General features: G+C 71.3%; 414 protein-coding genes, 1 tRNA gene, 1 other RNA gene, 9 pseudogenes and 2 riboswitches (2 of these 427 running past the window's edge). Of the genes and pseudogenes, 219 read left to right on the forward strand and 206 right to left on the reverse strand.

The genetic code is table 11. The annotated features are described in order from the left end of the window. The 7 genes from murD to rsmH form a co-directional block, all read right to left on the reverse strand. Positions 1–425, reverse strand: partial view of a UDP-N-acetylmuramoyl-L-alanine--D-glutamate ligase gene (murD, locus tag OIB37_RS10370; protein WP_330457261.1) — the start only. The gene continues 1,018 nt to the left of window position 1, outside the view; only the first 425 of its 1,443 coding nucleotides appear in the window; it begins with the start codon at positions 423–425; the stop codon falls past the left edge of the window. Then, complete coding sequence (gene mraY / locus OIB37_RS10375; protein ID WP_330461813.1) at positions 407–1,477, reverse strand: phospho-N-acetylmuramoyl-pentapeptide-transferase; 1,071 nt, start codon at positions 1,475–1,477, stop codon at positions 407–409. The genes murD and mraY overlap by 19 nt, the downstream gene beginning before the upstream one ends. After that, entirely contained in the window at positions 1,477–2,883 is a 1,407-nt protein-coding gene (locus tag OIB37_RS10380; protein ID WP_330457262.1) for a UDP-N-acetylmuramoyl-tripeptide--D-alanyl-D-alanine ligase, read from the reverse strand. The genes mraY and OIB37_RS10380 overlap by 1 nt, the downstream gene beginning before the upstream one ends. 4 nt (positions 2,884–2,887) lie before the next feature. Further along, a complete protein-coding gene (locus OIB37_RS10385; protein WP_330457263.1) occupies positions 2,888–4,543 on the reverse strand; it encodes a UDP-N-acetylmuramoyl-L-alanyl-D-glutamate--2,6-diaminopimelate ligase in 1,656 nt (551 codons plus the stop codon). A gap of 34 nt (positions 4,544–4,577) precedes the next feature. After that, on the reverse strand, positions 4,578–6,542 hold the full coding sequence (locus tag OIB37_RS10390; RefSeq protein ID WP_330457264.1) for a penicillin-binding transpeptidase domain-containing protein: 1,965 nt from the start codon (positions 6,540–6,542) through the stop codon (positions 4,578–4,580). Positions 6,543–6,547: 5 nt separating this feature from the next. Beyond that, the gene (locus OIB37_RS10395; RefSeq protein WP_330457265.1) at positions 6,548–7,189 is read right to left on the reverse strand and encodes a septum formation initiator family protein; all 642 of its coding nucleotides are present in this window, start codon (positions 7,187–7,189) and stop codon (positions 6,548–6,550) included. A gap of 63 nt (positions 7,190–7,252) precedes the next feature. Continuing rightward, positions 7,253–8,209, reverse strand: a complete 957-nt coding sequence (rsmH, locus tag OIB37_RS10400; protein WP_330457266.1) for a 16S rRNA (cytosine(1402)-N(4))-methyltransferase RsmH — start codon at positions 8,207–8,209, stop codon at positions 7,253–7,255. A gap of 438 nt (positions 8,210–8,647) precedes the next feature. On the opposite strand from rsmH, the gene OIB37_RS10405 reads away from it, so the two are divergent. From OIB37_RS10405 to OIB37_RS10420, 4 genes are all read left to right on the forward strand, one after another. Continuing rightward, positions 8,648–9,196, forward strand: coding sequence for a beta-class carbonic anhydrase (locus OIB37_RS10405; RefSeq protein WP_330457267.1), 549 nt, complete (start codon positions 8,648–8,650; stop codon positions 9,194–9,196). A 280-nt stretch (positions 9,197–9,476) separates the two neighbouring features. Beyond that, entirely contained in the window at positions 9,477–10,556 is a 1,080-nt protein-coding gene (locus OIB37_RS10410) for an AAA family ATPase (protein WP_330457268.1), read from the forward strand. Beyond that, positions 10,556–11,920: a DUF58 domain-containing protein gene (locus tag OIB37_RS10415; protein ID WP_330457269.1), complete on the forward strand. Its 1,365-nt coding sequence runs from the start codon at positions 10,556–10,558 to the stop codon at positions 11,918–11,920. Before OIB37_RS10410 ends, OIB37_RS10415 begins: the two co-directional genes overlap by 1 nt. Further along, complete coding sequence (locus OIB37_RS10420; RefSeq protein WP_330457270.1) at positions 11,917–14,310, forward strand: transglutaminase TgpA family protein; 2,394 nt, start codon at positions 11,917–11,919, stop codon at positions 14,308–14,310. The genes OIB37_RS10415 and OIB37_RS10420 overlap by 4 nt, the downstream gene beginning before the upstream one ends. Before the next feature lie 345 nt (positions 14,311–14,655). Here the strand turns inward: OIB37_RS10420 and OIB37_RS10425 are convergent, their stop codons facing one another. The 3 genes from OIB37_RS10425 to OIB37_RS10435 form a co-directional block, all read right to left on the reverse strand. Next, a complete protein-coding gene (locus OIB37_RS10425; protein WP_330457271.1) occupies positions 14,656–15,102 on the reverse strand; it encodes a DUF3040 domain-containing protein in 447 nt (148 codons plus the stop codon). A gap of 278 nt (positions 15,103–15,380) precedes the next feature. Continuing rightward, positions 15,381–16,151, reverse strand: coding sequence for a methyltransferase (locus tag OIB37_RS10430; protein WP_330457272.1), 771 nt, complete (start codon positions 16,149–16,151; stop codon positions 15,381–15,383). A gap of 527 nt (positions 16,152–16,678) precedes the next feature. Further along, positions 16,679–17,341, reverse strand: a complete 663-nt coding sequence (locus OIB37_RS10435; protein ID WP_330457273.1) for an SAV_6107 family HEPN domain-containing protein — start codon at positions 17,339–17,341, stop codon at positions 16,679–16,681. Between the two features lie 263 nt (positions 17,342–17,604). On the opposite strand from OIB37_RS10435, the gene OIB37_RS10440 reads away from it, so the two are divergent. From OIB37_RS10440 to OIB37_RS10475, 8 genes are all read left to right on the forward strand, one after another. After that, positions 17,605–18,048 (forward strand): helix-turn-helix transcriptional regulator, encoded by a 444-nt coding sequence (locus OIB37_RS10440; RefSeq protein ID WP_330457274.1) that lies wholly within the window; start codon positions 17,605–17,607, stop codon positions 18,046–18,048. 10 nt (positions 18,049–18,058) lie between these two features. Continuing rightward, positions 18,059–18,472 (forward strand): VOC family protein, encoded by a 414-nt coding sequence (locus OIB37_RS10445; protein WP_330457275.1) that lies wholly within the window; start codon positions 18,059–18,061, stop codon positions 18,470–18,472. Positions 18,473–18,513: 41 nt separating this feature from the next. Continuing rightward, a complete protein-coding gene (locus OIB37_RS10450) occupies positions 18,514–20,910 on the forward strand; it encodes an excinuclease ABC subunit UvrA (protein WP_330457276.1) in 2,397 nt (798 codons plus the stop codon). A gap of 181 nt (positions 20,911–21,091) precedes the next feature. Further along, entirely contained in the window at positions 21,092–21,826 is a 735-nt protein-coding gene (locus tag OIB37_RS10455; RefSeq protein WP_330457277.1) for an ATP-binding cassette domain-containing protein, read from the forward strand. Then, the gene (locus OIB37_RS10460; RefSeq protein WP_330457278.1) at positions 21,798–23,882 is read left to right on the forward strand and encodes a YhgE/Pip domain-containing protein; all 2,085 of its coding nucleotides are present in this window, start codon (positions 21,798–21,800) and stop codon (positions 23,880–23,882) included. The genes OIB37_RS10455 and OIB37_RS10460 overlap by 29 nt, the downstream gene beginning before the upstream one ends. A gap of 47 nt (positions 23,883–23,929) precedes the next feature. Further along, positions 23,930–24,559 carry a TetR/AcrR family transcriptional regulator gene (locus OIB37_RS10465; RefSeq protein WP_330457279.1) on the forward strand — a complete coding sequence of 210 codons (630 nt, stop codon included), beginning with the start codon at positions 23,930–23,932 and terminating at the stop codon, positions 24,557–24,559. A 431-nt stretch (positions 24,560–24,990) separates the two neighbouring features. Then, positions 24,991–25,659, forward strand: coding sequence for a DUF4126 domain-containing protein (locus OIB37_RS10470; RefSeq protein ID WP_330457280.1), 669 nt, complete (start codon positions 24,991–24,993; stop codon positions 25,657–25,659). A gap of 61 nt (positions 25,660–25,720) precedes the next feature. Beyond that, a complete protein-coding gene (locus OIB37_RS10475) occupies positions 25,721–27,232 on the forward strand; it encodes a phytoene desaturase family protein (RefSeq protein ID WP_443058136.1) in 1,512 nt (503 codons plus the stop codon). An 80-nt stretch (positions 27,233–27,312) separates the two neighbouring features. Here the strand turns inward: OIB37_RS10475 and OIB37_RS10480 are convergent, their stop codons facing one another. The 5 genes from OIB37_RS10480 to OIB37_RS10500 all read right to left on the reverse strand — a co-directional run bounded on the left by OIB37_RS10480 (position 27,313) and on the right by OIB37_RS10500 (position 31,854). Continuing rightward, positions 27,313–28,290 (reverse strand): SCO2102 family sporulation regulator, encoded by a 978-nt coding sequence (locus tag OIB37_RS10480; RefSeq protein ID WP_330457281.1) that lies wholly within the window; start codon positions 28,288–28,290, stop codon positions 27,313–27,315. 56 nt (positions 28,291–28,346) lie between these two features. Beyond that, a complete protein-coding gene (gene metF / locus OIB37_RS10485; RefSeq protein WP_330457282.1) occupies positions 28,347–29,270 on the reverse strand; it encodes a methylenetetrahydrofolate reductase [NAD(P)H] in 924 nt (307 codons plus the stop codon). 112 nt (positions 29,271–29,382) lie between these two features. After that, entirely contained in the window at positions 29,383–30,030 is a 648-nt protein-coding gene (gene thiE, locus OIB37_RS10490; protein ID WP_330457283.1) for a thiamine phosphate synthase, read from the reverse strand. Between the two features lie 103 nt (positions 30,031–30,133). Next, positions 30,134–30,499 carry an Rv2175c family DNA-binding protein gene (locus tag OIB37_RS10495; protein WP_330457284.1) on the reverse strand — a complete coding sequence of 122 codons (366 nt, stop codon included), beginning with the start codon at positions 30,497–30,499 and terminating at the stop codon, positions 30,134–30,136. A gap of 122 nt (positions 30,500–30,621) precedes the next feature. Continuing rightward, on the reverse strand, positions 30,622–31,854 hold the full coding sequence (locus OIB37_RS10500; RefSeq protein WP_330457285.1) for an NAD(P)/FAD-dependent oxidoreductase: 1,233 nt from the start codon (positions 31,852–31,854) through the stop codon (positions 30,622–30,624). Between the two features lie 320 nt (positions 31,855–32,174). Then, a riboswitch (TPP riboswitch) is annotated at positions 32,175–32,287 on the forward strand. On the opposite strand from OIB37_RS10500, the gene thiO reads away from it, so the two are divergent. The 5 genes from thiO (at position 32,285) to OIB37_RS10525 (ending at position 37,578) form a co-directional block, all read left to right on the forward strand. Next, positions 32,285–33,517: a glycine oxidase ThiO gene (thiO, locus tag OIB37_RS10505; protein ID WP_330457286.1), complete on the forward strand. Its 1,233-nt coding sequence runs from the start codon at positions 32,285–32,287 to the stop codon at positions 33,515–33,517. It overlaps the preceding riboswitch by 3 nt. After that, a complete protein-coding gene (gene thiS, locus OIB37_RS10510; protein ID WP_330457287.1) occupies positions 33,514–33,714 on the forward strand; it encodes a sulfur carrier protein ThiS in 201 nt (66 codons plus the stop codon). The genes thiO and thiS overlap by 4 nt, the downstream gene beginning before the upstream one ends. 3 nt (positions 33,715–33,717) lie before the next feature. Continuing rightward, positions 33,718–34,527 (forward strand): thiazole synthase, encoded by an 810-nt coding sequence (locus tag OIB37_RS10515; protein ID WP_330457288.1) that lies wholly within the window; start codon positions 33,718–33,720, stop codon positions 34,525–34,527. A gap of 123 nt (positions 34,528–34,650) precedes the next feature. Further along, positions 34,651–36,585 carry a Stk1 family PASTA domain-containing Ser/Thr kinase gene (gene pknB, locus OIB37_RS10520; protein ID WP_330457289.1) on the forward strand — a complete coding sequence of 645 codons (1,935 nt, stop codon included), beginning with the start codon at positions 34,651–34,653 and terminating at the stop codon, positions 36,583–36,585. Positions 36,586–36,642: 57 nt separating this feature from the next. Further along, on the forward strand, positions 36,643–37,578 hold the full coding sequence (locus OIB37_RS10525; RefSeq protein WP_443058137.1) for a deoxyribonuclease IV: 936 nt from the start codon (positions 36,643–36,645) through the stop codon (positions 37,576–37,578). 27 nt (positions 37,579–37,605) lie between these two features. Here the strand turns inward: OIB37_RS10525 and OIB37_RS10530 are convergent, their stop codons facing one another. Continuing rightward, positions 37,606–38,238 (reverse strand): sulfite oxidase-like oxidoreductase, encoded by a 633-nt coding sequence (locus tag OIB37_RS10530; RefSeq protein ID WP_330457290.1) that lies wholly within the window; start codon positions 38,236–38,238, stop codon positions 37,606–37,608. A 176-nt stretch (positions 38,239–38,414) separates the two neighbouring features. On the opposite strand from OIB37_RS10530, the gene bfr reads away from it, so the two are divergent. Then, complete coding sequence (bfr, locus tag OIB37_RS10535) at positions 38,415–38,894, forward strand: bacterioferritin (protein ID WP_330457291.1); 480 nt, start codon at positions 38,415–38,417, stop codon at positions 38,892–38,894. Here the strand turns inward: bfr and OIB37_RS10540 are convergent. Both OIB37_RS10540 and OIB37_RS10545 read right to left on the reverse strand, forming a co-directional pair. Continuing rightward, the gene (locus OIB37_RS10540) at positions 38,891–39,160 is read right to left on the reverse strand and encodes a (2Fe-2S)-binding protein (RefSeq protein WP_330457292.1); all 270 of its coding nucleotides are present in this window, start codon (positions 39,158–39,160) and stop codon (positions 38,891–38,893) included. The two genes, bfr and OIB37_RS10540, sit on opposite strands and share 4 nt — an antisense overlap. Before the next feature lie 156 nt (positions 39,161–39,316). After that, positions 39,317–40,672 (reverse strand): class II 3-deoxy-7-phosphoheptulonate synthase, encoded by a 1,356-nt coding sequence (locus tag OIB37_RS10545; protein ID WP_330457293.1) that lies wholly within the window; start codon positions 40,670–40,672, stop codon positions 39,317–39,319. A 105-nt stretch (positions 40,673–40,777) separates the two neighbouring features. Between OIB37_RS10545 and OIB37_RS36285 the strand changes: the two genes are divergently transcribed. Together OIB37_RS36285 and OIB37_RS10550 are read left to right on the forward strand one after the other, a co-directional pair. Further along, the gene (locus tag OIB37_RS36285) at positions 40,778–40,834 is read left to right on the forward strand and encodes a trp operon leader peptide (protein ID WP_107440922.1); all 57 of its coding nucleotides are present in this window, start codon (positions 40,778–40,780) and stop codon (positions 40,832–40,834) included. A 96-nt stretch (positions 40,835–40,930) separates the two neighbouring features. Further along, positions 40,931–42,874, forward strand: a complete 1,944-nt coding sequence (locus tag OIB37_RS10550; protein WP_330457294.1) for an anthranilate synthase family protein — start codon at positions 40,931–40,933, stop codon at positions 42,872–42,874. A 28-nt stretch (positions 42,875–42,902) separates the two neighbouring features. Here OIB37_RS10550 and OIB37_RS10555 read toward each other — a convergent pair whose 3' ends face one another. The 4 genes from OIB37_RS10555 to OIB37_RS10570 all read right to left on the reverse strand — a co-directional run bounded on the left by OIB37_RS10555 (position 42,903) and on the right by OIB37_RS10570 (position 46,771). Then, a complete protein-coding gene (locus OIB37_RS10555; RefSeq protein WP_330457295.1) occupies positions 42,903–43,931 on the reverse strand; it encodes a 6-phosphofructokinase in 1,029 nt (342 codons plus the stop codon). A gap of 122 nt (positions 43,932–44,053) precedes the next feature. Beyond that, positions 44,054–44,731 (reverse strand): response regulator transcription factor, encoded by a 678-nt coding sequence (locus OIB37_RS10560; RefSeq protein WP_330457296.1) that lies wholly within the window; start codon positions 44,729–44,731, stop codon positions 44,054–44,056. After that, the gene (gene macS / locus OIB37_RS10565) at positions 44,728–45,951 is read right to left on the reverse strand and encodes a MacS family sensor histidine kinase (RefSeq protein ID WP_330457297.1); all 1,224 of its coding nucleotides are present in this window, start codon (positions 45,949–45,951) and stop codon (positions 44,728–44,730) included. Before macS ends, OIB37_RS10560 begins: the two co-directional genes overlap by 4 nt. A 43-nt stretch (positions 45,952–45,994) precedes the next feature. After that, the gene (locus tag OIB37_RS10570) at positions 45,995–46,771 is read right to left on the reverse strand and encodes a lysophospholipid acyltransferase family protein (protein WP_330457298.1); all 777 of its coding nucleotides are present in this window, start codon (positions 46,769–46,771) and stop codon (positions 45,995–45,997) included. Positions 46,772–46,917: 146 nt separating this feature from the next. Between OIB37_RS10570 and OIB37_RS10575 the strand changes: the two genes are divergently transcribed. Both OIB37_RS10575 and OIB37_RS10580 read left to right on the forward strand, forming a co-directional pair. After that, on the forward strand, positions 46,918–47,703 hold the full coding sequence (locus OIB37_RS10575) for an alpha/beta hydrolase (RefSeq protein WP_330457299.1): 786 nt from the start codon (positions 46,918–46,920) through the stop codon (positions 47,701–47,703). Further along, the gene (locus OIB37_RS10580; RefSeq protein ID WP_330457300.1) at positions 47,696–48,400 is read left to right on the forward strand and encodes a hypothetical protein; all 705 of its coding nucleotides are present in this window, start codon (positions 47,696–47,698) and stop codon (positions 48,398–48,400) included. Before OIB37_RS10575 ends, OIB37_RS10580 begins: the two co-directional genes overlap by 8 nt. A 143-nt stretch (positions 48,401–48,543) precedes the next feature. Here OIB37_RS10580 and OIB37_RS10585 read toward each other — a convergent pair whose 3' ends face one another. The 6 genes from OIB37_RS10585 to OIB37_RS10610 all read right to left on the reverse strand — a co-directional run bounded on the left by OIB37_RS10585 (position 48,544) and on the right by OIB37_RS10610 (position 53,949). Next, positions 48,544–49,293, reverse strand: coding sequence for an endonuclease/exonuclease/phosphatase family protein (locus OIB37_RS10585; protein ID WP_330457301.1), 750 nt, complete (start codon positions 49,291–49,293; stop codon positions 48,544–48,546). 257 nt (positions 49,294–49,550) lie between these two features. Then, positions 49,551–50,504: an ROK family glucokinase gene (locus tag OIB37_RS10590; protein ID WP_330457302.1), complete on the reverse strand. Its 954-nt coding sequence runs from the start codon at positions 50,502–50,504 to the stop codon at positions 49,551–49,553. 67 nt (positions 50,505–50,571) lie between these two features. Then, positions 50,572–51,078 (reverse strand): DUF5304 domain-containing protein, encoded by a 507-nt coding sequence (locus OIB37_RS10595; RefSeq protein WP_330457303.1) that lies wholly within the window; start codon positions 51,076–51,078, stop codon positions 50,572–50,574. A 57-nt stretch (positions 51,079–51,135) separates the two neighbouring features. Next, positions 51,136–52,317 (reverse strand): ArsA family ATPase, encoded by a 1,182-nt coding sequence (locus OIB37_RS10600; protein WP_330457304.1) that lies wholly within the window; start codon positions 52,315–52,317, stop codon positions 51,136–51,138. Positions 52,318–52,564: 247 nt separating this feature from the next. Beyond that, on the reverse strand, positions 52,565–53,005 hold the full coding sequence (locus tag OIB37_RS10605) for an SRPBCC family protein (RefSeq protein ID WP_330457305.1): 441 nt from the start codon (positions 53,003–53,005) through the stop codon (positions 52,565–52,567). A gap of 146 nt (positions 53,006–53,151) precedes the next feature. Next, entirely contained in the window at positions 53,152–53,949 is a 798-nt protein-coding gene (locus tag OIB37_RS10610; protein WP_330457306.1) for a metallophosphoesterase family protein, read from the reverse strand. Positions 53,950–54,245: 296 nt separating this feature from the next. Between OIB37_RS10610 and OIB37_RS10615 the strand changes: the two genes are divergently transcribed. Beyond that, positions 54,246–56,042: an AMP-dependent synthetase/ligase gene (locus OIB37_RS10615; protein ID WP_330457307.1), complete on the forward strand. Its 1,797-nt coding sequence runs from the start codon at positions 54,246–54,248 to the stop codon at positions 56,040–56,042. Positions 56,043–56,180: 138 nt separating this feature from the next. On the opposite strand, the gene OIB37_RS10620 is transcribed toward OIB37_RS10615, so the two are convergent. Then, positions 56,181–57,323 carry a glycosyltransferase family 4 protein gene (locus OIB37_RS10620; protein WP_330457308.1) on the reverse strand — a complete coding sequence of 381 codons (1,143 nt, stop codon included), beginning with the start codon at positions 57,321–57,323 and terminating at the stop codon, positions 56,181–56,183. A 120-nt stretch (positions 57,324–57,443) separates the two neighbouring features. Between OIB37_RS10620 and OIB37_RS10625 the strand changes: the two genes are divergently transcribed. Beyond that, on the forward strand, positions 57,444–58,679 hold the full coding sequence (locus OIB37_RS10625) for a glycosyltransferase 87 family protein (RefSeq protein WP_330457309.1): 1,236 nt from the start codon (positions 57,444–57,446) through the stop codon (positions 58,677–58,679). A 294-nt stretch (positions 58,680–58,973) separates the two neighbouring features. Here the strand turns inward: OIB37_RS10625 and OIB37_RS10630 are convergent, their stop codons facing one another. The 5 genes from OIB37_RS10630 to OIB37_RS10650 all read right to left on the reverse strand — a co-directional run bounded on the left by OIB37_RS10630 (position 58,974) and on the right by OIB37_RS10650 (position 64,339). Next, complete coding sequence (locus OIB37_RS10630; protein WP_443058138.1) at positions 58,974–60,176, reverse strand: hypothetical protein; 1,203 nt, start codon at positions 60,174–60,176, stop codon at positions 58,974–58,976. 29 nt (positions 60,177–60,205) lie between these two features. After that, entirely contained in the window at positions 60,206–61,225 is a 1,020-nt protein-coding gene (locus OIB37_RS10635) for a C40 family peptidase (RefSeq protein WP_330457310.1), read from the reverse strand. A gap of 249 nt (positions 61,226–61,474) precedes the next feature. Continuing rightward, on the reverse strand, positions 61,475–62,506 hold the full coding sequence (locus OIB37_RS10640) for a C40 family peptidase (protein ID WP_330457311.1): 1,032 nt from the start codon (positions 62,504–62,506) through the stop codon (positions 61,475–61,477). Between the two features lie 212 nt (positions 62,507–62,718). Next, positions 62,719–64,062, reverse strand: coding sequence for an NYN domain-containing protein (locus tag OIB37_RS10645; RefSeq protein WP_330457312.1), 1,344 nt, complete (start codon positions 64,060–64,062; stop codon positions 62,719–62,721). A 37-nt stretch (positions 64,063–64,099) separates the two neighbouring features. Beyond that, positions 64,100–64,339, reverse strand: a complete 240-nt coding sequence (locus tag OIB37_RS10650; RefSeq protein ID WP_330457313.1) for a hypothetical protein — start codon at positions 64,337–64,339, stop codon at positions 64,100–64,102. Between the two features lie 211 nt (positions 64,340–64,550). Between OIB37_RS10650 and OIB37_RS10655 the strand changes: the two genes are divergently transcribed. Both OIB37_RS10655 and OIB37_RS10660 read left to right on the forward strand, forming a co-directional pair. After that, on the forward strand, positions 64,551–65,342 hold the full coding sequence (locus OIB37_RS10655; protein WP_330457314.1) for a rhomboid family intramembrane serine protease: 792 nt from the start codon (positions 64,551–64,553) through the stop codon (positions 65,340–65,342). Then, positions 65,339–65,620 carry an Lrp/AsnC family transcriptional regulator gene (locus OIB37_RS10660; protein WP_330457315.1) on the forward strand — a complete coding sequence of 94 codons (282 nt, stop codon included), beginning with the start codon at positions 65,339–65,341 and terminating at the stop codon, positions 65,618–65,620. Before OIB37_RS10655 ends, OIB37_RS10660 begins: the two co-directional genes overlap by 4 nt. Positions 65,621–65,662: 42 nt before the next feature. Here the strand turns inward: OIB37_RS10660 and OIB37_RS10665 are convergent, their stop codons facing one another. The 6 genes from OIB37_RS10665 to ctaE all read right to left on the reverse strand — a co-directional run bounded on the left by OIB37_RS10665 (position 65,663) and on the right by ctaE (position 72,942). Beyond that, entirely contained in the window at positions 65,663–67,024 is a 1,362-nt protein-coding gene (locus OIB37_RS10665) for an aminotransferase class V-fold PLP-dependent enzyme (RefSeq protein WP_330457316.1), read from the reverse strand. 149 nt (positions 67,025–67,173) lie between these two features. Beyond that, positions 67,174–67,290, reverse strand: a riboswitch (SAM riboswitch). 196 nt (positions 67,291–67,486) lie between these two features. Continuing rightward, positions 67,487–68,551: an anthranilate phosphoribosyltransferase gene (trpD, locus tag OIB37_RS10670; RefSeq protein ID WP_330457317.1), complete on the reverse strand. Its 1,065-nt coding sequence runs from the start codon at positions 68,549–68,551 to the stop codon at positions 67,487–67,489. A 167-nt stretch (positions 68,552–68,718) separates the two neighbouring features. Continuing rightward, positions 68,719–70,380 (reverse strand): cytochrome bc1 complex cytochrome b subunit, encoded by a 1,662-nt coding sequence (gene qcrB / locus OIB37_RS10675; protein ID WP_330457318.1) that lies wholly within the window; start codon positions 70,378–70,380, stop codon positions 68,719–68,721. Further along, positions 70,377–71,450: a cytochrome bc1 complex Rieske iron-sulfur subunit gene (gene qcrA, locus OIB37_RS10680; protein WP_330457319.1), complete on the reverse strand. Its 1,074-nt coding sequence runs from the start codon at positions 71,448–71,450 to the stop codon at positions 70,377–70,379. The genes qcrB and qcrA overlap by 4 nt, the downstream gene beginning before the upstream one ends. Then, a complete protein-coding gene (qcrC, locus tag OIB37_RS10685; protein ID WP_330457320.1) occupies positions 71,447–72,259 on the reverse strand; it encodes a cytochrome bc1 complex diheme cytochrome c subunit in 813 nt (270 codons plus the stop codon). Before qcrC ends, qcrA begins: the two co-directional genes overlap by 4 nt. Positions 72,260–72,321: 62 nt before the next feature. Beyond that, positions 72,322–72,942, reverse strand: a complete 621-nt coding sequence (gene ctaE, locus OIB37_RS10690) for an aa3-type cytochrome oxidase subunit III (RefSeq protein WP_330457321.1) — start codon at positions 72,940–72,942, stop codon at positions 72,322–72,324. A 156-nt stretch (positions 72,943–73,098) separates the two neighbouring features. On the opposite strand from ctaE, the gene OIB37_RS10695 reads away from it, so the two are divergent. Beyond that, positions 73,099–73,500: a hypothetical protein gene (locus tag OIB37_RS10695; protein ID WP_330457322.1), complete on the forward strand. Its 402-nt coding sequence runs from the start codon at positions 73,099–73,101 to the stop codon at positions 73,498–73,500. 95 nt (positions 73,501–73,595) lie between these two features. Here OIB37_RS10695 and OIB37_RS10700 read toward each other — a convergent pair whose 3' ends face one another. From OIB37_RS10700 to ctaC, 4 genes are all read right to left on the reverse strand, one after another. Continuing rightward, a complete protein-coding gene (locus tag OIB37_RS10700; RefSeq protein ID WP_330457323.1) occupies positions 73,596–74,858 on the reverse strand; it encodes a L,D-transpeptidase in 1,263 nt (420 codons plus the stop codon). Between the two features lie 140 nt (positions 74,859–74,998). Beyond that, a complete protein-coding gene (locus OIB37_RS10705) occupies positions 74,999–75,397 on the reverse strand; it encodes a cytochrome c oxidase subunit 4 (RefSeq protein ID WP_330457324.1) in 399 nt (132 codons plus the stop codon). After that, on the reverse strand, positions 75,394–77,127 hold the full coding sequence (ctaD, locus tag OIB37_RS10710) for an aa3-type cytochrome oxidase subunit I (RefSeq protein ID WP_330457325.1): 1,734 nt from the start codon (positions 77,125–77,127) through the stop codon (positions 75,394–75,396). The genes OIB37_RS10705 and ctaD overlap by 4 nt, the downstream gene beginning before the upstream one ends. Then, positions 77,124–78,083, reverse strand: coding sequence for an aa3-type cytochrome oxidase subunit II (ctaC, locus tag OIB37_RS10715; protein ID WP_330457326.1), 960 nt, complete (start codon positions 78,081–78,083; stop codon positions 77,124–77,126). Before ctaC ends, ctaD begins: the two co-directional genes overlap by 4 nt. A 441-nt stretch (positions 78,084–78,524) precedes the next feature. Between ctaC and OIB37_RS10720 the strand changes: the two genes are divergently transcribed. Beyond that, positions 78,525–79,904: a cysteine desulfurase/sulfurtransferase TusA family protein gene (locus OIB37_RS10720; RefSeq protein ID WP_330457327.1), complete on the forward strand. Its 1,380-nt coding sequence runs from the start codon at positions 78,525–78,527 to the stop codon at positions 79,902–79,904. A 137-nt stretch (positions 79,905–80,041) separates the two neighbouring features. Here OIB37_RS10720 and OIB37_RS10725 read toward each other — a convergent pair whose 3' ends face one another. After that, the gene (locus tag OIB37_RS10725; RefSeq protein ID WP_330457328.1) at positions 80,042–81,016 is read right to left on the reverse strand and encodes a carbohydrate kinase family protein; all 975 of its coding nucleotides are present in this window, start codon (positions 81,014–81,016) and stop codon (positions 80,042–80,044) included. Positions 81,017–81,146: 130 nt separating this feature from the next. Between OIB37_RS10725 and OIB37_RS10730 the strand changes: the two genes are divergently transcribed. Both OIB37_RS10730 and OIB37_RS10735 read left to right on the forward strand, forming a co-directional pair. Continuing rightward, positions 81,147–81,356, forward strand: a complete 210-nt coding sequence (locus tag OIB37_RS10730; RefSeq protein WP_330457329.1) for a hypothetical protein — start codon at positions 81,147–81,149, stop codon at positions 81,354–81,356. Positions 81,357–81,629: 273 nt separating this feature from the next. After that, positions 81,630–83,312, forward strand: a complete 1,683-nt coding sequence (locus OIB37_RS10735; protein ID WP_330457330.1) for a hypothetical protein — start codon at positions 81,630–81,632, stop codon at positions 83,310–83,312. Positions 83,313–83,385: 73 nt separating this feature from the next. Here OIB37_RS10735 and erpA read toward each other — a convergent pair whose 3' ends face one another. Further along, positions 83,386–83,742, reverse strand: a complete 357-nt coding sequence (gene erpA, locus OIB37_RS10740; RefSeq protein WP_330457331.1) for an iron-sulfur cluster insertion protein ErpA — start codon at positions 83,740–83,742, stop codon at positions 83,386–83,388. 325 nt (positions 83,743–84,067) lie between these two features. Between erpA and nadA the strand changes: the two genes are divergently transcribed. Then, positions 84,068–85,252, forward strand: coding sequence for a quinolinate synthase NadA (gene nadA / locus OIB37_RS10745; RefSeq protein WP_330457332.1), 1,185 nt, complete (start codon positions 84,068–84,070; stop codon positions 85,250–85,252). A 71-nt stretch (positions 85,253–85,323) separates the two neighbouring features. On the opposite strand, the gene OIB37_RS10750 is transcribed toward nadA, so the two are convergent. The 5 genes from OIB37_RS10750 to OIB37_RS10770 form a co-directional block, all read right to left on the reverse strand. Beyond that, positions 85,324–88,425, reverse strand: coding sequence for an efflux RND transporter permease subunit (locus tag OIB37_RS10750; protein WP_330457333.1), 3,102 nt, complete (start codon positions 88,423–88,425; stop codon positions 85,324–85,326). A 163-nt stretch (positions 88,426–88,588) separates the two neighbouring features. Beyond that, complete coding sequence (locus tag OIB37_RS10755; protein ID WP_330457334.1) at positions 88,589–89,272, reverse strand: response regulator transcription factor; 684 nt, start codon at positions 89,270–89,272, stop codon at positions 88,589–88,591. Next, entirely contained in the window at positions 89,269–90,507 is a 1,239-nt protein-coding gene (locus tag OIB37_RS10760; protein WP_330457335.1) for a sensor histidine kinase, read from the reverse strand. Before OIB37_RS10760 ends, OIB37_RS10755 begins: the two co-directional genes overlap by 4 nt. A 93-nt stretch (positions 90,508–90,600) precedes the next feature. After that, complete coding sequence (gene pspAA, locus OIB37_RS10765) at positions 90,601–90,879, reverse strand: PspA-associated protein PspAA (protein ID WP_330457336.1); 279 nt, start codon at positions 90,877–90,879, stop codon at positions 90,601–90,603. Positions 90,880–90,911: 32 nt separating this feature from the next. Beyond that, positions 90,912–91,691, reverse strand: a complete 780-nt coding sequence (locus OIB37_RS10770) for a PspA/IM30 family protein (protein ID WP_330457337.1) — start codon at positions 91,689–91,691, stop codon at positions 90,912–90,914. 326 nt (positions 91,692–92,017) lie between these two features. Here OIB37_RS10770 and OIB37_RS10775 point away from each other — a divergent pair, with 326 nt between their 5' ends. From OIB37_RS10775 to OIB37_RS10785, 3 genes are all read left to right on the forward strand, one after another. Then, positions 92,018–92,650: a DUF3043 domain-containing protein gene (locus OIB37_RS10775; protein ID WP_330457338.1), complete on the forward strand. Its 633-nt coding sequence runs from the start codon at positions 92,018–92,020 to the stop codon at positions 92,648–92,650. Positions 92,651–92,733: 83 nt separating this feature from the next. Beyond that, positions 92,734–93,516, forward strand: a complete 783-nt coding sequence (locus OIB37_RS10780) for a class I SAM-dependent methyltransferase (RefSeq protein WP_330457339.1) — start codon at positions 92,734–92,736, stop codon at positions 93,514–93,516. Positions 93,517–93,766: 250 nt separating this feature from the next. Then, positions 93,767–94,837, forward strand: coding sequence for a S1C family serine protease (locus tag OIB37_RS10785; RefSeq protein ID WP_330457340.1), 1,071 nt, complete (start codon positions 93,767–93,769; stop codon positions 94,835–94,837). A 101-nt stretch (positions 94,838–94,938) separates the two neighbouring features. Here the strand turns inward: OIB37_RS10785 and OIB37_RS10790 are convergent, their stop codons facing one another. Continuing rightward, entirely contained in the window at positions 94,939–95,151 is a 213-nt protein-coding gene (locus OIB37_RS10790; protein ID WP_330457341.1) for a hypothetical protein, read from the reverse strand. A 174-nt stretch (positions 95,152–95,325) separates the two neighbouring features. Here OIB37_RS10790 and OIB37_RS10795 point away from each other — a divergent pair, with 174 nt between their 5' ends. Beyond that, on the forward strand, positions 95,326–96,528 hold the full coding sequence (locus tag OIB37_RS10795; RefSeq protein WP_330457342.1) for a bifunctional adenosylcobinamide kinase/adenosylcobinamide-phosphate guanylyltransferase: 1,203 nt from the start codon (positions 95,326–95,328) through the stop codon (positions 96,526–96,528). Between the two features lie 439 nt (positions 96,529–96,967). Here the strand turns inward: OIB37_RS10795 and OIB37_RS10800 are convergent, their stop codons facing one another. Next, positions 96,968–97,936 carry a class I SAM-dependent methyltransferase gene (locus tag OIB37_RS10800; RefSeq protein WP_330457343.1) on the reverse strand — a complete coding sequence of 323 codons (969 nt, stop codon included), beginning with the start codon at positions 97,934–97,936 and terminating at the stop codon, positions 96,968–96,970. A 133-nt stretch (positions 97,937–98,069) separates the two neighbouring features. On the opposite strand from OIB37_RS10800, the gene cobT reads away from it, so the two are divergent. The 3 genes from cobT to OIB37_RS10815 all read left to right on the forward strand — a co-directional run bounded on the left by cobT (position 98,070) and on the right by OIB37_RS10815 (position 102,069). Then, positions 98,070–99,224 carry a nicotinate-nucleotide--dimethylbenzimidazole phosphoribosyltransferase gene (gene cobT, locus OIB37_RS10805; protein WP_330457344.1) on the forward strand — a complete coding sequence of 385 codons (1,155 nt, stop codon included), beginning with the start codon at positions 98,070–98,072 and terminating at the stop codon, positions 99,222–99,224. 258 nt (positions 99,225–99,482) lie between these two features. After that, the gene (locus OIB37_RS10810) at positions 99,483–101,273 is read left to right on the forward strand and encodes a phosphatidylglycerol lysyltransferase domain-containing protein (RefSeq protein WP_330457345.1); all 1,791 of its coding nucleotides are present in this window, start codon (positions 99,483–99,485) and stop codon (positions 101,271–101,273) included. A 10-nt stretch (positions 101,274–101,283) separates the two neighbouring features. After that, complete coding sequence (locus tag OIB37_RS10815; RefSeq protein ID WP_330457346.1) at positions 101,284–102,069, forward strand: hypothetical protein; 786 nt, start codon at positions 101,284–101,286, stop codon at positions 102,067–102,069. Here OIB37_RS10815 and OIB37_RS10820 read toward each other — a convergent pair. Then, positions 102,009–102,773, reverse strand: a complete 765-nt coding sequence (locus OIB37_RS10820; protein ID WP_330457347.1) for a hypothetical protein — start codon at positions 102,771–102,773, stop codon at positions 102,009–102,011. The genes OIB37_RS10815 and OIB37_RS10820 overlap by 61 nt on opposite strands. Before the next feature lie 60 nt (positions 102,774–102,833). Here OIB37_RS10820 and OIB37_RS10825 point away from each other — a divergent pair, with 60 nt between their 5' ends. Further along, positions 102,834–103,619, forward strand: a complete 786-nt coding sequence (locus OIB37_RS10825) for an adenosylcobinamide-GDP ribazoletransferase (protein ID WP_330457348.1) — start codon at positions 102,834–102,836, stop codon at positions 103,617–103,619. 125 nt (positions 103,620–103,744) lie between these two features. Here OIB37_RS10825 and OIB37_RS10830 read toward each other — a convergent pair whose 3' ends face one another. From OIB37_RS10830 to OIB37_RS10845, 4 genes are all read right to left on the reverse strand, one after another. Further along, positions 103,745–104,398, reverse strand: a complete 654-nt coding sequence (locus OIB37_RS10830) for a spherulation-specific family 4 protein (RefSeq protein WP_330457349.1) — start codon at positions 104,396–104,398, stop codon at positions 103,745–103,747. After that, on the reverse strand, positions 104,395–106,053 hold the full coding sequence (locus OIB37_RS10835; protein WP_330457350.1) for a hypothetical protein: 1,659 nt from the start codon (positions 106,051–106,053) through the stop codon (positions 104,395–104,397). Before OIB37_RS10835 ends, OIB37_RS10830 begins: the two co-directional genes overlap by 4 nt. Then, the gene (pelF, locus tag OIB37_RS10840) at positions 106,050–107,570 is read right to left on the reverse strand and encodes a GT4 family glycosyltransferase PelF (protein WP_330457351.1); all 1,521 of its coding nucleotides are present in this window, start codon (positions 107,568–107,570) and stop codon (positions 106,050–106,052) included. Before pelF ends, OIB37_RS10835 begins: the two co-directional genes overlap by 4 nt. Positions 107,571–107,867: 297 nt before the next feature. Beyond that, positions 107,868–109,904, reverse strand: coding sequence for a hypothetical protein (locus OIB37_RS10845; RefSeq protein ID WP_330457352.1), 2,037 nt, complete (start codon positions 109,902–109,904; stop codon positions 107,868–107,870). Positions 109,905–110,285: 381 nt separating this feature from the next. On the opposite strand from OIB37_RS10845, the gene OIB37_RS10850 reads away from it, so the two are divergent. The 7 genes from OIB37_RS10850 (at position 110,286) to OIB37_RS10880 (ending at position 121,056) form a co-directional block, all read left to right on the forward strand. After that, positions 110,286–111,818: a leucyl aminopeptidase gene (locus tag OIB37_RS10850; RefSeq protein WP_330457353.1), complete on the forward strand. Its 1,533-nt coding sequence runs from the start codon at positions 110,286–110,288 to the stop codon at positions 111,816–111,818. Positions 111,819–112,140: 322 nt separating this feature from the next. Continuing rightward, positions 112,141–113,529 (forward strand): dihydrolipoyl dehydrogenase, encoded by a 1,389-nt coding sequence (gene lpdA, locus OIB37_RS10855; RefSeq protein WP_330457354.1) that lies wholly within the window; start codon positions 112,141–112,143, stop codon positions 113,527–113,529. A 60-nt stretch (positions 113,530–113,589) separates the two neighbouring features. Further along, on the forward strand, positions 113,590–115,404 hold the full coding sequence (gene sucB / locus OIB37_RS10860) for a 2-oxoglutarate dehydrogenase, E2 component, dihydrolipoamide succinyltransferase (RefSeq protein ID WP_330457355.1): 1,815 nt from the start codon (positions 113,590–113,592) through the stop codon (positions 115,402–115,404). A gap of 233 nt (positions 115,405–115,637) precedes the next feature. Next, positions 115,638–116,261, forward strand: a complete 624-nt coding sequence (locus OIB37_RS10865) for a GntR family transcriptional regulator (protein ID WP_330457356.1) — start codon at positions 115,638–115,640, stop codon at positions 116,259–116,261. A gap of 389 nt (positions 116,262–116,650) precedes the next feature. After that, positions 116,651–119,362: a pyruvate dehydrogenase (acetyl-transferring), homodimeric type gene (gene aceE, locus OIB37_RS10870; RefSeq protein ID WP_330457357.1), complete on the forward strand. Its 2,712-nt coding sequence runs from the start codon at positions 116,651–116,653 to the stop codon at positions 119,360–119,362. Between the two features lie 89 nt (positions 119,363–119,451). Further along, complete coding sequence (locus tag OIB37_RS10875; protein WP_330457358.1) at positions 119,452–120,435, forward strand: helix-turn-helix transcriptional regulator; 984 nt, start codon at positions 119,452–119,454, stop codon at positions 120,433–120,435. Positions 120,436–120,537: 102 nt separating this feature from the next. Beyond that, on the forward strand, positions 120,538–121,056 hold the full coding sequence (locus tag OIB37_RS10880) for a DUF4240 domain-containing protein (protein WP_330461817.1): 519 nt from the start codon (positions 120,538–120,540) through the stop codon (positions 121,054–121,056). A 257-nt stretch (positions 121,057–121,313) separates the two neighbouring features. Here OIB37_RS10880 and OIB37_RS10885 read toward each other — a convergent pair whose 3' ends face one another. After that, complete coding sequence (locus OIB37_RS10885) at positions 121,314–122,204, reverse strand: peptidoglycan recognition protein family protein (RefSeq protein ID WP_330457359.1); 891 nt, start codon at positions 122,202–122,204, stop codon at positions 121,314–121,316. Between the two features lie 146 nt (positions 122,205–122,350). Between OIB37_RS10885 and OIB37_RS10890 the strand changes: the two genes are divergently transcribed. Beyond that, entirely contained in the window at positions 122,351–123,544 is a 1,194-nt protein-coding gene (locus OIB37_RS10890; protein WP_330457360.1) for a MarP family serine protease, read from the forward strand. A gap of 12 nt (positions 123,545–123,556) precedes the next feature. Here the strand turns inward: OIB37_RS10890 and OIB37_RS10895 are convergent, their stop codons facing one another. Next, a complete protein-coding gene (locus OIB37_RS10895) occupies positions 123,557–124,045 on the reverse strand; it encodes a GNAT family N-acetyltransferase (protein WP_330457361.1) in 489 nt (162 codons plus the stop codon). A gap of 81 nt (positions 124,046–124,126) precedes the next feature. On the opposite strand from OIB37_RS10895, the gene OIB37_RS10900 reads away from it, so the two are divergent. Further along, positions 124,127–125,023 carry a TIGR01777 family oxidoreductase gene (locus OIB37_RS10900; RefSeq protein WP_330457362.1) on the forward strand — a complete coding sequence of 299 codons (897 nt, stop codon included), beginning with the start codon at positions 124,127–124,129 and terminating at the stop codon, positions 125,021–125,023. A 212-nt stretch (positions 125,024–125,235) separates the two neighbouring features. Then, on the forward strand, positions 125,236–126,600 hold the full coding sequence (locus OIB37_RS10905) for an NAD(P)/FAD-dependent oxidoreductase (protein ID WP_330457363.1): 1,365 nt from the start codon (positions 125,236–125,238) through the stop codon (positions 126,598–126,600). A 628-nt stretch (positions 126,601–127,228) separates the two neighbouring features. Here OIB37_RS10905 and OIB37_RS10910 read toward each other — a convergent pair. Next, a complete protein-coding gene (locus tag OIB37_RS10910; protein WP_330457364.1) occupies positions 127,229–128,740 on the reverse strand; it encodes a regulator in 1,512 nt (503 codons plus the stop codon). A 266-nt stretch (positions 128,741–129,006) separates the two neighbouring features. Between OIB37_RS10910 and lipB the strand changes: the two genes are divergently transcribed. The 4 genes from lipB (at position 129,007) to OIB37_RS10930 (ending at position 132,151) form a co-directional block, all read left to right on the forward strand. Next, positions 129,007–129,804, forward strand: coding sequence for a lipoyl(octanoyl) transferase LipB (gene lipB / locus OIB37_RS10915; protein ID WP_330457365.1), 798 nt, complete (start codon positions 129,007–129,009; stop codon positions 129,802–129,804). A 136-nt stretch (positions 129,805–129,940) separates the two neighbouring features. Continuing rightward, on the forward strand, positions 129,941–130,906 hold the full coding sequence (gene lipA, locus OIB37_RS10920; RefSeq protein WP_330457366.1) for a lipoyl synthase: 966 nt from the start codon (positions 129,941–129,943) through the stop codon (positions 130,904–130,906). Between the two features lie 248 nt (positions 130,907–131,154). Beyond that, on the forward strand, positions 131,155–131,352 hold the full coding sequence (locus OIB37_RS10925) for an SCO2195 family GlnR-regulated protein (RefSeq protein WP_330457367.1): 198 nt from the start codon (positions 131,155–131,157) through the stop codon (positions 131,350–131,352). 97 nt (positions 131,353–131,449) lie between these two features. After that, positions 131,450–132,151 (forward strand): DUF4191 domain-containing protein, encoded by a 702-nt coding sequence (locus tag OIB37_RS10930; RefSeq protein ID WP_330457368.1) that lies wholly within the window; start codon positions 131,450–131,452, stop codon positions 132,149–132,151. 181 nt (positions 132,152–132,332) lie between these two features. Here the strand turns inward: OIB37_RS10930 and OIB37_RS10935 are convergent, their stop codons facing one another. Then, entirely contained in the window at positions 132,333–132,800 is a 468-nt protein-coding gene (locus tag OIB37_RS10935) for an RDD family protein (RefSeq protein ID WP_330457369.1), read from the reverse strand. 210 nt (positions 132,801–133,010) lie between these two features. On the opposite strand from OIB37_RS10935, the gene glnA reads away from it, so the two are divergent. Continuing rightward, the gene (glnA, locus tag OIB37_RS10940) at positions 133,011–134,420 is read left to right on the forward strand and encodes a type I glutamate--ammonia ligase (RefSeq protein WP_330457370.1); all 1,410 of its coding nucleotides are present in this window, start codon (positions 133,011–133,013) and stop codon (positions 134,418–134,420) included. Positions 134,421–134,764: 344 nt separating this feature from the next. Further along, positions 134,765–135,292, forward strand: coding sequence for a hypothetical protein (locus tag OIB37_RS10945; RefSeq protein WP_330457371.1), 528 nt, complete (start codon positions 134,765–134,767; stop codon positions 135,290–135,292). 306 nt (positions 135,293–135,598) lie between these two features. Here OIB37_RS10945 and OIB37_RS10950 read toward each other — a convergent pair whose 3' ends face one another. Both OIB37_RS10950 and OIB37_RS10955 read right to left on the reverse strand, forming a co-directional pair. Then, a complete protein-coding gene (locus OIB37_RS10950) occupies positions 135,599–136,279 on the reverse strand; it encodes a hypothetical protein (RefSeq protein ID WP_330457372.1) in 681 nt (226 codons plus the stop codon). A gap of 283 nt (positions 136,280–136,562) precedes the next feature. Beyond that, positions 136,563–136,736 (reverse strand): hypothetical protein, encoded by a 174-nt coding sequence (locus tag OIB37_RS10955; protein ID WP_330457373.1) that lies wholly within the window; start codon positions 136,734–136,736, stop codon positions 136,563–136,565. A gap of 143 nt (positions 136,737–136,879) precedes the next feature. Here OIB37_RS10955 and OIB37_RS10960 point away from each other — a divergent pair. Beyond that, positions 136,880–137,557 (forward strand): annotated as a pseudogene (locus OIB37_RS10960) (IS5 family transposase); the annotation flags it as partial. Positions 137,558–137,570: 13 nt separating this feature from the next. On the opposite strand, the gene OIB37_RS10965 reads toward OIB37_RS10960, so the two are convergent. Beyond that, a complete protein-coding gene (locus OIB37_RS10965) occupies positions 137,571–137,990 on the reverse strand; it encodes a hypothetical protein (RefSeq protein WP_330457374.1) in 420 nt (139 codons plus the stop codon). A gap of 101 nt (positions 137,991–138,091) precedes the next feature. Further along, positions 138,092–139,123 carry a LysR family transcriptional regulator gene (locus OIB37_RS10970; protein WP_330457375.1) on the reverse strand — a complete coding sequence of 344 codons (1,032 nt, stop codon included), beginning with the start codon at positions 139,121–139,123 and terminating at the stop codon, positions 138,092–138,094. A 95-nt stretch (positions 139,124–139,218) separates the two neighbouring features. Here OIB37_RS10970 and OIB37_RS10975 point away from each other — a divergent pair, with 95 nt between their 5' ends. Continuing rightward, the gene (locus OIB37_RS10975; protein WP_330457376.1) at positions 139,219–140,376 is read left to right on the forward strand and encodes a nuclear transport factor 2 family protein; all 1,158 of its coding nucleotides are present in this window, start codon (positions 139,219–139,221) and stop codon (positions 140,374–140,376) included. A 441-nt stretch (positions 140,377–140,817) separates the two neighbouring features. Here OIB37_RS10975 and OIB37_RS10985 read toward each other — a convergent pair whose 3' ends face one another. The 3 genes from OIB37_RS10985 to OIB37_RS10995 form a co-directional block, all read right to left on the reverse strand. After that, on the reverse strand, positions 140,818–141,636 hold the full coding sequence (locus tag OIB37_RS10985) for a hypothetical protein (protein ID WP_330457377.1): 819 nt from the start codon (positions 141,634–141,636) through the stop codon (positions 140,818–140,820). A 90-nt stretch (positions 141,637–141,726) separates the two neighbouring features. Further along, a complete protein-coding gene (locus OIB37_RS10990; protein WP_330457378.1) occupies positions 141,727–142,635 on the reverse strand; it encodes a hypothetical protein in 909 nt (302 codons plus the stop codon). A 35-nt stretch (positions 142,636–142,670) separates the two neighbouring features. Then, entirely contained in the window at positions 142,671–143,333 is a 663-nt protein-coding gene (locus tag OIB37_RS10995; RefSeq protein ID WP_330457379.1) for a DUF6082 family protein, read from the reverse strand. 738 nt (positions 143,334–144,071) lie between these two features. Here OIB37_RS10995 and OIB37_RS11000 point away from each other — a divergent pair. Next, on the forward strand, positions 144,072–145,010 hold the full coding sequence (locus OIB37_RS11000) for a DUF5655 domain-containing protein (RefSeq protein ID WP_330457380.1): 939 nt from the start codon (positions 144,072–144,074) through the stop codon (positions 145,008–145,010). 89 nt (positions 145,011–145,099) lie between these two features. Here OIB37_RS11000 and OIB37_RS11005 read toward each other — a convergent pair whose 3' ends face one another. Further along, positions 145,100–145,846 (reverse strand): DNA-methyltransferase, encoded by a 747-nt coding sequence (locus tag OIB37_RS11005; RefSeq protein ID WP_330457381.1) that lies wholly within the window; start codon positions 145,844–145,846, stop codon positions 145,100–145,102. 582 nt (positions 145,847–146,428) lie between these two features. On the opposite strand from OIB37_RS11005, the gene OIB37_RS11010 reads away from it, so the two are divergent. The 24 genes and pseudogenes from OIB37_RS11010 (at position 146,429) to OIB37_RS11125 (ending at position 169,189) form a co-directional block, all read left to right on the forward strand. Further along, positions 146,429–147,556, forward strand: coding sequence for a C40 family peptidase (locus OIB37_RS11010; protein WP_330457382.1), 1,128 nt, complete (start codon positions 146,429–146,431; stop codon positions 147,554–147,556). A gap of 85 nt (positions 147,557–147,641) precedes the next feature. Then, positions 147,642–147,950 carry a DUF6112 family protein gene (locus OIB37_RS11015; protein ID WP_330457383.1) on the forward strand — a complete coding sequence of 103 codons (309 nt, stop codon included), beginning with the start codon at positions 147,642–147,644 and terminating at the stop codon, positions 147,948–147,950. Continuing rightward, positions 147,950–148,639: a hypothetical protein gene (locus OIB37_RS11020; RefSeq protein WP_330457384.1), complete on the forward strand. Its 690-nt coding sequence runs from the start codon at positions 147,950–147,952 to the stop codon at positions 148,637–148,639. The genes OIB37_RS11015 and OIB37_RS11020 overlap by 1 nt, the downstream gene beginning before the upstream one ends. 27 nt (positions 148,640–148,666) lie before the next feature. Continuing rightward, the gene (locus OIB37_RS11025; protein WP_330457385.1) at positions 148,667–150,052 is read left to right on the forward strand and encodes an SCO6881 family protein; all 1,386 of its coding nucleotides are present in this window, start codon (positions 148,667–148,669) and stop codon (positions 150,050–150,052) included. A 145-nt stretch (positions 150,053–150,197) separates the two neighbouring features. Beyond that, positions 150,198–151,664, forward strand: coding sequence for an SCO6880 family protein (locus tag OIB37_RS11030; RefSeq protein ID WP_330457386.1), 1,467 nt, complete (start codon positions 150,198–150,200; stop codon positions 151,662–151,664). A 37-nt stretch (positions 151,665–151,701) separates the two neighbouring features. After that, positions 151,702–152,157, forward strand: a complete 456-nt coding sequence (locus OIB37_RS11035; RefSeq protein ID WP_330457387.1) for a DUF6238 family protein — start codon at positions 151,702–151,704, stop codon at positions 152,155–152,157. A gap of 26 nt (positions 152,158–152,183) precedes the next feature. Then, a complete protein-coding gene (locus OIB37_RS11040) occupies positions 152,184–153,755 on the forward strand; it encodes an ATP-binding protein (RefSeq protein WP_330457388.1) in 1,572 nt (523 codons plus the stop codon). Positions 153,756–153,969: 214 nt separating this feature from the next. After that, positions 153,970–154,668 (forward strand): hypothetical protein, encoded by a 699-nt coding sequence (locus OIB37_RS11045; RefSeq protein WP_443058139.1) that lies wholly within the window; start codon positions 153,970–153,972, stop codon positions 154,666–154,668. Positions 154,669–155,521: 853 nt separating this feature from the next. Beyond that, positions 155,522–156,274 (forward strand): hypothetical protein, encoded by a 753-nt coding sequence (locus OIB37_RS11050; protein WP_330457389.1) that lies wholly within the window; start codon positions 155,522–155,524, stop codon positions 156,272–156,274. 26 nt (positions 156,275–156,300) lie between these two features. Next, on the forward strand, positions 156,301–156,798 hold the full coding sequence (locus OIB37_RS11055; RefSeq protein WP_330457390.1) for a hypothetical protein: 498 nt from the start codon (positions 156,301–156,303) through the stop codon (positions 156,796–156,798). 169 nt (positions 156,799–156,967) lie between these two features. Further along, positions 156,968–158,239 carry a hypothetical protein gene (locus OIB37_RS11060; RefSeq protein ID WP_330457391.1) on the forward strand — a complete coding sequence of 424 codons (1,272 nt, stop codon included), beginning with the start codon at positions 156,968–156,970 and terminating at the stop codon, positions 158,237–158,239. 57 nt (positions 158,240–158,296) lie between these two features. Continuing rightward, a complete protein-coding gene (locus OIB37_RS11065) occupies positions 158,297–158,965 on the forward strand; it encodes a hypothetical protein (protein ID WP_330457392.1) in 669 nt (222 codons plus the stop codon). 106 nt (positions 158,966–159,071) lie between these two features. Further along, a complete protein-coding gene (locus OIB37_RS11070) occupies positions 159,072–160,859 on the forward strand; it encodes a type IV secretory system conjugative DNA transfer family protein (RefSeq protein WP_330457393.1) in 1,788 nt (595 codons plus the stop codon). Between the two features lie 208 nt (positions 160,860–161,067). After that, on the forward strand, positions 161,068–162,231 hold the full coding sequence (locus OIB37_RS11075) for a DnaB-like helicase N-terminal domain-containing protein (protein ID WP_330457394.1): 1,164 nt from the start codon (positions 161,068–161,070) through the stop codon (positions 162,229–162,231). A 40-nt stretch (positions 162,232–162,271) separates the two neighbouring features. Then, positions 162,272–162,856 (forward strand): hypothetical protein, encoded by a 585-nt coding sequence (locus tag OIB37_RS11080; RefSeq protein WP_330457395.1) that lies wholly within the window; start codon positions 162,272–162,274, stop codon positions 162,854–162,856. A gap of 1 nt (position 162,857) precedes the next feature. Further along, positions 162,858–163,031 (forward strand): annotated as a pseudogene (locus OIB37_RS11085) (hypothetical protein); the annotation flags it as partial. Between the two features lie 100 nt (positions 163,032–163,131). Further along, entirely contained in the window at positions 163,132–164,055 is a 924-nt protein-coding gene (locus OIB37_RS11090; protein ID WP_330461819.1) for a DNA cytosine methyltransferase, read from the forward strand. Between the two features lie 93 nt (positions 164,056–164,148). After that, a complete protein-coding gene (locus tag OIB37_RS11095) occupies positions 164,149–164,754 on the forward strand; it encodes a DUF4913 domain-containing protein (protein ID WP_330457396.1) in 606 nt (201 codons plus the stop codon). Beyond that, positions 164,751–165,530 carry a glycosyl hydrolase gene (locus OIB37_RS11100; protein ID WP_330457397.1) on the forward strand — a complete coding sequence of 260 codons (780 nt, stop codon included), beginning with the start codon at positions 164,751–164,753 and terminating at the stop codon, positions 165,528–165,530. Before OIB37_RS11095 ends, OIB37_RS11100 begins: the two co-directional genes overlap by 4 nt. Then, a complete protein-coding gene (locus OIB37_RS11105; protein ID WP_330457398.1) occupies positions 165,527–166,000 on the forward strand; it encodes a hypothetical protein in 474 nt (157 codons plus the stop codon). Before OIB37_RS11100 ends, OIB37_RS11105 begins: the two co-directional genes overlap by 4 nt. Further along, positions 165,997–166,632, forward strand: a complete 636-nt coding sequence (locus OIB37_RS11110) for a hypothetical protein (protein ID WP_330457399.1) — start codon at positions 165,997–165,999, stop codon at positions 166,630–166,632. Before OIB37_RS11105 ends, OIB37_RS11110 begins: the two co-directional genes overlap by 4 nt. A 102-nt stretch (positions 166,633–166,734) precedes the next feature. Continuing rightward, positions 166,735–167,577: a winged helix-turn-helix transcriptional regulator gene (locus tag OIB37_RS11115; RefSeq protein WP_330457400.1), complete on the forward strand. Its 843-nt coding sequence runs from the start codon at positions 166,735–166,737 to the stop codon at positions 167,575–167,577. A 123-nt stretch (positions 167,578–167,700) separates the two neighbouring features. Beyond that, a complete protein-coding gene (locus OIB37_RS11120; protein ID WP_330457401.1) occupies positions 167,701–168,630 on the forward strand; it encodes a DUF317 domain-containing protein in 930 nt (309 codons plus the stop codon). Between the two features lie 70 nt (positions 168,631–168,700). Further along, on the forward strand, positions 168,701–169,189 hold the full coding sequence (locus tag OIB37_RS11125) for a hypothetical protein (protein ID WP_330457402.1): 489 nt from the start codon (positions 168,701–168,703) through the stop codon (positions 169,187–169,189). Positions 169,190–169,193: 4 nt separating this feature from the next. Here OIB37_RS11125 and OIB37_RS11130 read toward each other — a convergent pair whose 3' ends face one another. Then, positions 169,194–169,385 carry a hypothetical protein gene (locus OIB37_RS11130; protein ID WP_330457403.1) on the reverse strand — a complete coding sequence of 64 codons (192 nt, stop codon included), beginning with the start codon at positions 169,383–169,385 and terminating at the stop codon, positions 169,194–169,196. A 296-nt stretch (positions 169,386–169,681) separates the two neighbouring features. On the opposite strand from OIB37_RS11130, the gene OIB37_RS11135 reads away from it, so the two are divergent. The 4 genes from OIB37_RS11135 to OIB37_RS11150 all read left to right on the forward strand — a co-directional run bounded on the left by OIB37_RS11135 (position 169,682) and on the right by OIB37_RS11150 (position 172,410). Further along, positions 169,682–170,029 carry a DUF317 domain-containing protein gene (locus tag OIB37_RS11135; RefSeq protein ID WP_330457404.1) on the forward strand — a complete coding sequence of 116 codons (348 nt, stop codon included), beginning with the start codon at positions 169,682–169,684 and terminating at the stop codon, positions 170,027–170,029. A 330-nt stretch (positions 170,030–170,359) separates the two neighbouring features. After that, the gene (locus tag OIB37_RS11140; protein ID WP_330457405.1) at positions 170,360–170,572 is read left to right on the forward strand and encodes a hypothetical protein; all 213 of its coding nucleotides are present in this window, start codon (positions 170,360–170,362) and stop codon (positions 170,570–170,572) included. Between the two features lie 91 nt (positions 170,573–170,663). Next, positions 170,664–170,993, forward strand: coding sequence for an esterase (locus OIB37_RS11145; protein ID WP_330457406.1), 330 nt, complete (start codon positions 170,664–170,666; stop codon positions 170,991–170,993). Positions 170,994–171,225: 232 nt separating this feature from the next. Beyond that, a complete protein-coding gene (locus tag OIB37_RS11150; RefSeq protein WP_330457407.1) occupies positions 171,226–172,410 on the forward strand; it encodes a PIN domain-containing protein in 1,185 nt (394 codons plus the stop codon). A 281-nt stretch (positions 172,411–172,691) separates the two neighbouring features. Here OIB37_RS11150 and OIB37_RS11155 read toward each other — a convergent pair whose 3' ends face one another. Then, positions 172,692–173,252, reverse strand: coding sequence for a peptide deformylase (locus OIB37_RS11155; RefSeq protein ID WP_330457408.1), 561 nt, complete (start codon positions 173,250–173,252; stop codon positions 172,692–172,694). Positions 173,253–173,571: 319 nt separating this feature from the next. Beyond that, positions 173,572–174,909 carry a hypothetical protein gene (locus tag OIB37_RS11160; RefSeq protein ID WP_330457409.1) on the reverse strand — a complete coding sequence of 446 codons (1,338 nt, stop codon included), beginning with the start codon at positions 174,907–174,909 and terminating at the stop codon, positions 173,572–173,574. Positions 174,910–175,099: 190 nt separating this feature from the next. On the opposite strand from OIB37_RS11160, the gene OIB37_RS11165 reads away from it, so the two are divergent. Together OIB37_RS11165 and OIB37_RS11170 are read left to right on the forward strand one after the other, a co-directional pair. Then, a complete protein-coding gene (locus OIB37_RS11165) occupies positions 175,100–175,513 on the forward strand; it encodes a hypothetical protein (protein WP_330457410.1) in 414 nt (137 codons plus the stop codon). A 472-nt stretch (positions 175,514–175,985) separates the two neighbouring features. Further along, positions 175,986–177,635, forward strand: coding sequence for a hypothetical protein (locus OIB37_RS11170; RefSeq protein ID WP_330457411.1), 1,650 nt, complete (start codon positions 175,986–175,988; stop codon positions 177,633–177,635). On the opposite strand, the gene OIB37_RS11175 is transcribed toward OIB37_RS11170, so the two are convergent. Beyond that, the gene (locus tag OIB37_RS11175; RefSeq protein WP_330457412.1) at positions 177,630–178,058 is read right to left on the reverse strand and encodes an NUDIX hydrolase; all 429 of its coding nucleotides are present in this window, start codon (positions 178,056–178,058) and stop codon (positions 177,630–177,632) included. The two genes, OIB37_RS11170 and OIB37_RS11175, sit on opposite strands and share 6 nt — an antisense overlap. Positions 178,059–178,102: 44 nt before the next feature. Between OIB37_RS11175 and OIB37_RS11180 the strand changes: the two genes are divergently transcribed. From OIB37_RS11180 to OIB37_RS11195, 4 genes are all read left to right on the forward strand, one after another. Further along, positions 178,103–178,951, forward strand: coding sequence for a hypothetical protein (locus OIB37_RS11180; RefSeq protein WP_330457413.1), 849 nt, complete (start codon positions 178,103–178,105; stop codon positions 178,949–178,951). A gap of 291 nt (positions 178,952–179,242) precedes the next feature. Continuing rightward, the gene (locus OIB37_RS11185) at positions 179,243–179,647 is read left to right on the forward strand and encodes a hypothetical protein (protein WP_330457414.1); all 405 of its coding nucleotides are present in this window, start codon (positions 179,243–179,245) and stop codon (positions 179,645–179,647) included. Further along, positions 179,644–180,390 carry a hypothetical protein gene (locus OIB37_RS11190; protein ID WP_330457415.1) on the forward strand — a complete coding sequence of 249 codons (747 nt, stop codon included), beginning with the start codon at positions 179,644–179,646 and terminating at the stop codon, positions 180,388–180,390. Before OIB37_RS11185 ends, OIB37_RS11190 begins: the two co-directional genes overlap by 4 nt. A gap of 138 nt (positions 180,391–180,528) precedes the next feature. Then, a complete protein-coding gene (locus tag OIB37_RS11195; RefSeq protein WP_330457416.1) occupies positions 180,529–181,842 on the forward strand; it encodes a hypothetical protein in 1,314 nt (437 codons plus the stop codon). 33 nt (positions 181,843–181,875) lie between these two features. On the opposite strand, the gene OIB37_RS11200 is transcribed toward OIB37_RS11195, so the two are convergent. From OIB37_RS11200 to OIB37_RS11240, 9 genes are all read right to left on the reverse strand, one after another. Further along, positions 181,876–182,280, reverse strand: a complete 405-nt coding sequence (locus OIB37_RS11200; protein ID WP_330457417.1) for a hypothetical protein — start codon at positions 182,278–182,280, stop codon at positions 181,876–181,878. Positions 182,281–182,388: 108 nt separating this feature from the next. Next, a complete protein-coding gene (locus OIB37_RS11205; protein ID WP_330457418.1) occupies positions 182,389–184,143 on the reverse strand; it encodes a relaxase/mobilization nuclease domain-containing protein in 1,755 nt (584 codons plus the stop codon). After that, positions 184,143–184,808: a plasmid mobilization protein gene (locus tag OIB37_RS11210; protein WP_330457419.1), complete on the reverse strand. Its 666-nt coding sequence runs from the start codon at positions 184,806–184,808 to the stop codon at positions 184,143–184,145. The genes OIB37_RS11205 and OIB37_RS11210 overlap by 1 nt, the downstream gene beginning before the upstream one ends. Next, entirely contained in the window at positions 184,805–185,029 is a 225-nt protein-coding gene (locus OIB37_RS11215) for a hypothetical protein (RefSeq protein WP_330457420.1), read from the reverse strand. The genes OIB37_RS11210 and OIB37_RS11215 overlap by 4 nt, the downstream gene beginning before the upstream one ends. Before the next feature lie 101 nt (positions 185,030–185,130). Continuing rightward, entirely contained in the window at positions 185,131–186,198 is a 1,068-nt protein-coding gene (locus OIB37_RS11220) for a DUF2637 domain-containing protein (RefSeq protein WP_330457421.1), read from the reverse strand. Further along, positions 186,195–186,761 carry a WhiB family transcriptional regulator gene (locus OIB37_RS11225; RefSeq protein WP_330457422.1) on the reverse strand — a complete coding sequence of 189 codons (567 nt, stop codon included), beginning with the start codon at positions 186,759–186,761 and terminating at the stop codon, positions 186,195–186,197. Before OIB37_RS11225 ends, OIB37_RS11220 begins: the two co-directional genes overlap by 4 nt. A 117-nt stretch (positions 186,762–186,878) precedes the next feature. Continuing rightward, positions 186,879–187,583, reverse strand: coding sequence for an ATP-binding protein (locus tag OIB37_RS11230; RefSeq protein ID WP_330457423.1), 705 nt, complete (start codon positions 187,581–187,583; stop codon positions 186,879–186,881). Further along, entirely contained in the window at positions 187,583–188,602 is a 1,020-nt protein-coding gene (locus OIB37_RS11235) for a hypothetical protein (protein ID WP_330457424.1), read from the reverse strand. Before OIB37_RS11235 ends, OIB37_RS11230 begins: the two co-directional genes overlap by 1 nt. Before the next feature lies 1 nt (position 188,603). Next, the gene (locus OIB37_RS11240; protein WP_330457425.1) at positions 188,604–188,930 is read right to left on the reverse strand and encodes a transcriptional regulator; all 327 of its coding nucleotides are present in this window, start codon (positions 188,928–188,930) and stop codon (positions 188,604–188,606) included. Between the two features lie 409 nt (positions 188,931–189,339). Between OIB37_RS11240 and OIB37_RS11245 the strand changes: the two genes are divergently transcribed. Beyond that, positions 189,340–189,786: a helix-turn-helix domain-containing protein gene (locus OIB37_RS11245; protein ID WP_330457426.1), complete on the forward strand. Its 447-nt coding sequence runs from the start codon at positions 189,340–189,342 to the stop codon at positions 189,784–189,786. Between the two features lie 17 nt (positions 189,787–189,803). Here the strand turns inward: OIB37_RS11245 and OIB37_RS11250 are convergent, their stop codons facing one another. Next, positions 189,804–190,646 carry a helix-turn-helix domain-containing protein gene (locus OIB37_RS11250; RefSeq protein WP_330457427.1) on the reverse strand — a complete coding sequence of 281 codons (843 nt, stop codon included), beginning with the start codon at positions 190,644–190,646 and terminating at the stop codon, positions 189,804–189,806. Between the two features lie 343 nt (positions 190,647–190,989). Between OIB37_RS11250 and OIB37_RS11255 the strand changes: the two genes are divergently transcribed. The 4 genes and pseudogenes from OIB37_RS11255 to OIB37_RS11270 form a co-directional block, all read left to right on the forward strand. Beyond that, on the forward strand, positions 190,990–191,535 hold the full coding sequence (locus OIB37_RS11255) for a regulator component (RefSeq protein WP_330457428.1): 546 nt from the start codon (positions 190,990–190,992) through the stop codon (positions 191,533–191,535). A gap of 17 nt (positions 191,536–191,552) precedes the next feature. Then, positions 191,553–192,704 (forward strand): MAB_1171c family putative transporter, encoded by a 1,152-nt coding sequence (locus OIB37_RS11260; RefSeq protein WP_330461820.1) that lies wholly within the window; start codon positions 191,553–191,555, stop codon positions 192,702–192,704. Between the two features lie 4 nt (positions 192,705–192,708). Further along, positions 192,709–193,887, forward strand: a complete 1,179-nt coding sequence (locus tag OIB37_RS11265; protein WP_330457429.1) for a cytochrome P450 family protein — start codon at positions 192,709–192,711, stop codon at positions 193,885–193,887. A gap of 137 nt (positions 193,888–194,024) precedes the next feature. Then, positions 194,025–194,354 (forward strand): annotated as a pseudogene (locus OIB37_RS11270) (transposase); the annotation flags it as partial. Between the two features lie 212 nt (positions 194,355–194,566). On the opposite strand, the gene OIB37_RS11275 reads toward OIB37_RS11270, so the two are convergent. After that, positions 194,567–194,971: a hypothetical protein gene (locus tag OIB37_RS11275; protein ID WP_330457430.1), complete on the reverse strand. Its 405-nt coding sequence runs from the start codon at positions 194,969–194,971 to the stop codon at positions 194,567–194,569. 264 nt (positions 194,972–195,235) lie between these two features. Then, the gene (locus OIB37_RS11280; RefSeq protein ID WP_330457431.1) at positions 195,236–196,105 is read right to left on the reverse strand and encodes a hypothetical protein; all 870 of its coding nucleotides are present in this window, start codon (positions 196,103–196,105) and stop codon (positions 195,236–195,238) included. A 233-nt stretch (positions 196,106–196,338) separates the two neighbouring features. Between OIB37_RS11280 and OIB37_RS11285 the strand changes: the two genes are divergently transcribed. The 4 genes from OIB37_RS11285 (at position 196,339) to OIB37_RS11300 (ending at position 201,562) form a co-directional block, all read left to right on the forward strand. Beyond that, the gene (locus tag OIB37_RS11285; RefSeq protein ID WP_330457432.1) at positions 196,339–197,007 is read left to right on the forward strand and encodes a hypothetical protein; all 669 of its coding nucleotides are present in this window, start codon (positions 196,339–196,341) and stop codon (positions 197,005–197,007) included. After that, on the forward strand, positions 197,004–199,016 hold the full coding sequence (locus OIB37_RS11290; protein ID WP_330457433.1) for a hypothetical protein: 2,013 nt from the start codon (positions 197,004–197,006) through the stop codon (positions 199,014–199,016). Before OIB37_RS11285 ends, OIB37_RS11290 begins: the two co-directional genes overlap by 4 nt. A gap of 83 nt (positions 199,017–199,099) precedes the next feature. Continuing rightward, positions 199,100–201,079 carry a hypothetical protein gene (locus OIB37_RS11295; protein ID WP_330457434.1) on the forward strand — a complete coding sequence of 660 codons (1,980 nt, stop codon included), beginning with the start codon at positions 199,100–199,102 and terminating at the stop codon, positions 201,077–201,079. A gap of 333 nt (positions 201,080–201,412) precedes the next feature. Further along, entirely contained in the window at positions 201,413–201,562 is a 150-nt protein-coding gene (locus OIB37_RS11300) for a hypothetical protein (RefSeq protein ID WP_330457435.1), read from the forward strand. 227 nt (positions 201,563–201,789) lie between these two features. Here the strand turns inward: OIB37_RS11300 and OIB37_RS11305 are convergent, their stop codons facing one another. The 17 genes from OIB37_RS11305 to OIB37_RS11385 form a co-directional block, all read right to left on the reverse strand. Beyond that, positions 201,790–202,326, reverse strand: coding sequence for a hypothetical protein (locus tag OIB37_RS11305; protein ID WP_330457436.1), 537 nt, complete (start codon positions 202,324–202,326; stop codon positions 201,790–201,792). 31 nt (positions 202,327–202,357) lie between these two features. Then, positions 202,358–203,245: a PIN domain-containing protein gene (locus OIB37_RS11310; RefSeq protein WP_330457437.1), complete on the reverse strand. Its 888-nt coding sequence runs from the start codon at positions 203,243–203,245 to the stop codon at positions 202,358–202,360. Positions 203,246–203,348: 103 nt separating this feature from the next. Continuing rightward, positions 203,349–204,122, reverse strand: a complete 774-nt coding sequence (locus OIB37_RS11315; RefSeq protein WP_330457438.1) for a 3-deoxy-manno-octulosonate cytidylyltransferase — start codon at positions 204,120–204,122, stop codon at positions 203,349–203,351. 33 nt (positions 204,123–204,155) lie between these two features. Continuing rightward, positions 204,156–204,710 (reverse strand): NUDIX hydrolase, encoded by a 555-nt coding sequence (locus OIB37_RS11320; protein ID WP_330457439.1) that lies wholly within the window; start codon positions 204,708–204,710, stop codon positions 204,156–204,158. Positions 204,711–204,715: 5 nt separating this feature from the next. Next, positions 204,716–205,837 carry an adenosylhomocysteinase gene (locus OIB37_RS11325; RefSeq protein ID WP_330457440.1) on the reverse strand — a complete coding sequence of 374 codons (1,122 nt, stop codon included), beginning with the start codon at positions 205,835–205,837 and terminating at the stop codon, positions 204,716–204,718. Positions 205,838–205,868: 31 nt separating this feature from the next. After that, on the reverse strand, positions 205,869–206,867 hold the full coding sequence (locus OIB37_RS11330; protein ID WP_330457441.1) for an NAD-dependent epimerase/dehydratase family protein: 999 nt from the start codon (positions 206,865–206,867) through the stop codon (positions 205,869–205,871). A 36-nt stretch (positions 206,868–206,903) separates the two neighbouring features. After that, the gene (locus tag OIB37_RS11335; RefSeq protein WP_330457442.1) at positions 206,904–207,740 is read right to left on the reverse strand and encodes an aminoglycoside phosphotransferase; all 837 of its coding nucleotides are present in this window, start codon (positions 207,738–207,740) and stop codon (positions 206,904–206,906) included. Then, positions 207,737–208,393: a histidine phosphatase family protein gene (locus tag OIB37_RS11340; RefSeq protein ID WP_330457443.1), complete on the reverse strand. Its 657-nt coding sequence runs from the start codon at positions 208,391–208,393 to the stop codon at positions 207,737–207,739. The genes OIB37_RS11335 and OIB37_RS11340 overlap by 4 nt, the downstream gene beginning before the upstream one ends. A gap of 8 nt (positions 208,394–208,401) precedes the next feature. Next, a complete protein-coding gene (locus OIB37_RS11345) occupies positions 208,402–209,151 on the reverse strand; it encodes a phosphotransferase (RefSeq protein WP_330457444.1) in 750 nt (249 codons plus the stop codon). Then, entirely contained in the window at positions 209,148–209,996 is an 849-nt protein-coding gene (locus tag OIB37_RS11350) for a class I SAM-dependent methyltransferase (RefSeq protein WP_330457445.1), read from the reverse strand. Before OIB37_RS11350 ends, OIB37_RS11345 begins: the two co-directional genes overlap by 4 nt. A gap of 31 nt (positions 209,997–210,027) precedes the next feature. Continuing rightward, positions 210,028–210,537, reverse strand: coding sequence for a topology modulation protein (locus OIB37_RS11355; protein ID WP_330457446.1), 510 nt, complete (start codon positions 210,535–210,537; stop codon positions 210,028–210,030). A gap of 96 nt (positions 210,538–210,633) precedes the next feature. Then, positions 210,634–211,686: a glycosyltransferase family protein gene (locus OIB37_RS11360; RefSeq protein WP_330457447.1), complete on the reverse strand. Its 1,053-nt coding sequence runs from the start codon at positions 211,684–211,686 to the stop codon at positions 210,634–210,636. Beyond that, positions 211,683–213,401 carry a carbamoyltransferase family protein gene (locus OIB37_RS11365; protein ID WP_330457448.1) on the reverse strand — a complete coding sequence of 573 codons (1,719 nt, stop codon included), beginning with the start codon at positions 213,399–213,401 and terminating at the stop codon, positions 211,683–211,685. Before OIB37_RS11365 ends, OIB37_RS11360 begins: the two co-directional genes overlap by 4 nt. A gap of 8 nt (positions 213,402–213,409) precedes the next feature. Beyond that, a complete protein-coding gene (locus tag OIB37_RS11370) occupies positions 213,410–214,360 on the reverse strand; it encodes a thymidylate synthase (protein WP_330457449.1) in 951 nt (316 codons plus the stop codon). Continuing rightward, positions 214,357–216,024: a hypothetical protein gene (locus OIB37_RS11375; protein WP_330457450.1), complete on the reverse strand. Its 1,668-nt coding sequence runs from the start codon at positions 216,022–216,024 to the stop codon at positions 214,357–214,359. The genes OIB37_RS11370 and OIB37_RS11375 overlap by 4 nt, the downstream gene beginning before the upstream one ends. Positions 216,025–216,200: 176 nt before the next feature. Beyond that, positions 216,201–216,860 (reverse strand): HAD family hydrolase, encoded by a 660-nt coding sequence (locus OIB37_RS11380; RefSeq protein ID WP_330457451.1) that lies wholly within the window; start codon positions 216,858–216,860, stop codon positions 216,201–216,203. 333 nt (positions 216,861–217,193) lie between these two features. Next, complete coding sequence (locus OIB37_RS11385; RefSeq protein ID WP_330457452.1) at positions 217,194–217,679, reverse strand: response regulator transcription factor; 486 nt, start codon at positions 217,677–217,679, stop codon at positions 217,194–217,196. 625 nt (positions 217,680–218,304) lie between these two features. On the opposite strand from OIB37_RS11385, the gene OIB37_RS11390 reads away from it, so the two are divergent. Next, positions 218,305–219,504 carry an acyl-CoA dehydrogenase family protein gene (locus OIB37_RS11390; protein ID WP_330457453.1) on the forward strand — a complete coding sequence of 400 codons (1,200 nt, stop codon included), beginning with the start codon at positions 218,305–218,307 and terminating at the stop codon, positions 219,502–219,504. A gap of 1 nt (position 219,505) precedes the next feature. Here the strand turns inward: OIB37_RS11390 and OIB37_RS11395 are convergent, their stop codons facing one another. The 11 genes from OIB37_RS11395 to OIB37_RS11445 form a co-directional block, all read right to left on the reverse strand. After that, positions 219,506–220,072: a GAF domain-containing protein gene (locus OIB37_RS11395; RefSeq protein ID WP_330457454.1), complete on the reverse strand. Its 567-nt coding sequence runs from the start codon at positions 220,070–220,072 to the stop codon at positions 219,506–219,508. Beyond that, complete coding sequence (locus OIB37_RS11400) at positions 220,065–220,646, reverse strand: GTP-binding protein (protein ID WP_330457455.1); 582 nt, start codon at positions 220,644–220,646, stop codon at positions 220,065–220,067. Before OIB37_RS11400 ends, OIB37_RS11395 begins: the two co-directional genes overlap by 8 nt. A gap of 16 nt (positions 220,647–220,662) precedes the next feature. Continuing rightward, complete coding sequence (locus tag OIB37_RS11405) at positions 220,663–221,034, reverse strand: DUF742 domain-containing protein (protein WP_330457456.1); 372 nt, start codon at positions 221,032–221,034, stop codon at positions 220,663–220,665. 1 nt (position 221,035) lies between these two features. Next, positions 221,036–221,440 (reverse strand): roadblock/LC7 domain-containing protein, encoded by a 405-nt coding sequence (locus OIB37_RS11410; RefSeq protein WP_330457457.1) that lies wholly within the window; start codon positions 221,438–221,440, stop codon positions 221,036–221,038. A gap of 51 nt (positions 221,441–221,491) precedes the next feature. Beyond that, positions 221,492–223,081, reverse strand: coding sequence for an ATP-binding protein (locus OIB37_RS11415; protein WP_330457458.1), 1,590 nt, complete (start codon positions 223,079–223,081; stop codon positions 221,492–221,494). 429 nt (positions 223,082–223,510) lie between these two features. After that, entirely contained in the window at positions 223,511–225,010 is a 1,500-nt protein-coding gene (locus tag OIB37_RS11420) for a hypothetical protein (RefSeq protein WP_330457459.1), read from the reverse strand. A gap of 62 nt (positions 225,011–225,072) precedes the next feature. Further along, positions 225,073–226,212, reverse strand: coding sequence for a lanthionine synthetase C family protein (locus tag OIB37_RS11425; RefSeq protein WP_330457460.1), 1,140 nt, complete (start codon positions 226,210–226,212; stop codon positions 225,073–225,075). Positions 226,213–226,307: 95 nt separating this feature from the next. Continuing rightward, positions 226,308–226,745 (reverse strand): DUF6082 family protein, encoded by a 438-nt coding sequence (locus tag OIB37_RS11430; protein ID WP_330457461.1) that lies wholly within the window; start codon positions 226,743–226,745, stop codon positions 226,308–226,310. An 11-nt stretch (positions 226,746–226,756) separates the two neighbouring features. After that, positions 226,757–227,440, reverse strand: coding sequence for a class I SAM-dependent methyltransferase (locus OIB37_RS11435; RefSeq protein WP_330457462.1), 684 nt, complete (start codon positions 227,438–227,440; stop codon positions 226,757–226,759). A gap of 366 nt (positions 227,441–227,806) precedes the next feature. Beyond that, entirely contained in the window at positions 227,807–228,442 is a 636-nt protein-coding gene (locus OIB37_RS11440) for a hypothetical protein (RefSeq protein WP_330457463.1), read from the reverse strand. Positions 228,443–228,555: 113 nt separating this feature from the next. After that, positions 228,556–228,969 (reverse strand): ATP-binding protein, encoded by a 414-nt coding sequence (locus tag OIB37_RS11445; RefSeq protein ID WP_330457464.1) that lies wholly within the window; start codon positions 228,967–228,969, stop codon positions 228,556–228,558. A gap of 391 nt (positions 228,970–229,360) precedes the next feature. Between OIB37_RS11445 and OIB37_RS11450 the strand changes: the two genes are divergently transcribed. From OIB37_RS11450 to OIB37_RS11465, 4 genes are all read left to right on the forward strand, one after another. Next, positions 229,361–230,269, forward strand: a complete 909-nt coding sequence (locus OIB37_RS11450; RefSeq protein WP_330457465.1) for a helix-turn-helix domain-containing protein — start codon at positions 229,361–229,363, stop codon at positions 230,267–230,269. 12 nt (positions 230,270–230,281) lie between these two features. Next, on the forward strand, positions 230,282–230,485 hold the full coding sequence (locus OIB37_RS11455; RefSeq protein ID WP_330457466.1) for a DUF397 domain-containing protein: 204 nt from the start codon (positions 230,282–230,284) through the stop codon (positions 230,483–230,485). 268 nt (positions 230,486–230,753) lie between these two features. Next, positions 230,754–232,130, forward strand: a complete 1,377-nt coding sequence (locus tag OIB37_RS11460) for a helix-turn-helix domain-containing protein (protein WP_330457467.1) — start codon at positions 230,754–230,756, stop codon at positions 232,128–232,130. Further along, positions 232,127–233,011 (forward strand): phosphotransferase, encoded by an 885-nt coding sequence (locus OIB37_RS11465; RefSeq protein WP_330457468.1) that lies wholly within the window; start codon positions 232,127–232,129, stop codon positions 233,009–233,011. Before OIB37_RS11460 ends, OIB37_RS11465 begins: the two co-directional genes overlap by 4 nt. A 346-nt stretch (positions 233,012–233,357) precedes the next feature. Here OIB37_RS11465 and OIB37_RS11470 read toward each other — a convergent pair whose 3' ends face one another. Then, on the reverse strand, positions 233,358–233,879 hold the full coding sequence (locus OIB37_RS11470; protein ID WP_330457469.1) for a helix-turn-helix domain-containing protein: 522 nt from the start codon (positions 233,877–233,879) through the stop codon (positions 233,358–233,360). Between the two features lie 144 nt (positions 233,880–234,023). Between OIB37_RS11470 and OIB37_RS11475 the strand changes: the two genes are divergently transcribed. Beyond that, positions 234,024–235,289: a tyrosine-type recombinase/integrase gene (locus tag OIB37_RS11475; RefSeq protein WP_330457470.1), complete on the forward strand. Its 1,266-nt coding sequence runs from the start codon at positions 234,024–234,026 to the stop codon at positions 235,287–235,289. Between the two features lie 216 nt (positions 235,290–235,505). Here the strand turns inward: OIB37_RS11475 and OIB37_RS11480 are convergent, their stop codons facing one another. After that, the gene (locus OIB37_RS11480; protein ID WP_330457471.1) at positions 235,506–235,763 is read right to left on the reverse strand and encodes a hypothetical protein; all 258 of its coding nucleotides are present in this window, start codon (positions 235,761–235,763) and stop codon (positions 235,506–235,508) included. Positions 235,764–236,123: 360 nt separating this feature from the next. Between OIB37_RS11480 and OIB37_RS11485 the strand changes: the two genes are divergently transcribed. The 5 genes from OIB37_RS11485 (at position 236,124) to pspAB (ending at position 239,642) form a co-directional block, all read left to right on the forward strand. Continuing rightward, positions 236,124–236,381, forward strand: coding sequence for an SCO2583/SCO2584 N-terminal domain-containing protein (locus tag OIB37_RS11485; protein ID WP_330457472.1), 258 nt, complete (start codon positions 236,124–236,126; stop codon positions 236,379–236,381). A gap of 85 nt (positions 236,382–236,466) precedes the next feature. After that, a complete protein-coding gene (locus tag OIB37_RS11490; protein WP_330457473.1) occupies positions 236,467–237,606 on the forward strand; it encodes a hypothetical protein in 1,140 nt (379 codons plus the stop codon). Continuing rightward, the gene (locus OIB37_RS11495) at positions 237,536–238,009 is read left to right on the forward strand and encodes a hypothetical protein (RefSeq protein ID WP_330457474.1); all 474 of its coding nucleotides are present in this window, start codon (positions 237,536–237,538) and stop codon (positions 238,007–238,009) included. Before OIB37_RS11490 ends, OIB37_RS11495 begins: the two co-directional genes overlap by 71 nt. Positions 238,010–238,134: 125 nt before the next feature. Then, positions 238,135–239,055 carry a zinc metalloprotease HtpX gene (gene htpX / locus OIB37_RS11500; RefSeq protein ID WP_330457475.1) on the forward strand — a complete coding sequence of 307 codons (921 nt, stop codon included), beginning with the start codon at positions 238,135–238,137 and terminating at the stop codon, positions 239,053–239,055. 2 nt (positions 239,056–239,057) lie between these two features. Beyond that, a complete protein-coding gene (pspAB, locus tag OIB37_RS11505) occupies positions 239,058–239,642 on the forward strand; it encodes a PspA-associated protein PspAB (RefSeq protein ID WP_330457476.1) in 585 nt (194 codons plus the stop codon). 102 nt (positions 239,643–239,744) lie between these two features. Here pspAB and OIB37_RS11510 read toward each other — a convergent pair whose 3' ends face one another. Continuing rightward, the gene (locus tag OIB37_RS11510) at positions 239,745–240,026 is read right to left on the reverse strand and encodes a hypothetical protein (protein WP_330457477.1); all 282 of its coding nucleotides are present in this window, start codon (positions 240,024–240,026) and stop codon (positions 239,745–239,747) included. A 128-nt stretch (positions 240,027–240,154) separates the two neighbouring features. Here OIB37_RS11510 and OIB37_RS11515 point away from each other — a divergent pair, with 128 nt between their 5' ends. Continuing rightward, the gene (locus OIB37_RS11515; RefSeq protein WP_330457478.1) at positions 240,155–241,813 is read left to right on the forward strand and encodes an alpha/beta fold hydrolase; all 1,659 of its coding nucleotides are present in this window, start codon (positions 240,155–240,157) and stop codon (positions 241,811–241,813) included. Positions 241,814–241,981: 168 nt separating this feature from the next. On the opposite strand, the gene OIB37_RS11520 is transcribed toward OIB37_RS11515, so the two are convergent. Continuing rightward, the gene (locus OIB37_RS11520; protein WP_330457479.1) at positions 241,982–242,296 is read right to left on the reverse strand and encodes a hypothetical protein; all 315 of its coding nucleotides are present in this window, start codon (positions 242,294–242,296) and stop codon (positions 241,982–241,984) included. A gap of 331 nt (positions 242,297–242,627) precedes the next feature. Between OIB37_RS11520 and OIB37_RS11525 the strand changes: the two genes are divergently transcribed. The 9 genes from OIB37_RS11525 (at position 242,628) to OIB37_RS11565 (ending at position 252,098) form a co-directional block, all read left to right on the forward strand. After that, entirely contained in the window at positions 242,628–242,996 is a 369-nt protein-coding gene (locus OIB37_RS11525; protein WP_330457480.1) for an ArsC/Spx/MgsR family protein, read from the forward strand. Positions 242,997–243,125: 129 nt separating this feature from the next. Beyond that, a complete protein-coding gene (locus tag OIB37_RS11530) occupies positions 243,126–243,857 on the forward strand; it encodes a hypothetical protein (RefSeq protein WP_330457481.1) in 732 nt (243 codons plus the stop codon). A gap of 438 nt (positions 243,858–244,295) precedes the next feature. Further along, positions 244,296–245,327 (forward strand): glutamine synthetase, encoded by a 1,032-nt coding sequence (glnII, locus tag OIB37_RS11535; RefSeq protein ID WP_330457482.1) that lies wholly within the window; start codon positions 244,296–244,298, stop codon positions 245,325–245,327. Positions 245,328–245,434: 107 nt separating this feature from the next. Then, entirely contained in the window at positions 245,435–246,355 is a 921-nt protein-coding gene (locus tag OIB37_RS11540) for a DUF6891 domain-containing protein (protein WP_330457483.1), read from the forward strand. 328 nt (positions 246,356–246,683) lie between these two features. Further along, on the forward strand, positions 246,684–247,301 hold the full coding sequence (locus OIB37_RS11545; RefSeq protein ID WP_330457484.1) for a winged helix-turn-helix domain-containing protein: 618 nt from the start codon (positions 246,684–246,686) through the stop codon (positions 247,299–247,301). A 61-nt stretch (positions 247,302–247,362) separates the two neighbouring features. Further along, positions 247,363–248,400, forward strand: a complete 1,038-nt coding sequence (locus OIB37_RS11550) for an NAD-dependent epimerase/dehydratase family protein (protein ID WP_330457485.1) — start codon at positions 247,363–247,365, stop codon at positions 248,398–248,400. Positions 248,401–248,452: 52 nt separating this feature from the next. Then, on the forward strand, positions 248,453–249,724 hold the full coding sequence (locus tag OIB37_RS11555) for a sensor histidine kinase (protein ID WP_330457486.1): 1,272 nt from the start codon (positions 248,453–248,455) through the stop codon (positions 249,722–249,724). Beyond that, positions 249,709–250,362: a response regulator transcription factor gene (locus OIB37_RS11560; protein WP_330457487.1), complete on the forward strand. Its 654-nt coding sequence runs from the start codon at positions 249,709–249,711 to the stop codon at positions 250,360–250,362. The genes OIB37_RS11555 and OIB37_RS11560 overlap by 16 nt, the downstream gene beginning before the upstream one ends. Positions 250,363–250,544: 182 nt before the next feature. Then, positions 250,545–252,098 carry a DUF1996 domain-containing protein gene (locus OIB37_RS11565; RefSeq protein ID WP_330457488.1) on the forward strand — a complete coding sequence of 518 codons (1,554 nt, stop codon included), beginning with the start codon at positions 250,545–250,547 and terminating at the stop codon, positions 252,096–252,098. A 96-nt stretch (positions 252,099–252,194) separates the two neighbouring features. Here the strand turns inward: OIB37_RS11565 and OIB37_RS11570 are convergent, their stop codons facing one another. Then, entirely contained in the window at positions 252,195–252,623 is a 429-nt protein-coding gene (locus OIB37_RS11570) for a hypothetical protein (RefSeq protein ID WP_330457489.1), read from the reverse strand. A gap of 118 nt (positions 252,624–252,741) precedes the next feature. Between OIB37_RS11570 and OIB37_RS11575 the strand changes: the two genes are divergently transcribed. The 5 genes from OIB37_RS11575 (at position 252,742) to OIB37_RS11595 (ending at position 258,161) form a co-directional block, all read left to right on the forward strand. Beyond that, positions 252,742–253,269, forward strand: coding sequence for a tetratricopeptide repeat protein (locus OIB37_RS11575; protein WP_330461821.1), 528 nt, complete (start codon positions 252,742–252,744; stop codon positions 253,267–253,269). Between the two features lie 49 nt (positions 253,270–253,318). Beyond that, positions 253,319–255,289: a hypothetical protein gene (locus tag OIB37_RS11580; RefSeq protein ID WP_330457490.1), complete on the forward strand. Its 1,971-nt coding sequence runs from the start codon at positions 253,319–253,321 to the stop codon at positions 255,287–255,289. A gap of 167 nt (positions 255,290–255,456) precedes the next feature. After that, positions 255,457–256,353 carry a metal-dependent hydrolase gene (locus OIB37_RS11585; protein WP_330457491.1) on the forward strand — a complete coding sequence of 299 codons (897 nt, stop codon included), beginning with the start codon at positions 255,457–255,459 and terminating at the stop codon, positions 256,351–256,353. Continuing rightward, positions 256,353–257,402, forward strand: a complete 1,050-nt coding sequence (locus tag OIB37_RS11590; protein ID WP_330457492.1) for a PDR/VanB family oxidoreductase — start codon at positions 256,353–256,355, stop codon at positions 257,400–257,402. The genes OIB37_RS11585 and OIB37_RS11590 overlap by 1 nt, the downstream gene beginning before the upstream one ends. A 69-nt stretch (positions 257,403–257,471) precedes the next feature. Next, positions 257,472–258,161 (forward strand): TetR/AcrR family transcriptional regulator, encoded by a 690-nt coding sequence (locus OIB37_RS11595; protein ID WP_330457493.1) that lies wholly within the window; start codon positions 257,472–257,474, stop codon positions 258,159–258,161. Between the two features lie 22 nt (positions 258,162–258,183). On the opposite strand, the gene pulA is transcribed toward OIB37_RS11595, so the two are convergent. From pulA to OIB37_RS11650, 11 genes are all read right to left on the reverse strand, one after another. After that, on the reverse strand, positions 258,184–263,622 hold the full coding sequence (gene pulA, locus OIB37_RS11600) for a pullulanase-type alpha-1,6-glucosidase (RefSeq protein WP_330457494.1): 5,439 nt from the start codon (positions 263,620–263,622) through the stop codon (positions 258,184–258,186). Between the two features lie 191 nt (positions 263,623–263,813). Next, on the reverse strand, positions 263,814–264,506 hold the full coding sequence (locus tag OIB37_RS11605) for a TetR/AcrR family transcriptional regulator (protein ID WP_330457495.1): 693 nt from the start codon (positions 264,504–264,506) through the stop codon (positions 263,814–263,816). A 137-nt stretch (positions 264,507–264,643) separates the two neighbouring features. Continuing rightward, on the reverse strand, positions 264,644–265,786 hold the full coding sequence (locus tag OIB37_RS11610) for an acyl-CoA dehydrogenase family protein (protein WP_330457496.1): 1,143 nt from the start codon (positions 265,784–265,786) through the stop codon (positions 264,644–264,646). Positions 265,787–265,883: 97 nt separating this feature from the next. Continuing rightward, on the reverse strand, positions 265,884–267,593 hold the full coding sequence (locus OIB37_RS11615) for an FAD-dependent oxidoreductase (protein WP_330457497.1): 1,710 nt from the start codon (positions 267,591–267,593) through the stop codon (positions 265,884–265,886). 67 nt (positions 267,594–267,660) lie between these two features. Next, entirely contained in the window at positions 267,661–268,620 is a 960-nt protein-coding gene (locus tag OIB37_RS11620; RefSeq protein WP_330457498.1) for an AurF N-oxygenase family protein, read from the reverse strand. A gap of 32 nt (positions 268,621–268,652) precedes the next feature. Continuing rightward, positions 268,653–270,161 carry a flavin-containing monooxygenase gene (locus OIB37_RS11625; RefSeq protein ID WP_330457499.1) on the reverse strand — a complete coding sequence of 503 codons (1,509 nt, stop codon included), beginning with the start codon at positions 270,159–270,161 and terminating at the stop codon, positions 268,653–268,655. 133 nt (positions 270,162–270,294) lie between these two features. Beyond that, positions 270,295–271,674 (reverse strand): alpha-amylase, encoded by a 1,380-nt coding sequence (locus tag OIB37_RS11630; protein WP_330457500.1) that lies wholly within the window; start codon positions 271,672–271,674, stop codon positions 270,295–270,297. A 135-nt stretch (positions 271,675–271,809) separates the two neighbouring features. Continuing rightward, entirely contained in the window at positions 271,810–273,492 is a 1,683-nt protein-coding gene (locus OIB37_RS11635) for a glycoside hydrolase family 13 protein (protein WP_330457501.1), read from the reverse strand. Between the two features lie 165 nt (positions 273,493–273,657). Continuing rightward, entirely contained in the window at positions 273,658–274,557 is a 900-nt protein-coding gene (locus OIB37_RS11640; RefSeq protein WP_330457502.1) for a sugar ABC transporter permease, read from the reverse strand. A gap of 19 nt (positions 274,558–274,576) precedes the next feature. Then, positions 274,577–275,581, reverse strand: a complete 1,005-nt coding sequence (locus OIB37_RS11645; RefSeq protein ID WP_330457503.1) for a carbohydrate ABC transporter permease — start codon at positions 275,579–275,581, stop codon at positions 274,577–274,579. Positions 275,582–275,690: 109 nt separating this feature from the next. Then, positions 275,691–276,962 carry an extracellular solute-binding protein gene (locus OIB37_RS11650; protein WP_330457504.1) on the reverse strand — a complete coding sequence of 424 codons (1,272 nt, stop codon included), beginning with the start codon at positions 276,960–276,962 and terminating at the stop codon, positions 275,691–275,693. Between the two features lie 518 nt (positions 276,963–277,480). Here OIB37_RS11650 and OIB37_RS11655 point away from each other — a divergent pair. Together OIB37_RS11655 and OIB37_RS11660 are read left to right on the forward strand one after the other, a co-directional pair. Continuing rightward, entirely contained in the window at positions 277,481–278,524 is a 1,044-nt protein-coding gene (locus tag OIB37_RS11655; protein WP_330457505.1) for a LacI family DNA-binding transcriptional regulator, read from the forward strand. Positions 278,525–278,612: 88 nt separating this feature from the next. Further along, the gene (locus OIB37_RS11660) at positions 278,613–279,473 is read left to right on the forward strand and encodes a phosphatase PAP2 family protein (protein WP_330457506.1); all 861 of its coding nucleotides are present in this window, start codon (positions 278,613–278,615) and stop codon (positions 279,471–279,473) included. A 229-nt stretch (positions 279,474–279,702) separates the two neighbouring features. Here the strand turns inward: OIB37_RS11660 and OIB37_RS11665 are convergent, their stop codons facing one another. Further along, positions 279,703–282,696: a bifunctional [glutamine synthetase] adenylyltransferase/[glutamine synthetase]-adenylyl-L-tyrosine phosphorylase gene (locus OIB37_RS11665; protein WP_330457507.1), complete on the reverse strand. Its 2,994-nt coding sequence runs from the start codon at positions 282,694–282,696 to the stop codon at positions 279,703–279,705. A 531-nt stretch (positions 282,697–283,227) separates the two neighbouring features. Here OIB37_RS11665 and OIB37_RS11670 point away from each other — a divergent pair. From OIB37_RS11670 to OIB37_RS11685, 4 genes and pseudogenes are all read left to right on the forward strand, one after another. Further along, positions 283,228–283,689 carry a nuclear transport factor 2 family protein gene (locus tag OIB37_RS11670; RefSeq protein ID WP_330457508.1) on the forward strand — a complete coding sequence of 154 codons (462 nt, stop codon included), beginning with the start codon at positions 283,228–283,230 and terminating at the stop codon, positions 283,687–283,689. Between the two features lie 102 nt (positions 283,690–283,791). Further along, positions 283,792–284,292, forward strand: a pseudogene (locus OIB37_RS11675) (pyridoxamine 5'-phosphate oxidase family protein); the annotation flags it as partial. A 35-nt stretch (positions 284,293–284,327) separates the two neighbouring features. Then, positions 284,328–284,831 (forward strand): annotated as a pseudogene (locus tag OIB37_RS11680) (DUF5753 domain-containing protein); the annotation flags it as partial. After that, positions 284,828–285,034, forward strand: a complete 207-nt coding sequence (locus OIB37_RS11685) for a DUF397 domain-containing protein (RefSeq protein ID WP_330457509.1) — start codon at positions 284,828–284,830, stop codon at positions 285,032–285,034. The pseudogene OIB37_RS11680 and the gene OIB37_RS11685, both read left to right, overlap by 4 nt. 21 nt (positions 285,035–285,055) lie before the next feature. Here the strand turns inward: OIB37_RS11685 and OIB37_RS11690 are convergent. Then, positions 285,056–285,264 (reverse strand): annotated as a pseudogene (locus OIB37_RS11690) (GNAT family N-acetyltransferase); the annotation flags it as partial. A gap of 40 nt (positions 285,265–285,304) precedes the next feature. Here OIB37_RS11690 and OIB37_RS11695 point away from each other — a divergent pair. The 3 genes and pseudogenes from OIB37_RS11695 to OIB37_RS11705 all read left to right on the forward strand — a co-directional run bounded on the left by OIB37_RS11695 (position 285,305) and on the right by OIB37_RS11705 (position 286,297). After that, positions 285,305–285,736, forward strand: a complete 432-nt coding sequence (locus tag OIB37_RS11695; RefSeq protein ID WP_330457510.1) for a VOC family protein — start codon at positions 285,305–285,307, stop codon at positions 285,734–285,736. A gap of 141 nt (positions 285,737–285,877) precedes the next feature. Continuing rightward, a pseudogene (locus OIB37_RS11700) lies at positions 285,878–286,091 on the forward strand (Scr1 family TA system antitoxin-like transcriptional regulator); the annotation flags it as partial. Next, complete coding sequence (locus tag OIB37_RS11705; protein WP_330457511.1) at positions 286,088–286,297, forward strand: DUF397 domain-containing protein; 210 nt, start codon at positions 286,088–286,090, stop codon at positions 286,295–286,297. The pseudogene OIB37_RS11700 and the gene OIB37_RS11705, both read left to right, overlap by 4 nt. Here the strand turns inward: OIB37_RS11705 and OIB37_RS11710 are convergent, their stop codons facing one another. Beyond that, positions 286,298–286,543: a hypothetical protein gene (locus OIB37_RS11710; RefSeq protein ID WP_330457512.1), complete on the reverse strand. Its 246-nt coding sequence runs from the start codon at positions 286,541–286,543 to the stop codon at positions 286,298–286,300. 116 nt (positions 286,544–286,659) lie between these two features. After that, positions 286,660–288,021: a glutamine synthetase family protein gene (locus OIB37_RS11715; protein WP_330457513.1), complete on the reverse strand. Its 1,362-nt coding sequence runs from the start codon at positions 288,019–288,021 to the stop codon at positions 286,660–286,662. A gap of 389 nt (positions 288,022–288,410) precedes the next feature. On the opposite strand from OIB37_RS11715, the gene OIB37_RS11720 reads away from it, so the two are divergent. Continuing rightward, entirely contained in the window at positions 288,411–289,595 is a 1,185-nt protein-coding gene (locus tag OIB37_RS11720; RefSeq protein ID WP_330457514.1) for a globin domain-containing protein, read from the forward strand. Between the two features lie 43 nt (positions 289,596–289,638). On the opposite strand, the gene OIB37_RS11725 is transcribed toward OIB37_RS11720, so the two are convergent. Further along, complete coding sequence (locus OIB37_RS11725; protein ID WP_330457515.1) at positions 289,639–290,085, reverse strand: RrF2 family transcriptional regulator; 447 nt, start codon at positions 290,083–290,085, stop codon at positions 289,639–289,641. Positions 290,086–290,234: 149 nt separating this feature from the next. Between OIB37_RS11725 and OIB37_RS11730 the strand changes: the two genes are divergently transcribed. The 3 genes from OIB37_RS11730 (at position 290,235) to OIB37_RS11740 (ending at position 293,766) form a co-directional block, all read left to right on the forward strand. Then, the gene (locus tag OIB37_RS11730) at positions 290,235–290,945 is read left to right on the forward strand and encodes a DUF3105 domain-containing protein (RefSeq protein ID WP_330457516.1); all 711 of its coding nucleotides are present in this window, start codon (positions 290,235–290,237) and stop codon (positions 290,943–290,945) included. Then, positions 290,942–291,589 (forward strand): DUF305 domain-containing protein, encoded by a 648-nt coding sequence (locus OIB37_RS11735; protein WP_330457517.1) that lies wholly within the window; start codon positions 290,942–290,944, stop codon positions 291,587–291,589. Before OIB37_RS11730 ends, OIB37_RS11735 begins: the two co-directional genes overlap by 4 nt. A 209-nt stretch (positions 291,590–291,798) precedes the next feature. Next, on the forward strand, positions 291,799–293,766 hold the full coding sequence (locus OIB37_RS11740; RefSeq protein WP_330457518.1) for a S53 family peptidase: 1,968 nt from the start codon (positions 291,799–291,801) through the stop codon (positions 293,764–293,766). A gap of 257 nt (positions 293,767–294,023) precedes the next feature. On the opposite strand, the gene tnpA is transcribed toward OIB37_RS11740, so the two are convergent. Continuing rightward, positions 294,024–294,452, reverse strand: coding sequence for an IS200/IS605 family transposase (gene tnpA, locus OIB37_RS11745; protein WP_168488313.1), 429 nt, complete (start codon positions 294,450–294,452; stop codon positions 294,024–294,026). A 51-nt stretch (positions 294,453–294,503) separates the two neighbouring features. Between tnpA and OIB37_RS11750 the strand changes: the two genes are divergently transcribed. The 4 genes from OIB37_RS11750 to OIB37_RS11765 all read left to right on the forward strand — a co-directional run bounded on the left by OIB37_RS11750 (position 294,504) and on the right by OIB37_RS11765 (position 298,617). Next, on the forward strand, positions 294,504–295,703 hold the full coding sequence (locus OIB37_RS11750; protein ID WP_330457519.1) for an RNA-guided endonuclease InsQ/TnpB family protein: 1,200 nt from the start codon (positions 294,504–294,506) through the stop codon (positions 295,701–295,703). Positions 295,704–295,812: 109 nt separating this feature from the next. Next, on the forward strand, positions 295,813–296,148 hold the full coding sequence (locus OIB37_RS11755; protein ID WP_330457520.1) for a hypothetical protein: 336 nt from the start codon (positions 295,813–295,815) through the stop codon (positions 296,146–296,148). Between the two features lie 87 nt (positions 296,149–296,235). Continuing rightward, a complete protein-coding gene (locus OIB37_RS11760) occupies positions 296,236–296,649 on the forward strand; it encodes a DUF6281 family protein (protein ID WP_330457521.1) in 414 nt (137 codons plus the stop codon). Between the two features lie 213 nt (positions 296,650–296,862). Beyond that, on the forward strand, positions 296,863–298,617 hold the full coding sequence (locus tag OIB37_RS11765; protein WP_330457522.1) for an NAD+ synthase: 1,755 nt from the start codon (positions 296,863–296,865) through the stop codon (positions 298,615–298,617). Between the two features lie 3 nt (positions 298,618–298,620). Here OIB37_RS11765 and OIB37_RS11770 read toward each other — a convergent pair whose 3' ends face one another. Then, the gene (locus OIB37_RS11770) at positions 298,621–298,833 is read right to left on the reverse strand and encodes a GNAT family N-acetyltransferase (RefSeq protein WP_330457523.1); all 213 of its coding nucleotides are present in this window, start codon (positions 298,831–298,833) and stop codon (positions 298,621–298,623) included. A 113-nt stretch (positions 298,834–298,946) separates the two neighbouring features. Here OIB37_RS11770 and OIB37_RS11775 point away from each other — a divergent pair, with 113 nt between their 5' ends. Further along, positions 298,947–300,593, forward strand: a complete 1,647-nt coding sequence (locus tag OIB37_RS11775; RefSeq protein WP_330457524.1) for an FAD-binding oxidoreductase — start codon at positions 298,947–298,949, stop codon at positions 300,591–300,593. 156 nt (positions 300,594–300,749) lie between these two features. Here OIB37_RS11775 and OIB37_RS11780 read toward each other — a convergent pair whose 3' ends face one another. The 4 genes from OIB37_RS11780 to OIB37_RS11795 form a co-directional block, all read right to left on the reverse strand. After that, a complete protein-coding gene (locus OIB37_RS11780) occupies positions 300,750–301,964 on the reverse strand; it encodes an MFS transporter (protein WP_330457525.1) in 1,215 nt (404 codons plus the stop codon). Positions 301,965–302,056: 92 nt separating this feature from the next. Continuing rightward, entirely contained in the window at positions 302,057–303,106 is a 1,050-nt protein-coding gene (locus OIB37_RS11785; protein ID WP_330457526.1) for an endonuclease/exonuclease/phosphatase family protein, read from the reverse strand. A 188-nt stretch (positions 303,107–303,294) separates the two neighbouring features. After that, on the reverse strand, positions 303,295–303,924 hold the full coding sequence (locus tag OIB37_RS11790) for a TetR/AcrR family transcriptional regulator (protein WP_330457527.1): 630 nt from the start codon (positions 303,922–303,924) through the stop codon (positions 303,295–303,297). Positions 303,925–304,084: 160 nt separating this feature from the next. Next, positions 304,085–305,680 carry an MFS transporter gene (locus OIB37_RS11795; RefSeq protein ID WP_330457528.1) on the reverse strand — a complete coding sequence of 532 codons (1,596 nt, stop codon included), beginning with the start codon at positions 305,678–305,680 and terminating at the stop codon, positions 304,085–304,087. Positions 305,681–305,950: 270 nt separating this feature from the next. Between OIB37_RS11795 and panB the strand changes: the two genes are divergently transcribed. The 3 genes from panB to OIB37_RS11810 all read left to right on the forward strand — a co-directional run bounded on the left by panB (position 305,951) and on the right by OIB37_RS11810 (position 308,842). Further along, positions 305,951–306,817, forward strand: a complete 867-nt coding sequence (gene panB, locus OIB37_RS11800; RefSeq protein ID WP_330457529.1) for a 3-methyl-2-oxobutanoate hydroxymethyltransferase — start codon at positions 305,951–305,953, stop codon at positions 306,815–306,817. 178 nt (positions 306,818–306,995) lie between these two features. Beyond that, positions 306,996–308,021 carry an ATP-binding cassette domain-containing protein gene (locus OIB37_RS11805; RefSeq protein ID WP_330457530.1) on the forward strand — a complete coding sequence of 342 codons (1,026 nt, stop codon included), beginning with the start codon at positions 306,996–306,998 and terminating at the stop codon, positions 308,019–308,021. Further along, positions 308,018–308,842: an ABC transporter permease gene (locus OIB37_RS11810; RefSeq protein WP_330457531.1), complete on the forward strand. Its 825-nt coding sequence runs from the start codon at positions 308,018–308,020 to the stop codon at positions 308,840–308,842. The genes OIB37_RS11805 and OIB37_RS11810 overlap by 4 nt, the downstream gene beginning before the upstream one ends. 11 nt (positions 308,843–308,853) lie before the next feature. Here the strand turns inward: OIB37_RS11810 and OIB37_RS11815 are convergent, their stop codons facing one another. Then, positions 308,854–312,126: a BTAD domain-containing putative transcriptional regulator gene (locus OIB37_RS11815; RefSeq protein WP_330457532.1), complete on the reverse strand. Its 3,273-nt coding sequence runs from the start codon at positions 312,124–312,126 to the stop codon at positions 308,854–308,856. A 220-nt stretch (positions 312,127–312,346) separates the two neighbouring features. Here OIB37_RS11815 and OIB37_RS11820 point away from each other — a divergent pair, with 220 nt between their 5' ends. Continuing rightward, complete coding sequence (locus tag OIB37_RS11820; RefSeq protein ID WP_330457533.1) at positions 312,347–313,144, forward strand: site-2 protease family protein; 798 nt, start codon at positions 312,347–312,349, stop codon at positions 313,142–313,144. Here OIB37_RS11820 and OIB37_RS11825 read toward each other — a convergent pair. Further along, on the reverse strand, positions 313,134–313,376 hold the full coding sequence (locus OIB37_RS11825) for a hypothetical protein (RefSeq protein WP_443058140.1): 243 nt from the start codon (positions 313,374–313,376) through the stop codon (positions 313,134–313,136). The genes OIB37_RS11820 and OIB37_RS11825 overlap by 11 nt on opposite strands. A 40-nt stretch (positions 313,377–313,416) precedes the next feature. Beyond that, a complete protein-coding gene (gene npdG / locus OIB37_RS11830; RefSeq protein ID WP_330457535.1) occupies positions 313,417–314,130 on the reverse strand; it encodes an NADPH-dependent F420 reductase in 714 nt (237 codons plus the stop codon). Positions 314,131–314,283: 153 nt separating this feature from the next. Between npdG and OIB37_RS11835 the strand changes: the two genes are divergently transcribed. Next, positions 314,284–314,880 (forward strand): hypothetical protein, encoded by a 597-nt coding sequence (locus tag OIB37_RS11835; RefSeq protein ID WP_330457536.1) that lies wholly within the window; start codon positions 314,284–314,286, stop codon positions 314,878–314,880. Between the two features lie 23 nt (positions 314,881–314,903). On the opposite strand, the gene OIB37_RS11840 is transcribed toward OIB37_RS11835, so the two are convergent. After that, positions 314,904–315,188, reverse strand: coding sequence for a hypothetical protein (locus OIB37_RS11840; protein ID WP_330457537.1), 285 nt, complete (start codon positions 315,186–315,188; stop codon positions 314,904–314,906). Positions 315,189–315,246: 58 nt separating this feature from the next. Here OIB37_RS11840 and map point away from each other — a divergent pair, with 58 nt between their 5' ends. Further along, positions 315,247–316,104, forward strand: a complete 858-nt coding sequence (gene map / locus OIB37_RS11845) for a type I methionyl aminopeptidase (RefSeq protein ID WP_330457538.1) — start codon at positions 315,247–315,249, stop codon at positions 316,102–316,104. Positions 316,105–316,266: 162 nt separating this feature from the next. Next, complete coding sequence (locus tag OIB37_RS11850; protein WP_330457539.1) at positions 316,267–316,914, forward strand: biliverdin-producing heme oxygenase; 648 nt, start codon at positions 316,267–316,269, stop codon at positions 316,912–316,914. 324 nt (positions 316,915–317,238) lie between these two features. Here the strand turns inward: OIB37_RS11850 and OIB37_RS11855 are convergent, their stop codons facing one another. The 3 genes from OIB37_RS11855 to OIB37_RS11865 form a co-directional block, all read right to left on the reverse strand. Then, positions 317,239–318,192 carry an IS481 family transposase gene (locus OIB37_RS11855; RefSeq protein ID WP_330457540.1) on the reverse strand — a complete coding sequence of 318 codons (954 nt, stop codon included), beginning with the start codon at positions 318,190–318,192 and terminating at the stop codon, positions 317,239–317,241. A gap of 120 nt (positions 318,193–318,312) precedes the next feature. Then, the gene (locus OIB37_RS11860; protein ID WP_330457541.1) at positions 318,313–318,957 is read right to left on the reverse strand and encodes a PhzF family phenazine biosynthesis protein; all 645 of its coding nucleotides are present in this window, start codon (positions 318,955–318,957) and stop codon (positions 318,313–318,315) included. After that, entirely contained in the window at positions 318,950–319,831 is an 882-nt protein-coding gene (locus OIB37_RS11865) for a hypothetical protein (protein WP_330457542.1), read from the reverse strand. Before OIB37_RS11865 ends, OIB37_RS11860 begins: the two co-directional genes overlap by 8 nt. A gap of 196 nt (positions 319,832–320,027) precedes the next feature. Here OIB37_RS11865 and efeO point away from each other — a divergent pair, with 196 nt between their 5' ends. From efeO to OIB37_RS11885, 4 genes are all read left to right on the forward strand, one after another. Beyond that, entirely contained in the window at positions 320,028–321,164 is a 1,137-nt protein-coding gene (gene efeO / locus OIB37_RS11870; RefSeq protein WP_330457543.1) for an iron uptake system protein EfeO, read from the forward strand. Between the two features lie 13 nt (positions 321,165–321,177). Continuing rightward, positions 321,178–322,440, forward strand: coding sequence for an iron uptake transporter deferrochelatase/peroxidase subunit (efeB, locus tag OIB37_RS11875; RefSeq protein ID WP_330457544.1), 1,263 nt, complete (start codon positions 321,178–321,180; stop codon positions 322,438–322,440). A 3-nt stretch (positions 322,441–322,443) separates the two neighbouring features. Beyond that, a complete protein-coding gene (gene efeU, locus OIB37_RS11880; RefSeq protein ID WP_330457545.1) occupies positions 322,444–323,319 on the forward strand; it encodes an iron uptake transporter permease EfeU in 876 nt (291 codons plus the stop codon). Positions 323,320–323,431: 112 nt separating this feature from the next. Further along, complete coding sequence (locus tag OIB37_RS11885; protein ID WP_330457546.1) at positions 323,432–324,424, forward strand: hypothetical protein; 993 nt, start codon at positions 323,432–323,434, stop codon at positions 324,422–324,424. A 219-nt stretch (positions 324,425–324,643) separates the two neighbouring features. Here the strand turns inward: OIB37_RS11885 and OIB37_RS11890 are convergent, their stop codons facing one another. The 6 genes from OIB37_RS11890 to OIB37_RS11915 form a co-directional block, all read right to left on the reverse strand. Beyond that, positions 324,644–325,384: a bifunctional DNA primase/polymerase gene (locus OIB37_RS11890; RefSeq protein ID WP_330457547.1), complete on the reverse strand. Its 741-nt coding sequence runs from the start codon at positions 325,382–325,384 to the stop codon at positions 324,644–324,646. Between the two features lie 264 nt (positions 325,385–325,648). Further along, positions 325,649–326,659, reverse strand: a complete 1,011-nt coding sequence (locus OIB37_RS11895) for a small ribosomal subunit Rsm22 family protein (protein ID WP_330457548.1) — start codon at positions 326,657–326,659, stop codon at positions 325,649–325,651. A gap of 227 nt (positions 326,660–326,886) precedes the next feature. Beyond that, positions 326,887–328,062: a serine hydrolase domain-containing protein gene (locus OIB37_RS11900; RefSeq protein ID WP_330457549.1), complete on the reverse strand. Its 1,176-nt coding sequence runs from the start codon at positions 328,060–328,062 to the stop codon at positions 326,887–326,889. Beyond that, on the reverse strand, positions 328,014–329,309 hold the full coding sequence (locus OIB37_RS11905) for a multidrug effflux MFS transporter (RefSeq protein ID WP_330457550.1): 1,296 nt from the start codon (positions 329,307–329,309) through the stop codon (positions 328,014–328,016). Before OIB37_RS11905 ends, OIB37_RS11900 begins: the two co-directional genes overlap by 49 nt. 492 nt (positions 329,310–329,801) lie before the next feature. Further along, a complete protein-coding gene (locus OIB37_RS11910; RefSeq protein WP_330457551.1) occupies positions 329,802–331,124 on the reverse strand; it encodes a D-alanyl-D-alanine carboxypeptidase family protein in 1,323 nt (440 codons plus the stop codon). A 201-nt stretch (positions 331,125–331,325) separates the two neighbouring features. Further along, entirely contained in the window at positions 331,326–331,652 is a 327-nt protein-coding gene (locus OIB37_RS11915) for a nuclear transport factor 2 family protein (protein ID WP_330457552.1), read from the reverse strand. 142 nt (positions 331,653–331,794) lie between these two features. On the opposite strand from OIB37_RS11915, the gene OIB37_RS11920 reads away from it, so the two are divergent. Next, positions 331,795–332,352 (forward strand): DoxX family protein, encoded by a 558-nt coding sequence (locus tag OIB37_RS11920; RefSeq protein ID WP_330457553.1) that lies wholly within the window; start codon positions 331,795–331,797, stop codon positions 332,350–332,352. A 103-nt stretch (positions 332,353–332,455) separates the two neighbouring features. Here OIB37_RS11920 and OIB37_RS11925 read toward each other — a convergent pair whose 3' ends face one another. The 6 genes and pseudogenes from OIB37_RS11925 to OIB37_RS11950 form a co-directional block, all read right to left on the reverse strand. Further along, complete coding sequence (locus OIB37_RS11925; protein ID WP_330457554.1) at positions 332,456–333,244, reverse strand: SDR family NAD(P)-dependent oxidoreductase; 789 nt, start codon at positions 333,242–333,244, stop codon at positions 332,456–332,458. A gap of 102 nt (positions 333,245–333,346) precedes the next feature. Further along, entirely contained in the window at positions 333,347–334,873 is a 1,527-nt protein-coding gene (locus tag OIB37_RS11930; RefSeq protein WP_330457555.1) for an MFS transporter, read from the reverse strand. A 242-nt stretch (positions 334,874–335,115) separates the two neighbouring features. Further along, positions 335,116–335,700: pseudogene (locus OIB37_RS11935) on the reverse strand (transposase); the annotation flags it as partial. Between the two features lie 84 nt (positions 335,701–335,784). After that, on the reverse strand, positions 335,785–336,462 hold the full coding sequence (locus OIB37_RS11940; RefSeq protein ID WP_330457556.1) for a hypothetical protein: 678 nt from the start codon (positions 336,460–336,462) through the stop codon (positions 335,785–335,787). A 1-nt stretch (position 336,463) separates the two neighbouring features. Further along, positions 336,464–338,731, reverse strand: coding sequence for a hypothetical protein (locus OIB37_RS11945; protein WP_330457557.1), 2,268 nt, complete (start codon positions 338,729–338,731; stop codon positions 336,464–336,466). 57 nt (positions 338,732–338,788) lie between these two features. Beyond that, on the reverse strand, positions 338,789–339,121 hold the full coding sequence (locus OIB37_RS11950) for a hypothetical protein (protein WP_330457558.1): 333 nt from the start codon (positions 339,119–339,121) through the stop codon (positions 338,789–338,791). Between the two features lie 208 nt (positions 339,122–339,329). Between OIB37_RS11950 and OIB37_RS11955 the strand changes: the two genes are divergently transcribed. The 3 genes from OIB37_RS11955 to OIB37_RS11965 all read left to right on the forward strand — a co-directional run bounded on the left by OIB37_RS11955 (position 339,330) and on the right by OIB37_RS11965 (position 344,155). Continuing rightward, positions 339,330–340,307: a transposase family protein gene (locus OIB37_RS11955; RefSeq protein ID WP_330457559.1), complete on the forward strand. Its 978-nt coding sequence runs from the start codon at positions 339,330–339,332 to the stop codon at positions 340,305–340,307. A gap of 113 nt (positions 340,308–340,420) precedes the next feature. Beyond that, positions 340,421–342,124, forward strand: a complete 1,704-nt coding sequence (locus OIB37_RS11960) for an ISAzo13 family transposase (protein ID WP_330457560.1) — start codon at positions 340,421–340,423, stop codon at positions 342,122–342,124. Between the two features lie 39 nt (positions 342,125–342,163). Further along, the gene (locus OIB37_RS11965) at positions 342,164–344,155 is read left to right on the forward strand and encodes a helix-turn-helix domain-containing protein (RefSeq protein WP_330457561.1); all 1,992 of its coding nucleotides are present in this window, start codon (positions 342,164–342,166) and stop codon (positions 344,153–344,155) included. A gap of 19 nt (positions 344,156–344,174) precedes the next feature. Here OIB37_RS11965 and rnpB read toward each other — a convergent pair. The 4 genes and pseudogenes from rnpB to OIB37_RS11980 all read right to left on the reverse strand — a co-directional run bounded on the left by rnpB (position 344,175) and on the right by OIB37_RS11980 (position 347,994). Further along, positions 344,175–344,576: RNase P RNA component class A (gene rnpB, locus OIB37_RS11970), an RNA gene on the reverse strand. A 115-nt stretch (positions 344,577–344,691) separates the two neighbouring features. Continuing rightward, a pseudogene (locus OIB37_RS36290) lies at positions 344,692–345,513 on the reverse strand (DMT family transporter); the annotation flags it as partial. A 19-nt stretch (positions 345,514–345,532) separates the two neighbouring features. Beyond that, positions 345,533–346,375 carry an AraC family transcriptional regulator gene (locus OIB37_RS11975; RefSeq protein WP_330457562.1) on the reverse strand — a complete coding sequence of 281 codons (843 nt, stop codon included), beginning with the start codon at positions 346,373–346,375 and terminating at the stop codon, positions 345,533–345,535. 185 nt (positions 346,376–346,560) lie between these two features. Then, positions 346,561–347,994: an RNB domain-containing ribonuclease gene (locus OIB37_RS11980; protein ID WP_330457563.1), complete on the reverse strand. Its 1,434-nt coding sequence runs from the start codon at positions 347,992–347,994 to the stop codon at positions 346,561–346,563. A 241-nt stretch (positions 347,995–348,235) separates the two neighbouring features. Here OIB37_RS11980 and yaaA point away from each other — a divergent pair, with 241 nt between their 5' ends. After that, positions 348,236–349,027 (forward strand): peroxide stress protein YaaA, encoded by a 792-nt coding sequence (yaaA, locus tag OIB37_RS11985; protein WP_330457564.1) that lies wholly within the window; start codon positions 348,236–348,238, stop codon positions 349,025–349,027. A gap of 82 nt (positions 349,028–349,109) precedes the next feature. Continuing rightward, a complete protein-coding gene (eda, locus tag OIB37_RS11990; protein WP_330457565.1) occupies positions 349,110–349,772 on the forward strand; it encodes a bifunctional 4-hydroxy-2-oxoglutarate aldolase/2-dehydro-3-deoxy-phosphogluconate aldolase in 663 nt (220 codons plus the stop codon). Here eda and OIB37_RS11995 read toward each other — a convergent pair. The 3 genes from OIB37_RS11995 to OIB37_RS12005 are packed head-to-tail and all read right to left on the reverse strand — an operon-like array spanning position 349,744 to position 352,860. Further along, positions 349,744–351,228, reverse strand: coding sequence for a bifunctional RNase H/acid phosphatase (locus tag OIB37_RS11995; RefSeq protein ID WP_330457566.1), 1,485 nt, complete (start codon positions 351,226–351,228; stop codon positions 349,744–349,746). The genes eda and OIB37_RS11995 overlap by 29 nt on opposite strands. Positions 351,229–351,259: 31 nt before the next feature. Beyond that, the gene (locus OIB37_RS12000) at positions 351,260–352,003 is read right to left on the reverse strand and encodes a zinc ribbon domain-containing protein (protein ID WP_330461822.1); all 744 of its coding nucleotides are present in this window, start codon (positions 352,001–352,003) and stop codon (positions 351,260–351,262) included. 17 nt (positions 352,004–352,020) lie between these two features. Then, complete coding sequence (locus OIB37_RS12005) at positions 352,021–352,860, reverse strand: Nif3-like dinuclear metal center hexameric protein (RefSeq protein ID WP_330457567.1); 840 nt, start codon at positions 352,858–352,860, stop codon at positions 352,021–352,023. Positions 352,861–353,047: 187 nt separating this feature from the next. On the opposite strand from OIB37_RS12005, the gene OIB37_RS12010 reads away from it, so the two are divergent. Beyond that, a complete protein-coding gene (locus tag OIB37_RS12010; RefSeq protein ID WP_330457568.1) occupies positions 353,048–354,529 on the forward strand; it encodes a hypothetical protein in 1,482 nt (493 codons plus the stop codon). 313 nt (positions 354,530–354,842) lie between these two features. Here OIB37_RS12010 and OIB37_RS12015 read toward each other — a convergent pair whose 3' ends face one another. Continuing rightward, positions 354,843–355,754, reverse strand: coding sequence for a MaoC/PaaZ C-terminal domain-containing protein (locus OIB37_RS12015; protein WP_330457569.1), 912 nt, complete (start codon positions 355,752–355,754; stop codon positions 354,843–354,845). 249 nt (positions 355,755–356,003) lie between these two features. Here OIB37_RS12015 and OIB37_RS12020 point away from each other — a divergent pair, with 249 nt between their 5' ends. The 4 genes from OIB37_RS12020 to OIB37_RS12035 all read left to right on the forward strand — a co-directional run bounded on the left by OIB37_RS12020 (position 356,004) and on the right by OIB37_RS12035 (position 359,722). Beyond that, complete coding sequence (locus OIB37_RS12020; RefSeq protein ID WP_330457570.1) at positions 356,004–356,912, forward strand: ABC transporter ATP-binding protein; 909 nt, start codon at positions 356,004–356,006, stop codon at positions 356,910–356,912. Continuing rightward, positions 356,912–357,628 carry an ABC transporter permease gene (locus OIB37_RS12025; protein ID WP_330457571.1) on the forward strand — a complete coding sequence of 239 codons (717 nt, stop codon included), beginning with the start codon at positions 356,912–356,914 and terminating at the stop codon, positions 357,626–357,628. The genes OIB37_RS12020 and OIB37_RS12025 overlap by 1 nt, the downstream gene beginning before the upstream one ends. 16 nt (positions 357,629–357,644) lie before the next feature. Then, on the forward strand, positions 357,645–359,003 hold the full coding sequence (locus OIB37_RS12030) for a sensor histidine kinase (protein ID WP_330457572.1): 1,359 nt from the start codon (positions 357,645–357,647) through the stop codon (positions 359,001–359,003). 107 nt (positions 359,004–359,110) lie between these two features. After that, a complete protein-coding gene (locus OIB37_RS12035) occupies positions 359,111–359,722 on the forward strand; it encodes a response regulator transcription factor (protein ID WP_330457573.1) in 612 nt (203 codons plus the stop codon). Between the two features lie 13 nt (positions 359,723–359,735). On the opposite strand, the gene OIB37_RS12040 is transcribed toward OIB37_RS12035, so the two are convergent. The 3 genes from OIB37_RS12040 to OIB37_RS12050 form a co-directional block, all read right to left on the reverse strand. Then, complete coding sequence (locus tag OIB37_RS12040) at positions 359,736–360,527, reverse strand: hypothetical protein (protein ID WP_330457574.1); 792 nt, start codon at positions 360,525–360,527, stop codon at positions 359,736–359,738. Positions 360,528–360,553: 26 nt separating this feature from the next. Beyond that, positions 360,554–361,093 (reverse strand): SigE family RNA polymerase sigma factor, encoded by a 540-nt coding sequence (locus OIB37_RS12045; RefSeq protein WP_330457575.1) that lies wholly within the window; start codon positions 361,091–361,093, stop codon positions 360,554–360,556. Positions 361,094–361,312: 219 nt separating this feature from the next. Next, complete coding sequence (locus OIB37_RS12050) at positions 361,313–362,719, reverse strand: MFS transporter (RefSeq protein ID WP_330457576.1); 1,407 nt, start codon at positions 362,717–362,719, stop codon at positions 361,313–361,315. A 388-nt stretch (positions 362,720–363,107) separates the two neighbouring features. Between OIB37_RS12050 and OIB37_RS12055 the strand changes: the two genes are divergently transcribed. The 5 genes from OIB37_RS12055 (at position 363,108) to OIB37_RS12075 (ending at position 367,846) form a co-directional block, all read left to right on the forward strand. Further along, entirely contained in the window at positions 363,108–364,850 is a 1,743-nt protein-coding gene (locus OIB37_RS12055; protein WP_330457577.1) for an MFS transporter, read from the forward strand. A gap of 144 nt (positions 364,851–364,994) precedes the next feature. Next, positions 364,995–365,645, forward strand: coding sequence for a class I SAM-dependent methyltransferase (locus tag OIB37_RS12060; RefSeq protein WP_330457578.1), 651 nt, complete (start codon positions 364,995–364,997; stop codon positions 365,643–365,645). Between the two features lie 65 nt (positions 365,646–365,710). Beyond that, positions 365,711–365,881, forward strand: a complete 171-nt coding sequence (locus OIB37_RS12065) for a hypothetical protein (RefSeq protein WP_330457579.1) — start codon at positions 365,711–365,713, stop codon at positions 365,879–365,881. Between the two features lie 67 nt (positions 365,882–365,948). Next, on the forward strand, positions 365,949–366,938 hold the full coding sequence (locus OIB37_RS12070) for an N-acetylmuramoyl-L-alanine amidase (protein WP_330457580.1): 990 nt from the start codon (positions 365,949–365,951) through the stop codon (positions 366,936–366,938). Positions 366,939–367,021: 83 nt separating this feature from the next. After that, positions 367,022–367,846 (forward strand): DUF5336 domain-containing protein, encoded by an 825-nt coding sequence (locus tag OIB37_RS12075; protein WP_330457581.1) that lies wholly within the window; start codon positions 367,022–367,024, stop codon positions 367,844–367,846. A gap of 115 nt (positions 367,847–367,961) precedes the next feature. On the opposite strand, the gene OIB37_RS12080 is transcribed toward OIB37_RS12075, so the two are convergent. From OIB37_RS12080 to OIB37_RS12095, 4 genes are all read right to left on the reverse strand, one after another. Then, positions 367,962–368,525: a hypothetical protein gene (locus OIB37_RS12080; protein ID WP_330457582.1), complete on the reverse strand. Its 564-nt coding sequence runs from the start codon at positions 368,523–368,525 to the stop codon at positions 367,962–367,964. Between the two features lie 583 nt (positions 368,526–369,108). After that, positions 369,109–370,179, reverse strand: a complete 1,071-nt coding sequence (locus OIB37_RS12085) for a prenyltransferase/squalene oxidase repeat-containing protein (RefSeq protein ID WP_330457583.1) — start codon at positions 370,177–370,179, stop codon at positions 369,109–369,111. Next, positions 370,176–370,970 (reverse strand): class I SAM-dependent methyltransferase, encoded by a 795-nt coding sequence (locus tag OIB37_RS12090; protein ID WP_330457584.1) that lies wholly within the window; start codon positions 370,968–370,970, stop codon positions 370,176–370,178. The genes OIB37_RS12085 and OIB37_RS12090 overlap by 4 nt, the downstream gene beginning before the upstream one ends. Further along, positions 370,964–372,394: a glycosyltransferase family 4 protein gene (locus OIB37_RS12095; RefSeq protein ID WP_330457585.1), complete on the reverse strand. Its 1,431-nt coding sequence runs from the start codon at positions 372,392–372,394 to the stop codon at positions 370,964–370,966. The genes OIB37_RS12090 and OIB37_RS12095 overlap by 7 nt, the downstream gene beginning before the upstream one ends. Before the next feature lie 220 nt (positions 372,395–372,614). Between OIB37_RS12095 and OIB37_RS12100 the strand changes: the two genes are divergently transcribed. The 9 genes from OIB37_RS12100 to OIB37_RS12140 all read left to right on the forward strand — a co-directional run bounded on the left by OIB37_RS12100 (position 372,615) and on the right by OIB37_RS12140 (position 382,094). Then, entirely contained in the window at positions 372,615–373,268 is a 654-nt protein-coding gene (locus OIB37_RS12100; RefSeq protein ID WP_330457586.1) for a TetR family transcriptional regulator, read from the forward strand. A gap of 222 nt (positions 373,269–373,490) precedes the next feature. Beyond that, on the forward strand, positions 373,491–373,931 hold the full coding sequence (locus tag OIB37_RS12105; RefSeq protein WP_330461823.1) for a nuclear transport factor 2 family protein: 441 nt from the start codon (positions 373,491–373,493) through the stop codon (positions 373,929–373,931). Between the two features lie 331 nt (positions 373,932–374,262). Further along, entirely contained in the window at positions 374,263–375,480 is a 1,218-nt protein-coding gene (locus OIB37_RS12110; RefSeq protein ID WP_330457587.1) for a prenyltransferase/squalene oxidase repeat-containing protein, read from the forward strand. Continuing rightward, on the forward strand, positions 375,477–376,157 hold the full coding sequence (locus tag OIB37_RS12115; RefSeq protein WP_330457588.1) for an SCO2322 family protein: 681 nt from the start codon (positions 375,477–375,479) through the stop codon (positions 376,155–376,157). Before OIB37_RS12110 ends, OIB37_RS12115 begins: the two co-directional genes overlap by 4 nt. 310 nt (positions 376,158–376,467) lie before the next feature. Continuing rightward, the gene (locus OIB37_RS12120; protein WP_330461824.1) at positions 376,468–377,559 is read left to right on the forward strand and encodes a CbiQ family ECF transporter T component; all 1,092 of its coding nucleotides are present in this window, start codon (positions 376,468–376,470) and stop codon (positions 377,557–377,559) included. Beyond that, positions 377,556–379,364: an ABC transporter ATP-binding protein gene (locus OIB37_RS12125; protein WP_330457589.1), complete on the forward strand. Its 1,809-nt coding sequence runs from the start codon at positions 377,556–377,558 to the stop codon at positions 379,362–379,364. The genes OIB37_RS12120 and OIB37_RS12125 overlap by 4 nt, the downstream gene beginning before the upstream one ends. After that, positions 379,361–380,287, forward strand: a complete 927-nt coding sequence (locus tag OIB37_RS12130; RefSeq protein ID WP_330457590.1) for an ECF transporter S component — start codon at positions 379,361–379,363, stop codon at positions 380,285–380,287. Before OIB37_RS12125 ends, OIB37_RS12130 begins: the two co-directional genes overlap by 4 nt. Before the next feature lie 334 nt (positions 380,288–380,621). Next, the gene (locus OIB37_RS12135; protein WP_330457591.1) at positions 380,622–381,035 is read left to right on the forward strand and encodes a transglycosylase SLT domain-containing protein; all 414 of its coding nucleotides are present in this window, start codon (positions 380,622–380,624) and stop codon (positions 381,033–381,035) included. A gap of 366 nt (positions 381,036–381,401) precedes the next feature. Continuing rightward, positions 381,402–382,094 carry a YoaK family protein gene (locus OIB37_RS12140; RefSeq protein WP_330457592.1) on the forward strand — a complete coding sequence of 231 codons (693 nt, stop codon included), beginning with the start codon at positions 381,402–381,404 and terminating at the stop codon, positions 382,092–382,094. Positions 382,095–382,149: 55 nt separating this feature from the next. Here the strand turns inward: OIB37_RS12140 and OIB37_RS12145 are convergent, their stop codons facing one another. Beyond that, positions 382,150–384,234, reverse strand: coding sequence for a bifunctional glycosyltransferase 87/phosphatase PAP2 family protein (locus tag OIB37_RS12145; protein ID WP_330457593.1), 2,085 nt, complete (start codon positions 384,232–384,234; stop codon positions 382,150–382,152). Between the two features lie 461 nt (positions 384,235–384,695). Here OIB37_RS12145 and proP point away from each other — a divergent pair, with 461 nt between their 5' ends. Together proP and OIB37_RS12155 are read left to right on the forward strand one after the other, a co-directional pair. Beyond that, entirely contained in the window at positions 384,696–386,072 is a 1,377-nt protein-coding gene (gene proP / locus OIB37_RS12150) for a glycine betaine/L-proline transporter ProP (RefSeq protein WP_330457594.1), read from the forward strand. 242 nt (positions 386,073–386,314) lie between these two features. After that, positions 386,315–386,986: an O-methyltransferase gene (locus tag OIB37_RS12155; protein WP_330457595.1), complete on the forward strand. Its 672-nt coding sequence runs from the start codon at positions 386,315–386,317 to the stop codon at positions 386,984–386,986. 62 nt (positions 386,987–387,048) lie between these two features. Here the strand turns inward: OIB37_RS12155 and OIB37_RS12160 are convergent, their stop codons facing one another. Next, positions 387,049–387,441, reverse strand: a complete 393-nt coding sequence (locus OIB37_RS12160; protein ID WP_330457596.1) for a hypothetical protein — start codon at positions 387,439–387,441, stop codon at positions 387,049–387,051. A gap of 99 nt (positions 387,442–387,540) precedes the next feature. On the opposite strand from OIB37_RS12160, the gene OIB37_RS12165 reads away from it, so the two are divergent. Both OIB37_RS12165 and OIB37_RS12170 read left to right on the forward strand, forming a co-directional pair. After that, positions 387,541–387,963 (forward strand): J-domain-containing protein, encoded by a 423-nt coding sequence (locus OIB37_RS12165; RefSeq protein WP_330457597.1) that lies wholly within the window; start codon positions 387,541–387,543, stop codon positions 387,961–387,963. 66 nt (positions 387,964–388,029) lie between these two features. Next, positions 388,030–388,563: a GNAT family N-acetyltransferase gene (locus tag OIB37_RS12170; RefSeq protein WP_330457598.1), complete on the forward strand. Its 534-nt coding sequence runs from the start codon at positions 388,030–388,032 to the stop codon at positions 388,561–388,563. Here the strand turns inward: OIB37_RS12170 and OIB37_RS12175 are convergent. Next, positions 388,547–390,610, reverse strand: coding sequence for an MDR family MFS transporter (locus OIB37_RS12175; protein ID WP_330457599.1), 2,064 nt, complete (start codon positions 390,608–390,610; stop codon positions 388,547–388,549). The genes OIB37_RS12170 and OIB37_RS12175 overlap by 17 nt on opposite strands. Before the next feature lie 182 nt (positions 390,611–390,792). Here OIB37_RS12175 and OIB37_RS12180 point away from each other — a divergent pair, with 182 nt between their 5' ends. Then, a complete protein-coding gene (locus OIB37_RS12180) occupies positions 390,793–391,755 on the forward strand; it encodes a peptidoglycan-binding domain-containing protein (protein WP_330457600.1) in 963 nt (320 codons plus the stop codon). Positions 391,756–391,948: 193 nt separating this feature from the next. Here the strand turns inward: OIB37_RS12180 and OIB37_RS12185 are convergent, their stop codons facing one another. Further along, entirely contained in the window at positions 391,949–392,635 is a 687-nt protein-coding gene (locus OIB37_RS12185) for an HAD-IA family hydrolase (RefSeq protein ID WP_330457601.1), read from the reverse strand. Positions 392,636–392,799: 164 nt separating this feature from the next. Further along, positions 392,800–393,381: a TMEM165/GDT1 family protein gene (locus OIB37_RS12190; RefSeq protein WP_330457602.1), complete on the reverse strand. Its 582-nt coding sequence runs from the start codon at positions 393,379–393,381 to the stop codon at positions 392,800–392,802. 374 nt (positions 393,382–393,755) lie between these two features. On the opposite strand from OIB37_RS12190, the gene OIB37_RS12195 reads away from it, so the two are divergent. Together OIB37_RS12195 and OIB37_RS12200 are read left to right on the forward strand one after the other, a co-directional pair. Then, positions 393,756–394,400 carry an HNH endonuclease family protein gene (locus OIB37_RS12195; RefSeq protein WP_330457603.1) on the forward strand — a complete coding sequence of 215 codons (645 nt, stop codon included), beginning with the start codon at positions 393,756–393,758 and terminating at the stop codon, positions 394,398–394,400. A gap of 363 nt (positions 394,401–394,763) precedes the next feature. Then, complete coding sequence (locus tag OIB37_RS12200; protein WP_330461825.1) at positions 394,764–395,234, forward strand: DoxX family protein; 471 nt, start codon at positions 394,764–394,766, stop codon at positions 395,232–395,234. Positions 395,235–395,393: 159 nt separating this feature from the next. On the opposite strand, the gene OIB37_RS12205 is transcribed toward OIB37_RS12200, so the two are convergent. Then, entirely contained in the window at positions 395,394–395,963 is a 570-nt protein-coding gene (locus OIB37_RS12205; RefSeq protein ID WP_330457604.1) for a superoxide dismutase family protein, read from the reverse strand. A 293-nt stretch (positions 395,964–396,256) separates the two neighbouring features. Here OIB37_RS12205 and OIB37_RS12210 point away from each other — a divergent pair, with 293 nt between their 5' ends. Then, positions 396,257–396,874: a DedA family protein gene (locus OIB37_RS12210; RefSeq protein ID WP_330457605.1), complete on the forward strand. Its 618-nt coding sequence runs from the start codon at positions 396,257–396,259 to the stop codon at positions 396,872–396,874. Positions 396,875–396,999: 125 nt separating this feature from the next. On the opposite strand, the gene OIB37_RS12215 is transcribed toward OIB37_RS12210, so the two are convergent. After that, positions 397,000–397,236 (reverse strand): DUF2277 domain-containing protein, encoded by a 237-nt coding sequence (locus tag OIB37_RS12215; protein ID WP_330457606.1) that lies wholly within the window; start codon positions 397,234–397,236, stop codon positions 397,000–397,002. A gap of 105 nt (positions 397,237–397,341) precedes the next feature. Here OIB37_RS12215 and OIB37_RS12220 point away from each other — a divergent pair, with 105 nt between their 5' ends. Beyond that, positions 397,342–398,331 carry a ketopantoate reductase family protein gene (locus OIB37_RS12220; RefSeq protein ID WP_330457607.1) on the forward strand — a complete coding sequence of 330 codons (990 nt, stop codon included), beginning with the start codon at positions 397,342–397,344 and terminating at the stop codon, positions 398,329–398,331. 140 nt (positions 398,332–398,471) lie between these two features. Next, a complete protein-coding gene (locus OIB37_RS12225) occupies positions 398,472–398,816 on the forward strand; it encodes a hypothetical protein (protein WP_330457608.1) in 345 nt (114 codons plus the stop codon). A 45-nt stretch (positions 398,817–398,861) separates the two neighbouring features. On the opposite strand, the gene OIB37_RS12230 is transcribed toward OIB37_RS12225, so the two are convergent. Next, positions 398,862–398,933: transfer RNA gene (locus tag OIB37_RS12230), tRNA-Val, on the reverse strand. A gap of 180 nt (positions 398,934–399,113) precedes the next feature. Further along, positions 399,114–399,449 (reverse strand): hypothetical protein, encoded by a 336-nt coding sequence (locus OIB37_RS12235; RefSeq protein WP_330457609.1) that lies wholly within the window; start codon positions 399,447–399,449, stop codon positions 399,114–399,116. A 199-nt stretch (positions 399,450–399,648) separates the two neighbouring features. Between OIB37_RS12235 and OIB37_RS12240 the strand changes: the two genes are divergently transcribed. The 3 genes from OIB37_RS12240 (at position 399,649) to OIB37_RS12250 (ending at position 402,175) form a co-directional block, all read left to right on the forward strand. Beyond that, the gene (locus OIB37_RS12240) at positions 399,649–401,055 is read left to right on the forward strand and encodes a hypothetical protein (protein WP_330457610.1); all 1,407 of its coding nucleotides are present in this window, start codon (positions 399,649–399,651) and stop codon (positions 401,053–401,055) included. Positions 401,056–401,323: 268 nt separating this feature from the next. Next, positions 401,324–401,887: a DUF4383 domain-containing protein gene (locus tag OIB37_RS12245; RefSeq protein WP_330457611.1), complete on the forward strand. Its 564-nt coding sequence runs from the start codon at positions 401,324–401,326 to the stop codon at positions 401,885–401,887. Positions 401,888–401,956: 69 nt separating this feature from the next. Continuing rightward, positions 401,957–402,175 (forward strand): FmdB family zinc ribbon protein, encoded by a 219-nt coding sequence (locus OIB37_RS12250; RefSeq protein ID WP_330457612.1) that lies wholly within the window; start codon positions 401,957–401,959, stop codon positions 402,173–402,175. Positions 402,176–402,286: 111 nt separating this feature from the next. Here the strand turns inward: OIB37_RS12250 and OIB37_RS12255 are convergent, their stop codons facing one another. The 3 genes from OIB37_RS12255 to OIB37_RS12265 are packed head-to-tail and all read right to left on the reverse strand — an operon-like array spanning position 402,287 to position 406,828. Then, positions 402,287–403,120 (reverse strand): HAD family hydrolase, encoded by an 834-nt coding sequence (locus OIB37_RS12255; RefSeq protein WP_330457613.1) that lies wholly within the window; start codon positions 403,118–403,120, stop codon positions 402,287–402,289. Further along, entirely contained in the window at positions 403,120–405,639 is a 2,520-nt protein-coding gene (locus OIB37_RS12260) for a phosphoribosyltransferase (protein WP_330457614.1), read from the reverse strand. Before OIB37_RS12260 ends, OIB37_RS12255 begins: the two co-directional genes overlap by 1 nt. A 22-nt stretch (positions 405,640–405,661) precedes the next feature. After that, positions 405,662–406,828: an HpcH/HpaI aldolase/citrate lyase family protein gene (locus OIB37_RS12265; RefSeq protein ID WP_330457615.1), complete on the reverse strand. Its 1,167-nt coding sequence runs from the start codon at positions 406,826–406,828 to the stop codon at positions 405,662–405,664. A 176-nt stretch (positions 406,829–407,004) separates the two neighbouring features. On the opposite strand from OIB37_RS12265, the gene OIB37_RS12270 reads away from it, so the two are divergent. Continuing rightward, positions 407,005–407,850, forward strand: coding sequence for a TerD family protein (locus OIB37_RS12270; RefSeq protein ID WP_330457616.1), 846 nt, complete (start codon positions 407,005–407,007; stop codon positions 407,848–407,850). Between the two features lie 45 nt (positions 407,851–407,895). Here OIB37_RS12270 and OIB37_RS12275 read toward each other — a convergent pair whose 3' ends face one another. From OIB37_RS12275 to OIB37_RS12300, 6 genes are all read right to left on the reverse strand, one after another. Continuing rightward, on the reverse strand, positions 407,896–408,633 hold the full coding sequence (locus OIB37_RS12275; protein ID WP_330457617.1) for a TerD family protein: 738 nt from the start codon (positions 408,631–408,633) through the stop codon (positions 407,896–407,898). 235 nt (positions 408,634–408,868) lie between these two features. After that, positions 408,869–410,014: a DUF475 domain-containing protein gene (locus tag OIB37_RS12280; protein ID WP_330457618.1), complete on the reverse strand. Its 1,146-nt coding sequence runs from the start codon at positions 410,012–410,014 to the stop codon at positions 408,869–408,871. A 78-nt stretch (positions 410,015–410,092) separates the two neighbouring features. Beyond that, positions 410,093–410,671, reverse strand: coding sequence for a TerD family protein (locus tag OIB37_RS12285; protein WP_330457619.1), 579 nt, complete (start codon positions 410,669–410,671; stop codon positions 410,093–410,095). 108 nt (positions 410,672–410,779) lie between these two features. Next, positions 410,780–411,355, reverse strand: a complete 576-nt coding sequence (locus OIB37_RS12290) for a TerD family protein (protein WP_330457620.1) — start codon at positions 411,353–411,355, stop codon at positions 410,780–410,782. A 139-nt stretch (positions 411,356–411,494) separates the two neighbouring features. After that, positions 411,495–411,953 (reverse strand): peroxiredoxin, encoded by a 459-nt coding sequence (locus OIB37_RS12295; protein ID WP_330457621.1) that lies wholly within the window; start codon positions 411,951–411,953, stop codon positions 411,495–411,497. Positions 411,954–412,140: 187 nt separating this feature from the next. Next, a complete protein-coding gene (locus OIB37_RS12300; protein WP_330457622.1) occupies positions 412,141–412,578 on the reverse strand; it encodes a DUF3052 domain-containing protein in 438 nt (145 codons plus the stop codon). A 513-nt stretch (positions 412,579–413,091) separates the two neighbouring features. Between OIB37_RS12300 and aceE (OIB37_RS12305) the strand changes: the two genes are divergently transcribed. Beyond that, positions 413,092–415,848 (forward strand): pyruvate dehydrogenase (acetyl-transferring), homodimeric type, encoded by a 2,757-nt coding sequence (gene aceE / locus OIB37_RS12305; RefSeq protein ID WP_330457623.1) that lies wholly within the window; start codon positions 413,092–413,094, stop codon positions 415,846–415,848. A gap of 72 nt (positions 415,849–415,920) precedes the next feature. Next, entirely contained in the window at positions 415,921–416,661 is a 741-nt protein-coding gene (locus OIB37_RS12310; RefSeq protein WP_330457624.1) for a potassium channel family protein, read from the forward strand. A 132-nt stretch (positions 416,662–416,793) separates the two neighbouring features. Here OIB37_RS12310 and OIB37_RS12315 read toward each other — a convergent pair whose 3' ends face one another. Further along, entirely contained in the window at positions 416,794–417,099 is a 306-nt protein-coding gene (locus OIB37_RS12315; RefSeq protein ID WP_330457625.1) for a small hydrophobic protein, read from the reverse strand. 238 nt (positions 417,100–417,337) lie between these two features. Further along, positions 417,338–418,984: an MFS transporter gene (locus OIB37_RS12320; protein WP_330457626.1), complete on the reverse strand. Its 1,647-nt coding sequence runs from the start codon at positions 418,982–418,984 to the stop codon at positions 417,338–417,340. Positions 418,985–419,097: 113 nt separating this feature from the next. Here OIB37_RS12320 and OIB37_RS12325 point away from each other — a divergent pair, with 113 nt between their 5' ends. The 3 genes from OIB37_RS12325 (at position 419,098) to OIB37_RS12335 (ending at position 422,116) form a co-directional block, all read left to right on the forward strand. After that, positions 419,098–419,724 carry a TetR family transcriptional regulator gene (locus OIB37_RS12325; RefSeq protein WP_330457627.1) on the forward strand — a complete coding sequence of 209 codons (627 nt, stop codon included), beginning with the start codon at positions 419,098–419,100 and terminating at the stop codon, positions 419,722–419,724. 250 nt (positions 419,725–419,974) lie between these two features. Continuing rightward, positions 419,975–421,195 (forward strand): alpha/beta hydrolase, encoded by a 1,221-nt coding sequence (locus OIB37_RS12330; protein ID WP_330457628.1) that lies wholly within the window; start codon positions 419,975–419,977, stop codon positions 421,193–421,195. 66 nt (positions 421,196–421,261) lie between these two features. Next, positions 421,262–422,116, forward strand: a complete 855-nt coding sequence (locus tag OIB37_RS12335; protein WP_330457629.1) for a DUF4429 domain-containing protein — start codon at positions 421,262–421,264, stop codon at positions 422,114–422,116. A 91-nt stretch (positions 422,117–422,207) separates the two neighbouring features. Here OIB37_RS12335 and OIB37_RS12340 read toward each other — a convergent pair whose 3' ends face one another. Next, positions 422,208–423,224: an aldo/keto reductase gene (locus OIB37_RS12340; protein WP_330457630.1), complete on the reverse strand. Its 1,017-nt coding sequence runs from the start codon at positions 423,222–423,224 to the stop codon at positions 422,208–422,210. Continuing rightward, positions 423,221–423,685: a MerR family transcriptional regulator gene (locus OIB37_RS12345; RefSeq protein WP_330457631.1), complete on the reverse strand. Its 465-nt coding sequence runs from the start codon at positions 423,683–423,685 to the stop codon at positions 423,221–423,223. The genes OIB37_RS12340 and OIB37_RS12345 overlap by 4 nt, the downstream gene beginning before the upstream one ends. 101 nt (positions 423,686–423,786) lie before the next feature. On the opposite strand from OIB37_RS12345, the gene OIB37_RS12350 reads away from it, so the two are divergent. Continuing rightward, positions 423,787–424,608 carry a serine hydrolase domain-containing protein gene (locus tag OIB37_RS12350; RefSeq protein ID WP_330457632.1) on the forward strand — a complete coding sequence of 274 codons (822 nt, stop codon included), beginning with the start codon at positions 423,787–423,789 and terminating at the stop codon, positions 424,606–424,608. A gap of 23 nt (positions 424,609–424,631) precedes the next feature. On the opposite strand, the gene OIB37_RS12355 is transcribed toward OIB37_RS12350, so the two are convergent. Next, on the reverse strand, positions 424,632–425,285 hold the full coding sequence (locus tag OIB37_RS12355) for a pirin family protein (RefSeq protein WP_330461826.1): 654 nt from the start codon (positions 425,283–425,285) through the stop codon (positions 424,632–424,634). A 129-nt stretch (positions 425,286–425,414) separates the two neighbouring features. Between OIB37_RS12355 and OIB37_RS12360 the strand changes: the two genes are divergently transcribed. From OIB37_RS12360 to fabF, 5 genes are all read left to right on the forward strand, one after another. Next, positions 425,415–426,623: a PucR family transcriptional regulator gene (locus OIB37_RS12360; protein ID WP_330457633.1), complete on the forward strand. Its 1,209-nt coding sequence runs from the start codon at positions 425,415–425,417 to the stop codon at positions 426,621–426,623. Between the two features lie 89 nt (positions 426,624–426,712). Beyond that, a complete protein-coding gene (locus tag OIB37_RS12365; protein ID WP_330457634.1) occupies positions 426,713–427,639 on the forward strand; it encodes an ACP S-malonyltransferase in 927 nt (308 codons plus the stop codon). A 22-nt stretch (positions 427,640–427,661) separates the two neighbouring features. Beyond that, a complete protein-coding gene (locus OIB37_RS12370; protein ID WP_330457635.1) occupies positions 427,662–428,693 on the forward strand; it encodes a ketoacyl-ACP synthase III in 1,032 nt (343 codons plus the stop codon). Between the two features lie 106 nt (positions 428,694–428,799). Next, positions 428,800–429,048, forward strand: coding sequence for an acyl carrier protein (locus OIB37_RS12375; RefSeq protein WP_015660680.1), 249 nt, complete (start codon positions 428,800–428,802; stop codon positions 429,046–429,048). An 86-nt stretch (positions 429,049–429,134) separates the two neighbouring features. Next, entirely contained in the window at positions 429,135–430,406 is a 1,272-nt protein-coding gene (gene fabF, locus OIB37_RS12380) for a beta-ketoacyl-ACP synthase II (protein ID WP_330457636.1), read from the forward strand. Between the two features lie 121 nt (positions 430,407–430,527). Here fabF and OIB37_RS12385 read toward each other — a convergent pair whose 3' ends face one another. After that, entirely contained in the window at positions 430,528–431,022 is a 495-nt protein-coding gene (locus tag OIB37_RS12385) for a DUF3145 domain-containing protein (protein ID WP_330457637.1), read from the reverse strand. 254 nt (positions 431,023–431,276) lie between these two features. On the opposite strand from OIB37_RS12385, the gene OIB37_RS12390 reads away from it, so the two are divergent. Together OIB37_RS12390 and OIB37_RS12395 are read left to right on the forward strand one after the other, a co-directional pair. Then, positions 431,277–432,164, forward strand: coding sequence for an SGNH/GDSL hydrolase family protein (locus OIB37_RS12390; protein WP_330457638.1), 888 nt, complete (start codon positions 431,277–431,279; stop codon positions 432,162–432,164). 15 nt (positions 432,165–432,179) lie between these two features. Continuing rightward, positions 432,180–433,151 (forward strand): aldose epimerase family protein, encoded by a 972-nt coding sequence (locus OIB37_RS12395; protein ID WP_330457639.1) that lies wholly within the window; start codon positions 432,180–432,182, stop codon positions 433,149–433,151. 190 nt (positions 433,152–433,341) lie between these two features. Here the strand turns inward: OIB37_RS12395 and OIB37_RS12400 are convergent, their stop codons facing one another. Genes OIB37_RS12400 through OIB37_RS12415 form a run of 4 tightly spaced genes read right to left on the reverse strand, consistent with a single transcriptional unit; the run spans position 433,342 to position 437,614 of the window. After that, positions 433,342–435,822 carry a beta-glucosidase family protein gene (locus OIB37_RS12400; RefSeq protein ID WP_443058141.1) on the reverse strand — a complete coding sequence of 827 codons (2,481 nt, stop codon included), beginning with the start codon at positions 435,820–435,822 and terminating at the stop codon, positions 433,342–433,344. Positions 435,823–435,862: 40 nt separating this feature from the next. Continuing rightward, entirely contained in the window at positions 435,863–436,219 is a 357-nt protein-coding gene (locus OIB37_RS12405; protein ID WP_330457641.1) for a YrdB family protein, read from the reverse strand. A gap of 43 nt (positions 436,220–436,262) precedes the next feature. Beyond that, the gene (locus tag OIB37_RS12410) at positions 436,263–437,102 is read right to left on the reverse strand and encodes an EI24 domain-containing protein (RefSeq protein WP_330457642.1); all 840 of its coding nucleotides are present in this window, start codon (positions 437,100–437,102) and stop codon (positions 436,263–436,265) included. 50 nt (positions 437,103–437,152) lie between these two features. Further along, on the reverse strand, positions 437,153–437,614 hold the full coding sequence (locus tag OIB37_RS12415) for a MarR family winged helix-turn-helix transcriptional regulator (protein ID WP_330457643.1): 462 nt from the start codon (positions 437,612–437,614) through the stop codon (positions 437,153–437,155). Positions 437,615–437,705: 91 nt separating this feature from the next. Here OIB37_RS12415 and OIB37_RS12420 point away from each other — a divergent pair, with 91 nt between their 5' ends. Continuing rightward, positions 437,706–438,728: an NADP-dependent oxidoreductase gene (locus OIB37_RS12420; RefSeq protein ID WP_330457644.1), complete on the forward strand. Its 1,023-nt coding sequence runs from the start codon at positions 437,706–437,708 to the stop codon at positions 438,726–438,728. A gap of 142 nt (positions 438,729–438,870) precedes the next feature. Here OIB37_RS12420 and OIB37_RS12425 read toward each other — a convergent pair whose 3' ends face one another. Together OIB37_RS12425 and OIB37_RS12430 are read right to left on the reverse strand one after the other, a co-directional pair. Further along, positions 438,871–440,028, reverse strand: coding sequence for a serine hydrolase domain-containing protein (locus OIB37_RS12425; RefSeq protein ID WP_330457645.1), 1,158 nt, complete (start codon positions 440,026–440,028; stop codon positions 438,871–438,873). 195 nt (positions 440,029–440,223) lie between these two features. Further along, positions 440,224–441,270 (reverse strand): SCO2400 family protein, encoded by a 1,047-nt coding sequence (locus OIB37_RS12430; protein WP_330457646.1) that lies wholly within the window; start codon positions 441,268–441,270, stop codon positions 440,224–440,226. Positions 441,271–441,471: 201 nt separating this feature from the next. On the opposite strand from OIB37_RS12430, the gene OIB37_RS12435 reads away from it, so the two are divergent. The 7 genes from OIB37_RS12435 (at position 441,472) to OIB37_RS12465 (ending at position 450,848) form a co-directional block, all read left to right on the forward strand. Then, complete coding sequence (locus OIB37_RS12435) at positions 441,472–442,629, forward strand: mandelate racemase/muconate lactonizing enzyme family protein (RefSeq protein ID WP_330457647.1); 1,158 nt, start codon at positions 441,472–441,474, stop codon at positions 442,627–442,629. Continuing rightward, a complete protein-coding gene (locus OIB37_RS12440; RefSeq protein ID WP_330457648.1) occupies positions 442,626–443,660 on the forward strand; it encodes a zinc-dependent alcohol dehydrogenase in 1,035 nt (344 codons plus the stop codon). The genes OIB37_RS12435 and OIB37_RS12440 overlap by 4 nt, the downstream gene beginning before the upstream one ends. A gap of 131 nt (positions 443,661–443,791) precedes the next feature. Then, entirely contained in the window at positions 443,792–444,760 is a 969-nt protein-coding gene (locus OIB37_RS12445) for a hypothetical protein (protein ID WP_330457649.1), read from the forward strand. 128 nt (positions 444,761–444,888) lie between these two features. Next, positions 444,889–445,998, forward strand: coding sequence for a multiple monosaccharide ABC transporter substrate-binding protein (chvE, locus tag OIB37_RS12450; protein WP_330457650.1), 1,110 nt, complete (start codon positions 444,889–444,891; stop codon positions 445,996–445,998). A 32-nt stretch (positions 445,999–446,030) separates the two neighbouring features. Continuing rightward, positions 446,031–447,614, forward strand: coding sequence for a multiple monosaccharide ABC transporter ATP-binding protein (gene mmsA / locus OIB37_RS12455; protein WP_330457651.1), 1,584 nt, complete (start codon positions 446,031–446,033; stop codon positions 447,612–447,614). Continuing rightward, positions 447,611–448,855 (forward strand): multiple monosaccharide ABC transporter permease, encoded by a 1,245-nt coding sequence (mmsB, locus tag OIB37_RS12460; RefSeq protein ID WP_330457652.1) that lies wholly within the window; start codon positions 447,611–447,613, stop codon positions 448,853–448,855. Before mmsA ends, mmsB begins: the two co-directional genes overlap by 4 nt. A 121-nt stretch (positions 448,856–448,976) precedes the next feature. Continuing rightward, positions 448,977–450,848 (forward strand): pyridoxal phosphate-dependent aminotransferase, encoded by a 1,872-nt coding sequence (locus OIB37_RS12465; protein WP_330457653.1) that lies wholly within the window; start codon positions 448,977–448,979, stop codon positions 450,846–450,848. Between the two features lie 7 nt (positions 450,849–450,855). Here the strand turns inward: OIB37_RS12465 and OIB37_RS12470 are convergent, their stop codons facing one another. Further along, positions 450,856–451,512, reverse strand: a complete 657-nt coding sequence (locus OIB37_RS12470; protein WP_330457654.1) for a DUF4360 domain-containing protein — start codon at positions 451,510–451,512, stop codon at positions 450,856–450,858. Between the two features lie 350 nt (positions 451,513–451,862). Between OIB37_RS12470 and OIB37_RS12475 the strand changes: the two genes are divergently transcribed. The 3 genes from OIB37_RS12475 to OIB37_RS12485 form a co-directional block, all read left to right on the forward strand. Continuing rightward, positions 451,863–454,832 (forward strand): glycoside hydrolase family 35 protein, encoded by a 2,970-nt coding sequence (locus OIB37_RS12475; RefSeq protein WP_330457655.1) that lies wholly within the window; start codon positions 451,863–451,865, stop codon positions 454,830–454,832. Positions 454,833–455,078: 246 nt separating this feature from the next. Next, the gene (locus OIB37_RS12480) at positions 455,079–455,702 is read left to right on the forward strand and encodes a toxin-antitoxin system, toxin component family protein (protein WP_330457656.1); all 624 of its coding nucleotides are present in this window, start codon (positions 455,079–455,081) and stop codon (positions 455,700–455,702) included. Continuing rightward, positions 455,699–456,220, forward strand: the 5' end (the start) of a protein-coding gene (locus OIB37_RS12485) for an MAB_1171c family putative transporter (protein WP_330457657.1). The gene runs 708 nt beyond the window's last position; only the first 522 of its 1,230 coding nucleotides appear in the window; it begins with the start codon at positions 455,699–455,701; its stop codon lies off the right edge, out of view. The genes OIB37_RS12480 and OIB37_RS12485 overlap by 4 nt, the downstream gene beginning before the upstream one ends.

Below are 456,220 nucleotides of genomic sequence, written 5' to 3' on the forward strand. Positions count from 1 at the left end.
AGCATCCGCACGGTCGTGGTCTTGCCGTTGGTGCCCGTGACGGCCAGCCAGGGGGCCGCGTCGGGCCCCCTGAGGCGCCAGGCCAGCTCGACGTCGCCCCAGATGGGCACGCCCGCCTTCCCGGCCGCCAGGAACAGCGGCTTGTCGGGCTTCCAGCCGGGCGCGGTGACGATCAGCTCGGTGCCCTCGGGCAGGGTGTCGCCGTCGCCGAGGCGCACGGTGACACCGAGCGCCTGAAGCTCCGCGGCCTGCTCCCGCGCACGGGCGTCGTCGCCGTCGTTGACGACCGTGACGACCGCCCCGCGCTCGTGCAGCGCTCTCGCCGCCGGGACGCCGGAGACGCCGAGCCCGGCGACGGTGACGTGCTTGCCGTGGAACTCCGAAGACCCTGAAGGCACCGAGGAGGTCACTTGTCCGCTGCCCATCCCGCGTAGAAGAGGCCCAGTCCGACGATCACGCAGATGCCCTGGATGATCCAGAAACGGACCACCACGAGAACCTCGGACCAGCCCTTGAGTTCGAAGTGATGCTGGAGTGGTGCCATCCGGAAGACGCGCTTGCCGGTGAGCCGGAAGGAGCCGACCTGGATGACGACCGACATGGTGATGAGGACGAACAGACCGCCCATGATGGCCACCAGCAGCTCCGTGCGGGAGAGGATGGCCAGGCCGGTGAGGACACCGCCGAGGGCGAGCGAACCGGTGTCTCCCATGAAGATCTTCGCCGGCGAGGTGTTCCACCACAGGAAGCCCAGGCAGGAGCCCATCAGGGCGGAGGCGATCACGGCGAGGTCGAGCGGGTCGCGCACCTCGTAACAGGCGGCCGGGTTGGTCAGCGTCATCGCGTTGGCGCAGGACTCCTGGAACTGCCAGACGCCGATGAACGTGTAGGCGCCGAAGACGAGGACGGAGGCGCCGGTGGCGAGGCCGTCCAGACCGTCGGTCAGGTTCACGCCGTTCGACATCGCCAGGATCATGAAGAGCGCCCAGACGACGAAGAGCACCGGGCCGATCGACCAGCCGAAGTCCGTGATGAACGACAGCTTGGTGGAGGCCGGGGTGTTGCCCCGGTTGTCGGCGAACATCAGCGACAGCACCGCGAAGGCGATGCCGACGGTGAGCTGGCCGGCCATCTTCGCCTTGGCCCGCAGACCCAGCGAACGCCGCTTGACGATCTTGATGTAGTCGTCCAGGAAGCCGACCAGGCCCATGCCGAACATCAGCCCCAGGACCAGCAGTCCGGAGTAGGTGGGCGGGTAGCCGGTGATGAGCTTGCTCAGGAAGTACGCGGCGATCGTCGCCAGGATGAAGGCGATACCGCCCATCGTGGGCGTACCGCGCTTGCTGGCGTGCTCGCGCGGGCCGTCGTCACGGATGTACTGGCCGTAGCCCTTGCGGGCCAGGAGCTTGATCAGCAGCGGAGTGCCGACCAGGGTCAGGAAGAGGCCAATGACTCCTGAGAACAGGATCTGCTTCATCATCGGGCTGCGACCTCACCCTCGGTGCCGTTCTCGATCAGCGCCTGAGCCACGCTTTCGAGCCCGATCGACCGGGACGCCTTCACGAGTACGACGTCTCCCGGGCGCAACTCGCTGCGCAACAGGTCGACCGCCGCCTGTGCGTCGGACACGTGCACCGACTCCTCACCCCACGAACCCTCGTTATATGCGCCCAGTTGCAGCCAGGAGGCCTCAATCCCCCCGACCGCGACGAGCTTGCTGACGTTGAGCCGGACGGCGAGCCGTCCGACGGCGTCGTGCTCGGCGAGCGCCTCGTCCCCCAGCTCGGCCATCTTGCCGAGCACGGCCCACGTACGCCGCCCGTTGCCCATGGCCGCGAGTGCCCTGAGGGCGGCCCGCATGGACTCGGGGTTGGCGTTGTAGGCGTCGTTGACGATGGTCACGCCGTCCGGGCGCTCGGTGACCTCCATGCGCCAGCGGGAGAGGGAGCCCGCCTCGGAGAGCGCGGTGGCGATCTCGTCCACGGGCATGCCCAGCTCATGGGCGACGGCGGCCGCGGCGAGCGCGTTCGACACGTGGTGCTCACCGTACAGGCGCATGGTCACATCGCTTGCACCGGAGGGTGTGTGAAGCCTGAAGGAAGGCTGTCCGCTGTCCGTGAGTCGCACGTTCTCGGCACGTACGTCCGCTTCGGCCGACTCTCCGAAAAGGACCACCTTCGCCTTGGTACGGGTGGCCATGGCGCGGACCAGCGGGTCGTCGGCGTTGAGGATCGCGGCACCGTCCTCGGGCAGGGACTCGACGAGCTCACCCTTGGCCTGGGCGATCTGCTCGCGGCCGCCGAACTCGCCGATGTGGGCGCTGCCGACGTTGAGGACCAGGCCGACCTTCGGCGGGGTGAGGCCGGTGAGGTAGCGGATGTGCCCGATGCCGCGGGCGCCCATCTCCAGCACGAGGAACTTCGTCTCCTCGGTGGCGGACAGGGCGGTCAGCGGCAGCCCGATCTCGTTGTTGAGCGAGCCGGGCGTGAACACGGTCGGCGCGTGCCGCTGGAGCACCTGGGCGATGAGGTCCTTGGTGCTGGTCTTGCCGGCCGAGCCGGTCAGCGCGACGAGGGTCGCGCCGAGCCGCTGGACGACATGGCGGGCGAGGGCGCCGAGCGCGGTCTGCACGTCGTCGACGACGATCGCGGGCACGCCGACGGGGCGCGACGCCAGTACGGCGACCGCGCCCGCGTCCGTGACGGCCCGCGCGAAGTCGTGGCCGTCCACGCGCTCACCGGTGAACGCGGCGAATAGGCTGCCGGGCACCACCTCACGTGAGTCCCGGACGACGGGTCCCGTGACCTGCGCGGACGGATCCGGTATGTCGTGTGTCTGCCCGCCGACGACTGCTGCGATCTCGGCGAGGGAGAGGGCGATCACAAGTTCATCCCTGGGTCTTCTGGATAGCTTCGCAAAGCACCTGGCGGTCGTCGAAGGGACGGACCACGCCGGCGATGTCCTGGCCCTGCTCGTGGCCCTTGCCCGCGACCAGCACGGTGTCGCCGGGAGCGGCCCGGCCCACGACGGCGGCGATGGCGGCGGCCCGGTCCTCGAAGAGGAGCACCTCGCCACGCTCGTGCGCGGGCACGGAGGCCGCGCCCTGGAGCATGGTCGCGAGGATCGCGAGGGGGTCCTCGGAGCGGGGGTTGTCGGAGGTGAGTACGGCCGTGTCGGCGAGCCGGGCTGCGGCGGCGCCCATCGGGGCGCGCTTGGTCTGGTCGCGGTCGCCGCCGCAGCCCAGGACGATGTGCAGGCGCCCCTTGGTCACCTTGCGCAGCGCCTTGAGCACCGACTCGACCGCGTCGGTCTTGTGGGCGTAGTCGACGACCGCGAGGTAGGGCTGCCCGGCGTCCACGCGCTCCAGGCGGCCGGGGACGCCCGGGACGGCGGCGATGCCGTCGGCGGCGGTCTGCGGGTCGAGGCCGGCCGCGGCGAGGGCGACCAGGGCGGCGAGGGTGTTCGCCACGTTGAAGGGGCCCGCCAGCGGCGACCTGGCGTGCACGCGCTCGCCGCTCGGGCCGACGGCGGTGAACGTCGAGTCCATGGGCCCGATCTGGACGTCCTCGGCGCGCCAGTCGGCGTCGGGGTGGCCCTCGGCGGAGAAGGTGACGACGGGTACGGTCGCCTCCTTCGCGAGCCGGCGGCCGTACTCGTCGTCGACGTTGACGACGCCGAGCCTGCTGCGCCGCGGGGTGAACAGCTGCGCCTTGGCCCGGAAGTAGTCCTCCATGTCGGAGTGAAACTCCATGTGTTCCGGGCTGAGGTTGTTGAACACGGCGATGTCGAAGACGCAGCCGTCGACCCGGCCGAGGACCAGCGCGTGGCTGGAGACCTCCATGGCGACCGCCTCGACTCCGCGCTCGCGCATGACGGCGAACAGGGCCTGCAGGTCGGTGGCTTCGGGGGTGGTGCGCTCGGACTTGATGCGCTCCTCGCCGACGCGCATCTCGACGGTGCCGATGAGGCCGGTCTCGCGGGTGGTCCGCAGTCCGCCCTCGACCAGGTACGCGGTGGTGGTCTTGCCGGAGGTGCCGGTGATGCCGATCTGGAGCAGGTCCCTGCCGGGACGGCCGTAGATCGTGGCCGCCAGTTCGCCCATCAGCGCGCGCGGGTCGCCGACGACGAGGACCGGCAGTCCGGTCGCGGCGGCGCGTTCGGCGCCCGTCGGGTCGGTGAGCACGGCGACCGCGCCGAGGCCGGCGGCCTGGGTGACGAAGTCGGCGCCGTGCATGCGGGCGCCCGGGAGGGCGGCGTACAGGTCGCCGGGGCGGACGGCGCGCGAGTCGTGGGTGATCCCCGTGACCTCGGCGGAGCCGGCCGGAGCGGTGGCACCCAGCTGATCGGCCAGCTCCGCGAGGGGTGTGGCGGAGACCTGAACCGGTCGCGGCGGTCCCGGATATGTCACGGAAGCGCCCTTCTGGGTGGTTTGGGACTGATCAGCGTGTGGCACGGCCGTGAGCGTACCGGGCGTACCCGCTCCGGGGCGAAGCGAGGGGCTCGGGGTGCCCTGATTCCCGGGGTCCGGGGTGATCGTTGTCACGAGTTCGTTCCTGGGTCTCTCAGGGGGGCGCTGATCAGGGCTTGTAGGCGACGGGGAGGTTCGCGGCCTTCGCCCCGGTCGGCGGGATCTGGAGGGTCTTGAGCGCGAACTCCATCACCTGCTTGTAGATCGGGCCGCAGATCTGGCCGCCGTAGTAGCTGCCGCTGGTGGCGTTCTGGATGGCGCAGTAGACGGTGACGCGGGGCTTGTCCGCGGGCGCGAATCCGGCGAACGAGGAGGTGTAGCCGTGGTAGCGGCCGGTGGCCGGATCCACTCGGTTGGCGGTGCCGGTCTTGCCCGCGACCCGGTAACCGGGGATGCGGGCCTTGATGCCGGTGCCCTGTTCGTCGTCCACGACGGACTCCAGCATCTGGGCCAGGGTCCTGGCGGTCTTCTCGCTGACCACGCGGGTGGCCCCGGGCCGCGGCGCGGGGGTGAAGCGGCCGTCGGCGCCCTTGGTGCCACGCACCAGGGACGGTGCGACGCGGACGCCGCCGTTGGCGATCGTCGAGTAGACGGACGCGGCCTGCATGGCGTTGATGGAGAAGCCCTGGCCGAAAGGGATCGTGTACTGCTGCGAGGTGGACCACTTTCCCGGAGCGGCGAGGATGCCCGGCGTCTCCCCGGGGAAGCGGAGCCCGGTGTAGCCGCCGATGCCGAACTTGCGCAGGTACGAGTGGAGGACCTTGTTGGCTTCGGGCTGGCTCTTGCCGAGCTGGCCGGTGGCGAGGATGGTGCCGATGTTGCTGGACTTGGCGAGCACCCCGTTGAGGGTGAGGTGCCAGGTGCCGTGGTCGACGTCGTCCTGGAAGAGCCGGTCGCCGCGGTGCAGCCGGTTGGGTACGACGACGTGGGTGAGCGGGGTGGCCGCGTTCTCCTCCAGCACGGCCGCCATCGACATCACCTTGGCGGTGGAGCCGGGCTCGTAGGCGTCCTGCAGGGCCGCGTTGCCCATGGCGTCGGCACGGGCCTTGGTCAGGTCGTTGGGGTCGAAGCCGGGCGAGTTGGCCATGGCCAGGATCTGGCCGGTGCGGGTGTCCTGGACGACGACGTAGCCGCGGTCCGCCTTGGACTTCTTCACCTGCTCGGAGATGGCGCTCTGGGCGGCCCACTGGATGTCGCGGTCGATGGTCAGTTCGACGTCCGAACCGGGCACGGCGGGCGTCTCGGTGGAGCCCACGGTGGGCACCTCGCGGCCGCCGGACTGGGCGTAGCGGATCTTGCCGTCCTTGCCGGACAGCTGCTTGTCCAGCTCCTGCTCGATGCCGCCGCCGCCCTGGCCCTCGGCGTTGACCCAGCCCAGCAGTCCGGCGGCCAGGTCGCCGCCGGGGTAGACGCGCTGGCTGCTGGGGTCGGCGAAGACCCCGGCGAGCACGTTGGCCGATCCGGGGTCGGTGTCGGCCTTCTTGGCGAGCGCGGCCTTGAGGTCCTTGATCTGCTTCCAGACCTGGGGGGTCTGCCGGGAGGCGAGCTTGGCGTAGCGCGAGGCCTTGTTCGCCGGCCTGAGCTTGGCGACGAGCTCGGCCTGGTCCTGGCCCAGGATCGGCGCGAGCAGCGCGGCGGCCTGCTCCGGCCCGTCGCCGATCTTCAGCTGCCCGGGGGCGAACATCATGGGGTCGGCCGTGATGTCGTACGCGTCCTCGCTGACGGCGAGGGCGACGCCGGCGCGGTCGGTGATCCCGCCGCGCTCGGCGGTCAGGGTGTGGACGACGTAGCGGTTCTGCTCGGCCTTCGCCGCGTAGGTGCTCGCGTCGACGGCCTGGACCTGGAGCAGTCGTACGACGAAGGCGAGCATGACGAGGGTGAGTGCGAGGCCGACCAGGCGCAGCCGGGGCCGGGGGCTGCCCAGCCGGAGGGCGCCCTGGGCCGGAGGCCGGGGCCCGGCCGGGCGGCGGGCGGGGCGGGCGCCCGGCCCGGGCTGCCGGCGCACGGCACCCCGCGGCCGGGGGGGCTGGGCGGGCCCGGGCACGCGGCGGCGCGGCGCTTGCCTGTCGGACACTTCCGTCACCTGCCGGGGATCGTCGGGGTGGAGGCGGGCTGGGGGGTGGCGCGCGGCGCCGCCGGGGCCAGGGCCGGGGCGGTGCGCGGCGCGAACGGCGTCGAGGGGGCGGCGGACCGCTGGGCCCGCGGGACGCCCGAAGCCGGGACGGCGGGCCTGGCGGGGGCGGTCGTGGGAGCGGCCACGGGAGCCGTGGCCGGGATCCTGGTGGAGGCCGCGGAGGCCGTGGCGGGGCCGGGGGTCAGCGCCTCGGGGGCGACGGGGCCGGTGAGGGCGGCGGTCTCGGGGGCGGCGCTGGGGACGCCCTTGACGGTGCCGCCGGGGCCGAGGAAGGCGGGGTCGCCGCCGGGGACCATGCCGAGTTCGCGGGCCCGGCGCTGGAGGGCGTCGGGGGACGAGTAGGCGTCGATGTCCCGCTGGAGGGCCTGTTCCTCGTCGGTGAGGCTCTTCGTCCGCTTCTGCAGGTCGTCCAGCCTGAACGAGCCTTCGCTGAGCGCGGAGTTGAGCACCAGCAGGCCGATGAGGCCGCCGCCGAGGAGCAGGACGACGAGCAGCACGAACGGGGTGCGGGCCGCCCGGGCGCGGCCGGCCGGCAGGAGCCGGGCGAGCCGGGCCGCCCTCCCCTTCGGTCCGGGTTTACTGCTCACTGGCCCTCCGGCGGGTCTCACGGGCCCCGCGGAGGGTGGGCGTGCCCAGCCGGCCCCAGTCGCTCACTCGGCGTCCTCCCTGATCCGCTCGGCACCGCGCAGCCTGGCGGGGGCGGCCCGGCGGTTCTCGGCGATCTCCTCCTCGGTGGGAAGTTCGGCACCGCGCGTGAGCAGCTTGAGCCGGGGCTGGTACCGCTCGGGCACGACGGGCAGTCCGGGCGGCGCGGTGTTGGCGGCGCCGGCCGCGAACACCTGCTTCACCAGCCGGTCCTCCAGCGAGTGGTACGACAGCACGGCGACGCGGCCGCCGACGGAGACGGCCTTCACCGCCGCCGGGATGGCCCGCTCCAGGACGGACAGCTCGCCGTTGACCTCGATGCGCAGCGCCTGGAAGGTGCGCTTGGCCGGGTTGCCGCCGGTGCGCTTGGCGGCCTGCGGCAGGGAGTCCCGGATCAGCTCGACGAGGCGGGCGCTGTTGCTGAACGGCTCCTTCTCGCGCTCGCGGACGATGGCGGAGACGATCCGCTTGGCCTGCTTCTCCTCGCCGTACGCGCGCAGGATCCGCACCAGTTCGCCGGCCGGGTAGGTGTTGAGGACCTCCGCGGCGCTGACGCCGGTCGTCTGGTCCATGCGCATGTCCAGCGGGGCGTCCTGGGCGTAGGCGAAGCCGCGGTCGGCCTCGTCCAGCTGCATGGAGGACACGCCGAGGTCGAACAGGACGCCCTGCACGCGCGGGATGCCGAGCCGGTCCAGTACGTCGGGCAGCTCGTCGTAGACGGCGTGCACGAGGGTGGCGCGCTCGCCGAAGGGGGCGAGCCGCTCGCCGGAGAGCCGCAGGGCCTCCTTGTCCCGGTCGAGGCCGATCAGCCGGGCCTCGGGGAAGCGGGTCAGCAGGGCCTCGCTGTGACCGCCGAGGCCGAGGGTGCAGTCGACGACCACGGCTCCCGGCTCGGCGAGGGCAGGGGCCAACATGTCCAGGCACCGCTGGAGCATCACCGGGACGTGTCGACTCTGGCTCAAGGGGGCCTCTCAGTTCCGGCGGGCCGTACGTACCGCCGGGTCCCCGCCCTCCCCGGCTGACGCCGGGGGTGCCCCCGGTGAAGGGGAGGCCTGCCGGCGCCGGAAGCGTCAGCCGACCGGGAGCGGGAGGAGGCCGAGCCGTACGTACGCGCCGCGCACGCGGGGAGACACGGGGCGGGTGCCCGGATCTCCATGGGTTTCACCAGCAGGGAAGCCGGGCCTCCCGCTTCGCGTCACTTTAGTCCACCCTGTCTCGCGGTCAATCAACCGGCCTGCGCGTCGCGTACCGCATCCCGACGGGAGCCGCAATTCGACGCGGTTCACCCGTCCGGCTCAGGTTTGCCCTCCGTATGGGTTAGCTCACAACAAGCCACAATGACGTTCTTTGTCCCCTCTCACAGCGGGCCCGGACCGGAGGTGACCAGTAACGTCATGAGTATGTCGACTTCCGCAGCAGTTCCCACTGGGTCCGAAGGCGCCATAACGGGCAGCCACAGCGTGACGAACCGCCTTGTCGAGGCCAACGAGCAGTACGCCGCCGCGTTCTCCGACCCCGGCATGGACGCCCGCCCCGTTCTGCGGGTGGCCGTCGTGGCCTGTATGGACGCCCGGCTGGACCTGCACGCCGCGCTCGGTCTCGAGCTCGGCGACTGCCACACCATCCGCAACGCGGGCGGCGTCGTCACCGACGACGTGATCCGCTCCCTGACCATCAGCCAGCGGGCGCTCGGCACCCGCTGCGTGGTGCTGATCCACCACACCGGGTGCGGCATGGAGTCCATCACCGAGGACTTCCGGCACGACCTGGAGATGGAGGTCGGCCAGCGCCCGTCGTGGGCGGTGGAGTCCTTCCGCGACGTGGACCAGGACGTGCGGCAGTCCATGCAGCGCGTGCGCACCTCGCCGTTCCTGCTGCACACCGACGACGTGCGCGGTTTCGTCTTCGACGTGCGCACCGGCCTGCTGCGCGAGGTCGACCCGGCCTGAGCGCGGAGCCGGCGAACCCCGGCCCCGGCCGGCACGCCCCCGAGGGGAACTCCGCTCCCCGGCCTCCGACACGGCGCCGAAAAGGCCGCAAGACCGACATCGCGCGGGCAGTTGTCCACAGGCGAGTGACACGAATCGGTAACGGCGGCAAGAATGCGGGGTGTGGCGTCGCGCGGGAACCTTCCGGTCCCGCGCGATGTCCGTGCTTTTGGTTTTCGGGGTGGGCCGGTTTCGCATCGCAGAGCGTCGGCCCGAGCGACAGCGGGCCGAGGAGTGCCGGGTGACGATCTACGACGATCAGGCGAGCCATGGGGGTCCCCCCACCCGGGCGGAACCGGGGGCGGCGGGGGCGGACCTGACCGCCACGGTGGAGCGTGTCCGCGGCTCGGTGGAGAGCGTGATCGAGGGCAAGCCCGAGGTCGTACGGCTGGCGCTGACCGTGCTGCTCGCCGAGGGGCACCTGCTGATCGAGGACGTCCCCGGCGTGGGCAAGACGATGCTCGCCAAGGCGCTGGCCCGGTCGATCGACTGCTCGGTGCGGCGCATCCAGTTCACGCCCGACCTGCTGCCCTCGGACATCACCGGGGTGTCCATCTGGGACCAGCAGCGGCGGGACTTCGAGTTCAAGCCGGGCGCGGTCTTCGCGCAGATCGTGATCGGCGACGAGATCAACCGCGCCTCGCCCAAGACCCAGTCGGCGCTGCTGGAGTCCATGGAGGAGCGGCAGGTCACCATCGACGGGCAGACCTACGAACTGCCCAGCCCGTTCATGGTGGTGGCCACGCAGAACCCGGTCGAGATGGAGGGCACCTACCCGCTGCCCGAGGCCCAGCGCGACCGCTTCATGGCCCGCGTCTCCGTCGGCTATCCGAGCGTCGAGGCCGAGCTGCAGATGCTGGACATCCACGGCGGGGCCTCCCCGCTGGACGACCTCCAGCCGGTGGCGCACGCGCACGAGATCGTGAAGCTGGTCGAGGCGGTGCGCGCGGTGCACGTCTCCGAGGCGGTCCGCCGGTACGCGGTGGAGCTGGTCGCGGCCACCCGCAACCACCCCGACCTGAGACTGGGCGCCTCGCCGCGCGCGACGCTGCACCTGCTGCGCGCGTCGAAGGCGTCCGCCGCCCTGAGCGGCCGGGACTACGCGCTGCCCGACGACGTCCAGGCGCTCGCCGTCGCCGTCCTCGCCCACCGGCTGCTGCCCACCGCCCAGGCCCAGCTGAACCGCCGTACGGCCGAACAGGTCGTGCTGGAGATCCTCCAGCGCACTCCGGTGCCCGCGGCCCCGCAGCCGCGCGGCGGCTTCGGCGGCACCGTCCGGGGTGTCCCGGCGTATCCGCAGCAGCCCCCGCGGAGCCTTTGATGACCGCCGGGGGGACGGGCGGGCCGGACGCCGACCGGGGGGAGGCGGGCGGCGTCCGTACCGCCCTGGCGGGGCTCACCACCCGCGGACGCTCCTTCCTCGCCGCCGGGGTCGCCGCCGCGGTCTGCGCCTACGTGCTGGGCCAGAGCGACCTGCTGCGGGTCGGCCTGCTGCTCGCCGTGCTGCCCCTGATCTGCGCGGCCGTGCTCTACCGCACCCGCTACCGGGTGGCCGCGCACCGCCGGCTCTCCCCCGCGCGCGTGCCCGCCGCCACCGAGGCCCGGGTGCAACTGCGGATGGAGAACGTCTCCCGGATGCCCACGGGCCTGCTGATGCTCCAGGACCGGGTGCCCTACGTCCTCGGGCCCCGGCCCCGTTTCGTACTGGACCGGGTCGAGCCGGGCGGCCGCCGCGAGGTGTCCTACCGGGTCCGCTCCGACCTGCGCGGCCGCTATCCGCTCGGCCCCCTCCAGCTGCGGCTGAGCGACCCGTTCGGGATGTGCGAGCTGACCCGGTCCTTCGCCGCGTACGACACCCTGACGGTCGTCCCGCGCGTGGAGCCGCTGGCACCGGTCCGCTTCGGCGGCGAGGCCACGGGGTACGGCGACGGACGGCAGCGCGCGCTCGCCCTGTCCGGCGAGGACGACGTGATCCCGCGCGGGTACCGCTACGGCGACGACCTGCGCCGGGTCCACTGGCGGTCCACTGCGCGCTACGGCGAGCTGATGGTGCGCCGCGAGGAGCAGCCGCGCCGCTCCCGCTGCACGGTCCTGCTGGACACCCGGGGCATCGCCTACCGGGGCGCGGGCCCCGACTCGGCCTTCGAGTGGGCCGTCTCGGGCACCGCCTCGGTCCTGGTGCACATGCTCGAACGCGGCTTCTCGGTACGCCTGCTGACGGACAGTGGCAGCGCGGTGCCCGGCGAGGGCTCCGACGGCTACGCGGGCGCCGGCCAGGACACGGCGGACGCGGCCGGGCTGATGATGGACACCCTCGCGGTGATCGACCACTCGGACGGTGCGGGTCTGTCCCGCGCGTACGACGTGCTGCGCGGCGGGAACGAGGGGCTGCTGGTCGCCTTCCTGGGCGATCTCGACGAGGAACAGGCGGCGCTGGCGGCCAGGATGTGCCGGCGCGGCGGCGCCGCGGTCGCCTTCGTGCTGGACCCGGACACCTGGGTGCGGCAGGCGGCCGACGTGCCGGGCCCGGAGGGCGACCGGCACGCCGAGCGGCTGCGCATGCTGCGTGAGGCCGGCTGGACGGCGCTGAGTGTGCCGCCCGGGGTCTCGCTGGAGGAACTGTGGCGGCGGGCGGACCGTGAGCGTCCGGACCTGGCCACGACGAACGGGGAGGCACGGAGATGAGCGGGCGGGCACGACTGGCGCTGTGCGCCGCCGCGGCCACGCTGATGGCCTCCTGCGCCCTGCTGCCCCTGGTCGTCCAGCCCATGTGGCTGATCGAGGCGGCCCTGCTGGTGGCCGTCCAGACCGGTGTGGGCGCTGCGGCCCGGCGGGTGCCGCTGGCGCGGCCGCTGACCGTGGCCGCCCAGGTCCTGGTCACGCTGACGCTGCTGACCCTGGTCTTCGTCCGGGAGCACGCGCTCGTCGGGCTGATCCCGGGCCCGGACGCCGTGGAGCACTTCGCCGCCCTGCTCCGGCAGGGCTCGCAGGACGTCAGCCGGTACGCGACACCGGCGCCGGTCACCGACGGCATCAAGCTGATGCTGATCGGCGGTGTCCTGGTCATCCACCTGCTGGTGGACACCCTCGCGGTGACCTTCCGCGCCGCTGCCCCGGCCGGGCTGCCGCTGCTGGCGCTGTACTCGGTGGCCGCCGGACTGTCCGCAGGCTCGGCCGACTGGCTGTGGTTCCTGGTGGCGGCGGCCGGCTATCTGATGCTGCTGCTCGCGGAAGGCCGGGACCGGCTGGCGCAGTGGGGCCGGGTCTTCGGGGGCGCGCCCCGCACCCCGGGCGCCCCGGAGGGCGGCGCCCTCGCCCCGGTGCGCACCGGGCGCCGGATCGGCGCGGTGGCCCTCGGGGTCGCCCTGGTGGTGCCGCTGGCCCTGCCCGCGATGCAGGGGGGACTGCTGGGGGCCGCGGGGACGGGCGTCGGCGCGGGCGACGGCACGGGCGGCACGATCTCCGCGGTCAACCCGCTGGTCTCCCTGCGCGACAACCTGAACGTGAACAGCGACCGGCAGGTGCTGTCCCTGAAGACCAGCGCGAACGACCTGTCGGACATGTACGTGCGGATCGTCTCCCTGGACGACTTCGACGGCACCACCTGGAAGCCGTCCCAGCGGCACATCGTGAACGTGCCGGAGGTCTTCCCGACACCGGCCGGCCTGAGCGCGGACGTCAAGCGCACCACGATCACGACCACCATCACCGCCGCCGACTGGTACGCGCAGGACTGGCTGCCGATGCCGTACCCGCCGAGCGGTGTGCGGATCGGCGGGCGCTGGCGGTACGAGCCCGTCGGCATGACGCTGGTGGGCGACCACGGCCAGAACACACGCGGTGCGGCCTACCTGGTGACCAGCCTGGACGTGCGGCCGACCGCGAAGCAGCTGGCAGCGGCACCCGCGCCGCCGGCCACCCTGGAGCGCGACTACACCAAGGTGCCGGGCGGGCTGCCGAAGGTGGTGTCCCGGACCGCCAGGGAGGTCACCTCCGGTGCGGCGAACCACTACGAGGAGGCGGTGCGGCTCCAGGACTGGTTCGCGGTGAACGGCGGTTTCCAGTACGACACGCGGGTCCAGATCGGCCACGGCCCGAACGCCATCGCCAACTTCCTGCGCGACAGGCAGGGCTTCTGCGTCCACTTCTCCTTCGCGATGGCCGTGATGGCCCGCACGCTGGGCATCCCGGCCCGGGTGGCGGTGGGCTTCGCGCCCGGCACCCCGCAGGCGGACGGCTCGGTCTCGGTGAGCCTGCGGGACGCGCACGCCTGGCCCGAGCTGTACTTCCAGGGCGTGGGCTGGACCCGCTTCGAACCGACCCCGACCCGGGGCAGCGTGCCGTCGTACACCCAGTCCGAGAAGCCGGGCAGCGCCCAGCCGGACCCGGCGCTGCCGTCCCACGGTTCGACAGCGGCGCCCTCCGCCTCGGCCTCGGCCAGCGCCGGCTGCACGGATCGCACGCACCGGCCCGACGAGTGCGCCGGCCCGTCCGCCGCGGTCGTGGCGCCGAGCGGTGGCGGCGGTCCGGACGGCGGGCTGTGGGCCGCGCTGATCGCGCTGGGCGCGCTGGCCGTCCTCGTGGTGCCGCTGTCGCCGATGCTGTGGCGGGCCAGGGCACGTTCCCGGCGGCTGGGCGGACACGCCCGGACCGGGGAGGGCGCGGCGGCCCACACGCTGGCGGCCTGGCAGGAGCTGACCGACAGCGCCTGGGACATCGGGATCGTGCCGGACGAGTCGCGGACCCCGCGCGGGGCGGCGGACCGGATCGTGCGGCTCGGGCGGCTCGGCCCGGAGGCCGGGGCGGCGGTGCACCGGGTGGCGGACGCGCTGGAACAGGTGCTGTACGCGCCCCGGCCGCGTCCGGCGGCGGGGCTGGCCGAGGACGTGCGCCGGGCGATCGCCGGTCTGCACGGCGAGGTGAACCGGCGGACCCGCCTGCGGGCGCTGTTCGCGCCGCGCTCGGCGGTACGCGCGCTGTGGGCCGTCTCGGCCCGCTGGGCAGCACTCAGAGCCCGAGCCGCGGCGGCACTACCGACACCGCGCCGCCCCGGACCGTCGCAACAGCGGGGCTGAGCGGTCCCGGCAGGGCGCGTCTGCCCTGCCGGGACCCCGTCGGCCTCACCGGGGCTCGTCCGCCCCAGGAGGAATCCTTGCGTCCCGCCGGGGCTCCGCCCGCTGCGGCTCCGGCCGACCCGCCGGGGCACGTCCGACCCGGCAGGGCACGTCCGTACCAGCGGGACTTCTGCGTCCCGGGGGGGACTCCCCGCGTCCCGCCGGGGCTCCGCCCACCGCGGCTCCGGCCGGCCCGGCGGGGCACGTCCGGGCCGGGAGGCCGGACACGCGTGAGGGGTGACCACCGGCCGGTGGTCACCCCTCACGGATGTATGTCTGCTGTCGTCCGCGCCCGGCGCGGACGGGTCAGTGGCCCTGTTCGTCGCGGCGGCGCTGCCAGCGCTGCTCGATCCGGTCCATCATGGAGCGCTTCTGCCGCGGGTGGCGGACCTGGCGGCGCGCGGAGCCGGTGTTACCGGTGTGGCCCACGCGGCCTCCTCGCCCCCCGCGGCCCGCGGGGCCCGCGGGGTGTTCACCGGGCTTGGGCGTCTTGCGCCAGCCGGTTACGGCGAGAACGGCACAGCCGAGCATGACGAGGAAGCCGACCACGCTGACCCAGATCTGCTGCGCGACCATCCCGGCCATGAGGAGCGCGATACCCACGAGGAAGCCCGCGAGCGCCTGGTAGACCCGCCGCCGGGTGTACGTCCGCAGCCCGTTTCCCTCAAGCGCTGACGCGAACTTGGGATCTTCGGCGTACAGCGCTCGCTCCATCTGCTCGAGCATGCGCTGCTCGTGCTCCGAGAGCGGCACGGAGTCCTCCTCATCGTGCGGTCGCCGGGGCGACCCGGGGGGTCCCTTCAGGATAGGCAGGGAATCGCCCCCGTGAAACCCGCCCCTCTACGCCAATTGGCCAACCGGAGCCCGCCATGCGCGGGCTCGGCTCGCTGAGGCTTCCATTCCCCGACGGCCGACCCGTCATGCCGGACGGTGTACCTCGATCATACGGCGCAAACCCCTCGATCGGGGGGCTTGTGGCGTACTCCATCTGCCGTCGAGCCCCTGATCAGCGGCTCGTCGCGGGGAGACGCTCAGGCTTCCGCGGCCCCTCGTGTCACGCCGAGCACGTGGATCTGGGTGGCGACGGAGTGGAACGCGGGCAGTTCGGCCGCGGCGGCCTCCAGCCTGAGCAGGGCGTCGAGGGCACCGGGCTCGGTGTCGACCAGGACGCCGGGCACGAGGTCGGCGAAGACCCGCACGCCGTGCACGGCGCCGGCCGTCAGGCCCGCGCCCTCGACCAGCGCGGTGAGCTGCTCGGCGGTGAAGCGGTGCGGGACCGGGTCACCGGCGCCCCAACGGCCGTCGGGGTCGCCGAGGGCCTGCCTGGCCTCCGTGAAGTGACCCGCGAGGGCCCGGGCGAACACGGCACCGCCGAGTCCGGCGGCGAGCAGGCTGAGCACGCCGTCGGGGCGCAGCGCGGCGACCACGTTGCGGACGCCCTCGGCGGGGTCGTCGACGTACTCCAGGACCCCGTGGCACAGCACGGCGTCGTAGCCGCCGCGCTCGACCACGTCGAACAGGCCGTGGGCGTCGCCCTGGACGCCCGTGACCCGGTCGGCGACGCCGGCCTCGGCGGCGCGGCGCTCCAGGGCGAACAGGGCGTTGGGGCTGGGGTCGACGACGGTGACGTTGTGGCCCAGGCGGGCGACGGGGACGGCGAAGTTGCCGCTGCCGCCCCCGGTGTCGAGCACGTCCAGCGCGTCCCGTCCCGTGGCCTTGACCCGGCGGTCGAGGGCGTCCTGAAGGACCTCCCAGACCACGGCGGTACGGAGAGAGGCGCGGGGGCGCATCGGGTCCGGCACGGCAGTTGACTCCTCGGCGCGGCACCGCCTGTTGCCCGGCGGCGCGATCGGGATGCCTCCCCGGTCCCCTCGCACGAGGCCGGGAGGTCTCAGGCGCCTCCACCCTATTGCCTGCACCACCGCCCCCGGCCACCGAGGCGGGGCGCGTCTCGCAGGTCGGACGGGTCGCCGGGGGGCCGGGAGGGCGAGGTCGCACCGCGCCGGGCGGGGTCACACGGCACCGGTCCGCCCACCCGGCGCGGGAGGTCCGCGGGACGCCCGCGCGGCATCGCACAGCGCCGGGCAACGCCCGGGAGCCACCGGACGGAATCGCGTGGCACCGGGCAAGGCCGCACCGCATCGGATGGTTCCGCGCCGCGCCAGGCGAAGTCGCCCCACGCCAGGCGAAGTCTGCGGGACGCCACGCGGAATCGCACAGCGCCGGACAGGGCACCCCACGCCGGACAGAGCCGCTCCGCACCGGACGGGATCGCGCCACGCTGGGCCGAGCCGCTCCCCGCCGGGCCGGGTCACATGGTGCCGGGCGCTCAGCCGACATCCGGCAGAGTGCGGCGGGATCCGGGGGCGCCCCGCTCCCCCGTGTCGCCCGCACCACCCACACCGTCGGCGCCACCCGCACCACCCCCGCCACCGCTCACGTCATCGCCGCCGGCTTCAGCACCGGCACCGGCACCGGCGGTGTTCCGGCGGGGTTGGGGCAGGGCGGGACGGCGGACCAGCAGGCGTTCGACGAGGTGGAGGAACATCGCCACGTCACGTATCAGGTCGTCGGCGTCGCGTCGGCCGGCCGCGCCCTGTATGCCCGCCTCGGCGCGGGCCCGGCGGGCGGCGCCGGAGGCGAACAGGGCGCTCCACTCGGTCAGTTCGGGGGCGATCTCGGGAAGCACCTCCCAGGCGCTGCGGATGCGGGCCCGGCGGCGCGGGGAGGTCTCGGGCCGGCCGCGTGCGGCGAGCACGGCGGCGGCGGTGCGCAGGGCGGCGAGGTGGGCCGTGGCGTAGCGCTCGTTGGGGGTTTCCAGGACGGCGGCCTCGTCGAGTCCGGCGCGGGCCTGGGCGAGCAGGTCGAGGACGGCGGGCGAGGCCGTGGCCCGGCGGAGCACGGGGTGCACGTCGCCCGCCGGGCCGGTCGGTGAGGGGGCAGGGCCGGTGGCGCGGCGCCGCTGGGAGGCGGCTGCGGACGGGTTGGCCATGACGAACCTCCTGTCGTCTGGGTCACGGCAGGCCCCGACACGGGGTGCCGTATGCGCCCATCGTGGGGTATGGCACTGACAATCCGTTCTGACCTGCTGTTTCCGTGCCCGCACCCCCTCCCCGGGATCCAGTCGCCCGGCGGCCACCGGCAGCCACCCCGGCCGTCAGCCGTCCACCGCCCGTCCCCGCGGGCTCCCACGGGCTCCCACGGGAGCCCGCGATGCCCGGCCGCTTGTCAGTGCGGTGTGGCAGGCTCTTCCGGGTGACCAGCCAACCCGTCGAAGCACAGCGGCTGCGCGACCTCGCGCGGCTGCGCCGCGTCCGCGACCGGATCGACCGGGAGTACGCGCGGCCACTGGACGTCGAGGCGCTCGCCCGTGGTGTGCACATGTCGGCCGGGCACCTCAGCCGCGAGTTCCGGCGCGCCTACGGCGAATCGCCCTACGGCTACCTGATGACGCGGCGGATCGAGCGCGCGATGGCGCTGCTGCGCCGGGGCGACCTCAGCGTCACCGAGGTCTGTTTCGCGGTCGGCTGCCAGTCGCTGGGCACGTTCAGCACGCGCTTCACCGAGCTGGTCGGCATCCCGCCCAGCGCCTACCGGCGGGAGGCGGCGAGGGCCACGGCGGGGATGCCGTCGTGCGTGGCGAAGCAGGTCACGAGACCGGTCAGGAATCGAGAAGCGCGGCCGTCGGGCCGCCGTTAGCGTGGCCGCCATGAACCTCGAGATTCACGGAACCTTCCTGCCGCACGACGACCCGGAGGCCTCCCTGGCCTTCTACCGCGACCTCCTCGGTTTCGAGGTCCGCAACGACGTGGGGTACGGCGGCATGCGCTGGATCACGGTCGGCCCGGCCGGCCGGGCGGGGACGTCCATCGTGCTGCACCCCCCGGCCGCGGACCCCGGTGTCACCGAGGAGGAGCGCCGCACGATCACCGAGATGATGGCCAAGGGGACGTACGCCATCATCACGCTGGCCACCGACGACCTCGACGGCACCTTCGACCGGCTCCAGGCCGGCGGCGCCGAGGTCGTCCAGGAACCGACCGAGCAGCCGTACGGAATCCGCGACTGCGCCTTCCGCGACCCCGCGGGCAACCTGATCCGCATCAACGAGACGCGCCACTGAGCACAAGCAGCTCCGCAGAGACCCGGACAGATGGAGAGACGATGACCACGGCCACGGGGCCGGACCCGCAGTCGCCCGCGTCGCACGCCGCCGACAGCCACGATCTGATCCGCGTGCACGGCGCGCGCGTGAACAACCTCAAGGACGTCAGCGTCGAGATCCCGAAGCGTCGCCTGACGGTGTTCACCGGCATCTCCGGCTCGGGCAAGAGCTCGCTGGTGTTCGGCACGATCGCGGCGGAGTCGCAGCGGCTGATCAACGAGACGTACAGCGCGTTCGTGCAGGGCTTCATGCCCTCGCTCACCCGGCCCGAGGTCGACGTGCTCGACGGGCTGACGACCGCGATCATCGTCGACCAGCAGCGGATGGGCGCCGACCCCCGCTCCACGGTGGGCACCGCCACCGACGCCAACGCGATGCTGCGCATCCTCTTCAGCCGCCTGGCGACGCCGCACATCGGTCCGCCCGGCGCGTACGCCTTCAACGTCCCCTCGGTCACGGCGAGCGGCGCGATCACCGTGGAGCGCGGCGCCAAGAAGGCGGTCAAGGCGACCTACACGCGCACCGGCGGCATGTGCACGCGCTGCGAGGGCCGGGGCTCGGTCACCGACATCGACCTGTCCCAGCTGTACGACGACAGCAAGTCGCTCAACGAGGGCGCGCTGACGATCCCCGGTTACAGCGTGGACGGCTGGTACGGCCGTATCTTCTCCGGCTGCGGCTTCTTCGACCCGGACAAGCCGGTCAGCGAGTTCACCGAGCGGGAGCTGGCCGATCTCCTGCACAAGGAACCGACCAAGATCAAGGTCGAGGGCATCAACCTGACGTACGAGGGTCTGATCCCGAAGATCCAGAAGTCGATGCTGTCGAAGGACGTCGACGCGCTGCAGCCGCACGTGCGCGCCTTCGTGGAGCGGGCGGTCACCTTCACCACCTGCCCGGAGTGCGAGGGAACGCGGCTGAGCGAGGCGGCCCGGACCTCACGGATCGACGGGATCAGCATCGCCGACGCGTGCGCGATGCAGATCAGCGACCTGGCCGACTGGGTCCGCGGCCTGGACGAGCCCTCAGTGGCCCCGCTGCTGACGGCGCTTCGGGAGACGCTCGACTCGTTCTCGGAGATCGGCCTGGGCTATCTCTCGCTGGACCGGCCGGCGGGCACGCTCTCGGGCGGCGAGGCGCAGCGCGTGAAGATGATCCGCCACCTCGGCTCCTCGCTCACGGACGTCACGTACGTCTTCGACGAGCCCACGACCGGCCTGCACCCGCATGACATCCAGCGGATGAACGGCCTGCTGCTGCGGCTGCGGGACAAGGGCAACACGGTGCTCGTCGTGGAGCACAAGCCGGAGGTCATCGCGATCGCCGACCATGTCGTCGACCTCGGCCCCGGCGCCGGCACGGCGGGCGGCACCGTCTGCTTCGAGGGCACCGTCGAGGGGCTGCGGGCCGGCGACACGGTCACCGGGCGCCATCTCGACGACCGGGCCAAGGTCAAGGAGGCGGTGCGCGAGCCCACCGGCGCGCTGGAGATCCGGGGCGCCACGACGCACAACCTGCGCGGCGTCGACGTCGACGTCCCGCTCGGGGTGCTGACCGTCGTCACCGGTGTCGCGGGTTCCGGGAAGAGTTCGCTGGTGCACGGGTCGATCCCGGCCGGCGCGGGCGTGGTGTCCGTGGACCAGGGCGCGATCCGCGGCTCGCGGCGGAGCAACCCGGCGACGTACACGGGCCTGCTGGAACCGATCCGCAAGGCCTTCGCGAAGGCCAACGGCGTCAAGCCCGCGCTGTTCAGCGCCAACTCCGAGGGCGCCTGCCCGACCTGCAACGGTGCCGGGGTCGTCTTCACCGACCTGGCGATGATGGCGGGTGTCGCCTCCACCTGCGAGGAGTGCGAGGGGAAGCGGTTCCAGGCCTCGGTGCTGGAGTACCGCCTCGGGGGCCGGGACATCAGCGAGGTGCTGGCGATGCCGGTGTCCGAGGCCGAGGAGTTCTTCGGCAGCGGCGAGGCGCGCATCCCGGCCGCTCACCGGATCCTGCGGCGGCTCGCCGACGTCGGGCTCGGCTACCTCGGCCTCGGCCAGCCGCTCACCACGCTGTCCGGCGGTGAGCGGCAGCGCCTGAAGCTGGCCACGCACATGGACGACAAGGGCGGGAGCCCGGCCGTCCTCGTACTCGACGAGCCGACCGCCGGCCTCCACCTCGCCGACGTCGAGCAGTTGCTCGGTCTGCTCGACCGGCTCGTGGACTCGGGCAAGTCGGTCGTCGTCGTGGAGCACCACCAGGCGGTCATGGCCCACGCCGACTGGATCATCGACCTCGGCCCGGGCGCCGGCCACGACGGCGGCCGCGTCGTCTTCGAGGGCACCCCCGCCGAGCTGGTCGCCGACCGTTCCACCCGCACGGGCGAGCATCTGGCGGAGTACGTGGGCGGCTGAGCGTTCTCCGGAGGCCGGCCGGCCTCTCATGGGCTCCACCAGGCGTGGGTCCCGCGTCACGCGTGCGTCGTGTGACACGGGACCCACGCCTGCTTCTTTTTCCCCGATCTCCTTTTCCCCGATCATCGCTTCGGGCATACTTTTGTACTGACCAGTCAGTTCAAAAGGTGGGGGAAAGCCTGTGCACGGCGTGGACGTCGTGGCCGAGGGGCTTGGGCTCAAGGGGCCACAGGGGTGGGCGTTTCGAGGGGTGACGGTCCGGGCGGAGCCCGGCTCGCTGATCGCGGTGGAGGGGGCGTCCGGCGAGGGGCGTACGTGCCTGCTGCTCGCGCTCACGGGGCGGATGAAGCCCACCGCGGGGACGGCCGCCGTCGGCGGGCTCGCGCTGCCGCGCCGGATGGCGGCCGTGCGCCGGATCAGCGCGGTGGCCAACGTGGCCGGTGTCACCGATCTGGAGCCGGCCCTGACGGTCGGGGAGCATCTGCGCGAACGGGCCCTGCTGCAACGCCGGTTCGGCGACTCGCTGCGCGAGGCGCTGCAGCCCCGCCCGGACCGTACGCACGAGGCGCGGCTGCGCGCGGACGCGGCCCTGGCCGCCGCCGGGCTGGACCCGGAGTCGCTGCCCAAGGGCTCCCGTACGGCCGTCCGTGACCTGGAACGGCTGGAGGCGCTGCGGCTGTCCGTGGCTCTGGCCCTGGTCGCCCGGCCCCGGCTGCTCGCGGTGGACGACGTCGAACTGAAGCTCTCGGAGGCCGAGCGCGCCGAGGTGTGGAAGCTCCTGCGGTCGCTCACGCGCGTGGGGACGACGGTCGTGGCCGTGTGCCGTACCGCCCCCGCGGACTGTGTCGCCGTACCCACTCGCCCCGACGACCGGAAGGAGCAGGCCGATGCGCTCGCCCCGGCTGGCCGCGCTTGAGCTGAGGCGGTTCACGCGGGGCAGGCTGCCGCGCGCCGCCCTGGTCGCGCTGCTCCTGCTGCCCCTGCTCTACGGCGCCCTGTACCTGTGGTCCTTCTGGGACCCCTACGGCCGGCTGGACCGCATCCCGGTCGCCCTGGTGAACGACGACAAGGGGGCCACCGTCGACGGCAGGAGGATCGAGGCGGGCGACGGCATCACGGCCGGGCTGCGCGCGAGCCGCACCTTCGCGTGGCACGAGGTGAGCGACGCCGAGGCCCGCCGTGGCGTCGAGGACGGCACCTACTACCTGTCCCTGACGATGCCGGCCGACCTCAGCGAGCGCATCGCCTCCGGTGCGGGCGGCTCGCCGGAGACGGGCGCGCTCCAGGTGCGCACGAACGACGCGAACAACTACATCGTCGGCCAGATCTCCCGGACGGTCTTCGCCGAGGTCCGCTCGGCCGCGTCCACCAAGGCCTCGCGGGCCTTCCTGGACCGGATCTTCGTCTCCTTCTCCACCCTCCACGACCGGACGCTGACGGCCGCCGGGGGCGCCGACCGGCTGCGAAAGGGCATCGGGAAGGCGGAGAAGGGCTCCAAGGACCTCGCCGACGGCCTGAAGGACGCCAAGAGCGGCAGCGGGAAGCTCTCCACGGGGCTGAAGAGGCTCACCAAGGGCGCCGACGGTCTGGAGGACGGCTCCCGGCAGGTCGCGGCGGGCACGCAGACCCTCGCGGACAAGGTCAACGGCGTCTACGGCAAGGCCGGACCCTTCCTGAAGGAGCATCAGAAGACCATCGGGGACACGGCCCGTCTGGTCGCCGACTCGGCCGGGACGGTCCAGGACAACCTCGACGTCCTGGTGAAGCTCGCACCGGGCGCCGCCGAAGCGGCCCACACCTCCTCCGCCGTCCTGACCGAGGCCTACCAGGCACGCTGCGCGGCCCCACCGGTCCCCGACCCGGCCTGCCCGGACCTGAAGAGGGCCACGCGGGCGGCCGCCGACGTGGCCGGCGTCGGCGACGACCTGAACGCTCTGATCGCCGACCAGGGCGGCGATCTGACGACCATGCGGAACAACCTCGGCACGCTCCGGAAGCAGGCCCGCGCCCTCGCCGAGCGCGCACCGCACCTCTCCTCGGACGCCGCCGACGCCGTCAGGCGGATCAACGCACTCAACGACGGCGCGGCCCGGGTCGCGGCCGGCGCGAAGCGGCTGCACACCGGACTCGGCACCGCACGCACCGGCGCGGCCACGCTGCACAAGGGCATCGGCACCGCCGAGTCCGGCGCCAGGACGCTCAGCGGCGGCCTGTACAAGCTGGCCGACGGCTCCGAGAAGCTCGCCGGCGGCCTGCACGCCGGCGCACGGCGCATCCCCGACTACGACGAGCGGGACCGCGACCGCCACACCGGCGTGATGGCCGACCCGGTCCGGCTGTCCGCCCAGGACCTGCACAAGGCGCCGAACTACGGCACAGGGTTCGCCCCCTACTTCATCCCGCTGTCCCTGTGGGTGGGCGCGATGGTCGCCTACATGCTGATCCCGCCGCTCAACCGGCGGGCCCTGGCGGCCGGTGCGTCCGCCTGGCGGATCGCGCTCGCCGGCTGGCTTCCGGTGGCCGCGCTGGGCGTGCTGCAGACCGCCGCCCTGATGTCGGTCCTGCACTGGGGCCTCGGCCTGCGAACGGCCCGGGCGGCGGGCACGGTCGGCTTCCTGTTCCTGGTCACGGCGTGCTTCGCGGCGCTCGTGCAGTGGCTGAACGCCCGCTTCGGCGCGGCGGGCCGCATCCTCGTGCTGGCGCTGCTGATGCTCCAGCTGACCTCGGCGGGCGGCACGTACCCGGTACAGACCAGCCCGCGCTTCTTCAACGTGCTCCACCCGCTGCTGCCGATGAGCTACGTCGTGGCGGCCCTGCGCCGGCTGATCACCGGCGGCGGACTCGGACCGGTGTGGCAGGCCTGCGCGGTGCTCGCCGCGTTCACCGCGGGCGCCCTCGCGCTGACCGCGCTGGCCGCCCGGCGCCGCCAGGTGTGGACGCTCTCCCGGCTGCACCCCGAGCTGAGCCTGTGATCCCCAAGCAGACCCCGCACGCGCGCGTACCTGTGAGAATCGGGTCCATGGAAAGCAGCAGCGCCACGTCCGGTGCCAGCACGCGCCGCGAGGCCACCCGGCAGAGGCTGTACGAGGCAGCCGTCACACTCATCGCCGAACAGGGCTTCTCCGCCACCACGGTGGACGAGATCGCCGAACGGGCCGGCGTCGCGAAGGGCACGGTCTACTACAACTTCGCGAGCAAGTCGGTCCTCTTCGAGGAGCTGCTGCGGCACGGCGTGGGCCTGCTCACCGCCTCCCTGCGCGAGGCGGCCGAGCGGACGGCGGCCGACGGCGGGAGCAGGGTGGACGCCCTGGACGCGATGGTCCGCGCGGGCCTGGTCTTCATCGACCGCTACCCGGCCTTCACCCAGCTGTACGTCGCGGAGCTGTGGCGCACCAACCGCGCCTGGCAGTCCACCTTGATGGTGGTCCGCCAGGAGGCCGTCGCCGTCGTCGAGGGCGTGCTGCGCGAAGGAGTGGCGGCCGGCGAGTTCAGCGCGGAGATCGACATCCAGCTGACGGCGGCGGCTCTGGTCGGCATGGTCCTGGTGGCCGCGCTGGACTGGAAGGCGTTCCAGCCGGAGCGCTCCCTGGACGACGTGCACGCGGCGCTGTCCCGGCTGCTCCAGGGCCGCGTGAGCGGCAACGGCTGAGCCGTACGGCCGCCGCCGGGCACCGCGTCCGGCAGGCGGCCCGCCCGCCCACCGGACAGCACATAGGAGGCGCCGGTCCGCTCACGGACCGGCGCCTCCCCTGTTTCCCCGTACTCCCCCGTGTTCCCCCGTGTTCCCCCGTGTTCCCCCGTACGGTTCCCTCTCGTGGTCCCCCGTGGTGGTCTGCCCCGGGTCCCCCTGCCTCGCTTCCGCCGACGGATCGGCGGAAGGAGCGGCCGGCGGGTGCGCACCGTTCCGCCGCCCCGTGTCGGCGGTGCCGGGGCGCGCCCCCTTGCCGTGCCTCCACTCTGCCGTTTCCGCAGGCCGCGGCCCATCCGCGCGGATACTCATCTTGTCGGGTAGGTACGGATACTCAGTTCTCCGCGCGCGTGCCCACCCCAACGCACCGCTGCCTGGTTACGATCGCGTCCGTGGATGTACTCCCCCTGGTCTTCACGAGCGGCTGGGCCAGCGGCGTCAACGCCTACGTGGTGGTGCTGCTGCTCGGCCTGTTCGGCATGACGGGGGTGAGCGACGACATCCCGCAGACACTGCAACGCCCCGAGGTGCTGATCACGGCCGGCGTGCTCTTCCTGTGCGAGGCGGTCGCCGACAAGATCCCGTACGTCGACTCGGTCTGGGACTCCGTGCACACCGTGGTCAGGCCGCTCGCCGGCGCCTGGATCGGGGCGCTGCTCGCCGGGCAGAGCGGCTCGGTCTCGGACGTGGCCGCCGGTCTGCTCGGCGGTTCGACGGCGCTGGCCAGCCACACCGTGAAGGCCGGCACGCGCATGGCGGTCAACACCTCGCCGGAGCCGTTCAGCAACTTCGTGCTGAGTTTCGCCGAGGATCTCGGGGTGGGAGGCGTCGTCTCGCTGGCGATGTTCCATCCGGAGGCGGCGGCGATCATCGCGGGTGTCCTGCTCGTCTCCGGGCTGGCGGTGCTGTGGTTCCTCGCCTCCCGCGTACGGCGCTTCCTGCGGCGCCGGGCGCAGCGGCGGGAGGAGCGCCGGCTGGCCTCGCGCCGGTCCGGACAGCACGATCCGCACCCACAACCCCGCCAACACGAGCCGCCGGGGCCGCCCGGACCACCCGCCTGACCCCCTCCGGCCGGCCCGCCCGCGCGCCGCGTTGTCGGTGCCGGTCGATAAAGTCACCCGCATGGCACGGATTGCGATGATCGGCGCCGGGATGGGCGCGATGGCGGCCGCTGCCCGGCTGGCCGTCGCGGGCCACCGGGTGGTGGTGTACGAGCGTACGGAGACGTACGGCGGCGCGGTGCGCCGTTTCGAGCGGGACGGGTTCGCCTTCGACACGGGCCCGGGGCTGCTGACGCTGCCCGCCGTCTACCGCGACCTGTTCGTCAAGACGGGCAAGGAGCCGCTGGAGGACGTGGTCGAGCTGGTCCAGGTCGACCCCTCGTCGCGGCACGTCTTCGCGGACGGCAGCGAGGTGTCCCTGCCGAACGCCTCGCGCGCGGGTGTCGTGGCGGCCCTGGACGAGGCGCTGGGCGCGGGGGCCGGGCAGCGCTGGGGCGACTTCCTGGTGCGGGCCCGCGAGGCCTGGGACCGCACCCGCCGGCCGCTGCTGGAGGAGCCCCTGTGGCCGAACTGGCGGGTGCTGGCGGAGCAGGAGCCGTATCCGGCCGTCCCGCACAAGCGGCTGCTGCGCACGCGCCGGGCGCGCACGCTCGCCGAGATCGGTGCCTGGGAGCTGCGCGACGAGCGCCTGGAGGACCTGCTGGGCAGCCACGCGCTCGCGTACGGCCTCGATCCCCGCAGCACCCCGGCGAGCGCGGCCGTGCTGCCGTACATGGAGCACGCGTTCGGCATCTGGTACGTGCGCGGCGGCCTGCGGGAGCTGGCGCGCGCGGTGTACGAGCGGTGTGTGCGGCGCCGGGTCGAGTTCGTCTTCGGCACCGAGGTCACCGGGATCGTGGAGAAGGACGGCCGGGCCGCCGGTGTGGAGCTGGCCGACGGCACGGTGACGGAGGCGGACCATGTCGTCGCGGACCTGGATCCGGCGCGGCTGCGGGCGCTGACGGATCGTCCGCTGGACGCGGAGGGTGACGTACGGCCCGATCCGGTCGCACCGCCGGCCGGCCGGTTCAGCGTGCTCATGGCCCTGCGCGGCGGGCGCGAGGCGGGAGCCGCGCACCGCACGGTCGTCCACGCGCCGGACACCCAGACCGAGCTGGACCTGCTGGTCTGCCCGGGCGGCGACCTGCCCGTGTGTCCGACGGTGACCGTGCTGCGCCCCGACGACCCCGCGCTCCGGCCGGACGGCGCACACGAGTCGGTGGTGGTGTCCGCCGTGCTGTCGACGGATTCCGGCTGGGATCAGCAGGACACGGTCCGGAGCTACACGGACTTCCTGCTCAAGGCCGCCGGGTCGGCGATACCCCGGCTGGCCGAGCGTCTGCTGTGGCACGAGGTGCGCACTCCCGCGCACACCGAGGACGAGACGGGTGCCTGCCACGGGTCCGTGCCCGCTCCCGCGCTCGCCGCCGGCCGGGGCCGCTTCCTGCACCCGGCGAACACCACGCGGCTGCCCGGTCTGTACCGGGTGGGCGGCTGGTCCCACCCCGGCGGCGGGCTGGCGCACGCGGGCATGTCGGGTGCGCTGGTGGCCGGACTGATCGTGGAGGGCCCGGACTTCCGCGGCTCCCAGTGACGGATCCCGCTGTCGGGACCGGTCCCGACACGGGCTCCGGTCCCGGTAGCGGGATCCGGTCTCAGTAGCGGGATCCGGTCTCAGTAGCGGTACTGCTCGTCGTACCCGTTGCCCGGCTGCTGCTGCGCCTGGCCCTGGTACGGGTACTGCTGCTCCTGCGGGAGTTCGCCGCCGTAGGTCTCGTCGGTGCGCTGCTGCGGTACCCAGACGCCGCCGGCCGGTGTCTCTCCGTAGCCGCCGGTGCCGTACGCCTCCTGGCCGTAGCCCTGCTGGGCGTACTGCTGCTGGGCGTAGGCGGGGTCGTAGGAGCCGTCGCCGTTGTAGGACTGGGCGCCGACGTAGGGGTCGGAGTAGTTGGCGTAGCCCTGCTGCCCTGCGGCGTCGTAGCCGTAACCCTGCTGGCCGTAGCCGGAGTAGTCGTAGGCGTAGGCCTGGTCGGCGCCCTGGGGCTGGGTGGCGGCCGCGTGGGCCGGGCCGCCGTAGATGCCGTAGGAGCCGGTGTCCTCGGGCATGGGCTGCGGCTCGTAGACGGTGGTGGTCTCGGCGGCCACCGGCTCGGGGCCGCGCACCGGGGTGAACACGTCGTCGTGGTCGTACTCGTCGCGCTCGTAGGCCTCTTGGCCCTGGCCGTAGCCGCCGTCGGTCTCGCCGTGGGCGTGGTCGTCGCGGCCGCGGGGGTCTGCGTCGGCGGCGTCCCCCGCGTACTCGGAGTACTCCGGGTCGACGTCGTCGTCCAGGCCGGGATCCTGGCGGCCCGCCTTGCCGCGGCGGCGCTTGCTGACGGCGCCGTCCTCGCCCTCGTCGGGCCGCTTGACCGCCCAGCCGGACGCGAAGCCGCGCCGGAAGGACAGCGTGACGTAGGTCTGGCCGATCGCGAAGGCGATCGCTCCGAGACCGATGACGACGACGGACGGGATCAGCACACCGAGCACGACGCCCAGGAAGCCGCCGAACGCCAACAGCCGCCAGCGCAGCCGTGCCTTGTACTGAAGCAGCACCTCGCCGAGCAACCACAGCGCGACGATGCCGAACGCGATGTAGAGGACCGTCCAGCCCATGTACGCCCCTCTCCCAGTGACCGCTACGCAGTGTGTCGTATGACCGTGCGGCCGGTCTAGGCCTGCGGGGGGTGGTGCAGGCCCAGGTTCTCGTAGATTTCCAGGGTCGCCGTGGAGTTGTTGAGCGTGATGAAGTGCAGTCCGGGCACCCCCTCGGACAGCAGACGTGCGCAGAACTCCGTGGCGAAGTCGATGCCAATGGAGCGTACAGCCGCCGGATCGTCCTTCGCTGCGAGGATCCGCTCTTTCAGGGCCTGCGGGAACATCGCGTTACTGAGTTGGGGCAACCTTTCCAGCATCTTCACACTGGTGACAGGCAGGACCTCGGGGATGACCGGGGTCTCGCAGCCCGCGGCAGCCACCCGGTCACGCAGCCGCAGGTACGACTCCGGCTGGAAGAACATCTGCGTGATGGCGTAGTCGGCGCCCGCGCGGCACTTGTCGACGAAGTGCGCGACGTCGGTGTCCCGGTCGGTGGAGCGCGGGTGCATCTCCGGGAAGGCGGCGACACCGACGCAGAAGTCGCCCGACTCCTTGATGAGTCGAACGAGTTCGGCCGCGTAGGTCAGACCCCGGGGGTGCGCCACCCACTCGCCCATCGGATCGCCGGGCGGGTCGCCGCGCACGGCGAGCATGTTGCGGATGCCGGCGTCCGCGTACTGGCCGATGATGTTGCGCAGTTCGGCGACGGAGTGGTCGACGGCGGTCAGATGGGCGACCGGGGTGAGCGTCGTGTCGACGACGATCTGCTGGGTCTCCTTGACCGTGGTCGCACGCGTGGAACCGCCGGCGCCGTAGGTGACGGACACGAAGTCCGGGGCCACGGCCTCCACCCGGCGGAGCGCGTTCCAGAGGCTGCGCTCGCCCTTGGGGGTCTTCGGCGCGTAGAACTCGAACGAGTACGCCGTCTTGCCGGTCGCCAGGATCTCCCGCACGGTGCGCGCGCGATCGGTCCTGGTGGATGCGGTTCCAAGAGCCATACCCGCAGGTTAGCCACGGGCGGGCGGTCTCCCAACCGGGCATCGGTGAATTGACCGAATTACCGGCTTCCTGTCCACCCCTTGGACAGACGGCCCCTCGGTGTGGCGCAGCTCAGGCCTGCCGCAGCCGCTTCGCGAACCGGGCCGCCTCGGCTCCCGGGTCGTCGGCCTCGGTGAGTGCGCGGACCACGACCACCCGGCGGGCGCCCGCGTCGAGCACCTCGTCGAGGTTGTGCGGGCCGATGCCGCCGATGGCGAACCAGGGGCGGTCGGTGCCCAGTGCCGCGGTGGCGCGGACCAGGTCGAGGCCGGGGGCGTGCCGGCCCGGCTTGGTCGGGGTGGGCCAGCACGGGCCGGTGCAGAAGTAGTCCACGCCCTCCTGGACGGCGGCGGCCGCCGCCTCGGACGCGGTGTGCGTGGAGCGGCCGATCAGGACGTCGTCGCCGAGGATCGCGCGGGCCGCGGGCACCGGGAGGTCGCCCTGCCCGAGGTGCAGCACGGCGGAGCCGGCCGCGTGGGCGACGTCCGCCCGGTCGTTGACCGCGAGCAGCTTGCCGTGCCGGGCGCAGGCGTCGGCGAGGACCTGGAGGTACTCGAGTTCCTCGGCGGCCTCGATGCCCTTGTCGCGCAGCTGCACGATGTCGACACCCCCGGCGAGGACCGCGTCCAGGAACTCGGCGAGGTCGCCCTGCCGCCTGCGGGCGTCCGTGCAGAGGTACAGCCGGGCGTCGGCGAGCGCGGTGCGGGCGGTGTCGGACATGCGCGGGTCCCCCGTGGTCGGCGCCCGGGGCCGGCGGCCCCGGGCGTGCGAGCGGGTGGCGTACGGGCCGGGCCCGGTACGCCACCCGTGGTGCGGATCAGGTTCAGACGGCGAGCGCCTGGGCGCGGCGCTTCACCTCCGTACCGCGATTCTCGGTCAGGGCCTGCGCGGGCGTGCCGGGCAGGGTCGGGTCGGGGGTGAAGAGCCATTCGATCATCTCTTCTACCGTGAAGCCGTCGTCCCGCAGGAGCGTCAGGGTGCCTACCAGGCCCTTGACGACCTTGTCCCCGTCGATGAAGGCGGCGGGGACGTACAGCGCCCGGTTCTCACCTCGGCGTACGGCGATGAGCTGGCCCTCCTTGACCAGCTGCCGCACGCGCGTCACCTCGACACCGAGCTGTTCGGCGATGTCGGGGAGGGCGAGCCAGGCGGGGACGAGAGTTTCGAGTTTTGCGTCAATCTCGGTCACGGAACCAAGCGTAGGCGCTCCGCCGGTCCGGCCGCGATGTGTCGCGTTTCGTCCGTGGCTGCGTCGTGGCCGCTCGCCCGGTTCCCCGCGCCCCTCGGGTGCGCCGCCGGCGAGGGCGCCGATCAGGTGGCCGTGGCTTCCTTGAGGGGGCGGGAGGGGTCGGCGAGGGCCTCCGGGTCCATCCGGCGGGCCGCCTCGATCAGCCGCCGTCCCTGGGCCAGATCACGCGGGCGGCCCACGGCCAGGAGGGCGACCAGGTGGTCCTCGCGCAGCCAGCACACCGACCAGGCCGGGCTCGCCGGATCGCCGCGCCACACCATCCGGTCGGCCGTGGCGTGGTGGCCCACGTACTGCACGAACCGGCCGAACTGCTCGGACCAGAAGTACGGCACCGGGTCGTAGACCGGCGTCTCGTCGCCCACGATGTGCGCGGCGACCGTGCGCGGGCCCTGCAGGGCGTTGTCCCAGTGGTGGATCAGCAGCCGGGCGCCGTAGCGGGCCGAGGGGAACGAGGCGCAGTCGCCGACCGCGTACACGTCCTCGGCGCTGGTGCGCAGGTGCGCGTCGGCCACGATCGCGCCGTCCGGGCCCAGCTCGATCCCGGAGCCGGCCAGCCAGCCGGTGGCGGGGCGCGCGCCGATGCCGACCACGACGGCGTCCGCGGGCAGCCGTGAGCCGTCGGTGAGCACCACCGCGCCGGGTTCGACGCGCTCCACGCGCGCGGCGGTGCGCAGCTCGGCTCCGCTGTCGGCGTACCAGGTGGCCATCGGGGCGGCGACCTCGGCGGGCAGCGCGCCCGGCAGCGGCCGGTCGGCGGCCTCGACGACCGTCACCGCGCAGCCCGCCTCGCGGGCCGCCGTGGCGAACTCGGCGCCGATCCAGCCGGCGCCGACGACCACGATGTCGTGCTGCCGGGCGAGCACGGGCCGCAGCCGCTCGGCGTCGTCCAGGGTGCGCAGCAGGTGCACGCCGGGGACGCCCTCGGCGCCGGGGAGCATGAGCGGTTCGGCGCCGGTGGCGAGGACCAGGACGTCGTACGGGACGGGTCCGGCCTCGGTGTCCAGCTCGTGCTCGGCGGGGCGCACGCCCAGCGCCTCGCAGCCCAGCCGCAGGTCGATGCCGAGGGACTCGAAGTCGACCTCGAAGGCGGAACCCTCGGACCTGCCGAGCAGCACCGCCTTGGACAGCGGCGGCCGGTCGTACGGCTGGTGGGGTTCGGCGCCGACGACGGTCACCGTGCCCTTGAAGCCCTGTTCCCGCAGGGCGACCGCGGTCTGCACCCCGGCCATGCCCGCGCCGACGACGACCACGCGCCGCTCCTGGGACGTTCCCTCTTGCGCTGTCTGCTCGCTCACCCGATCACCATAGCCACCCGATCGACATAGTCACCTGACGCGCCGCCAGTCTCCGGGCGTGGCCCGCGGGCGGAAAGGTCCTGGTCAGGGTTTCCCTTACGGGTGCCGGACGGCGCGGGCTAGGGTCTTTCTTCCGGATCAGGCCGGCTCCGGTCTGCGGTGCCTTCTGGCCTACCCGAGCGGGGTCTGGTGCGTGCAGCTGCAAGGCGGAGGAGGGAGCCGACGCGGCGCGTCGGCGACCGACGACAACGCCGCAGATGGGCGTGCCAGACCCCGCGACCCCGGCAAGATCCGGAAGAGAGGCCCTAAGCTGCGGCCGTACACGCACTCGCGGGAGCCCGGACGCACCGGGCTGAGAGGGAGGCTGGACGGCCTCCGACCGTACGAACCTGATCCGGGTCATGCCGGCGAAGGGAGGGGCTGGACGCCCATGCAGTCACGTACGTGCGACGTCCTCGTCATCGGGGGCGGGATCATCGGCCTGGTCACGGCCTGGCGTGCCGCGCAGCGCGGGCTCGCCACCGCCGTGGTGGACCCGGAGCCCGGCGGCGGGGCCGCGCGGGTCGCGGCGGGGATGCTGGCCGCGGTCACCGAACTGCACTACGGCGAGGAGACGCTGCTCGCCCTCGGCCTGGCCTCGGCCCGCCGTTACCCGGACTTCGCGGCGGAACTGACCGAGCTGACGGGCCAGGACCTCGGCTACCGCCGCTGCGGCACCCTCGCGGTCGCGCTGGACGCCGACGACCGTGCCCACCTGCGCGAACTGCACGCGCTCCAGCGCCGCTGCGGCCTGGAGTCGGAGTGGCTGTCCGGGCGGGAGTGCCGGCGCCTGGAGCCGATGCTGGCGCCCGGGGTGCGCGGCGGGGTACGGGCCGACGGCGACCACCAGATCGACCCGAGGCGGCTGGCGTCGGCCCTGGTGACGGCGTGCGAGCGGGCCGGGGTGGTGTTCCACCGGTCGTGGGCCGGGCGCCTCGACGTCGTGGGGGACCGGGCGACCGGCGTCACCACGGCGGACGGCATCACGCTGGGCGCGGACCGGGTGGTCCTCGCGGGCGGAAGCCTCAGCGGGCGCCTGGCGGGCGTTCCGGAGGCGGTACGGCCTCCCGTGCGGCCGGTGAAGGGGCAGGTGCTGCGGCTGTCCGTGCCGCCCCGGTACGCCCCCTTCCTGAGCCGTACCGTGCGGGCCGTGGTGCGCGGTGGTCACGTCTACCTGGTGCCCCGGGAGAACGGCGAGCTGGTCGTCGGGGCGACCAGCGAGGAGCTGGGCTGGGACACGACGGTGACCGCGGGCGGGGTGTACGAGCTGCTGCGCGACGCCCACGAGCTGGTCCCGGGCATCACCGAGCTGCCGCTGACCGAGACCCGGGCCGGGCTGCGCCCCGGCTCCCCCGACAACGCTCCGCTGCTCGGCCCGTCCGGTCTGGACGGACTGCTGACGGCGACCGGGCACCACCGCAACGGCGTGCTGCTCGCACCGGTCACCGGGGACGTCATGGCGCATGTGCTGGTCCACGGCGAGCTGCCGGAGGAAGGCCGCCCCTTCACCCCCGGCCGCTTCGGCGCGGTGAGCGCCGTGGACGCCGTGAGCGCCGTGGACACAGCGGACGCAGTGGACGCAGTGGACGCAGTGGACGCCGTACGGACGGAGCAGCGCGCGTGAACATCTCTGTCAACGGGGAGCGCCGGGAGATCGTCCCGGGCACCGCTCTGGACGTCCTCGTGCGGTCGCTCACCGCGGCGCCCTCCGGAGTGGCCGCGGCCGTCAACGAGACCGTCGTCCCGCGCGCGCGGTGGGCGATCACGGCCCTCGCCGAGGGCGACCGGGTCGAGATCCTCACCGCCGTCCAGGGAGGCTGACTCATGACCGACGTCCCCTCGACCGGTGATCCCCTCGTCCTCGGCGGTGTGTCCCTCGGCTCCCGGCTGATCATGGGCACGGGCGGCGCACCGAGCCTGGACGTGCTGGAGCGGGCGCTGGTCGCCTCCGGCACCACGCTGACCACCGTGGCGATGCGGCGGGTGAACCCGTCCGCGCACGGCTCGGTGCTGTCGGTGCTGGAGAGGCTGGGCATCCGCGTGCTGCCGAACACGGCCGGCTGTTTCACCGCCGGAGAGGCCGTGCTGACCGCCCGGCTGGCCCGGGAGGCGCTCGGCACCGACCTGGTCAAGCTGGAGGTCGTCGCCGACGAGCGGACGCTGCTGCCGGACCCGGTGGAGCTGCTGGAGGCGGCGGAGACGCTGGTCGACGACGGGTTCACGGTGCTGCCGTACACCAACGACGACCCGGTGCTCGCGCGGAAGCTGGAGGACGTGGGCTGCACGGCGGTGATGCCGCTGGGCTCGCCGATCGGCTCCGGGCTCGGCATCCGCAACCCGCACAACTTCCAGCTGATCGTGGAGCACGCGCGCGTGCCGGTGATCCTGGACGCGGGGGCGGGGACGGCGTCGGACGTGGCACTGGCGATGGAGCTGGGGTGCGCGGGTGTGATGCTCGCCTCGGCGGTGACGCGGGCGCAGCGGCCGGAGCTCATGGCCGCGGCGATGCGGCACGCGGTGGCGGCGGGCCGCCTGGCCGGGCTGGCGGGGCGCATCCCGCGCCGGTACTTCGCCGAGGCCTCCTCCCCCACCGAGGGACTCGCCCGCCTGGACCCCGAGCGGCCCGCGTTCTAGGCCGGACACGCTGGGAATTCCGGCTGCCGGACCGGTGCCGGCACGGTCACAGGTCTGCTGCATTACGTCCCGGGGGCCCGCAGGGGGGCGGGGCTGTCTGCGGCCCCTCGTAGACTCGCCTGCGTGGATACGACCCTTCAGGACCCCCTCGTCGGGCAAGTGCTCGACGGCCGCTATCGCGTCGAGGCGCGGATCGCCGTCGGCGGGATGGCCACGGTCTACCGGGCCCTGGACACCCGCCTGGACCGCGTCCTCGCGCTCAAGGTGATGCACCCGGCGCTGGCCGCCGACGGGTCGTTCGTGGAGCGGTTCATCCGGGAGGCCAAGTCGGTCGCCCGGCTCGCCCACCCCAACGTGGTGCAGGTCTTCGACCAGGGCACCGACCGGTCGTACGTGTACCTGGCGATGGAGTACGTAGCCGGATGCACCCTGCGGGACGTGCTGCGCGAGCGCGGCGCGCTGCGGCCGCGGGCCGCGCTGGACATCCTCGAGCCCGTGCTGGCCGCGCTCGGCGCCGCGCACCGGGCCGGGTTCGTGCACCGGGACATGAAGCCCGAGAACGTGCTGATAGGGGACGACGGCCGGGTCAAGGTCGCCGACTTCGGGCTGGTGCGGTCCGTGGACACCGTGACCAGCACCACGGGAGCCGTCCTCGGGACGGTGTCGTACCTCGCGCCCGAGCAGATCGAGCAGGGCACCGCCGACCCGCGCGTCGACGTGTACGCCTGCGGTGTCGTCCTGTACGAGATGCTGACCGGCGCCAGGCCGCACACCGGGGACTCTCCCGCCCAGGTGCTCTACAAGCACCTCCACGAGGACGTGCCGCCGCCCTCGGCGCTGGTGCCGGGGCTGGCGTACGAGCTGGACGAGCTGGTCGCCTCCGCCACCGCGCGCACGCCGGACGTCCGGCCGCAGGACGCGGCGGCGCTTCTCGGCGGCGTGCTGGAGACCCGTGCGGCGCTGAGCGACGGGCAGCTGGACGCGCTGCCGCCGCGGGCGCTGTCCGCCGGGCACGACAACGCCGAGGACCGTACGAGCGTGATCCCGCGCTCGCTGACGGTGCCCCGGCCGCTGCCGGTCGACGGGGACGGGCCGGACGGCCGGGGCGTGCAGCGCACCAGCCGGTTCCGGACTCCCCCGCTGGAGCCCCTGGAGCCCCGGCGGTCCTCCAGGGGCCGGCGGCTGGTGCTGACGGCCGTGGCCGCCGTGCTGGCGGTGCTCGGCGTGGGCGCCGGGGTCTGGTACATCAACGCCGGCCAGTTCACCAAGGTGCCGCCGCTGCTGTCGCGCACCGAGGCGCAGGCCGAGCAGCGGCTCAAGACGGCCGGTCTCGACGTCCGGCAGGTCAAGCGCGCCTACAGCGACACCGCCGAGCGCGGCACGGTCATCGGCTCCGAGCCCGCGTCCGGCGCCCGGATCCGGGACCACGCCTCCGTGACACTGACCGTGTCGCTCGGGCCGGAGACGGTGCGCGTGCCGGCGCTGCGGGACCTGCCGCTGGACAAGGCGCGCGCCCATCTGAAGGCGGACGGGCTGGAGCCCGGCATGGTCACCCGCGCGTTCAGCGACGACGTCGCCCGGGGCGCGGTGATCGGTACGGATCCCGGGGCGGGCACCGAGCGGCACGCGGGCTCGGCGATCGCGCTCGTCGTCAGCAAGGGCAGCCCGGTCGACGTCCCGGACGTCACCGACGAGGACCTGGACACGGCCCGGCAGGACCTGGTGGACGCCGGGCTGAAGGTGAAGGTCGCCCCCGAGCGGGTCAACTCCGACTACGACAGGGGCCAGGTCGCCCTGCAGACCCCGGACGAGGGCAGCCGGGCCGCCGAGGGCGACACCGTGACGCTGACGCTGTCCAAGGGCCCGGAGATGGTCAAGGTGCCCGACGTGACCGGATCGCACGTGGACGACGCGAAGAGGCGGCTGGAGCGCGCCGGCTTCGAGGTCGAGGAGGACCGCGGGCTGCTCGGCCTGTTCGGTGACACCGTGAAGAGTCAGTCGGTGACGGGCGGGGACCGGGCGCCCAAGGGGTCGGTCATCAAGCTCACCATCCGGTGACAGGGGTCACCGGGGAGCGCGGCCTGGCGGACGGAGCGGGCGTGACACCCTGAACGGGTGACAAGCCAGCAGTCCCCCTCCCCCACTCCTCCCGCCACCACCACCGCCGCCGTCTCCGGCGCCCCGGCGGCCGGACGCGCCCGCAACCCCGTCGGCGGCCACGTGCCCGTGGCGGGCGGGCTGCACGCGGTGGGGCTGTCGTACGCCCGTGAGCTGAAGGCGGAGACCGTACAGGTCTTCGTCGCCAACCCGCGCGGGTGGGCCACCCCGGCCGGTAACCCGAAGCAGGACGAGGCGTTCCGCCAGGCGTGCGCCGAGGAGTCGGTCCCGGCGTACGTGCACGCCCCCTATCTGATCAACTTCGGCTCGCACACCGAGGCGACCGTGGAGAAGTCGGTGGAGTCGCTGCGGCACTCGCTGCGGCGCGCGCGGGAGATCGGCGCGCTCGGTGTGGTCGTGCACACCGGCAGCGCGACCGGCGGCCGGGAGCGGGAGGTGGCGCTGCGGCAGGTGCGCACGCACATGCTGCCGCTGCTGGACGAGCTGACCCATGACGACGACCCGTTCCTGCTGCTGGAGTCGACCGCCGGGCAGGGCGCCTCGCTGTGTTCGCGCACCTGGGACTTCGGGCCGTACTTCGAGGCGCTGGACGCCCACCCGAAGCTGGGCGTCTGCCTGGACACCTGCCACATCTTCGCCGCCGGGCACGATCTGACCGGCCCCGACGGCATGCACCGGACCCTGGACCTGCTGGTGGACACGGTCGGCGAGGGCCGGCTGAAGCTGATCCACGCCAACGACTCCAAGGACGTGGCGGGCGCGCACAAGGACCGGCACGAGAACATCGGCGCCGGGCACATCGGCGAGGACCCCTTCCGCGCGCTGATGACCCATCCGGCGACGGCGGGCGTCCCGCTGGTCATCGAGACCCCGGGCGGCAGGGAAGGGCACGCGGCGGACGTGGAACGGCTGAAGAAGCTCCGGGACGGCTGAGGCCCGCGAGGGGGCGGCCGCGGGAGGTCAGAGCTCGGGGCCGTCCCCGGGGACCTCCTGGTAGGAGTAGCGCTGTTCCTTCCAGGGGTCGCCGATGTTGTGGTAGCCGCGCTCCTCCCAGAAGCCGCGGCGGTCGGCGGTCATGTACTCCACGCCGCGCACCCACTTGGGGCCCTTCCAGGCGTACAGATGGGGGACGACGAGGCGCACCGGGAAGCCGTGCTCGGCGGTGAGGAGTTCGCCGTCCTTGTGGGTGGCGAAGACCGTGTCGTCGGAGGCGAAGTCCGACAGGCGCAGATTCGCGCTGAAGCCGTACTCGGCCCACACCATCACATGGGTGACATCCGGCGCGGGCGGCGCCAGGTCCAGGACCGCCCGGGCGGGGACCCCGCCCCACTCCGCGCCGAGCATGCTGAACTTCGTCACGCAGTGCAGATCGGCCACCACGGTGGTGTACGGCAGGGCCGTGAACTCCTCGTGGTTCCAGGTGCGCCTGCCGGCGTCGGCGGTGGCGCCGAAGACCCCGAATTCCCAGCGTTCCGGCCGGAATTTCGGCACGGGGCCGTAGTGCATGACAGGCCAGCCGCGCTGGAGCCGCTGTCCCGGTGGAAGTTCGGACCCCACTCCCGCTCCCGACACTCGCTCCACCGGCTGACCCATGTCTCCATCCTGACAGACCCCGGGCGGTGCCCTCGACCACCCACCCACCAAACGGACAACTGCTACGAAGTCAGCACGTACTTACTAAGCGCGCACTTACTGGACGATCTTCTCCACCGGTGCAATCATGCCGCCGCATACCTCACCCGTCCCTCCGTGTGGAAGGAGCCGCTGCGATGCAGGGCGACCCCGAGGTCATCGAGTTCCTCAACGAGCAGCTCACCGGCGAGCTGACCGCGATCAACCAGTACTTCCTGCACGCGAAGATGCAGGAGAACTTCGGCTGGACGAAGCTCGCGAAGTACACGCGGCACGAGTCGTTCGACGAGATGAAGCACGCCGAGGTGCTCACCGACCGGATCCTGTTCCTGGACGGGCTGCCCAACTACCAGCGGCTGTTCCATGTGCGGGTGGGACAGACGGTCAAGGAGATGTTCGAGGCCGACCGGCAGGTCGAGGTGGAGGCGATCGACCGGCTCACGCGCGGCGCGAAGGTGATGCGCGAGAAGGGCGACATCACGTCCGCCAACATCTTCGAGGACATCCTCGCCGACGAGGAGCACCACATCGACTACCTGGACACCCAGCTGGAGCTGGTGGACAAGCTCGGCGAGGCGCTCTACCTCGCGCAGCTGATCGAGCAGCCGGAGAGCTAGGCCGCTTCCGGAATCCCCGGCACTCCCGGAAGCGCCGACGCGCCCGGGATCTCGGCCAGGACCGGCTTGCCCTGGTCGGCCAGCTCGCGGCGGGGGCAGGCGCCCCGGCCGAGGATGGCCTGGATCCGGCGCACGCACGAACCGCAGTCCGTACCGGCCTTGCAGGCGGAGGCTATCTGGCGGGGGGTGCAGGCACCGTCCTCCGCGTGCTTCTTCACCTGCTGCTCGGTGATGCCGAAGCAACTGCAGACGTACACGCGGTTCACCTCCCGACCGGATCGCTGTCTCCGACTGCCGCCTCGGTGTCAGTGAGGCAAACCTAACCTTACTCACCGGCCGGGAAGCACGACAGCGGAAGGGGCGCGGATCCCATGTGATCCGCGCCCCAATTCGTCCGCACGGCCCGTCCCCGGGCCGGACCGTCACTGGTCCCGGTACATCTCCGCGACGAGGAACGCCAGGTCGAGCGACTGGCTGCGGTTCAGGCGCGGGTCGCAGGCCGTCTCGTAGCGCTGGTGCAGGTCGTCGACGAAGATCTCGTCGCCGCCGCCCACACACTCGGTGACGTCGTCGCCGGTCAGCTCCACGTGGATGCCGCCCGGGTGGGTGCCGAGCTCCTTGTGGACCTCGAAGAAGCCCTTGACCTCGTCGAGCACGTCGTCGAAGCGGCGGGTCTTGTGGCCGGAGGCCGCCTCGAAGGTGTTGCCGTGCATCGGGTCGGTCACCCAGGCCACCGTCGCACCGGACGCCGTGACCTTCTCGACCAGCTCGGGGAGCTTGTCGCGGATCTTGTCGGCGCCCATGCGGACGATGAACGTCAGCCGGCCCGGCTCCCGCTCGGGGTCGAGGCGCTCGATGTACTCCAGCGCCTGCTCGGCCGTGGTGGTCGGGCCGAGCTTGATGCCGATCGGGTTGCGGATCTTCGAGGCGAACTCGATGTGCGCGCCGTCCATCTGCCGGGTGCGCTCACCGATCCACACCATGTGGCCGGACGTGTCGTACAGCTTGCCGGTGCGGGAGTCGACCCTGGTCAGGGCGGTCTCGTAGTCGAGCAGCAGCGCCTCGTGCGAGGCGTAGAACTCGACCGTCTTGAACTCCTCCGGCTCGGCGCCGCAGGCCCGCATGAAGTTCAGCGCGTTGTCGATCTCGCGGGCGAGCTGCTCGTAGCGCTGGCCCGACGGGGACGACTTCACGAAGTCCTGGTTCCAGGCGTGCACCTGGCGCAGGTCGGCGTAGCCGCCGGTGGTGAAGGCGCGCACCAGGTTCAGCGTCGAGGCGGAGGCGTTGTACATCCGCTTCAGCCGCTGCGGGTCCGGGACGCGGGTCGCCTCGGTGAAGTCGAAGCCGTTGACGGAGTCGCCCCGGTACGTCGGAAGGGTGACGCCGTCGCGGGTCTCGGTCGGCTTGGAGCGCGGCTTGGAGTACTGGCCGGCGATGCGGCCGACCTTCACGACCGGCACGGAGGCGGCGTAGGTCAGGACGGCGCCCATCTGGAGCAGCGTCTTGAGCTTGGCGCGGATCTGGTCCGCGCCCACGCCGTCGAAGGACTCCGCGCAGTCGCCGCCCTGGAGCAGGAACGCCTCCCCCTTGGCGACGGCCGCCAGGCGGGCACGCAGCTGGTCGCACTCGCCGGCGAAGACGAGGGGCGGATACGACTCGAGGTCCGCGATCACTTCGCGCAGAGCCTCGGCATCCGGGTACTCGGGCTGCTGCGCCGCGGGCAGGTCTCGCCAGGTCGCCTTGGCGGCGACGGCGTGGGAATCAGCGTTCACGGTCACCCTGTAAACATTACGGGGTCGTGTCGGATGGTCTGCCCCACTGCCCGGCTGATGAGACGCGGCGTCCACCGGATGACCGCGCCGGCATCCGGTAGGGTTCGGGGCATGTTCGCGCTTTCGATCCAGAACTGGTGGTGGACCGCTTCTCCGGCGGCCCGCTGACTGCGCGTACTCGAAAGACTTCGCGAAGGCCGCCCGAGGGGCGGCCTTCGGCGTGTCCGGGGTCGTTCCTCACCGACATCGACGGAAAGAGGAACCATGGACCTGGCACGACTGGCGTACGAGACCCGTCCCTTCGCCCTGCTCCGCCGCCGCACCCCGGGCCGTGACCAGGACACGGTGGAGGTGCTGATCGGCCCGGTCAGCGCCCGCGACCGGCTCGCCGACCTGCCCGACGAGGGCCTGGCCCTGGTGCCGTTCCGGCAGATCCGCGAGCGCGGCTTCGACGTCCGCGACGACGGCACGCCGCTGCTCGTACTCACGCCCGAGGAGTCGTACGAGGTCCCGCTCGACGAAGCCCTGCGGTCGCTGCCCGGCCACGCGGTGCGGGTCGAGGGCGGCGGGTTCGACGTCAGTGACGAGGAGTACGGCGAGACCGTCGGGCGGGTGCTGCGGGAGGAGATCGGCCGGGGCGAGGGCGCGAACTTCGTGATCCGGCGGACGTACGAGGGCGAGATCCCCGGCTTCGGGCGCGCGGACGCGCTCGCGCTGTTCCGGCGGCTGCTGGAGGGCGAGCGGGGCGCGTACTGGACCTTCGTCGTGCACACCGGAGACCGGGAGGAGCCCGAAGGACCTTCCTCGGAAGGGCGGCTGGAGACGGGTGGGCGGACGCTGGTCGGCGCCAGTCCCGAGGTGCATGTGCGCATGGCCGGCGGCACGGTCGTCATGAACCCGATCAGCGGCACGTACCGCTACCCGGCCGAGGGCCCGACGCCCGAGCACCTGCTGGACTTCCTCGCCGACGGCAAGGAGATCGAGGAGCTCTCCATGGTCGTCGACGAGGAACTGAAGATGATGTGCACCGTCGGCGACAGGGGCGGCGTGGTCGTCGGACCGCGGCTGAAGGAGATGGCACACCTCGCGCACACCGAGTACGAGCTGCGCGGGAAGTCCTCCCTGGACGTGCGGGAGGTGCTGAGGGAGACCATGTTCGCGGCGACGGTCACCGGGTCGCCGGTGCAGAACGCGTGCCGGGTCATCGAGCGGTACGAGAGCGGCGGGCGCGGTTACTACGCGGGCGCGCTGGCGCTGCTCGGGCGGGACGCCGGGGGCGCCCAGACCCTGGACTCCCCCATCCTGATCCGCACCGCCGACATCTCGGCTGGGGGCACCTCCCGCTCGAGCGAAGCCGAGAGTGGGGGAGGACGGCTGCGGGTGCCGGTCGGCGCGACGCTCGTCCGCGGCTCGGACCCGGCGCACGAGGTCGCGGAGACGCACGCGAAGGCGGCGGGGGTGCTGGCGGCGCTGGGCGTGCGGCCCGCCCGCCCGCGCGCGGAGCGGGACCTGCCCGGGCTGGCCGTAGATCCCCGGGTGCGGGCGGCTCTCGACGGGCGGCGCTCGTCGCTGGCGCCGTTCTGGCTGCGGATGCAGGAGCGGGCGCGGTCCCTTGAGGAGCACGCCCTGGTCGTCGACGCCGAGGACACCTTCACCGCGATGCTGGCGCACGTCCTGCGGTCGGGCGGGCTCGACGTGACCGTCCGGCGGTACGACGAGCCCGGGCTGCGGGAGGCGGTGCTCGCGCACGAGGGGCCGGTCGTCCTCGGTCCCGGCCCCGGTGACCCCCGCGACCTCGACGACCCCAAGATGCGGTTCCTGCGGGGCCTCACCGCCGAGGCGCTGCGGACACACCAGCACGGCGTGCTCGGCGTGTGTCTGGGGCACGAGCTGATCGCGGCGGAGCTGGGCCTTCGGCTCGTGCGCAAGGAGGTGCCGTACCAGGGCGCACAGACGGAGGTCGACCTGTTCGGGCGGGGTGAGACCGTCGGCTTCTACAACAGCTTCGTGGCGAGCTGCGACGACGAGGAGGCGGCCGAACTGGCCGCGCACGGCGTCGAGGTGAGCCGGGCCGCGAACGGCGAGGTGCACGCGATCCGGGGCCCGGGGTTCGGCGGAGTGCAGTTCCACCCGGAGTCGGTGCTGACGCTGAACGGGGCGGAGATCGTGCGGGAGCTGCTCGTCCAGCTGCGCCGCACGACCGTGTGACCGCCCGGGGGGCCGTCGGCCGGAGGCCTCAGCCGAAGAACACCCCGACCTCCTCGTACAGCGCTGGGTCGACGGTCTTCAGCTTGGCCGTCGCCTCGGCGATCGGGACGCGGACGATGTCGGTGCCGCGCAGGGCGACCATCTTGCCGAAGTCGCCGTCGCGGACGCAGTCGATGGCGTGCAGGCCGAAGCGGGTGGCGAGCCAGCGGTCGAAGGCGCTCGGGGTGCCGCCGCGCTGGATGTGCCCGAGCACCGTGGTGCGGGCCTCCTTGCCGGTGCGCTTCTGGATCTCCTTGGCCAGCCACTCGCCGACGCCGGACAGCCGCACGTGCCCGAAGGAGTCGAGCGACTCGTCCTTGAGGACCATGTCGCCGTCCTTCGGCATGGCACCCTCGGCGACGACGACGATCGGCGCGTACGACGCCTTGAAACGGGAGGCGATCCAGGCGCACACCTGGTCGACGTCGAAGCGCTGCTCGGGGATGAGGATGACGTTGGCGCCACCGGCGAGGCCGGAGTGCAGGGCGATCCAGCCGGCGTGCCGGCCCATCACCTCGCAGACCAGGACCCGCATGTGGGACTCGGCGGTGGTGTGCAGCCGGTCGATGGCCTCGGTGGCGATGCCGACGGCGGTGTCGAAGCCGAAGGTGTAGTCGGTGGCGGACAGGTCGTTGTCGATGGTCTTGGGCACGCCGACGCAGGGCACCCCGTACTCGTCGGAGAGCCGGGCGGCCACGCCCAGGGTGTCCTCGCCGCCGATCGCGACGAGGGCCTCGACCTCCTGCTTGGCGAGGTTCTCCTTGATACGGCGGATGCCGTCCTCCACCTTGAGGGGGTTGGTCCGCGAGGAGCCGAGGATGGTGCCGCCGCGGGGCAGGATGCCGCGCACCGCGGGGATGTCGAGGCGGATGGCGTCGCCTTCGAGAGGGCCGCGCCACCCGTCCCGGAAGCCGACGAAGTCGTAGCCGTACTCCTGCACGCCCTTGCGGACGACGCCCCGGATCACCGCGTTGAGCCCGGGGCAGTCGCCGCCTCCGGTCAGTACTCCGACCCGCATGGATATGTCCCTTCGCAGCGATGGCCTGACGCTGAGTCACGGTAGTGGTGATGCGCGTCACACGGCGAGAGGCGGGAAGGGTGATTCCGGTGAATTGTCGGGAAGCGGCTTGACCAGCCGGTTCACACGTCGTCGAGGCCCCGCTCGAGCGCGTAGCGCACCAGCTCCACCCTGTTGTGCAGCTGGAGCTTGCCGAGGGTGTTCTGGACGTGGTTCTGGACCGTGCGATGGGAGATGACCAGGCGCTCGGCGATCTGCTTGTAGCTCAGTCCCTTGGCGACCAGCCGCAGCACCTCGGTCTCCCGGTCCGTCAGCCGGGGCGCGCCGGGCGCGTCGGTGTCCGGGGCGGGGGCTGGCTCGGAGGCCAGGCGGCGGTACTCGCCCAGGACCAGTCCGGCGAGGCCCGGCGTGAAGACCGGATCGCCGACGGCGGTACGGCGCACCGCGTCCAGGAGTTCGCCGGTGGACGCCGACTTCAGCAGGTACCCGGTCGCGCCGGACTTCACGGCCTCCAGGACGTCGGCGTGCTCACCGCTGGCGGACAGCACGAGGACGCGCAGGGCCGGGTTGTGGGCCACGAGTTCCTTGCACACCTGGACGCCGGGCTTGGCGGGCAGGTTGAGGTCCAGGACGAGGACGTCGGGGGCGACCGCCTTGGCGCGGCGGACCGCCTGCTCGCCGTCGCCGGCGGTGGCGACCACCTCGAAACCGGACTCGGCCAGGTCCCGGGCGACCGCGTCCCGCCACATGGGATGGTCGTCGACCACCATGACCCTGATCGGGTCCCGCTGCTGTGTCATCGCTTCTCCGCCTTCCCCCGCGCCCCCACGGCGCCCTTCGGTACCTTCAACTCGACTTCCGTCCCCTGCCCGGGCACCGAGACCAGCTCGGCGCTGCCCCCCAGGTCGCGCAGCCGCCCCCGGATCGACTGGGACACCCCGAGCCGGCCCTCACCCTCGGCCTGGGCGAGCCGGCCCTCGGGGATGCCGGGGCCGTCGTCCCGGACGGTGACGACGATCTCGCCGGGCTCGTCCTCGACCAGGATCCAGGCGCGTGCTTCCGCACCCGCGTGCGCGCGCACGTTGTCCAGGGCGGCCCCCACGGCTGCGGCCAGTTCCCGCGCCGCGGCCGGCGGCAGCGGCACCGGGGCGCCGGGCTCGGCGAGGCCGACCCGGGCGCTCGCGTACGGGGCGAGCAGGGTGCGCAGATCGAGCGGGCCGTCCTCGTCCGGTTCCTCGACCGCGTGGACCAGCGCGCCGTCGGCCAGGTCCCGCGAGACCCGGGAGACCGGCACCAGCCCGCCGGAGACCAGCGTGCGCAGCGCGACCTCCTGCTCCCCGGCGAGCCGCCCCAGCTCGGCCGCCTCACCGCCACTCACCGCGCCCCGCCGCTGCACCATCGCCAGCACCTGGAGCACGCCGTCGTGGATGTCCCGGGCCAGCCGCTCCCGCTCGCGGGTGGCGGCCTCGATCTCCAGGGCGCGGGCGAGGGTGCGCTCGGAGGCGCGGGCGACCTCCACGACGTAGCCGATGGCGATGGCCGCGACCCAGACCAGGACCACGTTGTGCACGGTGTCCCGGGCCGGGCTGCCTCGCTCGACCAGGTTGGCGGCGGCGACGGGCGTGGAGGCGAGGGCGGCCCAGCGCCAGCCGCCCTTGAGGGCGAAGGCGAGGACCGAGCCGGCCGTCCATATCGACGGCAGGGTCGGGCCGCCGCCCGCGATCCGCTCGTGGTTGTCGGCGAGCGGGGTGAGCAGGATGCCCGTGAGGGCGATGACCAGGTCGACGGCGAGGAAACGCCGGGTGCAGCGGGCCGCGCTCGCCACTCTGGGCAGGGTGGCGAGGGTCCAGACGGCCAGGACCGCGAAGTAGGCCAGGGCGACCCAGGGGCGCACGAAGCGGGTGTACGCGCTGGCGGCCAGGCCGATGGCGTACAGCATCGCCAGGACGCGGTAGCCGGACAGGGCACGCCACAGGGGCAGCTCGACCGACATCCTCATGACCCGCTCGCGCTTGGGCACGCCCCCGCCCCCCCGATCCCCCGGCCCCCGCCGGTCCGTCCCGCTAGCCCTCGGTGCCGTGCGCCTGCCCGGCCTGCCCGGCCTCCTTGGCCTGCTCGGCCTCCTTGGCCTGCTCGGCCTCCTTGGCCGCTTTCGCGGCCTCCGCGATCTGCCGCTTGGCGACGGTCGCGTAGACGTCGACGTACTCCTGCCCGGAGAGCTTCATGATCTCGTACATGACCTCGTCGGTCACCGCGCGCAGCACGAACCGGTCCTGGTCCATGCCGTGGTAGCGGCTGAAGTCGAGCGGCTTGCCGATACGGATGCCGGGCCGCATCAGCTTGGGCATCACCCGGCCGGGAGGCTGGATCTTCTCGGTGTCGATCATCGCGACCGGAATGACCGGCGCGCCGGTGGCGAGCGCCACGCGCGCGAGGCCGCCGGGCTTGCCCCGGTACAGGCGGCCGTCGGGCGAGCGGGTGCCCTCGGGGTAGATGCCGAACAGTTCTCCGCGCCTGAGCACCTCTATGCCGCTCTTGATGGCCGCCTCGCCGGCGCCGCGCGCCCCGGAGCGGTCCACCGGGAGCTGCCCGACGCCCTTGAAGAAGGCCGCGGTCAGGCGGCCCTTCACGCCCGGAGTGGTGAAGTACTCGGCCTTCGCGATGAAGGTGACCTTGCGGTCGAGCATGGTGGGCAGGAAGAACGAGTCCGAGAAGGACAGGTGATTGCTCGCCAGGATGGCGGGGCCTTCGTCCGGAATGTTCTCCAGACCCTCCACCCAGGGCCTGAAGGCGAGCTTCAGCGGTCCCCCGATGGCGACCTTCATCGTGCCGTACAACACCCGTGTGCCTCCCGTTTCCGTCGGTCAGACCTTAACCCGGTCCGCGGCCAATGACGCCGACGACCCTGGTCGGTGTCAGTGCGGTCGCGTACGGTGAGGCACATCCGCCAGTTCTTCACGCCTCTTTCAGGAATGGAGTCCGTCAGGTGCCGGTCCTTCCCGGAGCCGAGCCGTACCGCCACGAGGGCGGGGAGGTGGGTGTCCTCCTCTGTCACGGCTTCACCGGCTCGCCTCAGTCACTGCGCCCCTGGGCGGAGCACCACGCCGCGCACGGCCTGACCGTGTCGCTGCCCCTGCTGCCCGGACACGGCACCCGCTGGGAGGACCTCCAGGTCACGGGGTGGCAGGACTGGTACGCGGAGGTGGACCGCGCCCTGCGGCTGCTCTCCGAGCGGTGCTCCCGGGTCTTCGTTGCGGGCCTGTCGATGGGCGGCGCGCTGGCCCTGCGGCTCGCGGCCCGGCACGGCGAGCGGGTCTCCGGGGTGATCGTCGTCAACCCGGCGAACCGGGTGCACGGCCTGTCGGCGTACGCGCTTCCGGTGGCCCGGCACCTCGTCCGGACGACGAAGGGCATCGCCAGCGACATCGCCATGAGCGGCGCGTGGGAACTGGGCTACGACCGGGTGCCGCTGCACGCGGCGCACTCCCTGCGGGTGTTCCTGCGCCGGACGGACGGTGAGCTGCCCCAGGTCACGCAGCCGTTGCTGCTGCTGCGCAGCGCCCAGGACCACGTGGTTCCGGCGGCCGACTCGGCCCGGGTGCTGAGCCGGGTGTCGTCCACGGACGTAACCGAGAGTGTGCTGGAACAGAGCTACCACGTGGCGACGTTGGACCATGACGCGGACCGGATCTTCGAGGAGAGCCTCGCCTTCATCGGCCGGCTCGCACCCAGTGTCGGCAAGGGCAAGGAAGGGACGGCCGCAGTTGGCTGAGCACGGCTCCGACCGCGAGGGCCGCGAGGAACGCGACCCGGACGACCAGGGGGTGCCCTTCGACGAGGACGCCGCCTGGAAGGCGATCGTGGCGGGATACGGCGAGGAGCCGCCGGATCCGCCGGGTGCCCGGCCGTTCCGGCCGGTGGAGGATCTCGCACTGCTGGAGAAGGACCCCCCAGCCAAGGAGGCCACGGGGGTCAAGGGTGCCAAGGGCGTCTCGGGTACCGAGGACACCGCGGACACGGCGGGCACCGCGGGCACCGCGGACACGGAGGCCGCCAAGGACCCCGAGGGTGCCGAGGCTGCCGAGGCTGCCGGGAGCGCGGGCACCGAGGAGCCGAAGCCCGTACGGCCGCTGGGCGGCTCGGTGTCCTTCGCGCCCGGTATCGGCCCGCGGGACCACAGCGCGCCGGAGGCGTCCGAGGACGACTTCGACGAGGACGACGAGGGGCACTTCGTGCCGCCCGAGCCGCCCCCGCTGCCTGCCGCCGACACGACCGCCAGGTTCGCCTGGCTCGGGGTGGTCGGCGGGCCGGTCCTGCTGCTGCTGGCGGTGCTGCTCGGCTGGGAGATGACCTGGTGGCTCACGACCGCCGGCATCGGCGGGTTCCTCGGCGGGTTCGTGACGCTGGTGACGCGGATGCGGACGGACGAGGACGACGACGAGGATCCGGGCCGCGGGGCGGTGGTCTGAGGCAGCGCGCGGCGGGGCCCCGGGAGCCGGGATGCCCTGCCGCGGGGCCGTGACCTGCGAGTCCCTGCCGCGGGGGCCGTGGCCTGCGAATTCCTGGCGCGTCGGGATCTGCGGCACCCCGCCCCGTCGGGAACCGCGGTGTCCTACCGTGCCGGGATTCTGAGGGCGGCGAGGACCGGGAGGTGGTCCGTGGCCGCCTCCAGGTCCCGCCGCGTGACGCCGGGCTGGTCCAGGGGCACCCCGCAGCCGAGGACTTCGATGCCCTTGGTGGCGAAGAGGGCGTCGATGCGCCGGTAGGGGTCGGCGGGGGTCCAGGTGTACTCGCCGCCCCAGGGGGCCGTGGCCCAGCAGTCCTGGAGGCTGTCGGCGAGAAGACGGAAAGTGCGGCCGTCGGGGCTGTCGTTGAGGTCGCCACCGGCCACCGCGTGTTCCACGCCCAGCCCGGCGAGCCGGTCGAGGAGCATCCCGCCCTGCGCGCGGCGCTCGTCCCGCTGGAGGCTGAGGTGGCAGCTGATCACGCCCAGGCGGGCGGCGCCGCCGAACCGTACGACGGCGGTGGCGAGGCCTCTGCGGTGCAGGCCGGGGGTGAGCGGGAGCAGTATGTCCTCGGTCCGCTCGACGGTGGCCCGCAGCGAGCAGAGGATCGCGGGACCCGCGGTGGTGGCCCCGCCGGTGAGGACGACCTGGCCGGAGGCCGCGGCGAGGCGGGTGAGTTTCTTGCGCCAGCGGAAGAAACGGGGCGCTTCCTGGATGAGGACCAGGTCGGGAGCGCAGGCGGTGATCACCCTGGCGAGGGCGTCGGTGTCGTCGCGCATCGAGCGGATGTTGTAGCTCAGGACCCTGATGACCGCGGAACCGTCGGGCTCCGTGCGGGAGTTGGGCAGCAGCTCCATGTGGATCAATGTACGCCCAACAGGTCGGGGCGCGGGGATCGTGCGCGGCTGCCGGTCCGGCGTGGCTGGTCGCGCAGTTCCTCGCGCCCCTGGATGGGCGGCGTGCCCGTGGCTCGCGGAGCGGGCGCTGGGTGCGGCCTACAGGTCGGGGCGCGGGGATCGTGCGCGACTGCCGGTCCGGCGTGGCTGGTCGCGCAGTTCCTCGCGCCCCTGGATGGGCGGCGTGCCCGTGGCTCGCGGAGCGGGCCTGGCCTGGATCACATGATCGGGTCGGGTTCCCTCGCCAGGTCCGCCGCACCCACCAGGCCGGCCTTGTTGCCGAGCTGGGCCGCGATGACGTCAGCCACCGGGCGCCAGTTGCCGCCGACCAGCCAGCGCTTGTAGGACTTGCGGATCGGGTCGAGGACCAGCTCGCCCTCGTCCGAGAGGCCGCCGCCGACGATGAAGGCGGACGGGTCGAAGAGGGAGGCGAGGTCGGCCAGGCCGGCACCGGCCCAGCGGGCCAGCTCGCGGTAGGAGTCCACGGCCACGGGGTCGCCCTGGCGGGCGGCCATGGAGATGTGCTTGCCCTCGATGCCGTCGGGGGTGCCGTCGCCGAGGCCGAGCAGGACCTCGGCGTTCTCCGGGGTGGCGTTGGCGCGCTGCTTGGCGTAGCGGACCAGGGCGCGGCCGGAGGCGTACTGCTCCCAGCAGCCCTGCGAGCCGCAGCCGCACAGCAGGCCGTCCGGGACCATCCGGATGTGGCCGAACTCGGCGGCCACGCCGAAGTGGCCGCGGCGCAGCTTGTTGCCGATGATGATGCCGCCGCCGAGGCCGGTGCCGAGCGTGATGCAGATCACGTTGCGGTGGCCCTTGCCGGCGCCGAACTTGTACTCGCCCCAGGCGGCCGCGTTGGCGTCGTTCTCGACGACGACCGGGAGGCCCACGCGGGCCTCGACCTTCTCCTTCAGCGGTTCCTGGCGCCAGTCGATGTTGGGCGCGAAGTACACCGTGGAGCGCTGCCGGTTCACGTAACCGGCCGCACCGATACCCACGCCGACGATCTCGTGCCCGGCACGCGCGCCCTCCACCGCCGAGGCGATGGCGTCCACGATGCCCTCGGGCGTACTGGGGGTCGGCACCTTGAAGGTCGAGAGGATGTTGCCTTCCTCGTCGACCACGCCGGCCGCGATCTTCGTGCCGCCGATGTCGACGCCGATGGTGAGTCCCATAAATCCCTCAGTTCCGGTCGAGCCCCGCTATGGCCAACCGTACCCGAGGCCCTGTCGGCACAGACCTTCAGTCCAGGTCGATGCGCTCTCCCGGCCCCGTGTCCTCGCCCCGGTCGCGGTGCCGGCCGGGGCGCTCGTCACCCTCGTCCCGCGGGGCGGCGGGGCTGCCGCTCCAGCGGCCTTCCTGTGCCTGGACGGCGGAGCGGTAGGCGGCCAGCAGCTCGCCGCCGGCCGCGGCGAGATGGCCGAAGACGTCCGGGTTGCGCTCTATGACGGGGTCGACGGCGGCCTTCGCCTGCTGGACGACCTGGCGCACCATCTGCTGGGCGGCGGGTCCGGCCACGGCTCCGAGGAGCGGGGACTGGAGGCCGGACAGCTTGTCCGCCACCGTGTCCACGAGCCTCTTCAGTTCCTCGGCCGCCGAGCCGGGGGGCGGCCCGTAGACGGTACGGCGGCGGGCCTTCTCCTCGGCGAGGTCCTCGGCGCAGGCCGTGGCCCAGGCGTCGGCGTCGGCCGCCCGTGCCTGATCCTGGTCTTCCTCGTAGGGGCCGGATGCGGGGCGCTCTTCGCTCATGGCGGACTCCTGACTACGGTTCGCACCTCCGACGTTACCCGAACGGGGGTACGCGGTTCACCGTCCGCGGGTGGGCCACAGCGCGGGGTCCGGGGCGAAGCGGACGCGCAGCTCGCCCTCCAGCAGTCCGGCGCCGGCGACGGTGCAGCGGCGCAGGGCGGAGGGGAGCGGGACGATCCGGTGGAAGGGGCCGGCGGTGATCACCAGTTCGTCGCCGCGCCGCACCAGGTCGAGGTCGTCCCGTATCGCGCCGGGCAGCGGGATGTGCCAGACGAGCACGCCGTCGTCGGCGAGCCGGTCGGCGACGGGCCACTCGACCGGGTCGGGCGCGGGGTTGACGCCGGGCACCGCGAGGGCGGCGAGGTCGTCGGCGCCGTGCGGGTCGCGGCCGAGGTGCGGGACGGTGTGGACGTCGCGGGACTGCCGCGGGTCCGCCCAGTCGGCCAGGGCCTTGCGCTGCTGGGCGAGGGGTCCGGACAGCCAGGAGTCGGCGGCGGTCTCGGGCAGCACACGGTTGGCGACGAGCGCCTCGGTGCGCAGGCCGCGCAGGGCGAGGCCGAGGGCCGCGGTGCGGACGGCCTCGGTGCCGGCCGGTCCGGGTTCGGCGACCAGGCGTACGGAGGTGTCCCGGTCGGTGAGGACGGCCTCGACGGCGGCCAGTTCGACGTCCCAGCGCGCGGCGGTCTCGTACAGCCACTCGGCGGGCATGGGGACGCCCGCGAGGCGGCCCAGGACGGGGCGCAGGGAGCGGGCCACCTGCCGTTCGGGCGGGAGCAGACGCCGCAGGTAGCGGCGGAGTTCCTCAGGGAGGGCCAGCAGGGCGAGGGCCTGCGGCAGTGCCGGGAGGTCCACGACGAGGAGGTCGTAGCGCTCGGAGAGGGCGGCGTCCCGGAGCGCCCGCAGGAAGGACAGTTCCTCGGCGCCGGGCAGGGGTGTCACTTCCTCGGCGTCGAGCCGGGCGGCGCCCAGCAGTTCGAGGACGTTGGCGGCGCGGCCCTGAAAGGCCGTGAGGTCCTGCTGGAAGCGCTCGACCGCGTCGGGGCGCCAGGCGGTCAGCCGCTCGGCGACCTCGGTGGGCCTCGCTCCCGTCGTGGCCCCCAGCGCCGCGCCCAGCGTGTCGGCGCGATCGGCACTCAGGACGAGCGTGCGAAGGCCCTCGCGGGCCGCGGCCAGCGCGGTGCCGGCGGCCACTGTCGTACGACCGCCGCCGCCCGGGCCCGTGATCAGGATGGTGCGCATGAGGGTGAACGGTAACGGAGGACGGACGCACGGGCCGTGGCGGGCTTCCCCGTGTTCGGCCGTGAGTCCGGGCATGCGTTCTACCGTGTGCGCCGCGGATCCGGCCGGGCGTTCCCCGTGTGCGCCGCAACCCCCGCCGGGCGCCCTGTACGTCGCGGACCCCGCCGGGCGTTATGCCGTGTGCGCCGCGGACCCCGCCGGGCGTTCCCCGTGTGCGCGACGGACCCCGCCGGGCGGACGGGCCGGACTAGCGGTCCGACTCCACCCGCTTCTTCAGGCCCGCCAGCGCGCGGTCGATGATGACCTTCTCCGCCTTGCGCTTGATCATGCCCAGCATGGGGATCTTGACGTCGACGGTGAGGCGGTAGGTGACCTCGGTGGCGTCCTGGCCGGCCGGCTTCAGCAGGTAGGTGCCGTCGAGGGAGCGCAGCATCTGCGACTTCACCAGGGTCCAGGAGACCTCGTTCTCGCCGGCCCAGGTGTAGGCGAGGGTCTGGTCGTCCTTGATGGCGCCAGCGTCCATGACGAGCCGGACCTGCTCGGCGCGGCCCTGCGCGTCGGAGGCGAGGACCTCGGCCTCCTTGACCTCGCCGGTCCAGTCCGGGTAGCGGGCGAAGTCGGCGATCACCGCCATGACGTCGGCCGGGGCCGCCTCGATCGTGATGCTCGAACTGGTGTGTTCCGCCATGGCGGTGGCTCCTCCAGATGCGGACCGAAGAGACGTCTTTGTCGTGCGCGGGCTGCGCACGTGTGTGCAGCGTGAAGGCTACCGCGCCGCCGGTCCGGCCCCTTCACCCCGTCCACCCCGGCGCCCTTGACCGGCCGCCGGAGCCGTCACCATTCGAGCACCCACGGCTTCCCGGTCCCGGCGAAGTGCCCCACGTTCACGCACTCGGTGGCGCCGATCCGCATCCGCCGCGCCAGCGGCTGGTGGACGTGCCCGAAGAGGGAGTAGCGGGGCCGGGTGCGGCGGATCGCCTCCAGCAGGGCGCGGCTGCCCCGCTCGAACCGGCGCGCGGCGGTGTCGTAGACCAGTTCCGGCACCTCCGGCGGGATGTGCGTGCACAGCACGTCGACCTCGCCGACCGCCTCGATCTTCGCGGCGTACTCCTCGTCGTCGATCTCGTACGGCGTCCGCATCGGCGTGCGCAGGCCGCCGCCGACGAAGCCGAAGGTCCAGCCGCCGATCTCGACCCGCTGGCCGTCCAGCACGGTGGTGCCGGGGCCGGCGTACTCCGGCCACAGGGGCGGCATGTCGACGTTGCCGTAGGTGGCGTAGGTAGGGGTCGGGAAGGCGGCGAACATCTCGGCGTACTGCCGGCGCACCGCGCCCTCGATGACGCCGCGGCGGTCGGCGCCGAGGCCGGCCCACAGGCGGGCGCCGAACTCCCGGGCCTCCTCGAAGCGGCGGGCGGTGCGCAGCTCCACGATGCGGTGGGCGTTCTCCTCGCCGAACAGGTCGGGGAAGATGCCGCGCGAGTGGTCGTGGTAGTCGAGGAAGAGGACGAGGTCGCCGAGGCACAGCAGGGCGTCCGCCCCCTCGCCGGCCCGGGCCAGGTCACGGGCGTTGCCATGCACGTCGCTGACCACGTGGACGCGGGTCCTGCGGCTGCCGTCGCGTGTAAATGCCATGGTGATCAAGGGTAGGCGTGTGCGGTGTACGTGAACAGTGGCGGTCCGGCCTGCGGTTACTCGCCGGTTGGTCGGGCGGTGGACTACTGTGCGCCAGGGAAGCCCAAGCTGTGTGACGCAGCGAACATCTCGCCCGGAACCCCTGTCGTGGGAGCCATACCGGCGGGTAACGTCCGGGCAGTCCACTCGTGCTCTGGATTTCAACAAGTGAAGTTCCGGGCACTTGCCCCGAGCCTTGGACCGCACCGTCGCATCACACAGTGTCGTGGCGCCGGAGCCCTATGAGGAGCAGCAGTTTGCGCGAGTTCAGCCTTCCGGCTTTGTACGAGGTCCCTGCGGACGGAAATCTGACCGACATCGTCCGCAGAAACGCCGCGCAGCACCCTGACGTCGCCGTGATGGCCCGCAAGGTGGAAGGCGCCTGGCAGGATGTGACGGCCCGCCAGTTCCTGGCCGAGGTGCACGCCGCCGCCAAGGGCCTGATCGCCGCCGGTGTGCAGCCGGGCGACCGGATCGGCCTGATGTCGCGCACCCGTTACGAGTGGACGCTGCTGGACTTCGCGATCTGGAGCGCGGGCGCGGTCACCGTGCCGGTGTACGAGACCAGCTCGCCGGAGCAGGTGCAGTGGATCCTGTCCGACTCGGGTGCGACCGCCGTCGTCGTGGAGCTGGACAACCACGCGGCCGCCGTGGAGGCGGTGCGCGAGACGCTGCCCGCTCTCAAGCACGTCTGGCAGATCGAGGCCGGCGGCATCGAGGAGCTGGGCCGGCTCGGCCAGGACGTGTCGGACGCGACGGTGGACGAGCGCAGCTCGCTCGCCAAGGCCGACGACGCGGCGACGATCGTCTACACGAGCGGAACGACCGGGCGCCCCAAGGGCTGTGTGCTCACGCACCGCAGCTTCCTCGCCGAGTGCGGGAACATCGTCGAGCGGCTGCGTCCGCTGTTCCGCACCGGTGAGTGCTCCATCCTGCTCTTCCTGCCGCTCGCGCACGTCTTCGGGCGGGTGGTGGAGATCGCGCCGATGATGGCGCCGATCAAGCTCGGCTGTGTGCCGGACATCAAGAACCTCACCGACGAGCTGTCCTCGTTCCGGCCGACGATGATCCTCGGTGTCCCGCGCGTCTTCGAGAAGGTCTACAACTCGGCGCGGGCCAAGGCGCAGGCGGACGGCAAGGGCGCGATCTTCGACAAGGCCGCGGACACCGCGATCGCCTACAGCCGTGCGCTGGACACCCCCTCGGGTCCGTCCCTGAAGCTGCGGCTCAAGCACCGGGTCTTCGACAAGCTGGTCTACAGCAAGCTGCGCGCGGTCCTCGGCGGCCGGGGCGAGTACGCCATCTCCGGCGGCGCCCCGCTGGGCGAGCGGCTCGGCCACTTCTTCCGGGGCATCGGCTTCACGGTGCTGGAGGGCTACGGCCTGACCGAGTCCTGCGCGGCGACGACGTTCAACCCGTGGGACCGCCAGAAGATCGGCACGGTCGGCCAGCCGCTGCCCGGCTCGGTGGTGCGCATAGCGGACGACGGCGAGGTGCTGCTGCACGGCGAGCACCTGTTCCGGGAGTACTGGAACAACCCGGCCGCGACCGCGGAGGCGCTGGCCGACGGCTGGTTCCACACCGGTGACATCGGCACCCTCGACGAGGACGGGTATCTGCGGATCACCGGCCGCAAGAAGGAGATCATCGTCACCGCGGGCGGCAAGAACGTGGCCCCGGCGGTGATCGAGGACCGCATCCGGGCGCACGCGCTGGTCGCGGAGTGCATGGTGGTGGGCGACGGGCGTCCGTTCGTCGGCGCGCTGGTCACCATCGACGAGGAGTTCCTGGGCCGCTGGGCCGTCGAGCACGGCAAGCCGGCGGACTCCACCGCTGCGGCGCTGCGCGACGACCCGGATCTGCTCGCGGCGATCCAGACGGCGGTCGACGACGGCAACGCGGCGGTGTCGAAGGCCGAGTCGGTGCGCAAGTTCCGCGTTCTCGCCTCCCAGTTCTCGGAGGAGTCGGGCCACCTCACGCCGTCGCTGAAGCTGAAGCGGAACGTGGTGGCGAAGGACTACGCGGACGACATCGAGGCGCTCTACACCAAGTAGCCACCGGCCCCGGCCGGCATCCGCCCACGCGACACGGCGCGGGTCCTCGACGAGGGCCCGCGCCGTTCGGCGTGCGGCGTCCGACATCCGGGGAGCGACGTGCGGCATCCGGCACCGGCGTCGGACGTCGGGCGGCTCTCAGAGCAGGGTCCTGAGCTTCTCCGCGAGCAGGTCCCAGCGCCACTTCTCCTCGACCCAGCGGCGCCCCCGCTCGCCCATCCGGCGGCGCAGCTCGGCGTCGCCGAGCAGGGCGGTGATCCGGTCGGCGGTCTCGGCGGGCTCGCCGCCCCGGACCACCCAGCCGGTCTCGCCGTCGAGCACGGCGTCGGGCGCGCCGCCCGAGTCCCCGGCGACGACCGGGAGCCCGGTGGCGGACGCCTCCAGGTAGACGATGCCGAGCCCCTCGACGTCCAGGCCTCCGCGCCGGGTGCGGCAGGGCATGGCGAAGACGTCGCCCGCGCCGTAGTGCGCGGGCAGTTCGGACCAGGGCACCGCGCCGGTGAAGCGCACGGAGGCCTCGACCCCGGTCTCCCGGGCCAGTCGGCGCAGGTCCCGCTCGTAGGGGCCGCCGCCGACCACGAGCAGTACGGTGTCCGGCTCGGCGGCCAGGATCCGGGGCATCGCCCGGATGAGGGTGTCCTGCCCCTTCCTCGGCACCAGCCGGGAGACGCACACGACGACCGGGCGGTCGGTGAGCCCGAGCCGGGCGCGGACCTCGTCGCCGCCCGAGCCGGGGTGGAAGGTCTTCTCGTCGACCCCGGGCGGCAGTTGCGTCATCCGGCCGGCCGCCTCGGGGCTCAGCGCGGTCGCGATCCGGGAGCGGGTGTACTCGCCGAGGTAGGTGATCGTGTCCGTGGACTCCCCGATGCGGCCCAGCAGTTGCCGGGCCGCGGGCAGCTGGGCCCAGCCGGCCTCGTGCCCGTGCGTGGTCGCCACCAGCCGTTCGGCGCCGGCCCGGCGCAGCGCGGGTGCCATCAGACCGAGCGGGGCCGCCGCGCCGAACCACACGGAGGTGCAGCCGTGCTCGCGCAGCAGCCCGGCCGCCCGCCGGGTCGCTCCGGGGGTGGGCAGCAGCATCGTCGTACGGTCGCGTACGACGGTGAAGGGCTGCTCGGCGTCGAAGGCGGCCGTGGCCCGCGCGCCCTCCTCGCCGCGCTTCCAGGTGGAGGCGTAGACGACCAGCCGGCCGGGATCCAGGCGCAGGGCCATGTTGTGCAGGAAGGCCTGGATGCCGCCGGGGCGGGGCGGGAAGTCGTTGGTCACGATCAGGGTCTTGTGCATCGCCGCCGACCCTACCGAATCGGGCGTCCGGCACCCGGCGTGGCCGACCGGGTGGCACCCTCGAAGGCGGGCGGGACATCATGTGTCCTCCGACGCGGAAATCGAACGGCAGGGGATCACGTGCAGGCGAAGGGCTCCGGGCGGTCCCGGGTGTGGCTGCTCGCGACCTGGGCCGTGACCCGCGCGGTGCTGCTGCTCCTGGTGTTCCGGATCTACGTCCTGCCCGGTCCCGACGTCACCTCCGACGTGTCGGTGATCTACCGGGACTGGTACGACGTGCTGCGCCACGGAACGTTTCCGCTGGACGACGTGACCTGGCAGTACCCGCCCGTGGCCGCGCTCGCGATCCTCTCCCCCGCCACGCTGCCCTTCCTCGGCTACGCGCACGCCTTCTTCGTGCTGGCGTTCCTCGCCGACCTGGCCGTGCTGGCCCTGCTGGCGTACACGGGCGGGCGTCCGGGCCGGTCGGACCGCGGGGCCTGGGTGTGGACGGCCGGCGTACCGCTGCTCGGCCCGACGGTGTACGCCCGCTACGACGTGATGGTGACCGCGGTGGCCGTGGCCGCGCTGCTCGCCGGGGTGGGGCGCCCGAGGGTGATGGGCGCGCTGGCCGCCCTCGGGGCGCTGCTGAAGGTGTGGCCGGCGCTGCTGCTGGCGGGCTCCTTCCGGCGCGGGGCGTGGGCGTCGGCGGTGGTGACCGTGGCAGGGCTCACGGCGCTGTCCGCGGTGTCGATGCCGGGCGCCTTCGCCTTCCTGTCCTTCCAGCGGGAGCGCGGCACCGAGGTGGAGTCGCTGGGCGCGCTGGTCTTCCATGTGGCCCGGCACTTCGGCTGGCAGGGGCAGACACTGCTGAACTACGGGTCGATCGAGTTCCTCGGCCCGTACGTCGGCGTGGTCAGCACCGCGTCCCTGGTGCTGACCGGGGGCGCGTTCGGCTGGCTGCTGCTGTGGCGGCTCCGGGTGACCCGCACAAGCGCGCACACGCTCGCGGACGCGGCCTTCACGGCGGTGCTCATGTTCACGGTCACCAGTCGGGTGATAAGCCCGCAGTACCTGGTGTGGCTGGTCGGCCTGGCCGCGGTGTGCCTGTGCTTCCGGGCGGGCCGGATGGGACCGCCCGCCGTCATGGTCGTCGTGGCGTGCCTGGTGACGCTGCTGGAGTTCCCGCTCGGCTTCATCCACGTGGTGACGAGCGACTTGTACGGCATCACGCTGCTGGCCGTCCGCAACGGCCTGCTGGTAGCGGCCTCCTGGTCGGCGGCCCGCCGCCTGTGGCACTCGACGGTGCCCCCGGCCGCGAAGGCCACCGTCCCGCCTCAGGCGACCCACACCGAGGAGACCCCCGTCTCCTCCTGACCGCGGCCCCGGCGCAGCAGCACCACCACGGCCGCGCACTGCACGGCCATCGCGAGCGCCATCGTTCTTCTACCCGGACGGCGAGCCGGTCCGCGCGGAGAAGGCGGCCGGAGACCTGTTCCGTCAGGGCATGCTGCGCGTCGCGCGGACGACCGGCACGGCCGAGCGGGAGTGGCTGCGCGAGGCCATCGGGGTGCTCACCGAGCAGGGCACCGGGCAGGGCACCGGGCAGGGCTGAACCGCGCGGGACCGACTTTCGGACCGGGCTGGAGCAGGCCGGCCGGCCGGATCAGCTCAGCTCAGTTCGGACCGTACGTACGCGCGCCACTGGGCGGTGAAGGCCTGCGGGGTGGTCCGGAGCACCTTCTCCAGGGCCTGCTCGACGGCGCCCGACCGTTTCCCGTGGTCGCCGACGGCGCGGTAGAAGGCGCCGAGGCGGTCCTCGCCCCAGCGGCCGGCGATCATCCGGCAGGCCAGCCAGCCGCTCTCGTAGGCCTGGGCGAGGTGGGTCGGGTCGCTGGTGAAACGGAAGTCCTTGTCGGCGGGGAGTGCGGACGGCACCCGGTCGTCCTGGACCGCGCGGGCGAGTTCCGGCGCGGCCTCGGACGGCGTGCGGCCGGTGCCGAGGTAGCCGACCCAGTCGGCGTAGCCCTCGGAGAGCCACAGGGGGGTGGCGGCGGTGGTGTGCGCGCGGGTGGCCACATGGGTCGTCTCGTGGGTGAGCACGACCTGCTTGCCGAGGTCGCCCAGGCCCGCGTACGCCTCCGGGTTGACGACCACCCGGTCCGCGGGCGCCTGCCCGGAGCCCCCCGCCTCGCCGGTGGTGACGGCGGCGATGCCCCGGTAGTCGGCGGCGGGCGAGCCGAGCAGGCCGCCCATGCTCTCCAGGGAGCGCGGGACGAGGACCACGACCCGCCGGCTCCAGTCCGTGCCCCACGCGTCGGAGACGGCGGGCACGGCCCGGTCGGCGAGCCGGGCGTAGGCGCGCAGCTGTCCGGCGCCGGGGCCGGCCCCGAGGACCAGGCTGTGGGTACCGCGCAGGGCGGTGACGGCGCCCTGGTCCCACAGCTGCTGGCCGGCCTCGGGCGCGGGCTTGTCGGCGGTGACGTACCAGGTGCCGTCGGCGGCGCGGCCGAGGGTGAGGACGCGGCGGACGCCGATCGGGGCCCGGTCGTAGCCGGCGACCCGGTAGCGCAGTTCGGTGTCGGCGGTGGCGCCGGAGCCGGAGCGGTGCAGGGCGGTGACCCGGTAGTCCCAGGAGGCCAGCGGCAGCGCGCGCAGCCGGGCGTACTCGGCGGGGGTGCCCGTGGTGTCGTACGTCTTCTCGTCGTGCCGGAGCAGGGCCGCCGCCCGCCGGTCGAGCACCCTCTGCACCTGGGCCTTCGCGGCGTCGCCCGGAGCCCGTCCGGCGCACCCGGACACGGGCGGTACGAGCAGCAGGCACAGCCCCGCCATCACCGCGCGCCGCGCCCGCCGCGCCCGTTTGCGAACTGCCATTTCCCGATCGTACGGGGTGCGGCGCAGGGTCAGGGCCGGGTCACGGAGGAGACGGGCATCATCCCGACCGGGTCGTAGCGCACCGGGGCCCCCGGGTAGGGCGCGTGGATCACCCGGCCGTTCCCGACGTACATCGCCACATGGCTGGCGTCGGCGCGGTAGACGATCAGGTCGCCCGGGCGCGCCTGGGAGAGCGGGACCCGCCGGCCGGCGTTCCGCTGCTCCTGGGAGGTGCGCGGCAGGTGGATGCCCGCGTGCGCGTACGACCACTGCATCAGCCCCGAGCAGTCGAACCCGGAGGGGCCGTTCGCTCCCCACACGTAGGGGCGGCCGAGCGCGGAGCGGACGGCGGCCAGCGCGGCCGCGGTCCGGGCGGAGGGCGCGGCGGCGCCCGGCAGGCCGTCCAGGCCGCCGAGGCCGGCGCGGGAGGAGCGGGAGGCCCGGTCGTAGGCGGCGCGTTCACCGGCGGGCAGGGTGTTCAGCAGCCGCCGAGCCCTGGCGAGCTTCTTCTCCACGGCCCGTTTGTGCCGGGCGACCGCCTCGCGGCTGCGCTCCAGCTCCGCCAGTTTCCCGGCGGCCTCGGTGCGTTCCTGGGCGAGTTCGCGCAGCGCGGAGGTCAACTGCCTGAGCTGTCCGGCCTGCTGGGCGTCGATGCGGTCGAGGGTGGTGGCCTTGTCGAGGTAGTCGTCGGGGTCGTCGGAGAAGAGCAGGGCCACGGCCGGGTCGACGCCGCCGGAGCGGTACTGGGCGCCGGCCAGCGAACCGAGCCGCTCCCGCACGGCGTTGACGTAGCTCTGGCGGCGCGCGATGTGGTCCTGGGCGTCGCGGATCTCCCGGCGCAGGGTGTCGGCGCGCTCGTCGGCCTTGTCGTAGGCCTGGGTCGCCTTCTCGGCCTCCTCGTAGAGGCGGTCGACCTCTGCGCGGGCGTCCTCGTGCGGCGTGGCGTGCGCGGGCACGGCGCCGAGCGCGGCGGCCGCGGCCGAGAGCACGCAGAGGGCGGCGGAACCCCGGTCGAATCCGGACGGGGCAAGGCGGCGATGGAACCCCACGGCAGTCCTTCTGCAGGCGGACAGGTGTCGCTGCCCCGGCGCCGGGGACGGGGGAGGCCCGGGGCGCCGGGGAAGCGGGGCAGACAGTAGCCGTGCGGAAGGCCCCGGACCAAAGACCCGGGGGGCGGGGGAAACGCGACGCCCCGCCGCTGACGCAGGTCACCGGCGGGGCGTGGAGTCAGTTCCGGTCGCCGGGATTCGCCCGTTCGGGCGCCTGGCGTGTCCGGTCGTGAGGGTGTCGGCGGGCGGTCAGACCCGGACGCCGAACTGGAACGGCATGTTGCCCATCGCTTCGTAGCGGACCACGGCGCCGGTGTGCGGGGCGTGCAGCACCTGGCCGTTGCCGGCGTAGAGGCCGACGTGGTGGAGGTCGCCGTAGAAGAAGACCAGGTCGCCGACCTGGAGCTGGCTCATGGACAGGTGCGGGCCGAGCTGGGCCTGCGCCTCGGAGGTGCGCGGGATGGACACGTTGGCCTGCCCGTAGGCCCACGAGGTCAGGCCCGAGCAGTCGAAGGTTGCCATGCCGGCGGTGCCGTAGGAGTACGGCTTGTTGATCTGGCTCTGGGCGGCGCGGAAGGCGGCGGCGGCCCGGTTGGAGGCGGCGGGGGTGTCGCCGAGGTCGACGCGCGCGGTGGAGGAACGGCTGGCGCGCTCCTGCTCCTCGGCGAGCTTCGCCTTCTCCTTGGCGGTCAGGGTGTTGAGTATTCTCTGCGCCTCGGCGAGCTTGCCCTTGACCTCGTCCTTCTTCTTGCCCAGCTCGGCGCGGGTGGCCGCGAGGTCCTTGAGCTTCTCGGTGGCCTCGGCCCGCTGCTGGGCGAGTTCGCGCTGCTTGTCCTGGACCTTCTGCAGCGACTCGACCTGCTGGCTGCTCAACTGGTCGAGCGTGGAGGCCTTGTCGAGGTAGTCGTCCGGGTTGGAGGACAGGAAGAGCTGGACCGAGGGGTCGATGCCGCCGGAGCGGTACTGGGCCGTGGCCATCGAACCCAGGCCGTCGCGCAGCGCGTTGAGATCCTGCTGGCCGCGTGCGACGTTGTCCTGGATCGTGGAGATTTCCTTCTGCAGCTTGTGCTGCTTCTCCTTGGCCCCGTCGAGCTTCTCGGTGGCCTGCTCCGCCTGCTGGTAGAGCTCGTCGACCTTGGACTTCACCTGGTCCTTGCTGAGCTTCTCGCTCGGCGCGGCGTTCGCGGCGTTCGCGCTGAGCGCGACGGCGGCTGCTGCTGCGGTGGTCAGCACGGTGACACGCGTGCGACTCGGCTTCTTGGGTCGACGATGGGACGCCACGGAGGATGAACTCCTTCTTCTGAGTGATCACCCGTTCGGAGGTTCGAGACCAGACCCTAGTGACCTAGTTGTGATCAGTTCAAATCCTGACCGCAAAAAAACCGGTCACGCAATGCATTCTTTGCACACAACTCACGTGCAGTGATGCGCGGTTGACGCTACGTTGCGTGAAGATGTGCTCAATTCGGGCATTGCATATGCCTGTTGAACCTTCAGGACAGTCGCTTCAGAAGTACCGCAGAGGCCACCGGTCGGGCACCGGCGCGGGCGACCCCGTCGGCCACCTCCCGGTCGGTGGAGGCGACGATGACCGGCCGGCCCGGCGGCTCCGCGCGCACCAGCTGGCGGATCAGCTCGTCGGCCGTGACCCCCGGCTTGGAGAACAGCACCCGCACTCCGCGCGGCGGCGCGAGCAGCACCGGCGCGGCCAGTTCGGCGCCGTCGAAGACGCAGGTGACCTCGGCGCCGGTCTGCGCGGCGAGCGCAGAGAGCTGCCCCAGCAGCCTCAGGCGCTGCTTCTCCAGCGGCATCTGCGGATAGCCGGTCTTGGTGACGTTGTAGCCGTCGACGACCAGATGCGCCTGCGGCAGCGCCAGCAACTGGTCCAGGATCGCCGGGTCGTTCTCGGACAGGGCCCGGGTCGCGATGTCCTTCGGGGTCATCCGCCCCGGCTCGACCGCGTCCACGGTCTCGGCCGGGCGCACCGAGACCGGCGGCAGCGCCAGCTCCCGGCGCAGCCCCTGGGCCGCGTCCAGCACGGTGTCGAGCAGCAGCCGTACCCGCATGTCCTCGACGCTGCGGCCCTCGCGCGCCGCCCTGCGCGTGGCCTCCAGCGCGGCCTCCACCTCGCCCAGGCGGGCCTTGAGCCGCCGCGACTCGCTCTCGGCGGCCGACACGTGCGCCTGCCCCTCGGCGCGCACCGCGTCGGTGTCGCTGCGGACCTTGCGCAGCGCGGCCTCCCCGCGCTTGACGTCGTTGAGGGCGGAACGCAGCTTGCGGTGCAGCGACTCGGCCTCCCGCTTGGCCGCGTCCAGCTCGGCGCGCAGCCGTTCGGTCTCGCCGCGGGTCTGCTCGCGGGCGTGCGCCAGTTCCTCGCGCAGCCGCTCCAGCTCGGCCCGGCTCTCCTCGTCGGCGCGTTCGGCGTCCGCGCGCTGGGCCTCCTCACCGGCCGCGGCGACCAGCTTCACCCAGCCCGGCGGGCGCAGCACGTAGGCCGCGGCCGCCACGTCGAGCGGGTCCGCGGCCGGGGGCGGCGAGCCGGAGTCCAGGGCGCCGGACAGCTCCGACTGCGTCTCTCTGAACTTCTCCCCGATCCGCTGCCGGAACAGCGGGTCGGTCTCCAGCGCGGCCGCCATCGCGTTCCCGGCGAACTTGGTCCGCCGGTTCGGGGCGAAGCGGGCGTACTGCCTCAGCTGGGCGGGCAGTTCCGCCACGGTCAGGCCGCCGAAGGCGTCCGCGACGATCTGCACGACCCGCCGGCGCACGCCGTCGGGCAGCGGACGGTCAAGCACCTCAGCGGTGCCGTCGCCCGGCCCCCCGCCTGCGGTCTCCACCATCCGTCACACCCCAATACCTGTACGGGGCCCGCTCCGCTCAGGAGCCGGCGCCCGGCCTGTCCACGAGTTCCACCTGATCCACCGCGTTGCACCAACGGCAGCGGACCGACTCGATGGTCTCACTGACCACCTCACGCTCCTCCACGGTGGGCTCACCGGCGAGGTCGAGGTGGACGTACTCGACGGCCTTGGACGAACGGGTGACGTCGAAACGCGTGAGGTTGCCGCAGAGCGTGCAGCGCCAACGCGTCGTGGCGGTCGGCAGGGGAACCGTCATCGTGGCTGTCCGCTTCCTTCTCGGATTCCGTCGGGGCTTCCTGGTGGAATCGCTTCCGGGATCTTCCGGGGTCGCTTCTCGGGTCGGTCCGCGCCGTCGCCCGACGCGTGTGGCTCGTAACCCTACGGCCTGGCGGGTCCTCATCGCCCGTCCGTCCACGGCGGCGAGGCGCTCTGCACCACTGCGTCCGGTTACGTCATGCTCTGTGTTCATGATCAGCGACTCGAGCACGACGGCCGGCCGGACCATCAGAGGGGTCCGGGACATCTCGGCGCCGATGACGTACACCCTCATCGCCCTGTGCTGCCTGATCTTCGTCCTGGGCCCGGCCTCCGGGCTCACCCCGGCATACGGCTCCGGGGACGCGCTGTCCGTCGCGCAGCGCGCGTACTTCCGGCACTGGGGCGTGATCCCGGCGGAACTCTTCCACGCGCCGCTGGACCACGCCCTCGCCCCGGCCACCGCGCTGTTCGTGCACGGCAGCTGGGTGCACCTGCTCGGCAACATGCTCTTCCTCTTCGTCTTCGGTGCGATGACCGAGGAGCGGATGGGCCGGGTGGAGTTCACCCTGTTCTACCTCGGCTGCGGTTACCTGGCCCTGCTCGGCTACGCGGCCGCCAACGCCGGCTCCCAGCAGTCGCTGGTGGGCGCCTCCGGGGCGATCTCGGCGGTGCTCGGAGCGTTCCTGTACCTGTTCCCGCGCGCCCGTGTGACCAGTCTCCTCCCCTTCCTGTTCTTCCTCCCGCTGCGCTTTCCCGCCTGGGTGGTGCTGCCCTTCTGGGCCGCCCTGCAGTGGCTCGCGGCGAGCCGGGCGAGCGAGGGGCCCGGGGTGGCCTACCTCGCCCACGTCGTCGGCTTCTGCCTCGGCTTCGGCTACGCGTGGGTGCGGTACGGCAGAGGCAAGGGCCCGAAGGGCGGCCTTGGGAGGGTGGTGGTGGGAGACGGGCGGACTAGAGTGAAGGCCGCCCCAGCCCCGGCACCCAAGGGAGAGAACCAGCCGTGATCACCGCGATCGTCCTGATCAAGACCAGCGTGGACCGGATCCCCGAGATCGCGGAGGGTATCGCCGCGCTGGACAGCGTCAGCGAGGTCTTCTCGGTCACCGGCACCTACGACCTCATCGCGATGGTCCGCGTCAGCCGCCACGAGGACCTCGCCGAGGTCATCCCCGGCCGGATCAGCAAGATCCCCGGCGTCGAGGCCACCGACACCCACGTCGCCTTCCGCACCTACTCCCAGCACGACCTGGAAGCGGCGTTCGCGATCGGCCTGGACAACTAGGGCCTGTCCGGCGGACCGGCCCCAGGTCCGGGCCGAAGCGCCTCACACCGCCGGGACGCAGCGGCCGTTCTCCGTGCGGTAGCGCCACTTCGCGCCGTCGCGGACGAGTTCCCGTACGGCGTCCACGAAGCGGTCGACGTGTTCGTCGGGGGTGCCCGCGCCGAAGCTGACGCGGATGGCGTTCAGGGACTTCTCGCCGGGCGCGGCCTCCGGGGCACCGCACTCCCCCTGGGCCCGCGGGGCGCTGCCGAGCAGCGTGCGGACCAGCGGGTGTGCGCAGAAGAGGCCGTCGCGGACGCCGATGCCGTACTCGGCTGAGAGGGCGGCGGCGAAGTGGGAGCTGTTCCAGCCCTCGACGACGAAGGACAGGACGCCGACACGCGGGGCCTCGTCGCCGAAGAGGGAGAGCACACGCACCTCGGGGACCTCGGCGAGACCCGTCCGGACCCTGGAGATCAGGTGCCGCTCGCGGGCGACCAGGGTGTCGAAGCCGGCCTCGGTGAGTGCCCTGCAGGCCGAGGCGAGGGCGTAGGCGCCGACCACGTTCGGTGAGCCGGCCTCGTGGCGGGCGGCGCCCGCGTGCCACTCCACGTCGACCCCGCCGTCCTGTCGCCGGGATACCGAGCGGCTGGCGCCGCCGCCCGCGAGGTACGGCTCGGCCCCGGTCAGCCAGTCGGCACGGCCCGCCAGCACACCGGCGCCGAACGGGGCGTACAGCTTGTGGCCGGACAGGGCGACCCAGTCGACGTCCAGCTCCGCCACGCTCACCGGGTGGTGCGGGGCCAGCTGGGCGGCGTCCAGGACGATCCGCGCGCCGTGCGCGTGCGCGGCGGTGGCCAGCTCGCGCACCGGCCACAGCTCGCCGGTCACGTTGGAGGCGCCGGTGACGCAGACCAGGGCCGGGGCGCCGGCGTCGCGGCCTGCGAGGGCCCGCTCCAGGGTCTCGACGGCCTGGCGCGGGGTGCGCGGGGCGTCGAGGCAGGTGACCCGGGCGTCCCGCCAGGGCAGCAGGGCGGCGTGGTGCTCGGTCTCGAAGACGAAGACCTCGCAGCCGGCGGGCAGCGCGCGGGCCAGCAGGTTCAGGGAGTCCGTGGTCGACCGGGTGAAGACGACCTCGTCGTCCTCGCGGCAGCCGAGGAACGCGGCCACCGTGGCGCGGGCGTTCTCGAACAGGTCGGTGGAGAGCTGGGAGAGGTACCCGGCGCCCCGGTGGACGCTGCCGTAGTACGGCGCGTAGGCGGCGACGTCGTCCCAGACGCGCTGGAGGGCGGGGGCGCTGGCGGCGTAGTCGAGGGCGGCGTAGGTGACCTCGCCGCCGGTGACGAGCGGGACGGTGACGTCCCGGCCCAGCACGGGCAGCGGGGCGTGGACGGACGGGGCGGCGGCAGCGGTGTGCACGGACATGGCTGAACTCCCGTGAGGCAGGACGCGGGGAAGGTGAAGGGGGTGCGCGGAGGCGGGGCTCGGCGGCCCTAGCGCATTCGCTTGCTCACGGAAGGCTCCCTCGGACGACCAGGACCCCTGGTCCCACGCCTGTTCAGCGGCGTGCGAGGGGTCCGCGCTTGTCGTGGACCTCGTGGTCCACGACCTGGTCCTCACCCGGGGCACCCCGCCACGGACGGAGGGTTGCCGGACAGTCGGCCGGGGCCGCATGACTGTCACTCATGACCTGATCAGGAAGCTAACCGAGCCCGTCACCGGGGCGCAACCGCTGTCCGGATGCCGGGATGTGCGCGGAACGTACGTGGGACGTGCGCGGCCGAGACGGGACGGGACGCGGCAGGACGGGAGGCGACGCAACGGGAGGCGCAGGGACGCGGCGAAGGGCCGGCGCCCGCCCGGGCGCCGGCCCTTCTTGTCCCACGGCTATCGGTTGCTCGCGGCCACCCAGCGCTCCAGCGCCCGCTTGGCCGACCCGGAGTCGATCGACTCCGCGGCCCGCGCCATGCCCGCGCGGATCTGCTCGGCGAGCGGCGCGTCCGTCGGCCGCAGCGCGACCAGCGCCGCCGCCGAGTTCAGCAGGACCGCGTCCCGCACCGGCCCCGTCTCGCCGTCCAGCACCCTGCGGGCGACCTCCGCGTTGTACGACGGGTCGCCGCCGCGCAGGGCCTCCACCGGTACCAGTTCGATGCCCACGTCGCGCGGGTCGAAGGTCTCCTCGGTGACCTTGCCGTCACGCACGATCCAGACCCGGGAGGTGGACGTCGTCGTCAGTTCGTCGAGGCCGTCGTCACCGCGGAAGACGAGGGAGGAGTTGCCGCGCTCGGCGAAGACGCCCGCCACGATGGGGGCCATGGCGGCGTTCGCGACACCGACCGCCTGCGAGGTCACCTTGGCCGGGTTGGTCAGCGGACCGAGCACGTTGAAGGTGGTACGGATGCCCAACTGGCTGCGGGCGGCGGCGACATGGCGCAGCGACGGGTGGAACTTCACCGCGAAGCAGATGGTGATGCCGGCCTCTTCGGCGACCTCGGCGACCCGCCGCGGGGTCAGGTTCAGGTTGATGCCGAGCTTCTCCAGGACGTCGGAGGACCCGGAGGCGGAGGACGCGGCGCGGTTGCCGTGCTTGACGACCCTCTCGCCCGTGCCAGCCACGACGATCGAGGACATCGTGGAGATGTTGACGGTCTTGGCGCCGTCACCGCCGGTACCGACGATGTCGACGGCCGGACCCGGGACCTCGATCACGTTGGCGTGCTCGTACATGGTCCGGACGAGCCCGGTGATCTCCTGCACCGTCTCGCCCTTGGCACGCAGCGCCACCATGAACCCGGCGATCTGCGCGTCGGTCGCCTCGCCGCGCATGATCAGGTCCATCGCCCAGGCGGTGTCGTCCGCGGACAGGTCCCGGCCGTCCAGCAGTCCGTTCAGCAGGGCGGGCCAGGAACGAACCGCCGCGGTGTCGCCTCCGGCGGGGGTCACAGCGCTCATCAGCCGCTCCTGGGTGTGTGTGGGGACCGTGTGTTCCACCCCCCACCCTATCCAGCCCCCGGGCCGCCGACGGCCCCGTCTCCCGCCTCGGAGGTGCCCGCGGGCACGGGGAAGGGCCCCCTCCGAACCGGAGGGGGCCCTTCGACCGTGGTGTGGCGACGCGGGGATCAGTGGTGGCCGTGGCCGCTCGTGATCTCCTTGTACTCGTCGACGCTCGGCTTCGGGATCTGGTTGTCCTCGCCGTAGTAGGCGCCGGAGAGCTTGACGCGCAGCCGCTCCGAGGCCTTCACCTTGCGCTCGACACCGTTCTCGTCCACCGTCGGGCCGATCTCGGCCGGTTCGTACTGGTGGTGCGCCGTGAGGGTGTGCAGCTGCTCCTGGCTGAGCGGCTCGTGCACCTCGATGAACTCACCGTGCGGCAGGCGCTTGATGATGCCGGTCTCGCGACCGTGCAGCACCTTCTCCTTGTCGCGGCGCTGGAGGCCGAGGCAGATCCGCTTGGTGATGATGAACGCGAGGACCGGTCCGGCGAAGAAGCCGATCCGGACGAACCACGTGACCTGGTTGATCGACAGGTGGAAGTGGGTGGCCCACAGGTCGTTGCCACCGCCGACCAGACCGATCAGGTACACGGTCACCCAGGCGACACCGAAACCGGTACGCGTCGGCGCGTTGCGCGGACGGTCCAGGATGTGGTGCTCGCTCTTGTCACCGGTGACCCAGGACTCGATGAACGGGTAGACCGCGATAGCCATCAGCACGAGGCCGAAGAGCACCAGCGGGATGAACACGCCCAGGACGAGCGTGTGACCCCAGAAGTTGATCTCCCAGCCCGGCATGTAGCGGATCAGACCCTCGGCGAAGCCCATGTACCAGTCGGGCTGGGCGCCGGTGGAGACCTGGTCGGGCCGGTAGGGGCCCATCGCCCAGATCGGGTTGATCTGAGCGATCGCGGCGATGACGGCGATGGCACCGAAGACCAGGAAGAAGAAGCCTCCGGCCTTGGCCATGTACACCGGCAGCAGCGGCATGCCGACGACGTTCGTCTCGGTCTTTCCGGGGCCCGCGAACTGCGTGTGCTTGTGGTAGAAGACCAGGATCAGGTGCGCCACCATCAGGCCCAGCATGATGCCCGGCAGCAGCAGGATGTGGATCGAGTAGAACCGGGCCACGAAGTCGTGGCCGGGGAACTCGCCGCCGAAGAGGAAGAACGAGATGTACGTGCCGACGATCGGCATGGACAGGATCGCGCCCTCGGTGAAGCGGACACCGGTGCCGGAGAGCAGGTCGTCGGGGAGCGAGTAACCGGTGAAACCGGTGAACATGCCGAGGACGAACAGCAGGAAGCCGAACAGCCAGTTGATCTCACGCGGCTTGCGGAACGCACCGGTGAAGAACACACGCATCATGTGCACGAACATGCCCGCGAGGAAGATCAGCGCGGCCCAGTGGTGGATCTGCCGGATGAGCAGACCACCGCGCACATCGAAGGAGATGTGCAGGGTCGAGTTGAACGCCTCCGACATCAGCTGTCCCTGGAGCGGGACGTAGCTGCCGTGGTACTCCACCTCGTTCATCGACGGGTGGAAGAACAGCGTCAGATACACACCGGTCAGGATGATGATGAGGAAGCTGTACATACAGACTTCGCCCAGCATGAACGACCAGTGGTCGGGGAAGATCTTGCGCATGTTGGCCTTGGCCAGGGAGAAGATCCCCAGCCGGCCGTCGGCCCAGTCGGCGATGCGCTCGCCGGCCGGGGCCTTCCCGCGAGAGCGGCCCGCCGCACCTGCGGCAGATGAATTCGTTTCGTTCGCTGCAGTACTCATCCGCGCTCCCAGAATGCAGGACCGACGGGCTCCTCGAAGTCGCCGAGCGCCTGGAGGTAACCCTCGTCGTTCACGCCGATGCGGAGCTGCGGCAGGGCGTGACCGGCGGGACCGAAGATCACTCGGGCACCGTCGGAGAGGTCGAAGGTGGACTGGTGGCACGGGCACAGCACGTGGTGCGTCTGCTGCTCGTACAGGGAGATCGGGCAACCCACGTGGGTGCAGATCTTCGAGAAGGCGACGATGCCCTCGTGCGACCAGTCGAGCTCGCGCTTGTCCTTGATGTTGTTCGGCTGGAGCCGGACGATCATCAGGGCGGCCTTGGCGATCTCGTTCTGGAAGTCCTCGTCGGTCTCCTCCAGGCCCTCGGGCCTGGCGAAGGTCAGCGAACCGACGGCGACGTCCTCGGGACGCAGCGGCTCACCCGTGTTCACGTTGACGAGGAGCTTGCCCTTCGCCCACAGCGTGTGCCGCAGCGAGCTGTGCGGCAGCGGGCCGAGGTCGCGCAGCAGCATGACACCGGAGAGCGGCACCAGGGCCAGCGCGCCGAACATGGTGTTGCGGATCAGGTTGCGCCGGCCGAGACCCGACTCGGCGGCACCCTGACGGAAGTCCTCGAAGACCTGCGCCCGGACGTCGGGCTCCGCCGCGATCGGGTGGCGCTCGGCGGCGACCTCCACGTCGGACATCAGGGTGCGCGCCCAGTGGACGGCGCCCGCGCCGATGCAGAACAGCGCCGTGCCCAGGGTCAGACCCAGGGCGAAGTTCAGCGCGCTGAGGTGCCCGATCGGGAAGACGAAGATCGACTTGTCGCGCGGGATCGTCACGTAGGAGGCGATGAAGCCGAGGGTGGCCAGCATCGACACCGTGAACAGCAGGGCGACGACGCGCTCGGACCGCTTGGCGGCCCGCTCGTCGATGTCCTGGATCCGGTGCTCGTGGGGCGGCAGCCCCGGGTCGGCGAACGGGTTCTGCTCGTCCGCGACGCTCACCGCGCCGTGCGCGTGTGCACTGTGTCCTGCGGACTGCTCAGCCGGCAGGTTCTCTTCTGGAATGTCTTGGCTACTCATGACTTCTTGGCCTTTGCGGTCCGAGCGGCGACCCAGACGGCGACCGCGATCAGTGCGCCGAGGCCGAAGATCCAGGCGAAGAGGCCCTCGCTGACCGGCCCGAGGCCGCCCAGGGAGAGACCGCCGGGGTTCTCCGTCTCACTGCCGTTGACCGCGTTCAGGTACGCGATGATGTCCTTCTTGTTCTTCTCCGTCAGCGTGGTGTCGGGGAAGGACGGCATGTTCTGCGGGCCCGTCTGCATGGCCTCGTAGATGTGCTTCGGCGCGACGCCCTCGAGGCTCGGCGCGTACTTGCCCTCGGTGAGGGCACCGCCCTTGCCCACGAAGTTGTGGCACTGGGCGCAGTTGGTGCGGAACAGTTCGCCACCCTTGGCGATGTCCGCGCCTTCGGGGCCGAACTGCGACTTGGTCGGCACGCTCGGACCGGCGCCCAGCGACGCGACGTACGCGGCGAGCTGGTCGATCTGGTCCTGCGTGTAGATGGTCTTCTTGCTCGGAATCTGCGCCATCTGCGAGGAGGAGGCCGGCATACGGCCGGTGCCCACCTGGAAGTCGACTGCGGCCGCACCCACGCCGACGAGGCTCGGCCCGTCGGAGGAGCCCTGGCCACCGGTGCCGTGGCAGCTGGCGCAGCCGACCTCGTAGAGCTTCTTGCCCTCTGTGATGGTCAGGGACTGGGAGGTTTCATCGGCCTGCGCCTTGCTCGCGGGTGCGAACGCGGCGTACAGCCCCCCAGTTGCCGCCAGCGCGAGGAGTAGGACGACGACCGCCGCCAGCGGATGGCGTCGTCGTGAGGAGAGCTTTTTCACGGATTACCCCGGTGTCAGGATCTTCTGCGTCGGTGCTTCTGGATGTGCGGGAGCGGACCCGGCTACTTGATCAGGTAGATCGTGGCAAAAAGGCCGATCCAGACGACGTCGACGAAGTGCCAGTAGTAGGACACGACGATGGCAGCGGTCGCCTGCTCGTGCGTGAACCTCTTCGCCGCGTAGGTGCGGCCGAGGACCAGCAGGAAGGCGATGAGACCGCCCGTCACGTGCAGCCCGTGGAAGCCGGTGGTCAGGTAGAACACCGAGCCGTACGGGTCGGAGGACAGGGAGATCCCTTCCTCCTTCACCAGCGAGGTGTACTCGTAGATCTGACCGCCGATGAAGATGGCACCCATGATGAAGGTGAGGATGAACCACCCACGGAGCTTCTTCACGTCGCCTCGTTCGGCAGCGAAAACGCCGAGCTGGCAAGTGAGCGAGGAGAGCACCAGGATCGTGGTGTTCGTCGCGGAGAAGGGCACATTGAGCGCATCGGCCATGTGCTTCCAGTGCGCGGGTCCGGTCACCGACCGGAGGGTGAAGTACATCGCGAAGAGGGCCGCGAAGAACATCAGCTCGGAACTCAGCCAGATGATGGTTCCGACGCTGGTGAGGTTCGGCCGGTTGACCGACGGGTGCGCGTGCCCGGTTTCTACTGTCGTTGCTGTCGCCACGACCGACATTATGTCGGTCGCTTATCTCGCGCTCACTCCGGGGGGTGCCGTTCGGAGTGTTGCCGCCCGTCGAACCGGTGTTGACGTGGTGTTCAGGGGAGTAGCATCCGCCCACACGGGCCCTGCCCGTGCTGTCCGTACGACGCTGACGTCTCCGGAGGAACAATGCAGCCGACCGCCACGGTGCTGGTCTACAGCGACGACTCCAACACCCGCGCACAAGTACGGCTGGCCGCGGGGCGCCGGCCCGCTCCGGACGTGCCCGTGGTGGAGTTCGTGGAGTGTGCGACACCTGAGGCCGTTCTGCGCGAAATGGACAAGGGCGGCATCGACGTCTGCGTGCTGGACGGCGAGGCCGTACCGCTGGGCGGCATGGGGGTGTGCCGGCAGATCAAGGACGAGGTGTTCGACTGCCCGCCCGTGCTGCTCCTGATGGGCCGGCCGCAGGACGCGTGGCTGGCCACCTGGTGCCGGGCGGACGCGGCGACCACCCTGCCGGTGGACCCGGTGGAGTTCGCCGCCGCTCTGGCCTCCCTGTTGCGCCAGAAGAGGCTGCTGAGCGTGTAGGCGGGGGCGGGGCGCGACGGCCGGCCGTCAGCGGCCCTGTCGCGCCCGCGCCGCGCGGCCGCGCGTCGCCGCCGCCCCGCGCCCCTCACGGTCGGTCACACGGCCGTCGGCTGGAGCCGTAGGGCGTCCTGGGGGGCCGGGCCGTCCGGGGTGCCGTTCGTCAGGGCACTGCCCGCGCGCCATTTCTTCCAGTCGACGTTCCAGTCGCCGAAGCCGTTGCCGAAGGGCTCCATCGGGTCACCGCCCGAGTTGACGACTCTGACGACGTCCCCCGGGCGGACGTTCTCGAAGAACCAGGCGGCGTTGCTGGTGCTCATGCCCGTGCAGCCGTGGCTGACGTTCGCGTAGCCCTGGGAGCCGACGGACCAGGGCGCGGCGTGCACGTACTCGCCGGACCAGGTCACCCGGGTGGCGTAGTAGACCGGCAGGTCGTAGGAGTCGGAGCTGCCCTCGGCGATGCCGACGGTGGTACCGCGCATGCGTACGAAGTACTGCTTCTCCAGGACGACCTTGACGCCGGTGCGGGTCTCGAAGCCGGGCTTGCCCGTGGTGACCGGGACCTGCTTCACCACCTGGCCGTTCTTGTAGTAGGTCAGCTGGTGCGTGGCGGCGTCCGTGACGGCCTCGACGCGGTCGCCCGTGGTGATCCTCAGGGGCTTGGCCGCTCCGCCCCAGAGGCCGTCGCCGACCTTCACGCCGTCCAGGTTGCTGTGCACCTGGACGGTGGCGTGCGCGGGCCAGTACTCCTTGGGGCGGTAGTGGAGTTCCTTGTCGCTGACCCAGTACCAGGAGCCCTGCACGGCCGGCACGGAGTCCACCCTGAGGCCACGCTCCACGACGGCCCGCTGTGCCTTGTCCTTGATCTCCTGGCCGAGCTGGGCGGTGATGGGCTGCCCGACGCCGTACTCGCCCGACTCCGGCCCGAAGGTGACGGCCAGCCGTTTCTTGCCGGCGGCCTTGGTGGTGTCGAACTCGAGGACCTTGCGGCCGGGGGCGCCGTGGTCGTCCTCGGTACTGACGCGGACCGTGTAATGGGCGCTGGCGGCCAGCGGGGAGGTGCTGTGCCAGCGGGTGCCGTCGGCGGCGAGTTCGCCCGCCACGTAGCGTCCTGTGGCGTCCTGGGCGGTGACGTCCGTGATGCGGCCCTCGCCGCTCTTGACGGTGACCTCCAGGGGCTTGTCCGGGTCGACCCGCTTCCCCGCTCCGGTGGGGCTGTTGAAGGAGATCTGGCCCGCTGCGTCGTACGGCATGGCCGACAGGGCTTCGCCGTCCGAACCGCAGGCCGTGATGCCCGCGCCGAGGGCGGTCACCAGCAAGGTGCAGCTGACGACGGTGCGGGTCCGCGCAGTGTGGTTCATATGATCACGCTATGGGGTGAAGACCCTATGAGCGCGGTATGTAACTCGTACGAGGGACAGACACTGCGGCAACTGCGGCAAAAGCACGAGCCCGGACCCTCCTGATGGAGTGTCCGGGCTCGTGGTGCGCTCGGCGCGTGCTACTGGGTGCGGTTCTCACCGCGGTAGTACTCGAACACCCAGCCGAACAGGCCGATCACGATGATCGGGGCCGCGAAGTACACCAGCCACCAGCCGACCGCGATGCCGAGGAAGGCGAGGGCACCGCCGACCGCCAGGGAGAGCGGCTGCCAGCTGTGCGGGCTGAAGAAGCCCAGCTCGCCCGCGTCGTCCGCGACGTCGGCCTCCTTGTCGTCCTGCGCGCCCGCGTCGACCCGCCGGGCCGTGAAGCCCAGGTAGAAGCCGATCATGATGCACAGGCCGAAGGCCAGGAAGAGTGCCGTGGTTCCGGCCGGATCCTTCGACCACACGCCGTACACGACGGCCATGATCAGGATGAAGAAGCTCAGCCAGATGAACATCCGGCCCTGGATCTTCACTTGCCGGCCTCCTTGCTGTCCGCGATGGCGCCACCGTGACCGGCGTGCTCAAGCTGCTCGAGGGCCGCGATCTCCGGGTGGTGCAGGTCGAACGCCGGGGATTCACTGCGAATCCGCGGCAGGGTGAGGAAGTTGTGCCGCGGCGGCGGGCAGGAGGTCGCCCACTCGAGCGAGCGGCCGTAGCCCCACGGGTCGTCGACGCCGACCGGCTTGCCGTACTTGGCCGTCTTCCACACGTTGTAGAGGAAGGGCAGGATCGACAGGCCCAGCAGGAACGAGCTGATCGTCGAGATCGTGTTCAGGGCGGTGAAGCCGTCGGCCGCCAGGTAGTCGGCGTACCGGCGCGGCATGCCCTCGGCACCCAGCCAGTGCTGGACCAGGAAGGTGCCGTGGAAGCCGATGAACAGCGTCCAGAAGGTGATCTTGCCGAGGCGCTCGTCGAGCATCTTGCCGGTGAACTTCGGCCACCAGAAGTGGAAGCCGGAGAACATCGCGAAGACGACGGTGCCGAACACGACGTAGTGGAAGTGCGCCACCACGAAGTACGAGTCCGAGACGTGGAAGTCCATCGGCGGCGCGGCCAGGATGACACCGGTCAGACCACCGAAGGTGAAGGTGATCAGGAAGCCGACCGCCCAGAGCATCGGAGTCTCGAAGGACAGCGAGCCCTTCCACATCGTTCCGATCCAGTTGAAGAACTTCACACCCGTCGGAACGGCGATGAGGAACGTCATGAAGGAGAAGAACGGCAGGAGAACACCGCCGGTGACGTACATGTGGTGGGCCCACACCGTCACGGAGAGACCGGCGATCGAGATCGTCGCGGCGATCAGACCCATGTAACCGAACATCGGCTTACGGGAGAAGACCGGGATCACTTCGCTGATGATGCCGAAGAACGGCAGCGCGATGATGTACACCTCTGGGTGTCCGAAGAACCAGAAGAGGTGTTGCCATAGCAGTGCTCCGCCGTTGGCCGCGTCGAAGACGTGGGCGCCGAACTTGCGGTCCGCCTCCAGGGCGAACAGCGCGGCGGCCAGGACCGGGAAGGCGAGCAGGACCAGGACACCGGTCAGCAGCACGTTCCACACGAAGATCGGCATGCGGAACATGGTCATGCCCGGCGCGCGCATGCAGATGATCGTGGTGATGAAGTTGACCGAGCCGAGGATGGTGCCGAAGCCGGAGAAGGCCAGACCCATGATCCACATGTCGGCGCCGATACCCGGCGAGCGGACGGCGTCCGACAGCGGGGAGTAGGCGAACCAGCCGAAGTCGGCCGCACCCTGCGGGGTGAGGAAGCCGCCGACGGCGATCGTCGAGCCGAACAGGTAGAGCCAGTAGGCGAACATGTTCAGCCGCGGGAACGCGACGTCGGGGGCACCGATCTGGAGCGGCATGATCCAGTTCGCGAAACCGGCGAACAGCGGCGTCGCGAACATCAGCAGCATGATCGTGCCGTGCATCGTGAACGCCTGGTTGAACTGCTCGTTCGACATCATCTGCAGGCCCGGACGGGCCAGCTCTGCGCGCATGAGCAGCGCCATGACGCCGCCGATCAGGAAGAACACGAACGACGTCGCCAGATACAGCGTGCCGATCGTCTTGTGGTCGGTGGTGGTCAGCCACTTCACCACGACATTGCCGGGCTGCTTGCGCCTGACCGGCAGCTCGTTCTCGTACGAGTCCTCAGCTGCCGCGGCACCCTGGGGTTCGTTGAGGATGCTCACAGGTTGTTCGTCTCCCGGTTCTTCTCGTGGCTCGTCTGCGCGATGCCGGCGGGAAGGTAACCGGTCTGCCCCTTCTTGGCGAGGTCCTTGAGGTGCTGCTCGTAACGCTCGGGGGAGACGACCTTCACGTTGAACAGCATCCGGGAGTGGTCGACGCCGCAGAGTTCCGCGCACTTGCCCAGGAAGGTGCCCTCATGGTTGGGGGTCACCTGGAAGGCGTTGGTGTGGCCCGGGATGACGTCCTGCTTCATCAGGAACGGCACCACCCAGAAGGAGTGGATGACGTCACGCGAGGTGAGGATGAAGCGGACGGTCTTGCCCTTGGGCAGCCAGAGCGTCGGACCCGGGTTCTTGGTCTGCGGGTTCCGCGTGCCGGGCGTACCGACGTCGTAGACACCGCCGGCGTTCGCCGGGAACTGCTTGACGAACCGGTCCGGAATCGCTTCCAGGTTCGGGTCCGTCTTGGCGTCACCCGTCGAACCGGGGACGTTCTCGATGTAGTTGAAGCCCCAGCTCCACTGGAAGCCGACCACGTTGACCGTGACGTCAGGCTTCTTTTCGAGACTGAGGAGCTTCGATTCGTCCCGGGCCGTGAAGTAGAAGAGCACCGAGATGATGATGATCGGGACCACCGTGTACAGGGCCTCGATCGGCATGTTGTACCGGGTCTGCGGAGGAACCTCGACCTTGGAGCGGCTGCGCCGGTGGAAGAAAGCACTCCACAGGATCAGACCCCACACCAGCACGCCGACGGCGAGCGCGGCAGCCCAGGAGCCCTGCCACAGGGAGAGGATCCGCGGAGCCTCTTCCGTGGTCGGGGTGGGCATACCAAGGCGGGGGAAGTCCTTGTATGTGCAACCGGTTGCGGTCGCCAGGACCAGGCCCGCGGTCATTGCCATCAGCAGCTTCCGCCGCATCGGGCGCCGCGGCGAGCGGTCGGAGCCGTTGGGACTCACGTAGCGCCTTCCCGAGAGTCTCGCCCGCGCGGTCGGCTGCGGCCTTCTCGCTGGTCGGTCGCCGCCCTGCGTCGGGCAGGGGTTTGGATGTTTATGCGGACCAAACCCTAGCCCACCCCCTCCGGGGGTTCGCGGGGAGGGGGGCATACGCGCCGCCGGTCACTCCGAAGGGGTGCGATCGGGCACCTAATCGCTGCGGGTTGGGGCGTTTTGGGCACGGCGAGGGGTGCGTTGTGCCTGGTCGCACCGCCTGGCTCGCACCCCCGTACCCACCCCCCGCGTCCACTCCGGCCCGCACCCGCGCGCCCGGCCCCGCCCGCACCCCCGCGCCCACCCGCGCTCGCACCCGCGCGCGAGCGCGGGGGCACCCCCTCACGGCGGCACCGCGGATCGGAGCGGCCCCCTGCCCCCGTTCTCCGCGCGGCGTTCTAACGTTGCCCTGTGTCCTACTTCGACGCCGCGTCCACCGCACCCCTCCATCCCGTGGCCCGCCAGGCCCTGCTGGCCTCCCTCGACGACGGGTGGGCCGATCCGGCGCGCCTGTACCGGGAGGGGCGCAAGGCGCGGATGCTGCTGGACGCGGCCCGGGAGGCGGCCGCCGAGGCGGTGGGGTGCCGGGCGGACGAGCTGGTGTTCACGTCGTCCGGGACCCGGGCCGTACACACGGGCGTCGCGGGGGCGTTGGCCGGTCGGCGGCGGGTGGGACGTCACCTGATCGTGTCCTCTGTCGAACATTCCTGCGTCCTCCATTCGGCGGAATCGTTCGAGGCGGACGGGGGGTCCGTCACCCAGGTGGGCGTCGGCCGGACGGGAGAGGTCGATCCGTCCGCCTACGCGGCCGCGCTCCGGCCGGACACCGCGCTGGCGTGTCTGCAGTCGGCCAACCACGAGGTCGGGACCGTACAGCCGGTGGCCGACGTTGCCGAGCTGTGCCGGGCGGCGGGGGTGCCGCTGCTGGTGGACGCCGCCCAGTCGCTGGGCTGGGGGCCGGTCGAGGGCGGCTGGTCGCTGCTGACGGGCAGTGCGCACAAGTGGGGCGGCCCGTCGGGGGTGGGGCTGCTCGTCGTGCGCAAGGGAGTGCGGTTCGCCGCCCAGGGCCCGGTCGACGAACGGGAGTCGGGGCGCGCGGCCGGGTTCGAGAACATCCCGGCGATCGTGGCGGCCGTGGCCGCCCTGCGCGCGGTGCGGGCCGACGCGGCGCGGGAGGCGGTACGACTGCGGGACCTGACGGAGCGGATCCGGACCCTGGTGCCCCAGTTGGTGCCGGACGCGCAGGTGGTGGGTGACGCCGAGCGGCGGCTGCCCGGGATCGTCACCTTCTCCTGTCTCTACGTCGACGGAGAGGCGCTGCTGCACGGGCTGGACCGCGAGGGTTTCGCCGTGTCGTCCGGGTCCTCCTGCACGAGCAGCACGCTGACGCCCAGCCATGTACTCAAGGCGATGGGGGTGCTGACCGAGGGGAACGTACGGGTCTCGCTGCCGTCGGGGACCGCCGCGGAGGACGTGGAGCACTTCCTGCGGGTGCTGCCGCGGGTGGTGGCGGACGTGCGGACGGGGTCCGGTCCCCGCGAGGCGGTGGCGGCCCACGCCCGGGACGGCGTCCTCGTCGTCGACTCGCTCGGCAAGCGGTGCCCGATTCCGGTCATCGAGCTGGCCAAGGTCATCGGGGACGTCCCGGTGGGCGGCACGGTCCGCGTCCTGTCGGACGACGAGGCCGCCCGCCTGGACATCCCCGCGTGGTGCGAGATGCGCGGCCAGCAGTACGTGGGCGAGGAGCCGGCGGAGCGGGGCACGGCGTACGTCGTACGCCGCCTGAGCTGATCCGCGGGGTGTGGGCGGCGCCCCGGCGGTGGTGCGGTGCGGGAAAGCACGCTCGCCTCGGCGCACCCGCACCTCCGTCCGGCCGGCCCGCCCGGCCCGCGCGTGCGGGCCGGTGCGTGCTCAGGCCGGGTGCGTGATCAGGCCAGGTGCGCCTGGATCTCCTCGGCCGCCTCGAGCCCGTACGCCTTGGTGAACCGGTCCATGAAGTGCGCCCGGCGCAGCTGGTACTCCTGCGTACCCACCGTCTCGATGACGAGCGTCGCCAGCATGCAGCCGACCTGGGCGGCGCGCTCCAGGGAGACGCCCCACGCCAGCCCGGACAGGAAGCCCGCGCGGAAGGCGTCGCCGACGCCCGTGGGGTCGGCCTTGAGCTCCTCCTCGGGGCAGCCGACCTCGATCGGGTCCTCGCCGACGCGCTCGATGCGTACGCCGCGCGAGCCCAGCGTGGTGACGCGGTGGCCGACCTTGGCGAGGATCTCCTCGTCGCTCCAGCCGGTCTTGGCCTGGATCAGGCCCTTCTCGTACTCGTTGGAGAACAGGTACGTCGCGCCCTCCAGCAGTATCCGGATCTCCTCGCCCTCCATGCGGGCGATCTGCTGGGAGAAGTCGGCGGCGAAGGAGATCCCGCGGGAGCGGCACTCCTCCGTGTGGCGGAGCATGCCCTCCGGGTCGTCGGCGCCGATCAGGACCAGGTCGAGGCCGTCGACACGGTCGGCGACGGTCTTCAGCTCGATGAGGCGGGCCTCGCTCATGGCGCCGGTGTAGAAGGAGCCGATCTGGTTGTGGTCGGCGTCCGTGGTGCACACGAAGCGGGCGGTGTGCAGGGTCTCGGAGATGCGGACCGACTCGGTGTCCACGCCGTGCCGGTCGAGCCAGGCCCGGTACTCGTCGAAGTCGAAGCCGGCGGCGCCGACCAGGATCGGCCGGGTGCCGAGCTGGCCCATGCCGAAGGCGATGTTGGCGCCGACGCCGCCCCGGCGGACGTCCAGGTTGTCGACCAGGAAGGAGAGCGAGACCGTGTGCAGCTGGTCCGCGACGAACTGGTCGGCGAAGCGGCCGGGGAAGGTCATGAGGTGGTCGGTGGCGATGGAGCCGGTGACTGCGATGCGCACGACGGGCGTTCTCCTGCGGGAGGTGGGGTTGACGGTTCACGCTACCCGTTCACGGGCGGCCGTAGAAGTTGCCGAAACTACCCGATAGTAGATCTTTCTTCGCGGCGCTTCGCATGTCTACGGTGCCGTCATGACGAACCTCAGGGTCGCTTCCCCCGCTCCGGCCGACCTCGAAGGCGATTTCGCCTCGCTGCGCGGCGACTGTGCCCGGATGGCTCCGCGCTGGGCGGCTCCGGCGCACACCGACTCCCGTCCGGTGCCGCCGTCCCTGATCCACGGCGTGTCCGTGCCGGCCCGGTCCGCCCGGCTGCTGGACGCCATGTCGGACTACGGCGACTGATTCCCAGGGGCGCACTGACGGGAACCGTGCGCTCCCCTCGCGCGTCCCATCGCCGTCCCCCGTGCCGGGGACGCGGGACACCATCCAGCGAGGAGCGATGCGGTGAACACCGAGCGGCCGGAGAACCCCGAGAGCGCCGAGGAACCGGAGCCGCCCGAGGACACCGGAGCCCCTGAAGCCCTTGGCTCCCCGAAGACTCCGGCAGTCTCTGACTCCCCGGCAAGCCCGGCGCCCTCTGGCTCCCCGGTGACTCCGGCGCCCTCCGGGACTCCCGTGGCTTCAGAGCCGTCCGGAACTTCCGAGTCGCCCAAGACCCCTGCCGCGTCCGAGCTGCCCGAGGCTCCCAAGCCGTCCGAGGCTCCCAAGCCGTCCGGGACTTCCGAGCCGCCCGAGGCCCCTGCCGCATCCGAACCGCCCGAGGCTCCCGAGTCCTCCGAGGTCCACGGGGCCGACGAGGTCGACGAGGTCAGCGAGGTCGGCGGGGCTCCTCGGGCCGGTGAGGGGGGTGCCGGTGGGCCGGCCGGGTGGCGTCGCTCCCCCGTGGTCGTCGCGTCCGTGGCCGCCGCCGTGCTGCTGGCCGGGGGCGGTGGGGCGTACCTCGCCGCGGGCGCCGGTCCGGGCGGCCGTACGAGCCCCGGCGCATCCGGTGGCGGGGCCACTCCCCCGCTCCTCGCCCTGGACAGCGGTCCGGGGGGCGGCACGGAGGGCATCGCGCCCGGCGAGCCGGACCCGTACGGGGTGACGTACGTGGCCGCGGGGAAGCTGCCGGACGGGCCGGGCACGGCGCCGGTGTACGCGCCGCGGCGCGGGGTCGGCGAGGAGGCGGTGGCGCGGCTGGCGAAGGCGCTCGGGATCGAGGGGAAGCCGGTGGCCGAGGGCGGCGGCTGGCGGGTCGGCGGGGGTGGTGACGCGTCCGGGCCGGCGCTGCGGGTGAGCGGGGACGCCCCGGGCAACTGGACGTACAGCCGGTACGCGCCCGGCACCGACGACTGCCGGAAGGTCACCGTGTGCGCGCAGGACCCCGGTGCCCCGGCGGCCGCTCCGGTGAGCGCGGCGGCGGCACGGCGGGTGGCCGCGCCCGTGCTGAAGGCGCTCGGGCAGGACGACGCGAAGGTCGACGCGGGCCAGGTCATGGGGGCGCGGCGGGTGGTGAACGCCGATCCGGTGGTGGGCGGGTTCCCGACGTACGGCTGGACGACCGGGCTGACCGTCGACCAGCGGGGCTCGGTCGTCGGCGGCCACGGGCTGCTGGCGGCGCCGGTCAAGGGCGCCTCCTACCCGGTGCTGGGCGCGCGGCAGACGCTGGAGCGGATGAACGCGGCGCGGCCGGACGGCCATCGGATGGGCATCGGCGGCTGCCCGAGCCCCGTACCCCTGCGGGAGCGGCTGGAGCAGCCATGCGGCCGGTCCGCGCCGGCGTCCCGGGCGGGCACGGTCACGGTGGACGAGGCGGTGTTCGGGCTGGCCGCGCGGCCGGTCGGCGGGCGGCTGACGCTGGTGCCGTCCTGGCTGTTCCAGGCGCGGGGCGCGACGGCCCGGGGCGCCTTCACCGTGGCCGGTCCGGCGGTCGCCCCGGCGTACCTGACCTCGCCGTCGCCGTCGTCGTCGGCGCCCGTTCAGGAGCCGACCTCGGGGCCGGCCTCGGGACAGACCTCGAAGCCGGTGGCACGGGACGTGCCGGCGGACGGCTACACGGCCGGCGGACGGAACCTGGCCGTGAGCTTCACGGGCGGGGTGTGCGCCACGTACGCGGTGTCGGTGAAGGAGAGCGCGGAGCGGGTGACGGTGACGGTGACCGAGCGGTCCCGGCCGCACACGATGTGCGTGGCCATGGCCAGGTTCTATGTGCGGACCGTGCGGCTGGACGCGCCGCTGGACGGCCGGACGGTGGTCGGTGGCGACGGCCGGCCGGTGCCGGAGGGCGGGCCGGGGGCGTCGGGGCGGCCGGCGCGCTGACGCGGGCCGGGACGCACGAAGGCGGCGGCCCCGTCAGGGAGTCCGCCGCCTCGTCCGTCAGGCCTTGGCCCGATCAGCTGAAGGAGTCGCCGCAGGCGCAGGAGCCGGTCGCGTTCGGGTTGTCGATCGTGAAGCCCTGCTTCTCGATCGTGTCCACGAAGTCGACGGTGGCGCCGCCGAGGTAGGGGGCGCTCATGCGGTCGGTGACGACCTTGACCCCGTCGAAGTCCTTCACCACGTCGCCGTCGAGCGAGCGCTCGTCGAAGAAGAGCTGGTAACGCAGGCCGGAGCAGCCGCCGGGCTGGACGGCGACACGCAGGGCGAGGTCGTCGCGACCCTCCTGGTCGAGCAGGGCCTTGACCTTGGACGCGGCGGCGTCGGTCAGGATGATGCCGTCGGTGACGGTGGTGGTCTCGTCCGATACGGACATCTACATCTCTCCCGGGTTGTACGGAGACAGCTTTCCGACGAGTGCAACCGGTGCGTCCGCGGATTCATTCCGCGCCGGGCATTCGCGTGGTCGCGTTCTGCTTCTCTCCTCATGCTCGCACATGGCCGCGAGCACGGACAGCGGCACGGACGGCGGCACGGGACGGGACCCGCCCGGTCCGGGTGGGCCGGTCCGGGTGGGCCGTGCGGCGGGGAGCGCCTGCGCGGGATTCATGTCACATGGACGTTATGGGCATCGTCAAAGTGACGTGAAGCAGTTATGATAGATAGCGTCAGTTAGACGAAAAGTAGAAAGGGTGCGTGTCGTGACCACCGCCCAGACCCCGGAACTCGACGTACAGCCGTCGCCGTTGGCTCTGCTGCTCCTCGGCCGTGAGGCCGACCCGAAGAGCGAGCGGGGCGTCGAGTGCCCCGGAGACCTGCCGTCGCCGTCCGACCCGGACCTGGTCGCGCGCGCCCGCGCGGCCAAGGAAAAGCTCGGCGACAAGGTCTTCGTACTCGGCCACCACTACCAGCGCGACGAGGTCATCCAGTTCGCCGACGTCACGGGCGACTCCTTCAAGCTGGCCCGGGACGCGGCCGCACGCCCGGAGGCCGAGTACATCGTCTTCTGCGGTGTGCACTTCATGGCCGAGTCGGCGGACATCCTGACCTCCGACGACCAGAAGGTCGTCCTGCCGGACCTGGCCGCCGGCTGCTCGATGGCCGACATGGCGACGGCCGAGCAGGTCGCCGAGTGCTGGGACGTGCTGACCGAGGCGGGGATCGCCGAGCAGGTCGTACCGGTCTCGTACATGAACTCCTCCGCCGACATCAAGGCCTTCACCGGCAAGCACGGCGGCACCATCTGCACCTCCTCCAACGCCGAGCGGGCCCTCGAGTGGGCCTTCGAGCAGGGCGAGAAGGTGCTGTTCCTGCCCGACCAGCACCTCGGCCGCAACACCGCGGTGCGGGACATGGGCATGTCCCTGGAGGACTGCGTCCTCTACAACCCGCACAAGCCCAACGGCGGGCTGACGGTGGAGCAGCTGCGCGCCGCGAAGATGATCCTGTGGCGCGGCCACTGCTCGGTCCACGGCCGCTTCAGCCTGGACTCGGTCGACGACGTGCGGGAGCGCATCCCCGGCGTCAACGTCCTCGTCCACCCCGAGTGCCGGCACGAGGTCGTGGCCGCGGCGGACTACGTCGGCTCGACCGAGTACATCATCAAGGCGCTGGAGGCGGCCCCGGCCGGCTCCAAGTGGGCGATCGGCACGGAGCTGAACCTGGTCCGCCGCCTGGCGAACCGTTTCGCGCCCGAGGGCAAGGAGATCGTCTTCCTCGACAAGACGGTCTGCTTCTGCTCCACCATGAACCGCATCGACCTCCCCCACCTGGTCTGGACCCTGGAGTCGCTGGCCGAGGGCACCCTGGTCAACCGCATCCAGGTCGACCAGGAGACGGAGGCGTTCGCCAAGCTGGCGCTGGAGCGGATGCTGGCGCTGCCGTAGCCGGCTCCGCACATGACAGAGGCCCGCCTCCCCAGGACTTGGGGAGGCGGGCCTCTGTCATGTGGTGCCGGTCAGACGCCCGCGGGCTCCAGCACCTCCGCCTCCGGAGCCGCCTTCTTCGCCGCCCGCTTCTTCGCCCGGCGCTCCTTGCGGAGCTCCAGCATCGCGTAGAGCGTGGGGACCAGGAGCAGGGTCAGCAGGGTCGACGAGATCAGACCGCCGATCACGACCACGGCCAGCGGCTGGGCGATGAAGCCGCCCTCGCCGGTGACGCCCAGGGCCATCGGCAGCAGGGCGAAGATCGTCGCCAGGGCCGTCATGAGGATCGGGCGCAGCCGGTGACGGCCACCCTCCACCACGGCCTCGACGACGCCGTGGCCCTGCGCGCGGTACTGGTTGATCAGGTCGATCAGCACGATCGCGTTGGTGACCACGATGCCGATCAGCATCAGCATGCCGATCATCGCCGGGACGCCCATCGGGGTGCCCGTGACCACCAGGAGGCCGATGGCGCCGGTCGCCGCGAACGGGATGGACACCAGCAGGATCAGCGGCTGGACCAGCGAACGGAACGTCGCGACCAGCAGCATGAAGACGATCGCGATGGCCGCCAGCATGGCCAGGCCCAGGTTCTTGAAGGCGTCGCTCTGGTCGGAGGAGACGCCGCCGATCTGAGCGGTGGCACCGGCCGGGAGCTTCAGGGCCTTGATCTTCGCCTGCAGCTTGGTGCTGACCGCGCCGGTGTTCTCCCCGGTCGGCCGGGCCTTGATGGTCGCGGCGCGCTGTCCGTCGATACGGGTCATCGACACCGGCCCGTCCACCACCTTCACGGTGGCGACGTCGCCGAGCTTGACCGGGCCGAGGCGCAGGTTCTTCAGCTGGGCCAGGGTCGTGGCCGGCTTCGCCGACCGCACGACGACGTCGCGCTCGGTGTCGTCGAGGACCGCCTTGGCGACCGTCGTACCGCGTACGGCCTGCGCGACCGCGGCGCCGAGCTTCTGGTCGTCGAACCCGGCCGCGGCCGCCTTGGCGTTCGCCCTGACCGAGATGCGCGGCACGCTCTGCGCGAGGTCGCTGCTGACGTCGGTGACGTCGCCGAGGCCGGCGACGGCCGAGCGGACCTGCTCGGAGGCGGTCTTCAGGGTCTTCGGGTCGGCCGACTTGACGGTGACGCTGAGGTCCTGGTTGCCGAAGCCGTCACCGGCGGACACGGTGGTCGTGCCGATGCCGTCCAGCTTCTTCAGCCCGGCCTCCAGGTGCTTCTGCACGGAGTCGTACGACTTCGAGTCCTTCAGCATGACCTGGTAGGAGGCCTGGTTGGTGGAGGTGCCACCGCCGAAGGCGGCCATGAAGCCGGAGGAGCCGATGGTGACCTGGTAGTCCTTGACGCCCTCGGTGCCGGCGAGCAGAAGCTCGACCTTGCGGGTCTGGGCGTCGGTCGCCGCGAGGCTGGTACCGGGCTTCAGCTGCTGCTTGACGGTGAGGACTTCCTGCTCGCCCTGGTCGAAGAAGTTCGTCTTGAGCAGCCCGCCCATGCCGAACGTGCCCAGCAGGACGACCACCGCGATCAGCACGCTGGTGAGGCGGCGGCGGGTGGCGAAGCGCAGGACGGGGACGTAGAGGCGCTGGAGGCGGCTGTTGGCCTCCTTCTCCTCGGCCCGGCGGCGGGCCTCGTCGGCGTCCTCGGGAGTGCCCTTCGGGGCGCGCAGGAACCAGTACGACAGCACCGGGACCACCGTCAGCGACACCACGAGCGAGGCGAGCAGGGCCGCCGTCACGGTGATGCTGAACGAGCCGAACAGGGCGCCCACCATGCCGCCGACCAGGCCGATCGGCAGGAAGACGGCGACGGTGGTGAGGGTCGAGGAGGTGACCGCGCCGGCCACCTCGCGCACGGCGCCCAGGATGGCCTCGCGGCGCTCCTCGCCGTAACCGAGGTGGCGCTTGATGTTCTCCAGAACCACGATCGAGTCGTCGACGACCCGGCCGATGGCGATGGTGAGCGCGCCGAGGGTGAGCATGTTCAGGGACAGGCCCCGGGTCCACAGCACGATCAGCGCGAGCACGACGGACAGCGGGATGGACACCGCGGTGACCAGCGTGGAGCGGACCGAGGCCAGGAAGACCAGGATGATCAGGACCGCGAAGAGCAGGCCGAGCGCGCCCTCCGTGGTCAGACCCTTGATGGACTTCGAAACGGCCGGGCCCTGGTCGCTGACGACCGTGAGCTTCGCGCTCTCGCCGAGGTCCTTGCGCAGGCCCGGCAGCTTGTCCTTGACGGCGTCGGAGATGGAGACCGCGCTGCCGTCGTGGTCCATGGTGACCATGACGGCGAGGCTGGGCCGGCCGTCGGTGCGGGTGATGGAGTCGGCCGGGGCGGGCCGCTGCGCGACGGTGGCCACGGAGCCGAGGCGTACGGCCTTGTGGCCGCCCTGACCGATGACCGTCAGGTCCTGGATCTGCTTCAGCGAGGTGAAGCCGCCGCCGACCTGGACGGTGCGGTTGGCGCCGTTCTCGTCGAAGGAGCCGGCCGGGACGGTCGCGCCGCCGGCCTGGAGGGCCTGGCCGAGGGCGGCGGGGGTGAGGCCGGCCTTGGCGAGCTTGGCGTTGTCCGGGGTGACGGCGACCTGGACGTCGCGTACGCCCATGACCTGGACGCGGCCGACGCCGCTGATGTCCTTCAGGGACGGGACGACCGTCGTGTCGAGCTGGTCGGCGAGCGCCTGCTGGTCCTTGTCGGAGGTGGCGGCGAGCACCACGGCCGGCATGTCGTCCGTGGACCCGGAGACGACCTGCGGGTCGACGCCTTCGGGCAGCTGGCCGCGGACGCGGTTGACGGCCTGCTGGACGTCGGTGACCAGCCGCTTGGTGTCGTTGCCGTAGTCGAAGGACGCCATGATGACGGCGTTGCCCTCGCTCGCGGTGGAGGTGACGCCGCTGATGCCGTCGACGCCCTGGAGGTTGTTCTCGATGGGCTCGACGACCTGCTTCTCGACGACGTCGGGCGAGGCGCCCTGGAAGGGCACGACGACCGAGACCACGGGCAGTTCGATGGTGGGCAGCAGCTGCTGCTTGATCTGGGGTATCGCGATCAGTCCGAAGACGAGCGCGATGAGGGACATCAGGCCTATGAGGGCCCGTTGCCCGAGGCTGAACCGGGACAGCCAGGACATGGGTGTGGGATCTCTCTTCTTCTGTGAGCGGCAGAAGCTCGTAGGGACGCACTGGTGCGCGCCCACCCCACCACCCTGAGCCATCCCGGAGGACGATTCCGTAGGCTCCAGGTCCATTTCCGGACCGGCCGCCTACTCCCCCCGCAGTACGAGCGGGTGGAGGTCAGTCCATCCTCGGACGGACCAGCCCCGACTCGTAGGCGATGACGACCAGCTGGGCCCGGTCCCGGGCGCCGAGCTTGGCCATGGCACGGTTGACGTGCGTCTTCACCGTCAGCGGGCTGACCTCCAGGCGTTCGGCGATCTCGTCGTTGGACAGACCGGCCGCGACCTGGACGAGCACTTCGCGCTCGCGGGAGGTGAGCGCGTCCAGGTTACCGAAGCGCTCCGGGTCCGGTCCCGCGCCGTCGGCGCCGCCCTGGGCGAGGAAACGCGCGATCAGGCCCTTGGTGGCGGCCGGGGACAGCAGCGCCTCGCCGCCGGCGGCGAGGCGGATGGCGTTCAGCAGCTCCTCGGGCTCACTGCCCTTGCCGAGGAAGCCGGAGGCGCCGGCGCGCAGGGCCCGGACGACGTAGTCGTCCACCTCGAAGGTGGTCAGGATGACCACCCGGACCTGGGCGAGGGCGGGATCGGCGCTGATCAGGCGGGTGGCGGCGAGTCCGTCGGTGCCGGGCATCCGGATGTCCATGAGGACGACGTCGGCCTTCTCCTCCTTGGCCAGACGTACCGCCTCGGCTCCGTCGGAGGCCTCCCCCACCACGGCCATGTCGGGCTCGGACTCGACGAGCACCCGGAAGGCGCTGCGCAGCAGTGCCTGGTCGTCGGCGAGCAGGACACGGATGGTCATACGGGCTCCCCCTGGGCCGTCGCCCCGGAGGACCGGGACTGGCGGGTCTGGAGGGGCAGGATCGCATGGACGCGGAAGCCGCCGCCGTAGCGGGGGCCGGTGGTCAGGGTGCCGCCGAGGGCGCTGACCCGCTCCCGCATGCCGAGCAGTCCGTGCCCGCCGCCGCGCGCGGGTACGGGGGCGGCGCCCGAGCCGTCGTCGAGCACGGTGACCTCGATGTCGCCGCCCACGCGTACGACGCTGACCTCGGCCTTCGCCTCGGAGCCAGCGTGCTTGCGCACGTTGGTCAGGGCCTCCTGGATGATCCGGTAGGCGGCCAGATCGACGGGTGAGGGCAGTTCGGTGTCCTGGTCGGCGCGGGCCACCTCGACGGGCAGTCCGGCGTTGCGGAAGGTGCCGGCGAGGTCGTCGAGGCGGCTGAGGCCAGTGGCCGGTTCGGTGGGCGCCTCGGGGTCGCCGGACTGGCGCAGCAGACCGACGGTGGCGCGGAGTTCGTCGAGCGCCGAACGGCTGGCCTCGCGGACGTGCGCGAGGGCCTCCTTGGCCTGGTCGGGCCGCTTGTCCATGACATGGGCGGCGACGCCGGCCTGCACGTTGACCAGGGCGATGTGGTGGGCGACGACGTCGTGCAGGTCGCGGGCGATGCGCAGGCGCTCCTCGGCGACCCGGCGGCGCGCCTCCTCCTCGCGGGTGCGCTCGGCGCGTTCGGCGCGCTCGCGGATGGCCCGGACGAAGGCGCGGCGGCTGCGGACGGCGTCCCCGGCGGTGGCGCCGATGCCGGTCCAGGCCACGAGGACGAGGTTCTCCTGGGCGTACCAGGGCAGCGGTCCGCCGAGCATCGCGGCGGCCGTCAGCACGGCCATCGTGAGCAGGCCGATCCGCCAGGTGGTGGCGCGGTCGGTGGAGGAGGCGACCGTGAAGAGGGCGATCACGGCGGCCATCGCGACGGGGGCGCGCGGGTCACCGGTGACGCACTCGATCACGGAGAGGCCGCCGGTGACGGCGAGGACCGTCCTGGGGGCGCGCCGGCGCGGTACGAGCGCGGCGGCCGCGAGGACCATCAGCAGCAGGCTGAGCAGGGCCGGGGCGCGTTCGCCCCAGACCACTCCGTGCCGGCCGTGCGGTGCCGCGAAGGACCCGGCGATCATGCACAGCAGCACCACCGCGGCGAGGGCCGCGTCCAGTGCGAGGGGGTGGGCCTTGAGGCGGCACCAGAGGCGTTCCAGAGTGCTCACCCGGAAACAGTACGGGGGCGGGGCGGCGACCGGAATCGGCCGGGAGGCCCGTCCCCGGCCACCGGGCCCGACCCGGGACCGGCCCGCCCGGGTTCAGCCCGGGATCAGGCCGTCGTCGCTGAGCATCTCCCGGACCTCCGCCAGGGTGGCGTCCGAGGCCGGGAGGATCAGTTCCGAGGGTTCCAGCGCGTCGTCCGGCAGCGGGGTGCCGAGCCGGCGGACGGCGTCGAGGAGGCTGGTGAGGGTGCGGCCGAAGCCCTCCTCGTCACCGTTCTCCACCTCCGCCATCAGCTCGTCGTCCAGCTTGTTGAGCTCACTGAAGTGGGAGTCGTCCAGCCTCACCTGGCCCTCCCCCATGATCCGTACGATCACGTCGGCCTCCTCGGCTCGGTCCCGGCGCCCGGCTACTGCTTGTCGAAGCGCGGGGTGTCCTGCGGCTGCTGCTGGGACCGATCCTGGCCGTTTCCGCCCTCGATCGCCTGCTGCGGGGCGCCTCCGGCCAGCTCGGCCTTCATGCGCTGCAGTTCCAGCTCTACATCCGTACCACCGGAGAGCCGGTCCAGCTCGGCCTGGATGTCGTCCTTGGCCATGCCGGACTGGTCGTCCAGGGCGCCGGAGGCGAGCAGCTCGTCGATGGCGCCGGCGCGGGCCTGGAGCTGGGCCGTCTTGTCCTCGGCCCGCTGGATGGCGAGGCCGACGTCGCCCATCTCCTCGGAGATGCCGGAGAAGGCCTCGCCGATGCGGGTCTGGGCCTGGGCGGCGGTGTAGGTGGCCTTGATGGTCTCCTTCTTCGTACGGAAGGCGTCCACCTTGGCCTGCAGGCGCTGGGCCGCGAGGGTGAGCTTCTCCTCCTCGCCCTGGAGGGTCGCGTGCTGCGTCTCCAGGTCCGTGACCTGCTGCTGGAGGGCGGCGCGGCGGGACAGTGCCTCGCGGGCCAGGTCCTCCCGGCCGAGCGCGAGCGCCTTGCGGCCCTGCTCCTCCAGCTTGCCGGACTGGCTCTGGAGCTGGTTGAGCTGCAGTTCGAGGCGCTTGCGGGAGGTCGCCACGTCGGCGACGCCGCGGCGCACCTTCTGCAGCAGCTCCAGTTGCTTCTGGTACGAGTAATCGAGGGTCTCGCGCGGGTCCTCGGCCCGATCCAGGGCCTTGTTCGCCTTCGCGCGGAAGATCATCCCCATACGCTTCATGACACCGCTCATGGGCTTCGCGCGCCCCCTTCTGACGGACTCCAGCTCACAGATCCTGCGACAGAACCCACAGTACGGGCCCCGCCTCCATTACCGCACCGTTAGGGGAGTGATGCGCTCATCCCCAAGGACGACTGCCGTCCTCGCAGCTCCGGCGTGAGGAGTAGGTGGCCCCCGGTATCGGGCCCTGGCGGGCCCCTCGGCGACCGCCGGGTGAAGCGCCGGCGACGTCCCTGTGTTCCTGCCTGTTGCCCCGCCTGTTGTTTCTGTCTGTGCCCCTACAGACGTCCGGTGTTGCCGGATCGTTCCCCGCCGGACTGGGGTCCATGCGGGTGAAGCCCGTACCCTTGGGTTTTGTGTTCCGAAGCCGTGCCAAGGATGAGAAGGCCCCCGCCGACAAGGCGCAGGTGACCGACTCCAATCAGCCCCGCGACCCGCAGGCCCCCAAGGGCAGGCCCACGCCGAAGCGCAGTGAGGCCCAGTCCCAGCGCCGCAGTGTCGCCAACACCCCGACGTCCCGCAAGGACGCCGGCAAACGCCAGCGCGAGGAGCGCCGGCTGGCGATGGAGCGTCAGCGCCAGGCCCTGGCCAGCGGTGACGAGCGCTATCTGCCGGTCCGCGACAAGGGCCCGGTCCGCAAGTTCGCCCGTGACTGGATCGACTCGCGCCTCAACGTGGCGGAGTTCTTCCTGCCGATGGCCGCGGTGATCCTCGTGCTCACCGTGGTGAAGGTGCCCTCGATCCAGACCATCGCGCTGCTGCTGTGGCTCATCGTGATCGTGGGAATCGTGCTGGACTCGGTCTTCAGCGGTCTCCGTCTGAAGAAGAGGCTGGCCGAGCGCTTCCCCGGCCAGACCAAGAACACGCGGGGCGCGGTCGCCTACGCCCTGATGCGTTCCCTCCAGATGCGCCGGCTCCGGCTGCCGAAGCCGCAGGTCAAGCGCGGAGAGCGGCCCTGAGCGCAGACGCGATCACCGGGGGGACGGCCGCGGCCTGGCTGAACAAGCTGGGCAGGCTGCGTGATGTCGTACGCCGGGAACTGGTGTCCCGGCAGCTCGACGAGCAGATAGCCGGGCACTTCCCGGTCGGTCAGCGGCTGCGGGTGCTCGACGTGGGCATGGGCCAGGGCACGCAGGCCCTGCGGCTGGCCCGGCTCGGTCACCAGGTGACCGGGGTCGAGCGGGACGCCACGATGATCGAGGCCGCCCGGCAGGCCCTCGCCCGGGAGCCGGAGGGCATCCGCGAGCGGGTCCGGCTGGTGGAGGGCGATGGCCAGGACACCGGCGTGCACTTCCTGCCCGGCAGCTTCAACGTGGTGCTCTGCCACGGCGTACTGATGTACGTGGAGGAGCCCGACCCGCTGGTGGCCGGGCTGGCCCGGATGCTCGCGCCGGGCGGCCTGCTGTCGCTGCTGGTGCGCAACGGCGACGGGCTCGCGATGCGGGCGGGGCTGTCCGGGGACTGGGCGGCCGCGCTGGCCGCGTTCGACTCCACCGCGTACCTCCCCCATGCCCGGACGGGCTCAGACGACTTGGACGACTCGGTCGACCCGGTCGACCCGGACGACCCGGACGGGGAGACCCCCGTCCGCCTCGGCCCGGACGTACGGGCCGACCGGCTCGCGACGCTCACCGCCACGCTCGCCGGCATCGCCGCCCCGCTGCGCGCCTGGTACGGCGTACGGGTCTTCACCGACACGGCGGCGGACGACGCGGAGATCCCGGACGACCTGGAGACGCTGCTGGCGGTGGAGGAGCGGGCCGGGCGGACGGACCCGTACCGGGGAGTCGCGGCGCTGCTGCACCTGTGCGGCGTACGGGGCTGAGGCCCGCACTGGCCCGCGACGCACGACTGAGGCCGCGTCGGCCCGCGACGCACGGCTGATTCCGTCCGGCCCGCGACGCACGGCCCGGCCGCGTCGGCCCGCAGCGCACAGCTGATTCCGTCCGGCCCGGAACACACGGCTGCCCCGGTCCGGCACGGAGGCCGGCCCCGTCCGGTGTGGAGTGACCGGCCGAGCCCGTTCGGGCGTATACGGCGGGCTCGGACATTCCCCTCGAAGCGACACTCGGGGCATGGACCCTTCCCGTACCCGTTCCCTCACCAGGGGTGCCCCGGTCGCCGTGCTCGCGTGCGCCGCCGTCCTCCTCGGCGGCTGCTCCGAGCCGGCGGCGCCCGCGAAGAAGGACACCGCGACCACCCGGGCCACGCTGCCGATGGCCGCGGAGGACCTGCAGAACCGGTACCAGAAGGTGATCAAGGAGGTCCTGCCGTCGGTCGTGCAGATCCAGGCGAGCCATGACCTCGGCTCCGGAGTGGTGTACGACGAGCAGGGCCACATCGTGACGAACGCGCACGTGGTCGGCCCGGAGAAGACCTTCCAGGTGACCACGGCCAACAGCGAGGAGCCGCTCAGGGCCGCCCTGGTCTACTCCTACCCGGAGCAGGACCTCGCGGTGATCAAGCTGGACAGGGTGCCGCCCGGGCTGAAGCCCGCGGCGTTCGGGGACTCCGAGAAGGTGGCGGTCGGCCAGATCGTGCTGGCCATGGGCTCTCCCCTGGGGCTGTCGTCCAGCGTGACGCAGGGCATCGTGTCGGCGACCGGACGGACCGTCAGCGAGGGCGACGCCGGCGGCGGCACGGGCGCCACCATCGCCAACATGGTGCAGACCTCGGCGGCCATCAACCCCGGCAACAGCGGGGGCGCGCTGGTCAACCTCGACGGGCAGGTCATCGGCATCCCGACGCTGGCCGCCGCGGATCCCGTCCTCGGCGGCAGCGCGGCGCCCGGCATCGGGTTCGCCATCCCGGCCTCGATGGTGCGCACGGTCGCCGACCAGATCGTCAGGACCGGCAAGGTCGTCGACTCGGGCCGGGCCGCGCTCGGCATCACCGCGCGCACGGTCGTCGACGACCTCTACCACCCGGCCGGTGCCGCGGTGGTCACCGTCACCCCCGGCGGCCCGGCCGACAAGGCGGGGCTGCGGCCGGGCGACGTGATCACCAGGCTGGGCGGCGACAAGGTCGCCACGACCACGAGCCTCTCCGAGGCGTTGGCCGGGGCCAAGCCCGGGCAGCGGACGACGGTGACGTTCCTGCGCGACGACCAGGAGCGCACGGCCGAGGTGGCACTGGGCGAGCAGTGAGCCGCGCGAAGCGGGGAAGCGGGGATGCGCGAGGGCGCAGGGTGCCGGGGGGTGAGGGAGTGAGGAGGGCGGGCCTCCTCGCCTCCCTCCCCGTGGCGGGGCTACTCCGCGTCGGCGTGCAGGCTCATCGGGCCGTAGATCTCGGTGCCGTCGTCGAACAGCCGCACCTGGTCCGCGCCGCCCTCCAGCAGCGCCTTCCACTCCTCGCCGATCCAGGACTCGGCGTCCCCCTGCGTGGTGAACTCCTCGGGCTGCACCGCGGGCTGGACCTCCGTCCCGTCGGCCTTCTCGAACCGCCACGTCCATGCCGCCATGTGGGCCTCCTTCGATCCAACGCCTGTGCGCAGGGTATGCGCTCCACCGGGTCCGCCGTCAGAGGTGGTGGATCAACCGAGGCCGCCCGGCGGAGCCGCGTACCGGTGCCGTCCCGCTCCCCTTAGGGCGCGGCAGAGGAGCGGCGCCTGCGAGAACAGGTGAAAATCGGTCCCGTGGAAGTGACTCTGCTCGGTACTGGTGCCCCCATGGGACTGCCCCGCCCCGGCTGTCCCTGTGCTGTCTGCGCGACCGCGCTCGGGCCCGACGCGCGGGCGGCCACCGCGTTGCTCGTGGACGGGACGCTGCTGCTCGATCTGACGCCCGGGGCGGCGTTCGCGGCGGCGCGGGCAGGGCATTCGCTGGGCGGGGTACGGCAGGTGCTGCTGTCGCATCCGCACGACGGGCCGCCCGTGGAGGTGCCGGCCGGGCTGCCGCAGCCCGGCCGGGTGCCGGACGGGCGCGAGTTGGCGCTGCTGACGGGGCATCGGGTGCGGGCGGTGGCGATGGACGCGGGCGGCACCGGGTACGCGGTGACCGGGCCCGACGGGCAGCGACTGCTGTACCTGCCGCCGGGCGGGGCTCCGGCGGGCCTGGAGGAGGGGACCGCGGAGTCGTACGACATGGTGCTCGCCGACGTCGTGGGGCGCCCGGACGCGCTGGCGCGACTGCGGGCGGTCGGTTCCGTCGGGCCGACCACGGACGTCGTCGCCGTCCACCTCGACCACGACGTGCCGCAGGGCGCGGAGTCGCGGCGCCGGCTCGCCGCCGCGGGGGCACGGGCGGTGCCGGACGGTACGACGCTGGTGGTGGGGGCGTACGAGGATGTGCCGGACGTGCCGCGCCGGACGCTGGTGCTGGGTGGGGCGCGGTCGGGGAAGTCGGTCGAGGCCGAGCGGCGCCTGGAGGCCTTCCCGGACGTGCTGTACGTGGCGACCGGCGGGACGCGGGGCGGGGACACGGAGTGGGCGGCCCGGGTGGCCACGCACCGGGAGCGGCGGCCGGGGTCGTGGCGTACGACGGAGACGACCGATCTCGTGCCGCTGCTGGCCGAGGAGGGGCCGCCGCTGCTCATCGACTGCCTGTCGCTGTGGCTGACGGACGTGATGGACTCGGTCGGGGCGTGGGACGACGCGGAGTGGGCGGGCGGCGGTGAGAAGGCGCTGCGCGAGCGGGTGCGGGAGTTGACGTCCGCTGTGCGCGGGGCTCGGCGGACCGTGGTGGCCGTGTCCAACGAGGTCGGGTCCGGGATCGTCCCGGCCACCGCGTCCGGGCGGCGGTACCGGGATGAACTGGGGCGGCTGAACGCGACGTTCGCGGGTGAGTGTGAGCAGGTTCTGCTGGTGGTGGCGGGCCAGGCGGTGGTGTTGCGGGGCTGAGGATTGCGGTTGGCGGTTGGCGGTTGGCGGTGCGGTCGTCTGCCGGGTGCGGGTGGTCTGTGGCTGGTCGCGCAGTTCCCCGCGCCCCTGAGGGGTGACCGTGCGGTCGGCTGTGGGGGCGGCGTCGGTTGTGGCGGTGGATCGGGCCGTGCTCCCGTGCGGGTGGTCTGTGGCTGGTCGCGCAGTTCCCCGCGCCCCTGAGGGGTGGCAGTGCCGTTGGCTGTGGGGGCGGCGTCGGTTGTGGCGGTGGATCGGGCCGTGCTCCCGTGCGGGTGCGTGGGGGCTGGGCGCGCAGTTCCTCGCGCCCCTGAGGGGTGACCGTGCCGTTGGCTGTGGGGGCGGATCGGTTCGTGTGGGCGGGGCTGCGGTGGTTTTTAGGGGCGCGGGGAACTGCGCGACCGGCCACAGCGTGCCCGCGCCCGGGCGACGTACCGCGGGGTCATCCCTCCCTACGTGCCACGAGGCGATACGTGTTGGAGAGGCGGGTGCGGCGGGCGATCGGGGCCAGGGTGTGGTCCAGGGCCGAGGCCGCCGCCAGGGCAGGCGTGGCCAGCCGGCGCAGGACGGGCGGGAGGTCGGTCAGGGCCAGGGCGAGGGCCGCCGACAGGTCGGACGGGAGGTGCGGGGCCCCGCGGTCGGTGGAGACGACCGTGCAGCCCTGTGCCTCCAGTTCCGCGCGGAGGTTGGCCAGCGGCATCAGATGGAGGTGCCGGGGCCGGCCGTGCGGCAGCCACCACCTGCCGAGGAGCGCCGCGAACGCGCAGTCCGGGTCGGGGACTTCGACGACCAGGTGACCGCCGGGGCGCAGCACGGCGAGCGCGGCCCTGAGTTCGGCGCGCGGATCGGGGACGTGCGCGAGGTGGTGGAACATGCTGAGCACGTCGTAACGGGCCCGCAGCCGCTCCACCGTCCCCGGGGTGGTCAGCCGGCCGCGGTGGGCCTCCTCGACGCGCCCCTCGACCAGCGCCCGGACCACGTTGGCCGACGCGTCCAGTCCGTCGAAGCTGGTGTACGGGAAGTACTCCTTGGCCGCCTCGGGGAAGCGGGCGTGCCCGGTGCCCACGTCCAGCCAGCTCTCCGGGTCGGCCGGCACCGTCAGGGCCCTGGCGGTGGCCCGGTGCCGGCGGCGGACCGCGCGGGCGGACAGCAGCCGCCCGGTGAACTGTTCGTGCCGCTCGTGGAAGTCCCGGTGGTGGACGGCGAGGCCCTCCGCGGTGGGCCGGGGGTTCTGGAAGGCGTGCCCGCAGTCGCCGCACTCGTCCAGGACGAAGGTGCCCGGCCGGCCCCCCAGTGGGTCCGGAGCGCGCAGCCGGGTACGCAGCCGCGGGGAACCGCACCAGGGGCAATCCGCCCGGCGTGGTTCCAGATAGGGGTCGGTGACCTGTGAGGTGAGGGCCGAGGACGACATGGGCGGCTCCCTGTGCGACATTCCGCTGCGAACCGGAACGTATGGGATACCGATCTTGGGTGCAAAGACGCCATGCGGATGTGCTGCCGGTGTGGCGCGGACGCGTCCGGGGGCTGGCGGTACTGTTCCGCGAATGAGCAGGATTGATCTCGACGACTTCTCCGATCTGATCGAGCGCCCGGACGGCGGCGTACGCCGTGAGGCCGAGGCCCGGCGGGAGCGCCAGGTCGTGCCGCCCGGGTCACTGGGGCGCCTCGACGAGCTGGGCGAGTGGCTGGCCGCCGCACAGGGCGTCGTACCGGTACGGCCGGTCGAACGGCCGCGGGTGATCCTCTTCGCCGGCGATCACGGGATCGCCGGACTCGACGTCTCCGCGCGGCCCGCGGGCGGCGCCGCGGAGCTGGTGCGGGCGGTGCTGGAGGGCGGCAGCCCGGTGTCGGTGCTCGCGCGGCGGCTGGAAGTGCCGGTGCGGGTCGTGGACATGGCCCTGGACTGCCCGTCGGACGCCTTCCCCGAGGATGTCGTACGGCACCGCGTACGGCGCGGCAGCGGCCGTATCGACATCGAGGACGCGCTGACCCTGGAGGAGGCCGAGGCCGCCTTCCTGGCGGGTGTCGCCGTCGCCGACGAGGAGGCCGACTCGGGGACGGACCTGGTGGTGCTCGGCGATGTGAGCGTGGGCGGGACGACGGCCGCGGCGGTGCTGGTCGCCGCGCTGTGCGGGACCGACGCGTCGGTGGTGACCGGGCGCGGCGGGCTCGCGATCGACGACCTGGCGTGGATGCGCAAGTGCGCGGCGATCCGGGACGCGCTGCGCCGGGCCCGGCCGGTGCTCGGGGACCAGATGGAGCTGCTCGCCACCGTGGGCGGGGCGGACCTGGCGGCCATGACCGGGTTCCTGCTGCAGTGCGCGGTACGGAAGCTGCCGGTGATCCTCGACGGGGTCGTGGCCGCCGCGTGCGCGCTGGTCGCCCAGCGGGTCGCCTTCCGGGCGCCGGACTGGTGGCTGGCGGGGCACGGCAGCGGGGAGCCGGGCCAGGCGAAGGCCCTGGACCGGATGGCCCTGGAGCCGCTGCTGGATCAGGGCGTGAAGGTCGGCGAGGGCGTGGGTGCGCTGCTCGCACTGCCCCTGGTCCGCGCCGCCGCCGCACTGGCCGCCGAGCTGCCCGAGAAGGCCGAGAAGGCCGAGAGGGCCGACGCTGAGGTCGAGGCCGGGCCCGAGGTCGAGGCCGAGAAGGGCACCGACGCGGAAGCGGAGGAACGCGCGACCGAGCCGGAAGAGGCGTAGCCGAACCGGAGCGCGCGACCGAGGCGGAGCACGCGGCCTGGGCGGAGCACGCGGCCGGTCATGACCGGCGGTCCGGTCGCCGCCGGCTGCACCAGTCGCCGCCGGCGGTCCGCCCGCCCCGCGCCGCCCGGTGCCGACCGCTGCCGACCGCTGCCGACCGCTGCCGCCGCGGCGGAAACGTGCGCGGACATGCGCCTGGCAGGCCCGCCGCCCCGAATAGCGCGGTTCGCGACTGAGGCGCCCATATGATCCTCCCCCATGGGAGATGCCCGAATTGTCGTGGAACAGCAGGCCGCGCCGGGGCGGCGGTCCAGCGGGGCCTCCCGTCGGGCCGCCGCGTTCGCCGTCTGGTATCTGCGGGCCGTCACGTTCGTCAACTTCCTCAGCGCGGTGTGGGTGTCGCTGGGCCAGGACGTGCGCCGGCACAACCAGGAAGACCTCTTCACGCCGTACCTGCTGACGGCGGGCTTCGCCTCGGGCGTGTTCACCGCGTTCCTGGCGATCACGATGCGCCGCCGCAAACGGGCCGCGTGGATTCTCAACCTGGTGCTGAGCGGCCTGTTCCTGGCTCTGTTCGCCTTCGCGATGGCGTTCCCGGAGATCCGGCGGTACGCGCAGAACTGGATCTCGCTGGTGCTGACGGCCGCCTTCGTGGCCGCGCTGCTGGCCGGGCGCCAGGAGTTCTACGCCAAGGGCGACCGGTCCAACCCGCGGCTCGCCGCCACCGTGGCCGTCGTCGGCGGTCTCGCCGCGTCGCTGCTGGCCGCGCTGGTGGTGACGGTCACCAACCAGGCGCCGGACGCGGCCCGTTCGACGTTCCTGGAACGCTGGCACTACGGCACCCTGCGTCTGGTGTCGGTGGCCGCCGACGAGTCCCGCTTCCCCGGGATCGACCCGCCCAACTGGGCCAACGTGGCCGTCAACGTCCTCAGTACGGCCCTGCTCCTCGCCGTCCTGTACGCCGCCTTCCGCTCCCGGCGTGCCGTCGACCCGCTCACCGAGGACGACGAGAAGCGGCTGCGGACGCTGCTGGACGGGCACGGCGAGCGGGACTCGCTCGGCTACTTCGCGCTGCGCCGGGAGAAGAGCGTGGTGTGGTCCCCCACCGGCAAGGCGGCGGTCGCCTACCGGGTGGTCGGCGGGGTGAGCCTGGCCTCCGGGGACCCGCTGGGCGACCCGGAGGCGTGGCCCGGGGCGATCGTGCCGTGGCTCGCCGAGGCGCGGGCGCACGGGTGGATCCCGGCCGTGATGGGGGCGAGCGAGGAAGCGGGGACCATCTACGCCCGGCACGGTCTGGACGCGCTGGAACTCGGTGACGAGGCGATCGTGGAGGTCGCCGAGTTCACGCTGGAGGGACGGGCGATGCGCACCGTCCGGCAGGCGTACAACCGGGTGAAACGGGCCGGGTACCAGGTGCGGATCCGGCGCCACACGGACATCCCGGCGGACGAGATGGCGTACCTGATCGAGCGTGCGGACGACTGGCGGGACGGGGCGACCGAGCGCGGGTTCAGCATGGCGCTCGGCCGGCTCGGGGACCCCGCGGACGGGCAGTGCGTGATGCTGGAGTGCACCGACGCCGACGGCAGACTGCGGGCGCTGCTGTCCTTCGTGCCGTGGGGGCCGCACGGGCTGTCCCTGGACCTGATGCGCCGGGACCGGGACTCCGACAACGGGCTGATGGAGTTCATGGTCCTCGACCTGCTGCGGCGCGCCGGGGAGATCGGCGTCACGCAGGTCTCGCTCAACTTCGCGATGTTCCGGTCCGTCTTCGAACGCGGGGCGCGTCTCGGCGCGGGTCCGGTGCTGCGGCTGTGGCGGTCGCTGCTCAGCTTCTTCTCCCGCTGGTGGCAGATCGAGTCGCTGTACCGGGCCAACGCCAAGTACCGGCCCATCTGGGAGCCGCGGTTCCTGCTCTTCGAGAAGAGCGCGGACCTGCCGCGCATCGGGCTCGCCTCGGCGCGCGCGGAGGGCTTCCTGGCGACGGGACCCGTGGCACCGGGGCTGCCGAAGTGGCTGCACCGCAGGCATCTGGACACGCACCGATAGGGAGTGCCCGATGAACAGGTTCGCCCGCTGGGCCCGCGAGGAGTGGGGGCCGCTGTACGACGCCGTGCGCGAGCCTCTCCTGAAGCGGGGTCCCAGGGCGGTGCCCATGACCCTCGCCGCGGTGTGTCTGACCGCCGTCCTGCAGTACGTGCAGAACCAGCCGTGGGGGTTCGGGTTCGTCCAGGATGCGGGCGCCGTACGCGCCCAGGACCCGCTGTGGCCGGCCCTGTTGCGCACCCCCCTCTCCCTGTACGTGCCGGCGCTGGACCTGCCGGTATGGGGGGCGCTGGCGCAGATCCTGTTCGTGTTCGGGATCGCCGAGGCGTGCCTGGGCTGGTGGCGGACCCTGGGCATCGCCTACGTCGCCACGCTCGCCGGGACGCTGTACGCGCGCGTCGGCGTCGCGCTCGGCCCGCACGCCCCGTTCGGCCTGCCCGCCACCGACACCCAGGTGGTGGACACCGGACCGTCCGCGGCCGTGGTGGCCCTCGCCGTGTTCGTGGCCTGGCGGTACGGCGCCTACGTCACCACGGGTGCCGTCACCGCCGCGATGGCGGCGGAGCTGCTGTTCAAGGACAACCTGGCGGGCAAGGAGCACCTGGCCGCGCTGATGGCCGTCGGAACGCTGTGCCTGGTGACGGCGGTGCGGCAGCGGCACGGGCCCGGACACCGGCGGTGGGACCGGCACCGGCACGGGTACCCGGTGCGGCACGGCGGGACCGGGTCGCGGCTCGCTCAGTGGCGGCCGGGCAGCCGGGCCGGGCGCGGGTCGGGCCTGCCGCCGATCCAGTCCTGAACGGCGCGTCTGGGCCCGGCCCAGCGCCGGTCGTGGTGGTAGGCGCGCAGGGCGGACCGGGCGCGGGCGCGGGGGCGGCGGCCGTAGAAGCGGCGGGCCCACAGGGAGCCGGGGCGGGCGAGGCGGGCCGCGCCGACGAGCGCGAGCAGGGGCACGACCGTCCCGAAGATCGCGATGCGGACCTTGCCCTTGCTCAGGGCGACGAGCGAGAAGACGAAGTTCGCGACGAGCGTGACGATGACACCGCCCCGGTCCTGGAGTTCCTCCTGGGTCAGGTCGTTGACGCCGAACGGGGAGAAGCCGGCCAGCAGCAGGCCGACCAGGGCGGCGGTGAGCGCGACGACCTCGACGCTCTTGCGGCCCTCCTCGCTCCAGTAGACGTCGTCCAGGTGCAGGATCAGCGCGAACTCGTCCAGGACCAGCCCGGCGCCGATGCCGAACACGACGGCCGCGATGGCCCCGCCGGCGCCGTGCCGGTCGCTGGCGACCGCGCCGAAGCCGCCGACGACCGTGAGGACGACCCCCGGCACCACGTGGTGGATGTGCAGTCCGCCCGCCTTGACGTTGCCGAACGGGCCCTTGCCCGCCCGGATCAGACGCGTGATGACCCGGGTGACGACGAAGGTGAGCACGAAGGCGGCGAGGGCCAGCAACAGCGGGAGCTTGCCCGGTTCCAGGATGTTCCGCTCCCACCAGTGCCCCATGTGCGCACTTTATCCCCGGCTGGATCAGGTGGCCTCGCGAGCGCCGGGTAACCTGCGCCGATGCTCAGGACCTCCCCTCTCGACGGACTCCGCTTCGCCTTCGGCACCCTCACCGTGCTGCCCGTACGGGTACGCCGCTGGGACCGCGAGGCCGCACGCGGGGGCATGCTGACCGCCCCGGTGGCCGGACTGGTCGTCGGCGGCGCGGCGGCCGGCCTCGGGCTGCTGCTCCTGTTCCTGGGCGCCGGTCCGCTGCTCGCCGCCGTCGCCTCGGTCGCCGTACCCGCCGCGCTCACCCGGGGCCTGCACCTCGACGGGCTCGCCGACACCGCCGACGGGCTGGGCAGCGGGAAGCCGGCGGAGGACGCGCTGCGGATCATGAAGCAGTCGGACATCGGTCCGTTCGGGGTGATCACGCTGATGCTGACCCTGCTGGCCCAGGTCGCCGTGCTGGCGCAGCTGTACGACGGCTCCTGGGCGCGGGGCGCGCTCGCGGCGGTGACTTCGGCGGTCGCCGCCCGGCTGGCGCTCACCCTGGCCGCGCGCGCCGGAGTGCCGGCCGCCCGGCCCGAGGGGCTGGGGGCCGCGGTCGCCGGAGTGGTGCCGGTGCCGGGCGCGCTGGCCGTCGCGGCCGCCGTCACCCTCCTCGCGGCCGCCTGGGGCACGGTCTTCGGCCCCTACGGCCCGCCGCACACGGCGGCCGCGGTGCTGCTGGCCCTCGCCGCCGCCGAACTCCTGCTGCGCCGCTGCGTCCACCGCTTCGGCGGGGTCACCGGCGACGTCTTCGGCGCCCTCGCGGAGACGGCGGCGACGACGGCGCTGGTGGTGCTGGCGCTGGGTGGCTGAACCGGCCTCACAGATCCCGTTCGGGGGCGCAATTCCGTAGGCACCGTTCCGGGTTGCGGTTCCGGGTCGCAGGGAGGCGGGTTGTCCCTCCCCGACTCCGGGCGGTCCGGGCGGCCGCGTCCGCCTCAGGGTGCGGGCGGGCCCACGCCGTGGGGCAGTGTGCCCCAGGGGTGGGCGCCCGCTCCCGGCACCGCGCAGTGCACGGCCGCGCCCCGCACCCGGGCCCCCTCCGCCACGTCGGCGCCGGGCGGGACGTCGTACACCAGATGGCACAGCCGCACGCCCGACGGGTAGCGCCGGGGCCGCGCGGGGGTGCTCCGGTACGCCGGCCAGGGGCCCTCGAAGGTGACCAGGAGGTCGGCGAGGGCCGCGTACGCCGGGTGCGGCGGAGTGCCGTGGTTGAACGCGAGCGTGCCGCAGCCGAGGGTCCGGGCGGCCGCCGCCAGCCGCTCGTAGTACGGCAACTCGTCTGCCCCGGAGGACACTTGGTCCAGGAAGGCGCCCTGCGTTCCGTACCACTCGCGGTGGGTTCTCATCTCGCGTACGACGTCGTCGTGGGGCCGTGTGCCGTAGCCGGTGTCGGTGTAGCCGAGCAGCGTGACGCCCGCGCGCCGCAGCCGGACTGCGGTCGCGGCGAAGGCCTCGTCCGGGCGTTCGCCGGGGCCACTGGCCGGGTTGAGAACGACGCCGTACAGACGCGGCGCGGCCGCGAGGATCGCCGCCCACTCGGCCGGGCGGACCGACGGATGCTCGTAGTACGGGACCAGCAAGCTGTTCATCGGTGCGCCGTCGCCCTTCCCAGCAGGCCCCGGGCCAGGGCGACCTGGACGGTGGCCGCGGCCGCGTACACGGCGAGGCCGACGAGGCGCGGATCGCCCGCGTGGGTGAGCAGCGCCAGCGTCTGGGCGAGGGCCGCGGCACAGCACACCGCGGCGGCACCGAGCACGGCACCGAAGGACTGGAGCAGCAGCCCGGTCCACAGCACCACACCGAGCGCGAGCAGCCCGGCAAGGCGGACACCGGTCGGCAGGGGGGAATGCGGCCAGGACGCGGCGGCGACCACGGCCAGGACGAGCAGGGCGGCCAGGTAGCCGAAGAGGCAGCGGGCCAGAGTGCGGCCCAGGGTCCGGCGGAACGTCCGCGCCGTCCCGCTCGCCCGCAGGGCGGCCAGGCCTCCGCTGCGGAAGCGGTACAGCAGCCATTCGGCGGGCCCCATGCTGAGCGTGAGCGCCACGGCCTCCGGCGCGGCGACCGCGCTGCGCTCCGCCCCGGTCAGGACGTCACCGAGGCCCGCGTACAGCACGAGGACACCGCTGCCGAGCCCGAAGACCGCGTAAGGCAGGGAGGACAGCAGCCGGGGACCCGGCCCCCCGCCCCGCACCGGCCTGACGGCGGGGAGCAGCGCGGTGACCGGCGCGGCGAGAACCCCGGCCCACCGCCTGACGAACGGCCCCGGCCGGGGTGCGGCGCAGCTTTCGGGGGTCCGGCTCGGGGTGGGGGGCGCGCCGAGGCGGCCGAAGGGAAGCAGGGCGGTGAGGCCGGCCGGCCAGTGCCCCGTGGGGCGGGGTGCGGTGGGGCGGGCGGTCCGGGGGCCGGCGCCCGGTCTGCGCAGCGCCGGGGCGACTTCGAGGAAGCCGAGGGTGGCGACGGCGGCGGTGGAGGTCACCAGGAGGAGCAGGCGGGGCTGGTCCGGGAGCGGGTGGGCCAGGGCGAGGAGGGCGCCTGCCGTCAGCGGGGTCAGGGCGGCCAGGAGGGCCCGCTCGCGGCCCATGACCAGCAGGACCCCGGAGGCGCCCAGGTAGCAGGACTGGCCGGCGGCGAACGCCGCGGCGGCCGGGTGGGCGGCGCCCCCCACGGGGAGGGCGGCCAGGGCGCCGAGCAGCATGCCCGCCGGGGTGCCGACGAGCAGGCAGCGGCGGGCCGCCGGGCGGTCGCCGAGGCCCAGCCAGGCGTAGGCGCGGTGGGCCAGACCCTGGTTCCAGGCCCAGCCGCACAGCGCGCTCGCCAGCAGGGTGAGGGTTCCAGCCGGCAGGTCGAAGGCGTCGCGCGGGCCGGCGAGCAGCGGGGCGCCCAGCACGTAGGCGAAGCCGGGGAGCGCGAAGACCAGGCCGCGCAGCAGGCAGCCGAGGAGACCGGCCCGCCAGGGGTCGGCGGGTGTGCCCTCGGGCTCGGGGTGGCGGCGCGGGATGCGGTCGTACAACTCCTCTGCGAGGGCGAAGGAGTTGAGGACGCCGTAGCGCTCGCGTATCTGGTCGTCCGAGAGGCCGTCGGACTCCAGCAGGGCCGCCACCTCGTCGGGGTGGACGGCGGCGGATACGAACGTGTCGAGTTCGCGGGCCAGTTCGTCGATCGGGTCGGGCCGCTCCGGGTCCGGGCGCCGCCGCTGGTGCGGGATGCCCGGCAGGGTGGCGGGCGTGCGCAGATCCTCGCTCACCAGCCGGTCCCGTCCGTCGCGACCGCCGCGTACCAGGGGTCGCGCAGTTCGGCGGTCCAGTCGTCGACCGTCTCGACGGTGGGCTCGTAGACCTCGGGAAGGCCGGCGAGTTCCTGGTAGATGGTGCGGAAGTTGTCGACCGAGCGGCGCAGGGTGAACCGGTCGATCACGCGCTGTCGGGCCGACTCCCCCAGCCCCAGGCGCCGTTCGTCGTCCCGGAGCAGGGTCAGGGCGGCGGCGGCCATCTTCTCCGGTTCGCGCGGCGGGACGACGAGGCCGGTGTCGCCGACGGCCTCGCGGACCCCGCCGACGTCGGTCGAGACGGTCGTACGGCCGCAGGACATGGCCTCGATGATCGAGAACGGGAAGCCCTCTGAGATGGAGGAGAGCAGCACGAGGTGGCCGGCCGCGTAGGCGCGCCAGACCTCGGTGATGCGGCCCTCGAAGGTGACGCCGTCACGGACGCCGAGTTCGGCGGCGAGTTTCTCCAGGCGGGTGGCGTAGGCCTCGCCGCCGGGCGGGACCGGGCCGAACAACCGCAGCCTGGTCGCGGGGAGTTCGGCGCGGACGAGGGCGTAGGCGCGCAGCAGGGTCTCCAGGTCCTTGATGGGGTCGACGCGGCCGCACCAGGTCAGGGTGGGCACGTCCGGCTCGGGGCCCGCGTGCGGGAAGGCGTGCGGGTCGACGCCGTTGTAGACCGTGCGGATGCGGCCGGCGTCGGCGCCGCCGCGCTCCTCCCAGCGGCGGTTGTACTGGTTGCAGGGGGTGATCAGGTCGGCGGCGCGGTAGCCGTGGGAGTTCAGCGCGCGGTAGAAGCCGAGCAGGAACGCCTTCACGGGCCAGCGGTGTCCGTCGCCCAGCTGCCCCAGATAGCGTTCGCGCAGGTAGATGCCGTGCTCGGTGAGCAGGAACGGCACTCCGTCGAGGTGGTGCGCGGCGAGCGCGGGCAGGGTCGCCAGGCCGCTGCTGACGGCGTGCGCCACCGAGTCCTCGGGGATGCGCACACTCAGCGGGCGCAGGGCGTGTTCGAGCAGGTCGGCGGCGGTGAGGGCGTCGTGCACGGTCGGGCGGGCCGCGGCCGTCGACAGGTGCGGCATGGTCCAGATCCACTGCAGCGAGCGCAGCGCCTGTTCGGTGCGCAGGGCGGCCGGCAGCCATCCCGCACGGGCGATGCGGGCGAGTTCGCCCAGCGCGCCGCCGAAGTCGCAGCGGGACTCGGGGTCCAGAAAGGACAGCAGGAGACGCTCGTAGGCGTCGGTGAAGCGGCGCCGGGCCCTGCCGTAGGGGGCGCGGGCGCGGCCGGGGCGCGGGCCCCAGGTGGGCACGGTGGTGTGCCGGCGGACGTTCGGCGGCAGCTCCCAGGTCACGGGTTCGCGGCCGCTGCCGGTGAGTGAGACGAGATGGAAGCTCACCTCCGGCATGCCCTTGACGAGCTGGTCGCACCAGGTGCTGACCCCGCCGTGGACGTGCGGGTAGGTGCCTTCGGTGAGCATGGTGACGTGACGGCCGGTGCGCATGCTTGCGCGGATCCCCCCTGTGATGCGGATGACATGCGGGAACTGCGGCCCGGAACCCGGCTGTGGGTCCGCCGGGTCGTGTCCGACGATTCGCCTCGGATCAGCGGGCGGCGTCCGGTGCGTGCGTCGCAGGGCGGAGGATCGCCCGCGTACTGGACGTACGCGGGCGATCCGGCAACGCGGCGAGGTGCCGTGCCGGGCGTCGCCCGCCCGGCGGGAGTCGTCGGACACGGCCCGGGGCCGGACGCGCGGTTCCCCGGCGCCCCTCAGGGCACTGTCGGTGCTGCCCGTCGGCCGCTACGGCAGCTTGAGCGTGAGTGCGGACTGCAGGGTGCCCGGCGTTCCCCAGGCCGAGCGCAGGCCCGCGTACGACGTCCCGAACGCGCTGGAGGTGAGCAGGAACTGCTGCTTGGTGCCCTCGGGCACCGTGACCGGGATCTGGGTGCCGGACGGCGCGGTGACCGTGACGGTGTTGCCGATGCGGTAGGCGGTGACCTTGCCGCCGTCCAGCGCCGCCTGCCACTTGGCCCGGTTCTGCAGTTCGGCGCCGATGGCGCTCTGGCGCAGGTTGACGATCGGGGTGTTGGCCGCGAACAGCGCCTGGTAGTCGGCGAGGACACGGTCCAGGACCGGGTAGAGGAGGCGGTCCTCGGCCAGGTTGGACTGGTGGGCGTAGTGCGGGCGCGGATCGTTGCTCAGCACGTGCCCGAGGTCGGTGTGGGCCTCGGTGGGCACGATGTGGCCGGTGAAACCGGTGTCCGTGTCCAGCGGTGCGCCGAGGCAGGTCGAGGTCGCGTTGTTCTCGCAGATCCCGCTGCCGCCGTCGGCCTCGGAGGTGTAGATCCAGTTGTACTCGTCGGCCATCTCGGCCTTGGTGCCCACGTTGTAGTACACGTTCATCGGGTACCGCGGCACGGTCAGCGTGCTGCTGCCAACGGTCCGCTGCTCGGATTCGCGGGAGTTGTCCGAGGCGGTCCACTTCACGCCGTTGGAAGCCAGGGCGGGCCCGAGGTTGGGGTTGTCCTGCGGCTGCTGCGGGAGGGTCTTCAGCCCGGAGTGCTCACCGGTGACCAGTTCGCTGCGGTCCAGGGAAAGTCCGTGCTGGGAGGCCCAGTTGTTGTTGTTCGAGATCTCCCCGGAGATGTCGGAGCGGCTCACCCACTTCGTCGAGCCGTCGGGGTTCTTCGCGCAGGCCCACGGCACGGTCGAGGTGTCCTGGACGCAGCCGAGGAACATGTGGGTGTAAGTGTGGTTCACCCAGCGGTACTTGGCCTTGTCCTTGAGGAGCTGGTCGGCCAGCGCGTCGGTGCCGCCGTGCTCGCTCTTCCACTCCTCGCCGGCGCCCGCGTTGAAGACCATGTCCAGGGTGAGGCCGTGGCTCTGCTGCCACGCGGCCGCGTACTGGGCGTCGGCCGGTGTCATCCGGATCGGCGTCTCGGTGTCGTCACCGCCGCCCGCGCAGTCGATGTCCCCGGGCGTGCAGTTGCGGGCGGCGTCCCAGCGGGCGTCGGGGGCGAAGACGTCGTCCACGTGGACGGCGAAGTAGTTGCGGGCCTGCCCGAGGTGCACACCCTGGGTCAGCCACTCCACGATGCCGCGCGCCAGCACCCGGAACTGCTGCTGGTACTGGTTGTAGGCGAAGGTCACCACCAGTTCGCGGCGCCCGTCGTGGGCGTACTCGCCGAGCAGGCTGCCGTTGCCCGTGCCGCCCGGCACGGGGGCGTCGACATAGCTGGTGTAGCCGGTGCGGGGCTGGGCTATGAAGCCGTAACTCTCCTGGACCGAGGGCGAGTTGTCCTCGAAGGAGAAGCCGCCGGCCAGGTATCCGAAGGGGCCCGCCCGGCCGGCCGTGCTGACGGTGGCCGGACGTCCGTCGAGGCCACCCGCGTAGCCGTTGCTGTCGGTGTAGTCGAGGCCGACCTCGGGGTGCGCCCAGGTGTAGGCGTCGACCTGCGGGATGCCGTACGTCTTCTCGTACGCCTCCAGGGCCGTCTGCTCGGCGGATCCGGCGCCGAACGGGGCCTCGTTCGGCAGCACCACGCCCTGGAACTTGGCGCGGGGCCGCCCGCCGACCGTGTCGCTCAGGAAGGCGGCGTTGATGGCGGGGCGACCGGAGTCGCCCAGGTCGACCCGGGTGTACGGGATGCCCTCGCTCCGCAGCTGCGCGGCGATCGCGCCGACGGAGCCGCCGTCGTCGTCGACCACGAGGACCCTGAGGTCGACGCGTGGGTCCGTCGCGGCCGAGGCCGCGGGCGCGGCGATCCCCAGGCTGATCAGAGCGGCCGCCGTCGCCGTGACCGTCACGGTTCTCCGGCGGTGCGCGCGATAACTCATGTCTGGTTCCTCCCCCCAGAAGATCCTCTGCGGTGAATCCACGGAGGATCTGTGGAAATCATGCGTTTCGGCGGACAACCAACCCACCGGAACCCGACGAGTGTGGCTCAGGTCACTGAGGCGCAGGGGGCGGAAGTGGCCATGACGCCACGGACAGGTGAACGTCCGTAGGAATGAGCGAACGGTCACACGCGCGTAGTCTCGTCCCGGGTGTTCGCCGACACGGTGAAGGCCCCGGTTGCCACCTGCCCCAAGGCATGGACCTAGGGTCGGCTCTCGGGCCCGGTCGACCCACCCCGCGCGATCCCGGTCGCTCCGTCAGGACGACCGAGGATCACAACGGCCACAGCAACTTCACATCGGAAGCGAGATTTCACCACCGTGACTGCTCTGACTCTCAGCACCGCCGCGGCGCCCGGCCTGCGGGCCGACGCGATCGTCGTCGGTGTCGCCAAGGGCTCGGCGTCCAAGTCTGGGGACCTTGTCGTCGCGCCAGGCGCCGAGGCCGTGGACCACGCGTACGACGGCAGGCTCGCCGGCCTCCTGGAGACCCTCGGCGCCTCGGGTGCCGAGGGCGAGCTGACGAAGCTGCCCGCCCCGGCCGGCTTCAAGGCACCGCTCGTGGTGGCGGTGGGCCTGGGCGCGGAGCCCGGCGAGGACGCCGGGTACGACACCGAGGCGCTGCGCAGGGCCGCCGGTGTGGCCGCGCGTGCCCTGGCCGGCTCGAAGAAGGCCGCGTTCGCGCTGCCCGTCGAGGACTCCGGTGCCGTCGGCGCGATCGCCGAGGGCGTGCTGCTCGGCGCCTACGCCTTCGACGCGTACAAGGAGGGCGACGCCAAGGCCAAGAACGGCAAGGCGCCGCTGGGCGAGGCCGCGCTGCTCGGCGGCAAGCCGCGCGACGCCGCCCACAAGGACGCCCTGGCCCGGGCCGTCGCGGTCGCCGAGGAGCTGAACCGCGCCCGCGACCTGGTCAACACCCCGCCGAACGACCTCACCCCGGAGGCGTTCGCCGCCGTCGCCCAGGCCGCGGCCAAGGAGCACGGCATCAAGGTGCAGGTGCTCGACGACAAGGCGCTGACCAAGGGCGGCTACGGCGGCATCCTCGGCGTCGGCGGTGGCTCGGAGGCCAAGCCGCGCCTGGTCAAGCTGTCGTACACGCACCCGGAGGCGGACAAGCACCTCGCCTTCGTCGGCAAGGGCATCACCTACGACTCGGGCGGCATCTCCCTCAAGCCGGCCGGCCACAACGAGACGATGAAGTGCGACATGGCCGGTGCCGCCGCCGTGTTCGCGGCGGTCGTCGCCGCGGCGCGGATCGGCCTGAAGGTCAACGTCACCGGCTGGCTGGCGCTGGCCGAGAACATGCCGTCCGGCTCCGCCGTGCGCCCGGGTGACGTGCTGCGCATGTTCAGCGGCAAGACCGTCGAGGTCCTCAACACCGACGCCGAGGGCCGGCTGGTGCTCGCGGACGCGCTGTGGGCGGCCTCCGCGGAGGAGCCGGACGCGATCGTGGACGTCGCCACGCTGACCGGCGCGATGATGCTGGCGCTGGGCAGCCGGACGTTCGGTGTCATGGCGAACGACGACGCGTTCCGCACCGCCCTGCACGAGGCGGCCGAGGAGGTCGGCGAGCCGGCGTGGCCGATGCCGCTGCCGGAGCACCTGCGCAAGGGCATGGACTCCTCCGTCGCCGACATCGCGAACATGGGTGAGCGGATGGGCGGCGGCCTGGTCGCCGGTCTGTTCCTGCGCGAGTTCGTCGCCGACGGGATCACGTGGGCGCACCTGGACATCGCCGGCCCCGCCTTCAACGAGGGCGGCGCCTTCGGCTACACGCCCAAGGGCGGTACGGGTACGGCTGTGCGGACGCTGGTGCGCCTCGCCGAACTGACGGCCGCGGGCGAGCTGGGCTGAGTCCCGTCCCTCCGGGGTTCCTTCCGTAGTACCGCGGGGGCGCGGGGGCTGGTCACACAGCTCCCCGCGCCCCCGCGGGTGCGCCGTCGCCCGTCTCCGCCGCAGGCGGGCGCGGACCGCGCCGCTTTGGGGTGCCGCCCTCCGCGAACGTGGGACGCGTCTCACACCCCAGCCCGGCGTCTCGCACCCCTCGAACAAGTGCAAAGATGGAGCCCGGCAGGACAGGGCCCCATCCGAGGGCCGAAGCATCAAGCGGCCGGACACCAGCCGCCTGCCGGTCAGCGAAGACCGGCGTACGGCGCACATGCATGGAGGACGTGACGTGGCGAACGACGCCAGCACCGTTTTCGACCTAGTGATCCTCGGCGGTGGCAGCGGTGGTTACGCCGCGGCCCTGCGCGGAGCGCAGCTGGGCCTGGACGTCGCCCTGATCGAGAAGGACAAGGTCGGCGGCACCTGCCTGCACCGGGGCTGCATCCCCACCAAGGCGCTGCTGCACGCCGGTGAGATCGCCGACCAGGCCCGCGAGAGCGAGCAGTTCGGCGTGAAGGCCACCTTCGAGGGCATCGACGTCCCGGCCGTCCACAAGTACAAGGACGACGTGATCTCGGGCCTGTACAAGGGTCTCCAGGGTCTGATCGCCTCGCGCAAGGTCACGTACATCGAGGGTGAGGGCCGGCTGTCCTCCCCCACTTCCGTGGACGTGAACGGTCAGCGGATCCAGGGCCGCCACGTCCTGCTGGCGACCGGCTCGGTGCCGAAGTCCCTGCCCGGCCTGGCGATCGACGGCGATCGCATCATCTCCTCCGACCACGCCCTCGTCCTGGACCGCGTGCCGAAGTCCGCGATCATCCTGGGCGGCGGCGTCATCGGCGTCGAGTTCGCCTCGGCGTGGAAGTCCTTCGGTTCGGACGTCACGGTCATCGAGGGCCTGAAGCACCTGGTGCCGGTCGAGGACGAGAACTCCTCCAAGCTGCTGGAGCGCGCCTTCCGCAAGCGTGGCATCAAGTTCAACCTGGGCACCTTCTTCGAGAAGGCCGAGTACACCCAGGACGGCGTGAAGGTCACCCTGGCCGACGGCAAGGTGTTCGAGGCCGAGGTCCTGCTGGTGGCCGTCGGCCGCGGCCCGGTCTCGCAGGGCCTGGGCTACGAGGAGGCCGGGGTCGCCATGGACCGCGGTTACGTCCTCGTCGACGAGTACATGCGCACCAACGTTCCGACCATCTCCGCCGTCGGTGACCTCGTCCCGACCCTCCAGCTCGCCCACGTCGGCTTCGCCGAGGGCATCCTGGTGGCGGAGCGTCTGGCCGGTCTGAAGACCGTCCCGATCGACTACGACGGTGTCCCGCGGGTGACGTACTGCCACCCCGAGGTCGCCTCCGTGGGCATCACCGAGGCCAAGGCCAAGGAGATCTACGGCGCGGACAAGGTCGTCGCTCTGAAGTACAACCTCGCGGGCAACGGCAAGAGCAAGATCCTGAAGACCGCGGGCGAGATCAAGCTCGTCCAGGTCAAGGACGGTGCCGTGGTCGGCGTCCACATGGTCGGCGACCGCATGGGCGAGCAGGTCGGCGAGGCCCAGCTGATCTACAACTGGGAGGCGCTGCCGGCCGAGGTCGCGCAGCTCATCCACGCCCACCCGACGCAGAACGAGGCACTCGGCGAGGCGCACCTGGCGCTGGCCGGCAAGCCGCTGCACTCCCACGACTGACCTCCGGTCACGGGCGCGACGACACAGACTTCCGCAATTCGTTAAGGAGCAACCGAAACCATGCCGGTTTCCGTAACCCTTCCGGCGCTCGGTGAGAGCGTCACCGAGGGCACCGTCACCCGCTGGCTGAAGGCCGAGGGCGAGCGCGTCGAGGCCGACGAGCCGCTGCTCGAGGTCTCGACCGACAAGGTCGACACCGAGATCCCCTCCCCCGTCGCCGGCGTGCTGGCCTCCATCAAGGTCGCCGAGGACGAGACCGTCGAGGTCGGCGCCGAGCTGGCGCTCATCGACGACGGCACGGGTGCGCCCGCTGCCGCCGAGGCCCCGGCTCCGGTGGCCGAGCCCGCCCCCGCTCCGGCCGCCGAGGCCCCCGCGGCTCCGGCCGCCCCGGCCCCCGTCGCCGAGGCCCCGGCTGTGACTGCCGCAGGCCCTGCCGGTGGCGCCCAGGGCACGGACGTGGTCCTGCCCGCGCTCGGTGAGTCCGTCACCGAGGGCACCGTCACCCGCTGGCTGAAGTCGGTCGGCGACTCCGTCGAGGCCGACGAGCCGCTGCTCGAGGTCTCCACGGACAAGGTCGACACCGAGATCCCGGCGCCCGCCTCGGGCGTGCTGCTGGAGATCGTGGTCGCCGAGGACGAGACCGCCGAGGTCGGCGCCAAGCTCGCCGTCATCGGTGCCGCCGGTGCCGCCCCGGCCGCCGCTCCGGCGCCCGCCGCCCCGGCGCCCGCCGCCGAGGCCCCGGCCGCCCCCGCGGCTCCCGCGGCCCCCGCCGTCCAGGCTCCGGCTCCGGTCGCCCCGGCGCCCGCTGCCCCGGCCCCCGCGCCGGCCCCGGTCGCCGCCGCTCCGGCCCCGGTCGCCGCCGCTCCGGCTCCGGCCGCTCCGGCGCCCGCTCCGGTCGCCCCTGCCGCCCCGGCTCCGGCCGCCGCGCAGGCGACCGACGAGGGTGCCTACGTCACCCCGCTGGTGCGCAAGCTCGCCGCCGAGAACGGCGTCGACCTGGCCACCGTCACGGGCACCGGCGTCGGCGGTCGTATCCGCAAGCAGGACGTCATCACCGCCGCGGAGGCCGCGAAGGCCGCCGCCGCGCCGGCTCCGGCCGCCGCGCCCGCCGCCGCCCCCGCCGCGAAGAAGACCCCCACCCTGGAGGTCTCCCCGCTGCGTGGCCAGACCGTCAAGATGCCCCGCATCCGCAAGGTCATCGGCGACAACATGGTCAAGGCGCTGCACGAGCAGGCCCAGCTGTCGTCGGTCGTCGAGGTCGACGTCACGCGCCTGATGCGGCTGCGCGCCAAGGCGAAGGACTCCTTCGCGGCCCGTGAGGGCGTCAAGCTCTCCCCGATGCCGTTCTTCGTCAAGGCCGCCGCGCAGGCGCTGAAGGCCCACCCGGTCATCAACGCCAAGATCAACGAGGCCGAGGGCACGATCACCTACTTCGACACCGAGAACGTCGGTATCGCGGTGGACTCCGAGAAGGGCCTGATGACCCCGGTCATCAAGCACGCGGGCGACCTCAACATCGCCGGCATCGCGAAGGCCACGGCGGAGCTGGCCGGCAAGGTCCGCGCCAACAAGATCACCCCGGACGAGCTGTCCGGCGGGACCTTCACCATCTCCAACACCGGTTCGCGTGGCGCCCTGTTCGACACGATCATCGTGCCGCCGGGCCAGGTCGCGATCCTCGGCATCGGTGCCACGGTCAAGCGTCCGGCCGTCATCGAGACCGAGGAGGGCACGGTCATCGGCGTCCGCGACATGACCTACCTGACCCTCTCCTACGACCACCGTCTGGTCGACGGCGCCGACGCGGCCCGTTACCTGACGGCCGTCAAGGAGATCCTGGAGGCGGGTGAGTTCGAGGTCGAGCTCGGCCTCTGAACTCTCTGATCGGCCAGTACGGTGCCCCGTCCGGAACTTCTCCGGGCGGGGCACCGCGCGTTGGGGCGCGGTACCGGAGGGCGCGGGGCGCATCGGCGTACGGCTCCTGGACGCCTGCACCGGCAACCCCGTGTGCGCCTCGTCTCACCTGCGCGAAAGCCCCCTCACTCACCGTCCCGAACCTCCCGACGGCCGTATTGTCTACACGTCAAAGTCCTCCCGAAGGAGCCCTCATGACCGCGCCCGTCGTCCACTCGCTGCGCGAACAGATCCGCGAGCACATCGTGGAGGGGATCGTCAGCGGGCGCTGGCAGCCGGGCGAGCGCATCGTGGAGCGGCGGATCGCGACCGAGCTCGAGGTCAGCCAGACGCCGGTGCGGGAGGCGCTGCGCGAGCTGGAGACACTCCGCCTGATCGAGTCCGCCCCGAACAAGGGCGTACGGGTGCGCAACCTGACCGCGGCCGACCTGGAGGAGAGCTACCCGGTCCGTGCGGGCCTGGAGGCCATCGCGGCGGAGCTGGCGGCCGAACGCCTCGCGGAGGACTGCTCGGCCCTGGAACCGCACGTCCTGGCCCTGTACGAGGCCGACCGCCGGTCCGACGGCACGGGCCAGGTCCGCCACACGGTGGGCTTCCACCGCGAGATGGTCCGCGCGGCGGGCAACTCGGTGCTGCTGCACACCTGGGAGGGCCTGGGCATCGAGGTGTTCACGGCGCTGTCCATCCGCTGGCTGGGCACGGTGCAGCAGTCGTACGCGGAGGAGCACGAGGAGCTGGTGCAGGCCTTCAAGCGCCGGGACCCGCGGATCGCGGAGCTGGTGAAGGCACACGTCCTGGGCTGCGCGCCGCGCGCCTGACACACCGCCGCACCCGCACCGCCGTACCGCCGCGCGCCTGACACACCGCAGCACCGCCGCGCGGCCGCACCGCCGCACCCGCACCGCCCCACCCGGGCGTCCCGGTGCACCCGAGCATCCCGGTGCTCACCTGCGAAAACCTGGGCCAGACGCGGCACCCGGTGCCCATTTCCAAGGCACGGGGTGCCTACTTTCTGACAATCGGGGAGTTTTACCCCTCACTCCTTTGATCGATCATCGATCAGGGAGTTACAGTCGCCGACGGACACGCGACGGGGTCGCAGATCGACACCGCCACCGAAGTCCGCTGCCCTGTCCTGCCAAAGACCAAGGGCAACCCTGAACCCTTAACGACGAGGGAACCCCCTTCGACTGAGGAAGGCGGCGACATGACCGACCCCCACGCCATCCAGCCGAGCGCGCTGGACCAGCTCCCGGACCGCGACCCGGAGGAGACCGCCGAATGGCAGGCCTCCCTGGACGCCGTCGCGCGTGAGGCTGGCCCGCACCGCGCCGCGTACCTGATGCGGCGCACGCTGGAGCGGGCCGAGGCGGGCGGCGTCGCGCTGCCGAAGCTCCTCGAGACCGACTACGTCAACTCCATCCCCACCGCCGCCGAGACGGCTGTTCCCGGTGACGAGGCCATGGAGGCCCGGATCACCGCGTGGAACCGCTGGAACGCGGCCGCGATGGTGACCCGTGGCAGCAAGTACGGCGTCGGCGGCCACATCGCCACCTTCGCCTCCGCGGCCTGGCTGTACGAGACGGGCTTCAACCACTTCTTCAAGGGCAAGGAGTCCCCGGACGCCGCGGGCTCCGGCGACCAGCTCTACATCCAGGGCCACGCCTCCCCCGGCATCTACGCCCGCGCCTTCCTCGACGGCCGGCTCAACGAGCAGCACCTGGACAACTTCCGCCAGGAGGCGGGCGGAGGCGGCCTGCCGTCGTACCCGCACCCGCGCCGGCTGCCCTGGCTGTGGGAGTTCCCGACGGTGTCCATGGGCCTCGGCCCGCTGTCGGCGATCTACCAGGCGCGCTTCAACCGCTACCTGACCAACCGCGCCATCAAGGACGTCTCCGCCTCGCACGTGTGGGCGTTCCTCGGCGACGGCGAGATGGACGAGCCGGAGTCGACGGCGGCCCTCGCGCTCGCCGCCCGTGAGGAGCTGGACAACCTCACCTTCGTCATCAACTGCAACCTGCAGCGCCTCGACGGCCCGGTCCGCGCCAACTTCAAGATCGTGCAGGAGCTGGAGGCCCAGTTCCGCGGCGCCGGCTGGAACGTCATCAAGACGCTGTGGGGTTCGGCCTGGGACGAGCTGTTCCAGCTGGACACCACGGGCGCGCTGGTGCGCCGCCTGCGCCAGGTGCCGGACGCGCAGATCCAGACGTACCAGACCCGCGACGCCGCCTACATCCGCCAGGACTTCTTCGGTGCCGACCCGGCGCTGGTGGAGATGGCGAAGCTGCTGAGCGACGACAAGATCTTCGAGTGCTTCCACCTCTCGCGCGGCGGTCACGAGGCGCGCAAGGTCTACGCCGCCTACAAGGCCGCCGTCGAGCACAAGGGCGCGCCGACCGTGATCCTGGCCCAGACGGTCAAGGGCCACACCCTGGGCGACGGCTTCGCGTCGAAGAACGCCAACCACCAGATGAAGAAGCTCTCGGTGGACGAGTTCAAGGCGATGCGTGACCTGCTGGAGCTGCCGATCGCGGACAGCGCGTTCGCCGACGGCCAGGTTCCCTACGGCCACCCCGGCGCCGACTCCCCCGAGGTCCGCTACCTCCAGGAGCGTCGCGCGGCCCTCGGCGGCCCGGCCCCGTCGCGTCGCGTGCACCCGCTCGCGCCGCTGCCGGCTCCGGCCGAGAAGGCCTTCGCCGCCTTCGACAAGGGCTCCGGCTCGCAGAACATGGCGACGACGATGGCCTTCGTCCGCCTGGTCAAGGACCTGGTCCGCGACAAGGAGACCGGCAAGCGCTGGGTGCCGATCGTCCCCGACGAGGCGCGCACCTTCGGCATGGAGTCGCTCTTCCCGTCCCTCGGCATCTACTCGCCCAAGGGCCAGACGTACGAGCCGGTCGACCGCGACCAGCTGATGTACTACAAGGAAGCCAAGAACGGCCAGATCCTCAACGAGGGGATCACCGAGGCCGGCTCGATGGCCGACTTCATCGCCGCGTCCACCGCGTACTCCACGCACGGCGAAGCGATGATCCCGTTCTACATCTTCTACTCGATGTTCGGCTGGCAGCGCACGGCCGACCAGATGTGGCAGCTCGGCGACCAGCTCGGCCGCGGCTTCCTCGTCGGCGCGACGGCGGGCCGTACGACCCTGACGGGCGAGGGCCTCCAGCACGCCGACGGCCACTCCCCGGTGATCGCGGCCACCAACCCGGCCGCCCTCACCTACGACCCGGCGTTCGCCTACGAGATCGGCGTGATCGTCCGCGAGGGCCTGCGCCGCATGTACGGCGAGGCGAAGCCGGGCGAGGACCAGGACGTCTTCTACTACCTGACGGTCTACAACGAGCCGCTGCCGCAGCCGGCCAAGCCGGCCGGCCTCGGTATCGACGAGGGCATCGTCAAGGGCCTGTACCGCTTCAACACGGCCGAGTCGGCGGGCGTCAGCCCCGCTGCCAACGCCCCGCGCATCCAGCTGCTGGGCTCCGGCACGGCGATCCACTGGGCGCTGGACGCGCAGAAGCTGCTCGCCGAGGACTGGGGCGTGGCCGCCGACGTGTGGTCCGCGACCTCGTGGTCGGAGCTGCGCCGCGACGCGATGGAGGCCGACGCGGCCATCCTGCGCGGCGAGGAGCGCGTGCCCTACGTCCGCCAGGCCCTGCAGGGCGCCGAGGGCCCGGTCCTCGCGGTCTCCGACTACATGCGCCAGGTCCCGGACCAGATCGCGCAGTGGGTCGAGCAGGACTGGTCCTCGCTGGGCGCCGACGGCTTCGGCCTGTCCGACACCCGTGACGCCGCCCGCCGCCACTTCGGTGTCGACGCGCAGTCGATCGTCGTCGCGGCCCTGGCCCAGCTCGCCAGGCGCGGCGAGGTCCAGGCGACCGCGGTGAAGGAAGCCCGGGAGAAGTACGGCCTGTAGGTCATCCAGGTTCTGTGAGGAAGGGGTACGGCAGCCGCCGTGCCCCTTCTTCGTGTGCTCTGTCAGTGGCCCCCGGCATGATGAGGGGCATGCGTGCGGCCCGGCTCATCAAGATGGTGCTCCTCCTGCAGTCCCGCCCCTCCATGACCGCCGCCGAGCTGGCGCGGGAGCTGGAGGTGTCGGAGCGGACGGTGACCCGGGACGCGCAGGCGCTGTCGGAGGCGGGCGTGCCGGTGTACGCGGACCGGGGGCGGGCCGGCGGGTACCGGCTGGTCGGCGGGTACCGGACGCGGCTGACGGGGCTGGCGCGCGGCGAGGCCGAGGCGCTGTTCCTGAGCGGGGTGCCCGGAGCGCTCAGGGAGATGGGGCTTCAGGACGCGGCCTCCGTGGCCCGGCTGAAGGTGTCGGCCGCGCTGCTGCCGTCCCTGCGGGACGCCCCGGACAGTGCCGCCCGGCGGTTCCATCTGGACGCGCCCGCCTGGTTTCGGGAGCCGGAGCCGCCGGCGCTGCTGCCCGTGGTCGCCGAGGCGGTGTGGGACGACCGGCCGGTCCGCGCCGGGTACCGGCGGGCGGACGGTGTCGTGGAGCGGGAGCTGGAGCCGTACGGGCTCGTGCTGAAGGCGGGCGTCTGGTACCTGTGCGCGCGGGTGGCCGGCGACGGTGCCTTCCGGACCTACCGGATCGACCGGTTCGCCTCGGTCACCCCCGTGGACGGGCGCTTCGACCGCGACCCGGGCTTCGACCTGCCCGCCCACTGGGCCGAGCGGGCGGAGGCGTTCGCCCGCTCCATCCTGCGCGCCGAGGCCGTCGTACGGCTCTCCCCCGAGGGGGTGCGCGCGCTGCCGTACGCCCTCGATCCGCTCTCCGCGCGTGAGGCGCTGGCGGGCGCGGGCGAGCCGGACGTCCGGGGGTGGGTGACGGTGACCGTCCCGGTGGAGTCGGAGGAGGTCGCGCACACGCAGCTCAGGGCGCTGGGGCCGGAGGCGGAGGTGGTGGCGCCGGCCGGTCTGCGGGAGCGGTTCGCCCGGGACGCGGCCCGGACGGCGGCGCTGTACGGACATACGGCCACCTGACATACGGGCGTACGGCCACCGGTCGGGCGGTCCACCCTCCTGATAACGATCCGCCGTACTCCGCGTGCGGCGGATCGTTAGAGGCCCGATGCTTGACCCGTGATGGACGAGACGGAGTTCTGGGAGCTCATCGACGCCACCCGCGAGGCCGCCGAGGGCGACCCCGAGGAGCAGGCCGACCTGCTCGTGGACCGGCTGCTCCAGCTGGATCCGGAGATGGTCCTGGACTTCGCCCGTCACTTCGAGGCCCGCTACAACCGCGCCTACCGCTGGGATCTGTGGGGCGCCGCCTGGGCGCTGCTGGACGGGGCCAGCGACGACGCGTTCGACTTCTTCCGGTGCTGGCTGATCGGTCAGGGCCGGGAGGTCTTCGAGGGCGCCCTGCACGACCCGGACTCCCTGGCCGATCTGCTGGACGAGTTCGACGAGGAGATCGACGGCGACGGCGAGGAGCTGGGCTACGCGGCCGACGAGGCCTACGAGCAGCTGACCGGCGTGGTCGCCCCCGACCTGGGCATCGCCCCGGCCCCGGCCGAGCCCGCGGGCGCCCCGGTCGACTTCGAGGACGACACGGTCCTCGCCGGGCGCTACCCGAGGCTCTGGGAACGGTTCAAGGACTGACATGGGCTCCACGCCGCGGACACCGGCGGTGGGAGGGCGTGCGGGACGGGCGCGGCGGGACCTCGCGGACACGCGGCCTCACATGCGTTGCACCTAGGGGGTGTCGTTTGGATCAGGTCGGATCAGGCCGCGGCGTCCGGTGCGGTGCCTCGCAAGGCGGAGGATCTGCCGCGTACCGGACGTACTCGGCTGATCCGACAACGCGGCGAGGTGCCGTGCCGGGCGTCGCGGACCCGAGCTGATCCAAACGACACCCCCTAGCGTTTGCCGGTCGGGGGCCGGCCCTGCAGGCGGGCGGCCGACTGTCTGATCTCGGGGAGGCGGGCGGTCAGGGCGGCGCCGGGGCAGCTGGTCATGAACCCCTGGTCGTGGCCGGCCACGACGGGAAGGCTGGCGGCGCTGCCGGCGTGGTAGCGGCTGAGGCCGTTGCTGGAGACCAGACGGACGCGGGCGCGCGGGTCGACGCCGGCGAGGCCGAGCTTCCAGGCGGCGACGGCGGCGATCGCGTCGGTCATGGCCCGGGGGACGGGGACCCCGGCGGTGAAGGTGCCCAGCGCGGCGATGCCGGCGGTGCGATGGTTGAAGCCCTGGGTGTGGGCGCCGGTGACGGGCCGCTCGGCACCGCCGGCACGGCCCTCGTAGATGGTGCCGCAGCGGTCGACGAGGAAGTTGTAGCCGATGTCGTCCCAGTTCCGGGCGCCGGTCTGGCCCGAGTACAGGTCGCGGATGATGCGCGGGGCGTCGGCGCAGTCGTAGCCGTTGGGCGAGTCCGTGTGGTGGATGAAGACGGCGACCACCTTGTCGTCGTAGCGCGGGGGCGGCTGGGTGCGCCCGGTGGTGCCGTCCAGCCAGGCGGTGCGGGGCACCATGGCCGGCCGGGCCGCGCGGTGCGCCGGCCCGGTGCGGACGGGGGCCTGCTGGGCGAGCGGGACGCTGCCGCCGCGTTCGACGCCCTGGGCGCACAGCAGCAGCGCGAGCACCGCGGCGATCGGGGGCAGCGAGCCGAGCAGGACCAGGACGGCGTCGGGAAGGGCCACGGCTCGCCGCTTCCATGCCCGTGGCCCACGGAGACGGAAAAAACGCATGGTGTCACTGTCGGACCGGGCCGGCCCGTCCGCGACGTGTGTTGTGCCACCTGGCGGAACCATCGTCCCGGTCCGGGACGTTTCTGGGGGTACACGCACGGCGCCGCGCGGCGCGTGGTCCGCTTCTCCCGGGTGGCCCCGTCCGTGCGTGTGACTGATCATCGGGCCTGTCCCGCCCGTACTGGGGAGCCCTGGAGAAAGGCGGCTTCGTGGACCTGCTCGACCTCATGCTTGTGCTGGTGGCCCTCGTGTACGCGGCGGCCGGGTACCGGCGCGGCCTGGTGGCCGGATGCGTGTCGCTGGCCGGGTTCGTGGGCGGCGCGGTCGTCGGGGTGTGGGCGCTGCCCTGGGTGACCGGGCTGGTGTCGCGCGGTTCGGCGGCGGCGACGGTGCTGGCGATCCTGACCGTGCTGGTGCCCGGCATGGTGGGGCACGAGCTGGCCGGCCGGCTTTCGCTGCGGCTGCGCAGCGAGCTGGACCGCGAGGGCCGGGGCCCACTGCGGGTGGCGGACGGGATCGGGGGCGCGGCGGCCAACTCGGTGGCGGTGCTGATCGTGGCCTGGGTCGCGGCGAGCGTGCTGGGCGCGGCTCCCTCGCAGACCCTGACGACGCAGATCCGGAACTCGGCGCTGCTGGGCGCGGTGCAGGAGAGGATGCCGCAGACGACGCCCGCGTGGTTCTCGCGGGCCACGTCCGCGCTGACCGACGCGGGGTTCCCGCAGGTCTTCAACCCGTTCGAGAACGAGTCGACGGCTCAGGTGGCGGAGCCGTCGGGCGACAGCGTCACCGCGGACGCGAAGCGCGCGGCGCAGCGCAGCACGGTGAAGATCGAGGGCGCCTCCGGCAGCGAGGGCCGCGAGGGCAGCGGTTTCGTGTACGCGCCGGGGCATGTGATGACGAACGCGCACGTGGTGGCCGGCATCGACAACCCGAGCGTGCGGGTGGGCGGGGTGGGGCGGTCGTACGGGGCGCGGGTGGTGCTCTTCGACCCGGACCGGGACGTGGCGGTGCTGTACGTGCCCCGGCTGCGCGCGCCGGTGCTGCGTTTCGACGGCGGCGCGCGGCGCGGGGACACGGCGGTGGTCGCGGGCTACCCGGAGAACGGGAACCTGAACCTGCAGGCGGCGACGGTCGCGAACCGGGTGCGGGCGACCGGCCAGAACATCTACAACGACGGCACGGTCACCCGCGAGATCTACGCGATCCGCTCGAAGGTCCTGCCCGGCAACTCCGGCGGCCCGCTGCTGGCCACCGACGGCCGGGTGTACGGCGTGGTCTTCGCCCGCTCCACCTCGGACTCCGAGACGGGGTACGCGCTGACGGCGCAGGAGGTGAAGGGCGACGCCTCGCGGGGTGCCGGGGCGACGGCGGCGGTGGACACGGGCGAGCTGGCGTCCTCGTGAGGGGTCAGCCGCTCACAGCGGGCGGCCCATGAGCACGTCGTCGACGTACGTCCCCCCGATCAGGAACTCCTCCGGAAGTACGCCCTCGACCTCGAACCCCTCGGCCGTGTAGAGCCCGCGGGCCGGGGTGTTGTGCCCGAGCACGCGCAGGGTGATGCGCCGGGCGCCCTGCTCGCGGGCGCTGTCGATCGCGGCCCGGACCAGTGCGCGTCCCACACCGTGTCCGCGGGCCTCGCGGGCGACGGCGATGCCCTGGATCTGCCGTACGTGCGCGCTCGCGGGGAACGGCGTGGGTTGAGCGAGCCGGACGTAACCGGCGATCCGGCCGTCCAGCTCGGCGACGAGGCAGCCGTGCACGGGATACCGGTCGCCGAAGAAGGGCCGGTACGGCGGCTGCGGCTCGGGCGTCACCTCGTGCAGGGTGGACCAGGCGGCGCGGTCGAGGGCGCCCAGTTCCTCGCCGTCCTCGGGCCGGGCGGTGCGTATGTGCGGTTGCGGCATGCGGTGCACCTTAGGGCGACAGGCCCGGACACCTCACCTGGTTTACCCGGTTCTCGCAGGTCGGACCCGCATGCTGGGCGCATGGAACATTCCCGAATCGCCGTGGCCGGCTCGTCCGGTCTGATCGGCAGTGCCCTCGTACGGTCCCTGCTCGCCGACGGGCACGAGGTGGTACGCCTGGTGCGGCGCGAGCCGCGTGGCGCGGACGAGGTCCGCTGGGACCCCGCGCGCGGTCAGGTGGACGCGCCGGGGCTGGCCGGCTGTGACGTGGTGGTCAATCTGGCCGGGGCCGGGGTGGGCGACCGGCGCTGGACGCCGGAGTACAAGCGGCTGATCCGGGACAGCCGGGTGCTCGGCACGGCGACGCTGGCGAAGGCGGTGGCGGAGCTGCCCGAGCCGCCGCGGGTCTTCGTGAACGGCAGCGCGATCGGCTACTACGGCGACACGGGCGACCGGATCGTGGACGAGGACTCCCCGGCCGGGCAGGGGTTCCTGCCTTCGGTGTGCGTGGAGTGGGAGGCGGCCGCGGGGCCGGTGCGGGAGGCGGGCGTACGGACTGTGTTCGCGCGCACCGGGCTGGTGGTGGCCCGTGAGGGCGGTGCCTGGGGGCGGATGTTCCCCCTGTTCAAGGCGGGGCTCGGGGGGCGGCTGGGCAACGGGCGGCAGTACTGGTCGTACATCGCGCTGCACGACGAGGTCGCCGCGATCCGGCATCTCGTCGAGCACGACACCCTGGTCGGGCCGTTCGACCTGACCGCGCCGGAGCCGCTGACGAACAACGAGATCACCGAGGCGATGGGGCGGGTGCTGCACCGGCCGACGCCGTTCCCGGTGCCGGCGGCGGTGCTGCGGGTGGCGCTGGGCGAGATGGCCGGGGACGTGCTGGGCAGTCAGCGGGCGGTGCCGAAGCGGCTGCTGGAGTCCGGGTTCACGTTCAGGTACCCGGGGATCGACGAGGCGATCCGCGCCGCGGAGTGACCGGGGTCGCACGCCCGACTGCCCTCGCATGGGCGTAGTTGAGAGAGCTGCGAACACATGTGACCGTATGCGACCTCCATGCGACCGTGCCCTGTTGATGCGCGACTGTTCCTGGCCGATCACCGGCCTAACCTCGTCCCGAACCCGGGTATCCCCGGAGCCTGTTGGGGGCATGACGTCTCCACCGGCCGCGCAACCACAGGAGGGGCCTCGTGCTTGAGCCCACGAACCAGGTGGACGTCGTCATCGTGGGAGCCGGGATCGCCGGACTCTCGGCGGCTCATCGGCTCACCAGCGCAGGAGTAACGACCGCAGTCCTGGAGGCCGCCCCTTACGCGGGCGGCCGTATGTCGACCGAGAAGGTCGACGGCTTCCGGCTCGACCGCATCGGACAGCTGCTGTCCACGTCCTACCCCGAACTCCGGCTGACCCCGGGGCTCGGCTCGCTCGCCCTGCGCCGCTTCGCGCCGGGCGTCCTGCTGCACCGCGACGGGCGCAGGCATCGTACGGGCGCCCCGGCGGTCGGGGGGAGCGCACGGGGCGCACTGCATGTGGTGCGCGCCCTGGCGAGCGCCCCCAGGGGGCCGGGCGGCTCCCCGGGGCGCACGGGCGCGCCGGTGGGCGGCGCCGTGGACCAGGCCCGGCTCGGTGCCGCGCTGGGCCGGATCGCCGCCACCCCGGTCGAACGGCTGCTGGCCCGCCCGGAGTCGCCCGCCGCGCAGGCGCTCGCGGCCCGCGGGGTGCCCGCCCGCACCATCGACGGCTTCCTGCGCCCGCTGCTCGCCGCACTGCTGTGCGACCCGGAGCTGACCACGTCCAGCCGGTGCGCCGACCTGGCGCTGCACGCGTTCGCGAGCGGGCGGCTGTGCGTGCCGGAGGGGGGTGCCGACGCGCTCCCGGAGCTGCTGGCCGCCTCGCTGCCGGCCGGCACCGTGCGCACCGGGGTGCGGGTCACCTCCGTGTCCACCACCGCGGTGAGCACCGCCGAGCACGGCGAGATCCGCTGCCGCGCGGTGCTGCTGGCGACCGACGCGCGGGCGGCGGCCGAGCTGCTGCCGGGCCTGCGGGTGCCGGACTTCCATCCGGTGACCGTGGTCCACCACACGACGGACGATCCGGACCCGGCGCTGTCGACGGGGACCTCGCTCCTGCTGGACGCCGACCGGGGCGGTCCGGTCGCGCACACGGCGGTGCTCAGCAACGTCGATCCGAGCCGGGCGCCCGGCGGGCGCGTGCTGGTCTCCTCGACCGTGCTGGGCACCCCGCCCGACGACCTCGACACCGCCGTCCGCAGCCACCTCTCCCGCCTCTACGGCACCTCGACGCGCCGCTGGGAGACGCTGGCCGTGCACCACACGCCGGAGGCGGTGCCCGCCATGCGGCCCCCGCACGACCTGCGCCGCCCGGTGCGCCTCCTGGCCGGCCTGTACGTCTGCGGCGACCACCGCGACACCAGCACCGTCCAGGGCGCCCTCCACTCGGCCCACCGCGCCGCCGCGGCCGTCCTGCGGGACCTGGGGGCCACAGGCTCGATGCACAGGTCCGACCCACCCCAGAGGCTGCCCCGAGCAGCCTGAGGCCGCCTCCGGCGTGGGGTGCGGGCCCGCGTCCGCGGGCGGGGCGGGGTCACGGGCGGTGTGACAACGCCGTCGGCGTACGGGCGAGCCGGGGTCCCGGGCGGGCCAGGGACGCAGACGGCGTGAGGACGCCGCTGGCGTAACGGGCGAGCCGGAGTCCCCGGCAGGCCAAGGACGCGGGCGACGTGAGAACGCCGTCGGCGTACGGGCGGGCCGGGGTCGCAGGCTGCGCCAGGGACGCAGACGGCAGTGAGGACGCCGCTGGCGTAACGCGCGGGCCGGGAGCGCAGGCGACGTGAGGACGCCGTCGGCGCACGGGCGAGCCGGGGTCCCGGCCGGGCCAGGCGGCGCAGTCGACGTGAGAACGCCGTCGGCGCACGGGCGAGCCCAGGTCGCAGGCGGGAGCGCGGGCGGGGCGTCGTCGCGTCGCGCCCGCGCCTCCGGCTCGCCGGGCCCCCGGCCTCGCCACGCCACGACGCCGCCGGGTCCGGCCCCGCGCCGCCTCGCCACGACCGGCGGGCGCAGTCCAGCCGCATGCGGCGCGGGGTGCGGCAGCGCTCGGCGGTCAGCGGTCAGCGGTCAGCGGTCAGCGGTCAGCGGTCAGCGGTCGGCGGTCGGCGGTCGGCGGTCAGCCCAGTGCGGCCACCTTGTCGCGGTAGCCGCGTGCGGGGGCCGCGTCCTTGTAGGGCTCCAGGCGGCGTTCGAAGTCCTTGACGTACTCGACGGCGCGGACCGAGCGCATCTCGACGGCCTGGGCGGCCGCCTCCGCGGCGAGGGCGCAGGCCTGGTCGAGTTCGCCGAGGCCGAGGCGGGCGGTGGCGAGGACGACGCGGCAGAAGAGGCGGCTGCGGGCGTGGACGGGGGCGCGCAGCTGCAGCGAGCGTTCCGCGTGCTGGGCGGCGGCGCGGTACTGCTGGAGGTCCCGGTGGCAGTGCCCCAGCTCGTCGGCGAGCTGTGCCTCGTCGAAGAAGTGCGCCCAGTGCGGCACGTCGTCCCCGGGCCGGGCCGCCTCCAGCGCGCGCTCGGCCCGCACCAGTGCGCCCGTGCACGCCCGCACCTCACCGAGGACGCCGTGCGCCCGCGCCTCGGCGGCGTGCAGCAGCGCCTGCACGACCGGCGGCGCGCCGGTGCCGACCCCCTGCTGCGCGACCCGGGTGAGCTGCACGGCCTCCCTGCCGTGCCCGAGGTAGACGGCCTGGCGGCTCATGGTGACCAGGACGTAGGACCCGTAGGCGCGGTCCCCGGCCGCCTGGGCGAGCCGCAGGGCCTGGACGAAGTAGCGCTGGGCCAGTCCGTGCGCGGCGATGTCGTACGACGTCCAGCCCGCGAGCCGGGTGAGATCGGCGGCCGCGGCGAACAGCCGGCGACCGGTCTGCTCGCCGTAGACACCGCGCAGCATCGGCTCGCACTCGTGCTCCAGGTAGCGCACGAGGGCCTGGCGCGCATGTCCGCCGCCGTACTGGTCGTCGAGGGTGCGGAACAGTTCCCCGACCGAGCGCAGCGCCGCGATGTCGCCGCCGCTCACCCGGTGCCCCGGCACCCGCTCGGCGTGGCCGCGGGGGCGGGGCGGGACCGGCGCGGCGACGGGCGCGAACCGGTCCTCGGCCCTGCCCGCGGGGCGGCCCGGTACCGGGACGGCGGACTCGGCGCCGGGGCGGACCTGCGCGGGCACCCGGGCCAGGGCCTCGCGGGCCACCTTGTCGTCGGGCCTGCCGATCAGCCAGTCCCGGCTGGGCACGACGAGGCCCGCCGGGGTGAAGGCGATCTTGCGCAGCTCGGCATGGCTGCCGGAGTCCTTGCGCCACAGTCCGCCGACGATGTCGACGGCCTCCTCCGGGGTGGCCGCGAACTCCAGCCCGGCGTACACCGGCGCGCACGCGTCCAGTCCGAGATCCTGTGCCGTGAGCCGGCGCCCGAGCCGGCGGGTGAAGACCTCGGCGATGAGGGCGGGGGTCGTCCCCCGGGGCTGCTGTCCTCGCAGCCAGCGGGTGACCGAGGTCTTGTCATATCTGAGGTCCAGCCCGTGCTCCAGACCGAGCTGGTCGACGCGACGGGCCAGACCCGCGTTGGAGAACCCCGCCTCCGCGATGAGCGTGGCGAGCTGGCGGTTGGGGGTGCGCTGCGCGGGTCGGTCCGTCATCTGCGGTGCGGTCTCCTGCCTACCAGGCCTCTGAGGTGCCGGGATTGCCTGTGAGCAGCCCATTCGGCCTCACGAACGGCGCGAATGTAGCGGAGAGTGAGCAGGTCATCGCACACTTCGACAGGCATTCATCCGATCGTGTGAGGATTGCCCGCGCGGCTGACGTACTCCGGTCGGACGTACAGTGGCGTGGGCGCGATACGTGCCTGACACAACCGTCACGGGGAGACCCGGGATGCCGCGGGATGCCAAGGGAGGCGCTTGCCGTGAGTGAGCTGCGGTTCGTTCGCATGGGGTTCGGCGCGGACGCCGTCGACTACCAGGAGGCGTGGGACGAACAGCGCCGGGTGCACGCGGCCCGGTTCACCGACGAGGTTCCCGACACCGTGCTGCTCCTGGAACACCCCCCGGTGTACACGGCGGGCCGTCGCACCGAGGACAGCGAGCGTCCGCTGGACGGCACCCCCGTCGTCGACGTGGACCGCGGCGGCAAGATCACCTGGCACGGCCCCGGCCAGCTCGTCGGCTACCCGATCCAGAAGCTCCCGCGCCCCGTGGACGTCGTCGCGCACGTGCGCCGGCTGGAGGAGGCGCTGATCCGCACCTGCGCGGAGTACGGCGTCGAGACCACCCGGGTCGAGGGCCGCAGCGGGGTGTGGGTGCTCGGCGACCCGGTCGAGCGGCGGCCGGCCCTCGGCGGGCTGTCCCTGGACTTCGACCCGCGGCTGAACGACGAGGAGTTCGACCCCCGGCTCAACGGTCCGGAGTACGCCCCGTCCAACGCCGGCCAGCGCCGCGAGGACCGCAAGATCGCCGCGATCGGCATCCGCGTCGCCAAGGGCGTCACGATGCACGGCTTCTCCTTCAACGTGAACCCGGACAACCGCTGGTTCGACCGGATCATCCCGTGCGGCATCCGCGACGCGGGCGTCGCCTCCCTGGCGAACGAACTGGGCCGGGACATCACGGTCGAGGACGTCCTGCCGGTGATCGAGCGGCACCTGAAGGACGTGCTGGAGAACGCGGACCTGAAGCCGCGTGTGATCGAGAAGGCGTCGGCCTGATCACACCCCCCGATCAGGGGAATGCGCCCTGCGGCCGGCGGGTTGGTCTCTCCGGTAGGGCTCAGTTACCACGGGCGTACCCTGGTGTACGCCGAAGAATCGAAGACTACTCAAAGCAATCAGCAGGGAGCCGGTCGTGTCCGCAGTCGCACCCGACGGACGCAAGATGCTGCGCCTGGAGGTCCGCAACAGCCAGACCCCCATCGAGCGCAAGCCCGAGTGGATCAAGACCCGGGCGAAAATGGGTCCCGAGTACACGAAGATGCAGAACCTCGTGAAGGGCGAGGGCCTGCACACGGTGTGCCAGGAAGCCGGTTGCCCCAACATCTACGAGTGCTGGGAGGACCGCGAGGCGACCTTCCTCATCGGTGGCGACCAGTGCACCCGGCGCTGTGACTTCTGCCAGATCGACACGGGCAAGCCCGAGGCGCTGGACCGTGACGAGCCGCGCCGCGTGGGCGAGTCCGTGGTCACCATGGACCTGAACTACGCCACCATCACCGGCGTCGCCCGCGACGACCTGGAGGACGGCGGCGCCTGGCTGTACGCCGAGACCGTGCGCCAGATCCACGCGCAGACGGCGGGCCGCGAGGCCGGTCGCACCAAGGTCGAGCTGCTGGCCCCCGACTTCAACGCGGTCCCGGAGCTGCTCGCGGAGGTCTTCGCCTCGCGCCCCGAGGTCTTCGCGCACAACGTCGAGACCGTGCCCCGGATCTTCAAGCGGATCCGTCCCGGCTTCCGCTACGAGCGCTCGCTGAAGGTCATCACCGAGGCCCGCGACTTCGGCCTGGTCACCAAGTCCAACCTGATCCTCGGCATGGGCGAGACCCGCGAGGAGGTCAGCGAGGCGCTCCAGCAGCTGCACGAGGCCGGCTGCGAGCTGATCACCATCACCCAGTACCTGCGCCCCTCCGTGCGCCACCACCCCGTCGAGCGCTGGGTGAAGCCGCAGGAGTTCGTGGAGCTGAAGGAGGAGGCCGAGGAGATCGGCTTCTCCGGCGTGATGTCCGGCCCGCTGGTCCGCTCCTCGTACCGCGCCGGCCGCCTGTACCAGATGGCCATCGAGAAGCGCGGCTCGTACGTCGCCTCCCAGGCGGTGTGAGCAAGGGCGCGAGCCAAGCGTGTGAATTCACGCACAAGGTGCTACCGGCCGGTATTGGCCGAGTCGACGCGGTCCTGACAGTCCCCCCTGATGAGGGCGACGCCAGGGCCGCGTCGGCGTTCGCGGGTGCCGTATCGGGGCTTCACCGACGTTTGACCGGTCGGTCACGCCCTGGTAACACCGAACAGTGACCCTGGAATCACGTCACATCACGTCACGTACGTCCGCACCGGAGGAGGCTCCCGACCATGCAGGCCGCGCCCGTTCGCGCCACCGCCATCCCGTCCTTCACCGACGCCATCCGTGCCGTCGAGTCGCTGCTGATGAGCGGCGGCCAGCGCACCGCCCGCCGCAACGCCTGGACCTCCGTGCTGGAGGACCGCCGCCGCGCCAAGGACAGGGTCGAGGCGCAGCGCGTGCTGGACCAGGCGGCCACGCGCCCCTGACCCCCTCCCCCCCTCCGCCGGCCCGACCGTTCCCCTCCGCCGGCCCGACCGGGCACTGCCGTCGTCCGCGCTCCCGGGGCCACGTAGACTTCCAGACATGGCGAGGAAGGAAACAGCGGCGGACGCCGCTAACGCAGGGCGACTGAAGCAGATCGCTCTCACGTACAAGATGACCCGCAAGGCCGACAAGACGATCGGTCTTGTACTCGCGGCCGTCGGCATCGGCACGTTCGGTGTCCTCCTCGCGATCGGCTTCTTGATCGGCCACCCGTGGTACCTCGGTGTCCTGGGCGTGCTGCTCGGTCTGCTGGCCGCGGCGATCACGTTCGGCCGCAGGGCCGAGCGGGCCGCGTTCGGGCAGATGGAGGGCCAGCCGGGCGCCGCAGCGGCCGTGCTGGACAACATCGGCCGGGGCTGGACGACCACCCCCGCGGTCGCGATGAACCGCAGCCAGGACGTGGTGCACCGCGCGGTCGGCAAGGCCGGCATCGTGCTGGTGGCCGAGGGCAACCCGAACCGGGTGAAGAGCCTGCTTGCGGCCGAGAAGAAGAAGATGAACCGCATCGTGACGGACGTCCCCGTGCACGACGTGATCGTGGGCACCGGCGACGGCCAGATCGCGCTGAAGAAGCTGCGCACCACCATGCTGAAGTACCCGCGCGTGCTGACCGGCCCCCAGGTGACCACCACCAACGACCGGCTGCGCGCCATGGGCGATCTCATGACCAACATGCCGCTGCCGAAGGGCCCGATGCCCAAGGGCATGCGGATGCCGAAGGGCGGCGGCAAGGCCCGCTGACCTCACTCCTACGCGTACGACGAAGGGGCGCCCGGAATCACTCCGGGCGCCCCTTCGTCGTACGCGCGTCTTCGTCGTACGCGCGCCGACCCGTCGTACGCGGGGCCGACGCTTTGGGTGCCGTGGGCGCTGTGGCGCTGTGGGTGCCATGGGCGCCGTGGTCGCTGTGGCGCTGTGGGCGCTAGATGCGGACCTCGACGGTCTGGGCGAGTCGGTCGTGCAGGCCGCGGCCGTCCCGGTCCCAGACCAGGGCGGGGATCGCGAGGCAGAGCAGGACCGTGCGCAGCAGGGCGCGCAGCGGGTTCACGACGCCCGTCCGCAGGGCCACGACCCGGATGCCGAAGAGGCGCTTGCCCGGGGTGAAGCCGAGGGTGCCGACCGTCAGGGCGCTCATCACGAGGAAGACGAGCAGCGCCCAGTTGCTGGTGGCGGGGCTGTTGCCATGGGTGATCAGGCCGTATGCGATCAGCACGCACAGTCCCCAGTCCACGGCCAGCGCGCCGAGCCGCCGGCCGGGCCGTGCGATCGAGTTCGGGCCCTCTTCCGGCAGACCGAGCTGCTCCCCCCGGTACCCGAAGTCGGCACCGGCGTCTTCCATCGCCGCGCGCGGCCCGGAAAGCCACGATCCGATTGCTTGCCTGTTGTCCACCCGTCCACGGTACTGCGCCCGGATTCGGGCAGGGCGCGGAGGGGTGTGTCGGGGCTAGGGTGGACGGGTAGCCGGTTAACTTCTGCGAAACAAATGGGTCACGCTCGAGAAACCACCCATCCCTAGGGTCGGCACGAGCGTGTGCCCCCGCACTGGCCGCACGAACGATCTACCACCCCGGCGCCGACGGTCGGGAGTAGGAGGAGCTGGATGTTCCAGAACGCCGACGAGGCCAAGAAGTTCATCGCGGACGAGGACGTCAAGTTCGTCGACGTCAGGTTCTGCGACCTGCCGGGCGTCATGCAGCACTTCACGGTGCCCGTCGATGCGTTCGACCCGGACGAGGAGCTGGCCTTCGACGGATCGTCGATCCGCGGCTTCCAGGCCATCCACGAGTCCGACATGGCCCTGCGCGCCGACCTGTCGACGGCCCGGATGGACCCGTTCCGCCGGGACAAGACGCTGAACGTCAACTTCTTCATCCACGACCCGATCACGGGCGAGCAGTACTCCCGTGACCCGCGCAACGTGGCGCGGAAGGCGGAGGCGTACCTCGCGTCCACCGGTATCGCCGACACCGCGTACTTCGGCCCCGAGGCCGAGTTCTACGTGTTCGACAGCGTGCGCTTCAAGACCGCCGAGAACGAGGCGTTCTACCACATCGACTCCGAGGCCGGCGCCTGGAACACCGGCGCCATCGAGGACAACCGCGGTTACAAGGTCCGCTACAAGGGCGGCTACTTCCCGGTCCCGCCGGTCGACCACTTCGCCGACCTGCGCGCCGAGATCTCCCTGGAGCTGGAGCGCTCCGGCCTGAAGGTCGAGCGCCAGCACCACGAGGTGGGCACCGCCGGCCAGGCCGAGATCAACTACAAGTTCAACACGCTGCTCGCCGCGGCCGACGACCTCCAGCTCTTCAAGTACATCGTGAAGAACGTCGCCTGGCGCAACGGCAAGACGGCGACCTTCATGCCGAAGCCGATCTTCGGCGACAACGGCTCGGGCATGCACGTGCACCAGTCGCTGTGGGCGGGCGGCGCCCCGCTCTTCTACGACGAGGCCGGTTACGCGGGCCTGTCGGACATGGCCCGCTACTACATCGGCGGCATCCTCAAGCACGCCCCGTCGCTGCTGGCGTTCACCAACCCGACGGTGAACTCCTACCACCGCCTGGTTCCGGGCTTCGAGGCGCCGATCAACATGGTGTACTCGCAGCGCAACCGCTCCGCGGCCATGCGTATCCCGATCACCGGCTCGAACCCGAAGGCCAAGCGCGTCGAGTTCCGTGCCCCGGACTCCTCCGGCAACCCGTACCTGGCCTTCTCCGCACTGCTCCTCGCGGGTCTGGACGGCGTCAAGAACAAGATCGAGCCGGCCGAGCCGATCGACAAGGACCTGTACGAGCTGGCTCCGGAGGAGCACGCGAACGTCGCCCAGGTCCCGACCTCGCTCGGTGCGGTCCTCGACCGCCTGGAGGCGGACCACGAGTTCCTCCTCCAGGGCGACGTGTTCACGCCGGACCTGATCGAGACGTGGATCGACTACAAGCGCACCAACGAGATCGCCCCGCTCCAGCTGCGTCCGCACCCGCACGAGTTCGAGCTGTACTACGACGTCTGATCCGCACAGGTGGTGTGCCCCCGACAGCAGGGGGGCACACCACCGTAAGGCCGCGCTGACCTGCGGATTTACCGCTTCATGGCTCACCAGTGATCACCGTTGGTTTTCAGCATCTTGTGCAACGCAAGTGCAAGATGATCTTGAACGCCTGACACCCCATCAGCAATGCCAGATCTCAAACGGCGGTCACACGCAGTGATGGTGAATCCGTTCGGCCATCGCCGCGAGGGCGATGCCTGCACCCTCTCGCTCGAAACGGCGTAGGCCTCCTGGCGCCAGTCGGTGAAGACCATCGCGACCGCGTGTACAGCCGTTCGTGGCCCCTGTGGCTTAGAGTCAGCCGAATGGATCAGGGGTGGGCGGCCCTCTTGGGCGCCGCGATCGGAGTAGTCGGCACGACCGCAGCGTCGGCGCTGACTGGTTGGGCAGGTCGACGACAAGTCCAGACACAGCAGGCGGGCGAGCACGCCCGTTGGCGCAAGCAAGGACAAAGGGAAACGTACGCCGCCTTCCTCACCACCGTCGAACAGATCAGGGAACACAGCCACCGGGGCGACGTAGAGTTCGCACGAATTGAACAGGCGAACCGTGCCAGCGACGAACTCAACGAATTGGTGGACGCGGTGAACCGCACCCTGTCAATGGTCATCGTGGAGGGACCTGAATCCGTCGTGAGAACGGCCGAGGAGCTCCAAGAGACCTCGTGTGAGGTCGCGGGCAGGGCGATGGACATCCTCTCGGCGCGTCGGAACGGCGCCGATGTATCCCAGCTGCGCCAGGATCTGGCGGAGGCGCAATCCTGGCTCGATAGGGGGATCACTGCCTACGCCAAGGCGGTGCGCACCGTCCTTGACCAGCCTCCGAGCACGTAGCAGCGTTTTCTCCCCCGATACGGTCGAAGTCGTGTCCGGGGCACGTCGGGTTGGTCACCCGTAGGCGTGCGCCGGTTAATCGCGCGCGACTCTTAGCCGTCGAACACGTGCCGCGCGCCGGGGCCGCCATCATCTGCGGGCGACGACAAGGCGGAGTGCCTGCGCCACACGTCCCTTGGCCGATACCCGCCGGAGCACCTCGAGCCCCGTCTCCCGAGTACGGGAGCCAAGCAGCAGGAAGGACCCAGGAGACGGCGTTTGGCCGCGACCGCGCCGTCTGCCCCGAACCACCCGGACTCGCTCGGGTCAGAAACCTGCGTGAAAGAAGTTGTCGTCCGCCTCCTCGTCGAGGCCGAGTTCGGCGGCGGTGAAGGGCTCGCCCAGGTCGGGCATCGCAAAGAGGGAGCCCACACTGCTGGCGCTGTTGATGAACCTCACAAACCGGTCGACAGGCCTGTGCAGCTGCTCCTTTTCGAGCGAGGCACGACAGGTGCGGCAGCGCCAAGGCCGCCCGAGGGTCGTCCATTGGGCCCGCGTACACCCCGGGCACTTCACGAAGTAGGTGGACGGCCCGAACGGGGTCTCCCAGTTGGCGTACCCGCTGCGGGGCCGGTGCCCGATCTCCGTCCGATCAGAGGCCAGCGATGGTCTACCGATGAGGAGGAACTCGCCGCCCGGCCACCGGCAGACGCAGTTGACCTCGCATCGACATGCGCGAGCCTGGGCCAGCTCCTTCGCCTTCTCGGTACGCGGCACTCCTGGGCCTTTAACTTCGATCCAGGTACCGAGTTCGGGCAGCCAGAAGTCGGGGATGTAGAGGGCGCCGGAGTCCAGGGTGATCGTCTCGGGTTCGTACTGCCACTGGATGTCGTAGTTGTCGAGAGTGGCAGCCCAGTCGGCTTCGAGCCGTGACCGAAACGTCGTGTCGCCGTAGCGGGTGGGGACCGCATCTATGGACGGGCCGGGACTCTCGGGGGCGTCGTTCACACACAGCTCCTGTCTGGACATCTACGGCGGGCACCGATTATGCCCGGCGACAGAAATGAACGAAATGGCCACCCTGGTGGGTCCACCGGCAGCGACAGCGGACCGCCGCCACCTTGCGCTACGTGTTCACTACGGGACAGGCCAACGCTTCCGACAGCGCGTGCTCGACTCGCTGAGCGCTTTCAACGTTGCCACTGATCGAGTGACGGGGACGGCATCCCGCAGCGCACAAACCTCGGTGCCGTCGAGAGAGGCGGTCACGGGCAAGGCGGTCTGAACTGGCTTACGCGGTGGATCCGGGCTTGTAGTCCTGGAGAAATGCCGGCGCGACCAGTCGTTGCCGCTCCAGCAGCTCAGGCAGCTCCCGTGCGAGTTTGGGGTGGGCCTGCTTCCACTGGGGCGAATGCGCCACGAACTCCCGGCTGTTGAACACGGTGAACCGGTTGATGGCGGCCACGTCCAGGCGGGACGAGCGACCTCATCCACCCGGAAAAGATCACTGGAGAGCGGTGTGCTGGGAAACTAGCCCGCACCGTTCGGGAAGGGGCCGTCGGAAAAGGACCCGGGCCACGGGCACCTCGTCGGCGGCCTACTTCACTCCGCCGGTGGCAACGGGACGGTACCTGGCACCGGGTCCTCACCCGGCTCCAGTCCCTGGCCGATGCGAAAGGCGGGATCACGTGGGAGCTGAACGTCGACTCCACGGTGTGCCGTGCTCATCAGCATGCGGCCGGGGCCCGGAAGCAGGGTGACCTGCAGAAGGAACCGCCGGGCGGCGTGTTCACCGAGCCCCTTGATCACGGGCTGGGCCGCTCACGCGGCGGGTTCACCACCAAGCTGCACCTGGCGGTCGAGCAGGGCCAAAAGCCCATGTCGATCGTGGTGACGGCAGGGCAGCGCGGCGACTCGCCGCAGTTCGAAACTGTGCTGGATAGAGTCCGCGTGCCCCGCCTCGGGCCGGGCCGACCGCGCGTCCGCCCCGATCGCGTGCGCGCTGACAAGGCGTACGCCTCCCGCGAGAACCGCGCCTACCTGCGCCGCCGCGGGATCCGCCGCACCATCCCCGACAAGGCCGACCAGGCACGCAACCGCCAGAAGCGAGGCTCCCACGGTGGCCGGCCACCGCATTTCGACCCAGTCGACTACCGCGAGCGTCACGCGGTCGAGTGCGGGATCAACCGCCTCAAGCGCCACCGGGCGGTGGCCACCCGCTACGACAAGCTCGCGGTCCGCTTTGAAGCCACGGTCCTCGTCGCGGCCATCAACGAGTGGTTGTGATCAGTACACGTCGCTACAGCTCGTAGTCCTGGGCCAGTTCCTCCCAGCGAATGCTGCGAAGCGCAAGGTCAGGATCCTCACCCGCCGGGACCTCCGGTGCTGGCTGGAACCAGGCGACGATGAGGGTGGAGCCGTCCATTGCCGTATCGAGCGCCGTGGAGTTGAAGACACCGACGCAAGCCACGGAAGGCAGCACCTCAACGGGACCGAAGGCGCCGGCGGTCTCGTCCGGGTACTCGCGGGAGGGCGGAACGAGATGGACCGGCGTGGAGGGAAACGCGCGTTCGGCCTGCCGCTGGAGCCAACTGACCTTCAGGTCGTTGATGCGCTTGCACGGGTAGCCCTCCAGCATCCCGCCGTAGGTCGAAGACATCCGTAGCTCGGTGAGCCGGATCGAACGACCGGACGAGAGGACTATGTGACCCAGTGACATGCCGACACCCTATGCGCACGATTCACTTCCGATGCACGGCCTAGCAGCCGCGCTCTCCACACGACCTCAAGGCTCCAGGGCCAAGTCGCCTTGGATCGCCATCAGTTGATGCTTCTCGGGCTGGTGATGCCCGCGCTTCTGGGCTGGTCGGGAAGTCCGGGTGCGGCTACCGGGGCGGTGCGGGATTTTGTTCCGTGGGGGGGTTGGCCAGCGGGCGCGTGGGGGTGGTGGGTGGCTTGAGCTGGACGGGCCGAGGCGAACACAGCAGCGAGCTGGTCGTGGAGCGACGCTGCGAAGGGGTGGGCATCGCGGCGCGGTGTGATCGTGTAGATACCGCGGGTCGGGGGGTCTGTAAGGCCGACTGCGGTGACATCGGCCCGTAGCGCGCTCGTCAGCACTCCGGGGATCAATGCGATGGCATGACCAGTGGCGACCAGGGCCAGCTTGCCGGGCAGATCGGCCGCGGTGAGGTCGATGCGGGCGCTGATCCCGGCGCGGGCGGCGTGCTGGCGAAGGAGCGCTGCAGAGCCCTCGTTGTCCTCGGCCCAGGTCTCGTCGGCCAGCGCCTCAATGCGCACCGGCCCGCTCCCGGCCTGCGGATGGCCGGCGGGCAGGACGATGACCATCTTGTCCAGCCCGAGGAACCGCCGGTCGACCCGCGGGTCGACGGCCAGCCCTGGCGGAGCGTCGGTGACGACGGCGATGTCGAGATCACCGGCGATCACTCGGCCGTGCAGCTGTGCGCTCAGGCCGGGGAGCAGGCTCCACCGGGTGGATGCGACCTGCCTCAGCAGGCCCCGGATGGCCTCAGGGACGATTCCCGCGGCGAGAGACGGTGTCGCGCCGATGGCCAGGGGACGATCACACACTCCGTCGCGAACGTCTCGTACCGCGCGAACGGCGCGGTCGGCCTCGTTGAGCGTGGCCAGGGCATGGCGCCGAAACACCTCACCGGCCGGTGTCGGGCGCACCCCGCGCGCATGACGCTCCACCAGAGGCACGCCGAGTTGCCGCTCCAGCCCGGCGATCTGCCGGGAGACGGCCGACTGCGTGTGATTGAGCTCGGCTGCCGCCGCCGACAGCGATCCGACCCGGCACACAGTCACGAAGGCCCGCCACACAGTCAGATCCATGGCGGCAGTATGCCCAGTTGGTATGCGGGCCTCGCAGGGCGGGCATGCGAAATCTGCGCTTGTCGCATCCATCGCGGTGCACCACTGTGGCGCGCATGACCACACCGCACACGATCGCCGTCCTCGGCCTGGGGCGCATGGGCGGCGCCATCGCGACACGCCTGGCCGCCCAGGACTGGGACGTCGTCGGCTGGACACGCTCAGGGCGCACATCGATCACCGTCAAGACGACCGACGACCCGAACGAGGCTGTGGCGCAGGCCGACCTCGTCCTCCTGGCACTGTCCGACGGACCGGCCTGCCAGCAGGTCCTCGATGACGTCCGTGACTCACTGCGAACGGACGCGATCGTGCTCAACACCAGCACCATCGCCCCCGCCGAAGCATCGATACTGGCCCGGCAACTCGGCCAGTCCTACGTCCACGCGCCCCTGCTCGGCTCGGTGCCGGCTGCCGCCGCCGGCACCCTCCAGATCCTCGCCGCCGCCGACCAGAACGCACTCGACCGAGTTCGACCGGTTCTGGAAACGCTGGGCACCGTCCGGCGCGTGGACGACGCATCCACCGCCGCAGCGCTCAAGCTGATCGCCAACAGCAGCCTCGCCGGCGCCGTCCTCGCACTGCGTGACTCACTGCGGCAGGCCGACGCCCTCGCCCTGCCCCGTACCCAGACGCTGGACATCCTCGAACTCGGCCAGCTCGGCGGCCTCGTGGCCCGCAAGCGACACTTCCTCCTCGGCGACCCAACAGCTGCCGCAGCCGAATTCACGATCGGTGCGCTGGCCAAGGACATGGCACTGCTGGCCGCCGCGTCGGACACCCCTTTGCGCAGCGCAACGGGCCTGGCCGACACCCCTGCCACCCACGAGGCCGACATCGCCGTCGCCGCCACGGTCCCCGCCGTGAACGACGCCGTACTCGAACCGCTCCGCGCCTACATCCGCGGACACGCCACCGGCGACCCCACCCACTTCCGCGACGCGTTCCTGCCCACCGCCCACATCGAAGGGATCCGAGACGGCGCATTCATCTCCTGGCCCCTGGACGAGTACTGCACCCTCTTCCAAGGCCAGCCGGCCCCGGACGAACCGACCCGCACCCGCCACATCGACGCCATCGACGTCCACGGCACCGTCGCGACCGCCACCATGACGCTCTCGCACGGCGCAGACACCTTCACCGACATCTTCCTGCTGATCCGCGCCGACGGCGGCTGGCGCATCGCCAACAAGGCGTATCACCGCAACTCCTGAGAGCGGGAACCGATCCGTGTCCCCGGGGAAACGATCACCATGCACACGGGGAACGATCTTCAGAGCCTCTTGTTGCCGCACGTCACGTGTACTCGTGAACACCCCAATCGACATGGGCTTCTGCCCCTGCTCGACCGCGAGATGGACCTTGGTAATCAGCCCGCCTCGCGAGCGACCGAGACCGTGGTCTCCGGCTCGACCTCAATGCCGCCGGGCGGCTCCTTCTGAAGATCCCCCTTGTGACGGCTCCGGCGGCGTGCTGGTGGGCGCGGTAGATCGTCGAGTCGACCGTATGCCGTCGATCAGCTGCCGCCTCGGCCATATCGGCGGCCGGCCAGGCTTCGTCAACGGCTCCAGCCTGGCCCACTGCTCGTCCGTCAGATCTCCACGCGCCACAGCACGTGATCATTCCACGACCAAGATCGACTTTCGTAACACGCCCTAGGTTGCCGCTTCCTCCGCGGGCCCCCTGGCGCTCAAGGAGCCATACACCTCGTGCACGCTGTCGTCCGACTGGACCAAGACTCCGACGTCGAGCTTGCCCTTGAGCCATGAAGTCGCGAAGGCCAACCCGCAGCCGGTGTCGTACGGTGTCGGCTCACTGTTGCTGGCCCAGCGGACGTAGGTGGGCGGCTTCTGGTCGAGGATCAGGATCGTTGGGTACCCGGCGGCCTGGGCGCGGGCCAGCTGAACCTGAAGCTTCTTTTCGACCGAGTGGGAGAAGCGAAATCCCTCCTCGATCTTTGGGTCGTGGTAGCTCAGTAGGACGCGGCGTCCTTCCCCGAAGCAGGAACCTGGCCCCTGCCAGGTGATGCCGACCTCGGAGTCGAACCACTGACCCGACGCACGGAAGGCAGAGACCACTGCGCGGTCGTAGATGTTGTCCTGGTACTCGCGCATCAGGGCTTTCCACTGCTTGCTCGTGTGTCGATGCGACCTGACGAACGGCTTGCAGCCGACCATCACCGCCCGGCCCACCTTGGCAGCTAGGTCTTCCAGGCGCGGGAGGAGATTGTCCTCCAGGTCCTTCATGGCTGCTGGGATCCGAGGATCAAACTTTTTGGAGGCCAGGGTGATGTCCGCTGCCCATGTACGGGAGGTGCCATCCTCGGCGACTTCGATGAGGGCATCTACCGCCAGGGCGTGCTTCTCCACGTCTGGGCGACCCACCACTCTGAGCGTGCGATGCTCGTTGCTCAGCCCGTCGCAGACGAGCTTGAGTACCGCGTCCTCACGCTCCAGAGCTTCATCCTTCGGCATGGCGCTCATAGTGACGGATGGCGCGGGAGGCGAGCGAGCACATCTTTAAACTCGCAGCCCAGCGTGCATTGAACGCCGGGGACCCTCTAGTCAGAGGGACATCCCGCCCCAGATCTCATTGATCTCGTCCTCGCTGGGCTCGTACCCCTCCGGGTAAGCCGCATCGGCACGCTGTTGGGCGGCCTCGGCCTCATCGCGGACGGCACGCTGTAGACGGCTCAGCAGCGCGACCGCGGCTTCGTCAGTAGTTGGGTCGACGATGTCGCGAGTGCGGGCGGTGTCCCAGTCGACGACCTTCAGCGCGATGGACACCAGCAGGCGAGCCTCCTCGACGGTAATACCCCAGACGTCGTCGTCGACGACGGCGGCATTGATCAGCCGAGTACGGATACCCCGCGCATTCTCCCAGCCGCGCCAAACACCTTCCTGCAGGTCTGCCTCACTACCTCGACGGATTCCCTGTATTAGCGGAGGGTAGGCCAGCACGAGTTCGGTTGCCGCTCGCCATTCGCGGACTGTCGCCGGGACCCGGGCCTCACGAATAATCCGCGAGCGCAGCGTCTGCACGTGCCATCGTCGAGATCTAGTACGATTGTCCACCGCAACACAATCTGGACAAAGCGGCGGACCAGGCCGGGCTGGCGGCTGCCAAGATCGACTCGTTCGCAGAAGCTCCACCCCGCATTCGGCACAGAGGATCCCGGCAGGCGCCGGACCTATCGTGGCCAGCATGTCGTTCAGGGTGAGGCCGGCCGCCTGGGCCAAGGCTCGGCCGTGAATCCCGGGCTGCTGCCAGTACAGATGCCTCAGAACCGTGATCAGCTCTGGGGCATGGGAAGCCTCCACCCCATCACGAAGACGCTGGACCTGCTCCATGACGCCCTGCCGGCACAGCACGAGACGCTGCTCGGCCTCTGCGAGGGCGACCTCGGCTTCAGTGAAGTCTCGAACTGACTTCAGAACGTGGTCCAGGATGTCGGGCAGTTTGTCCTCGCTCACGCCGAACAGCTTAAGCTGCAGGCCAGAGCACGCCTTCAGGGGCAGTCCAATCGATCTTGGAACTCGACGACAGCAAGCGCCGGCCCTGCCGCTACAGCCGCCTGGTAGCAGTCATCAACCAGGCGGACGAACGCACGGTCGCGGCGATCACCGGACTCCATGGTTCGGCGCCAGCCAGGCCCTTCGCATTCCCACTGTTCACGTGCGATCTCGCCGGCGAAGTGTCCGTCGAGCTTCACGGCAAGCTTCTCGACGGACAGGTGGCCGACACGGAAGCGCTGCAGCAACTCACCAAGAGCGAGTGACGTGATCAGATGCTGCTGATGCCGCTTCAACGTGATCGGCGCAACAGGCGGTGACCACGCCTGGAGTAAATCCGGGTTACTCAGCGCGAGTGCCACGAGCTGGAGATGGCTGTCTCGAATCGCCTGCTCGTTACTCGCACGAACCTGGCGAACTTGGTAGAGGAGCGAGAAAGCCACTCCTGCCAGAGCAACGGCCGAGAGGACGACGGACGCGGCGCCATATGCCTGGCTGATGGCGCTGAGCTTCCCCCAGTCGGTGTTCGCGGGGGCCACTGCGGCCAGCACGAACGGCATGGATGCGATCAGACCCAGCAGGCCGAGTCCGAGCAGTCCATACGCGAGGGCCAGATGCCCTTTCCGTGCATATCCGCCCCTATTTCCGTCGGTCGCCACGCGCCCCCCTAGGACCCCGAATACCGATTCGCTGACCAGGATGAAGCTCGCATTGGCACCCGACAAGGGGGCACACGGTCCGGCCGGTCACCTACTGGCGGTCCCTCCTGGAGGTCGGGGCGCCGGTCAGTGACCGCCAGGAACGCGCGATGAGCGCTCGCAGTTATCGAGAAGTGAGCCATGCCGCGAGCCCGCTACCCACGGTTGTAGCAAAGGAGGCCACCAGCCAGCCGGGAAATCGTTGAATCGTCAACTGGAGCCCTCCGCAGCGTAGTTCGAACTGCGGGGGACGGTCTGTTCTGGCGGTTCGAGGCATGCCCCCCATTCAGCCGCATGCCGGGCTGACATCGCTACACCAAGCCTTCCCCACTTCACCCCACTTCAATATGGCCACACCCATACCACATAATGAACAGCATTGCCATATGGCATCAATGATATCTAATCACCCCATTGGGGCCGCTCGTTATTACCACGCGACAGAACCCACCGCTACTCCGAACGCTCCCCCACTTCGCCCCACTTCCTCGGACTCAGGGGAAGTCGTCATAGCCGAGAAGGCCGGTTTCCGTGCCCTGCGCCCAACCGTCGGGAGATAGGAAGGCGCGTGGCCCAGCCGAGTCCACGAGGCGAGTCGGAAGGGCTTGGGCGAGAAACATCTATTGCTCGTCGGCCACGGGAATACCTCCGTGGTCTTGTTGATTACTTCCCTGTGCTGATCGTAAGAGGGGGATGTGCGTGACCGACCTGATGCTGTTCCGGCAGGATGCCGATGGCCGGGACGTCGAGCTTCGGAGCTCGACGGTGGCACTGGAGGTCGAGCTGCAACGTCGCGTTGAGGCTGGGATGGAGTCGATGCTCGGCATTCGCTTCCTGGCTTCCGAATACCCGACGGGACCGTGGCATCGGGGTCGGATCGACACGCTTGGGCTTGATGAGAACAACGTCCCGGTGGTGATCGAGTACAAGAAGGGGGCGGACAGCGGGGTCATGTCGCAGGCCGCCTCCTATCTGTCGTGGCTGGACTCGGCGCACCACGAGTTCGAGGCCCTGGTCAAGCAGAGGTTGGGTGTCGAAGCCTCGCGGGTGATCGACTGGCGGAATCCACGAATCGTCTGCATCGCGGCCGGCTTCTCCCACCATGACCGCGTTGCCGTTCACCGACTGCACGAGCGCGTCGACCTGGTGCGCTACCGCATCTTCGACGGCGGGCTGCTGAGCCTGCAGCTGGTGGAATCCGTATCGGCATCGCCCCCTATCGCTCCGACTCGACGTCAGCAGCGAGAGCGGGACGAGCCAGCCTGCATCGGCGAAAGCGAGAAGCAGCTTCCGGCTCGCACGGCTCAGGTCGTGGTTCCAGAGTGCCTGCGTGACCTGTACTCGGAGTTGGACGAGGCCCTCACTGCGTGGGATGAGGTCGAGGTGGCACCGCTGGCGCACTACATCGCGTATCGGCGGATGGTGAATCTCGCGTCGGTGATCTTCCGGCCGAAGCACAAGACGATCCTGGCCTACCTCAGAGTCGACCCGGATACGGTCGAGTTGGAGGAGGGCTTCACCCGCGACATGCGCGGCGTGGGTCATCTCGGTACGGGTGACCTGCAGGTGCGCATCGCCTCGGCCGCCGACTTGGAGAAGGCGTCACCGTTGATACGTCGGGCGTTCGAGGCGTCCTGAGCGCTTACAGCGAAGGGCGGTTGGAGCATGGTGCTCCAACCGCCCTTTGTTCGTGGCCGGTCTTCTGGCCGGTCTCGGTGGTCTCATGTTCACTCCGCAGGTCCGGCGAGGTCGAAGTCGTTCTGCGTGAGCTCTGCCTGGAGCCGCTGCTCGGCGACCTCGGCGTAGTGCGAGGACAGCTCGACGCCCACGAAGTGCCGGCCCTCGCGCAGGGCGGCCACTCCCGTGGAGCCGCTGCCGGTGAAGGGGTCGAGGACGGTGCCGCCTTCGGGGCAGACCTGTACGAGCTGCTGCATGACCTCGACGGGCTTCTGGGTGATGTGGACCCGGTCCTTGCGGGGCTGCGAGGCGATGTAGTGGCCGGGCAGGTAGAGGTCGCGGGTGTTGTCGAGGGAGCCCTTGACGCCCCAGACGATGAACTCGGAGTCCTGCTTTGGGCCGCCCTTGCGGGGGCGGCTGGCGGGCTTGATCCACGGGATGGTGCCGGACCAGGTCCATCCGGCCATCTGCAGGGCGTCGGTGGTGGTCGGTTCCTGGCGCCAGTCGGTGAAGACCATCGCGACCGCGTGCTCGGTGGACGCCCGGTATGCCTCGGTGAGGAGGTCGGTCAGCCAGCTGCGGTAGGACCGCTGGTCACGGTTCTCGCCGGGGAAGTTCTGCAGGTCGTGCGCGGAATTGCTGGTGACGTACTTGGCACGGGCGGTACGGGCGGTGCGGTCCGAGCTGGTGCGTCCGCCGGAGTTGTACGGGGGGTCGGTGATGACGGCGTTGACGCTCTCGTCCGGGAGGGACTTCAGGACGGTGAGGGCGTCGCCTCGGTGCAGCGTGTAGCTCATGTGCGGGGCCTCTTTCAGGGCAGGGCGCGACAACGAAACCCCCCTCCGAGGACGTTCAACAACGGCCTTTCGGGGCGGGGTTGTGCTGGACGTTAACCGTCTTTTCCGGCCGCACCTAATAAGCCGTTTCAGGATCCGAAGGCAGATGTGGCCGTCGTTTGGTGCGGCCGGAATCCCCGTCTACTGTCTCGCCTTGTCACCGGGAAGGAGCACCGCTCCCCCCTGCTGACCTGTGCTGATCCGTGGGGACGCGTTCAAATGCGCTGCGCGGATGGCTCATCAACTTTTCATTCTCGAAGGCCGTGAGGAGACCGGTGCATCGCCTGAGATTACGAGCGCGGCTGGCTGCCGCGTTTGACCCCAGACCGGCGTCCGGGAACGACCAACTCCTGTAATGCCGGGCCGCCCTGAGAGGTGGATTCATGTCGGCGTGGTGCCGGCGGCTTTGCACGAGAAGCCGGCACCGCGTCCCCTCCTACGAACACAAGGAGCCGCTGCGATGCAGCATGCCCTGATTCGCCCCCGACCGGACCCGACTCCGTCGGACGGCCTTGGTCGACGTCCGGGTGATGGGCGGAGGCAATGAAGAAGACGACCGGAGCGGTCGTCGGTCTTTTCGCTGCCGGTCCGCTGCTGCTGGCGATTCCGATCCTGACCATCGGTGCCGGGAGCGCTTCGGCCTCCTGCTCGAACGGCGGCACACAGGCCGTGGACGGTGCGGTGGTTGCCGCTCAGGTGAAGGCAATCCTGGGCGGCGGCAGCGGCAAGGGGACGGTGTCCGTTCCGGGGCTGAGCGACCCGTCGGAGCAGGTCCCGAACGCCAAGACCATTCAGGCCACTGGCGTCGCAATGAACATTCCGGCTCGCGGACAGATCGTGGCGCTGGCCACCGCTCTGCAGGAGAGCGGCCTGCGCAACCTCACCTACGGCGACCGGGACAGCCTGGGCCTGTTCCAGCAGCGTCCGTCACAGGGCTGGGGCACCGCGAACGAGATCCTCGACCCGGTACACGCCTCGACCAAGTTCTACGAGACACTGCAGAAGGTCTCGGGTTGGCAGTCGCTGTCTGTCGCCCAGGCCGCCCAGGCGGTGCAGCGCTCCGGCTATCCGGGGGCGTACGCGAAGTGGGAGCCACTGGCGACCGCCCTGCAGCAGGCCCTCGATCCGCTGTTGAAGAAGACGGCCGACGCCTCGTGGTCCGCTTCGGACGGCACCGTCCCGAGCAGCGCGGTCGGTTGTACGAGCGGTGGGGATGGGACCGTCTTCGGCACCATTCCGCCTGGTGCGGTGCCGGCCGGATACAAGATCCCGGCGGATGCTTCGTCGACGGTCCAGACGGCGATCCGCTGGGCGCTCGGCCAGCTCAAGACGCCGTATCAGTGGGGTGGGAGCTGCACCGATTCCCACGGGAGCGATCCCATGGGCCGCTGCGACTGCTCTTCTCTGATGCAGCAGTCCTACAAGGCGGCCGGTGTCAGTCTGCCGCGGACGACGTACACGCAGGTCAAGGCGGGCAAGCCGGTATCGGTCGATGCTCTTCGGCCGGGTGATCTCGTCTTCACCGAGGGGACGGCCGCGGTCCCCGAGCATGTCGGGATGTTCATCGGCCAGGGCTTGATCATCAATGCTCCGCACACCGGTGACGTGGTCCGTATCGCGACCCTCGCGTCCTGGAAGTCGCAGATCCTCGCTGGCCGCCGAGTCGTCTGACCGGCGCTTCCTTTCCCTCTCTTCCTCGCACCACCGCCCTGTCCTCTCGGGCTTTGGCGCGCACTTAATCGAACTGGAGTTCAACATGTCTCTTGCCACCAAGGCTGTCCTGCTCGCCTACGACCCGGGCATCAAGCCGAACGAGGGCGGCCTGCCGGGTCTCTCGGTCCTGAAGCAGGTGATGGGGTCCATCAACCTCTTTGGGCTCGTGGCCGTGGTCGGCGCGCTCGCCGTCAGCGCCGCGGTGTGGGCCTGGGGTCATCACTCCGGCGGTCACCAGGCCGAGGCCAACGGCAAGAAGGGCGTGATGGTCAGCGCCGGCGCGGCCCTTCTGATGGGAGCGGCGAACGGTGTGGTCGCGTTCTTCAGCACGCTGGGAACGAAGGTCCACTGATGCCGGCCCACTCGGCCCACCCCGGCGGCGCATCTCGCGTGCGCCGCCGGGCGTTGCTCGGTACCGCCGTCCTGGTGGTGCTCGTCGCCCTCGCCGGCCTCGCCGCCTACCTCACACGCGACGGCAGGACTCCCGCCAAAGCCGCCACTCATGCAACGGGTGCAACGGCCCCCTCGGAGCGACCGGCTTCGCCGCCCGCATCGCCATCATCGAGTACACACCATCACGCTCTTCCCGGGCCGCCCCGCACGCACAACCCGATCGCCTTCGGGAAGGCTGCGGCTGCGGCTCTGTGGTCGTACGACACACGGGCCTACTCGCAGACCAAGCTGCGCGGCGCGCTGCACGGTTGGCTGACTCCGGAAGCCAAGTACGCCGATGCGGCTTCGGTGGACGCGCTGGTTCCGTCGCCGGTGCTGTGGAAGGAGATGGCCGCCAACGGTCAGTTCGCCACCGCCACCGTGCACGAGGGTCACTTCCCCGATGCGTTCACCCGGGCGCTTCAGGAGGACCCCGGCGCGATCGCCACGGCGTACGTCTACGCGGTGACGGTCTCCGGGAAGCAGTCGATCGCCTGGAAGGGCTCGCCGGCCGGAGGCGCGGAGAGCCGCGTGATCACCCTCGCGGTGCAGTGCCGCCCCTCCCATCCCTGCGCTCTGGCCGGTGTCATGCCGGCCGTCGCGCCCTGACCACAACCTGAGAAAGGAGGCAGTGCCATGGCAGTGTGCGACTTGCCATTGATGGACAAGGTGTGCGGCGCCGTTGACTTCGCCGCCAACCCTGCCGGAACGGTGACGGACGGCATCGGAGCGTGGATCGCGAAGTCGGCGGGTGAACTGGCTGCCAGCGCCGCCGATCTCGCTGCGAAGGCCGTGGACAAGACCACGGCCATCGATCTCAACGCCGGTTGGTTCCGGGACAACTACGAGCTGCTGTTGCCCATCGGCCTCGCGCTGACCGTCGGCACGTTCTGCCTCCAGTTGATGCTCGCGGCCTGGCGCCGGGACGAGCGCGCCCTGGCCCAGGCAGCGATCGGCACCATGACCGGCGTGCTGTTCAGCTTCTGCGCCGTCACCTTCACCTCCGTCGCCATCACCGTGGTCGACGCCCTGTCCGACGGCCTGTTTCAAGCAGCCAACAGCTCCGTCGACGACGCGATCCGTCGCGTGGTCAGGGTCAACGAGCTGGGGGCGATGTTCGGGCTGGGCTGGTGTGTTCCCGCCCTGGTCGCCATCGGATGTGCCATCGGCGCGTTCCTGTACTGGGGCGTCATGGTGGCCCGCAAGGTCGGTGTCCTGATCATGGTCGCTCTCGCCGTCTTCGCTGGGGCCGGTGGCGGCTGGGAGGTCGCCAAGCGCTGGCGGCGCGGCTGGATCGAAGCCACCGCCACCCTGGTCGTCTCGAAACTCCTGATGACGGTCGTTTTCCTGATCGGCGTCTCGGCGATGGGCAAGTCGGATCCTCACGACGGCATGTCCGCCCTGTCCGACGCGATGGCCGGCATCGTCGTGATGGTCCTGGTCCTGCTCTGCCCCTACGCCACCTATAAGTTCGTCCACTGGGCGACGGACGGTGGCGGTCACGACGACATGCACCGCACTGGCATCGCGGGTTTGGCGGTCGCCGCTGGGGCCGCGAAGACCGCGGGCAGCATGGCGATGCGGATGGGCACCGGAACGCCGGCTCCGCAGGGTCCGAGCCAGGTTCCCGGCGCGGGCAGCGATGGTGTCGCCTCCGGCATCAACCCCTCCGGGGGCGCCCTCAGCAAGGAGGGGATCAACGCCGGAGCGCCCAAGCCCCAAACCCATTTCCGGTATGGCCAGGATCCGAACGCCTCCGGCGACATGGGGCAGCCGCTGATCCAGCGTCCGGGCATCCCGCCGCTGATCACCCGCCCCAGCGAGGCCCAAGGGGCAGGTCCTGAAGCGGGAACACCCGGCGCGAGCGGCAGCTTCGCTGTCCAGCCCGTGGGTGTCTCCGTCCCCGGCAGCAGCGCAACCCTCACCAGTTCCGCACCACCGGCCACGTCTGATCCTGCAGCGACCGGTTCACCCACTCCGGCGAGCTGGATATATCCCTCCCAGCCACCGTCGACGCCCTGACACCTCCGGCCTTGGGGGCGGGCCGCTCACCGCGGCCCCCCCCTCCCCCACCCGCCGATCACCTGGAGAGGAGTCCTCCGATGACCTGCAGAAGAACGCCACGTGCTCCGCCCCTTTCGTTCCCTCCGCTCTCCCTGGATTCGCCATGTCTGACACGTCCAAGGCCGTCGCGCCGACCGTGAAGTTCCCGCACCGCAGCAGGCGCGGCATCCTGCTCGGCCTGACCGCCCCGCAGCTGATCGCCGTGGGCCTCACCGGCCTGCTGCTGCTCGCCGTGATCCTTGCCCGCGGCGTGGTCGGCGCCCTCGAACTCATCCCGCTGTGGGCCGCCATCGCCTCCGTGGTGTTCGTTCGTTATCGCGGTCGCTCTCTGGCCGACTGGGCTCCGATCGTGACCCGGTACGTCCTGCGCCGGATGCGGGGCCAGTTGATCTGGCTCGTCCGCCCCTCCCGCCGGCCGGTCCGCGAAGGGCTCCTCCACCTGCCCGGCACCGCGGCGAGTCTGCGCGTGGTCACCGCCCCGGACGGCCGTTACGGCGCGGTCCACAACCCTCACACCGGCACCCTGACCGCCGTCGTGAAGGTCTCCTCCCGCGCCTACGCCCTGCTCGACGCCGGCACCCAGAGTGCCAACGTCTCCGGCTGGGGCCGCGCCCTGGCCGCGCTCGCCCGTACCGGCCAGGTCGCCCGAATCCAGGTGATCGAGCGCACCGTCCCCGACTCCGGTGACGCGCTGCGCCGGTACTGGGAAGAGCACGGCCACCCCGAGGCTCCGGTGGCGGGCGCCATCTACAGCGAGCTGATCCAGAGCGCGGGTCCGGCGGCGGCGCCGCACGAGGCGTACGTCGCGGTGTCCCTGGACACCAAGGCCGCCCGCCGCCTCATCAACCAGGCCGGCGGCGGCCTGACCGGCGCCTTCGCCGTCCTCACGCAGCTGACCTCGACCTTCGAACAGGCCGCACGGACCGCCGGGCTCAACCCCACCGGCTGGCTCACCGCGCGCGAGATCGCGGCCGTCGTACGCACCGCCTACGACCCCCAGGCCCTCGCGGCGCTGGATCGTTGGTCATCCGCGGGTCGTCCCGAGGCGGATCCGGGCGCTGCGGGGCCGGTGGTGGTGGTTGAGAAGGCGGATCACATCGCGACCGACTCTGCCGTCCATGCCACGTACTGGATCGAGAACTGGCCGAGGATCGAGACGTCGGCGGGGTTCCTGCACCAGCTGCTGTTCACCGCCGGGGTGCGCCGGACGCTGTCGCTGTCGTACGAGCCCAAGGGGCTGGATGCCGCGCTGCGCGATGTACAGCGCAAGAAGGCCAGCGTCATCGCGGACGCCGCCGAGCGAGCACGGCGCGGGCAGGTGGACTCCGAGGCGGACTCGATCGAGTACCAGGACATCAAGTCCCGTGAGCGGCAGCTCATCGCGGGGCACGCGGATGTCGCGCTGACCGGTCTGCTGACCGTCTCGGCCGACTCGGAGGAGGAGCTGCGGTCGGCCTGTGCGGTCGTGGAGACCGCCGCGGTCGGCGCTCAGCTCGACCTGCGGCCGCTGACCTGGCAGCAGGCCGAGGCGTTCACCGCCGCCGCCATGCCGCTCGCCCTCGCCGTCTGACCCCGGCCACTCCCGTTTCCTCGAAGGAGCTGCCTTCATGTCCCGCACCGTCCGTCCGGCCGCCGAGCAGGACTTCGTGCCCTTCGCCACCGCCGCGCTCGACTTCCACCGGGCCCTCAACATTCCCGGCGGGCCCCTGGTCACCACCCGGGCCGAGCTGGACGCCCTGCACTCCCACCTGGTGTCGCTGCATGGCCTGCTCGACGCCCATCTCGCCCGCACCGGCCGCCTCGTGCCGATCGAGGGCGACCATCTGCGCGCCACCGGTATCCGGATCTGGCAGGCCGCCGACCACGTCCACGCCGCCTACCACGCGGCACCCCGGCCGGGCACCGGTGACGTGCCCGAGCGCGAAGCCTGCCGGTCCGGGCTGCCCGAGGGCGCGCCGGAGCTGTCGATCTGCCAGCGCCACCAGCGCACCGCCCGCCTGGTCCGGCGCCGCACCACACCGGCCGACCTGCACGCGCCGTTCACCGGCCTCATCCGCCACTGACCCCGCCCCTGTCCGGAGAAACGTTCATGTCTCGCCATCGCGCCAGCGCCTCCCCCGTCTTCGTCCCCCGCAAGGCCTCCCGTTCCCAGCAGCGGGCCGCCCGCGCCGACTTCGCCGCAGCCCGCCGCCAGGCCCGCGTGGCCGGCGCGCCCGCGAAGCGACGCGCCGAGGACTCACTCGACCCGGAACTCGTGCCGACCTACCCGCCGACCGGACGCCCCGGTGCGGCCTCGGCCCGCGGGGGCAAGCTGGGGTTGCCCCCGCACCGGATGACCACCGCGACCGTCAGCGGCGCCTACCCGTTCCTCGCGGAGGGCGGGCTCGGCCCGGCGGGCATCTTCATCGGCCGTGACGTCCACGCGGAGGCCGCGTTCTGCTACGACCCGTTCTCCCTCTACAGCAGTGGCCGGATCGAGGGCTTTACCAATCCCAACGCTGTGCTCGCCGGGATCATCGGCATGGGAAAGTCGGCGCTCGCGAAGTCGATCGCCACCCGGGCGATCGCCCACGGCTACCGGATCTACGTGCCGTGTGACCCGAAGGGTGAGTGGACGGCCGTCGCGCAGGCGCTCGGCGGTTACAGCATCGCGCTGGGACCGGGCCTCCCGGGCCGGCTGAACCCGCTGGACGCTCCGGCCCGCCCCGCCTCGGTGAGCGAGGCCGACTGGTCCACCGAGGTCCGCAAGCGCCGCCTGCTGCTCCTGGCCGGCCTCGCGCGCACCGTGCTCAAGCGCGATCTGCTGCCCATGGAGCACACAGCCCTTGATCTCGCGCTCGACCTGGTCGTCGCCGAGGCCGACGCCTTCGGCACGGTGCCCCTGCTCGGCCAGATCGCGCACGTCCTCGGTTCGCCCCAGCGTCTCGATCAGGCTCTCGGCGACCGGAGCGGGCACATGGGCGCCGCCGCTCAGGACCTCGCGCACGCCCTGCGGCGTCTCGTGCACGGTGACCTGAGTGGCATGTTCGATGCTCCCTCGACGGTCGCCTTCGACCCGAGGACGCCCATGCTGTCCATCGACCTGTCCCGCCTCGGCGGCTCCGGCGACGACACCGCTCTCGTCCTGGCGATGACCTGCGCGAGCGCGTGGATGGAGTCCGCGCTCGCCGACCCCGATGGCGGCCGACGCTGGGTCATCTACGACGAGGCGTGGCGCGTGATGCGGCACGTCGGTCTCCTGGAGCGGATGCAGAGTCAGTGGAAGCTCTCCCGTGGCCTTGGCATCGCCAACCTGATGATCATTCACCGGCTCAGTGATCTGCTCAGCGCCGGTGATGCCGGCTCGCGCGGCCGGGTGCTGGCCGAGGGCCTTCTCGCCGACTGCTCCACCCGCATCATCTACCGCCAGGAGCCGGACCAGCTCGCCGCCGCAGCCTCGCTGCTGGGCCTTACCGGCGTCGAAACTCAGGCCGTGTCCGCCCTGACCAAGGGCCGTGGTCTGTGGAAAGTCGCAGGCCGAAGCTTCATCACGCAACACATCCTCCACCCCGCCGAACGTGAACTCTTCGACACCGACGCCCGCATGTCGGCCAAAAGCGCCGAGTTCACGAAAACTGAAGTGCCTTTGCTGCCTCTCCGGCTCCGTGAGGTGCAGCGATGAGTGCAGGTGAGGTCCCGAGTTCCCGTGAGCTACCACTCGGAGTCGGTATCGGGGTCGGCCTTCGCGAGGGCCAGGGTCTAGCGCATGGCTGCGTCGATTCCTCAAACTCACGCATCGAGGGCGGACATCCCATGCCACCTGGCCTGCAGCCCACTCCCACTACCCCACCCCTGAACGAACTCAGCGGCCTACAGACATGACGGAACCAGCACGCATGCCCACCTCCCCCGACTCCAATCCTGCAGCGCGCAGCCAACCACCTTTCGCCGACGACCCCATGCCGTGGCAGGCACGCGTCGAGGCGCTGGCCTCTGCCGCCGAGGCAATCAGGCAGGCATCTGATGCCTGGGATGCGATCTCGGACTCCTTCTGCGACCACGACGGCTGGCCCATCGACGAGCAGGGCTACGAGGACGGCAAGGTCGCCCGCGACGCCGCCGCGTGGGGGCACGTCGAGGTGTTCCTCGCGCACGGCCCCGAGGTCCTGGCCGGGATCCGGGGGGCCACCGAAGGCACCGATTACGTCGAAGGGCCGATCAGCGAAGACCTGCGCCGGCTGCGGGGAATCGACACCGTCCTCGAACGAGCAGGTCAGATCCGCCACGAGTGGGATCAGGTCCTGGCCCTCATGGAGGGTTCACAGCCCGGATCCCGCGAGCTCTACGCGAGTCAGGCGTACGAGATCCGAAACGCCGAAGGATGGCACTACGCCGACGAGTTGTCCTACCAAGGCCCGGCGCTCGCTCGCGCAGCTGGTTACTTGGCGGACCGGATCGACGGCGTTCAGCCCGCCTCAGCCGATCGTGTCCACGCAGCCCTCGCCCGATCGGTCTCCCTCAACCGCGGAAAACCGTCGGCCGCGCCCCCGCCGCCGACCGTGTCGAACGCGTCAGGTCCGCGACGTTCCCGCTGACGCCCTTAGCACCGAACTCCGGCGAGGCCAAAGGGCTCCATCCGCGGATCCTCATCGAACACCACCATCCCCAACAGCCCCGCGGCTTCGGCTTTCGCCGGTAAGCGGCGGGGCACTCCGCACGGAGAGCACATGCAACCCGATCAGCGCCTGGCCGTCCTCCAGCGCGAGGACCCACACGCCACCGCGCGCAGCAACGAAGCTGTTGCCCAACAGGCAGTTACTGACACGCCGGAGCGGGAGCACGGGTACGCCCACCTTCTCGCGCCGCTTCGGCAGCGCGGTCTGGAGTGCACGGTCGAGTACGGCCTCAGCGACTACATCGTCCGCGCCGAACTTCCCGACGGCAGCACGGTGATCGTCTCCCCGCCCCAGGAGCCTCCCACCGACCATCCTCCTGGATACCCCGAGAGCTGGTTGGTGACCCACGGACATCCTGACGACCCCGCGGTCCACGAAGTGATCTACGACTCAGAGTTCGGCGGCCCTGACGCCCGGCACGGGGGCAGCATCACGCACCTGCTCACCGCCATCAACGCACGTCTGGATCAGCAAGGTGGGCCTCCTCGATCGGACCCCCTGGGTGATGACGTGGCCGAGCGCCGCAGCGACCCCGGCGGGGTCCAGTCGCAACGAGTCGGGGCCGCTCGCACTGTTTCGCCAGCCATACGGCGCGCAGCCCCGGCGGCACGGCCAGAACCCCCAGTGGCACGCCCGGCCGTGCTTTCCCTCCCCCGCCCCTCGTCCGTACCCGGTCGCTGACCACCCCACCTGGGAGCCAGCCATGTCCCACAGCAGAACCGTCCGCACGCTCACCGCACTTCTCGCCGTTCCCGTACCGGATGGATCCGCCGTGCCCGCTTCCGATCACGACTCACTCCCCGACGTCGCCATCGGCCACCACCCCGACTTCGGCATCGTCGCCGCCAACCCCAAACAACTGGTCGCTAGCGCCTGGATGTTGACCAGGCTCGACTTTCAACCGGTACCAGGTCATCCGACGCTGTACGCGCTGAGCGACCAGCACCGTGACGGGCCGGCCCGCGCTGTGCGGGCTGCCGCCCTGCTGCGCCGGATCAACTACCAGGTAGACGTCGACGTCGCTCTCGATCCGTCGCCACCCCCCGCCCCGGATCGGCCTCACCGCCCACGCCCGGGAAGGGCCCCGGATGTCGCGTTCGCTGAGCACCCGCATCTCGGTGTGGTCGCGGCCACCGACGAATACTCCTCCGCTATCGGATCGCTCATCCTGGAGGAGCACGGCTGGCGGCACAACTCGAGCCTGGACATCTACACCCTGCCCATCACGATCGACCGCGACAACGCACTCGGCAAGGTCGCGGCGGCCACGGTGTCGATGCACCGGTCCGATCTCCAGGTGGCCGTCCAGCCCCGGCTCGCTCAGGACGTCGCCACGCGCCACACCGCACGTCCCGAGCACCGGCACAGCGTCACCACCCACGTCCTGGCGCCCCATGCCGCGGCCCTCGGCACGAGCCCGGCGCGTGCCGGCCTGCCCGGACACGTGTCGACGGCCGTTCCCGTCGCCTCCGCCCCGGCGCCCCGCCCGGTGGACCCCCGCTCCGCCTTCTCTCTCAACCGCTAGCTCAACTCCCTTAAGGAATAGTCCCCATGGCCGTGAAGACCGTCTGGCCCATCTCCCACTCTTGTGGACATAGCAGCGACCGTGACCTGTCCAACCGGGCCGCAGACCGTCGTGCAGGCTTCGCCGAGTGGCTCGCCACGCGCGATTGCAGCGACTGCTGGCGAGCCGCCAAGGAGGACTCAGGCCAGGACAAAGCCGCCTGGGTGGAGGCCAAGCGCGCCGAGGAGCGAGCCGAGTCCGAAGCCTGGTCGCAGCAGTACCGGATGCCACCGCTGGAAGGGACCGAGCGCGCCGTGGACTGGGGTGTGCGCTGCCGCCATCAGGTCCTGGACGCCGCCTACACCACCCTCGTCGTCGAAGGCCAGACCAGCGAGGCGGAATGGGAGGAGATAGAGGACACCGCGCGCGGCATCACCCGTGCCGGCTGGTGGCTGGATCAGCGCTCCTCCGATCCCGAGGACCTCACCGAGCTGCTCCAGGCTGCGACGGAAGCCGACCGGCCCGCCGAGAACCCCCACTTCTAACCTCCCGTTCCGGACCGAGGCGTCGCAGCCGCCGCCGTCTCGGTCCAGGAGGAGCAGCGTCTAGCAGTGTTCTCCGGCCGGTCCAAACCGCGGAGTCTGCGGATCCTCTCAGTCTGTCGGCCCGACTGATCGGGCGCCCGTTCGCCACCCATTCTGCGAGGTAGACGCCGTGATCGCCCATCTGCAGCGCGCCAGCGACACCGCCGGCCTGCTCGCGTCTTTGTACGGTCCGGGCGAGGACGGCGACCATGCCGACCCCCGGTTGGTCGCGGGGGACGGTCACGGCGCCCCGATCGACATGCTCGCCACGGCCGACACCTTGCCGTATCTGGCTCACGCCCTGGATGCGCCGGTCCAGCGTCTCGGGACCCGCGCTCCCGAGCAGCCGGTATGGGTCTGCTCGGTCCGCTCCGACCCCCGTCGCCCCGACCTCACCGATGCCCAGTGGAACGCCGTCGCCCGCCGGTTGGTGGCAGCCACCGGGCTAGCGTCGGAGGGCGATCCGGACGCGTGCCGGTGGATCGCCCTGCGCAGCGAGCCCCGGCTCCTGCATGTCGTGGCCACCGTGGCCCGCGAGGACGGCTCCCTCCACCACTCCTACAGCGATGCCTTTCGCCTGCAGACAGAGTGCCACCGCATCGCCACCGAACTCGGCCACCTGCCCCAACCCGCCACCCCCACATCCCGCGCCCAGGAGAACCTCGTGGCCCCGCGCATCACCATCCATACGGAGGCCAGCGGCAGCGTCTCGGCGAAGGGCGCCAGCGACGACCTGTCCGCCACGCTGCTCAAGCACGCCGGCTTCCAGCAGATCGGCGACTGGTACGGCCGCCGGCACCGTCTACCCACTACCACCCCCGCTGCTGACCGTGCCGCCATCGCCACCCATGCCGCCGAGATGCTCCGTGCGGCGCGCTACACCGTCGACCTCGAGCCCGTACTCGACACAGGCCGTCTCGCTGCGGCCGCGAACCCGCTCGGTCCTTACGCCGCGGGCGCGGAGGTCCTGCAGCTGACCGAGCGGATCAGGGGAGCCGAGAGCGGTGCCGACCTTGCGCAGGCGGTCGATCACCTGCTCCATCCCGAGCACGGCGTTCTGGAGCGCGTCCGCGAAGCGCTGGAAGCCGCGAGCGAGCAGATCAGCGACCTCGATGACGAGGCGTATGCGCTCGCCGACCGGTTCGGTTTCGCCGCCGACTTCGTCAGCTCCGCCCAGTCGGAACTCGTCGGATCAGAAGCTGAGTTGCCTCGTGTCGGCGCATCGCAGCGGTCCCATGTGGAGGAGCGGGCGTTTTCCCCGCTCCCCGGTTCCCGTGGTGCCGCGCTCGCGACTTCACCGGCTGCAGCGAAGGCGAGGGCATCCTCCGCACTCGGCACCGGGATGCCGGAGGTCCGCGCGGCTGTGTCGCTGTCGCAGGGCTCCCTTCCCCGTTCGCGGTGATCCCGTATAGCGGCCGGCCATCGCCCTGCAAATCCAGCACAAGGACCAAGGAGATCCGTGCCCGAGTTCTACCCGAGCATCGGCGACGCTGTCGGCGCCGCGATGCAGCACAACATCCGGCTCGCTCAAGGAGGCGTGGAATCTGGCCCTGATACGCCGCTGCAAGTCCGCTACCTGCCCCACCCGTCCGCCGACCCGTACTCCGTCCCCGGGTTGATCGCCCGCCTCACCGAGACAGCAACACCTCGCGAGGTTGCCGTCATCATCGAGGAGGTCACCAGCGCACTCGTCGGGGCGTTGCCGCAGTTGACCGAACTCGTAGCCGCTGCGGCCGACTGGACCCGGGTCCGTCTGGCATTCGACGACCCGCATCACAACCCCACCTTCGAGACCTGGACACGGCTGGCCGCAGCCCACGGCATGCTCCAGGACGTCCAGGAGCAGCTGGAGATCGCCGAGGACGGGATCGACGCATGCCCTGCCGAACTCACCGACCCCAGGCATCACAAGATGGTCAACGTCCTGCGGACCAGGGAACTACTCAGCGACGTCCTGGGAGCCGGCGCGGTCGCCGAAGCACCCGCCGACAGTGATCCGCAGACGAGCCGGCAGCGCGCTGCCGTCGCCTCCTCGCCGCAGGCCGCCGCCCAACGCACGACGCCGCCGGCCGGTGCCGCCGAGGTGATGACGAGCACCCCGCCAACCCACCCCTCTCGCACCCGATAACCGTGCCCCCCATTTACCGCCGAACAGGAGCTGTCCCCATGACGAGCAGAAGAGCGCCGCGTGCCCCGCCCTCATTACTCGCCTGCACTCCCTCCCTGGATCACTCTTGCCTTCACCGCGTACCAGCGCGCCCTCGACCACCACCGGGTCCGACGCGCTCCTCTATCTCCTCTTCGGCTTCGTCGGGATAGCCCTCGTCTTCGGCTCCCTGGCGTGGCTGACGGGCAATATCGCCAACCTCTGCTTCGGCAGCGGGCCGTGGGTCTCCTTCACCGCCTCCGACGCACTGCTGCATCCCGACGTGCTGTGGCCTCACCTGAGCCACAACGCCCTGCTGGTCGGCACCCGGATCATCCCCGGCCTGCTCTGCGTCATCCTCGCCGCCGCCAGCCTGACCCTGTGGGCGCGGCTGCGCGGCGGCGCGAAGAGCGGCCTGGCCGGCAAGGTGGACCTCGCCCCGTTGCTGGACAAGGAGATCACCGCCAAGGCGAAGAGCCTGCGGCCGAGCCTGTCCGCCCTCAAGGCGGGCAAGGTCGCACCCGCCGACCGGGGGATCCTGGTCGGCACGCTATCCCCGGGCCGCGCGGAGATCCGCGCCTCGTGGGAGGACGTGATCGTCGCGATCATGGCCCCTCGCTCGGGCAAGACCACTTCGCTCGCCATCCCTTCGATCCTCGCGGCTCCCGGCCCGGTCCTGCTCACCAGCAACAAGGCCGCGAACGATGCGTTCACCGCCACGGTGGACGCGCGCGCCGAGGTCGGCTCGATCTGGACCCTGGACCCGCAGCAGATCGCCCACCACCCGCGGGAGATGTGGTGGGACATCCTGGCCGATGCCCGCGATCTCGCCGGCGCGAAACGGCTGGCCGGGCATTTCGTCGCGGCCAGCGTGGACGAATCGAGCGGTTCCGACTTCTGGTCCACCGCCGCGAGCAACACGTTGGGCGCGCTGTTCCTCGCCGCCGCGAGCCACCAGCGCCCGATCACCGACGTCCTGGCGTGGCTCGCCTCTCCGGCCGACCGCACTCCGGTCGACCTGCTCACCGACGCCGGCCATGACGCGGTCGCCGCCCAGCTCCAGGGCACCGTCAGCGGTGCGACGGAAACCCGGGACGGCATCTACGAAACGGCGCGTCAGTACGCGAGCTGCCTCCTCGACCCGGATGTCGCCGCTTGGGTCACGCCGAGCGAGGACCTGCCGGAGTTCAAGCCGGCCGCGTTCGCTACCTCCCGCGACACCCTGTACTTGCTCAGCAAGGACGGCGGCGGCAGCGCGTCCGCGATCATCGCGGCTGCGGCGGACGCCGTGATGCGCGCGGCCGTGGTCGTCGCCGAACGCTCTGGCGGACGTCTCGACCCGCCCGCGCTGTGTGTCCTGGACGAGGCCGCCAACGTGTGCAGGATCTCGGACCTGCCCGACCTCTACAGTCACTTGGGCAGTCGGGGTGTCATCCCGATGACGATCCTGCAGTCCTACCGGCAGGGCCAGAGGTGCTGGGGTGAGGCCGGCATGGACGCTCTCTGGTCGGCTGCGACGATCAAGCTCGTCGGCTCCGGTATCGATGACGCGGACTTCGCCGACCGGCTCAGCAGGCAGGTCGGCGACCACGACGTGCAGACCACGTCGGTGTCGACCAGCGACGGCGGCAAGTCCACCTCGGTCAGCATGCGCACCGAGCGGATCCTGCCCCCGGACGCGATCCGCGCGCTCCCCAAGGGCAAGGTGCTCCTGCTGGCCACGGGCATCCGCGTGGCCCTGATCAATCTCCGGCCCTGGTACAAGGAGCCGAGCGCCAAGGTCGTCGGTCCGGCCTCGGCCCGTGCGACGAAGGCCATCACCGAGCGGGCGATCGCCAAGACGGCCGGTCGCGACGACTTCGGGCTGTCGGCATGAGCGCGCCCACACCCACCGGGCGTCTCGGCCACGCCCCGGTGGTCCTGAGCGGCGGTGAGTGGTGGCTGGTCAGCGAGGCCGGCTCGGTTCTCGTCACCGATTCCGCGTTCTCCGATGACCTCCGCGGGTTCGCCGCGGCGATGGCCGCCGCCGATCAGGCGGTCGCTGGTCTCCGTGCACCGCAGGGCTCGTCTGCTGGGGGGCGGCGATGAATCCGCTGCTCAGTGCGGAGCAGGCGGTGCTCGGCGCCGTCCTGCTCGAACCGGGCCAGCTGGCGCACCTGGAGTGGCTCGCGCCGGATCACTTCCACCGTCCCGTCCACCGGGCACTGTTCACCGCGCTGCGCAAGCTCCGGGCCGATGCACATCCGGCGCTGACGGTCGAGGAAGTGGTGCCGCTGTCGTGGGTGACCGACGCGGTGGACGAAGCAGGACGGCACGTTCGGGGCCTGACCGCGGCGTACGCTCACACCTTGATCCAGTCCTGCCCGCGTGCGGCACACGCTCCGGTGTACGGCCGCATGGTGCTGGAGGGTGCGATCCACCGCAGCATCACCCGGCACGCGGTCCGCCTGCATCAAGCTGCGCGGGCGGACGCTCTGCAGGGCGAAGTCGAGCAAGCGCTGCACTACGCGGACGTTCTGGCCGGGGTCCTCAGCGATCTCGCACGGCGTTGGGGAACCGAACCGCGCCCCGTCGCGCCGCCGGCCACCGCCCCCGCCGCGCCGGTGTCCTTTCGGGCGGACCAGGTGGCCGAGGACGAACGGTTCCTGCTGGCCGTCCTCGCTGAGCAGCCGCGGGCCATGGACCAGGTGGTGGACTGGCTGCGGCCGGGCGACTTCGCCGACCCGGCCCACGGACAGCTCTACCGCTGCCTCGGCGCGCTGCACCACCGGGGCGAACCCATCGACCGGCTCACCCTGCTCTGGGAAGCCCAGCGGCGCGGACTACTGGCCGACAGCACGCTGTCCGGCGACCAGCTCACCGCCATCTGCGAGGGCATGGGCCCAGGTGACGCCGCATGGTTCGGCGAACAGGTCCTACGTGCCTCGGTCACCCGCACCGCAGCCTCCTCCGCGCGCGCCATCCGGGCCCTGGCCGAGAACGAGGCCCTGGCCCCGGGGCGGCTGATCAACCACGCCCTGCACGCGCTCGGCCCGCTCGACGAAGTACGTATCCGCTGGCAGACCGCGAACGGCCACCCAGCTCCGAGCGCTAGGGCCCCCGCACCCTCGTCGAACGCGCCGCCCCCCGCGCGGGTGCACGCCGCGCTCACCCGCAGCACACCACGTTCAGCCTCGCCGCCCTCAGCCAGGCCCGGCTCCGCACTCAACCCTGCCGCCGCCCGCTCGCCCTCTCGCGGCCACGGCTGAAGCCCCTCTGTTCGTCGCTCGCCTCCATCGGAAAGACACCGTGCACGACACCCCCACCTCCGACGCCGTGGCCCTACGTGCCATGGCCTCGGCCTTCGAGGCCCAGCGTGGCCAGCTCCCGGTTCCCGAAGATCCCCACCGCGCGCCCGACCTCGTTGCTGTCGCCATGCAGATCGGCGAACTCGGCAAGCTGATCACCGAGCTGGGTGACGAGGTCCTCTTCCGCGCCGCCGACCAGGACCAGAGCGTCCGCACTGACCGGGTCAGCAGCAGCTTTGCCGCTGCTGTGCGACCTGCAGGCGAGGCGGCATCCGCTCTCGGAGATGTGGCAGCCCAGCTCTCCTTCCTCGACGCGACCAAGCACCTCCGCGACCAGCCCGATGCCCGGGATGCTCGACAAGCCGCGGCACGGGTGATCGACGAGGCGCTCGACACGGCGACGACGGTGCTCCGCGAGGCGGCCGACTCCCTTCACGCCGCGTCGGCCACGGTGTCGCCTCCGGCCATACGGGCACAGACGGCTCGCCGCCGATCAACGGCCCCCGTCCCCGCTGCCGGGTCACTGCCCCAACCCGGCACTCCGGCGGCACCAGCGCAGCCCGGCCGCATCGCGCGGGGCCAGTGACATGCAGACGAATACGTCACGCTCGCCGTTGATCGGCTCGCTCTGTTCGGGATACGGCGGGCTGGACCTCGGCGTGCAGGGCGCCCTCGGCGGCACGCTGGCCTGGCACGCAGAGATCAACCCCGATGCCTCGCGCATCCTGGCCCGGCACTGGCCCGGGGTGCCCAACCTGGGCGACATCACGACTATCGACTGGTCCTCCGTTCCGCGGGTGTGCGTCCTGACGGCGGGCTTCCCCTGTCAAAGACGTCTCGGTTGCCGGCCGTCGTGCCGGACTGAACGCCCACACCCGCTCCGGGCTGTGGCTGCACGTCGCCCGTGCGGTCGAAGCCCTCCGCCCCTGCCTGGTGGTGATCGAAAATGTCCGAGGACTCCTCACCGCACCCGCCGGCTCCCCTGGCGACGTGGAGTTCTGCCCGTGGTGTCTGGGAGACAATCCAACCGAGCCTCCTCTGCGAGCACTTGGTGCCGTACTCGGCTCCCTGGCCGACCTCGGGTACGACACGCGGTGGCGCGTGCTTCGCGCCTCTGACGTCGGAGCCCCGCATCGTCGCGAGCGCACCTTCCTCACTGCCTGGCCCGCCGACCACTCTGCTCAAGACCCCGACCAGCAATCTCGGGAAGAACGGCGGTTCCCAGCACCCCTCGAAGCGGAAGTCGGGGGGACACGGTCCGAACTTGGCCGACGAGGTGGAGTGGCTGCTGCCGACTCCCACGGCGTCGGACGGCACCAAGGGCTCGCCCAACCAGCGGCACGGCAACGGCGACTTGACCCTGGCGAGTGCGGCAGCGTCACTGCTGCCCACCCAGAGGGGCAGTGGCAGCGACGCTCCTGCTCGTCGGTCGGGCAGGGGTTGGCGTCCCCCCTCGTCGGCGGCGGTCCTGCCGCTCTGGACGCACTCGTCCCCGGAATCCGGCACGCAGGCGAGCGATGGGGCGCATACGCGGGCGCCATCAACCGATGGGAGACGCTGACCCGTCCCGCACCGGCGCCCACCGACGCGGCCGGACGACTTCGTGCCGACTTCGTGGAGTGGATGCAGGGCCTTGAGGCCGGCTGGGTCACCGCCACCCCAGGGCTCGGACGTCCGGCTCAGCTCACCGCCCTCGGCAACGGTGTAGTCCCCCAACAGGCCGCTCGTGCATTGCAGTTGCTGGCACCGCCCTTCCCGCGCTGCCATCGCTGCGTGGGCGGGTAGCGCTCCATTAGCCGGATTTTCCGGCCGGGCCAAACCGCGGTTTCTCCGGATCCTCTCGGGCATGTCGCCGTCTCACAGATGGAGCACGCCCCGATGTCCGACACCAACCCGACCACCACCGGCCCCGAGCCATTCCGCGTCTGCGACGGGGACCTCGATGACCTCGCCAGCAACCTCGCCAAGACCATGGCCGAGGTCAGGCAGCACGGCGTCATCCTCGACCGCCTCGGCTCCGAACCCGATCCCACCCCTGCTGCCGGCCAGCAGACGGACGGAGTTACGGAAGCCGAGGTGGCCGACCCCGAGCAGGCCGACGGCCCCGCCTCGGTGTTCATCCTCGCCCTGGGCGGCGAGGCATACGCCGTCGAACTCGCCGCCCTCAGCGACTGGGTGAACTACCTCTTCCTCCCGGTCTACGGCCGGGAGATCAGCACCACCCGTCCGTGGTGCGCGCAGTGGCACGAGCACCCCGAGGCCGTGGCCCGGCTGCACGCGCTCTGGCTCGCGTGGCAGCAGTTCACCGATGTTGAGGCCGGCCTGTCCGGGCCTTCGACCTGGCACCGTGACCACCTGGACCAGACGCTGGTGCACCTGCGTGCCCCCGACGGGCCCTTCGCGGCCTGCACGACGAGCGCGACCCGGCCCAACCACCGCGTGCTGGCCACCCCGGCGCCCGAGCAGTCGGGGGTGGCGGCGTGAACGACGACCTCGACTTCGACCTCGGTGAACTCGCGCCCGCCGATTCCGCCACCGAAGAGACGGTGGAGATGGTGTCGATCGGTGACCTGTCAGTGCTGTCCCAGCATCACACCGCTCCCTACGGCTCCCACAGCTTCGTCCTCGCCCACGACCGGTCGGTCACGTGGGGGATACCTGGCGCACCACAGCTTGTTGCGATCGCGGTCGCGCGGGATCTCAGCGTTTCCACATTCACTATGGAGACGAGCTACCACGCCACGCTTCCCTTCGCCCAGAACTGGCTGGTCGAACGCGGCTGTCCGCCCGAGCGAATCGCCCTGGTCGGCGACGAATTCGCGAAGCCCGCCGACGACCTCACTGTCCAGGTCGAACAGCAGATCCGGAAGTCGGGCACTCGCTACGAGGTCCTCGACACTTACACCTCGGACGTTGATCTGTGCGAGACGTGGACGCTGACCCGTGACTCCAGTGCCGTCCAGACTCCGGTTCGCGTCTTCCACGAAGAGTGGGACCACGAGGCCGGCACGTACACGATGCGCGAGGGCGCCTTCGCCAACGTCGGTGCCGCCCAGACCTGGCTGGACGACCGCAACGGTCCGCTGCCGGAACCGCCGGAGTACAGCGATGACAACGGTGCTGTCGTCCGGGCTCGTATCGCCCGTATCGCCCTCGCCCGCTCGGCCGATGTCGCCGCGATGCAGAAAGCCATCCGCGACGCCCCGTGCACGCCACCGCCGGGGCCGGTTCAGCGTCCGGTGCAGGGGAGGCTGCTGTGAGCCGCGCTCGCTTCGCCTTCGCCGCGCACCCCGACGCCATCGCCGACCTACGGGAACTCCCCGATGAAGTCCGCGACTTGGCGCTGTTGGAGCTGCAGAACCTGGTCCACGGAAGTGACGACTGCCTGCCGTTGAAGGGTCGCCTCGCCGGCTTCCACAAGGTCTACGTCGACCCGTCCGTTTCCTACCGGATGGTCATCCAGTTCCGTCCGGCCCCGCCCACCTCGAACCACCAGCGGGAGATCTACCTCGTCGCCGTCGGCAGCCGTAAGGACTACGCGGTCTACCGCTCGGCCCACCTCCGCACCGCCCCAAGCCTGGAGACCGAGACAGCCTCCATCGAGGCACGGGTGCAGGCCGCTCGCTCCCGCTCCCCCCGCACGGTCGACCAGCCGACAGCCCTCCCGCCAAACCCTCCGGCAACAGTCCAACTCACCTCCCCCGCCGCTCGAAAGGCTCCCCAGCGATGACCGCCGACCGCACCCGTACCGAACTCGCCAGCCTGCTCACCGAGGCAGCGCACAGCGTCTCCGGGATCCTCACCGCCGAATACCCCACCGCCGCCAACCGCTCCTACCTGCGCCCCGTACTGGGCGCGCTGTCCGCCGGACCCCAGGTGATCTGCGAATTGAACGACCGGTTCGAATCAGTCATCGCAGCCGAGCCACTCCCCGGCACGCCGGCGGGTCTGTTCACCCTGGCCTCCTACGCCTCGGCGTTGGGATGGCTCACTGAGTCCCTCGCCGAGCTGACCGCCTCGGTCGATCAGATCTGCACACGAGTGGACATCCCCACCGCCCCGGCCAGTGCAGAGCAGGACAGCGAACTCGACGCCGGTTTCAGCGCCGAGGAGTTGGCGGAGATTCGCACCGCCGCGGAGGACTCAGGCCTCGCGCCGCGCGACTACGTCGCGGTGCTCGCCGAGTCCCTGCTCGCAGCCACCCGGATCACCGAAGCCTGCATGGAGATCTCCAGCGGCCTCATCGAAGACGCCGCCTACGTCCTCGGCAACGCGACCGACACCGTCCGCACCGGTGACGGCCCCGACAGCCTGCCCACCCTGGTCCGTTCGCTGCTTGCCCGGATGGAGACGGCCGGATGAACCCTCACGATCCGACCGAGCGGCCAGGCGCCCACCTCGTTGCCGAGGCGCCCGGTGACCGCATACCAGCACCCTCTCTCCCCTCTCACGGAGTTCGTCCCCATGTCCACCACCGCGCAGCTCTCCACCGCCTCGATCGGCAGGGTCGATGCCCAGCGTGTCCAGGACGCGCTCTCCCTGATGTCCCCGAAGTGGACCACCTGGGTGGCGCAGACTCTGGCCCAGCAACGCCGCCCCATGCGGGTGCGTGAGGTAGCCGCCCAGCTCCCGTTCCTCACGGAGCAGTTCGTCGGCAAGCGGCTGGCCACGATGCGTGCTGACGGGCTGGTCATCCGGGCCGAGAACAGTCTTGGGGCTCCCTACCAACTCAGCGCATTCGGCGCGTCGATGTCGCCGGTGCACCGTGCCCTGTCGGATTGGTCCCGCGCCCACCTGTCGGTGGGCACGGTGGCCGGAGCCGAGCGCGTCGAAGACGCCGTGCGGCGTCTGCACCTGCGGCACACGACCGCAATGATCCAGATTCTCGACTCGGGTGGGCCCACGCGGTTTGTCTCCATCGCCGAGGAGGCCGGCCTCGACTACGGGCACACCAGGCAGCGGCTCATGCGGCTTCAGGCCGACGGCCTGGTCACTCGTACCGGGCCGCGCCACGGCGACCCCTACGTCCTGACCGATGCCGGGCGGGCGCTGGGTCCGGTCTACGCAGCCGTCGAGCGCTGGAGCAACCCCAGCATCGCGCAGAAGCTCTCACCACCCCGGCCCTCCGTTGCGGCGGCTTCCATTACTCGCAGCGGCGTTCCGCTGAAGTCGGACGGCATCCGGACCGCGGCCGCGCTGCGTCGGAGCACCGCCGCGCCGAGCGCTCTCTTCAGCCACGCACCGCAGCCGCAACCGCGGGTGCCGACCGCCGTCACCGCCCAGTCAGCCCCCACCCGGGGCCGGTGATCCGCGTGGCGCTGAGAACCAGCCCCGTCTCCCCGTTGCCCCAGCGCCCGCGTGCAGTCCGGCATTCCGATTCCGCCTCGCACGCGGGCGCATTCACCCTGCTACTTCACCGGAGTCTCGACCATGAACGCCCAGCAGCCCTACGAAGAGGTGCTGGTCAGTCCTCTTTATCTGGCTGGCTCCGACGGGACCGGAACCGCTGGCTTCGCCCCCGTCGCCCACTGGCCGCACCACTACCTGGACGAGGGCCCCTGCCAGCTCCTCGTCACCTCCCCCGACCAGCGAATCCGCATCGGCTGGTTCGGCGACGACTTCGAGCTGTGGAAGATCTCCGCAGCCGAGGAGGCCGTCTCCTCCCCTCGCTGGACGGCGACCTTCAATCACGTCACCCCGGCCGAGATCGTCGCCGGGCTCACCACTTCTCTGGCCCGCGACTACGCCGAAGCCGACGCCTACGACGGCAACGGGCGCTTCCTGGCTCGCCCGTCGTTGTACTGGGCTGACGCCATGCGGCCGCTGACCGACGCCGGCTGGGTCCGCGACGGCGGGGCCGAGCGCGGCACGGTCGAGATCATCTCCCCCGACGGGCAAGCCGGTGCTCTGATCGACAACCGCCGCTCGGGCTGGGACGACGAAACCGTCACGCTGTGGGCCGGTCCACCGGGCTGGGGCACGCGCGCGGAGGCGATCTTCACCGCCGGCACACCGTCCCACCTGATCGCCGCGACAGCAGCGGCCATGGCCGATTCAGCCCCGGTGATCCGTGAGCGGCATCAGATCCATCACCGCATGGAACAGCTGGTCACCCTCACCCCCGCCGAACCGCCCGCTCCACAGACCCCTCAGGCTCCGACCCCGCTGGACGTGCGCCGCGTCGCCATCACCCAGGCCGTCCACCGCGCGGCACAAGCCCCGCGAACACCCGCCGATCTCCGCGTCTCGGCCGCCCGCAGCCGCACCACCAATCCGGCACAGAACCAGTCCCGCACCCCAGGTCACTTCCCCGGGGCCAGGCCGCCAGCCAGCCCGTCGGCCTCGCATCGCCGCCGCTGACCCCCACCCTCCGGGCTCTCCGGGGCATCCCCCTTCAGCCAAAGCACCTCCGAATGCCAGGAGTTCACCCATGCCCGACGCCACCGCACTCGAACAGGCCACAGCCATGATCGAGAAAGCCTGGGGGCGCCCCATCGAAGCGCTCGAATCCCTCGCGGTCCGTCGCCCCAGCGACGACACGCTCCTGTGCTCCGCCATGCACATCCGCTCGGCCCTCGTCATCACCGACAGTGCCGTGGCCGTGCAACAGGATCGCCTGCACGCCCTGACCCGGCCCGGCCATGTGCCGGCCTTCTACGACCTGGAACGGATCACCAGCTCAGCGGCCGACCTTCGCGTCGCCCAAGCCGAGAGCCGCACGTTCCTGCAGGCAATCAGCCACGTACTCGAAGCCCGCGAAGCCGCCGAGACCGCGGACCGAGCCCCGGCAGTCCGGCTGGCCCAGGCCGCCGTCGCCCGCTCCGGGCACGCTCCACGGCCCCTGGGCCAGTCGCCCGATCAGCCCGCTCCTTCGGCCGCTGTCGGCCCGGCGGTGGCCAGTGCGGGGCCACACCGCTGATCGGTCAGGTGTGGTCATCGCCTCGGTGGGCATCCCCGATGCGGGAGTCCACCAGGCGGGCCAACTCCTCCACGGTCAGTTCGATGCGACGCCCATCCGCGATCCGGTCCTCCACCCCTGGCCCCTCGTCCCACCACCGGTCAGACTGCGCGCCGACAGCCCACTGGCCGTCGACGACCATCGCAATGTCGCCCACCGTCCACCGTCGTCCAGCGGCACGGATCTTGCGCTCCAGCCCGGCTCCGTCCCAGTGTCTGCTCGGCTCCGCCACCCCTGCCCCCTCTTCAGTCCCGTGCGACCCGTTGCCGCAACCCGGTTACGACAACCGCGTCCGCCGATCCATTCCCCTTGCCTTGAACCTGTCCGCTGTCGCCTGCCGGTTCGCCCACGGCAGACGTCGCTCCGCGGGAAACGACTACGTACTTCGGCACACCGCATGTCAACGTACGAGTGTTGGGAAAAACCGCAGGTCAACGAAGGGACCGTCGAAACATGAACGCCTCCGCCACCCTCCTGCCCGCCGTCGTCCACCCGGCCGTGGAAGACCGTCACTGGCTCTCCTCCGACCACTGCGCGGGCCCGGTGCTCGACCTCCTCCACTCCCTCGGCTGGGCCATCGTCGACACCCCCGAGGCCAACGTCCACGCGACCAGCCCGGACGGCCGCGTCTACGTCGGCTGGCTCCCCGAAGACACCGCCGCCTGGAAGCGCGGCATCGTCTGGCAGGTCCGAGTCCAGCCCACCGAAGGCGCCCCGTGGGTCCAGGAGTTCGGCCCCCACACTCCCTCCGAGGCCGTCGCCGGATTCCTCGCCGCGCTCATCGCCACCCCCAGCCGCTAACCGCACTACCGACACCCGTCCCGGAAGGAACCCGTGCCATATCGCGCCCCGCTCACCAACCATGACGCCGACGGCACCCTCTGCCCGGCAGATCACAAACACACCAGCTCCGGCAAACCACTCCACCCCGACTGCCCCGGCCGCACATACACACAGGCCAGCTGCTCATGCGGCAGCTGGGAGATGAAGCAGCCCGGCAAGGGCTACGTCAACGAAAGCCGCAAACGGCACCTCGCCAGCCACACCCCGGAACCGACGGGCCTTCGCGAAAGTCCCTGACGCTCCACCGCCAGTTCCCCCTGCCTTCCCGTACCGCTCTCGGAGGTTCCCGTGCCCCACTACCTGACCGTCGGCCACCTGCTCCGCCAGCTCCAGGGCCTCGACCAGGACCTGCCAATTCGCCTCGCCATCAACCCTGACTTCCCCTTCACCCACTACCTGGGGGCAGATGTCGTCGTCCGGGACGGCACGGCGTTCATCGCCGACGACGGCCAGGAGGACTACCTCCCGCCCGCGGTCAGCAATGCCCTCGCCTGGGCCTGACACCTCCCACCACCACGCCTCGGAGGCTCCCATCCCGCCGCGATCCCGATCTTCACACGCGCTTCCCCTACAGTGCGTAGCCGTACGGCCCATGCCGAGCGCCGTACGCGGCGCGCTGGTCCAGCGGGTCTCCGCCCGGCCCGACGGACCGCTCGACGTCACCTGGCTCGCCGCCGATACGGCGAGACTCCCTCGCGGCCGCATTCTCCTTCGCTGGGAGCCGGCCTCCTCCGGAGGCTGGGACATCACCGCTCACCTTGGCCTGGCCACCACCGACGTACATCTCGCCTCCTGGCCTGCCGCCACGGACGACTGGCCACGCCTGATCCGCCCGACCATCCACGAGGTGCTCGGCCTGAGCGTCGCCCTCGCGGTCGCCACCGCCGCCCTCGACCTCTCGAATCACCTCGCCCAGGTCTGACCGATACCGCAAAAGGCCGCCCCACGCCGCTCCGGCAACGGGCGGCCTTGCCGTACGCCCAGCCGCGCCTTGCCTAGACCAGTGGCTCTGCAGGAACCCCAAGAGAGCGGCCCCGCCAAGCAGTCCCCGCAGCGGCTAAGACCGTGTCCTACACGGTCTAAGGGCATCGGCAGAGAGACTACGTCGCGCAAGCGCCAACGCCTTGGGCCAGCGGATCTGCAAACATGACGCCATGCCAGATCTGCACCCTGACGCGTCCAAGGGGCTACGGGCACCCCTCCCCACTCTCATACTCGACACGTGCGTGGTAACCACGCTGCCGTGGAACAGCACGATCTGGGAGCTGTTCCGCGCTGTTCGTACTGCCGGGCTTCAGCGGATAGCCATTCCCGAGATGGTCCTTATGGAACTGCTCGCCCAGCGAAGCCGAGAGTACGACTCGGCGTGCAAGAAGGCGTATGCGGCTCACGAGGCGTTGTGGAAGCTCCAGTTCGTAGAGAACGAGGCGTTCCATCACTTTCCCGCCGTCTATAGCCCGCAGGACTACCTGAAGCGGTGGGAGGAGATCTACCGAACGACCCTGGAAGTCCTGCCCCTAAGCCGTGAGGCCGCCGTTGAAGGCCTCCGCCGCGAGGCCTACCGGCTGCGGCCGGCCCGGGCGAACGGGAAGGGGGCCGTGGGCAGCAGAGACGCGGCCATCTGGATGACCGTCCTGGAACAAGCGAAGGGCGACTCCTCCGGTTCAGTCTGCTTCGTCAGCAAAAACACCGATGACTTCGGCCCGAACGGGATCCTGTACCCGGACATGGCCGAGGAAGTGAAGCTCGCGGGCCTGGATGTCGAATACCTCACCAGTCTCGACGAAGCGCTGAACCGGATCAGCCGCCGCGAAGTCCTTTCTCACGACGACCCGGACCTGACCGAACGGCTCTCTTCCCTCGTAGCGGCGAACGTTTTCACGGCGTCCATCTACAACGGCCTGGTGGGGCAGTCGGTGGCCGGCGCGGCAGTCGATTTTGACGACGAGGACCCCTTCGCCGAATGGGAGACCCATTGGGAAGCCTTGACGATCCGTATGCTCTATTCGATGGACTGGCGTGACGAGGTTGCGTACTCCACCGGGACGACCACGGCCGAGCCGGTTCGGACCCTGGCCGCTACCTTGAGCCTCTTCGTCGGCGGCGAAGCGCAGCGTTGGACGCAGCGCATGGGGACTGGTGCCCCCGAGCCCGTGGCCTTCGCCATCGACGTCAGGATCCTGATGGGCCCCCACTCCGTCAGCGTCGCTTCGGTCAGCGACCCTAGGCCCTTCACCAGCACGGAGGAGGCTACGGCCTCCGCCGCGGCAGCAGCTTTGCTGTCATCCGATTGGGGAACCCCACCTCTCCACCTCTTTGAACAGCAGGAAGAGCTGTAGGCCGCCTCCTGTTCCGCCAGCTCTGATGCCCAGGGTCCGTGCGAGCGACCCCTGGTGTCGACAACGAGGGCCGCCAACGTTGCCTTGCATCGGAGCGGACAGGTAGCTGTCGGCTTCGCGGACCGGTGTCGGTGTGCAGGGCCTGGACGGCGGCCGTGCCGAACCGGTCCCCCGCGATGGTCTGGTCCGGCAGGCTTAAGCGCCGGGAAACACCCAACATCCCAGCGCTCTTTCCCCCCGGAACGCCTCAGGCCCGTCGTCGGCAACGCCTTGACAGCCGGTCATCCATCGGCTTCGACGGACGCCTCATAGGCCCACGCGCTGCCGGTCTGCCGATACTCCTCGACGGGGATCGGGGTGACACCTTTCCGCATACGGACGGAGTACAGCCGACCTTCGAGGTGATCAATCTCGTGCTGGACGAGGCGGGCCAGGCCGCGCTCGTAGACCGTGGTCACGGTGTCCCCGTCGAGGTTGCTGGTCTCGACGGTGATCCGCCGGGGGCGGGGCACCAGGCCGCGCACGTCGAAAAAGCTGAGGCAGCCTTCGTAATGCTCATCCGTCTCGTCGGATGCCTCGACAATGCGCGCGTTGAGCAGGACGATCGCGCCGACGCCGGGCTCGGGGGGCTGCACGACGGCGGCAGCGCGGCCGATGCCGATCTGGGGGGCGGCGATGCCCATGCCCTTCGCGAACGTGTGGACCCCGGCCACGCGCTCCATGGAGGCGAAGAGGCTCTCCATTGCACGCTCAGCGGCTTCTCGTTCGGCAGGGAGGTCGAAGGGACGGGTCGGTTCGGCGAGGATCGGGGCGCCCTCCTGGACGACGCCGAGGTTCCGCATCTGCTCGCTGGGCCGAACTTCTCTCACCTGAACCCCTGTTCCTGGACTTGCCGTTCGGGCACTGGCACCCTGACGCGCCACTCCAGACGATAGCGAGGGTGCAGGACCGGCTCCCCGGTCGGCCAGGAGAAACCGTGCCCCCGTCTCGCTCACGCCTGGTGGGCGCGGTGCGCAGCGGGGATGCCTCGGCAGTCATGGACGTCTCGGTGCCCCACACGGGAACTCACCCAGGCCCGGTGCCGGAGATCGGCGCAGCTGAGGTCCCGGCAGATCTTCCTCAGAGCCCATATCGACCTCAACCGCTCCATGGGCGTGATGGTCAGGAGGACTTGAGGGCGGCGATGTGCCGTGCGCGCTCTTCAAGTTCACGTACGCCGGTAACACGGCGGTAGGTGGGGAGTGCCTTGAGCATGGTCTGGAGGTGTTGGTCGCCTCGGGCTGAGGAGATCGTCAGGTGTTCGTCGAGGAAGACGCCCCAGGTGGCGCAGGCGGCTTCGACGTGTCGCATGCGCAGCTGGCGTTCGGCGATCACGCCGAGGCAGTGCAGGCGCCCTTGGCGCTCCAGTGGGGAGCGGGCGGCGTTCGAGCGGCGCAGGGAGGTGATGGAGCCGGCCTGGTCTCCGAGGTGCCAGCGGACGTGTGCTTCGTGGAAGTGGAAGGCGGCGGTGTCGTAGCCGCCCACGGCGTCCCGTCGGTTGTCGGCGCGGGAGAGCGCTGTCTCAGTCTCGCGTAGCCGGTTGACGGCTGTGTGCCGGTCGCCGGTCATCGCGGCGGCTGCGGCTTGCTGGCCGCGGAGGAACGCCACCAGGCGGGGGCCTGCGGCGGGTGCGGCCTCGGCTGCGGCGTCGGCGAGTTCCAGGCCCTTGGCTCCGTGACCGAGGTGGGTGGCTTGCAGGCTCATCCCGCGCAGCGTGCGGCAGTAGGTGACGTGGTCGTTAGCGGCGGCGGCGAGTTTGAGAGCACGTAGGTAGTACCTCTGCCCGAGGCCCTGCTGGTCCTCATACATCGCCATCCAGCCGGTGAGGTAGACCATGTCGGCGATGGCCGCTTTCATCTCGCGCACGACCTGGTTGGGTCCGCTTGCGCGCAGGTAGCGGCCGCCGCTGTTCGCCAGGAACGCGGCGGCCATCGGCCGGGCGTGGCCCGCGCCGACCTGGTCGAGGATGTCGGCGACCTTGTCGGTCATGGTGCGGACGGTGTCGACGTCGGGCCGGCCGATGTGCACCGTCCGGCCGGCGGTCACTGCTTCCACTCGCTCGTCGACTTCGTCCTCGAACCGTGGCACGGCCAACGCGGCGGCGTACATGCCGGTTTTCAGGACGCCGCGGCGTGAGGGGTCCATGTCTGCTCGGCTCAGGTCGATCACGTCCCCCACCACGTCGTACCCGTCGGCCGGCTCGGTCGGCCAGCCGATCTCCGTGCACGTTACGGGGCGTGCGAGCAGTCGCGAGAGTGCCTCGGTGATGGCCGGGCGCGCTTCTGGCTTCGGTACGGATCCGGCGAGCCAGTGGGACACGCTCGTCTTGTCGTAGTGCAGTTGGACTCCCAGCTCGCGTCCGATCACGTTGACCTTGCGTGCGAGCTGGGCGTTTCCGATACCTCCCGCCTGCATTAGGGCTGCAAGAGCTGTGTTCGGTGTTCGTGGCCGCCGTGTCATGGATGACCCCCGAGTGCGTTCAACCAGTTCAACCTTGCCTTCACTCTCCTCCCTTACCCGTTACTGCGTAGAGGGGTTGAGTGATTACCGGCCGTTCGGTGTTCGCGTCCTGGACGGCCGTTGACTGTCCGGTCCGCTCCCACCCCCGAGGGCGGACCGGGCGCCAAGGACGACGAAGAGGCCGATCACGATGACGAAGACGTCAGGCGACCGGGAGGCAACTGCCGTTGCTGGCTGCCGCGATGAGGGCGCCGCTGTGCTGTACGTGTGCGCGGAGCGGAGCAAGCTCACCCCGGGGTTCTTGGCCGCCCGCGCTGAATCCGAGGGCCGTGCCGTCGCGCAGGCGCAGGGGCTGAGGATCACGGACGTGATCACGGACGCGTTCGGCGAGCCGGACCCGTGCCGCCGCGAGGGCTGGCTGAAGGTCCGGGAACTGGCGGAGTCCGGCACGGTCGCCGTGGTGATGGTGCGGTGGCCCACGTGCATCGCACCGGACAGCGCACCCGATCTGCGGCACCGCGAGATCGGGTGGCTACGGGAGCGCGGAGTGCGGGTGCGCTACTCGTGGGCGCCCCTGGCGGCGAACACCGGCGAGGCCCCGTGAGCGCCACGCCCACGCTGCCGGCTGTCGGCCGGGCCGGCGCACGCAACCACAGCGGCCCGCGGTTCACGTCATGACGGGACGCCGCCGAATCTCCCGACGGCGAGGTGGACCGCCGTGGTGGGCCTGGTGGCAGACGTGGGCCCTCGGCTGCGCGCTCGTGGTCCTGGTGCTCATCGTGGTCTACCCCCGCTGAACCCCTCGGTGAGGCCGGGCACGTCACCTCTGCCTCACCGACAACGCTCCCCCGGGACCGTGGTCATCCCGACCGTGCCCCCTGCCGTTAGAGGAGGACTCCATGCCAGCACCCACCCCGTCCACGGCGGCCGCACGGCCGGCCGCTGCGTCGTCACGGACCAGCCGGGCCCGAGTGCCCTCACCGCAACCGCTCCCGGATGCCCGGAACGGAGGCCCGGGAACGGCCGCGGCGATCGCGGCTCAGGTGGCCGGGCTGCACGGACCGGAGGCCGCGCGGATGGCGCCATGCCTGGCGCTGGGCATCTTCGAGCGCGTCGGTTCGAACTGGCTCAGCGACTCGCTGCGGCCGGTGATGCCCCAGCACAACGAACCCTTCCGGCAGCAACTCGGCAGGGAACACCCGCTGTCCCCGTGCAACCAGGTCCCGGTCGACCTGCGCGGGGTTGCACTCAGCGCACTGGGCAGGCACCACCTGGCCTGCGCGGTGAGCGACCTCTACGGCCGGCCGCGGCACCTGGTGAAGGAGACGAACCTGTTCTTCGCCACGGACAGCGTGCTCGAGTTACTGCCCCACTCCCCGGTCGTGGTCCTCACACGGGCCCCGCTCGGCATCGCCTCCTCGTTCGAGCGCGGCCGCCTGTGGAACCGGTGGACGTACGGGGCGCGGTACACCCAGGTAGCGGCGACCGCGCGCTCGCCGCGCTGGCAGAACTTCGCGCCGCTGGTACCCCTGGACGATCCCGCCCCGCCCATCGCGCTGGGTCGCCTGATCGCACTCAACGCCCTGCTGCTGGCCCGTGGGCTGGTCGACTCGGGCCGAGAGTTCACCGTGGTGCCCTACGAGCAGCACGTCGACGACCGGCCGGCGGTCCTCAACAGCCTGTCCCGGCACCTGGGAATCATGCTTCCCTCCGAGGGCCCCTCGCCCGAGACCGGCTCTCGCGCCGTGGTGGATTCGACGTTCGCCACCACCAGCGGCAAGACCGAACTGGTCGCCGAAGTCGACTCCACCACGGCGAACCTGGTGACCAGCCACGCCGCCACCACGCTGGCGGCCGCCCGCCACGTCCTGGAGGACCGGGTCACGAACACCGCGGCCGGGTGGCTGGCCGGTGACGACCGATACGAGCTACGCGCGCCCTCCCCCCGCCGCCGGGCGTCCTCGCGGGCACAGACGCCGGCGCGGCCTGTGCCGCGGCCGGCCTACCAACTGGTGGCGGACGGGGTGTCGTGGCGGAACCAGCTGGTCACCAATGCGGAGATGGCGGACCTGCTGACCCTGCTGCACGCGGCCGGACTGCCGAACTCCCACCTGGGAACGAACTTGTTGGTCTGCCCGATGCCGCACGAGCGAGGCGGGCGATTGCACTTCGACCGGCCGGCGCGGCGCTGGCGGGTGAGCACGGGCTACGAGACGCACCCGGCGTACTGGGTCACCTGGCTCGGGGCAGCCACCGTGGCGGCCTGGCTCGGTGCGCGGCTGCCCTCCCGGGCGGAGGCCGCCCAGGCCACCACCGGCGCGCACGCCTACAACTGCGACTACCTGGTAGGCGACACATGTCCGGTGATGGAGCCCGGCCGCTCAGCGAGCGACGTGCACCACCTGGTCGGCAACGTGCAGATCTGGTGCGGCGACGGCCCCACGCTTCCCTCGCCGGCACCAGTGCAACGGCACCTGTTCGGCGCGGCCTGGAACACCCCGGGCACCGACGACGCGATCACGGAGGTGCGCTCCCGCTACCTGCTGGGCTCCTCGCGCGGGGTCGGTGTCCGACCGGTGCGCGACGCGCAGACCACGGAATCGACGGCGCTCGGGGCGTGGGAACTCGCGCACCATCTCAACATCTGGCTGGACGGCCTGGACGACGGCCCGGCCCGCAGCTTGGGCGAGCTGGACCGTCTCCTCACCAGCGCGCTGGGCTCATAGCCCGATCGCGGACTTCGGCCCCATGTACGAGCCAGCCCCCGGGAAGCCCTCCCGGCACAACTTCGTGAACGTCTCGCTGAAGCCCAGCTCCTGCAGGCGATCGAGCGGCACGAACTCGACCTTGCGGATCGGGCGCGTATCCGCGCCCTCCGTGACGACCCCGACCTGCCCACCGATCCGGCGGGCCTCGAAGGTGATGTGCACGACGTGCGCCGACGTGACGTCACACACGTACAGCAGTCGGCCCACCTCCACTTGGACGCCGGTCTCTTCTTGCATCTCCCTGGCCAGGGCGTCGGCGAGCGTCTCGCCGTTCTCGACCTTGCCTCCGGGCAGGGACCACGTGCGCGATCCCTCGGTGTCCTGGTCCAGCAGCAGAATCGCGTCGTCCTCGATGACGACGCCCGTTACGCGCGTATGCATCCCGCAACGCTAGCGTTTGCCGACACCAGTCGAAGGGCGAATCCATGAGCACCCAACCCGCAGGAGTGGTGATCGCGGCCGGAGGACTGGGGACCCGCGTCAACAACTGGTCTCCGTTCCTGCCCAAGGAGTTCCGGCCGGTGGGGGGTAGCCCTGGCCTCGTCCACGTGCTGGCTGAAGCCGCCGCCACTGGGATCCAGCACGCCGTCGTGGTCCACCACCCCTACTACACACCGTTCATCGAGTGGACCCGCCAGCTCTTCGTCCCCGGCGCCCTGGCCCACTACCAGGAACTCGCCCAGCAACCCCAGCCCGCCGAGAGCCTGACCGACGACCTGCGAGTCGACTGGATCGCCCAGCGCGGCCGCTACGCCGACATCACCTCCGCACTCAACGGCTCCCAGCACTTACGCAGCGCCGACGTCTGCCTGGCCTTCTCCGACAACGTCGATCCCCACCGGACCGCCCTGAACGATCTGGTCGCCGCCACCGCCCCCGACACCCCCGCCGTGCTGGCCGCCCCGTTCAACTTCCGGTCCGCCCCCAGCCACGGCGTGATCATCTGCACCGGCACCGGACCGGTCCGCACCATGGCCGCGCTCGTGGAGAAACCCGATCCCCTTCACGCCAAACAGCTGGCCGCTGAACACGGACCCGACGCCCTCCGGCTACTCCTGGGCAGAGTCCGCCTCACACCGGGACTCCTGCACCACATGTCCGCAGCCGCACGCCGGACCATCACGGAGCCGCGGCTGTCGCTCGCCCTGGCCGCCTACGCTCGCCACCACCGCGTCGACGTCATCACCCACGAGACGCCCATGGTCGATCTCGGAGCCCCTGAGCCCGTGCGCACCGCCTCATGCAACCAACCTGCCCTCCGGCAGCACTCATAGCAGCGCTAGCGATCACACCGCAGACCACCCCTGCACTCGGCAGGTGCCCGGTCCGGCAGCGGCTCCGAAGAGTCGCCTCCTCCGCAAGCCGCCCTGACGACATCACGCATTCAAGGTCAATAGCTGCGAACACGCCTTCAGCAGCCATTTTCGGTCAGCGCCCTGCATTGCCCAGCCCCTGCTATGGCATGGCCAGTACAGTCAATCGGTTCTGGCGCGCGCAACGACCCCAACTAGGTCGCACCGACCCGCACGAGCGCGCCATCCGCCAGCCGAAGGGGGAACCGTCTTATGTACGAAGAAGCAGTCATGGCCGTGAGTACAGGAGCTGCCAGCGGAGTCCTCTCCTACCTGCTCCAAGGCCAGGCCGACGCTTTGCGCACTCGGATCTCGGCTATCTTCCGTCGCGGTGGCAGCCCTCAAGAGGAGACTGCTGCCCTACAGGTACTGAACGAGCAGGTGGCAGCCCTGGCCCGGCATGAAATCACGGGGCGCACTGTCACAGACGTCTGGACCGAACTGCTTGCCGCCTTTCTCCAGGCTCACCCCGACGCCCGAGCCGACATCGAGGAACTCAAGACGACGGCACCGGCGAAGACGGTCAACATCGGCTCACAGCACAACCACGGTTCTGGAGCCTTCATCGGCAGCGACCACTACGGCGACATCAACATCAACACCCGAGACGACCGATGACCACCGACGACGCGGCGCTTCCAGAACAACGCCACGTCCAGATCAACTCCGGCGACGGGGCCTTTGTCGGCCGCGACCACCACGGTGACATCAATATTCATCACGAGATCGACCCGCAGACCAGGGTCACGCTCACGAAAATTGGGAGGATCGCGCCTGGGCTGTCCCAGATGCTCGAACAGGCCCTGCGAGACGGCGTCATCTCCCCTGAAACAGCAAGCCAGCTCTCCTTGGCCGCCCGGAGTATCAACGAAGACGTCGCCGGCCAGATCTCGCGCGCTTCCCGGAGTATCAACGAAGATGTCGCTGGCCTACTCGGTCATGCAAGCAAGAGCATCAACGAAGACGTCGCCTACCAACTGAGTCTCGCCGCGGAACAGCTGTCCAGCGCCTCCAAGAAGCTCGACCTTGACAAGCTCGACCACATGGTCAGGCGCCTGGAAGGGCTTCTCGACCCCCAAGGCGGCAACAATCTGCACAGGGTTGCCACCCGGTTGGAGGGCAGTCTCAGCGAGCTCAGCGAGGCAACGCACCGGGTTGGAAATCTGAAGGGACACAGCCCTCAGACGGGCAAGCTAGAGCAGGTGACCATGTCACTCGCTGAGATTGCGAGGCGCGTAGAGGCAAGGGTTACCCCACCCCCGCCGGTGGTTCTGCCCGACTGGGAAGGGCGGTGGCGTTGGCTTGGCATAGGCGTCCTTCTTGGGATCGCCATATCGATCGTGGTCGCGACCTACTCGTAGCGCGAAGGGCCGTGACGGACTCAGCCCCCGCCGATATCACCCTTTGAATGTCAGTAACGAAGCTGTCCAAGGAAAGGAGTGGCGGTCAGCGGGCCTGACGGTGGATGCTGGTCCGTTTCCCATCTTGAGGAGAAGTACATGGAGATCCGGACGCTTGAGGAGTTGCGCGCTGCGGACGATCTGGCGTTGGCGTTCAATCCCTACGGGCTTGGCGGTCGGATGAGGCCCGAGGACGCTGCAGAGTTCCAGCAGCGACAGATTGCCGACTGCGACCTGGCGGAGAGTGTCGCGGCAGGGACACGTGACTCCTTCGAACGGCTGCGGACCATCTTCGCCTACGGCGTGCTGTGTTACGACGTCTACACCATGGTCGGCGACCAAGCTCTGCTCACCTACGAGCAGGCGTTGCGCGACCGTTTCATGGAATGGTGCGCCGGCACCATCACCTTCCGACTCCCCCAAGCCCAGGACGTCTCATACACCGTCACGTCGTACGACGACGTCAAGAAGCGCGCGGACAGGATGTTGCGGCAGCGCGCGAAGCTGATCGTGGACACTCGCGCCATTGACTTCAACGGGACGCTCCACGGGCTCCGTCTCTGGGCGCGAACGGCGGGTCTGCTACGTGGGCGGCGCAGCCGCGCGGTCGAGGACGCGCTTGCCAAGCTCCGCAACTACGTTGCCCACCCCTCCGGCCATCATGTCGACACCCCCGTTGAAGCCGCCCGCACAGTGCGGGATCTGGCAGAGGTGATCAACCAGCTTTGGGGGCAGGCCACTCCTGACGGACGCCTCTACCCGGCCGCTCTGTGCCGGGAGATCGCCGTGCTGAGCTGGAACACAACCGGACGCGTGCGCATGGAGTCCGCCGGCGTGCTCGCCGCGCACGACCCCATGGAAGATCAGGAAGACGACGGATACCAGCACGTCGTGGTGCGAGCCATCCCCCTCATCCCAGGCAGTCGCTGGGATGACGCGCACTGGGCGGAGTTCGACACCCGGTACGAGACCACACGCTTTCCCACGGACTACCTTTGGGGTCCGGGCACCCGAGTGGAGGCTCGGACGTGGCTGGAGCACGAGCGCCCCGAAGGGGACACCGTCGACTTCACCGACCGGGTCTTCCTCGTTCAGAACCACGGACGCGTGCTGCCGCCGATGCGACCAGCGATAGCCGCTGGGCTGACCGAAGACGAATGCGGCGGAGTCTGGCACGCCGTACGGGCCGACTTTCCCGACGACGCCTTCGCGCACGTCCGGGACTCCGGAGATCGCAGCATCGGTCACGCCCTCCGCCCCGGCGACTGCCCCGCCTGCTCTGCCGAAGTCCTCGGCGTCGGCTCCCACGCCGAAGCCCTTCGCGCTGCCACAGCCGCTCTCGGGCCGATCCAGGCGCTACAGCCGCCCCTCATCCGGCTCCCCTGGTCGACCTTCTGGCCCGACCGGCCGTGACCAGGATCGGCGAGGTCATCCGAAAGGAACGGCCTAGTCCAGGTAAGTGCCGGCGAAGGCCCCGTCGAAGCCGAGCACAGCGATGATCTGCTCGACGCTGGGGTACGTCGTTCCGCCGGGGATGGCGACCAGGGCGTCAAAGTCGGCGCGGCTGAGTTCCGGTTCGAGCCATTGGTTGCTGCACCGGCAGACGATCCAGACGTGGCGGCCGTGGTTGATCAGCAGCCAGTCGCGCCGGGCACGGCAGGCGGTGCACATCACCGGGATGCCGCGCAGGGCCAGCTCGCGTGGATGCTTGAGGCAGCGCGTCGCGCCGGGTCCGCTTGGCTGCTGCGTCTCGTACTCGAGCTGCAGCAGAGGATTGGCGCTGGCGGGGATGACGGGCAGGACAGGAGTCGGTTCTACGGGGCGTTCGGTGGTTCTGTGCACGAGCGTCATCTCCGGGTCGAGGTGTTTCTGTTTCCATCCGTAACAGCCGGTGGAACCGGTTGTCCAGGGGTTCCTCGGGGCTCCGGCAGGCCGGTGAGGCGGCCTGCCGGAGTCCGCTCAGCGGCGCGGTGGGCGGCTGCGTGGATCGGCTGCGGGGCGAGCGGGGGCCGTGGTCGCTGTCGAGTTGCTGTGGTTGGTCGAGGTCTTGGTTTGGTCGGGGACGGCCTGCCGACGGCGGGTCGCTTCGCCTGGGTGAGCGGGGAGTTGGGCGAGGCGGCGCAGACGCCAGACCAGGACGTGGTTCATGTCCTCGGCGGTGTCGAGTTCGCGCATGTCGATGGCCTGCTGGAGAAGGGCCTTGGGGTCGTGGCCCGCCTGCTCGGCCTGGGCGAGCGTGGCGGCCAGGGCGTCAGTCTTCGTGGGTGAACTGTCGGCTCGCAGCGCCGTTTCCGGCAGGGCTGCGCGGATGGTGGCCTGGTGGGTGCGACGTTCGGGTTCGGGCAGCGCGCGTCCTTGGTCGCGCAGTGCCTGCATGGGTGTGGTGGCGGCCTGACTGTAGGCGGCTCGTAGGTGCTCGGCGGTCTGTCGGGAGGCGTGGGCCTGCTGGGCGTGGCCGCGTGCGGAGTGCCAGCGGGCGGCGGCCAGGGTGACGAGGACCAGGGTGGAGAGGAGCATGGCGGTGGTGCCGCCGTCCTCGCCGCGGCCGAGAGCGCTGCCGGCCTGGATGATGCCTCGGGCTGCGGCGCGGATGGCCCGGGTGTCGGCGCGCTCTGCTCGGACGTGGCTGCGGGTGGCGCGTTCGAAGGCGCGGGCGGCAGCGGCCAGTTCGGCGCGGGTGGCGGCCGGGGAGGTGTGGGCGACCGCGTCCAGGAGTTCACCGACGCCGACGAGGTGGGCGGTGGCTTCGTCGTCGTCGCTGTCGAGGAGGATCGTGGCGCGCTCGGCGATGCCGGTGGCGTTGCGTCGTTCGAGGGCCGGCGCCGACCATCCCGTCCCACGTGCGGGTTCGGCCGACGGCGTTGGCGCGTCGGGCGTGGTGCTGGTCAGGCGGTGGCGGATCTTTGGCAGGGACAGGTCGGGGGCGAGAGTGGAGCCCGCGAACCAGACGGGTTCACGATTGCGGTTGCGGTCGCCGGGGAGTGCGACCTTGTAGCCGAGGGCGTCGCCGGAGGGGGCGATGCGTACGTCCACGCGCAGGCCCGCCTCGCGGAGCCGGGTGAAGAACTCCTCCTCCGTGGCGGCACCCGCGAGGGCTTGGCGGACGGCTTCGCGGAGCGTCTCGCGAGGGGCCTCGGGTCGGCCGGTGCGTTCGGCCTTGAACTTCTCTGCGCTGGTGGGGTTCTTGGCTGCGGTGCCGTCGCCGGCGTTGAGGCGGCGCAGGCCCATCTCCTTCTCGATGCGGCGGCATTCGGCCTGGGCCTTGTTGAAGTCGTAGTTGAGGCGGGGGTTGCGCAGGTCGCCCCGGACCAGGGTGGCGACGATGTGGATGTGGTCTTCTGCGTGGCGGACCGCGACCCATCGGCAGCCGTCAGGGTCACCGTCCGGGGCGATGCCGGTGGCGTGGACGATGCGCTGGGCGATGGCGTTCCATTCCTCGTCGGAGAACCGCCGGTCGCCGGGAGCGGTCCGGACCGAGCAGTGCCACACGTGCTTGGCGGGCGCGCGGTCGCCGGCCTGCTTGACCCGGAGGTCGAGGGCGGCGGTGAGGCGGGCGAGGGTGACGTGGGGGTCGGTGTCGCGTCCGGGGTCGGGGGCGAAGCCGTCCCAGGAGCCGACGATGTGCGCGTCGGTGTGCTCCTCACGCTTACCGGGGCCGTAGAGGTAGACGAGGAGACCGTGGGTGCGCGAACCGCGTCCGATGTCGGGAATCATCACAGCCGCCTGGTCACCAGGTCGTTCGCTGCGTCGTCCACGCGGCCGAGGAGCCGGGTCAGCACGCCCAGAGCGTGGCCGAGTTCGCCGGGGCGGGGCTGTCCCCCGGCGTTGAGGACGTAGGCGATCTGGTTGATGTTGTTGCCGATCCGGGAGAGGGCGGTGCGCAGGGCTGCCAGCTCGTCGATGGCGGCGTCGAACTGCTCGTTGGTGTGCAGGGTGGTCGAACCGCGGGCGGCGGCGAGGCCGGCGAAAGCGAGGAAGCGGGCGACGGTGACGGCGCGCTGCTGGGCGGCGGCTGTGATCTCGGTCTTCTCGGTGTCGGAGAGGCGGGTGGTCGTCTTGTGGGTGCGCTGTTTCGGGTTGCGGGTTCGGCGGCGCGGTGTGCGGTCGGGGAACGCGGGCGTGCTCGGGTTCGACTGCTCGCGGTGGTCGTCGCGGTCGGCTTCTCCCCCGGTGACCGGCGCCCCCTGGTGCCGGTTGCCCGGTTGGTCCTCGTGCGCCCTCGCTCGGGGACCAGCCGGGCCTCCCCCGTCCTCCTGGGCGGGGGCAAGTGCGTATGACGGGCCGTAGGACCGTCGTACGCGATAGCTTGCTCCGCCAGGAGCCGTCGTGGGGTCACGCTGCTGTCCGGTCGCGCTGGCCACCGGGTCGTGGGCCGTCATCGGCTGGTCTCCGGGTCCTGCTGGCGGATTTCGCGGACGACTTCCTCGATCCAGTCCATGGCCAGGACCGGGTGGTGCAGGGTCCAGGGGCGGCTGTGTGGGGTTCGTTGCACGGTCCAGGTGTTGTCGGGGCCGGATTGGGCGCGGTGGACGTGGCCGCGCTGGTAGAGGACGGTCAGCCAGGAGTCGACTTCGGTGGGCGTGGCCGGGCGCGTACGCATGGGGTTGCTCTCCGGTTTGCTTCGGAAGATGGTCGGGCGTGTGCCCGGGGCGGGTGACCGGCCGAGGTGTCCGGCTCGGTCACCCGCTCGGTGGTGTCCGGTCAGTTCCGGCCGGCGGTGACCGGCTGGCCGTGCTGCGCGCGGAGCTGGGCCATGAGGGAGGTCAGGGTGTCGCTGGACAGCGGGATCTGCTGACCGCGGATCGCCTGGGCGACCACCTTGCGGGTCAGCTTGTCCTCGGCCCTGACCGCTGACCGGGCGATCTTCAGCAGCTCCTCGGTGTCCGGGTCAGGCCTCCGGACACCGGTCATTCGGCCGTCCCGGTCAGTGACCGGCGGCGGAGTGACCGGCCGGTCAGTGCCCGGAGCAACGCTGTCCTGGTGACTGGTGACCGGGTCGGTGCTGTCCGGGCGGTCAGTGACCGGCGGCACCGAGCCCGACTGTCCGGGCAGGTCAGCCGCCTCGTCCGGCTGACCGCGGTGACCGGTGACCGGGTCCGTGGCGTCCGCCGGGGCAGTGTCCTCGGTCAGTGACCGAGGGCTGAGGGTCTGCTTGTCCAGGGACAGCGGTGACCGGGCAGTTAGGGCAGTGACCGGCTGACCGGCCTTGACCTGACCGGCCACCGACCGCCGCTGACCGACCCGGTCAGTCCGGGTGACCTCGACGGCGTGGCCCCGGTCGGCCTGACCGGGGTGACCGGACTGACCGAGGTTCTCGCGGTCACTGCCCTTGACCGGGCCTCGGGCGATGAGGATGTAGAGGTGAACCGCGCCGGCCAGAGCGAGTGGCGCGATGGTGGACAGCACTGCGACCACGGTGTCTCCGAGCTGGAGACCAGTGGCGGCGACCGCGTCCTCGTTGAGCCGGACTGCGTGGAGCGCGTTGGCCCAGATGCTGGCAGCGGTGGCCGTGCCGAAGAGCGTCCAGACGTAGAGCCGGGCACGCAGAGGCGCGTCGCGAAGGACCAGGAGCGCTCGTACGCCGTAGGCGATGAATCCGTCGATCACCAGTGGGAAGAGGTAGGTCAGGAGGCCGCGGATGTGGATGGCGACGGCCATCTGCTGGAGGGCGTCGTACGAGAGGGCGCATCCGGCGCCGCCCAGGGCGATGACGACCGTGCGGTCCCAGCCGGAGATGTGCGCCGTCTTCGGCGCGCTCGTGGTGGTCATGCCGCGGTCCCGAAGGCGTCGCGGTCCAGGTGCTGGACCTCGGTCTCGGGTGGCGAGGTGGTCTTCGCGGTCTGTTCCAGACCGCGGTTGCGCAGGGCGCGGCGGGTCTCGCGGTACAGCTTCTGGGCGTGCTCCTCGGTGATCTTCAGGAGCCAGGCCAGTCGCTCTTCGGAGAGGCCGTGGCGGTAGGCGGCGTGGACGACCGCGCGGCGCTCGGCCTTGGTGAGGTGGACATCGCGTCCGGCGACGGTTTCGTTGACGCGGCTGTAGTCGAGGCGGCTGGCGACCTTCTCGTGCAGCGGCTGCCGTTCTTCCTCCGTCATGCCGCCCCGGATGCCGTGGGCGTCGCCGGCTTCGAGGGCGGCGTCCAGGCAGGTTCGGCGGACCGGGCACTGGCCGCACAGCGACTTCGCGGCGGTGATCTTGTCGGTCTCGTCGGGCTCCGGGAAGAAGGTCTCGGGGTCCACTGCGTTGTACTCGGTGCTCTGGCAGACGGCGTGGTCCTGCCAGGTGTGGTCGCCGAGCGACCGGTGGCGGGCAGGGCTGATCGTCGTGGTGGTCATGCGGTGTTGCTCCGATCGCTCTCCGCGCGCAGGGGCGTCGGCGGAGAGGTGCGCTGGGTCGGGAGGTGCATGGGGCCGGCGCGCTGAGGGCGCGGCCCGTCGGCCGCCTGGGGCGGGTCAGGCTGCGGCGCGGTGGCGTCTGCGGTCGATCGGCTCGAACTCGACCCGGGTGGTCATCTGTGCGAGCCGGGAGGTGACGCGGTCGCCGAGGTATGCCTTGAGGTCCCTGATCCGCAGGTTCGTGGTGATCAGGGTCGGGAGCATGTAGTTGTAGCGGCGGTTGATCAGCCGGTAGGTCTGCTCTTCGACGAACTCGGAGGACTTGGCCGCGCCGAGGTCGTCCAGGATCAGCAGCGGGACCCGGCTGTAGGCCGCGAGCACCTGCTCGCTGTCTGTGTCAGAGCCGGGCCGAAGCTCGGCGTACAGGTCGGCCGCGGTGGTCGCGCGCCAGCGGACGCCGACTCCGCCCTGCACCAGCAGCCGGACCGCGCCGTACGCCTGGTGTGTCTTGCCCGCACCGACGACGCCGGCCATCAGGAGGCTGGGGCCGGTGCTGACCTGCCGCCGGGCTCCGAGGCTGGGAGCGACGGCCGCTGCTGCGACGTCTCGGGCCCAGGCCAGGACCTGAGGGTGGTCGGCGACTGCGGCCTGGTAGCGCGGGGGCATTCCAGCGGACAGAGCGTCCAGCGGGGAGAACGGCTCGGGCTCGTCGGCCAGTTCGTCGACGGCGGCCGGGGTGATGTTGCGCGCGGCCAGGATCCGGGCCATCCGATCCAGGGTGCCCGCGCCAAGGGTCTGCGGTTCGCGGTTACGGGTGCGCATCACAGCTCCTCGGCGTAAGCGGCGGCAGCGTCGACCGGGTTCGTCCACGCCTGGTGAGCGGGCATGTCAGGCCGGATTCCCGGCCGCGACAGGCCGCCGACGCGTGCGTTCATGGCCTCGTTGACCATGCTGGTCAGCACGCTCGGGTGCTTGGGGTTGGCCGCGAAATTCAGCAGTCCGGCCCGGATGTGCTCGGGGGCGATGCCCTCGCCCAGGAGCTTCTTGGTGATCCGCCCGAGGTGTCCGATCACGTCGCTGGGCGGCCGCTCGTCGCAGGCAGCGACGTACTCACCGAGGAGCTGGTTGGCCGAGACGGTAGCTGCGGGCGCTGTGCGCCCCGTAGGGAATGAAGATCCAGGATCCAAGATCCTAGATCCAGGCGCCGAGCCCTCGCCGAGGCTTCGGGGAAGGTTCGGCGAGTCTTCGGCAAGTGTGCCCTGACCTGCGCTTTTCGCCTCAGCGAGGCTGGAGCAGTCAGATATGCCGCCGAGGGCATCCTGCTGGACTACGGAAGCCACACCCGCGTGGCCGGGAGGCGTTGCGGCGGGCTTGGCGGGGAGGTCGAGGGCTCGGGGAGCACTCGGCGAAGTCTCGGCGAGGGCTCGGGGAGAAGGAGGCGAATCTTCGACCCCCTTGGTGCACGTGCCCTTACAGGGGGCACACCGGTCGGCCGTCTGGTGCTGCGGGCAGGAGGGCAGGCGCGACTGGCTAGGCTTGTCGATCTTCTGATGCTGGGACCAGCTCACGACGTGGAGGTAGCGGCGTCCGTCGCAGCCGGTGTATCGGCAGATCAGGCCGGCGTTCGCGAGTTGCTGGAGGTCGTCTTCTACGTGAACTGAGGTGTGCTCGGCGCGCAGCGGCCAGAGCAGTCCGGCGATGATGGCGGCGTTGTCACGGTGGCGGCCGTGGTCGTCGGCCTGGGTGAGCAGTCCGAAGAAGGTCCGCTCCGCCTCGACGCTCACTTCGGCGAGTGACTCGGAGACGAATGCCTCCGGTTTGATGGTTCGAATCCGGGCCATGTCAGCGGCCCTGCGCGGCGGTAGTCAGGTCGCTGCGGACAAGCGTCGCGCGGGCGACGTCGAAGGTGTGCGGTCGCGTCCAGTCCGCTTCCGGCCAGACCCGCTGGATCCAGCGGGCCGCGACCCTGACCGTTGTGCGGCCCAGTTCCATGGTTTTTCCGGCCTCGTCGTGCACAGCGGCATACAGGTGAGGCCACGCCTGCTTGGGGTCGTTGAAGCTGACCCGGATGGTGGCCGCGCCCGGAATCATGTCGGTGAGCTGGGCGGCGAGGCGGTGCTGGCGCTCCGTGGCCGGGCAGGCCAGAGTTCCGCTCGGCATGGCGAGCATGCGATACTCCGTTGTTCGTAGGAGCGCGGGCGACGGTTCTCGTGCAAAAGCCTCGCCGCCCGCGAGATGTGAAATGGCCCGGCGCTTGGGAGTTGGAGCTCCCGGGCGCCGGTCTACTGTGCCCGTACAGGCGTCATGGCACGAGTGCGTTCATCACCTCTCCCTTCCGGCTTGCTCCAGGCTCGTGATCCGTTAGCGCGGGGACCAGGACCATATGGCGACCCCCGGCACAAGTCCAGCTCTTCACACCAGCTCCGACCAGGCACGCAACACCGAACTGGATGAGCTTGGAGATCAACGTACACCGCAGTGGCGTCTGCACGTCAACTGCGGTGGCGCTCACCACCTCCGGATGGGGCGTGCTCACCACTGGAGTGGATAGGATGGCCGTCGCAAAGGAGGGCTGGAGATGACTGAGAAGAACAACCGCACCTTCGCGGAGCTGCTCGACTGGCTGTTCCGCGAGGTGCACCCGAAGAACCGCGGTCCGTACACGTACGCCGAAGTCTCACAGGGCATCCGGGACATCTCCGGCACGACCGTGTCGGCGAGCGCCATCCAGCAGCTCCGCACCGGGAGCAACACGAACCCGAAGCGAGACACCATCAAGGCCCTGGCCGAATTCTTCGGAGTGAGAGCCGGCTACTTCTTCGATGAAGACGAGGCCGAACGACAGCGCGCGGAGATCCACGTGGTCGCGGCCATGCGCGACCAGGACGTTCGCAGGGTAGCCCTGCGAGCCAACGGCCTCAGCACCTCGAGCCTGCAGATGGTGGGCGCTGTAATCGATCAGGCGCGCCGACTGGAAGGGATGCCCGACGAGTCGGACGACTCGGGACTCCTCGACGACGAGTGACCGCGACGCCGCGACGATCAAGTACTGTCGCCACCCCGACGGTCTTCCATCAGCACGATCACCCGCAGGCGGTCACTGCGCATGGGACGCAGGGCGACGATACGGACAGCAACTTCGCGACCACGGTGGTATGGCAGCGCGAGTCGACGCACGTCACCGTCAGGATGCTCGACCATTTCACGGCGATCCCACATCTCCCGCGCAGGCGGTGAACCTTCAAGGATGTCGCGCTCAAGTTCCCGCAGGGCCTCATTCCCGGGGTGCCGGGCTCGCTCGTAGCGGATCTGCCCCAGAAAGGGGCGCGCCCAGTCGTGCTCCCAGTTCACCAGCTGCTCGCGCGCTTCCGGACTGAGGAAGGCCCATCGCATCTGATTGGCCTGGTGTGCAGCCCACGGGAACCAGTCCACGAGCGGCTGGTTGTAGACGATCATGTTCCAAGCCACGTCCGCCACGAAGGCAGGATTGGGAGCCTGATTGTCGAGGAACTCCTGCAGTACCTCGTCTGCCTCCGCCGCCGCATCAGCTTCCGGAACGGCGGCAAGCGCGGGCGGGCGCCCCACCGCTCGCAAGTACAACGCGTGGCGTTCAGCGCGACTAAGCCGAAGCACCGACGAGAGCCGGTCAAGGAAGTCGGCCGAGTACCCCGCCCGAGTACCTCGCTCCAACGAGCCGTACCACCGCTCGCTCACCTCGGTCAGGTGCGCTACATCACGCTGCGTCAGCCCTTTACCCCTGCGCCCCGAGGTCGCGAGTCCCGAAATCGTTCGAGGGTCGGTACGCATCCTCCACGACCGCAGCAGTTCCGGGAGAGACTCTCCAGAAAGCTCGTCTCCCTCGTTCGGCTCAGCCGGCGAATCCATGGTCTGAGATTAGGACTCCCAATCGGGTGACATGCACCACAACACGCCCGAAGGGAGCACTATGGGATCTTGGTGCGCTCATTCTGTGTAGTCGGACATAGCGGATAGTCAACGTTTCAAGCACGCGACACACGGTCGCCACTCCGGCCAAAATCCCTCGAACTGCGAGGTGTTGACCCGACCGGCAGACTTAACAATCTTTCCGCGGGGCCCTCGGTACGCCGCCGAAAGTCACCATCGGTAACCGGAACTGACACTTCCAGGAAGCGGGACTTCCTCCTTCACGTTGGCATCCTTCTGTCGCTTACGAATAAGTTGTCCTCAGTCGGTCGAGGGGGGATCCATGCCCTTGCCAAATAACGACGAAAGTCGGCTGCGTCTAACATGCGAGGATCGGGTTGATCTTCTAAATCTTCCATATCGCTTCACTACGCGGGATTTGCGTGAGGCTATAGCGGCGATCCGCGGGAAGCCGATCATCCTGAAGCCGCTGAGCACCATCGGGGCTGTAGACGCGCCCTGCGGCATGAGGATCGAAACGGCTTCAGCAGACCTCCTCTTTTATGAGGCGGGAACGTCCGTCCATCATCAGCGGCACATTCTCACGCACGAGCTGTGTCATGTGTACTGCGACCACCCCGGAAGTTTGAAGGTCGATACGGACACAGCCGAAACCGTTGGGGTAGACCCCACTCTGGTGTTGCGAATGTCGGGACGCACCAGTTACACGACAGCCGACGAACGCGAAGCGGAAATGATGGCAACAGTAATCCGTCAACGCATCTACCGCGAACGTGAATCTCCTTCTCCTCGACCGGAGAAGGGCTCGGACAGCTGGGACGCGCTCTTCGCCCAGCCCACCAAGAGAGGTCGCTTCCGCTCCCGATGAATGCCGTTTTTCTGGGCATGGCCTGTCTGCTCGCAGTAGCCGCCGGCTACTGGGTCCTCGGCCGAGGTACGCCCCGCCCGACTGGCACCTGGGCCATGGGTGCACTCCTGGGCTCGTTCGCGGTGGCCTTCGCCTCATACGCGCCGCTCGTCGCGGATGGCCTCGAAGCGATCGTGCCGCATGTTGCGCGGCTGCTGAGCAACTGCGCTTCGCTGGCTGCTGCCACCTCGGTCCTCGCGATCTCGTTCCAGCTCAACCTGGATCCAGTAGAAGCCCGACGTCGGATCCGACTGCGCCTCGCTCTCTTCGCCGCGAGCGCCATCGGTATGACGCTGCTCTTCGCATACGAGTACATGACCCACCGCTCTGAGCAGGTGTTCGCGCTCTACCTGCTCCTGTTCGTCTCCTACCTGGGCTTCGCCGTCGTGGACTTCCTCCTGCAGGCTGTACGTCAGTCCCGGACGACTCGTCGAAGCAGCGTGCGGCTAGGACTTCGAATGGCAGCCCTCGGCTGCGTCTTCGCGCTGGTCTACGTCGCATACAAGCTGACCCATGTCGTCTCCGCGGGCCTCAACCTCCACCTCGTCCCCGAACACTCGCAGTGCACCTCACTCGTCGCCGTGCCGTGTGTCTTCAGCGTGACGTGTCCCGCACTCGCCGTCCTGCTGATCTGTCTCGGCTTGACGCTGCCGGCCGTCGTCTATCCGCTCAGTCAGGCGCGACGACGACGCTGGGAAGTGGCGTCCTTCGACGCGCTCGGTCCCCTGTGGCGGGACCTGTCGAACGCTGTGCCAGAGATCGTCCTGTCACCCGTCGACTCCGATCGAGGCTCCTCAGCCGATGCCGACTTCATGCTCCAGCGACGCGTCATCGAGATCAGCGACGGCATCCTCGCTCTCACCCCGTACCGCTGCCGCACGGTGCAGAGGACGGCTCAATCGCTCACCGCAGCCGACACAGAAGAGGCAGCCGCAGCCGTCGAGGCCACCGTCGTGAAGGCGGCTCTGGCCGCCTCGAAGGCCGGTCAATTCGCCGATGAAGTCGCACCGCCTTCAGCGGAGGCCGCCTCCCGCAAGGACCTCCGAGGGGAGACCGAGTGGCTCCTGCTGGTGGCTGCCGCCTACGCGCGTGTCGGGGACACCGGCCAGCTGGAAACCGTTGGAGCCTGACGTCATGACCGACCCGACACAGGAATCTCGCATGCTCCGGGATCCCTACCCTGCCTATGCGGCCATGCGATCAGCATGCCCGGTTCAATCCATGCCTGCCGGCTCAGGGGGACGGGCCAACTACCTCGTGACCGGCTACGCGGAAGCGCGCGAAGCCCTCGGGGACGCCAGGCTTTCGAAGGACACCCGCGCCTTCTTCAAAGGCAAGGGCTCACGACGTCGTCTGCACCCCGCGGTGGCCCACAGCATGCTGGCCACCGACCCACCCGAGCACACCCGCCTCCGCAAGCTGGTGACCAAGGCGTTCACGACAGGAGCCGTCACGGCGCTCCGCCCGTTCATCACGCGAGTGACCGACGAGCTACTGGACCAGTGGCCCGTTGGCGACCCGTTCGACTTCGTGGCCGGCCTGGCAGTGCCCCTGCCGGTCATCGTGATCTGCGAACTGCTCGGCGTCCCGCAAGATGATCGGCCCGACGTTCAGCGCTGGTCCGGGGACCTGTTCGCGGCAGGGAAATCCGACGTCATCGACGCGGCCTCCCATTCCATGGCCGATTACATGACCGGACTCATCGCCGCCAAGCGAATGAACCCCGGCAGCTCCCTCCTCGACCAGCTCATCGCCGCTCGCGACGGCGACGATCGCCTGAGCGAAGAGGAGTTGGTCTCTCTCGCCGTCCTGTTGCTCGTGGCCGGCCACGAAACCACCACCAACTTCCTCGGCAACGCCCTCCTGGCGCTGTTCCAGCATCCGGCCCAGATGGACCGCCTTAGGGAGAACCCGGAGGACATCCCCGCGGTACTGGACGAACTGCTTCGATTCGACCCCCCGGTCAGCACGGCTACCTTCCGGTACACCACGGAGGCCGTCACGCTCGGCGGTACCGAAATCCCCGCCGACACCCCGGTACTGGTCTCCCTGGCAGGGGCCAACCGCGACCCGAAGCGGTTCGTATCGCCAGACCTGCTCGACTTGGACCGAGACGCTTCTGCCCATCTGAGCTTCGGACACGGCATCCACCGCTGCGTCGGTGCTCCGTTGGCCAAGGCAGAAGCGGAGATCGCCCTGCGTGCGGTTCTGTCTCGATTCCCCAGCATTCGGCTTGCCGTACCGCCTGAAGGCCTGGACTGGCGCCGCACCCGACTCGTCCGCGGGCTGACGTCACTCCCCGTCGTGGCCTGAATGGTTCTTTGCACGAGATCGGGTTCTGGCACAACTGGGCTTGATCCGCTTTGACGGACATCGCTGATCAGGGGCTTCGGTCCGGAAGGGTGGTGTCCATCATGGAGAGCATGGGGAAGAAGAAGCCGCGCCCTCGCCGTGCCCGCTTCGCCGACGCCCGCGGCTTGAAGGCATACGCTGGCTCCTCGCCCATCACCGAGCCTCCGGCAAGAAGTCCGCTATCACCCGACGGTGGGTGAAGAACGACCGGCTCAACCACGCCGGCTACCTCTGGGCTCTCCTCGCTCCGAGCCTCCGCGGGGGCCAACCCCCACTACCGGCGCCGCAGAGAGGTCGGCGACTGGCACGCGGCCGCCCAGAGGAACCTCTTCAACCGCATGATCGGCCAGCTCTACCACTGCCTACAGCACCGCAAGCTGTTCGACGCGGACACGGCGTTCCCCACCGAACTGGCCGCCTCAGCTTGACGCGTTGGCATCGTGAGGTGTCTGCCTTCATGCGCGTACCGGCGGAAGATAACCCGACCAGGAACTCCGTTCGACCTGCACGCTCCAAGGTCGGTTGAGATACGGCTTCTAACCGCAGCAGCGGCCGGTCGTTGAACCGGCCGGACACGCGAAATGCAGACCGACCCCGGAGGAGCAGTTCTCCGGGGAATCTTGCTACCCAGGCGAGCCGGTCAGCTGGTGCCCAGGCGAGCGTCCAAGACGATGGGGGGCAGTTGCTTGCCGTCAGGAGCTTCCAGGTCGATGCCGTCCAGCACCGCGCCCGTGGCATCCCAGACGCGTCGGCACACGGCACGGCGAGCCGCGTCGATCACGGTGAAGCGGGCAGTGTAGGTGCGCTGAACGAGCCGCGCCAGGTCGGCCCCTTCCAGCTCTACGTGCAGGAAACCGTCCTCATCCGGTACGTCGTGGTTGCTCTCGTAGGGGAAGTTCTTGAAGTGGCTGAACGGGTACTGGCAGTGCTGCTTCACCACCCGCCAAGTCGCCGGGGCGCAGACCAGTTCCACGCGTGAGACTCCCGCGGCCTTCAGCAGCCGCTCGCGCCGCAGCTGGAGTTCCAGACGGTCCTGCGATGCCATGCACAATCCTCTTGTCAATCGTGGCTGTAACACCGGTCGTTACCGATTGTCTCGGGCACAACAGCTACCTGTGGCTGAATGCGCCAACCCCACCCGCGCGGGGTGCGCCTTGCTCTCTCCCCCCCGCTCGCTGTCCGCCGCTCTGCTGGCGGATTGACGCGGCAGCCCCGGCGACGCGCAACCGGCTGAGCGCGTACCGCTCCGTGGCCATGGCCGCGCCACCCATCCCGCGTGTCCCTCGGGGAGGCGCTAGCGGAACGAGGACTACGGGGCTTCCGGTTTGCTGTCGCCTTCCGCATCCAGCACAGCATCGGGAAGCTGCTCGGGGACGTTCCGTAGAAGGGCTGCGGTCATCGCCAGCAGCGTTTCGGCCTCCGCGCGGCTGTAGTCGAAGTCCCGTGTGACCGCATCGTCGTGCATAGCTCCGGAGGTCTGACCGTAGAGCGCGTCCTGGATGCGCCACCACCGCTCGGTCTGGTTGAGTTGCTTCGCGAGCTTCTTGGAGCCGGGATCGTCCCAGCCAACGTTCTGCTGGATCCACTCCAGAGCTAGCCGCACTTCGAGGATCGCGCCCCGGATCTGGTTGGTGGTGATCAGCCGCTGGGCTTCGCGGAGTCTTCTGCCAGGCTCGGCACGCCGGGAGTCGTGGAGCGGGTAGGGGACGGCCATCTCGAACGCCGCGGACGAGGCAACCTGCGCGACCTGCTCCTCCCAGGTGCTCTTCGGGATGGCGATGCGGTCGGTGACCTTCGCGGTGCCGGGATAGCCCACGGCCTGTGGGAGCGTGGCCTCCATCTCAACCTCGAAGGCGACGTTTCCGTTTCTGGCGGCCTCGATCGCGTGGAGCTGCAAGGACGTCAGCGGGAACACCAGGGGCTGCCGGTGAACGGTGACGACCGGGGTGTAAGCCATGTTCGCCGTGATCCGTCCCAGTTGCGCTCTGTTGATCGGGGGAGCGGCAAACCCGAACAGGGTCGCTTCCAGAGCCAGGAGCTTCCCGGCCTCGACAAGCGGTGACACACCGATTGCGGCCTGGAAGTGCAGTTCATGGCCGCCGATCGTGGGGCGGAGCGAGATCTGCTCACCTACTTGCAGCGTGAACCGGGTGTCGTCCTCGAAGCGCAGTTCCTGCATGGTTCCCCCCAGTTGGGCACAGTTGATCACCCGATTCTGCCTGGCGCGGAGCCCGCACGCCCCCGCTTTCCTACGGGTCGTTCCGACCCCTCCTCGAGGTACGTCAGCGCGGTACCTCGGGGAGGGGTCGGAACGGACTCAGCTGGTTCAAGGGTCTGCCATTGCCCATAAGTGGTGGATACGATCCGATCGGGCATCGGAGATCATCCGGGGTCTTGTGTGTCTTGGGGGTGGTGACGATCGTCCAGGTTGAGCCGACGAGGGAGCAGACGGCAGTGCGCCTGCTGCTCATCTTGGACAGGCTGGGAGATTCGTGTGGTGCCGACGATGGGGCACCACCCACGGCGGTCCGGGTGATCCGCGCCCAGCGGAAGCTGGCAAAGCTCGACTTCCTTGTACGCAATCCGGACTATCTGGCGGATCACATCATCACAGCCTGCGAGGAGGGGCGACTGGCGAAGGAGCGGTTGCTGGACGCTCAGGCGGTGCTTGAGGAACGGGAACCGGAGCTGCACACATACCGGATGCTGCGGAATCGTCATGGGGCGTATGAGCCGATGAACAACGCGCTGTCGGTGTTGCGGCACCCGGGACTGATCCGGGTGGTGCGGGCGGGTAAGTCGACCGATACGCAGGTGCGGCGGCGGGACTACTACCTGCTGGCTGCCGGCGAGACGTTCGCTGAGCGGCTTCGGGCTGAGGTTCCGGTGCTGGCCTGGTATGACCAGCAGGTCCTCTATGTCCGGATGGTGACCGAAGGGATGTCGGCCGAGCAGCTCAAGGCTCTGCAGTACGAGCACGCGGAGTATGCGGGGACGCCCGTTGGCCAGATGATCGCGGGGATCTCCGAGCGGGTGCGGGTGCGGCTGACGGCTGCACTGGAGCGGGAGGGGCTGGCATGAACGAGGAACAGGCGGAGACCGGGCCGGTGGAGGCGTGGCTTGCCGAGGTCGCAAGGAAATCCCGGCAGCCGCTGGCTATGGTGCAGAGGATCCTTACTCAGCACCGGGTGCGGCCAGCGATGGCTCCCCCGCGGCCCCACCGGCTGCTGGTGACATCTGTCGTGTTCGAGGGTGTCAGACCGGCTGCGGACTCCACGCTTGGGCCGGACGCCGGGGACCCGTTCAGATTCTCCTGGGATCTGGGCCCGGGACTGTGGTGTCTTGCGTCCTTGGGCAAAAACGAGGCGGGCAAGTCCAGCGTCCTGGAGATCGTCCTGTGGTGCCTGCGGGGGCGCAGCGGCCTGCAGCGCGACGTGCGGCACTGGCTGCGCTTGGTGCAGGTCGGCTTCGAGGTGGACGGTGAGCCGCTGTTGGTGGATATGACGGTGCGGGCTGGCTCGCCGCACGGCCATGTCGTGTCGACCCAATCCGGGACGGTGCTGGTCGACTTCGAGGGTCTGGCCGACTTCGAGGAGGGCATGGACGCCTTCATGATGGAGCGGCTGGGTCTGGAGCCGCTGCGCACCGCTCAGGCTGCTCCGGGTGGGCCCGACGAGCCTCCCATCACCGGCGAGCTGTCGTGGCCGTCATATGCCAGCGCCCTCCACATCAGCCGGTCCGGTCTAGGCACCCTGCTCGGCAACGACACCCGGCATGGGCTGCCCACGCGGCTACTCGAACTGTTCCTCGGCGCTCCATGGGCATCGACGAAGGTTGATGCCTCCGTCGCATTGAAGATCGTCAAGGCGCAGCTGTCGGCAGCCCGCAACCGGGCCGCTGGCGACGCCGAGGCACGCAAGGCCCAGCTGAAGGAGCTGTCAGGGCGGCTGGAGAAGGCCCGCGGCAAGCTGGCGGCCCTCCCCGAGGCAGGCAGCGCAGCAGAGGACGTCCAGCAGTTGTACACGGCGCTTGCCGCCTCCACCGAAGCGGCGGTCACGGCCCAGGACGCGCTGGTGGCCGCCCGGTCGGTGCACAACGCGCTCGAGGCCCAGCGATTCGACCTAGCGGCCGCCGTGCACAGCGCGGAGGAGGCAGCCCTGGCACGGGCGTTCTTCCACACCCTGATGCCTACCGTCTGCCCACGATGCGACACGGCCGTGGACAAGTCCCGGTGGGAGAAGGAGAAGGAAGGGCACTGCTCGCTGTGTGCCTCGGACCTCCACGAAGCGCCGAGCAGCGAAGACGGGGAGGCCGAGTCCGATGCGCAGGCGAACGACCTGCGCCAGACCCTCGCCGACGTCCAGCACACCGTCGACGCCGCCGCAGCGGACCTGGCCAACGCGCAGCAACGCGCAGCGGATGCCGAGTCGGCCCGCATCGTCGCTTCCAGCCGCTTGCAGGAGGTGCTGCACAGCCCCGGCCTGCGTGAGCGACGCGAGATAGAGCTCATGGTCGCCCACTTGGAGGGGGCCGTGGCAGAGCGCAGCGGCCGTTTCGCGGACCTGGACGCTGCCGTCGACCTTGTGCCCCTTGAACAGGCCGCCTCGGTGCTGGCTGCCGCCGAGAAACTCGCGATGGACCGGCGCACCCAGGTCTTGAAGAAAGTCCTCCAGGACGTCGAGCAGGACATCGTCGCCATGGGCCGGGCCCTGGGGCTGGAGATGCTCCGGGAGGTCAAGCTCGCCGGGAACGCTTCGCTGACGGTGTGGAAGGGCGGGCAGAAGCACAACTACGGCGGAGTAACCGAAGGCGAGCAGTTGCGGTTGAAGATCGTGACCACCATCGCCCTGCTTCGGCACGGATACCGCAGCGGGGTCGGCCGCCACCCGGGGCTACTGTTCATCGACTCGCCCGGAGCTGAGGAGGTCGACGCCGGCGATCTGCAGAACATGCTGCGCGATCTGGTGACGCTGACCGAGATGGTGCCCGATCTGCAGGTCATCGTCGCCACCGCTCGGGGTGCCGAGGTCAGAGAGATCGTGCCCGTGGACAACATGCGTCTGGCGGCTGAGGGCCAGCGTCTCTGGTAGAGCAGGGCAACCCGGGGAAGGAGGCAGTAGTGAGCGGTGGGCAGGACCCCCTGGGGCCCCTCGTGACGGCCCTGGATGCTCGGATGCCTCACCCTTCGCTGTCCGACCTCGGCGGGGCCACCCTGCTCACTGGCGACACCACCGCGCTGCTGGCCAGGGACGAACTGCCCGAACTGATCACACTCGTCGCCGACGACACCGAGGTTCTGCGCAGCGACACCGGCCGTGGCTTCCTGCTCGAAGCCGCGGCCGCCCCGAGCACCCCGCTGATGCTGGAGGCCGTCGTCGAAGCCTTCCTCAGCCATCCGGCCGCGGTCGCCGAACTCGGCGACGACCTGGTCGACGTCTGGCTCGACACCAGCCGTCAGCACCCCGACCTCATCGGTGGCATCGCACTGGAAGGAAGCGCCCGCCTCGTCCTGGCCGACGCGAGCACCCCCTACGCACTGCTCGACCGCCTCAAGAGGATGCGCCGCGAGGTCCCCAGGCTGAACGACGACTTCGCCGGCCGAGCCGTACGCGTCGCCGGCGCGGTGGCCGAGCACTTGCCCGCACCAGACGTGCCCGCGCTGCTGGAAACGCTGCTCAGCGTCGACGACGTCGCCGAAGACGCTTCCTTCGAGCTCGGCATGCTGGCACTGCGTCGTGCCTTGGAGACCGCCGACACCGAGCAGGCACGAACCTTGCTCGTCACCGCCCGCGCCCGTCTTACCGATGCCCACGCCGACGAAGAACGCCCGGACGCCGCCGCGTTCGGCGTGGCCGTCGACGCCGTCCTCGCGTACTGCGCGGGAGCGCCCTTCCCCGACGCCGCCCGACGCCAGCTGGAAGACGCGATCCTCGAAATCCGCCTGAACCTGCTGGGTATGCCCAGCACCTGGCGCACCCCCCTGTTCGACACCCTGGCTGCATGGCACCAGCTGGCAACGACCCTCGAACAGGCGCAGGCCGCCGACCGGCCCGGGTCATGGCTGCACGCCGGAGCTCTGATCAACCACCTCGTCTCCGTCTACTCCGCCCACCGCACGCTGAACCTGCTCTCCGCCACAACCGAGGCCACGGCCCGGACCAGCCGACCCTCTGCGTCCGCCGGCCCGGATCTACCGGGACTGCGCGCTCTCCTGGCACCCCGCGTCGAACGGGCCTTCCTGACCCATGAAGGCGGGCAGGCGATCCTCGACCAGTGGCTGGAAGAACTCCACACCAGCCCACACCACGACGGTGACCCCACCACCGCACTGGTTAGCGAACAAGCCCGGGCGCTGCGCGAAGCGCTCGCGGCCGGAAGGCCAGGAGATCCCCCAAAATCTGACGGCCCGGCGGCGACAGCGCTCGTCGGGCTTGTCGGGACAGAGACCGCCCGGCGCATCACCGCGCGCCTGGCAGACGAGCCCCACCTCAGCGAGCGCATGACCGCGATGCTGGAAGCTCGCGCGGCACGCGAACCCGTCGACGAAGTACCCATCATCGCCAGCACCTACCGATGGGCGCAGCAAGAGCTCACCCAGCAGTGCCCCGACGGCTACAGTGGACAGTTCGCAGCCGACATTGACAGCCTTCTGATCTATCTGCTGCGTTTCATGGACCTGCGCCTGTCCGAGACGCAGAAGTACGGCGGCGAGGCCCGCGCCTACCTCCGCCAAATCGCGCCCGGCGCCCCCAGACCCCTGGAGAAGGAACTCGGCAAAGACCTGCGGGACTTCCTGCGCGGGGTGGGACTTCGAGTCGAACTGGAGGTGAGCAACGTCGGAGCCGGCCGGGTCGACGTCGCCTGGCGCCCCCACGACGAACTAATCACCGTCGAACTGAAACGGGACTGGAAAGACATCACGTGGGACGGCCTCGCCGACAACTACGCAGCCCAGGCCATCTCCTACCAGGTCAGCGGACGTCCCATCAACTTCTTCATCGTCCTGGACCTCACCGACAAGTCCGACGGCCTGGCCGCCCTACCCGCCTGCGTCCACATCCGCACCCTACCCGGCCCCGCAGGCGACCCCCGCCCCCGAACCCTGATCATGCTCCGCGTCCAAGGCAACAAACGCGACCCAAGTTCGCTGTGAGCCCGGCGCCCACGCTTCCTACCTCTGGGGCCGCGCGGCACGGCGCGGCTGGGGTCGCTGGCCCCCAGGAAAGCACCTCGCGCGGAAGGGCTTGCCCGGACTCGGACGTGGCCCTCAGCGGCTGGCTCAGGCTTGCCCAGCCGCCGACTCTCACAGCGGGCGGGCAAGCCCGGTCCCGTCGCAGTGGAAGCCCGACCGCCCCCTGGTGTGCTGCGGGCGCCGATGGTGCCAGCGGCGTTCTGGAAGAACCGGTTGAGGCCGACGGTGTGCGCCGCGTGTATGGGGAGTTCCTGCCGTCTGCCGAGTGTGACTCCCCGGGCGACGGCGGGGCCGGTGAAGTGGGCGCGGCGGAGACCGCCGGTCAGCAGGCCGAGCGTCTCGTTCAGTTGGTACATCGTCTCCGCGCCGGACAACTGTACGCGGGACAAGCTCAGCGCGGAGCAGCTGGGCGCGCTGCGGGAACTGGGCGTGGAGTGGGCGTGACGCTCCCGTCGGCGGGTCGTTGAACCGCTCGGACATCGCAGAGCACAGAGAGACCCCGGGCCGCAGATGCCCGGGGTCTCGTACTGTCTCGCCGCAACGGCGAGAGCCGCTCTCGCGGCACGGGTTAGCGCCGTTCGGCAGTCTGTCCCGGGGTGGCCGGCCTGTTTCGCGTGGGCTTGCCTTCGTTCCTCTTCTCCGTGCCCACGAGAGCCGGGTTGGCGAGGGAGTCAGTGAGGCTGGGCGGTGGCGGAGGAGGTGGAGGTGGGTTCCCCTGGTTTTGTGTGTCTGTCATGGCCGCCAGTGTGCAGCACGAGACTGACAGTGGAGAGGAAGATCCCGACAGCGACAGCAGCCAGGGCGACCGTCCATCGCTTCGTCTTCCGCTGGTGCACGGCCTCGTTCTTCTCGAAGAAGCCCACCCTCGTTCCGGCGAGTGCCCCCAGGGTCGCGCCCTTCGTCGAGCGTGCGTAGGTGTCCAGGGTTTCCCGTGGCTTGAGGTCCTCGTACTCGGCAAGGTGGAAGATCGCGATGCCGAAGCCGATGGCGACCGCGTACGCCAGGAAGGCCGCGGCGCCGGTGAACGGCTCGAAGCTCCGGGAAGCCAGGAACTGGGCGGCTGTGGCCGCGAACCCCACCAGGAAGATCGCTTTCGTGTCCACCTTCGCGCCCGACTCCGCCTGCCGCGCCAGACGCGCCGCAAGTTCGCTGTTGATCAGCTCCAGGGTCCGTTCCTGATACTCAAGCTCTTGCGGCGTCATCGTCATGTCCTGAGCGTATGAAACGCGGAACGTCCGTTCATGGCGCCTCGATGAACGGCAGTCCGACGGCGGCGAGCTTCGTCTGGAGGTTGATGTCGTCGCTGGCCACGTAGACGGAAGAACCGGGATGCCGAGACTGCAGCAGCAGCGTGGAGGCCACCAGTCGGTCATCAGGCACGTCCAGGTCCAGCCAGTTCGGCAGCCCGTCGCCCTTGGGCTCGATGTGCTCGAAGACGGCGTGCACGTCGCCAGCGACTCGGACGCCGAGCCGCACGTCGCCGTTGGTCCGCAGTCCCTTCAGACGGCGATCGACCTTCTTCGCTGCCTCCCGGATATCAGGGTTGCGTCCAGCGCGCTTGTGGTCGTCCAGTTCCCGCAGGACAGCCGGCATCAAGTGAACCATGTACCGCTTCCCCAGCAACGGCGTATAGATCGCCACGTCGGGGTCATCCAACAGCACGTTCGTGTCGACCACCAAGCGCACCGCCCACGGGTCAGAGGGCAAAAGCTCACCCAGCTGCCGGAGTGTGGTCACTGCGCCGCGCACGTGGTCGATGGCCTTGTCGATGGTGGCCGGCACCGTCTTGTCACGGGGGCGCTCAAGCCAGCGACTCAACAGCTCAAGGTTCTTCTCAAGACGCTTGGTGACCTCGGGCGTCGGATGCGGGAACAGCAGCCGGAACAGCGGCTCCCAGTCCCTCACACGCCCGAGCAGCTCCATTCGCCGCGTCTCGAGTTCAGGGCTGCTGGGCACCCATCCCCACTTCGGAGCGCCAAGGTGCATCACATAGTCGCGTCCCCGGTTGGGGTCGGTGGTTCGGATCTGCGAGTCGGCGAGGATCTGCACGAAGTCCGCTTCGATCAGGTCCAGGTCCGACTGCAGGCGATCCAGATAGGTTGGTGGGGCTGCTGATGTGGAGGCCATCCACCGATGATGTCGCACACCGCTGACAACTCAACGGCCTTGCCTGAGAAGCCGTATCAAGACGGCTTTTTTCGCGAAGGAGACCCTATGACGGTGCACCCGTTCAAACTGCTCCGTCGGATTGCTTGAGGAGACGCTCGGCTCGCTCCAGATCCTCCGGGGTGTCCACCGCGACACCGTCGTCCAAGACGGGAACCATGTGTACGGCGTGGCCGTGCTCGACGAAGCGCAGCATCTCCACACCCTCAGCGCGCTCCAAGGGGCCCTGCTGAAGTCGCAGGAACTGCTGCAGAGCTGGGCCGGTGAAGCCGTACAGACCCAGCTGGCGCAGGTACTTCGGGCGGTCGCCCCTGGGATAGGGGATGGGCTGCCGCGAGAACATCAGGGCCTTGCTTCGAGCCGAGACAACGACCTTGACGACGTTGTGGTCGAGGATGGCGCCCGGGTCGTGGAGTTCCGCATACGCGTTTACCGCGAGCGCGCCTGGCAGCCTGTGTTCCAGGGCCTCGGAGATGTTGTCGATGGCGGTCGGCGAGATGAACGGCTCGTCGCCCTGGACGTTGATGTATGCCTCGGCCGGCAGGCGCTCGGAGACCTCTGCCACGCGATCGGTACCGGTGAGGTGCGCTCCGGTGCGGATGCACTCGATGCCCAGTTGCCGACACACCGCTTCGATGCGTTCGTCGTCGGTTGCCACGACAGCTCCGTCGAGACGTTTCGTCTCCAGACAGCGTTGGTGGACGTGCCAGAGCAGGGGCTTGCCGCCGAGGGCGGCCAGTGGTTTGCCGGGGAAGCGCGAAGCACCCCATCGGCAGGGTATGACGGCGATGTGCCGGCGCGGTTTGGCGCCGGTCGGTTGGGCTGTGGTGGCGGCCACGGCGTCCTCCTGTTAGTCGGGCGAGTGGGCAGTTCAGGTGAGCAGGGCGAGCTTGGCGCGGACGGTGGGTGAAGCGGCACTTGCGAACGCCCGCCACTCGTAGCCGTCGACCTCTTCTTCTTGAAGCGTCACCGCCGCGTGCTCTGCGCCGAGTTGGAAGGCCCAGCGGAAGTCGACGTGGTGGTGGGCCGGCTCCTTCTTCGACGGGTTCGCGTCGATGGCGTGCACATCGATGTCGAGGGGGACGTCCTCGAAGCCGCAGAGAGGGGTGACGGCGCTGGGCGGGATGCCGGTTTCCTCATGCAGTTCGCGCAGGGCGGCGTCGCGCAGGCGCTGGTCAGCCGGTTCGTTGTGCCCGCCGGGCGCCAGCAGCTTCCCGGACGCCTTGTGCGCGATGTGCAGCACGCGCCGGTCCCCGTCGATGAGGATGGCACTACAGGTCACGTGAGCGGGGTACGTCTTGCGGCTCGTGGGGGCGCCCGCGCCGGCGAGCGCGGCGAAGAGCAGGGTCAGGGAATCGCGTTCGCCCGGGTGTCGGGCGAGGTAGGCCTCGGTGACAGATCGGACGTGGTCGACGGAGGGAGGCACCGGGGTCACCTTTCGAAGTGGCGGAGCCAGGTTCTGGCGATGGTGTCGCGGTCGGCCGCTGGCATCTCGTGCAGTCCGGGCTGGAGACGGGCGTGACTAAGTGCGGCGGTGGCGGCGAGTATCTCGGCTTGGACGAGGTGGATGTACGTACCGACGGCGGCGCCGTGCACGAAGTTGACGGCACCCCCGTCGGCGAGAACGTAGAAGTAGTGGCCGGTGACCTCGTATCGCGTCAGCTGGGCAGCGACTGGGATGCGTTCGTAGAGGTCGTGGAGGCTGCCGAGTTCAAGCTCGTCCTCAGAGGAAGTCACCGATCCGAGGTACGCGCCGTTTCGTAGGGCGGCGAAATCTTCATGCCGAAGGGCGAGATTACCGGTAGCGCACAGGACGAGTTCCGCGTCGTGCACGGCCTCAGCGGTGGAGGCGCTAGTGCGGAAGCCGAGAGAGTGCGCCTGCACCCGCTTGACCGGATCGTTGTCGTACACGGTGACCCGTAGGTCCTGGGCGCGCAGGGTCTGGGCGATGGCACGACCGATCTTGCCGAAGCCGACGACGCAGGCGTTGCGGCTCGTGAGGATGTCCCCGCGGGCGCGGACGAGGGCGTCGGTGGAGAACACGATCGATCGGCCCACGAGGTGGTCCTCGCAGTCTTTGAGCGGGGAGCGGGCCACGGACACCACCGGGCACGGCAGGGAGTCGAGGGCCGCGTACCGCTGGTGACCGTTCTCGGTGTCCTCGACGACGCCGAGGATGCGGCCGGAGAACTTGTTGACGAGGGTGTCGAGGCGCGCCGCGAAGTACCCGCCGATGTCCACCAGGACGACGTTCTGGCCTCCGGCCGTGTCCTCCAGGTAGTCCAGGGCCTGCGTCTCGTCGGTGAACCGCTCCCGGGTCAGGTCGTGGACCGGCATGGTGCGGCGGACGGCGTCGAGGGTCGGCTGGTGGATCGACCGGGGCTTGGGCAGTACGGCGCCGACTGTGGACACCGCGGCCATGGCGCGCAGGAATGCCGGTCTTTCCGGGAGCAGGTGCGTGATGACCAGCGTCGAGATCGTCTCGCCGGCGGGGAACTGCGCGGTGATCTGCCGGAAGAAGGCGTCCAGCCGCGCTCGCTCGGGAGTTTCCATTACCACTCCTCTCGGGCTCCGAGGCGTAGGGCTACGCGGCCCGGCTGTAGTCCGGAACCTGGGCAGCCAGCGCCTGCATGTGGGCGCGCAGCCCGCTGTGGAGGTCGACTCGCGGCTGCCAGCCGAGGACTTCTCGGGCGCGGCTAGGGTCGGCGCGGGTGAGGAGGACGTCGCCGTTGCGGGCGTGGTCCTGGTGGAGCTTGATGTCGCGGCCGGTGAGGCTGGTGGCGATGTTGATCACATCCAGCAGCGATGCGTTCGATCCGCCGCCGACGTTGATGGCACCGTGCGCGGTCGGCACGACGCCGGCGGCCATGGTGGCTGCGACCGCGTCGTCGATGTAGGTGAAGTCGCGTCGCTGGTGGCCGTCTCCGTACAAACGCAGCGGCTGTCCGGTCAGGGCAGCTTGCAGGGTGCGATGAGTGAACATGTCGGCGCGCTGTCGGGGGCCGTAAACGGTGAAGTACCGCAGGGCGACGACGCTGGGGCCGATGGGGCGCCCGGCGTAGGCGAGGCAAAGCTGTTCCTCGGCCAGTTTGGTCACGGCGTACGGGGAGGCGGGTTTCGGACGGTCGACTTCGAGGCTCGCGCCACCGTCGGTCGGACCGTAGACGCTGGACGAGGAGGCGACGACCAGTCGAGGGACACCGATGCGGGTGGAGGCTTCCAGGACTCGGTGGGTGGCCAACACGTTGGATGCGAGGTAGTCGCTGAATCGCGGTCCCCAGGAGGGCCGTACACCGGGGATTCCGGCGAGGTGGAAGACCGCGTCCGCGTCGATCAGGAGAGGGTCGATCGCGCAGTGGAGGAGGTCGGCCGTGACGTGGTGGTATCCCGGGAGCTCTCGTAGCGCAGCGAGGTTGGCGACGGCCGTGGGGTCGGTAGTCGGGTCTCGGCGGTCCACGCCGATCACGGTGGTGCCGGCCTGGACGAGGGCATGTGCGAGATGGGAGCCGATGAACCCGGCGGAGCCGGTCACCACGGCCCGACGGGGAGCGGCAGTGATCGGGGGCTGCTCGTGCTGCGGCACGTGGATCTCCAGGGAAAGTGTCGTCGAAGAGGAAGGTCAGGTGAGCCGGGACAGGACGGTTCTGCCGTGCTTGCTGAGGGTGGGGTCGTTCTCCTGATGGCCCTTGACCAGGGCCGTGGCCGCCTCGATGGCGCCGAAGGACTCCAGGAGGCGTCGCTCGGTGTCGTTCGGCGGGCGCCTGTAGCCGTCAAAGAAGGCGGTGCGGAGGTGGGGTGCGGCTTGCCAGTGTCGGAATTCGAGCCGTGCGAAGTCGCGGAGGCGGGCGTCGTGTCGCATGTGCTCGAAGTCGCAGATGCCGGAGGTGTTGCCTATCAGCCAGTTGCGCGGCTGATAGTCGAGATGGCAGACCGCGCTGTCCATGTGGCTGTTTCCCAGGATGGCCGCGTGGTGCTTCAGCAGGTTCTCCTCGGCCGCGTCGATCAGGTCGGCGTGGACGGCCCGGTCGACCCAGCTTTGGAAGCGCTCGGCGAGTGCCGCGCCGACGGCGCTGTTCTGGGGCACGGTGGTGGCCCGGTGCAGCTTGCCGAGGATGCGGCCAGCCTCATGATGGGCCAGTTCCTCCTCGGGTGAGCCCGGGGCCGCGGTGTCCGCCCGATCGCCGGTGAGCGCGGTAAACAGCAGAGTGCGGGAGGCGTCGTCGCGGCCGACCAGCTTCGGCGTGTGGCCGATCAGATGGGTGCCCCATGTCCGGTAGGCGTGGAGTTCCCCTGCGTATCGATCTCGTTCTGCGTGCTGCTTGGCGACGAAGTGACGCCCGTCGCTGGCCGCCAGACGCACGACTCGGGGCGGAAGCAGGGGGTCCGGTGCGATCTCGACTGCGCCGAGGAGGTGCTGCGCCAGTCGGATCCGCGGGTCGTCCGAGGTCGCGATCACGGGGTCGGCTCCGGGGTGGGGAGACTGAGGTGCGCCGTGTCGTTGTGCCGATCGAGGATCCAGCGGTTCTGGCCCAGGCGGTTGCGGTGGTGCTGCCAGCGGGTGATGGAGGCGTGGTTGTGGGTGAAGCCGGCCGGCGAGCCGATCGGGATGCCGAGCAGCAGGGTGTGTGCGGTGATCACCGTCTCCCCGTGGGCCGCGAAGATGACGCGCATGCCGTGGTTCTCCTCGATGAGCTCACTCAGGTTTCTGCTGGCGCGCTTCAGGAATCCGTTCCAGGTGTCGGAGCCGGGGGCCCAGGGAGTGTCGGGATGCGCGTGCGGTCCTCCGTTGGCGGCCGTTTTCACCGCGTCCCAGGGTTTGCCGTCGGCATCGCCGTGGAGCGGGCCGTCGAGACGGTCGTCGAGACGCACGGGGATCTGGAGCGTCTGGGCGATGATCTCGCCGGTCTGTACGAGGCGGATCCGTGGGCCGGTGTAGACAACGTCGAAGGGCTTCTTCAGGTGTTCGGTGGCCAGGCGGCGCGCGGCCTGTTCGGCCTGGGCGTACCCGAGGTTGGTCAGGCCGGTGCAGGTGCGCGGGCCGCCGACGAAGCCGTCGGCGTTGCACTGGGCCTGGCCGTGACGGACGAAGACGAGTTCGGTGGTGATCACGAGGCTCCTCAGTGGTGGAAACGGAGGGGCAAGCTGTAGTGGTAGCCGTTACGGCCGACATACGGAGCGGTGAGCACGGCGTGCAGGCCCAGGAAGCTGTCGAGCTGTCCTCGGTCCGTTGTGCCCAGCCGAGCGCCGTGGCTTCGGGCTGCCGCGTTGTACGCGTGCAGGGCGGCGTTGACGGCTTGGTCCGTGAGCGGTCCGTACGTCAGGTGGAGCGCCGCGATGAGCTTGGCGAGGTCGTAACCCATCGGGGCGAGGGACAGGTCGTCGGTATCCACGGCGACGATGTCCTGCGTGCTGGTGACGATGAAGTTCCGCGGGTTGCTGTCCTTGTAGAAGGCGCATGGCCCCTGGGCGGTCGCTTTGAGCAGGCTGAGCATCGCGTACAAGGCGGCCTTGTTCGGCAGGTAGCCCTGCTCGTGGCGTCGCCGGAGGGCTATCTCCCGGGGGCTGAGGTAGTCGTCGAACGTCGTGCCGTCCTGAAAGCGGTGCGGAGTGCCGAGCGACGCGGACTGCAAGTCGCTGGCCCAGGCGGCACCGTGGGCGTGGCCCAGCAGTTCCGCCATGCGCGGGAGGTCCTCGGGGCGTACGGAGCGGCCCTCGATCCGTTCGAACGTCAGGCTGTCCGATCCGACGGCGTGGAGCGCCGGCTGCCGCAGCGGCTTTGCGTGCTCGTTGATCCACCGGTAGTGGCGCACAGCCCTCGTCGCGCGCTCCCATGTCGCATAGTGCTTGGTGAACGGCGTGAGGTTCATGCCGACCGTCCTTCGTTCGGCTGGGCGACGACGAAGGTGATGCGGGAGCGGGTGGTGAGCGGCTGGTCGGGAAGGAACTCGTGCAGAGTCGCGGCCAGGGCCCCGGGGTTGCCGTACAGGCCGGGCCCGAGTTCGTACTTGGGGTTGGTGGCCAGGTACTGCGCGGTGTGGTCGTGGCCTGCGAAAGTGAAGGCGTGTTCCTCGTCCAGGACGGCGATCACGTCGAGCGAGGAGGCGGCCAGGTCGGCGAGGTTGCCGCTGTGGGCTGCGGTGTAGAGGCTCTCGTGCAGGTTGGCCCGCGGGTCGAGGCCGGCGGAGGCGACCAGCTGGTCCATCTCCTGGTAGCTGTCGAGGCTCTTGGTGACGAGCACGGCCAGGCCCCCGGGGGCGAGGACCCTGGCGATCTGCGCGATGACGTTCCTGGGGTGCGGCGAGTGGTAGAGGCAGAACGCGGCGACGACGACATCGCTCGACCCGGTGGGCAGCGGGAGGTCGTGGAAGTCGCCTTCGACGAAGTCCACCGAGGTGTCGCGCAGCTCCTTGGCGCGCTCGCGGGCCTGGGCGAGCAGGGAGGGTGCAGCGTCCAGGCCGACTACGCGCTGCGGCCGGAGCCGCTCGGCGATGACGCGGCTGCTCGTGCCGCGACCGCAGCCGATGTCGAGCACCACGCCGAGCCGGTCCGGCTGCCCGTGGTGGGTCTGCACCAGGCTGACGATCGTCTCGGGCACGGGGCGGCCGGCGGTCTTGGCACGCATCAGGGCGCTGGTCCGCCCGGCCAGCCGAGAGGCATGCCCGTACAGCTCCTGCTGCCGGGCGGGGTCCAGGAACGGGTTGGGCTCGTTCATGCCGCACCCCCGGTCCGGAGGCGCGAGTCGTTCAGGACTGCTCGGCGGCTACCTTCCGCAGCCAGCGTCGCGTCTGGCGCCGGTTGGCCAGCAGCACCACATCGGCGCCGGAGCCGAACTCCTCGATCTTCGCCATCACGCGGGGCCGCATCTTGCGCCGGTACGTGGCGACGTACTTGATCACGCCCCAGTGGATGCGGTTGTGCACCCCGTTGCCCTTGTGCCCGGCCCCGTGCCGGATCTGCCGGGAGAAGATCCCGTACAGCGCCGCCACGGTCGACACGTCCATCAGGACCACCGTGTCGCAGGCTTCGAGCCGTACCTGCAGCGTCGAGTTGTAGTTGCCGTCGATCACCCACCGCGGCTGCGCGACCAGCTCGCGCTGCACGTCGGTGAACTTGTCCATGGGCAGCGCGTTCCACTCGTCGTCGTAGAACGCGGCGTCCAGGTGCGTCACCGGGGCGTCGAGGATCGTGCCCAGCTCGCGTGCTACGTGGGATTTGCCGCTGCCTCCGCAGCCGACGATGGCGACCTTCTTCATGGTGCTCCAGCGTAGAGAGGTTCGGGTGTCCGGCGGGCCCATCCCCCGGGACACGACCGGATGATCCAGGTGCCTTGGCCGATCGAGCGGTCTGCATCAGGCAGCTCCCTGCTCGGTCGCGGTGGTCCCGACGAGCACGTGCAAGACAGACTCCACGGTGTTGACCTGCTTATTCATGCCGAAGAGGCTCAGCCGGTCCACACACGCGGCGATCAGGTCGGCGTGCTGCTGAGTGCCGGCGATCTCGCGCAGGTAGGAGAGGCGTTCGAGCACGTCTCGGTCAGAGCGGACGACCAGCTCCTTCGGGACGAACCGGTCGGCGAAGCGGATGTCCGCCGGGGCGAGCGGCAGGCACCCGGCGAGCACAGCCTCAAAGATCCGCTGGGTCATCTGCCCTACAGCGGAGTACCGCTCGGGCAGCATGAGCACCGTGGCCAGGGACCGGCCGTAGACGCCAGCGGCGGCCTCGAACGGGATCCGGCCCGCGAAGCGGACGTGCGGCCAGCGGTCGATCTTCGTCCATTTCCCGGCGACCAGGTGGTCGACGTGGGCGGCGGCCGGGGCGAAGAAGCGCTCGAAGGGCTCGTCCCGGTCGTACTGGTTGCCCACGTAGCCGAGCACGAGATCCCGAGGCCGCGCCGCGAGGGTGAGGGGATCGGCCTGGGCGAGGAGGTCCTCGGCGACGGGGAAGAGCAGCGAGTACGCGCCGAGGGTCGGCGCGAGCGCGGCCTCACAGACGCGGGTGTGCGGCGTACGGCGCCACACGCTGTCGGCCCGCAGGGTGCGGTCCTTGTCCCAGATCACGGTGGGCGTTCGGTGCCGGACCGTGTAGTAGTTGATGAGCTGGGCCTGCCGGTGGAGGTCACAGGTGTGCCCCTCGGTCCCGCAGAGCGTGGTGTTGCGGCCGGGGATCGCCCAGCGCCATTCCAAAAACAGGACGTCGATGGCGGGGGTGCCGTCGTCGAAGGCGTACGCGTCGCCGAGGTCGTCGCCAGCTTCGAGGCGGTCGCGGTCGGCCTGTAGGAAGACGATGTCGTGCCCGCGGGCGAGGAGGGTGTCGATGAAGGGGCGGCGGTGGCTGCGTCCTCCGTCCGGGGTGTCGGTCACTCCGTTGCCGAGGAAGCCCCAGAAGCTGTATCCGATCTTCACTTCGTGATCCACCGCCCTTCGAGGAGTAGGGCGTCGAGTCCGGAGTTGGCCAGGCAGTCCAGTGCCATCTCGGGTGTCCCGCAGATCGGCTTGCCCTTGACGTTGAGGGAGGTGTTGATCAGCACGGGTACGCCGGTCCGGCGGCCGAAGGCGGTCAGCACCGCGTGCATGAACGGGTTCTGCGACCGGGTGACGGTCTGCAGACGGGAGGTGCCGTTGGCGTGCACGATCGCGGGCACACGTTCACGCGTCTGGTCAGTCACCCCGGAGGCCATGGACATGTACGGCGCCGGCTGGCCGAGCGTGAAGAACTCGGCGGCGCGCTCGGCCGGGACCATGGGGGCGAAGGGCCGGAACGGTTCGCGGAACTTCACGGTGGCGTTCAGGCGCTCCACGACGCCGGGCTCCAGCGGGGAGGCGAGGATCGAGCGGTTACCCAGGGCGCGCGGCCCGGCTTCGACGGCGCCCTGGAACAGTCCGGCGATCATGCCGTTGGCCAGCTGGTCGGCGAGGAACTCGGCGGTCTCGATGACCAGAGTCTTCTGGCGGAGGCCGGGCCAGGGGGTCAGGTCGAGGGGCTGGTCCTCGTAGGAGGGGCCGAGGTAGCAGCGGTGGGCGATGCCGGTGACCGGGCCGGGGCTGCGTCCGTCGGCGTGTACGGCAAGGGCGGCACCGATCGCAGTTCCGGCGTCACCTGGTGCCGGCGGGACGAACACCTCGTCGAAGATGCCGGACTCGATGATCTTCCCGATGCTCACGCAGTTCGTGGCGACGCCGCCACCCACGCACAGGCGCCGGGAGCCGGTAAGCACACGGGCGCGGCGTGCGAGATGGACCATCACCTGCTCAGTCCGTTCCTGGAGGGCAGCCGCCAGGTCTCGGTGGACGTCGGTGAGTGGTTCGCTCGGGTGCCGCTCGGGGCAGGTCTCGGCGACGAACCGCCGGGATGTCCTCGGGTATCCCGACGTGAGGGTGCGCGTCGGGAAGTAGATGGGGTCGATGTGGAAGCCCGTAGCCGTTGTACGTACGGCCCTCGTGAACAGGTGGCGGAAGCGGGCGGGGTCACCGAGGGCGGCCAGCGCCATGACGGTGCCCTCTTCGTCACCCCGCCGCCAGCCCAGGTGCTCGGTGACGGCGCCGTACACGTACCCGAGGGAGGCCGGGTCGTTGATCGCTTCCAGGGTCCGGGCGCGGGGGCAATGAGTGCCGTGGCCGCGGGCGATGGTGGTGGTCTGCCGCTCGCCGAGGCTGTCGACCACGAGTACGGCAGCTTCCTCCCAGCCGGAGGCGGCGAAGGCGGTGAGCTGATGGGCGCGGTGGTGCAGGACCGGTGTCACGTGGGCCGAGGGGAACTGGCTGCCGAGGACACGCAGCCGCCGCCGAGTACGAAGGGCCACCTTGGCGAACCCGTGGGCGCGGGCCAGGCCCCGGTCGCGCGTCGTCGGCGAGAGCGCCATGCGCAGGGCGGCGGGCGACTCGGCGAGGTACTGGGCGGGCTGGAAGTTGTAGGCGACGGCGTCCACGTCGGCGGCGCTCAGCTTGGCCTGGTCGAGGAGCCACTCCACGGCGCGGGCCGGGTAGAGCTTGGTGTGCTTCTGCTCGGAGAGGCGCTCCTCCTCAACGAAGCCGACGAGTTCACCGTCCACGAGGAGGGCGGCCGACGAGTCGTGGGTGAACGAGCACAGGCCGAGGACGACGGAACATGTGCGCTTCATGGCTCCGGTCACCTCGTCCCGGCCGTCGCGGCGCGCTTGGCCGAGCGCCGTTGCAGTTCTCCGTACCAGGCGGTCAGGGCCTGGCCGAGAGGCCCGTCGATCGTGTCGGCCGCCCGCCATGCCTGTTCGTGGTTGCCGTCCTTCCACAGCCGGTAGCTGCGTAACGTCTCGGCCATCGTGTCCCAGCCGGGGTGGCCGGTCACGTCGCGGGCCTCGACCTGGTCGAGCAGGCCGGTGAAGCCCGTCCAGGATGTCCGCAGGTCGGGCATGATCGGGCTGGCCGAGAGCGAGGTCAGTGCGTCAGCCTGCTCGACGTGTTCGTCGTAGATGTGCAGCGACCCGATGTGCAGGTGGAACTCGCCCAGTTCAGCGTCGAGCCACCCGGCGACCAACTCGTGCAGCACGGTGTAGAAGAACACGTCGTACGGCATGCCGATCCATACGTCCTGGCCGCGCATCGTGGTCGCCATGTGCAGGCGGCCGGCGCGCAGGTGGAACCGGAATCCGAGGGTGCAGGGCACGTCCTTGTGCCCGGCGGCGTCCTGGGCCGGGTCGTAGAGCTGGATCAGGGCCCGCCGGGAGTCCGGGTCAGCCTGGAGGATCTCCACGACGCGGGCCAGTTGGTCCACCTTGCCGGCCCAGTTCCGCATCCTGGGTCCGTACGCCCCCAGGAGGATGCCGTCGTCGGCGAACTGCCGAAGCCGGTTGTTGTAATCGAAGATCCACGGGGCGTCGGATCCGGACAGGTGCCAGACCGTCTCGGCGACCGCGAAGGCCGGATTCACGATGCGGGCCGGCGGGGCGTAGAGCAGACGGGCACGCGGCTGGGTGAGCAGCAGGTGCACGTCACGGACTTCGCGGGTGGCTATGCCCCGCGGGCTGACCTTCTCGCCGGATTTGGCCAGCGTGACGGCGCCGGAGAACAGCTCGGCCATGCTGTCCGCGGTGAGGTGTGTCATCGGACAGATGCTCCTTCGTCCTCGGGCGACGCAGCGGCGCCCGCGTCTTGGTGGGTGGAGTCGCCGGCCCTTGGGGCGGATGCAGCGCGGTCGGTGATGAGGCGAGCGATCCGAGCCGCGCTATCGCCACGCCACCGGCACACCGCGTCCAGGGCGGACTGAGGGATGGGCGTACGCGGCTCGCGCAGTGCGGATAGCGCTTCGGCAACGCCACCGCCGTCGTGGCACCGCGTCGCGAGACCGTGGCCGGCCAGGTCCAGGGTGCGTTCGCCTGGCGGACCGATTTCGAGGACCGGGACGCCGAGCAGCGCGGCTTCGATTCCGCACGTCGAGTACGCGCTCGCCAGGGCGTCAGCGCCGGCGAGGCAGCCGCGTGCCCCGACCCGGGGATCGGCCACGGCCACGAGCGGCCCGCCGTCCCGCTTCACCAGAGAGGCGAAGGCATCGGCGCCCTGAGCCGGGTGCGGAGCGATGACGAGACCCCAGTCGCCGTCCGCCGTGCCGAGTCCATCCAGGAGGAGGTCCGCATGGGACTTGAGGTGATTGAGGCTGAAGGGCTGGCAGGCCCACACCGCAATCCGGGCAGGCGCGCGGCGGTCCCCCCGAGCCAGCAGCTTCTCCAGGTACCGCCGCTGCGCCTGGCGGCCCAGGCCGGCGAGTATGTCGAAGCGGGGCTGTCCGAGTACATGCACCTCGGCGTTGGGGTGACGCACCCACGCTTGGCCCAGAGCGAGGTCTCGTTCGCCCATGACGGCGATGTCGCGGCTGTGTAGGGCCGGCCAGGCGACCGATTCCGCCGTCCACGCCCCGTGCTGGACGTGAACCGAATTCGCGCCGTGTCGCTCGGCGGCGTGGGCAGCCAGCACGCCCAAGGGGCTGGTGTCGTTGCTCAGGAGGACGGTGTGGGGCCGGGCTGTCGCCAGCAGGTCGTCGAGCCAACTCTCCGCCCGTACCGTGGTCCGCCACGACGGTTGTGTGCAACCACCGCTGGTTTCGAGCAGCACCGACAAGAGCCGCACAAGCCGGGCGAGTTGAACACCGTGGCCTTTCACGCGGACGACGTGCTCGTCGTCTGGCAGGGAGAGTCCCTCGGCGGTGCCGGAGAGGGTGAAGAGCTCGCTCGGAGCCGAGCGCAGCTCGATGCCCGTGACCGATCCCGCGCTGCACCGCTCCGCGGGATCGGTGGCGAGATCGAGCAGGAGACTCTTCTGCCCGTCGCGCGCCAGTTCGGTGAGAACCGGCATCAGCGTGGCAGCGTGGCGGGAGGTCCAGGACAGAGCCAGAACGTCCTGTCGTCCGAGGTTCGAGGGGAGTGGACTCGGCTCCGTGTTCGCCGTACCTGTCCGGGCGCGGTTGCGTAGCTGGGCGGAGCGGGTCGGGTTGTACGGTGCCGGAGCCCCGAGCAGGTACGCGATGCCGGACCAGGTCACGGTGTAGGCCAGGTACTCACGCGAGCTGCTCGAACGCAGTCCCACCAGTCCCTCGTACGGGGCCAGGGCCAGGGGCCCTGAGGCCGAGGCGAACGGCGCCCAGGCGTTCAGGGCCAGGAGCTTGCACACGATCTCGGCGACGAAGCGCCGCACAGGAACGTGCTGGACGTGGAGCCAGCCGGCTCCGCCCGGAGTGGAGGCCAGCGAGGCTCCATAGTTGTCGAGGGAAGCCATGGCGTCCTCAACGCAGGCACGCAGTTCCTGCCGGTCGACGGCCGTGGCTTCCAGTTCCGCAGTGTGGATGCGGTCGGTTCCCGCGTGCGCCAGGGGGCCGCTTCCGACGAGAGCCCATGACGGCTTCCCCGCGAAGGAGGAGCGGACCAGGCCCAGACCACCGATCGTGCGGGGACTCACACCTTGCTCCGCTCGACGGGCTGTTCGGCGGGTTGGAGAAGGCGCAGCAGTTCCCTGGGCGAAGCGGCTGTCTCGGGGGCGGGGGCGGTGGGCTGCCCGTATCCCCATCCGGCGTGGATGTAGGCAACGCCGGCGCGGACGGCCGATTCCTGGTCGACCGCCATGTCCCCCACGTAGACGGCTGCAGCGGGATCGACTCCCAGATCGACCAGGGCGAGGAGGAGCGGATCCGGGGCGGGCTTCGTCCGGCCCGCTCCCGCCGGCGTACGGATGGTCGCGAAGGGACATCCGAGGCGCGCCAGGAGCGGTGCCGCGCGATCGACGTGCTTCGACGTCACCACACCCAGCCGCCAGTCGGCGGCCACGAAGGCGTGGAGCATCTCGGCGATGCCGGTGAACTCCTGCGCGAGGTGCGCGGCGGCGACGGATTCTGCTTCGTACGTCCGGCGAACTGCCTCAGTGTCGGTCACGCCCAGTCGCTGCATGATGTCGCCGAATTCGCGCCCCAGGTGGCGCTCATAGTCGTGAAACGGGAGGGTGATGCCGTGCAGCTGTTGGACCCTCCGCCACGCCTTCCGCATCACCGGACGGGTGTCGAGTAGGACGCCGTCCAGGTCGAGGAGAAGAGCGCGCGACGTGCTGGCGCTGGCTGGCATGCTGGGCGTTGGTGGAGCTGGTGGCGAATCCGGAACGGGAACGGTCATAATCATCCTTCTCGTCAGGATGGCTTTCGCGGCTCAGAGGGCCGAAGCCGGTTTGAGTTCGTACTCGGGGTACTGATCCGGACCCCTGCCTCTTTTAAGGCCACGTTGAGCAGCGCCCCGTGCATGCGGTCGCGCCGGCCTCGTAACTGCAAAGCACGTCAGCCGCTGCGAGGACCCTCAGGTTGCGAACTCTGAATGAAGACTGCGCTCGCTGCCAGCCGCCGACGAGTCGTTCGATGGTCGTTCGAGTGCCTTCATTTGCGCGGGCGCTCCAACCACTGGCCGTCAGTCGCTCTGGGTGTTGCCGATGGCGGGTTGCTGCCTCGGCTCCTTGCCGAGCAAGCTCCAGGCGTATGCGAATGCGACGAGCTGGGCGGTATTGGCCGCTCCGGTTTTGTCGAGCAGCTCTGCGAGCGTCGAATGGAAGTCGCGGGCGGCCACGTGGGCGGTGCGCGCGATGTCGTACGGCCTGGTCCTCTCGGTGATGGCGTGGATCAGGCCCACCTCCTGCCCACTCAGCTCCGGCACCGGAGTGACGGCATTCGGCGGGCTTACCTCCCCCGACTCATACAGGTGGTGCGCAAGGACCGCGTTGGAGCAGCGGAAGGGGCACCCAAGCTTTTTGCGAATGCTGACTCGGTGGACACTGACTGTTGCCAGAGCGATGCCAAGCTCGTCGGCGATCTCGTGGTTTGTCTTGCCCAGCGCGAGGAGGCGGGCGATGCGCAGTTCGCCCTGGCTGAGCAACCTGGGTGCAACGGCGGCGGTCATGGCGATCGTCCTTGGCAGGGTGAAGGCGTGTGGACAGTGAGGCGCCGGCTTCGTCGCGGCTCAGGCCAGGCCCGGGAGGCGGCTCCCGGGCACGGCCCGCGCAGGCAACGCAGGCGGGCCGGACTTCTCGACAGACCCGCTCCCGGTCGCAACGGGGGGTGCCGTCCGGGAGCAGGCTGCCGAAGCACGCTCCCGGATCCAACATCGGGAGCGGGCTGCCGAAGCGCTTCGCCCGTATAAGGGCGGACTGGCCGCCCGTACACCGGTTCGGCTGCCTGGGCAGGCACAACTCTGGCCGAATGCGCCGATCGTGGCCAGCTGGTGAGGGATCGTTCGCGGGTCGCTTGCGTACGGCCTCGTGGAGGCTGGCCACGCCAAACCGGCATTCTCTGCCCCGGAATGCTCTGGGTGAGGCATGACCGCTGCGGAAACGACGTCTGAACGACTCGGGCGCGTGGGTGCAACGAGGGCGAAAAGTCGCCACGGTGGGGGTCGAGTCTGCTGGGGTGGGTTGAACTCCTCAGCTGGCCTGGAGAAGTGGCGGTCAGCTCGGCAGGTCTTGCTGTCGCGGCTACGCCGTTTACGCCGCTAGCGGTCCCCCGCGGGGCCTGTCGAGGGAGGGCTGGTGTTCGGTTGCTTCACCACGGAGCGCCACGACGAGCTGCGGGCTGCGGTCCGGGCGTTCGCCGAGGCAGAGGTGCTGCCTCGGGTACCGGAGTGGGAGCAGACCCGCAGCGTTGATGTCGAGCTGATCCGCAGGGCTGCTCGACGCGGATGGATGGGCGTGACCCTTGGCGCCCGGTACGGAGGGATGGGCGCGGGGCACCTTGCCAAGACGATCGTCATCGAGGAGCTGGCGCGGGTGTGCGGCGCCATGGGGGCCTCGGCCCAGGCGTCGCTGATCCCCACCGGCATGATCGATCACTTCGGCAGTGAGGAGCAGAAGGCCCGTTGGCTGCCGGCGATCTGCCGAGGCGAGTGCCTGCCGACGATCGCCGTCACGGAGGCGGCCTCTGGCAGCCACATCGCGGGGGCGAAGGGGGCGGCCCGCAAGCGCAGCGGCGGGTGGGTGCTGCGTGCGGAGAAGGTGCACGTAGGCAATAGCCACGTCGCCGACCTGCACTGCGTGGTCGTGCGGACCGGGGCGAAGGGCGAGTTGTCGGCGTTCCTGGTGGAGAGCGCGCGGGCCGGGGTTTCGGTACGCCCGCATGTGCCGGCGATGGGCCTGAACGGCTTCTCCTTCGGCACTGTGGTGCTGGATGACGTGTGGGTGCCGGACGAGAATCTTCTCGGAGCGGTGGGGGAGGGCGAGGACGCCGCTGACTCTTCGAGTGTGCTGTACGGGCGGGCCAATCTGGCCGCGGTCTCGCTCGGCGTGCACCGGGCGACCGTGGAGGAGACGCTGGCTTTTGCCGAGGAGAGGGAGCGTTATGGCCGTCCGCTGAGCCGGCTGAGCACGGCGGAGCAGCGGCTGGGACAGATGCTGGCCAACCTGGACGCGGCCGGAACTCTCGCGTACGCGGCGGCCGACATGCTGGACCGCGGTGTGGCGTGTGATGGGACGCTGATGGCGGCGAAGCTGATGGGCTACGAACTCGGTGTCGAGTCGGCGCGGCTCGCTATGGAGGTGCACGCCGCGGCGGGGGCGAGCATGGCCGGGCCGATGGAGCGGTTCTTCCGCGATGCTCAGCTGATCTTCTCGCCGGCTGGGACGAGCGACGTGCAGAGGCTGAGGTTGGCGCGGCTCGCGCGAGGTGCGACGGCGCGGGGCCAGTGGTCCCAGCGGTTCGCTGTTGGCCCCGCGCCGTCGGTGGTGCCGGTGTGACCTACAGCGCGTCGATGCGCTGGTCGAGGAGGTACTGGGCCTGCCGTTCCCGCTCCTTGATGAAGGCGAGCATCCGCTGTCCGTCCTCCATCGGGCGGGCTTCACGGCCGACGACACAGATCGTCATGAGCGGGATCCCCAGCTCCTTGTCCATCAGGCGGACACCCAGATAGGTGCGGATGTTGATCAGGTCGACGACTTCGTTGCCTGCGAAGTCGGCCTTCGCGCACACGTCGGGAAGGGTCAGGGGCACCTTCCGGTTCATGGTCTCGGGGCAGTAACCATGTTCCAGGGGCATGACCCGTCCCACGGCAGCGGCCAGGGCCTCGGCTTCCGCGACGGAGCCGAGGTCTTCGGCCGAGGGCAGGTGCAGCCCGGTGAACAGCTGCTGGCTGGAGATGGCGTTGGCCATCGCCATCGCTCCGGGTATGCCCGACGTGCGGCCCAGGGCCTGGGCGAAGCGGTCGAACTCTTCGTCGGGGCGGTCGAGGCCGAGCTGGCGCAGCCGCGCCCGGCGCTGGGGGATCTGGGCTTGCAGCTCGCGATGGGCGCGTGCGAGGTCAGACATGGTGGGGACTCCGGACGGGGGATGAGGAGGGACGGCGTGCGCGGAGGGAGACCGCGTACGCGTGCTTGACGAGCGAGATGAGCACGTGGCGGGCCGAGCGCTGGTCGCGGGCATCGCAGGCGACGACGGGTGTTTCCGGATCGAGCCGCAGCGCTTGGCGGATGGCGTCGATCGGGTACCGCGAGGAGTCGTCGAACTGGTTGACGGCGATGATGAAGGGAAGCCGCAGCCGCAGGAAGTAGTTGACGGAGTCGAACGAGTCCGCCAGCCGGCGGGTATCGGCGAGGATCACGGCGCCGAGGGCGCCCTGGACGATGTCCTCCCACATGAACTGGAAGCGTTCCTGGCCAGGGGTGCCGAAGAGGTAGAGCTCCAGGCCCTGGCTGCGGAGGTGGATGCGGCCGAAGTCGAACGCGACCGTGGTGGTGGTCTTTCCTTCGACGCCGTCAAGGCTGTCGGTGCCGATCGCGGCCGTGGTCATCAGCTCGTCGGTCGAGATCGGCGTGATGTCACTCGCGGTGCCGACCAGGGTGGTTTTGCCAGCGCCGAAGCCGCCAGCGATGACGATCTTCACCTGGCCGATCGTTGGCTCAGAGGGCTTGGAGGCCTGCAAGGACTCTCTCCAGGACTTCAGGGGCTTTAGCGTCAGGTTGATCGACGGCGACGGTCATGAGGAATTGCTCGTGGATCAGGTCACCGACGACCACCTTGGCGGCCTGCACCGGCAACCGCAGCCGCCACGCGATCTCGGTGATCGTGAGCCTCTCGGCCCGGCACATCGCGAACGCCTCCGAGCGTTCGAGCGCCTCCGGGGGTGGAGGGACCGCCATCAACGGGGCCTTGATCACTGTGGTGCGCTCCAACGGAACACGCGGGTGCGTGCGTCCGCCGGTCACGGAGTAGGGGCGCAGCCGCGGCGGACCACTGCCGGCGGCGGAGGGACCATGGTCGGAGGCCAGCATGTCAGCCCGCCGCAGCGGTCCGCGCCGGGGTGCCCAGGATCGGTGCCGCTCGGTTCGCCAGCATCCGCATCTGGTAGCCGACCACCCCCACGTCGACTCCCTGCTCGGCCAGCACCGCGAGCACACTGTTGTCACCGACCCGGGCGGCGAACATCAGCCCGACGGACGTCTCGAGGATCGTCTGGACGGCCGGGGCCTTCGGGTCCTTCGGGAAGAAGCGGCTCACACCGCGGCAGAGGGAGAAGACGCCGCTGGCCACCGCGCTGACGGCGTCGGCATCGTCCTGGTCCACTCCGTGGAAGTGCTTGGGTATGCCGTCCGACGACGTCACCACGGCGCCGATGGTCTGCGGGACGGCTGCGACGAGGTTGGACAGCAGCCATTCCATGTCTTCAGCGTTGGACACGGTGATCATCTCCTGTGGTTAAGAAGGACGGGGGACAGTTGGCGGGGCTGCTCACTTCGGTCCGCCGTCGTTGTTCTCCGCGGCGGCGTCCCATCCACTCGTGAAGTTCGCCGCGAGCTGCCAGCTGTGTTCTGTGGGCAGCGCGCCGGACTGCGACGTGGATCCGAGCGGAGCCTGCTCGCGGGAGTTCTCGTCCGGCCCGGAGAAGTCGACGTCGGGCCGGACGGGAAGCTGAGGCAGCGACCCCGTATCGCCAGCCGCGCCACCGCCGACCAGATACAGCTCGGCCGGAGCTACCGGCGGCGTCGAGGCACGCCCGTGTGCCATCGGGGCGCGCGCCGCGGCCCGCGACCGAGCGGGACGCTCGGGTGGTGCCGTGTGCGCCATGGGCATGGGCTCGCTGAGTGCCGCTCTGCGGGCCTCCTGCTGCTCGGCCACCTCAAGGCGGCCGGCTTCCAAGAGCGCCTGCGGCAGGATGACGACGGCCTGGATACCGCCGTAGAGGTTTTCCCGCAGCTCGACCGTGATGCCGTACCGGTGAGCGAGAGAGGCGACGACGTAGAGGCCATTGCGGCCTTGGCGGAGCAACTCCGCGCTGGTGTCGGACTCTTCGGGGTCGGTGAGCAGGTCGTTCATTCGCGCGAGCATCTCGCGGTCCATGCTCAGGCCGCCCTTGTCGTCGATCTCGACGAGCAGCCCGAGCGGGATCAGCGAGGCGCGCACGTCGACCTGGGTAGCGGGCCTGGAGAACTCGGTGGCGTTCTCCAAAAGCTCCGCCAGCAGGTGAGCCACGGCAGCCACGGCATACCCCGGCAGGTGAGCGTCCGGCGCGGCGATCACCTTGGCTCGCCTGTACTGGTCGATCTCCTGGATGCCGAGTCGCAGAATGCCCCGCACGGAAGAGGGGTCTTCGTGACTGGGCAACCGGGCGCCGCCCATGACCGCCATACTCTCGGCCGCGCGACTGATCCGGGTGACGTCGTGGTCCACCCCGTACAGGCGAGCCAGGTGATCGGGATCCTCGACATCCCTCTCCACGTCGTCCAATTTCGCCTGTGCAGCCTGGACCAGGCCGCGCAGACGATGGGAGAAATTGACGAAGACCCGCACACGCTGGCCTTCCGCCTGAACCAAGGCCTCTCCCACTTCCTTCCGGTACCCATGCAGGTCACGCGCCAGCTGGGCGAAGGGGTGGTCGCCCTCCACGGCCACGTCCTCACAAGCCACGAGTGGACGCTGGCCTCTGCGTAGCCGGACCGTCGCAGCGCGCGCCTCGTCCGTGCCGGCCCGGACCTGCCCGAGCAGGTACGTCACCCACTCCGCGACGAGACGGCTGTCCTCCTCGACGCTCCGGGCGACCGTGAGTGCCCCCCGGTACGCCGGCCAGAGCACCCCTACCCCGATCGCCACGGCAGCGGTGACCACGTATCCGGCTCCCGCCCGCGAGACGGCCGGAGCGACCACGATGGCGGCCGTCGCCAGCAGCAAAATGCCCGCTGCCGGGAGAACCACCAGACCGGCCAGAGCCCTACGCACCTCGCGGCCGGCGGGATCCGGATCCTTCTTGCGGCTCCGGCGATGCCGGACGCCCTTACGAGCCCCACTCTGCGATGCCGCAGTGGGCGACGCGCATTCAGACATGGATGTCCTCAAAAAGACAGGAACGGTTAAGACTTCGGCATCACGCCGATGCGCCGTGATCCCCTGACGCAGGCGCATCGTCAGCCAGGAACCGGCCGGAACGGCAGCATCCGACTATCAGCGAGCAGAGGCGCTGTGTGCCCTTACGGAACTGAAGTGCCGCCCGCCCGGTCGGACGCAGCTCTTGACCGGCGACCACCAGCCCCGCACGACCGCCTACTGCCAACCGCATCAGGAGTCACATACAGCGTGCTCGCTACAACTGATCGTTGCTACACCAGGAACAGTCGTTCACGAGTCGTTTCCTTCCACATGTGGGCGGTTGAACGATCGGAAATCGGACGTTCAGAGTGATTCGACATCAAGGATCAGGTCCTGGCCGGCGGTGCGACACGAGAACGACCAGCATTCGACTACGCGACAGCACCCTCACGAAGTGGCGTCGAGCGCGCCGAGAAACTTCAAGGCGCGATCGATCTCGCCGGTATGAATCAGCCGAGTGCGCGTCCGCATCAGCCCAGCCGTTCCGTAGGCACCGAGTTCCCGGCAGCGCTCGACCAGGCGTACCCAATCGGGGCCGAGCTCGAGATAGTCGGCGAGCGCGCGTATCCGCTTGCTGGGCGTAACACCTCCGGCGACGCTTTGAGCTTGTCCTTGTTGCACTGCTTGGACGAAAGCATCGGCACTTCCTGCTCCTTCGACGCTCTCCACGTTCCATACAGCGTCACGCCCCAGCCAATCGGCCACGACGACATGCTGGTGCGAGGCTAGATGGAAGTCGGGAAGTTCGGAGTATTCCTGCTGTGAGCTGACCCAGACGGTCAGGCCGTAGGACTCCATCAGCGCAGCGGCGAGGAGCAGTAACAGCCGTTCATACGGCTCGCTGCTGCGTACCGCCGGCTCGGGGACGCACAGTACGCAGCCAGGTGTGCCGTCGAGGCCGGAGCCGCGGTCGACGGCGAGCTGAAGGACGGCGTGGCGGTCGCGGAACAGTAGCCACGCTGCCGCCTGTTCACCGAACTGGGTACGCGACCACATGACCGGCATGTCGGTGGTTTTGAGATGCCGGTCGACGAACATCGCGCAGACGTGAGAGCCGAGCCACAGGGACCCGACGCTGGAGAGATCTCCGTACGCGGTCCTGGCCGCCGCTGAGCGTGAGTGCGCCAGGTGGAATTCAAGGCCTTGCGGCTCCTCGTGGAGGGCGCAGTCATCGGCCAGGAGGCTGTCGTCCACGTTCAGGCAGGCCCACAACAAGGCGTACGTCACGTCATCGAGGCGATACGGGGCGGGGATCGGGAGCCTCTGAATGGGCATCGCGAGCTGGCGCCGAGCTTGGGCAGCGTCGAGGGCATACAGATCCTCGCCGCCTTGTGCGCCCAGGGAGCCGAGGACCAATGCCCGGCGTGTGGAACGGGTGAAGTACCTCAGATGGTCGAGATCCTCGCGGCCGATCACAACACAGCCGGGCTCACGGGCGGCCTCATACATTTGCACCGACACGGAGGTGCCGTCCAAGACCCTCAGACCGTCCAGGTGCCACACGCCACCGGTGCCAGGGACCGGTGCCGCGACGGAGAGGAAGGACGTGTCGAAGAGGATGTCCAGGTTGTGCGCGGCGGCAAGCGACGCGTCGTGGGGACTCCTGGCGAGCACGAATTCGCGCTCCGGTGCCGGACCGAGAAGCTCCTTTACGCTGTGGCCGAGCCAGAATTCGAGAACCGTTGCCGCCTCACCGCGTGGTTCCTGCGATCCGGAAAGCCACCGTGTATACGTGGTCTTGGTGACGTTCTTCAGCCGGGTGAGGCGCGGGTTGTCGTAATGCTTGGCTGCCCGAATGCCTGCGTTGGCGAGCTGTGTCGCGAATACCTCGTAGCGCAGCCATCCACGTTTTTCCAGTATGGCGTAGAGGAGCGTCGGGCGCCGCATGCGGGGGATTCCCTTCTCGTGGTCGGTGCGGGGAGGAAGTACTGCGGCAGGGGCATCGCCGGTCAGGCCAGGAGCAGGCACATGTCCCAGTCGCAGGGCGTTGCGGCGTCGAGACTCTGGTAGGCGAGGATTGCTCCGGCCGCGCCTGTGAGAAACCCGGTCTCCTCCGGGGGGCCGGCCAGGCGGAACCGTTCATCGAGCAGCTTCAGCCGGTTGGCGAACCGGTGCGGGTCTTCCGCGTCCTCCGCAACACGCTGCACCGTGCGCAGCAGACCACCGAACCCGTGGCACAGGCTCCTGTCGACGATCTGGTCGAGTTGCTGGTGGTCTGCCAGACACATCAGTAACGAGCGCTCCGCCATGCGCTTACGATCCGCGTCGCCTAGGGCGATCCCGGCGAGCTGCTGAGCGCGCGCCAATCCCGGTGTGCCGGAGCACCAGGAGGGCGCGGCCGGGATCGCGGGGGCGGGACCCTGCGCGCTGATCCACCGTGGCCACCGAGTGCCACGGTGGTCAGTCACCCGTATCTGATCGAGCCAGCGACAGATCCGGCGCATGGCCTCGTCGTGGCCCGCAACCGTGATCCCTCGCTGCTTGGCCAAGGCCAGCAGGGCGAGCGGGCCAGCTATACCGTGCGCCATGCCGGCCATAGCCCGCCCGTCCGCGGGCGCAACACCGCCGACGGCCAACTCCCGGCCGCTCCACCAACCGGGCAGGTTCGCACCGGAGGCCACGGTCACCGGCTCGGTGAGCCGGACAAGGTAGTCAAGGACGCCAGTCAATTCCGGACCGCTGGGCTGACGTCGCAGGAGCAGGGCACCGAGGCCAGTCAATCCGCCGATGACGTCGTACTCGGCGTGAGACGCGAACCGCCCAGCACTGACACGGGCGTGTGCGGCGGCAAGGCGCCGCCGGGTCAGCGCGGCCACGATCCGGTCGAGCGTGTTCAACGCGCCCGCGTACCGGTCGGTGCCAGCGGCAGCCACATGCAGCACGTAGGACATCGCCGGCGCCCCGTAATACAGGCTTGCCGCGGCGCCGTCGATCAGTGGCCCTGTGGCAGACAGCTGCCGCTGAATCGCTGGCCACTGGCCGGATCCGCGATGGGCGCGCACCACATGAAGAAGTGCAACACCCAGCGAGCCATGAGTGAGGGATTGGCGACTGGCGAGGGTCGCGTCGTGGGTTCGTACGGCGAACACCGCGTTGCTCCTTCAGTGCGGGTGATCTAGGACAGGGCGCCGCAGGCGGGATGCGGCAGCCAGTGCCTGCAAACAGCAGCCGGTGACCTTTCGTCTCAGGAAGTGAGGGGATCCCGGCCCGAGAACAGCGCGCATTCGTCCGTCAGGATCGCGTTGAAGACGTCGTCGATGCGGTCCAACGCCTCGTCCTCGCGGAAGGCTGCGACCCGTGCCCAGTACTCGCGGACATTCTCATGGCGCATCAGGGAATGCGCCTGAACCCGCAAGGTGCGCCTGTCGAGCAGCCCCACCCGGAACTTAGCCGCCAGGAGACTTACTTGGCGGTTGACGTTGACGTGCCGCGCGTACTCTTCCGCCGACATCTCTTCGCCAGTGAGCACCCACCGCTCAGGGTTCGCCGCAACGTCCGCCAGCAACGCCTGATGCATGCCCGCGGCTCGGAGCACGGTCTCACGCCTGTGATGCCGTTCGACCTGGAGAAGCCGCGCGACTCCGGCAGCAACGACCAGGAGAACGGCGTGATTGATCTGCATGTGGTTTTCCTTCACTGGAGGCGTGGCGTTCCGGGCCGGGCGGTACCCATGCGGTCAGGCGGAGCCGGTGCGCGATCAGGGAGTCCGGGGCGAAGTCCCGCCGAGGGGGCACTGGTCAGGAACAGAGCCGTGTGCCTGCCGAGCCAACAGCGAGCCTGGCCAGCCCACCCGTTTTGGAGCTCCTGCACCTGCTCTTCGGTGAAACCGCGCTGCCAAGGCCTTTCTCTGGGCTCGACATCCGGTCCCGGCCAGACGCGCAGCAGTACGTACACCTGGCCGCCAGGCCGCAACCAGCGGCGCGCATCACCCATGAAGCGCTGGTGGTCGATGAACGGCAAAACGTTTCGACAGACGATGATGTCGAAGCTGTCGGGCTGCAACTGGTTCGTGGGCGCGTCAGAGTCAAAGTCATGCACCTCGTAGCGCAACTGTGCATCGGTACCCAGCTTGCGGGCGGTTCCGATTGCGGCAGGCGAGACATCCAGCCCGAGCACGTCGTAGCCCCAGCGGCGAAGCTGCCTGGCGAATCCACCGCTGCCGCATCCCACGTCGAGCGCGCTCGCCCCTGCAAACGCATCCACGTGTATACGGACCCGCTCCACCTCAGCGTCACTAACGAGGCGGTCCACGGCGCGTCCCTCGCGGTGCCAGGCGTCCCAACGGGTTGCACTGATGCGACCCACAGGCTTGGTCATGCCGCGTCCACTGGGCCACCGTCGGTCCCGGAAGAAAAGCGGTCCTTCGATACAGGTACGTGGCACAAGTCCTGCAAGCCGCCCGTGCGAACCTCACCGGAGTATTCCCTCACCAGGCGGAGCCCGACCTCGCGGACCGGATTGCGAACCGCCCGTGGCACGGCCGACGAGCCTCCACACCGCTCACGGGGTGAGAGCAAGGACGGCGGCCGATCGATGTATCCCTCGAATGTCATGGTGGTCCCCCGGTCAGACGAGCCTGTAGGCGATGGTGATCGCAGCGAACACGGCGGCGACGAGAAGAACCTGCGCGCTGACCTGGCGCCAGCTCCAGTCCCTCGCGTCCATCCACCGCAGAGGACGCCTTCAAGTCGGACCCGCCTGGACCTCAGGAACCACGAGATGAATGAACGCCGCACATCGCTCACCCAGATCCCTGATCACTGCGTGATACTCGTTGTCGTCGGAGCTGATGGCATGCCGGTTGAGGACGATCACACCGTCGGCGAAGCCGCCTCGGATCAACCGGCGAACCTCCATCCAGCCGGGTCGCTGCCAGGGGGGCGTGTAGACCCCGCGCGATGCAGTTGACGTCGCCTGATACACGTATTGCTCCGTCGGAACAGCCACGTCGTGCAGTCGGACCCCTATGGCGTAGCCGCACTGTTCGGCCTCCGCCTGAAGCGTGTCCCAGTCGTCGTCGGGTGCTGCCCGCCGGCTGAGTACCAGGCTGTAGGCGAGGACACGCAGTGGACGGTCAGTGCCGAGCCGATCGTGTCGCGCGCTAGCGTCGAACACGAACCGCGACCGGACGCGATGCAGATGGCGCCGGCGGTCCTCCGATTGCTTCAGTGAGACCGGCCCCCGGTGCCACCCACCTCGAGTGAAGAAGTCACTACCGGCTGCTTGGGCGGTGAAGTGCGGCACACCGCCTGCTCCCGCGAAAGACTCTGTTGAGGTAAGCGGGTGTGTGGGGCGGTCGAGTTCGTTGTCCGGCGACATGTGGGGTGTCTCCGTAGCGTCCTGTTGGTTGAGGCGGTGAAGAGTGGCCACGGCCGGCCTGATGGTGGGCGATGGCCGTGTTGGGATGAAGGAGCTCTCGTCCTGTGTCGCGCTCATGCCGCCAATGACTCGTCTGGGATGGAAAGCTCGAACCAGACTTCCTTGCCGCCTGGATCGGTTCGGCGCGCGCCCCAGGCGCTGCTCAGCCTGTCGATGAGGGTGAGGCCGCGACCGGACTCTTCCGAGGACGTGGCCAGTTTCAAAGCCGGCATCTGACTGCTGCCGTCGCTCACGACAACGCGGACGCGGTTCCGGCGGCGCGACAGTGTCATCTCACACTCGTGAGAACCGGCATGGTCGTGCACGTTGGTGAGAAGCTCGTTGGCACACACGACGACCTCATCGGCGATCACCTTGAGGCCCCAGTCCTCCAGCCGACTACGAATGGACTGTCGGATGGCACCGAGGTTCTCGGCATGTGCGACCAGATCCTGGTGGTGTTCCAGAGGGTCAGCGCCCTTGTTCACGAGCAACTCCCATCGCTATTGCCGGCCTGCCCTTGCCTACACACTCTTGTCGGCAGGGCTTCCACGTCGCAGCGGCCAAAGTCGCATTGCCAAGCGGCCATGCGCCGCGGTGTCGTTGCCTTGGAGCAGTGCCATCACGTCAGTCCTTGTCATGGAGGTCGAGACACTCTGCACAAGGCCACTCAGAGCGGTGCTGGAGCGCCCATCTGCTGTGATCGAGTTGGAGTATGGCCCCGGATCTCTCTCCGTGTAACGCTCGCGATGGAAGTGTCCGCATGAGCGTTGCGGGCATACGAAGGTCCGTAACCGGATGCTCGTTCTGCCGTGTAACTTCCTTGTGGCTGCTACGGGGCAAAAGAGACTGGAAGCACTCGTCCAAGGGGGCATCGCCATGACGACAGGGCCGACGACGCCGGTCGTGACGAACGAGCTGGTCGAAGGGACAGGCCCCACGACACGGCGGCGGCTACTCGGCGTGCGTCTGCTGGCCTTGAGGGATGCTCGCGGCTGGTCAGCCGAGGAGGCGGGGGACCGCGCTGGCGTGTCGAAAGCGACGGTCAGCCGCTACGAACGTGGCAAGGGAAACGTTCGCTGGAATCAAGTTGACCAGCTCTGTCGAGCATACGGAGCGCCGGAGGAAGAGCGAACGGCCCTCGTCGAACTGGCGAAGCACAGCGTGGCAACCGAGGCGTGGTGGGTTCCGTTCGCCGGGAAGCTATCGGACCAGATGCGGATGTTGCTGGCCCTGGAGAACGAGGCAACACGCATCAGCCACCACACCGTGGGCGTCATTCCCGGACTGCTGCAGACGAAGGAGTACGCACAGGCGATCAAGGCCACGCCCGTCAACCCCTTCCCGCCGCAAGACCTGCTGGACTACCTACAGATGCGCATGTTGCGCCAGAGGATCCTGGACCGCGACGTCCCACCGACGTACCACGTCATTCTGGATGAATCCGTGCTACGGCGGCGAGTTGAGTGTTCCGAGGTCATGGGTGCCCAGCTTGACCACCTGCTGGCCCGCGGGAAGGCACCGACCATCAGCATCCAAGTGCTTCCGTTCTCGGCAGGGGCCTACAGCGCGGCTCTGAGCACCTTCATTGTCTTCGGCGGTCCCGATCCCGCCCTCGACGTGGTCTTCCTGGAGAACCAGGCGGGCTCACTGTTCCTGGAACAACAGTCGGCGCTGGAGGAGTACACGGCTGCCATGACATTCCTGCGCCAAGAGGCACTGGACCCGACCTCCTCGGCGGAGTTCATCGCCGAGGTCCGCAAAGAGCACCTGAGAGACCGGAAGTAACGAGGATCACCCGTGGCCGAGCAACCCCAACCTGTGTACTTCAAGAGCAGTTACAGCGCCAATCCCAACGGCGAGTGCGTCGAGTGCGCCAAGCTGCCGCACACCCTCTTCGTGCGGGACTCGAAGACCCCGGACGGCGCAGTCCTCGGCTTCACCCACGAGGCCTGGACGAACTTCACGGCCGCCCTAGGGCGCGACCAGCGCCGGCCTCACTGACCAGCCCGTCTCTGCGATGCCGGCCCGGTCCCCTCGACGGGGCCGGGCCGGCCGCATGTCCGCTCGTGAGGTTTGCCCCGCTCGCGGGTGGGAGTTCTCAATGGAAGTCACCTTCTGGGGCCCGCGATTGCGGTATCCAGAGGGGTAGGAACAGGCCGAGACGTGGAAAATCTCGCACTGGCGTACCACGATGCGGACAGTCAGCAGCCATGGGCGCTGTCCGCATCAGGTGCTGGAGGGAGGACGCATGCCGCAGAGACCAAAGCCGTTGGATGAGACCAAGTCTTTCCGTGACTGGTGGGGGAAGGAACTAAGGAACTGGCGCAACGCCAGAGGGCTGTCCTCCAGGGCCCTAGGACTAAAGGTGCACCTCAGCGGGTCCATGATCGAGCGGATTGAGAAGAACGAACGTCTCTGCGACGCGGTGTTGGCCGGCAAGCTGGATGACGCTCTAGAGGCAGGCGGCGCGCTGCGGCGGCTGTGGCGTCTGGTGGAACAGGAAGCGTCCGGACAGCGTAGTGATGCGGACAGCTCTACCTCGTCCCACCCGCTCCACAGCGTCGATGCTCAGGCCAAGGGCATGCTTGGGGTGGACCCGCCCGCACGCCTGGATCGGAGCCTGTCACCAATGGAGCGTCGAGCCATGATGGCCGCCAGCGGACTCGTTGCTGTCATGCCTGGAGCCTTTGTCGATCTCATTCCCCACCCTGACCCAGCCCCTGTCCCTGATGTCGTGCGTCCCGACGACATCGAGCAAGTACGGACGGCGGCCGCGACTATCGCCGAGTGGGACAACCAGTTCGGAGGCGGCGGGATCGTCCGCAGCTCGCTGCACGGACAACTGGTCTGGGCTCGGGGCCTACTTGAAGCCGCGTGCCCCTCTGCCCTGGAGAAGGACCTCTTTACCGCGGTGGGCCACTTGGCCATCGCGATGGGAGCAAGCGCCTTCGATTCCTACCAGCACGACGACGCCACCCGGCTTCTGGTGTTCGGCCAGCGGTGCGCCGAGCACATCAACAACTGGCACCTCCGAGCCACCGCGCTCAACTGGCTTGCACGTCAGGCAGTTTGGTGCGGCAACCCGGACGACGGGCTCACGCACGCAGAGGACGGTCTCGTGCGTGCTGATCGGCTGACGCCCCGGGAGCAGGCCATGCTCCACAACGCTAGCGCCAGGGCCTGGGCGCGGATGGGACGCCGGCAAGAAGCGCTTGCGGCCATCGGACGCTCGGACGATGCCTTCAGCCACGCGGCGGTCGGTGAAGATGTCGCCTGGATGAGCTACTACGACCACGCACAGCACCACGGTGACACGGGGCATGCAGTTTTTGATCTCGCACTCTTGGCCCGCCAGTCGACAGCCATGGCCGCAGCAAGGCTCCGGACTGCGATTGACGGACACACCGACGACTACGTTCGCTCACGCGCTCTCTCGGGAACCAAGCTTGCAACGCTCATCATGACCACCGGAGACCCGAAGGAGGCTGTTTCGATCGGGCATCAGGCCCTCGACGAAGTCGGCCGCCTTCGGTCGAAGAGGGCGATCGATGACGTCTCCTGCCTCTCGAGGGCATCCGCGCGGTACGCCGGCGACTCTGACGTTGCCGTGCTTCGTGATCGGATTGCAGCTGTCATCCGCGCATGAACAGGAAACGAGTCGAATCATCCTTCGCGCTACTTCAGGAAATTACTGACGCGGCGCGGCTTTCGAGTTCGGGAGCCGAGCCGATCAGGCTGGCCGAGAATGATCTCTGGAAATTGCCCGGCGGTATTGTCGTTCGCATTGCGCGATCCGGGCAAGACGAAGCCGCTGCACGCGAGGTGGCTGTCGCGCGATGGCTACACGAGAGTTCCGTACCAGCGGTGCGTCCGCTAGAGATGAGTCAGCCGATCCGCGTCGGCGGGCGATCCGCCACGTTCTGGGAGCAACTTCCTCCACATCGACACGGATCAGTGGCCGATCTCGCGCCGCTGTTGCGGATGATGCATTCACTGCACATACCTTCATTCCCAATCGGGAGGTTGGATCCCTTCGTCAGACTCGTCGAGCGCCTCCAGGGGGCTCGTTCGATCGGCACTGCGGATCGAGAATGGCTCCTGCAGCGACTTCGCAGGCTTCGCCGCGAATGGGACAGCCTCCCCGATGGCCTGCCGCAATGCGTGATCCATGGCGACGCATGGGACGGCAATTGTGCGGTTACGGATGACGGACCTCTGCTCCTGGATTTCGAACGGACATCTGTTGGCCCTCCGGAATGGGACTTGACTTCTACGGCTGTGGCTTTCGATACGTTCGGCAGCCTGTCACGCGAGATGTATCAGGACTACTGCACCTCATACGGATTCGACGTGATGGCGTGGTCGGGGTATTCGACACTCCGCGATATCCGTGAGCTCAGACTAGTGACCTTCGCCCTGCAGATTGGGGATCAGGACGTCAAGGCGATGCATCAGGCCCGCCATCGAATTGACTGCGTGCGCGGTCGATGCGGGCCGCGGCCTTGGCGGTGGGAGGCAGTCGGTTAGGTGTTGCCTGCAGTGTCGCTAAAGCACGACTTCTGCGGCCACCTGTGCACCGACTCGCTGCGTGAGTGCCACGCGACCGCCGGCCAGCCGCACGGCCAGTGCTCGGGGTCGTGACGCTGCCTCCGACATCACGGCTAGACATTTCGCGGCGGACGATGAGGCACCGACCCTCTATTCCTAGCTGGGCCCGCAATGGACGTCGAGGCCTCGTACGTTGCGGAGGCGGCGGAGAGCGGCAGACCTGCCCCACCGTGAGGCGGAGCGCCCGGTGGACGAAGGGCGCCCATCGAGTCGCAGGAAGACGTCACCCTCGTTTCCGGTCCTCGCCGGGAACCAGTGGCGGGTTTCAGGCCGCGCGGTCCACCGCCTGGGCTTCCAGCCATGCCTCAACCTCCACCCACCGGTAGCGCAAATAGCGGCCGACTTTGTGGGCTCGCGGACCCTGGCGTCGGTGATTCCACACGTAGACCGTGTTCAGGGGCACACCAAGGAAGTCTGCTAGTTCCTCGGTGCTCATCAGCGGACGACGGTCCCCGGCACCACTGGCGGATCCCGCCACGCGGGCAATGTTTCGGCGCATGAATACTCCAAGACGACTCGGAATCGGGTAGGAGGGAACCTCCCGAGCGGTCGCCCGCTGCGGTGGTGTGCGGAACAGTGTCATGGATCTCCGGCCGCACCAAACAAAGGGATCCATCGCGCAATTTCTGAGACGTTGAAGAATTACCGGGAGATGCTCGCGAACCCTCGGCGAGGACTCTCCGAATCCTCGCCGAAGACTCGTCGAGGGCTCGACCGGGGATAATTTTCTCTGCCGAACGTTCTCGTCAATCCCGGCATCGCGAGAGCAGAAAAAGCAGTTTGACATTCCCGATTCCGTGGATCAACATTCCATTCACCGCAGCCGCTCACGGCCACCTATGGACGGCCACATGCAAACCTCCCTGCCGTCCGACCTCAACCGGCCAACCGCCACGCGCCGAGGTCGCCCCCTGCACGAAAGTAGATCACGATGCCATACGACCGCTGGCACAAACAGCCGAGCAAGGACGGCGGAGACAAGCTCTGCGCACACAAAAAGGTCCCCTCCAAGGTGCATGGACAAGGCTCCCGCTGGCAGGCGCGATGGAGGGACCCCAACGGCGAACAGCTCACCGAGCTGTTCGAGCGCGAAGCCGACGCACGAGCACACGAAACGGCGATGCGGGCTGGGTCAAATGACGGCTCCTATATCGACCCAAAGGGCGGCGAGCTCACCGTAGAGGAACTCATCGAGAAGTGGCTGAAGGGCCAAACGGTTCCACCACGCACACTCAACCAGTACCGGTCGCGGGTCAGACTCCATATCCTCAAGCCACTCGGCAAGCACAAGATAAAGAGCATCACGGCATCGGTGATCCGCGAGTGGATCGCTGACCGAAAACAACACCTCGACGAGACGACCGTTGCCCTGATCCTGAGCCACCTCCAGAGCATGCTCGATCTCGCTGTCGACGACGACCTAATACGGAAGAACCCATGCCTCACGCGCTCGGTGAAGGCCGTCAAGCCGCGTCGTGCCAAGATGACCGCGAAGGATCTTCCGCTTACATGGCAGCAGACAGAGGAAATCCGGACGGCCCTTCCCGACCGATTCAAGGCCATGGTGGACGTCGGCCGAGGCCTGGGCCTTCGACAAGGAGAGATCTTCGGGCTCAGCCCTGACGATCTCGACTGGGAGCACGTGAACGGGCCCATGGTCCACGTACAGCGTCAGATCGCGATGGATGGCTCCACCCTGGTCTGGTCAGGCGCCAAGGGCGATAACAGCGCGAACCCCAAGGACCGATGGGTGGAACTGGACGGTGGAGTCGGCAGCGCCCTCAAGCAGCACATGGCCACATTCCCGCCGATCCCCGTCACGCTGCCCAAGGAGACCAAGGACGGGGAACTGGAGACGCTGCGTGTCATCTTCTACTCCCGCGAGCGCAAACCCGTTAACCGTAACTACTTCAACAGCTTCGTCTGGAAGCCTGCTCTGGCGGCCGCTGGCATCATCGCTCCCCTGAAGCCCGGCAGGAAGAGGAAATGGGAGAAGTCGCGTGACAAGATGATGCACGCGCTCCGCCATCTCTTCGCCTCGATGGCGCTGGAACACGGTGTCGACATCTACACACTTTCCGACCGCCTCGGCCACTCCGACCCGGCCTTCACTCTACGTAAGTACGTGCACCGGGTACCCAACGCCGGCGCCAAGCTGCGCGCCGCCCTGCGGAACATCTACGAGCAAGCCGCCTGACCCGGTGTGCAACGTCTGTGCAAGATGATCTTCATGAAGGCCAGAATGCGCAGGTCAGGACGCCGGGTGTGCATTACTACGACGTGTGAGAACGCCGCCCGGCGGGCTGCCGGGTGAACGCGTGACGAGCAGTACGAAGGGCCGCCACCCGGGCATGTTCCGGGTGGCGGCCCTTCGGCCGTTTTTCGGTCGTTCTCCGCGCTCCGCCGTGCGCCGTCAGGGCACCACGATGACCACCACGGGGCTGTTGTTGAAGCCGTAGCCGTAGTTGTTGAAGCCGGTGTTGAAGCCGTAGCCGAAACCGCCGCGGCCGCAGTTGCCCCACCATCCGCCGTAGAAGCAGCCGCGGTTGGTGGATGCCTGCGTCGGTGCGGACGCCGAGGCCGTCGTCGTGGTGGCGACGGTGGCGCCGCCCGCCAGCAGCACGCCGACGGCGGAGAGCGCCGCGAGGCGCCTAGCACGCTGTGCATTCATGGACGTACCTTCCTTCCACCCCTCGTGCGGTGGTCCACTGCACGATTCGGATGGCCGCGATCTCAGAGTGAGAAAGTCCGGCGCGGTCGTAGGTCTGGAGCCGCCTGGATCACCAGGAGCGGAGCTGTCGGAGCTGTCGGTTGTTTTTCCGTGGTGAGCGGGGATGGCACCCGGCTCTGGGCGCACCCTCGCACTGCGGCTCTCCTCCCGATGCTAGGTGACCCCCGCCCGCTCAGCATCCGGAGCCGATCAGGGCCGGGCGGCCCCGCGACCCGGTGCAACCTTCCGCGCTTCCCAGGCTTCCTATTCTCGGGAGATCGCCTTCCGGGGGCGGTCCCGGACGAGAGGAGCCGTGAGGGAATGACCGAACAGGACGACTGGGGGCGGGAGTTCGACCACCGATGGGCGAATTCCGCCGAGCACAAGGAGCCCTCCGCGCGGGCCCGCATGCTCGCCGCCCGCTGGCGGGAGAACCCGCCGGACCCGATGCCCTTCCGGGCCGACCCGGACCGGACGGCGCCGCGCCGTTCCTCGTGGGTGTCGACGGCCGTGGTGCTCTCCTGCGTGGCCGTGGTGATCGTGCTGCTTGGATGGATACAGATGCGGGCCCTGTACTAGGCCCTGGCGCGGACGCGGCGGGTTCCGTACCGGCGTGGACGGCGGGCCCGCCGACGAGGGGGCTCTGCCAGTGAGGGGGACGGGTGTGGAAGAGGACTTCCGGCGCGGGGCGACGGCGGCACGGCGGCTCGGGGAGGGCGCCGACCTGCGGGACGTGGTCGACCCGGGCACCCCTGCCGCCTGGCTGGAGCTGGACGAGGGGGTGCGGTGGAACGCGTGGTACAACACGACGTACTCCGGACTCACGTGGGACCGGACGGCGGGCGGGCGGGCCCTGCGACGCGCCCTCGGCGGTGACGCACCGCTCAGCGACGCGCACCTCGCACTCGCCCTGTGTCATGGCGACGGCCGGATCCGGCACGCGGCGCTGGAACGGGCCGCCGGGCGTCCGGCGCTGCTGCCGCTGGTCGTCCTGCGGTGCGCGGACTGGGCGCCGCCGGTACGGGAGCGGGCGCGGGAGCTGCTGACCGCGGCGCTGGACGTGGAGTCGGCCGTCCGGCTCGCCCCGCTGCTGCTGCGCGTCGGCGGCCGGGGGCGGGGCGACTTCGGCGTCGGTCTCCTCGGCGACCTGCTGTCAGGGGCCTCCCCCGAGCAGACGGCGGCGCTGTTCGGCGACCGCGACCGCACGGTACGGCGTTACGCGTATCGCCGCGCGGTGGCCCGGGGGTGCATCTCCCCCGTCGAGCTGGCCCGTGCCGCCGCCCGTGACGACGACGCCGTCGTACAGATGCTGTGCGCCGACGCCGCACTCGCCGCCGTGGACGAGGCGAGCGCGGCGGAGGTGCTGGAGGCGCTGCTCGGGGCCCGCAGTCCCCGCGCCCGGTCGGCCGGGGTGACCGCGCTGCGCCGCTTCGGACGGCCGCGGGGCGACTCCCCGGGCGGGCCGGACCAGGCAGAGGAGAGGGCGTCGGAGTTCCTGGCGGACCGGTCGGCGCTGGTGCGGGGCGTGCGCGCGGTATGTCGTACGGCAGCACGGGGCCGATCCACTGTCCTGGTACCGGGAGCGGTGCGCCGGCGCGTCCGATCCGGCGTTGCGGCCGGGCGCTGTCATCGGGCTGGCGGAGTGCGGGACGCGCGCGGACGCCTACCTGCTGTGGCCGCTGCTGGACCACCGGACGCCGGGGGTACGGGCGAAGGCGGTGGCCGGGCTGCGCGTGCTGGACGTGACGGACGTGGCCCGGATGCGGCGGCTGCTGGACGATCCGGCGCCCGGGGTGGCCGGTGAGGCGACCCTCGCCCTGCTGCCGTCGGCCGCGCTGCTGCCGGAGGAGTGGCTGGTGCGGCGGCTGGACGCCGGGCACCCCCGGTGGGTGCGGGTGTCGGCGTGCCGGCTGCTGCACGCGCGGGGCGACGTAGCCGGGCTGCGGGCGGCCGTCGCGCTGCTGGGGGACGCCGACGAGCGGCTGCGGGCCCGGGCCGAGCTGACCGTGCGGCGGGTACGGCGGTGGGGGCCGGCGAGCCGGTCCGAACCGCGGGTCGCGGAGCTGCTCGACCGGGCGGACCGGGAAGCGCGGGCCGGGGGTGCGGACGAGGCGGGCGCCACGGACACGGCGCATACGACGGACACGACGGACGCGGTCGACACAGCGGACACGGCGGACCGGGACGGTCGGGCGCGGTTGGGGTGAGGTCGGGGCTTTGCTGCTCCTAGGGCGGTTCGGGGGCTGTTCATGGGAGTCGGGGAGCTGTTCACGGGAGTCGGCTGGTGCACACTGGACAGCGGGACGAGTGCGTGACTGCGGGGTGATGGAAGATGCAGAGCCGCTTTAGGAGCGACCGGCGTCTGACCGTACGGATGACGGTCACGATGTTTCTGCTCGGACTGCTGTACGTGGCCTTCGTCGCCGCGTTGATCGTGCTGCTGAAGTCCTGGGTGCTGGTCGTCGTCCTGGTGGGCGCGATGTTCGTGGCGCAGTTCTGGTTCTCCGACCGGATCGCCATGTTCGCCATGCACGGGCGGGTCGTGGAGCGGGAGGAGTACCCCGAACTGCACGCGGTGGTCGACCGGCTGTGCGCGATCGCCGACATGCCCAAGCCGGTGGTCGCCGTGTCCCGGATGGACATGCCGAACGCGTTCGCGACGGGCCGCAATCCCGACCACGCCGTGGTCTGCGTGACCACGGGGCTGCTGCGGCGGCTGGAGCCGGCGGAGCTGGAGGGCGTGCTCGCGCACGAGCTGTCGCACGTGGCGCACAAGGACGTCGCCGTGATCACGATCGCCTCCTTCCTCGGCGTGATCGCGGGACTGATCGTCCGGTTCGCCTTCTACTCCCAGATCCTGGGCGGCGGCCGCCGGGACCAGAACACCGCGGCCCTCTTCGCCATCGTGATCGGCGTCTCCGCGGCCGTGTACGCGATCAGCTTCCTGCTGATCAGGGCGCTGTCCCGGTACCGGGAGCTGGCGGCCGACCGGGCGGCCGCGCACCTGACCGGCCGACCCTCGGCACTGGCGTCCGCGCTGACCAAGGTCACCGGGGAGATCGCCCGGATCCCGACCAAGGATCTGCGCACGGCCCAGGCCTTCAACGCCTTCTACTTCACCCCGGCGACCGGCAAGGAGCCCGGCATCGAGCGGTTCTTCTCCACCCACCCGACCCTCCAGCAGCGCCTCGACCAGCTGGGGCGGATCTCGGCGGAGCTGGGCGAGGCCGCCACGCCGGGGAAGGCGGACTGAGTATGGGGCTGCTGGACATCCTGCTCGGCCGCACGAAACCGGTCGTGCCCGATCTGGATCAGCTGTTCGCACTGCCCTCGGCGGCGATCACCCTCCAGGCGGCGGCCGGGTTCACCCCGACCGGGGTCGGCGCGGTGTGCTTCGCCACGGTCGAGGGCGCGGCCTTCGAGCAGACCCACCGCGAGGTCCAGGCCCTGCTCGACGCGGACGCCGAGCGCACCGGCCCGCCGGTGGAGCTGCGCCAGGACGGCTACGGCTACTCCTGGCTGGTCTCCCGGCGGACCCCCGACCAGCTGCCCCAGCTGGTCAACGACCTGCACGCGGTGAACAGCTCGATGGAGGTCAACGGATTCGGTCCGCAGCTGCTGTGCTCGCTGGCCGCCTTCGAGGACGAACGGGGGCGCCGCCTGGGGCTCGTCTACCTCTACAAGAGGGGTACGTTCTACCCCTTCGCCCCGCTGTCCGGCACCGCCGAGCGGCGGGACAACCCGCTGGAGTTGCAGGTGCAGGCGATGCTGGCGGACGACCTCAGGATCGAGCGGGACCTCAGCCGCTGGTTCCCGGTGTGGGGTGCCCCCGGCCTCTGACCGGGGACCGCCGGGGACACCCTGTGCTCACTTCCTCTGCGCTCACTCGTTCTGTACTCACTCGTTCTGTACTCACTCGTTCTGCGCTCACTTGCTCTGCGCTCACTTGCTCTGCTCGCGCTGCCGGCGCCGTGCCTCGTGGGGGCGCTCGCGACGGTAGCGGCGCTCCCATCTGGCCTGGCGGTCCCGGCGCTCGCGGTACGCCCGGTAGGAGTCGGGCACGGGGCCCGGGCCCGGCTGCGAAGGCGGCGGGGGCCCGGCGGGCGAGCCCCGGCCGTGGGCCGCGTACAGATAGAGCAGCGCGCAGGCCGCGAGCCACCAGATGTGGTTTCCGAATCCGAGGAGCACCAGGACGACGGTCCCGGTGAAGGCGATGCCACGCATGACGGACCTCCGTCGGGTGATGAGGGGCGGAACGGGGGAAACGAAGTCGCTTGCTCAGCGTAGGGACTCCGTCACCGTGCGTGCATCCGGTTTTCCGGGCGGGCGTCCGCTGTGAGTGAATGGGTCGCATGAGCGAACTCTCCTGCGACCACCACGAGTTCACCTGCGTGCACGACGGCGAGCGGCTCAGCACGGTGAGCGCCGGCCCGCCCGGACGGGCGACCGTCGTGCTGCTGCACGGTGCGGGCACCGGCAGCAAGGAGCGACTGCTGCCGCTGCTCGCCGAGTTCACCGCCCACGGCTGCCGCACCCTGGCCTTCGACTTCTCGGGGCACGGTGAAAGCACCGGGAAACTCGCGGAGTTGAGCCTGCGCCGGCGGTTCGAGCAGGCGGTCGCGGTCATCGACGGACACGCCCCGGCGGACGGCCCGCTGATCCTGGCGGGGTTCAGCATGAGCGGGCAGACGATCGCGGATCTCGTGGGGCACTACGGGCGGCGGGTGGCCGCGGTGGGCCTGTGCGCGCCCGCGGTGTACGCGCCGGAGGCCTGGGACGTGCCCTTCGGTGAGGGCGACGGCCGGTTCAGCGAGATCATCCGCACTCCCGACGGCTGGCGCGACGCGCCCGCCCTCGCCGTGTTGCGGTCGTACGAGGGCCGGGCGGTACTGGCGGTGCCGGGCACCGACACGGTCATCCCGCCGGAGGTGACGGAGGCCGTACAGGACGCGCTGTCGGCGCGCGCGCAGTTCACCCGCTTCGACGTCCCGGGCGCCGGGCACCGGCTGGGGGAATGGTTCCGCGAGCACGGCGACGACCGGCGGGAGTGGGTGGCGGCCCTGCTGAGCGGACTCGCGGAGGGCGCCTGGGCGGCGACCCGGAGCTGGGTGGAAGGGCAGCTCCCGGCGGGCCGCACGGTCACCGGTTCCGGTGCGCTGCGCGGGGGCTGGTCGTCACAGATACGCGGGCTCACCCTGGACGACGGGGAGGAGCTGGTCCTGCGCACGTTCGTGAAGCCGTTCTTCCGGCGGCACGCCGAGGGGCTGCTGTCCCGGGAGGCGTCCGTGCTGAGGCTGCTCGCGGAGCGGGAGGGCGTACCGGCGCCGGCGCTCGTCGCCGTGGACGCGGCCGCCGACCACTGCGACCACCCCAGTCTGCTGATGACCCGGCTGCCGGGCCGGGTGTGGGTGGAGGAGGAGGATCCCGAGACCCTGGACCTGCGACTGGACCTGCTCGCCGCCCAGTTGGTCCGGATCCACGCGGTGACTCCCGGGCCGGAGCGTCCGCGCACGTACCAGGCGTGGACGTCGCCCGAGCGGGTACACACCCCGGGAGGCGTCCGGTGGGAGCGGGCGGTTGAGGTGATCCGCCGCGAACCGCCGCCGTACCGGGGCGGCTTCCTGCACCGGGACTACCACCCCGGGAACGTGCTGTTCACCGGGGCCGGCGACGGGCTGCGGATCAGCGGGGTCGTCGACTGGGTGGAGACCTCCTGGGGCCCCGCCGACCTCGACGTCGCCCACTGCTCCACGGCCCTGGCCCTGCTGCACGGCCCCGAGCACGGGCTCGCCTTCCGGGACCGGTACGAGGAGCGGGGCGGCCGAGGGCTCGCGGACGGCCCGGACCACCTGTACTGGCGGCTGCTCGACGCCCTGACCTACTGCCCCGACGCCGGGAAACTGGCCGGGCCCTGGCGGGAGCTGGGACGCACGGACCTGACACCGCGGGTGCTGGCAGGACGGCTGGAGGCTTACGTGGACGGGCTGTTGGAGCGGTACGACACCGTGTGAGGCCCGGTGATGCCCCGGTGAGGCCCCGATGGGTCCGGTGAGGCCCCGGTGAGGCCGGTTGCCGGTGCCGCCGGGGGCCACGCGCACCGGAGCGGGAGCCGCCGGCGGCAAACGCCGGGTGCCGGGTGCCGGGCGTCCCGCGTCGCACGGGGCGCCCGGCACCACGGTTCACCGCGAGTAGCGCATCAGCGCCCGCACCATGTGGCACGTCGTGTTGGACGGCGGATGCACACCGATCTCCTCGGCCGTGCTGCGGATCGTCTCGTCGTGGGCCTGGTTCGCCAGGTAGACCCCGGAGTCGAGCAGGGCTATGGCGAGGCGCATGGCCTTCAGCCGCCGGTTGTGCGTGACGTACCACTCGCGCGGCCGCCCGGCGGGCAGCCGGTGCTTCGCCATCGGCGCGTAGGGCGAGTCGAACAGAACGGAACGCTTGGCGGTGGACTGGGTCGGCAACGGCTTGTTCTTCAGGGCGGCAGCGGGCACGGGCATCCTCCTGTCGCGGTCAGGGCGCCCACCGGAAGCCCCGGCGACACCCTCGAACACTGCTACCAGTTTACCGCCGGGCACTGACATCGAGGGAGACCGCACAGCCCTTCAAATGCCCAGGTGGACACGGGAATTGCCGCCCTGTCACACCAGGCACGGAAGGGGCGCGTGAGGCGGCAAAAAATCGAACAGGGCGGCAGCGCGACGAGTGCGCGGGCCCCGGATTCGCCGGGGTCCACGAGCGGGCCCCCGACCGCCCGCCGAGACGGCGCGCGCCCGCACCCGAACCCCGGCGGTGGCCTCCGGCCCACCCGCTACCGTGGGCCGCATGGAGATCTGGATCAATCCGGCCTTTTCGAAGTGCCGCAGCGCGATCAGCCTGCTGGATGCCGAGGGGGCCGACTACACCGTCCGCCGCTATCTGGAGGAGGTGCCGAGCGAGGACGAGATCAGGGCCGTGCTCGAACGGCTCGGGCTGGAGCCGTGGGACATCACCCGGACCCAGGAGGCGGACGCCAAGGAGCTGGGGCTCAAGGATTGGGCGCGGGACGCGGACACGCGGGACCGGTGGGTCACGGCCCTCGCCGAGCACCCCAGGCTTATCCAGCGCCCGATCATCACGGCCGAGGACGGAACCGCCCTGGTCGCCCGCACCGACGAGGCCGTGGCGGAGGCACTCTCGCGCGGCAAGGGCTGAGCGAGGGTCGGTGCCGGTCAACTCCACTGTGACACAGGTTACTTGGATGACCCGGACGACCGCTGAGCAACCACGTTCGGCCCCTCGTACATAGCGGCGTACGCTCCCCTACCCCTTCAGGAGGCGCGCATGTCGCGCAGGCGAACCCTCGGCACGAAGAAGAAGGTCGCGCTGTTCGTGACCGCCGCGGCGGTGGCGGGCGGCGGGGCCTTCGCGCTCGCGGCCACCTCGAACGCCGCGCAGAGCCCGCAGAACGCCAAGACGCTGTCCGCCGGCAACTCGACCGTGTGCCAGGGGCTGGCCACGGCCCTCGGCAACAACCAGTCGTTCATCGCGGGCCAGAAGGCGGCCCCGGACGCGCAGTCGTCGGCACGGATCGCCAACCGCGAGGCGGTCATCGAGCAGATCAAGGTCCAGCAGAAGGCTGCCGGATGCATCGTTGGGGAGTCGGCTCAGGGCTCCCAGGCGGCGCAGGGCAACGCCGGTCAGCAGGGCAACGCCGGTCAGCAGGGCGGCCAGCAGGCCGGTGGCGGTCAGCAGGCCGGCGGTGCCCAGCAGGGCGGCCAGCAGGCCGGCGCCGCGGGCAACGGCGGCGGTGCCGCCGCGGCCTCCGGCCAGCAGGTGTGCAAGGGCTCGACCGTCACGCTCTCCGGCGAGGCCGGCGCCCCGGCCGCGTCCAGCAACCAGTTCCCGGCGGGTACGACCCTGAAGGTCACCAACCTGGACAACAACAAGTCCACGACCGTGAAGGTCACCTCGGTCTCCGGCAGTTGCGCCCTGCTCAACAACGCCGCCTTCGAGCAGGTCCGCGAGCCGGGCAAGTTCCTCATCCGCCGCGCGGTGATCGAGAAGGTGGGTTGAGGCTCGACGACCGGACACGAGAACGGTGAGGTGAGGTGACGGGCCGGGCCGTCCGACGCGGCTGCGGCAGCGCGTGACGGGAGACGCAGGGCAGTACGGCGGTCTCCGCGCATGGCGGCGGCGCGGCGGCCCGCTCCGCCGCCATGGTGGGATCGTGGGTCCCGCTGTTCGCGGCCACGAGTGGCGGGACCGGCACATCCGGGGCGCGCAGGGCATGGAGGCCGGGCATGGAGGCCGGGCGGCACACCCGGCCAGGCGCTCGCGGAGCGCAAGTGCGGGGCGGAGCGCGGGGTGGGAGTGAGACGCACCACAGAACCCCCAGGTAACACGGCGTTCACATGCGGGCAACGACCGGGAAATTGCCTGTTGGCACTCTGCCGGAGCAGATCGACGCGGCGCCCGGCGCCGCGGCCGCCCCACCCCGAAGGATGAGACCGCGTGACCTTCAAGGCCGAGTACATCTGGATCGACGGCACCCAGCCGACGGCCAAGCTCCGTTCCAAGACGAAGATCATCACGGGTGCCCCGGCCGGTCTCGACGCGCTCCCGATCTGGGGCTTCGACGGGTCCTCCACGAACCAGGCGGTGGGTCACGCCTCCGACCGCGTGCTCAAGCCGGTCTTCACCTGCCCGGACCCGATCCGCGGCGGCGACGACATCCTGGTGCTGTGCGAGGTCCTGGACATCGACATGACGCCGCACACGTCCAACACGCGTGCCGCGCTCGCCGAGGTCGCCGAGCGGTTCGCCGCGCAGGAGTCGATCTTCGGCATCGAGCAGGAGTACACCTTCTTCGACGGCCCCCGCCCGCTCGGCTTCCCCGAGGGCGGCTTCCCCGCCCCGCAGGGCGGCTACTACTGCGGTGTCGGCGCCGACGAGATCTTCGGCCGCGAGATCGTCGAGGCCCACCTGGACAACTGCCTGAAGGCGGGCCTGGGCATCTCCGGCATCAACGCCGAGGTCATGCCCGGCCAGTGGGAGTTCCAGGTCGGCCCGCTCGCCCCGCTGGAGGTCTCCGACCAGCTGTGGGTGGCCCGCTGGCTGCTCTACCGCACCGCCGAGGACTTCGGCATCTCCGCGACCCTGGACCCCAAGCCGGTCAAGGGCGACTGGAACGGCGCGGGCGCGCACACGAACTTCTCCACCAAGGCGATGCGTGAAGGCTACGACGCCATCATCACCGCCTGCGAGTCGCTCGGCGAGGGCTCCAAGCCGCTGGACCACGTCAAGAACTACGGCGCCGGCATCGACGACCGCCTGACCGGTCTGCACGAGACCGCCCCGTGGAACGAGTACTCCTACGGTGTCTCCGACCGCGGTGCCTCGGTCCGCATCCCGTGGCAGGTCGAGAAGGACGGCAAGGGCTACATCGAGGACCGCCGCCCGAACGCCAACGTCGACCCGTACGTCGTGACCCGCCTCATGGTCGACACCTGCTGCTCCGCCCTGGAGAAGGCCGGCCAGGTCTGACCCGCGCCGCGACTTCCGTGAGGGGGCGTCCACCGTCGAGGTGGGCGCCCCCTCACGCTGCCCAGGGGCGTTGCATGGTGAACCCATGGAGGTGGCATGGTGACCCCATGGAGAACGACGAGGTCCTGTCCGTCAAGGTCCTGACGGAGTACGGACGGATGTACCAGCACCCCTCGGCGGACACACTGCGGGAACTGACGGAGCGGATCGGCGGCATCTGGGACCGGCTGCTGATACTCCAGCGGATCCCCGACGTCCCGGACGTATTCGCCCAGGTGTGGCACGAGGAGGGCGGCGACTACCGGCTGGAGCATCGCCGCGGCGACGAGGAGTTCTCCGGCGCGAACCTCACCCACCCGGGCCAGGTGGCGGACCTGCTGACCGGCTGGGCGCGCCGGCAGGACGACTGGGACCGGGACGTGGCCTGGGAGCCGGTGGACCTCGAGCCGCGCCCGGAGGTGCCGCCGCTCCCCGAGGATGTGCGCGAGCAGGTCGAGGAGCGCGTACGGCTGGTGCTGCGCTGCGGGTACGACACGCGGAGCACGGCGACGGAGGCCGCGGTGAACCACCTGCTCACCGAGGACGAGCGGCCCGTCTCACCGGAGCAGGGACTGGAGTTGGTGAACCGGCTGTGGCTGGAGCGGCTGGCCGAGCAGGAGACCTGGCAGGGGGTCACCGACCCGGAGCGGCTCACGCTGGCCTTCGGGGCGCTGGCGGAGACGGGCATCCGGGCCCGTGAGGACTTCACCTGCTGCAGCGCCTGCGGGATGGCGGAGATCGGCGCGGACCGCGAGGACCTCAGGGGCTTCGTCTTCTTCCACCGGGAGGGCACGGAGGCCGCCGCCGACGGACACGGACTGCACCTGTACTTCGGGGCGTTCGACGGCTCGGCCGAGACCACCACGGCCGTCGGGCAGGAAGTCGTCGCCGCTCTCGAGGAGGCCGGGCTGTCCACGATGTGGGACGGAAATTCGGCCAGGGCGATCGAGGTCACGCCTCTGACCTGGCACAGGCGCCTGGTGGGCTGAGACGCGGCGGGGCGTCTTCACGCCAACGAGGCGTCCGAGCAGTGAGAGGAGGCTCCTGCCGGGGGCCCGCGTCTGCTTCAATGGGCGTATGGCCAGCTATCAGAACCTCACCTCGACGGGTCGCCTCGACCTCGAGCCGTTCTGGCCTTCCCGTCAGCACCACGACTTCGACCGGGTGTGTTGCCGCGCGAGGAACGCGCGGGCCCTCTAAAGCCGTACACCCCGGCCTTCGGTCAGCGCGAAACGACGAACGTCCCCGGCGTGCCCGACCACGAGTCAGGGCCGTCGCCCCGCCCGACGACTCCTCGCGCGAAAGAGCTGACCCCTCATGGCGACCACTCGTTCCCTTTCCCCCGTCCCCTCCGCCGCTCCCTCCACCGCACCGGCCGCGGCCGGCGGCGCCCGGCACCGGCTGCGCGCCGTCGACCGTGACGAGGTGATCGACGTCGCGGGCTTCCTGCCGCCGGGCGCCACCTGGCTGCCGGCGCCCGAGCACACCGTGCCCGTGCTTCCCGGCCGGCCGCCGATGGTCGGCTACCTGGTGCTGGTGCCAGCCGACCAGCGGCCCCCGTTCCTGCCGGCCCCGGCCCCGGCCCCGGCCCCGGTCCCGGACCGGCCCCAGGAGGGGGCGGACGCGGCGGCCGACGCCGCCGAACCGCTGGTGCGGATCGACTCCGTACGGCGCACCGCCCGCATCGACGGCCGTGAACTCGACCTCACCTACCTGGAGTTCGAGCTGCTCGCCCATCTGGTGGCGCACCCGCACCGGGTGCACACCCGCGACCAGCTGGTCTCCACGGTGTGGGGTTACGGCCATGTCGGCGACGGCCGTACCGTCGACGTCCACATCGCCCGGCTGCGCCGCAAGCTGGGCGCCCCGCACCGGCAGACGATCCAGACGGTGCGCCGGGTCGGCTACAAGTACACGCCGCCGACCGTGCGTTGACCCGCTCTGCCCTCAGCAGATCCCCGTGCTCCCGGCGTCCGCGCGGGGCACGATCGGCGGCATGAGACTTCTTGTGCTGGGTGGTACGGAGTTCGTGGGACGGGCCGTCGTGGAGGCCGCGCTCGGGCGCGGCTGGGAGGTGACCGTGTTCCATCGCGGGCGCCGGCGGCCTCCGGCGGGGGTGCGTTCGCTGCACGGCGACCGCACCGCCCCCGACGGCCTCGCGGCCCTCGCCGCGGACGACGCCGTCTGGGACGCCGTGGTCGACACCTGGTCGGCCGCACCGCGCGCGGTACGGGACGCGGCACGGCTGCTGCGGGGCCGCGCCGAACGGTACGTGTACGTCTCCAGCCGCTCGGTGTACGCCTGGCCCTGGCCCACGATGGGCGGGGAGGCCGAGGACGGGGCGCTGGTCGAGGGGGCCGACGCGGGCGCCGGGGCCACGGAGTACCCGCAGGACAAGCGGGGCGGTGAACTGGCCGCCCTGGAGTCCTTCGGCGCGGAGGGCTCGCTGCTGGTCCGGGCGGGGCTGATCCTCGGCCCGCACGAGAACGTCGGCCGGCTGCCCTGGTGGCTGACCCGGATCGCCCGCGGCGGCCCGGTCCTGGCCCCGGGGCCGCGGGACCTGCCGGTCCAGTACATCGACGCGCGTGACCTCGCCGAGTGGACGGCCGGGGCCCTGGAGCAGGGGCTGAGCGGGGCGTACAACCTGGTGAGCCCGCCCGGCCACACCACCATGGGCGAGCTGTTGGAGAACTGCGCGCGGGTCACCGGGGCGGCGGCCGAGCTGCGCTGGACCGACCCGCGGGTGATCCTGGACGCGGGCATCGAACCGTGGACCCAACTCCCGGTCTGGGTACCGCCGGACAGCGAGCTGTTCCACTGCGTGCACCGTGCGGACGTGTCCCGCGCGGTGGCCACGGGGCTGGTGTGCCGCCCGGTGGCGGAGACCGTCGCCGACACCTGGCGGTGGCTGACGGAGATCGGCGGCACCGCACCGCTGCGGCCGGACCGTACGGCCAAGGGGCTGGACCCGGAGGTGGAGGCGAAGGTCCTGGCCGGGGACGGGGACGGGGGTGTAACTGGCACCACCCCCTGACCGGGGGCTCCGGGCCAGTGTCCGGGGCGTGCGGGTCGGCCAGACTTTCGGCATGAACACCGACATGAAGAGAGAAGGAGTCCGCGCCCGCTTCCGGGAGGCGGCGCTCGCCGCCGTGCGGGGGCTCGTGCTGGCCCTGGTGATGCCGCCCCTCTCCGCCCTGGTCTTCACGCTGGCCGTCGCGTCCGTGGCACTCGTCCCGTTCGGCCTCGGCATCTTCACCACTCCCGCGATCCTGGGCGCCATACGCGACTTCGCGGACGTCCGGCGCAGGCTCGCGGCCGAGTGGTGCGGGGTGCTGATCCCCGCGGACCACCGGCCGGTTCCCGGGGACGCCAGTGCCTGGACCCGGACCGTCGTGATGCTGGCCGACCCCGCGACCTGGCGGGACCTGCGGTGGCTGGTGGTCGACATGACGGCCGGAGCCGTCACCGCGGCGCTCCCGGCCGTCCTGTTCTTCTACCCCTTCGAGGGGTTCGCGGTAGCGGCCGGGCTGTGGCGGGTGCTCGCGGACGGCCGCACCTACTGGTACGGCTTCGTCCCGGTGACCGGCGGGCCGACGGCGCTCGGCGCGGCCGCCACCGCCGTCGTGCTGCTCTTCGCCGCCTACCAGCTCGCCCCGCGCCTGCTGACCGCGCACTTCCGGCTCACCCGGGCCGCCCTCGGCGGCGACCGGGGCCAACTCGCCCGGCGGGTGCAGGTACTGACCGAGACCCGGCGCGACGCCGTCGACACCTCCGCCGCCGAACTGCGCCGCATCGAGCGGGACCTGCACGACGGGGCGCAGGCACGGCTGGTCGCGATGGGCATGGACCTCGGCACCGTCGAGATGCTGCTGGAGAAGGACCCGGCCCAGGCGAGGAGGCTCCTCGCGCAGGCGCGCCGCAACTCCGCCGAGGCCCTGGAGGAACTGCGCGACCTGGTGCGGGGCATCCATCCGCCGGTGCTGGCCGAACGCGGACTCGGCGACGCGGTACGGGCGTTGGCGCTGCGGCTGCCCCTGCCGGCGGAGGTGAACGTGGACCTTCCCGGCCGCGCGGAGGCGCCCGTCGAGTCCGCCGCCTACTTCGCGGTCAGCGAGGTCCTCACCAACGCCGTCAAGCACTCCGGCGCCGACCGTCTCTGGGCGGACCTGCACCACGCCGACGGCATGCTGCGGATCACGGTCACCGACAACGGCAAGGGCGGGGCGGCGGTCGGGGCGGGTTCGGGCCTCGCCGGGGTGGAGCGGCGCCTGGGTACATTCGACGGCGTCCTGGCCGTCAGCAGTCCGGCGGGCGGCCCCACCCTGGTCACCCTGGAGATCCCGTGCGCGTTGTCCTAGCCGAAGACCTCTTCCTGCTGCGCGACGGCCTGGTCCGGCTGCTGGAGGCGTACGGCTTCGAGATCGCCGCCGCCGTCGAGTCGGGACCCGAACTGACCCGAGCCCTGGCCGAGTTGGAGCCGGACGTGGCCGTGGTCGACGTACGGCTGCCGCCCACGCACACCGACGAGGGCCTGCAGTGCGCGCTGCACGCCCGCCGGGCGCGCCCCGGGCTGCCGGTGCTGGTCCTCTCCCAGCACGTCGAGCAGCTCTACGCGCGCGAGTTGCTGGCCGACGGCAGCGGCGCGGTCGGCTACCTGCTGAAGGACCGGGTGTTCGACGCCGAGCAGTTCGTGGATGCCGTACGACGGGTCGCGGCGGGCGGTACGGCGATGGACCCGCAGGTGATCCAGCAGCTGCTGTCGCGCCGGTCGGCCGGCGACCAACCGCTGGGCCGGCTCACTCCGCGCGAGCGGGAGGTGCTGGAGCTGATGGCGCAGGGCCGGTCGAACGCGGCCATCGCCGGGCAGCTGGTGGTGACGGAACGGGCCATCGCCAAGCACACCTCCAACATCTTCGCCAAACTGGGGCTGGAGGTGTCGGACGATGACAATCGGCGCGTCCTGGCCGTCCTCGCGTATCTGGACCGCGACCGGTGAGCCGGACATCGATTTTTCAACTTCCGCTGCTCAAACGGCATTTGAAACCTGCCCGTGAAGAAATCCTGTGATGAATCCGTGTGACGGCTGAACACCTCTGGGGCGGCGTGCGTATGGAAGGACGCCGCTTCACTCCTGTCGGGCGCCTCGATGCTGCCCCGCAAGGAAGTCAGAGGAGTTCCATGGGACGCAACACACGTAAACGCCGTTCGCCGCTGGCCGTCAAGGTCACTGCCGCATCGGCGGCCCTAGCGCTCGGTGGGGGCGGGCTGCTCTGGGCGAACTTCTACGCCTCGGCGCACGAGTCGGGCCACCAGTCGTGGGGAGGCAACCAGACCAAGGCCGCGACGGCACAGGTCGCGACGATCACGTGCCCGGACGTGGGCCAGAAGCTCACCAACGTGCCGAACCAGGCGCGCACCGACGTCGCCGGTGAACTGGCCAATCTGGACCGTCAGATCACCGACGCCTACCAGCGCCTCGCGACCACCCGGGACGCGCAGGCCCGCGACGCGAGCTTCGTGCAGAACGACATCCTCACGCCGCTCCAGCAGCGGCGGAAGGTGATCCTCGACCGCATCAAGCTGGAGATCACCCGCGTCGGCGGCACCGCGCCCGGCGACCTGGACACGCTCGCCAACTGCACCGGCACCCCCGCCAACCAGACGGGCGGCGGGCAGAACGGCGGGGGCCAGCAGCAGGGCGGTCAGCAAGGTGGCGGCCAGCAGGGCAGCAGCCAGCCGCCGGCGAACGGTGGCCAGCAGGGCAGCCAGCCGCCGGCGAACGGCGGCCAGCAGGCGAACAACGGCGGGCAGGCCGGCAACGGCCCGGCCGCGGCCGACTTCGTCGACATCACCAAGGTCCAGCCGAACGTCAAGGGCAAGCCCCGCAACGCCCGTGGTGCGGCGACCGGCACCTTCACCACGCGCTGCGGTGTGAACGCCAACAAGAACCACAACACCGACAACGTCATCGTGGCGCCCGGCGTGGCCAACGGCGCGCACCACCTGCACGACTACGTCGGCAACCAGAAGGTCAACGCCTTCGCCAGCAACGACACGTTCCTGCAGGGCGGCACCAGCTGCCAGAACAAGAGCGACCTGTCGTCGTACTACTGGCCGGTGGTCCGCGTCCAGGACGGCAGCCAGGACTTCGACCAGAACTCCGACGGCGGTGGCAAGGAAGGCAACGTCGGCAAGATCCTGGTCCCCGCCCAGGCGCAGATCAAGTACGTGGGCAGCCCCACCGGCAAGGTGGTGGCGATGCCGCAGTTCCTGCGGATCATCACCGGTGACGCCAAGACCACCACCAACGGTCTGGCCAACGCCAACGCCCACTGGAGCTGCACCGGGTTCGAGAACAAGGTCCAGCTGACCACGCAGTACCCGATCTGCCCGCAGGGCAGCAAGGTCGTGCGCACGTTCGCCTTCCAGAGCTGCTGGGACGGGCAGAACATCGACAGCGCCAACCACCGTACGCACGTGGCCTTCGCCGACGCGAACGGCGCCTGCCAGAACGGCTTCAAGGCGATCCCGCAGCTCACGATGCGCCTCGTCTACAACATCACCCCGCCGGTCCTCCAGAACGGCCAGGTGAAGAACGCCTACGCGGTGGACGGTTTCCCGGAGCAGCTGCACAAGCCGTCGACCGACCACGACGACTTCATCAGCATCACGACCGGCGGCCTCGCCAACAAGATCGCCAACTGTGTGAACCGCGGTCAGAACTGCTCGTGATCCCCTGACTCCCCCCTCCGGGGGATCATGACAGAAGGCCGGTGACGGGTCCCCTCCCGTCACCGGCCTTCGCCGTGTGCGCACCGCCGGCGGGGGTCAGCCGCCGTGGGCGTGGTGGTCGGCGCCCACCTCGACATCGCCGCCGAGCGTGCCGCGCAGCGCCTTGACCACGCCGTCGTCGCCGACGGCGACCCACTTGCGGCCGACGAGGTAGTGACCGCCGTAGTCCTTCGCGTCGTTGATCCACTCGCGCTGGCCGCGGTCGGTGGCGAAGGTGGCGAGGATGAACTTGCCGTCGCCGTTGCGGCACAGGGCCTGGCGGATCTCGTCGGCGTCGGTCTGCATGTCCGGCTTGCACTTCACCTCGGCGGCGAGACTCTCCAGACTGCCGGTCGCCGCGGTGGGCACCTTCGCCGCGTCCCCACCGGAACCGGCGGAGCCACCGGAACCGCCGGAGCCCCCGGCGCCGCATCCCGCCAGCGCCAGTACGGCCGTCACGGCGAGCGCCGCAGGTGTCACCCTCATCTGTTCCTCCGGTCCTGATGGGCCAAGCATGCCGCGCGGGACCCCACCGCGGGGCCCCGACCATCGGATACGGCTCCCGGGCACGGTGCGCTCAATTGCGGTGACGCGGCGGGCACAGGTGTGCGAGGGTGCCCCGGTGAACCGAGACTGGGAAGACCGTACCGCCGCCGCCTGGGCCGCCTTCGACGAGTACCCCGAGGAGAGGGCGGCCGAGTTCCGCGCCCTGATCGACGGACTCGTCGCCGAACTTCCCGAGGACAGCCCGCTGGGCCCGTTCGAGCGGGCCTGCGCCTGGGACTCCACCGGGCACTCCGACAAGGCGGTGCCGCTGTACCGGGAGGCGCTGGCGCGCGGGCTCGGCGACGTGAGCCGGTACAAGGCCCGGCGGGCCAGGATCCAGCTGTCGAGTTCCCTGCGGAACACCGGGGCGCCGGAAGAGGGCGTCAAGCTCCTCGAACCGGAACTGGAAGGCCCGTCGGACGAGTTGGACGACGCCGTGCGCGCCTGTCTCGCGCTGTGCCTGGCCGACCTCGGGCGCGAGCGCGAGGGGCTGTCCCTCGTCCTCGGCGCGCTGGCCCCTCATCTGCCGCGCTACCAGCGGTCGATGGCCAACTACGCGCGGCTGCTGGTCGCTCCCGGGGCGTGAGCCGCCCGCTTGACGGTGACCAACCAACGGCTCGGTCGTTCTCCAGGGCGTGCAGTCACAGGATGTAGCCCAGCGTCACGCACGCACCTCCGCCCGGGCCGACGGCGCGGCCGTCGATGTCGAGCGGGCCGAGGCCGCGCTCGTCGAGCACTATCCCCGGCTGGTCCGGCTGGCCTACCTGGTGCTGCCGCCGGGCCTCGGCCGGGGCCGCCGGGTGCTGACCGCGCACGCCCTGGTCCAGCGCGCCCTGCCCCGGGGCCGCAAGCAGCGGTCCGCGATCCCGGCCCAGGCCGGGGGGCCCTCCGCCCGGTCGGACGCGAGAGCCGGGGAGGGGCGGGACGGCGACCCCGGGTACGCCTTCGTCCGCCTGCGGGTCGTGCGTGCGGCGCTGGAGGCGTCCCGTCCGCGCAAGGGCCTGCCCAAGCGCTCCCAACTGCCGCCGCTGCTGCCCCAGGTGTGGGGCCTGAGGCTGTTCCCGCGCTCCGGTGGCGCCGACGAACTCGCCCTGGACCAGCGGCTGTCCGCGCTGTCCGGTCCGGCGCGCGCCGCCTATGTGCTGCGCGGCCTGGAGCGGCTGCCCGACACCGACGTACGCCGGATCCTCAAGTCCGCGGGTGTCACGCGTGCCGAGCCCGTGCTGGCCGAGGCCAACGGGGTGCCCGAGCAGTACACCCTGCTCGCCTCCCCCGAGTTCGACGCCTGCACGCTCCAGGCCCGCCCCACCGAGCTGGTACGCCGGCGCCAGCACGTCAAGGCGGCGCTCGCCGCGGCGGCCGCGCTCGCGGTGTGCGGCGCGCTGGTCGCCATGCCGGGCGGCGGCTGGGGCCCGGACGGCGCCGCCGCGCCCGCCTACGCGGAGAACCCGGCCGCCGAGGCCGCCCTGGACCCCGGCAGGCTGACCCGTGTGGCCCCGGCGCTCTGGAAGACCTCGGCGCGCACCGACTTCTCCGTGTGGCCCGCGCGCGGCCCGCTCACCGGCGACCGGACCCTGCTGCGCCGCGCCCTCGCGGTCTGGGCGCGCCCGGGCGCCGCGGTCCGCGTCTCGGCGACCCCCGGCACCCAGACCGGCGGCCCGGCGGGCCCGCCGCAGCTGCTGTACGCGGGCGACGTCGACACCGCGCGTGTGGTGATCCTCTACGACGGGCTGCGCATCACCCGCTACGCCGAGCCGGTGGACGGCACCCAGGGCGCGGCGCTCGACTTCGCCCGCGTGGACGGGGCGAGCGGCGCCGAGGCGAGCGCGCTGGTGCTCGGCCGCTCCGACGGCAACGTCCGCTATCTGACCGCGCCCTGGGTGCGCGGGGCCGCCGAGCGCGACCTGACGAAGCCGGACGCGGAGCCCGCCGCCCTCGCCCTCACCGACGGCGTCACCGCGTCGCTGGCCAGTCCCGCGCTGCGGCCCGGCGGCTGCGACTCGTGGAACGTGCTCCAGCTGACCGACGCCACCGGCACCCGGCTCGCCACCGACCTGGGCGAGTTGGTGCCGGCCCGCCTCACCGCCGGCCGGCCGGGCTCGGCCGGTGAGGCGTCCGGCGCGGACGGCCTGCGGGCCTGGGCGCCGTTCGCCTGCTCGCTGGCCGCGGAGCGCTCCGCCGGAGTGCGCAGCGTGAACGCGTGGGCGTACGCGCGGCAGCCGCTGCCGGACGGAAGCGGCGCCGGCACCTGGGTGTGCACGCGGGGCGAGACCTGGCGCGGTGACGGGACGGCCGCGCTGGCCCAGTTCCGCACGCCGGGCGGCCCGGTCGGGGCGGTGGTGGCCAAGGGCGCGGACGTACCCGCGTGCGGCCCCCGCGATCCGCACGTGCTGGCCGGGGTGCTGTGGAAGTCCGGGGCCGGGAACTGGTACCTGCTGGCGGCGGGCGACCCGGACACCGCGTCGGTCCGGGCCACGGGCGGGGTCACGGGCGGGGTCACGGCGTCCGGGACAGGCCCCGTGCTGACGGCACCGGCCGCGCAGGGCGCCCAGGCCGACCTGACGGGGACGCTGACCGACGGGCGACGGATCAACGGGCTGCGCTAGGCGGCTCGGTGACGCTCCTTGGTGACACGTCTGGGCAACACGCACCACCGGCGCCCTTGGCCACGCACCTTGGTGACACGCCTCGGTGACGCTCCTTGGTGACACGAATGTAAACAAGGCCGTGCGCGGGGGTTCTCAGGCGACTTACCCCTCAGTACATTGACGCCATGTCTAACACGCAGGCCCGGCCGGTGGAGTCCGAGCGCGTCGCGCTCAAGGCCCGCGACGTGTCCTTCTCGTGGGAGGACACGCCGCTGCACTGGGTGCCCGGCGACCCGTTCACCACGCACACGATCAATGTGCTGCACCTGCTGCTGCCCGCCGGTGAGCGCTGGTTCGTGCACGTGTACAAGCAGGCGCTGCCGCTCATCCAGGACGACCGGCTGCGCGAGGACGTCATCGGCTTCATCGGGCAGGAGGCGATGCACTCCCAGGCCCACGACGAGGTGCTCCCGCACCTGCGCGAGCAGGGCCTGGACCCGACGCCGTACACCGCGCAGGTCGACTGGTTCTTCGAGAAGCTCCTCGGCGACCGCACCCTGCCGCCGGGCCGGGCACGCCGCTGGTGGCTGCTGGAGCGGATCGCGCTGATCGCGGCCATCGAGCACTACACCGCCTTCCTCGGTGACTGGGTGCTCAACGCCGACGAGCTCGACCGGCGGGGCGCCGACCCGACCATGCTGGACCTGCTGCGCTGGCACGGCGCCGAGGAGGTCGAGCACCGCTCGGTCGCCTTCGACCTGTTCCTGCACGTCGACGGCGGCTACCGGCGCCGGGTGCGCACCTGGTCGCTGGCGTTCGCGGCGCTGATGTTCCTGTGGCAGCGCGGGGCCCGCTTCTTCATGGAGAACGACCCGACCCTGGTGGACGGCAGGGCCACCTTCAAGGAGTTCTACCTGAGCGGCCGCCGGGGCACCCTGCCGAGCACCCCGGCCCTGCTGAGGTCGATCCCGCGCTACCTCGGCCACGCCTACCACCCCTCCCAGGAGGGCTCCACCGCCCAGGCGGTCGCCTACCTGGCCTCCTCCCCCGCCGCGCGCGCCGCGGAGAAGGAAGCGCCGTGATGCCGACGCTGCGTACCGTCGCCCTCGTCACGGGCACCGCCCTGCTGACCCGGCGGGCCCTGCGCCGCCGCGTCCGTACCTCGCCGCTGTGGCCACTGCCCGCCCTGGACCCACCGGTCTCCGGGCTCCCCCGCTCCCGGACCCTGCGGCTGACCCTCACCGCGCGCGAGCCGGTGGCCGACGGGGTCGTACGGCTACGCCTGGAGGGCGACGGGCTGCCGTCCTGGGAACCGGGCGCGCACCTCGACCTGGTGCTGCCCTCGGGGCTGGTGCGGCAGTACTCGCTGTGCGGGGACCCGGAGGACTCCACGTCGTACACGGTCGCCACCCGGCTGGTCGAGGACGGGCGGGGCGGCTCGCGGGAGGTGCACGAACAACTCACCGAGGGGACGGTTCTGCGGGCACGCGGCCCCCGCAACCGTTTCCCGCTGGTCGGGGCGCCGGGTTACGTCTTCGTCGCCGGCGGTATCGGCATCACGCCGGTCCTGCCGATGCTGCGGGCGCTGCCGGAGGACGCGGACTGGCGGCTGCTGTACTGCGGCCGGAACCGGGCGTCCATGCCGTTCCTGGAGGAGGTGGCGAAGCTGGCGCGGGACCGGCTGACCGTGGTCGCCGAGGACGAGGACGGGCGCCCGGACCTGGACGCCCTGCTGGCGGACGTGCCGGAGGGCACGGCCGTGTACTGCTGCGGCCCCGAGGGCCTGATGACGGCGGTCGAGGCGCGGCTGCCCGAGTCCGCCACGCTGCACCTGGAGCGGTTCGCGCCACGTACCGCGACCGCGGGCGACCGGGAGTTCGAGGTCGAACTGCGGCGCAGCGGACGGACGTTGACGGTACCGGCCGACTCCACCGTGCTGGCCGCCGTACGCCGTGAACTGCCGGACACCCTCTACTCCTGCGAGCAGGGGTTCTGCGGGACGTGCCGGCAGCGGGTGCTGGAGGGCGAGGTGGAGCACCGGGACGAGCTGCTGACCGACGCAGAGCGTGCCGGGTCGATGCTGATCTGCGTCTCGCGGGCCGCCGACGGGCGGCTCGTGCTGGATCTCTGAGGGGGGTCCGGTGAACACCGGGGCGGTGCCGTCCGGTTGAAGGGCGGTACCGGTCGGTAAGGTGTTCGTATGAGTACCGGGGTTCGCCGCAGGATGGGCGTCGAGGAGCGGCGGCAGCAGCTCATCAAGGTCGCCCTCGATCTGTTCAGCCGACGTTCGCCCGACGAGGTCTCCATAGACGAGATAGCGGCCGCGGCGGGCATCTCGCGCCCGCTGGTGTATCACTACTTCCCCGGCAAGATCAGCCTGTACGAGGCGGCGTTGAAGCGCGCCTCGGAGGATCTGGCGAGCCGGTTCGAGGAGCCGCACGAGGGTCCGCTGGGGGCCAGGCTGCTGCGGGTGATGCGCCGCTTCTTCGATTTCGTGGACGAGCACGGGCCCGGTTTCTCCGCGCTGATGCGCGGCGGCCCGGCCGTGGGTTCGTCGAAGACCAACGCGCTCGTCGACTCCGTGCGCCAGATCGCCTACGAGCAGATCCTCTCGCACCTGGGCGTCACGGACGCGCCCGCGCGCCTGGAACTGGTCGTCCGGTCGTGGATCTCGCTCGCCGAGTCGACGGCGCTGATCTGGCTCGACGGCCGGCGCATCCCGCGCGCCGAGCTGGAGCTCCAGCTCGTCCACGACTTCGCCGCGCTCACGGCGGTGAGCGCGGCCTACGACGCGGAGATGGCCGCCCTGGTGAGCCGGATGGTCAAGAACGAGCCGGCCGACGGCCCCTTCGCGGAGCTCGCCGGCCGGCTGCTGTCCCTGGCTACCTGAACCGTTCCCAGGCCCTGTTGACCTAGCGCGCGGTCCGGGTGAACACCGCCACGGTCCGCGCCGGGACGGTGAACGTGCCCGAACCGGCCGCGTAGGACGAGGTCTTGACCACCTCGTCCGCGCCGGCCGCCTGCACCGGGTGCAGCCGGTAGTGCGTCCCGGCGAAGGCTGCGACGCGCTGTTCCCGCTGCTGCGGGGTGGCGTTGAAGACCACGACCAGGTCACCCAGCTTCATGGTGATCACGCCGGGCGTCTCGTCCTTGCCGGACAGCGGGAAGGACAGCTCGTCCTGCACCCGCGTGGCCGTACCGAGGGAGAACGCCCGCTCCGACGTGCGGATGCGCAGCAGGTCCTGGTAGGCGGCCGAGGCGCCGGTGATCTGCGGGCAGCCGACCTGGACCGCGCCGAGCAGCGGCTTGGCGTAGGGCCACTTGGACTCGTTGTCGGCCGCCGGGGGCAGTCCGCGCCCGAAGCCGTTGCCGTCGGCGCAGTTCCAGTGGATGGCGTTGAACCAGTCACCGCTGTCGAAGGAGTTGCGGTCCAGTGACTTCGAGCGCAGCAGGTCGGTGCCCGCCTGGGAGAGGGCCGGGCCCTGCGAGAGGGCGGCCGTTGCCATCGCCAGGACCTGCATGCGGGCCCGGTCGGACGCCGGGGTGTCGCCCGGCAGCTTGTAGGTGAGGGCGTCGAACAGCGACTCGTTGTCGTGCGCGTCCACGTAGGCGAGGGCGTCGCCGGGGGCGTCCGCGTAGCCGGCGGGCGAGCCGTTGTAGTCGACCCCCGCGCCGGTGACCTCCTTGCCGCCCGAGTCGGTGAAGCGGTAGCGGGCGAGGTTGCCGCTCAGGCCGACCTTGATCAGGTCCTGGTAGTGCAGCAGCCGGGCCTTCTGCTCGGCCGGAGTGCCGTTCGCCGTGGACGAGTTGGGGTCGGTGTACAGCCCGGACGCGAAGCCCTGGACGCCGGGGTCGGAGTCGAAGGGTCCGCCGCCGCGCACCGCGTCACGGGCGCGGTCGGAGAAGGTGGCGATGCCGGTGCCGGCCATGTTCTTCTGCGTGGCCTGCACGAAGCGCGCGTCGTCGGCGACCTCTCCGAAGTTCCAGCCCTCGCCGTACATGATGATCTTCTTGCCGTCGACGCCGTCCTTGGCGACGGTCAGCGCGTCGAGGGCCTTGCGCACGGCCAGGATGTTGGCCTTGGGGTGGTGGCCCATGAGGTCGAAGCGGAAGCCGTCGACCTTGTACTCCTTGGCCCAGGTGACGATCGAGTCCACGACGAGCTTGCCCATCATGGCGTTCTCGGTCGCGGTGTTGGCACAGCAGGTGCTGTTGGCGACGCTGCCGTCCGCGAGGAGCCGCTGGTAGTAGCCGGGCACGATCCGGTCGAGGACGGAGGTGTCCGCCTGCCCGGCGGCCGCCGTGTGGTTGTAGACGACGTCCATGACGACGCGCAGGCCGTCCTGGTTGAGGGACTGGACCATCCTGCGGAACTGGACGGTACGGGCGGTGCCGTCGGGGTCGGTGGCGTACGAACCCTCGGGGACCGTGTAGTGGTACGGGTCGTAGCCCCAGTTGTAGGCGTCCTTCGCGGCGCTCTTGGTGACGCACGCCTGCTGCTGGTCGGAGTCGGCAGGGAAGGAGGCCAGGTCGCAGTCGGGGCGCGCCTGGTCGGCCTTCTTCTCGGGGATGGTGGCGATGTCGAAGGCGGGCAGCAGGTGCACGTAGGAGGTGCCCGACTTCGCCAGCTCGCGCAGGTGCTTGGAGCCGTCGCTGTTCTTGTCGGTGAAGGCCAGGTAGGTGCCCTGGTCCGCGGCCGGTACGGTCTTGTCGGCCGCGGAGAAGTCCCGGATGTGCAGCTCCTGGATCTGCGCGTCCTTCAGCGGTACGGCCTTGGGCTTGACGAGGCCCGACCAGCCGCCCGGAGCGAGGGACTTGTCGTTCAGGTCGACGACGAGGCTGCGCTCGGAGTTCGCGGTCAGGGCGAGCGAGTAGGGGTCGGTGACCTCGTTGGTGACCATCTTGCCGACGCTGGGCGCCCAGACCCTGACGACGTACCGGTAGGGCTTGCCCTTCCAGGACGCGGGGCCGGTGACGGACCAGACGCCGGTGCCGGCGCTGCGGTGCATCGCGACGCTGCGGCCGTCCAGGTCGAGGTGGACGGACTGGGCCGTCGGCGCCCACACGGACAGGGTCGGCCTGCCGTCGTGGAAGACGGGGCCGAGCTTCGCCGTCGTCGCGCCCGGGTACAGGTCGTCGAGCACGCCGGCGATCTGCACGCCGGTGGCGGCCAGCACGGCGCCGTTGGCGGCGCGCTGCGAGGCGACGAGCTGGCCGGAGAGCGCGGCACGCACCCGGTCACGGTCGCGCGGATCGACGGTCCAGGCGGTGTAGTCCTTCAGATGCGGGAACTTCGCCTTCTGGGCGTCGGTCAGCGTGGTCTTCGCAAGGCGCAGCCAGCGTTCGTCGTCGCTGGTCAGGCCGGCGTCCTTGACGGCGATCGAGCCGTCGTGGGAGTACAGCAGCTGGGTGGAGGCGGCACCGTCGGCGCCGTTCCAGGCGAGGGTGTCCCGGTCGATCCAGACCGCCTTGGAGGTGGTCAGGTCGAGGGCGGCCGTGCTGCCGGCGGGCATCGGCAGGAGGTGCTTCTCCTGGCCGTTCAACAGCCACACCTCGTTGCCGTCGGCCGTGAGGTCCAGCGACTGGTCGGTGGGCAGGTCCTTGTCGTCGCCCTTGTGGATGATGTAGCTGAGGCTGGTGGCACCCTCGGAGAGCGGCACCTCGAAGACCGCGCCATAGGCATCAGTCTTCACCGGCTTCAGGGGGTTCGACCAGTCGGTGGGGTTCGCGGCACCCGACCAGGTGTGCAGGCCCCAGCCGTCGTAGTTCCCGTCGGCGCGGTGGTAGTGGATGACCGCCTTGGTCTTGTCCTGCGCGGGGTAGTCGGGCCGCTGGGTCCGGACGCCGGCGTCGCCCTGCTCGATCCAGACCTCGCCGGTCTTGGTGACGTCGATGGACCGGTCGGCGGAGACGTCCTTGTCGCCGTCCTTGTCGATGACGAGGAAGCCGACGTTCGAGGCGCCCGGCTTGAGCTTGACGTAGGCGAAGGCGCCGTAGGCGTCGCGGCCGGTGAAGGGGTGGCTGTTCGGCCAGTCGGTCGCCTCGCCGTCCGCGAGGTCGCCCCAGGCGTACAGGCCCCAGTCGGCGTAGTCGCCGTCGGCGTGCTTGTAGTGGACGACCGCGTAGTCGCGGGAGGAGGCCGAGGGGACCTCGGGCGCGGGGGCGGTGCCGGTGGTGCTGCTCGCCGTGGCGCTCGCGGTGTGCCCGGCCGTGTCGATCACGACGGCCTTGTAGCGCAGGGCGGTGCCGGCGGGAACGTCCGATCCGATGGTCTGGGTGACCTTGTAGGGGGCGTGGTCGGCGGAGCCGAGCGTCCGCCACTTGCCGTCGCCGGTCTGGGCGGCGAAGACGACGCGGTTGAGCTGTCCACCTCCCCCGGTGTCGGCCTGCACCTCGACCGTGCCGGTGGCTCCGGCGGCCGGGGCCTTCAGGGTGATCGTCGGGTTGCCGCCCGGCCCGGCGAGGGTGCCGGCCGCCTTGTAGACGACGGCGGTGCCGGCCGGGACGGTGACGGTGACCTTGCGGTCGGCGTCGGACCTGACCGTGCCGGTGGCCTTGTAGACGCCCCGGTACGACATGCCGGCGGAGCCGGTCGCGAAGGTGGCCGTACGGGCCTCGTCCGCGTTGTTGAGGGCGACGACGTACTCGGCGCCGGTGCGCGCGTCCGTACGGGTGAACGCGTAGACGCCCGCGCCGTCGGCCGCGTACCGCTCGGTCTGGACGCCGTCCGTCAGGGCCGGGTTGGCCTTGCGGAGCCGGGAGAGGGCCGCGATCTCCTTGTAGAGCGGCGCGCTCGTGTCGTAGGCGTCGGCGGCCGGCGTGCGGTCGGTGCCGATCTCGTCGTCGTCCAGGTAGTCGGCGACCTTGGAGGCGAACATGGTCTGGCGGGCGTCCTTGTCGCCGCCGGAGCCGGTGAAGCCCTGCTCGTCGCCGTAGTAGACGACCGGGTTGCCGCGGCCTAGGAACATCAGCTGGTTGGCCAGCTCGTCCTTGCGCAGGATCTCGGCGTCGGTGGCCTTGGGGTTGTCCTGCTTCAGGAAGTACCCGATGCGGCCCATGTCGTGGTTGCCGAGGAAGGTGACCTGCTCGTACGCGTTGGCCTTGCCGGACGTGTACTTGTAGTCGTCGCCGTAGACGTGCGCCAGCTTCTGTGCGCTGCCGCCCTGGGAGGCGTAGGTGCGCGCCGCGTCCTGGAAGGGGAAGTCGAGGGTGGCGTCGAGGCGGCCCTGGGTGACGTACGGGGAGGTGATGGAGGTGTCGGCGGTGTAGACCTCGCCGAACATGAAGAAGTTCTTGCGGCCGTGCGCTGCCGCGTACTTGTCGAGCGCGGTGGCCCACTGGGTCCAGAAGGGCATGTCGACGTGCTTGACGGTGTCGATGCGGAAGCCGTCGACGCCGAAGTCCCGCACCCAGCGCTCGTAGATCCTCTCCATGCCGTGGACGACCTCGGGACGCTCGGTCCACAGGTCGTCCAGGCCGGAGAAGTCGCCGTAGGTGGCGTTCTCACCGGCGTAGGTCGAGTCACCGCGGTTGTGGTACATCGTCGGGTCGTTGAGCCACGACGGCACCTTGGTGTTCCGCTTGGCGGCCGGGACGACCGGGGTGCGCGGGAAGGAGCCGGTGGAGACGGCGGGGAAACCCTTGTTCCCGGCTGTGTTCCCGGCTGTGTTCTCGGCGTAGGCGGCGTCGTCGAAGGGCCGGCCGTCCTTGGTGAGGTACGGGAAGGCGCCCTTGGACAGGTAGTCGTGGGAGTCGCCCGCGTAGTCGACGACGTCTGCGGTGTGGTTGGTGATGACGTCGAAGAAGACCTTCATGCCCTTGGCGTGCGCCTTGGAGATGAGGGTCGCGAGGTCCTTGTTGGTGCCGAAGTGCGGGTCGACCTTGGTGAAGTCGGTGATCCAGTAACCGTGGTAGCCGGCCGAGGCGTCACTGCCCGTCCCCTGCACCGGCTGGTTCTTGAAGATCGGGGCCATCCAGATGGCGGTGGTGCCCAGGCCCTTGATGTAGTCGAGCCGCTTGGCCAGGCCCTTGAGGTCGCCGCCCTGGTAGAAGCCCTTGTCGGTGGGGTCGTAGCCGGTGCTCAGCCGTGAACCGGTCAGGCCGCCGCGGTCGTTGGAGGTGTCCCCGTTGGCGAAACGGTCCGGCATGACGAAGTAGAACTGCTCGCGCGTGTCGTCGTGCCGTGCGGGCGCGGCGGCGAGCTTCGCGTCGGAGGGGGGCGGGGGCGGGGCGTCCGCGTGAGCGGCCACGGGCTGCACCAGGGCGGCGGCGAGGGCGGCGGCGGTGACTGCCGCGGCCCTGCGTCGGTACGGGGTACGGCGCGTCCGCGGCGCCGGCCATCTCGGTATCACAGGCGGGAACTCCTTGCGATTACGGCTCTGTTGGGGTCCGACCCCAACGCCCGCGGCACGGCTCCGGTGCCGGGCGACCGCGCGACCGTATCGCCAACGAAAGGGTTGCAGCAAGAGTCTTGAAACTCTTAGCAAGACCTTTCAGCGCCAACCTCCGTGAAGGGCCGTTCCGTTCGTGCCGCGTCGCGCTCTCAGCCGCCGAGCAGTTCGGACAGGGGCTGATCGGGGGCGAGTTCGACGCCCAGCGCGCGCAGGTTGCCGTCGAGCACCGACCAGATCGAGCAGGTGAGGAACTCGGCGAGCCGGGCGCTGTCGAGTTCGCGTGGCATGGTGGTGAACCAGTCGTTGACCGTGGCGTCGACGAATCCGACGACGCCTACGGCCAGCGAGCGCGCCAGCGGGCTGTCCTCGCCGCGGGCTTTCAGGACGGCCGCGAACAACGCGCCCACCTGCACGGCGATCGCCGCCTTGGTGCCCGCGACCACCCCGGAGCCGCCTCCCGGCGCGGCGGAGCCCACGCCGAGGAAGGCGTGCAGCCGGGGGTGCAGGCCGATCCAGTCGAGATACGCGTCGACGGCGCGCCGGATGGCCGCCATGACGGTGCCGTCGGGCGCCAGCGCCGGCGCGAGGTCGGCCATGAGGGATTCGACGACGCGCCCGCGGATCAGCTCGTCGAGTTCGGCGCGGTCCTTGAAGTGCCGGTACACCACCGACCGCGGCAGCCCGATCCGTTCGGCGATCCGCTTGACGCCGACGTCGGGGCCCTCCTCCTCGATGGCGGCGACGGCTGCGTCGATCACGTCGATCTGGCGCCGGGCCTTGTGCGCGTTCCAGCGGGTCGAACGGCCGTCGGCCTCGGCCCTCTGGTTCGTGGTGTCCGCCATTTCCTCAGGATAACTTCGCCGGGGTATGCGCGACGCCGTGTCGCACACAACTGGAAGGCGCCCCGGTCACCGGGCGCCTCGGGCGCCGGACGCCAGGCGCCTCAGAGGCCCCAGACGCCCCAGACGCCTCAGACGCCTCAGACGCCGAGGAAACGGCCGATGATCTCCTTCATGATCTCCGTGGTGCCGCCGTAGATGGTCTGCACCCGGCTGTCGAGGAACGCCTGCGCGACCGGGTACTCGCTCATGAAGCCGTAGCCGCCGTGCAGTTGGAGGCAGGTGTCCACGACCCGCTTCTGCAGCTCGGTCGTCCACCACTTGGCCATGGCGGCGTCCGAGACCGACAGGGCGCCCTCGTTGTGGACGGTGATGCAGCGGTCCAGGAAGGTGCGGGCGATCTGGATCTCGGTGGCCATCTCGGCGAGGCTGAAGCGGTTGGCCTGGAAGGAGCCGATGGGCCGGTTGAACGCCGTACGCTCCTTGCAGTACGCGAGGGTCGTCTCGAAGATCTTCTCGCTCGCCGCCACGGCCGCCACCGCGATCGACAGCCGCTCCTGGGGCAGGGCGTTCATCAGGTGGGCGAACCCGGAGTTCTCCTCCCCGAGGAGGTTCGCGGCGGGAACCCGGACGTCCTCGAAGAACAGCTCGGCGGTGTCCTGTGCCTTCAGGCCGATCTTCTCGAGGTTCCGGCCGCGTTCGAAGCCCGGGGTGCCGCGCTCGACCACGAGCAGGCTCGTGCCGTGAGCCCCCTGCTCCGGGTCGGTCTTGACCACGACGATCACGAGGTCGGCGTTGATGCCGTTGGTGATGAAGGTCTTGGAGCCGTTGACCACGTAGTGGTCGCCGTCGCGCACGGCCGTGGTGCGGATGCTCTGCAGGTCACTGCCGGCACCCGGCTCGGTCATCGCGATGGCCGTGATCAGCTCGCCCGCGCAGAAGCCGGGCAGCCAGCGCCGCTTCTGCTCCTCGTTCGCGAGCTTCAGCAGATAGGGGGCCACCACGTCGTTGTGCAGCGTGAAGCCGACCCCCGAGGCGCCGGCCCGCACGATCTCCTCGCTGAGCACGGTGTTGTAGCGGAAGTCGGCCACTCCCCCGCCGCCGTACTCCTGCGGCACGTCCGTGCCCAGCAGCCCCAGCTTGCCTGCCTCGGTCCACAGGGTGCGCGGGACGATCCCGTCGCTCTCCCACTGCTTGTGGAAGGGGACGATGTGGCGCTCCACGAAGGCGCGCACGGTCGCGCGGAAGCTCTCGTGGTCGGCGGTGTACAGCACGCTCTCCATGACGGGGCCATTCCTGTCGCTAGGGGGCGGAAGGGGTCGGGCGGAACGGTGCCGGCGGTTCCGGCGGCGCACGACGCCACCGGGACCGGAGCGGCGGCTAACGGGACCGGCGCAGGACGGTCAGGGGCAGGACGGTCAGGGGCAGGCGCCGCCGCGGCGCGGGGGCCGCGGGGCGCGCCGTGGCGAGCAGGGTGTCCCTGTCGGTGATCTTGACGCGGGGGCGCCCCTGGAGAGCACCTGCCGCGCGTTCGGCCCGGTCGATCGCCTGCCAGCCGTCGAGGTCCACGACCTCCGCGGACCCCGTCGTGCCCGTCGTGCCCGGCGTGCCCATCGCACCGGGTGGGGCCGCCGTACCCGACGCGTCCGCCGGCGCGGTGAGCCGGCCGGCGTCGAAGTCGTCGAGGAGTGCCGCGACGGTCTCCTCCGCGCAGGTCTTGTTGGTCCCGATGAACCCGGTGGGACCGCGCTTGATCCAGCCGGCGACATAGACGCCCGGCTCGACCCGGCCCCGCTCGTGGGGAACCGTGCCGGTCCCCTCGTCGAACGGCAGCCCCGGGACCGGCCGGGCGCGGTATCCCACCGAACGCAGCACGAGCGAGGTCGCGATGGTCTCCGTCTCGCCGGTGGGGACGGCCCGTACGGTGCCGTCGTCGTCCGTGCGCAGCTCGGTGCGGGCGACCTCCAGACCGGTCACCCGGTCGTCGCCGAGGACGCGGGTCGGTGTGGTCAGGAAGCGCAGCACGATGCGGCGCCGGCCGGGTACGGGTGTGCGGGCGGCGAGTTCGGCGAGCAGGGCCGTCCTGGGCGAGGTGTCCGGCGCCAGGCCCTCCGGCCAGCCCTCGACGACGACGTCGACGCTGTCGAGCGCGGCGAGCGCGAGCAGTTCCGGCAGGGTGAAGGAGGCCTCGGCCGGCCCGCGCCGCCCGAGGACGACCACCTCGCGCACCCGGCTGCCGCGCAGCGCGTCCAGCGCCCCGTCGGCGATGTCGGTGCGGGCGAGCGATGCCGGGTCGGCGGTCAGCACGCGGGCCACGTCCAGGGCCACGTTGCCGTTGCCGACGACCACGGCGCGTTCGCCGTCCAGGGCGCAGGTCGTGGCCCCGTGGTCGGGATGGCCGTTGTACCAGGCCACGAAGTCGGTGGCGGCCGCGCTGCCGGGCAGGTCCTCGCCGTCGATGCCGAGCCGCCGGTCGGTCGCGGCGCCCACCGCGTAGACGACGGCGTGATGGTCACGCAGCAGGTCCTCGTGGCGCAGGTCTTCGCCCACCTCCACGTTGAGCCGGTACGCGAAGCCGGGCTGGGCCTCGATGGCCCGGAAGAGCCGGGTGACTCCCTTGGTGTCCTGGTGGTCCGGCGCGACCCCCGTGCGCGCCAGGCCGTAGGGGGTGGGCAGCCGGTCGTACACGGTCACGCGGACGCCCGGATGCTTGAGCAGCTCGTCGGCGGCGAAGAGGCCCGCCGGGCCCGCCCCGACCACGGCCACCCGCAACTCGCCCGCGTTGAGCTGCCGTTGCCTGGGCACGAGAGCCAGTGGCGTACGGGCCGGATGCGGATCATCCTCGTAGTAGGCCGCGTTGAGGTCGAGGAACGGCTGCTCGGCCGCGGTGAGCCTGGTGTGCGGCTTGAGCGCGTCCACCGGGCAGGCGCTCGCGCAGGCACCGCAGTCGACGCAGGCGCGCGGGTCGACGTAGAGCATCTCGGCCGCGGCGAAGCCGGGTTCACCGGGTGCGGGGTGGATGCAGTTGACCGGGCAGGCCAGCACGCAGGACGCGTCGGCGCAGCACGACCGGGTGACGACGTAGGGCATGGCGGGCTTCTTCGCTCGGGCGGTTCGGTCGGACGGACAGGTCGGGCGGACCGGTCGGGCGGACCGGTCAGGCGGACAGTGAGGCGGGGTGGCTGCGGTAGCGGGACGGGCGGCCGTCGATGCGGAGCATCTTCCACACGCGCCGGGAGGCCCGGTTCATCAGGCCGATGTCCTCGGCGAGCATGCGCACGTCGGCGAAGAGGTCGCGCAGCATCTTCCGCCCGTCGTCGGACCTCCAGAAAATGTCCTTGATCACCGAGTAGGGCACGCCCATCTTCTCGGCGGTCCTCCGGTCGGGGATCACGATCACGTCGCCCAGGCGGCGCATGATCAGCGGGAACATGACCGACAGCACCCCCCTGCGCACCTTCCCGTACCCGGGGACCTTGGTGCGCAGGAACTCGTGGGCGAAGGAGATGTGCCGGGCCTCCTCGGCGACGTGGATCTGCATGATCCTCGTCAGCAGCGGGTGGCCTTCGGCGCCCGAGCGCAGGATCGCCTTCTGGATGTGGTCGATCGGCTCCTCGCCGGCCAGCACGCCGGTGAAGAACGCCTCCGGCAGCAGCGAGGCGGCGAGCGGGAGGAAGCGGCTGATCACCTGGAAGGAGCGGCGGCCGCCGTGCACGTCGACCCCGGCGCGGTTGACGAACTCCTGGAACATCTGGGTGTGGTGGGTCTCCTCGGTGATCTCGTGGGTGAGATACCGGAATTCCGGGTCCTGGTTGCCCAGGTGGAAGACGTAGTCCAGCGCCCCGCGCATGAGCACGTTCTCGAACTGCATGCCCACCTTGGCGACGTTGGCGTACCGCCAGAGCCCGATCTCGGCCTGCCGCCCGGGTGGCTGCGCCCGGTACCAGGGGTGTCCGCCCAGCGGGTCGGCCTCGGGCAGGATCCAGCGGGGGTCCTGCGGGTCGACGGCGAAGTCGGGGTTGTCCCAGTCGATGTCGGTGAACGCGTCGAAGTGGACGTGCACCGAGCCCTCGGACAGGGTCTGGAGCACCTCGTGGTACGTCTGCTGGCTGGTCATCGCGGTCCTCGATCCGGCGGTGGGTCGAACGGTCAGGCCGCGTGGGCCGGGTCGGGCCGGCCGGCGTCCCGGTCGGCGGGCCGGCCGCCGAAGCGGAGCGCGGGGTCGTCGACCGGGGCGCGCCGCAGGGCGCGGCGGTCGCGGTAGTAGTTGTTCCAGATCCGCCAGGGCGCGCGGGTCCCCTGCCGGGGCATCACGGCGTCGCCGCGGGCGATGTAACCGGAGGTCAGCGAGTCGCCCATGGCGGACTCCGGGGCCCGGTCCGCCTCCGTGGCGACGGGTACGACCTGGGTGTGGCCCCGCTCGTCCATGTGCGTGAGCAGCCTGCTGACGTACTCGCAGGCCATGTCGGCCTTGAGGGTCCAGGAGGCGTTGGTGTAGCCGAGGACGACCGCGAGGTTGGGGACGCCGTCGAGCAGCACGCCCTTGTAGATGACGTGGTCGCGGGTGGTCACGGGGCGGCCGTCCACCTCCAGCCGGGCGCCGCCGGCGATCTGCACCCGCAGCCCGGTGGCGGTGACGACGATGTCGGCCGGGATGTCCTCGCCGGACCTCAGCCGGACGCCGGTCTCGGTGAACGAGTCGATGTGGTCTGTGACCACCGAGGCCTCGCCGCTCTTGAGCGCCTTGAACAGATCACCGCCGGGCACCACGCACAGCCGCTGGTCCCAGGGCTTGTACGACGGGGTGAAGTGGCGCATGTCGACGCTCTTGCCGAGCTGGGCCCGCACGCCGGCCAGCAGCACCTTGCGCATGACGGTGGGGGCGCTGCGGCACAGCGCGTACAGGCCGCGCTGGAGCGCGATGTTGCGGGAGCGTCCGAACCGGTAGAGCAGTTCGGCGGGGACGCCCGCCTTGCGCAGGAGGACCGACACCGGGTCGTACTGCGGCAGGGTCATGATGTACGTCGGCGAGCGCTGGACCATGGTGACGTGGGCGGCGTCGCCGGCCATCGCGGGCACCAGGGTGATGGCGGTGGCACCGCTGCCGATGACGACGACGCGCTTGCCGCGGTGGTCGAGGTCCTCGGGCCAGTGCTGCGGGTGGACGACGGTCCCGGTGAAGCGTTCCTCACCGGGGAAGTCGGGGCGGTGGCCGGCGTCGTAGTCGTAGTAGCCGGTGGCGTTGACGAGGAACGCGCAGCTGTAGGTCTCGCTCTCGCCGGTGGTCTCGTCCAGTGCCTCGACGGTCCACCGCCCCTCCGCGCTCGACCAGTTCGCCCTGGCGACCCGGCGGCCGAAGCGGATGCGGCCGGAGACGCCGTGCTCGTCGGCGGTCTCCTGGACGTACCGGCGGATGTCCGCGCCGTCGGCGAGGATCTTGGTGCCGCGCCAGGCGCGGAAGCGGTAGCCGAAGGTGTACATGTCCGAGTCCGAGCGGACGCCCGGGTAGCGGAACAGGTCCCAGGTGCCGCCGACACGGGCGCGCCGCTCCAGGACCGCGTACGTCTTGCCGGGGTTGTGCCGGGCCAGGTGGCAGGCGGCGCTGATGCCGGACAGCCCAGCGCCGATGATCAGCACATCGACATGCCGTTGCGTCATGCCCGTCTCCCTCTTCCCGCCGTCTGTTTCCGTACCGTGTGCCCGCAACTTACCTGCGACAGTGTGTTTCAGATACTGCCGGGGAAGTTATTTACATCACGTCTAACAACGGCGGGAGGAGGGAACGGGGGCCTCAGCAGCTCGACTTGCCCACGTAGAGGGCGAGCGCGGTGTTCGGGGCGACCGAGGCCGTGAACCAGCCGGTGCTGTTGACCGTCACGGTGCGGCCCGCCTGCACGTCGCAGTAGGTGCCCGCGGGCAGCGAGGTCTGGAACGAGCGGTTGGCGGCCGCGCTCTCGTGGTTGATCACCACGTAGCCCTTGCTGCCGCGGCCGAAGCTGATGAGGTTGCTGCCGTCGTCCCACCAGTTGGTGACCGCCTGCCCGCGGGTGGCGTTGCGGAAGGCGACCATGGACTTGATCTCCGGCCAGGCGTGCTGGCACTTCCAGCCGTCCTGCCAGCAGGCGTTGACGGTGCCCCCGTTGGGCGGGCCCGCGTCGATGTCCGACCACTCGTAACCGGAGTTGATGTCCGGGGCGCCGTAGGGCCACGCCAGCATGAAGACGTTGGCCAGCGTGTAGTTGGCGCCGTCCTTGTAGTTGAGGGTGCTGCCGTTGCGCTCGGTGTCGTGGTTGTCGACGAAGACACCGGCCTGCGAGCTGCTCAGATAGCCCCAGGGCTGGCCGAAGTTGTTCAGGTAGGCGAGCTTCTCGGAGGTGAAGACGCGCTTGAGGTCGTAGGCGTAGCGGAACTCCTGCACGTCACCGTTGCCGGTGTACTCGGTGGGCTGGACCGCCTCGCCGGCGCCGTAGATGACCTCCTGCTTCCAGTAGACGGAAGGGTTGGTCAGGCGGGACTTGATGTTCGCCAGGTCCGCGGTGTCGATGTGCTTGGCCGCGTCGACGCGGAAGCCGTCGACGCCCAGGGAGAGCAGGTCGTTCATGTAGTTCGCGATGGTCTGGCGGACGTGGTCCTCGCCGGTGTCGAGGTCGGCGAGGCCCACCAGCTCGCAGTGCTGGACGTTCCAGCGGTCCGCGTAGTTGGTGACCTGGGAGGTGCAGTCGTCGAAGTCGGCCGAGGAGTACACGCCGGGATAGTTGTACTTCGTGTACGACGAGCCGCCGGTGCCGGTGCCCGATCCCGCCGACATGTGGTTGATCACCGTGTCGGTGACGACCTTCACACCGGCCGCGTGACAGGTGTTCACCATGTTCTGGAAGTCGGTGCGGTTGCCGAGCCGGCCCGCGATCTTGTACGACACCGGCTGGTACGACGTCCACCACTGCGAGCCCTGTATGTGCTCGGCGGGCGGGGAGACCTGGACGTAGCCGTAGCCGGAGGGGCCGAGAGTGGTGGTGCACTCGCGGGCGACCGAGGCGTACTTCCACTCGAAGAGGACGGCGGTGACGTCCTTGGTGCCGGGCGGGGTCGCCTCGGCGGTAGTCGGGTACATGCCAACCGAGAGGGTGGCCGCGAGGGCGGCGACCACCGCGGGGAGAGTTCTGCGTGCCATCGTGGGGGTTCCTTCGTCATTGAAGGCGCTTGCTGAAACATTTCAGCAAACTTGCGGTGACGCAGATGTTAAAGGCCCGCCACCCGAAAGGGCAGCGGGCCGTGTGAAGTTGATACGGAAACTTTCCGGGCCAGGTCAGGCCGTCGTCCACCACACCGTGGTGTCGGCGGGCACCCGCGCCTCGCCGCCCCGCTCGGTGATCTCCGCGCTGCCGAGCAGCAGGCGGCCGTAGGCCGGCGTCGTCACCGCCTCGCCCGTGGTGTTGGCGACGCACACGAACTCCCCGCGCCGGAAGGCCAGGACGCCCTCGGGAGCGAGCAGCCACTCCACCGAGTCGCCCGCGCCGAGGTCCGGCTGCTCCCGGCGCACGCGCAGCGCCGAGCGGTACAGCTCCAGCGTCGAGCCGGCCACGCCCTCCTGCGCCTGCACGCTCAGCTCGCCCCAGCTCTCGGGCTGCGGAAGCCAGCTCCCGCCGCCGCCGAAGCCGTACGACGAGCCGTCGCGGGTCCACGGGATCGGCACCCGGCAACCGTCGCGGAAGCCGTCCTGGCCCGCGCCCCGGAAGTACGCCGGGTCCTGGCGCACCTCGTCGGGCAGGTCCACGACGTCCGGCAGGCCCAGCTCCTCGCCCTGGTAGACGTACGCCGAGCCGGGCAGCGCCAGCATCAGCAGGGTGGCCGCGCGGGCCCGGGCGAGGCCCAGCTCGCGGTCGCCGGCCGTGCGGATCTGGGTGCCGAGGCCGGGCGGGTTGGCGAAGCGGGTGGCGTGCCGGGTGACGTCATGGTTGGACAGCACCCAGGTGGCGGGCGCGCCGACCGGGCGCATGGCATCCAGGGTGCGGTCGATGACCTCGCGCAGCTCCTTGGCGTCCCAGTCGGTGCCCAGGTACTGGAAGTTGAAGGCCTGGTGCAGCTCGTCGGGGCGGACGTAGCGGGCGGTGCGCTCGACGGTCGGGGTCCACGCCTCGGCGACGAAGATCCGCTCGCCCGAGTACTCGTCGAGGATCAGACGCCACTGGCGGTAGATGGCGTGGACGCCGTCCTGGTCGAAGAACGGCATGACATCGTTGCCCAGCAGCTTCAGCTGGTCGTGATCGCCGAGGTCGGGCAGGCCGTCGGCCTTCACCAGGCCGTGGGCCACGTCGATGCGGAAGCCGTCCACGCCCATGTCCAGCCAGAACCGCAGGATGGAGCGGAACTCGTCGCCCACCGCCGGGTGTTCCCAGTTGAGGTCGGGCTGCTCGGGCGCGAACAGGTGCAGGTACCAGTCGCCGGGCGTGCCGTCGGGCTCGGTGACCCGGGTCCAGGCCGGGCCGCCGAAGATGGACTCCCAGTCGTTGGGCGGCAGTTCGCCGTTCTCGCCGTTGCCCGGGCGGAAGTGGTAGCGCTCGCGCAGCGGCGATCCCTGTCCCTCGGCGAGCGCCCGCTTGAACCACTCGTGCTGGTCGGAGGAGTGGTTGGGGACCAGGTCGACGATGACGCGCAGGCCCAGCTCGTGGGCCTCGCGGATCAGCGCGTCGGCGTCGAGGAGGTTGCCGAACATGGCGTCGACGGCACGGTAGTCGGCGACGTCGTAACCGGCGTCGGCCTGCGGGGAGGCGTAGAAGGGGCTGAGCCACACGGCGTCCACGCCGAGGTCGCGCAGGTACGGCAGGCGGGAGCGCACGCCCTCCAGGTCACCCATGCCGTCGCCGTTGCTGTCGGCGAAGCTGCGCGGATAGACCTGGTAGATGACCGCGTCCCGCCACCAGTCGCCGGGCGGGGCGACGGTGGTGACGGTGGATTCGGTGGCCGGGGCGGCGGGGGGCTGCTGGCTCATGGCGTCCTTGGTACCTAACAGGGTTCGGGTCATGGTGGGGGTCCGGCGGCGGTCGGAGGGCCGGGGGTGTGAGGCGGCCGCGGTGTCCCCGGTGCCGGACCGGGTTCCGCGGCCGCCTGTCCCGCGCGGGTCAGGCGCACGGGAGCCCTTGTGGGACAGGGCGGTTCAGCCCTTGGTGCCGCCGGCGGTGAGGCCGGTGACGAGGTTCTTCTGCACGAGGTAGAAGAACACCGACACGGGTATCGCGATCAGCACCGCGGTGGCGGCCATGTAGTTCCACTGCGCGTCGTGCTCGCTGACGAAGGTCTGCAGACCGACGGCGAAGGTGTACTTGGAGTCGTCCAGCATGAAGGTCGTCGCGAACGCGACCTCGGCGACGGCCGTGATGAAGTTGTAGAAGCCGGCCACGGCCAGGCCCGGGCGGGCCAGCGGCAGGATCAGCCGGAAGAACGTGCCGAACGGGGAGAGCCCGTCCACGCGTCCCGCCTCGTCGATCTCGAAGGGGATGGTGTCGAAGTACCCCTTGAGCAGCCAGGCGCTGTACGGCACCGCCGTGGTGCAGTTGATGATGATCAGCGCCCAGTAGGAGTCGATCAGGCCGAGCTCGCCGAAGATCTCGTACATCGGCACGATCAGGATGGCGATCGGGAAGGCCTGGGTGAGCAGCAGCACCCACATCAGCGACTTGTAGCCGGGAAAGCGCATGCGCGAGACGGCGTAGCCGGTGGTCGCGGCGACGAAGACACCGATGACGGTGGTGCCGAGGGCCACGATCATCGTCGACTTGAACCAGTCGAAGAACGCGGTGTGCTCCAGCACGAAGCTGTAGTTGGAGAAGGTGAGCTTGCCCAGGATCTTGCCCGGGTGCAGGTAGGAGTCCTTGTCCGGGCCGAGGGACAGGAAGAACAGCCAGAGCACCGGGGCCACCGCGACGAGGCTCGCCAGGGCGAGGCCGGCGTGCAGCACGGCGGCGCCGAGCGGGCCGCGCTCGCCCCGCTGGCGGATGCGGCGCGCGGGTACGGCGGCCGGCACGGTCTCTGTCTTCTCTGGGGTCATGGTGCTCATGGCGGCGGCTCCTGCGGCGTCAGACGGCGAGCTGGTCATTGCGCTTCAGCCAGCGGAAGTAGAAGGAGGTGAAGACGGTCAGCAGCGACAGCAGCAGCACGCCGTACGCGGCGGACTGGGCGAAGTCGCGGGGCTGCTGTCCGAAGCCGAGGAAGTAGGCCCAGGTGACGAGGATCTGGGCGTCGGGCGCGCCGGTGGGGCCGAACAGCAGGAAGATGATGGCGAACTGGTTGAAGGTCCAGATGACGCCGAGCAGGACCACGGTCGAGCTGACCGAGCGCAGACCGGGCAGCGTGACGTGCCGGAACTGCTGCCACGCGGTGGCGCCGTCCATCTCCGCGGCCTCGTAGAGCGTGGAGTCGATGGACTGCAGGCCGCCGAGCAGCGAGAGCATCATGAACGGCACACCGCACCAGGTGTTGACCATGATCGCGGCGAACCGCTGCCAGAACGTGTCCTCCAGCCACTGGGGCTGGGGCAGGTGGAGCGAGCCGAGGACCTGGTTGATCACGCCGGAGTCGGCGAGCATGATCCGCCAGGAGAAGACGGTGACGAAGGTCGGCACCGCCCAGGGCACGACCAGCATCAGCCGGTAGAAGGTGCGTCCGCGCAGCTTCTGGTTGAGCATCAGCGCGAGGCCGAGACCGATGGTGTAGTGCAGGACCACACAGGCGGTCGTCCAGACGACGGTCCACAGGAAGTGCGACCAGAAGCGGTCGTAGGACAGCGGGCCGAACAGGATGTCCTTGTAGTTGTCCAGTCCGATGAACTTGTACGTGGCGTCGATGTGGTTGACGCCGATCGTACGGGCGGAGTTGAGGCTGTTGGCGTCGGTGAGGGTCAGGTAGAGGCCCCGCACCAGCGGGTAGGCCACGATGGCGCCGAGCACTGCGACCACCGGCGCGATCATCGCGTACGCGTACCAGTGCTTCTGGTAGCCGTTCTTGATGCGCTGCACCAGCCCGGGCCGAGGCGCGCGGTCACCGCGGCTCTTGCCGGGTGCGCGGTCGATGGCGACTGTCATGGTTCGGCACCTTCGATGAGTTCAGGGGTTGGGCCGGGCACAGGCCGGTGGCCGCCGGATCCGTCCGCCCTCAGGAGCTGGGCGATGGGGATCCGACGGCCACGCGGGCTCACTTGCTGAAGTCGGGCACCAGCTTGGCGATGGCGACCTCGGCGTTGCTCAGGCCCTTGTCCAGCGACTCCTTGCCGCCGGCGATCTTGGGCAGCTCGGTGTCCAGCGGACCCCACAGGGAGCTGTACTCGGGCAGCGCCGGGCGCGGCTGGGCGGCGGCGAGCACACCCTGGTAGCCGGCGATGCCCGGGTCGGCCTTCACCTGGGCGGTGTAGGCGTCGGAGCGGGTGGGCAGCGTGGAGTTCTTCAGGGCGATGGCCTCCTGGGACTTCGCCGAGGTCATGAAGTTGACGAACTTCAGCGCGGCCGTCTGGTGGGCCTTGTCCGAGCCGGCGTAGACGGAGAGGTTGTGGCCGCCGGTCGGGGCGCCCGCCTTGCCGCTGGAGCCGGCCGGGACGGTGGCGATGCCCAGGTTGGACTTGTCCTTGAAGGCCGAGCCCTTGTAGAAGTTCGTGATCTCCCAGGGGCCCTGGATGATCGCGGCGACCTTGCCGTTGACGAACGCGTCCTGGATGTGGGCGTAGGCGTCGGCGGTGGTGTCGGCCTTGTGCAGTCCCTTGCCGGAGAACGTGCTCAGCCAGGCACCGTAGGCCTTCTTGGCGGCGGGCGAGTTGACGGTGATCTTCTTGCCGGCGGCGTCGACGGTGTCGGTGCCCTCGCCGTACAGGAAGCTCTGCGCGTAGTAGGCGGCGGTGGAGCCCCAGTAGCCGTCGACCTTGGCCTTGGCCTGGACCTTGGCGGCGTCGGCCTTCAGCTCGTCCCAGGTCTTGGGGGCCTCGGTGATGCCGGCCTTCTGGAACAGGGCCTTGTTGTAGACCAGGGCGAGGGTGTCGGTGACCAGCGGCACGCCGTAGGTCTTGCCCTCGTACTGGGCCTGCTTGATCAGGTTCGGCTGGAACTTGGCCTGGTCGGCGAGGGCGTCCGTGCCGTCCAGCGGCAGGAAGAAGCCCTTCTTCGCGAAGGCGGGGGTCCAGCCGACCTCGGAGCGCAGCACGTCCGGGGCGCCCTTGGCGCCGGCGGCCGTGTCGAACTTGTTCTGCGCCTGGTCGAAGGGGACGTTGACGTACTTGACCTTGATGTTCTTGTTGGCAGCTTCGAACTGCTTGATCAGGTCCTGGTACGTCGGTGCCTCATTGGTGGCGTTGGAGGTGTCCCACCAGGTGATGGTCACCGGACCGTCCGACTTGCTGTCGCTGTCGCTCCCGCCGCACGCCGTCGCCGTGAGGGCGAGGGACGCCACGAGCGCGGAGGCCGCTATGCCACGCCGCATGAGTTCTCCTTGAGGGTAAAAGCCCGAGTGGTGCAGAGGGCGGTCCCGTCCACCGCCCCTGCGACTTGCCGACTGCGCCGTTGCGGCGGCCGGGCGAGTGGGAACGTAACAGCGTTGAAAGCGCCGCGAAAGACCTTGCAGAAAAAAAACGCAAGAGAACGCGAGGGTTACCGCTCCGTGACCTGCTCCAGACCCGCTCGCGACCCCGGTCTTCCGCCGGTAGGCGGGTTGACGGACACTTGTGCAAGACTCTGCAAGCTCTTGCCAGGGTTGCCGGTCGCCGGGATCATCCCCTTGCAACGGCGGCGAGCGGGAGCGAGCCGGGCCGGGGCACACCGGGACACACCCCCGGGACAGCGCGCCGGGGACACACCGGGACACACACCGGTCGCACCGGGCGGCACACCGAAGGGACGAGGAGCGCGATGACGCAGCATTCCACGGCAGGCCGGTCGGCGGCCCGCGCACGGCGTCCCGCCGATGGGCAGGGACAGGGGCGGCCGGTACAGTCCGGTGGCGTGACCACACGGCTTGCGGACATCGCCGCGCAGGCGGGGGTGAGCGAAGCGACCGTCAGCCGGGTCCTCAACGGCAAACCCGGCGTCGCCGCCACCACCCGCCAGTCCGTGCTGGCCGCGCTGGACGTGCTCGGCTACGAGCGCCCCGTCCGGCTGCGGCAGCGCAGCGAGGGCCTGGTGGGCCTGATCACCCCGGAGCTGGAGAACCCGATATTCCCGGCCCTCGCCCAGGTCATCGGCCAGGCGCTGACCCGGCAGGGCTACACCCCGGTACTCGCCACCCAGACGCCCGGCGGCTCCACCGAGGACGAGCTGACCGAGATGCTCGTGGACCGCGGGGTGGCGGGCATCATCTACGTCTCCGGGCTGCACGCCGACACCACCGCCGACACGCAGCGCTACGAGCGACTGCGGGCGCAGGGCGTGCCGTTCGTCCTGGTGGACGGGTTCTCACCGAAGGTGCAGGCGCCGTTCATCTCGCCCGACGACCGGGCCGCGACCACCCTGGCGGTGACGCACCTGGTGTCGCTGGGGCACACCCGGATCGGGCTGGCGCTCGGTCCCAAGCGGTTCGTGCCGGTGCAGCGCAAGATCGAGGGCTTCGTCCGCGCCATGCAGGACCAGCTGGGACTGAACGCGGAGACGGTCGAGCGGGACCTGGTCCAGCACTCGCTGTACACGCTGGAGGGCGGGCAGGCGGCGGCGACGGCGCTGATCGAGCGCGACTGCACGGCCGTGGTGTGCGCCAGCGACATGATGGCGCTCGGCGCCATACGGGCGGCCCGGCAGCGGGGGCTGGACGTGCCCCGGGAGGTGTCGGTGGTCGGTTTCGACGACTCCCCGCTGATCGCGTTCACCGACCCGCCGCTGACCACGGTCCGCAAGCCGGTGCCGGCCATGGGGCAGGCCGCGGTGCGCACGCTGCTGGAGGAGATCGGCGGGACGCCCGCGCCGCACAGCGAGTTCGTGTTCATGCCGGAGCTGGTGGTGCGCGGTTCGACCGCTTCGGCCCCCGGCGAGCGCAAGGTCGTCCGTATGTCGTAGGAGTCGTCCGTATGTCGTAGGACATGCGTGGTGGACCCGACCTTGGGATGATCTGTCGAGGAAGCCCCTTCTGGCAGACTCTGTACCCATGAGTGACTCGACCGTGACAGATCCGGAAGGTCGCGAGCAGGTGACCGTTCCGCGGACCGTCACGGGCGGGGGACGGCGGGTCCGCCTGCACCGGCTGCGCCGCCCACGGCAGCCCCGGCTGTGGTTCGAGGTCCTGCTGATCGCGGTGAGTTACTGGACCTACTCGCTGATCCGCAACGCCGTTCCGGAGCAGAAGGCCGAGGCGCTGCACAACGCCGACGGGGTCTGGCGGCTCGAACACCAGCTGGGTCTCGCCGTCGAGCAGTCGGTCAACCATGCCGTGAACTCGGCGACTTGGCTGATCATCGGCATGAACTACTACTACGCCACCCTGCACTTCGTCATCACGCTGGGTGTACTGGTGTGGCTCTACCACTGGCATCCCGGCCGCTACGCGGCGACCCGGCTGGTGCTGTTCGCGACCACGGGCGTGGCCCTGGTCGGCTACTACCTCTTCCCGCTCGCCCCGCCCCGGCTGATGCGCGGCGGCCGTTTCGTCGACACGGTCATGGTCCACCACACCTGGGGATCGATGGCCTCCGGCGACCTGAAGCACATGTCGAACCAGTACGCGGCGATGCCCTCGATGCACATCGGCTGGTCGCTGTGGTGCGGGCTGACGGTCTTCGCGCTGGCCTCGGTGCCGTGGGTGCGGGTGCTGGGGCTGCTGTACCCGCTGGTCACTCTGCTGGTCATCGTCGCCACCGCCAACCACTTCTGGCTGGACGCGGTGGGCGGTGTCCTGTGCCTGGCCTTCGGTCTCGCCATGGCCCGCCTGTGGTACGGCAGCCTGCCGAACGTCCTGCCGCGACGCGTCCCGGCGGCGGCCCGACCGGAGCCGGCGACTCCGTCGGCGTAGTTCCGGCGGGCGGGTGGGGCGGTGGGGCGCTTCGTGTGTCGGGGCGGTGGGCCGTATGGGGTGGGTGGGGCGGTGGGCCGCTTCGTGCCGGTGGGTCGCGTGGTGCCGGTGGTCCGTGTGGGGTGGGTGGTCCGTGTGGGGTGGGTGGGGCGGTGGGCCGCTTCGTGCCGGTGGGCCGTGTGGTGCCGGAGGGTCGCTTCGTGCCGGTGGGTCGGTGCGGGTCCGTCGGTCAGTTCGCGTAGAACAGTTCCTCCGCGACTCCGCGCGCCCTCCGGGCCGTACGGCGGTAGGCGTCCAGCATGTCCCCGGCGTGCCCGGAGCCGTAGCCGAGGTAGCGGCCGACGGCGGCCAGTTCGCGGGGCTCGGTGGGGAAGGTGTCCCCCGCCCGGCCGCGGACCAGCATGACCGCGTTGCGCACCCGGCTCGCGAGCACCCATGCCTCGTCCAGCACGGCCGCGTCCTCGGCGGACATCAGCCCGGCGTCACGGGCTGCGGCGAGAGCCTCGCGGGTACGGGTGGTGCGCAGCGCGGGCACCCGCCAGCCGTGCCGCAGCTGCATCAGCTGCACGGTCCACTCGACGTCCGACAGGCCGCCGGGGCCGAGCTTGGTGTGCAGTTTGGGGTCGGCGCCCCGCGGCAGGCGCTCGGACTCCATGCGCGCCTTCAGCCGCCGGATCTCGCGGACCGCGTCGTCGTCGAGGCCGTGCTCCGGATAGCGCAGCGGGTCGATCAGCTCGGTGAAGCGCCGGCCGAGCTCCTCGTCACCGGCGACGTGCTCCGCCCGCAGCAGCGCCTGCGACTCCCAGACCAGCGACCAGCGGCGGTAGTACGCCTCGTACGACTTCAGCGTGCGCACCAGCGGGCCGGACTTGCCCTCGGGGCGCAGACCGGCGTCGATGAGCAGCGGCGGGTCGGCGCTCGGCAGCTGGAGCAGCCGGCGCATCTCCGCGACCACCTTGTTCGCCGCCGCCGCGGCCTCCTGCTCGTCCACGCCCTCTCGCGGCTCGTGCACGAACAGCACGTCGGCGTCGGAGCCGTAGCCCAGTTCGTGTCCGCCGAAGCGGCCCATCCCTATGATCGCGAACCGGGTCGGCAGGGTGTCGCCCCAGCCCTCACGGACCACCGCGCGCAGCGTGCCGGCGAGGGTGGCGGCGGTCAGGTCCGAGACGGACCCGCCCACCCGGTCGATCAGGGCGCCCGGGTCCGCCCCGGGGTCGCCGGCCTCGATGCCGTAGGAGCCGACGATGTCCGCGGCGGCCGTACGGAACAGCTCGCGGCGGCGCACCCCTCGGGCCGCGGTGACGCCCTGCGTGGCGTTCTCGGCACGCCCCACCGCGGCGAGGATCTCCTGCTCCAGCTGGGCGCGGCCGCGCAGTTCGAGGCCGCCGCCGTCGCCGTCACCGAGCAGCGCCACCGCCTCCGGGGCCCGCATGAGCAGGTCGGGCGCGAGACGGCCCGCCGACAGGACGCGGGCGAGGTTCTCCGCGGCGGCGCCCTCGTCCCTGAGCAGCCGGAGGTACCAAGGGGTCTTGCCGAGCGCGTCGGAGACCTTGCGGAAGTTGAGCAGACCCGCGTCGGGGTCGGCGGAGTCCGCGAACCAGCCGAGCATCACGGGCAGCAGGGTGCGCTGGATCGCCGCCTTGCGGGTCACCCCGGACGCCAGCGCCTCCAGGTGCCGCAGAGCGGACGCCGGGTCGGCGTAGCCGAGGGCGATCAGGCGTTCGCGCGCCGCCTCGGGGCGCAACCGCGCCTCTCCCGGGGCGAGTTGGGCGACCGCGTCGAGCAACGGGCGGTAGAAGAGCTTCTCGTGCAGGCGGCGTACGACACCGGTGTGCCGTCTCCACTCGCGCTGAAGACCGGTCACCGGATCGGTGCGCAGGCCCAACGAACGGCCCAGGCGCCGCAGATCCTCCTCGGCCTTGGGAACCAGGTGGGTGCGGCGCAGCCGGTGGAGCTGGATGCGGTGCTCCATGGCGCGCAGGAAGCGGTAGGCCTCGTCGAGACCGGCGGCGTCCTCGCGGCCGACGTAGCCTCCGGCGGCGAGGGCCTTCAGGGCGTCGAGGGTGGTGCCGCTACGAAGGGTGGCGTCGGTGCGCCCGTGCACCAACTGCAGTAGCTGCACCGCGAATTCGACATCCCTGAGACCACCCGGGCCGAGCTTGAGTTCGCGGTCGATCTCGGACGCCGGGATGTTCTCCACGACCCTGCGGCGCATCTTCTGCACGTCGGCGACGAAGTTCTCGCGCTCGGCGGCCCCCCAGACCATGGGCTGGAGCGCGTCGACGTACTCCTGCCCCAGTTCGGCGTCCCCGGCGACCGGGCGGGCCTTGAGCAGGGCCTGGAACTCCCAGGTCTTGGCCCAGCGCTGGTAGTAGGCGACGTGGCTGCTGAGGGTGCGCACGAGGGGGCCGTTGCGGCCCTCGGGGCGGAGGTTGGCGTCGACCGGCCAGATGGAGCCCTCGACGGTGGTCTCCGAGCAGATCCGCATCATGTTCGAGGCGAGCCTCGTGGCGGCGCCGAGCGCCTTGGCCTCCTCGGTGCCCTCGGTGGCCTCCGCCACGAAGATGACGTCCACGTCGGAGACGTAGTTCAGCTCGTGTCCGCCGCTCTTGCCCATCGCGATCACCGCGAGGCGGCAGGCCGCCGCGTCGGCGGGGGCCTCCGCGCTCGCCATGGCCAGGGCCGCACGGAGCGTGGCGGTCGCGAGGTCGGCCAGTTCGGCGGCGGTCTGCGCGAGGTCCGTGGTGCCGCACACGTCCCGGGCGGCGATGGACAGCAGACAGCGGCGGTAGGCCACGCGCAGGGCCACGGGGTCGGTCGCCCCGGTCAGGCCGCGCTCGAACTCCTCCACGCCCGGGTGCAGGTCCCGCGGCTCGTAGGTGACCAGCTCCTGCCAGTCGTGGGGGTGCCGGGCGAGGTGCTCACCGAGGGCGGCGGAGGCGCCGAGGACCCCCAGCAGGCGGTCGCGCAGCGGCTTGGCGGCGATGAGGGTGTCGAGCAGTTCGCGGCGGTCCGTGGGGGCGGGCTGGTCCTCCAGCAGCCGTACCAGCCCGTGCAGGGCCAGGTCGGGGTCGGCTGTGGCGCCCAGGGCCTCCAGCAGGACCGGGTCGTCGCGCACGGGCGCCAGCTCGGCGCTGTCCAGCAGGCGCTCGGCGGCGGAGGGGTCGGTGAAGCCGTGCCGAAGCAGTCGGGTGAAGGTGCTGCTCCTGCGCCCCGGCGTCATCCGCGGCCTCCCTATCGCTTCGGGCTTGGATCAGGGTCGGTCTGGCCAGAGCGTAGCCGGAGTGGGGCGGGGTGGCTTCGGGGCGGGGCGCTCTGCGGGTACGGCTGCCTCGTGGGTACCGCTGCCTCGTGGGTACCGCTGCCTCGTGGGTACCGCTGCCTCGTGGGTACCGCTGCCTCGTGGGTACGGCTGCCTCGTGGGTACCGCTGCCTCGTGGGTACCGCTGCCTCGTGGGTACGGGGCTTCGTGGGTACGGGGCTTCGTCCTGCCTGCGGCGGCCCGTTGCGGTTCGGGGTGGCTTGCGTCGCGCCTGCGTCGCGTGGTGGGTCGGGGCCGCGCCGGGGGGTGTCCGTCCTCGGTCCGGCGCCCTGTCTCTTTCCTGGGTGGAACGAGTTCTCGCCGGCCGCTGCGGGCGGACACCCCCCGACACGTCCCCTGGCCGCCGTACGCGGGTGCGGCTTCGCGTCGCCTCCTGTCCGGCGGGAACCGTACGCTCTCCTCGTCGAGGAGACGCATGCCGAGGAGGCTCAGGTGACCGAGGACCGACCGCCCTATCCGCCGTTCACCGCTCAGACCGCCGCCCAGAAGGTCCAGGCGGCCGAGGACGCGTGGAACACCCGCGATCCCGAGCGGGTGGCGCTCGCGTACACGCCCGACTCCGTCTGGCGCAATCGGGACCGGTTCCTGACCGGGCGGGACGAGATCGTCGCGTTTCTGACCGCCAAGTGGGAGCGCGAGCTGGACTACGCGCTGCGCAAGAGCCTGTGGTGCTCCGACGGCAACCGGATCGCGGTGCGCTTCCAGTACGAGTGCCACGACCCGGACGGCCAGTGGTGGCGCAGCTACGGCAACGAGCTGTGGGAGTTCGACGAGCGCGGCCTGATGCGGCGCCGCGAGGCCAGCATCAACGATGTCCCGATCAGCGAGGCCGAGCGCCGCTTCTTCGGCCCGCGCCCGGCCCATGAGCGCGGGATCGACATCACCCTCCAGTGACCGACCGCCCTCCGCGGCGGGCCGGATGCGGAGTTCGCGCCCCACAGGCACCTTGGAGGTGCTTGACGACATAGGCGCACAGGTGCGAGGTGAGGAGGCGGCATGCCGGAGCCCGCAGGAGAGCTGGACCCGCGTTACAGCAGCGAGGGCGTCTCGGCGCACGCCTGGGCCGAGGCGGAGGCGGTGCTGGAGGAGGCGGAGCTGTTCTGGGTGTCCACGGTCCGGCCGGACCGGCGTCCGCACGTCACTCCGGTGCTGGCGGTGTGGCACGAGGGGGCGCTGCACTTCGGCACCGGCCCCGGCGAGCGCAAGGCCCACAACCTCGCCGAGAACCCGCATGTGGTGCTGACGACGGGCGTCAACAGCTGGACCGAGGGCTACGACGTGGTCGTGGAGGGCGATGCCGTGCGGGTGACCGATGAGGGGCGGTTGCGTGTGCTTGCTGCGGCCTGGGAGGCGAAGTACGGGCCCCGCTGGCACTACGAGGTGCGCGACGGCTGCTTCCAGCACGAACCCGGCCCCGCCTACGTCTACGCGGTGGCGCCGCACACCGTCTTCGGCTTCGGCAAGGGCGAGCCGTTCAGCCAGACCCGCTGGCGGTTCGGGTGTCCGTCGCGCGGCGGGCCCGGCGGCGGGCCGGGGAGGGCATTCACGGTCTGCTGCAGACACCCGAACACGCGCGGGCCCTCTTCGAGGTGTGGCAGTCGGCCTACTCGGAGGAGGAGGAGGTCGAACGGATGGTGGCCGCCCGCATGGCCCGCACGTCCGTCTTCGAGCGGTCGCCCGCCCCTTCGCTCGGATTCGTCCAGGAGGAAGTGACGCTCCGGCGGCCCGTCGGGGGCACGATGGTGTGGCGCAGACAGCTCGAACATCTGCTGGAGATGGGGCGGTTGCGTAACGTCACGCTTCAGGTGATGCCGACGGACGCCGACGCCCACCCCGGGCTGAACGGGGAGATCGAGGTCCTGAAGTTCGCCGACGGCACGGCGGTCGGCCGCTCGGACGGCGCGTACAACGGTCGCCCGACCACGGACCCCAGACAACTGCGCGTCCTCGAACTGCGGTATGGCACGATCCGGGCGCGGGCTCTCACGCCCCGGGAGTCGCTGGCCTTCATCGAGCGCATGCTGGGAGAGTCATGATCCGTAAATTCCCCGCGGACACACCTGAGTCGGACTGGTTCAAGAGCAGTCACAGCGACGGGCCCGACGGCAACTCCTGCGTCGAGATCGCCCTCACCCCCGCCTCCGTCCACGTACGGGATTCCAAGGCCCCCCAGGGCCCCCGCCTCACCGTCGACGCACGCGCATGGGCGGCCTTCCTGACACTCGCGGGCCGGGACTGACCCGGAAGCCGCACGGCCGCCTCAACCCCGGCCTGCCTTCCACTCGCGGGCGAGCGCCGCGTAGACGTACTCGCTGCCCCAGCGCTCGCCGTCGAGGTCGTTCTCGACGAGGTGGGCCTCTCGCGCTCGCGCACAAGCACGGAACCGGTGTTGAGCACGTCGAGGCGGGCGAAGAGCCGGTGGATGCCCAGCTCGGCGAAGGCCGGCGAGGCGGCCGCACGTGCCGCGTCCCTCCACGGAACGCGGGGCCGGACGGGCCACAGTGGAGCCATGAGCGAGGACAGCAGAACCCACGACCACCTGACCCTCACCCGCGCGGTGCCCCGGCTCCCCGCCGTGGACCTGGACCGGGCCCGCCGTTTCTACTCCGAGAGCCTCGGCCTCGACCCCGTGGACCGGCGCCCCGGCGGACTCCTCTACCGCATCGGTGACACGGAGTTCGTGGTGTTCCAGTCGACGGGTTCGTCCCCCGGCACGTTCACGCAGATGGCCCTGGAGGTGGAGGACCTCGATGCCGCCGTGTCCGAACTGCGGCGGCGCGGAGTGGTCTTCGAGGAGGTGGACTCCCCCGGTTTCCGCACCGAGAACGGCGTCGCCGAGATCGAGGGCAACTACCCGAGCAAGGGCGCCCGGGGCGAACGCGCGGCCTGGTTCCGAGACAGCGAGGGCAACCTGCTCGGCATGGGCCAGCCGGTGCGCTGAGCCGCCCGTGTCACCCGTGGGCGTTCCGCTCGGTCCATTCCCGTCATCCGGCGTGGCCGCGCCCTCTACCTTCGGATACGTCGCGATAGGACGCGTACGGCGGAGGGCGCGCATGTCGGTGGACGGTGAGGCGGTACCGCTCAGGAGCACTGCGGAACGGGCGGGTTGATCGAGGTGCTGAAGTTCCCCGACGGCACCGCGGTGGGGCGTTCCGAGGGGGGCGTTCGCCGGACGGCCGGTGACCGACCCCAAGCAGCTGAGGATCCTTGAGCTGCGCTATGGCACGATCCGCGCCCAGGCCCTCACGCCCCGAGAGTCGCGGGCCTTCATCGAGCAGATGCTGGGAGAGTCATGATCCGCATCCCCTCCACCCGGGACGCCTCCGCACTGGTGTGGTTCAAGAGCAGTTACAGCAGCAGCGGCGACGGAAACGACTGCGTCGAGATCGCCATAACCCCCGCCACCGTCCACGTACGGGATTTCAAATTCCCGCGAGGCCCCCGCCTCGCCCTCACCCCCTCCGCGTGGGCGGGGTTCGTCGCCCTCTCGGGCGAGGGCTGATCAGCGATCAACCCAGCCGATCAGGTGCGCGATGTGCAGGACTGTACGCACGACGGCCAGGACGAAGTGCAGTCCGAACCGCTCGGCCGCGAAGGCGCAGAGCACCGCCGCGAACGCCGCCTGCGTCGCGTGCCAGGGTGAGCAGAAAAAGCGCGGTATCAGCCGTTCCCGCAGCGGGTTGTCGCATCTCAGGCACGTACGGTTCTCAGCTTCGGTGGCGCTCTGCGCCTCGATCTCCCCACCCATGCACGCGACCTTAGTCCGTCCCGTGGATCACCCGCCGACAAGGCGATCCGGGGCCGGCGGTCCGTGACCGTCGGCCCCCTTCGCCATGCAGGTGGAAAGCCCGCCCCGACCCGCCCCTACAGCACCGGAAGATTCTTCCGCAGCTCGAACGCCGTGACCTCGGACCGGTACTCGTTCCATTCCGCGCGCTTGTTGCGGAGGAAGAAGTCGAAGACGTGCTCGCCGAGGGTCTCGGCGACGAGGTCGCTGCGTTCCATGAGGGTGAGGGCCTCGCCGAGGTTCTGCGGGAGGGGTTCGATGCCCATCGCGCGGCGTTCGGCGTCGGAGAGGGCCCAGACGTCGTCCTCGGCGCCCGGCGGGAGCTCGTAGCCCTCCTCGATGCCCTTGAGGCCGGCGGCGAGGAGGACGGCGTAGGAGAGGTAGGGGTTCGCGCCCGAGTCGAGGGAGCGGACCTCCACGCGGGCGGAGCCGGTCTTGCCGGGCTTGTACATGGGGACGCGGACGAGGGCGCTGCGGTTGTTGTGGCCCCAGCAGATGTAGGAGGGGGCCTCGCCGCCGGCGCCGGCGGTGCGCTCGGAGCCGCCCCAGATGCGCTTGTAGGAGTTCACCCACTGGTTGGTGACCGCGGAGATCTCCGCCGCGTGCCTGAGCAGGCCGGCGATGAAGGAGCGGCCGACCTTGGAGAGCTGGAACTCGGCGCCGGACTCGTAGAACGCGTTGCGGTCGCCCTCGAAGAGGGAGAGGTGGGTGTGCATGCCGGAGCCGGGGTGCTCGGAGAACGGCTTCGGCATGAACGTCGCGTGCACGCCCTGCTCCAGCGCGACCTGCTTCATGACCAGGCGGAACGTCATGATGTTGTCGGCCGTGGAGAGCGCGTCGGCATAGCGCAGGTCGATCTCCTGCTGGCCCGGGGCGCCCTCGTGGTGGGAGAACTCCACCGAGATGCCCATCGACTCCAGCATGGTGATCGCCTGGCGGCGGAAGTCCATGCCGATGCTGGTGGGCGTGTGGTCGAAGTAGCCGGAGTTGTCGGCCGGGATCGGGCGGGAGCCGTCCAGCGGGCGGTCCTTCAGCAGGAAGAACTCGATCTCCGGGTGGGTGTAGAAGGTGAAACCCAGGTCGGAGGTGCGGGCCAGGGCGCGCTTGAGGACGTAGCGGGGGTCGGCGAAGGACGGCGAGCCGTCGGGCATGAGGATGTCGCAGAACATGCGGGCGGTGCCGGGGGTCTCCGCGCGCCAGGGCAGCATCTGGAAGGTGGACGGGTCCGGCTTGGCGATCATGTCGGACTCGTAGACCCGGGCGAAGCCCTCGATGGCGGAGCCGTCGAAGCCGATGCCCTCGTCGAAGGCCTGCTCCAGTTCGGCGGGGGCCACGGCGACGGACTTGAGGAAGCCCAGCACGTCCGTGAACCACAGCCGTACGAACCGGATGTCGCGCTCCTCCAATGTCCGGAGCACGAACTCCTGCTGCTTGTCCATCTTCCGCTTCCCCATCCTTGCTGGTCAGGCCGCCTGTTCCCCAATGCCGCGGAAGGCGGTCGGGCACCTGAGCATCCCACCACAACACCGTTTCGTGCGCGTTGCGGACCATGATCGGCCGGGCATCCCCGGCCTGAACGCCTTCCGTACGGCAGGTGTACCGCCCTCCCGCCCATCTTGCCTGCTCCGGCCGGTATCCGTAATGGACGGCCCCTTCGGCGTCGTGGACAGCCCCTTCGCCGTCGCGGACAGCCCCTCGCCGTCGTCGACGGCCCCTTCGCCGTCGCGGACAGCCCGCTTCGTCCGGGAGCGAGACCGCGGCCTTTAATTTGCATCTCAGATGCATATTTTCGTACGGTGCCCCTCAGCCAAGCCGTGAGGAGTCCCCGATGCTCACCGAGCAGTCCGCAGCCACCGTCCGTGCCACCCTCCCCGCCGTCGGTGCCGCCATCGGAGAGATCACCGAGCGCTTCTACGCCCGGCTCTTCGCCGCCCACCCCGAACTGCTGCGCGATCTGTTCAACCGCGGCAACCAGGCCTCCGGCGTCCAGAAGCAGGCTCTCGCCGGTTCCATCGCCGCCTTCGCCACGCATCTGCTGGAGCACCCGGAGCGGCGGCCCGACGCCATGCTGGGCCGCATCGCCCACAAGCACGCCTCTCTCGGCATCGCGCCGGAGCAGTACGGCGTCGTCCACGAGCACCTCTTCGCCGCCATCGCCGAGGTCCTCGGCGAGGCCGTCACGCCCGAGGTCGCGGCCGCCTGGGACGAGGTCTACTGGCTGATGGCGAACGCGCTCATCGCCATCGAGAAGCGCCTGTACGAGGAGAGCGGCGAAGGCGCCCCGCGGCGGTGGGAGGTCGTCGAGCGGATCACCGAGACCGCGGACGTCGTGACCTTCCGGCTGCGGCCGGTGGACGGCGGCCCGGTCCGCGCCTTCCGCGCCGGCCAGTACGTCTCCGTGTACGTCCCGCTGCCGGACGGCGCCCGCCAGATACGGCAGTACAGCCTCTCCGGCGCACCGGGCGACGAGCTCCGCCAGTTCAGCGTCAAGCGTGTGCACGGCGGCACGGCACCCGACGGCGAGGTCTCGAACCACCTGCACGCACAGGTGCGCGAGGGCAATGTCCTCGAGATGTCCGAGCCGTACGGCGACCTGGTCCTCGACGGCGCCGACGACAGGCCCCTCCTTCTCGCCTCCGCCGGCATCGGCGTGACCCCGATGGTGGCAATGCTCGCCTCACTGGCCGCCGAGGGCCACCGCGCGCCGGTCACGGTCGTGCACGGCGACCGCTCCCCCGCCGTCCACGCCCTGCGCGCCGACCACGAGGCGTGCACGGCGCAGCTCCCGGACGCGTCCGCGCACTTCTTCTACGAGCGCGACGCCGAGTCCGCCGCCCGCACCGGCCGGGTCGACCTGTCCGGCATCGACGTGGCGCCGGGCACGCGCGCGTACCTGTGCGGCCCGCTGCCCTTCATGCGCGCGGTCCGCGCCCAGCTGCTCGACAAGGGCGTGGCCCCGGCCGACGTGCACTACGAGGTGTTCGGGCCGGACCTCTGGCGGGGACAGGACTGAGCCGGGCGGGGTCCGGGACGGAACCGGGAAGTCCCGGAGCGGGTCAGGTGCTCTCCCCCGGCCCCCTGGAGATGCCCAGCAGCAGCGGTCCCGTCGGGTCCGCGACCACGTCCTGGACGGTCACCGGGTCGAGCGTCGCGAAGAAGGCCTCCTGGGCCCGGCGCAGGGCGCCGCGCAGGCGGCATCCCGTGTTGAGCGGGCACGGGGTGGCGCCCTCGCAGTCGACCACGTCACCCTCGCCCTCGAAGGTGCGCACCACGGTGCCCACCGACGCCGTGCGCCCCCGCTCCGTGAGCGCGAGGCCTCCGCCCCGGCCGCGGCGGGCGTCGACCAGGCCCAGGTGCTGGAGTTCGGCGACGACCTTGGCGGCGTGGGTGTAGGGCACGTCCATGTCCGCCGCGACCTGCCGGGTCGTGGGGTTCGTACCGGCGGCGACGGCGAGGCGCATGAGGACGCGCAGGGCCAGGTCGGTGGAGCGCAGGAGCCGCATACCGCGAGGGTAGGTAATACGCATCCGGGGTTCAAATTATCCGGGTGACCGGCTCGCCCTACGGAAGAACCGCCTTCCCCACTACGATCAGCGGGCCCCGTCGTTCACGCTTCGCCCCCCTTCCCCGGCTCCCCAGAAGGACACACGCCATGGGTTCCGCCAACAACAACAGCAGCGCGGCGCGCAAGGCGCGCATCGAGGAGATGCGGCGCACCGATCGTGCCCGCGAGCGCCGCAACCGGGTGCTCGCCATCGCCGCGAGCGTGGTGGTCGTGGCCGGTCTCGTCGTCGGCGGTGTGGTGCTCGTGCACGCGCAGTCCGACTCGTCCGCGCAGGACGCGTCGGCCAAGAAGGACTCGGCGGCGAGCGGCGAGGCCAAGAACGCAGGGTCCTCCGGCGACTCCGGGCACTTCACCACGGGCAAGGACGGGGTGCGGGCCTGGTCCGGCAAGCTGTCGCGGACGCACGTCACGACCAAGGTGTCGTACCCGATGCACCCGCCGGTCGGCGGCAACCACAACCCGGTGTGGCTCGACTGCAACGGCGACGTCTACACCGGGCCGGTGCGGGACGAGAACGCGGTGCACGCGCTGGAGCACGGCGCGGTCTGGGTGACGTACACGGACAAGGCGAAGAAGGCCGACGTCGACGCGCTCTCCGCCAGGGTGAAGCAGACGCCGTACTCGCTGATGAGCCCGTACGAGAACCAGGACGCCCCGCTGGTCCTGTCGGCCTGGGGCCACCAGGTGACGGTGAAGAGCGCGAGCGACCCGGAGGTGGGCAGGTTCTTCGCCGCCTACGTGCAGGGGAAGCAGACGCCGGAGCCGGGCGCCTCGTGCACCGGCGGGGTCATGAAGTGAGGCGGCGGCACATCGGCTGGGCGGCGGGAGCCGCGGCGGCGGTGCTCGTCGCGGCGGGCACGATCACCTACGCGGTCGCCGAGGACACCGGCGCACCGGCCGCGGGGGCGCCGGCCGTGAGGACGCCCGCCGCGGAGTCCGCGGACGCCGGGTTCGCGCGGGACATGGCCGTCCATCACCAGCAGGCCGTGGAGATGTCGTACATCGTGCGGGACCGCACGAAGAACGAGGAGGTGCGGCGGCTCGCCTACGACATCGCGCAGACGCAGGCCAACCAGCGCGGCATGCTGCTGGGCTGGCTCGACCTGTGGGAGCTGCCGAAGGTGTCGGAGAAGGGGCCGATGGCGTGGATGGGCATGGGGGACATGCCGCCCGGCCAGGACGGTGCGCTGATGCCGGGCATGGCCACCGACACCGATCTGCGCAAGCTCCAGTCCCTGAGCGGGAAGCGGGCGGAGATCCTGTACCTGCGGCTCATGACGGAGCACCACAAGGGCGGCATCCACATGGCGGAGGGCTGTGTCGCCCGGTGCACCGTCGGCGTGGAGAAGCGGCTCGCGCAGGGCATGGTCGACGCGCAGGCGTCGGAGATCGAGCTGATGGCCGGAATGCTCAAGGAGCGCGGCGCGCAAGCCAGTTCGTAACACCGCCGTATGGATCAAATGCTCAAATCGCCCTGAACGGCGGTTCCTTGAGGTTCTCTTGACCTTCACGTTCCCCTGACATGAACGGTTCATCGTAAGAGTGGCCCCCATCGTGTGATCTCGTACCGGCCGAAACCGCCGCGGGCCGGCGCGGACATCCGCGACGTAGCGACCACTACATGCATGCGAACCGCATCGCAGGGGGTTTTATGAGATCCAATCGCGCCAAGACGCGCGCCGGTGTGAGCATGGCGGCGACGCTGCCCATGATCGCCGGCGCGCTGGCGCTCGGCATACCCGCGGCCCACGCCGCGGGCACCCCGGCCCGTGACGCACTGACGGGCACCAGGCCCGCGTGGGCCACGGCCAAGGCGGACAAGGGTGCCACCGCCGACAACGCCCAGGTCAAGGCCCGGGTCTACCTGGCCGGCCGGGACGCGGCCGGACTCACCGCCTACGCCAGGGCCGTGTCCGACCCCAGCTCGCCGCTGTACGGCAAGTACCTGAACGCCAAGCAGGCCCAGGCCCGCTTCGGGGCCACCAAGGCGCAGGTGGCCGCGGTGAAGTCCTGGCTGACGTCGGCCGGACTGAAGGTCACCCAGGTCACCGAGCACTACGTCGCCGTCTCCGGTGACGTGGCGGCGGCCGAGAAGGCCTTCGGCACCCAACTGCACAACTTCGCCAAGGGCGCGAAGACCTACCGCGCGCCCTCGAAGACCGCGTCCGCGCCGGCCGGTCTCCAGGGCGCCGTCCTGACCGTCACCGGTCTGGACAACGCGCCGCACAAGTCGGACCACGACGAGCAGCTCCCGGGTCCGGGCGCCGTGTTCAAGAACTCCGGGCCGTTCTCCTCGTACTACGGCTCGAAGACCGCGAGCACGCTGCCGGACGCGTACGGCGGGAAGATCCCGTACGCGATCAAGGGCTACACCGGCAAGCAGCTGCGCGCCGCCTACGGCGCCGGCTCCTACACCGGCAAGCACGTCCGCATCGCCATCACGGACGCCTTCGCCTCGCCGACCATCGCCTTCGACGCGGGCAGGTACGCGAAGAAGAACGGTGACGCGGCCTGGAAGACCGGCCAGCTGCACCAGGTGCTGCCGGCCGACTACACGCACACCTCGGCCGACGAGTGCGACGCGTCCGGCTGGTACGGCGAGGAGACCCTCGACGTCGAGGCCGTGCACGCGGTGGCGCCGAACGCCGACGTCACGTACGTGGGCGCCGCCTCCTGCTTCGACGACGACCTGCTGGACTCGCTCAGCAAGATCGTCGACAACCACCTCGCCGACATCGTCTCCAACTCCTGGGGCGACATCGAGGCCAACCAGACGCCGGACCTCGCGGCCGCCTACGACCAGGTGTTCCAGTTCGGCGCGGTGCAGGGCATCGGCTTCTACTTCTCCTCCGGTGACAACGGCGACGAGGTGGCCAACACCACCACGCCGGACCAGCCGGGTGTGAAGCAGGTCGACACCCCGGCCAACTCGGCGTGGGTGACCGCGGTCGGCGGCACCTCGCTGGCCGTCGGCAAGGGCGACAAGTACCAGTGGGAGACCGGCTGGGGCACCGAGAAGGCGACCCTGTCGGCCGACGGCAAGAGCTGGACGAACTTCCCCGGCGCCTTCACCTCGGGCGCGGGCGGCGGTACCAGCCGCACCGTGCGCGAGCCCGCGTACCAGAAGGGTGTCGTGCCGAAGGCGCTGGCCACGGCCAACAACGCCGCCGGCAACCGCGTCGTCCCGGACATCTCGGCCATCGCGGACCCGAACACCGGCTTCCTGGTCGGCCAGACCCAGACCTTCCCTGACGGCACCGAGCAGTACAGCGAGTACCGCATCGGCGGCACCTCGCTGGCCGCCCCGGTGATCGCCGCGGTCCAGGCCCTGGCCCAGGAGGCGCGCGGCGGCAAGGCGATCGGCTTCGCCAACCCGTCGATCTACGCCAAGTACGGCAAGAAGGGCGTCTTCCACGACGTCACGGACCGCCCGACCGGTTCCGACCTGGCGGTGGCCCGTATCGACTTCGCCAACGGCGTCGACGCCGCCGACGGCACGCTGACCTCGGTCCGCAGCCTCGGCAAGGACAGCTCGCTGTCCGCGGTGAAGGGCTACGACGACGTCACCGGCGTGGGCACGCCCGCGAACGGCTACGTGCAGTCGTACAAGCGCCGCTGACGATCCCGCGCCGCTAAAAACACCCGCCCCCCTCGGTGAGGGGGCGGGTGTTTTTTGCTTTCGACGGAACAGTCAATTCCGCGCGAGGTGGACGTCGATGTCGACCAGGTGCTGTGGTCGCGTTCCGGCACGCCTGCGGCGCCGACCACCATCCCTGATCTTGCGTGGGTATCCCCGGCTTCAGCCGGGGAGGGAAACGCATCCTGGGGCCGGAGCCGCGCAGCGGCGGAGTCCGCTGCGCGGCTCCGGGGTGAGGGTCAGACGGGGCGTTTCTGGCCCTCGATGTACTGACGGATCACGGTGAGCGGTGCGCCGCCGCATGAGCCTGCGAAGTAGGAGCGGGACCAGAAGACCGAGCCCATGCCGATCCGGTTGATCCGGCCGGTGTACTCGGCCCGCAGGTAGCGGGAGCTGACGCCCTTGAGTGAGTTGATCAGCTTGGACAGGGCAACCTTCGGCGGATAGTGCACCAGCAGGTGTACGTGATCGGCCTCGCCGTTGAACTCCCGAAGCTCCACCTCGAACTTGCCGCACACCTCCCGCATGATCTCCTCGCAACGCTTCAGCATCCCGTCATCGAAGACGCCACGCCGGTACTTCGTGACGAACACCAAATGAGCGTGCAGGTCGTATGCGACGTGTCGACCGGTACGGATATCGGGGTTTGGATCCCAGCGTGGTGACATACTCCAAGCGTATTAGGATCGTGGAAGCTGACCAGGAAGGGGGTGGGCCGGATGATCCGTGCGTACAAGTTCCTCATCAGGCCCACCGTGGGCCAGCAAGGCACGCTCGCCGAGATGCTGCGCGATCACTGCTCGCTCTACAACGGAGCCTTGCAGGAACGCCGCGACGCCTACCGGCACACCTCGAAGACCACCGTCCGGTACGGGCAGCAGTCCGCCCAGCTCAAGGACATCCGCGCCTTCGACCCCGAGCGTCAGGGCCGCTGGTCCTTCTCATCCCAGCAGGCCACCTTGCGCCGCCTGGACAAGGCGTTCGCCGCGTTCTTCCGGCGTGTCAAGGCCGGTGAAAAGCCCGGCTATCCCCGCTTCCGCTCGAACAAGCGGTTCGACACCGTGGAATTCCCCAAGGACGGCGACGGCTGCCGCTGGGACAGCACACCGCACGACCCCGTCACCCGCGTACGCCTGCAAGGCGTCGGACACGTCAAGGTCCACCAGCACCGCCCCGTCGCCGGCAAGGTCAAAACGATCGCCGTCAAGCGCGAAGGGCGCCGCTGGTACGTCATCCTCACCGCCGACCAGGCCGCACCCGAACCGCTCCCCACGACCGGCAGCGTGGTCGGCATCGACCTCGGGATAGCCAACTTCCTCGCCGATTCCAACGGCGAGTTCGTACCCAACCCCCGCCACGGCCGCAAAGCCGCCGCGAAACTCGAAGCCGCACAGCAGGCCCTCGCCCGGTGCAAGCGCGGTTCCAAGCGCCGCCACAAGGCCGTGGAGACTGTTGCCCGGATGCATCGAAAGGTCCGGCGTCAGCGCCTGGACCACGCGCATAAGACCGCGCTCGGCCTCGTCCGCGAACACGACGTCATCGCGCACGAAGACCTCAAGATCCGCAACATGAGCAAGACCCCCACGCCCAAGCCGGACCCCGAACAACCGGGCAACTTCCTATCCAACGGGGCCGCCGCGAAGGCCGGACTCAACCGAAGCATCGCCGATGCCGGATGGGGGGTGTTCCTCGCGATCCTGGCCGCCAAGGCGGAAGGTGCCGGACGGGAAGTGATCGCCGTGGACCCCCGCAACACCTCCCGGCGGTGCCCCGCATGCGGGCACACCGCCAAGGAGAACCGGCCCACCCAGGAAAAGTTCCACTGCGTCTCGTGCGGCCACAACGCGCACGCGGACACGGTGGGCGCCCTGAACGTTCTACGGGCCGGGCTGGCCCGTCGCGACGCCAACCCGGCATAGCGAGAAGCCCCCTCATTCATGAGGGGGAGGAGTCACGAAATGGGACCTCGACGGCTGGATGTTCCACGGCACCGACAAGACCCCCATTCGCCTCAACGGTGAGCCGAGCATGAATGTGGGTGAGACGTACGTCGTTCCGATCACTCACCTGAGCCAGACCGATGTGGTGAGCGCGGCCGGCTGGGCGCCCCTCAGCACCGATGCCATCCTCCCGTACAGCGACGGAACGATCGGCCAGGGGGCGACCGTCGTGGGGTACACGGGCCCGGAGTCCGACACCTCCGGTGAGACCACGGCGAAGGACGACGCCTGGGGCGGGTCCGCGACCGACCTTGTCTCGACCATGTCGGCCGCCTCACCGGACCCCCTCGCGGCGGGTTACATGGCTCTTCCGCCGGACCAGCGCTTCCGGCACGTGATGTCGTCGAACGCTACGACGGGCTAGTCCGTCCAAGAGTGGGATCGGTTGGGCCGGGCGGACGGATCCCCCGGCCCGGCCGTCTCCCTCGGATGCGATGAGGAGTGATACGACATGACGCGACTCCCGCGTACAGCGGCGTTGGCCGCGACCGCGATCGGCCTGACGGCGCTGATCACAGGTTGTTCGTCCAGCACCTCGGCGAGCGGTGGCGACGGCGGCGGCGAAGCCGACTGCGCCTGGACGCTGTCCTATGGATCCCGCACCTACCAACGGCCGTGGCCCGCCACGATCAGCGTCCGCGATTCGGTGCACCATCAGGGCAAGGCATTGGGCGTGGGCACGCTGAAAGGGTGCTCCGACGGGGGTACCGACAACGAGGAGAGCGCCTCGGTCTACCGGATCAAGGGAGTCCCTCCCGAGCAGGCGATCATCAGTGAGGACGACGTCATCGGGCTGACCGACCCTCACCACATCCCCGAAGCGGTGCGGATCCTGCTGAACATGCCGTCCAGCCCCTCGGCCTGACACCGGCCGGCACCCGCGCGACGCGACCCGGCTCGCGCGGGTGCCGCCTGTGCGCCGCCCCGCCACATCCGCACGCCCCCACCGTCGCCCTGCCGATGTGGCGGGGCGGCGGGGCGGCGGGGCGGCGGGGCGGCGGGGCGGCGGAGGGTCCACTGCCGTGACGCGCACCACGCCGCACCCCCATCGCGTCGCTCTGACGATTACACTGGCCGGGTGCCTCAACTTCGTCTCGCCCTGAATCAGATCGACTCACGGGTCGGCGATCTCGCCGCGAACGCGGAGTCGGTCGTCCGCTGGACCCGGCACTCCGCCGAGCGGGGAGCGCACCTGGTGGCGTTCCCCGAGATGGTGCTGACCGGGTATCCCGTCGAGGACCTGGCCCTGCGCTCCTCCTTCGTCGACGCCTCCCGTGCCGCCCTGCGCGCGCTCGCCGCCCGGCTGGCCGGCGAGGGTCTGGGCGAGCTGCCGGTGGTCGTCGGCTTCCTCGACCGTTCGCAGGCCGCGCAGCCGAGGTACGGCCAGCCGGCCGGCGCCCCGCGCAACGCCGCGGCGGTGCTGTACCGCGGCGAGGTGGTCCTCACCTTCGCCAAGCACCACCTGCCGAACTACGGCGTCTTCGACGAGTTCCGCTACTTCGTGCCCGGCGACACGCTCCCGGTGGTCCGGGTGCACGGCGTCGACGTGGCCCTCGCCATCTGCGAGGACCTCTGGCAGGACGGCGGGCGCGTGCCGGCCGCCCGCTCGGCGCACGCGGGTCTGCTCCTGTCGATCAACGCCTCCCCCTACGAGCGCGACAAGGACGACACCCGCCTGGAGCTGGTCCGCAAGCGGGCCCAGGAGGCGGGCTGCACCACCGCCTACCTCGCCATGACGGGCGGTCAGGACGAGCTGGTCTTCGACGGCGACTCGATCGTGGTCGGCGCGGACGGCGAGGTGATCGCCCGCGCCCCGCAGTTCACCGAGACCTGCGTGCTGCTGGACCTGGAGCTGCCGGCCGCGGACGCGCGGGCGCCGCAGGGTGTCGTGGACGACGGCCTGCGCATCGACCGGGTCGTCCTCACCGAGGACCCGCTGCCGGCGTACGAGCCGGAGTTCAGGGGCGAGCGCGCCCCGCACCTGGACGACGACGCGGAGGTCTACGCGGCGCTGGTCGCGGGGCTGCGGGCGTACGTCGTCAAGAACGGCTTCAGGTCCGTGCTGATCGGCCTGTCCGGCGGTATCGACTCGGCGCTGGTGGCCGCCATCGCGTGCGACGCGGTGGGCGCGGAGAACGTGTACGGCGTCTCGATGCCGTCGAAGTACTCCTCCGAGCACTCCAGGGGGGACGCCGCGGAACTGGCCCGGCGCACCGGCCTGAACTTCCGCACGGTCTCCATCGAGCCGATGTTCGACGCGTACATGGACGCGCTGGGCCTGACGGGCCTGGCGGAGGAGAACCTCCAGTCACGGCTCAGGGGAACGCTGTTGATGGCGCTGTCGAACCAGGAGGGCCACATCGTCCTGGCTCCCGGCAACAAGTCCGAGCTGGCGGTGGGGTATTCGACGCTCTACGGCGACTCGGTGGGCGCGTACGGTCCCATCAAGGACGTGTACAAGACGTCCGTCTTCCAGCTGGCCAGGTGGCGCAACCGGGCCGCGGAGCAGCGGGGCGAGACCCCGCCGATCCCCGAGAACTCGATCGGCAAGCCGCCGAGCGCCGAGCTGCGCCCGGACCAGGTCGACACGGACTCCCTGCCGGACTATCCGGTGCTGGACGCGATCCTCGACCTGTACGTCGACCGGGACCAGGGCGCCGACGCGATCGTGGCGGCCGGCTTCGACCGGGACCTGGTGACGAAGACGCTGCGCATGGTGGACACCGCCGAGTACAAGCGGCGGCAGTACCCGCCGGGCACGAAGATCTCCGCGAAGGGGTTCGGCAAGGACCGGCGCCTGCCGATCACGAACGGCTGGCGCGAGACGGCGTAGCCGTCAGAGCGTCTGCTCGAGCCGCTGTTTCATCGGTGCCAGTCCGGATGCCTCGTAGAAGGACCGGGCCGTCGCGTTGAAGCACCAGACGTTGACGATCAGCCGTCGGCAGCCGGCCGCACGGCCGGACTCGCGCACCGCGTCGAGGAGGGCGGTGCCCACTCCTGCGCGCGAGGCGGCGGGGTCCACGGCTAGGGGGTGTCTGACGCGGATCACGTACTCCATGGTGCCCGGTGGATCCGATGCCGTCGAGGATCTTGCGGTCGTCGCGGGGAGACGGCACATTGCAGGAACTTACCGACTGGTACATCACTGAGAGGTTCCTTCTCGTGGCAGGCGCCGGCGCACCGCACCACCCGTCCCCCTCCGATTCCTCCGCGCGCCGCTCCTGGTGGGGCTGGGGCACGGAGGACAAGGCACTGCCGGATGCCGAGTGCGCCGCGCTCGGCCGGCTGGTGCCGGGTGCGGCGGACACCCCGCTGCCCGTGCCCGCCGTCTCCGCCCTCGAACTGCCGAAGGTGCGCGTCGAGCCGCCTGCCGCGCTCGCCCCCCTGATGTCGGCCGAGCCCCGGGACCGGGCCTCGCACACCTACGGCAAGGCGTACCGCGACGTGATCCGTGCCCTGCGCGGGGACTTCGCCGCCGCACCGGACCTGGTCGCCCGCCCCGGCACCGAGCGGGAGGTGGCCGACGTCCTCGACTGGGCGGCGGGGGCCGGCGTGGCCGTCGTACCGTACGGCGCGGGCAGTTCGGTGGTCGGCGGGGTCGAGTACCGCGCGGGGTCGCACCGCGCGGTGGTGTCCCTGGACCTCTCACGCCTGGACCGGGTGCTGGAGATCGACCGGGTCAGCCGGGCGGCGCGGATCCAGGCGGGCGCCCTCGGCCCCGGCCTGGAGGACCAGTTGCGGCCGCACGGGCTCACGCTCCGGCACTTCCCGCAGAGTTTCGAGTTCTCCACCCTGGGCGGCTGGCTCGCCACCCGGGCCGGCGGCCACTACGCCACCCTGTACACCCACATCGACGACCTCGTGGAGTCGCTGCGCGTGGTGACGCCCGTCGGTGTCAGCGAGTCGCTGCGGCTGCCCGGTTCCGGCGCGGGTCCCTCCCCCGACCGGCTGTTCCTGGGCTCCGAGGGCACGCTCGGTGTGATCACGGAGGCCTGGATGCGGCTCCAGGAACGCCCGCGCCACAAGGCCTCGGCCACCGTGCTCTTCGCCGATGTCCACGCCGCCATGGAAGCCGTACGCGCCATCTCCCAGGCGGGTCTGCACCCGGCCAACTGCCGTCTCCTCGACCCCGGGGAAGCCGCCCTGGCGGGAGTCGCCCGTGACGGCGCGAGCGCTCTCGTCCTCGGTGTGGAGTCGGCCCGCTTCCCCGTCGAGGGCCGCCTGGACGAGCTCCTCACCCTCGTCCGCGACCATGGCGGATCGCCCGTACCGTCCGAGCCCGGCGCCCCGGACGCCGCCGCGGACACCTGGCGGTCGGCCTTCCTGCGGATGCCCTACCTCCGCGACGCGCTCGCCCGCATGAGCGTGCTGACCGAGACGTTCGAGACGGCCTGCACCTGGGACCGGGCGCCCGGGCTGTACGAGTCGGTACGCGAACGACTGGGCGACGCCGTCCGGAAGGTGACGGGCTCCCCGGCAACCGTCAACTGCCGCTTCACGCACGTCTACCCGGACGGCCCGGCCCCGTACTTCACCGTCGTCGCGCCCGGGCGGCGCGGCCAGGAGATCGCCATGTGGGACGAGATCAAGTCCGCGGCCATGGAGATCCTGTACGACCACGGCGCGACCGTCACCCACCATCACGCGGTCGGCCGCGACCACCGCCCCGGCTACGACCGCCAGCGCCCCGAGCCCTTCGCCCAGGCCCTGCGTGCCGTCAAGCACACCCTCGACCCCGCGGGCATCCTCAACCCGGGCGTCCTCGTCGACCCGACCGCCCTCGTCGACCCGGCCGCCGGCAAGGCCTGACGGCGCGAGTCCGGGCCCCGGCGGGACGGGCGGCCGGAGGCTGCCGGGATTCGGGGGGAGGCTGCCGGGTTCGGCCGGAGGCTGCCCGGGTTCGGCCGGAGGCTGCCCGGGTTCAGGTGGAGGGTGCCCGGAGTCAGTGGTGCAGGGCGCTCGGGGTCAGTGGTGCAGTGCGCTCGGCTGGTCGGGGACGTGGGAGGCGACGATCCGGCCCACGGAGGCGGTCTCGCGGCGCCGGTCCACGGCGTAGGCCACCCCGGCCACACCCACGCCCAGCACCGCCAGCGCGCCGCCGGCCACCGCCGGGGACGTGGCACCGAAGCCCGCGGCCAGTGCCAGGCCGCCGATCCAGGCGCCGCCGGCGTTCGCCAGGTTGAAGGCCGCCTGGTTGGCGGACGAGGCGAGGGAGGGTGCCGTGGCGGCCTTGTCCATGACCATCAGCTGGAGCGGCGAGCCGGTGACGAAGGCCGCCGTGCCGAGCAGGACGACCCCCACCACCGCGCCCCACTCGGACCCCATCAGCAGGGGGAAGAGCAGCAGGACGACGGCGAGCGAGACCAGGCCGCCGAACAGCGTGCCCCGCATCGAGTGGTCGGCGAGGCGCCCGCCCAGCAGGTTGCCCGCGGTCGCGCCCACGCCGAACAGGGCGAGCAGCAGCGTGACGCTGGACTCGGCGTACCCGGCGGAGTCGGTCAGCATCGGGGTGATGTAGCTGTACGCGGCGAACAGCGCGCCGAAGCCCGCCACCGTCGTACCGAGGGCGAGCCAGACCGGCAGCGAGCGCAGGGCGGCCAGTTCGCCGCGCAGGCCGGTCGCGGGGGCGTGGGTGTGCTCGCGCGGGATGAGCGCCGCGAGCGCGGCGATCGCGGCCACGCCGATCACGCTCACGCCGAGGAAGGTCGCCCGCCAGCCGAGGTGCTGACCCATCAGCGTGGCGACGGGGACGCCCGCGATGTTGGCGACGGTCAGCCCGAGGAACATCCGGGACACCGACCGGGCCTTGCGCTCCGGGGCGACCATGTTCATGGCGACGACCGCGCCGACGCCGAAGAAGGCGCCGTGCGGCAGCCCGCTGAGGAAGCGGGCGGCGAGCAGGGAGTCGTAGCCGGGCGCGAGCGCGGAGAGCGCGTTGCCCGCCACGAACACGGCCATCAGCCCGATCAGGACCGTGCGGCGGGACATCCGGGCGGTGAGGGCGGCCAGCAGCGGGGCGCCGATGACGACGCCCAGCGCGTACGCCGAGACCAGGTGCCCGGCGGTGGGTATGGAGATGTGCAGATCGTCCGCGACCTCGGGCAGCAGGCCCATCATCACGAACTCGGTCGTACCGATACCGAAAGCGCCGACGGCCAGGGCGAGCAGGGCCAGAGGCATGAAGAGCCTGTGCCTTTCACGGGAGAGCGGGGGTCCGGACAGTTTATGTTCGGCTTCGAAACAAAGGCTCTCAGGCGTGGTATTCCAACGGGTTACGAGGACGTGTCGACGTTCACACGGGCGGCCACCGGCAGGTGGTCGCTGCCGGTGCGCGGCAGGGTCCAGGAGCTCTCCGGGGCGACGCCCCTGACCATGATCTGGTCGATCCGCGCCATCGGGAACGACGCCGGCCAGCTGAACCCGAAGCCGCTGCCCGCCGCGCCCTGCGTGGAGCGCAGCTGCGAGGTGACGGCGTTGAGCGAGCGGTCGTTCATGGTGCCGTTCAGGTCGCCGAGCAGCACCACCCGGCGCAGCGGCTCGTCGGCGATCGCCTCGCCGAGCGCGTCGGCGCTCTTGTCGCGCTGCCAGGCGGTGAAACCGGCCTTCACCTTCACCCGCACCGAGGGCATGTGGGCGACGTAGACCGCGAGCGGGCCCTTCGGGGTCGCCACGGTCGCGCGCATCGCGCGTTCCCAGCCGAGCTTGATGTCCACGGCCCGCGCGCCGGTCATCGGGTACTTGCTCCACAGGCCGACGGTGCCGACGACCGCGTGGTACCGGTACGTCCCCCCGAGGGCCCGCTCGTACACCGGGACGGCCGACGGCGCCAGTTCCTCCAGGGCCAGCACGTCGGCGCCGGAGGCGGCGACGTCGCGGGCGGTCACGGCCGGCGCGGGGTTGTCGGCGTTGACGTTGTGGGTGGCGACCATGAGGTCGCCGCCGCCGCCCGACTTGTCGGTGAGCAGGCCGCCGAACAGGTTCAGCCACACGATCGCCGGCAGGAGCACCGCGATCAGCGCGGGCGCCGACTTGCGGAGCACCCCGAGGATCAGCAGGACCGGGATGGCCACGCCCAGCCAGGGCAGGAAGGTCTCCGTGAGGCTGCCGAGGTTGCCCACCCGGTTGGGGATGCGCGAGTGCAGCAGCATCACCGCCGCGAGCAGCAGTCCGAGGACGGCGAGGAAGAGCCCCCGGCGCCAGACCCGTGGATCGCCCCGCCAGCCGGTCAGCAGGCGGCGGGTCAGGCGTCGAAGCCGGGATCCCGGTCGCTCGGGTCCCGAGCCGCCGCTGCCCGTCTCCGTCATGTACGCCTGCTGCGCCATACCGTCTGCCTCACTGCCTGCCGTGCACTTCGTCGTCTCCCCCGTGTTCTTCCGACCCTAGGGGATGACCGACGCCGTTCTCGCCGTCCCATGACGGCCGTACGGAAGACGAGGACGAAGAGGTGGCGCCAGGAGTTCCGGTCACCGCGGTGCCGGTCGGGTTCTGTGACGAAATATGCACATGAGCGCTACGGGGCTGTCGAGCTGACGGGCCGTAGGCCCACGAGAACCGTGTCGACGATTCGCTCGGCGAGTCCCTCCGGGAGCTCCGCCTCCGGGCGCATGAAGGCGCGGACGACCATGGGGCCGACGACGATGTCGTTGACCAGCTCGATGTCGGCGTCCGCGCAAAGTTCGCCGTTGCGCTGCCCGCGGCGCAGCACCTCGTGGACCGCCTCGCGCCTCGGCGCTATCACGGTCGCCTCGTACGCCGCCCACAGCTTGGGGCTGCTCTTCATCTGGGCGTAGACGTTGTGCAGCATCATCGACGAGCGGTTGAGCAGGCCGCGCCTGCGCATCGTCTCCAGCAGGACGACCAGGTCGTCGCGCATCGAGGTGCCCGGCAGCTCGGGGTCGGGCGGTTCGGCGGCGCGCATGACGTCGACGAACAGCTCCTCCTTGCCGCTCCAGCGGCGGTAGATGGTGGCCTTGCCCACTCCGGCGGTGCGCGCGACGCGCTCGATGGAGAGTTCGGCGAGCGGGACGCCGTCCTCCAGGAGCTTCATCACGCCTTCCACGATGGCACGTTCCACGGCCTCGCTGCGGGGCCGCCCCCGGGTGGGGCAGGCCTGTCGCGGCCGGCTTCCGGCAAGGCTCACGTCGCTTCCGTCCTCTCACTGTGCTGCGGGAATTGTCCCGCAGCGGCCTCCCTCCCCCGTGGTGACACGTACGGTTCACGGTCCGCTTGCGGTTCGCGGACCGCTTACGACTCGCGGTCCGCGCTTACGGTTCGCGGTCCGCTCACGACTCTCGGACCGCCTACGACTCTCGGTCCGTGGCCGCGACCAGCTCCGGTTCCTTGTCGTCCGCCCGGTCGGCCGGCGGCCTGCCCGGCAGGAACAGGGCCGTGACCACGGCGCCGAGGAGCGCGACGGCCGTGCCGCACAGGGCGGTGACGTGCATGGCGTGCAGGAAGGCGTCGTGGGCCGGGGTGATCAGACCCTGGCCGCGCGGGCCGAGCTTGGCGGCGATACCGAGGGTGGCCTCGATGGACTCGCCGGCCGTCTCCCGCAGGCCGGACGGCAGCGCGCCGAGCTTGCCCTCGATGCCGTTGCGGTACGAGGTGGCGAGCACCGAGCCGAGGACGGCGATACCGAGGGCGCCGCCGACCTGGCGGAAGGTGTTGCTGAGCGCGGAGGCCGAGCCGGCCTTCTCGCGCGGCAGGGCCTGCATGATGACGACGGAGGTCGGCGTCATGATGTGCGCCATGCCGGTGCCCATGAGGAAGAAGACGACCTCCAGCTGCCAGATGGGCGTGTCGGCCTCGAAGCCGGCGAACGCGGCCAGCGTGGCGGCGATCAGCACCAGTCCCGTGGTGGTCGTGGCCTTGTTGCCGAACCGGTCGACCAGCAGCCGGGCCCGCGGCGCGAAGATCATCTGCGCGGCGGCCAGCGGCAGCATCAGCACACCGGACTCCAGCGGCGAGTAGCCGCGCACGCTCTGGGTGTAGAAGACACCGAAGAACGTGACGCCCATCAGCGCGAAGAAGACCAGCGCGATGGCGCTCATCGCGGCGGAGAAGACCTTGTTCCTGAAGTAGCTGACATCCAGTGACGGGTGGTCGCTGCGCTTCTCGAAGACGACGAACGCGGCGAGGACGACGAGGCCGGCGAGGATCGGCCCCAGCGCCTTGGCGTCGGTGAAGTCGGCCAGCTCGCCGCCCTTGATGATGCCGTAGACGAGCAGGATCAGGCCGACCACGGACAGCACGACGCCGACGGGGTCGAGACGGCCGGGGCTGGGGTCGCGGGAGTCGGGCACCAGCCACAGCATCAGCCCGAGCGCGACGATCACGATCGGGACGTTGATGAGGAAGACCGAACCCCACCAGAAGTGGTCCAGCAGCGCCCCGCCGGTGATCGGTCCGATGGCGATGGCGAGACCGACGCCGCCGGCCCAGATGCCGATGGCCTTGGGCTGCTCCTCGCGCTCGAAGACGTTCATCAGGACGGCAAGGGTCGCGGGCATCACGAAGGCGGCACCGAGGGCCATCACCGCGCGGTAGGCGATCAGCTGGCCCGGGGAGCCGGACTCGGCGGCCAGGGCCGAGCCGATGCCGAACACGACGATGCCGCCCAGCAGGACCTTCTTGCGGCCGAGGCGGTCGCCGATGAGGCCGGCGGTGAAGAGCAGCCCCGCGAAGACCAGGGTGTAGGCGTTGATCGCCCACTCGATCTGGCTCTGGGTGGCACCGAGTCCGACGGGCGCCGGGGTGGAGATGGTCTTGATGGCGACGTTCAGGATCGAGTTGTCGAGCACGACGATGAGCAGGCTCAACATGAGCACGCCGAGGATCGCCCAACGGCGCCGGTGCACTGCTTCCGGTATTCGGGAGGCAGGTACGGAAGTTGTCATGCGTTCGAGCCTAGAACCATTTCGATACGACACCGTCTCGTATCTGAATTCCTTTACCGAGCCCTTACGAGGCGGGGCCCGCCCGCGGCTCCGGCGGCCCGGAGGCGGGGTCGGAGGCGGGGTCGGAAGCAGCGTCGGAAGCGGGGTCGGAAGCGGCGTCGAGTGGATCACAGGGGGGTCCCCCTGGCCGTGTACGGCACGAGGTGCCACCATGGAGTCGATCCGGGGACGCCGTCAGGGCGCCTCGAGATGAAAGAAGGAGCCGTTGCCATGACGCAGCTTTCGGCTGCCCACACGAAGCCCTCCGACGGCAGCAAGGCGCTGTACGGGGGGAAGGGCACCCGTCGCATCACCGTCCGCGACATCACCCTCGCCAAGGAGCGGGGCGAGAAGTGGCCCATGCTCACCGCCTACGACGCGATGACCGCGTCCGTCTTCGACGAGGCCGGGATCCCGGTACTCCTCGTCGGCGACTCGGCGGGCAACTGCCACCTCGGGTACGACTCGACCGTGCCCGTCACCCTCGACCAGATGACCATGCTCTCGGCAGCCGTCGTACGGGGCACCAGCCGTGCCCTCATCGTCGGCGACCTGCCGTTCGGCTCCTACCAGGAGGGTCCGGTGCAGGCGCTGCGCTCGGCGACCCGGATGGTCAAGGAGGCCGGGGTCGGCGCGGTCAAGCTGGAGGGCGGCGAGCGCTCGCACGAACAGATCCGGCTGCTGGTCGAGGCCGGCATCCCCGTGATGGCGCACATCGGCCTGACCCCGCAGTCCGTCCACGCGATGGGCTACCGCGTGCAGGGGCGCGGCGAGGAGGCGGCCCAGCAGCTGCTGCGGGACGCCAAGGCCGTCCAGGACGCGGGAGCGTTCGCCGTCGTGCTGGAGCTGGTCCCCGCGGAGCTGGCCGCCGAGGTGACCCGGATACTGCACATCCCGACGGTCGGCATCGGCGCGGGCCCGGAGACGGACGCCCAGGTACTGGTGTGGACCGACATGCTGGGGCTGACGTCCGGCCGGGTGCCGAAGTTCGTCAAGAAGTACGCGAACCTGCGCGAGGTCATGGGTGACGCGGTGAAGGAGTTCGCCGACGAGGTCGTCGGCGGGGCCTTCCCGACGGAGGAGCACTCCGTCCACTAGCCACTGCGGCACCACCCCGGGCAGCCCGTCGATCTTCCCCCGTCGGCGGGCTGCCCGCTTTTCGTCCGCGGTGGCCGCGGGAATCCCGCCGGCGGCTGTAGGCGCTCTGTCGGCGGCCGCGGGCGGCTGTAGGCGCTCTGTCGGTGGATTGTCGGTGGGACCTGACATCGTCGTGGTCATGACGCGAATCGATGACAACCCCGGCGGCGGACGCTCCGCCGTGACCGTGCGGGGACTGGTCAAGCACTACGGGGAGACCAAGGCCCTGGACGGGGTCGACCTGGACGTGCGCGAGGGCACCGTGATGGGTGTGCTCGGGCCGAACGGTGCCGGCAAGACCACCCTCGTACGCATCCTGTCCACCCTGATCACGCCCGACGCCGGGCAGGCCACCGTGGCCGGCTACGACGTCGTACGCCAGCCCCGGCAGCTGCGCCGGGTGATCGGACTCACCGGCCAGTACGCCTCGGTGGACGAGAAGCTCCCGGGCTGGGAGAACCTGTACATGATCGGGCGGCTGCTGGACCTGTCCCGCAAGGACGCCCGCACCCGTGCCGACGAACTGCTGGAGCGGTTCTCGCTGACGGAGGCGGCCCGACGCCCGGCGTCGACGTACTCCGGCGGTATGCGGCGGCGCCTGGACCTGGCCGCGTCGATGATCGGCCGGCCGGAGGTGCTGTACCTGGACGAGCCGACCACCGGGCTCGACCCGCGCACCCGCAACGAGGTGTGGGACGAGGTCAAGGCCATGGTCGGCGACGGCGTCACCGTGCTGCTGACCACCCAGTACATGGAGGAGGCCGAGCAGCTCGCCTCGGAGCTGACCGTCGTGGACCGCGGCAAGGTCATCGCGAACGGCCGTATCGAGGAGCTGAAGGCCCGGGTCGGCGGCCGTACCCTGCGGGTGCGTCCGGTGGATCCGCTCCAGCTGCGGCCGCTCGCCGGCATGCTGGACGAGCTGGGCATCACCGGGCTCGCGGCCACCACCGTGGACACCGAGACCGGCACGCTGCTGGTGCCGATCCTGAGCGACGAGCAGCTGACCGCGGTGGTCGGCGCGGTCACCGCGCGCGGCATCACCATCTCCTCCATCACCACCGAACTGCCCAGCCTCGACGAGGTGTTCCTGTCCCTCACCGGCCACCGTGCCAGTGCCCCGCAGGACGCGACGCCCGCCGAATCCCGCGAGGAGGTCGCCGTATGAGCGCCACCACCACCCTGCCCGAGACCGCCGGCGTCGCCGACGCGCACATCACGCTGCGCGGGCACCTGCGCCACACCGGGGCGCTCATCCGCCGCAACCTGCTGTGGATCCGCCAGGACCCGGAGTCGATGTTCGACGCGCTGCTGATGCCGATCGTCTTCACGCTGCTGTTCGTGTACGTCTTCGGCGGCTCGATCGGGCAGGCCCTGGGCGGCGGTCAGGACCAGTACGTGCAGTACGTCATCCCCGGCATGCTGGCGATGATGAGCATGACGATGTCGCAGGGCGTCGGCACCGGCTTCAGCCAGGACTTCAACAGCGGTGTCATGGACCGTTTCCGGTCCCTGCCGATCGGGCGCGGCTCGGTGCTGTTCGCGAAGATCGCGGTGGAGCTGGGGCGGATGCTGTTCGCGACGGCCGTGCTGATGATCGTCGCCGTCCTGGTCGGCTTCGACATCACCAGCTGGAGCGGACTGCTCGCGACGGTGGCCCTGTCCACGCTGTTCGCCTCGTCGATCATGTGGGTGTTCATCACCCTGGGCGTCGTGATGAAGAGCGCGCAGTCCGTGCAGGCGATGGGCTTCCTGGTGCTGTTCCCGCTCCAGTTCGGCTCGTCGATCTTCGCGCCGACCAAGTCGATGCCGGGTTGGCTGCAGGCCTTCACCGACTACAACCCGCTGTCCACGCTGGCGGACGCGGCGCGCGGTCTGATGGTGGGCGGTCCGGTCACGCACGACCTGTGGGTGACGGTGGGCTGGTCCGTGGCGATCACCGCGGTGATGGCCCCGGTCGCGATCCACAAGTTCCGCACCAAGAGCTGACGTCGCCCGGCTCACACCAGGGCGGTGGCCTCCGCGAGGGAGAGGTCACCGCCTTCGGCGTACGCGGCGCCGTAGGCCGGCGCGTCGAGCGTCTCACGGATGCGCGCCTCGGTGAGGTCCGCGATCCGGCGTTCCATGCCGGAGGGGATGTGGCCGGGCGGCAGCAGGGCCTCGGCGGCGCCCAGGCAGCGGGCGGCGTCCGCGGCGCCGCTGTCGCCGTCGAGGCCGGCCAGGGCCATGGCCGCGACGGTGAGGCAGATGGAGGGCAACTGCGGGGTGACGGCCTCGGACAGCGGGTCGCGGGCGAGCCGCAGTGCCTTGCGGACGCGGGTGAGGGCCTCCCGCGAGCGGCCGTCGAGGGCGTCGAGCCACGCCTCCTGACCGATGATCATGGCATCGAAGACGACGAAGTGTGAGATCTTGAACTCCTCGCGCAGCAGGCACAGTTGCTCGCGCGCCTCGGCGGTACGGCCGGTGATGCCGAGCCAGACGGCGAGGAAGAGCCGGGCCGCGGGCATCCCCTCGTTGGTGGCGCCCTCCTGCTGGGCGATGACCTCACGCAGCAGGCGCTCGCCACGTTCGGCGTCGCCCGCCTCCACGAGGACACTGCCGAGCCGGGCGCCCAGCACGGCCATCTGGGCGCGGGCGCCGAGGCGTTCGGCGTGCTCCGTCGCGGCCTCGTAGTCGGCGGCGGCTTCCCGGTAGGCGCCCTTGCGCTCGTGCGCCTCGCCGCGCGCGGACAGCGCCTCGGCGATGCCCCAGTCGTCACCGAGGCGGCGGTAGATCTCCAGGGACTCGTTGGCGTCCATGGTGGCGTCGCCCGCCCAGGCGGTGCGGTTGGCCAGGAGGTTGGCGCGCATCTGCAGCGCGCCGGCCAGCTCCCATTCGAAGCCGGGGGTGTCCCGGCAGGTCCGCACGGCGGCGTCGACGATCGTGCGCATCCGCTCCACGCCGCCGGTGAGCATCTCCGCGAAGAACCACAGCATGCCCGGCGCCCGACAGGTCTGCGGCAGGCCGGGCTCGTAGACCTGGGTGACCGCCCGCAGCTTGGCCTGCGCCTCGGGGGTCTGCCAGAGGTCCAACTCCATGTCCATGCAGGCGAGGTGGGCGAGGTGGACACCGCGCCGGGCCTCGGTGAGGTCTTCGCCGGCGTAGGGGGGCGGAGCGTCGGTGCAGGGCTGCCACACCGGCAGGGCGCGGCGCACCGGCTCGGCGAACGGGTCCGGCCCGAGCGCCATGACCTCCTGGCACCAGGTGCGGGTCTCGATGCGCTGGTCGCGCAACTGCCAGAACCGCAACAGGGAATGGACCAGGGCGATCCCCTCCTGCTCGTCACCCAGGGCGACGGCGTGGCGCAGGGCGGTACGCAGGTTCTCGTACTCCAGCTCGATCCGGTCGATGGCGGCACGCTGTCCGGGGCCGCGCAGCAACGGGTCGGTGGTGCGGGCGAGTTCACGGTAGTACGTCAGATGGGCACGCTCGGCCGCGGCACGCTCGCCGGTCTCGTCCAGCCGCTCGGCCGCGTACTCGGCGACGGTCTCCAGGAGCCGGTAGCGCATCGCGCCGTCCGGCGAAGGGGCCGCCACCACCAGGGACTTGTCGACCAGCGAGCCGAGCGCGTCCAGGGCGAACGGGCCGCAGACGATCTCGGCGGCGGCCAGGTCGCAACCGCCCGCGAAGACGGACAGGCGGCGCAGCACGTCCCGTTCGTCGTCGTCGAGCAGGTCCCAGGACCAGTCCACGACGGCGCGCAGGGTCTGCTGGCGGGGCAGCACGGTACGGCTGCCGGAGGTGAGCAGCCGGAAGCGGTCGTCCAGCCGGTCCGCTATCTGGCGGGGTGTCAGCATGCGCAGCCGGGCGGCCGCCAGCTCGACCGCCAGGGGCAGTCCGTCCAGGCGGCGGCAGATCTCGGCGCACGCCTCGGGGTCGTCCTCGACGCGGAAGCCGGGCCGGGCCGCCGCGCCCCGCTCCGCGAGCAGCCGCAGCGCGACGGGTTCGGGCAGCGGCTCCACCGGTCTGAGCAACTCCCCCGGCACGCCGAGCGGTTCGCGGCTGGTGGCGAGGACGGTCAGCTCCGGACAGTCGGCCAGCAGGCGCTCGGCCAGGTGCGCGGCGGCCTCGACGACGTGCTCGCAGTTGTCGAGGATGACCAGCATGCGGCGCCGGGCGCAGTGTTCCACGAGCCGGGCGACGGGGTCGTCGTAGCGGTCGGCGACGGCGCGCATGCTCTCGACGCCGGCGCCGTGCAGCACGGTCTCGCGGGCGCCGATCGCGGTCAGTACGGCCTGCGGTACGGCGTCCGGGTCGTCCACGGGCGCCAGCTCGGCCAGCCACACCCCGTCCCGCGCGGTGTGCCGTACGGCCTCGGCGGCCTCCTGGGACAGCCGGGTCTTGCCGGCCCCGCCGGGCCCGAGCAGGGTGACCAGGCGGGCCGCCGTGAGGTCGGCGCCGATGGTCTCGATGTCGGCCTCCCGGCCGACGAAGGAGGTGAGCCGCGCGCGCAGGTTGCCCGGCACGGAGGGCACGACGACCCGTGCGGGCGCCGGCTCCGGCGCCTGCCGCGCCAGCAGCTCGGCGTGCAGGGCGCGCAGTTCGGGCCCCGGGTCGGAGCCGAGCCGGTCGGCGAGGAGCCGGCGTACGTCCTCGTAGCCTGCGAGCGCCTGGGCGGGGCGGCCCGCGTCGCGCAGGGCGCGCAGGCGCAGCGCCTGGAGGGGTTCGTCCAACGGGTGGCTGTCGCACAGGGCGGCCAGCTCGGGCAGGCACTGTTCGGCGTGCCCGAGGGCGAGGGCGGCGCCGTGCCGGGCGCGCAGCGCGTCCAGGCGGCGGGTCTCCCAGCGGGCCGCCTCCGCGGTGCGGTCGGGCAGGTCGGCGAGGGCGGGGCCGTGCCAGAGGGCGAGGGCGTCGTCGAGGAGGGCACCCGCCTTGGCCGGGTCGCCGTCGGCCAGGGCGGCGAGGCCCTCGCCGGTCAGCCGCTCGAAACGGGTGAGGTCGATGTCGTCGGGGGCGGCGACGAGCCGGTACCCGCCCTCGGCGGAGGCGACGGCGTCCGCCCCGAGCACCCGCCGCAGCCGGCCGACCAGTGCCTGCAGGGCCCCGGCCGCGTCGGCCGGCGGCTCGTCCCCCCACACCTCGTCCATCAGCACGCCGACCGGCACGGTGCGGCCGGGCCGCAGCGCGAGCACGGTCAGCAGGGCACGCAGCCGCGCCCCGCCGACGGGGACGGCCGTGCCGTCGGGGCGGAGTGCCTGGGTGGAGCCGAGAAGGGAAAAGCGCACGGGGTCCATTGTCCCCGGGGACGCCCGGGGACCGCCCCCGGGTTTCAGACCCGCGTGAATTGCGAGGAGTCCAGGGCGAGGATCCGGTCGGCGACGGGGATGCCGATCCGCTCGCCGACTCGCTCACGGCGTGTCGGCCACCAGGAACCTCTGGCTGGGCGCAGGACGTTTCCCCCACGTCACCGGTACGGTCGACCGCGTCACCCCACCGCCCCGAGTCAGGAGCCACATGACCACCGCTGCCACCCGAACCGCCGACCGCCGGATCAGTCCCGTCTTCGTCGGGATCCTGGCCGTCACGGCGGTGACCGGCTGGGCGACCTGGACGGGGTTCGCCGCGAAACCGGGCCTCGCGGTGTTCCTGTTCGTGACGTCGGCCTGGATCGTCTCCCTGTGCCTGCACGAGTACGCGCACGCGCGCACCGCCCTGCACAGCGGGGACATCTCGGTCGGCTCGAAGGGCTACCTGACGCTGAACCCGCTGAAGTACACGCACGCGCTGCTGAGCGTCGTGCTCCCGGTGCTGTTCGTGATCATGGGCGGGATCGGTCTGCCGGGCGGCGCGGTGTTCATCGAGCGCGGCCGGGTCCGGGGCCGCTGGCGGCACAGCCTGATCTCGGCGGCGGGTCCGCTGACGAACGTGCTGTTCGCTGCCGTGTGCACCGCGCCCTTCTGGCTGGGCGCCCTCGACGGGGTGCCCCGCGACTTCCGGTACGCGCTGGCGTTCCTCGCCCTGCTCCAGGTGAGCGCGGCGATCCTGAACTTTCTGCCGGTGCCGGGCCTGGACGGGTACGGGGTGATCGAGCCGTGGCTGTCGTACAAGGTGAAGCGGCAGGTGGAGCCGTTCGCCCAGTGGGGCCTGATGTTCGTGTTCGCGCTGCTGTGGGTGCCGTCGGTCAACCAGGTGTTCTTCGGCGTGGTCGACGACGTCATGCGCGCGCTGGGCGTGGGCGCCGACTCGTCCGACTGCGGCTACTGGCTCTACCGCTTCTGGCAGGGCACGCCCGAGCTGTGCGTCAGCCCGTGACGGAGCCGCCGCGCGCCGCGGTGGCCCGTCCGCGCTTGACGGCGAAGAAGGTCATGTTGGACGACAGGCCGGCCAGCAGCACCCAGATGATCCCCAGCCAGCTGCCCTGGACGAACGAGACGACCGCCGCGGCCACGGCGAGGAGGCAGACGATCAGGCTGTAGAGGGCGATACGGGGCATGGGGTTCGGCTCCTGTCGGGGGACACTGCTACGCCGACCAGTGTCCCCCATGCCCCCCGCGCACCCGTCGCCCGGGCACGCCGGGGTTGTCTCAGACGTCGGTGACGCGCAGCCCGGCGTGCGCCTTGTACCGGCGGTTGACCGAGATCAGGTTCGCGACCAGTCCCTCGACCTGGTGGGCATTGCGCAGCCGGCCCGCGTAGACACCGCGCATGCCGGGGATGCGCCCGGCCAGCGCCTGCACCAGGTCGGTGTCGGCCCGCTTGTCGCCGAGGACCATCACATCGGTGTTGATCTCCTCGGTCTCCGGGTCCTCCAGGAGGACGGCCGAGAGGTGGTGGAAGGCGGCGGTGACCCGGGAGTCCGGCAGCAGCGCGGCGGCCTGCTGGGCGGCGCTGCCCTCCTCGGGCGTGAGCGCGTAGGCGCCCTGCTTGTCGAAGCCGAGCGGGTTGACACAGTCCACGACGAGCTTGCCGGCCAGGTCCTCGCGCAGCGCGGTCAGGGTCGCGCCGTGGCCGTCCCACGGTACGGCGACGATCACGATGTCGCTGCGGCGCGCGGTCTCGGCGTTGTCGGCGCCCTCGACGCCGTACCCGAGTTCCTCGGCGGCGGCCTGGGCGCGCTCGGCGGCGCGCGAGCCGATGATCACCTTCTGGCCGGCCTTGGCGAGCCGGTGGGCGAGGCCCTTGCCCTGGGGGCCGGTGCCGCCGAGCACGCCGACGACGAGGCCGGAGACGTCGGGCAGGTCCCAGGGGTCCCTGGCGGGGGCCTTCGCGGCGGTGGGTGCGCTGTCGGTAGAGGTCATGCGCCGACTGTACGTCCGTGACGGACGGGGTGCCGGGCCGGGTGGGGCGCGGCACGGGCCCCGGGGCGGGGAGGGGTGACGGCGTCCCCAGGTCGGGCGAATCCGGGCCGAACTCCTCATCGGGTGCGACCGGTTGCGGCAGGATGCGGTCGCATGGACGCCGTACGGGTCGCGTTGCTGCGCGAAGTGCTCGCCGGAACCGAGTGGTTGGGGGCCACGCGGCGGTTCGCGGGGGTGCTGCGCGGCTCGGTGGTGGCCCACGGGGGCGGGCTGCTGCTGGTGGGCACGCCCGAGTACGAGCCCTGGCACCTGGCCGCGCACCTGGTGGACGAGGCGGCCTGGTCGGGCACGCCCGAGCTGGCCCCGACCCTGGTACGCCACGACGCCCGCCCCTGCGACCCCGCCCATCTCGCCGTCGGCCCGGGCAGGATCGAGGCGGCCCGCCGCGGCGAGACCCTCCTGGTCGTCGCCCCCGAGGAGCCCGCGGCCCTGCTGGAGCGGGTCCACGCGGCACGCCGCGCCGGGGCCACGGTCCTGTCCCTGGGCGCGGCCGCGGGCGAGCTGGCCGCGATGTCCCACGACGCGCTCCCCGTCCCCGAGACCGCGGAACTGGACCTGGACAGCGTCCAGCACCTGGTCAGTGCCGCGGCGGGCGAGAACGCCGGCCCTCCGAGACCGCGCAGGGGCTTCCGGGACCGCCTGTCCCGACTGGCCGACATCCTCACGGCCCCACCGGCGGCGCCCTGGTGAGCCCCCGCCGCCAGGCGCCGCGCTCAGCCTCGTTCGCCCGGCGTGCCGGCGTCCGCCGTGCCGTCGTTCGGTGTGTCGCCGTCCGCCGTGTCGTCGTCCGCCGCGCGGTCGTGCCAGCGGGGGTCGGTCTCCCATTCGAGGTTGCGTTCGCGTGCCGTCTCCAGGGCGCGCTGGGCCTCCTGCGGGCTGGTGTACGGCCCGAACCGGTTCCTGCCCGGGCAGTCGGGCCCCTCTTCGACCTTCTTGTGCTCCAGGCAGTAGTACCACTCGCCGGGCTTGCCGACGGTGCGCTTCTTGAACAGGGCCATCGACGGCTCCTCTCGCCACCCACATGTTCCCGCATGCCCGCTGGTTAGACTCGCTGGCATGTCTGGCCAGTCGCTGCTCGTACCAGGGGAGCTGTCTCCCACCCGTTCGGTGCCCGGAAACATCCGCCGCCCCGAGTACGTCGGAAAGCCCGCTCCGACTCCGTACACCGGGCCGGAGGTGCAGACCCCGGAGACCGTCGAGGCGATGCGGACCGCCGGCCGTATCGCCTCGCGGGCGATGGAGGAGGCCGCGAAGATCATCGCTCCCGGCGTCACCACGGACGAACTGGACAGGGTCGCGCACGCGTACATGTGCGACCACGGGGCCTACCCGTCCACGCTGGGCTACCGCGGCTTCCCCAAGTCGCTGTGCACGTCGGTCAACGAGGTCATCTGCCACGGCATCCCGGACTCGACGGTCCTCAAGGACGGCGACATCGTCAACCTGGACGTGACGGCGTACATCGGCGGGGTGCACGGCGACAACAACGCCACCTACCTGGTCGGGGACGTGGACGAGGAGTCGCGGCTGCTGGTGGAGCGCACCCGGGAGGCGCTGAACCGGGCGATCAAGGCGGTCAGGCCGGGGCGGCAGATCAACATCATCGGCCGGGTCATCGAGTCGTACGCCAAGCGCTTCGGCTACGGGGTGGTGCGGGACTTCACCGGGCACGGCATCAGCACCTCGTTCCACTCCGGGCTGATCGTCCCGCACTACGACAGTCCGCACGCGACGACCGTCATGCAGCCGGGGATGACCTTCACGATCGAGCCCATGCTGACGCTGGGCACGCACGAGTACGACATGTGGGACGACGGCTGGACCGTCGTGACGAAGGACCGCGCGCGCACGGCCCAGTTCGAGCACACGCTGGTGGTGACGGACACGGGAGCGGACATCCTGACCCTGCCGTGACCGGAGCACGCCGAAACGGAGGCCCGTCCCGACCTGTCGGGGCGGGCCTCCCCGCGTTCGCGTCCCGGTGGCGCGGCTCGTCCACCGTCAGGCTTCCCGATGTTTTCCCGACGTCCTGTCGGTAAACTTACCGACAGGACGTCGGCAACCCGGGGAGAGCCCATGGAGTCGTTCTCGAGCCTCATCCGCACCGCGTCACGCGAGCAGCACGGGCGCGTGCGCGCCTCCGCGTTCATCGGCGGCCTGCTCGACGGCAGGCTGGGCGTGTCCGCGTACGCCCGCTACACCGAGCAGCTGTGGTTCGTCTACGAGGCGCTGGAGAGTGCGGCCGAGCGGCTGGCGGCGGACCCGGTGGCCGGGCCGTTCCTCCGGCCGGAGCTGCTGCGGCTGCCCGCGCTGGAGCGGGACCTGGCGCATCTGCGCGGCGCGGACTGGCGGGCGGGCCTGTCCGCGCTGCCCGCGACCCGGGCCTACGCCGACCGCATCCGCGCGTGCGCCGCGCACTGGCCCGGCGGCTACGTCGCCCACCACTACACCCGCTACCTCGGCGACCTGTCCGGCGGCCAGATCATCCGCGACCGGGCGGAGAGCACATGGGGCTTCGCGCGGAAGGGCGACGGGGTCCGCTTCTACGTCTTCGAGGGGATCGCCAACCCGGCCGAGTTCAAGCGGGGTTACCGCACCCTGCTGGACTCGGTCGACGCGGACGAGCTGGAGCGGCAGCGGATCGTGACCGAGTGCCGGGAGGCGTACGCCCTGAACGCGGGGGTCTTCCGGGCCCTGGACGAGGAGTTCCCGCTGACGGCGTAGGGCCCCGGCCGGAGGCCGCCTTCCGGACCTTGGGCGCGGAGTGCGCGTGGGCCTTGGGGGCGGGGTGCGCGTGGGCCTTGGGCGCAAAGTCCCCGCCCTCCCCCGGACGCGGAGTCCCCGCTCGGCGTCCGGGGGCCCGGCCGGAGCCGGACGGCGGGACCTGGGGGGTGTCGTTTGGATCAGGTCGGATCAGGCCGCGGCGTCCGGTGCGGTGCCTCGCAAGGCGGAGGATCTGCCGCGTACCGGACGTACTCGGCTGATCCGACAACGCGGCGAGGTGCCGTGCCGGGCGTCGCGAACCCGAGCTGATCCAAACGACACCCCCTAGCTGTATTGCCCTGTGAGGTTGGGGACGCGGCTGGCGGGTGGTTTGCCTGCGAGCGCGGTGTGTCCGCGGTGGTGATTGTAGGAGTGCAGCCAGCGGGGGAACGCGTCGCGTCGTTCCTGTTCTGAGTGGTAGGGCTTTGCGTAGGCCCATTCGTCGAGCAGGGTGCGGTTGAGTCGTTCGACCTTGCCGTTGGTCTGTGGCCGGTAGGGCCGGGTTCGCTTGTGGGTGATCCCGGCCGCCGTCAGGGTTTCGCGCCAGAGGTAGGACTTGTAGCAGGCTCCGTTGTCGGTCAGGACCCGTTCGACGGTGATCCCGACGCCGGTGAAGTAGGCGTGTGCGCGTGTCCAGAAGGCGGTGGCGGTCTCTTTCTTCTCGTCCGTGTGGATCTCGCTGTAGGCGAGGCGGGAGTGGTCGTCGACGGCGGTGTGGATGTAGCTGTAGCCGGCTCCGGAGCGGGTTTTGCGGCCTGCCTGGCGGCCCAGGGCCTTGTGGCCGCCGCCGTCGGGGATGTTGCCGAGCTTCTTGATGTCCACGTGCACGAGTTCGCCGGGCCGGTCGCGTTCGTAGCGGCGTATGACCCGGCCGGTGGCTCGGTCGAGGTGGCTGAGCCGGGCCAGGCCGAAGCGGACCAGGATGCGGTGCACGGTGGAGGGCACCAGGCCCAGCAGGTGCGCGATGCGGGCAGGTCCCCACCGCCGTGTGAGGCGGACCTTGATGATCCGGCGTTCGGCCCGCGTCGGCGTGCGTCGAGGGCTGTGGTGGGGGCGGCTGGAACGGTCGCTCATCCCCGCCTCGCCGAGTTGGCGGTATCGCCCGGCCCACCGCTGGGCTGTGGTCGGCGAGACCTGGAACCGCTCCGCCGCCCGGCGCAGAGGCCATCCGTCATCAACCACGCAGCGGGCCAGCCGCAGACGTCCGGTCTCGGTCAGAGGTGCATTACGGTGGGGCATGAGGGCCTTTCGGGCTGGTGTAGACGTCGCAATCCACACCGAACCCGGAAGGCCCTCACTCGTTCAAGATCCCCAGACGGTGACCACTGTCACCGCACCCAACCTCCGTGGACAGAACACCTAGCGCTCCAGGTACACCCGTCCGCCGACCTCCACCCAGCCGTGCGGCTGTGGTGCGGTCAGGATCTGGGAGCCCTGGCCCTGGGTGATGTTCAGGGCGCGGCCCAGCCGGTCGGTGAGCAGGAGGGCCGCGGCGCCGGTCGCCTCGTCCTCGTCGATGCCGTCGTCACGTCCGGGGAAGGCGCGGGCGCGGACGCGGCCGGCCGACTCGTCCGCCCAGGCCCACGCGTAGATCCACTCGCCGGGCGGCGGCACGTCGAGGGCGTCGACCTCGGCGGCGGTGGCGTACTGGCGCAGCGTGCGCGGCGGGGCCCACTCCGCGCGGGCCTCGATCCAGGTGAACTCGCCGTCCAGGCGGGTGCCCACCACGCCCGCGGGCGTGACCAGTTCGGGCACGTCCAGCAGCCACGCGGTGCCGACGCAGGGGTGACCGGCGAAGGGCAGCCGCAGGGTGGGGGTGTAGATGTCGATCAGTCCGCGCTCGGGGTCGTCCACGAACACGGTCTCACTGAAGCCCAGTTTGGCGGCGAGCTCCTGCCGGTCGCTCCGCTCGGGCATGACCGAGCCGTCACGGACGACACCGAGTTCGTTGCCGTATCCGCCGTTCGGTCCGCAGAAGACGCGGAGTACGTCGTAGTCAGTCACGGGGGAATTGAAACATCGCGGCAGCGGCGAGCGCGTCCCAGGCGGGGGCGCCTCCGGGCAGGTGCCAGGAGCGGGTGCGGGCCTCCTCGTACGGCAGGCCGGAGAGGGTGTCGGCGTACGCCTGCCGCCAGGCCTCCCGCTCCCGCGCGGCGCCGGGTTCGGCCGGCCGCGGGCCCGTCCGCCCCGTCCGCCGCTCGTGGTGCGCGGTCAGCTCCGCGGCCTCCCGGCGCCAGTCCTCCTCGTCCGGCACCCGGGCGAGCACCAGGCACGGCGGCGTCCGCCCCTCGGCGAGCGCGGCGACGGCGCGGTCGTGGCCGTCGAGGAGCAGCCAGCCGTCCAGGGCGGTCACCCACCACAGCAGGACCGGCGCCAGGGCGCCCTCGCGGGCGGCCTTGCGGTAGGCCTTCACGCGCGGCGCGTCCTCGGGCGAGAGCGCGCGCAGAGGCACCACCCCGTGCCAGCCGAGCGCCGACCAGTCGAGGTGGGCGTGGGGCCAGTCGCGGACGAAGTCCTCGCCGTGCCAGACGTACGGCGGGAAGACGCGGCGCACCCCGAGCAGCCAGCGCCCGTCGTGCAGCGGGCCGCACGGTGACTCCTCCAGCCACCGGGCGCAGGTGTGAACCCAGTTGCCGGGGTCGCGCATCAGCGCGGCACGGACCGGCGGGAGGGGTGGGCGGTAGCCGTCGTACCGGCTGACGCGAACACCCTGGTTCCCCTCCTCCACCCGGCCCAGCAGCACCACGCGCCCGCCCTGGCGGAGCAGCATGCGGCCGCCGTCGGCCACTTCGAAGCGCAACGGCGGCGGGCCGGGCCGGTCCCGGACGTCCAGCACGAGGCCCCCGGCCCCCAGCGGCTCCCTGCGCGCGCGTCCCATGCCCCGCACCCTGCCACGCCCCGACACCGCTTTACCCGCCTTTTACCGCCCGCTGGTGCCCCTTTTGGGCGCACGGAGAACGAGTCGCGTCCGTGACCTTTCCGTGAGATCTGAATCACGATCCGTAGGGGTACGACTGAGGTAAGCCTCGGGTAAGTTAGGGCAGCCTCACCACACCAGATCCGCTGGAGCCTGCATGCGAGCCGTCCGACTGACCGTCACCGCCGCCACCACTGTGGCCGCTCTGTGCGCTTTGCCGGCCTGCACCGCGAAGAGCGACGCCAAGGACGGGGACGCCATCCAGGTCACCGCCGCCGACGCGAAGTGCGAGACCTCCGCGAAGTCGGTCCCGGCGGGTCAGGTCACGCTGAAGATCGAGAACAAGGGCGCGAAGGCGACCGAGGTCGAGATCCTCTTCCCGGACGACCGGATCGTCTCCGAGAAGGAGAACATCGGGCCGGGCACCAAGTACACGCTGACCGCCGAGGTGAAGGCCGGGTCGTACGAGATCGCCTGCCGCCCGGGCATGAAGGGCCGAGGAGTCCGGCAGAAGCTCGACGTGACCGGCTCCGGCGCGGTCGCCAAGCGCGACCCGCGGCTGGACAAGGCGGTCGCCGACTACCGCGAGTACGCCCAGGAGCAGGCCGACGCCACCGTGCCGCTCGCCAAGACCTTCGCCGACGCGGTCAAGGCCGGCGACCTCGACGCCGCCAAGAAGGCCTACGCGCCCTCGCGGGTCGGCTGGGAGCGCACCGAGCCGGTCGCGGAGTCCTTCGGTGACATCGACCCGAAGACCGACACCCGCGCCGACGGCCTGGAGAAGGGCCAGAAGTGGACGGGCTGGCACCGGCTGGAGAAGGCCCTCTGGCAGGACAAGAAGATCGGCGCCGAGGACAAGACCCTCGCCGACCAGCTCGTCACCGACCTGACGGACTGGCAGAAGCGCGTCGGCAAGGCCGCGATCACCCCGACCTCCATGGCCAACGGCGCCAAGGAACTCCTCGACGAGGTCGCCACCGGCAAGGTCACCGGCGAGGAGGACCGCTACTCGCACACCGACCTGTCCGACTTCAAGGGCAACGTCGAGGGCGCCGAGAAGGCGTACGAGCTGCTGAAGCCGGTCGCCGCCAAGAACGACCCGGCGCTGGCCACGGAACTGGACAAGCAGTTCGCGGCGCTGGACAAGATGCTCGACACGTACAAGTCCGGCACGGGCGCGACCGACTTCGTCTCCTACGACAAGGTCACCAAGGACCAGCGCAAGGAACTGTCGGACGCCGTCAACGCCCTCGCGGAGCCGCTGTCCAAGCTGGCCGCGGCCGTCGTGAAGTAAGCAGGAGCGGAAGATGACCGAGAACCAGGGCGGCGGCTCGCCGTCGCGTCGCGCGCTGATCGGCTGGGGCGGTGCCGGGCTCGCGCTCGGTGCCGCCGCGGCCGGCGGCGCGGTGGCCGCGGCCAGGGCGGGCGACGACGTACAGCCGGCGGGCGCCGAGGTGGGCGCCGCCGTGGAGTTCCACGGCGGCCACCAGGCGGGCATCGCCACACCGGTGCAGGACCGCCTGCACTTCGCCGCGTTCGACGTGAAGACCGACGACCGCGACGAGTTCGTGCAGATGCTGAAGGACTGGACCGCGGCCGCGCGCCGGATGACCGCCGGGAAGCCGGTCGGCGAGGGCGCGTACGGCGGACTGGCCGAGGCGCCGCCGGACGACACCGGTGAGGCCCTGGGGCTCAAGCCCTCGCGGCTGACCCTCACCATCGGCTTCGGGCCCTCGTTCTTCGAGAGGTTCGGGCTGTCCGGGAAGCGGCCGGAGGCACTGGCCGACCTTCCTCCGTTCCCGGGCGACAACCTGGACCGGACCCGCACCGGCGGCGACCTGTGCATCCAGGCCTGCGCGGACGACCCGCAGGTCGCCGTGCACGCCATCCGCAACCTGGCCCGCATCGGCTTCGGCAAGGTCGCCATCCGCTGGTCCCAGCTCGGCTTCGGCAAGACCTCCTCCACCACCCCGGACGCCCAGACACCCCGCAACCTGATGGGCTTCAAGGACGGCACCCGCAACATCGCGGGCACCGAGACCGGCCGGCTGGAGAAGTTCGTGTGGGCCGGCGAGGAGGACGGCGCCGGGAAGACCCGCTGGATGACCGGGGGGTCGTACCTCGTCGCCCGCCGCATCCGGATGAACATCGAGACCTGGGACCGGACCTCGCTGCAGGAGCAGGAGGACGTCTTCGGCCGGGACAAGAAGGAGGGCGCCCCGGTCGGCAGGGCCAAGGAGCACGACGCGCCGTTCCTGAAGGCGATGAAGCCGGACGCGCACGTGCGCCTCGCGCACCCCGACGCCAACGGCGGGATCACGATCCTGCGCCGCGGCTACTCCTTCACCGACGGCACCGACGGCCTCGGCCGGCTCGACGCGGGCCTGTTCTTCCTGGCCTACATGCGCGACGTGCGCGAGGGGTTCATCCCGCTGCAGCGCAAGCTGTCGGCGTCGGACGCGCTCAACGAGTACATCCAGCACGTGGGTTCGGCGGTCTTCGCCGTTCCGCCCGGCGTCCGTGACCAGGACGACTGGTGGGGCAGCACGCTGTTCTCGAAGGAGGCGTAGCCCGTGTTCTCCAACTACCTGATCGGCCTGCGCGAGGGCCTGGAGGCGTCGCTCGTCGTCTGCATCCTCATCGCCTACCTCGTCAAGACCGGCCGCAGGGACGCCCTGAAGCCGATCTGGACCGGCATCGCCATCGCGATCGCCCTCGCGATGGGCTTCGGCTGCGCGCTCGAGTTCGGCTCGCAGGAGATGACGTTCGAGGCACAGGAGGCGCTCGGCGGCTCGCTGTCGATCGTCGCCGTCGTCCTGGTGACCTGGATGGTGTTCTGGATGCGGCGCACCGCCCGGCACCTGAAGGCCGAGCTGCACGGCAAGCTGGACGCGGCTCTCGCGCTGGGCACGGGCGCGCTGGTCGCCACCGCGTTCCTGGCCGTCGGCCGGGAGGGCCTGGAGACCGCGCTGTTCGTCTGGGCCTCGGTGCACGCGGCCAGCGACGGCACCCCGCGCCCGCTGGTCGGCGTGGCCCTCGGACTGGCGACGGCCGTCCTGCTGGGCTGGCTGTTCTACCGGGGCGCCCTGCGGATCAACCTCGCCAAGTTCTTCACCTGGACCGGCGGCATGCTGGTCGTGGTCGCGGCGGGCGTGCTGGCGTACGGCTTCCACGACCTTCAGGAGGCCAACTGGGTCCCGGGCATCGCGGACCTCGCCTTCGACATCAGCGGCACGATCGCGCCGGACAGCTGGTACGGCACCCTCCTCAAGGGCGTCTTCAACTTCCAGCCGGACCCGACGGTCGTCCAGCTCACGGTCTGGGCGCTGTACCTGGTGCCGACCCTGTCCGTCTTCCTGCTCACGCCGGAGCTGCGCGCCCGGCTGCGCGGCGGGCGGAGCGGGACGGCGGTCCCCACCGCCGGGGACAAGGTCTCCGCTTCCGAGTGACGCACCCGTGACGGCGTCCGGGTGGCAGGATCCCCTTGGGGGGACCGGCCGCCCGGGCGCCGCTGTGTCCCGGTAGGGTTCGCCTCCGGAAAGGGGAGGGTGAAGGCACCTCATGAGCAGGGATCGCAGGCGCGGCGGGCTTCGTAGGCGCGAACGGAACGCACTCATGGCGGTCTCGCTGGCCGCTCTGTCGTTGACGGTGAGCGGCTGCGTGGTGGTGCACGGGGAACGCGAGGTGCTTCCCGCCACCACCCGCGCCGAGGCCACCAAGGCCCTCGAGAGCTTCACGGAGGCGTACAACAAGGCCGACAAGGCGTACGACGGTTCGCTGGACGCGGACCACGTCACCGGCCCCCTCGCCGACATCGACTCCGCCCGGCTGAAGGCGGGGCACGTCAACAGCCCGGCAGGCAACGCGAACCACACGCCGCTGGAGCTGACGGACGCGAAGTTCACCATTCCGAAGAAGGCCGGCTGGCCCCGCTGGTTCGTCGCGGACGCCCGCGGCAACAAGGGCGGCACGGCCCGCTGGTTGCTGGTCTTCACCCGCAACACCCTTGGCGCGCCCTGGCAGGTGGCGTATCTGACGCTGCTCGCGCCCGGTGACATACCGCGGTTCAGGACGGACAAGGACGGGTGGGCCGAAGCCGTGCCCGCCGACTCCACGGGAACCGCGGTCCCGCCGCGCGAGCTGAGCAAGGACTACGCGGCCTATCTCAAGAGCGGCGGGAAGGTCTTCGCGGACGGCCGCAACACGAGCGGCTGGCGCACGGGCCGCCGGCAGCAGGCCACCAAGCCGGGGCTGGTGCGGCAGTACATCGACGAGCCGCTGACCCAGGGCGACTACGCGCCGCTCGCGCTGCGCACGGCGGACGGCGGGGCGCTGGTCTTCTTCACCACGCGCCACTACGAGAAGCAGACCGCCGCCGCGGGCACCTCCATATCGATCCCGAACAGGGACGTGCAGGCCCTGACCAAGGGCGACGTCGGGCAGACGCTGACCCTGGAGTTCGTCTCCAACGAGGTCGCCCTCGACCCGGCCGGCAGCGGCCCGGTCAACGTCCTGGGCCGAGTCCAGGGCCTGACGGCGGCACGGGGCGAATGACCCATGCCGGGGGCTGCCCGCCTCGGGTGCGGTGTCACCGGCGGGGGCTGCGGCCCGGGAGCGGTATTACGGGAGCGGTATTACGGGGGCGGGCCCGGTGCGGGCCCACAAGGGCGCTGCGACGACGGTCCACGAGCAGCGCCTCGGGCGCCGGGCCGGGAGCAACGCTTCGGCGCCGGCCCGGGAGCGGTGTGACCGGCGCGGGCTGCCGCACGGTGTTCAGTGGCGCAGTGGCCAGACCGTGTTCTCGTGGTCGGGCTCCGTGCCGGCGTGCCGGGCGCAGGAGTCCGTGAGCGCCTCCAGCAGGCTCAGCGGGTCGGGCAGCGGGTGTTCGGGGCCGCGTACCCAGCTCACCTGCCGGCCGGCGTCGCCGGGCAGCCGGGCGGGCGGTACGAGGACGTAGGAGCCCCGGCAGTGCCAGCGCAGGCCGGGGTGCTCGTCCATGGTCTCGGGGTGGCAGTCCAGCGCGCAGGGCCACCACTCGTCCTCATCCTCGGGGGTGCCCCGGGTGAGGGTGAAGAACAGCATGCGGCCGTCGTCGCTCTCGGCGACCGGCCCTACCTCGACGCCCTCGCCGAGCAGCCGGTCCAGTGCCTCGCGGCCGGCCTTCAGGGGGACATCGAGGACGTCGTGGACCATGCCGGTGGCGGTGATGAAGTTGGCCTGCGGCTGCTCGCGGGCCCAGCGCTCGATCTGGGCGCGGTCGGTGGTGGCCTGGGTCTGCCAGGCCAGCGACACCGGGTGCCGGGCCGGGGTGGGGCAGCCGACGCGGTCGCAGGAGCAGCCGTAGCCGGGGGCCGGGTGCGCGGCGGGGGCCAGCGGCAGTCCCGCCTCGGCGGCGGCGAGCAGCAGGGTGTCACGGCCGCCGTCGTCGTCGGCGGTCTCCTTCGGGCGGCGTCCGCGCAGCCACTGGGAGAGTCTGCCCTGCCGGCCGGAACGGCCGCCGAACGTCGCGCTCATCTATCCCCTCGCCTCGCTGTGTGCGGACAGCATGCCTCATCGTCCCACCTTCTCGCGCTCCGGGGGGCCCGAGCAGGGATCCGGAGGAACGGGACGAGATGTGCCTCACATCCTGGGTGCCGTCCGCAGGGACGCTCTGCCGTTGCCAGGGCGGGGCGGGTCCGGCGATGCCGTCACCGGGGGGGCGGGACCGGCGGCGCCGTCACCCGGGGGGAGCGGGACCGCCGGTGTCGGGCGCGTGAGGTCGAGGGTGTCCCGGGGGCCCTACGACGCGGAGTCGGTGTCCTCGGCGGTGCGCGGCGGCCACGGGTCGCCCCAGTCGGCGTCCCGGGCCTGCTTGTACAGGTCGCCGTGGCGCTTGGTGACCGTCGTACGGCGCAACCGCTCGTCCGCCTCGCACAGGTCGAGCAGGACCTGGCCCTTGCGGATCTGCGGGCGGCGCACGATCCGGGCGGGAACGGGTTCGGCGGGCAGCCGGGTGGCGGCGACGTAGCTGAACTTCTCGTCCTCGTACGCCAGGGAGCCCCCCTTGACCTGCCGGTGCAGGGAGGAGCGGCTGACCCGGGCGGCGAAGTGGCACCAGTCGGTGCCGGGCACGATGGGGCAGGCGGCGCTGTGCGGGCAGGGCGCGGCGACCCGGAATCCGGCGCCGATGAGCCGGTCGCGGGCCTCGATGATCCGGTCGTAGCCGGCGGGGGTGCCGGCCTCCACGATGACGACGGACCGCGCGGCGGCCGCGGCGGCGTCGACGAGGGCGGCACGGGCGGCCTCGTCGAGTTCGTTGAGGACGTACGACACCGTGACCAGGTCGGTGCTCTCCAGGGTGAGCCCCGTGCCGATCCGGGCGCGCTGCCAGAGGGCGTCGCGCAGGGCGGGGTTGGCGGCGGCGATCTCCCGGCCGAGGGCGAGCGCGGGCTCGGCCCAGTCCAGCACGGTCACCGGCCGGGTCCCGTCCCAGGTGTCGGTCACCGCCCAGGTCGCCGCGCCGGTGCCGCCGCCGATGTCCACGTGGCTGCCGGGCGTCCACTCGGGTACGGCGTCGGCGAACGCCCGCAGTGCCGTGCGCACCGCTTCGAAGGTGGCCGGCATCCGGTAGGCGGCGTAGGCGGCCACGTCCGCGCGGTCCCGGAGGATCGGCGCGTCGGTGGGGGTGGCGCCCCGGTAGTTCGCGATCAGCCGCTCGACGGCAACGGCGGCCTGCCGGGGCGGGAGTCCGTCGAGCAGTCCGGCCAGGGTGGCGCGCAGGGTGTCGGCTGGGGATGCGGGGGCGTTCACCGGGCGATTCTCTCAGGTACGAGGCTCTGCCGGGTACCGGCGAGTACTCCCGGGCGGCGGCCTCCGCGGGGCGCGTCGGACACCGGCACGCGGGTGGACCAGCTGCCGTGGACACCGCCGCGCGGGTGGACCGACTGCCGTGGAGGCCGGCGCGTGAGTGGACCGACCGCCACGCACACCGGCGCGCGAGTGGACCGACGGCCGCGGAGGCCGGCGCGGGCGGGTGGTCAGGCGCCGCGCACCGCCCTCGCCAGGCGGGTCGCCGTCGCCGCCCTCGGCCGGCTGTCCGGGGGGCGCCGCCTCGGGTGGACGGTGTTCGCGAGCAGGACGAGGAAGGTGTCGGTCGCCGGGTCGAGCACGAGCGAGGTGCCGGTGAAGCCGGTGTGGCCGGCCGCTCCCCTGCCGGACAGCTCGCCCATGAACCACGGCTGGTCGACGGCGAAGCCGAGGCCGGGCGCGGTCAACAGCAGCTCGACGAGGTCGGGGCCGAGGATGCGGGCGGGGCCGTAGGAGCCGCCGGCGAGCAGGGTCCGGCAGAAGACGGCGAGGTCGTGACCGGTGGAGAACAGGCTGGCGTGGCCGGCCACCCCGCCGAGCGCCCAGGCGTTCTCGTCGTGGACGACGCCCCGCAGCATCCCCCGGTCCGCCTTGGCCCACGGCCGCCGCTGGTCCTCGGTGGCCGCCGCGCCGGGGCACGGGCCGAAAGTGGTCGCCGTCATGCCCAGCGGGCGGGTGATGCCGTCCTCGATCAGGACGTCGAGGGTGAGCCCGGTGGTCCGCTCCAGCACGCACTGGAGCAGGAGCATGTTCAGGTCCGAGTAGAGGTGGGTGCCGGGTTCGGCGAGGGGCGCCTCGGCGCGCAGCAGGGCGAGGCGCGCGGTGTCGTCGGGGCAGTCGTACAGCGGGAGTTCGGGGCGCAGCCCGGAGGTGTGGGTGAGCAACTGCCGCACGGTGATGTCGTGTTGCGCGGCGGCGGTGAACTCGGGGAGGTAGGCGCCGACCCGGGCGTCGATGCCGAGGGTGCCGCGCTCGATCTGCTGCACGGCGGCGACGGAGGTGAACAGTTTGGTGAGCGAGGCCAGGTCGAAGGGGGTGTCCACGGTCATGGGAACCCGTGCGGCGGGCGGAAGTTCGACTCCGGCGCCGGTCCCGGGGTCGCAGGAGGAGTAGCGGACGGCCCAGCCGGCGGCCTCGGCGACGGCGATGACCGGGCCGCGTCCGGCCACGACGACCGCCCCGGCCGCCCAGGGCCGCGGACCGGCGGTGAGGGCGCGCACCTCGTCGGCCAGGTGCGCGAGTTCGGTGGGGTCGAGCCCGGCACGTTCCGGTGTCCCGGCACGCAGTCTCGGTGCGCTCAGTGGTCGTCTCCCTCCGGCCCCGCGCTTCGGTTCCAGGGACGGCACATTCCCACGAAGCAGGCCGTCGCGACCAGTGCCCCACCCAGTTGGACCAGGGCCATGGGCACGGCGGTGCGCTCCCCGGCGATGCCGACGAGCGGGGAGCAGGCGGCGCCGACGAGGAAGGAGGAGGAGCCGAGCAGCGCGGAGGCGGAGCCGGCGGCGTGCCGGGTGCGCAGCAGGGCCAGGGACTGGGCGTTGGGCAGGGTGAGACCCATGGCGGACATCAGGACGAACAGGGCGGCGGCCACCGGGGTCAGTCCGGTCGCGCCGAACACGCCCGTGGACAGCAGGAGCAGGGCGGTCGCGGCGAGCACGATCAGCGTGAGGCCGACCGCGAGCACCTTGTCCAGCCGTACCCGTCCGACCAGCAGTTTGCCGTTGACCTGTCCGGCGATCACCAGCCCGACGGAGTTGAGCCCGAACAGCAGGCCGAAGGTCTGCGGGGAGGCGCCGTAGATCTCCTGCACGACGAAGGGCGAGGCCGTCACGTAGGCGAACAGCGCGGCGAAGGCGAAGCCGCCGGCGAGCATGTAGCCGGTGAAGGGCAGGTCGCCGAGGAGGGCGCGCATGGTCCGCAGGGCTTCGCGCACGCCGCCGCCGTGGCGGGCGGCGGGCGGCAGTGTCTCCGGCAGCCGCAGCCAGACCGCCGCCGCGAGGACCGCCCCGACCGCCGTCAGGACGACGAACACGCCCCGCCAGTCGGTCACGCGCAGGATCTGTCCGCCGATGAGGGGGGCGATGATCGGGGCGACCCCGGATATCAGCATCAGGGTGGAGAAGAAGCGGGCCATGGCCACGCCGTCGTACAGGTCGCGTACGACGGCCCGCGCGATGACGATCCCGGCGGCGCCCGCGAGGCCCTGCGCCAGCCGGAGGGCGACCAGCGTCTCGACGGTGGGCGCCACGGCGCACAGGGCGGTGGCGACGAGGTAGACGGCGAGGCCGGTCAGCAGCGGCCGGCGGCGCCCCCAGCGGTCACTCATCGGGCCGACGACCAGCTGTCCGAGCGCCATGCCGGCCAGGCACGCGGTGAGGGTGAGCTGGACCGTGGCGGCGGGGGCGTGCAGGGTGCGGGTGACCTCCGGCAGGGACGGGAGGTACATGTCCATCGCGAGCGGGGTGGTGGCCGTGAGGGCGCCCAGCATGAGGGTGAGGAGCAGCCCGTCGCGGCGGCTCCCGGTGGGCGGTTCCGCCGCCGGGGCGGGCGTGTGCCGTGTCCGCGGCGCGGGTATCGCCGGCTGCTCGGTCATGCGCCCCTCCCTCTGGTCCCGGACCGGACCCATTCTCCCGGGCGAGGCCAGGGCGCGTTTCTCCATCCGCACAAGCGGAGTTTGAACGTCCGGACTATTGCGGCCTGTTGGCCACATATGCTCAACTTTCCTTCACCGGTGCTTCACACTTGGGGCACCGGGGTTCCGCAGCCACTCCGAGGGGGGAGGCGGCGGCCGTTCCACCGGTCCGGAGCAGTTGGGGGTGGACCTCGCGGGGAACCGCGAGGTGCGCACCGGCCGGTGGAACGGCCGCCGCACAGACGGCATCGGGCGGCACCGTACGGTCCCTGCGGTACGGGGCACTGTGCGGTGCCGGCAGTGCGGGCCGGCGTACGGTGCCGGCAGTGCGGGCCGGCGTACGGTGCCGGCAGTGCGGGCTGGCGGGCTGGCGGGCTGGCGGGCTGGCGGGCTGGCGGGCTGGCGGGCTGGCGTACGGTGGCCGGCCTCACGCGGCGCCATGCAGTGGCGGCCTCAGCGGCGGTGCCTGCCGCCGGACTCCGGCGCGGATCCCTCCACGGATCGTTCCGCGGCTCGTTCCGCGGATCCCTCCACGAGCCCCTCCGCGGACGCAGCCGCAGGTACCTCCGCAGACGCACCCACACGCGCGTCCGCCTCCGCCGGCGTCCGCGCCGCCACCGCCGCTATCCGAGCCCGGCGCCGCCGCAGCAGCGCCCACGTGCCCGCGCCGAGCAGTGCCGCCGTCCCCGCGCCGCCTTCCGCCAGCCGCCACGGGGACGGGCTTCCGGCCGCCGGGGCCGCCGTTCGGGCCGCCGCCGGGACCTTCTTGTGCGCGGGTGTCCCGCCGGCGCCCGCGCGGGCTCGGCTTTCGCTGAGCGGATCGACGAGCACTCCCACCGGCTGGGCCGAACGCCCGTGCCCGAAGCCCCAGTCGAGGAGCGCGGCGGTCTGCTCGTAGACGGCGTTGCTGCCGGCGGCCGGATGCATCACGGTGACCAGCAGGGTCCGGCCGCCCCGGGTGGCGGCCCCGGTGAAGGTGTTGCCGGCGTGGCTGGTGTAGCCGTTCTTCACCCCGATCAGGCCCTGGTACGTGCCCAGCCCCCAGGCGCCCGTGAGCAGGCGGTCGGTGTTCTGGATCTGGAAGGTCTTTTTGCCGCCGGCCGGGAAGTCGGCGGTGCGCGTGCCGCAGTAGCCGCGGAAGTCGGGGTTCTTCAGACCGTGCCGGGCGAAGAGGGTGAGGTCGTACGCCGAGGAGATCTGGCCCTTGTGGTCGAAGCCGTCGGGGCTGACCACGTGGGTGTCCAGGGCCTGCAGGTCATCGGCCCTGGCCTGCATCTCGGCGACCGTCCTGGCGATGCCGCCGTTCATGTGGGCGAGCACGTGGACCGCGTCGTTGCCGGACCGCAGGAACACGCCCTGCCACAGCTGATCGACGGTGTAGGTGATGCCGGGCTTGACGCCGACGAGGCTCGAACCCGCGGGCACGTCGGCCAGATCGGCGTCCGTGACCTTGTACCGCCGGGTCCGGTCGAACTTCTGCAGCACGGTGTCCGCGAACAGCATCTTCAGGGTGGACGCGGGGGCGAGCCGGCGGTGCGCGTTGAACGAGGCGAGCACCTCCCCGGTGTCCGCGTCGGCGACGATCCAGGAGCGGGCGGTGAGCTTCTTGGTGGGCAGTCCGGTGGCACCGCGCACCTGGATCCCGCCGCGGGCCAGCCGTTCACCACCGATGACGGCGGCCTCGGCGGCGGAGGCGGAGCTGGTCACGGAGAGCGGGAGGGCGGCGGCGGTCAGCCCGAGGACGGCACGCCGGCTGAGCCGGGAACAATCACGCACTCCGGGACCGTACACCGCGCCCAGCAGGGGTTTCCCCGCAGAAGGCCCCCAGGGCACAGGAATTTGCTGTCTTATGAAATTCCGATGGCCTGACTGGAGTTACGTGCCTCACGGTCGCGCCTCAGGATCAGGGCGCCGCGAGTCGAGCGGGGTGGAGTGGGGCGGAGTGCGGGCCGGGGCACGGCTCCGTACGGTCCGCGCTCAGGCCTGTCCGGTCTCGAAGCGCGCGATCCGGCCGTCGTCGGCGACGGTGAAGGTCCACTTGGTCTGCATCTCGCCGTAGGTGTCGTTGCGGTAGCGGGCGAGCAGGGCGCGGCCGCCGCGGGACTCGTTGTCGACCTCCATGTGGCCGTTGGAGGAGAAGATCTCCTGGTCGATCCACTCGGCGAGGTCGCGGTCGGAGCCGTCGTCGGCCATGGTCGCGCCGGGCACGAGGAGGGACATGAAGCCCTCGCGGTCGTGGGCGTTGACGGCGTTGACGAAGGCCCGGACGGCCGGATCGCTGAGCTTGGCTGGCTGAATCGTCATGGCGCCAGGCTCACATCGCTCCCCCGCCCACGCCACCCGGAGCCCGCCACCCGAACGGCATCCAGGACGCGCCCGGTATCGGGCCGGGTGCGACGGTGGAGTCCGCGGAACCGGACGTCCTGCCTGCTGCTGGGGAGAAACCGTGACCTGTTACGACCGACGTGACCTGGGCCTGCTGCTGCTCCGGCTGGGAACGGGCGGGGTGCTCGCCGCGCACGGCGCGCAGAAGCTGTTCGGCTGGTTCGGCGGCCACGGTCTGACGGGCACCGGCCAGTTCATGGAGTCCGTCGGCTACACCCCGGGCAGGGCGAGCGCGGCCGCGGCGGGCCTCGCCGAGGCGGGCGGCGGCGCCCTGCTCGCCCTCGGCCTGGCGACCCCGGCGGCGGGCGCTGCCGCGGCCGGCGCGATGGCCGGCGCGGCGGCGGTCCACCTCCCCCAGGGCTTCTTCGCCCAGTCCGGCGGCTACGAGTACGCGGCCGGACTCGGTCTGTCCGCGACCGGTCTCGCCGTCACCGGCCCCGGCCGCCTCTCCCTCGACCACGCCCTCGGCCACGTCCTCGACCGGGGCTGGATGGTCCCCGCCGCCCTGGCGGCGACGGCCGCCGCCACGGCCGTGGTGGTGGGGGCACGCAACCGGAGGGTGCGGGCGATCCAGGAGAGGGCGAGGCAGGGCGAGCAGGGGGAGTTGTTCGAGGAGTAGGGCCCGTCCTCCGGGGCGTGCCGGGGCGGTGGCGGCTTGGCGGCCCGGCAGCCCGGCAGCCCGGCAGCCCGGCAGCCCGGCAGCCCGGCAGCCCGCAAGCGGATCAGCTGGTGACTCCGCCGTCGACGACGAGGTCCTGGCCGACGACGAAGCCCGACTCGTCGGACGCGAGCCACAGCACCGCGTTGACGATCTCGTCCGTCGTGGCGACGCGTCCGATCGGAACCGCCGTGGCCAGCCTGGCCGCCCGGTCGGCGTCGGTCTCCCCGGGGCGCAGGGACATGGTGGTGTCGGTGGCACCCGGGCTCACCGCGTTGATGCGCACGTTGTCCTTGATGTGGTCCAGGGCGGCGACCCGGGTGAGGGTGCTCACCGCGGCCTTGGACGCGGCGTAGGCGGCCATGCCCGGCCGACGGCCGTGGTAGCCGATGTTGGACGCCGTGTTGACGATGACCCCGCCGCCCTCGGCCCGCATGTGCGCGATCTCCTCCCGCATGGCGAGCAGGACGCCGGTCAGGTTGACGTCCAGCACGGAGTGCCACACGGACAGGTCCAGGTCCGCGACCGGGGCGGGCTTGCCGAAGACGCCGGCGTTGTTGTGCGCGATGTGCAGACCGCCGTGGCGCTCCACGGTCGTACGCACCAGACGCGCCATGTCCTCGGGCCGGGTGACGTCGGCGACGACGGCGTAGGCGGTGCCTCCGTCGGCGACGACGAGCCGCGCGGTCTCCTCGACGGATTCCGGCCGGACTCCGGCGGCGACGACGGTGGCCCCCTCACGGGCGAAGGCCCTGGCGCTCGCCCGGCCGATGCCCGCCCCCGCTCCGGTGACGATGACGACCTTCCCTCTGAACCGGGCGGTCGCGGGGGTGGTAGGGGTCGTGGCGGTCATGGGGGTCGCTCCTCGTGACGTGGGTGTGGTCGCTGTACGTGTTCCCGCGGAGGGCGCAGGGCCGGGCAGCGGGTGGGTGTGCGGGTGAGCGGGGGGGGGTGTTCAGCCGCCCGTGCGGGGCGGGTGTGGCTGCGGGTGCGGGCGCAGGACGAAGGCCGCGCAGGCCGCGGCCGCGGCGAAGGCCACGGAGGCGACGGTGAAGGCGAAGCCGTAGCCGGCGGTCTGGGCGGACGCCGTACCGGTGCCCGTGTGCTCCAGGCCGGCGGTGTGTCCCGCGGCCAGCGTCACCAGTACGGCGAGGCCGACGGCCGGGCCCGCTTCCAGCGCGGTGCTGACCACGGCGCCGGCCAGTGCGGCCTGCTCCCGCGGGACGTCCGCCGTCGCGGCGACGGTGGCCGCGGCGAACACCGGGGCCACCCCGGCGGGGAAGAGCACGAGCCCCGCCAGCAGCACCCCGGTGTACGGCGTGTCCGCGCCGATCCGGCCCAGCGCCACCAGCCCAAGCCCGGCGAGCGCCAGACCGGCGGTCAGGACTGCGCGCGAGCCGAAGCGCTGGACGAGCCCGCCGCCGCACAGGCCGCCGACGACCAGGGTGAGGCCGAAGGGGACGAACGCCGCCGACGTCTGAAGCGGCGAATACCCGCGCACCTGCTGGAAGTACAGGGCGAGCATGAAGAAGACGGTGGTGATCCCGGCGGCGCCCAGGAAGACCGCGAGCAGCGCCGTCGCCCTGCGCGGCGAGGCGGGGAAGGACAGCGGCAGCAGCGGCTGTGCCACACGCGCCTCGGTGACGGCGAAGGCCGCCAGCAGGACGGCGCCGCCGGTGAGAGCGCCGAGCGCGACAGGGGAGGTCCACCCGCGTTCCGGCGCCTCCACGAGGCCGTAGCCGAGCAGGGCGATCCCGGCGGTCACGAGGACGGCTCCCAGGGCGTCCAGGTCTCCGGGACGGGGAGCCGGTCCTTCGGGGACGAGCCGCGGGGTCGCGGCGAGGGTCACCGCCGCCACCGCGACCGGCAGGGCGAACGCCCAGCGCCAGCAGTTCCCCGAGGCCACCAGGCCCGACAGGAGCATGCCGGCGGTGCCGCCGGAGGCCGTCAGGCCGCCCCAGACCGCCATGGCGCGGGCGTACCGCGCGGGCCCGGGGTGGACGACGCTCACCAGCGCCATGGCGGCGGGCACGGCCAGCGCGGCACCGGCCCCCTGGACGAACCGCGCGGCCAGCAGCGTCCACAGCCCCGTGGACACCGCCGCCAGCGCCGAACTCGCGCCGAACACGAAGGTGCCGGCGAGGAGAACCCGGCGGTTGCCGTACCGGCCGGACAGCCGGCCGCCCAGGAGCAGCAGTCCGCTGAACGACATGCCGTACGACGCACCGAGGAGGGCGAGTTGGGCGCGGTCGAGGCCGAACTCGCGCTGGATCTCGGGGAGTACGACGTTGAGCACGCTCATGGCGAGGATGAGCACGAACTGGACCGACGCCAGCAGGGCGAAGGCCACGCCTCCGCGCCGGTCGTCGTCGCCGCCGCGCTCGAATGTGCGCGGATGACTGCGGATCTCGGCCACGCCGCCTCGTCGCCCCTTCCCGTGCAGGGCACCGTCTCCGGTGCCCTGGGCCTCGCTCTCGTTCACGGCGCGATCCTCCCGTGCGTGTCCGCCGGGGCGACAGGTGACCGGACCACACCGCCGACCGGGCAAGACGGTGGCCCCACCACCACCCCCGCCCCGCCGACACCCCCGCCACCACCACCTCCGGCCCGCCGACACCGGGGCCCCACCGACGTCCCCCTCGCGCGCCGCACGGTCCGGCCCTGGACGCCAGGGCGCTGATTGCCGCCCGGAGACAGCGCGCCTGGATGATCTATTCCAAGGGGTCAGTGATCGTAGGCGATCAGTGAGCGTAGGACGGTTTGTCCGGTGGCGTCGCTGTGCCAGATCGCGGCGGTCAGCGCGAGGATGCGTTGCAGGACGCGGGCTATGACCCCTCCGGGTGTGCGCCCTCGGTGCCGTTCGAGGCCAAGCTGTCCCTTGAAGGTCTCGTTGATCGATTCGATGACCTGTCGCAGCGACTTGAACAGGGCTGCGCCAGGCCGTTCCCGTTCACCTTTACGGGCAGGCCGCAGCAACTGGACTCCATGCTCGGACAGTTCGCGTGCGAAACCACGGCCGAAGTAGCTCTTGTCGCCGATGAGAGTCTGTCGGGGGCGCTCTCGCAGAAGCTCGCATTCGGCTGCCAGGAGGTCCAGGAGGGTCTCGCGTTCGTCGGCCTTGGCTCCGGTCAGGGCGAAGGCGATGGGCAGGTCCTGAAGGGTGCAGACCAGGTGCAGGCGCAGGCCCCGGAAGAAGCGCCTGTGGCTGGCGCAGTAGCCGTATTCGGCCCAACCTGCCAGGCCGGAGCGTTTGACGGTCTCGCGGGAGCGGCCGCATTCCACCGGGGTGGAGTCCACGACCCATACGTCGTGGACTCCACACCGAGTTCCCTCATTCACGCTGCTTCCCTGAGCCATACCCGAGGACGGCCGATCCGGCGGCAGCGACCAGCTTCAGTCGGCGGGAGGGGTCGCCGGAACGACGGGGTGGTTCCGGCATCCGAATTCCTTCGCCACAACACGGGCGGAGTGCAGGAGGTACCGGAGGTGGGGCTCGGTTCCGGTGTCCCGGGTGAGGGTGTCGGTCATGGACCCGGCGAGTGGCACTCCCGTCTCCTGCTCTGCCGAGGCGCCAGGTACCTGGCACCTGACGTAGACGGAGTAGTCGTAGTCACCGTCGTCCTTCCGCACCACCAGCTTGACGTCGGAATTGACGCGGATCAGGGTCTCCTCGTCGTACACGTCGGACTTCTCGCCGAAGGGCGAGTCGAAGGGGAAGCCCGAGGCGCCGTAGCTGATCGACAGGCGGCTCGTGTGCCGCTTCTGGTCCCGGACCACGATCCGGCACAGCTCGGACGGCGCATAGGAGGTGAGCGCCTTGCTGCTGGGGTCCCACGACCTGGCGTCGTCGTAGAACACCGACTTGGCGGCCCTCAGGTCCTTCACGTCCACCAGTCCGGTCTCCTGTGCGCTGCTGCTCTTCACCCACTTCTCACCGGCCGCGCCGAGCAGGTCTTCGCAGGTCTCCCGGGTCCTGTCGCCGGTCCCGGTGCTCTTGGTATCGCCCCCACTGCACGCCACTGACGCGAGCAGCAGGCCCACCAGCAGGGGAAGGGCAAGAACGCGCCGCATGTCACCAGCCCCGCGTGTCGTCGGTGTCGCTCTGGTCGCCACCGGCGATGTACGCCGAATGCGCCTTCCCTGCCAGCTCGCGCACCTCGTGGGGCGTCATGTGCTGATCCCCCGCATAGTTCAGCAGCGGTGTCATCGCGTTGCGCGCTCCCTGATCCTGGGCCTTTTCGATCGAATCGATGGCCTGTTGATCGTTGTTGTACTCGTTCTCGTGAAGCCATTCGATCGTGTGCGTGCCCATGGCTGTCTCCGCGGCACCACCGACCGATTCGAAGCCGAGTGGGACGGCGACGGCAGCCACTGCCCCCGCCGGAACCACCACCTCGGAAGCCACCCCCACCCCGACGCCGATCGCGGCGCCGGCGGCGAAGTTGCGCCACTCTCCCTGCTTCTCGAGTGCCCTGTTCCGGGCATCCTCGTCGTCGGCGTACTGGTGTCCGATCGACTCCATACGGGCCTCGTCCATCAGGCCGTGCATCGAGACACTGTGCAGTCCGGCGTCCAGTGCGTCATCCCGGTTGTCCTGCGCCGCCATGAGGCTGGAGCCGTACACCTGCTGCGCCGCCGAGACGGTCTCGTAGGAGTCCTGGTCGGACGCGATCGCCCGTAGGAAGTCCTGCGTCGTCGGCCCGCCGAAGTCGCGGAGATGGTTCTTGTCGGCACTGAACAGGCCGTCGCGGTCCCCGCGCTCGCCGCTTCCGCCCCAGTCGGCCATGGAGTAGTCGAGACTGTCGATGTTGCCGGCCGCCACCTTCGCCAGGCTGTCCCCGATGCCCGGCTGCTTCTCGATCACATCGGCCGATTCGTAGTTCTCCATGACCTTCGAGACAAGATCCAGCCGCTCCTCTCGGGCGTCGGCCTGGGCCTCGGTGTTCGTCGGCGGGATGTGCGGGTCCTGGTCGTCGTACGGGTATCCCAGCGTGGCGGACTCCAGGGCGTGGCCCAGGTTTCCGTACCCGAGCGGCTTGCCGTCGTCGTCGGCCGGCCACTGGCGGGCGCCCTTGTCGTGGCCGGCGAGGTAGTCGAAGTCGGTCATCCTGCCGTCGCCCTGGCCGGTCGACTCGTTGAAGAACTTCAGGGACTCTTCCGGGTTGTGGCCGAGCGCGTCCATGAAGCCCTGTACCGGGTCATTGGGGCGACCGGTGGGCGGGTAGTCCAGGCTGCTGGTGTCACGCCACGCGACCTTGAGGTCGCCCGGGTACGCGCGCTCGTACTTCACCATCGCCCGGCCGTAGTCGTCCAGGAAGTCCGCGTCGAACCTGCCCTTGTGCATCAGGCTGCTCATGACCTGGAAGCCGTTCGGGCCCATGGGCATGGCTGGGTCGACCGGGAACGGCTTGGTGCCGGACGCGATCACGTCCTTCTTCCATTGCTCCATCGCAGTGCTGTCGCTGTGGGAGGCATTGGCGAGGGCCATGCTGAGGTTGTCCTGAACGTGTCCCAGCATCTTGGCCTTGTCACCTTCGACGGCGCCGCCGGGCGGTGCGGCGAGGTCACGCCAGAACTGCAGCGTGCCGTCGGCGCCCAGGCCGGTGGCGAAGGCCTCGGTGAAGCCGGGGTTGTCGCGCTGGTTCTCCAGCATCGCGTTGAAGCGAGCGAGCTTGCCCTCGCTCCAGTCGGTGACATGCCCCTTGGCGATCTCCTTCTTCCAGTACTCGGCGTCCGCCTTGCCCTGTTCACAGTCGGCTTTCTTCACCGAGTCGGGGCCCTTCTCGGTGAAGTCGTACTTGTTCTTCGCCAGGGCGCGCAGGGCCCGCGCCACGATCCGGTCGGTCTCGGTCGCCTCCGACAGGATTCCGGTGATCCGGTGCTGGGCGGCGTCCAGCTCCTCGTCGGTCGGACAGTGGATGTCCTTGCTGTTCCCGGCGGCGGCGCCGGGTGGGACGGCGGAGCTGACGTTTCCGTTGCCGTTGACGAAGATGCTCTGCTTCGCCAGCTCGTCGATGGCGGTACTCAGAGCACGCTTGTGCCGGGTGAAGTCGGCATGCGCATCACTCAGCAGCCCCAGGATGCTCTTCGCCTCGGCTGCTGCATCCGCGAACTGCTTGGCCGTCTTGGTCACGAACTCCCGCGAGACCGTGGCATTGAGACCCTTCCAATCGGCCGCGTGGGCCTTCTTCTCCAGGTCCGACGCGCTGACGTCGCCGGCGCCCCCGGTGGCGAGCATCTCCAGCTTGCCGGCCATCGTCTTCCAGTCGTCCACCGCCGTCTTGAGAGTGCCCAGACGCAGATCGGTGAGCTCCTGAACAGTCAGCGTGTCCGCTGCCATGTGCCATCAGCTCCCGTTGTCGCTGTCGGTGTGCCTGCCTGTCGTCACATGACCGCGTCAACAGAGGCAGTCGTTGATCCGCGAGACCGTCATCAGGTCACCGGCCGCGTTCCGCATGCCGGTCCCCACCTGGGCGTCATCCTTCGCGTGCTGTGCGCGGCTGTAGTCCAGGTGGTTGGAGATATGGGCACAGGCCTCGTTCAGGGTCTGCAGCTGGGTGTTCCACGCGTCGTGCACCTCGAGGAGCGCGGAGCCCGTCTCCAGGCCGTCGTTGAACAGGTCGTTGGACGCCGTGAAGGTGGTCGGCCGCGCAAAGTCGCCGTCCACGTGGAGGCGTTCGCGCAGATCGTGCGCCATGTTGCCGAGCCGGCCCAGCTCGTCATCATGCACGACGAGGTCCGCGGTGCCGCCACCCACTCCAGAGTCAGCCAGTTGGTTCAGTTGCATTCGCGCAGATCGCTGCGCTACGGCCTCCGCCTTGAGCTGCTCCCACTCGCCCCACGCCATACGAACGACCCCCGTGTGCGACCTGAAATCCGCGGCGTTTCACCAAACTTGACCTCTCCCCCTTCTTACCACGCTCCCACCGAACAGAACTGTGACCGGAGCCACCCCGTCCGCACGCACACGCGAACCCCGCATTCACAGCACCACACCCTCAAACGGAACGGCAGCACGGGCCTCGCTGCAGCTTTCACACCTGGATGCGGTCGCGGGGATCGAGGTTCCCGAGGGCGCAACCCGTATCGCCGCGGTCCTGCGCGAACTCGAAACCCGCGGCTACCTGCGCCGTACCCGCGAACGCACCCCAAACGGCCGGGTCGTCACCCGCACGGTCTCCTGCAACCAGACGGGACACCACGAAAAGGCATCAGTCGGACCTCTGATGCTGAAAGTTGCGGGGCGTCGTACCCCCCTTGTGTCGGGCGATCTCCCGGAGCCCCAGTCCCTGGGCGAGCAGGTCATGGACGAGCGCGTGATGCACTCTGGCGCGTTCGGCGAACTTCCCGGACGGCTCGTCGTCCTCGTGGGTCGGCGCGTCTGCGGTCTCCCACTCGGGTTCGTACTCAGGCACCGGGGTGGGAAGGCCGCGCAGACAGAGGGGTCGCAGGTGGGTCGGGCAGGTCCATCACCCGCCGCAGCAGCGTATTGCGGCTGGTCACGATGCCCGGGTGCGCGGCGAGGCCGACGCCGGCCCGCCGGCGTCGCGGCCATCACCCACGCCCGCCAGTCGGGTCTGGTCAAACTGCCGGCCAACGGCCCTGCGGTGGAGATCCTCGCCGATGCCGGGTACCAGGGACTGGGCGCACAGACCGGCGGCCGTGTGGTGACGCCGCCGCACCGCAAGTTCAAGAAGAACCCGCCCGATTGGTACGAGGAGATGCACGAACGCCAGCGCAAGGCCCACTCCTCGCGCCGCATCCGAGTCGAGCACGGCATCACGCATCTGAAGAACTGGCGAGCCCTCGCCCGCCATCACGGCCGCCGCGAGTACATGAGCGACACCATCCAAGCCGTGGCCGGCCTGCTCTCTCACCAGCAGACCGTCAGCCTGCCCGCCGGTCCGCGAATGTGAACCCATCATCGAAGCCGCGGTTTCCGACGCGCCACCGCCAACCATGCACGAGCTCGTTAGGGCTCGCAGAGAATCAACGTGTTGCTTCCCACGGGCGAGCTCGTTCACGTGGTATGCGCATACCTGACGAGACTCGAGATCAACTCGCCATCAAGTTCGGGGGGTTGTTCCCGCATCTGGACGAGCGGCAGCGGCGGCTGATGCTGGGGGCTGAGGCCCGAATCCTGGGCCACGGCGGTATCCGGGCGGTCGCGCGGGCGGCCCAGGTCAGCGAGACGACGGTTCGCAAGGGGGTGGACGAGTTGGAGGCCGGCGAGGAGTCTTTGGGACGGGTCCGCAGGGCCGGTGGTGGCCGGAAGAAGGCTGTGGACCTTGATCCGGGTCTCCGGCCCGCGCTGCTGGCACTGGTGGAACCTGACGAGCGGGGCGATCCGATGTCGCCATTGCGCTGGACGGTGAAGTCGACCAGGACCCTCGCGGCCACGCTCACCCGCCAGGGGCACAGGGTGTGCGCGGACACGGTCGGAGACCTGCTGCGTGAGGAGGGCTTCAGCCTGCAGGCCGGCGCCAAGACGCTCGAGGGCAAGCAGCATCCGGACCGTGACGCCCAGTTCCGCTACATCAACGAGCGGGCGACAGAGCACATGGTCGGCGGGCAGCCGGTGATCAGCGTGGACGCGAAGAAGAAGGAACTCGTCGGCGACTACAAGAACGCCGGGCGTCAGTGGCGGCCCGAGGGTGAGCCGGTACAGGTCAAGACGCACCACTTCCCGGACCGGCAGGGACCGGGCAAGGCGATCCCATACGGGATCTACGACGTCGCCGCGAACACCGGATGGGTCAGCGTCGGCACTGACCACGACACCGCCGCGTTCGCCGTCGCCTCCATCCAACGCTGGTGGCAGGCCCGTGGCAGACACGACTACCCGCAGGCCACCCGTCTGCTGATCACCGCAGACGCAGGTGGCTCCAACGGCTACCGCACCCGCGCCTGGAAGACTGAACTCGCAGCCCTGGCCGCCGAGACGGGCTTGGACATCACGGTCTGCCACATGCCGCCGGGCACCTCGAAGTGGAACAAGATCGAACACCGGCTGTTCTCCCACATCTCCATGAACTGGCGAGGCCGCCCGCTGACCAGCCATGACGTCATCGTGAACAGCATCGCAGCGACCACCACCCACACTGGGCTGAAAGTCCACGCCGAACTCGACCCGGGCACCTACGACACCGGCATCAAGGTCACCGACAGCGACAGCGACAGCGACAGCGACATCGACGCCCTGCCCATGCACCGGCACCGCTTCCACGGCGACTGGAACTACACCCTCCATCCACGACCTCGCGACACCACCAGCGCAGCCAAGAAGCCGCGGCCGGCCGGCGGCCCGTCCCCGCAGCCCTGCGCCTGGCGTCTGCGCAACCCGGAGCTGACCGGCATGCCCGAACCGATGCTGGACGAACTCATCTGCCAACTGGACGGAAAGCTGGATGAGTTACGTGAGCGAGGACGGCTTCAGCAGCGAGGAGGTGAACGCATCCGTGCTCGCGGCGCAGGGGCCAAGGACAAGCTGACCACCGCCGACAGAGTCCTGGCCACTTTGCTCTACCTGCGCAAAATCGGCACCCGAGACCTGCTCGCCCAGCTCTTCGGAGTCAACGGCAGCACACTCACCAGAGCCGTTCACCAAGTCCAGCCCCTCCTGGCCGTGCACGGCTGCACCATCCCACCCTCGACAGCCCGGTTCCGCACACCCGCCGACATCGCCGCGTTCCTCGCGAACAGCAGCCCCACAGAGATCAAACCCGCATGTTGATTCTCTGCGAGCCCTTAGGCTCGCCGGGGAGCGTGTCTCTTGATCACGGGGGAAGAAGTGCCGGACGAGTCCAAGTTGGCGTCCCGGGCCGCGATGTCCGTGCTGGAACTGCTCGCCGAGGGGGCACCGGCCGCCCGGTTCGAGGAACTCGCGCGGACCGCGCGGCGTGAGGGCGCTCCCGCCGGCGTCCTCGCGGAACTCGACCAGGCGGTACGCCTGGCCACGCGCGTCCACTCCCGGATCGGCCACGACCGGCAGCGGGAGGCGGGTCTCGCCGCGCTCGTCGACACCGCCCACGACGTCGCCCTGGTCCACGACCCGGACGCGTTGCTGCACGAGATCACCCGGCGGGCGCGCCGGCTGCTGCATCTCGACATGGCGTACATCGGGCTGCACGAGCCGGAAGGCGGCTCGCGCGTCCGGGCCGCGGAGGGCGGGACCACGTCGAGCGCCATCGGGCTGCGGACCCGCGACGGTTTCGGCATCGGCGGTCTCGTCCGGGCGAGCGGGGCACCCGCGTGGACGCCCGACTACCTGGCCGACGCGCACATCCCGCACAGCCCGGACATCGACGCGGTGGTGCGGGCCGAGGGGCTCCAGGCTGTCCTGGCGGTGCCGCTCGGCCACGGCGGCACGGTATTCGGGACCCTCTACGGCGCCGTCCGGAAGGTGCGCCACTTCTCGCCCGACGAGATCAGCCTGATGCGCTCGCTGGGCAGCCTCGCCGCGGTCGCCGTCGAACGCACGAGGCTGCTGGAGGAGACGCGGGCCGAGGTCGCCGAACGGGAACGGGACACCTCCCGCGCCCGGAGCAGCCTGAGCGCGCAGCGTCGCGTCGAGGCCGCGTACATCCGGCTGATCGACCTGGTGCTCGGCGGCGGCGACCCCCGGACCGTGGCCGAGGCGGCGGCCGCGGAGCTGTCGGGATCACTGGTTCTCAGGGACTGCGTGGGACGCACCGTGGTCGTGACCGGTGAACCGCCGGGGCTCACCGAGGACGACCTGCTCCGCTGGACCTACGACGCCCACGCCGCGGGCTGTCCGGTGCCGATGTCCAGAAACGGCTGGATCGCGCCGGTCACCGCCGGCGGCGAGAACCTCGGTGTCCTCGTGCTGGTCCCCGACGAGCCGCTCACGGACGGTTCCGGGGTGCGCCTGCTCCAGCTCACGGCGCGGGCGGTCGCGCTGATCCTGCTGCTGCAGCGCACCATGGTCGTCGCGCACGACCAGATCCGTGACGAACTGTTCGAGGAGCTGCTCAGCGACATCCGGCCGCAGCCGCGGCAGCTGACCTCCCGGGCGCGCAGACTCGGCATCGCCGTCGACGAGCCGCATGTGCTGGTGGTCGCCCGTCCCGAGGGGGGTTCCGAGGGCAGGGCCGCCGCGTGGGCGTCGTCGTACGCCCATCGCACGTCCGGGCTGCGGAAGGTGTGCGACGGCTGTGTGACGCTGCTGCTGCCCGGCGAGGACCCGCTCGCCGCGGCGAACGCCGTCTCGGCGGAGCTCTCGCCGCTCATCGGTCATCCCGTCACGATCGGGGCGGCGGGCCCCGTTTCGGGGCCGGACCATGTGGCCCGGGCCCACCGCGAAGCGCTCGGCTGCCTGGAGGCCCTCACCGAGCTGGGCGACCTCGGTTCCGTCGCCACCCCGCAGCGCATGGGCTTCCTCGGCGTGCTGCTCTCCGAGACGCACGACGTCGACGCCTACGTCAGGTCCGTGCTCGGACCGGTGCTGGACTACGACGCCGAGCGGCTGACCGAACTCATCCGCACGCTCGACGCCTATTTCGTCTCGTCGTCCAGCCCCACCCGCGCGGCTTCGGCCCTGTACGTGCACCCCAACACCGTCTCCCGGCGGCTGGAGCGCATCACCGAACTCCTGGGAGCCGACTGGCAGGCCCCGGAGCGCGCACTGGAGATTCAGCTCGCCCTGCGCCTGCACCGCACCCGGGGCACCTTGAGGCACCGGCGGGCGCACGGAGAGACCGGGATCAGGCGGAAGAAGAAGGGAAGTGGAGAAGTGGGGCCGTGACCGGCCGGTAGGAGAGAGGCAGACGAGTCGGGCTGTACGCCGGGTTCTGTCCCGGAGGTCCTCGCGGGCCTTCCGGTGACGGCCATCCATCTAGGACCGGCGTTGCCGCCGGTCTCGTGCGGTCTACCCGCGGACTCGGGCGGGCAGCCCTCGATCGTCCGCGCAGAAACACCGGGGTGTTTCCTTTTGACCTTGCTCCGGGTGGGGTTTACCTAGCTGCCCAGGTCACCCTGGGCACTGGTGGTCTCTTACACCACCGTTTCACCCTTACCGAGGGCCGAAGCCCCCGGCGGTCTGTTTTCTGTGGCACTGTCCCGCGGGTCACCCCGGGTGGCCGTTAGCCACCACCTTGCCCTGTGGAGCCCGGACGTTCCTCGGGAAGCCCCCTAGGGGGACTCCACGCGGCCGTCCGCCCGGCTCGTCTGCCGTGTCGACCATGGTACCGGGCGCGCGGGCCGGCGTGGACCGGCGGCGGTGGCGAGGACCGAGCCGGTGAGGATCAGGGCGAAGGCGGCCAGGATTCCGGGGGTCAGGCGTTCGTGCAGGAAGAGGGCGCCCGCCGCGACCGCGACGGCCGGGTTGACGTAGGTGATGACCGTGGCCCGGGTCGGACCGGCCTCCTTGATCAGTTCCAGGAAGGCCACGAAGGCGACGGCCGTGCAGATCACTCCCAGTCCCGCCAGGGACACGAGGACGGACGCGGAGGGGACGGCGGCGGGGCGGGTGAGGACCGCCGCCGGGGCGTAGACCAGGGCCGCGAGGGTGAGGCAGGCGGCCGTCAGGTGCAGGGACGGGACCTCCTTGAGGCGGCGGGCGGCTATCAGCGGGGCGGTGGCGTAGCCGACGACCGTCACCAGCACCTCGACGAGCGAGCGCGCGTCGCCGCCGGTGAGGTGCGGGGCGGTGAGGACCGCCACTCCGCCGAGGCCGAGCGTGAGGCCCGCGAGGCGCCGCGCGCCCAGGCGTTCTCTCTCTCCCGGCTCCCCCGGCTCCCCCGGCTCCCCCGGCCGTCCCGGCACGAAGAGGCGGGAGGCCAGGACGCCGACGATCGGCACCCCCGCGATGAGCAGGCCCGCCGTCGAGCTGGACAGGTGCCGTTCAGCGTCGGTCAGGGTGAACCAGGGGCCCATGATCTCCAGCACGGCGAAGGCCAGCATGGGGCGCCAGTGGGCACGTACGGTCGCGGGCAGGCCGCCCTGGCGCAGGGCGAACGGGAGGAGCAGGACGGCGCCCAGGGCGCAGCGGGTGAACACCACCATGGGTGGGGACACCGCGTCCACCGCCACCTTGATCATCAGATAGGGGATGCCCCAGACCACTCCCATCAGGGAGAACAGGAACCAGCCGCGTGCAGTCATGGGGCGAGTCTCGGCCCGTTCAGCGGCCGGAGTCTTGAACGCTGTTGCGGTAGGCCGCCGGGGTCACCCCGAGCACGCGGCGGAACCACCGGGTCAGGTGCGCCTGGTCGGCGAAGCCGACGAGGGTGGCGACCTCTGCGGGGCGCAGTCCGGAGGCGAGCAGCGCGCGGGCCCGGGAGACCCGGTACTGGGCGAGCCAGGCGTAGGGGGGTATGCCCATCGTCGTACGGAAGGCCCGCAGCAGCTGGTAGCGGGACAGGCCGAGGTCGGCGGCGAGGGCGGCGAGGGCCGGTGGGGCGGTGAGTTCGTCGGCGAGGCGGTCGCGGGCCGTGCGGGCGATCGCGGCCGCTCCGGGGACGAGTCCGGTCACCGGTCTGGCCGTGGCGTGGCGGTGGGCCAGGGCGGTCAGCAGCCAGGGCAGGCGGGACTCGGCCTCCAGCGGGTCGGGGCAGACGCTGAGGTCGGCGTGGGCGCGGCTGAGCGCGGCGGCGAGTTCGGGGTCGTGGATGAGCGGCTCGCGGAAGTGCGGCAGGCCGCCGCCGAGGGTGCCCTCGGCGCGGAGGCCGTCCGCGAGCAGGGCCGGGTCGGCGTACAGGGCGCGGTAGGCGTAGCCGTCGGTGGGGTTGCCGGGGCCGCCGGTGTGCGTCTCGCCGGGTTCGAGGACGACGATCGTGCCGGGACCGGTGCGGATGTGGCCGCCCCGGTAGTCGATGACCTCGGAGCCGCCGACGCAGACGCCGACGGTGTACTCCTCGTGCGCGTGCGGGGCGTAGACGTGCTGCCGGAAACTCGCGGTCAGCAGGTCGAGCGGTGGCCCGCAGCGGCCCAGTCTCGCCCTGGTCCACAGTGCCTGTTCCGCCATGGCGGATCCCCCTTGTCGTACCTGTCCCGTTGCCTTGCCCCGTCGCGTTGCCTTGCCCGGCGCGTTGCCGCACACGGCGCGCTCCGCACCCGTCCCGTTGCCGCACCCGCCGCACTGGCGCACCCGTCTCGTCCGGCTGTGGGGGCAACGCCCTCGGGCCCCCTTTCCATGCCGCTTCGGGGGCCTCACACCGGGGTGAAGAGGATCTTCGAGGTGCCCGGATCCGCTCCGACGAGGCGCACGCGCAGCCGTTCGCCGAGCGGCAGGCTTTCGCCCTCGATCCGGCCGATGACGGCCGGGGTGTCCAACTGCACGGTACCGACGGTGGGTTCGTGGTCGGACAGGTCCACCACGCAGCCCTCGAAGACCTCTCCGACCCGGTCCTTGAGCAGGGCGGCCTCGATGATGTCGACGCACCCGCGCTCCACCGTGCCGGCGATCCGCGAGCCGTCGGCCATCTGCCGGGGCAGCGCGTCCAGCGCCGCGAGCACCCAGTCGGGCGTGCCCTGGCCGGCGAGGGCGGCGAGGCAGATCGCGGAGGCGTAGCGGTCGGCGAGGCGGCGCAGCGGGGCCGTGCAGTGGGTGTAGGGGGCGGCGACGGCGGCGTGCGAGGTGATCGCGGGGAGGGCGCCGTCCCGGAAGACGGTGTATCCGGCGCCGCGCAGCAGGGTCGTGCACTCCTGGAGGAACGCCGCGTGGTCGGGGCGGTGCGGGTCGAGGGTGCGGATCAGCGCCGCGTACGACATGTGGTGCGGCCAGTCGATGTGCAGGGCTGTCGCGGTACGGCGCAGCCGGGCCACGGCGCCGTCGGGGGCGGTCGGGAGCGTGCGCAGGATGCCGGTGCCGGCGGCCAGCATCAGGTCGGCGGCGGCCATTCCGGTGAGCAGGGAGAGCTGGGCGTTCCAGGCGTCGGCGGGCAGGGGCGCGCGATAGGATAGCTCGTAGGTGTGGTCCCGCGCGGTGATCTCCTGCTCGGGCACGTTGAGGGAGATGCCGCCCCGCTCGACCTCCAGCCGTTCCCGGGCACGGCCGATCTCGGCGAGCAGCGCGACCGGTTCCTCGGCCGTCCCGTCGTCGATCCGGCGCTGCGCGCCCGCGTAGTCCAGCTTGGCGCGGCTGCGGACCAGCGCGCGGCGGACGTCGGCGACCACGGTGCGGCCCTCCGCGTCCAGGTCGATCGTCCACAGCACGGCCGGCCTGGTCCGGTCCGGCAGCAGGCTCGCCGCGCCCTCGCTGAGCACGAAGGGGTGCAGCGGGACCTTCTCGTCGGGGAAGTACAGCGTGTTCACCCGCCGGTGCGCCTCCGCGTCCAGCGCGGTCCCGGGCGCGACGAACGCGCCGGCGTCGGCGATGGCGTACCGGACCCGGTACCCGGTCCCCCGCCGGGACAGATGCGTCGCCTGGTCGAGATCGGTGGTGCCCGGTGGGTCGAGCGTGAAGAAGGGGATGTCCGTGGCGTCGTACGAGGGCAGCGCCGGTGCCTTCGCCGCCCGCTCCGCCTCCTCCTGGACCTCGGCCGGAAACGCCCCCGGCACACCGAGTTCCGTGCGGAGCGCGGCGAGCGCGGCGCGGAGGGGGGCCTTGGGGGCGCCGGTCACGCGAATGTGGCGGCGGGGCATACACACGAGCGTAAGCACAAAGGCGCTCGCGCGGCGGTCGAGCGGGGTGGTCGAGCGGGGTGGTGGGGGCTACGGGGGCGATGAGGAGGGCGGGCGGCCGGGGCTGTGGGGCGGCGGGGTGCGGCGGCGGGACCCGAGGCCGGGAGGCGCAGGCGGGAGCAAGGGCAGGCGCGCGGGTGCGGGCGGAGTGCGGGCGGCGGTAAGCCGTAGGCTGGCGCCGAAGCGATGAGAAGGAGTGCCCGTGCTTGTGCTGCTGCCGCCCTCGGAAGGGAAGGCGTCCTCGGGACGGGGAGCCCCGCTGAAGCCGGAGGCGTTGTCGCTGCCGGGGCTGGCCGGGGCGCGGGAGGCGGTGCTCGGGGAGCTGTTCGAGCTGTGCGCCGGGGACCCGGGCCAGAACGAGAAGGCGCGCGAGGTGCTCGGGCTGAGCGAGGGGCTGCGCGGGGAGATCGCGAAGAACGCCGTGCTGCGCACGGCCGGGGCCCGTCCCGCCGGGGAGATCTACACCGGTGTGCTCTACGACTCCCTGGACCTGGCCTCGCTGGACACGGCGGCGAAGAGGCGCGCGGCGCGCTCGCTGCTGGTCTTCTCCGGGCTCTGGGGCGCGGTGCGGGTCACGGACCGGATCCCCTCCTACCGCTGCTCGATGGGCGTCAAGCTGCCGGGGCTGGGCGCGCTGGCCGGGCACTGGCGCACGCCGATGGCCGAGGTGATGCCCGAGGTGGCCGGTGACGGCCTCGTGCTGGACCTGCGCTCGGCGGCCTACGCGGCCGCCTGGAAGCCGAAGGGTGAGATCGCCGGGCGTACCGCGACCGTACGGGTGCTGCACGCGCCGACGCGGAAGGTCGTCAGCCACTTCAACAAGGCGACGAAGGGCCGGATCGTACGGAGCCTGCTGTCGGCCGGGACCGCGCCGAAGGACCCCGCCGAGCTGGTCGAGGCGCTGCGGGACCTCGGGTACACCGTGGAGGCCGGGGCACCGGCGGCGGGCGGGAAGGCGTGGTCGCTGGACGTGCTGGTGGACGAGGTCCACTGACGGACCACCGGCACATGTCGTGTCGTTGCAGCATGTGCAACACCCTTTGCACAGAGTGCGTCTGCTCGGCACGATGAGGGGCATGACCTCGCCGCTGCCCCCCTCCTCGGCTGCCTCCGTGCTGGATCTCGCGCCCGTCGTGCCCGTGGTCGTCGTGTCCGACGCCGCCGACGCGGCACCGCTGGCGCGGGCGCTGGTGGCGGGCGGGCTGCCCGCGATCGAGGTGACCCTCAGGACCCCGGCCGCACTGGACGCGATCCGGGCCGTCGCCGAGGAGGTACCGGACGCCGTGGTCGGGGCGGGCACGGTCATCACGCCGGAGCAGGTACGGGCGTGCGTGGCGGCGGGCGCGCGGTTCCTGGTGAGCCCCGGGTGGACGGACGCGCTGCTGGCCGCGATGCGCGGGTCGGGGGTGCCGTTCCTGCCGGGGGTGTCGACCACTTCGGAGGTGGTGGCGCTGCTGGAGCGCGGGGTGCGCGAGATGAAGTTCTTCCCGGCGCAGGCGGCGGGAGGCACCGCGTACCTGAAGTCCCTCGCTGGCCCGCTGCCGCAGGCCCGCTTCTGCCCGACGGGCGGCATCGGGCCCGCGAACGCGCCCGAGTACCTGTCCCTGCCCAACGTCGGCTGCGTGGGCGGGAGCTGGATGGTCCCGGCCGACGCGGTGGCCGCCCGGGACTGGTCCCGGATCGAGGAGCTGGCGCGGTCGGCCGCCGGGCTCAGGGACGCAGGTGGGACGTCTCGTTGAACAGCCGTACGCTCGCGTTGCCGTCCGCGTAGTACGCCACCGCCGAGAGCGACGCGGCGGACAGCTCCATGCGGAACAACGACTCGGGCGGGGCACCGAGGGCGAGGCGCAGCAGGGTCTTGATCGGGGTGACGTGCGTGACCAGCAGGACCGTACGGCCCGCGTAGGCCGAGACCAGCTTCCGCCGGGTGGCCTCGAGCCGCTCGGCCGTCTCCGCGAAGCTCTCGCCGCCGCCGGTGGGGCGGACCTCCGGGTCGGTGAGCCAGGCGGTCAGGTCGTCCGGATGGCGCTCGCGGACCTCGCCGAAGGTGAGGCCCTCCCAGGCGCCGAAGTCCGTCTCCCGCAGCCCCTCCTCGATCGCCACGTCCAGCCCGAGACGGGCGGCGACGATCCCGGCGGTCTCGCGGGTGCGGGCCAGCGGGGAGGCGACGATCTCCTGGATCGTGCCGCGCCGGGCCAGCGCCTCGGCGACCCGCCGGGCCTGCTCACGGCCGATGTCCGAGATCGAAGGATCGGTTCCGCCGCTGCCGGAGAACCGCTTCTGCGGGGTGAGGGGGGTCTCGCCGTGGCGGAGGAGGACGAACGTGGCCGGGGCACCCATGTCAGGAGCCGCACTCCAGCCCGGGGCGGAGGGAGCGGAGGCGCGCGAGGTGTCGGCGGTGGTGGAGGCGCCGGCGGTGCCAGAGGTTGCGGAGGCGTCGGGGGTGGCGACCGTGCGGGCCGCGCGGAGGTCGGCGGCGCGAGCGGGCGCCTCAGCGGACGCCGCAGCGGGCGCGTGCGCCGCGCCGGCGTCCACCTCGCCCGCCGAGCACGCGGCGGCGGCGGTGTCCGCGTCCCCGGCCGGGTGAGCCGCGTCGGCGTCCACCTCACCGCCCCGGGACGCGGCGGCGACCGCGGGCCGCGCGGATTCGGTGGTCCGGCCCTGCGCCAGAGCCTCCCGTGCCTTCGCCGCGCCCGCCGCCGCGTCCCCGGGCGGACCCGAGGGCTCCGGGACGGCGGGCGGGGTGTCCAGGGCGGCCCGGGACCGGGACGCGGACCACTGTTCGCCCTTGGTGCCCGCGTCCATCGCCTCGTTGGCGAGGCGGTCGGCGTGCTTGTTGCGCTCGCGGGGGATCCACTCGTAGGTGACGTGGCCCGGAGGGTAGACCCGGCCGGCCTCGGCGGCCAGCGGCTTCATGGCGGGGTGCTTGATCTTCCAGCGGCCCGACATCTGCTCGACGACGAGCTTGGAGTCCATGCGGACGTGGACCGGCGCGGCGGGGTCCAGGGCGTGCGCGGCACGCAGGCCCGCGAGCAGGCCCCGGTACTCGGCGACGTTGTTGGTGGCGACGCCGATGAACTCGGCCGCCTCCGCCAGGGTCTCCCCCGTCGCCGCGTCGCTCACCACGGCGCCGTACCCCGCGGGCCCCGGGTTACCCCGTGACCCGCCATCGGCCTCGACGATGAACTCCCGCACGCCCGGACCCCCTGACCGCTCCCCGCGCGTCCTACAGGCCCGACTCGGAGGTGCGCACCAGGATGCGGTGGCAGTTCTCGCAGCGCACCACGGTGTCCGGCGCCGCCTTGCGGATCTCGCTCAGCTCGGTGATCGCCAGCTCCTGGCGGCAGCCCTGGCAGGTGCGGGCGTACAGCTTGGCCGCGCCGACGCCGCCGCCCTGCTCGCGCAGCTTCTCGTACAGCTTGAGCAGGTCCGCGGGGACGGAGCCGGCGACGACCTGGCGCTCCTTGGTGACGGAGGCGGCCTCGGCGTCGACCTCGGTGAACGCGGCGTCCCGGCGGGCGGTCGCGGCGTCGATCTTCGCCTGGACGGAGCCGACCCGCTCGGTCAGCTCGCCCACGCGCTCCTGCGCGGACTCGCGGCGCTCCATGACCTCCAGGACGATCTCCTCGAGATCGCCCTGACGCTTGGCGAGGGAGACGATCTCGTGCTGGAGGCTCTCCAGGTCCTTCGGGGAGGTGATGGCGCCGGAGTCCAGGCGCTGCTGGTCGCGGGCGGCGCGCTGGCGCACCTGGTCCACGTCCTGCTCGGCCTTGGTCTGCTCGCGGGAGCAGTCGCTCTCCTCGGTCTGCGCGGCCACCAGCAGGTCGCGCAGCTGCGTGAGGTCCTTGGTCAGCGACTCGATCTCGGCGTGCTCGGGCAGGGACCTCCGCTTGTGGGCGAGCTGCTGCAGGCGGACGTCGAGGGCCTGGACGTCGAGAAGACGGATCTGGTCGGCGGGCGCGGCGTTCAGTTGGGGGCTCCCATTAGCTAATTAGTGGTGATGGAGGACGCCGCGTGGGCGGTCCAGGGGTCGGTGACCGTCTTGGAGACGTGGACCCGAAGGCCCCATCCGTGACGGTCGGAGATCTCGTCGAGCTGGGCTGCGGCCAGCTCGCACCAGGGCCACTCGGTGGCCCAGTGCGCCGCGTCGAGCAGCGCGAGAGGAGTTTGCGCGATGGCGTCGGAGGCCGGGTGGTGGCGCAGGTCGGCGGTGAGGAAGGCGTCCACGCCCGCCGCCCGGACGTGGTCGAAGAGGCTGTCGCCGGAGCCGCCGCTGACGGCGACCGTACGGACGACGGCCTCGGGGTCGCCCGCCACCCGGATGCCCTGCGCGGTGGCCGGCAGCCGCTCGGCGGCCCGGGCGGCCAGCTCGCGCACGGTCAGCGGGTGGTCGAGTTCACAGACGCGGCCGAGGCCCCGGCGGCCCGCCGGATCGGTGGGGTCCGGCACGAGGGGGCGTACGACCCGCAGGTCCAGCGCGCCGGCGAGCGCGTCGGAGACACCCGGGTCGGCCTTGTCGGCGTTGGTGTGGGCCACGTGCAGGGCGATGTCGTTCTTGATCAGCGTGTGTACGACCCGGCCCTTGAAGGTGGACGCCGCGACCGTGGTCGTGCCGCGCAGGTAGAGCGGGTGGTGGGTGACCACCAGGTCCGCGCCGAGCTTCACCGCCTCGTCGACGATCTCCTGGACGGGGTCGACGGCGAACAGGACGCGGGTGACCTCCTGGTCGGGGTCGCCCACGACCGTGCCGACGGCGTCCCAGGACTCGGCCCGCTCGGCGGGCCACAGGGCGTCCAGCGCGGCGATGACTTCAGACAGACGGGGCACGGGGAAAGGCTACCTGGCTGATCTGCCGGGCCGTACCGCATCCGCTTCACCCGGCCCCGCTCAGCACATACGCCCCGGTCCCCTCAGAGGAATCGCTTCTGCGCCACCCGTATGTGTGAAGCGATGGCCTGGCGGCCCCCCGCCTGTGCGTACGAAAACTAGCTTCGTCGCCGGAGGTGACCGAACGATGACGGCCTGTGCGATCGAAACCCCGTCGACCGGGGCGTCCGGCGAGGACGACCCCGAGTCCGGGACCGGGGACGGACCCGAGCCCGGGACGAGGTGTGCCATCACGGCGGACGGCGCCTACGCGGCCCGCCTCGCGCTGGACGGCGAGTCCTGGTTCCCGGAGCGCTGGACGCTGGACACACCGGAGTCGTACGCGGTGCCGCTGCCCGGCGACCAGCCGGAGGAGCCCGGCACCCAGGTGCAGCCGATGGGCGACGGGCGGGTGCTGATCCACCGCCTGGTGGAACGGCGGCACGCCTTCTCCCTGCTGTACCCGACCGGCCCCGGCACCGGCGAGCTGCCGCTGGGCGCGGTGGAGTGCCCGGAGCCCGGCACCCGGCTCACGCTCCTGCCGCCGGCACCGGGCGGCACGCGGGCCTACGCCCTCGCCGTCGGCACCCGGTCCACGGCCGTCTGGCTCGTGGCGGGCGGCGCCTTCGGGCCCGAGCACCTGGCCGAGGTCCCGGGCCGCTGCTCCGGCGGGGTCTGGCTGGACGGCACCGGACGGATGCTGGCCCTGGACCGGGAGCTGGGCGGGCCGACGAAGACGGTCGTGGTGGATCTGGAGCGCGCCGGCGAGATCTCGCCCCTGCTCCAGATCGCGGCGGACAGCGACGACAGGCTCCTGCTCGCGGACCCCGACAGCGGCCTGCTGGTGATCTCCTCGGACGCACCCTCCCCCGGGCAGGAACGATTGGGCTGGGGCGTCATGGGCAGCACCCTGCCGGTCCGCTTCCCGGAGTGCCTGCGCCTGCCGGACTGCGTGGTGACGCCCTTCGCGATCCAGCCCGGGCAGGTGCTGATGCCGGAGAACTGCGCGGTGGCCCTGCGCATCGACGGCCCGTTCGGCAGCTGGATCGGCACCTGGCGCCCGTCCGAACGGCAGGTACGTCATCTCGCCGCGCCCGAGGGCTGGCTGGCGGGAGCCGGGCTGTGGACCCGGGAGGGGGTGCTGCGGCTGCCCTGCGCCACGGAGGAGAACCCGTGCGGCGTGGCGGAGTTGACGGTGCCCCGGGGGGAGACGGGGGGACCGGAAGGACCGGGGGAACCGGCTGCTGCCGAGGAGCGGCCGACGGGCACCGGGGAGCCGGGGCGCACGAACGCCATGGGCGGTACCGCCCTCACGGCTTCCGGCGAGACGGGGGAACCGGGTGGGCCGGAGGGTCCGGAGGGTCCGGAGGGTCCGGAGGGTCCGGAGGGTCCGGAGGGTCCTGGGGACGTCGATCCGCAGGGTCGAGGGGATGTCGATCCGGAGGGTCGGGGGGACGCCGGGCCGCAGGCTTGGGAGGACGCCGGGCCGGAGTGGCCGGGCTGGGACGGCCCGGCTGCCGGGGGTGCCGAGGCGCCCGGAGAACCGGCGGAACCAGGCCCTCCGGAGCAGGTGGCGGCACGTCCCGTGCCCTTGCAGCAGGCCCCCCTGGGACGTCTTGTAACGAAGTAGTGCCGGTTGGCGTGTGCGCCTGGATTCGGCCCGTGGTGTGCCGGTTAGACTCGCCCGGCTGTAAGAGATCATGTTTGACGGGGTGAATTCTTCCGATGAGCGACACCAGCACGACACAGCCGCTGTCTGCCGACTCTCAGGAGGCGGCCGGCCATGGCCGGCATCGGGGCTCGGTAGCGTCCCAGGACGGTGAGTCCGCTCCGCGCGGGCGTCACCGCAAGCCGGCCGAGGAGACCACCGAAGTGGCTGCCTGATTGGCAAAGAACAGAAGGGGGTTGTCCGTCGTAACGACGGGCAGCCCCCTTCCGTCGTCTCAGGTGTGCCGCACGGTCGTGTCGGTGAGTACCGGCGCGTCCGACCGCTCGACCGCGCTCACCATGACCCTCACCCGCCCCTCCCCACGCCACATGCGGATACGCAGCGTCTCCCCCGGGTACACCACTGCGGCGAAGCGCGTGTCGTAGCGGCGGACCCGGGTCACATCGCCGCCCAGCAGTGTGTCCACGACCGCCTTGAGGGTGATTCCGTAGGTGCACAGTCCGTGCAGGACGGGTCTGTCGAACCCGGCGCGGCGGGCGAACGCGGGGTCGGCGTGCAGGGGGTTGGAGTCGCCGGAGAGACGGTAGAGCAGGGCCTGGTCGGGCCGGACGGGCCGGACGACGGTCAGGTCGGGCTCTTCGGCGGGCGGCGCGGCGAGCGGGCCCCCGCCCGGGCCGCGCCGGGAGTGCGCAAGGGCGGAGGGGCCCCGGTCACCGCCCCAGCCGCCTTCGCCGCGCACGAAGATCTGCGCCTCCTCGCTCCACAACGGACCGTCGGCGTCGGCCACTTCGGTACGCATGACAAGGAGGGCGGCCGTCCCCTTGTCGTACACGGCGGCGATCCGGCCGGTGGCGACGGCCGTGCCCTCGGCCGGGATCGGGCGGTGGACGCGCAGACTCTGGCCGCCGTGCAGGACGTCGGCCAGGTCGACGGCGACACCGGGCATGGACAGGCCGCGGATCACCCCGGGCGGGCCGCCGCCCGCGACGGTGGCGAAGCTCGGCAGGACGTGCAGCCGGGACTCCAGGGTGTAGCGCAGTTCGCCGGGATCGGTGGCGGGGTTCTCCCGGTCCGGGTTCGTGCCGGCGCCGATGCCGAGGTGGTAGAGCCGGACGTCCTTGGCGGTCCAGCGGATCTCATCGGTCCGGGGCTCGGCGGCTGCCGCCACGGCTGCGTCGATGGGCATGGGATCGAGTCTCCTGACGGATCGTTCGGTGCGCCGACGGACCGGCCCGGCGCCCACCCCACCCGGCGCCGCCGCACGACCCGGCGCACCCCGGGCCAGGGACACTCGCGGCCTCCCCTCCCTATCCTCCCCCTCCCCTCCCTCTCCGCCCCTGAGTGCGGATCACGGCGTCGGCAGTGACATTTGTACTGCCGGGGTCCGTACTTCCGCACCTGCCGCGAACCGGGCCCGAGTTCTAGCCTCGAAGGCATGACACAGACGCACAGCGCCGTGTCCTTCACGGGGGCGGTCAAGACGTACGGCGCCGTCCGCGCCGTGGACGGCATCGATCTGGACATCACGAGCGGCGAGACCGTGGCCCTGCTGGGCCGCAACGGCGCCGGCAAGTCCACCGCACTGGCCCTGCTGCTCGGCCTGCTCCCGCCCGACGCCGGGTCGGTGCACCTGTTCGGTGCCGGGCCGGAGCGGGCGGTGCGGGCGGGCCGGGTGGGGGCGATGCTGCAGGACGCCCGGCCGGTGCCCCGGGTGACGGTGGGCGAGCTGGTCGGTTTCGTCGCCTCCTGCTATCCGGCGCCGATGCCGATGGCACGCGCCCTGGAGCTGGCGGGGATCGCCGACCTGGCCGGGCGGCGGGTGGACCGGCTGTCCGGCGGGCAGGTCCAGCGGGTACGGTTCGCGGTCGCCCTGGCCGGCGACCCCGACCTGCTGGTGCTGGACGAGCCGACGGCGGCACTGGACGTGGAGGCCCGGCACGCCTTCTGGGACTCGATGCGTTCCTACGCGCGGCGCGGGCACACCGTCCTGTTCTCCACCCACTACCTGGAGGAGGCGGACGCGTACGCCGACCGGATCGTGGTCATCGACCGCGGGCGGATCGTCGCCGACGGCACCGGCGACGATCTGCGCCGCGCGGCCGGCGGCAGTCTCGTCGCCGTCGAACTGGCCGGCCGCGACCCGGAGGGGCTGGCCCTGCTGCCCGGCGTCCGGTCGGTGGAGGTGCGCGGGAGCCGGGCGCGGCTGCGCACCGACGACTCCGACGCGACGGTGATCGCCCTGGCCGAACTCGGCGCCGTCCGGGGCCTGGAGGTGGCTCCGGCGTCGCTGGACGACGCCTTCCTCGCCCTCACTTCCCGCGAGCGCGACCTGGAGGTGGCGTGATGCTCGGCTATGTGCGTCTGGAGGTCCGTCGTACCCTGCGCGACACGGGCTTCATGATCGGCGGTATCGCGATGCCGGTGATGATGTATCTGCTGTTCACCAACCTCGGCGAGAACGAAGGCAGTTGGAAGACGCTCTCGATGGTCGGCATGGCCGCCTACGGCGCGGTCGGGTCGGCGCTGAACACCGGTGGCGCCGTCGCCGAGGACCGGGCGACCGGCTGGCTGCGGCAGCTGCGGGTGACACCGATGACGCCGCGCGAGGTGGTCATCGGGCGGGCGCTGACCGGCGCGGTGACCGTGCTGCCGGCGATCGTCGCGGTGCTCGTGGCGGGCGGTCTGGTCAACGGGGTGCGGCTGGCGGCCTGGCAGTGGGCCGCCATCACGCTTGTGCTGTGGCTCGGTTCGCTGCCCTTCACACTGCTGGGCCTCGGCAACGGCTACCGGCTGACCGGCCCCGCCACGGGCGTGGTCAACATGGTGTGCAACCTCGGACTCGCGGTGCTGGGCGGACTGTGGTTCCCCGTCAGTCTGTTCCCGCACTGGCTGCGCACCCTGTCCGGATACACCCCCACCCACCGGTTCGCCCAGCTCGGAACCGCGGTCGCGCAGGGGCACACACCGGCTCTCGGTGCCATCATCGTGCTGGCCGCCTGGCTGCTGGCATTCGGTGCGTACGCCGTGCTGTCGTACCGCCGCCGGGCGGGGACCGTCTGACCGGGGGAGCAGAGACATGTGGTGGACCGAGACGAAACGCCGCGCCCAGGCCATACGGCAGGAACGCGCACGCCGGCGGGCGGACGTGCGGCGGTGCAGGGCGGCGCGGAAGGCCGCCCGGAAGAACGGCGCGGCCTCCGACGCCGGCCACCCGGGCCCGCCGTCCACCGGTTTCACCCTGCTGCCCTGGCTGCTGATGGGCATGGGGTCGTTCTCCAACCTGCTCCAGGGCCGGACCCCGAACCCGTGGATCGGCGGCCTGGGCCTGCTCATCTTCAACTCCCTGTACATCTACGTCACCTTCCGCTCGTTCGTCCGGGAGAAGCGCCGGGCGCTCTCCACGCGGGTGGCACTGCTGCTGATGGGCCTGCTGACCACGGCTCTGGCCCTCGGGTACGGCGGCAACTGGCTGATGTTCTTCCCGCTGCTGGGTCTCGCCGCGGGCGCCACCCTGCGCGGCCCGTGGCTGGGCCGTACCGGCGTGCTGCTCGCGGTGTACGCGGGTGCCATCGCCGTCGTCCACGACGGCTGGGGGGACGCGACGAACATCGGCTACGCGACCTTCATCTCGACCATGGTGACCGCGGCGATCCTCGGCCTGTCCGAGGCCGTACGGGAGCTGCGCGCCGCCCGGGAGGAACTGGCCCTGCGGGCGGTGGAGAAGGAACGGCTGCGCTTCTCCCGCGATCTGCACGACCTGCTCGGCCACACCCTGTCGGTGATCGTGGTGAAGTCCGAGGCGGCCCGGCGGCTGGCACCGCGCGACATGGACGCGGCCCTCGCGCAGATCGGGGACATCGAGTCGGTGGGCCGCCAGGCGCTGACCGAGATCCGGGAGGCGGTGACCGGTTACCGCCAGGGCAGCCTGGCCACCGAGCTGACCCGGGCCCGCTCGGCGCTGTCCGCCGCCGGCATGGAGCCGGTGGTACGCCAGTCCGGGACCCCGCTCGCCCCGCCCACCGAGGCCCTGCTCGGCTGGGTGGTGCGCGAGGCGGTCACCAACGCCGTCCGGCACAGCGACGCCACCCGCTGCGAGATCACCGTCGACAGCACCGCCGAGCGGGTCAGGCTCACCGTGACCGACAACGGCACCGGCAAGACCGTCACGCACCCCCGCGAGGGAATCGGCGGCACCGGCCTGACAGGCCTGACCGAGCGCCTCGCGGCGGCGGGCGGCTCCCTCACCGCCGGCCCGTCAGCACGCCTCGGCTTCACGGTCACCGCCGAACTCCCGCTGGACGTGACGGAGATGACCACGCTCGAGGCGGAGGCAGAGGCGGAAGCGGAGGTCGAGGTCGAGGCCAAGATCGAGGTCGAGGTCGAGGCCAGGGCCGACTGCCCTCCGGTGGACGCGACCGCACAGGTCTCCCCTTAGCCGCGCGGATGGTTCCCGGCGCTCGGACGAGGCGGGGGGCGCCACCCCCTCGGGTGCGTTCGGGCGCTGTCCGCCCCCGGGCGCAACCCCCCGGCTACGCTTGAGGGGTGAACGACATCCGGGTCCTGCTTGCCGAGGATCAGGGCATGATGCGCGGCGCGCTCGCCCTGTTGCTCGGTATGGAGGACGACATCGAGGTGGTCGCCCAGGTCTCGTCCGGCGACGCGATCGTGGACGCCGCGCTGCTGCACCGGCCGGACGTGGCCCTGCTGGACATCGAACTCCCGGGCATCAGCGGCCTGGACGCGGCGGCACTGCTGCGCGAGCAGGCGCCCCGCTGCCGGGTGCTGATCCTGACCACCTTCGGCCGGCCCGGCTATCTGCGCCGGGCCATGGAGGCCGGGGCGGCCGGATTCCTGGTCAAGGACGGGCCGGTGGAGGAACTGGCCGCGGCGATCCGGCGGGTGCTCACCGGGGAGACGGTGGTCGATCCGGCGCTGGCCGCGGCAGCGCTCAGCGCCGGCCCGAGTCCGCTGACGGCCCGGGAGTGCGATGTGCTCAAGGCGTCGGCGGACGGGGCCACGGTCGCCGACATCGCGATGCGGCTCCACCTGTCCGAGTCCACCGTCCGCAACTACCTTTCCTCGGCGATAGGGAAGACGGGGACCCGGAACCGCGCGGAGGCGGTGCGGGAGGCACGGCAGCAAGGGTGGCTGTGAGCCTCCCGCAGCTCTACTTCGTCACCTTCACGTCCGCGGAGTCCGCCCCGGCCGGGCCCACGCACACGAACCAGTTCGCCGCCGGGTAGGAGGGAACCGGGCGGATCAGCGAGTTGCCGTCCTGGGCGGTGGGCGTCGGTCCGGCCGGCCGGGCCACGGTCGCGCTGCCGTCCTTCCAGTTGCAGGTGACCTCCCGGGCGGTCTTGGCGACCTGGCCGATCACCAGCTGGTAGGACCCCTTGGCGCCGGCCCCCGGCTCGAGGCTGACGGCGGCATCCGTGAGGTCCGTGCCCGCGAACCGCTCCTGCTTCTCGACGCTGTTGAACATGACCGTCCGCGACTGGCCGTCGCCGTAGGACTGGATCGCGAAGTACGACATCTTGCCGATCAGCTCGGCGGGCTTGGTGGCGTCCGCCGGTTCGAGTCCGCTGCTCTTCATCGCGTCGAACTGGCGGTCCGCCTCCCGCTCGTCGCGCGGCGCCCCCCACACCTGGAGGTCGACGGTCCACGCCTTTCCGTGATCCGCCCCACGGGCGAGCAGGGTCACCCGCGGCTCGTACACGTGCCGTGCCTCGGGGGACGCCGGCCGCGTCGCCGTCACCGCTCCCCCGTCCCCGGGCAGCCCGGCGAGGGCCAGCGTCACGCCCGTCGATCCCGCCAGCACCAGCGCCGTGGCCGCCCCCACGGCCCAGCGGCGTGCCTTGCGGCGTCGGCCGGCCCTCATGACCGCCTGGACGGGGGCTATACCGATCTCGACCTCGTCCGCGGCGTCCGCGAGGAGGAGGGCGATGTCCGACTGTGTCATCTCGTGCTTCTTCCGGTCCGCGCTCATCACTGCCGCCCTCCGTGCGTCACCATCTCGGCCAGCCCCGGTATGGCACGCAGTTTCGCGAGCCCCTTGGCCGCGTTGCTCTTGACCGTGCCGATCGAACAGCCCATCGCCCGGGCCGCCTGCGTCTCCGTCAGGTCCTCCCAGTAGCGCAGGACCACCGCCTCCCGCTGCCGTGCGGGCAGTTGGGCGAGCGCCTTGAGCAGGGCGCTGCGGTCGTCGGCCTGGGCGATGCGGTCTCCCGTGTCGGGCACCTCGTGCACCAGACCCGAATCGTCCCGGGGCGCCAGGAACTCCTTCAGCCTTCTCCTGTGTTTCCGCGCGTGCACGTTGATCATCACGCGCCGTACGTACGCCTCCGGATCGTCGGCCGTGCCGACCCTGCGCCAGGCCGCGTAGGCCTGTTCGAGGGTCGACTGGACCAGGTCCTCGGCGGCGTGCTGCTCCCCCGTGAGGAGAAATGCCGTACGCATCAGCCGCGGCCAGCGGCCGACCATGAAGCTCTGGAACTCCTCGTCGCGAGCCTGCTTCCGATCCCCCATGGGCACCTCCTAGATGTCAAAAGGAGTCCATGAGCCGCCCGATTCGTTGCCTCGCCAGCGAGAAGTCCCAGAAATTTCTGGAAGCGGCCCCGCCCACACGGCCAGCGCCCCGCCCACACAGCCGCCGTCAGCCCACACGGCCACCGCCGCGCTCACTCCCACGGCAGACGGTTCCCCCCTCCGCGGCCACGCCCCGCTCACCCCACGAGCGCGCCCCGCTCACCCCCGCGGCAGCCACGCCCGCATCAGCAGCGCCCCGCCCAGCAGCAGCGCGGCGCTGGTGCGGAAGGCGAGCGCGTAACCCTCCGTCAGCGCTTCGGCGCCGCCACCGCCGGCCGTCCCGGCCGCCGCGATCGTCGACATGACGGCGAGCCCGAGCGAACCGCCCATGGTGCGCGAGGTGTTGACGAGTCCCGCCACCAGTCCCGTCTCCCCCGGCGCCGCGCCGGACGTGGCCAGGGCCGCCAGCGGGGTACCGGCCACGCCCGCGCCCAGCATCATCAGGATGCCCGGGAGCATGATCCCGGTGACGTACGGGCCGTGCGCGCTCATCGTCGACTGCCAGCCGAAGCCGGCCGCGGCCAGCAGCGTGCCGCTCGTCGCCACCGTGCGCGCCCCGGCCGCCCGCATCAGCCGCGGCGCCAGCTTGGAGCCCGTGACCACCGCCAGCGAGCTGGGCACCAGGGCGAGGCCGGCCGCCAGCGGCGAGTAGCCGAGCACGTTCTGGGCGTACAGCGTCAGGAAGTACCACATGCAGAACATGGCGGAGCCGGAGACGAACATGGCCGTGTTCGCCGACGCCACGGACCGCAGCCGCAGCAGGCCGAGCGGCATCAAGGGGGCCGCCGTACGGGCCTCGACCAGCAGGAAGAGGCCGATCAGCGCCACCCCGGCGAGCAACGGCACCAGGGTGGCCGCGGCCGTCCACCCCCGGGCCTCGGTCTGCACGATGCCGTACGCGAGCGTCGCGAGGCCCGCCGTCACCAGCAGCGCGCCCGGCAGGTCCAGGCGCCGGCGGTCCCCCGCGCGGCTCTCCGCGAGCCGGAACGCGGAGCCCGCCAGCAGCACCGCGCCGACCGGCACGTTGATCAGCAGTACCCATCGCCAGGACAGCAGGTCCACCAGTACCCCGCCGACGACGCCGCCCGCCGCTCCCCCGCCGGCGCCCACCGCCGTCCAGGTCGCTATCGCCCGCGCCCGCGCCGCGCCCTCCGGCACCGCGGCCGTCACCAGGGTCAGCGTCGAGGGTGCCAGCACCGCCGCGCCCAGCCCCTGCACGGCCCGCGCCAGCAGTAGTTGCCAGCCGTCCTGGGCGAGCCCGCCGCCCAGCGAGGCCAGCGTGAACAGGCCGAGCCCGACGAGGAACATGCGCTTGCGGCCGTAGAGGTCTCCCGCGCGGCCGCCGAGGAGCATGAAGCCGGCGAAGGCGATGGCGTACGCGTTCACCACCCACTGGAGGCCCGGCGCGCTCAGGCCGAGGTCGGTCCGCATGGACGGCAGGGCGACGTTCACCACCGACACGTCGAGCACGACCAGGAACTGCCCCGCGCAGGCGAGTGCCACCACGAGCCAGGCGGCGGGCGTGGCGGGGCGGGACACTCGGGAGACGTCGGCGGCTTCGAGCATGGGTGTCATGTTCTCAACCAGGCGACGGTCCCCGCATCGGCTTTTCGCCCCACGGGGTCTAGGTCGTGCGGCCTACGTCCCGCGCCCCTCTCGCCTGCCCCCGCCCCGGCCGCCACCACCACCACGACCACCCTCACCGCGACCACCCTCACCCCCGGCCGCCTCCGCCACCACCACCACGACCACCCTCACCCCCGGCCACCCTCACCCCCGGCCGCCTCCGCCACCACCTCCCCCTCTCCACCACGTCGCCACTCCCGCGGAACCTGACCACGGCTCAGTAACCCATGAAAGGGTCAAGGATTCATTAGGGACCCGAAGCAACGGAATAGTTGCCTGCGCATACGAGGTTTCCCTGGCACTTATTCCACGCGGGAGGCCTCACTCAATGACCCACACGACGACCGATCAACCCACCTCGAAGGCGGGCGGGGCCGTGGTCCCCGTGCTCGCCTTCGCGGGAATCGTGGTCGCGGTGATGCAGACACTGCTCGTGCCGGTCATCAAGGACCTGCCGCAGCTGCTCGGTACCGCGCCCAGCAACGCCACCTGGGTCCTCACCTCGACTCTCCTGTCCGGCGCCGTCGCCACCCCGATCATGGGCCGGCTCGGCGACCTGTTCGGCAAGCGCCGGATGCTGATCCTCAGCCTCGCGGTGATGGTGGTCGGCGCCCTGGTCAGCGCGCTCACGAGCGATCTGCTCACCATGATCGTGGGCCGTGCCCTCCAGGGCTTCGCCATGGGTGCGATACCTCTCGGCATCGGCCTGATGCGGGACATGCTGCCGCGTGAGCGGCTCGGCTCGGCCATGGCCCTGATGAGCTCCTCCATCGGCGTCGGCGGCGGCCTCGCGCTGCCCGCCGCGGCCATGGTCGCGCAGCACACGAACTGGCACGCCCTGTTCTACGGCGCCGCCGGCCTCGGCGTGCTCGCCATCGCCCTCACCCTGCTTGTCGTCCCCGAGTCCCCGATGCGCGCCGAGGGCTCCTTCGACCTGGTCGGCGCGCTCGGCCTGTCGGTCGGTCTGGTGCTGCTCCTGCTGCCCATCACCAAGGGCAGCGACTGGGGCTGGTCGTCCGGCACGACGCTCGGACTGTTCGCCGCGGCCGTGGCCGTGCTCCTGCTGTGGGGCCTGTACGAGCTGCGCGTCAAGGCGCCGCTGGTCGACCTGCGCACCACCGCCCGCCGCGAGGTGCTGCTCACCAACCTCGCCTCGATCATGGTCGGCGTCAGCTTCTACGTCGTCTCGCTCGTCCTGCCCCAGCTGCTCCAGCTGCCGAAGGCGACCGGCTACGGCCTCGGCCAGTCCATGGTCGTCGCGGGCCTGTGCGTGGCCCCGCTGGGTCTGACGATGATGTTCACGGCGCCGGTCTACGCTCGCCTCTCCGCCCGTTACGGCCCGAGGACCACCCTCATCACCGGCCTGATGATCATCGCCGTCGGCTACGGCGGCGGCCTCGGCCTGATGGACGCGGCCTGGCAGACGATCATCACCTCGGTGATCCTCGGCGCCGGCATCGGCCTCGCCTACTCCTCGCTGCCCGCGCTGATCGTCGGCGCGGTCCCCGCCTCCGAGACCGGCGCGGCCAACGGCCTCAACACGCTGATGCGGTCCATCGGCACGTCGGTGTCGAGCGCCGTCATCGGCATGGTGCTGGCCAACACGGCGAACAACGTGGGCGGCCTCGCGATCCCGACCATGCACGGCTTCCACATCTCCTTCCTGATCGCCACGGCCGCCGTCGCCGTGGGTCTGCTGCTCGCGGTGTTCCTGCCCAAGGGGGGACGCCCGGCACAGCACACCCAGCTGCGCGCGAGCAGCGAGGAGGACGCCGCCCTGGAGCGGGCCGAGGAGGTCCTGCGGGGCTTCCGCGGCCGGGTCCTGGACGCCGACGGCGCCCCGGTCGCCCGCGCCAAGGTCACCCTGATCGACCGCCGGGGCCGCCAGGCGGGCGCCACACTCTCCTCGGAGAACGGCACCTACGCCCTCGCGGTCCCGGCGGAGGGTCCGTACGTCCTCGCCGCCAAGGCCGCCGGACACGGTCCGCTGGCCTCCTCGGCGACGCACTCCGGGGACGAGCGAGCGGTGGAACTGGACCTCTCGCTGCCCGCCGGGGCGGTCACCGCGTAAGCCGTACGGCTCACGGCCCTCCCGCCGCCGGCCCCGCACCCGCACCCGCCGCACCCCCTGTCGTCCACCGGCAGGGGGTGCGGCAGCATGGGGCGGCGAGAGAGCCGTACGACCGTCACGGCCGGCACGACCGAGAGGAACCCCATGCCCGCGGCACCCAAGCCCGAGATCCTGGCCGCGTTCGAGGCGGCGAAGGGGTTCATGCCCGTGGACGAGGGGCTGGCGCTGTACGCGGCCGCGCTGGAGGCGGCGCGACTGGGGCTGCCGCTGCTGGAGGTGGGCACGTACTGCGGTCGCTCGACGGTCCTGCTCGCGGACGCGGCCCGCGAGAGCGGCGTCACCGCGCTGACCGTCGACCACCACCGCGGCAGCGAGGAGCAGCAGCCGGGCTGGGACTACCACGACCCGGAGACGGTCGATCCCGAGATCGGCCTCATGGACACACTGCCGACGTTCCGGCGCACCCTGCACAAGGCGGGCCTGGAGGACCACGTGGTCGCCCTGGTCGGCCGCTCCCCGCAGATCGCCGCGGTCTGGAACTCCCCCCTCGCCCTCGTCTTCATCGACGGCGGCCACACCGACGAGCACGCCACCGCCGACTACGAGGGCTGGGCCCCGCACGTCGCCGAGGGCGGGCTGCTCGTCGTCCACGACGTCTTCCCGCACCCCGAGGACGAGTTCACCGGCCAGGCGCCGTACCGGGTCTACCTGCGGGCGCTGGAGTCCGGGGCGTTCGAGGAGGAGTCGGTGACGGGATCGCTTCGGGTGCTGCGGCGGACAGGAGCGGGAGCGTAGTCCTATCATCACCCCGCCGGACCGCCAGGGGGTGGTGGTCCCGGAGGACTTGGGGGGTACGGTCCATGGATTTCCTCATCGGCATCATGCTGATCATGTTCGGGGCGCCGCTGGTCGGCGTCGCGGGTCACATCCTGGCGGGAACGGGACGCCGTCGGCTGGGCCGGGTCATCAGCGTCGGGGGATACCTGTCCGTCATGGCGGTCGCCCTGTGGCTGGTCTTCCGTGACATGTGAAGCGGCGCCCACGCCGTCACCGCGCCGTGCCCCCGTGGACGGCCCGCCCGACCGCTAGGGTGGCGGCGTGTCGTACGTAGGCCCTGACTTCGATCCCCCGCAGCCGCGTCGCCCCCGGCGTGCCCTGCTGACCGTGGCGCTCGCCGCGCTGGTGCCCGGCGCTCTGCTCGGCTGGGGGGTGTACGCGGCGATGGGCGGCAGTTCCGGAAAGCCGGACGGCACGGGTGCCGCAGGCTCCGCGGGCTCCGCGTCGACTCTCTCGCGCACCCCGTCGCCGACGTCCTCCCCGCCGGGCTCCTCGGGCGCCTCGGGCGCCCCGCACGACGGCGGCAAGGAGCCGGGCGGGTCGGCGACGACCTCCGCGGCGGCCGCGTCCGGTCCGCTCAAGGGCAAGGTCGTCGTCATCGACCCGGGACACAACCCGGGGAACTTCGAGCACACGGCGGAGATCGCCCGCCAGGTGGACATCGGCAACAGTCACAAGGAGTGCGACACCACCGGGACCTCCACCGACGCCGGTTACGCCGAGGCGCGGTTCACCCTCGATGTCGCCCACCGGCTGCGCGCCCTCCTGGAGAAGCAGGGCGTGACGGTGAAGCTGACCCACGACGGGGACAGTCCGGCCTGGGGCCCGTGCGTCGACGAGCGGGCGCGCATCGGCAACACCGCGCGCGCGGACGCGGCGATCTCCATCCACGCCGACGGTTCGGCGCAGGGCAATCGCGGCTTCCACGTCATCCTTCCGGGAGCGGTGCACGCCGGAGGTACCGACACCCGTCCGATCGTCGGTCCGTCCAGCGACCTCGGGGCGCGCATCGCGGGCGACTTCCTCCGCGTCACGGGAGAACCGCCCTCCAACTACCTGGGCGAGGGCACCGGTCTCGTCACGCGTACGGACCTGGGTGGTCTCAATCTGTCAACGGTTCCCAAGGTGTTCATCGAGTGCGGCAACATGCGCGATACCAAGGACTCGGCACGACTGACCAGTGGGGCGTGGCGGCAGAAGGCGGCGCAGGGAATGTCTGAGGGAATCGTGAGTTTCCTGCACGAGTCGTGACCGGCGGACACAACCGACCGGACAGTCGGATCTTACGAACGATACTGTCTTAGCGACGACGAGACGACTACGAAGGACCTGAAGTGAATATCCGCTCCCTCACTAGAGGCGACGGCGTGGTGACCGGGGCAGCGGTATTGCTGTTCATCGCGTCGTTCTTCGACAACTACTCGTACGACGTGGCCGGAGCCGGCGACCTCGACATGCCGAACCTCTGGGAGAGCGGCCCGGTTCTGCTCGGCGTCGTCCTCGCGGGCGTCATCGGAGCGGCACTCGTCGTCGTCAGCCGCGCGCTCCCGCAGCCGCGGAAGGTCGCGGGCCTGGACCTCGGCCAGTTCGGCGTGGCCTTCGCGGTGTTCGCCGCGTGGTGCGCCCTCGGCAACATCATCGACCCGTCCGGCGGCGCGAACAACGTCGGCAGTGGTTCCAGTGACGGTCCGAGCGCCGGCACCGGTCTGATCCTCGCGCTCGTCGCCACCCTGCTGATGGCGGCCGCCGCGATCGCCACCCCGCTGGTCCCGGCCCTGCAGGCCGCACTGCTCCCGGCCCCCAAGCCGGTCGCCCCGCAGCCGTACGGCGCCCAGCCGCCCCAGGGTTACGGCTACCCGGGCGTCCAGCCGCAGCAGCCCTACGGCGCCCAGCCCCAGCCCGGGCAGCCGTTCGGGCAGCCGGCGGCGCAGGGGGTCCCGGCGCAGCAGCCGGCCGCCGCGGAGTTCTCGCCGTTCTGGTTCGCCGTACCGATGACCCGCCCGCTGTTCGCGGAGGACGGTGCGCCGAACCCGATCGCCGAACTGGCGCCCGGCACCTGGTACCTGGCGGTCGAGCAGCGCGGTGCGGCACTGGTGGCCCAGACCCAGGACGGCCGCCGCGGCGTGCTCCAGGACACCTCGGGAATCCAGCGCGGCTGAACCGGCCGAACGCCGGCAGCGGCCCCTCGCCCTCACGGGCGGGGGGCCGTTGTCGTACAGCCGGTTCACGTCAGGCGACTTGACGGTGCGTCAGCTCACGTGACGGGCCGTGATCCTAGCCCTTGGCGAGCTGGGAGGCCGAGGGCACCTGGTTCTTGACCGGGGCGCCCGCGCTCTGACCGGCGTCCTTCACCTGGTTGATGATGTCGTCGAAGGAACCGATCGCGCCCTGGTCGCCCTTGCGCAGCTTGGACGGCAGGTTCTTCAGCGAGTCGATACCCGCGGCGAGCGGTGCGAGGGCCTTGGACAGGAGCGGATCGCCCTGGGCGTTCCGCTGGGCCGCCTTGAGGCGGTTGTAGGCGAAGGCGCCGGCGAGACCGGCCTTCACCAGGGCCAGCTTGCGGCCGTGGGCGCCCTTCTTGAACTTGCCGTCCTTCCAGGGCTTCACGATCCACTGATAGGTCGCGCCTGCAGCGAGACCCGCGTTCGCCACGAACCGGGTCTTGGCGAACTTCTGGCGTTCGGCGGACGTACTCGGACTTGGCGTGGCCGCGTCGGCAGCGACCGCCGCGACCTCCTTCGTGCTGGTCTTCTCGCTGCTGCCACAGGCCGTGGTGCCGGCCAGCAGGGCGCAGCACAGAGTGAGCGCCACGCACAGGCGCCGTATCGGAACGGGCACGGGGTCCTCCGGACGTGTCTCCCCGAGCGGGTGCTTCCTCCGGCAGACTCACCCAGCCGGGCGCGTTGCGCCACTCGGGCGACATCGCCCGGACGCCCCGGAACCCGCGCGGACCTGCTGTGACGTGGTGTTTCACCGGCCACGGCGCATGTGCTGCGCGAAGGCCGCGAAAGCCCCGCTCACGGACACCGGGAGCGTGTCGAGGCGGCTTCCGGGAGGTGTGTCCCGGCGGCCCCGGAAAGCGTGTCCCCGCGACCCCCGGGACGGGCACCCCTCACCGGACCGGAGACGGGCACCTCCACGGGCCCGGGGACGGCACCTCCACCGACCGGGACGGGCGCCTCCGGGCCGAGGACGGCCGTCCGCGCGGACCGGGGGACGGCCGTCCGTGCGGACCGGGCACGCCTTCTGGCCGGCCGCGTGCGGGCCGCCCCCACGAGCAGAGCAGGCCGCACGCGGGCCGCCTCACGAGGAGGCATCACGAGGAGGCCCCACCAGCAGACCCACAAGCCGGCCTCACCAGCCGGTCTCACGAGCAGACCTCGCCAGCAGACCTCGCCGGCCCGCCACTGCCGCCGGACGGTCAGCCGCAGCAGTCCGGGTCGAGTCCGGTCGGCAGGCGTTCGCCACCGAAGACCGCGCACGTGGCGTCGTGGCCGCCCAGGGCCGCGACGGCGAGCAGGAGGGAGCCGGCCGTCCAGGTGGTGAGTTCGCGGGGCCAGACGGCCTCGTCCTCGAAGACGTAGCCCGTCCAGTACAGGCCGGACTCCGCGTCGCGCAGATGCTGGATGGACTGGAGAATCTCCAGGGAGCGGTCGGACTCGCCCACCGCCCACAGCGCCAGCGCGAGTTCGCTGGACTCGCCGCCGGTCACCCAGGGGTTGGGCACGACACAGCGCACGCCCAGTCCGGGTACGACGAAACGGTCCCAGTCCGCCTCTATGCGGGCCTTGGCCTCCGCTCCGGTCAGGGCGCCGCCGAGGACCGGGTAGTACCAGTCCATCGAGTAGCGGTCCTTGTCGAGGAAGCGCTCGGGGTGCCGGCGGATCGCGTGGCGCAGCGCACCGGCCGCCAACTCCCAGTCCGGCTGGGGCTCTTCACGCTGCTCGGCGATGGCGAGCGCGCAGCGCAGGGCGTGGTGGACGGAGGAGCTGCCGGTGAGCAGGGCGTCCGTGGCGGGCGTGCCGTCGTCGTCACGGCGCCAGCCGATCTGACCGCCGGGCTGCTGCAGCCGCAGCACCCATTCGACCGCCGCGTAGACGGTCGGCCACATGCGGTCCAGGAACCTGTCGTTCCCGGTGGACAGGTAGTGGTGCCAGACGCCGACGGCTATGTAGGCGACGAAGTTGGACTCGCGGGCGCGGTCGGTGACGTCGTCGTGGGCGCCGTCGGCGTAGGCGGCGTGCCAGGAGCCGTCCTCGTTCTGGTGCGCGGCGAGCCAGGTGTACGCCCGCTCCGCGGCCTCGTGCTCGCCGGCCGCGTCCAGGGCCATGGCGGCCTCGGTGTGGTCCCACGGGTCGAGGTGGTGCCCGCGGAACCAGGGGATCGCGCCGTCCTCACGCTGATGCGCGAGGATGCCGCTCACGGTCGCGGCGGCCTCCTCGGCGGTGAGGACCCCGGGCAGGACGAGGTGGTCTGTCCGGGGAGTCGTCACTTGGCGGCCTCGAAGGCGCCGGAAGCGGCCGACGTCGCGGAAGCGGTGGGGTCGGCCGGCTCCGCGGCCACGCGCGGCAGATGCGGCTTGGTCGCGTACGCCACGAAGCTCTTGCCGATCAGCGGGTTCAGCGCCTGCTCGGCGACCCGGGTCGCGAGCGGCTTCTTCATGATGTCCCAGACCAGGAGCTTGTGGTACGCCCGCACGGGCAGCGCCTTGTCGTTGTCGACACCGAACGCGCACTTCAGCCACCAGTACGGCGAGTGCAGCGCGTGGGCGTGATGGGTGCCGTACGGCTTCAGGCCCGCGCCGCGGATCTTGGCCAGCAGCTCGTCCGCCTTGTAGATGCGGATGTGGCCGCCCTCGACCTCGTGGTAGGCGTCGGACAGCGACCAGCAGACCTTCTCGGGGCCGTAGCGGGGCACGGTGATGGCGATGCGGCCGCCCGGCCTGAGGACGCGGACCATCTCGGCGAGCACGCCCTTGTCGTCGGGGATGTGCTCCATCACCTCGGAGATGATGACGACGTCGAAGGACTCGTCCGGGAACGGCAGCGCGAGGGCGTCGCCCTCCATGGCGGTGGCGGTGGCGCCCTCCGGGGCCTCCCCGGCCTCCTTCATCGCCGCGAACCACTTGGCGACCTCGCGGATCTCCTCGGCGTTCTGGTCGAGCGCCACGACCTGCGCGCCACGCCGGTAACACTCGAAGGCGTGCCGGCCGGCCCCGCAGCCGAGGTCCAGCACGCGGTCGCCCGGGGCGAGCGGGAACCGGGAGAAGTCGACGGTCAGCACGTGGCCCTGCTTTCGGAGGAGATGCCTGCAACACTCGCCGGGGCCGCGGCGCGGCCGGCGTCACGGGCCGCGGCGGGGGTCCCCCCGTGCGAGCCCGCCGAAGCGGGGGTCCGGGCGATGGCCTCGCGGTAGCGGGCCACGGTGCCCTCCGCGGCACGGGCCCAGGTGAAGTGCCGCAGCACCCGCTCGCGGCCCGCCGCGCCCAGCCGGGCGCGCAGCTCGCGGTCCCCCAGCAGCCGGTTCAGTCCCTCGGCCAGTGCCCCCGCGTCGCCGGGCGGTACGGCCAGACAGGTCTCGCCGTCGCGGCCGGCGACCTCGGGGATCGCGCCGCCGGTGGTGGCGACCAGCGGGGTGGCGGTGGCCATGGCCTCGGCGGCGGGCAGCGAGAAGCCCTCGTACAGCGAGGGCACGCAGGCGACCTCGGCCGAGCGGATCAGGTCCACCAGCTCGGCGTCGGAGATGCCCTTGACGAAGTCGACGGCGCCTTCGAGGCCGTAGCGCTCGATCGCCTGGGCGACGGGCCCCTCCTCGGGGCGCTTGCCGACCACGACGAGGTGGGCGTCCGGGCGCTCGGTGCGCACCTTGGCGAGCGCCTCGACGAGGAAGACCAGGCCCTTGAGGGGCACGTCGGCGCTGGAGGTGGTGACGATCCGGCCGGGCACCTCGGCGACGGCGGGATCCGGCGCGAAGAGGCCGGTGTCGGCGCCGATGTGGACGACGTGGACGCGGTCCTCGCGGACGCCGAGGTGGTCCACGATCTCCTGACGGGAACTGCCGGAGACCGTGAGGACGGAGGGCAGGCGGCGGGAGACGCGCTTCTGCATGCGGGTGAACGCGTACCAGCGGCGCACCGACCACTGGCGCTGCCTGGTCTCGGCCGCGTCCAGCTCCAGCTGCCGGTCGACGGTGATGGGGTGGTGGATCGTGGTGACCAGGGGGGCGCCGATGTCGCCGAGCAGGCCGTAGCCGAGGGTCTGGTTGTCGTGCACGACGTCGAACTCGCCGCGCCGGGCGCGCAGATGGCGGCGGGCGCGCAGGGAGAACGTCAGCGGCTCGGGAAAGCCCCCGGTCCACATGGTCGCCACTTCCAGCGCGTCGACCCAGTCCCGGTACTCGTCCCGCTTCGGGGTGCGGAAGGGGTCGGGCTGGCGGTAGAGGTCGAGGCTGGGCAGTTCGGTGAGGCTCAGCCGGCCGGTGTGGTCACCGATCCCGTCGGCCGCGTCGAGCACGGGGTAGGGCTGGGAGCCGATGACCTCGACCCGGTGGCCGAGGCGGACCAGTTCGCGCGAGAGGTGGCGTACGTAGACACCCTGGCCGCCGCAGAACGGGTTCCCTTTGTAGGTGAGGAGCGCGATGTCGAGCGGACGTTCTCCGTCGGCGGCGAGGTCCTGCCGGGGACCCGCCTGACTGGCCTCAGCGGTCACTCCGGGCCCCCTTCTGCCTGCACTGCCCCGCGACAGTATGCCGGGACGCTAATCTAGAACAAGTTTCAGACTTGATCGTTCAAGAGGCTCTGAATCTACCGGCAGGTAAGGGCGGCGCGGGCAAAGGATCAGGTGATTCACGCCACGGCTCGGGCCCCCGCCGACCGGTCTGATCACATGCTCCACAGACGCCCTCACCGACTGTCACGGAACGGGACCCATGCCTGCGCGATCCAAGGCGGAACCCAGTAGCGTCCGGCCCCCTTCGGCGCCCCTCACCGAGCGGCAGGAGGCCCGCCGCCGCCGGATCCTGCACGCGAGCGCGGAACTGGCCTGCCGGGGCGGCTTCGACGCCGTGCAGATGCGCGAGGTCGCCGAGTCCTCACAGGTGGCCCTCGGCACGCTGTACCGCTACTTCCCGTCCAAGGTGCATCTGCTGGTCGCCACCATGCAGGACCAGCTGGAGCACCTGCACGGCACCCTGCGCAGACGGCCCCCCACGGGCGACAGCCCCGCCGAGCGGGTCGCCGAGACCCTGATGCGCGCCTTCCGCGCCCTGCGGCGCGACCCCCAACTCGCCGACGCCATGGTCCGCGCCCTCACTTTCGCCGACCGCAGCGTCTCCGCCGAGGTCGACCAGGTCTCGCGCCGGACCACGGCGATCATCCTGGACGCGACGGGCCTGACCGACCCGACCCCCGAGCAGCTCTCGGCGATCCGCGTCATCGAGCACACCTGGCACGCGGCCCTCATCACCTGGCTCTCGGGGCGCGCGTCGATCGCACAGGTGAAGACCGACATCGAGACGGTGTGCCGGCTGATCGACCTGACGGCCCCGGACACCCCGGACCGATCCGGACCGACCCACCGGTGACGGGCTCCCCCACTCCCACTCCAGCGGTCCATCAAGGAGATCCGCCGGGCACCGAAGTGACAGCGAGCATCTCCCTCTCGGAAGGCGACGGGGTCCACGTCGACGTCAGGTCGCCCGAGCTGCACATCGAGGCCGTCTCCGAAACCGCCTGCATCTCGCAGTTGACCGCATGCGCCACCGCAACCCAGGTGCGGTGAACGCTTGTTGCTGCTAGACAGCCTCATGGACTCCCTGGAGGAACTTCTCGCCGAGCGTGCCTGTGAGCGTCTGGTTCTCGGCTTCGTCCATCGGCTGGACCTCGGTGAACCGCCCACCGTGGCCGAGCTGTTCACCGAGGACGGCAGTTGGCGGTGGCCCGCGGGCAGGCGGACCGTCGAGGGGCGGCCGGCCTTGCGCGACTACTTCGGTTCCCGGCCCGCCGACCGGCTCTCCCGCCGGCTGATGTCCAACGTCCTCGTCACGGCGACCTCCCCCGACACCGCCCACGCCGTCTCCTACTTCTCGACGTATCGCGTCGACGGTTACGACGGCGGGATGGTCCCGGCGGGGCCGCCCGTCCAGGTCGGCCACTACGAGGACGCCTTCCGGCGGGTGGACGGCACCTGGCTGCTCGCCTCGCGCACGCTCCATCTCCCCTTCGGCGGCCCGACGCCCGGGGCGTAGACCGGTTCCGGGGCCCGTGCGCCCGTCTCGCGCGTGACCGCCGTCACTTCACTCCTGTGCCCACGGCCACTCCCCCGCCCCGTGTCGGCTCCCGGTAAAGTGGCCGGGTCGTCATCACACTCGTACGGGGGAAAGCCGGTGCAATTCCGGCGCTGACCCGCAACCGTGAGCCGCTCCCTTCCGGGCGGTGAGCCGGAATGCCTCGCACAGGACGTTGACCGGCTCGCGTGTGCGGCAGCCGCCGCGTACGACACCGTCGAGGTATACGGAGTCGAGCCGCCCGGGTCCTCCCGTGCGCTGCCGGCTCCCGCAGGAGAGGCAGTCGCCGACCATGAACGTCCGCCGCAGTGCCGCGGCTCTCGCCGCCATAGGCGTGCTGGCCGCCGCCGCACCCGCCATGGCCGCCGACCCGTCGTCGTCCACGTCCCCGAAGGTGACGATCCCGGCCGGGCTGTTCGGCAAGACCGACCCGACCTACGACGGCGTGTGGCGCCAGTCGCTGGCCCTGATCGCCCAGAAGACCGTCGGTGAGCGTCCCGCCGCCTCGGCCGTCGACTGGCTGGCCGGACAGCAGTGCGCCGACGGCGGCTTCGCCGCGTTCCGCGCGGACCCGGCCAAGGCCTGCGGGGGCAAGGCCGGTGCCCAGCCGGACACCAACAGCACCGCCGCCGCCGTTCAGGCGCTGAAGGCGGTCGGCTCGCACGACGGCGAGGTCCGCAAGGCCGTCACCTGGCTGAATTCCGCCCAGGACAAGGACGGCGGCTGGGGCTACATGCCGGGCGGCCCGAGCGACACCAACTCCACGTCGGTCGTCGTCGGCGCCCTGAACGTCGCCGGTGAGAGCGCCGGCGGACTGCGCGCCAAGGGCAAGACCCCCGGCGACGCCCTGGCCGCCCTGGCCCTGCCCTGCTCCGCGGTCGGCGGCGGCTCCTTCGCCTACCAGCCGGACAAGAAGGGCAAGCTGGCCGCCAACGCGGACGCGACCGCGGCCGGCGTGCTCGGCGCCCTCGGCAAGGGCTTCGTCGTGGAGCCCGGCAAGGCCCACGGCAAGGCCCCCGCCTGCGCCTCGGGCAAGGCCACCCCGGCGCGACTGGCCGACAACGCCTCCGCCTACCTGGCCGGTGCCGTCGCCAAGAACGGCCACCTCATGTCGGTCATGCCCGGCGCCACGGACCAGCCCGACTTCGGCAACACGGCCGACACGGTCGTCGCGCTCGCCGCGGACGGCTGGACCGGGCAGGCGAAGAAGCCGTACGCCTGGCTGAAGAAGAACGCCGTGGCCTGGGCCGCGCAGAGCGGTCCGGCCGCCTACTCCCAGCTGATCCTCACCGCCCACGCGATGGGCGAGCAGCCGCGTGACTTCGGTGGCACGGACCTCGTGAAGGCGCTCGACAAGCTGGGTCCGGCCCCGCAGCAGGCCACCAAGCACGAGGAGAAGGCCGCGAAGAAGGACTCCGGCACCGGCGTGTGGTGGATCGTCGGCGTCGGCCTGGTCTTCGGCATCGGCATCGGCTTCCTGCTCAGCGGCCGCAAGAAGCGCCGGCCGTGACCGCCGTCCGCCGTGCCGCGACCGTGCTGGTCGCCGCGTTCGTCCTCGTGGCCGGCGCCGCCCAGGCGCACGCCACCGGCTACCGCTACTGGTCCTTCTGGGAGCGGACCGGCGGTCACTGGGCCTACGCCACGCAGGGGCCGTCGACCGACCGTCCCGACGACGGCAGCGTCCAGGGCTTCCGGTTCGCGGTCAGCGAGGACTCCGCGGACGCGACCCGGCCGCGCGGCACGGCGGACTTCAGCACCATCTGCGCGGACACGTCCGCGAAGCCGGGGACGAAGCGGATCGCCCTGGTCATCGACTTCGGCACCGCGACGGACGCCCCGGCCGGCGAGACCCCGCCCGGCGGCCGCACGGCCTGCGCCCGCGTCGCTCCCGAGGCGAGCACGGCCGCAGCCCTGGCCACGGTCGCCAAACCGCTGCGCTACGACACCAACGCCCTGCTCTGCGCCATCTCCGGCTACCCGCACCAGGGCTGCGGGGAGCAGGTGGCGGCGGACGGCGCCCAGAAGGACGCGCACAAGAAGAAGGGGAGCGCTTCGGCCCGGGAAGCCGCTCAGGGGAAGACGGACACGGACGGCGGTCCTTCGCTGGGCCTGCCGATCGGCGCGGGCGTCGTCGCGCTCCTGGCCGGGGCGGCCGTGTGGCAGGCCCGGCGGCGCCGGAATGCCTGACCCCGGCGGCGGCCCCGGCCCGGCGTCCCACCCCGGCCCGGCTGAACGCCACCCGGCCGCGAGTGCCTCGGAGCCGCCCGCGCGGGCCGCGGCACCCCTGGGGAGTCGTACCGCCGTGGAGCGTACGGCCGTGAACCGTACGGCCGTGAACCGTACGGCTGTGGAGCGTACGGCGGCCGTGGAGCGTGCGGCCGCCCGTACCGCCGGGCCGCCCCGCCCGGACAGGGCCGGCGGCCTCGGCGCGGCCGCGGGGATTCCCGCCGCCCGCAGGGAGCCTGGCGCGGAAAAGGCACCCCGCGAACGCGGGCCCGTGCCACGCCGGTACCGCGCACCCCTGCACCCCGGCGCCTGGTGGCTGTGGTCGCTCGGGCTCGGTACGGCCGCCACCCGGACCACCAACCCCCTCCTCCTGGCCCTCCTGATTGCCGTGGCGGGCTATGTGGTGGCCACTCACCGCTCCACCGCCCCCTGGGCACGCTCCTACACCGCCTTCGCCAAGCTCGCCGTCGCCGTCCTGTTCATCCGGATCGCCTTCACGGTCGTCCTGGGCTCCCCCATTCCGGGCACGCACGTCCTGTTCACACTCCCCGAGGTCCCGCTCCCGCAGTGGGCGCAGGGCATCCGCCTGGGCGGCGAGGTCACCGCGGAGGCGCTCCTCTTCTCCGGCTACAACGGCCTGAAGCTGGCCGCCCTCCTCATCTGCGTCGGCGCCGCCAACGCCCTCGCCTCCCCGGCGCGCCTGCTGAAGTCCCTGCCCGGCGCCCTGTACGAGGCGGGCGTGGCCGTGGTCGTCGCCCTCACCTTCGCGCCGCATCTCATCGCCGACGTCCAGCGTCTGCGCGCGGCCCGCCGGCTGCGCGGGCGCCCGGACCGGGGAGTGCGGGGGCTGCTCCAGGTCGGGCTGCCGGTCCTGGAGGGCGCGCTGGAGCGCTCGGTCGCGCTCGCCGCCGCGATGGACGCCCGCGGGTACGGCCGTACCGCCGATGTCGCCCCCTCCGTGCGCCGTACGACGGCCGCGCTCACCCTCGGCGGGCTGCTCGGGGTGTGCGCCGGGACGTACGGGCTGCTCACCGCGGAGGGCGGCACGTACGGGATTCCGGTGCTGCTCGCCGGGGTTGCCGCCGCGCTCGCGGGGCTGCGGCTCGGCGGGCGCCGTTCGGCACGCACCCGGTACCGGCCGGAGCCGTGGGGGCCGCGGGCGTGGCTGGTGGCGGGCTCGGGCGCCGGGGTGGCCGCGCTGCTCACCCTCGCCTCGGTCCGCGACGCGGACGCGCTGCACCCCGGGGTGGTCCCGCTGGTCGCCCCCGCCCTTCCGCTCTGGCCGGCCGCGGCCGTGCTGCTCGCCCTGCTGCCCGCCTTCGCCGTCCGCCAGGACTTCCAGGACTCCAAGGAGCCGTCGTGATCCGCTTCGAGGAGGTCAGCGTCACCTACGAGGGCGCGGCCGGACCGACCGTCCGGGACGTGGACTTCGAGGTGCCCGAGGGTGAGCTGGTGCTGCTCGTCGGGCCGTCCGGGGTGGGCAAGTCGACCGTGCTGGGCGCGGTCAGCGGGCTGGTCCCGCACTTCACCGGCGGCACCCTGCGCGGCCGGGTCACGGTGGCGGGCCGGGACACCCGAACGCACAAGCCGCGTGAGCTCGCCGACGTGGTCGGCACGGTGGGGCAGGACCCGCTCGCGCACTTCGTGACGGACACGGTGGAGGACGAGCTGGCCTACGGCATGGAGTCGCTGGGGCTCGCCCCGGCGGTGATGCGGCGCCGGGTGGAGGAGACGCTGGACCTGCTGGGCCTGGCCGACCTGCGCGGCCGCCCGATCGCCACGCTCTCCGGCGGCCAGCGGCAGCGGGTCGCGATCGGCTCGGTCCTCACCCCGCACCCTCAGGTGCTGGTGCTGGACGAGCCCACCTCGGCGCTCGACCCGGCCGCGGCGGAGGAGGTCCTGGCCGTCCTGCAGCGCCTCGTCCACGACCTCGGTACGACGGTCCTGCTGGCCGAGCACCGCCTGGAACGCGTGATCCAGTACGCCGACCAGGTCGTCCTCCTCCCCGCTCCCGGCGCCGCCCCGCTCCTCGGCACCCCGTCCGAGGTGATGGCGGTGTCCCCGGTGTGCCCGCCGGTGGTGGAGCTGGGCCGCCTGGCCGGCTGGACCCCGCTCCCGCTGACCGTCCGCGACGCGCGCCGCCGCGCGGGAGACCTCCGGGACCGGCTGGCCGGGATGCGGGAGGCCCGGGCGGCGGAGGCGACGGAGACGGCGGACGTGACGGACGCGACGCAGACGGTGCGGGAGCGTCCGGGCGGGCCGGAGTCCGCCGGCGAGCGGCAACGGCCGCCGCGACAGGCTCCCGCCCCCACGAGCCACTCTCACGCACCCGCTCCCGCTTCCCCGCCCGCTCCCACTCCCACTCCCCGGCGGCGTCTCTTCCGGCGGGCCACCGCCCCCACGGCCGCCGCTCCCGCACAGGTCGCCGAGGTCCGCGCCCTGGCCGTCCGGCGGGGGCGGGTGGACGCGCTGCGGTACATCGACCTGACCGTGGCCCCCGGGGAGACCGTCGCGCTGATGGGGCGCAACGGTGCCGGGAAGTCCACGCTGCTCGGGTCGCTGGTGGGGCTGGTGGAGCCGACCGCCGGGTCGGTCCGGGTCGGCGGGGCGGTGCCGCACCGCATCTCGCCGCAGGAGCTCGTCCGCCGGGTCGGCCTCGTCCCGCAGGAGCCGCGCGACCTGCTGTACGCGGACACGGTGGCCGCCGAGTGCGCGGCCGCCGACCGGGACGCGGGCGCCGCGCCCGGTACCTGCCGCGCCCTGGTGTCGGGGCTGCTGCCGGACATCACGGACGACACGCATCCCCGCGACCTCTCCGAGGGCCAGCGGCTGGCGCTCGCCCTGGCGGTCGTCCTGACCGCCCGCCCTCCGCTGCTGCTGCTCGACGAGCCGACGCGCGGTCTGGACTACGCGGCGAAGGCCCGCCTGGTCGGGGTGCTGCGCGAGCTGGCCGGGGAGGGGCACGCGATCGTGCTGGCCACCCATGACGTGGAGCTGGCCGCCGAGATCGCCCACCGGGTGGTGCTGCTCGCCGACGGCGAGGTGATCGCCGACGGCCCGACGGCCGAGACCGTGGTCTCCTCGCCGTCCTTCGCCCCCCAGGTCACCAAGATCCTGGCCCCGCAGCCCTGGCTGACGGTGGCGGAGGTCCGGGAGGCCCTGGCATGACCACTGACACGAACACGGGCACGGGCGCGGGCGCGGGCCCAGGCACAGACACGGGTACGACCCCCGTGCGGACCCCCGTGCGCGCCCGCGAACGGACCCCCGAGCGGCGCCGTCCCGTGCGCGCCGTCCCGCTCGGTCCCCGTTCCCTCGCCGCGCTCGCGCTGGTGAGTGCCGTCGGTGTGGTCGCCTTCGGGTGGCCCTTCCTCGCTCCGCCCGCGTCCCGGCTGAGCGCGCACGCCGAGGACGCGCCCTGGCTCTTCGCCGGGCTGCTGGTGCTGCTGGTCGCGGTCGTGACGGCGACGATCTCCGAGTCCGGTCTGGGGCCGAAGGCCGTGGCCATGCTGGGTGTGCTGGCGGCGACCGGGGCCGCGCTGCGCCCGATCGGCGCGGGCACCGCCGGGATCGAGCCGATGTTCTTCCTGCTGGTGCTCAGCGGCCGGGTGCTGGGACCGGGCTTCGGCTTCGTGCTCGGCTCGGTGACGATGTTCGCCTCCGCGCTGCTCACCGGCGGGGTCGGCCCCTGGATGCCGTTCCAGATGCTGGCGATGGGCTGGTTCACCATGGGCGCGGGCCTGCTGCCGGGCCAGGGCCGCCTGCGCGGCCGGGGCGAACTGCTGCTGCTGGCCGGCTACGGCTTCCTCGCGGCCTTCGCCTACGGCACGATCATGAACCTGGCCGGCTGGCCCTTCATGGGCACCCTGGCCTCGAACATCGCCTTCGACCCGCACGCCGCGGTCCCCGCCAACCTGGCCCGTTTCGCCGCCTACTGCCTGGCCACCTCCATGGGCTGGGACCTCGGCCGCGCGATCTGCACGGTCGTCCTCACCCTGGCCCTCGGCCCGGCGGTGCTGCGCGCGCTGCGCCGGGCCACACGCCGGGCCGCTTTCGAGACCGCGGTCACATTCGACGCACCCGGAGCGTGAGGGGTCGTATCCGCGCGGTCAGGGAAGCGGTGAAGCACCCCACATGACCCACGTCACCTACGGCCGGACTTAGTAGTCCCAAATGTCCGATACATCCTTTTTATCACCCCGCTGACCTGCGGTTTGCGACCCAGGTCACACAGGTTGAAAGAACCACGACTCCGGCCACAACTAGTAAAAGGGGTCATTGCGGACATTCCGGATGGCTGCTTCTCTGGATGAGTCGCCAGGCGCCACGAGCCCATACGGGCCGCGGCGCCGACGTATGCACCGGCCGCACGAGTGGCTCGGGCTTACGGGCGAATCAATGTCTCCGAACGCAAAGGGTTTTTTCGTGTCCGTTTCTTTCATCCGCCGCATCGCTTCTCCGAAGAAGGCTCTCGCCTCCGCCGCCGTGGCTGCCGCCGCTGCCGGCCTGGCGATCTCCGCGGCGCCCGCTCAGGCCGCCACCGGTTCGGCCTCCTCCGCTCAGTCGATCGCGCACCAGATGATCCCGGACGCCGCTCAGTACAACGCGTTCAACAAGATCGTCTCGCACGAGAGTGGCTGGAACCCCTCCGCCACCAACAGCTCGTCCGGTGCCTACGGTCTGGTCCAGGCCCTGCCGGGCTCGAAGATGGCCTCGGCCGGCTCCGACTGGAAGACCAACCCGGCCACCCAGATCAAGTGGGGCCTCAACTACATGAACTCCCGCTACGGCAGCCCCGTCCAGGCGTGGAACTTCTGGCAGACCAACCACTGGTACTAAGCCGTCCATCGGTCACACCATCTGGTCACACCGTCTGGTCACACCGTCTGACCACCGGTCCGGACACCGGTCCGGACCAGCCGCCCAGCGCCCCCACCGGGCGCTGAGACCCCCGGCCGCCCCCTCCGGGGCACCTCGTTGCCGCGCCGAGCGCGCGTCACCTTCAGGTGCCGCCCGGAACGACCCCCGTGGTCGGCGGCCCGCACCATGCGCACCCTTGCCCCACGCGGCGAGGGTGCTTTCGCATGTCCGGGGACACGTGCCCGGACACACGCCGCGCCGGAACCCCCGGGAGACGCCCTGAAGATCCCGGGCCCCGTGGTGGACTTGCCCCCGGCCCTGTCCGTCCGGCCGACCGGAGACACCATGACGACGCCGTCGACCCCGCCGACACCGGAGCCGGAGCCGCACGGGGTGCGGCTGGTGGCCGTACTCCTGGCGCTGACGGTGGTGAGCGGGCTGATCGACGCGGTCAGCTACCTGGGACTCGGCCACGTCTTCACGGCCAACATGACGGGCAACGTCGTGGTCCTGGGTTTCGCCGCGGCCGGCGCCCCGGGCTTCTCGGTGCCGCACACGGCGACCTCGCTGGCCTGCTTCCTGCTGGGCGCGGTGTGCGGCGGACGGCTGGCGGCGCGCTGCCGGCCGGGGTCCCACGGCAGGTGGGCCCGTGCGACGCTGGCGACGGAGGCGCTCCTGGTCGGCGGGTCGGCGGCGATCGCGTTCGTCTGGCCCGACCGGACGCCCACGCTGTACGCCCTGATCGCGCTCACCGCCTTCGCGATGGGCCTGCGCAATGCCACCGTCCGCAAACTGGGCGTGCCCGACCTGACCACCACGGTCCTGACCATGACCCTGACCGCCCTGGCCTCCGACTCCCGCCTGGGTGACGGCAGCGGCCGCCGCTCCCCCCGCCGCACGGCGGCGGTGTGCGCCATGTTCGCGGGCGCCTGCCTGGGCGCCTGGCTCGTCCTCCATCACGGCCTCGGCCTCCCTCTGCTGATCGCGGCGGTGGCATCGGCGGTACTCGCGGCGGCGGTGGCGTCGGGACGGGGCTGAACCGGCGCTCCGGCCCGTCACCCCGGCAGACGCGCGCGTTCCGGCGGGCCCGGCGTCACCCCGGCAGGCGCGCGCGTTCCGGCCGCGGGGTACGGGCATCGGGCAGGTGTCCGGTGAGGGCCACGGCGCGCGGTGCCGCGCGCGGGCCGGACAGCAGGAAGGTGAGCGCGAAGCCCAGGCCGACCACGGCCGCGCCGCCCACCGCGTCCAGTACCCAGTGGTTGGCGGTGGCCACGATCGCGGCCACGGTGCACAGCGGGTGCAGCAGGCCCAGGGACTTCGTCCACCACTTCGGGGCGACGACGGCGATCACGACGCCGCACCACAGCGCCCAGCCGAAGTGCAGGGAGGGCATCGCGGCGTACTGGTTGGTGACCGCGGTCATGACGCCGTAGTCCGGCTTGGAGAAGTCCTGGACGCCGTGCACGGTGTCGACGAAGCCGAGGCCCGGCATCAGGCGGGGCGGGGCGAGCGGGTAGAGCCAGAAGCCGAGGAGTCCGAGCAGCGTGGCGAAGCCGAGTGCGCCGCGGGCCCACCGGTAGTCGACCGGACGCCGGGCGTAGAGCACCGCGAGGATGAGCGGCGGCAGCACGAAGTGGAACGTCTCGTAATAAAAGGTGAGGAAGTGCTCCAGTCGCGGCAGCCCGACCACCGTGTGGTTCACGGCGTGCTCGATTCCGATGTGCAGGGCCCGTTCGACGGAGTGGATCTGCCGGCCGTGCGCCTCGGCGGTGGCGCGATCGCCCTGGGCGGCGGTGCGCACCGAGGAGTAGGCGGCGTAGGTGACTCGGATCAGCAGCAGTTCCAGCAGCAGGTTCGGGCGGGTGAGCACCCGGCGCAGGAACGGGACGCGCGGGAACGGGACGAGCGGGACGCGCCGGAAGCGGCCCGCGCCGGGGGCGGCGTACTCGGTGGGGACCGGTGCCCGGTAGTGGGCGCAGGTGCGGGACAGGAACGGCACCGCGGTGGCGGCGGCGAGCGCGGTCAGCAGGGTGAGGTTCTCGCGCAGCGGGTCCAGCGCCGCCGCGCCGGGCAGCACCATCCCGGCCGGCAGCGTCATCACGACGACCACGGTGACGGGCCAGACCGGCCGGTCGGCGGCGCGGCAGCCCACCCGGCCGACCGCCGCGAGCAGCACCCACAGCAGCTGGTGCTGCCAGGCGTTGGGCGACACGGCGATCGCGGCGCAGCCGGTGATCGCGACGGCGAGCAGCAGCTGTCCGTCGCGGGCGTAGCGCACGGCCCGCCGCAGGCCCAGGACGACGACGGCCACGCCCAGCAGCAGGAACAGGGCGATCTCCGGCGGCCCGGTGAGTCCGGTGCGCAGCAGGGCGCCGTGCAGGGACTGGTTGCCGAGGGCGTCGGCCCTGCCGCCGAGGCCGGCGCCCGCCATGTGGTGCACCCAGTAGACGGCTGAGTCGCGTGGCATCGCGGACCAGGCGAGCGCGGTGCAGGCGGCGAAGGTGGCCGTGGTGGACAGGGCGGCCCTGCGTCGGCCGGTGAGCCACAGCAGGGGCGCGAAGAGCAGCAGGGCCGGCTGGAGGGCCGCGGCGGCACCCACGCACAGTCCCCCGGCGCGTTCCCCGCGTACGGCGAAGCAGCCGAGCAGGACCAGCAGCACCGGGATGACGCTGGCCTGGCCGAGCCACAGCGCGTTGCGGACCGGCAGGGAGAGCATGAGCAGGCTGATGGCGGCCGGCGCGGCGAGCGGCGAGATACGACGGTCGGCCGGCGCGGCCGGCGGCGAGACGCGGCGGCCGGCCGGCTCGGGCAGTGCGCGGACGGCGATCAGGCCGAGGGCGACGACGAGGAGCAGGGTGCCGAAGGTCCAGCCCCGGCCGAGGGCGTCCCGCGCCGCCGTGGTGAGCGGCCTGAGGACCAGGCCGGCGAAGGGGGTGCCGGTGAACCGTGCCGAGTCGTACAGCGAGCCGCCGGCGTGCAGGACGCCTTGGGGGCCGGCCCAGGTCTCCAGGTCGGTGAGGCGTTCGCCGCCCGGGGTGGTGAGGACGGCGGCCGTCTGCCGTGCCGCGAGGACCGCCGCCACCGCCCAGAGTCCGAGCCGGGCGGCGCGCAGGCGCGCTCCGGCCGCGGTCGTGCTGTGAGCGTCCGCCGGTCGCCCGCTGTGCTCCACGTTCGCCACTCCTCGTCGGCCCCCGCCCCGTTCGTCCCCGGCGCCGCCGCACCGGGCGTCACCACGGGCCCCGCGGGGCTCGCACAGGCCCCGCGGGTCCCGCGCGAGCCCTGTGAACCCCGCAAACCCCCGGAACCCGGCCGGGCCGCACGACCCCACCACGGGACGAGTCGGGCAAAAACCGATTCACCCGACATCCGTGTCACGTTTTGTCCGGATGACCATAGTCTGCGAGGGGTGCGGTTGCCCCATCAGAGCGCGAGAAGCATCACAATGCGGGACTGCATCGTCTTGGTTTCGACGGGCAGACGTACCTGCGTACGGACTGTTTCGATGCACTGTGCATCGATTCGCGTACGGACTGTAAGGGGCCCAAGTCCTCCTATGGTCGCTTTTGGGCCCGTCGTACGTCACTGCCGCCGTCCGGGTGTCCCGTCCCTGTCCCCGTCGAAAGGCAGGCGAGCCTCGTTTTGGCGACCGCCACCGTCCCCACCGCCCCTCTGAAGACCCGCCGGGCCGACCAGACCCGCACCGACGTCACCGTCACCGACCCCGCTCTGGTCAAGCGCGCCGTGAAGGCGGCCGCGCTGGGCAACGCCATGGAGTGGTTCGACTTCGGCGTCTACAGCTACATCGCGGTCACCCTGGGCAAGGTCTTCTTCCCCTCGGGCAACCCGACCGCGCAGCTGCTCTCCACGTTCGGCGCCTTCGCCGCCGCCTTCCTGGTCCGTCCGCTCGGCGGCATGGTCTTCGGCCCGCTGGGTGACCGCGTGGGCCGCCAGAAGGTCCTCGCCGTCACCATGATCATGATGGCGGTGGGTACGTTCGCGATCGGTCTGATCCCGTCGTACGCCACCATCGGCGTCGGCGCGCCGCTGCTCCTGCTGGCCGCCCGCCTGGTGCAGGGCTTCTCCACCGGCGGCGAGTACGCGGGTGCCTCGACGTTCATCGCCGAGTACGCCCCGGACAAGAAGCGCGGCTTCTTCGGCAGCTGGCTGGAGTTCGGCACGCTGGCCGGCTACATCGGCGGCGCGGGCCTGGTCACGCTCATGACCGCCCTGCTCTCCACCGACGACCTGCTCTCCTGGGGCTGGCGGATCCCGTTCCTGATCGCGGGCCCGATGGGCATCATCGGCCTCTACCTGCGGATGCGCCTGGAGGAGACCCCGGCGTTCGCCGCCGAGGTCGAGAAGGCGGAGGCCGAGCGGCCCAAGGTCCCGCTGCGCGAGATGGTCGCGGGCCAGTGGAAGGCCCTGCTGCTGTGCATGGGTCTGGTGCTGGTCTTCAACGTCACCGACTACATGCTGCTGTCGTACATGCCGAGCTACCTCACCAGTGAGCTGAAGTACGACGAGACGCACGGCCTGCTGGTCGTGCTCGGCGTGATGGCCCTGATGATGATCGTCCAGCCGTTCGCGGGCGCCCTGACCGACCGGGTCGGCCGTCGTCCCGTGATCGCCGCGGGCTGCGCGGGCTTCCTGCTGCTGTCGATCCCGGCCGTGCTGCTGATCCGCCAGGGCAGCCTGCTCGCCGTCGCGCTCGGCATGGGCGCGCTGGGTCTGCTGCTGGTCTGCTTCACGGCGGCCATGCCGGCCGCGCTGCCCGCCCTCTTCCCCACCCGGGTGCGCTACGGCTCGCTGTCCATCGGCTTCAACGTGTCCGTGTCCCTGTTCGGCGGGACGACTCCGCTCGTCGTCACCGCGCTGATCGGTATGACCGGGAACATGATGATGCCCGCGTACTACATGATGGCCGCGGCTGTCATCGGCGGGTTCGCCGTGTGGCGGATGTCCGAGTCCGCGGGGCGGCCGCTGCCGGGTTCGGCGCCGGCCGTGGAGCGCGCCTAGCCAGTACGGCGCGGTCCGGCACCGTGCCGTCCGGCACGGTTCGTCCACCGGATACGGGTACGGGTGCGTGGGGTGCGGTACAGCGACGCTGTACCGCACCCCATTCGCCGTTCGGGTTCGCCGCGTCCGCGCCACTGTGCCGAAACCCCCCGGGCTGAGCCCTCCGAGCTGAGATCATCCGGTGGAAGCGCCAAGGACTCGGGAAGAGTCTCGAGAAGACACTCGGGAAAGGCAGCACACGCATGAGCGGGTCGCAGCTCTGGGACGACGTCGACTTCTACTTCAGCAGCCACCTCACGCCGGACGACGAGGCGCTCCAGGCGGCGCTGCGCGAGAGCGAGGCGGCCGGGCTGCCGCACATCGCCGTCTCGGCCCCCCAGGGCAAGTTCCTCCAGCTGCTCGCCGAGATCCAGGGCGCCCGCACCATCCTGGAGATCGGCACGCTGGGCGGCTACAGCACCATCTGGCTGGCCCGCGCTCTCCCGGACGACGGCAGGCTGGTCTCGCTGGAGTACAACGCCCGGCACGCCGAGGTGGCCACCCGCAACATCGCCCGCGCCGGCCTGGACCGGATCGTGGACGTGCGGGTGGGGCCGGCCCTGGAGTCGCTGCCCAAGCTCGCCGACGAGAACCCGGCCCCCTTCGACCTGGTCTTCATCGACGCCGACAAGGCGAACAACGCCCACTACGTGGAGTGGGCGCTCAAGCTGACCCGCGCGGGCAGCCTGATCGTCGTGGACAACGTGGTGCGCGGCGGCCGCGTCGTCGACTCCGAGAGCACCGAACCGGACGTCGTCGGCACCCGCGCCGCCATCGAGATGATCTCCGCCCACCCCCGCCTGAGCGGCACGGCGGTCCAGACCGTGGGCAGCAAGGGCTACGACGGCTTCGCCCTGGCCCGAGTCCTGGGCTGAACCCTCCACGATCAAGGCCGCGCGGGCCACGCGGAGCCGGTCGGGTCCGCGCCCCGCGCGGTTCACTCCTCGTGGAAGAAACCCACGTTGACGCTGCGCGGCGCGGTGCGGTCCTGGATGACGACCTCACCGGCGGCGCCCCGCGGCAGGGCGACCACCTCGCCGTAGGCCAGCGGCTGGTCGTACACGCCGACCGTCACCCGTACCGCGGAGGACGGGTCGGCCTGCGAGCCGCGCAGCCAGGCCAGCTGCCAGCCGCCGTCGGGGCCGCACAGGAACTCCAGGTGGACCCGGGAGACGAACAGCCAGTCGTCGGGGGTGACCAGCCGGCACACGCTCGCGTCCCGGCCCACGCGCAGCGCGGCGCCCGGCTCGCTGGGCGCGTCCGCCATGGTCATGCCGGCCGTGGCGCCCGCGTCCTCTCCGGAGACGGAGGCCATGGTGAGTTCGAGCACGTGCGTTCCCCCTGAAACGTCGTTGCGCGAGGGCCGGTTCCCCGCACCGCCGCCGCATGATAGAACGCCCGGCCGGGCCGCGTCCGGCACAATGGGTACATGACCGAACGCAAGCCACCGGGTGTTCCGTTCGAGTCCTGGGTCGACAAGCAGATCCGTGACGCGCAGGGCCGCGGCGACTTCGACCGGCTGCCGGGCACGGGCGAGCCGCTGCCCACCGGACTGGAGTCGTCGTACGACGAACTGTGGTGGATCAAAAGGAAGATGGCCCGCGAGGGGCTGGCCGTGCTGCCGCCGGCGCTGGCGCTGCGCAAGGAGGCCGAGGACGCGCTCGAGGCGGCCTACGCGGCGCCCTCGGAGCGGAGCGTCCGGCAGATCGTCACCACCGTCAACGCGAAGATCCGCGACATGATGTTCAAGCCGCCGCCCGGCCCGCCGCTGGGCAAGAAGCCGTACGACGTCGAGGAGGTCGTGCGCGAGTGGCGGCGACGCCGGGAGACCGGCCCGGGCGGCACCCCCTGACCCGGCCCGCGCCCAGCCCGGATCCCGCGTAATCCGCTTGCCCGGGGACGGTTGCCGCAGGCGAGAATGACCGGCATGACGACGTGGACGATCACCCCGGAACCGTACGACTCCCCGGCCGCCGCCGCGCTGTGGCGGGCGTACTACACCGAGGTCAGCGACCGCTGGTATCTGCTGCACCAAGGGCACCGCACCGACCCGGACGAACTGGAGCGGGAGATCGCGGCCTGCACCGGATCCGAACTCTCCCCGCCCGACGGGCAGTTGCTGGTCGCCCGGTACGGCGGTGAGCCGGCCGGCTCGGCGGGCGTACGCCTGATCGCCCCGGACACGGCGGAGTTGACCCGGGTGTTCGTGCCGGAGCGGATGCGCGGGCGGGGCGGTGCCGCGCTGCTGGTGGCCGCCGCCGAGGAGGCCGCCCGCGCGCTGGGGGCCCGGCTGCTGATCCTCGACACGCGCGACGACCTGGTGGAGGCCCGCGCCCTGTACGCCCGTCTCGGCTTCACGGAGACCGCACCGCACAACAACAGCCAGTACGCCGAACACTGGTTCCGCAAGGACCTGTCGCCGGCGCCCGAGGCCGTCAGCCGGCCTTCGTGACCGGAGCGCCGTACGGCGGCTCGACGGTCGTGTCGTGCGGCCGTTCGCGCTCCGAGCCGCACAGTTCGGCGGTCAGCTCCTTCACCAGCCGGTCCAGGTCGGTGGGCCGGTCCGGCCCCCACCAGTCGCCGAGCAGTTCGGCCAGGGACTCCTGGCGGGCCTTCGCGAGGTGTTCGGCGACCTCGCGGCCCCGGTCGGTGAGCATCAGGTCGAGCCCCTCGCGTTCGGCGAGATGCCGCTCCTCCACCTGCCGCGCGGCGGCGAGGACGACCTCCAGCGGGACGGGGCTGCGCTCGGCGAGCACCGCCGGCTCCACCGAGCCGTATCTGCGGATGCGCAGCAGCATCCAGCTGGCGGCGGGCAGCAGGTCGTACCCGGCCCGCTGGGTGATCTCCCGGTAGATCTGGTGGCGTCCCTCGCGGGTGCCGAGCACCGACAGCGCGCGGCACACCTCGTCGTAGGAGGAGCGGTGCACCGGGTTGGGCGGGATGTTCTCCGACGCGTCCGGCGCGGTCACCGAGCCGCGCAGCCGGTCCTCCTTCAGCAGCCACGCCAGGAGGAAGCCGAAGGCGGCGACCGGGGCGGCGTACAGGAAGACGTCGGTGATGGAGGCCGCGTAGGCGTGCAGGGCGGCCGGGCGCAGGGGCGGCGGCAGGGCGGCGATGCCGCGCGGGTCGGACTTGAGGGTGCCGGCCGTGATGCCGGGCGGCAGCCGTACGCCCCGGAAGGCGTCGGCGAGCTTGTCGCCGAGGCTGCTCGCGAAGACGGTGCCGAAGATGGCGACGCCGAAGGACGCGCCGATGGAGCGGAAGAAGGTGACGCCCGAGGTGGCGACGCCCAGGTCCTGGTACGACACCGCGTTCTGCACGATGAGCACCAGGACCTGCAGGACCAGGCCTAGGCCCAGGCCGAAGACGAAGAAGTAGATGCTCGTCTCGGCGGTCGAGCTGTGCTCGTCGAGCCGGTGCAGCAGGAGCAGGCCGATCGTGGTGACGGCGGTGCCCAGGACAGGGAACACCTTCCAGCGGCCGGTGCGGCTGACGATCTGCCCGGAGACGGTCGAGGACAGCAGCAGCCCGAACACCATCGGCAGCATGTGCACGCCGGACATGGTCGGGGAGATGCCGTGCACGACCTGGAGGAAGGTCGGCAGATAGGTCATCGCGCCGAACATGGCGAAGCCGACGATGAAGCTGATGACGGCGGAGAGCGTGAAGGTGCGGACGCGGAACAGCTTGAGCGGCAGGACCGGTTCGGCGGCCTGCCTCTCCACCGCGACGAACGCGCAGACGAGCACCACGCCCAGCACGACGAGCCCGATGATCTCCGCCGAGTCCCACGCCCACGTCGTACCGCCCAGCGAGGCCACCAGCACCAGGCAGGTGGCGACCGCCGCGATGAGGAAGGTGCCGAGGTAGTCGATGACGTGCCGGGAGGCGCGGTGCGGCAGGTGCAGGGCGGCCGCGATGACCGCGAGGGCGACAATACCGATGGGCAGGTTGACGTAGAACACCCAGCGCCAGCTCAGGTGCTCGGTGAGCAGGCCGCCGAGCAGTGGCCCGAGCACGCTGGTCGCGCCGAACACGGCGCCGAACAGGCCCTGGTAGCGGCCGCGTTCTCGGGGTGGCACGAGGTCGCCGACGATCGCCATCGACAGCACGATCAGCCCGCCGCCGCCCAGCCCCTGCAACGCCCGGAAGCCGATGAGTTCCGGCATGCTGCCCGCGATCCCGCACAGCGCGGAGCCGATGAGGAAGATGACGATCGCGACCTGGAACAGCCGCTTGCGCCCGTACTGGTCGCCGAGCTTGCCCCACAGCGGGGTCGCGGCGGTGGAGGCCAGCAGGTAGGCGGTGACCACCCAGGACAGGTGCTCCAGCCCGCCGAGGTCGCTGACGATCGTCGGCAGCGCGGTCGCCACGATGGTCTGGTCGAGCGCGGCCAGCAGCAGCCCGAGCAGCAGGGCTCCGATCGGCACGAGCACGCTGCCGGATACGTGCTCGGCAGCCTTCATGTCCTTCGCCGTGCCGTGCGTGTCCAGGGTCATGGAGACCTCCCGGTGCGGAGCTCGTTGCACACCTCCTTTCCATCGTCGGCGGTGTCACCGGTTACGGCCTGTCGAACCGTCCGGGGGGCGGGGGCGGGCGGGTCCGGTTTTCCTCCGGTCGGCCCGGCGGATGTGAAGGGCGTATGCCTAAACTCGGGAGTTCCCGAGGGGAGGGGGCGCGAGTGACGGAACCGACGGGCCACACCTGCCCGGAGTGCGGGGCGCCGAGGGGGCCGGACCACACCCCGTCCTGCGACTGCACCCGGCGGACGGCCGAGGCGGTGCACGAGGCGCGGACGGCCGAGGCGGCAGCGGCGGAGGACTTCGACCCCCTGCGGATACGGCCTTACGTCGAGGTGGGGAGCGGCGCCGGGGCTGGTGCCGGTGCCGGGTCCGGGGCGGACACCGGTACCGAGGGCGACGGCGAGGAGGGCCGGGCGGTCCCGGCCGTCGAGGCCACGCTGCCCCTGAGACCGACGCCCGGTACGGGCACCCCCGGCCCGCGGCTCCCGGAGCCGTACCCGGACCCGGGTACCGGCGAGGGCCCGCCGGAGGAGCCGCGGCGCCGTTCGCGCCGTACGGTCCTGCTGTCCGTCACGGGTGCGGGGGTCGCGGTGGTGGCGGCGGCCGGTCTGGGCAGCGGGCTGTTCACCTACCACGCACCCGCGCGGGACCGGGCCCAGGAGGTACGGCAGCGGGTACCGGAGGTGACGACGGCACCGGGCACCTCGTCGCCGCCGTCCTCGCCCGCCCGGCGCCGCCCGGCCGCCGCGCCCCGCTCCCCGTCGGCCGCCCCGAGCACCTCGGCCGGCGTCACGTCCGCTCCCCCGGCGCAGACCCGGTCGGCCGGCCCGCCGGATCCGTCCTCCCCGCCCCCCTCGGCGACGGCCACCCGCCTCCCGAGCACGCCTCCCGCCACACCCCCCGTGCTCCAGCACGGCGACCAGGGCCCGGAGGTCACCGAACTCCAGCTCCGCCTGAAGCAGTTGAATCTGTACGTCCAGAAGACCGACGGCGTGTTCACCCAGGCCGTCGAGAACGCCCTGGACACCTACCAACTGGCCCGGGGCATCAGCGGCGACGACCTCGGCGTGTACGGCCCGGCGACACGGACGAGCCTGGAGTCGGAGACGACGGAACCCTGAGCGAGCCTGCGGCGGCCGGGAGCACGGAGCCGTGGGCCACAGAGCCGTGGGCCACAGAGCCGTGGTCACGGAGCCGTGGGGAGGGCCGGGCGGGCGTGGTGGAGGTACGGCCGAGGTACGGCCGAGGTACGGGCGGCCCGACAGCCGACGGGTGGCCCGGTCGCCCTGGCGCCCAGTCGCCCTGGCGCCCCGCTCAGCCGATGGTGAGCCGGATGGTGCCGTCGGCCAGCGGCTCGACCTTCACCTGCGTGAGGTCGCGCACCACCACGTCGGGACCGTGGAGGCCGGCCCGGGGGCCGATGCCCACGACGCGCATCCCGGCGGCCCGGCCCGCGGCGATGCCGGCGCCAGAGTCCTCGAAGACGACGCAGTCCGCGGGGTCGACGCCCAGCTCGGCGGCCCCCTTCAGGAACCCCTCGGGGTCGGGCTTGCTCGCGCCGACGGCCTCGGCCGTGACGCGCACCTCGGGCAGCGGGAGACCGGCGGCGGCCATGCGGGCGGTGGCCAGGGGGGCGTCCGCGGAGGTCACCAGAGCGTGCGGCAGGCCGCGCAGGGAGGCGAGGAAGGCGGTGGCCCCGGGGATCTCGACGACGCCGTCCATGTCGGCGGTCTCCTCCGCCAGCATGCGGGCGTTGTCGGCGAGGTTCCGCTCCATGGGCCGGTCGGGCAGCAGTACCGCCATCGAGGCGTGGCCCTGCCGGCCGTGGACGACCTCCATCACCTCGTCGCCGTCCAGTCCGTGCCGCTCGGCCCAGCTCCGCCAGATGCGCTCGACCACGGCGTCCGAGTTGACGAGGGTGCCGTCCATGTCGAGCAGGAGGGCACGGGCCGTGAGGACGGCCGGCGTGGCGGCGGACGGGGCGGGCGTGGCTGCAGGCATGGGCAGAGCTCCAGAGCGGTGGGAGACAAGGCGGCCCCGCCCGCCGGTCAGGGGTAGCGGACGGGAGCCACTTTGTTTCCCCACGGTACAAAACCGGTCGGCTTCCCGCCACCTCGCGCCGTGAGGATTCACCGGCTGTTCAGCTCCCGCCGTCCGGCCGCGGCTCAGCCGCGCACTGCCTCGTACAGGCTCCACACGCCGAGACCCAGCATCAGCAGCGCCGCGATCTGGGTGATGAGCCGCAGCGGAACCCGCTTCATCAGGGCCTTGCCGCCGACGATGCCGAGTCCGGCCACCGCCCACAGACCGAGGACGGCACCGAGGCCGACGGAGATCGGGTCGTCGTAGCGGGCCGCGAGGTTGGCGGTCATGATCTGGGTGAGATCGCCGAACTCGGCGACGAAGATGAGCATGAATCCGGTACCCGCGACCTTCCAGAAGGACTGGTCGGCGGGCCTGCGGACCTCCTCCTCGTCCTCGCCCTTCTTCAGCAACAGCACCGCCGCGCCTGCGAGGAAGAGCACGCCGGTGATGGCGTGGACGAGTCGCTGGGGCAGCAGGGTCAGCACGCTGCCGGCCGCGACGGCGATCACGACGTGCAGCAGGAAGGCGGCGGCGACACCCGCGAAGACGTACGAGGCGCGGTAGCGGGTGCCGAGGACGAGACCGGCGAGCGCGGTCTTGTCCGGCAGCTCGGCCAGGAAGATGACGCCGAAGACGAGCGCCGTCACGGTGATGCTGATCAAGGTTCCTCAATCGGTCGGACTGCCCCGCCGAGAGTGCTGCACGTCTGGGAAGACACCTCGGCACGGCAGCACACTCGGCGCCCGTGCCGTGGAGCACGGGCGTGCACTGCTTGCCGAAGGTCTCGCTGGCGGTCCTGTCGGGATCCGCCTCCGGGCGCCGGCTCAGACGTGCTGAGCAGTATGTCGACGGTCCGGCGAAGAGCTACTCCCCTTCTGCTCCATCCATGCTACGTGACGAAGAAGTTCCGCCGTAAATCTTGTTCTGTCATGAGCGTGTCATTAGTTTCTTACCGAGCGCTCATCCCCCCGCAATACGGCGTCGCGAGCATTCCCTCGCTCGCGCCCCAAAACCCCCACCCCTCAAGGGAGTTCGCATGCCGAAGTTCTACGCGCGTCGACGGGTGAGCATACTCGCCGCCCTCACCGGGCTCATAGCCTCCGCCGCGCTCCTCAACTCCCCGAGCGCCTCCGCCGCACTGCCGACGCCGGTCAGCGGTGCCACCGCCCGCAGCTACCTCTCCCAGCTCACCGTGGCCTCCGAGAACCGCACCGGCTACAGCCGGGACCTGTTCCCGACCTGGATCACCATCAGCGGCACCTGCAACACGCGCGAGTACATCCTCAAGCGGGACGGCTCCAACGTCGTCACCGACTCCGCGTGCGTCTCCCAGAGCGGCAGCTGGTACTCCCCGTACGACGGCGCGACCTGGAGCTCCCCCTCCGACGTCGACATCGACCACCTCGTCCCGCTCGCCGAGGCCTGGGACTCCGGCGCGAGCCAGTGGACCACCGCCCAGCGCCAGGCCTTCGCCAACGACGTGACCCGCCCCCAGCTCCTCGCCGTCACGGACAACGTCAACCAGTCCAAGGGCGACCAGGACCCGGCGACCTGGATGCCGGCGCTCACGTCGTACCGCTGCACCTACGTCCGCGCCTGGGTCCAGGTGAAGTACTACTACAACCTCTCCGTCGACTCCGCGGAGAAGAGCGCGCTGCAGAGCGACCTGGCCGGCTGCTGACCCGGCCACGACCCCACCCCGCACCGGCACACCCGCCCGGTCCGGCGCCCGCCCACTCGGCGCGGGCGCGCCGACGGCCCGCCCCCTGCCCTCTCCGGCAGGCGGCGGGCCGTCGGCGTTCCACCCGCCTCCCGCCACCCCCTCACTCCCACCCCCTCGCCCTCCGCCGGAGTCCCGGCCGGCGGCCGAGAGACGCCCGAATGCCAAATGTTGAACTTGCAAGTACAACTTAGGTACGCCTAACCTTTCCTCTCGTTCGGTACCCCCGTCCCCCACGACGGGCCGGTATCCCCGTCCGGCGGCGCCGGACCACCGGCCCCGACCGACACCGAAGAGGAGACCCCCATGCCCGCCCTGTCCGCCCTGTCCGCCCGCCTCGACTCCGCTCAGCCGTACGTCGTCGGGCTCTTCCGCATCGTGATCGGCCTGCTGTTCGCCATTCACGGCGGGGCCTCGCTGTTCGGCGTCCTCGGCGGCGCCGTGGGCACCCACGGCGGCACCATCGCGGCCGGCACCTGGCCGGGCTGGTACGCGGCCGTGATCCAGCTGGTCGCCGGCGGCCTCGTCCTGCTCGGCCTCGGCACCCGGGGTGCGGCACTGATCGCCTCGGGCTCGATGGCGTACGCCTACTTCGACGTCCACCAGCAGGCCGCCCTGTGGCCCATCCAGAACGGCGGCGAGCCGTCCGTCCTCTTCTGCTGGGCCTTCTTCCTGATCGTCTTCACCGGTTCCGGCGCCTTCGGCCTGGACCGTCTCTTCGCCGGCCGCACCACGGCGACCACCGGCGAGACGGCCGCCGCGCAGAGCGCGGAGCAGGCCCCGATAGCCGCCTGACCGGCGCCCGCGCGCACCCCCGCACCTCCCGCGTCACCCGCACCCCGTACCCGCGCCACGGCGGCGCCCTCCCCCGCACCCCGGGGCAGGGCGCCGTACCGCGCGCCCGCCCCTCGCTCCGGGCCGCTCAGGGCAGCCCGGCCTCGACGGACGGTGCGGTCACGACAGCCCGGTCACCCAGCCGAACGGCACCGTGAAGCAGGCCACGCGGACGCCCTCGGCGCCCGGCCGGTCCTGGATCACCACGGAGGCGGCCTCGCCCTGCCGGAAGCCCCAGTCGTGCCGGACGTCCGCACGACCCGCGCCCTTCGCGTCGGCCGTGAAGTCGAGCCGGACCTCGTTGTCCGGGCCGGCCTGGGCGGTGTCGGCGCCGGGCCGGTTCTGATAGCGGCCGCCCGCGTCGGCCGGAGAGGCGCCGCACGGCCGCTGGTGCACGTAGGCGCCGTAGCTCTGTCCCGGCCGGAACCCGGTCACGCTCAGGTCGACCGTCGTGACACCGCCCGGCCCGGTCCGCTGCCGCACCCGGATCCAGGAGGCCGCCGGCACGAGCTTCTGGTCGTACGTCACCGCCGCCGACGGGATGAAGGCGGTGGGCGGCGCGAACCGCCCCTCGGCCGCGACGGTGTAGCCGTCGGTCGCGGCGGTCCCGGCCCCTGCCCCCACCCCCGCCCCCGCCCCCGCCCCGAACACGACCGCGGCGACGGCGCCCGCACACAGGGCTCCCACCATGATGTCCACCTCGTTCCGGCTTGCTCCGGATCTCTCCGGATCTCCCGCTCGTTCGGGTCGTTCCGCACGGTGGCCCGGACGGCCGCCCGGAGACCCCCTCCGTTCCTACGGGACCCCGGCCGGTCCCGCCGTACGGGACGCGCCACCCGGGTGAACACGGGGCGGCCGCGCCCGCCCGGACCCGGGTGACGATGTGTACGGACCGTGTCGATCACTCGTACCCCCCGTGAAACTCCCGTCACACCTTCGGCGTACGCTGTATGGCTGTCATCGGGGGAGTAACGGGGAGTCTCGTGTTGGAGAGCGTGGGGTCGCTGACGGCCGGACCATGGATCTACGCCATGGTGGCCGTGTCCGTCCTGCTCGACGTGTTCGTGCCGGTGCTGCCGAGCGGGGTGCTCGTCATCACGGCGGCCACGGCGGCGGCAGCGGGCTCGGGCGCCACGTCGGGCCGGGTCCCGCACGACGTGCCGGACATCGTCGCCCTGACCCTCTCCGCGGCGACCGCCTCCGTCCTCGGCGACCTGGTGGCCTACCGGCTGGCCTGGCGGGGCGGCGAACGCCTGGACCGCGCGATCGCCCGGTCGCGGCGCCTCACCCACGCGCAGGAACGTCTCGGCGAGGCCGTGTCCCGGGGCGGCGGCGCCCTGGTGATCCTGGCCCGCTTCGCCCCCGCGGGCCGCTCGGTCGTCTCCTTCTGCGCCGGCGCCGCCCACCGCCGCGTCCGCGACTTCCTGCCCTGGTCCGCCGCCGCCGGCCTCTCCTGGGCCGTCTACAGCGTGGCCCTCGGCTACTACGGCGCCCGCTGGCTGGGCGCGACCTGGCTGGCCACCGGGGTGTCGGTGGCGGCCCTGTTCGGCGCGGGAGCGGCAGCGGCGTTCCTCATGCGCCGCCGGCCCGCGGAAGGCTGAGCCCCCGGGGGCACGGCCTGCGGGGCGCGGCTTGGCCTGGCGAGGCTTGGCGTGGCGAGGCAGCGACCGCAGCCTCGGCCCGACGACCGATGACCGATAGCCGATAACCGCTCAGCGAACGGCGGCTAGCCCGCCGTCCCCCGCACGGGCTGCTGCCCCCGTACCTCCAGCCCGTCCATCAGCTCCGCCGTGGCCGCGGCCACGGCCTCCACGGCCCGTTCGAACGCCTCGCGGTTGTGGGCGGCGGGCGCCCGGAACCCCGAGACCTTGCGCACGTACTGCAGCGCGGCGGCGTGGATGTCGTCCTCGGTGGCCTCACCGGGCAGCACGGGCGGACGCAGCGTCTTGATACTCCGGCACATGTCCCCAGTCTTACGCACGGTCTTACGCACGGGGCGCTTCGCTGGAATGATCATCTCGAAGGCGGCCACCGATCACCGGGGCCGACCCGACGAGAGGACACCCTCATGACGCTCACCACGAGCAAGCCCACCGTGGCCATCCTGGGTCCCGGCGGCATCGGCGGCCTGCTGGCCGCCCTCCTGTCCCGTTCCGGTCACCGTGTCATCTGCGTGGCCCGGGAGACCACGGCACGCACCCTGCGCGAGCGCGGGATCGAGGTCCGCAGCGGTCAGTTCGGCGACTTCACGGCGGCCGTGGAGGCGGACACCGAGCTGCGCGAGCCCGTCGACGCCTGCCTGATCGCCGTCAAGCACACCACCCTGGACGCCGCTCTCACCCGCGTCCCTCCGGCGGCCCTCGGCGACGCGCTCGTCGTCCCCCTCCTGAACGGCGTCGAGCACCCCGCAGCCCTGCGAGCCCGCTACGGCCCCGACCGGGTCGCCCCCGGGGTGATCCGCGTGGAGGCCACCCGGCTCGCCCCCCGGACCACGGAACCCGGGACGACCGGGACGGCCGGGACGACCGCGGCACCCGGGACGACCGCCCGGACATCCACCGGGCCCGTCGTGATCGAACACGGCAGCCCGTTCACCGAGATCGACCTGGCCGCCGGCACGGCATCCCGCCCCCGCCTCGACGCCCTCGCGGCCGCCCTCTCCACCGCGGGCACGACGGCGCGCGTGCTGGAGGACGAGACCACGGCCCTGTGGGCGAAGATGGCGTTCCTCGCCCCCTTCGCCCTGCTCACCACCCGGTACGGCCTCCCCCTCGGCGAGGTACGGACCCGCCACCGCGAGGAGCTGGAGTCGCTGGTCGCCGAGACCGCCGAGGTCAGCCGCGCCTGCGGCGCCCCCGCGGACCCGGCCCGTGCGCTGGCCCGGTACGACGCCTTCCCGCCCGCCGCCAAGTCCTCCATGCAGCGCGACGCGGAGGCGGGCCGCCCGCTCGAACTCGACGCCATCGGCGGCGCGTTGCTGCGCGCGGCCGACCGGCACGACGTACGGGTGCCGGTGACGGCCCGCCTGGTGCGGGAGATCCGCGCCGCCGGCCACTGAGCCACCCGGGGCCGACGGGTGACCACCCGCCGGCCCCGGACCGCCACCGCCGGCCGCCCCTCGGATTCCGGACCACTCGTTCGACTGAACCTCACGAGTCGAACCCGCCTCTGAAATTCGAACAGGCGTACCATTGCCACGTGGCTACGACCCCTGAATTCCCCAGTGACCTCCTCGCCGGCCAGGAGGAGCTGCACCAGGTCCGGGCCGAGCTGTCGGCCCTGCTCAAGCGGCTGCCCTGGTCGGTCGAGCCGATGGACGGATTCCACGACGACAACGGCTGGCGCAAGGTGGAACGCCCCGCGTCCCCCGGCTGGTCCCCCGACGAACAGGCCGAGGTGGAGAAGCTCCGGCGCCGGGAACACGAACTCGCGGTCTTCGTCAGCGGCCACCGCTTCTGGGCCGAGGTCGCGGCAGCCGACCGCGTGGAAGCCCGCACCACACTGAAGCACGTCCGCGAGGAACCCGCACCGGAGAACAAATGAACGAAGAAGCCCCCGGCCGCGTTCGGCCGGGGGCTTCTTCCCGTGTGGGCGCGGACGGTTTCGAACCGCCGACATCCTGCTTGTAAGGCAGGCGCTCTACCCCTGAGCTACGCACCCGGACCCTGAGTCATGCGCTCAGGACAGATCGACAGCCTACATCGCCCAGGGGGCGGTGCCGCAAACCGCGTGCGGGCGGCTCCCGGCTGCTCCTGCTCTCCCCAGCCCCCCTGCTCCTCCCCCCGTTTCCCCCTGTTCCCCCTGCGCGGGTCGCGTCAGCCGCGTCCCCGGCACGGCGGGTCATTCCGGATGAGCCACCGCCTCCTTCTGCAGGCCCACCGCCTCCGCCAGGCCCAGCCGCGGCTCCGCCTTCCGCAGCGCCTTCAGCGCCGCGATGGAGGCGATGTCTCCCGCGAAGCCGACGGCGGCCAGCCGCGAGCGAACCCAGCGGGCGCGCAGCTGGGTCTCGGTGGTGGCGGCGGCGGAGGCGACGAGCGCGAGGGCGTGTTCCAGGCCCGGACGGTTCTCGGGCGACGCCTCGTCCAGCGCCCGGCGCAGCGCCTCGGCGATCACGTCGGCGTCCCGGATGAGCAGTGTGTGCGCGTGTTTCCCGTTCGGTGCCCCGATACCTGTCATGCGGATCATCGTGGCCGCCGTGCGCCACGCCGCCAAGCGACTTGAGGAGTTCCTGAGGCACGGCCGGCCCGGCACTTCCGGATCACGCCCCGGAGGGGGAAAGTGGTGGCACGAAAGGCGAACTGACCGACCCGTGTGTTCGTCTTCAACGGGTGGGAGAATGACACCACCCAGGGCGACCACAGCACGGGAGAGGGATGTGACGGCGACACCGGGCACGCCACGTTCGCAGCCGTACCCATCGTCGACCGCACGAGCCCCGCACCGGCGTGGGTCCTCGGCGCTGCGCGACACGCTGACCCTGATGAGCCTGCCGGTGCTGGCCGCTCTCGCGGTGCCGGCGGCGTTCGCGGGCGGGGGCACCCGGCGCTGGTTCGGCGGGCGGGCGGAGAGCCAGCGGGCCGAGGCGCAGGCGGCGAAGGACGCGGCGGCGGCCGCGTTCTACGAACTCGACACCGCGCAGCGGGACCTGAGGATCTCCGTCGAGACCATCACGGCCGTGGACGACTCCCCCGCCGCCCGTCGCGCGGTCGCCGACTTCGCGGCGCTGGGCGGGCGCATCGACGAGGCCAGCCGGCGGTACATCCAGGCCGTCGACGCCCACGACCTCGACCGGGACGACCTCGACGCCTCGGCCGCCGTCCGCGCCCGTACCGAGCTGACCGCCGCCAAGGCCGAACTGGCCGGCGTCAAGGAGGAGCTGGACCGGTACGGCAGTTCGCTCGGCCCGCTGCTGGGCAAGGCCGAGACCCAGCTGGCCCGGCTCGCCCCGGCCGTGGAACGGGCCCGGCAGGCGCTGCTGGGCGCGAGCAACGCCCTGGACGCCGTACGCGCGAAGAACCTTCGGGCCGACGACCTCGCCGCCCGGCTCGCCGCCCTCTCCCCCGAGCTGACGAAGCTGAACCAGGGTGCCGGGCAGCACGGGGTGGCGCAGACGCTGGAGCGTGCCGAGCGGGTGCAGCGGGAGGCCGGCGCGATCCGGGCGGAGGCCGAGCGGCTGCCGGAGAAGGCCGCCGAGATCGACCACCGGCTGGTGAGCCTGCGCACCCGTGCCCAGGCGCTGACGACCCGGGCCGGGCAGGTCGACCCCGTGCTGAGCGAGCTGCGGCGGCGCTTCGCGGCGGCCTGCTGGCAGGACCTGCAGCAGGTGCCCGCGCAGGCCGCGGAGAACGTCCGGCAGGCCGAGCTGAAGCTGCGCGAGGCGCAGACCGCGCGGGACGCCCAGCGCTGGCCGGACGCCACCTCGCTGCTGTCGACCGTACGGGCCCTGCTGAACACCACCGACGAGGCCGTCTCGGCCGCCGGCGACCGGCTGACCAGGCTGAACGCCGTCCAGAAGGACCCGCAGGCTGAGATCCAGCGGGCCCGGTTCGCGATCCGGGACGCCCAGCGGCTGGCCATGACGGGCCGTACGACGCCGGATCCGCGGCACGCCCGGCCGCTGGACGACGCGGTGGCGCGGCTGGAGCGGGCGATCGGCACGCTGGAGGGCGGCCGGCACCCGGACTACTGGCACTTCCTCACCGAGACGGAGGCGGTGCGGCAGACGGTGTCCCGGGTGGTGTCGCAGATCCGTGAGGAGCGCGGGAGCGTCACGGGCCACTGAGGCGCCCGCGCCGTCGGACGTGCGGGCCGTCGGACGTGCGGGCCGTCGGGCGTGTGGGCCGTCGGACGCGCGGGCCGTCGGGCGTGTGGGCCGTCGGGCGTGTGGGCCGTCGGGCGTGTGGGCCGTCGGGCGTGTGGGCCACCGGACGGGCACGGGCTGTGGCCGGCGGGGCCGTGCCCTGAGCTGCGCGTGTTGCCGGTGGGTGCGGGCGGGCCGATATTGGGAGGGACGGCTGATCTCCGCACGCCGACGCCCGAGGGAGGCGGATATGGCCACACACGCAGTGCACAGGCGATCCGAGCGCCCCGCACGGGGACGCATCCGATTCGACGAGCACCTGCCCGTCGATCACCGCCTGAACACGGTCTACCGGATCGGCGCGGGTGTCATCGGCCTGTTCCTGCTCGTCTTCGGCATCCTCGGCCTGGTCGACGAGATCGGGTTCTTCAACACCGGTGGCGACACGGTGGCGGGCCTGAACACCAACGGCGCACTGAGCGTGCTGTCGATCGTCGTCGGGGTGCTGCTCCTGGTGGGGATGGTGATCGGCGGGAACCTCGCGTCCACGCTGAACATGGTCTTCGGCATCCTGTTCATCCTGAGCGGGTTCGTGAACCTGGGCCTGCTGGACACCGACAGCAACATCCTGGCGTTCAAGATCCAGAACGTGTTCTTCACCTTCGTCGTCGGCGTGCTGCTGATGGCGTTCGGGATGTACGGCCGCGTCGGCTCGACGCTGCCGCACGACAACCCGTACTGGCGTTCCCGCCACCCCGAGTCGGCCGACGAACGGCAGGAGCCCACGCGACCGGCGGTCTCACCAGGACCCTGAGGAAGCCGGATGGGTCGCGCCCCTGACCGACCCGGTCCGCTCGCGGCGGACGGCGGCTAATGTGTGCGCATGCCTCGCTACGAGTACCGCTGCCGGACCTGCGGCGACACCTTCGAACTCAGCCGCCCCATGGCGGAGTCCGCCGCCCCCGCGGCCTGCCCCGCCGGCCATGACGACACGGTCAAGCTGCTGTCGACGGTCGCCGTGGGCGGCACGTCCAGCGCCCCGGCCCCCGCACCCCGCTCGGGCGGTGGCGGCGGCTGCTGCGGCGGGGGTTGCTGCGGCTGAATCGACGTGGGCGTCAACGCTTGTGGGCCCACGCCCGTAGTCCACGCCTGTGGGCCCACACTCGTAGGCCCACGCCTGTAGGCCCACGCCTGTGGGCCCATACGCGTTGGCCTACGAGTGTTGGCCCGTCGCCGCCGACGCACCCCGGGCCGCCTGCAGGAACTCACGGGTGATCCGCTCCCCCGCCAGCACCCCCCGCTCCGGCAGGGCGATGATCGCCGCGGCGGTCCAGTCGGCGTCGGCCAGCTCGCCGTGGCCGGGGCGCCAGCCCCGGTCGGCGGCCAGCAGCAGGTCGGCGTCCAGGAGGGAGTCCCCGGCCGTCAGCGTCAGCTTCGCTCCCGTGCGGCGGGCGACCTCGCGGACGGCCGCGCTCTTGGTGAGCGGCTTGGGGACGGCGTAGATCTTCCGGCCCTGGAGGGACACCGTCCAGCCCCGGTCCTCCGCCCACGCCGCCAGCTCCTTCACCCACTCCTCGGGCAGCAGCTCGCGCTCGACGACGAGGTAGGCGAACAGGTCCTCCGCGACCCGGTGCTTGCGCACCCACGCGGGATCGGCGGACAGGTCCAGGCGGGCACTGATCTCCTCCAGCGGAGCGCACTCGTCGGCGAGCCGCGCCAGCACCCCGGCGTGCCAGTCCTGGTCGGTGACCCCGTCCACCAGGAGATGGCCGCCGTTGGCGCAGATGGCGAACTTCGGCTGCGGTCCGGGCAGGTTGACGCGCTGGTACTGCTTGCGGGTGCGGGTCGTGGTGGGCACGAACACGGCCGCGTCGCCCAGGTCGGTCAGCAGCCGGGCCGCCGTCTCCGTCATGTACGACAGCGGCTTGTTCTCGTGGACCTCCACGCACAGCAGCCGGGGTGCGCGCGCGTCGGGCATCGTCAGGGCCAGGGCGGCCGAGGAGTAGATCAGCGTGCGGTCGAGGTCACTCGCCACCAGTACGGCCATCAGAGGTTCACCGCCTTGCCGTCGGCACCGGTCGCGCCCCGAGTGTACTTGGGGTGGATCAACCCCACGCAGGTGTAAGGAAGTTCGCCGACCTCCTCGACCGGTACCCCGCGCTGCTCCGCGAGCAGGCGGACGTGGTCGAGGTCGGCTCCGGCGCCGGCCTTGGCGAGGATCTTCCAGGGCACCCGGCGCAGCAGCACACGGGTGGTCTCGCCGACGCCGGGCTTGACGAGGTTGACGTCGTGGATGCCGTACTCCTCGCTGATCCGCTCGACGGCCCGCCAGCCGTCCCAGGTCGGGGTGCGGTCCTGGGCCATCAGCTCCTTGACCGCCGCGTCGACGGTCTCGGTGACCTCGGGGAAGCGGGCGGACACGGCGTCGAGGAAGTCCACGGAGACGTCGGCACCGGCGAGTTCGCGGTAGAACTTGGCGCCGTGGAAGTCGTCCGGGCCGACGAGGTCGGCGCGCAGGACGGTGCGCGATATCAGGCCGGAGACGGTCGAGTTGAGGCAGGCGGAGGGTATGAGGAAGTCCTCGCGGGTGCCGTAGGTGCGCACGCAGGAGCCGGGGTCGGCGAGTACGGCGATCTCCGGGTTGAAGCCGGTGACACCCTCCCGCTTCTCGAACTCCTCGATGGCCTGGGTGAGTTCGCGGGTGATGGCGCCCTTGCCGGTCCAGCCGTCGACGAAGACGACGTCGCGGGGGTCGTGGTGGGCGGCGAGCCAGCGCAGCGCGTTGGCGTCGATGCCGCGGCCGCGGACGATGGAGACGGCGTAGTGCGGGAGCCGGTAGCCGTAGCGGTGCTGGGCCCAGCGGCGCATCAGCACGCCCACGGGGGTGCCGGCGCGGGCCAGGGAGACCAGCACCGGGCGGGGGGCGGGGGTGCCGGCGTCCGGGCGGGGCCGGGAGTGGGCGAGCTCGGCGATCACCGTTTCGGTGACCACGCCGACGGCCTGGGCGAGGCGGGCGGCCGAGGCGTCCAGGGCGGTGTGGAACAGCTCCTGGTACTGCTCGCTGGGCTGGTACTCCACCGGCAGCGACTCGGCGTAGTGCGCGCCGCCGCTCTGGATGGCCTCCTCGCGCTCCTCGGTCGGCGCCTCCAGGGTCACGTCCGAGAGGTCCTGGAGCAGCCAGCCGACCTCTTCGGGCGCGTACGAGGAGAAGGCGGGGCCGCGGAGGGGCTCGGACAGCATGGGCGGCCTTTCGGGGGCGGCGGGGGGCGCGGGGACGTAGGAGGGTACGACCGCGAGCAGGACGTGCGGGATGTGGGCCGCGAGGCGGTCCAGGAGGCCCCCGGGGGCCCGCAGCAGGGGGGTGTCGGCGGCGGAGTCGACGACGGCGACCACGGCGTCGAAGCCGGCGCCGGCGACGTTGTAGGCGTAGCGCTCGCCGGGGCCGTCGGCCGGGTCGTCGTGGGCGGGGAAGGCCAGGCGGGTGCGGATGGCGTAGCCGGGGTCGTCGACGGCGAGGACGGGCGAGCGGGTGGTGGTCGAGAAGCGCACCTCGGCCGGGACGGCCTGCTCCAGCTCGCGGGCGACGCGCAGCGGGGCGTACATCAGCTCCTCGAAGCCCAGCACGAGCACCCGCCGGGCTCCGGCGGGCAGCGCCTCGGCGACGCGGGCGGCCATGGCCGGCAGCGCGGCCTCCAGGCGGGTTCGGTGCGCCGCCGTGAACCCGTGCCGTCCGCCGTCGGGCAGGCCGTGGGGCCAGCGCAGGTCGACCCGGCCGACCCGGGCGATCCGGTCGTGCGACGGGTCGGCCGGCCCCGCGGTGTGCGTGCCGCTCCCGGCGGAGTTCCCGCTCTCGTGGCGGGCGACCAGTTCCTGCCCCTTCGCCAGTACGCCCTCCGGGAGCCGTACGGTGCCGGAGGCGGCGGCGACGAGGTCGACGCGGGCGCCGATCTCGGTGGCGAAACGTTCCAGCCGGACGGCGTCCCCGGCGGAGCGCATGTCGACCAGGGCGACCACCACGTACCGGCGTCGCGGATGGCGGGCGTGCAGGTCGCGGATGGTGTTGAGGACCGTGTTGCCGGTGGAGAACTCGTCGTCGACCAGCACCAGCGGGCCGTCACCGGCGAGCAGGGCCGGGTTCTCCGGGAGCAGCAGGTGGGTGGTGGCGTGGGAGTGGGATTCCTCGAAGCCGCCGGCCTGGACGACGCCGGTGACCGGGCGGCGGGTGGAGTGCAGGTACGGGGCGGGGCCGAGGCCGTCGGCGACGGAGTGGCCGAGGCCGGTGGCGGTCTCCGCGTAGCCGAGGACGACCGCCGCGGCCGCCTCCGTGTCGCCGAGCAGGGCGCGGACCCGGCGGCCCAGCCGGAAGCCGTGGCCGTAGACCACGGAGGGCGACTGCGGGATGTGCTTGCCGAGCACGTGCGAGACGAGCAGGTGGGCGCGCTTGGGGTTGCGGCGCAGCGCGAGCCCGAGCAGGGCCGTCAGGCCGTCGTCGCCCTCCAGTTCGACCCCGAGCCGCTCGGCGACCCAGCTGCCGGACCAGACCCCGTCGTTCACTGCGTTGTTCATGCGTTCCTTGGGTTGGGAAGGGTCAGCCGGGGATTCCGGCGGCGAGCAGCTCCACGAAACCGACGTCCTCGTTGGCGACGCCGAAGATCTCGGCGCGCAGCAGGGTGCGCTCGGCCCAGGCGCGGTGTGGCTTCACTTCGTTCATCTTGTTCGTGTAGGCCGATCGGAGTACACCCCCGCCGCCGCGTTCCGGCCGCAGGATGTCCTGGGCGTCGCTGAACTCTTCGTGACTGACCACGGACAGCGCATGCACGGGCAGGACGTGGGAGGGGTGGATGCAGGTCTTGCCGAGCAGGCCGTTGGCCTGGTCCAGCGAGATCTCCCGCAGCAGCCCGTCCATGGCGTGCTCGATCAGCTTCTCGCGCAGCTCCACGGCCTGCACCTCAAGGAAGGGGCTCTGCCGCAGCTGTGGCTTGAACATGCGCTCGGGGACGCGGAAGTACTCCCACACGGGCCCCGTCACGGTGTATCCGGTGCCGTCGGCCCGGCCGAGCATGTTGACCACGTCGGCGATCACGGAGGCGACGATCTGGACGTCGTAGGCGGTCATGTCGGGGGCCCGGCGCAGCCCGTAGGAGGAGCAGAAGTCGGTGACGCCCAGGCGCAGGGCCAGGACCCGCTCGCGGTACCTGCCGATCGTGCGGAGGATGCCCTCCAGGGTCTCCACGCGGGACTCGCGGTAGAGCAGCTCGGGCGACTCCAGGACGGGCATGGCGAACAGCCGCCTGCCGCTGGCGGCCTCGGCGGCGCTGAGCGCCTCCAGGAAGGGCTCGCCGCGCTCCCCGGTGAACTTGGGCAGCACGAAGCCGGAGAGCAGCCGTACGGAGCCGCCGAGGCGGCGGACGAGGTCGGGGATCTGCTCGGGGGTGCGGACCCGGATGAAGAGCAGTGGCAGTTCCGTGTCCGTGCGCGCGTCGAGGTCGGCGAACTGGCGGACGAGGTTCTCCTCGCCGGCCGGGACGTCCGCGTCGTCGATGGAGTCCTCCAGGCACAGCACCATCGAGACCACGCCGATCGCGGCCTGTTTGGCGATGTCGTCCGCGAGGCGCGGCCGGGTGGCCGGACTGTACAGCGTGGCCCCCAGGGCCGCGGCGAGCAGCCGGGCCGGGGAGTCTGCGGTGAACGTGCACGGCTCCTGGTGGAACAGACGCTTCCGCACCTCGGGGGCGATGTGCCCGAAATGACGCATATAACTCCCTCAGGGGACAAGCCCGGTCTGTGAGTTGAGTAAAAGGTGGCCGGTAATAGTACGTAGGGATGTATGTCAGAGGTTCCCCACGGGCGTGAATTTCCGGTAACTCGCCTGTGTAGGTGGGTACACCCCCCGCATTGTCGTGGCCAGGACGGAGAAGGCAGGATGACTGCATGACGCACGCGATGCTGAAGGGGTCGAACGTCCCGCTGGAGGCCACCACGGTGCGCGCCGTGCTGCGCTGGACGCCTGGGCAGGGTGTTCCGGACGTGGACGCGTCGGCGCTGCTGCTGGGCTCCGACGGCCGTGTGCGCTCCGACGAGGACTTCGTCTTCTACAACCAGCCCCGGCACCCCTCCGGCAAGGTGTGGCGGCTGGGCAAGAAGCGGATCGGCGACGGGCTGACGGACACGATCCAGTCAGATCTGGCCGGTGTCGAGCCGGGCGTCGGCCGGATCCTGCTCGTCGCCTCGGCGGACGGTGTCCCCTTCGACCGGGTTCCGGCGCTGCAGATCCTGGTCTACGACGCCTCGGCCGCCGACTCCGAACCGCTGGCCCACTTCGAGATCAAGCCGGAGACGGGTGCGGAGACCGCCCTGATCTGCGGTGAGCTGTACCGCCGCGGGGAGGGCTGGAAGTTCCGGGCCCTGGGCGAGGGCTACTCGAACGGGCTGAAGGGCCTGGCCACGGACTTCGGCATCTCGGTGGACGAGACGGAGGTGGAGGAGGAGCCCCGCCGGCCGGAGTCGCTGTCCGTGCCGCTCCCGCCGGAGCAGCCGACGTCCACCCTCCAGACCCAGCAGTCGTCCGTGCTGCCGGCCCAGCAGACGTCCGCGCTCCCCTCCCAGTCGGCCTACGGCTACCCGCAGCCGGCGTCCTCTCAGGCGCCCGCGTACGGCTATCCCCAGCCGGCGGGGCAGCCCGCCTACGGCTATCCGCAGCCCCAGCCGGCCATGGCCGGGCCGCTGGACCCCAACTTCCGGCTGCCTCCCCAGGGCCCGCAGTTCATCGGCCGGTAGGAGCGGCCGGGCGCCGGGCGGACGACGGGAGTCCGACGACAGGGCCTAGCGCTCCGCCTTGGCCTTGTAGCCGCGCCCCCAGGTCAGCCCCCACCCGTACAGGCGGTCCAGCTCGCCCTGGAATCCGTACACGAACTTCACCTCGCGCCGGACGACCAGCTCCCCCTTCACGTTCTCGATCATGACGACGGCGCACGAGCGGGCCTGGGGGTGCCGCTCGTCGAGGCCGATCTCGATCCGGGGGCCGTTGCTCGGGAAGAGGGTGACCATCGCGTGCGTGCGGTCGAACGCGGGCGTCTGGTCGTAGATGTAGACGAAGACCAGCAGCCTCTTGATGGCGTCCCGGTGGTCCAGGTTGATGTACATCGTCTCGCCGGACGCCGAGCCGAACCGGTCGTCCCCGCTGAGCTTGATGTACGGCGATGAGTTGACGTCTCCGAGATAGCCGCCGAGGGGCTGTACGACGCCTTTCGTACCGTCGGTCAGCTCGTACAGACAGCCGAGGTCGAGGTCGACGTTGACCATGCTCTGCCCGTGTCCGAGGACTTCCGGGGGCTTGAGCGCCCTGAAGGGGTGCCGCAGGAGGCTGGAGCGCGGGGTGCTGTCGAAGTCGGAGGTGCGCATCCGCCAGGTCAGGTTGACGCGCAGATGGCCCGTGGCCGCGTCCTGCTTGGTGAGGGAGACCTGCTGGTGCCGCCGGGTCAGCTCGATCGCGTTCGACGCGGCGCTGCCCGAGTCGAAGTCCGCGGTCCGTCCGCCCCGCAGCCCGTCGAAGAAACCCATTCCCGCCCCCTGGTGATCGTCTCTACGCCGTCGGGGCGGCCGAGCCGAGTCGGCCGCCCCGAACAGAGCGTTCCTCACCACGCGGGGCATCACACCCCGCCGCGTCCCTGATCTTGCCCGTAGGGGGGCTCACAGGGGATGCCGGGTCCGTCACGGGCCCGCCCTTCGAGCACCGCGGGACGCCGCCGAAGGCCGCCGGACGCCCTCAGGCGCCGGCAGACACCGTCAGGCGCCGTCAGACGCCGGAGGGGATCTCGGTCTTCTCGTCCGAGCCCGCCTCGCCCTCCGCGGCCGCCAGGGCGCGGTTGCGGCGGACGGAGGACCAGAAGGACCAGGCGATCAGGACGACGCCGACGAGACCGGTGATGACCTCGTTGATCTCGTACTGGATGGTGACCATGAGGATCACGGCCAGGGCGCCGATCGCGTAGTGGGCGCCGTGCTCCAGGAAGACGTAGTCGTCCAGGGTGCCCTGGCGGACCAGGTAGACGGTGAGCGAGCGGACGTACATCGCGCCGATGCCGAGACCCAGCGCCATCAGGACGATGTCGTTGGTGATGGCGAAGGCGCCGATCACGCCGTCGAAGGAGAAGGACGCGTCCAGGACCTCCAGGTAGAGGAACATGAAGAACGCGGCCTGGCCGGCCAGGACCACCGGCGAGCGCTTCTTGCCGGTGCGGGCGGCCTCTTCCTCCTCCTCGTGCTCGCGCTCCTCCTCTTCCTCCAGCTTGTCCTCGAAGAAGCCGGAGAGCCCCCCGACGATCATGTACGTGATCAGACCGGCGACGCCGGCGATGAGCACCGTCTGAGCCTTGTCGACGTGGCCGCCGCCGTGCTGGTGGGCGTGGGTGGCGAAGGTGAAGGAGGTGATGAGCAGGACGATCAGGGCGATGCAGACCGCCAGCATGTCGACCTTGCCGAGCTTGGCGAGCGGCCGCTCGATCCAGCGCAGCCACTGGATGTCCCGGTCCTCGAAGATGAAGTCCAGGAAGATCATCAGCAGGAACATGCCACCGAACGCGGCGATCGCCGGGTGGGCGTCGGTGACCAGCTCCTGGTAGCGGACCTTGTCGGTCAGGGCGAGGTTGACCGCGTCGTACGGGTTGAGTTTTGCGGTGATCGCCACGATGACGACGGGGAAGACCAGCCGCATGCCGAAGACCGCGATGAGGACGCCGACCGTGAGGAAGATCTTCTGCCAGAAGGCACTCATCTTCTTCAGGATTCCGGCGTTGACCACCGCGTTGTCGAACGACAGCGAGATCTCGAGGATGGAAAGGATCGCCACGATGCCGAAGGCCTTCCACCCCCCGTAGAAGACCGCCGCGACCAGACCGATCGCGGTGACCGCGAACGACCAGCCGAAGGTTTTCAGAAGCACTGGCTACCCCATCGTGTGTTGGGGGTCCCTCCCAGACGCAGTCTGGGGGAGGGTCTCCCCCGCGCCGTACCCGGCTTTTTACGAAACGTTGACTCCGAAGTCTAGAGCGATCCCGCGCAACCCGGACGCGTACCCCTGACCCACCGCCCGGAACTTCCATTCACCCTGGTAGCGGTAGAGCTCGCCGAAGATCATGGCGGTTTCGGTGGAGGCGTCCTCGCTCAGGTCGTAGCGGGCCAGCTCCTGCCCGTCGGCCTGGTTGACCACGCGGATGAAGGCGTTGGAGACCTGGCCGAAGGTCTGGGAGCGCTCGTCGGCCATGTGGATCGAGACGGGAAAAATAATCTTCTCGCACTGCGGCGGCACCTCGGGGAGGTTCACCATGACCGACTCGTCGTCGCCGTCGCCCTCACCGGTGAGGTTGTCCCCGGTGTGCTCCACCGAGCCGTCCGGGCTCCTGAGCTGGTTGTAGAACACGAACCACTCGTCGCCCAGCACCCGGCCCCCGGCGCCGCAGAGCAGGGCGCTGGCGTCCAGGTCGAACGGGGCGCCGGTGGTGGACCGCGCGTCCCAGCCGAGCCCGATCAGGACGTTGGTGAGGTTCGGTGCGGCCTTCGAGAGGGAGACGTTCCCTCCTTTGGCGAGCGTGACGCCCATGATGCTGGTCCTCCCCTGGTGATGCTTCCCTGGTTGTCTGCGCGTCCGGCGCCGCCCCTAAACGGAGCGGCGCCGGATGAGGCGGTGCGGCGCAGTGGCCGTGCCGTGTCAGACGTTGACGCCGAAGTCCTGGGCGATGCCGCGCAGGCCGGAGGCGTAGCCCTGGCCGATGGCGCGGAACTTCCACTCGGCGCCGTGCCGGTACAGCTCGCCGAAGACCATGGCGGTCTCGGTGGAGGCGTCCTCGCTGAGGTCGTAGCGGGCGATCTCCTGGCCGCCCGCCTGGTTCACGACGCGGATGAAGGCATTGCGGACCTGGCCGAAGGACTGCTGGCGGTTCTCCGCGTCGTAGATCGACACCGGGAAGACGATCTTCTCGACGTCGGCCGGTACGCCGGCCAGGTCGACCTTGATCTGCTCGTCGTCGCCCTCGCCCTCACCGGTGATGTTGTCGCCGGTGTGCTCCACGGAGCCGTCCGGGCTCTTGAGGTTGTTGAAGAAGATGAAGTTCTGGTCGCTCCCGACCTTGCCTGCGTTGTTCAGCAGCAGCGCGCTGGCGTCCAGGTCGAAGTCGGTGCCGGTCGTGGAGCGGACGTCCCACCCCAGGCCGACGATGACGGCGGTAAGGCCCGGGGCCTCCTTCGTCAGCGATACGTTGCCGCCCTTGCTGAGGCTGACTCCCACGGGTCCTCCATGTGGTGTCCAGGGGCGGGAAGCCCCGTCGTGCTTCGGATATGGGATCAACGTGCCGATCCTAGTAACGGGTTCCCGCCCCCGCAGTCCCTGGACCCGGAGATTCGCTGGTCTCGGCCCAGGGACGGGCTCAGATGGTGTCGAGCGCCTTGACGTACTCGTCCAGGTCGCGCGCGTCCATCAGGGCGTTGAGTACGGTCCACCGCACGACGCCCTCCTTGTCGATCACGAACGTTCCGCGGTTGGCGAGGCCCTTCTCCTCGTCGAAGACGCCGTACGCGCGCGAGACGTTGCCGTGCGGCCAGAAGTCGCTCAGCAGCGGGTACTCCAGGCCCTCCTGCTCGCCGAAGACGCGCAGGGTGTGGATGGAGTCGTTGGAGACGGCGAGCACCTGGGTGTCGCGGTCCGCGAACTTCGGCAGGTTGTCGCGCAGCTCGCAGAGCTCGCCGGTGCACACACCGGTGAAGGCGAAGGGATAGAAGAGGAGCACCACGTTCTTCTCACCGCGGAAGTCGGAGAGCTTCACGGTGCGGCCGTGGTTGTCCTTGAGCTCGAAGTCGGGTGCCTTGTCGCCGACCTGGATCGCCATCGTCGTGCTTCCCTTCGGTGGGCCGTTCGGGTGAGAGCGCGGAACGCGCTCGGAACCACCCTACGCAGCGATCACCGAGGGGCTTCGGACGGGCCGGGGTAAGCCGGCCCGCCCGGCGTCGGGACCGGGGGCGCCGGACCGGGCGGGGTCTGCGGGAGCAGCCCCGGTACCGGCCGGCGCGGCACGGTCACTTCTTGGACTTGGCCGCCTTCGGTGTCGCCAGACGGCTTCCGCTCCAGTCCTTGCCGACGCTGACGCTCTTGGAAGCGGTCAGGCCTGCGGTCGTCGCGGCTTCCGAGATGTCGCTCGGCTCCACATACCCCGCACGGCCGGTCTTCGGCGTGAGAAGCAGAATGGCGCCACCCTCTTCGATGTACGTGGTGGCATCCACCAGCGCATCCGTGAGGTCTCCGTCGTCGTCACGGAACCAAAGCACAACGGCGTCGGCTACGTCGTCGTACTCCTCGTCCATGAGGTCGGCCTCGATGACTTCCTCAATGGCCTCGCGGAGCTCCTGATCGACGTCGTCGTCGTAGCCGATCTCCTGGACCACCTGCCCGGGCTGGAACCCCAGCCTGGCGGCAGGGTTCGTCCGCTCCTCCGCGTGGTCCGCGGTCGCGCTCACGGGTTGCCTCCTGATCATGTCTTGGTGAATATCTCAGCCACGCGCGTGCGCGAAGCATTGGCCGTAGTCCACACGGGCGGGACGGATCGCGCAAGTACCCGGCCGTCCAGACCGCCGAAACGGTGACGATCCTGGCCGTGTCGCCGCAACTTCTCGCACCGTATCCCGATTTCCGGGGAACCACATCACACCGATGCGCCCGGAATGCACGGTTCGGAATCATCCGTCGATACGTTGCTCGAACAACTTTGCCATGCCCGTCACGCCCCGGGCGTATCGTTGCGGTTTGACCGGGGAACGGCAAACCGGTGCCGGGAGAGGCCCGCGGGGGCCGACCGGGGACGGGCCGGCGGACGCGCCGATGGGCGCACCGATGGGCGCGCCGATGGACGTATATAAGGACGTATCGGAACAAACGCGCCGGTTGACGTGACGGACGCCGTCCCGAGGTACACGATGGGGAGCGGTGCAGGCACGAGTGAAAAACTGGCCCTCCGACAGGTAAGGAACAGCGTGGCTTCCGGATCCGATCGCAATCCGATCATCATTGGCGGCCTTCCGAGTCAGGTTCCTGACTTCGATCCCGAAGAGACCCAGGAGTGGCTCGACTCCCTCGACGCGGCCGTCGACGAGCGCGGCCGGGAGCGGGCCCGCTACCTCATGCTGCGCCTGATCGAGCGCGCCCGCGAGAAGCGCGTGGCCGTGCCCGAGATGCGCAGCACGGACTACGTCAACACGATCGCCACCAAGGACGAGCCGTTCTTCCCGGGCAACGAGGAGATCGAGCGCAGGATCCTCAACGCGACCCGCTGGAACGCGGCCGTGATGGTCTCGCGCGCGCAGCGCCCCGGCATCGGCGTGGGCGGCCACATCGCCACCTTCGCCTCCTCCGCCTCGCTCTACGACGTGGGCTTCAACCACTTCTTCCGCGGCAAGGACGGGGGCGACGGCGGGGACCAGGTCTTCTTCCAGGGGCACGCCTCGCCGGGCATCTACGCCCGCGCGTACCTGCTCGACCGGCTCAGCGCGGACCAGCTGGACGGCTTCCGCCAGGAGAAGTCGCGGTACCCCGACGGCCTGTCGAGCTACCCGCACCCGCGCTCCATGCCGGACTTCTGGGAGTTCCCGACGGTCTCCATGGGCCTCGGCCCGCTGGGCGCGATCTACCAGGCGCGGATGAACCGCTACATGGAGGCGCGCGGCATCGCGGACACCTCCAAGTCGCACGTGTGGGCGTTCCTCGGCGACGGCGAGATGGACGAGCCGGAGTCGCTCGGCCAGCTGTCCATCGCCGCGCGCGAGGGCCTGGACAACCTGACCTTCGTCGTCAACTGCAACCTCCAGCGGCTCGACGGGCCGGTGCGCGGCAACGGAAAGATCATCCAGGAGCTGGAGTCGGTCTTCCGGGGTGCCGGCTGGAACGTGATCAAGCTGGTCTGGGACCGCAGCTGGGACCCGCTGCTCGCCCAGGACCGCGACGGCGTGCTGGTGAACAAGATGAACATCACACCGGACGGCCAGTTCCAGACGTACGCCACCGAGTCCGGCGCCTACATCCGCGACCACTTCTTCGGCGACGACCACCGGCTGCGCGCGATGGTCCAGGACATGACCGACGACCAGATCCTGCACCTGGGCCGTGGCGGTCACGACCACCGGAAGATCTTCGCGGCGATGTCGGCGGCCAAGGCGCACAAGGGCCAGCCGACGGTGATCCTCGCCAAGACCGTCAAGGGATGGACGCTCGGCCCGAACTTCGAGGGCCGCAACGCCACGCACCAGATGAAGAAGCTGACGGTCGACGACCTCAAGCGCTTCCGGGACCGCCTGCACCTGCCGATCTCCGACAAGGAGCTGGAGTCCGGCGCCCCGCCGTACTACCACCCGGGCCGGAACTCGGAGGAGCTCCAGTACATGCACGACCGGCGCAAGTCGCACGGCGGGTACGTCCCGACGCGCGTCGTGCGCTCCAAGCCGCTCCCGCTGCCGGACGACAAGACGTACGCGGGTGTGAAGAAGGGCTCCGGTCAGCAGTCCATCGCCACGACGATGGCGTTCGTCCGGCTGCTGAAGGACCTCATGCGGGACAAGGAGATCGGCAAGCGGTTCGTGCTGATCGCGCCGGACGAGTACCGCACGTTCGGTATGGACTCCTTCTTCCCGAGCGCGAAGATCTACAACCCGCTCGGCCAGCAGTACGAGGCGGTCGACCGTGATCTGCTGCTCGCGTACAAGGAGTCGCCGACGGGGCAGATGCTGCACGACGGCATCTCCGAGGCGGGCTGCACGGCGTCGCTGATCGCGGCCGGCTCGGCGTACGCCACGCACGGCGAGCCGCTGATCCCGGTGTACGTCTTCTACTCGATGTTCGGTTTCCAGCGCACCGGCGACCAGTTCTGGCAGATGGCCGACCAGCTGGCGCGCGGTTTCGTCCTGGGTGCGACCGCCGGCCGTACGACGCTGACCGGTGAGGGTCTTCAGCACGCGGACGGGCACTCGCAGCTGCTCGCCTCGACCAACCCGGCGTGCGTGGCGTACGACCCGGCGTACGCGTACGAGATCGCGCACATCGTGCAGGACGGTCTGCGCCGTATGTACGGCGGCCCCGCCGAGAACCCCGAGCACCCGCACGGCGAGGACGTCTTTTACTACCTCACCGTCTACAACGAGCCCATCCAGCACCCGGCGGAGCCGGAGAACGTGGACGTCGAGGGCATCCTCAAGGGCATCCACCGGATCGGCGAGGGCACGCGGGGCTCGATCCCGGCGCAGATCATGGCGTCCGGCGTCGCGGTGCCGTGGGCGCTGGAGGCGCAGAGGATCCTCGCCGAGGACTGGGACGTCAAGGCCGACGTCTGGTCCGCCACCTCCTGGAACGAGCTGCGCCGTGAGGCCGTGGCCTGCGAGGAGCACAACCTGCTGCATCCGGAGGAGGAGCAGCGGGTGCCGTACGTGACGCGGAAGCTGGGCGGGTCCGAGGGTCCGTTCGTGGCCGTCTCCGACTGGATGCGGTCGGTTCCGGACCAGATCGCGCGGTGGGTGCCGGGGCCGTACCAGTCGCTGGGCGCGGACGGGTTCGGCTTCGCCGACACCCGGGGCGCCGCACGGCGGTTCTTCCACATCGACGCCCAGTCGATCGTGGTCGCCGTGCTGACCGAGCTGGCCAAGGAGGGCAGGATCGACCGGTCCGCGCTCAAGCAGGCCATCGACCGGTACCAGTTGCTGGACGTCACGGCGGCGCATCCGGGAGCCGCGGGCGGCGACGCGTAGCGCGGCTGTCATGCGGGTGAGGGCGGTGGGGTTCCGACTCCACCGCCCTTACGTTTTCTTTACGATGCGGACATGGAGGAACAAACCGCACAGAAGCGGTGGGAACGGCACACCCAACGGCCCTTGCTCGCACTGGCGGTGGCCTTCGCTGTCGCCTATGCGGTGCCCATCGTGCGGAGTTCCGCGAGCCCCTCGGTGACGGCCTGGTGCGCGGGGGTGGAGTGGGTGGTGTGGGCGGCGTTCGCCACGGACTACCTGATGCGCCTGGCTCTCGCCGAACGGCGCCGGGACTTCGTCCGCGGACACTGGCCGGACCTGTGCGCGGTGGTGCTGCCGGTGCTCCAGCCGCTGCGGCTGCTGCGGCTGGTGTCGACGCTGCTGCTGGTGGGGCGGCGGGCGCGGATGGCTCCGCAGATCCGGCTCACCACCTATGTGGTGGGCTCGGTGATCGGGCTGCTGATGTTCGGCTCGCTGGCCGTGCTGTCGGTGGAACGGGAGTCGCCGCAGGGGAACATCCGGACGCTGGGTGACGCGGTGTGGTGGTCGTTCACGACGATGACGACCGTGGGATACGGGGATCACGCACCCACCACGGGGCTGGGGCGGATGATCGCGGTCGGGCTGATGCTGTCCGGGATCGCGCTGCTGGGTGTGGTGACCGCGAACATCGCCGCGTGGTTCATCTCCCGGTTCGAGAAGGACGACGTGGAGGAGCGGCGGCAGACGGAGGCGATCACCGCGCTGACCGAGGAGGTCCGGCTGCTGCGGACGGAGGTGGCGCGGCTGACGTCCCGCGAGGAACAGCGGCGGTGAGCGGGGGCGCGGGGGCGAGTAGCCCGGTGCCGACGCACGCAGCGCGGCCGGCCGTTCCCCGGGCCAAGAGGCGCCGAGGGGAACGGCCGGCCGTGCTGCGCCGGTTCCCGGCTGCTGTCGTCCTGGGCCCGGCTAGAGAATCCCGTGGCCCCAGGCCGCCGCGCCCGCGAGGGCGACGATGGCCAGCAAGGTGTCGATGGCACCCAGTACCAGGGCCACCAGGGCGGGAACGGAGTGGCCCGAGGACCACTTGCGGCCCATCGACCGCCACCCGCAGAACATCGCCACCGGCCCGAGGACGATACCCAGGACGAAGAAGCCGGCCACCGCGCAGATGGCGCCGATGACGCCGAGCGTCGCACGGTCCGGCCCGGTCCGTTGCCATGTCCGGCCGCGTGACCGGAGGTACCCGCGCGTGCCGTGTCCGAAGCCTGCCATCATCAACTCCTTGATGTTCCTGGACAGTTCGGCTTCGTCTATCGGCTACCCCGGTTTCCCGCGCGCAGACCCGCGCGCGCCGCTCCCCTCCAGCGGCGCGCGCCCCGGCCCGGGTACCTCCCATGCCCTGCGGAGGACTTGACCCACTGTGACCTGCGGCGCACGCCCGGGTCGAGGAGTCTCCGGCGGCGTCACCCTGATAGGCGAACTCCGGGAGGAACCGGGGAAATGACGGGCCTCAGATGTGCCCCACTCCCGCGCCGGCCTCGGCGTTGTCGCCGCGCCTGGTGAGCAGGGCGACGAGGATGGCGACCGCGGCGACGCCCGCCGCGACCAGGCAGGCGAGGCTCATGCCGGAGATGAAGGTGTCGTGCGCGACCTCCGTGATCTTCGCGGCGATCGGTCCGGGCGTGCCCTTCGGTACCGGCGCCACACCGACCTGGACGGCCTCGGAGACCTGGTCCAGCTGGGCCGGCGTCAGCTTCGGCAGTCCCGCGCCGGTCCAGTTGCCCGCCAGGTCGTTGTCGACCTTGGAGGCCATCACGGCACCCAGCACCGCCGTGCCGAGGCTTCCGCCGATCTGCATGGCCGCCTGCTGGAGACCGCCGGCCACACCGGACAGCTCCATGGGGGCGTTGCCGACGATGACCTCGGTGGCGCCGACCATCACGGGGGCGAGGCCGAGGCCGAGCAGGGCGAACCAGACCGACATCACGCCGCTGCCGGTGTCGGCCTCCAGCGTCGACATGCCGTACATGGCGATCGCGGTGAGGGCCATCCCGGACGCGAGCGGGACGCGGGGGCCCAGCTTGGTGATCAGCGCGCCGGCCAGCGGGGAGCCGACGATCATCATGCCGGTGAGCGGGAGCAGGTGCAGGCCGGCGTCGACCGGGCTGAGCCCGTGGACCTTCTGGAGGTAGAAGGTCACGAAGAACAGGCCGCCCATGAAGGCGATGGCCATGAGGACCATCAGGACCACGCCCGCGGACAGCGGCACCGAGCGGAACAGCGTCAGCGGGATCAGCGGCTCGCCGACCTTGGTCTCCCAGACCGAGAACAGAGCGAAGAGCAGCACCGAGGCGGCGAGGAACGTCCAGGTCATGCCGTCGCCCCAGCCCCAGGTAGGCGCCTTGATGAGCGCCCAGACCAGGCAGAACATCGCGCCGGAGAGCAGCGCGATGCCGAGGACGTCGAAGGAGCGCGGCGCACTGCCCTCGTCCGGCGTGCCCTGCCCGAGGGCGGCACGGTGGTCGCGCAGGATCAGCAGGCCGAGGGCGAGGGCGAGCAGGCCTACGGGCACGTTGATGAAGAACACCGACTGCCAGTTGACGTGCTGGACCAGGACGCCGCCGAGGATCGGGCCGCCCGCGGTGGAGGCGCCGATGACCATGCCCCAGATGCCGATCGCCATGTTGAGCTTCTCGGCGGGGAAGGTGGCCCGCAGCAGGCCGAGCGCGGCCGGCATCAGCAGCGCGCCGAACAGGCCCTGGAAGACGCGGAAGGTGACGACCACCGGGATGCTGTGGGACAGCCCGATGGCGCCGGAGGCGAGGGCGAAGCCCGTGACGCCGATGAGGAAGGTCTGGCGGTGGCCGAAGCGGTCACCGAGCTTGCCCGCGGTGATCAGGCAGACCGCGAGGGCGAGGAAGTAGGCATTGGTGATCCACTGCACGTCGGAGAAGCTCGCGTGCAGGTCGTCGGCGATGGCCGGGTTGGCGATGGCCACGATGGTGCCGTCGAGGGCGACCATCATGACCCCCACGGCGACGGTGATGAGGGTGAACCAGGGATGGCCGCGCAGCCCGGTGGCCGGGGCCGGTTCGGGCGGGGCCGTCGCCGCCTCGTCCCCCGGCCCCGTCGTGTCGATGGTGGTCTGACCAGTCATGAGTTCGAGGCTAGTGACAGCGACTGACAGTTGACAATCGAATTCACAAGTCGGTAACTGACATGTCGCCCGCGCCTAGGCTGGAGCGGAAGCACGTTCACGGGGAGAAAGTCATGGAGTCGCTGCGCGAGCGCAAGAAGCGGCGTACGCGCGAGGCGCTGCTGCTGGCCGCCCTCGAACTGTTCACCACGCGGGGTTACGAGCGCACCACGGTCGACGAGATCGCCGAGGCCGTGGACGTCTCGCAGCGCACCTTCTTCCGCTACTTCGCCGGCAAGGAGGACGCGGCCTTCGCCGTCCAGGAGATGACCGAGGCGCACTTCGTGGCGGCGGTGCGGGCCCGCCCGGCGCGGGAGGCGCCGATGGAGGCGCTGCGGCAGGCGGTGCTGGAGGGCTGGGACGCGATCCGGGAGACGGTCGAGTCGGCCGTGCCGGTCGAGCTGTACCTGCGGATGTACCGCACGATCGAGTCGACGCCCGCGCTGCTCGCCGCCCACCTGCGCCGCTCGGCGGCGACCGAGGAGACCATCGCCCGGCTGCTCGCCGAACGGGAGGGTGTCGACGTGGACACCGACCCGCGGCCGCGGCTGGCCGTGGCCGTCTTCGGCGGGGTGATAAGGGTCACCGAGCGCCGCTGGAGCACGGGCGACGACTTCAGCCTGGAGGCGATCCGCGCGCTCACCGCGTCGTACCTCGATCAGGTGGGGCCCGCGCTCATCGGGCACTGGCGCGCCACCTGAGCGGGCATGGGCACGCTTCCCGGGCGGGACACCGGCGCGCCACGCGGACGGGCGGCGGGCGGCCGTCCCGCAGCGGGGTCGCGCGCCGCGACCGAATCCGTACGCACCGCCTGACCGGGAACCGGACCGGCACCTGAAATCGTTGGCACCTCGACGGAGATCGCTCGCACATCGTCCATCGCTTCGCGAAACGTGATACCTGTCACTCGGTACCCCCGAGTCCCTCCCGTTCTCCTAGTGTGTCCTCCCAGTGATTCCCTTCCGCCTCTCCCCGCAGCTCCTCGTCTGGCGCGCAACGCTGGCGCTGGCCGTCGTGTTCGTGATGCTCGCGACGACCGGCTGGACCGCGCTGCGCACGCACCGGGATTCGACCGCCCTGCAGTCCTCGCTCTCCCAGTGGGAGCGCGGCAGTGTCCGCGGCGGTCCGCGCCTGCCGGACCCGCAGGCCACACCCGCCGAGCTCTCCCGTTTCTTCGCCTCGCTGACCCCGCACGAGCGCGACAGCCTGGCCCACCGCTTCCCGCTGGCCGTCGGCAACATGAACGGCGCCCCCGTACCCCTGCGCTACCGCGCCAACCGCATCGCGCTGGAGCAGGCGCGCGACGTCGAGCGCGAGCGCATGCACGACAGCCGGCTCAGCGCGGCCGGGCAGCAGGACGCGAGCCGCCGCATGCACCGCTACGAGGCGTTCATGCGCTCCGGCCGGCACATCCTGGCCTTCGACCCCGAGGGCTCGGGCCGTGTCGCCGAGGTGTTCGGCGATCTCGACCGGGCGGAGCGGATCTCCGTCGTCGTCCCCGGCGTCGACACCGACCTGCTCACCTTCCAGAAGACGAACCGCGAGTACACCGCCCCGGTCGGCATGGCCAAGGCCCTCTACGCGGCCGAACGGCAGGCCGGCCCCTCGACCCGTACGGCCGTGATCGCCTGGGCCGACTACACCTCGCCCGACGGGCTCGGCGTCGACGCGGCCACCGCGATGCGCGCCGAGGACGGCGCCGTCCGGCTGAACGCGCTGCTGCGCGCCCTGCCCGGCCGGGCCCCGGTGTCGATGTTCTGCCACAGCTACGGCTCGGTGCTCTGCGGGGTGGCCGCCCACGGGATGCCCGGCCGGGTGAGCGACATAGCGGTGGCCGCGAGCCCCGGCATGCGCGTCGCCAAGGCCGCCCACCTGCGCACCTCCGCCCGCCTGTGGGCGATGCGGGACGCCTCCGACTGGGTGCAGGACGTGCCGTACCTGGAGGTCGGCGGCCTCGGGCACGGCGCCGACCCGGTGGCCCCGGCGTTCGGCGCGCGGGTGCTGTCCGCGCACGACGCCCAGGGGCACAGTGGCTACTTCCAGCCAGGTACGGACAGCCTGCGCAACCTCGCCGACATCGGCGTGGGCGCGTTCGACGCGGTGACGTGCGCCCAGGAGAAAGACGCGTGCCGGACCGGTGTGCCGGACGCGGCGCCGTCCGGACGCGCGTAGAAACAGCAGGAAGTGCGGTCTGCGCGGGTGGCGACGGAGGAGCATGTGCCGCATACGATGAGCCGCATGGGTGACGTACTGGCGGGTTTTCATGCCGTCTGGGAGTTCGAATCCGACTCCGTGCTCATCCGTTACGAACGGGGGATTCGAACACCGAAACTGTTTCAGGCCTTGGGTGAGCGACGCGTCCCGCTGTCCGCGGTGGACGGCGTGACCCTCACCCCGGGCAAGCGCGGCACGGTCGTCCTGCGCCTCGCGCCGCGCGCCGGCGCCGACCCGCTGATGGACGCGGCGGCCGGGCAGCTGCGCGAGGGATCCGACCCGTACCGGCTGGTGCTGCCGGCCGAGCGGGAGACCCTCGCCGAGTACTACGCCGACGAGCTGAAGGGCCTGCTCGCCGAGTCCGGATCGGGTCCCGTCGACCGGTACCTGGTCGACGCACCCGCGGCGCCGCTGCACTTCAAGGCGTACGACGGGAAGGCGTCCTTCGACGGCACCACCGTGCAGTTCCGGTGGTCGTGGACGGGCGCGTCGTCGGCGAAGTGGAAGGCCGGCGACCAGAGCTTCGCCGTCGCGGACCTCAGCGGGGTGGAATGGCGGTCGCCCGAGGTGTTCGAGGGGCATCTGCGGCTGCTGCTGCGCTCCGCCGAGTCGGCCGAGGCCGTACCGGCCGACCAGGACCCGGCGGCCGTCGTCTTCGGACTCGGGTACGGGCCGGTGCACGAGTCGCTGCCGTTCGCGGCGGCGGTGCTGGCGGCGCTGCGCGCGCGGGGGCCGGTACCGGTGGCCCCCGCGCCGGCGCGGAGGGATCCGGCCGACATCGCCGAACGGATCCGGCACCTCGGGGAGCTGCACCAGGCCGGGCTGGTGACCGACGAGGAGTTCTCCTCCAAGAAGGCCGAGCTGCTCGCCGAGCTTTAGCCGGAACCGGGCTGCCCGGCAGCCGCGAGCCGGGCAGCCGGGCAGCCGGGCAGCCGGCGTCCACCGGAAGCGGGACGCCGGGCCCGGGGCGCTACTCCCTTCCGGCCGAGGTGAACGTCATGTCCGCGTAACGGTCGCCCGCCACCTTCTCCGCGATCGGTTCGAGCAGGGACAGTTCCGCGTCCGAGAGCGTGATGGCCGTCGCCGCCACGTTCTCCTCCACCCGGCTCGGCTTGCGGGTGCCCGGGATGGGGGCGACGGGGAGGCCGTGCACGGCCGCACGCTGGTGGACCCAGGCCAGGGCGATCTGCCCGGGGGTGACCTCGTGGGCCGCGGCCAGCTCACGGACCGGGGCGAGGAGCGAGACGTTGGCGGTGGCGTTGGCACCGGTGAAGCGGGGATGCTGACGGCGGAAGTCGCCGGCGGTGAGGTCCTTGCCGGCGTCGGCGAAGGAGCCCGTGAGGAAGCCGCGGCCCAGCGGGGAGTACGGCACCAGGGTCACGCCCAGGTCGCGCGCCGCCGGGACCACGTGCGCCTCGATGTCCCGGCTGAACAGGGACCACTCCGACTGCACGGCGGCGATGGGGTGGACGGCGTGCGCGGCGCGCAGCTCCTCGGCCGTGACCTCGCTCAGGCCCAGCTGCTTGACCTTGCCCTCGCGCACCAGCTCGGCCATGACGGCGACGGTCTCCTCGATGGGGACGTTCACGTCGCGGCGGTGCATGTAGTAGAGGTCGATCACGTCGACGTCGAGCCGCCGCAGGCTGGCCTCGACCGCCTCGCGGATGTACGGGGCGTCGTTGCGGATGATCCGCTTCGTCGGGTCCTCCGGCGGGATGGCGAGGGCGAACTTGGTGGCGATGACCACCTCGTCGCGGTGCGCCTTGAAGAAGGGGGAGAGGAACCGCTCGTTCTCACCGGCGCCGTACGCGTCCGCCGTGTCGTACAGCGTCACGCCGAGCTCCAGCGCCCGTTCGAGCGCGGCCCGCGACGCGTCCGCGTCCGAGGGGCCGTAGCCGAAGCTCATGCCCATGCAGCCGAGCCCCTGTACGCCGACCTCCGGTCCGCCTGTGCCGAGTCGTACCGTAGGGATCGTGGCGTCGGTCATCGGGTGTTCCCCTCCATCGCGTAGAAACTGATCTTGCGGTCGAGCACGGCGAGCGTGTCACGCAGTTCGCCGATCCGGGCCAGCACGTCCCTGCGGGTCGACTCCAGCAGGGCCTGCCGGTCCAGGTAGGTGCTCTCCCCCTCCCGCACCAGCTCCGCGTACCGGACCATGTCCGCCACCGGCATGCCGGTCAGGCGCAGCTTGGTCACGAAGTCCAGCCAGTCCAGGTCCCGGTTGCGGTAGCGGCGCTGGCCGGTGTGCGAGCGGTCGATGTGCGGCATCAGGCCGATCCGCTCGTACCAGCGCAGGGTGTGCGCGGTCAGTCCGGTGAAGGCGACGACCTCGCTGATCGTGTAGCGGTCCTGTCCCTCGGGCCGGGGGTGGCGCCTGGGCGGGGCGGAGCAGATGTGGTCGGGGGCGGTCTGCCCGGCGGCCAGGGGCGTGGTCTGCATCACCGTCATGGCCCCCACGCTATGACCTTCGAGTGCACTCCAAGCAAGCGGATTCCGGCCGGAGTCGACCCCTGGTGCGACGGGGGCGCGGCGGCACATAGGCTCGCCGCATGTCGTTGCAGAGCTTGGCGCTGATCGAGAACTGGCCGGTCACCACCGCCGCGGCGGGTGTCGTACGAGCCGACGGGACCGTCATCGGGACCCATGGGACCGTCGGGCACCGCTTTCCGCTGGCCTCGGTGACCAAGCCGCTGGCAGCTTACGCGGCGCTCGTCGCGTACGAGGAGGGGGCGATCGAGCTGGACGAGCCGGCCGGTCCGCCCGGGGCCACGGTCCGCCATCTCCTCGCGCACACCTCCGGACTCGCCTTCGACGAGCACCGGGTGATGGCTCCTCCCGGGGACCGGCGGCTGTACTCCAACGCCGGGTTCGAGCAGCTCGGGGACCACATCGCCAAGGCGACGGACATCCCGTTCGGGGAGTATCTGCGACAGGCGGTGCTGGAGCCGCTCGGGATGACGTCCACGTCGCTGGAGGGGTCGCCGGCGAAGGACGGGGTCTCGAGCGTGGAGGACCTGCTGCGGTTCGCGGCGGAGGTGCAGGCGCCGCGTCTGCTGGATCCGCGTACGGTCGCCGAGGCGATGACCGTGCAGTTCCCGGGGACGAAGGGCGTCCTGCCCGGGTACGGCCACCAGAGCCCCAACGACTGGGGGCTGGGCTTCGAGATCCGCGACTCCAAGTCGCCCCACTGGACGGGCGGTTCGTCCTCACCGCGCACCTTCGGCCACTTCGGCCAGGCCGGTACCTTCCTGTGGGTCGACCCGGACGCGGGGGTGGCCGCCGTCGCGCTGGCCGACCGCGCCTTCGGACCCTGGGCCGTCGAGGCGTGGCCGGTCCTGACGGACGCGGTCCTCACGGAGCTGCGGGGCTGAGCCGACCGGGTGCCCGCCCGCCGCTACCCCGTCATCTCCCACAGCAGCACCTCCGCGGGCTCGACGCCCTCCAGCTCCAGCCCCTCCGCCCCCGTGATCCGGGCCGAGTCCCCCGGGCCCAGGGTCTCGCCGGCCAGCCGGACCCGTCCGTGGACCACCTGTGCGTACACGTACGCGGCGTCCGGCACGGCGGTCCGCTCCCCCGGCGCCGGGCGGCGCACGTGCAGCATCGCCCCCGCGCCCGGGACGGCGTACGGGGTGGAGTCGGCGATGCCACGGATGATCTCGTAGGAGGGTTCGCCGCCGGGCTTCAGGGGGGCCAGCCACATCTGCACGAAGGTCAGCGGCAGCGTGCCCTCGTTGCGTTCCACGTGCCGGACGCCCGCCGCGGCGCTGAGGTGCTGGACGTCTCCGGGGCGGACCCTCGTCTCGTGGCCCGTGGAGTCGCGGTGGGTGAGTTCGCCCTCGACGACCCAGGTCACGATCTCCGTGTGGCTGTGCGGATGTTCGTCGAAGCCGGCGCCGGGTGCGAGCCGCTCCTCGTTGCAGGCGATCACCGCGCCGAAGCGCAGGTTGCCGGGGTCGTAGTGCGGGCCGAAGGAGAAGGCGTGCCGGGAGGCGATCCCGGCCTCCGGGTCCCCGCCGGGGTAGCGCTCACCAGCGCGCCGTACATCCATCACGCCCACCACGGTAGACCGCGCACGACCGCCCTCACAGACCGTGCGGAACACCCCCGCAGGCCCGGTGGGGGCTTCACGCCGACCCGGCGGCACACGGTCCCGTCCGGATAAGGCAGTCTTGTCCACGTGCCCGAACCCGAATCCCACCACAGCGAACCCGCAGCAGTACGCCCCGTCCACCCGCACACGGCGACGCTGAAACGGCTGGAGAAGTCCTCCGGGACGCTCGCCGCGCAGGCCATCGCACGGATGGACGAGACCCTCCCGTGGTACCGGGCGATGCCACCGGAGAACCGCTCCTGGATCGGACTCGTGGCCCAGGCGGGCATCGCCGCCTTCACCGAGTGGTTCCGGTACCCGGACGCCCCGCAGGCCATCTCGACCGACGTGTTCGGCACCGCGCCGCGCGAGCTGACCCGGGCCATCACCCTGCGGCAGACCGTGGAGATGGTGCGGACCACGATCGAGGTCATGGAGAGCGCGATCGACGAGGTCGCCGCCCCCGGTGACGAGCGCGTGCTGCGCGAGGCGCTGCTGGTGTACGCCCGGGAGATCGCCTTCGCCACCGCCCAGGTGTACGCCCAGGCCGCCGAGGCACGCGGAGCCTGGGACGCGCGGCTGGAGTCGCTGGTGGTCAACGCGGTGCTCAGCGGCGAGGCGGACGAGGGGGCCGTCAGCCGGGCCGCGGCGCTCGGCTGGAACTCCCCGGACAACGTGTGCGTCGTCCTCGGGACCGCGCCCGAAGGGGACAGCGAGCTGACCGTCGAGGCCATCCGGCGGGCCGCCCGGCACGCCAAGCTCCAGGTGCTCACGGGGGTGCTCGGGGACCGGCTGGTGGTCATCGCCGGCGGCAACCCGAATCCGCTCGCCGTGGCCAGGTCGCTGATCGGGCCGTTCGCCGCGGGGCCGGTCGTCGCCGGGCCCGTCGTACCCGATCTGCTCGCCGCCACGCGGTCCGCGCAGGCCGCCGCCGCGGGCCTGAAGGCGTGTACGGCCTGGCAGGACGCGCCGCGGCCGGTGCTGGCCGACGATCTGCTGCCCGAGCGTGCCATCGCGGGCGATCCGGGCGCACGCGAGCAGCTGGTGGAGGAGATCTACAGACCGCTGGAGGAAGCGGGGTCGGCGCTCCTGGAGACCTTGAGCGTCTATCTGGAACAGGCGAGCAGCCTGGAGGGCGCCGCCCGGATGCTCTTCGTTCACCCGAACACCGTGCGCTACCGGCTCCGACGTGTGACTGACGTCACGGGTTGGTCACCCTCCGATGTACGATCCGCGTTCACGCTGCGGATCGCCCTGATCCTGGGGCGTCTGACCGATGGAGACGTCCAGCTCTAGCTTTTTGTCGGGGGCCCACAAAAGCCCTACGTGTTCTTCGTCCCTGTCCCCACGGGCGGCCGTGGCCGTCCCCAAGAGAGAGTGTGAGAGTGCTCGTACTCGTCGCTCCCGGCCAGGGCGCTCAGACGCCCGGCTTCCTGACCCCCTGGCTCGACCTCCCCGGCGCCGCCGACCGCGTCGCCGCGTGGTCCGAGGCCATCGGCCTGGACCTCGCCCACTACGGCACCCAGGCCGACGCCGACGCCATTCGCGACACCTCGGTGGCCCAGCCGCTGCTGGTCGCCGCGGGCATCCTGTCGGCCTCGGCACTCGGTACCGGGGCGCTTGCCGCCGCCGGGGCGGTCGCGGGCCACAGCGTCGGCGAGATCACCGCCGCGGCGATCACCGGTGTGCTGGACGACACGGCCGCGCTCGGCCTCGTCCGCACCCGCGGCCTGGCCATGGCCGAAGCCGCCTCGATCACCCGGACCGGCATGTCCGCGCTGCTCGGCGGCGACCCCGAGGTGTCCGTCGCGCACCTGGAGAAGCTGGGCCTGACCGCGGCCAACATCAACGGCGCGGGCCAGATCGTCGCCGCGGGCACGCTGGAGCAGCTGGCCGCGCTGAACGACGACAAGCCCGAGGGCGTCCGCAAGGTCGTCGCGCTGCAGGTGGCCGGCGCCTTCCACACGCACCACATGGCGCCCGCCGTGGAGGTGCTGGCCGCGGCCGCAGCCAAGCTCGCGCCCGCCGACCCGACCGTCACCTACGTCTCCAACAAGGACGGCAAGGCCGTCGCCACCGGCACCGAGGTGCTGGAGCGGCTCGTCGGCCAGGTCGCCAACCCGGTCCGCTGGGACCTGTGCATGGAGACGTTCAAGGAGCTGGGCGTCACCACGCTCATCGAGGTGTGCCCGGGCGGCACCCTGACGGGTCTGGCCAAGCGCGCCCTGCCCGGGGTGCGCACGCTCGCCCTGAAGACCCCCGACGACCTCGACGCGGCGCGCGAGCTCATCACCGAGCACGCCAACGCCTGACGCCTAAGGAGCCGTACCGAACATGTCGAAGATCAAGCCCAGTAAGGGCGCCCCGTACGCGCGCATCCTCGGAGTCGGCGGTTACCGGCCGGTCCGGGTCGTGCCCAACGAGGTGATCCTCGAGAAGATCGACTCGTCCGACGAGTGGATCCGTTCGCGTTCCGGCATCGAGACCCGGCACTGGGCGGGCCCCGAGGAGACGGTCGCCGCGATGTCCGTCGAGGCGGCCGGCAAGGCCATCGCGGACGCGGGGATCGACGCGGAGCAGATCGGTGCCGTGGTCGTCTCGACGGTCTCGCACTTCAGCCAGACCCCGGCCGTCGCCACCTCGATCGCCGACAAGCTCGGCACGAACAAGGCGGCCGCCTTCGACATCTCGGCCGGCTGCGCGGGCTTCGGCTACGGCCTCACCCTCGCCAAGGGCATGGTGGTGGAAGGTTCCGCCGAGTACGTGCTCGTCATCGGCGTGGAGCGCCTCAGCGACCTGACCGACCTGGAGGACCGCGCGACGGCCTTCCTGTTCGGTGACGGCGCCGGCGCGGTCGTGGTCGGCCCTTCCAAGGAGCCGGCGATGGGCCCGACGGTCTGGGGCTCGGAGGGCGACAAGTCCGAGACCATCAAGCAGACCGTCACCTGGGACCGTTTCCACATCGGCGACGTGTCCGAACTGCCCCTGGACTCCGAGGGCAACGTCAAGTTCCCTGCGATCACGCAGGAGGGCCAGGCGGTGTTCCGCTGGGCCGTGTTCGAGATGGCGAAGGTCGCCCAGCAGGCGCTGGACGCGGCCGGGATCACCTCGGACGACCTGGACGTCTTCATCCCGCACCAGGCCAACATGCGGATCATCGACTCGATGGTGAAGACCCTGAAGCTGCCGGAGAGCGTGACGGTCGCCCGTGACGTGCGCACCACCGGCAACACCTCGGCCGCCTCGATCCCGCTCGCGATGGAGCGGCTTCTGGCGACCGGCGAGGCGAAGAGCGGCGACACCGCGCTCGTCATCGGATTCGGGGCGGGTCTCGTCTACGCCGCCACGGTCGTTACCCTCCCCTAGGCACTCCGTGCCGGATCATGCGATCCGGGACATGTGCCACCTCACCTGCCGCTGACGCGGTGGGCGCTGTAAAACCGTCTGGAACATCGAAGAAGGAGCGCCTGACATGGCCGCCACTCAGGAAGAGATCGTCGCCGGTCTCGCCGACATCGTGAACGAGATCGCCGGCATCCCGGTTGAGGACGTCCAGCTGGACAAGTCCTTCACCGACGACCTGGACGTCGACTCGCTGTCCATGGTCGAGGTCGTCGTCGCCGCCGAAGAGCGCTTCGACGTCAAGATCCCGGACGAGGACGTCAAGAACCTCAAGACCGTCGGCGACGCCACGGACTACATCCTCAAGCACCAGGCCTGAGCCACCCTTTAGGTCCTGAGGCTGCAAGGCCCCGCCACCCGGCGGTGGCGCCGCTGAATCCCGCATCCGTTGGAGAAAGAGTTCCCGTGAGCCCGACCAATCGCACCGTGGTCGTCACCGGTATCGGCGCAACCACACCGCTGGGTGGCGACGTAGCTTCCACCTGGGAGGGGCTGATCGCCGGCAAGTCCGGTGTCCGTCCCCTCGAGCAGGAGTGGGCCGCCGAGCAGGCGGTCCGTATCGCGGCGCAGATCGCCGTGGAGCCGGGCGAGGTCATCCCGCGCCCGCAGGCCCGCCGCCTGGACCGCTCGGCGCAGTTCGCGCTGATCGCGGCCAAGGAGGCCTGGGCGGACGCCGGTTTCACCGACAGGGCCGGCGACGACAGCAGTGTCGACCCCGACCGGCTGGGCGCGGTCATCGCCTCCGGCATCGGCGGTGTGACGACCCTGCTCGACCAGTACGACGTGCTGAAGGAGAAGGGCGTACGCCGCGTCTCCCCGCACACCGTGCCGATGCTGATGCCGAACGGCCCGTCCGCCAACGTGGGCCTGGCCGTGGGCGCCCGCGCCGGTGTGCACACCCCGGTCTCCGCCTGCGCCTCCGGCGCCGAGGCCATCGGCTACGCCATCGAGATGATCCGCACGGGCCGCGCCGACGTCGTCGTCGCCGGTGGCACCGAGGCGGCCATCCACCCGCTGCCCATCGCCGCCTTCGGCAACATGATGGCGATGTCCAAGAACAACGACGACCCACAGGGTGCCTCGCGCCCCTACGACATCTCCCGTGACGGTTTCGTCCTCGGTGAGGGCGCCGGCGTCCTGGTCCTGGAGTCCGCCGAGCACGCCGCCAAGCGTGGCGCCCGCGTCTACGCGGAGGCCGTCGGCCAGGGCATCTCGGCCGACAGCCACGACATCGTGCAGCCGGAGCCGGAGGGCCGCGGCATCGCGCACGCCCTGCAGAACCTGATGGACAACACCGACCTGAACCCGGCCGAGATCGTGCACGTCAACGCGCACGCCACCTCGACGCCGGCCGGTGACGTGGCCGAACTGAAGGCGCTGCGCAAGGTGTTCGGCGACGACGCGGACCACTTCGCGGTCTCCGGCACCAAGTCGATGACCGGTCACCTGCTCGGCGGCGCCGGAGGTGTCGAGTCGGTCGCGACCGTCCTCGCCCTCTACAACCGGATCGCCCCGCCGACCATCAACGTCGAGAACCTCGACCCCGAGGCCGAGGCCACCGCCGACATCGTCCGCGGTGAGGCGCGCAAGCTGCCCGCCGAGGGCCGCATCGCCGCGCTGAACGACTCGTTCGGCTTCGGCGGCCACAACGTCGTGCTGGCGTTCCGCACCATCTGAGAACGTCGGGAAAGGGCCCCCACCAGCCGGTGGGGGCCCTTTCCCGTGTCCGGGTCCATGTCCGGGTCCGTATCCGGGTTCGTGTCCGGGTTCGTGTCCGGGTGAGAGCTGGTCCGTGTGCTCAGACGACCTGGTGCAGCCAGCGGACGGGAGCGCCCTCGCCCGCGTAGCGGAACGGCTCCAGCTCGTCGTCCCACGGCTTGCCCAGCAGCTTGGACAGCTCGGCCTCCAGGTCCGTCTCCCCGCGCCGGCTGCGCAGCAGGGCCGCGCGCAGGCGGTCCTCGGGGATCAGGATGTCGCCGTGGATGCCGGTGACGGCGTGGAAGATGCCGAGGTCGGGGGTGCAGCTGTAGCGCTCGCCCTCGGCGCTGGGGCACGGCTCGGCGGTGACTTCGAAGCGGAGCAGGTGCCAGCCGCGCAGGGCGGAGGCGAGCTTGGAGGCGGTGCCGGCCTGGCCCTGCCAGGAGAACTCCGAACGCCAGGTGCCGGGGGCCGCGGGCTGCCGGATCCAGTCGAGGTTGACGCGCGTGCCGAGCACCCCGGCGACGGCCCACTCGACGTGCGGGCACAGCGCGCGCGGCGCGGAGTGCACGTACAGAACTCCACGTGTCGTCACCGTAACCTCCGGGCAGAGCGGGACATCTTGCGGACGGGCCGGCGGCAGTGGCGCCACGGCCGCGTTCATGGCGAGGCTACCCTGCGGCGGTGCAAGGAGTGTGACGTACCGTCGGTCCCGGCGTCAGGAACCTCCGCCATTCACCCAGGGGGACGCTTGTACGGGGGTGCGCCGCCGCAGGGCGCCCGTGCGGGAACTCCCGCGCGTTGTTATGGGGGGGAGCACTGCAGCGACGAGCGAGGGGATCAGCCGGGATGCGCAGACGAGGCCAGACGCGGGCCGTCCTCGCCGTCGTGACGGCGGCCGTGCTGGCCACGGGGTGCGGCGCCTTCGGCGGTGACGGCGCACGGGATTCCGGTACGGGCGCGACCCGTTCCGCGCCGAAGCCCGTGCCGGTGTGGAACCGCAGCCCTGACTCGATCGCGGCGGTGGGTGACTCCATCACGCGCGGCTTCGACGCCTGCACGGTGTTCTCGGACTGCCCCGAGGTGTCGTGGGCGACGGGCAGCGACGCCGGGGTGGACAGCCTGGCCGTGCGGCTGCTCGGGGTGACGGGCGCGGCGGAGCGCAGCTGGAACTACGCGGTGACCGGCGCCCGGATGGCCGACCTGCCGGGCCAGATGGAGCAGGCGGTGGCCCGCAGACCGGAGTTGGTGACGGTGATGGCGGGCGCCAACGACGCCTGCCGCGCCTCGGTGTCGTCGATGACGTCCGTGGCCGGCTTCCGCGCGGACTTCGAGAAGGCGCTGAGCGCGCTGCGGACGGCGCTGCCGAAGACACAGGTGTACGTGGCGAGCGTGCCGAACCTGAAGCGGCTGTGGTCGAAAGGGCGCATGGACCCGCTGGGCAAGCAGGTGTGGAAGCTGGGCATCTGCCCGTCGATGCTGGGTGACGCGGACGACCTGACCGACACGGCCGCGCTGCGCCGGGAGAAGGTGCAGCGGCGGGTGGAGGAGTACAACGCGGTGCTGCGGGAGGTCTGCGCGAAGGACCGCCGCTGCCGCTTCGACGGCAACGCCGTCTTCGACTACCGCTTCGACACCGGGCAGCTCAGCCACTGGGACTGGTTCCACCCGAGCAGGACCGGCCAGGCACGGCTCGCCGAGATCGCCTACCGCACGGTCACGGCACGCAGACCGTGACCTACGCTTTCCCACATGAGTGAACTTTTCGGCACACTTTCCGACGGCACTCCGGTCCACCGCTGGACGCTGGAGCGCGGCGGGGTGCGGGTGCGGGTCCTGTCGTACGGCGGGATCGTGCAGTCGGTCGAGGTGCCGGACCGGGAGGGGCGCACGGCCGACGTGGTGCTGGGCTTCCCCGGCCTCGACGGCTATCTGGAGCATCCGGGGCCGTATCTCGGTGCCCTGGTGGGCCGGTACGCCAACCGCATCGCGGGCGGCCGTTTCCCGCTGGACGGCTGGACGTACGCGCTCGCCCGGAACAACGGCCCCAACTCGCTGCACGGCGGCGAGCGCGGGTTCGACCGGCGGGTGTGGCAGGTGGAGCCGGTCGAGAACGGGCTGCGGCTGAGCCGGGTCAGCCCGCACGGCGAGGAGGGCTTCCCGGGGCGGCTCACGGTGGCGGCGACGTACACGCTGGACGCGTCGGGCGCGCTGCGGATCGCCTACGAGGCGGTCACGGACGCCCCGACGATCCTCAACCTCACCAACCACTCGTACTGGAACCTGGCCGGCTCCGGGCACGCGGGCGGCCATGAACTGCGCCTCGCCGCCTCCCGGTACACCCCGGTCGACGGCGACCTGATCCCCGCCGGGGCCCCGGCGGACGTGACGGGGTCCCGTTTCGACTTCCGTACGGCCCGCGAGACCGGCTCCGGCTACGACCACAACTTCGTGCTGGACAAGGGGGTCACCGAGCGGGCCGAGGAGGTGGCCGAGCTGTACGACCCGGGCTCCGGGCGGGTGCTCACGGTGTCCACGACCGAGCCGGGCCTGCAGCTCTACACCGCCGACCATCTGGCCGCGCCCTTCGCCCCCGGGGACGGGATCGCCCTGGAGACCCAGCACTTCCCGGACTCCCCCAACCGCCCGGACTTCCCGAGCACGGAGCTGCGGCCGGGCCAGGTGTACAGGTCGGAGACGGTGTACGGCTTCTCGGCCCGCTAGGGCCTCTCTTCCGGATCTTGCCGGGGTCGCGGGGTCTGGCCGGCCAGAAGGCACCGCAGACCGGAGCCGGCCTGATCCGGAAGAAAGGCCCTAGCCGGACCGCCGCGGCGGGGCGGGGGCGGGGCGGAGTCATAGCCCCGGTCCGGCGTCAGGACCGGACCGGGGCTGCTCGTGGGGGACTTGTCCCGGATCAGACGTTAATCCGCGCGGCGAGCCTTCGGTCGACGATCGAGCGTCCGGCCGTGATCTCGTACGAACCTTTCACAAAGGCCCACGCTTTCACCTTCTCGTCCCAGATCTCGAAGGCGCGGCGGGGCAGTTCGACGCTCACCTCGACGCTCTCGCCGGGCCCGGCCTCGGCGCCCGCGAAGCCGGCCAGCCAGCGCGCCGGGCGCTCGGGGTCGGGCTCGGCCGGGGAGAGGTAGACCTGGACGACCTCACGGCCCGGCCGCTCGCCGGTGTTGCGGAGGCGGACGCGGACGGTGGTGCCGTCGGCGTCCAGGGACTCGTAGGTCCAGTCGGTGTAGCCGAGGCCGTGGCCGAAGGGGTAGGCGGGGGTGCGGCCGGCCTTCTCCCAGGCGCGGTAGCCGATGAAGACGCCCTCGGTGTAGGGCAGTTCGCCGGCCACGGGGACGACCTGGGTGACGGGAGCGTCGGCGAGGGAGCCCCAGGTGGTGGGGAGCCGGCCGCCGGGCTCGTGGGCGCCGGTCAGCACGTCGGCGAGGGCGGCGCCGCCCTCCTGGCCGGGGAACCAGGTCAGCAGCACGGCGGCCACCTCGTCGCGCCAGGGCAGTTCGACGGGGGACCCGGAGTTGACGACCACGACGGTGCGGGGGTTGGCGGCGGCGACGGCGCGGACCAGGTCGTCCTGGCGGCCGGGCAGGCGCAGGTCGGCGCGGTCGAAGCCCTCGGACTCGACGCGGTCGGTGGTGGCGACCACGACGACGGCCGTGTCGGCGTTCCTGGCGGTCTCGACGGCCTCGGCGATCAGCTCGTCGGGGTCGCGGCGCGGGGCGGCGTGGGCGAGGGCGAAGGTGATGACCCTCAGGGGCCTGTCGTCGGGGACCTGGACGGTGTGGGTCAGGGAGACGGTGACGGGCTCGCCCGCGGTGAGTTCGGCCTGGGCGCGGGGCACGGGGGCGTTGAAGAGCGCTCCGAACGGGTCCTTTCCGTCGGGGCGTTGGACGCCGTCGTAGTAGGTCGTGCCGTCGACGGTGAGGGTGAAGGCGCCCTTGCCCTTGATGCCGAAGGTGTGCGGGCCGGACTCGCGCGGGGTGAGGGTGCCGGTGAGTTCGACGGTGTGGAGGTTGTCGTGGCGGACGCCGTCGGGGAGGTCGGAGCCCATCCACTGGATGTGGCCGCTCGGCGCGGAGCCGGTGCCGATGACGGTGCCGGCGGCGTCACGGCAGACGGCCCGGAGGGTGAAACCCCGTCCGGCGGTGGCCAGTTCGGTGGCCGGGTCGGCGCCGACGGCGTAGCTGAGGGTGCCTTCGGGGAGGGCGGCGGTGAGGCCGTCCAGAGGGGAGACGGTCCGGGGCGGGAAGACGGTGGCGGAGCCGCCGCCGAGGATGCGGGCGTCGCGGGCGGCGGCGCCGATCAGGGCTACGGTGCCGGGTTTCAGCGGGAGCGCGCCGCGTTCGTTGCGGACGAGGACGAAGGAGCGGCGGGCGATCTCGCGGGCCAGGGCCTCCCCGTCGACCGGTGCGGGCGGCTCGGTGACGGCGGGCTCGGCGCCCCTCAGGATGCCGACGCGGGCCGCGAGGCGGAGCACCCTGCGTACGGCCGCGTCGACGTCGGCCTCGTCGGCCCTGCCGTCGCGGACGGCCGCGGCGAGGGCGTCGCCGTAGACGGTACGGGGGCCCGGCATGGCGATGTCGAGGCCGCCGCGCAGGGCGCGGGCGGTGTCGCGGGCGGCCGACCAGTCGGAGACGTTGATCCCGTCGAATCCCCAGGTGCCGCGCAGGACTTCGCCGACCAGGTGGTGGTGTTCGGTCATGGTCGTGCCGTTGACCGTGTTGTAGGCGGTCATGACGCCCCAGGGGCGGGCGCCGGAGACGATCGCCTCGAAGGGGGCCAGGTACAGCTCGTGCAGGGCGCGTTCGGGGACCTGGTTGTCGACGGTGAAGCGCTCGGTCTCGGCGTCGTTGGCGACGAAGTGCTTGACGGTGGTGCCGACGCCGCCGGACTGGACGCCGCGCACGTATCCGGTGCCGATGCGGCCGGTGAGGTGGGGGTCCTCGCTGTAGGCCTCGAAGTGGCGGCCGCCGAGCGGGGAGCGGTGCAGGTTGACGGTCGGGGCGAGCAGGACGTGAACGCCCTTGCGGCGGGCCTCCTGGGCCAGCAGGACGCCCGCGCGGTGGGCGAGCGAGGGGTCCCAGGTGGCGGCGAGCGCCGTCGGCGACGGCAGCGCGACGGAGGGGTCGTCGGCGGTCCAGCGCACGCCCCGCACGCCGATGGGACCGTCGGACATGACCAGGGACCGCAGTCCGATCTCCGACAGCGCGGGCAGGCTCCAGGTGTCCTGGCCCGCCAGCAGCCGGGTCTTGGCGTCGAGGTCGAGCCGCCGCAGCGCCGCCTCCACGACCGCCTCGCGGGCCTCGTCCGCCGCCGACGGTTTCCCGGTGTCCACCACGCCCGTACCTCCTCGTCGAAGTCCATGGGCGCCTTCCATCCTGCCCAGGACACCGCCGAACGAGTCGGGACCGGGAGCGTCAATCCGCCACGGGGGCCGGCCGCCGCCGGGTCCAGCCGGCCGCGAGGGTCTTGCTCACCGCGCACACGAGCCCGAGGGCGAGCGCCCAGGCGTGCTGTCCCGCGGCGTACAGCGCGGCCACGCCCGCGCCGAACCAGAGCACTTCGAAGACGACGCGGGGCGTGCCCCGCAGCGTGAACCTCGCCTTCGGGGAGCCGAACAGCGCCCAGAGTTCACCGAGGACGGCCGGCGCGAGCACGGCGAAGGCGAAGGCACCGGTGTCGAGGAGGCCGTATCCCCAGTAGGCGACGGCGCCGAGGACGCCGAGTTCGGTCAGGAACACGACGCCGAGGCTGACGTTCCGCACTGTCTTCACGGCGGGGAGTATGACCTGCGGGCGGGCGTCCCCGCCACGGATTTCAGCGGTTGGCCCGCGCTCCGCCCGCGGAGTCCGAGGAGTCCGCGTCGGCGGACTCCTCCCCCGCGAGATCCCCCGCGCGATCCTCCCCGGCGCTCTCCTCGCCCAGCAGGTCCCGGGCCAGGAGGGTGGCGCCGGCGACCGCGCCCGGCATCAGGAAGACGGCGACGAAGGGAACCAGGAAGGCCAGGCCGAGGGGGGTACCGAAGCCCCAGACCAGGGTCTTGCGGGACCGGAGCAGGGTGAGGCGGGCGCGCAGGTCCACGCCCCGGCGCTGGAGGGCGACGGCGGTCAGTTCCTCGGTGAGGAAGAAGCCGGTGACGAAGAAGCCGATCACCGGGACGACGCTCTGCCCGACGAAGGGCAGCAGGCCGAGCGCGAAGAGCAGCACGCCCCACAGGACGGCCCGCACCAGGATGCGCAGGCTGTCGCGCGCGGAGACCCAGATCTCGCGCCACAGGGGCAGCTCCGAGCGCGGGGCCGTGCCGTCGGGCGAGAGGTCCTCGTCGACCTTCTCCGACAGGTTCTCGTAGAAAGGCTGGCCGACCAGGAGGGTGACGGCCGTGAAGGTAAGGACGGCCAGCAGCAGCCCGAGGGCGAAGAGCACGACGGTGAGGAGGCCGCGGAACAGGCCCTGCCAGGGGCTGGACCAGTCGTCGGCGAACGGGGTCGCCCACGCGACCGCGTCCTGTCCCCAGAGCGCGAGCGCGACCAGGGCGCCCGTGTACAGGACGAGCGTGATCAGTCCGGGCAGCAGGCCGAGACCGAACTGCCGGCCGTGCCGGCCGACCCATCGCTGGCCCTGCAGGAGATAACCGAACCCCGCCCCGAGATCACGCATGCGGGTGACTCTACCGGGCGGGTTCGGCCGTGCTGTGTGGCGAACGTGTGTCAGGCGTCGAGCATGCGCCGCAGCAGGTCCCTGAGGGAGCCGCGCTCCTCGGCGGAGAGGCCGGCCAGGGGTTCGCGGGCGAAGTGCAGGCCCTCGCGCAGGTCGCGGGCGACCCGCAGGCCCTCGTCGGTGGGGGCGGCGAGCTTCACCCGGCGGTCGTTGGGGTCGGGGCGGCGCTCGACCAGGCCGCGGGTCTCCAGGCGGTCGACGATGCCGGTGACGTTGGAGGGCTCGCACTTCAGCTTCTGGGCGAGCTTGCGCATCGGGAGGGGTTCCAGCGCGAGCAGGCTGAGCAGGCGCGCCTGGGGGCCGGTGAGGGCGTGCGCTCCGGCCGCCTCCTCGTAGTCCGCGTAGAAGCGGGCCACGACCTCGCCGATCAGTTCGACGACCTCCATGGTCAGGGGGTCGACGCGGCGGGTGGACGGGGCCGGCGGGCGGGACGGGGACGACGCGGAGGACATGACGTCCAGGATAGCCGGTTACTTGACATCGTGAAATATTTAGGAGCATGGTTGTTTCAGGTAATGAAGTAAATGAGGAAGGTCACGCACCATGCCCGAGTCCCCCGCCCTCCCCGCCGTCAACCGCGAGTGGCACCTGATCAAGCGTCCGGTCGGCTGGCCGAAGCCCGAGGACTTCGCCCTGGTCGAGGCGCCCATGCCGGTCGCCGGTGAGGGTCAGGTCCTCGTGCGGAACCTGTACCTCTCGGTGGACCCGTACATGCGCGGCCGAATGAGTGCGGCCAAGTCCTACGCCGCCCCCTTCGAGCTGGGCAAGGTCATGCAAGGCGGCACGGTCGGTGAGATCGTCGCCTCCGACGTCGCGGGCTTCGAGGTCGGTGAGCACGTCCTGCACTTCCTCGGCTGGCGCGAGTACGCGGCCGTGGACGTGAAGAACGCCGTCAAGGTCAACGGCGCCCTCGCGCCGCTGTCGACGTACCTCGGCGTCCTCGGCATGACCGGTCTGACCGCCTACGCCGGTCTGCTGCGCGTCGCCGGCTTCAAGGAGGGCGACACCGTGTTCGTGTCCGGCGCCGCGGGTGCCGTCGGCAGCGAGGTCGGGCAGCTCGCCAAGCTCATGGGCGCCTCACGGGTCATCGGCTCGGCCGGCTCGGACGAGAAGGTCCAGCTGCTGCTGGAGGAGTACGGCTTCGACGCCGCGTTCAACTACAAGAAGGGCCCGGTCGCCGAGCAGCTGCGCGCGGCCGCGCCCGACGGCATCGACGTGTACTTCGACAACGTCGGCGGGGACCACCTGGAAGCCGCCATCGGCTCCCTCAACCTGCACGGCCGGATCGCCGTCTGCGGCATGATCTCCGTCTACAACAACACCGAGCCCGCCCCCGGCCCGGTCAACCTCGCCCGGCTGATCCAGACGCGCGGCCGGATGGAGGGCTTCCTGGTGGGCGACCACTACGACATGCAGCCGCTGTTCATCGACCAGGTCGGCCCCTGGGTCGCCTCGGGCGCGCTGAAGTACCGCGAGACGGTCGTCGACGGCATCGAGAACATGGTGGAGGCGTTCCTCGGCGTACTGCGCGGCGACAACATCGGCAAGATGATCGTCAAGGCCTGATCTCCGGCCGCGTCCGTCTGCGGGGGCCACGCGCTCCCGCGGGTGCGACGCGCAGGAACAGCGGCGGTCGGCGGGCCCCTGCCGTCGGGCGGCGGGCCGGCCGCCGTGCCCGGCGCCCGCGGTGACTCGTCCGCACCGCCCCTCAGCCTGCCGACGCCGCCCTGTGCACCGCACCCGCCAGCCGGTCGTTCTCCGGGGCCGCTCCGCCCGGGAAGGCGCAGCGGCGGCGGGTGTAGCCGTAGGCGAGGCCGGCGCGGGGGTCGGCGAAGGCCTGCGAGCCGGCCGCGCCGCTGTGGCCGATCGTGCCGGCGCCCAGGAAGGGGTGCCAGGTGTCGGCCGTGGCCTGGAAGCCGATACCGAACGACTTGTGGGTGCGGGCCACCAGGTCGTGGCCGACCGAGTGCGGCTGCCCGAACTCCGCGATCGTGTCCTCCTTCAGCAGCGGCGCCTGCTCGTCGACCTCGCTGATGACCGCCGCGTACATCCCGGCCAGCCCGCGCGCCGAGGCGACACCGCCCACCGAGGCGGGGCCGCCCGCGCGGACGGCGGGGTCGTTCGGCAGGAGCGCGAGGTCGGTGGGCTCGGCCGCGTGCAGGTTGTAGGCGATCGCGGTGAGGGTGTGCGGCCCGGTCGGCTGCGCGTCGAGCACCGCCTGCTGCTCCGGGGTCGCCAGCATCGGCAGGGTCGTACGGAAGCGGGGCTCGTGGCAGGCCGGCAGGCCGAGGTGGAAGTCCAGGCCGTAGGGGGCGCGGACGCGCTCCTCGTACAGCTCCTGGAGCGTACGGCCGGTCGCGCGCCGGACGACCTCGCCGGCCAGGGCGCCGATCACCAGGGCGTGGTAGCCGAACGCCGCTCCCGGCCGCCAGAACGGCCGCTGGTCGGCGAGCCGTTCGGCGAGCGCGCGGTCGTCGGCCAGCTCGGCCGTGCTGAAGCCGGCGTCGGTGCCGACCAGTCCGGCGCGGTGCGCCAGCACCTCGCGCAGGGTCAGCGCGCCCTTGCCCTCGACGCCGAACTCCGGCCAGTAGTAGGTGACTCTGCGGTCCAGCTCCAGCGTGCCGTCCTGGACCAGCAGGGCCACGACGAGATGCGCGGCACCCTTGGTGGAGGAGAACACGCCGTACAGCGAGTCCCCGCCGGCATCCGGGCCCGCCCATAGGTCGACGACCCGCCGGCCGTGCACGTAGGCGCACAACTGGCCCTCGTAGTCGTCCCGTTCACCGGCGACGAAGGCGGCGAACTCCTCGCGCACCGCCTCGTAACCCTCGGCAACCGTGCCCTGGACGGTGATCTGCTGCGTCATCCGCTCTCCTCGGCCGATCCGCTGCTCGCCGTTCCCTCTCGCGCAATTCCGGTCCGGCGCCGGACATTCCCGGGTTCGTGTACGGCGAGACGTACCCGTTCGACTCAACCGCGCCTGAGCCCGGTTGGTGACACCGATGCCCCGGATGGCGGATGGTGCACGGATGTGCGGCCGGTGAGGACCGGTCACACCGTCCTACGTGCACCACCACAGGAACCGGTCGCACTTCTCCGTCGGGGACGGGTCCGGTGTCGGATCCGGCGTGGCCGGGGCGGTGGTCGGGGCGGGCGGCGGGGTGGTCACCGGGGCGGCCGGGGTGCCCGCCGGTGCGCCCGGGGCCGTAGTGGCCGACTGCCGCTCGGCCTTCTTCGAGGGATCGGGGGATCCGGAGGCCTCGTCCTTGGGGGACTTGGAGGCGGAGGCCGAGGCCGAGGCGTCCGGGGAGGCCGTCGAGGCGTCCCGGCCGGCGGTGCCCGAGGTGCCGTTCGCGGCGGAGGCCGTGGGGTCGGGTGCGGTGGAGGCGTCGTCGCTCTCGGGCGAGGCGTCGCCGGAGGCGGCGGGGGCACCGGTGGAGAAGGGGGCGTCCACGCCGAGTTCGGCGAGGCTCAGACCGCCCGCCGCCAGTACGAAGCCCGCGGTGATCAGGACGGTACGACGGCGGCGGCGCCGGTGCGCGGCGGCCTTGCGGTCGCGGCGGCTGCCGTCGGCGCCGGACTGCCGCCGGCCCGAGCGGCGCGCGCCGCCGCCGTCGTCGTCGCCGTCGTCGCCGTCGTCCGCGGTGTCGTCGTAGGCGTCGTCCGGAGTGCCGTCGTGCGCGCCGCCGTACGCGTCATCGGGCGCGTCGTCGTACGTGTCACCGCCGTCGGCGCCGTGGCCGGCCTCGGAGGCGCCGTCGCGCGCGTACGCGTCCTCGCCCCCGGAAGTGTCGCGCCCGGTGTCGGGCGCGCCGCCCTGCCGGGGCACCCTGGGGGCGGCCGGCGGCGTCGCGTCGCCGTAGCCGCCGTGGCCGGCGTAAGCGGCGGGTCCGGTGTGGTCGCCGGCGGGTCCGGTGTGGGCGCCGCCGTGACCCTCCGCCGGGGCGCCGCTGTGGGCCGCCTGTCCGTAGGGGGCGGCCGCCGTGCCCGCGTGCCCGTGCGCGACGGGGATGCCCGCGGGGGTGGCGGGCGTCTGCGCCGACGCGCCGCAGCCCGGGCAGGCCAGAGCGCCGTTGAGGTGCCGTCGGCACGGCTGGCAGTAGTCCATGACGCGGGAAGACTAGATTCCCCGCCGGTAACTTTCCTAGGCACCGCTGTGAAGGTTTGGTGCGGGACGGCGAGGGATCTCGCAATCCGCCCCCGAAGCGTTTCCCGTTCGCCCCATTGACACCCTCCCCGCCCCATCCCTACTGTCGCGCCAGCATTTCGAACGGGTGACGAAATATCGAACGGGCGAGAGGCAACTGCCGTGCGCATCACCGGAATCAGCACGCACGTGGTCGGCACACCGTGGCGCAATCTGACGTACGTCCAGGTGCACACCGACGAGGGCGTCACGGGGGTCGGCGAGACCCGGATGCTGGGCCGCACCGACGCGCTGATCGGCTATCTGCGCGAGGCCGAGGCCAACCACGTGCTCGGCTCGGACCCGTTCGCGATCGAGGATCTCGTGCGCCGGATGAAGTACGGCGACTACGGGCGGGCCGGCGAGATCGTCATGTCGGGCATCGCGGTCGTGGAGATGGCCTGCTGGGACATCAAGGGCAAGGCCCTCGGCGTGCCGGTCTGGCAGCTGCTGGGCGGCAGGGTCACCGACCGGGTGAAGGCGTACGCCAACGGCTGGTACACGACCGAGCGGACCCCGGAGGCCTACCACGAGGCCGCCCGGCAGGTCGTGGCGCGCGGGTACCGGGCGCTGAAGATCGACCCCTTCGGCACCGGCCACTTCGAGCTGGACCACGAGCGCACCCTGTACGCCGTCTCGCTGGTCGAGGCCGTGCGGGACGCCGTCGGTCCCGGCACCGAGCTGATGCTGGAGATGCACGGCCGCTTCTCCCCGGCCACCGCGGTACGGCTGGCGCGCGAACTCGCGCCCTTCGACCCCGCCTGGCTGGAGGAGCCGGTGCCGCCGGAGAACCTCAAGGCCCTGGAGAAGGTCGCCGCCAAGGTGGACGTCCCGCTCGCCACCGGTGAGCGCGTCCACGACCGGATCGAGTTCCGGGAGCTGTTCGAGAGCCAGGCGGCGGACATCATCCAGCCGGACGTCGGCCACATCGGCGGCCTCTGGGAGACACGCAAGCTCGCCGCCGCCGCCGAGGCCCACTACATGCTCGTCGCCCCGCACAACGTGGGCGGATCCGTGCTGACCGCCGCCTCGCTCCACCTCGGCCTCAGCACACCGAACTTCAAGATCCTGGAGCACTTCAACGACTTCGCGGACGCGGAGATCAAGAAGGTGGTGAAGGGCGCCCCCGAGGTCGTGGACGGCTACTTCCACCTCTCCGACGCGCCGGGCCTCGGAGTCGAGCTGGACACCGACGCCGCCGCCGAGTTCCCGCAGCAGCAGGCCCGGTTCGACCTGTGGGCCGAGGGCTGGGAGCAGCGCAGGCCGAAGGGCGCGAAGTGAGCGCCGGCGGCTCCCAGGTCCTGGTCGAGGGGCCGGGCACGCACCGGATCGAGGAGCACACGCCCCGGGCACCCGGTCCCGGCGAGGCGCTGGTCGCCGTGCACGCGGTGGGCGTCTGCGGCAGCGACCGCGAGCTGTACCAGGGCAACCGGCCTGCGGGGTACGTGCGTTACCCGCTCGTCCCCGGCCACGAGTGGTCCGGGACCGTGCGCGCGGTCGGCCCCGGGGTGCCGGAGAGCCTGACCGGCCGCGAGGTCGTCGGGGAGGGCTTTCGCAACTGCCAGGTGTGCGCACGCTGTCACGCGGGCGAGACCACGCTGTGCACGGCCGGGTACGAGGAGACCGGCTTCACCCGGCCGGGCGCCATGGCCACCACGCTGACCCTGCCCGCCCGGCTGCTGCACCCACTGCCCGCCGGCACCGACCTCACCGCCGCCGCCCTGCTGGAGCCGGCCGCGTGTGTCGCCGCCGCCGCGCTGAAGGCGCGGGCCCGGCCGGGCGAGCGGGTCGCGGTGGTCGGCACGGGCACGCTCGGCATGTTCGCCGCGCAGTTCCTCGCGGCGGTCTCACCGGCCGAGCTGCTGGTGGTGGGGGCGGGCCGGGAACGGGCGGACCTGGCACGGCGGTTCGGTGCCACCGACTTCCGGACCGCGGACCAGGAGCTGCCGGACGACTTCGACGTCGTGATCGAGGCCGCCGGGTCCGCGTCCGCCGCGCGCACCGCCGCCTCCCTCCTGCGGCGCGGCGGACGGCTGGTGCTCACCGGCATCCCGGCGCCGGGCGCGGACGGACTCGACCCGACCGCTCTCGTCGTACGGCAGCTGGAGGTGCGCACGGTGTTCGGCGCGCCGCCAAAGGCCTGGGCGCACGCGGTACGGATGTTCGCCGCCGGACTCCTCGACCCGCTCGCCCTGGTCACGCACGAGCTGCCGCTGACCGCGTTCGCGCGGGCCGTAGAGCTGGTGGGGGCCGGCGACCCGGGGGTGGGCAAGGTGCTGCTGCGGCCTCAGCCGTACGCCGGCCGGGGGTGACCTGAACCGCGCCCGGCCGGCGTACCACCGGGCCGCCCCGCGGCCTCCCGTGCCCCACCCACGGTCTCCCGTGGCCCGCCACACCCGTGATCTCGAACCTTGTCCGGTATACCGAACGCGAAGGACAGCTTGTGACCGACGCTTACGCCCCGGCGGCCCGCAGGCCCGGCGAGCAGGTGCTCGCCGCGCTCGGGCTGGGCCACCCCGCGCTCGATCCCGCCGACGCCTCCGCCCACCGCTTCCCGGGCGGCGGCAGCTGGCGCACCGAGATCCCCTCGTGCGAGGGGCCCGAGGCTCTGGCGGTGATCCTGGAGGAGAGCGCGCGCCTGGACGTGCCGGTCCACCGGATCAGCCAGGGCAGCGGCGTGTGGATGCTCACCGACGCGGAGATCACCGAGATGGCCGGGGCGGCCGCCGCCCGGAACATCGAGCTGTGCCTGTTCACCGGCCCGCGCGGCACCTGGGACACCGGCGGCTCGGTGCGCTCCGACTCGCGCGGGGCCGGGCTGCGCGCCCGCGGTCACGACGCGGTCGCCGGGTGCGTCGAAGACGCCGTACGCGCCACCGAGCTGGGCGTGAAGTGCCTGCTGGTGGCGGACGAGGGCGTGCTGTGGACACTGCACCGGGCGCGGCGGTCGGGGATCATCCCGGCGGACACGACGCTGAAGGTCTCCGCGCTCATCGGGCCCGTCAACCCGGCCGCGTACGCGGTGTTCGAGCGGCTCGGCGCCGACTCGGTCAACGTGCCGAGCGATCTGACGCTGGCCCATCTCACCGAGATCCGGCGGGTGTCCGGCGCGCCCATGGACATGTACATCGAGGCCCCCGACGACCTCGGCGGCTATGTCCGGATGTACGAGGTCGCCGAGCTGATCCGGCGCGGCGCGCCGCTCTATCTGAAGTTCGGCCTGTCCAGGGCCCCCGGCATCTACCCGTGGGGCGCCCATCTGCGGGCGTTGACCCTGGAGACCGCCCGGGAGCGGGTGCGCCGGGGCCGGCTCGCCCTGGACCTGCTCGCCCGGCACGGCGCGGACGGCGGCATGGCCCCGCTCGGCTCCCGGCTGCCCGGCCCCCTCGACCGCTTCCCCGTCACCGAGTGACTCCCCCGCCGCGCCGCGGGGCGTAACCCCGCCGGCGCGAAGCGGCACGCCTTCCGCCCCCACACCGAGACCGACGAAGAACGCGCTCCCGCCCCACGCCGAGACGAACCGAAAAAGGACGGATCATCATGCGCAACCGCAGAGCCGTACTCACCGCGACGGCCACGGCCGCCGCGCTCTCCCTCGCCCTGACCGCCTGCGGACAGAACAGCGAGGGCGGCAGCAAGGACAAGGGCGGCGACGCCAAGGGCGGCACGATCGGCATCGCGATGCCGACCAAGTCCTCCGAACGCTGGATCGCCGACGGCGCCAACGTCGTCAAGAACCTCCAGGCCAAGGGGTACAAGACCAAGCTGGTCTTCGGCGAGGACAACCCCGACACCCAGGTCTCGCAGATCGAGAACCTGATCACGCAGGGGGTGAAGGGGCTGATCGTCGCGGCGATCGACAACAAGTCCCTGAACAACGTGCTCCAGGAGGCCGCGGACGCGCACATCCCGGTCATCGCCTACGACCGTCTGATCCTCGGCACGAAGAACGTCGACTACTACGCCTCGTTCGACAACGAGAAGGTCGGCCGGCTGCAGGGCTCGTACATCGTGCACAAGCTCGGCCTGGACGGCGGGAAGAAGGGCCCGTTCAACATCGAGCTGTTCGCCGGCTCCAACGACGACAACAACACCAAGTACTTCTTCAACGGCGCGATGAGCGTGCTCCAGCCGTACATCGACAAGAAGCAGCTGGTGGTCAGGTCCGGGCAGACGGCGCTGAACAAGGTCACCACCCTGCGCTGGGACGGCACCACCGCGCAGCACCGGATGGAGGACGTCCTCACCTCCTCCTACCGCAGCGGCCGGGTCGACGCGGTGCTCTCCCCGTACGACGGCATCTCCATCGGCATCCTGTCGGCGCTGAAGTCGGACGGCTACGGCTCGGCCGGCAAGCCGCTGCCGGTCGTCACCGGGCAGGACGCCGAGCTGGCCTCGGTGAAGTCGATCATCGCCGGTGAGCAGACGCAGACCGTCTACAAGGACACCCGCGAGCTGGCCAAGGTCGCCGCGTCCATGGTCGACGACACCCTCAAGGGCAGGAAGCCTCAGGTCAACGACGCCAAGACGTACGACAACGGCACCAAGGTCGTGCCCGCCTACCTGCTGCAGCCGGTCAGCGTCGACAAGGCGAACTACCGGCAGGTGCTGGTCGACGGCGGTTACTACACCGAGTCCGAGCTCAAGTAAGCCCCCGCCCCTACGAATCGGAAGGCACGACCATGGCGGGACCCGTCCTGGAGATGCGCGCGATCGGCAAGACCTTCCCCGGTGTCACGGCGCTGTCGGACGTCACCCTGACCGTCGGACGGGGCGAGGTCCACGCCGTCTGCGGGGAGAACGGCGCCGGGAAGTCCACCCTGATGAAGGTGCTCTCCGGCGTGCACCCGTACGGCAGTTACGAGGGCGAGATCCTCTTCGAGGGCGAGGTCTGCCGGTTCCGGGACATCCGGGCCAGCGAGCGCGACGGCATCGTCATCATCCACCAGGAGCTGGCGCTGGTGCCGTACCTCTCGCTCGCGGAGAACCTCTTCCTCGGCAACGAGCACGCCCGGCACGGCATCGTCGACTGGCGGGAGACCCTCCGGCACGCCACCGCGCTGCTGCGCCGGGTCGGGCTGCACGACCATCCGGAGACCCGCGTCGCCGACATCGGCGTGGGCAAGCAGCAGCTCGTGGAGATCGCGAAGGCGCTGTCGAAGTCGGTGAAGCTGCTGATCCTGGACGAGCCGACGGCGGCCCTGAACGACGAGGACAGCGGCAAACTCCTCGATCTGATCCTGGAGTTGAAGACGCAGGGCATCACCTCGATCGTCATCTCGCACAAGCTGAACGAGATCCGCCGGGTCGCCGACTCGGTGACGATCCTCCGCGACGGCCGGTCCGTCGAGACCCTCGACGTCAGGGCGCCGGGCACGACCGAGGAACGGATCATCGCCGGGATGGTCGGCCGCGACCTCGACCACCGCTTCCCCGAACGCACCCCGCACCGGCCCGCACGGGACGCGCCACCGGCACTGGAGATCCGCGGCTGGAGCGTGCACCACCCGATCGACCGGCAGCGCAAGGTCGTGGACGACGTGTCCGTGCACGTCCGCCGCGGGGAGATCGTCGGGATCGCGGGCCTGATGGGGGCCGGCCGCACCGAACTGGCGATGAGCGTCTTCGGCCGCTCCTACGGCCGGTACGGGGGCGGCACGGTCCTGAAGGACGGCGCGGAGATCCGCACCCGGACCGTCGCGGAGGCGGTCCGGCACGGCATCGCCTACGTCACCGAGGACCGCAAGCACTACGGCCTCAACCTCATCGACACCGTCCACCGCAACATCTCGCTGACCGCGCTGGACAAGGTGGCCCGGCGCGGCATCGTCGACGAGCACGAGGAGAGGCGGGTCGCCGAGGGCTTCCGCCGGACCATGAACATCAAGGCGCCGACCGTCTTCGAACCGGCAGGCAAGCTGTCGGGCGGCAACCAGCAGAAGGTCGTCCTCAGCAAGTGGATCTTCGCCGGGCCGGACGTGCTGATCCTGGACGAGCCCACGCGCGGCATCGACGTCGGCGCCAAGTACGAGATCTACACCGTCATCGACCAACTCGCCGCCGAGGGCAAGGCGGTCGTCTTCATCTCCTCCGAACTGCCCGAACTGCTCGGCATGTGCGACCGCATCTACACGATGGCCGCCGGGCGGCTGACCGGTGAGGTGCCGCGGGCCGAGGCGACCCAGGAAGCGCTGATGCGCCTGATGACCAAGGACAAGGGCGCGCCGACGCGCCACCCGAGCGAGGACGGAGAGGTGACGCCGTGAGCACGGACGTGACCGCGACGGACCCGGCGCCCGCGCCGCCGGGCGGCGGCGGGCCGGCGCCCGGGGAAGGCATGCTCCGGCTGATGCTGGACGGCCTGCGCCGCAACATGCGCCAGTACGGGATGCTGATCGCGCTCGGCCTGATCGTGGTCCTCTTCGCGATCTGGACCGACGGGGACCTGCTGCTGCCGCGCAACGTCTCCAACCTGGTGCTGCAGAACAGCTACATCCTGATCCTCGCGATCGGCATGATGCTGGTGATCATCGCCGGGCACATCGACCTGTCGGTCGGCTCGCTGACGGCGTTCACCGGCGCCTTCGCGGCCGTACTGACCGTGCAGCACGGGATGCCCTGGCCGCTCGCGCTGGTGCTGTGTCTGCTGGTGGGGGCCGCGGCGGGCTCGGTCCAGGGCTTCCTGATCGCGTATCTCGGCATACCGTCCTTCATCGTCACGCTCGCCGGGATGCTCCTCTTCCGCGGGATGACGGAGATCCTGCTGAAGGGGCAGACCCTCGGCCCCTTCCCGGACGGCCTGCAGAAGCTCGGCAACGGCTTCCTGCCGGAGACCGGTCCGGACACCAACTACCACAACCTCACCCTGCTGCTCGGGCTCGTCCTGATCGCGGCCGTGGTCCGCCAGGAGGTCCGTGACCGGCGCCGGCACCGGGAGTTCGCCCTGGAGGTGCCGCCCACGCGCCTGTTCCTGCTCAAGCTGACGGCCCTGGTCTCGGCCGTCCTCGCGCTCACCCTTCTGCTCGCCAGCTACAAGGGTGCCCCGATCGTGCTGATCATCCTCGGCGTGCTGGTCGCGGGCTACGGCTACCTCATGCGCAACGCGGTGTTCGGCCGGCACGTCTACGCGATCGGCGGCAACCTGCCGGCGGCCAAGCTGTCCGGGGTGAAGGACAGGAAGGTCACCTTCTGCGTCTTCCTGAACATGGGCGTGCTCGCGGCCCTGGCCGGACTGGTGGTCGCCGCCCGGCTGAACGCGGCCTCGCCGAAGGCGGGCGTCAACTTCGAACTGGAGGCGATCGCCTCGGCGTTCATCGGCGGCGCGTCCATGAGCGGCGGGGTCGGCACCGTCCTCGGCGCCATCATCGGCGGTCTCGTCCTCGGTGTGCTGAACAACGGCATGAACCTGCTGAGCGTCGGCACCGACTGGCAGCAGGTCATCAAGGGCGTCGCCCTGCTGGTGGCGGTCGGGTTCGACGTGTGGAACAAGCGCAGGTCGGGCGGGTAGAACGGCCGGGGCGATGTGAACAGGCTCACGTACCCCCGGAGTTGAACGACACCCCTGCCGCCTCCGTATCCATGGGTGGCCCGTGCTCCCCCGCACGGGCCACCCTTCGACGGAGGTTGCCTTGCCTGACAACGTCACCGCGTTGTTCCGCAGCACAGCGGCGCACAGCCCGTCGATGGCGGCGCTGACGCGGGAGAGCGACGGGACGGGCCCGGTGGACTTCTGCATCCCGTGCAACCCCTACTTCCCCACGCCCGCCATGTTCGACGACATGGCGGCCCGGTTGCGCGAGATCATCACGTACTACCCGAGCGGCGCCGACACCATCACCGCCGAACTGTGCGGCCTGCTCCGGCTTCCGCCGCAGTGCGTGGCGATGGGCAACGGCTCGACCGAGCTGATCACCTGGATCGACCATCTGCTGGTCCGTGAGTCCCTGGCGATCCCGGTCCCCACCTTCGGCCGCTGGACCGACCAGCCGATGGAGACCGGCAAGCGGGTCGACATGTTCCCGCTCCAGGAGGCGAACGGCTTCGCGCTGGACCTCGGCCAGTACGCCGAGTTCATCCGTACACGCGGCACGCGCGTCGCGGTCATCTGCAACCCGAACAACCCCGACGGCGGTTATCTGCGCAAGCAGTCGGTGGTGCAGTTCATGGACGCCATGGCCGACCTGGACCTGGTGATCGTGGACGAGTCGTTCCTGGAGTTCGCGGACGCGGAGGCCGAGCCGAGCGTCGTGCAGGAGGCGATGCTGCGGCCCAACGTGATCGTGCTGCGCAGCCTCGGCAAGAACTTCGGCCTGCACGGCATCCGCTTCGGCTACATGGTCGCCAACCCGTCCCTGGCGGGCCGCGTGCGCTCCATGCTCCCCAAGTGGAACCTCAACTCGTTCGCCGAGCACGTGGTGTTCATGCTGCGCGAGCACGGCACCGAGTACGCGCAGAGCCTGCTGCAGGTGCGCCGCGACCGGCTGGACATGGCCGGCCACCTCTCCGCCCTGCCCGGCCTCACGGTCTACCCCTCGCAGGGCAACTTCCTCTTCGTGCGCCTTCCCGTGGGCGCCGAGGGCACCGTGGTCCGGGACCGGATGCTCACCGAGCACCGGATCCTGGTCCGCGAGTGCGGCAACAAGATCGGTTCTTCCAGCCGCTTCCTGCGGCTCGTGGTGCGCCCCCAGGTCGACGTGCGACGCCTGGTGTCCGGCCTGGAGTCGGTGCTCTACGAGCCCAGGAGGGGAGCCGCCGTACCCGAGCTGGGCGCCGGGACCAGTTACAGCTCGGGTACGGCGGCGGTCGACCGGCTGGTCGGCACGACCAACGGGGCCGGCGTGCGACTGGCCCCGCAGGCCGGCGCGGCGGCCCCCGCCCCGGGGCTCGCCGACGCCCCGCCCGCCGGCACCGGCATGCCGCTCACCGCCGCCGCGGCACCGCCCGGCAGCGCGATGCCGGTGCCGGCGACAGCTCAGGGGGTGCCACCGCAGCAGCCGGTGCCCGTGACGGCCCCGCCGATGCAGCAGCCCGCCGCGGTCGCCGCGATGCAGCAGCCGGCGGCGGTCGCGGCACAGCAGCCGATGGCGGCGATGGCCGCCATGGCCGCGATACCGGCCCAGCAGCCGGTGGCCGCGATACCGATGCAGCTGCCGCCGGGCCCCGCGCCGGCCCTCGCCCCGTTCCCCGCGCAGGTCCCGCTCGCGACCGCCGTCGTACCGCCCCTGCAGGCCCCCGCTCCGGTCGCCGCGCCGCCCGCTCCGGCCCCGGCCGCCCCGGTGGGCGTTCCGGTGCCGGTGCCGGCCGCCGCCGTCCAGAACGGGCGCACCCCGCCGGGCGTCCCGGCCCGCGGCGGGCTCACCGCGGCTCAGGTGCGGGGCATGACGGCTCCGGGGATGCCGGCCGCGCCGCCGCCCGTCGGTCTCGCCCCGGCCCCGGCGACGGGCTGGCCCGACGCGCAGAGCTGGCCGAACGCGGCGGGGATGGGCGAGGTGGCCGGCTGACGGCCGCTCACTCCCGGGCGCCGGGGCACTCCTGCCAGGCCAGGTGGTAGACGGTGCTGATGTCCCCGTCGGTCGAGTCCATCGTCATGAAACTGACCTTGCCCGGTGCCGTGCTGCCCGCGTTCACCCGTATCTCGGTGTTGATGTTGAAGTTGCGCAGGACGCCGCAGGGCGCCCAGACGAGCTGGGCCCAGTCGGTGTTGTCGGTGGCCTGCCAGTCGTCGTTGTAGGGACCGGCGAAGGGGTGGGTCTTCGCGGCGGTGCTCGGGGAGCCCTGGAAGTAGTACGAGGCCTTCTGGGTGCCGCTCGCGCCCGGCTGGAGCGAGGCGAAGCCGCGGTAGTCCGCGCTGGCGATCGCGTAGGTGAAGCCCTGCGGGACGTGCACGACCAGGTTGAGCTGGCAGTTCTTGCGGAAGGCCGTGGGGTCGGAGCCGCCGCCGGCCTGGGCGAGGTAGTCGCTGTAGGTCACCGTGAACGCGGTGTTGTCCAGGGAGACGGCCACCGCGGCCGTGCCCTGGGGACAGCCGGAGCCGTTCACCGTCGCGACATCGATGACGATCTTGTCGGAGGGCGGGTCGTCGAAGACGGGCGAGGAGGACGCCGGTGCGGGCAGTGCCGTGGCGAGGAGAGCGGCCGCGCCGCTCAGGAGGAGCCCACCAGTCATGGTTTCTCCCGGTTGTGGAGTGGGGGGTTCGGCCTCCGCCCCCTCCGTTGAACTTTGAAGAACCTGTGCGGAACCTGTGAAGGGAGTGGAGGCAGGGGAAGCCTAGGAAGCCCCGCCACCGGGCGGGAGGCCGAACTCCGGCCATTCACAACCGGCTTTTCACGCTCCGCCGCGCACGGTGGCCGTTTCCTCCGTCTTCACCGGGCCGTCACCCTGCCGTACGGACCGCGCGGGTACCGCCCGTACCGCGTAATCCGCCCGCGCCGGGCCCCTCACGCGCGTCACGGGCGGCCGCTCCATGGAGAATGGCCGGACCCCCGCCCCCGTAAGATCGCCCGGGAGGATCCACCTTGGCGCTTGACAGACGTACCTTCAGTGCCCTGGCCGGCTCGGCCGCGCTCGGCTTCGCCCTGGGCGGCAGCGGCGGTCCGGGGGTGTCCCCGGCGTACGCGGCCCGCAGCGTGCCCACCGGTCCGGCGCCCGCCCCGCCGCGCGCCGACGGCAAGCGGCACACCGTCGGATACGACGCGCACTCCCTGCTCGTGGACGGGCGGCGGCTGGTCCTGTGGTCCGGCGAGATGCACCCCTTCCGGCTGCCGAGCCCGTCCCTGTGGCGGGACGTGCTGCAGAAGATGCGGGCGCACGGGTACAACGCCGTGAGCATCTACGTGTCGTGGAACTACCACTCCCCCGCCCCCGGCCGTTACGACTTCTCCGGCGTCCGGGACCTCGACCTGTTCCTGCGCACGGCCGCCGAGACCGGGCTGTACGTCATCCTGCGCCCCGGCCCGTACATCAACGCCGAGGTCGACGGCGGCGGCTTCCCGGGCTGGCTGACGGCGACGAAGGGTGTCGCGCGCACGGCCGACCCGGACTACCTGCGGTACGCCGACGAGTGGCTGACGCAGGTGAACCGGATCGCCCGACGGCACCTGTTCACCGAGGGCAGCGGAACGATCCTGCTCTACCAGATCGAGAACGAGTACGACTCCCACGTCAAGGAGCCGGCCGGCCGGGACTACATGTCCCACCTGTACCGCAGGACCAGGCAGGACGGGATCGACGTCCCCCTCTTCCACAACGACAAGGGCCGCAACGGCTACTGGGTCCCCGGCTCGTTCGACACGGGCGGGGAGAGGGACGGCTGGCTGTACGGGTTCGACGGGTATCCCTCGCCGTCCCAGACCCCTCCGGACTGGGGGCACTTCGGGCACGGCGGGCCGACGGGCGGGGCGACGGCCTCCCCGCGCACGCCCGGGTTCGTGCCCGAGTTCGGGGGCGGCTGGTTCGACCCGTGGGGCGGGGCCTGGTTCGACGGCTTGGGCTACGCCGAGTCGCGGCGCACCCGGGACTCCGCCTACGAGCGGCGCTTCTACCTGACCAACCTGGCCAACGGGCTCACCCTGCACAACGTGTACATGACCTTCGGCGGCACGTCCTGGGGCTGGCTGCCCGCGCCGGTGGTCTACACGTCGTACGACTACGGGGCCGCGATCGACGAGGCCCGCAACGTCACCGAGAAGATCGCCCCGATGCACCAGCTCGGGCATCTGCTCCAGCGCGTGCCCGACTTCGCCCGGCTGGACCGGGCGGCGGAGGTCCACGCGGAGGGCCTGAAGGTCTACCACCTGACCAACCCGGACACCGGCACCCACGTGTACGTGGCCCGCAACGACGGCACGGAGTCCGTCACCACCGAGCTGCCCACGGACGCCGGCCCGCTGCGGATCACCGTGCCCGCGCGCGACGCCCGCATGCTGGCCACCGGGCTGTCGCTGGGCAGGCGGACGATGAAGTACTGCACCGCGCAGCCCATGATGAACCTGACGGCCGGGCGGCTGGAGATCGCCGTGTTCACCGGGCGCCGGGGCGACATGGCGGACATGGTCCTGAAGTGCCCGGTGGAGCCGCTCGTCCAGCGGCTCGACCCGGAGGGCGCCTGGGCCTACGACGGCAACGAACTCCACATGAACGCGCCCCTCGGGCAGGAAGGCCTCACCCGGATACTGGTCGCCCAGGGCGAGAGCGACGTCCCGCTGCTGGTGCTCTTCGCCGACGACGCCACCGCCGTACGCCTGTTCCCCTACGACACCCCGTCCGGCACCCTGCTGGTGTACGGCCCCAAGCTGCTGCGCCACGCCGAACTGCGCGGTTCCGAGGTGCACCTGACGGGTGACCTCGACACGGCGGCCGGCCTGGAGGTGTGGGGCCCGCGCGGCGTCACGGACCTGGTGTGGAACGGACGGAAGGTGCCGACCCGGATCACCGTCTCCGGCAGCCTGATGACGACCGGCCCGGTGCCCGGCGTGCCCGAGGTGGTGCTGCCCCCGCTGGGCCGGTGGCGGATGCGCACGGAGAACCCGGAGGCGGGCCCGGGCTTCGACGACTCGTCGTGGCGGGCCGCCGACAAGACGTCGTCGTACAGCGTCACTCCGGTCCCGCGTGGCGGGCCGGTGCTGTTCGCCGACGACTACGGGTTCCACTACGGCGACGTCTGGTACCGCGGCACCTTCGACGACACCACCGGCATCGACGAGGTCTCGCTCGCCTACACCACCGGCACGCAGGGCCTGTTGATGGCGTGGCTGGACGGGGAGCCGCTGGGAACCCACCGGATGCCGGTGCCCGACAAGGACACGACCATCCGCAAGGGCAGCTGGGACGCGACCGCCGTCTTCCCCGTGCGGGAGCGGCTGCGCTCGTCCGGCCGGCACGTCCTGTCGGTCCTCGTGCGGCGCATGCAGCACGACCAGGACGGCAAGGCGCTGGACACCCACAAGGTGGCACGCGGCCTGACCGCGGCCGTCTTCAAGGGGGCCACGCCGAAGGTGGCCTGGCGGATCCAGGGCGAGACGGGCGCGGACCCGGTGCGCGGACCGCTGAACAACGGCGGCCTGTACGGCGAGCGCGAGGGCTGGCACCTGCCCGGCTTCCCCGACCCCGACTGGCAGGCGGTGACCTTCCCCCGGGCCGAGCGGCGGCAGGGCGTGACCTGGTACCGGACAACCTTCCGGCTGTCGGTGCCGCGGGACGTCGACGCCTCGGTCGGGCTGACCCTGGAGGACGACCCGTACCGGGCCTACCGGGCGCAGATCTTCCTCAACGGCTGGAACATGGGCCAGTACATCAACAACGTCGGCCCGCAGCACACCTTCGTCCTGCCAGGCGGCATCCTGCGCACCCGGGGCACCAACACCCTGGCGCTGGCGGTGCTGTCGGAGTTCACGACACTGTCCGGGCCGGGGAAGGTGAGCCTGACCCTGCTGGGGCGGACGGCGGGAGGCGTGCCGGTGACGCCGGTGCTGTCGCCGGGGCACTGAGGTCGCTGAGGTCGCCGGCGTGGCTGACGTCGCTGAGGCCCGCCGAGGCCCGCTGACGCAGGGTGGGCGCGGCGGGTGGCCGGCGGTGCGCGGCGGACGCCGCTCGCCGGTGGTTCCTCCCCGCGCGGCGGCCGGAGCGGCGGTCGCGGCACCGGCCGGAACAACAGCCCCGGATGGCATGACGTGGACACACTCGGCCGCGTACGCTCGGACGGTCCGCACAGGGGCGGGCGCGAAGGGGGACGGATGGTCATCGCGGGCGCGCGACGGCGGGCGGCACGCCTGACCGCACGGCTGGCCGCGTGCCTGCGCCGCTCCGGCCCGGTCCCCGCCGGACGCTCGCTGGCCGCCGCGCTCGCCGCCGCCGTACGCGCCCGGCCCCGGCAGCCCGTAGGGGTCGAGGACTTGTGCCGTGCGCTGTGCGAGGAGATGAGCGCGCGGCGGGACGGCCGTCCGGTGGAACTGCGCTTCGAGCGCTTCCCGGACGAGATCGAGGTCACCGGCCTGTGGATGGAGTTCCAGGACTTCGACCTGGTCATCGTGGAGGAACGCGCCGAGGCGGTGCAGCGACTCGTCATCCTGGGACACGAGTTGTGGCATCTGCACGCCGGGCACCGGCACCACCACCCGGCCGGGGACGCGGTCGCCCGCGCGTTCGCCGACACGCCCGGCTGGCGTGACCCGGCGCTGACCGTCGCCGCCCGCAACGGCTCACGGGAGTCCGACGAGGCGGCGGCCGAGGACTTCGGACACCGCCTGGCCGCCCTGTTCCGGCACTGCCTCACGGACCGGGCGCCGGGCCCGGACACACCCCTGCACCCCGTCCAGCGCTCTCTCGGCTACCGGGGACGCCAAGGAGCCGCCCGGTGACCTCGTCGGCGTTCAACGCCCCCGCGTTACTGGGCGAGTTCTACATCTCCTTCTGGATACCGACGGCCGTGCTCGGCGCGGCCCTGGTCATCAAGCTGCCCACGATCATCCGCCTGTGGCGGGACCCGCTGCTGCGCGCGGTCGGCGGACTGCTGCTGCTCGCCCTGGCCGTCTTCGTGTTCTGCACGCCCTCCACGATCGCCCGGGTGAACCGGCTGACCGGCGTGCCCAACATCTCGGCGCCCTGGTGCTATTCGCTGCTCACCGCGTTCTGCGGCTCCTGCCTGCTGCTGATCGTCACCTGGCGCAACGGCCCCGCCGACCGTTCACCGGTGACCCGGCGGGCGACACGCCGGGTGGTGTCGGCGTACTGCGGGGTGATCGTCGCCCTGTGGGTGCTGTTCTGGCTCGCCGACGCGCCCGTGGAACGGCTGCGGGACCTGGACACCTACTACGCCACCACCCCGTTCATGCGCGAGGAGATCCTGCTCTACCTCGTCGCGCACGCCGTGGCCTGC

This window comes from Streptomyces sp. NBC_00820, assembly GCF_036347055.1.
Lineage (GTDB): Bacteria > Actinomycetota > Actinomycetes > Streptomycetales > Streptomycetaceae > Streptomyces.

Excerpts from the sequence above, each read along its gene's own strand:
- OIB37_RS11510 (WP_330457477.1), bottom strand. The coding sequence starts at position 240,026 with ATGCGTGGCATCGCCTTCACCGGGACCGTCGTCCTGGTGCTCCTCGGA.
- OIB37_RS11885 (WP_330457546.1), top strand. The coding sequence starts at position 323,432 with ATGAGCAGGGATCGCAGGCGCGGCGGGCTTCGTAGGCGCGAACGGAAC.
- OIB37_RS11475 (WP_330457470.1), top strand. The coding sequence starts at position 234,024 with ATGCCATACGACCGCTGGCACAAACAGCCGAGCAAGGACGGCGGAGAC.
- OIB37_RS11310 (WP_330457437.1), bottom strand. The coding sequence starts at position 203,245 with ATGGCCTCCACATCAGCAGCCCCACCAACCTATCTGGATCGCCTGCAG.
- OIB37_RS12355 (WP_330461826.1), bottom strand. The coding sequence starts at position 425,285 with ATGGATGTACGGCGCGCTGGTGAGCGCTACCCCGGCGGGGACCCGGAG.
- OIB37_RS12350 (WP_330457632.1), top strand. The coding sequence starts at position 423,787 with ATGTCGTTGCAGAGCTTGGCGCTGATCGAGAACTGGCCGGTCACCACC.
- OIB37_RS11325 (WP_330457440.1), bottom strand. The coding sequence starts at position 205,837 with ATGGAAACTCCCGAGCGAGCGCGGCTGGACGCCTTCTTCCGGCAGATC.
- chvE (WP_330457650.1), top strand. The coding sequence starts at position 444,889 with ATGCGCAACCGCAGAGCCGTACTCACCGCGACGGCCACGGCCGCCGCG.
- OIB37_RS12100 (WP_330457586.1), top strand. The coding sequence starts at position 372,615 with ATGCCTGCGCGATCCAAGGCGGAACCCAGTAGCGTCCGGCCCCCTTCG.
- OIB37_RS11240 (WP_330457425.1), bottom strand. The coding sequence starts at position 188,930 with ATGCTCGCCATGCCGAGCGGAACTCTGGCCTGCCCGGCCACGGAGCGC.
- OIB37_RS11230 (WP_330457423.1), bottom strand. The coding sequence starts at position 187,583 with ATGCGCACCCGTAACCGCGAACCGCAGACCCTTGGCGCGGGCACCCTG.
- OIB37_RS11245 (WP_330457426.1), top strand. The coding sequence starts at position 189,340 with ATGACTGAGAAGAACAACCGCACCTTCGCGGAGCTGCTCGACTGGCTG.
- OIB37_RS11625 (WP_330457499.1), bottom strand. The coding sequence starts at position 270,161 with ATGACGCAACGGCATGTCGATGTGCTGATCATCGGCGCTGGGCTGTCC.
- OIB37_RS12415 (WP_330457643.1), bottom strand. The coding sequence starts at position 437,614 with ATGTCCTCCGCGTCGTCCCCGTCCCGCCCGCCGGCCCCGTCCACCCGC.
- OIB37_RS11795 (WP_330457528.1), bottom strand. The coding sequence starts at position 305,680 with ATGACAACTTCCGTACCTGCCTCCCGAATACCGGAAGCAGTGCACCGG.
- OIB37_RS11605 (WP_330457495.1), bottom strand. The coding sequence starts at position 264,506 with ATGGCGGACACCACGAACCAGAGGGCCGAGGCCGACGGCCGTTCGACC.
- OIB37_RS12015 (WP_330457569.1), bottom strand. The coding sequence starts at position 355,754 with ATGCCCATCGACGCAGCCGTGGCGGCAGCCGCCGAGCCCCGGACCGAT.
- OIB37_RS11005 (WP_330457381.1), bottom strand. The coding sequence starts at position 145,846 with ATGAGCTACACGCTGCACCGAGGCGACGCCCTCACCGTCCTGAAGTCC.
- OIB37_RS10450 (WP_330457276.1), top strand. The coding sequence starts at position 18,514 with ATGACCACGGCCACGGGGCCGGACCCGCAGTCGCCCGCGTCGCACGCC.
- OIB37_RS11305 (WP_330457436.1), bottom strand. The coding sequence starts at position 202,326 with ATGACGATGACGCCGCAAGAGCTTGAGTATCAGGAACGGACCCTGGAG.
- OIB37_RS11850 (WP_330457539.1), top strand. The coding sequence starts at position 316,267 with ATGGAGTCGTTCTCGAGCCTCATCCGCACCGCGTCACGCGAGCAGCAC.
- OIB37_RS12155 (WP_330457595.1), top strand. The coding sequence starts at position 386,315 with ATGAGCGGGTCGCAGCTCTGGGACGACGTCGACTTCTACTTCAGCAGC.
- OIB37_RS11185 (WP_330457414.1), top strand. The coding sequence starts at position 179,243 with ATGTACGAAGAAGCAGTCATGGCCGTGAGTACAGGAGCTGCCAGCGGA.
- OIB37_RS10810 (WP_330457345.1), top strand. The coding sequence starts at position 99,483 with ATGGGAGATGCCCGAATTGTCGTGGAACAGCAGGCCGCGCCGGGGCGG.
- OIB37_RS11450 (WP_330457465.1), top strand. The coding sequence starts at position 229,361 with ATGACGACAGGGCCGACGACGCCGGTCGTGACGAACGAGCTGGTCGAA.
- OIB37_RS11255 (WP_330457428.1), top strand. The coding sequence starts at position 190,990 with ATGCCCTTGCCAAATAACGACGAAAGTCGGCTGCGTCTAACATGCGAG.
- OIB37_RS10910 (WP_330457364.1), bottom strand. The coding sequence starts at position 128,740 with ATGACGGACCGACCCGCGCAGCGCACCCCCAACCGCCAGCTCGCCACG.
- OIB37_RS11665 (WP_330457507.1), bottom strand. The coding sequence starts at position 282,696 with ATGACGCCGGGGCGCAGGAGCAGCACCTTCACCCGACTGCTTCGGCAC.
- OIB37_RS12195 (WP_330457603.1), top strand. The coding sequence starts at position 393,756 with ATGCCGAAGTTCTACGCGCGTCGACGGGTGAGCATACTCGCCGCCCTC.
- OIB37_RS12110 (WP_330457587.1), top strand. The coding sequence starts at position 374,263 with ATGAACGTCCGCCGCAGTGCCGCGGCTCTCGCCGCCATAGGCGTGCTG.
- OIB37_RS11710 (WP_330457512.1), bottom strand. The coding sequence starts at position 286,543 with ATGGGTGGGGAGATCGAGGCGCAGAGCGCCACCGAAGCTGAGAACCGT.
- OIB37_RS12270 (WP_330457616.1), top strand. The coding sequence starts at position 407,005 with ATGACGCACGCGATGCTGAAGGGGTCGAACGTCCCGCTGGAGGCCACC.
- OIB37_RS11630 (WP_330457500.1), bottom strand. The coding sequence starts at position 271,674 with ATGGCACGCAGAACTCTCCCCGCGGTGGTCGCCGCCCTCGCGGCCACC.
- OIB37_RS11810 (WP_330457531.1), top strand. The coding sequence starts at position 308,018 with ATGAGCGCCACCACCACCCTGCCCGAGACCGCCGGCGTCGCCGACGCG.
- OIB37_RS11195 (WP_330457416.1), top strand. The coding sequence starts at position 180,529 with ATGGAGATCCGGACGCTTGAGGAGTTGCGCGCTGCGGACGATCTGGCG.
- aceE (WP_330457357.1), top strand. The coding sequence starts at position 116,651 with ATGACCGACCCCCACGCCATCCAGCCGAGCGCGCTGGACCAGCTCCCG.
- OIB37_RS11095 (WP_330457396.1), top strand. The coding sequence starts at position 164,149 with ATGTCCGACACCAACCCGACCACCACCGGCCCCGAGCCATTCCGCGTC.
- OIB37_RS12260 (WP_330457614.1), bottom strand. The coding sequence starts at position 405,639 with ATGAACAACGCAGTGAACGACGGGGTCTGGTCCGGCAGCTGGGTCGCC.
- OIB37_RS12425 (WP_330457645.1), bottom strand. The coding sequence starts at position 440,028 with ATGACGCAGCAGATCACCGTCCAGGGCACGGTTGCCGAGGGTTACGAG.
- metF (WP_330457282.1), bottom strand. The coding sequence starts at position 29,270 with ATGGCTCTTGGAACCGCATCCACCAGGACCGATCGCGCGCGCACCGTG.
- glnA (WP_330457370.1), top strand. The coding sequence starts at position 133,011 with ATGTTCCAGAACGCCGACGAGGCCAAGAAGTTCATCGCGGACGAGGAC.
- mmsA (WP_330457651.1), top strand. The coding sequence starts at position 446,031 with ATGGCGGGACCCGTCCTGGAGATGCGCGCGATCGGCAAGACCTTCCCC.
- OIB37_RS10945 (WP_330457371.1), top strand. The coding sequence starts at position 134,765 with ATGGATCAGGGGTGGGCGGCCCTCTTGGGCGCCGCGATCGGAGTAGTC.
- OIB37_RS10970 (WP_330457375.1), bottom strand. The coding sequence starts at position 139,123 with ATGGATCTGACTGTGTGGCGGGCCTTCGTGACTGTGTGCCGGGTCGGA.
- map (WP_330457538.1), top strand. The coding sequence starts at position 315,247 with ATGTCTGGCCAGTCGCTGCTCGTACCAGGGGAGCTGTCTCCCACCCGT.
- OIB37_RS12285 (WP_330457619.1), bottom strand. The coding sequence starts at position 410,671 with ATGGGCGTCACGCTCGCCAAAGGAGGGAACGTCTCCCTCTCGAAGGCC.
- OIB37_RS12370 (WP_330457635.1), top strand. The coding sequence starts at position 427,662 with ATGTCGAAGATCAAGCCCAGTAAGGGCGCCCCGTACGCGCGCATCCTC.
- OIB37_RS10415 (WP_330457269.1), top strand. The coding sequence starts at position 10,556 with ATGACCGCCGGGGGGACGGGCGGGCCGGACGCCGACCGGGGGGAGGCG.
- OIB37_RS11815 (WP_330457532.1), bottom strand. The coding sequence starts at position 312,126 with ATGGACCCCGTGCGCTTTTCCCTTCTCGGCTCCACCCAGGCACTCCGC.
- OIB37_RS11890 (WP_330457547.1), bottom strand. The coding sequence starts at position 325,384 with ATGAGCGCGACGTTCGGCGGCCGTTCCGGCCGGCAGGGCAGACTCTCC.
- OIB37_RS11915 (WP_330457552.1), bottom strand. The coding sequence starts at position 331,652 with ATGACGATTCAGCCAGCCAAGCTCAGCGATCCGGCCGTCCGGGCCTTC.
- OIB37_RS10620 (WP_330457308.1), bottom strand. The coding sequence starts at position 57,323 with ATGCACAAGACCCTGATCGTGACCAACGACTTCCCGCCCCGCCCCGGC.
- thiO (WP_330457286.1), top strand. The coding sequence starts at position 32,285 with ATGCAGTCACGTACGTGCGACGTCCTCGTCATCGGGGGCGGGATCATC.
- OIB37_RS12030 (WP_330457572.1), top strand. The coding sequence starts at position 357,645 with ATGTGGTGGACCGAGACGAAACGCCGCGCCCAGGCCATACGGCAGGAA.
- OIB37_RS12105 (WP_330461823.1), top strand. The coding sequence starts at position 373,491 with ATGGACTCCCTGGAGGAACTTCTCGCCGAGCGTGCCTGTGAGCGTCTG.
- OIB37_RS10830 (WP_330457349.1), bottom strand. The coding sequence starts at position 104,398 with ATGAACAGCTTGCTGGTCCCGTACTACGAGCATCCGTCGGTCCGCCCG.
- OIB37_RS11865 (WP_330457542.1), bottom strand. The coding sequence starts at position 319,831 with ATGGGACGCGCGCGCAGGGAGCCGCTGGGGGCCGGGGGCCTCGTGCTG.
- bfr (WP_330457291.1), top strand. The coding sequence starts at position 38,415 with ATGCAGGGCGACCCCGAGGTCATCGAGTTCCTCAACGAGCAGCTCACC.
- OIB37_RS11260 (WP_330461820.1), top strand. The coding sequence starts at position 191,553 with ATGGCCTGTCTGCTCGCAGTAGCCGCCGGCTACTGGGTCCTCGGCCGA.
- OIB37_RS10770 (WP_330457337.1), bottom strand. The coding sequence starts at position 91,691 with ATGAAGCGTATGGGGATGATCTTCCGCGCGAAGGCGAACAAGGCCCTG.
- OIB37_RS10880 (WP_330461817.1), top strand. The coding sequence starts at position 120,538 with ATGGACGAGACGGAGTTCTGGGAGCTCATCGACGCCACCCGCGAGGCC.
- OIB37_RS10420 (WP_330457270.1), top strand. The coding sequence starts at position 11,917 with ATGAGCGGGCGGGCACGACTGGCGCTGTGCGCCGCCGCGGCCACGCTG.
- OIB37_RS11180 (WP_330457413.1), top strand. The coding sequence starts at position 178,103 with ATGAGCACCCAACCCGCAGGAGTGGTGATCGCGGCCGGAGGACTGGGG.
- OIB37_RS11725 (WP_330457515.1), bottom strand. The coding sequence starts at position 290,085 with ATGCGGCTCCTGCGCTCCACCGACCTGGCCCTGCGCGTCCTCATGCGC.
- OIB37_RS10555 (WP_330457295.1), bottom strand. The coding sequence starts at position 43,931 with ATGCGGGTCGGAGTACTGACCGGAGGCGGCGACTGCCCCGGGCTCAAC.
- OIB37_RS10815 (WP_330457346.1), top strand. The coding sequence starts at position 101,284 with ATGAACAGGTTCGCCCGCTGGGCCCGCGAGGAGTGGGGGCCGCTGTAC.
- pelF (WP_330457351.1), bottom strand. The coding sequence starts at position 107,570 with ATGCGCACCGGCCGTCACGTCACCATGCTCACCGAAGGCACCTACCCG.
- OIB37_RS11640 (WP_330457502.1), bottom strand. The coding sequence starts at position 274,557 with ATGAGCACCATGACCCCAGAGAAGACAGAGACCGTGCCGGCCGCCGTA.
- OIB37_RS12345 (WP_330457631.1), bottom strand. The coding sequence starts at position 423,685 with ATGACGGTGATGCAGACCACGCCCCTGGCCGCCGGGCAGACCGCCCCC.
- OIB37_RS11480 (WP_330457471.1), bottom strand. The coding sequence starts at position 235,763 with ATGAATGCACAGCGTGCTAGGCGCCTCGCGGCGCTCTCCGCCGTCGGC.
- OIB37_RS11755 (WP_330457520.1), top strand. The coding sequence starts at position 295,813 with ATGAATGTGGGTGAGACGTACGTCGTTCCGATCACTCACCTGAGCCAG.
- qcrB (WP_330457318.1), bottom strand. The coding sequence starts at position 70,380 with ATGAGTACTGCAGCGAACGAAACGAATTCATCTGCCGCAGGTGCGGCG.
- OIB37_RS10885 (WP_330457359.1), bottom strand. The coding sequence starts at position 122,204 with ATGGTTCCGCCAGGTGGCACAACACACGTCGCGGACGGGCCGGCCCGG.
- OIB37_RS10895 (WP_330457361.1), bottom strand. The coding sequence starts at position 124,045 with ATGCCGCAACCGCACATACGCACCGCCCGGCCCGAGGACGGCGAGGAA.
- OIB37_RS11610 (WP_330457496.1), bottom strand. The coding sequence starts at position 265,786 with ATGGAGAGCGTGCTGTACACCGCCGACCACGAGAGCTTCCGCGCGACC.
- OIB37_RS11235 (WP_330457424.1), bottom strand. The coding sequence starts at position 188,602 with ATGGCCCGGATTCGAACCATCAAACCGGAGGCATTCGTCTCCGAGTCA.
- OIB37_RS11225 (WP_330457422.1), bottom strand. The coding sequence starts at position 186,761 with ATGACCACCACGACGATCAGCCCTGCCCGCCACCGGTCGCTCGGCGAC.
- OIB37_RS11780 (WP_330457525.1), bottom strand. The coding sequence starts at position 301,964 with ATGCCTCTGGCCCTGCTCGCCCTGGCCGTCGGCGCTTTCGGTATCGGT.
- OIB37_RS11250 (WP_330457427.1), bottom strand. The coding sequence starts at position 190,646 with ATGGATTCGCCGGCTGAGCCGAACGAGGGAGACGAGCTTTCTGGAGAG.
- OIB37_RS10750 (WP_330457333.1), bottom strand. The coding sequence starts at position 88,425 with ATGTCCTGGCTGTCCCGGTTCAGCCTCGGGCAACGGGCCCTCATAGGC.
- sucB (WP_330457355.1), top strand. The coding sequence starts at position 113,590 with ATGCCGGTTTCCGTAACCCTTCCGGCGCTCGGTGAGAGCGTCACCGAG.
- OIB37_RS11370 (WP_330457449.1), bottom strand. The coding sequence starts at position 214,360 with ATGACACACCTCACCGCGGACAGCATGGCCGAGCTGTTCTCCGGCGCC.
- OIB37_RS11595 (WP_330457493.1), top strand. The coding sequence starts at position 257,472 with ATGAGTACCGGGGTTCGCCGCAGGATGGGCGTCGAGGAGCGGCGGCAG.
- OIB37_RS12340 (WP_330457630.1), bottom strand. The coding sequence starts at position 423,224 with ATGACCGACGCCACGATCCCTACGGTACGACTCGGCACAGGCGGACCG.
- OIB37_RS10405 (WP_330457267.1), top strand. The coding sequence starts at position 8,648 with ATGTCGACTTCCGCAGCAGTTCCCACTGGGTCCGAAGGCGCCATAACG.
- OIB37_RS11835 (WP_330457536.1), top strand. The coding sequence starts at position 314,284 with ATGGACGCCGTACGGGTCGCGTTGCTGCGCGAAGTGCTCGCCGGAACC.
- OIB37_RS10930 (WP_330457368.1), top strand. The coding sequence starts at position 131,450 with ATGGCGAGGAAGGAAACAGCGGCGGACGCCGCTAACGCAGGGCGACTG.
- OIB37_RS11660 (WP_330457506.1), top strand. The coding sequence starts at position 278,613 with ATGAGTGACTCGACCGTGACAGATCCGGAAGGTCGCGAGCAGGTGACC.
- OIB37_RS12040 (WP_330457574.1), bottom strand. The coding sequence starts at position 360,527 with ATGACACAGTCGGACATCGCCCTCCTCCTCGCGGACGCCGCGGACGAG.
- OIB37_RS12310 (WP_330457624.1), top strand. The coding sequence starts at position 415,921 with ATGGAGGAACAAACCGCACAGAAGCGGTGGGAACGGCACACCCAACGG.
- OIB37_RS12295 (WP_330457621.1), bottom strand. The coding sequence starts at position 411,953 with ATGGCGATCCAGGTCGGCGACAAGGCACCCGACTTCGAGCTCAAGGAC.
- OIB37_RS10610 (WP_330457306.1), bottom strand. The coding sequence starts at position 53,949 with ATGGCATTTACACGCGACGGCAGCCGCAGGACCCGCGTCCACGTGGTC.
- OIB37_RS10825 (WP_330457348.1), top strand. The coding sequence starts at position 102,834 with ATGCTCAGGACCTCCCCTCTCGACGGACTCCGCTTCGCCTTCGGCACC.
- OIB37_RS10465 (WP_330457279.1), top strand. The coding sequence starts at position 23,930 with ATGGAAAGCAGCAGCGCCACGTCCGGTGCCAGCACGCGCCGCGAGGCC.
- OIB37_RS12275 (WP_330457617.1), bottom strand. The coding sequence starts at position 408,633 with ATGGGTTTCTTCGACGGGCTGCGGGGCGGACGGACCGCGGACTTCGAC.
- OIB37_RS12390 (WP_330457638.1), top strand. The coding sequence starts at position 431,277 with ATGCGCAGACGAGGCCAGACGCGGGCCGTCCTCGCCGTCGTGACGGCG.
- OIB37_RS11075 (WP_330457394.1), top strand. The coding sequence starts at position 161,068 with ATGAATCCGCTGCTCAGTGCGGAGCAGGCGGTGCTCGGCGCCGTCCTG.
- OIB37_RS11040 (WP_330457388.1), top strand. The coding sequence starts at position 152,184 with ATGTCTCGCCATCGCGCCAGCGCCTCCCCCGTCTTCGTCCCCCGCAAG.
- OIB37_RS10865 (WP_330457356.1), top strand. The coding sequence starts at position 115,638 with ATGACCGCGCCCGTCGTCCACTCGCTGCGCGAACAGATCCGCGAGCAC.
- eda (WP_330457565.1), top strand. The coding sequence starts at position 349,110 with ATGACCTCGCCGCTGCCCCCCTCCTCGGCTGCCTCCGTGCTGGATCTC.
- OIB37_RS10925 (WP_330457367.1), top strand. The coding sequence starts at position 131,155 with ATGCAGGCCGCGCCCGTTCGCGCCACCGCCATCCCGTCCTTCACCGAC.
- OIB37_RS11355 (WP_330457446.1), bottom strand. The coding sequence starts at position 210,537 with ATGAAGAAGGTCGCCATCGTCGGCTGCGGAGGCAGCGGCAAATCCCAC.
- OIB37_RS11420 (WP_330457459.1), bottom strand. The coding sequence starts at position 225,010 with ATGCGGCGCCCGACGCTCCTCTACGCCATACTGGAAAAACGTGGATGG.
- OIB37_RS11125 (WP_330457402.1), top strand. The coding sequence starts at position 168,701 with ATGCCCGACGCCACCGCACTCGAACAGGCCACAGCCATGATCGAGAAA.
- OIB37_RS11635 (WP_330457501.1), bottom strand. The coding sequence starts at position 273,492 with ATGAGCCAGCAGCCCCCCGCCGCCCCGGCCACCGAATCCACCGTCACC.
- OIB37_RS11435 (WP_330457462.1), bottom strand. The coding sequence starts at position 227,440 with ATGACCAAGCCTGTGGGTCGCATCAGTGCAACCCGTTGGGACGCCTGG.
- OIB37_RS12130 (WP_330457590.1), top strand. The coding sequence starts at position 379,361 with ATGACCACTGACACGAACACGGGCACGGGCGCGGGCGCGGGCCCAGGC.
- OIB37_RS12395 (WP_330457639.1), top strand. The coding sequence starts at position 432,180 with ATGAGTGAACTTTTCGGCACACTTTCCGACGGCACTCCGGTCCACCGC.
- OIB37_RS11045 (WP_443058139.1), top strand. The coding sequence starts at position 153,970 with ATGCCCACCTCCCCCGACTCCAATCCTGCAGCGCGCAGCCAACCACCT.
- OIB37_RS11160 (WP_330457409.1), bottom strand. The coding sequence starts at position 174,909 with ATGACACGGCGGCCACGAACACCGAACACAGCTCTTGCAGCCCTAATG.
- OIB37_RS12335 (WP_330457629.1), top strand. The coding sequence starts at position 421,262 with ATGGGTGACGTACTGGCGGGTTTTCATGCCGTCTGGGAGTTCGAATCC.
- OIB37_RS11515 (WP_330457478.1), top strand. The coding sequence starts at position 240,155 with ATGAGCGAACTCTCCTGCGACCACCACGAGTTCACCTGCGTGCACGAC.
- OIB37_RS11055 (WP_330457390.1), top strand. The coding sequence starts at position 156,301 with ATGGCCGTGAAGACCGTCTGGCCCATCTCCCACTCTTGTGGACATAGC.
- OIB37_RS11215 (WP_330457420.1), bottom strand. The coding sequence starts at position 185,029 with ATGCGTACGCGCCCGGCCACGCCCACCGAAGTCGACTCCTGGCTGACC.
- OIB37_RS10560 (WP_330457296.1), bottom strand. The coding sequence starts at position 44,731 with ATGACACAGCAGCGGGACCCGATCAGGGTCATGGTGGTCGACGACCAT.
- OIB37_RS11015 (WP_330457383.1), top strand. The coding sequence starts at position 147,642 with ATGTCTCTTGCCACCAAGGCTGTCCTGCTCGCCTACGACCCGGGCATC.
- OIB37_RS11115 (WP_330457400.1), top strand. The coding sequence starts at position 166,735 with ATGTCCACCACCGCGCAGCTCTCCACCGCCTCGATCGGCAGGGTCGAT.
- OIB37_RS12250 (WP_330457612.1), top strand. The coding sequence starts at position 401,957 with ATGCCTCGCTACGAGTACCGCTGCCGGACCTGCGGCGACACCTTCGAA.
- OIB37_RS10475 (WP_443058136.1), top strand. The coding sequence starts at position 25,721 with ATGGCACGGATTGCGATGATCGGCGCCGGGATGGGCGCGATGGCGGCC.
- OIB37_RS10985 (WP_330457377.1), bottom strand. The coding sequence starts at position 141,636 with ATGCCGAAGGATGAAGCTCTGGAGCGTGAGGACGCGGTACTCAAGCTC.
- OIB37_RS10645 (WP_330457312.1), bottom strand. The coding sequence starts at position 64,062 with ATGGTGGAGACCGCAGGCGGGGGGCCGGGCGACGGCACCGCTGAGGTG.
- OIB37_RS10590 (WP_330457302.1), bottom strand. The coding sequence starts at position 50,504 with ATGGGACTCACCATCGGCGTCGACATCGGCGGCACGAAGATCGCGGCC.
- OIB37_RS10755 (WP_330457334.1), bottom strand. The coding sequence starts at position 89,272 with ATGACCATCCGTGTCCTGCTCGCCGACGACCAGGCACTGCTGCGCAGC.
- OIB37_RS11550 (WP_330457485.1), top strand. The coding sequence starts at position 247,363 with ATGAGACTTCTTGTGCTGGGTGGTACGGAGTTCGTGGGACGGGCCGTC.
- OIB37_RS11785 (WP_330457526.1), bottom strand. The coding sequence starts at position 303,106 with ATGGCGCAGCAGGCGTACATGACGGAGACGGGCAGCGGCGGCTCGGGA.
- OIB37_RS11570 (WP_330457489.1), bottom strand. The coding sequence starts at position 252,623 with ATGAGGGTGACACCTGCGGCGCTCGCCGTGACGGCCGTACTGGCGCTG.
- OIB37_RS10515 (WP_330457288.1), top strand. The coding sequence starts at position 33,718 with ATGACCGACGTCCCCTCGACCGGTGATCCCCTCGTCCTCGGCGGTGTG.
- OIB37_RS12480 (WP_330457656.1), top strand. The coding sequence starts at position 455,079 with ATGGTCATCGCGGGCGCGCGACGGCGGGCGGCACGCCTGACCGCACGG.
- OIB37_RS12255 (WP_330457613.1), bottom strand. The coding sequence starts at position 403,120 with ATGGCCGTACTGGTGGCGAGTGACCTCGACCGCACGCTGATCTACTCC.
- OIB37_RS10875 (WP_330457358.1), top strand. The coding sequence starts at position 119,452 with ATGCGTGCGGCCCGGCTCATCAAGATGGTGCTCCTCCTGCAGTCCCGC.
- OIB37_RS12470 (WP_330457654.1), bottom strand. The coding sequence starts at position 451,512 with ATGACTGGTGGGCTCCTCCTGAGCGGCGCGGCCGCTCTCCTCGCCACG.
- OIB37_RS10700 (WP_330457323.1), bottom strand. The coding sequence starts at position 74,858 with ATGAACCACACTGCGCGGACCCGCACCGTCGTCAGCTGCACCTTGCTG.
- erpA (WP_330457331.1), bottom strand. The coding sequence starts at position 83,742 with ATGTCCGTATCGGACGAGACCACCACCGTCACCGACGGCATCATCCTG.
- OIB37_RS12320 (WP_330457626.1), bottom strand. The coding sequence starts at position 418,984 with ATGACTGGTCAGACCACCATCGACACGACGGGGCCGGGGGACGAGGCG.
- OIB37_RS10975 (WP_330457376.1), top strand. The coding sequence starts at position 139,219 with ATGACCACACCGCACACGATCGCCGTCCTCGGCCTGGGGCGCATGGGC.
- OIB37_RS12020 (WP_330457570.1), top strand. The coding sequence starts at position 356,004 with ATGACACAGACGCACAGCGCCGTGTCCTTCACGGGGGCGGTCAAGACG.
- OIB37_RS10965 (WP_330457374.1), bottom strand. The coding sequence starts at position 137,990 with ATGTCACTGGGTCACATAGTCCTCTCGTCCGGTCGTTCGATCCGGCTC.
- OIB37_RS11145 (WP_330457406.1), top strand. The coding sequence starts at position 170,664 with ATGCCGAGCGCCGTACGCGGCGCGCTGGTCCAGCGGGTCTCCGCCCGG.
- OIB37_RS11465 (WP_330457468.1), top strand. The coding sequence starts at position 232,127 with ATGAACAGGAAACGAGTCGAATCATCCTTCGCGCTACTTCAGGAAATT.
- OIB37_RS11545 (WP_330457484.1), top strand. The coding sequence starts at position 246,684 with ATGGCGACCACTCGTTCCCTTTCCCCCGTCCCCTCCGCCGCTCCCTCC.
- OIB37_RS11210 (WP_330457419.1), bottom strand. The coding sequence starts at position 184,808 with ATGACGGCCCACGACCCGGTGGCCAGCGCGACCGGACAGCAGCGTGAC.
- OIB37_RS11555 (WP_330457486.1), top strand. The coding sequence starts at position 248,453 with ATGAACACCGACATGAAGAGAGAAGGAGTCCGCGCCCGCTTCCGGGAG.
- OIB37_RS12170 (WP_330457598.1), top strand. The coding sequence starts at position 388,030 with ATGACCGGCATGACGACGTGGACGATCACCCCGGAACCGTACGACTCC.
- OIB37_RS12400 (WP_443058141.1), bottom strand. The coding sequence starts at position 435,822 with ATGGAAGGCGCCCATGGACTTCGACGAGGAGGTACGGGCGTGGTGGAC.
- OIB37_RS11345 (WP_330457444.1), bottom strand. The coding sequence starts at position 209,151 with ATGAACCTCACGCCGTTCACCAAGCACTATGCGACATGGGAGCGCGCG.
- OIB37_RS11485 (WP_330457472.1), top strand. The coding sequence starts at position 236,124 with ATGACCGAACAGGACGACTGGGGGCGGGAGTTCGACCACCGATGGGCG.
- OIB37_RS11280 (WP_330457431.1), bottom strand. The coding sequence starts at position 196,105 with ATGCAGGAACTGCGCTTCGAGGACGACACCCGGTTCACGCTGCAAGTA.
- OIB37_RS11820 (WP_330457533.1), top strand. The coding sequence starts at position 312,347 with ATGACCACCGCTGCCACCCGAACCGCCGACCGCCGGATCAGTCCCGTC.
- OIB37_RS11940 (WP_330457556.1), bottom strand. The coding sequence starts at position 336,462 with ATGCGGCGCGTTCTTGCCCTTCCCCTGCTGGTGGGCCTGCTGCTCGCG.
- OIB37_RS11025 (WP_330457385.1), top strand. The coding sequence starts at position 148,667 with ATGGCAGTGTGCGACTTGCCATTGATGGACAAGGTGTGCGGCGCCGTT.
- OIB37_RS12315 (WP_330457625.1), bottom strand. The coding sequence starts at position 417,099 with ATGGCAGGCTTCGGACACGGCACGCGCGGGTACCTCCGGTCACGCGGC.
- OIB37_RS10695 (WP_330457322.1), top strand. The coding sequence starts at position 73,099 with ATGCAGCCGACCGCCACGGTGCTGGTCTACAGCGACGACTCCAACACC.
- OIB37_RS11685 (WP_330457509.1), top strand. The coding sequence starts at position 284,828 with ATGATCCGTAAATTCCCCGCGGACACACCTGAGTCGGACTGGTTCAAG.
- OIB37_RS11905 (WP_330457550.1), bottom strand. The coding sequence starts at position 329,309 with ATGACCGAGCAGCCGGCGATACCCGCGCCGCGGACACGGCACACGCCC.
- OIB37_RS11170 (WP_330457411.1), top strand. The coding sequence starts at position 175,986 with ATGGCGCCATGCCTGGCGCTGGGCATCTTCGAGCGCGTCGGTTCGAAC.
- OIB37_RS12205 (WP_330457604.1), bottom strand. The coding sequence starts at position 395,963 with ATGGTGGGAGCCCTGTGTGCGGGCGCCGTCGCCGCGGTCGTGTTCGGG.
- OIB37_RS11645 (WP_330457503.1), bottom strand. The coding sequence starts at position 275,581 with ATGACAGTCGCCATCGACCGCGCACCCGGCAAGAGCCGCGGTGACCGC.
- OIB37_RS11540 (WP_330457483.1), top strand. The coding sequence starts at position 245,435 with ATGGAGAACGACGAGGTCCTGTCCGTCAAGGTCCTGACGGAGTACGGA.
- OIB37_RS11760 (WP_330457521.1), top strand. The coding sequence starts at position 296,236 with ATGACGCGACTCCCGCGTACAGCGGCGTTGGCCGCGACCGCGATCGGC.
- OIB37_RS11220 (WP_330457421.1), bottom strand. The coding sequence starts at position 186,198 with ATGACCACCACGAGCGCGCCGAAGACGGCGCACATCTCCGGCTGGGAC.
- OIB37_RS12265 (WP_330457615.1), bottom strand. The coding sequence starts at position 406,828 with ATGCGTCATTTCGGGCACATCGCCCCCGAGGTGCGGAAGCGTCTGTTC.
- OIB37_RS11035 (WP_330457387.1), top strand. The coding sequence starts at position 151,702 with ATGTCCCGCACCGTCCGTCCGGCCGCCGAGCAGGACTTCGTGCCCTTC.
- OIB37_RS12185 (WP_330457601.1), bottom strand. The coding sequence starts at position 392,635 with ATGCCTGCAGCCACGCCCGCCCCGTCCGCCGCCACGCCGGCCGTCCTC.
- trpD (WP_330457317.1), bottom strand. The coding sequence starts at position 68,551 with ATGAGCGCTGTGACCCCCGCCGGAGGCGACACCGCGGCGGTTCGTTCC.
- OIB37_RS11200 (WP_330457417.1), bottom strand. The coding sequence starts at position 182,280 with ATGACGCTCGTGCACAGAACCACCGAACGCCCCGTAGAACCGACTCCT.
- efeO (WP_330457543.1), top strand. The coding sequence starts at position 320,028 with ATGCGAGCCGTCCGACTGACCGTCACCGCCGCCACCACTGTGGCCGCT.
- OIB37_RS11135 (WP_330457404.1), top strand. The coding sequence starts at position 169,682 with ATGAACGCCTCCGCCACCCTCCTGCCCGCCGTCGTCCACCCGGCCGTG.
- thiE (WP_330457283.1), bottom strand. The coding sequence starts at position 30,030 with ATGTCCGACACCGCCCGCACCGCGCTCGCCGACGCCCGGCTGTACCTC.
- tnpA (WP_168488313.1), bottom strand. The coding sequence starts at position 294,452 with ATGTCACCACGCTGGGATCCAAACCCCGATATCCGTACCGGTCGACAC.
- OIB37_RS10650 (WP_330457313.1), bottom strand. The coding sequence starts at position 64,339 with ATGACGGTTCCCCTGCCGACCGCCACGACGCGTTGGCGCTGCACGCTC.
- htpX (WP_330457475.1), top strand. The coding sequence starts at position 238,135 with ATGCAGAGCCGCTTTAGGAGCGACCGGCGTCTGACCGTACGGATGACG.
- OIB37_RS11205 (WP_330457418.1), bottom strand. The coding sequence starts at position 184,143 with ATGATTCCCGACATCGGACGCGGTTCGCGCACCCACGGTCTCCTCGTC.
- OIB37_RS12220 (WP_330457607.1), top strand. The coding sequence starts at position 397,342 with ATGACGCTCACCACGAGCAAGCCCACCGTGGCCATCCTGGGTCCCGGC.
- OIB37_RS11855 (WP_330457540.1), bottom strand. The coding sequence starts at position 318,192 with ATGCCCCACCGTAATGCACCTCTGACCGAGACCGGACGTCTGCGGCTG.
- OIB37_RS10665 (WP_330457316.1), bottom strand. The coding sequence starts at position 67,024 with ATGTCCGTGCACACCGCTGCCGCCGCCCCGTCCGTCCACGCCCCGCTG.
- mraY (WP_330461813.1), bottom strand. The coding sequence starts at position 1,477 with ATGAAGCAGATCCTGTTCTCAGGAGTCATTGGCCTCTTCCTGACCCTG.
- OIB37_RS10530 (WP_330457290.1), bottom strand. The coding sequence starts at position 38,238 with ATGGGTCAGCCGGTGGAGCGAGTGTCGGGAGCGGGAGTGGGGTCCGAA.
- OIB37_RS11925 (WP_330457554.1), bottom strand. The coding sequence starts at position 333,244 with ATGACCGCCACGACCCCTACCACCCCCGCGACCGCCCGGTTCAGAGGG.
- OIB37_RS10595 (WP_330457303.1), bottom strand. The coding sequence starts at position 51,078 with ATGAGCGAAGAGCGCCCCGCATCCGGCCCCTACGAGGAAGACCAGGAT.
- OIB37_RS11430 (WP_330457461.1), bottom strand. The coding sequence starts at position 226,745 with ATGCAGATCAATCACGCCGTTCTCCTGGTCGTTGCTGCCGGAGTCGCG.
- OIB37_RS12025 (WP_330457571.1), top strand. The coding sequence starts at position 356,912 with ATGCTCGGCTATGTGCGTCTGGAGGTCCGTCGTACCCTGCGCGACACG.
- OIB37_RS10600 (WP_330457304.1), bottom strand. The coding sequence starts at position 52,317 with ATGCGCACCATCCTGATCACGGGCCCGGGCGGCGGCGGTCGTACGACA.
- OIB37_RS11380 (WP_330457451.1), bottom strand. The coding sequence starts at position 216,860 with ATGCCAGCCAGCGCCAGCACGTCGCGCGCTCTTCTCCTCGACCTGGAC.
- OIB37_RS11290 (WP_330457433.1), top strand. The coding sequence starts at position 197,004 with ATGAACGAGGAACAGGCGGAGACCGGGCCGGTGGAGGCGTGGCTTGCC.
- OIB37_RS10630 (WP_443058138.1), bottom strand. The coding sequence starts at position 60,176 with ATGGCAGTTCGCAAACGGGCGCGGCGGGCGCGGCGCGCGGTGATGGCG.
- OIB37_RS11365 (WP_330457448.1), bottom strand. The coding sequence starts at position 213,401 with ATGAAGCGCACATGTTCCGTCGTCCTCGGCCTGTGCTCGTTCACCCAC.
- OIB37_RS11740 (WP_330457518.1), top strand. The coding sequence starts at position 291,799 with ATGAGATCCAATCGCGCCAAGACGCGCGCCGGTGTGAGCATGGCGGCG.
- OIB37_RS10900 (WP_330457362.1), top strand. The coding sequence starts at position 124,127 with ATGGAACATTCCCGAATCGCCGTGGCCGGCTCGTCCGGTCTGATCGGC.
- OIB37_RS11530 (WP_330457481.1), top strand. The coding sequence starts at position 243,126 with ATGTCGCGCAGGCGAACCCTCGGCACGAAGAAGAAGGTCGCGCTGTTC.
- OIB37_RS10845 (WP_330457352.1), bottom strand. The coding sequence starts at position 109,904 with ATGAGTTATCGCGCGCACCGCCGGAGAACCGTGACGGTCACGGCGACG.
- OIB37_RS11440 (WP_330457463.1), bottom strand. The coding sequence starts at position 228,442 with ATGTCGCCGGACAACGAACTCGACCGCCCCACACACCCGCTTACCTCA.
- OIB37_RS12050 (WP_330457576.1), bottom strand. The coding sequence starts at position 362,719 with ATGCTCGAAGCCGCCGACGTCTCCCGAGTGTCCCGCCCCGCCACGCCC.
- OIB37_RS11470 (WP_330457469.1), bottom strand. The coding sequence starts at position 233,879 with ATGTCAAACTGCTTTTTCTGCTCTCGCGATGCCGGGATTGACGAGAAC.
- OIB37_RS11150 (WP_330457407.1), top strand. The coding sequence starts at position 171,226 with ATGCCAGATCTGCACCCTGACGCGTCCAAGGGGCTACGGGCACCCCTC.
- ctaE (WP_330457321.1), bottom strand. The coding sequence starts at position 72,942 with ATGTCGGTCGTGGCGACAGCAACGACAGTAGAAACCGGGCACGCGCAC.
- OIB37_RS12375 (WP_015660680.1), top strand. The coding sequence starts at position 428,800 with ATGGCCGCCACTCAGGAAGAGATCGTCGCCGGTCTCGCCGACATCGTG.
- OIB37_RS11165 (WP_330457410.1), top strand. The coding sequence starts at position 175,100 with ATGACGAAGACGTCAGGCGACCGGGAGGCAACTGCCGTTGCTGGCTGC.
- OIB37_RS10585 (WP_330457301.1), bottom strand. The coding sequence starts at position 49,293 with ATGGAGCTGCTGCCCAACTCCCGCACGGAGCCCGACGGTTCCGCGGTC.
- OIB37_RS12010 (WP_330457568.1), top strand. The coding sequence starts at position 353,048 with ATGACGGCCTGTGCGATCGAAACCCCGTCGACCGGGGCGTCCGGCGAG.
- OIB37_RS12420 (WP_330457644.1), top strand. The coding sequence starts at position 437,706 with ATGCCCGAGTCCCCCGCCCTCCCCGCCGTCAACCGCGAGTGGCACCTG.
- OIB37_RS12060 (WP_330457578.1), top strand. The coding sequence starts at position 364,995 with ATGCCCGCGGCACCCAAGCCCGAGATCCTGGCCGCGTTCGAGGCGGCG.
- npdG (WP_330457535.1), bottom strand. The coding sequence starts at position 314,130 with ATGACCTCTACCGACAGCGCACCCACCGCCGCGAAGGCCCCCGCCAGG.
- OIB37_RS11275 (WP_330457430.1), bottom strand. The coding sequence starts at position 194,971 with ATGGCATCGCAGGACCGTCTGGAACTCCAGCTGCGGCGCGAGCGGCTG.
- efeB (WP_330457544.1), top strand. The coding sequence starts at position 321,178 with ATGACCGAGAACCAGGGCGGCGGCTCGCCGTCGCGTCGCGCGCTGATC.
- OIB37_RS11020 (WP_330457384.1), top strand. The coding sequence starts at position 147,950 with ATGCCGGCCCACTCGGCCCACCCCGGCGGCGCATCTCGCGTGCGCCGC.
- OIB37_RS11415 (WP_330457458.1), bottom strand. The coding sequence starts at position 223,081 with ATGTCTGAATGCGCGTCGCCCACTGCGGCATCGCAGAGTGGGGCTCGT.
- OIB37_RS10775 (WP_330457338.1), top strand. The coding sequence starts at position 92,018 with ATGCGGGTGAAGCCCGTACCCTTGGGTTTTGTGTTCCGAAGCCGTGCC.
- OIB37_RS11730 (WP_330457516.1), top strand. The coding sequence starts at position 290,235 with ATGGGTTCCGCCAACAACAACAGCAGCGCGGCGCGCAAGGCGCGCATC.
- OIB37_RS11385 (WP_330457452.1), bottom strand. The coding sequence starts at position 217,679 with ATGACCGCCGCCGTTGCACCCAGGTTGCTCAGCCAGGGCGAACTGCGC.
- OIB37_RS11715 (WP_330457513.1), bottom strand. The coding sequence starts at position 288,021 with ATGGACAAGCAGCAGGAGTTCGTGCTCCGGACATTGGAGGAGCGCGAC.
- OIB37_RS11395 (WP_330457454.1), bottom strand. The coding sequence starts at position 220,072 with ATGTCTGACCTCGCACGCGCCCATCGCGAGCTGCAAGCCCAGATCCCC.
- OIB37_RS10550 (WP_330457294.1), top strand. The coding sequence starts at position 40,931 with ATGGACCTGGCACGACTGGCGTACGAGACCCGTCCCTTCGCCCTGCTC.
- OIB37_RS11295 (WP_330457434.1), top strand. The coding sequence starts at position 199,100 with ATGCCTCACCCTTCGCTGTCCGACCTCGGCGGGGCCACCCTGCTCACT.
- OIB37_RS11590 (WP_330457492.1), top strand. The coding sequence starts at position 256,353 with ATGCCGACGCTGCGTACCGTCGCCCTCGTCACGGGCACCGCCCTGCTG.
- OIB37_RS12325 (WP_330457627.1), top strand. The coding sequence starts at position 419,098 with ATGGAGTCGCTGCGCGAGCGCAAGAAGCGGCGTACGCGCGAGGCGCTG.
- panB (WP_330457529.1), top strand. The coding sequence starts at position 305,951 with ATGACGCAGCTTTCGGCTGCCCACACGAAGCCCTCCGACGGCAGCAAG.
- OIB37_RS11750 (WP_330457519.1), top strand. The coding sequence starts at position 294,504 with ATGATCCGTGCGTACAAGTTCCTCATCAGGCCCACCGTGGGCCAGCAA.
- OIB37_RS11375 (WP_330457450.1), bottom strand. The coding sequence starts at position 216,024 with ATGGCTTCCCTCGACAACTATGGAGCCTCGCTGGCCTCCACTCCGGGC.
- OIB37_RS11840 (WP_330457537.1), bottom strand. The coding sequence starts at position 315,188 with ATGGCCCTGTTCAAGAAGCGCACCGTCGGCAAGCCCGGCGAGTGGTAC.
- OIB37_RS10790 (WP_330457341.1), bottom strand. The coding sequence starts at position 95,151 with ATGGCGGCATGGACGTGGCGGTTCGAGAAGGCCGACGGGACGGAGGTC.
- OIB37_RS12045 (WP_330457575.1), bottom strand. The coding sequence starts at position 361,093 with ATGGGGGATCGGAAGCAGGCTCGCGACGAGGAGTTCCAGAGCTTCATG.
- OIB37_RS11010 (WP_330457382.1), top strand. The coding sequence starts at position 146,429 with ATGAAGAAGACGACCGGAGCGGTCGTCGGTCTTTTCGCTGCCGGTCCG.
- OIB37_RS12175 (WP_330457599.1), bottom strand. The coding sequence starts at position 390,610 with ATGACCCTGGACACGCACGGCACGGCGAAGGACATGAAGGCTGCCGAG.
- OIB37_RS11405 (WP_330457456.1), bottom strand. The coding sequence starts at position 221,034 with ATGCTGGCCTCCGACCATGGTCCCTCCGCCGCCGGCAGTGGTCCGCCG.
- OIB37_RS11155 (WP_330457408.1), bottom strand. The coding sequence starts at position 173,252 with ATGCGGAACCTCGGCGTCGTCCAGGAGGGCGCCCCGATCCTCGCCGAA.
- OIB37_RS10800 (WP_330457343.1), bottom strand. The coding sequence starts at position 97,936 with ATGTCGTCCTCGGCCCTCACCTCACAGGTCACCGACCCCTATCTGGAA.
- OIB37_RS11620 (WP_330457498.1), bottom strand. The coding sequence starts at position 268,620 with ATGACCAGCCAGCAGACGTACCACGAGGTGCTCCAGACCCTGTCCGAG.
- OIB37_RS10605 (WP_330457305.1), bottom strand. The coding sequence starts at position 53,005 with ATGGCGGAACACACCAGTTCGAGCATCACGATCGAGGCGGCCCCGGCC.
- OIB37_RS11030 (WP_330457386.1), top strand. The coding sequence starts at position 150,198 with ATGTCTGACACGTCCAAGGCCGTCGCGCCGACCGTGAAGTTCCCGCAC.
- OIB37_RS12140 (WP_330457592.1), top strand. The coding sequence starts at position 381,402 with ATGACGACGCCGTCGACCCCGCCGACACCGGAGCCGGAGCCGCACGGG.
- OIB37_RS10820 (WP_330457347.1), bottom strand. The coding sequence starts at position 102,773 with ATGGGGCACTGGTGGGAGCGGAACATCCTGGAACCGGGCAAGCTCCCG.
- OIB37_RS12065 (WP_330457579.1), top strand. The coding sequence starts at position 365,711 with ATGGATTTCCTCATCGGCATCATGCTGATCATGTTCGGGGCGCCGCTG.
- OIB37_RS10730 (WP_330457329.1), top strand. The coding sequence starts at position 81,147 with ATGACGAACCTCAGGGTCGCTTCCCCCGCTCCGGCCGACCTCGAAGGC.
- OIB37_RS12430 (WP_330457646.1), bottom strand. The coding sequence starts at position 441,270 with ATGGACTACTGCCAGCCGTGCCGACGGCACCTCAACGGCGCTCTGGCC.
- OIB37_RS11705 (WP_330457511.1), top strand. The coding sequence starts at position 286,088 with ATGATCCGCATCCCCTCCACCCGGGACGCCTCCGCACTGGTGTGGTTC.
- OIB37_RS10460 (WP_330457278.1), top strand. The coding sequence starts at position 21,798 with ATGCGCTCGCCCCGGCTGGCCGCGCTTGAGCTGAGGCGGTTCACGCGG.
- OIB37_RS11975 (WP_330457562.1), bottom strand. The coding sequence starts at position 346,375 with ATGGCGGAACAGGCACTGTGGACCAGGGCGAGACTGGGCCGCTGCGGG.
- OIB37_RS11190 (WP_330457415.1), top strand. The coding sequence starts at position 179,644 with ATGACCACCGACGACGCGGCGCTTCCAGAACAACGCCACGTCCAGATC.
- OIB37_RS11650 (WP_330457504.1), bottom strand. The coding sequence starts at position 276,962 with ATGCGGCGTGGCATAGCGGCCTCCGCGCTCGTGGCGTCCCTCGCCCTC.
- OIB37_RS11945 (WP_330457557.1), bottom strand. The coding sequence starts at position 338,731 with ATGGCAGCGGACACGCTGACTGTTCAGGAGCTCACCGATCTGCGTCTG.
- OIB37_RS12410 (WP_330457642.1), bottom strand. The coding sequence starts at position 437,102 with ATGCGTGATCTCGGGGCGGGGTTCGGTTATCTCCTGCAGGGCCAGCGA.
- OIB37_RS11110 (WP_330457399.1), top strand. The coding sequence starts at position 165,997 with ATGACCGCCGACCGCACCCGTACCGAACTCGCCAGCCTGCTCACCGAG.
- OIB37_RS11960 (WP_330457560.1), top strand. The coding sequence starts at position 340,421 with ATGCGCATACCTGACGAGACTCGAGATCAACTCGCCATCAAGTTCGGG.
- pspAB (WP_330457476.1), top strand. The coding sequence starts at position 239,058 with ATGGGGCTGCTGGACATCCTGCTCGGCCGCACGAAACCGGTCGTGCCC.
- OIB37_RS11565 (WP_330457488.1), top strand. The coding sequence starts at position 250,545 with ATGGGACGCAACACACGTAAACGCCGTTCGCCGCTGGCCGTCAAGGTC.
- OIB37_RS10480 (WP_330457281.1), bottom strand. The coding sequence starts at position 28,290 with ATGGGCTGGACGGTCCTCTACATCGCGTTCGGCATCGTCGCGCTGTGG.
- OIB37_RS12215 (WP_330457606.1), bottom strand. The coding sequence starts at position 397,236 with ATGTGCCGGAGTATCAAGACGCTGCGTCCGCCCGTGCTGCCCGGTGAG.
- OIB37_RS12235 (WP_330457609.1), bottom strand. The coding sequence starts at position 399,449 with ATGACAGGTATCGGGGCACCGAACGGGAAACACGCGCACACACTGCTC.
- OIB37_RS12245 (WP_330457611.1), top strand. The coding sequence starts at position 401,324 with ATGGCCACACACGCAGTGCACAGGCGATCCGAGCGCCCCGCACGGGGA.
- OIB37_RS11825 (WP_443058140.1), bottom strand. The coding sequence starts at position 313,376 with ATGGGGGACACTGGTCGGCGTAGCAGTGTCCCCCGACAGGAGCCGAAC.
- qcrA (WP_330457319.1), bottom strand. The coding sequence starts at position 71,450 with ATGAGTAGCCAAGACATTCCAGAAGAGAACCTGCCGGCTGAGCAGTCC.
- OIB37_RS11720 (WP_330457514.1), top strand. The coding sequence starts at position 288,411 with ATGCTCACCGAGCAGTCCGCAGCCACCGTCCGTGCCACCCTCCCCGCC.
- OIB37_RS11980 (WP_330457563.1), bottom strand. The coding sequence starts at position 347,994 with ATGCCCCGCCGCCACATTCGCGTGACCGGCGCCCCCAAGGCCCCCCTC.
- OIB37_RS10435 (WP_330457273.1), bottom strand. The coding sequence starts at position 17,341 with ATGGCCAACCCGTCCGCAGCCGCCTCCCAGCGGCGCCGCGCCACCGGC.
- OIB37_RS11695 (WP_330457510.1), top strand. The coding sequence starts at position 285,305 with ATGAGCGAGGACAGCAGAACCCACGACCACCTGACCCTCACCCGCGCG.
- OIB37_RS11585 (WP_330457491.1), top strand. The coding sequence starts at position 255,457 with ATGTCTAACACGCAGGCCCGGCCGGTGGAGTCCGAGCGCGTCGCGCTC.
- OIB37_RS11525 (WP_330457480.1), top strand. The coding sequence starts at position 242,628 with ATGGAGATCTGGATCAATCCGGCCTTTTCGAAGTGCCGCAGCGCGATC.
- OIB37_RS10655 (WP_330457314.1), top strand. The coding sequence starts at position 64,551 with ATGATCAGCGACTCGAGCACGACGGCCGGCCGGACCATCAGAGGGGTC.
- OIB37_RS12055 (WP_330457577.1), top strand. The coding sequence starts at position 363,108 with ATGACCCACACGACGACCGATCAACCCACCTCGAAGGCGGGCGGGGCC.
- OIB37_RS11120 (WP_330457401.1), top strand. The coding sequence starts at position 167,701 with ATGAACGCCCAGCAGCCCTACGAAGAGGTGCTGGTCAGTCCTCTTTAT.
- OIB37_RS11175 (WP_330457412.1), bottom strand. The coding sequence starts at position 178,058 with ATGCATACGCGCGTAACGGGCGTCGTCATCGAGGACGACGCGATTCTG.
- OIB37_RS12165 (WP_330457597.1), top strand. The coding sequence starts at position 387,541 with ATGACCGAACGCAAGCCACCGGGTGTTCCGTTCGAGTCCTGGGTCGAC.
- OIB37_RS11265 (WP_330457429.1), top strand. The coding sequence starts at position 192,709 with ATGACCGACCCGACACAGGAATCTCGCATGCTCCGGGATCCCTACCCT.
- OIB37_RS10785 (WP_330457340.1), top strand. The coding sequence starts at position 93,767 with ATGGACCCTTCCCGTACCCGTTCCCTCACCAGGGGTGCCCCGGTCGCC.
- OIB37_RS11805 (WP_330457530.1), top strand. The coding sequence starts at position 306,996 with ATGACGCGAATCGATGACAACCCCGGCGGCGGACGCTCCGCCGTGACC.
- OIB37_RS11350 (WP_330457445.1), bottom strand. The coding sequence starts at position 209,996 with ATGAACGAGCCCAACCCGTTCCTGGACCCCGCCCGGCAGCAGGAGCTG.
- OIB37_RS11615 (WP_330457497.1), bottom strand. The coding sequence starts at position 267,593 with ATGCCCTACGTCGTCACCCGGTCGTGCTGCGCCGACGCGTCCTGCGTG.
- OIB37_RS10445 (WP_330457275.1), top strand. The coding sequence starts at position 18,059 with ATGAACCTCGAGATTCACGGAACCTTCCTGCCGCACGACGACCCGGAG.
- cobT (WP_330457344.1), top strand. The coding sequence starts at position 98,070 with ATGAGCAGGATTGATCTCGACGACTTCTCCGATCTGATCGAGCGCCCG.